Source organism: Streptomyces sp. CB01249 (assembly GCF_001905735.1).
In the GTDB taxonomy this organism is placed as follows: domain Bacteria; phylum Actinomycetota; class Actinomycetes; order Streptomycetales; family Streptomycetaceae; genus Streptomyces.
In genome coordinates this window covers 342640-801503 of the sequence record NZ_LISW01000003.1, presented here as the reverse complement: position 1 = coordinate 801503, position 458864 = coordinate 342640, and the positions used below count along the sequence as shown (strand labels likewise).

Sequence of the window (458864 nt, the reverse complement as noted above, 5' to 3'; positions counted from 1 at the left end):
GAGCGCTGCTGGGCGCCCCGGACGTAGATGTTGCCCTCGGTCGCCAGTGCGGCGGACGCCCAGGAGGCGGCCTCCAGGCGGTCCGGGAGGGCGCGGTGGGTGTAGCCGTCGAGGCGGTCCACACCGGTGATCCGGATGGTCCGGTCGGTGTCCATCGAGATGATCGCGCCCATTTTCTGCAGGACGCAGATCAGGTCCTCGATCTCCGGCTCCACGGCCGCGTTGGACAGCTCCGTGACGCCCTCGGCGAGCACCGCGGTCAGCAGCACCTGCTCGGTGGAGCCCACCGAGGGGTACGGCAGCCGGATCTTGGTGCCGCGCAGCCGCTGCGGGGCCTCCAGGTACTGCCCGTCCGCCCGCTTCTCGATGGTCGCGCCGAACTGGCGCAGCACGTCGAAGTGGAAGTCGATCGGCCGGCCGCCGATGTCGCAGCCGCCGAGCCCCGGGATGAACGCGTGGCCCAGGCGGTGCAGCAGCGGACCGCAGAACAGGATCGGGATGCGCGAGGAGCCCGCGTGCGCGTCGATGTCGGCGACGTTGGCGCTCTCGACGTGCGTGGGGTCCAGGACCAGTTCGCCCGGCTCCTCACCGGGGCGGACCGTCACGCCGTGCAGCTGGAGCAGCCCGCGCACCACGCGTACGTCGCGGATGTCGGGCACGTTGCGCAGCCGGCTCGGCCCGCTGCCGAGCAGCGCGGCGACCATCGCCTTGGGCACCAGGTTCTTGGCGCCTCGGACGCGGATCTCGCCCTCCAGCGGGGTTCCGCCGTGGACAAGCAGGACATCGTCTGTGCCGGTCATGAATCTCGCGTTCCGGAGTGGTCGGGCAGGGGGCCAAACGAAAGAGTAATGGCCCCGCACCCCCGTTCCGTAGGGGAACGGGTGGTGTACGAACGTCATGAATCCGCCACAACACGCTCTGCTGTACGGGACTTGCGGAGGGTCACCGTCCGGATCGCCGGTCCCGCCGTGCGCTCCTCGTGCACCCGTGCGCCCTGAGCTGCGCTCGGGCACCGAGCGCGACGACCGTGTCACTTGGCCCCCGCCACGGCCCGGGATGCGGGATCATTTCTGCCATGACCGAGGTGTCCTCGCTCACAGGGCGGCTGCTCGTGGCCGCGCCCGCCCTGGCGGACCCGAACTTCGACCGCGCGGTCGTGCTGCTCCTCGACCACGACGAGGAGGGCTCCCTCGGTGTGGTCCTCAACCGCCCCACGCCGGTGGGCGTCGTGGACATCCTGGCGGCCTGGGCCGGGCTGACCGGTGAGCCGGAGGTCGTCTTCCAGGGCGGACCGGTCTCGCTGGACTCCGCCCTCGGGGTCGCGGTGATCCCGGGCGGCGAGGGCCCCCTCGGCTGGCGCCGGGTGTACGGGGCGATCGGCCTGGTCGACCTGGAGGCGCCGCCCGAACTGCTGGCGGCGGCCGTGGGCTCGCTGCGGATCTTCGCGGGGTATGCGGGCTGGGGGCCCGGACAACTGGAGCGCGAGCTGTCCGAGGGCGCCTGGTACGTGGTGGAATCGGAGCCCGGTGACGTGTCCTCGCCACGCCCGGAGGGCCTGTGGCGTGCGGTCCTGCGCCGGCAGCGCAGCGAACTGGCCATGATCGCCACGTATCCGGACGACCCTTCGCTGAACTGATGTCCCGTTCTTCAGTACGCTTGGCGGTTATGAGCACTCTTGAGCCCGAGCGCGGGGCAGGTACCGGAACCCTCGTGGAGCCGACACCACAGGTGTCGAACGGCGACGGCGACCACGAGCGCTACGCCCATTACGTCCAGAAGGACAAGATCATGGCGAGTGCCCTGGAGGGCACCCCCGTGGTCGCACTGTGCGGCAAGGTCTGGGTACCGGGGCGCGACCCCAAGAAGTACCCGGTCTGTCCCATGTGCAAGGAGATCTACGAGTCCATGGGCGCCGGCGGCGACAAGGGCAAGGGCGGCAAGGACAAGAAGTAGCGGCCACCGGTACGGCCCGCAGCTGAAGGTCCGGGAGACCCCCGGGGCACGCATCCGCGTGCCCCGGGGGTTTTTCGTGTGCCGTTGCACGGGGTGCTCCGCCAGGTCACGGAGTGGTGCAGACGTGGTGCAGACCACTTGTGGCCGTCCAGGTCCGGACCTACTCTCCTGCCTGTTGTGCAGAACGAAACATGCGTTGCATATGTTGCAACGCTGACCGGTAGGGGTTCCCGGATGAAGTTCTCTGCCCGAATCGCCGCCCCGGCCGCGGCGCTCGTCCTGGCGGGCCTCACCGCCACCGCCTGCGCGCCGCAGACCTCCGACACCGGAGCCAAGGGCGACGAGAAGACCGGCACGCTGCGTGTCTGGCTGTTCCAGGAGGTCGGCAACAAGCCGAAGGAGAAGGTCGTCGACACCGCGGTCGCCGCCTTCAGGAAGGCCCACGAGGGCGCGAAGGTCGAGATCGAGTACATCCCGGTCGAGACCCGTGCCCAGCGCGTCAAGGCCGCCTTCAACGACCCGAAGAGCGCCCCCGACCTCATCGAGTACGGCAACACCGACACCGCCGGATACGTGAAGGACGGCGGACTCGCCGACATCACCTCCGAGTTCGGCGCCTGGGCCGACGCCAAGGACACCGACCCGGCCGCCAAGCAGTCCGTCACGGTCGGCGGCAAGGTCTACGGGGCCCCGCTCTTCGTCGGCGTACGCGCGCTCTACTACCGCACCGACGTCTTCGCGGACCTGGGCATCGAACCGCCCAAGTCCCAGGCCGAACTGATTTCCACCGCCAAGAAGATCCACCGGAAGAAGCCGGACCTGTACGGGCTCGCCGTCGGCGGCGCCTACACCTACGGCGCGATGCCGTTCATCTGGGCCAACGGCGGCGAACTGGCCGACCAGGACGGCTCCTCGTACACGTCGGCCATCAATAGCGCGAAGGCCCGCAAGGGCATCGAGGCGTACACCTCGCTGTTCGGCGCCACCAACTGCCCGCCCGCCAAGTGCGCGGCCATGGGCGGCAACGCGACCGTCACCGCCTTCGCGTCCGGCAAGGCCGCCATGGCCATCGGCGGCGACTTCAGCCACGCGGCCGTCGAGGCCGGCAGCGTCAAGGGCAAGTACGCCGTGGTCCCGCTGCCCGGCGTGGCCGAGGGCTCCATAGCGCCCGCCTTCGCGGGCGGCAACAACATCGGCGTGCTGAAGAGCAGCGGCCACCGCACCCTCGCCGTCGAACTGATGAAGGAGCTGACCGGCAAGGCGTCCCAGGCACGGATGTTCGACGCGATGGGCTTCCTGCCGACCTACAGCGACGTCCGCGCCGCCGCGGCGAAGCGCGAGCCGTTCGTCGAGCCCTTCGTCAAGACGCTCGGCGCCGGGGCCAAGTTCGTGCCCGCATCCCCGGCCTGGGGGCAGATCGACTCCTCGCTGATCCTGCCCACGATGTTCCAGGAGATCGTCAGCGGCCGTAAGGACGTGGCGAAGGCGGCCGACGACGCCGCGAAGAAGATGGACGCGGCGTTCGCCGACGCGGGCTGACGATGACCGCGAACAGCACGGCGTACAAAACACGCCCCACACCCGCGACCCGCCCGCGCCGCCGCCCGGTCTCCCCGGCCCGGCGGCCGGGCTGGACGCCCTGGCTCTACCTGCTGCCCGCGCTCGTCCTGCTCGGCGGGCTGCTGGTCTACCCGATCTACCAGCTCGGCCTGATCTCCTTCCTGGAGTACACCCAGGCCCAGGTCAGCGGCGGCGAACCGGCCACCTTCCAGGGCTTCGGCAACTACACCACCCTCTTCGGCGACGGCCAGTTCTGGCAGGTCCTGTCCGCCACCGTGGTCTTCGCCGCCGCCTGCGTCCTGGCCACCCTGCTCGTCGGCTGCGCGCTGGCCGTCCTGCTCACCCGGATACGGGCCGTGCCCCGGCTCGCCCTCATGCTCGCCGCGCTCGGCGCCTGGGCCACGCCCGCGATCACCGGGTCGACCGTCTGGGTCTTCCTCTTCGACGCCGACTTCGGCCCGGTCAACCGCATCCTGGGGCTCGGCGACCACTCGTGGACGTACGGGCGCTACAGCGCCTTCACGCTGGTGCTCCTCGAAGTCCTGTGGTGCTCCTTCCCGTTCGTGATGGTCACGGTGTACGCGGGCATCCGGGCGATCCCCACCGAGGTCCTGGAGGCGGCCGCGCTGGACGGGGCCTCGCAGTGGCGGATCTGGCGTTCCGTCACGGCCCCGATGCTGCGGCCGATCCTCACCGTCGTCACCATCCAGTCGGTCATCTGGGACTTCAAGGTGTTCACCCAGATCTACGTCATGACCAACGGCGGCGGGATCGCCGGACAGAACCTGGTGCTGAACGTGTACGCGTACCAGAAGGCGTTCGCCTCCTCGCAGTACAGCCTCGGCTCCGCGATCGGCGTCGTGATGCTGCTGATCCTGCTCGCCGTGACGCTGGTCCACCTGCGCCTCGTACGCCGTCAGGGGGAGGAACTGTGAGCCTGTCCGTCCGCTCGTTCGTCCGCCGGCCCGGCCGGCTCGCCGCCGAGGCCGCCGCGCTGCTCATCGCCGCCGCCGTCGCGTTCCCGCTGTACTGGATGGTGCTCTCCGCCCTCAAACCGGCGGGCGAGGTCCAGTCCACGCACCCCAGGCCCTGGACCCTGTCGCCGTCCCTGGACTCCTTCCGGCGGGTCTTCCAGCAGCAGGACTTCGGGCGCTACTTCGTCAACAGCCTGCTCGTCGCCGGGACGGTCGTCGTCGCCTCCGCGCTCATCGCGTTCCTGGCTGCCACGGCGGTCACCCGGTTCCGGTTCCGCTTCCGGACCACGCTGCTGATCATGTTCCTGGTCGCGCAGATGGTGCCGGTCGAGGCGCTGACGATCCCGCTGTTCTTCCTGATGCGGGACTTCGGCCAGCTGAACACGCTCGGCTCGCTGATCCTGCCGCACCTGGCGTTCTCGCTGCCGTTCGCGATCTGGATGCTGCGGGGCTTCGTACGGGCCGTGCCGGACGCGCTGGAGGAGGCCGCGTACATCGACGGCGCGAGCCGCACCCGCTTCCTGTGGCAGATCCTCTTCCCGCTGGTCTTCCCCGGCCTGGTGGCGACGAGCGTCTTCTCGTTCATCTCCACCTGGAACGACTTCCTGTTCGCGAAGTCGTTCATCATCAGCGACACCTCCCAGTCGACGCTCCCCATGGCGCTGCTGGTCTTCTTCAAACCCGACGAGAACGACTGGGGCGGGATCATGGCAGCCTCGACGGTGATGACCGTGCCCGTGCTGGTCTTCTTCGTACTCGTACAGCGACGCCTGGTCTCCGGACTCGGCGGAGCGGTTAAGGACTGACGTCATGGCCATGGAACTGATCCCGGCGCCCCTGCGCACCGACGACCGGGGGCGCTGCGGATGCGTCCTGGACGCGTCCACCACCATCGCGGCGGCCCCCGGCACCGAGACCACCGAACGCTGGCTGCGCGCCACCCTGGGCGCCGCCTTCGGCCTGTCCCTCGCCCCCGCCCCCGAGGGCGCCCCGCGCGCCATCACGCTGCGCACCGACGCCACCCTGCCGCCCGAGGGCTACCGGCTGACCACCACGTCCGACGAGGGCGTCGTCATCACCGGCGGCAGCCCGGCCGGGGTGTTCTGGGGCGCCCAGACCCTGCGCCAGCTGCTGGGCCCCGAGGCGTTCCGGAAGGCGCCGACGGGTGACGGCGGGGCGGCCTTCGGGTTCACCGACATCGAGGACGCGCCCCGCTTCGGCTGGCGCGGCCTGATGCTCGACGTGGCACGGCACTTCCTGCCCAAGGACGACGTCCTGCGCTACCTCGACCTGCTCGCCGCCCACAAGCTGAACGTCTTCCACTTCCACCTCAGCGACGACCAGGGCTGGCGCGTCGAGATCAAGCGCCACCCCCGCCTCACCGAGGTCGGTGCCTGGCGGCCGCGTACCAAGTACGGGCACCGGGCCTCCGAGCTGTGGGACGAGACCCCGCACGGCGGCCACTACACCCAGGACGACATCCGCGAGATCGTCGCCTACGCCGCGGCCCGGCACATCCGGGTCGTCCCCGAGATCGACATCCCCGGCCACTCGCAGGCCGCGATCAGCGCCTACCCGGAACTCGGCAACACCGACGTCATCGACACCTCGGCGCTCGGCGTCTGGGACAACTGGGGCGTCACGCCGAACGTCCTGGCCCCCACCGACCACGTCCTGCGGTTCTACGAGGGCGTCTTCGAGGAGCTCCTGGACCTCTTCCCGCCGGAGACCTCGCCGTTCGTCCACGTCGGCGGGGACGAGTGCCCCAAGGACCAGTGGAAGGAGTCGCCCGCCGCGCAGGCCCGCATCAAGGAACTCGGCCTGGCGGACGAGGACGAGCTCCAGTCCTGGTTCATCCGCCACTTCGACACCTGGCTCGCCGAGCGCGGCCGCCGCCTCATCGGCTGGGACGAGATCCTGGAGGGCGGCCTCGCGCCCGGCGCCGCCGTCTCCTCCTGGCGCGGTTACGCGGGCGGCATCGCGGCCGCCGAGGCCGGGCACGACGTGGTCATGTGCCCGGAGCAGCAGGTGTATCTGGACCACCGTCAGGACGGCGGCCCCGACGAGCCGATGCCCATCGGATACGTGCGCACCCTGGAGGACGTCTACCGCTTTGAACCCGTTCCGCCGTCCCTGAGCGAGGAGGCGGCCCGGCACGTCCTCGGCACCCAGGCCAACGCCTGGTCCGAGGTCATGCAGAACCGGGCCCGCGTCGACTACCAGGTCTTCCCCCGCCTCGCCGCCTTCGCCGAGGTCGCCTGGTCCGCCCTGCCCGCCCCGGACGAACGGGACTTCGCCGGTTTCGAGCGCCGCATGACCGCCCACTACGCCCGGCTCGACGCCCTCGGCGTCGGCTACCGGCCGCCGTCCGGACCGCTGCCCTGGCAGCAGCGCCCGGGCGTCCTCGGACGCCCGATCGAGGGGGCACCCCCGAACGTGTGAGCCCGGCCCCAACACGCTCTCCCGCCACCACGGCCCCTGCGACCGTGGTGGCGGCGGCCGTTCGAAGGGGTGCCGCCCCCGCAACGGAGAAAGCCGTACGGAGATGCGTAAGACCGGCAAAGGGTGCTCACCGCCGAACCGGCGCGAAAACGGGACTATTACCCTGACCTTGGACGGATACACCCTTCGCGGACCTGCGCGTCGGGCCGGTCCGAACATGTGCCAGAGTTGCCACGTCCGGGCTTCGAGCACGTACCGTACGGCGAAACAGGCGGGAGCGCCGGGACACCGGGAAGGGGCAGCTGGGTTGACCACGCACGCACCGCAGGCGACGCAGTCCGTGACGCTGCCTGCCTCGCTGGACGAGGCGGTGGCGGCACTCGGCGCCATGCCGGCCGCCGTCCCCGTGGCAGGCGGCACGGACCTGATGTCGGCCGTCAACAAGGGGCTCCTGCGCCCCTCCGGTCTGGTCGGACTCGGCCGGATCAGCGAGCTGCGCGGCTGGCACTACCAGGACGGGCACGCCCTGCTGGGCGCCGGCCTGACCCACGCCCGCATGGGGCGGCCCGACTTCGCGGCCCTCATCCCCGCGCTCGCCGCCTCCGCCCGCGCCGCGGGCCCCCCGCAGATCCGCAACGCCGGCACGCTCGGCGGCAACATCGCGACCGCCGCCCCGACCGGCGACGCGCTTCCGGTACTCGCCGCGCTGGAGGCCGAGCTGGTCGTCGCGGGCCCGGGCGGCGCCCGCCGCGAGATCCCCGTCTCCCACCTGCTGGCCGGCCGCGAGATGCTGGAGCCCGCCGAGCTGATCGGCTTCGTCCGGGTGCCCCTGCTGCACGCCCCGCAGGTCTTCCTCAAGGCCACCGGCCGCACCGGCCCGGGCCGCGCCACCGCCTCCGTCGCGATCGTCCTCGACCCGGCCCGGCGCGGGGTGCGCTGCGCGGTCGGCGCCATCGCCCCGATGCCGCTGCGCCCGCTGGAGGCGGAGCGCTGGATCGCCTCGCTGATCGACTGGGACGGGGCGCGCGGCCTCGCGCCCGACGCGCTGGCCGCCTTCGGCGAGTACGTCGCGGCCGCCTGCATCCCGGACCAGGAACCACCCGCCGACGGGGGAGAGGCACCACCGCTGCCCCCCGGCGTACTGCACCTGCGGCGCACCGTCGCCGCGCTCGCCCGACGCGCGCTGGGGAGGGCACTGTCGTGAGCAAGGAGAACCCCGCCGAGCAGCACCACGGCGGCTGGCAGCCGACCCCGCAGGGCGGCGACTACGACGGCGAGGCGACCGCCTTCGTCCAGTTGCCGCCGGAGGACCTGGCGGACATCCCGCTGGCCGCGCCCGGCCACGGCTACACCCCGCCGATGATCCTGCCGCTGACCCCCGCCGCCGACCGCGATCCGGCGGCCGCCGGCAACTGGGTCGTCCAGACCCCGGAGCAGCAGCCCGGACAGCCCGCGCCCGACGCGGTGCACTGGCCCGACCCGAACCAGCAGTCCGGCTACGGCTACCCGCACCCCGAGGACCAGCAGCCGACCGGCTCGTACCAGGAGCCGTACGGTACGGACCCGGCCGCCACGGGCCAGTGGGCCGTGGACACCTCGTCCTGGCCGGCCCCGGCCGCCCCGCTCTCCGACGACTCCGGCGAGCTGTACACCCCGCCCCCCGTCGCGGACTGGTACGCGGACCGCCCGGCCACGCTGCCGGGCGGCGCCCCGGCGCCCTGGGCGGTGCCGGACGCGGCCGAGGCCGCGGTGCCGGAGGCGGCGGAGGTCACGGAGCCGGAGGCCGTTGACGCCCCCGCCGACGCCGATGAACCGGCCGACGCCCTGGCCGGAGGCCCCGCCGAGAGCGCTCCCGAGGCGGCGGAGCCCGACGCGGAGCAGCCCGCGCCGGAGGCCGACGCCCTCGCGGCGGCGGACCCCGTCGCGGCGGAGCCCGGTGCCGAGCCCGCCGAGCCCGCCGGGGAAGCGGTGCCGGACGCGGAGGTGCCCGAGGCGGAGGCCGTCCAGCCCGCGGAGGTGCCCGAGGCCCCGGCCCCGGAGGGGCCCCCGCTGCCCAGCGAGCACCCGGCCGCCTCGTACGTCCTGCACGTCAACGGCGTCGACCGGCCCGTCACGGACGCCTGGATCGGCGAGTCCCTGCTCTACGTGCTGCGCGAGCGCCTCGGCCTCGCCGGGGCCAAGGACGGCTGCTCGCAGGGCGAGTGCGGGGCGTGCAACGTCCAGGTGGACGGGCGGCTCGTCGCCTCCTGCCTGGTGCCCGCCGCCACGACCGCCGGCAGCGAGGTCCGTACGGTCGAGGGCCTGGCCGTCGACGGGGAACCGTCCGACGTGCAGCGGGCGCTGGCGGACTGCGGCGCCGTCCAGTGCGGCTTCTGCATCCCCGGCATGGCGATGACCGTCCACGACCTCCTGGAGGGCAACCACCGCCCCAGCGAGCTGGAGACCCGCCGGGCGCTCTGCGGCAACCTCTGCCGCTGCTCCGGCTACCGGGGCGTCCTGGACGCCGTCAACGAGGTCATCGCGGGCCGCGAGGCCGCCGCCGAAGCCGTTGCCGAGGAGACCGGGTCCGGCGAGCCGGAGGAGCCCCGCATCCCGCACCAGGCGGCTCCGGGCGCCGGTAGTGTGCAGGCCCACCAGCAGGACGGAGGCATGGCGTGAGCAACGACGCGGCCGGCGCCACCCCCACGACGATCAGCATCCCGTCGCCGGCCGGCCCGGGCGGACCCGAGGCCGAGCAGCCGCGGCTCGGCATCGGCGCCTCGCTGCCGCCGGCCGACGCCCGCGCCAAGACCGAGGGCACCTTCCCGTACGCCGCCGACCTGTGGGCCGAGGGCCTGCTCTGGGCGGCCGTCCTGCGCTCCCCGCACGCGCACGCCCGCATCGTCTCCATCGACACCTCGGCCGCCGCCGAGATGCCCGGGGTGCGCGCGGTCGTCACCCACGAGGACGTCCCGGGCGAGGCCCTGTACGGCCGCAAGGTCGTGGACCGCCCCGTCTTCGCCTCCGACCTGGTCCGCCACCACGGCGAGCCGATCGCCGCCGTCGCCGCCGACCACCCCGACACCGCCCGGCTCGCCGCCGCCGCGATCGCCGTCGAGTACGAGGTGCTGGACCCGGTCACCGACCCGGAGAAGGCGTTCGAGGCCGAGCCCCTGCACCCCGACGGCAACCTCATCCGCCACATCCCGCTGCGCTACGGCGACCCGGAGGCGGCCGGCGAGGTCGTCGTGGACGGGCTGTACCGCATCGGCCGCCAGGACCCCGCACCGATCGGCGCGGAGGCCGGGCTCGCCGTGCCCCGCCCGGACGGCGGCGTCGAGCTCTACACCGCCTCCACGGACCCGCACACCGACCGCGACCTGGCCGCCGCCTGCTTCGGCCTCGAACCGGAGCGGGTCAAGGTCGTGGTCACCGGAGTCCCCGGCGCGACCGGCGACCGCGAGGACCCCGCCTTCCAGCTGCCGCTGGGCCTGCTCGCCCTGCGCACCGGCTGCCCGGTCAAGCTGGCCGCCACCCGCGAGGAGTCCTTCCTCGGCCACGCCCACCGCCACCCCACCCTGCTGCGCTACCGCCACCACGCGGACGCGGAGGGCCGCCTGGTCAAGGTGGAGGCCCAGATCCTGCTGGACGCGGGCGCCTACGCGGACGCCTCCTCGGAGTCGCTGGCCGCCGCGGTCGCCTTCGCCTGCGGCCCGTACGTCGTCCCGCACGCCTTCATCGAGGGCTGGGCCGTCCGTACGAACAACCCGCCCTCCGGCCACGTCCGGGGCGAGGGCGCGATGCAGGTCTGCGCCGCCTACGAGGGCCAGATGGACAAGCTGGCCGCGAAGCTGGGGATCGACCCGGCCGAGCTGCGCATGCGCAACGTGCTGGCGACCGGCGACATCCTGCCGACCGGGCAGACCGTGACCTGCCCCGCGCCCGTGGCCGAACTGCTCACCGCCGTCCGGGACCACCCGCTGCCCGCCCTGCCCAAGGACGCCCCGGAGGACGACTGGCTGCTGCCGGGCGGCCCCGAGGGCGCGGGCGAACCGGGCGCGGTGCGGCGGGGCGTCGGGTACGCGCTGGGCATGGTCCACATGCTGGGCGCGGAGGGCGCCGACGAGGTGTCCACGGCCACGGTCCGGGTCCACGACTCGGTCGCCACCGTCATCTGCGCCGCCGTCGAGACGGGCCAGGGCTTCTCCACGCTGGCCCGGCAGGTCGTCCAGGAGACCCTGGGCGTCGAGGAGGTGCACGTCGCCGCCGTCGACACCGACCAGCCGCCCGCGGGACCGGCCACGCACGGCCGCCACACCTGGGTCTCCGCCGGAGCCGTCGAACGCGCCGCGAAGATGGTCCGCACCCAGCTCCTCCAGCCTCTGGCGCACAAGTTCGGGATGTCCACGGAGCTGCTCCAGATCACGGACGGCAAGATCACCTCGTACGACGGGGTGCTCTCCACGACGGTGTCGGAGGCGCTGGACGGCAAGGAGCTGTGGGCCACCGCGCAGTGCCGCCCGCACCCCACCGAGCCGCTGGACGAGTCCGGGCAGGGCGACGCCTTCGTCGGCATGGCGTTCTGCGCGGTCCGCGCTGTGGTGGACGTCGACATCGAGCTGGGCTCGGTCCGGGTGGTCGAGATGGCCGTCGCCCAGGACGTCGGCCGCGTCCTCAACCCGTCCCAGCTGGCGACCCGTATCGAGGCGGGCGTCACCCAGGGCATCGGCGCCGCCCTCACCGAGAACCTCCGCACCGCCCGCGGCCTGGTCCGCCACCCGGACCTCACCGGCTACGCCCTGCCGACCTCGCTGGACGCGCCGGAGATCCGCATCGTGAAGCTGATCGAGGAGCGCGACGTGGTCGCCCCGTTCGGCGCGAAGCCCGCGTCGGCGGTCCCGGTCGTGACGTCCCCGGCCGCGGTCGCGGCGGCGGTCCGCGCGGCAACCGGCCGCCCGGTCAACCGCCTCCCGATCCGCCCCCAGGCAGCGGTGGCAACCCCGAAGAGCTGACCGCGGGGCCTTTCCCGTACCCCCAACCCCCGGTGGTGTGCGACGACTTGAGTACGCGTACTCAAGTCGCCGCACACCACCGGGGGTTAGCGTTTCGCGCACCAGCGACCGAGGGGGGAAGCGTGGCTACGTCGATCACGAGTGTGCGAGGGCTGGCGCGACTGCTGGGGTGTGTGGTTCTGGCCGTGTTTCTCACAGCTTGCCAAGCTGGGAAGGAACAGGAAAAACCCAAGATGGACATGAAGCAGGCGGGTCAGCGTGCGGAGGAGATCCTCGATGACACGATGGAGGCAATCCAGCCGTCGGTGAAATGGGTGCGAGGGGTGGCGATGGTGTCGCCGTGCAGCACCAACCTCAATGAGCCGACCGGAACGACGACGGTCGTGCGCAGCAGGAACATTCTCACCGTGGTCTCGGAGCGGCGACGTGACGAATTGCTGAAGATGGTGCAAAGGCACTGGAAGAAGCGAGGAGCCACGGACTTCGACGTCCACTCCGACGAGAAGATGCCACGGATCCGGGCCAAGACTGCCGACGGGCTGACCGTGACACTTGACGTCGGCTATGCCGGCAATGTGTATATCCGTGCCGCATTTGGGTGTGCGCAAGACTCCGCGATGACCTACCCGAAAGGGACGCCCGGTCAGCCCGGGGGGCCGGATGAGCCGGAGCGGATTCCCCGCGAGCACTCGCCCTACTGGTCCGGGACGGGCTCGTGAGAAAGCCGATTCGGTCGCTGGGCTCTCTGCTCCTGGTCGTGGCGCTTGCTGCCTGCCAGAGCCAGAAGGCTGAACCCGAGATGGACATGCAGCAGGCGGGGGAGCGGGCGGAGGAAATCCTCGACGGGACGGTGGCGGCGATCCAGCCGCCGGTGAAATGGGAGCGTGACAACCCGTCGCAGTTGGCGTGCGACAACGGTCTCAACCGGCCGATCGGAGCGACAAGTGTCTACCGGGGCCGGACGATCCTCACCGTGGTTTCCGCGCGGCGGCGGGGCGAGCTGCTGGAAATGGTCCGGCGGTACTGGAAGCAGCAGGGCTTCGGAGACTTCGAGATCGACTCCGATTCGCACATGCCGCAGATCCGGGCCACGTCGGCCGACGGGCTGGTTGCCATTCTGGACGTTGGCGATATCGGCAATGTCTTCCTCACCGCAGGGTTCAGCTGCGCGAAGGACTCCGAGATGACCTACCCGAGGGATACACCCGGTGTGCCCGGGTCGTCGGTGGAGACGGACGGGCTTCCCCGGAAGTACTCGGCCCACTGGTCCGAGACCGCGCCGCACTGACCCCGGAACGCCGAACCGCCCGCCCCCTGGAGCAAGGGGGCGGGCGGTTGTATGGAGACCGTGACCGGATTCGAACCGGTGTAACTCGAGTTGCAGTCGAGCCCCTGAGCCTCTCGGGCACACGGTCCTGCGTGGTGTCGCTGTACCGACCGTAGGGCTGGGCGGAGGGGCGCTCAAGGGTTCCGGCGGACGTGCAACGGGACTGCCATACGCCGTTCACGATCGCGGCGGCGGGCCTAGGGCCTGTCCGGCGGATCATGGCCGGGGTCGCGACGCCTGGTACGGCACCTCGCCGCGTTGCCGAAACGCCCTAATCGCTCCGCGATGAGGACGCTCCGGCGCCTTGCGATGCACCGCACCAGACGCCGCGCCCTCCCCGACCCTGATCCGCCGGACGGGCCCTAGGTCCAACGGACGAGCGTGGGGGCGACCACCGACAGGGTTCATCAGGGGTTTCGCCCCTTACTCTTGGCTCATGACCGCCCTGGAACCGCGTGACGCCGATGTCCCGCGCCTCATCGAAGACGTCGACGCCGCCGCCCCGGAGGGGCCCGTGCTGCCCGAGGGGATTCTCGGGCGGACGTACCGGGCGCTCAGCATCGGCATCGTCTCCGTGGTGTTCCTGATCGCGTTCGAGGCCACCGCCGTGGGGACCGCGATGCCGGTTGCCGCGCGGGAGCTGCACGGCATCCCGATGTACGCGTACGCGTTCTCGGCGTACTTCACCACCAGCCTGTTCGCCATGGTGCTGTCCGGGCAGTGGGCCGACCGGCGCGGCCCGCTCGCCCCGCTGGCCGCCGGGATCAGCGCCTTCGCGGCGGGGCTCCTGCTGTCCGGGACCGCGGGGTCCATGTGGATGTTCATCGCGGGGCGGGCCGTCCAGGGGCTCGGCGGCGGGCTGGTGATCGTCGCGCTGTACGTGGTGATCAGCCGGGCCTACCCGGAGCACCTGCGGCCGGCGATCCTGGCCGCGTTCGCCGCGAGCTGGGTCATCCCCTCGGTCGTCGGGCCGCTGGCGGCCGGAAGCGTCACCGAGCACCTGGGCTGGCGCTGGGTCTTCGTCGGCATCCCGGTCCTCATCGTGTTCCCCCTCGCGCTCGCGCTGCCCGAGATCCGGCGCATGGCGTCAGGACCGGCGGACCCGGATGCGCCGGTGGAGCCGTACGACCGCCGCCGCATCGCGCTCGCGCTGGGCATCTCGCTGGGCGCCGGGCTGCTCCAGTACGCCGGCCAGGAGCGGAACTGGCTCTCGCTGCTGCCTGCCGCCGCCGGGGCCGCGCTGCTCGTCCCCGCGATCCGGGGCCTGCTGCCCGGGGGCACGTGGCGCGCGGCGCGCGGGCTGCCCGCGGTGGTGCTGCTGCGGGGTGTCGCGGCCGGGTCCTTCATCGCCGCCGAATCGTTCGTCCCGCTGATGCTGGTCACCCAGCGCGGCATGTCCCCGACCCTGGCCGGCCTCTCCCTGGCCGCGGGCGGCGGCACCTGGGCTCTTGGCTCGTACGTGCAGTCCCGGCCCCGCCTGGAACCGCACCGCGAGCCCCTGATGGTCGGTGCCATGGTCCTGGTCGCCCTGTCGATCGCGGCGGCCCCGGCCGTGCTGATCGACTCCGTGCCGGTCTGGACCGTGGCGGTCGCCTGGGCCTTCGGCTGCTTCGGCATGGGCGTGGTGATCGCCTCCACCAGCGTGCTGCTCCTGAAGCTGTCCGCCCCCGAGGAGGCCGGTGCCAACTCGGCCGCCCTCCAGATCTCCGACGGCCTCTCCAACGTCCTCCTGCTGGCCGCGGGCGGCGCCGCCTTCGCGGCCCTGGGCGGCGGCACGATGGACGCCACGGACGCCGCTGCCGGCTCCCACCCCGCCGCCTTCGCGGTCGTCTTCTTCCCGATGGCGGCGGTGGCCCTGGCGGGGGCCTGGGTGGCGGGGCGGGTACGGGAACGGTGAGCGCGGGAGCCGGTCCCGCCCCCGTGTGAGAGCCGTCGCACTTGCGTGTGGGGTGGCGCGGTACGCAGCGGTGCGGGGTGCTCGCACCGGTAGGGTGGCCCGGTTGTCGTATCGCGTGCGGAGCCGGTCCGGCCCGCGCGGACAGCGCCCACGTACCCGAGAGACCCGAACCGGAGACCGTGACTACTACCGCCTCCCACCACCTCTCACCCGCCTTCCCCGGCCGCGCCCCCTGGGGCACGGCCGGAAAGCTGCGAGCCTGGCAGCAGGGGGCCATGGAGAAGTACATCCAGGAGCAGCCGCGCGACTTCCTCGCCGTCGCCACCCCCGGCGCCGGGAAGACCACCTTCGCGCTGACCCTCGCCTCCTGGCTGCTGCACCACCACGTCGTGCAGCAGGTCACCGTCGTCGCGCCCACCGAGCACCTGAAGAAGCAGTGGGCCGAGGCGGCCGCCCGGATAGGGATCAAGCTGGACCCCGACTACAGCGCCGGTCCGCTGAGCAAGGATTACCACGGGGTCGCCGTCACCTACGCGGGCGTCGGCGTCCGCCCGATGCTGCACCGCAACCGGTGCGAGCAGCGCAAGACCCTGGTCATCCTGGACGAGATCCACCACGCCGGTGACTCCAAGTACTGGGGCGAGGCGTGCCAGGAGGCCTTCGACCCGGCGACCCGGCGCCTCGCGCTCACCGGCACCCCCTTCCGGTCGGACACCAACCCGATCCCCTTCGTCGTGTACGAGGAGGGCAACGACGGCATCCGGCGCTCCTCCGCCGACTACACCTACGGCTACGGGAACGCCCTGGCCGACGGCGTCGTGCGCCCGGTGATATTCCTCAGCTACAGCGGCAACATGCGCTGGCGCACCAAGGCGGGCGACGAGATCGCGGCCCGGCTCGGCGAGCCGATGACCAAGGACGCCATCGGGCAGGCGTGGCGCACCGCCCTGGCGCCCACCGGCGACTGGATCCCCAACGTGCTCAGCGCCGCCGACAAGCGCCTCACCGAGGTCCGCAAGGGCATCCCGGACGCGGGCGGGCTCGTCATCGCCACGGACCAGGAGTCTGCACGCGCGTACGCCAAGATCCTGAAGAAGGTCACCGGCGAGTCGGCGACCGTCGTCCTCTCCGACGAGAAGGCCGCCTCGAAGAAGATCGACAAGTTCAGCGAGGACGACTCCCGCTGGATGGTCGCCGTCCGCATGGTGTCCGAGGGCGTCGACGTGCCGCGCCTGGCCGTCGGCGTGTACGCGACCACCATCTCGACCCCCCTCTTCTTCGCCCAGGCCGTCGGCCGCTTCGTGCGCTCCCGCAGGCGCGGCGAGACCGCGTCCGTCTTCGTGCCGACCATCCCGATGCTCCTTGAGTTCGCCAACGAGATGGAGGTCGAGCGGGACCACGTCCTCGACAAGCCCAAGAAGGGCAGCGACGAGGAGAACCCGTTCGCCGAGGAGGACAAGCTCCTCGCCGACGCGGAGAAGCTGGAGGACGAGGAGACGGAGGAGCAGCTGCCCTTCGAGGCCCTGGAGTCCGACGCGGTCTTCGACCGGGTGCTGTACGACGGCGCCGAGTTCGGCATGCAGGCGCACCCCGGCAGCGAGGAGGAGCAGGACTACCTCGGCATCCCCGGGCTCCTCGAACCCGACCAGGTCCAGCTGCTGCTCCAGAAGCGGCAGACCCGGCAGATCGCGCACAGCCGCCAGAAGCCGGCGTCCGAGGCCGACCTGCTGGAGAAGCCCGCCCAGGACCGCCCGGTCGTCACGCACAAGCAACTCCTCGGCCTGCGCAAGCAGTTGAACACCATGGTCTCCGCCTACACCCACCAGAGCGGCAAGCCGCACGGCGTCATCCACACCGAGCTGCGCCGGGTCTGCGGCGGACCGCCGAGCGCGGAGGCCACCGCCGGGCAGATCGAGCAGCGGATCAAGAAGGTCCAGGAGTGGGCCACCCGGATGCGCTGACCCGCGTACGGCACCACAGGCCCCGGCACGCCCTCATCGAGAGGGTGCCGGGGCCTTGTCGATCAATGAATCGGCCGAAAATTTTTCACGGTGAGTTAACCGTGGTTCACATCCCGTCTACGCAGCGTCGCGGGAGAGTCGGCCGACCTGGACGCGCGTAGATGCGCGATGAACGGTCCGCGCGCCGCTGACCGGCACTTATGCTCGTGCGGCGCAACCGGGTTTTTGAGGGAGACCGGATTCTGGACGAGGGCTTCCGCTGAGCGGACTCGCTCGCTACTGTCCAAAAAATGTGAACGCCCCGTGGCAACGCCGCCGCGGAGCGCAGCCGGTGCCTTGGCCAGGCCGGCGGCCTCTCCGTGCGTCGCCCCCGGGACCGGTGGCGCACATTCCACGGGACAGCCGCGGCCGCTCACCACGGAGGAGAGGGCGTCGTGACAGCGGAGACCTCCCAGACGCTCGACCGAGGACTGAGAGTCCTCAAACTGCTCGCCGACACCGACCACGGCCTGACGGTCACCGAGTTGTCCAACAAACTCGGCGTCAACCGCACCGTGGTCTACCGTCTGCTCGCCACGCTGGAGCAACACGCCCTGATACGCCGTGACTTGGGTGGCCGCGCCCGCGTCGGTCTCGGCGTCCTGCGGCTGGGCCGCCAGGTCCACCCCCTCGTCCGGGAGGCGGCGCTTCCGGCGCTGCGTTCGCTGGCCGAGGACATCGGGGCCACCGCCCACCTCACCCTGGTCGACGGCTCCGACGCGCTGGCGGTCGCGGTGGTCGAACCGACCTGGACCGACTACCACGTGGCCTACCGGGCGGGCTTCCGCCACCCGCTGGACCGGGGCGCCGCGGGCCGGGCGATCCTCGCCGCCCGCCAGAAGCCGGTGGGCGAGACCGCCTTCACCCTCACCCACGGCGAACTCGAAGCGGGTGCGTCCGGAGCGGCCGCGGCGCTCATGGGCGTGACGGGGGTGGAGGGGAGCGTCGGCGTCGTCATGCTGGCGGACTCCGTCCCGGAGCGGGTGGGCCCCCGGGTGGTGGACGCGGCCCGGGAGGTAGCGGATGCGTTGCGCTGAGAAACCCAGCCCGTCCGGCGTTTGAGGACGGAACCGGTTGGCCGGGGACCGGCGCCCTTGGTGGCCCGAGGCGGCGGGCGGGCCGCACGTTAGATTGGCCCGGTGTCCAAACAGCGCCTGGCCCTCGCCGCCCTCCCCGTCGTCGCCCTCCTCGGCGTAGCCGCCTTCGCACCGCTGCCGTTCACGCTGGCGCAGCCCGGGACGACCGCGGACGTGCTCGGGGACGACCACGGCACCCCCGTGATCAGCATCGAGGGCACGCCCACCCGCCCCACCAAGGGCGAGCTGCGGATGACGACGATCGTGGCGACGGGCCCGAAGGCGGACGTCGGCATCAAGGACGTCGTGGACAGCTGGTTCCGTACGGACCGGGCCGTGCTGCCGCGCGACTCCGTCTATCCGACGGGCGGCTCCGAGAAGGAGATCGAGAAGCACAACCTGGACGACATGGCGGAGTCCCAGGACGCCGCCGTCGACGCCGCGCTGAACTACCTGGACCGCAAGCCCGGCTCCGTCGACGTCACCCTGCACCTGGCGGACATCGGCGGCCCCAGCGCCGGGCTGTTCTTCGCCCTCGGCATCGTGGACAAGCTGGACGGCGACGGCTCGGGCGGCGACCTCACCGGCGGCCGCACCATCGCGGGCACGGGAACCATCGAGGCGGACGGCAAGGTCGGCGCGGTCGGCGGGGTCTCGCTCAAGACGCAGGCGGCCCGGCGGGACGGGGCGACCGTCTTCCTCGTACCGAAGGCGGAGTGCTCCGAGGCGAAGTCCGAGCTGCCGAAGGGCCTGCGGCTGATCCCGGTCACCACGCTGAAGGACGCGGTGAACTCCCTGCGGGCCCTGGACCGGGGCGGCAAGATCCCCAGCTGCTGACCGGGGGGCCGGGGCCGGGCCGGGGCCGTCAGCCCTCCTTGATGAACCCCTCCTCGATCAGCCAGTCCTTCGCCACCTCGTGCGGGTCCTGCCCGTCCACGTCCACCCGGGCGTTCAGCACCTGGGCGACCTCCGTGTTCAGCCGCTTGCTGAGCGGGTCGAGGAGGCCCGCGATCTCGGGGTACTTCTCCAGCGTCGGGGTGTGCACCACGGGCGCCGCGTTGTAGTTGGGGAAGAAGTGCTTGTTGTCCTCCAGCACGTCCAGGTTCATCGCCCTGATCCGCCCGTCCGTCGTGAAGACCTCGCCGAGCAGGCAGGAGTCGGACTTGGAGACCTGGGTGTAGATGATCCCCGCGTCCATCTTCTTGATGTTGGACGCCGGCAGGGACATCCCGTACGCCTTCTCCATGCCGGGCAGCCCGTCGTCGCGCGAGGCGAACTCGTTCTCGACGCAGACCGTCACCGCCGAGGGGTTCTTCTTCGCCAGGTCGGCGACGTCCGAGAGCGTCTTCAGGTGGTACTTGGCGTTGTTCTTCCGGCTGATGGCGAGCGCGTACGTGTTGTTGAGGGTGGACGGCTTCAGCCAGGTCACCCCGTTCTTCAGGTCCGCGTCGCGCACCGCCCGCCACTGCTCCATCGGGTCCGTGATCGGCTTCGCGTGCCCGAGGTACGTGATCCAGCCGGTGCCCGTGTACTCGTACTCGGCGTCCGCGTCGCCCTGGATGACCGCCTCGCGGGCGCTGATCGAGCTCGGCAGGTTCGTCCGGTCCAGGACCTCCGCCCCGGCCGCCTTGAAGATCAGCCCGATCATCTGGCCCAGGATGATGTTCTCGCTGAAGTTCTTCGAGGTGACGGTCAGCGACGCGCCGTCCAGCGGCTGCCCCTGCCCGACCGACCCGGGCACCACGTCGTCCACCATCGGGGACCCGCTCTTCAGCCCGCACCCGGCCAGCACCAGGGAGAGCGCGGCCCCTGCCGCGAGAGCCCCGCGCATCCGCGTCCTCATCGCACCACCTCCAGGCCGCGCGGGGTCAGCGCCACCTCGGCCAGCGAGGCCAGCCAGTCCACCAGGAGCGCCAGCACCACGGTCAGGACCGAGCCGAGCACCAGGACCGGCATGCGCTGGGTCTGGATGCCCGAGGTGATCAGGTCGCCGAGCCCGCCGCCGCCCCCGAAGGTCGCCAGGGTCGCCGTGCCCACGTTCAGCACGAGCGCGGTCCGGACCCCGGCCAGGATCAGCGGGACGGCGAGCGGGAGCTCGACCCGGGTCAGGGTGCCCATGGCCGACATCCCGATGCCGCGCGCGGCCTCCACCATGTTCGGCTCGATCGCCTTGAGACCGGCGACCGTGTTGGACAGCACCGGCAGCACCGCGTAGATCACCATGCCGGTGATCGCGGTCGACGGGCCGATGCCGAGCCAGATCACCAGCAGCGCCAGCAGACCGATCGCCGGGGTCGCCTGCCCGATGTTGGCGATCGCCGTGACCACGGGGGCGGCCTTGCTCAGGCCGCGCCGGGTGAGCGCGATGCCCAGCGGAATGGCGATGATCAGCACCCAGAAGGTGGAGATCGCGGTCAGCTTCACGTGCTGCCACCAGCGCACCTCGACCGTGTCACCGGCGATCGAGTTCTCCGCGATCGAGTCCAGGTGCACGTTCTCGATCCAGACGTACGTGAGGACCAGCACGACCGCGAGGACCGCCGGGAGCACCACCAGCTTCCGCCAGGTGATCCGGCGCGCCGGTTTCCGCGACTGCGGGGCGGGCCGCAGCTCCTCCTCCGCCTCCTCGTCGCGGAAGGCGTGCCCCTTCACATCGTGCTCGCCCGGCGGCCGGTCGCGTCCCGGTGCGCGGGAGGAACCGGAGGGGGAGTCGGGGGTCATGCGCCCGCACCGCCCTCCAGCTCCTCGGAGGTCTGGTGGACGCGCAGCTCCTCCAGGTCGTGCTGGTGCTCGATGGCGGCCAGCCGGTCCGCCTCCAGGAGCTCGTGCACCGAGTTCATCAGGGTGTGCATGTCCACCACCCCGGTGAACTCGCCGCGCCGCCCGGTCACCGCGACCCGCCCGCCGCTGTCGGTGAGCACCGCCTCCAGCGCGTCGTGCAGGGTCGCGTCCCGGGTCACCGTGTCGTGGACCAGCTGTCCGGCGCGGGCCAGGGAGCCCCGGGCGCGCATCAGGTCGCCGCGCCGCAGCCATTTGTAGGGGCGGCCCCGGCGGTCCAGCATCAGCAGCTCGTTGTGCGAGCCGCTGCGCAGCTTGTTGAAGATCGACTGGAGCGGGTCGTCCACGGTCACGGTCGGGAAGTCGGCGATCTCCACCTCGCGCACCCGGGTCAGGTTGAGCCGCTTCAGGGCCGCGCCCGCGCCGACGAAGCCGGAGACGAAGTCGTCGGTCGGGTTGGTGAGGATGGCTTCCGGGGTGTCGAACTGCGCGATGTGCGAGCGCTCGCGCAGTACGGCGATCCGGTCGCCCAGCTTGATCGCCTCGTCGAAGTCGTGGGTGACGAAGACGATCGTCTTGTGCAGCTCGTGCTGGAGCCGGATCAGCTCGTCCTGGAGGTGGTCGCGGGTGATCGGGTCGACCGCGCCGAACGGCTCGTCCATCAGGAGCACCGGCGGGTCGGCGGCCAGCGCCCGGGCCACGCCCACGCGCTGCTGCTGGCCGCCGGAGAGGGCGCGCGGATAGCGGCCGTGGAACTCGCGCGGGTCGAGCCCGACCAGGTCGAGCATCTCCTCCACCCGGTCCTTCACCCGGGACTTGGACCAGCCGACCATCTTCGGGACCAGGGCGATGTTCTCGGCGACCGTCATGTGCGGGAAGAGCCCGGAGGACTGGATCGCGTACCCGATCTTCCGGCGCAGCTTCACCGGGTCGATGTCGGTGACGTCCTCGTCGTCGATCCGGATGCGGCCCGAGGTGGGCTCGATCAGCCGGTTGATCATCTTCAGCGTGGTGGACTTCCCGCAGCCGGACGGACCCACGAAGATCACGGTCTCGCCCGCCTTGATCTCCATGGAGACGTTCTCCACCGCGGGGTTCGGGTTGCCCGGGTAGCGCTTGGACAGGTTCTCCAGCTGGATGGCGGCGCCGGAGGTGGCCACCGGCTCCGGCACGGTCTCGGTCGCGGTCTCAGACACGGATCCCCCTCGGGATGGTGAGCCGGCCCAGCAGGACGTACGCGGCGTCGAAGAGCAGGGCCAGGATGACGATGCCGAGCGTGCCCGCGAGCACCTGGTTGATCGCGTTGGCGCTGCCCAGCGAGGCGATGCCCCGGAAGATCTCGTTGCCGAGGCCGGGCCCGGAGGCGTACGCGGCGATGGCGGCGATCCCCATCAGCATCTGCGTGGAGACCCGGATGCCGGTCAGGATCGGTGGCCAGGCCAGCGGCAGCTCCACCTTGAACAGCCGCGCGGTCCGCGACATCCCGATGCCCTTCGCCGCGTCCACCAGGGCCGGATCGACGCCGCGCAGGCCCACGATCGCGTTGCGGACGACGGGGAGCAGCCCGTACAGCGTCAGCGTGATCACCGTCGGGGCGACGCCGAGGCCGACCAGCGGGATGAGCAGACCGATGGCGGCGAGCGACGGGATGGTGAGCACCGTCGCCGTCGAGGTGATCGCCACCGAGGAGCCCCAGCCGCTGCGGTAGCTGACGACCCCGATCAGGACGCCGAGCACGGTCGCGATGACCATGCACTGGAAGACCGCGCTGACGTGCTGGAAGGCGTCGGTGAGCAACTGCTGATGACGGTTGGCCACGTACTCCCAGAAGCTCACCCGTCCTCCTCGGCTCAGTCGGTGTCGCGTGCCGCCTGTTCCACGAGCGGGATGACGCGCAGCGGCACGGGGTTCTCCATGACGATGGCCGTGGAGGCCCGGACAATGCCATCAAATCCGACAACCCGGTCGATCACCCGCTGGAGATCCGCGTTGGACCGGGCCACGAGCCGGCACAGCATGTCCCCGTGCCCGGTGGTGGTGTGCAGTTCGAGCACCTCCGGTACGCCGCTCAAGTGCGCCCGTACGTCGGCGCCTTGGCCCTGTTTGATCTCCAGCGTCGCGAACGCGGTGACCGGATAGCCGAGGGCCGCCGGATCGACGTCCGGGCCGAATCCGCGGATGGCGCCATTCGATTGAAGGCGGTCCAGCCGGGCCTGCACCGTCCCGCGTGCCACGCCCAGCCTGCGCGACGCCTCCAGGACGCCGATCCTGGGTTCACGCGCGAGCAGCACGATGAGCCGTCCGTCGAGCCGGTCGATCGCCATGCGGGCCTCCGGGGCGGTGTGATGGGCACCATGTACAGATAGTCCGGCCATCATGGCCAACTGCTGTACAGGTTGACCAGCGATTACGGGAACTGTTGCGCACCTTGCGGAGTGGCGGGAACCTCTGGGCATGACAGAGACGATGCACAGCACCCCCGAGACGTCCCGGCAGGCCGACCCCTTCCCCGTCAAGGGGATGGACGCCGTCGTCTTCGCCGTGGGCAACGCCAAGCAGGCCGCGCACTACTACTCGACCGCCTTCGGCATGAAGCTGGTCGCCTACTCCGGCCCCGAGACCGGCAGCCGCGAGACCGCGAGCTACGTCCTGACCAGCGGCTCCGCCCGCTTCGTCCTCACCTCCGTCGTGAAGGCGTCCTCCGACTGGGGCCACTTCCTGGAGGACCACGTCACCGCGCACGGCGACGGCGTGATCGACCTCGCCATCGAGGTCCCGGACGCCCGCGCGGCGTACGCGTACGCCGTCGAGCACGGCGCCACCGGCATCGAGGAGCCCTACGAGACGAAGGACGAGCACGGCACCGTCGTACGCGCCGCCATCGCCACGTACGGCAAGACCCGCCACACCCTGGTCGAGCGCTCCGGCTACGACGGCCCGTACCTGCCGGGTTACGTCGCCGCCAACCCGATCGTCGAGCCGCCGGCCAAGCGCTTCTTCCAGGCCATCGACCACTGCGTCGGCAACGTCGAGCTCGGCAAAATGAACGAGTGGGTGGCGTTCTACAACAAGGTCATGGGCTTCACGAACATGAAGGAGTTCGTGGGCGACGACATCGCCACCGAGTACTCCGCGCTCATGTCCAAGGTCGTCGCGGACGGCACGCTCAAGGTCAAGTTCCCGATCAACGAGCCGGCCATCGCGAAGAAGAAGTCGCAGATCGACGAGTACCTGGAGTTCTACGGCGCCGCCGGTGTCCAGCACATGGCGCTCGCCACGAACGACATCGTCGCCTCGGTGAAGGCGATGCGCGCCGCCGGTGTGCAGTTCCTGGACACCCCGGACTCGTACTACGACACGCTCGGCGAGTGGGCCGGCGAGACCCGGGTGCCGGTCGAGACCCTGCGCGAGCTGAAGATCCTCGTGGACCGCGACGAGGACGGCTACCTGCTGCAGATCTTCACCAAGCCGGTCCAGGACCGCCCGACCGTCTTCTTCGAGATGATCGAGCGCCACGGCTCCATGGGCTTCGGCAAGGGCAACTTCAAGGCCCTGTTCGAGGCGATCGAGCGCGAGCAGGAGAAGCGCGGCAACCTGTGACCCCCAGGGCATGAGTGAGGGGCGGGTCGCTTTCCGGCCCGCCCCTTCGCTGTTACGCCGGCCTGTGCGTCGGCTGTACGTCAGTGAACGGCCGCCGCCGGGGCCGGTGACGCCTGTACGGGGGCCTGCGCGACGGCCGCCGCGGGCGCCGGACCGCCGTCGGGCTGCTGCTGTGCCGGGGCCTGAGGTGCCGGTACCTGCGGCGCGGGAGCCTGCGGCGCCGGGGGCTCCGGGGCCGGTGGCGGCTGCATGTCCGCCGGGCCGCCCGCCGGGGGCTCGCCCAGGGCGTCCAGCGCCTCCTGGGCCAGCGGCGCGTCCAGCGGCGAGAACTTCGGGTTGGTCCGCAGCGCCCCCTCCAACTGGCGGCGCGCCGAGCCGTAGTCGCCCAGCGCGCGCTGCACCATGCCCAGGTGGTAGGCGTACGAGGCGTTCTGCCCGCCCGCGTCCACCGCCCGCTGCGCGTACTCCAGCGCCCCGTCCGAGTCGCCCGACCGGTGCAGCGCCCAGCCCAGCGCGTCCGCCACCGCCGCGCTGCGGTGGCCCCGCTGCCACTCGGCCCGCAGCAGCTCCACCGCCGCGTCCGCGTCGCCGTGCGCGGCCTCGAAGCGGCCCAGGAGCAGCGACTCGTCCACGCCGCGCGCCTTGCCCCGGTCCAGGGCCGCCCGCAGCTTCTCGTACTGGCCCACCGAATCGCCGTCGAGCCCCAGCGACTCGTACAGCTCGCCCAGCTCCAGCAGATAGCCCGGGCGCGGCGACTTCGCCAGGGCGGCCTGGTAGTCCCGCACGGCCTCGTCCGTGCGCCCGAGGGCGGCCAGCGCGCGGGCCCGCCCGGCCAGCGACGGCTGGTGGCCCTTCTCCACGCGCAGCGCCGCCCCGTACTGCGCCACGGCCTCCTTCGGTTCGCCCCGCTCCCAGGCCAGGTCGCCCAGCCTGGACAGGCAGGCGGCCTTCTCGGCCGGGGTCTTCGCCCGGTTCGCCGCGTCCTGCGCGGTGGCCAGCGCGTCCTCGCGCCAGCCCCGGTCGCGGTACATCTCGGCGGCCCGGCCCAGCGCGGGGACCCCGGCCCGCAGCTCGGTGAACCGCTCGACCGCCGTGATCGCGGACTTCTGGTCGCCGAGGCCGTTGTAGGCGTCGATCAGCTGCGGGTAGACCGTCCACTCCTTCGGCCGCCGGGCCCGGACCGTCTCACCCCACTTCTTGGCGGTCACGAAGTCGCGGCGGGCGTTGGCCAGGGAGGCGAGGCCCACCCAGGCGGCCGTGTTGCCGCTCTCGCCGGGGCGCACGTCCAGCGACCGCTTCAGCGCCTGCTCGGCCCGGGTGTAGTACGCCGGGTCGGCGGCCCGCCGCCCCGCCTCCACGTACGCCGACCCCAGCACCGCCCAGGAGTCCGCGTCCGAGGGGTGCGTGCCCACCCACTTCTGCCGGTCCCCGATGAGCGCCGTCAGGTCGGCGAGCGTGGCGGGGGAGCCGGCGGCCGTCGCGGACATCGCGCGCGAGACCGGACCGGCCACGGGCGGCGCCGCGTCCTTGTCGTCGTCGGGCACCGCGACCACCGCGCCCGTCACCAGGACCGCGCCCGCCACCATGCCGAAGGCGGCCCGGCGCAGCGTCGTGCGCATCGTGGGGGGAGGCGGCTCGGCCAGGGACGCGGAGTCCGGCGGGGACGCGTCCGGGGCGGACCAGTCGGTGTCGAAGGAGTACTCGGGCCCGGAGGCCCCCGGGGGCTGCTGAGGCGTGAGATCCATGCCGCTCACTGTGCGTCAGTATGAAGATCACACCGAGCCTTGGGATCGTCACCGCAGACGGGTTCACACCAATGGGCCCGGGTGTCACGCTTGGATCATGGACGATCTCCTCGAACAGCTGCGGGCGGGTCTTCCCGCCGGGGCCGTGCTCACCGACCCGGACGTCACCGCCTCCTACGCCCACGACATGGCGAGCTTCTGCGAGGCCGGTGCCCCCGCCGTCGTCGTGCTCCCGCGCACCGTGGAACAGGTCCAGCACGTCATGCGCACCGCCACCGCGCTGCGCGTCCCGGTCGTTCCGCAGGGTGCCCGCACGGGCCTGTCGGGCGCCGCCAACGCCACGGACGGCTGCATCGTGCTCTCCCTGGTGAAGATGGACCGCATCCTGGAGATCAGCCCCGTCGACCGGGTCGCCGTCGTGGAGCCCGGTGTCATCAACGCCGTGCTGTCCCGCGCGGTGGACGAGCTCGGTCTGTACTACCCGCCGGACCCCTCCAGCTGGGAGATGTGCACCATCGGCGGCAACATCGGCACCGCGTCCGGCGGCCTGTGCTGCGTGAAGTACGGGGTCACCGCCGAATACGTCCTCGGTCTCGACGTCGTCCTCGCGGACGGGCGCCTGCTCACCACCGGCCGCCGCACCGCCAAGGGCGTCGCCGGATACGACCTCACCCGCCTCTTCGTCGGCTCCGAGGGCAGCCTCGGGATCGTCGTGAAGGCCGTCCTCGCCCTGAAACCCCGCCCGCCCCGGCAGCTCGTCCTGGCCGCCGAGTTCGCCGACGCGGCCGGTGCCTGCGACGCGGTCTGCCGGATCATGGAGAGCGGCCACACCCCGTCACTCCTCGAACTGATGGACCGTACGACCGTCCAGGCGGTCAACCGCATGGCGAACATGGGCCTCCCGGAGACCACGGAGGCCCTGCTGCTCGCCGCCTTCGACACCCCGGACCCGGCCGCGGACCTCGCCGCCGTCGCCGCCCTGTGCACCGCCGCCGGTGCCACGGACGTCGTCCCGGCGGAGGACGCGGCCGAGTCCGAGATGCTCCTCCAGGCCCGGCGGATGTCGCTGACCGCGCTGGAGACCGTCAAGCCGGCGACGATGATCGACGACGTGTGCGTACCGCGGTCGAAGCTCGGCGCGATGCTGGCGGGCACGGCGGAGATCGCCGAAAAGTACGGCCTCACCATCGGCGTCTGCGCCCACGCGGGCGACGGCAACACCCACCCCGTCGTCTGCTTCGACCCCGCCGACGCCGACGAGTCCCGGCGGGCCCGCGAGTCCTTCGACGCGATCATGGAGCTCGGCCTGGCGCTCGGCGGCACGATCACCGGCGAGCACGGGGTGGGCGTCCTGAAGAAGGAGTGGCTGGCCCGCGAACTCGGCGAGACCGGCGTGGAGCTGCACCGGGGCATCAAGCAGGCGTTCGACCCGCTCGGGCTGCTCAACCCGGGCAAGGTGTTCTGACCGGCCCCGGTCCCGGCCCGCGCTCCTCAATTCTCCCCGTCCTGCGACTCGTCCGACGGCCACGGGTCGCTCATCCACAGATCGTCGGCCGGCAGCGGCGCGAGGAGTTCGGCCAGCCCCTCGTCGATGCCGAGCCGTGCGGTCTCCGTACCCGGCGGCACCACGCGCAGCGTCCGCTCCACCCAGACCGCGACGGCCGCGGACGGCACTTCGAGGAGCGCGTTGCCGTCCGGGGACGTCAGCGCCACGCAGATGACGTGGTTCCCGTCCACCTTGGTGGGCCAGATCCGCACGTCCCCCTGCCCGCACGGCCGGAACACCCCCTCCACCAGCAGATCCCGGGCGAACGTCCAGTACACCGGCGCGTCCGAGGTGATGTGGAAGGTGATGTGCACCGCGTACGGGTCCTCCGTGCGGTACGTCAGCCTGGCGGGTACGGGGATGCTCCGCTCGGGCGACAGGACCAGCTTGAGCTCCAGCTCGCGCTCCACGATGGTGTGCATGACGGCGTCCTTCCGTTGTCCGGGGCCGGTCCCACGACCGGCCCGCACAGGTGAGAGCGCCCTCCACGCCATCCATTACGCGACTTCGAGAAAAAAGTTCTCGTGACCGGAAAGTGGGCCAAACATCCGGACCGGCCCGGGAGTACGTGCCCGTCTGGTAGATGTGGACCCCTGTATTGAGGCCGCGAAGAGATACGGGACCACGGTGATGAGCGCCCCAACCCCGGCACCCGGTGACGAGAGCCCCCGCGAGGGGTACTACCCCGACCCGTCCATCCCCGGTTACGTCCGCTACTGGAACGGCGGCGCCTGGGTGCCCGGCACCAGCCGCCCCGCCCCGAAGCAGGAGGAGCCGGCGGTGGTCGAGGAGACCGGGCCGGTGTTCCTGGACGAGGAGGGCCCCGAGGACGGCCGCCCCGAACCCGCCACCGCCTGGCAGGCCGACGCCTCCCACCAGTCCGGCTTCGCCGGGGACCGCGTCTCCTGGGGCGGCCCGGAGGCCCCAGAGCCCCCGGCACCCGAAGCCGCGACGCCCCCCGCGCAGAGGGTTCCGTCCTCAAGCGCCGGACGGGCTGGGTTGCCACAGGCTGAGGTTCAACGAGCCGGACTTTCCGAGCTCGTTCAGCCGAATCAAGCCCGTCCGGCGATTGAGGACGGAATCGGTGAGCCGGACCCGGCTGAAGGCACGTTGACCCTCCGCACGCGCCCCGCACCGGAAATCCCGTGGAGGCCCCCCGCCAACGACCCCTTCGGGGATCTCGCCGCGCGGACCGAGGGCCGCCCCGCCCCGCTGGGCAAGCGGTTCGTCGCGCGGCTCATCGACACCGTCGTGCTGGGCGCGCTCACCACCGCGGCCGCCGTGCCGCTCACCGGCCGCGCCGTGGACCACATCGACGGGAAGATCGACGCGGCCCGGCAGACCGGAGAGACGGTCACCGTCTGGCTGTTGGACTCCACCACGGCCGCGCTGGGCGGCGCGCTGCTCGGCGTGTTCCTCGTGCTGGGCGTCCTCCTCGACGCGCTGCCGACCGCCAAGTGGGGCCGTACGCTCGGCAAGAAGCTGTGCGGCATCGACGTACGGGACATCGAGTCCCACGAGACCCCCGGCTTCGGTGCCGCGCTGCGCCGGTGGCTGGTGTACGGGGTGCTGGGCATCCTGGTCGTCGGGATCGCCGACGTGCTGTGGTGCCTGGTGGACCGGCCGTGGCGCCAGTGCTGGCACGACAAGGCGGCCCGGACCTTCGTCGCGGGCTGACACCATCCGCCGAACGGCGTCCCCCGAACGCACCTGAGCCGTTGCGGGGGCCCGGGCCCCGCGATGCACTGCCCCCATGAGCAACGATCAGCCGCCGCCCGGTCAGCCGCCCGAGGACGACCCGTTCAGGAAGCAGCCGCCCGGGGACCAGCCGCCGCCGTCGTCCGGCTCGCCCTACGGCAGCGCACCGCCGCCGCCACCGCCGTACGACCCGGGACCCTACGGGGGAGGCGGTCCGTACGGCGGTGCGGACCCGCTGGCGGGGATGCCGCCGCTCGCCGAGCCCGGCAAGCGCATCCTGGCCCGGCTGATCGACTTCCTGATCATCTCGATCCCGCTGTATCTGATCTCGCTGCCGTGGGGCGGCGCGGTCGAGGTGTCGGACAGCAACGGCAACGACGACGTCAGCGACGTCTTCGCCCAGACCTACAGCGGGCATCAGCTGCTCTGGTCGCTGATCGGGCTCGTCTGCTACGTCGCGTACGACACGTACTTCACGCACAAGGACGGCCGCACGCTCGGCAAGCGGCTGCTGAAGCTGCGGGTCGCGATGCTCAACGACGGCAGGGTGCCGGACACCGGCGCGGCGTTCCTGCGGGCCGTGGTGCTGTGGCTGCCGGCGCTGCTGTGCTGCCCGTGCCTGTGGTGGCTGATCAACATCGTGCTGATGTTCACGGACAAGCCCTACCGGCAGGGGCTCCAGGACAAGGCGGCCAAGACGGTGGTGGTCACCGTCAACTGAGGTTCGAGGCGGAAACGCGCGAACGGTCCTCGTCGCGGGCGGCGGGTGCGGTGCCACGGTGTGCGGACACCGGGGCACGCGTCCCCGCCGTCTTCGCCGTGTACCGGCGGGACGTCGCGGGTACGGTGACGGACACCGCGAGTCCGAGAGCGAGCGCGACCGTCCCGACGACTGCGATTCCGATGCCCGAACTGGTGCGGAACAGCAGCAACATGGCCAGGGTCGAGAAGACGACGGTGACCGAACCGTAGGAGAGCTGTGCGGCAGTAGGACGCGGCATGGCGTTTTCCGTCCTCGGGACGTCGGATGGGCGGTCTCTCAACACGGTCGCGCTGTCAAGCGACTCTATGACGGTGGATGCCCTGGAGGAACGGGTGGTAAGCGTAACCTAACCCACAGTACCGGTGCATGGGGGGCGCACGGAGTCATCCCCCGCGCCCTCGCGGCGGGTTGACGCGCCGGTGGGTCGCGAACGTCACGTCCGCATAGCGGAACGGTGCTCCTGCATAGTGCACTTGCTCCGTTCAAGTCAAGGTCTGTCTTTTCTTCCGTAACTCCGGTCGAATGTCGTCACTTGTGACGCGTTTCCGCGCGCGGCCTCTCCACACTCCCGGGCCGTCGCCGCGGGCGCCGGGGAGGACTGCATCACGTGATCATTAAGAGACGGGCGCTTCGGACCGGAGCGGTTGTCGTGGCCATGGCCGCGACCGCCGCGACCGCATCCGCCTTCGCCACCGCTCAGGCAGATGACCAGGCGTCAAGCACCGCTGCCTCGATCGACCGCCGGGACCCGGGGTCGGCCAAGGGCAACGAGCACGACCTGGAAGGCCCGTACAGCAAGCAGCAGGCCGAACAGCGCCAGGCTGCCCTGGAGCAGGTCATATCCGGCGACAAGAAGGTTTCGTCGCGCGGAGGTTCCAAGGTCGTCAAGCTCGACAGCAACAAGTACGTCGAGCTCGGCCGTGAGAAGACCGACAAGATCTTCACCGTGCTGGTGGAGTTCGGCGACAAGGTCGACGACACGACCATGTACGACCCGGACGGCGCGGGCCCCAAGCCCCCCGTCAAGAAGTACGGCGGCACGCCGGGCCCGCTGCACAACAAGATAGCCAAGCCGGACCCGAAGAAGGACAACAGCACCGCCTGGCAGGCCGACTACAACCAGGCCCACTTCCAGGAGCTGTACTTCGGCACGGGTGCGGGCAAGCACTCCCTGAAGACGTACTACGAGAAGACCTCGTCCGGCCGTTACTCGGTCGACGGTGAGGTCTCCGACTGGGTCAAGGTCCCCTACAACGAGGCGCGCTACGGCTCGAACTACTGCGGTTCGACCAACTGCGCCAACGCCTGGGACATGATCAAGGACGGCGTCAACGCCTGGGCCGCGGACCAGAAGGCCAAGGGCCGTACGCCGGAGCAGATCAAGACGGACCTGGCGCAGTACGACCAGTGGGACCGCTACGACTACGACAACGACGGCAACTTCAACGAGCCCGACGGCTACATCGATCACTTCCAGATCGTGCACGCGGGTGAGGACGAGTCGGCCGGCGGCGGCGTCGAGGGCACCAACGCCATCTGGGCGCACCGCTGGTACGCGTACGGCACCAACGCCGGCGCCACCGGCCCGGCCGACAACAAGGCCGGCGGCACCGAGATCGGCGACACCGGCATCTGGGTCGGCGACTACACCGCGCAGCCCGAGAACGGCGGCCTGGGCGTCTTCGCCCACGAGTACGGCCACGACCTCGGTCTCCCGGACCTCTACGACACGACCAACACCGCCGAGAACTCGGTCGGTTTCTGGTCGCTGATGTCGGCGGGCTCCTGGCTCGGCACCGGCAAGGACAGCATCGGGGACATGCCCGGTGACATGACCGCCTGGGACAAGCTCCAGCTGGGCTGGCTGAACTACGCCGAGGCCAAGGCCGCGACGAAGTCCACCCACAAGCTGGGCGTGTCCGAGTACAACACCAAGGACAAGCAGGCGCTCGTCGTCGAGCTGCCGAAGAAGCCGGTCACCACCGCCGTCACGACGCCCGCCGAGGGCGCCAAGCAGTGGTGGAGCGACATGGGCGACAACCTCAGCAACACGCTGTCGCGCCCGGTCGACCTCACCGGCAAGTCCAAGGCCTCCCTGGACCTCCAGGGCTGGTGGGACATCGAGAAGGACTACGACTACCTCTACACCGAGGTGTCCACCAACGGCGGCACCAGCTGGACCGCGATCGACGGCACCGCCGACGGTCAGCCGATCCCGCGCGACGCCAGTGACAAGCCGGCCCTGACCGACGTCTCCGGCAAGTACCAGAAGCTGTCGTTCCCGCTGGACGCCTACGCGGGCCAGAAGATCGACATCCGCTTCCGTTACGCCACCGACGGCGGCGCGGGCGGCGTGGGCTTCGCGGCCGACACCATCTCGGTGACCGCCGACGGCACCGCGCTCTTCTCGGACAACGCCGAGGGCGACGACAACGGCTGGACCAGCAAGGGCTTCTCGCGGGTCGGCAAGTCGTTCGAGAAGGACTACCCGCAGTACTACCTCGCGGAGAACCGCCAGTACGTCAGCTACGACGAGACGCTGAAGACGGGCCCGTACAACTTCGGGTTCTCCACCACGCGTCCGGACTGGGTCGAGCACTTCCCGTACCAGAACGGCCTGCTGGTCTGGCTGTGGGACACCTCCCAGAAGGACAACAACGTCTCGCAGCACCCGGGCCAGGGCCTGATCCTGCCGGTGGACGCGCACGCCAAGCCGCTGAAGTGGGCGAACGGCACGGTCATCCGCAACAAGATCCAGCCCTTCGACGCGCCGTTCAGCTGGTACCCGACGGACGGCTTCACGCTGCACCTGGCCGACCAGGCCGTGAAGATCAAGCCGCAGCTCGGCGTCCCGGCCTTCGACGACCACAAGGGCACCTACTGGTACAAGGAGAACCCGACCGGAAGCGTCAAGGTTCCTGACACCAACACCAAGATCACGATCGTCAGCGAGCCGCTCAGTGGCGACACGATGACCGTCCAGGTCGGTGCCTCGAAGAAGTAAAACAGCATCACCGCAGGTCAAAGCATGATCGGCCGTCGCCCTCTAGCGGGCGGCGGCCGATCGTGTTTAGGTGCCTCTGTTCACTTTCTTATTGACACGATGTCTCACGGGGGAGCTCGTACGCATGGCAGGCGGAGGATTCAGCAAGTTGCCGAACGGCAGTGTGGTCGTCGCGATCACCCTGCCGGCCCCGGCGGACGGCCCCGGTCCGGGCGCCCCCGTCCGGGTCCTGGTGCACGCGGCGAACCGGCCCCGCGCCCTGACCCGGCTGCGGAACCTGGGCCTGCGCGCCGTCTATCTGAGGGGCAACGCCGAGCCCCCCACCCCGGACGAGATCACCGCCGTCCTGCACCACCCTGACGGCGTCCTGTGGCGCGCGAGACCCGGCTGCGCGCAGGAGCTCTGGCACCCCATCCGCGCCCTGCTGAACCCGGCACCGGCGGTCCCGGCCGGTCGGGGTTAGGGCTCTCAGACGACCGGCTTGCCGGTCAGCGTCACGCCCGCGTCGCGCAGCTCGGTCAGCGCCCGCTCCGTCGTCGCCTCGGCGACGCCCGCGGTCAGGTCCAGCAGCACCTGCGTGGCGAAGCCCTCGCGGGCGGCGTCCAGCGCGGTCGCGCGTACGCAGTGGTCGGTCGCGATGCCGACCACGTCGACCTCGCGGACGTCCCGCTCGCGCAGCCACGCGGCGAGCCCGGTGCCGTTCTCGTCCAGCCCCTCGAAGCCGCTGTACGCCGCCGCGTGGGCGCCCTTGTCGAACACCGTGTCGATGGCCCCGGAGGCGACCGCGGGGGCGAAATTGGGGTGGAAGCCCACGCCCTCGGTCCCGGCCACGCAGTGCGGCGGCCAGGAGTGCTCGAAGTCGGGGGTCGCCGAGAAGTGGTCCCCGGGATCGATGTGGTGGTCCCGGGTGGCCACCACGTACCGGTAGGCGGGCCGGCTCTCGCCGATCAGGTCGGTGATGGCGGCGGCGACATCGGCACCCCCCGCCACGGCGAGGCTCCCGCCCTCACAGAAGTCGTTCTGAACGTCCACGACGATCAAGGCGCGGTGCATGGTGGCTGTCCTTCGGGGAGTGGGGGAGCGGTACGGGGATGGCTTCGAGCCTAGAGTTTCCTCCGAGGCAATCAAGCCCGGCAGGGCCTCGGGCGCCCCGTCACACGTACTCGGTGGGAATGACCGCCTCGCCGCGCGACAACTGCATCGCCGACAACGGCAGCCCCGCCCGCGCCGCGACATGCCGTTCACGCGCCGCGTCCAGCGGCTCCCGCGCGACCACCTCGCCGCCCCGGACCAGCTCCACCAGCAGCTGCCGGTCGGCCAGCTCCGCCGGGACCGGCCCGGTGCCGATCACCTCGGCCTCGGCCACGCCCTCCTCGTCCAGCCGGCGGGCCGCCCACTTGCGGCCGCCCTTCGAGGACTTCGCGCCCATCGACTTCTTCGCGACCGGTCGCAGCTCGTCGGCCGGGTCGCCGGACCCCGCGCGGGCGACGAGCTTGTAGACCATCGAGCACGTCGGGTGCCCGCTGCCCGTGACGAGCTGCGTGCCCACCCCGTACGCGTCCACCGGCGCGGCGGCCAGCGAGGCGATGGCGTACTCGTCCAGGTCCGAGGTCACCACGATCTTCGTCCCGGTGGCGCCCAGCTCGTCCAGCTGCTGGCGCACCCGGTGCGCGACGAGCAGCAGATCGCCCGAGTCGATCCGTACCGCACCCAGCTCCGGACCGGCGATCTCGACCGCCGTACGGACCGCCTCGGCCACGTCGTACGTGTCCACCAGCAGCGTCGTGCCGCGCCCCAGCGAGTCCACCTGCGCCCGGAACGCGTCCCGCTCCGAGTCGTGCAGCAGGGTGAAGGCGTGGGCGCTCGTGCCGACCGTCGGGATGTTGTAGCGGAAGCCGGCCGCCAGGTCCGATGTGGTGTCGAAGCCGCCGATGTACGCCGCACGGGCCGAGGCCACCGCCGACAGCTCGTGCGTGCGGCGCGCGCCCATCTCGATGAGCCGCCGCCCGCCCGCCGCCGCCGACATCCGGGAGGCCGCCGCGGCGATCGCCGAGTCGTGGTTGAGGATCGAGAGGATCACCGTCTCCAGGAGCACGCACTCGGCGAACGAGCCCTCCACCCGCAGGACCGGCGAGCCCGGGAAGTACACCTCGCCCTCCGGGTAGCCCCAGATGTCGCCGCCGAACCGGTAGTCCGCCAGGTAGTCCAGCGTCGGCCCGTCCACGATCGCCTGGTCGCGCAGGAAGCCGAGCATCTCCTCGTCGAAGTGGAAGTTCTCCACCGCGTCCAGGACCCGCCCGGTGCCCGCGACGACGCCGTAGCGCCGCCCCTCCGGCAGCCGGCGCGTGAACGCCTCGAAGACCGAGCGCCGTCCGGCCGTCCCGGCCTTCAGCGCGGCCTGCACCATCGTCAGCTCGTACTGGTCGGTGAAGAGCGCTGTCGACGGCACGCCGACCCGTCGCCCGAGGTCCGCAGAGTTCATGCCGGGGATGCTACCCCTATTTCGTCAGAGTGACGAGATGGGGGTCCCGGGGTGGGGCCGTTTGTGCGAGGGACCCCTGCGAGTGGCAGCATGGGACAGGTGAGCGTCGCCCCTACAGAGATCACACGTCCCGAATCGGCCGAGGACCAGCTCGTCGTCCCCGAGCCCGACGTCCCCTGGGTGACGCTGGTCCACAACGACCCGGTCAACCTCATGAGCTATGTGACCTATGTGTTCCAGGCGTACTTCGGCTACTCCAAGGACAAGGCGCACAAGCTGATGCTCGACGTCCACCAGAAGGGCCGCGCCGTCGTCTCCAGCGGCAGCCGCGAGGAGATGGAACGCGACGTCCAGGCCATGCACGGCTACGGGCTGTGGGCCACGCTCACCCAGGACCGCAACTAAAACGCACGGCCCCCCGCACCGCCCGACCATCATCGGAGAGAACCCATGGCCGGCCACTTCGAGGCCACTCCCGGCGGCGGCGCGGCCGTCGCGCTCGACGAGGTGGAGATCGCGATCCTGCGCTCCCTCGCCGTCCAGCTGCTCGAACTCATCGGTCCCGGCGACGAGCCCGCCGAGGGCGAGGACCCGCTCGCCGCGCTCTTCGCCGAGGGGCCCAGCGAGCCGCCCACCGATCCGGCCCTGGCCCGCCTCTTCCCCGAGGCGTACGGCGACAAGGACGACGAACTGCGCGCCGCGTCCGCCGAGTTCCGCCGCTTCACCGAGAACGACCTGCGCACCCGCAAGCGCGAGGACGCGCTCGTCGTCGTCCGCACGCTGGACGCCCTGACTCCTGCGGGCGACGGGGCGGCCGTGCTCACCCTCACCGCTGACGAGTGCCGGAACTGGCTCGGCTCGCTCAACGACCTCCGGCTCACCATCGGCACCCGCCTGGAGGTCGGCGAGGAGGAAGAGGACGAGGGCAGCTCGCTCTACCGGCTCCCGGACAGCGACCCCCGAAAGCCCATGGTCATGGCCTATCTCTGGCTCGGCGCGCTCCAGGAAACCCTGGTCGAGACCCTGATGCCGTGACCCCGGGTGCCCGCCCGGTCACGGTGTTCGCTCAACGGACACTCAAATCCGAATAACGATCGCGTCACCTGAACGGTCTTTTTTGCAGCGCCCGTTCCGCCTTGTCCGCTTTTACTTGTGGTGTGCGCCACAAATCGTCCGCCGGATCGCCGTCACGCCCGTGATAAATCTTCACGACCACCCGGGAACGCCACCCCTGTTCCCGGGTAGGCGCTATCAGCCGGTAACCACCGGCGGCACTCCATCCGTATCCGGGGGGATCAGGACCTGATCCGTGGCCGAAAGGCGCGGATCGGCGTGGAGAAAGGCGCAACCACATGACATCGGCGCAGATCGACGACAAGGGGCCCGACGGCCCGCACGCCGCAGCCGCGGATGCCAGCACTTCCGCCGAGGGCTACCAGAGAGCACTCGGCGCCCGCCAGATCCAGATGATCGCGATCGGCGGGGCCATCGGCACCGGGCTCTTCCTCGGCGCCGGAAAGGCCATCGCCAAGGCCGGACCCAGCCTCATCCTGGCCTACGCCATCGCGGGCCTGGTCATCTTCTTCATCATGCGCGCACTCGGCGAACTCCTCATGTACCGCCCGGTCTCGGGCTCGTTCTCGGAGTACGCGCGCGAATTCATCGGCCCCTTCGCGGGCTACGTCACCGGCTGGACGTACTGGCTCTTCTGGGTCGTCACCGGAATCACCGAAGTCACCGCGGCCGCCCAGTACATGACGTTCTGGTTCGACATTCCGCAATGGGTCTCGGCCCTGGTCTTCACGTTCATTCTGTACGGCGTGAACCTCATCTCCGTAAAACTCTTCGGAGAGCTGGAGTTCTGGTTCTCGATGGTCAAGGTCACCGCCATCGTCGGCATGATCCTCATCTGCGCCGGAATCCTCACCCTCGGCTTCTCGGACGCCGGGGACACCGCGAGCGTCACCCATCTGTGGTCCGACGGCGGCTTCTTCCCGCACGGCATCAAGGGCACCCTGATGACCCTGCAGATCGTGATGTTCGCCTTCCTCGCCGTCGAACTCGTCGGCGTCACCGCGGGTGAGTCCAAGGACCCCAAGACCGTCCTGCCCAAGGCCATCAACACCGTGCCCTGGCGCATCGCCGTCTTCTACGTCGGCGCGCTCATCATGATCCTCTCGGTGGTGCCCTGGACCGAGTTCTCGCCCGGCGTCTCCCCGTTCGTGGAGGCCTTCAAGAAGATGGGCCTCGGCGTCGGCGCCGGAATCGTCAACTTCGTCGTCCTCACCGCCGCGCTCTCCTCCTGCAACTCCGGGATGTACTCCACCGGCCGCATGCTGCGCGACCTCGCGCTCAACGGCCAGGGCCCGAAGTTCTTCACCCGGCTGACCCGCAGCGGCACCCCGCTCATCGGCACCACGTTCTCCGCCGCGCTCATGCTCGTCGGCGTGTGGGTCAACTACCAGTGGCCCGGCGACGCCTTCACCTACGTCGTCTCCTTCGCCACGATCTCCGGCATGTGGGCCTGGATCATGATCCTGATCAGCCAGATCCGCTACCGCCGCCTCGCGGACCGCGGACTGCTCCCGCAGTCCTCGTTCCGGGCCCCCGGAGCCCCGTACACCAGCGGCTTCGCGCTCGCGTTCATCGCCGTGGTCATCGTCATGATGGGCATCGACAAGGACACCAGGATCTCGCTCTACTGCGCCCCGCTGTGGGCCCTGATCCTCGGCGTCTCGTACCTGGTCCTGAAGTCCAGGAACCCGGAGGGCAAGGCCTTCGCGGAGCGCGTCAAGCGCTGAGGCGTACGCCCCGACCAGCGGCGTTTCACGATGCGGGCCCCCGCGTACCACTCCTCGGTACGCGGGGGCCCGTCGTCCTATCCTGGGCGCCATGCTGACCATCACCCAGACGCTGTACGACCAGATCGTCGCGCACGCCCGCGCCGACCACCCCGACGAGGCGTGCGGCGTCGTCGCCGGACCCGCCGGCAGCGGCCGCCCCGAGCGCTACATCCCCATGCTCAACGCCGCGCGCTCGCCCACGTTCTACGAGTTCGACTCGGCCGACCTGCTCAAGCTGTACCGCGAGATGGACGACCGCGACGAGGAGCCGGTGATCGTCTACCACTCGCACACGGCGACCGAGGCGTACCCCTCGCGCACCGACGTCACGTACGCCAACGAGCCCGGCGCCCACTACGTGCTGGTCTCCACCGCGGACACCGACGAGGCGGGCCCCTTCCAGTTCCGCTCGTACCGGATCGTGGACGGCGAGATCACCGAGGAGGAGGTCCGGGTCGTGGAGGCGTACCCGGCGGCCTGACCACCCCGGCAGCGGTGCGACAGGGCCGCGCGCACCCCGGCCCTGTCCACCCCTCGAACGCCGACCATCCACCAGGTGAGATCACACTCCGAATCCCCGACCGGGAATCGATACGATGACCGCATGGTTCCCCATGACGTGAGTGACAAGACGCCGGGCTCGCTGCTCGTGGCGCGCCTGCACGTCGACCTGTGCCGCCTCTCCAGCGCGATCTGTACGAACCACCGGTCCGCCGGCCGCACGGCCTGAGCGGGCCGGACCCGGGCGCCGCCGACCGGCCGGGCGCCCACCGCACCACGTACCGACCCCGCGCGGGGGCAGAGCCGCACGCCCCACGCCCACCGCCACCACTCCGCTTCGACAGGAGCCCACGCCATGGCCATCGAGGTCCGCATCCCGACCATCCTCCGCACCTACACCGACGGCGCCAAGGCCGTCGAGGGCCAGGGGGACACCCTCGCCGACCTCTTCACGGACCTGGAGAGCCGCCACACCGGCATCCGGGAGCGGATCGTGGACGGCGACCAGCTGCGCCGCTTCGTCAACGTCTACCTGAACGACGAGGACGTCCGCTTCCTGGACGGCATCTCCACCAAGCTCAGCGACGGCGACAGCATCACCATCCTCCCGGCCGTCGCCGGCGGCATGAACTGATGCGCTTCGACAGCCCGCTCGCCGCGGTGGGCAACACCCCGCTCGTCCGCCTGCCGCGGCTGTCACCCTCGGACGACGTCCGCATCTGGGCCAAGCTGGAGGACCGCAACCCCACCGGCTCGATCAAGGACCGCCCCGCGCTCCACATGGTCGAGCAGGCAGAGAAGGACGGCCGGCTCACCCCCGGCTGCACGATCCTGGAGCCCACCAGCGGCAACACCGGCATCTCGCTCGCGATGGCGGCCAAGCTCAAGGGCTACCGCATCGTGTGCGTGATGCCGGAGAACACCTCCCAGGAGCGGCGCGACCTGCTCGCCATGTGGGGCGCCGAGATCATCTCCTCCCCGGCGGCGGGCGGCTCCAACACCGCGGTCCGCGTCGCCAAGGAGCTCTCGGCCGAGCACCCGGACTGGGTCATGCTCTACCAGTACGGCAACCCGGACAACGCGGGCGCGCACTACGCGACGACCGGTCCGGAGATCCTCGCCGACCTCCCGTCGGTCACCCACTTCGTGGCGGGGCTCGGCACGACGGGGACCCTGATGGGCGTCGGCCGCTACCTGCGGGAGCACGTCGAGGGCGTCAAGATCGTCGCCGCCGAGCCGCGCTACGACGACCTCGTCTACGGGCTGCGCAACCTGGACGAGGGCTTCGTCCCCGAGCTGTACGACGCGTCGGTCCTGACCACGCGCTTCTCGGTCGGCTCCGCCGACGCGGTGACGCGCACCCGCGAACTCCTCCAGCAGGAGGGGATCTTCGCGGGCGTCTCCACGGGGGCGGCGTTGCACGCCGCGATCGGGGTGGGCAATAAGGCGGTGAAGGCCGGGGAGACCGCGGACATCGTGTTCGTCGTGGCCGACGGGGGCTGGAAGTACCTGTCCACGGGCGTGTACACCGCACCGACCACGGAGGCGGCGATCGCCACGCTCCAGGGCCAGCTCTGGGCGTAACCGCGTGTCCCCCGGAGGGGCTGGATGTGGCTGCGGCCATTTCCAGCCCCTCCGGCGTTTGAGGAGCGGGGTCCGGGGCGGGCCCCGGTTTCGGGAAGGGGCGGGGAGGGCAACGCCACCCGAACCGGTGACAGCGCAGGTGAGTTCCCCCACAACGAGCCACCCCGAAGGAGCGACCCGCTCTTTCGCGCCTTACGCTCAACAAACCGCACCGCGAGAACCGCACGAACCCTCCCCGTTCCCACGTCTCGGAGGTTCACGCTCCATGAAGCTCACCGTCGTCGGCTGCTCCGGCTCGTTCCCCTCCGCGGGATCGGCATGCTCGAGCTACCTCGTAGAGGCCGACGGCTTCAGGCTGCTCCTCGACATGGGCAACGGCGCCCTCGGCGAGCTGCAGCGCCACGTCGGTCTCTACGACCTCGACGCCATCTTCCTCAGCCATCTGCACGCGGACCACTGCATCGACATGTGCGCGTACTTCGTCGTCCGGTACTACCCGCACGGCGGCGAGCGTCCCGCCCGCATCCCGGTCTACGGACCCGAGGGCACCGAGCAGCGGCTCACCACCGCGCACGCGGACACCCCGTCCGACCACGCGATGAGCGAGGTCTTCGACTTCCACACGCTGAAGCCGGGCTGGTTCGAGATCGGCCCCTTCTCGGTGCGTACGGAGAAGCTCCGGCACCCCGTGGACACGTACGGCATCCGCATCGAGCACGGCGGCTCCTCGCTCACGTACTCCGGCGACACCGGCACCTGCGAGGCCCTGGACGAGCTGGCCGAGGGCACGGACCTCTTCCTCTGCGAGGCGTCCTTCGTGCACGGCAAGGAGGACATCCCGGACCTCCACCTCAACGGCCGCGAGGCCGGCGAGCTGGCCGCCCGGGCGGGCGTCGGCCGCCTGGTGCTCACGCACATCCCGCCGTGGACCGACGCCGAGCAGAACCTCACCGACGCCCGCGAGGTCTTCACCGGCCCGACGGAGCTCGCGGCGCCGGGCGCGGTGTACGCGCTCTGAGCGGTGCGCCCGTACGCGTACGACGAAGCCCTCACCTTCCGCCGGGAAGGTGAGGGCTTCGAGCTGTCGGGCCGGACCTACTTGGTCAGGTCCTCGACCTCTTCCTCGGGCTCGCGGCCCGGGGTGGTGAGGTTGAACTTGACGATCGCGAAGCGGAAGACCACGTAGTAGATCACCGCGAAGACCAGACCGATCGGGATGATCAGCCACGGCTTGGTCGCCAGGTTCCAGTTCAGCGCGTAGTCGATGAAGCCGGCCGAGAAGGTGAACCCGGCGTGGACGCCCAGCGCCCAGGTGACGGCCATCGAGATCGCGGTGAGGACCGCGTGGATCGCGTACAGCAGCGGCGCGATGAACATGAACGAGAACTCGATCGGCTCGGTCACACCGGTGACGAACGAGGTCAGGGCCAGGGAGACCATCATGCCCATGACGGCCTTGCGGCGCTCGGGGCGGGCGGAGTGCGCGATGGCGATGGCGGCGGCCGGGAGACCGAACATCATGATCGGGAAGAAGCCCGACATGAACTGACCGGCGGTCGGGTCGTGGGCGAAGAAGCGGTTCAGGTCGCCGTGCACGACCGCACCGGTGGCGTCCGTGAAGTCACCGATCTGGAACCACGAGACCGTGTTGACGAACTGGTGCATGCCGACGGGGATCAGCGCGCGGTTGATCAGACCGAAGAGGCCGGCACCGACGGAGCCGAGACCGGTCATCCACTCGCCGAAGTTGGATATGCCGTCACCGATCGGCTCCCAGACCAGGCCGAAGAAGACACCGAAGACCACGCCGACGAAGGCCATGATGATCGGGACGAGACGGCGGCCGTTGAAGAAGCCGAGCCAGTCCACCAGCTTGGTGCGGTGGAACTTCTGCCACAGGATCGCGGAGACGAGACCCATCAGGATGCCGCCGAGGACACCCGGGTTGTTGTACGTGGCTGCCGTGTCCGCGCCCTTCTGGATCACCGCTTCGGTGACCGGGAAGGCCTTGAGCACGTTGCTGTACACCAGGAAGCCGACCAGCGCCGCGAGGGCGGTCGAGCCGTCCGACTTCTTGGCGAAGCCGATGGCGACACCGATGCAGAAGAGCATCGGAAGGTTGTCGAAGACCGCGCCGCCGGCCGTGGCGAACACGGACGCGACCTTGTGCCAGCCCAGCCCGTCGTCACCGAAGACGTCCGGCTGGCCGAGGCGGAGCAGGATGCCGGCGGCCGGCAGCACCGCGATCGGCAGCTGCAGGCTGCGACCCACCTTCTGCAGGCCCTGGAACAGGCCGGAGCCCCGCTTCTTCGCGGGGGCCGCCGTAGCGGTGGCCGTACTCATCAACTTCCTCCAGTAAGCAAGGCGCCGCCGGGGACAGGGGGTTTTGGGTGGGCGACGACTCGAGAAACGTGAGGCGCGCGGCTTCACGTGGTCTGGACCACTGAGTGGTGTAGACCAGTTGTAGCACGGTGAGGGATAGATAAGGAACCTGCAATTTGCGACTACTTCGCAGCAGCTCTCGCATACGCACCGTGACATGCGAAAAGCCCCCGGACCGCATGGTCCGGGGGCCGCGCTCACAAGGTCAGTGACCTTGCATAAAGCCTACTTCGTGAGGTTCCTCTCGATGTCCTCCTCCACCTCCTCGGGCTCCCGCCCGGGTGTCGGAAGGTTGAACTTCGTGATCGCGAACCGGAAGATCACGTAGTAGACGACCGCGAAGCAGGCGCCGATGGGCAGGATCAGCCATGGCTTCGTATCCAGGTGCCAGTTGACGACGTAGTCGATCAGCCCCGCCGAGAAGCTGAACCCCGCGTGCACGCCCAGCGCCCAGGTGATGCCCATCGACGCACCGGTCAGCAGCGCGTGCACCCCGTACAGCAGCGGTGCGACGAAGAGGAACGAGAACTCCAGCGGCTCCGTCACGCCCGTGACGAACGACGTCAGCGCGACCGACAGCATCAGGCCGGCCACCTCCTTGCGCCGCTCCGGCCGTGCGGTGTGCGCGATGGCCAGCGCGGCTGCCGGCAGCCCGAACATCATGATCGGGAAGAAGCCCGAGGTGAACTGGCCGGCCGACGGGTCCCCGGCGAAGAACCGGGAGATGTCGCCCTGGACCGTGCCGCCGTCGCTGCCGGTGTACTCACCCGCCTGGAACCAGAAGAACGTGTTCAGGAACTGGTGCATGCCGATCGGGATCAGCAGCCGGTTGGCGAAACCGAAGATGGCCGCGCCCCAGGCGCCGAGATTGATCAGCTGCTTGGCGAACCAGGTCAGCGCGTCGCCCACCGGCTGCCACAGCAGGCCGAACAGCACGCCCAGGATCACGCAGAGGAACGCCATCAGGATCGGGACGAGCCGGCGGCCGTTGAAGAAGCCGAGCCAGTCGACCAGCTTCGTCCGGTGGTAGCGCTGCCAGACCACGGCCGTCAGCAGCCCGATGATGATGCCGCCCAGCACCCCCGGGTTCTGCGGCACCCCGTCCGGGACGTCCTTGGTCACCGAACCGTCCACCGGGAACGCCGTCAGCACCCCCCGGTAGACCAGGAAGCCGACCACGGCCGCGAGTGCGGTCGAGCCGTCCGCCTTCTTCGCGAAGCCGATCGCGACGCCGATGCAGAACAGCAGCGGCAGGCCCAGTTCGCCGTCGAGGATCGCGGTTCCGCCGTTGAGCAGGACCTTCGCGAACTTGTCCCAGAAGCGTCCGTGCAGGGAGGAGTCGAAGAGATTGCCGAGGCTGACCAGCAGGCCCGCCGCGGGCAGGACGGCCACCGGCAGCTGCAGGCTGCGGCCGACCTTCTGCAGGCCCTGGACCGGCCCGTTCCACCACTTCCGCTGCGGTAGCGCGGCCGCGTTCGAACTCATCGGCATCCTCCCGGAACACGCCTGGTTTGGCGGTCGTCGCATACTGGTGTAGACCAGTCGCGATACGGTGCGGAGCCCGGCCGGAAGGCGGGGCGCCGGTGATCGTCATCATTGGGGACCGTGCGGTTGCCCGCCCGAGAAGTTGGGCCAACCGTGCGTTACCGTGACGAAACGGACCCAGGGTGGGCCGTCGCACGCACATGAGGAACCAGGGAGAAGGCCATGGCCAGCAAGGCTGAGAAGATCGTCGCCGGGCTCGGCGGAATCGAGAACATCGAAGAGGTCGAGGGCTGCATCACGCGCCTGCGCACCGAGGTCGTCGACCCGAGCAAGGTGGACGAAGCCGCGCTCAAGGCGGCCGGCGCGCACGGCGTCGTCAAGATGGGCACCGCGATCCAGGTCGTCATCGGCACCGACGCGGACCCGATCGCGGCCGACATCGAAGACATGATGTGACCACCGCCTGAACCCGCGCCCGCAGGCCCCGCCCACCCGGACGGGGCCTGCGGCGCATCCGGAAACCTGGGCCCCCGTCACCCGATAGGCTCGGCGCCATGTCTCGTATCGACGGCCGCACCGCCGACCAGCTCCGTCCCGTCACCATCGAACGCGGATGGAGCAAGCACGCCGAGGGTTCCGTGCTGATCTCCTTCGGCGACACCAAAGTCTTCTGCACCGCCTCCGTCACCGAAGGCGTACCGCGCTGGCGCAAGGGCAGCGGCGAGGGCTGGGTCACGGCCGAGTACTCGATGCTGCCCCGGTCCACCAACACCCGTGGCGACCGCGAGTCCGTACGCGGCAAGATCGGCGGCCGGACCCACGAGATCAGCCGGCTCATCGGCCGCTCCCTGCGCGCCGTCATCGACTACAAGGCGCTCGGCGAGAACACGATCGTCCTGGACTGCGACGTCCTCCAGGCCGACGGCGGCACCCGCACCGCCGCCATCACCGGCGCGTACGTCGCCCTCGCCGACGCGGTCGCCTGGGCCCAGGGCAAGAAGATCATCAAGCACGGCCGCAAGCCGCTGACCGGCACCGTCGCCGCCATCAGCGTCGGCATCGTGGACGGCACGCCGCTCCTCGACCTCTGCTACGAGGAGGACGTCCGCGCCGAGACCGACATGAACGTCGTCTGCACCGGCGACGGCCGCTTCGTGGAGGTCCAGGGCACCGCCGAGGCCGAGCCCTTCGACCGTACGGAGCTCAACGCGCTGCTCGACCTCGCCACCGCCGGCTGCGTCGACCTCGCCAAGCTCCAGAACGAGGCGCTGGCCACCACGCTCGGCGCCTGAGACGGCGAAGCCGAGAAGGTAAAGAGGCAACCAAGTCCCGCCCAGCGGCGTCGATACGCATACGGGCGCACGGGTCGAACCGTGCGCCCGTCCGCGTATCCGCATCCCGGGGAGGGACCACACCATGGCCGCGCGCCACCGGCTCCACCGCACCGCACTGGCCGTCACCGCCGTACTGATCACCGCCACCGCGGCGGCGGGCTGCGGCGCCCTCGACAAGACGCTCGACTGCGTCCGCACCGCCGACGCCATCGCCACCAGCGTCGACAACCTCCGCCAGGCCGTGTCCAACGCCTCCAGCGACCCCACCCAGGCGTCCGAGGCCCTGGACCAGATCCAGGAGGAGCTGGGCAACCTCGGCGACAAGACGGACGACGCCGACCTCTCCAAGGCCGTGGACGACCTCCGCTCCGGCGTCACCAACGTCCGCGACGCCATCGACAAGGGCGACGCCACCCCGGACATCTCCCCGGTCACCGACGCCGCCGGCGAGATCGCCAAGGTCTGCACGCCGTGAGCCGGTGGGGCGGGTCCGGCGATACTGGATGCATGACCCGCCTCATCCTCGCCACCCGCAACGCCGGGAAGATCACCGAACTCCACGCGATCCTCGCCGACGCGGGCCTCACGCATGAGCTCGTCGGCGCCGACGCGTATCCGGAGGTCCCCGACGTCAAGGAGACCGGCGTCACCTTCGCCGAGAACGCCCTGCTCAAGGCCCACGCCCTCGCGCAGGCCACCGGTCACCCCGCGATCGCCGACGACTCCGGCCTCTGCGTGGACGTCCTCGGCGGCGCCCCCGGCATCTTCTCGGCCCGCTGGGCCGGCACCCACGGCAACGACCGCGCCAACCTGGACCTGCTCCTGGCCCAGCTCGGCGACATCTCCGACCCCCATCGCGGGGCCTACTTCGCCTGCGCGGCGGCCCTCGCCCTCCCGGACGGCACGGAACGCGTGGTCGAGGGCCGCCTGACGGGCACCCTCCGCCACACCCCGGCCGGCGCCTACGGCTTCGGCTACGACCCGATCCTCCAGCCGGACGGTGAGACGCGCACGTGCGCGGAACTGACCCCGGCCGAAAAGAACGCGATCAGCCACCGCGGCAAGGCGTTCCGGGCGCTGGTGCCGGTGGTACGGGAGCTGGTGGGCTGACCTGCCCCGGACGCGCGAACGGCCTGCACATCGAAGCTTCGATGTGCAGGCCGTTTCGGTGCGGCGGAAGGGATTCGAACCCTCAAGCCGTTTCACGGGCCACAGATCCTAAGTCTGCTGTGTCGCCATTGCACCACCGCCGCTGGTCGCCTGCCATGTTACCGGCCGGGCCACCGCGCAGGTAGGCGCCTCAACTCGATCTCGTTCCGCGTGCGCCGCCCCGGCACCACGTGGAGGTGACCGCATGACAGTTCGGGCACAGCAGTCGCAGGTTCTCGGCCCGGTCGTCGTGCCAGTCGCCGTTGATGTGATCGATTTCGAGTGTCAGGCGCGCGCCCTGCCAGTGCGGGCTTGTTCCGCACGACGCGCAGACCTCGGGCACGCCCGTCTCGGCCAGAGCGCGGCGCAGCAACATCGTTTTCGTCCGTCTCGGACGGGCGTGCTTCACGAGGATCTCTGCGGCTGGCTTGAGAGGCGTCGGACCAGGTCGTCCCCGCTGGTGCCGCTGACCGAGAAAGTGTGAGGTCGAAAGCCCGCACTCACCGATCCACTCCCGCACCAGCGCTCGCTGGCGTGAGTTGTCCGGCCGGTCCAGCTTGCGGAGCAGCTCGGCGATGGACCGCGAGCTTTCCACCGCTTCGTGGAGCGCGGAGGTCGCTCTGTTGCTCATACGGCATCGGCCTCAGCTCGACGCTTCTTCCCGCGGCCTCGGTAGGTGTCCGTGGCGGAGTGGCAGTTGGGGCACAACAGCCGCAGATTCTCCGGCCGGTTGTCACGCCAGCTGCCGTTGATGTGATCGACCTCCAGAGGGAGGGGCAAACCTAGCCAAGTCGGCTCGGTGGTGCAGACAGCGCACCTTTCCGCGGTGCCGCATGCGAGCATCGCGGCCTTCAGCCGGGCACCGGGAATGCGGCGGGCGTGCGGCGACTCGTCCCTGACGAGGAGTTGCTGAGGTGTGCGACGTCGTTGCTTGAAGCCGGCTCGCGAGGGCTGGGCGAAGTGGGAGGTGTCCAGGCCGTACGCCTTGATGCGGCGGCTGATATTCGTGTGGTGTCCGCCGACGAGTTCAAGGCCGAGTCGCCTCAGGACCTCGTGCACGCTCTCCGACGCGGCTACGACGGGTTCGAGGATCTCTTTCGTCCAGCGGGCGCCCTCGCGCTCGAAGTGACTGGTGTCCACCCCGAGCTTTCGCATGCGTTCCCGCAGGTAAGCCCGGGTGCTGCTTCCGGGGGCGACGCCGAGTCTGCGCAAGGTCTCGGACAAGGTCCGGGATCGGGCTGCGGCATCCGAAAGCCGCTCGTGTGTGTACGGACTCCTCGGCATGATTCCCCTCCGCATCCGGCCGCCCGTTCGCGGCCTCGTACGGAGTAACGAACCGACTATTGGAGCGTCACGTCCGATATCCGACAAGATGCGGAACGGCCCGCACCGCTTCGTGGGGAAGCCGTACGGGCCGTGGCCGGGGTGGGGTGGGTCAGAACTTCGGGTCGGGGGTCTGGGCGTGGACCAGTTCTTCCGCTTCCTCCGTCGTCTCCACCGACGGCGGGGAACCCGCCAGCGGCTTGTTCGCGGTTTCCTTCATGCAGGCCACCGCGATCACGCCCACCAGGGCCGCCGCCATCGCGTAGTACGCCGGCATCAGGTTGGTGCCGGAGACGCTGATCAGGGCCGTGATCACCAGCGGAGTCGTACCGCCGAAGATCGACGCCGAGAGGTTGTAGCCCACCGAGAGGGAGCCGTAGCGGACGTTCGTCGGGAACAGGGCCGGGAGCGCCGCCGACATCGTGCCGAGCATGCAGACGAGGGAGAGGCCCAGCATCGCCATGCCGATGATGATCGCGGGGATGCTGCCCTGGCGGATCAGGAGGAACGCGGGCAGCGACAGGATCAGGAAGCCGAGCATGCCCGTCATCAGGAGCGGCTTGCGGCCGAAGCGGTCCGAGAGCTTGCCGACCTGGCTGATGATCAGCATCAGGAACACCATCACGCCGAGCAGGATCAGCAGGCCGTGTGTCTCGCTGTAGCCGAGCTCGTCGGAGAGGTACGTCGGCATGTACGACAGCAGCATGTAGTCGGTGATGTTGTACGCGCCGACCAGGCAGATGCAGAGGATCAGCGTCGGCCAGTAGTCGCGGAAGATCTTCGCGAGGTCGCCCTTCGCCGTCGTCTCGACGCTGTCCGCCGCCTCCGTGGCGTGCGCCGTGCCGCCCTCCAGCTTCTGGAAGGCCGGGGTCTCGTCCAGGCGCAGTCGCAGGTAGAGGCCGACCAGGCCGAGCGGTCCGGCGACCAGGAACGGTACGCGCCAGCCCCAGGCTTCCATCTGGGCGTCGTTGAGGAGCGCGTACAGCAGCGTCACCAGCCCGGCGGCGCCCACGTAACCGGCGAGCGTGCCGAACTCCAGGAAGCTGCCGAAGAAGCCGCGCCGCTTGTCGGGGGCGTACTCCGCGATGAAGGTCGAGGCGCCGCCGTACTCGCCGCCCGTCGAGAAGCCCTGGAGCATGCGGAAGAAGATCAGCAGGACCGCGGCCCAGACGCCGATCGTGGCGTGCGAGGGGATGAGGCCGATCGCGAAGGTGCCGGTCGCCATCAGGATCATCGTGAGGGCGAGGACCTTCTTGCGGCCGATCTTGTCGCCCATCGGCCCGAAGAACATGCCGCCCAGGGGGCGCACGAGGAAGGCGACCGCGAAGGTGGCGAAGGAGGAGAGGAGCTGGGTCGTGTCGTTCCCGGAAGGGAAGAAGACATGGCCCAGGGTCGCGGCGAGGTAGGAGTAGATGCCGAAGTCGAACCACTCCATCGCGTTGCCGAGCGAGGCGGCCTTCACCGCGCGCTTGACCGCCTGGTCGTCCGTGACCGTGATGTCGGTACGCCGCAGCTTGGGGTTCTGCCGCTTCCGGATCGCACGGAACAGCGCGGGGTGACGTTTGACCGCTTCCGGGTCGGCCACCTGGTGGGGGTCGGAGGCCGCCATGGCCGGTTCCTTTCCTCGGCAACTGTTACAGGAAAGGCTTCTGCGCGGACATGGCGGCCGCAAACCGGTTCAGCGAAGGAATGGGATGTCCATCACATGATTTCGGCCATTCGGCGCAGAGGATGGCCCGATTCGGTCCGTTCCGTGCGGCTTACGGACCGCCCTCGCCGCGCCTCAGATCTTGAGGTCCTTGATGATCTTGGCGACGTGGCCGGTGGCCTTCACGTTGTAGAACGCGTGGGCGACCTTGCCCTCCTCGTCCACGACGACCGTGGACCGGATGACGCCCGTCACCGTTTTGCCGTAGAGCTTCTTCTCGCCGTACGCGCCGTACGCCTCAAGGGTCTCCTTGGCCGGATCGCCCACCAGTGTGACCTTGAGGTTCTCCTTCTCGCGGAACTTCGCGAGCTTCTCCGGCTTGTCCGGGGAGACCCCGATGACGTCGTAGCCGGCCTCGGCGAGCAGGTCGAGGTTGTCCGTGAAGTCGCAGGCCTGCTTGGTGCAGCCGGGGGTAAGAGCGGCGGGGTAGAAGTAGACGATGACCTTGCGGCCCTTGTGGTCCGCGAGCGAGACGTCGTTGCCGTCCGCGTCGGGCAGGGTGAAGGCGGGGGCGGTGTCGCCGGGGGTGAGGCGCTCGCTCATGGTTCTCCTCATTGGTACGTGGGGTCTAAGGGACCGAGCGTAATGGGGGTGCCGCCGGGTGCGGATGCGGCGGAACTGACAGACTGTCGATGAAGGTTTACCGGACGAGGACCACGGAGGCGGCGCGGTGTCGGATGCCAGGACCCCTGCGCAGATCGAGGCGGACATCATCAGCAGGCGCGAGCAGCTTGCGGTGGTACTCGATGAGATCGGGGTGCGGGTGCACCCGAAGACGATCATCGGTGACGCGAAGGCGAAGGTCGCCGGGACCGTGGACCGGACGGCCGGCCGGGCGTACGTGGCGGTGAACCGCGCGGTGTCGGACGTGAAGGCCCAGTTCGTGTCGGAGACGGGCAGCCCCCGGCTGGAGCGCGTGATCCCGGCGGCGCTGCTCGCGGTGGGCGTGGTCGGTCTGGTCGTCGCGTCCTCGCGCCGCAAGCGCTGACCCCTCGTAGGTGGGCGGCCCGCCGCCCGGTAGGTTGCGGGGCGTGAGCGAGAACACCGACGACAAGCTGCCCATCCGGATGCTGCACGACCGAGTGCTGGTCCGGTCCGAGTCGCCCGAGGGCGAGCGGCGCTCCGGCGGCGGCATTCTGATCCCCGCGACGGCCGCGGTCGGCCGCCGGCTGGCGTGGGCCGTGGTGGTGGCGGTGGGGCAGAACGTGCGGACGGTCGAGCCGGGTGACCGGGTGCTGTTCGACCCGGAGGACCGGGCGGAGGTCGAGGTGCGGGGTGTGGCGTACGTGCTGATGCGCGAGCGCGACCTGCACGCGGTGGCCGCGGACCGGTTCGAGGGCTCGGAGGATTCGACCGGGCTGTATCTGTAGAGCTGTGGCGTGGGCAAAGGGCCCGGTGACCGTTGTCACCGGGCCCTTTGCCGTTCCTTTGCTACGGTGGAAGCACCCCGACGAGACGCGCCGTACCGGGTTCCGCAAAGACGACGCACCCGTGTTGTTCGCGTGTTCTGTCTCGTCGGAGGTGCTGTCGTGGCGTGGGTTCTGCTGGTCGTCGCCGGTCTGCTGGAAGTGGCCTGGTCGATCGGGATGAAGTACACCGAGGGGTTCACCCGGCTGTGGCCGAGTGTGTTCACGGGCCTGGGGATCGTGGCGAGCATGATGCTGCTGTCGCACGCGGCCAGGACCCTGCCGATCGGTACGGCGTACGGAGTGTGGGTCGGGATCGGCGCGGCGGGTGCCGCGGTCCTGGGCATGGTGGTGCTGCACGAGCCGGTGACGGCGGCCCGGATCTTCTTCGTGTGCCTGCTGCTGGTCGCGGTCGTGGGGCTGAAGGCCACCTCGGGGCACTGAGCCCGGATTTCAGGGCCGGGTGCTGGGTGCCCGGGTGCCGCGGGGGCCTTGGAAGAAGCCCTCGTCGCCGCCGTCGCCGCCCCCGTCCCCGCCGTCGCCCCCGGTGTCCCCGCCGTCCCCGCCGCCCGTGTCCGTCCCGCCGTCCGTGGTGCCGCCCGCACCGGTGCCTCCGGCCGGGTTGTCCGTGGTGCCGGGGGTGGTGCGCGGGGCGGAGGGGGTCCGGGTCGGGGTGGTGGGCGGGGTGCGCCGGGGGGTGGCCGAGGGGGTGCGGCGGCCGGTGTCGCCGGGGGCGGTGTCCTCGGCGGTGGGCAGCGCGGTGTCGCCGGTGTCCTCCTCCACGTCGAGGTCGAAGTCCTCGGCGGGGGTGCCCTTCAGCGCGGCCCCGGTGTACTGGGCCCAGGTCTCGGCGGGGGCGCCGCCGCCGTTGATGCGGGGGAGTCCGAGCGCGCCGTAGAGGGACTTCTGGGCGCCGGTGGACGGGTCCTGTCCCATGACGGCGATGACGGTGGCGAGGTCGGGGGTGTAGCCGGCGAACCAGGCGGCCCGGTCCTCCTCGGCGGTGCCGGTCTTTCCGGCGGCGGGACGCCCCGCGCCCCGGGCGGCGGTTCCGGTGCCGCCCTCCACGACGCTCTGGAGGATCGACGTGGTGGTGTCGGCGGCCTCGCGGCTGACGGCCCGCTTCACCGTACGGCCGGGCAGGGTGACGCTCTCGCCGTCCTTGGTGACCTTGCTGACCAGGACGTGGGCGCCGTGCCTGCCGTGGGCGGCGAGGGTCGCGTACGCCTCGGTCATGTCGAGGACGCTGGCGGTGGCGACGCCGAGGGCGATGGAGGGGGTGGGGGTGAGGTCCGCGGTGTCCTTGGGGATGCCGAGGGAGACGGCGGTCTGCCGGACCTTCTCGGGGCCGACGTCCTCGGCCATCTGGGCGTAGACGGCGTTGACGGACTTGTCGGTGGCGGTGGACACGGTGATGGGCCCGTAGCTGCGGTCGTCCTCGTTGGCGGGGTCGTAGCCGGTGGGCCCGTCGGGGCCCTCGACCATGCGCTTGTTGGTGCCGTCGTAGATGGTGCTGGGGGTGATGCGGCGGCCGTCCTGGGTGGTGGAGTCGTTCGCGACGGCCGAGGTGAAGACGAACGGCTTGAAGGTGGAGCCGACCTGGTAGTCGCGGCGGGTCGCGTTGTTGACGTACTGCCGGGTGTAGTCGACGCCGCCGTACATGGCGACGACATGGCCGGTGGCGGGGTCGATGGAGGCGCCGCCGACGCGGACGTTGCGGTCGGCCGCGCGGTCCTTGTCGGTCTTGGACATGACCTTGTCCTCGACGGCCTCGACGAGGGCGTCCTGCCTCTTCCGCTGGAGCGTGGTGGTGATGCGGTAGCCGCGGGTGGCAAGGGTCTTCTCGTCCAGGATGTCGTTGACGACCAGGTAGTCCTCGACGGCCTTGACGATGTAGCCGCGCTGTCCGGAGAGGCTGTTGGCGGGCTTGACCGGGCCGGGAACGGGGAAGGTCATCGCGGCGCGCTCGGCGGGGTCGAGCCACTTCTCCTTGACCATGCCGTCCAGTACGTAGTTCCAGCGGGCGACGGCGGCGGGCTTGTTCTCCGGGTAGGCGACGACGTCATAGGCGCTGGGGGCGTTGAGCAGCGAGGCGAGGTACGCGCCCTGGGCGGTGGTGACGTCGCCGATGTCCTTGCCGTAGTACGCCTGGGAGGCGGCCTGGATGCCGTAGGCGTTGCGGCCGAAGTAGCTCGTGTTGAGGTAGCCCTCCAGGATCTGGTCCTTGGACTGTTCCCGGTTGAGCTTGATCGAGATGAAGAATTCCTTGATCTTGCGGACGACGGTCTGTTCCTGGCCCAGGTAGTAGTTCTTGACGTACTGCTGGGTGATGGTCGAACCGCCCTGCTTGCCCTTGCCGGTGAGGGTGTTCCAGCCCGCCCGGAACATCGCCTTCACGTCCACGGCGCGTTCGGAGTAGAAGTCGCGGTCCTCGGCGGCGAGGACCGCGTGCTGGACGGTGCGCGGGACCTGGGCCAGCTTGATGTTCTCGCGGTTGACGTCGCCGTCGCGGGCGATGACCGTGCCGTCGGCGTACAGGTAGACGTTGGACTGGGCAGTGGCGGTGGCGTTGGCGGCGGGGATGTCGACCAGCTGGTAGCCGGCGAAGAAGCCGCCGACCAGGATCAGGGCGAGGAGGAGTACGCCGCCGAGGACCATGCGCCAGGTGGGGATCAGCCGCCGCCAGCCGGTGCGCTTGGGGCGCTTGGCCTTGCCGGACTTCTTCGGGGCATCGGCTTCGGGGGCCCCGCCTTCGGGGGCCGGTCCGGGGGCGGCGGCATCGGCAGGCAGGTCCCTGGGGGCCCAGCCCGGGGGGTCGGTGTCCCCGTTCTGCTGCTGTGGCTCGTCGCTCATGTCGGTGCAGACTCCTCGGCCGCGGTCAGTTCCCCCATAGTGCCCTTTTCTGGCGCATATCCCTTGGATCGACGGCCGAAAAGCGCTCGCGGCGGCCGTCCCGGCTGGACTAGGCTCCTGCGCTTTGGTGTCCACGCACGGTGCGGCACCCGTTGACGGGGAGGCGGTTGCTGTGCGGGTCTACGCGGTGGCGGCGGCGGGCGGTTTCCGCCGGTACGCCACCTATCGGATCGAGACGGCGGCGGGGGTGTTCACCAACACCGTCTTCGGCTTCATCCTCGCCTACACGTACATGGCGTTGTGGGACGAGCGGCCGCGCCTCGGCGGTTACGACATGCCGCAGGCGCTCACCTTCGTCTGGCTGGGCCAGGCGCTGCTGATGACCTGCGTGATGATGGGCGGCGGCTTCGAGGACGAGCTGATCGAGCGCATCCGCACGGGCGACATCGCGGTGGACCTGTACCGCCCGGTCGACCTCCAGCTGTGGTGGCTGGCGCAGGACTTGGGCCGGGCGGCCTTCCATCTGCTGGGGCGCGGCATCGTGCCGATGGTGCTCGGCGGGCTGGCGTTCGACCTGGCGCTGCCGGGGTCGGCGGGGCCGTGGCTGGCGTTCCTCGTCTCGGTGGCGCTGGGCGTGGTGGTGAGCTTCGGCATCCGCTATCTGGTGGCGCTGTCCGCGTTCTGGCTGATGGACGGGGCGGGCGCGGCGCAGATCGCCTTTCTGGCGGGGCTGTTCTTCTCCGGGATGCTGCTGCCGCTCAGCTTGTTCCCGGGGCTGCTGGGCGAGGTGGCGCGGCTGATGCCGTGGTCGGCGCTGCTTCAGGTGCCGGCGGATGTGTTCCTGGGCAAGCACACGGGCTGGGGTCTGGCGCGGGTGTACGTGTTCCAGGCGTCCTGGGCCGCGGTGTTGCTGCTGGTGGGGCGGATGGTGCAGGGCGTGGCGACGCGGAGGGTGGTGGTCCAGGGTGGCTGAGGTGGTGGAGGCGGCCGGACCGGAGGCGCCGGAGGCGGTGTTCGCCCCGCGGTCGCGGCTGGTCGAGGGGGTGCGGGCGTACGGGCTGATCGTGTCGATGTGGCTGCGGTCCACGATGGCGTACCGGGCGTCGTTCCTGATGACGGCGGTCGGCAACTTCACGGCGACGGCGTTCGACTTCGTGACGATCATGCTGATGTTCGCGCACGTCGACGCGCTGGGCGGCTACGCGCTCCCGGAGATCGCCCTGCTGTACGGGGCTTCGGGGACGGCGTTCGGCCTGGCGGACCTGCTGATGGGGTCGATGGACCGGCTGGGCCGCCGGGTGCGCGACGGCACGTTGGACACGCTGCTGGTGCGGCCGGTCCCGGTTCTCGCGCAGGTGGCGGCCGACCGCTTCGCGCTGCGCAGGCTGGGCCGGATCACCCAGGGGCTGCTGGTGCTCGGCTACGGGCTGGTGGCGGCGGACATCGACTGGACCTTGGCCAAGGTGGTCGTGCTGCCGCTGATGCTGCTGAGCGGGTCGGTGATCTTCGGGGCGGTGTTCGTGGCGGGCGGGGCGTTCCAGTTCATCGCGCAGGACGCCTCGCAGGTGCAGAACTCGTTCACGTACGGGGGCAACACGCTGCTCCAGTACCCGCCGACGATCTTCGCGAAGGACCTGGTGCGCGGGGTGACCTTCGTGGTGCCGCTGGCCTTCGTGAACTGGCTGCCGGCGCTGTACGTACTGGGCCGGGAGCTGCCGTTGGGGCTGCCGGACGGGGTGGCGTTCCTGCCGCCGGTGGTGGCCGCCGTCTGCGCGACCGGGGCGGGCCTGGTGTGGCGGGCGGGGCTGCGGGCGTACCGGAGTACGGGAAGTTGACGGACGGAGTAGGGAGAGGGAGCGGCATGAGCAGGGACACGGACAGCGGGACGGCCTTCATCGAGCTGGACCGGCTGGAGAAGGTCTTCGACGTCCGCCGCAGGACGGGCTTCCTGCGCGGCGAGCGGCGCCAGGTGCGGGCGGTCGACGGGATCAGCTTCCGGGTGGAGCGCGGCGAGATGGTCGGCTACATCGGGCCGAACGGGGCCGGGAAGTCGACCACGATCAAGATGCTGACGGGCATCCTCACGCCGAGCGGCGGCTCCCTGCGCGTCGCGGGCATCGACCCCTCGCGGGAGCGCACGCGGCTGGCGCACCGGATCGGTGTGGTCTTCGGCCAGCGCACGACGCTCTGGTGGGACCTGCCGCTGCGCGACTCGTACCGGCTGATGCACCGCATGTACCGGGTGCCGGACGCGCGCTTCCGGGCCAACCTCGACCGGTGCGTCGAACTCCTCGACCTGGGTGAGCTGTTGGACGTACCGGTGCGCCAGCTGTCGCTGGGGCAGCGGATGCGCGGGGACATCGCGGCGGCGCTGCTGCACGACCCGGAGGTGCTGTATCTGGACGAGCCGACGATCGGCCTCGACGTGGTGTCCAAGGCCAAGGTGCGTCAGTTCCTGCGGGACTTGAACGCGGAGCGCGGGACGACGGTGCTGCTGACGACCCATGACCTCACGGACATCGAGCAGTTGTGCAGCCGGGTGATGGTGATCGACCACGGCCGGCTGATGTACGACGGTGCGCTGGCCGGGCTGCACGAGGTGGGGGAGAGCGAGCGGACGCTCGTGGTCGACCTGGAGCGCGAACTCCCGCCGATCCGGCTGGAGTCGGAGCCCTCGGTGCGGACGGTGAAGGTGGAGGGGCCGCGCCAGTGGCTGGCCTTCCCGGCGTCCGCCTCGGCGGCTCCGCTGGTGGCACGGATCGCCGCGGAGTACCCGTTGGCGGACCTTTCGGTGCGGGAGCCGGACATCGAGGCGGTGATCGCGAAGATGTACGCGCGCGAGCGGCCCGGGGAGCCGGTGACGTGAGGGCGGCCGTTCAATAGGCTGCGCGGTATGACGAGCGAACTCCCCGATATGCGGGCCTCCGACGCCGAGCGTGAACGTGTTGCCGAGATCCTGCGTGAGGCGGTCGCCGAAGGGCGTCTGGAGATGGAGGAGTTCGAGCAGCGCCTCGACAGCGCCTACAAGGCGCGGACGCACGGCGAGCTGGAACCGCTCGTCCGCGACCTGCCGGCCGTCGGCTCCGCCTCGTCGGCGCCCGCCGTCGTGCAGCCCCGGTCGGGCTCGGCGGCCCGCTGGTCCGAGCGGATCGGGCGGCCTGCCACGTCGACCGGCGGCTTCGCGTTCTGGGGCGGTTTCCGCCGCCGGGGCAACTGGACGATCGGCAAGGTGTTCACCGCGTTCGTGATGTGGGGCGGCGGCGACATCGACCTGCGCGAGGCGAGCTTCGAGTCCCGCGAGACCGTCATCCGCTGCTTCACGATCATGGGCGGCCTCCGGGTGGCGGTCCCGCCGGACCTCAACGTGGAGGTCCGGGGCATCGGCATCATGGGCGGCTTCGGGGAGGACACCAAGGAGGAGTCGGCCCCCGCGCCCGACGCGCCCCGGGTCCGCGTCACCGGCTTCGCGCTCATGGGCGGCGTCGGGGTGGAGCACAAGCGCAGCAAGGCGGAGAAGCAGCGGCTGCGGGAGGCGGAGCGCGGGCGGGGCCGCCTGGAGAAGGGCGAGGGCAGCTAGCTCAGAGGGCGTCGACCTTCGGCTTGTCCCCGGTCAGGGTGTCCACGTCCAGCAGCGACGCCAGGCGGGCGTACCCGGCGTCGTTGAGGTGCAGGTGGTCGCCGGAGTCGTACGGGGCGCGCAACTGCTGAGGGTGGGCCGGGTCGCGCAGGGACCGGTCGAAGTCGAGAACCTCGTCGAAGACCCCGCCCGCCCGGATCTCCGCGTTGACCTGCTGCCGCACCCGGTCCCCGCCGGCCGTCCAGACCGCCGAGCCCCGGTACGGCATGAGGGTCGCGCCGATGACCTTCAGGCCCCGGGCGTGGGCCCGGTCGGCGAGGGCGCGCAGGGCGCCGGTGATCCGCGCGGGGTCGGTCTCCCTCGGGAGCGCCTGGATGTCGTTGATGCCCAGCGCGATGACGACGGTCTTCGCGCCGGAGACGCCGAGGACGTCGCGCTCGAAGCGGTCGAGGGCGCGCGGGCCGATGCCGTCGCGCAGGAGGCGGTTGCCGCCGATGCCCTCGTTGACCACCGCGTAGCGGCCGTGCAGCCGGTCGGCGAGGGCGTCCGGCCAGCGGGTGTTGGCGTCGGTGGTGGAGCCGGAGCCGGCGGTGAGCGAGTCGCCGAACGCGACCAGGGTCCCGGTCGCCCGCGCCTCGCCGCCCCGCACGTCGACGGCGGTGAGGTAGCGCCACTGGGTGGTGGACCAGGTGCCTCCCTCGGCCTCGGTGTACGAGGTCTGGTGGCTGTTGGGGTGCGTGGTGACCGGCCCGTCGGCGGTCGGGGTGCGCAGGGTGACCACGAGGTCGGCGTCCGCGTCGACCGGGACGGCGACGGCGTCGCTGACGGTCTGCCCGCCGGCGGCGACCGTGACGGACGAGGCCCCCCGGAACGTCACGGGGCGGGTGTTCACGGTGACGCGGTCGATGAGCAGGGGCTGCGTACCGAACAGGTTGGACAGCGTCACACGGGCCTCGGTGCCGCCGATGCTGGTGTGCACGACGTTGCGGATGACACGGCTGCTCTGGTCCTGTGCCTGCGCCGGGTCGGCCACGCCCGCGACGGGCGACGCCGCCCAGGTGGCGAGCCAGTGGCCGGAGGAGTGCGCCGGGGCGGCCGGGCTGTGCGCCACGCCCTGCGGGGTCGTAGCGGCGGCGGCCGTCGCCCTGTCCCCGTTGAACAGCAGGGAACCGGCGAACGCCACGGCTGCGGCGAGCGCGGCGGTACCCGCCACGAGGGCTATGAGCAGGGCGTACCCCTGGCGCCTGGGCATGGGCGGTGTGTCTCCTTGCGGAAATGAGGAAAGCGGGGGGAGTGGACCTGTTCCCATGATGCGGCAGGGCGCGGGGAACTCGACGTGCGGCCCGGGAGTAGGTCAGGTAGGCACAATGCGTAGCGGACGTCTGGGGCTGTGCGTACGCGGACGGGTGGAGCGGATGGAACGGATCGACGGGACCGGGCGGACCGAGCGGGGCGAACTGCCTCCGGGGCCCGGTGGGAGGGCGAGACCCGGGGGGCTCGCCTCGTTCGCGTACACCGCGGCGGACGAGGAGAAGCGTCGTGGCGTACGCCGTATGAAGACCACGGCCACCGGCCTCCTTCTGCTGGTCGCGCTGGTGTACGTCCTCGCCACCTGGGCGAAGAACGAGGGGGTGAGCGGCTGGCCGGGCTTCGTCGCGGCGGCCGCCGAGGCGGGCATGGTGGGTGCGCTGGCCGACTGGTTCGCGGTCACTGCACTCTTCAAGCGTCCGCTCGGTCTGCCGATTCCGCACACCGCCATCATTCCCACCAAGAAGGACCAGCTCGGGGCGTCCCTCGGTTCCTTCGTCGGCGAGAACTTTCTCTCCGGGGACGTCGTACGTGACCGGATTCACTCGCTGGGCATCGGCCGCAGGGTCGGCGGCTGGCTCGCGGAGCCCGCCCACGCGGACCGGGTCACGGCCGAACTGTCGACCGCGCTGCGCGGGGCGCTCACCGTTCTGCGGGACGCGGACGTCCAGGCCGTCGTCGGCGAGGCGATCACCCGGCGGGCCAACACGGCGGAGATCGGCCCGAGCCTCGGCAAGATGCTGGCGAAGGTCGTCTCGGACGGCGGCCACCGCAAGCTGGTCGACCTGGTCTGCGCCCGGGCCCACGACTGGCTCGTGCTGCACGGCGACTCGGTGATGGACGCGGTGCAGGGCGGGGCACCCGGCTGGACGCCCCGGTTCGTGGACAAGCGGGTCGGGGAGCGGGTCTACAAGGAGCTCCTGCGCTTCGTCACCGAGATGCGGGACATGCCCGGGCACCCGGCGCGCGGCTCCATCGACACGTTCCTCGCGGACTTCGCGGCCGACCTCCAGACCGACTCGGAGACCCGGGACCGGGTGGAGCGCCTGAAGTCGGAGATCCTGGGGCGCGGCGAGGTTCAGGACGTCATCGCCTCGGCCTGGGCGTCGGTGCGCGCGATGGTGATCGCGGCGGCGGAGGACGAGCAGAGCGAGCTGCGGCTGCGCGCCCGGGCCTCCCTGATGTCGCTGGGCGCCCGGCTGGCCACGGACGAACGGCTCCAGGGGAAGCTGGAGGGCTGGCTGGAGGACGCGGCGGCCTATGTCGTGACGACGTACCGGACCGAGATCACGTCGCTGATCAGCGACACGGTGGCCGGCTGGGACGCGGACCAGACCTCGCGGAAGATCGAGGCCCACATCGGGCGTGACCTGCAGTTCATCCGCATCAACGGCACGGTGGTGGGAGCGCTGGCGGGCCTGGCGATCTACACGGTGTCGTGGGCGCTGTGGGGGTAGGGGCCCCGGCCGCGCGGTGAGGCGGGCGGCCGTCCGGGCCCGCCCCGCCCCGTCAGCGCGCCCGGAGGGCGCCCCCGGTCAGGACGCCCGGCGGGTGACCGCCCAGGACGCGGCGGCGACCGTGCCCGCCACGGTGAAGACGGCGGGCCAGGCGCCGACCTTCTTGGCCAGCGGGTGCGAGCCCGCGAACGCGGCCACGTAGGCGGTGGTCAGCGCGACGGCCGCACGGGGGCCCGCCTGCCGGTTCCACTCGTACGCGGCGACGCCGCCCGCCGCCGCGAGCGCGACCCCGCCCAGCGGACGCTTGCGGGTCCACCGCGCGACGGCGTAACCGCCGACCAGTCCGCCCGCCGCCACCGCCGCTGCCGGCACCTTCGCCATCGCGGTCACCTCCGCCTTCGTGCACGTCATGGATGTGCGCCCGGCGCACTCGTACGCGCCTCGCGCCCAGCGCCGGACCGGCGCCCGGTCCGAGGCTAACGCGCGCTTCCGTCCACCCGTCGCCGAGGGGGTGCACAGGCGTTTACCCTGGGGGGTGAACATCCGTGCACCCCCGAGCCCGCAACGGAGAACCATGCCCGCGGACATACCCGCCCCCGCCGCCCCCTCGACCCCTGCGGCCCAGGCCCCGCACCCGCGCTTCGCGGTGGGCGTGCTGGCCTTCTGCGGGGTCGTCGTCGCGGTCATGCAGACGATCGTCGTGCCCCTGCTCCCGCACATTCCCGAGCTGACCGGCGCCACCCCGGCCGCCGCGAGCTGGCTGGTGACCGTCACGCTGCTGACCGGCGCGGTGTTCACGCCCGTGCTCGGCCGGGTCGGCGACATGTACGGGAAGCGGCGGGTGCTCGTCGCCTCGCTCGCGGTGCTCGTGGCGGGCTCGGTGCTCTGCGGGGCGAGCTCCCACATCGGCGTGCTGATCACCGGCCGCGCGCTCCAGGGCGCCGCGATCGCCGTCGTACCGCTCGGCATCAGCATCCTGCGCGACGAACTGCCGCCCGAGCGCGTGCTGTCCGCCGTCGCGCTGATGAGCTCGACGCTCGGCATCGGCGCCGCGGTGGGCCTGCCGATCGCCGCGCTGGTGGTCGAGAACTTCGACTGGCACACGATGTTCTGGGTCTCCGGCGTCATCGGCCTCATCGACATCGTGCTCGTCCTCCTCTTTGTACCGGAGTCCCCGCTGCGCAGCCGCGGCCGCTTCGACGCGCTCGGCGCCCTCGGCCTGTCCGGCGCGCTCGTCTGCCTGCTGCTCGCGGTGACGCAGGGCGGCGACTGGGGCTGGACCTCCGGCCGGACGGTCGGCCTGCTCGTGGGGGCCGTCGTGGTGGCGCTGATCTGGGGGGCGTACGAGCTCCGCGTCGCGACGCCCATGGTCGACCTCAGGGTCTCCGCCCGCCCGGCCGTCCTGCTCACCAACATCGCGGCCCTGCTCATCGGTTTCGCCTTCTACGCGAACTCCCTGGTCACCGCGCAGATGGTGCAGGAGCCCAAGGCGACCGGTTACGGGCTCGGCGCCTCGCTCGTCGTCAGCGGTCTGTGCCTGCTGCCGGGCGGGGTCGCCATGGTGGCGCTGTCGCCGGTCTCCGCCCGGATCTCCGCCAAGCACGGCCCGAAGGTCAGCCTGGCGCTGGCGGCCGGGATCATCGCGGCCGGTTACGGGGTGCGGTACTTCACCAGCCACAGCCTGTGGCTCATCATCGCGGGCGCCACGGTCGTCGCCTCCGGCACGGCCATCGCGTACTCGGCGCTCCCCGCCCTCGTGATGCGCGGCGTCCCGGTCAGCGAGACCGGGGCGGCGAACGGCCTGAACACCCTGATGCGGTCGATCGGCCAGGCGTTCTGCAGCGCGACGGTGGCGGCGGTCCTGGCCAACCTCACCTTCCAGGCGGGGGGCCGGACCGCGCCGACCCTCCACGCGTACCAGCTGGTCTTCGTCATCGCGGCGGGCGCGGCGCTGCTTGCCCTGCTGGTCACGGTCATGATCCCGGGCGGCAGGCCCGCCGGGGCGGATACGGTCGGGGAGAGCCGCAAGGCGCCGGGCACCCTGACGGGGGGTGCGCGGCCGGCGGAGATCCAGGAGGGCGCATGACCGGCGGCCAGGCCATCGCCGCGACGGGCCGCGACGCGATCCTGCGCGCCGCGCGGCGGGCGTTCACGCAGCGGCCGTACGCGGAGGTGACGATCCGGGGGATCGCGGCGGACGCGGGGGTCAGCGCGTCCCTGGTGGTCAAGCACTTCGGCCGCAAGGAGGAGCTGTTCAACACGGTGGCCGACTTCGGACCGGCCGCCGCCGAACTCTTCGACGCGCCGCTCGACGTCCTGGGCCGCCACATGGTGGTCACCCTGGTCACCCAGCGCCGGGCGCTCCAGTCCGACCCGCTGCTGCGCGTCGTCTTCTCCCTGGGCAACCAGGACGAACGCTCGCTGCTCCGCGACCGCTTCCACGAACAGGTCACCGCCGCGCTGACGGCCCGCCTCCCCGGTCCGGACGCCGCCCTCCGCGCGGAGCTCCTGGCCGGCCATCTGCTGGGCCTGGGCGCGACGTTGAGCCTCCACCGGGAGGGAGCGGGGGCGTCCGCGACGCCGGAGCGCATCGCGGACCTGTACGCGCCGGCGCTGCAGCGGCTGATCACGGGCTGAGGCGATGCGGGGGCGCTGCCCCCGTACCCCCCCCGCTCCTCAATCGCCGGAGGGGCTTGATTTTGCCGCCGCCGTCGCACAAGCAGCTCTGAGATTTCGCTTCCGGTGCCGCAGATTTGCGGCACCGGAAGCAAAATCAAGCCTCGCCGGCGTTTGAGGCGCGGGGTCCGGGGCAGCGCCCCGGTTTCGGGAAGGGGCGGGGTGGGGAACAGGCCCGCCCCAGGCGCCCCTAGCGCATCGCGTTGCGCCAGACCGTCACATCAAGCGTGATGTAGTCACTCGGCGAATCCTCCGGCGAGTGCCCCTGATAGGTCACCAGCGCCATATGCCCGGTCCCCGTCGTCACACACACCTGCCGCCCCTTGGACAGCTTGCTCGTGTCGATGCTGCTCGCGAACCGCGTCTCCGCCCGGCACACATCCAGCGACCCCGCCTGACCCGGGTCGAGCAGGATCAGCTTGCCGCCCTCGCTCTCCGCCTCGATGTAGCCGCCGGAGTCGTACGTCAGCTCGTAGCCGTCGTCCTCACCGTCCTGCGGCCGGATCTCGTCGTCGCCGAACGTCAGGTGGTAGCCCTTGGTGAGGTTGATCCCGGTGAAGTCCTCCGGCGTCGGGTCCGTCGTCGCGGGGGTCTGCCCCTCGGGCTGCTCGGCACCGCCCTCGACGTCTCCGGTCGGATCCGCGCTGGGCGTGGAACTCGCCTTGGGCGCGGGCGAGTTCTTGTCCCCGGCGGTGGTGTCGCTCTGCGACCCCTTGTCGTCCTTCTTCGTCAGGAAGTACGCCGTGCCCCCACCGGCCACCCCGACCAGCAGCGCGGCCACGACCGCGATGGCCGCGACCCGCCCCCGCCGCCGCTTGGGCGGAGTCGGCGCGGGCGCCTGCGGCACCGCCTGCGTGACGTGCGACTGCGGCGGTACGCCGCCGGGGTACCCGCCGCCCCCCGGCCCCGGATACCCGTACGACGGCTGCTGGGCGGCCGGGTACCCGTACGCGGGGGTCTGCGCGGAGGGCGCCGTGGGCGCACCGTACGCGCTCGGCGCCACCGGCGCGGGCCCCTGCCCGGGCGCGGGTGTGACCGGCGGCCCGTACCCCGGCGGCGGGGTGCTCGGCGCCGGGGTGGTGGGCGAGTACGCGGCGGGAGTGGGCGGAGCCGCAGGCGCGGCGGCCACCGGCGGTGTCGTCGGGGCGGCCGACGGCGGCGGCGGCGTCTGCACGGGCGCCGGGGCGGCGGCCCGTACGGTGATGTCGGCGGCGACCGGCTTCGGCAGCCAGTCCTCCGGCCGCCGCAGCACCGTCTCCGCGTTCGCGGTCTGGCAGAGCTGGATCACCTCGGCGACCGACGGCCGGTCCTCCGGGTTCTTCGCGAGGCAGCGCCCGACGAGTTCCATCAGCCGCTCCGGCACACCCGTCAGGTCCGGGTCCTCGTGCACGATCCGGTAGAGCACCCCGTGCGAGGTCCCCTCGCCGAACGCGGGTGTCCCGGTCGACGCGAACACCGCGACCTGGCCCAGCGCGAAGATGTCCGTCGCGGCGGTGACCTTGCGCCCGGCGGCCTGCTCCGGCGCCATGAACGACGGGGTGCCGATCGTGACCCCGCTGCCCGTGAGCGACGTCGCGTCGGCCGCGTACGCGATACCGAAGTCGATGACGCGCGGCCCGTCCGCCGCGAGCAGCACGTTGGACGGCTTCAGGTCGCGGTGGACGATCCCGGCGCCGTGGATGACGTGCAGCGCCTCGGCCATGCCCGCGATCAGCAGCAGCACCGCCTCGACCGGCAGCGCGCCGTGCTCCACGACCGCGTCGGCGAGCGACGGGCCCGGCACGTACGCGGTGGCGAGCCACGGCTGGGCGCCCTTGGTGTCGGCGTCGATCACGGGCGCGGTGAACAGCCCCTGGACGCGCTGCGCGGACTGCACTTCCTGCGCGAACCGCCGCCGGAACTCCGCGTCCTCGCCGAACTCCGGCCGGATCACCTTGATCGCGACGGGCCGCCCGCCGGGCGTGTACGACAGATACACCTTGCCCATGCCGCCCGCGCCGAGCTTGGCGGCCAGCCGGTATCCGGCGATGGTGGTGGGGTCGTCGCCCGCGAGGGGCTGGAAGACCTGCGAGGCGCCGCCTCGGCCTGGCTGCTGACCGCTCATGTACTCGAAACTCCCCCGGAGAGCGCTGCTGTAGACACGGCACCCTATCCAAATACGGGGTCGCTGCGGAGCGGTGGGAGCGCCTTGGTTCAGGCGGACCGGGAGAACGCGAACCGCACGCCCGTGGCCTCCTCCGACACCTCCCACAACCGCTGCCCGGTCGCGGCGTCGGCCGCCCCGGCCGACAGCTCCACCCGGGTCGGCGCCCCGCGCAGCTCACCCCTGCCGTCCGGCCCGATGAACTCGCCTCCCTCCGCGCCCGGTTCGGTCGCCGCGTACAGCTGCGGCAGCGCCCCCTGGGCGGGGGACTGGGCGAGCGGCCTGAGTACGCGGCCGAACATCAGGGACACGAGGGCGACGGGGCCGCCGGTCTGGAGGCCGGTGGCGGTGTAGCCGGGGTGGGCGAGCAGGCTGCGGACCGGGCTGCCGGCCTCGGTGAGACGGCGGTGCAGCTCGTGGCCGAAGACGGCGTTGGCCAGCTTGGACTGGTTGTAGTAGCCCATCGGTGAGTACCGCCGCTCGCCCGTGAGGTCGTCGAAGTACAGGTGCGCCTTGCGGTGGTTGGGCGAGCTGACGGTGACCACGCGGGGGTCGGTGCCCGCCGACAGGAGGTCCCACAGCCGCCCGGTGAGCGCGAAGTGGCCCAGGTGGTTCGCCGCGAACTGCACCTCGTGGCCCTGCGGGGACAGCGTCCGGGGCGGCGCCATGACCCCGGCGTTGTTGACGAGCACGTCGAGCCGCGCGTGGTCCGCGTGCAGCTTCTCCGCGAACGCGCGTACGGAGTCGAGGTCGGCCAGGTCGATCCGGCGCACCTCCAACCGGGCGTCCGGCTGCGCGGCGGCCAGCCCGGCCGCCGCGCGGCGCCCCTTCGCCTCGTCGCGTACGGCGAGGATCACGTGCCCGCCCCGGCGGGCGAGGGCCCGGGTCGTGGCCAGGCCGAGGCCGCTGTTGGCCCCGGTGACGACGAAGACCCGCCCGGTCTGGTCCGGGATGTGTTCGGCGGTCCAGCGTTCCTGCTGTGTCATGCGGCATAGGCTGCCTCGCATGACACCAAGTGTCAACATGTCATTCAGTGTCATGTGAGGCATGGAGTACCGTGAGGAGGTGAGCACTCCCCGAACGACCCTGGCCGAGCGCAAGCGGAGGCTGGTCTCCGACGAACTGACCGAATCCGCCTTGCAGTTGCTGGCACTGAAGGGCTTCGACGCGGTCACGGTGGACGAGATCGCGGCGGCGGCGGGCGTCTCCAAGCGGACGTTCTTCCGCTACTTCGCGTCCAAGGAGGACGTGGTCGTCCAGTTCCTCGCGGACATGGGCACCGGCATCCGCGCCGAGCTGGCCGCCCGCCCCGCCGCCGAGCCGCCGTCCGTCGCGCTGCGCCACGCGGTCTGGGTGCCGCTCGGCGCGTGCGCGGACCACGGGGAGCGCGCGCTGCGCGTCGTACGGCTGATCCTGCGCACGCCCGCGCTGCTGGCCCGCTTCCTGGAGCGCCAGGCGCGGTGGCGCGACGACCTCGCCCGGGAGCTGGCCGAGCGGCTGGGGCGCGACGCCGAGCGGGACCTCTACCCGAGGCTGGCGGCGGGCATGGCGCTGGACGCCTTCGACGCCGTGCTCCACCACTGGAGCGCCGACGGCTCGACGGAGACCCCGGCGGAGCTGACGGACCGCGCGTTCGCGGTGATCGCCCCGGCGCTGGACGGGTCCCGGACGCCGTAAGCAGTCATATCCCCTTGCTTGCCACGGGCGGCCGTTCGATCATGAACGGCCGACGGCCCCCACGTACCGGAGGCCGCCCCCCGGACGAAAGGTCCCCTTTGCGCAAGCTGGTGTACTTCATCGCCGCCACCCTCGACGGCTTCATCGCCGGCCCGGACGGAGCCGATCCCACCGGCCCGGACGGCTTCTGGCCCATCCCGGAGGACTACCTCAAGCACCTGATCGCGGAGTACCCGGAGACCCTGCCCGGCCCGGCGCGGGCCGCGCTCGGGGTGACGGCGGAGGGCACGCACTTCGACACGGTGGTGGAGGGCAGGCGCTCGTACGAAATCGGCCTCGACGTCGGAGTCACGGACGCCTACCCGCATCTGCGGCACCTGGTGTTCTCCCGCACCCTGGGCGAGAGCCCGGACCCCGCCGTGGAGGTCGTCGCGAGCGATCCCGCCGCGCGCGTACGGGAGTTGAAGCAGGAGGACGGCAAGGACATCTGGCTCGTCGGCGGCGGCGAGCTGGCCGCCTCGCTCTACGCGGAGATCGACACGCTGATCCTGAAGCTCAGCCCGACGACGATCGGCACGGGCATCCCGCTGTTCGGCCGGAACGCGGCGTTCGAACCGGCGTCCTGGGCGCTCACGGACCACACGGTCCTGGGGAGCGGCGCGGCGTATCTGACGTACCAACGTGCCCAGGTGGCAGGCTGAGTCGGTGGAAGCGGCCGGCAGGGGTACGCCCCCGCCGGCCGGTCCTGTCTCACGCGGCCGTGCAGGCCGCCCCGCTCAGAGTGAACGCGGCCGGGGCCGCGTTCGTACCGCTCTGGTTACCCGTGAAGCCCACGGTCACCGAGGAGTTCGGGGCGATCGTGGAGGTGTACGAGGCGGGCGCGACGCTCACCGAAGCGCCGGACTGCGTGGGCGTACCGCCCCACATGTTGGTGATCGTCTGCCCGTTGGCGAAGGCGAAACCGAGCGTCCAGCCGTCGATCGCGGCGGTGCCCGTGTTGCGGATGGTGATCTCACCCTGGAAGCCGCCCTGCCACGAGCCGACCACCTTGTACCCGACCGAGCAGCTGCCCGCCGGAGTGGTCGCTGCCTCGTCCGTGGTCACGCTCACGGCGGCCGACCGCGCCGAACGGTTCCCGGCCGCGTCGCGCGCGTAGACCGCGAAGGAGTACGCGGTGTCGGCGGTGAGGCCCGTCACGGTGACGCTCGTCGTGGCGGACGAGGCGACCTTGGTCTCCGTACCGCCGCTGACGCGCACCACGTCGTAGCCCGCGACGGCAACGTTGTCGGAGGATGCGGCCCAGGTCAGCGTGGCGGAGGTGTCGGTCACCGCCGAGGCGGCCGGGGTGCCCGGGGCGGTCGGGGCCTCGGTGTCCTCCTCGACGGGACCGCCGTAGACCGTGGCCTCGTGGGAGGTCTCCGCGATCCCGTTCGCGCCGTGGAAGATGCGCTCGCCCCAGGAGCTGAGCTGCGCCGGGTCGAAACCGATGGTCAGGTCGAGGATCGGGTCGGTGTTGCCGCTCCACGACCAGGCGATCCAGCCGAGCCCGAGCCGCTGGGCCTCGGACATCATCGTGTCCTCGTCCGGGTCGCCGTACTGGTCGGCGGGCCCGCCGAACTCACCGATGACCAGGGGCAGTCCGGCGTCCACGAACGCGTTCAGATAGTCGGTGACCTTCTGGGCGGTGTTGTAGACGCTGTACATGTGGATCGAGAAGAGCAGATTGCCGGTCGAGTCCGCGTCGTACACCGCCTGGGCGTTGTCCCGCATGACGTTCTGCCAGTCCTGGCCCCAGTTGGGCGCGTCCACCATGATCGTGTGCGCGAACCCCGCTGCGCGCAGCTTCTTGATCGCGGCGGTGGTGGGGGCGGTCCATCCGGCCGGATCGGTGTTGCCCCAGGGCTCGTTGCCGATGTTGATGACGACGTAGTCCTCCTGGCCCTGGAGGACGTCCTTCAGGGAGATCCAGTAGTCGGCCGCGTGGTCCAGCGTCCCGGCGGCGGAGTCCTCGCCGTATCCGGTGGTGTCGTGCACCTCCAGGACGCAGATGAGCCGGTTCGCCTTGCAGTCGGCGATGACGGCGGCGACGTCGTCCGGCCCGTTCTTGCTCCAGCGGAAGCCGTCGGACAGCACGACGCGGACGGTGTTGGCGCCGGTCGCCTTGATGTCGGCGAGCGACTGGGTTTCGCCGGGGTACCAGGTGTGCGCGTGGTTGACGCCGCGCATGATGAAGTCGTTGCCGTTGCCCTCGACCAGCCGGCCGTCGCTGATGTGCAGCCCGGTACCGGCGGCGGACGCGGCCTGCGCGGGGGCGAGGCCGCCGAGCGCGAGGAACCCGAGCAGGGTGGCCAGGACGGTGAGGATGACGGCGGCGGGGCGCTGCGCCGGATGTCTCGCTGTTCTCACTGCGGCTCCAGGGGGATGGGTGGTTCACTGATGTGGGAGCGCTCCCACACGGGTGGACCCATGAAGCCATTCGGTCAGGGGCACGTCAAGACGTCGGACGACCGGAGGCGAGGTTCTATGGTTCGTCGTACCGGTCGCCGCCCTCTGAGGGGTCGATCGCCCCGCCCGACGAAGGGAACGCCGCACGATGGCTGAAACCGACCAGAACGAGATACGGGCCCGGATCGCGAAGGGGCTCGTCTACACGGAGACCGAGGCGGCCTTCCTGGCCCCGGCCCGGCGCGAGGACGAGATCTTCGCGTACAACCACACGCCGCCCGGCGACACGGAGCGACGGCGCTCGCTGCTGACGCGGATCTTCGCCTCGGTGGGCGAACGCACGGTCCTCCAGGCGCCGTTCCACGCCGCTTTCGGCAGCAACGTGCACATCGGGGACGACTTCTTCGGCAACGTGAACCTGACGTTCGTGGACGACGTGGAGATCCGCATCGGCGACGACGTCATGATCGCCCCGAGCGTGACCCTGACGACGACGGGCCACCCGGTGCACCCCGCGCGCCGGGCGGATTTCGGCCGCTTCTCGGAGCCGATCGTCATCGAGGACAAGGTGTGGATCGGCAGCAACGTGGTCGTCCTGCCGGGCGTCCGTATCGGCTACGGCTCGGTGATCGGCGCGGGCAGCGTCGTGAGCCGCGACATTCCTCCGATGAGCGTCGCGGTCGGTACGCCGTGCCGGGTGGTCCGGCCGATCACGGACGCGGACCTCGCGACCCGCAGGTAGGCGGCCCGCTCACCAGGCCCCGTGGTACTGCACGCCCAGGATCAGGGCGGCGATCGCCGTAGCCAGGAAGACGATCCCGCCGACGATGTTTCTTGATCCGACGCGCAGATGGGCGATGATCGCGCCGATGAAGTAGAGGATCAGCCCGCACGCGGCGAGCGTGCCCAGCGCGGGCACGGCGAACCCGGCGAGCAGCCCGAGGGTGCCTGCGGCCAGGCATATGCCGAGCCAGGGGACGTACTTGCGGGGGATGCCCTTCATGTCGGCCTGGGACTTGGGGTATTCGTGGCCGATGAGGTAGGTCACGGCGGCGGCACCGTTGAAGAAGATGCCGAGGATGGTGACCGTGAGGTATGCGGTGCGCATGCGTTGTTCTCCGCTTCTAAGGGGGGCTGCTCTTCAGGGCCGACGATTCAGGGCCCTGTTTCGTGAGGTGGTGAGGGGTTCAACGTGGTGCAGGCCCTCAGGAGGGCTCGGTCAACAGCTCCGCCAGCCGGTCCGCGAAGGCGGTCGCCCATTCCAGCTCGGGCCCGCCGCGGGCGACCCGGAACCCGTGCCGCCGGGCCCAGAAGGCGGCTTGCACGGCGTGCAACTGGGCCCACCGCCGCACCCGTTCGCGCTCCAGCTCGGCGGCGTCGGCGAAGACGTCCACGATGCGGTGCGCTGCCCGCGCCAGGTCCGCGCCCGCCCCCGCGAGGGCGTACGCGCGGGACTTCATCAACGCCCCCGCGTCGTAGGCCGGGTCGCCCACATACCCCTTGGGATCAACGGCCAGCCAGGGCTCGCGCTCGGCCCGCAGGATGTTCCGCCCGTGCAGATCCCCGTGGACGAGCGTGTCGGGCTGCGCCCGCCCCAACTCCCTTACGGTGGCGAGGGCGGCGTCGATGACGGGGCGCGGCAGGGGGTGCGCGAACTCGGCGTCGTCGGTGCGCAGCCCGTCCTCCCACTCCCCGGCCTGGTCGCTGAGCCGGGGCAGCCCGGTGGGTGCGGCCACGGCAAGCCGCCGCGCGAGCCGCGCAGCGACGACGACCACGTCGTCCCCCTCGACGGCCTCGGCGAGCGTCACCGTCGAGGCCCGCTCCAGCAGCATCGCGTACCGGCTGTCGTCCCGCTCGTAGAGGCTTACGGCCCCACGCCCGCCCCAGGCGACGAAGGCGTCGGGCTCGTGATCGTTCCCGGGGTGCGGGAAGGAGACCTTGAGCACGGCGGGGGGCGTGTGATCGCGGCGCACGGGGAGGATGAGGCCGACGCCGCCGTGGGTGAGGGGGCCGTCGGGTGTGCAGGCCCACTCGTCGACCAAGGCGCCGACGAGCGCGGGGAGTTCGCTGAGCCAGGATGCTCCGGCGTCGCCTTCGCGCTCGACGGTGGTCCGCGCGAACTCCTCGGGAATCACGATCATCCGGGCACTGTACGTGGGGCGGGGCGGGGGTGGGCTGGGGTTTACGGGGCGGCGGCTGGCTGTTGCTGCTGAACGGGGGGTGTGGGTGGGGGTGTTGGCCTAGGGTGGGGGTGGGTGGGTGTTGTGGGGGCGTTGAGGGGGATATGCCGGAGTGTGCGGAAGTGGTCAGCAGCAGCCCTGACACGCGGCAAAGCCGCAGGTCAGGAAGAGTGCTCCCCGCACGCGCGGGGATGGTCCCCGACAGGACCCCGGAGCCAAGGCGCGGAGGCTGTGTTCCCCGCGCGCGGGGGGATGGTCCCGTGGTCGACCGGGGCGCGGTCGGAAACGGTGTGTGTTCCCCGCACGCGCGGGGATGGTCCCTACGAGAACGAGTTCATCCCGGGCCTGCTCCAGTGTTCCCCGCACGCGCGGGGACGGCCCCCGAATGGGCGACGACGCGTTCCTCGTGCGAGGTCTTCCCTGCACGCGCAGGGATGGTCCCCTGAGCTACAACCCGCCGTACCAGGACGGTACGTGCTCCTCGTACGCGCGGGGATGGGCCCTTCGACGGCTTCAGGCCGTACGGGCAGGATGCAGTGTCCCCGCACGCGCAGGGATGGCCCTCCGTTTACCTGGCCTGCTGCGCCTGACGCCTTGGGCCCCGCATTCCGCGCGGCCCAAGGCCGCCCACGTACCCTGGCCGCCATGCCCGCCCACCCCGAACCCCTCAGCCTCCACCCCCTCGCCTTCACGTCCGGCGAGATCCGCGAAGTCGTCGCCCTCTACGCCAGCAACCCCGCCTACTGGCGCGCGGCAGGCGAGTACGACCCCGGGGACATTCAGGCGGAGGCGGTTGAGGCCGATCTCAGGGCGGAAGTCGCTGCGGAGGGCGGCGAGGTGTTGGTTGGCAGGGATGAGCAAGGACGGCTCGTCGGGGTCGTTTGTCTGCTCGGCCGGCATCCGAAGGACGGGCTGCCCTGGATCGGGCTGCTCATCGTGGACGGTCACTCCCGCCGTACGGGAATCGGTCGGCGGCTCGCCGGGCTGGTCGAGGAGCGGTTCCGGGGTGAGGGACGGAGCGGCATCCGGCTCGCCGTGCTGGAGAACAACCCCGACGCCCTCGCCTTCTGGACCTCCCTCGGCTGGCAGGAGATCGACCGCCGCCGCGACCTCGCCCACGACCGCCCGTGCATCGTCCTGCACAAGTCCCTGGCCTGAGCGGGGGCGCGGCGCCCTGCCGCCGGTCGCTCAGGCCGCGTCGCCCCCTCCCGCCCTGACACCCTCCACGAACGACGAGAACGCCTCGGTGGAGACCGACAGAGCGGGGCCGCCGGTTTGCTTGGAGTCGCGGACGGGAACGGTGCCGGTCCTGGCAGCGACGTTGGCTGCCACCTCGAGGCAGTCGCCGCCGTTCGAGCTGTACGAGGACTTGTACCAGCGGGGTGATTCGGTCATCGTTCGTGCCCCTTCGCGTCTGGTTGCTGTCGGCCTCAGGCAAGGGTAGGCCGCTTCCGCCCCGATCTCGGAGGCGTACCGGCAGCGAAAGCCCCACCGCGCGCGGCGCGGTGGGGCTGTGTAGCAGCGGCTCGTCGTCCCTCAGACGCGGCCGAACTCCCCTGCCCTGACACCTTCCACGAACGACGAGAAGGCGTTGGTGGAGACCGACAGGTTCGGGCCGCAGCCGCCCTGCTTGGAGTCTCGGACGGGGACGCTCCCGCTCGTGGCGGCGAGGTTGGCTGCCACCTCGACACAGGCGCCGCCGTTCGAGCTGTACGAGGACTTGTACCAGCGGGGGGATTCGTTCGTCACGGGGCGCCCTTTCTCAACTGACTGATCATGGCCAACGACGCTGCTTTGGACAGCGTCTCGCCCTGAAGCTGATGGTAGGCCGTGAGCATGGGCACCACGGACGACGGTTCCCGGTCGACGTACCCCTGCATCTGCGACTCGGCGTAGGCGACAACGGACCGGTCGGCGAGGGTGAGCAGGTAGACGGGCCGATCGAACGCCCGTCGGGCCCCTATGGCGAACGGCGCCACGTGAACGAACCAGTTGGGGAGCGAGGCCAACTCCTCCAGCCGTTCCAGTTGGGCCTTCATGACCTTCGGACCGCCGATGGCTTGCAGAAGACAGCTCTCGTCCATGACGACGAACACCATCGGTGGTCGGGGCCTGACCAGCGCGGCCTGCCGTTCCAGCAGGACCGAGACGCGCTCGTCTGCCTGCTCGGGTGTGATTGAGCCGCGCTGCAAGTCCCCCTCGGCCACCGCCCGCGCGTACTCCTGGGTTTGCATCAGGCCAGGAATGATCCCGACCTCGAACAACCGGATCTCCACCGCCCGGCCCTCGTAACCGACGTACTCCGGGAAGCCCTCCAGCAGGCTCCCGTGCTTCATCTCGCGCCACTCGCGCTCGAACGAGTCGGGCGTGCCGACGAGTTCGAGGGCTACGTCCAATCTCCGCGAGAAGGGCAGGGTTGCGGATTTACGACCAGTTTCGATGGCGGAGACGTGCCGCCCCGTGCAGCCGACCATCGTGGCGATGTGATCCTGAATCCAGCCGCGAGCCTCACGCATCCTGCGTAAACGCGCGCCGTACGCCGCCTGCGGAGACGCGTCCGGATTCAGCTCCTTGATGTTGACCAATATGCCCTCCCTGGCTGCCACGTTGATGACATTGCGAGGCTAGGTCACGCTGAACGCGTCTGGTAGTGAAACCGCTACGGAGGGACACGAAAGCGTGCCTGTCGAAGAGCATGGAACCGCGCCGGCCCCCGGCCCACTCCCCGTCCGAACCGACGAAGAACCCCCGAGAAGCGAGCTGCGCGGGGACCCGGACATCTCGCGTTACGCGTCGCTCGCCGCGTTCCCGCCGTGCCGGTGCGGGGCTCCCATCTGCCCGGATGGCCCGTCGAAGGCCGGGGCGTCGTCGGAGGACCTCCTCGTACGCGTACGGGAGACGAACGCGATGCACGCGAAGTACCGGCTGTGACGGCGCGGGCGCCGGGACGTCAACACGCCGCCCGAGAAAGGCTGAACGGAGTGGACGAGGTCATGAACGGAACGACGAAGGGCCTGGCGGCGGCATGAGTGAGCAGACGGTGAGCGCGTACGCCACGCGCGAGGACGTGGCGTACGCGCTCACGACGGGCGGCGTACTGAAGACGGGCTGGCTGGACGCGTATGCGCGGGTGCCCCGGCAGGCGTTCTTACCGGACACGATCTGGCCGTACGACATGGCGGCCGGGAGGGCCGTCCACGTATCGCGGACGGAGGATGCGCAGGCGTGGCGCGGGTATGCGGACGCGGACGTGCCGGTCGTGACGCAGTGGGACGACGGGGAGCACACCGGCCGCGAGCCGGGCCGGGTGTCGACGTCGTCGGCCTCGATGCCGAGCGTGGTCTTCCGGATGCTCGACGCGCTGACGGTGGACGACTACTGCCGGGTGCTCGAAATCGGTACAGGGACGGGCTGGAACGCCGCGCTGCTGGCGCACAAGGTGGGGGAGGGCAACGTCGTCAGCGTGGAGGTGGACGAGGCGGTGGCGAACCGGGCGCGCGACGCCCTGGCCCACTTCTTCGGAGCCCCGGTGGAGGTGATCCACGGCGACGGGCGCGCGGGGGCGCCGGGGCGGGGCGTGTTCGACCGGGTGATCGCGACGTGCGGGGTGCGGGAGATCCCGTACGCGTGGGTGGAGCAGACGCGGCCCGGGGGTGTGATTGTGGCGCCGTGGGGAACGGACTTCAGTCCTGCCGACGCGGTTCTGCGGTTGACGGTGGACGCGGAGGGGAAGAGCGCGAGCGGGCGTTTCACGGGCCCGGTGGAGTTCATGAAGCTGAGAGCGTACCGGTCGGCCCCGATCGACCATGAGGCGTACGCGCCTGGCCCGTTGCCCGCCCCGGAGACGACGACCTCGGACGCGGCGAGGGCCCTGTCGGCAGCCGACCGCTTCAGCCCGCTGCCGTTCGCGTTGGGCCTCCGCGTCCCCGCGTGCACGTACATCGCCGCCGAGAAGGTGCGGGGCGCCCAACCTCACTGGTTCTACAGCCGAAACGACCGGTCCTGGGCGTGCGTCCTGGTGGAGGACGGGGAGCCGGCGGCTCGCGTGTGGCAGCGCGGTGAGCGGCGGTTGTGGGATGAGGTGGAGGGTGCGTATGCGTGGTGGGTGGAGCGGGGGAGGCCGGGGTGGGAGCGGTTCGGGGTGACGGTGAGGAGGGTGGGGGAGCGGGTTTGGGTGTATGAGGTGGGGGAGCGGGTGTGAGGGGGCGGGCTGACGGGAACGGGTCTGCTTGAGCTGGTGGTTGGCCTACACTGCGGGGTCTATGCCAGCTGTGGGGCTGTTGGGGTGGTTATGCCGGAGTCCGCGAAAGTGGTCGGAAACGCCACGCACTCGAGGTAAGCCCGCAGGTCACGCAGTCTGCTCCCCGCGCGTGCGGGGATGGTCCTTGGTCCATGATGTCGCCCATGTACTTCGCGCTCTGCTCCCCGCGGGTGCGGGGATGGCCCTACCTCCAGCTCCGCTCTCCGCGGAAGGCCCCACCGCGCCCGGACGGGGTGGGGCCTTCCGCCGGACAGCGCGTCTGTCAGGACCGCTGGCCGCCCGCCTGCTCGACGACCTTGTCCGTCACGTCAACCGTGTCCCCGGCGGGAGGCGCGTCGACATCGACGTCGGTTCCGAAGTCGCTGAAGTCCATGACGACCTTCGCCTTGCCCCGGTTCGCCGAACCGGAGTCCTTCGCGCCCCCGGCCGGCTGCGCGGCGATTTCGATCTGCTGGCGGCGCATCAGTCCCTTGCCATCGACCCACAGGTCCACCGGCACCGTCTCGCCGAGCTGTTCGCGCAGCTTCCGGGCCTGCGCGGCGTCGCCCTTGGCGAGCTTGTCGATGTCCAGGTCGACCTTGTAGTGGGTCGTCGCGACACCGCCCAGGTTCTCCGTACCGACCTTCTTCACGTCCTTCTCGGACAGCGACTTGGAGTAGGCGAAGGAATCGGTCGGATCGCTCACCTGGCTGCTTCCAGCGGCCCCGGAGGTCCGCAGCTTCTCCATGTCGATCTTCATCCAGCTCTTGCCGCCAGGCAGGCCGCCCTCGCCCTTCGGCGGCTTCTGGTAGATCATCTTGTCCACGACCCGCTGCTCCAACCGCTGACCCGACTGCTCCATGGTCAGCTTGCTTTCCCCGTCCTCGAAGTCCATGACGCCGGAGCCGGTGACCGTCTGGCTCTGCCCCTTGGCGGTGACCGAAGTCGTGATCTTCACGCGCGCGGACCCGGCCTCGGTGGTCTTCTTGTTGGTCGCCTGTACAACCTGCGAGGGCGACGAGTCGGCCGTCTTGCCCGCCCCGGAGGGCTTCGCGTCCTTCGCGGCGTCGCCCTTGTCGTCCGACCCGCATCCGGCAAGCGCGGCAACGGCCAGGAGACCCGCCACTCCGTACGCAGCCACCTTGGTCCCCCGGGTCTTCACGTTCGCCATCACTGCAGCCTCCCCAAACCGAAACCGTTACGTCAGGTATGCGCCCGGTGCCCGGAAGGTGATCCCGCATGCGAAGCGGCTGCCGTTCTACGCCAGCCGCAGTAGTTCGCGTCCAGCCGGGCTTTCCGATGCGCGCAGGCGTGGGGAGGCTGGGGGCGCACTGGGCGAACGGGCAGGCTATCCAGAGGTGTTGGCGTACCCTTGCCGCGTATGCCTGACGTGTGATTGTTGAGATGGATATGCCGGACTGTGTGAAAGTGGTCAGAAACCGCGCCTTGACTCGATAGACCCGCAGGTCAGCGAGTCTGCTCCCCGCACGCGCGGGGATGGTCCCCACTACTACGGGCCCGTCACCCAGGACTCCCGCTGCTCCCCGCACGCGCGGGGATGGTCCCCTGGCCGCCGGAATGGTCACGGGCAACGTTCACTGCTCCCCGCACGCGCGGGGATGGTCCCGCCGCGAGCGATGAAATCGGCACTCCGTATTCCTGCTCCCCGCACGCGCGGGGATGGTCCCCACATGCGGTCGGCGGCGGTCTCGGCGCGCTCCTGCTCCCCGCACGGGCGGGGATGGTCCCGGGTTTTCGCAGCGTCTCGCCGAGGGCCTGACCTGCTCCCCGCACGCGAAGGGGCACCATCACCCACGCAGCGCCCGCCCAAGCCCCCCGGCTACGCTCCCCGGCATGACCGACCCTCAAGCCCGGGCCGACTTAGCCCCCGACCTCATCCGCTCCCTCCTCCGCGACCAGCACCCCGATCTCGCCGAGCTCCCTCTCAGCCTTGCCGCGCGGGGGTGGGACAATCAGTTGTGGCGGTTGGGGGACGGGCTTGCCGTGCGGTTGCCGTGGGCGACCTCGTCTGCTGATGAGTTGTTGTTGAAGGAGCATGCCTGGGTGCCCGGGCTGGCGCCCGGGTTGCCGTTGCCCGTGCCTGTGCCTCAGCGGCTGGGCGTGCCGTCCGAGCGGTTTCCGCGGCCCTGGTTGGTCACCACTTGGGTGCCGGGGGAGCCGGGCGATCGGGTTCCGGCTACGCGGGGCGAGGAAGCGGCCGATGGTTTGGCCCGGTTTCTCAGTGCTTTGCATCAGGTGGCTCCGGATGGGGCGCCCGCCGGGCGGGGGCGGGGTGGGCCCCTGGGGCCCTACGGGGAGCACTTCGGGCGGGCGCTCGGTGCCGTTGCCGAGCGAGGGCTCTTCGTGGATGCGGACGGTGTTCGTCGTGTCTGGGAGGACGCCGTCGCCGCCCCCGACTGGGACGGGCCCGCGTTGTGGCTTCACGGGGATCTGCATCCCGCCAACGTGCTGACCGCCAACGGCACGTTCTGCGGGGTCATCGACTTCGGTGACCTCTTCGCCGGCGACCCGGCCTGCGACCTTGCCGCCGCCTGGATTCTGCTTCCGGACAACGGCGTTGACCGGTTTTACGCCGCGTACGACCCCGCCCCGGATGTGGCAACTCTTCGTCGTGCCCGTGGCTGGGCTGTGCTGCGCGCGCTGAGTGGGCTGCTCATCGCGGACGACGGTGACCGGGGGCTCCCCAACGGGAAGTCGACGTGGGGGCCGCCCGCTCGGAGGTCACTGGAGCGGCTCGTCGCTTCTCTGCGGTGAGTGAGGCGAGTGGCTTGCGTTGCGGAGCCCGTAAGAAGTGAGTCAGTGGGGCTCTACAGCCAGCGTTGTGCCGCCTCCACGCTGTCCCCGCCCGTGGTGTTGAACGCGATCGCCGCCTGGGGCGCGTGGTGGCGGATGAGGTTGACGGTCTGCTCGAAGAGGGGGAGCAGCGGTGCGGCCTTGCGGATTCCGCCGCCGATGACCACGACGTCCCAGGGGCGTTCGGTCAGGGCTGTGACGAGGGTGGGTTCGGCCGCGTCGTTGAACTCGACCAGGGTCATGGCCGCGTCGATGCCGTGGTCGGCGAAGCGTGCGAGCTCCGCGTCGAGCGCCGTGCGCAGGGCGTTTCCGTCGACACCGGGGATGGCTTGGGGGTCGTAACCGACGACCAGTGCGGAAGGCATACGGTCAGACTACGGAGGGCGGGGAGCATGACTGAAGGTGCGTGGGACGACGACCGCGCCTATGACGACGCCGTCCGGCGTGCGCGGCGCGCGACGCGGGTCGGCTGGACGGCCATCAGCGCCACGGTGACGGCGCTCGGTTGCGCCGCCGTCGTGGTCGCCGGGGTGTGCCTGGCCGTGGCCGTCGGCTGCATGTACGTCGTCGTGTCCATGAACCGCTAGGCCGTGCCCCGGTGCCCCGCCAGCCGGTCCACCGCCGCCGCCGTGAGCGCCGTGATCGCCGCGGGCAGTGCCGTGCGGATCGCGGGGGCGAAGTGGGGGGAGTGGTTCGGGGGGATGTTCGCGCCGCTCGTGGCCGCCCACTCGCGGGGGCTCGTGGTCCCCAGCATCCAGTACACCAGCGGGATTCCGGTCTCGCCGTGGAGTTCGCGGCCCGCGTCCCCGTAGAGGGCGAAGTCCTCGGCGGCCAGCGACGGGGGCCAGCCCGTGACGCGTGCCGGGCCGTACAGGGCGGTGTGGGCGGCGCGGACCGCGTCCGTCGCGGCCGGGTCGCCGTGCAGGGCCGGAGAGCGGGAGAGCACCGTGAGGTCCGGGTCGCGGGGGCAGGCCGACGCCGCGCACTCCGCCCGGACGATGCGGTCCACCGCCGCCAGCGCCCGGTCCAGGGTGTCGTCGGTGAGGGCGCGCAGGCCGATGCCCAGCTCGGCGGTGTCCGGGACGATGTTGACGGCCGTCCCGGCGTGCACCGTGCCCACGGTGAGGGAGAGTTGCTCGGCGGGGGCCGCCTCGCGGGCGACGACCGTCTGGAGGCGGCCGATCACCGCCGCCGCCGTGACCACGGGGTCCACGGTGAGCTGCGGGGTCGCCGCGTGGCCGCCCCGGCCGTGGACGACGACGGTGAGCGCGGCGCTCGCGGCGGCGACCGGGGCGTGCGGGCCGCCGTGCGCGATCAGCCCGGCCGGGAGCGGGGCGGCGTGCTGGGCGAGGACCGCGTCGGGCCTGCCGAACCGCTCGTACAGGCCGTCCGCCAGCATGGCCCGCGCCCCGGTCAGGGTCTCCTCGGCGGGCTGGCCCACGACCACGAGGGTGCCGCGCCAGTGCTCGGTGGTGCGGGCCAGCAGGTCCGCCGCGCCGGTGGCCGCCGCCAGGTGGAGATCGTGGCCGCAGGCGTGCATGGCGGGGCCGGTGCTCGCGTAGGGGAGGCCGGTGAGCTCCCGGAGCGGCAGCGCGTCGAGCTCGGTGCGCAGGTAGACGCGGGGGCCCTCGCCGTTGCGGAGGACGCCGACGACGCCGTGGCCGCCGATGCCCCGGGTGACGTCGAGGCCGGCGGCGGTGAGCCGGTCCGCGAACAGGGCGGCGGTGCGGGCCTCCTCGCCGGACGTCTCCGGGTGGCGGTGGACGTCCAGGTAGAGGGTGAGGGCGGGGCGGATCGTCTCCTGGGTGAGGGTTGGGGACAGGGCGGGGTGGGACGCTTTCCGAGGTGCGGTCAGGTGGGTCAACGAAGGCTCCTGGCGTGCTCGTCGGGGCCGCTGGCGTCGCGTGCCAGCGATGTGTGTGCGGGAGGCATGCCGAGCGGTGAGCGGCGGGCGGTGGAATGGGCGACGTACCCCCCGCCGGGGCGTACGTCAGGTGGTGGCCCCCGGACACGGTGGCCCCGGACTGGAGGAGACACCATGGAGAAGAACCTCAGCACCCTCGCCGACGAGATCCTTGAGCTGGAGGCCGAGACCTTCGAGATCTCCGACTACTCGGACGCCAGCGAGGTCGTGCTCGCCGGTTCCACCAGCTGCAGCTCGACCTCGACCTGCAGCTCCACCACCAGCACCACCTCCTGCACCGCCTGATCGGGCGATGCGCGCGCCCGGTATCCGTCTCCCTTCCGGACGGATACCGGGCGTTTCGCCGTCTCCGGGCGGTGTACGTGGTCCCGGCCGCTGTACGCGGTCGCGGGACGTTACGGGAACGGGTGCGGGACCATGCGCATCCCGGCCTCCGTCAGGTCCGTGGTGCGGTGGCCGCCCCGGCGGAGCGCGGTGCGCAGGCGGGGCATGAAGGGGGCGCGGCGGCGGTTCCAGCCGAAGTCGATCGGCAGGAGCCCGGGGGCGAGGGTGGCGACGGTGCGCAGGCCCATGCGCTCCTGCTCCGGGGTCGTCTGGTCGACGGCGATCACGTCGTGCCCGGCGCGGGCGAGTTCACCGATGACGGCGCCCAGGTCGTCGCGCAGGTCGCCGGTGCGGGGGCGGCCGGTGGCCTCCCAGTCCCGGTAGACCTCGCCGAAGGGGCGTACGGCCAGGGGGTTGAGGTAGCTGTCGGCGTGGGCGGTCATCCGGGGCAGGCCGTAGAGCTGGGCGTGGTCCTTGAGGTGGCGTACCCGGTCGAAGTCGTCGGCCATCGCCTCCAGTTCGTCCCGGCGCTCCTCGGTCTGGCGGGAGAGGTGCGGGATGTACGTGAGGACTTCGGACAAGGCGCCCTCGACGGCCGCTCGCGGGTCCAGCGAGGCGGCCGCCGCGAAGGAGAGCGCGCCGAGGCCGCCGTCGCGGCGTACGGCGAGCGCGGTCACCACGGGGACGGCCAGGTCCACGCGGTTGTCGAAGGCGTGGACGTCGTAGCCCTGGAGCGCGGCGCGTTCGGCCATGGCGGGCGCGGCCCGTCCGCCGACGGTGGCCAGGTCGATCTCGGTGAGCCGGGCGTTGCCGTACCAGGCGTTGAGGAAGGCGTCCCGTTCGATGAGTTCGAGGAGCCCGCCGAGCACGGCCTCCTCCAGGCCGCCGCCGATGGCGCAGCCGTTGGAGCACTCGAAGACGAAGTTGTCGGCGGCCAGCCCCGCGCTGTAGTAGACGAGCCGGGACGGGACCAGGACGGGCTTGTCGTCGCGCAGCGACCAGCCCCACTCCCACGGGATGGCGCGGTCCGGGTCGAAGGGGTCGACGAGCGGGTCGTCGCGGTAGGTGCGCGGCTCGTAGAGGCCGCAGACGACGGGGTCCACCGCGTCGGCCCGCAGCTCCGTCCAGGAGCCGGTGACGGGGGTGGTCCGGCCGCGCCGGTGGGTTCCGGCGTAGCGTTCCAGGCCCTCCAGGAAGGCGAGGACGCGGCTGGTGGAGAAGGAGTTCTCCTGGCCGCTCCAGGTGACGTCGTTGAGCCCGGCGTAACCCCGTACGAAGACGCTTCCCGCGACGGGCGCGGTCGTCGGCGAGGTGACGTCGGACCAGGTGCCGCCGCCCAGCATCCCGCAGACGGGGTTGGCCAGGGCCTCTTCCGGCAGCGGGTACGAGGACGCGGGGCGCAGCCGGTAGCCGTCCGGGTCGGGCTTGGGGCGGGCGACGAGGGTGAGCGGGCGGGGTTCGGCGGCGTGGGGCGGCGGGGCGCAGTCGGGGCAGCGGGGATCGGCGAGCAGGGGGTACGTCCGCACCTGGAGGGTGGCCAGGTCGAGGCGGGTGACCTGGGGCAGGAGCCGGTCGGCCGGGCCGGTGGCGGGGGGTTCGGCGCCGGGGCCGTCCAGCAGCGCGCGGCACAGCGCGGCCACGGCGTCGTGGGCGTGCTCGGTGAGCAGCGGCCAAGTCCCCGCGGGGCGGGGGCCGTCGGGGCCGCCGGTCTCCAGGGCGTCCCGCTCGCTGCGGCTGCGCAGGCGCTGCCAGCGCATCGCGAGACAGCGCCCGCAGGCGGGGGCGGTTCCGTCGCCGCCCCAGGGGCCGATGAGGACGGCGGAGGCGGTGAGATGGACACGGGCGCCGGGGCGTTCGGCCGCCCAGGGGTCCGGGGCGCCCCGGTCGCCGAGGGCGTCGGTCGCGTCGGTGGCGCCGACCGGGACGACGGGGACGTCCCGCCCCGTCCGGGCGGCCAGCGCGGTGCGGAGCACGGTCCGGGCCGCCTCCATGGGGGCGGGGGCGGTGCGCGTCGGGGCACTCATGAGGACCTCGTCCAGCGGAAGGTCTTGACGGCGACGGCGCCGAAGACCACGGCGAAGACGACGAGTCCGGCGCAGCCCACCCAGACGTCGGAGGCGTCCCCGCGTCCGGCGATCGCGTGGGACACGGCGTCGTTGAGGTAGCGCAGCGGCAGGACCACGGAGACGTTCTGGAGCCAGGACGGCATCGAGTCCAGCGGGAAGAAGGAGCCGGAGAGGAACGCCATCGGCAGCATCAGGAAGTTGGCGACGGCCGCGACCGACTCCGGGGTGTCGGCGAACGAGCCGATGATGACGCCGAGCAGCAGGAAGGTCGTGACACCGAGGAGGAGCACCGGGATCAGCAGCGGCCAGCCGGAAGCGGGCCGGAGGCCGAACACCGGCAGCATGGCGACGCCGACGAACAGCAGCGACTGCACGGCCCCGACGACCAGGGCGAGGACGTAACGGGAGCCGATGACGGCGGAGAGCGGGGCCGGGGACATCCGGATCAGGCGCAGGATGTCGTCGTTCCGCCACTGCATCAGGGTGAACGCGATACCGAAGACGGCGGCGTTGGCGACGCCCCAGGACAGGACGCCGGCGGCGGTGTACGAGAGGTAGGAGAGGCCGCTCTCCTCGACGTCCTGGCCCCGGAAGATCAGGCCGAAGACGACGAGGAAGAGGAGCGGGAAGGCGAAGGTGAAGAAGAGGGTGCTCTTGTCGCGGATCTGGGCGCGGTAGCCCGCTGCGGCCAGTGCGGCGTAGGCGCTCATGGCTGGTGCTCCGTGGTGTCGGCGTTCCGGTGGGGGGCGTGGGCGGACCGGGTGAGCCGGGCCGTCAGGTCGAGGTAGACGTCCTCCAGGCCGGCGGTGCGGGTCTGGACGCCGTCGAGACCGGTCAGCTTGTCGACGGCGCTGAGGACCTGGCCCGCCTCGCGGGTCTCCAGGACGAGGGAGCCGCCCTGGACGGTGACCCGGTCGACGCCGGGGATGGCCGCCGCCTCGTCCTCGCCGAGGCGGCCGAGCGGCAGCATCAGCCTGGTGGCCGCCTTGAACCCGCCGACGAGGTTGTGCGGGGTGTCGGTGACCGCGACCTTGCCGTCCACGAGGATCGCGATGCGGTCGCAGAGTGCTTCCGCCTCGTCCAGGTGGTGGGTGGTGTAGACGATGGTGCGGCCCTGTGCCTTGAGGGCGCGCAGCACCTCCCACAGATCGCGGCGGGCCTGCGGGTCGAGGGCTGCGGTGGGCTCGTCGAGGAAGATCAGCTCGGGGCCGTGGACGAGGGCGGACGCGATGGCGAGGCGCTGGCGCTGCCCGCCGGAGAGGCTTTCCACCTGGATGTCGCGCTGCTCGGTGAGCCCGACGGCCTCCAGCGTGGCGTCCACGGCGCTCAGCGGGGCGCCGTAGAGCGCGGCGACGGTACGCAGGTGCTCGTGTGCCCGCTGCCGTACGAAGAAGGCGGAGGACTGGGTCTGGACGCCGACCCGGGGCAGCAGCGCGGTGTTGCGGGGCCAGGGGGACTCGCCGAACAGGGCGACCGTGCCGCTGTCGGCCCGGCGCAGCCCCTCCATGATCTCCACCAGGGTCGACTTTCCGGCGCCGTTGGGGCCGAGCAGGCCGAAGAACTCGCCGCGGCCGATCTCCAGGGACACGTCGTCCAGGGCCTGGCGTTCTCCGTACCGCTTGGAGACGTGCCGTACGTGGACGGCGGGGCCCGGGGCGGTGGCCTCGCCGGGGGTGGTGGGCATCGCCTGTACCTCATTCATGTGGTGCGTGGTCCTTCCGGTCGGGGACGGTCGGGGACGGTCGCGTGGCGCGGTCACCTCGGTCATCCCGTCAGGAGCTGGTACGCCGCGGCGCAGGTGCCCGCCGCGGCGAGGAGGACGAGCGCGACGAATCCGGCGGCGTACGCCGTGTAGAGGCGTCGGGCCCGGCGGGGGTACGCGGCGGCGGCGTCCGGGTCGCTTCGGCGCAGGGCCAGATAGGCGCGGGTCTCCGGGGCGAGGCGGGCGGTGCCGAGGAGGTGGCCGAGCATGCGGTAGCCGTCGAGCGGGGGCAGCGGGACGAGGTTGCTGAGTCCCTGCACGGCGCCGAGCAGCAGGAGCCCGGCGAGCAGCGCCCTGGTGGGGTCGCCGGGGGGCAGCAGGGACCACCAGAGCGCGAAGGGCAGCAGCAGCACCATGTTGAGGTGGGCGCCCGCCCCGGCGATGACGAGCCGCGCGCGCAGAGCGGGGAGGAAGAGGTAGTTGTCGACGGTGCAGTAGAGCATCGCCACCGGGAACCGCCAGCGCAGTCCGATCTCGGTGACCGTGCCGCCGTAGTGCTGGGCGGCGATGCCGTGGGCCAGTTCGTGCAGGGTGATGCTGAACCACAGGAACAGGGCGGCACCCGCCAGGGCGGCCGGCTCCCGGATCAGCTCGCCGGTGCCGTCCAGGAGTTCGCCGGTGTGCAGGACGAGCGCCACGACGGTGACGAGGACGGCGGCCAGCAGCGGGAGCTGGACCACCGGGTGGAGCAGCGGGCGCAGGACGCGGTGGAGCCGGGCGGTGGTCCGGTCGGCGTCGGCGACCAGGCGCCGGGTGCCGTGCCACCGGCCGCCGGTCCGGGCCGGGGGAGGGGCGGCGGGCGGCGGGTCGGGGGCGCCCGCGAGCAGGCTCCGGGTGCCGAGGAGGCCGAGGAGCCTGTTCCAGTGCTCCTCGGCGAGCCGTCGGCCGAAGCGTTCGGCGTAGGCGGGCGCGAGGTCGTCCAGGGTGCGGGTCCCGTCGAGGCGGGCGATGAGGAAGTGCTCCTTGGGGCCGACCTCGAACGCGGCGCCGCTCACGGGGTGCTTGAGCAGGTGCACCGTGCGGGGGCCGCGCAGCAGGGGCGGGCTGATGAGGACGCCGGGCCCGAGCGCGGGGCGGTACGCGCGGGCGGCGGCGCGGGCGCGGTCGGTGGCCGGGTTCATGAGCCCGCCGCGCTGTCCGTACCGGCGTCGTCCGCACCCGCGTCGCCCGACGGCTCGCGCAGGACCTGGCCGAGGACGAAGGAGAGGTACGCCTCGTCGCGGATGGTCACATGCAGCCGGTTGTTCGTCATGTGCATGTACGGGGAGAGCAGCCGGGGCAGGACGGCCTGGACATGGGTGAGCGGTTCCAGGGGGGCCGCGTCGGCCGGCTCGGTGCGCTCCTGCCCCGAGTCCTCGCGGGCGGGGCCGTCCCAGACCGGGAAGAGGAGTTCGCCCCGGGTGGCGAGGTCGGTGACCCGGTCCCGCAGCTCCAGGCAGTGGGCCGCCCAGCCGCGCAGGAAGGACGGCAGCCGGTCGAGCTCCCCGGCGGCGACGGCGGCGCGGATCGCGGCGAAGCGGGTGCCCAGGGCGGGCGCCATCTGCGCGTAGTTGCGCTCGTACTCCTCCGATCCGATGAACCCGGTGCCGGGGAAGGCGCGGTGCCAGAACGCGTAGTAGCCGTCCAGGTAGTCGGCGAGCCGGTCCTTCTCCGGCAGGAAGCAGCTCGCCATCACCATCATCAGCTGCGCGGAGGTGCCGAGGAGCACGGTCCGCAGGTGGAGGTTCATGGTGCGGAAGGCGTCGATGACCAGGTCGCTGGAGTGCCGGAAGTGCCACTCGGCCAGCTCGACCCCGGCCGGGCCGCCGTACTTGGCGTACTCGGGGGCGTACGGCTCCAGGCTGAAGGAGTTGTTCGGCCGCAGGTTCATCCGGCCGTCCTCGCCCATGTAACGGGTGCGGTCCTCGCCGGGGAACTCGATGTCGAACAGCTCGTTGTAGAAGTCCTTGAGGAACCCGGAGTCGACCTCGTAGAGCGCGGGCCGGGTGCGGAGGAAGCCGGTGAGGGCCTCCTCGGCGCGGCGCAGCACCTCGGGGGCGGCCTCGGGGCTCGCGGGGCGCAGCCGGAGCCGGACGTGCGGTCCCTCCAGCCAGTACGTGATGAAGAAGTGGCCGGCCAGCAGCCCTTCGGCGGTCAGCTCGGCGACCAGTGGGCGGACGCAGTCGACCAGCATCGGCCGGGGGCTGGCCGCGTAGAAGACGTGCAGGGCGATCCAGTCCCCCCGTTCCGTGGCGGCGGGGCGGGCGGGGCTGGGCGAGATCAGTTCCGGCATGTGGGGCCGTCCTCGGTACGCGGGCGGGAGGTGAAGGTCTCCACGGCCAGTTCGGCGACGTGGTGGCCCTGTTCGGAGAGCACGTGCGGGGCGTCCTCGGACGGGAGCATCTCCCGCAGGACCACGGCGTCGCCCGGTCCGCGCTCCAGCAGGGCGTCGAACGCGGTCAGGGACAACGGGCTGTCGAAGTCCACGTACAGGGGTTTGGCGCCCAGGGCGCGCCGCCCCTCGCGCAGGACCGTCGCGAAGACCTGGGCGGGCAGCCCGTGGGCGCGCCGCCAGCGCCGCCAGCCGAGGAACCACTCCGCCTCGTCGGCGCCGGGTGTCCGGGCGGGCAGCACCTGGGCGTCGGCCGTCCAGCTGCGGCGGCTGACGACGACCCCGTCGTGGACCACGCGCGGTCTGCGGGTGACCCCGTCGCGGGCGGGGGCCTCGGGGACGCCGCCCCAGACGTCGGTGGGCGTCATGGTGCTCGGGGCGAGCAGGAGCAGGGTGCGGGGGATCTCCGGCAGGGCGACGGGCACGAGGTAGCCGAGGTAGACGGGGACGACCTCGCACCCCAGCCGCCGGGACCGCAGGACGAGCCGGTCGGTGGCCTCGTCGTGCTGGAGGTACAGGTCCTCCAGGTGGATCCGGGCGTCCTCCGGCACGGTGGAGGTCTCGCCGGGGCACACGATCTGGTGGCTCGTCAGCCGCCCGTGCAGGTTGAGGTTGGTGGTGATCGGCCCCCCGGTCAGCTCGGCGAGGACGGCGCCTTCCGGGGCTCGGGTGAGGAGTTCGGCGCGCAGCCGCTCCGAGAGGCCGGGGCGCGCCTCCGGGGCGGTCGCGCCGTCGGGGTCGTAGACGTGCGTGAACCGGCTGAAGGGGAAGGCGAGTCCGCCGTACGAGCGGTTGAGGACCACCAGCGGCCGCCCGTCCGGGCCGGGTCCGGCGACCTGGATGTGGTGGCTCTGCGGGGTGAAGTCCTGGGTGATGGAGGAGAGTTCACCGGCCACCTCGGTGAGGAGGGCGGCGGGGAGCCGGATCTCGTCCGCCGTGCCGTGCTGCTCCCACTGCTCGCGCATCCCGGCGACGAAGCGGCGGCGGGCCGAGTCCAGGGAGCGCAGGGCGCTCTGGCCGAGCCAGTTCTCCTCCGGGACGTACTCCCCTTCGGCGTCGAAGGCGGAGCGCTTGGAGGTGAACGAGATGTACTGGTCGAAGAGGTCCTCGTGGAAGTCGTGCACCAGGCCGAGCAGGTCGTCGCAGCGCCCGCCGCTTCCGTACCGGGCCAGGAAGAAGCCGCGCAGCGTGATGCGCTGGGGCAGGGTGATGTCGTACATCGGGAGGATGCCCTCGACCCGCCGCAGCGCCCGGCCCGTGGCCCCGGCCAGCGGCCCCGGCCCGCCGCGCAGGTCCTCGCCCGCGCTGACGTCCTCGTACACCAGGGTCTGCGGCAGCGCGGCGTCCTCGGCGCCCAGCTTCCGCTGTACGTCGAGGAGTTGCTCGCGCAGGGTGCGGAGCAGGGTGCGGCGTTCGGTGAGCGGGGCGGCCGGGTACGCGGCGAGGCAGGCGGCCGGTCCGTCGAGCGAGGCCGCGACCTCGTCCGCCCAGGGGGCCCCGAGACCGCGCAGGGCCTGCTGGAAGGAGCGCAGCGGGTCGGGGCTGTGCACATCGGTGCGCAGCCCCGGCACCTGCACCATGCCGAGCTGGAGCAGGGCCGCCGCGTAGCGCTCGGCCTCGTCGGGACCGGCGCCGCGCTCGGAGCGCAGCAGGTCCACGAGGTCCCGGTGGCGCGGCCCCTCGTGGGTGGAGAAGAAGGTGAGCAGCCGGTCCAGGGTGCCGCTGCCGCGCAGGTAGAACAGCCGGTCGCGCACGGCGTCGAAGGTGACGGCCGCGCTGTCGTCACCGGTGGTCACCCACTGGCGGACGTAGCGGATGCGGTCCTCGTCGCGCCCCCAGCCCGGGGCCAGGACGACGGGGAGGTCCTGGCGGCGCACGGGGTCGGCGAGGATCAGGTCGGCCAGCCGGCCGAGGACGACGACGTTGAGCCGGACATGGCTGGTCCACTGCTCGCCGACGCGCAGGGCTCCCGGCGCTTCGTCCGGGGTGCCCGGGGCGAAGGTGCCGGTGGCCACGGCCGTCAGTGTGCTGAAGGGACTCGTCTTGCACGCGGTGCGGTAGAGGTAGGTGAGCGCCGAACGCTCGATCTTGCGCATCCGCTTGCCCGGCTCGGCGCTCGTGTCCGCGAGGTATCCGTCGAGCCTGCCGTCCAGCGTGGGCGAGGCCAGCAGCAGCCCCAGCCGGAAACGCTCCCCGGCCAGTGCTTCGCGCAGCGACCGGCGCGCGTCCCGCATCTCCCCGGCCAGCAACTCCGGCCCCCCGCCCAGGAGATCCGCGTACCGGGTGCGGCGGGCCAGCCAGTCGGCGAGCCGTGCGCCCACCGGTTCGGACAGCCCGGTCACCAGGCGCTCGGCGGCGCCGGGGTCGGCGGGCAGGCGGTTGTTGAAGACCGCGCGGCGCAGGCTGAGGAGGAGGCGGCGGGCGTCGCTGCCGGCCGCGTCGGCGGCGCCGAGCAGCCCGTGCAGCAGGTCGCTGAGCGCGGCGCCGTCGGCGGTCAGCCGCTCCTCCAGTTCCAGGACCTCGTCCGCCCAGTCACCGGTGCCGGGGCAGCGCAGGCCCCGGACGGTCTCCAGGGGCAGACCGGCCGCGCGGAGCAGGAACCGGTGCCCGGGCTCCCACACGTCGGGCGGACGGGGGGTGGTGTCGGACGTCAGGAGTGTCATCGCAGTTCCCGTCAGGCGATCTCGTGCCGGAAGTCGGCGGGCCGGGGCCGCTCGTTGCCGAGCGGCATGATCAGCAGGGGTGCCTCGTCGCCGTCGCCCAGGCCCAGCTTCTCGACGTACGCGATGTTGTCGAAGCCCAGGGCGACGCCCGCGCCGAGCCCGAGCGCGGCGGCGGCCACGTAGAACGTCTGGGCCACGGCGCCCGCGGTGCCGGCCGCCAGGCGGTAGCCGCGGTCCCCCACCGCGTCCAGCACGGCGGTGGTGCGGACGGCCGGCACAAGGACGGCCCCCGCCTGCTCCAGGTTGTAGTTGGCGAGGAAGTAGGTGTTCTGGAGGAAGGCCCCCTGCGGCCCCGCGTCGACGAGCCGCAGCTCCCCGGCCTCGGGGTCGTACACGTACGCGCCCGGCTCGACGGACTCGACGTGGTTGACGAAGGCGTACATCCGGGTCTGGCGCACCGCGCCGTCCGGGTCCGCGTCGCTGGGCAGCGACGTCCCGGCGCAGGCGGCGAGGACGGCGGAGAGCTGGGCGGGCGTGACGGGGCGCGCCGCGTCGAAGCGGCCGAAGCTGCTGCGCCGGGTGCGCAGGGCGTGCCGCACGGACACGGCGGGGAAGGCCGGGGCGGGGAGGGCGGTCCGGGTGCCGCCCGGCGGGGTGGGCAGCGCCGCCGCGGCGGCCAGGGCGCCGGGGGCGGGGCGCTCCGTCGCGTCCCGGGTGGTCGCGGCGTGCATGGCGAGGACGGTGGGGAACGTCCGGACGGTGCGGGACCGTTCGGCGTCCCGGTGCCGCACGGACGGGTCGGGTCCGCGAGGGGCCGCCGAAGGGGCCGGGGCCGAGGTGTCCCAGCGGAGCGGGACGACGGCGAAGACGCCCTCCTCCTCTCCCTCGGTGCCGAGCAGACCGTTCAGCCGGGGCTCGTCGAACCACAGGACGGGCGAGGTGACCAGGCCCCGGGCCGCCGCCCAGATCCGCCAGGTCTGCACGAGGGTGCCCAGGTCGGTGGAGACCACGTGGTACGAGAAGCTGTTGTACTTGAACGCGTTCTGCCAGTACTTCACCCCGAGGATCAGGTACTGGTCCGTCTCCCGGGCCTCCTCGGGCGCGTCGGGCCCCAGCGCCTCGCGGACGCGGGCGGAGACGTCACCGGTCAGCACCCGCTGCACGGCGTGCCGCTGGACGTCGTAGTAGTGGATGCCGGGGGCCAGCGGCCCGGAGGGGCCGGACGCCCAGTAGATGCTGACCGGGTAGAGACCGCCGCCGCCCGCGGTGCCCCGGGACCAGTTGGCGTGGGTGTGCAGCGGCAGCCCGGACAGGTCGCTGTTGGCCTGGACGCCGAGGCGGCGGCCGGTCAGCCCGTACGAGTCCTTGAGCATCGCCGACAGCAGCGGCAGGGTGAAACCGGCCGGGTCGCCCGCCGCCGCTCCGCCGTCCGGGGCGGGCAGCAGACCGCGTGCGGCGGGGGCGTCCGGGAGGCCGTCGCCGTCCGGGAGGGCGTACGGCTCCACACCCGGGTAGAACTTCCCCCGGCGCGGGGCGTCGGGCCAGTCCGGGACGAAGTCGGTGGGCTCCATCGGGACGCGGCCGCGGTGCAGGACGGCGTCGGCGTACTCGTGGGCGTACCCCATGGGGCGGCCCCCTCTCGCATGGTCTCGGACGGGCGGATGCGGCTGGCGTACGGTCATGGGAACGGGTGCGGGGCCGGGTTGAGGCCCGCAGGGCCGAGCACGGTGCGCATCCGGGGCATGTGCCGGGCGCGCTGGCGGGACCAGCCGAAGTCGATGGGGAGCAGCCCCGGCACCAGGACCTTCATGGTGTGCAGCCCGAGCGCGCGCTGCTCGGGCAGGGTCTGGTCGACGACGACCACGTCGTACCCTGCGGCGGTGACGGCGCCGACCGCGCGCAGCACGTCCGCCCGGAGGTCGGGGACGGCCGGCTCGCCCCAGCCGTCCGGCCAGGCCAGGTCGGCGACGGAGAGCGGCGGGCGGGGTTCGGGCTGCCGCAGCAGGAAGTCGGCGTGCCGCCCCATCTCGGGGATGCCGTACGCCAACGGGTGGTCGTGCAGGGTGGTGAACCGGTCGAAGTCGGTGGCCATGGCGCGCAGCCGTTCCTCGTCGCGCAGGGTGCGGCCGACGAGGTTGACCGCGTCGGTGGCGATCTCGCGGAGCGCGGAGTCCAGGGCGGATTCCGGGTCGAGCCCGGCGCCCGCGCCGAAGCACATCCGGCCGGTGGAGCCGTCGAAGCGTTCGGCGCAGCCGGTGACCACGGGGACGGGGAAGCCGATCCGGGTGTCGAAGAAGCGGGCCCGGTAGCCGTACATGGCCAGCCGGTCCACCATGTGCCGGGTGGCGGCCCTGGTGCTGGTCGCCGGGTTGATCTCGCGCAGGGGCACCTGCCCGTACCAGGCGAGCAGGAAGGCGTCCCGTTCGATGACCTCCATCAGCCCGAAGTAGACGGCCTCCTCCGTACTGCCCCCGGAGGCGCAGCCGTTGGAGCTCTCCTGCACGAACCGGCCCTCCAGGCCCGGGGCGTGGTAGTAGGCGAGGACCTCGGGCACCGGCCGGGGCCGGTCGTCGCGCAGCGACCAGCCCCACACCCAGGGGATCTTCCGGTCCGGCGCGAAGGGGCGCACCCAGGGGTTCCGGGCGTAGAACTCCTCGTCGTACAGGCCGGTTTCACGCGGGTCGACGGCGTCGGGACCCAGCTCGTCCAGGGAGGCGGTGAGCCGGGTGGTCCGGGCGCGGGCCCGCATCCCGGCGTAACGCTCCAGCGCCTCCAGGACCCCGATGCTCCGGCTGTGCGCGTACGTGTCCGCGTGGCCGCCCCAGAACGTCTCCCGGAGGTAGTCCCCGGACCGGGTCGAGAAGCAGCCGACGGTGGCGGAGGTGGTGGTCGAGGCGACATCGCAGGTCACCGAGGAACCGAGCGCGCCCCAGTGCGGGTTGACGAAGGCGTCCTCCGGCAGCCGGTAGTCCTCCACCCGCCGCACCCGGAAGACACCCGGCCGGTACGGGGGAGCGGGCCGCAGGGTGAGCGCCGCCACCTCGGCGGTGTCGTCGCGGGGCGCGGAGCAGTCGGGGCACTCCGGATCGGGGACCAGGGGGTGACTGCGTACGGTCATGGCGTCCAGGTCCAGCAGGTGGACCCGGGGGTACGGGCCCGGCGCGGGCTCCGCACCGGCGAGCCCCGCCATCAGGGCGGCGACGGCGGTCACGGCGAAGGGCGTGCCGTACGGCCAGTCGCCGACCGCCCGGGTGCCGTGGCCCAGTTCGAGGCCCTCGCGCAGGGCCACCGAGCGCACGCCCTGCCAGCGGCGGGCGAGACAGGTGCCGCAGCCGGCCCGCCCGTCCCGGGTGGGCCACGGGCCGATCAGCACCTGGCGGCCGTAGAGGTGGACGGGCACGGCGGCGCTGTCGGCCCGGGTGTCCTCGTCCGGGTCGCCGGTCGGCGCGTACGCGTCCCGGACGCCGAGCGGCGCGACCGACACGGCCGGGGCGGCGCCGCCCTCACCGAGCGCGTCCCGCAGCGCCGCGGCGAACCGCTCGACGGCTGCAGGGCGTTCGGCGGGCAGCGGGCGTACGGCGCTGTCAGCCGGCATCGACGGCCGCCCGGGTGAGCAGGACACGCACGGTGTGGATGCCCGCGGTGGGCAGGTCGGCGGCGTGCGTGGGCACGACCAGGGCGTCCCGCCCGGCGGCGGCGAGGCGTTCGAGGATGCGGGTCCAGCCGGTGTCGTCCTCCCCGGCCGGGGCGTCCGGGGCGGCGGGCTCCTCGGAGGTGACCGGGACGAGCGCCGGGTCCAGGTCGCGCAGCAGCGGGTCACCGGTGTCCGGGGCGCCGGGTCCCTCGGCCCGGGCCCCGTCCCCGGCCGCCCGCGCCCCTGCTTCGGACGTCTGCGCCTCGCCCAGCAGGTCCCGCAGGGCGTCCACGGCCGCCGTCGCGAGGTCCGGGGCCGCGCCGACGGCCCAGAGGGCGGGGCCGGGGGTGCCGGTCGTCCGGGCGAGGACGACGGACGCCCCGGAGAACGCCCGCTCGCCGAGGTCCAGCAGCTCGACGGTGAGGCCGAGATGGGCCGCCGACCGCAGCAGGAACACCGGCTCGGGGTGCTCGCCGAGCAGCTCGGGCGCGAGGACGGAGACCGTCCCGGCCCCCCGGACGGCCCGGCGCAGCGCGTCGTGGGCGAGCGCCGACAGCAGCCCGGCCCCGGCGGCCTCGGGCAGGTCCGCCCCGGCTCCGGCACCGGCCCGGGTCGGCTCGAAGCGGCGGTCCGCGTTGTCCGCGCCGAAGGGGCGCACCGCCCCGGCGGGCACCCGGACCAGCTCCTTGGTGAGCAGCGAGACGGCCGCCGTCCAGCGGGTGGCCGTGCCGGTGCCGCCGGTGCCGGACGCGACGGTGAGGCCGTCCGGGTCCACGGCGGGCAGTTGCGCCGTGGCGTCGTCGGGTGCCGGGGCGGGCACCACGTGCTCGGCGTAGAGCGTGGCGGCGGCGTTCAGCGCCCGCAGCCGGGCCCCGGCGGTGTGGTGGACGTCGAAGGCGGTGACCGTCCTGCGGCCCTGGGCCCCGAGACCCCCCAGGACGACCGAGCCCACCTTCAACGGGGTCTGGGTCAGCTTCTCGTCGGCGTAGGCGGTGAACACCCCGGCGTACGGCTGGACGAGCGCGGAGCGGCGTTCGAGTGCGGCGAGCGGGCCCTGGGCGGCCTCGTCGTCGGCGGCGGTGTCCGCCGTCGGGAGGAACGCCGGACGGACCGGCGCGGACGCCAGGTCGACCGGCTCGGGGAGGGCGGCGGGCGTCGCGCAGAACGGGCATGCCGGATGCGGCAGCAGCGGCTCCGACGCCACGTCGAACGAGGCCATGTCCTGGAGCAGGATCCGGTCGCGGGTCTCGGCCCGGAGCGCGCCGGTGACCAGGCGGAACACCTCGTAGCCGAGCAGGTTGCCGAGCATCGCCGCGAGCGGCCCCACGGGCTGGGCCCCGGGGGTGCCGGTGCCGAGGGCGAGCCCCCTCCAGAGACCGGCGGCCGCGGTGTCGGCCGCACCACCGGCCGCGCCCAGCCGCAGCGCCGCGCAGGCCCAGCAGGCCGCCGCCTCCGGGGTCATGACCGGCCCGACGACGGCCCGCCCCTGGAACGTCCAGGCCGGGAGCAGCGTCCGCCCCTCGGGCACCCCTTCCCGGAGCAGCGCCAGCATGGTCCCCGGCACCTGGGGACCGGCCGCGGCGACGACGACGTCGTACCCGTCGTAGGCCGCCCAGCCGGGCCCCGCCGGGAGTGCGGACAGCTCGACGGGGCAGTCCTTCTCCGCCGCCCGGGCCGCCTCCTGCCGGACCTCCGCGGCCTCCTCGGCGGTGGTGCCCCCGGAGCCGTCGAGGAGGGCGGCGTCGACGCCGATGGCGGCGCAGCCGTTGCGGATGAGCGACAGCACGCACCAGCGGGCCACGGGGCCGTCGCCGAGCACGGCGACCCGGGTGGAGCGGTAGCGGGCGAACCGGGCGTCGGCCTCGTCCGCGTAGTGGTCGATGTAGGCGATCTGCTGGGCGAAGCGTGCGGCGGCGGCCGGGGCCGTCCGCGGGTCCGCCGACTCGTCCGGCGCCGGTACGGGCCGGGCGAAGCCCCGCGCGTAGAGGGCCTTCACGAGTTCGCCGACCATGGCCTTCTGCCGGTCGCCGAAGCCCTGGCATATCTCCTCGACCGATCTGCTGCCGTCCAGGTGGGGCACCAGGAGAGTGGCGAACCGGTAGCCGGACGCGGCGGTGAGCCGGAACCCCCCGTCGGCGTTGTGGAAGATGACGCCGTCGGGCGTCTCGGTGAACAGGACGTCACGGCGGACTCGCGGCCGGGTCCCGGCGGTCTCTGTGTACGGCGTTGCTGCCATGCCTGCGTCACACCTCTTGTTCTGGGGCTGGGACGGGGCCCGGGGCGGGCCGCGCTGTCCGGCTGGGGGGCGGGTGGGGGCGTACGGAGCGGTGGTACCGGTGTCAGGGGCGGGGTGGCCGGTCCCGGCGGGCGCGGTGGGCGGCGTCCGCGGCGCGGTGACGGGGCGTCACCGCAGGGCGGTGGGCCGGGTACTGCCCGCCTGGGGTGTGTCCCCGCGCCGTGGCGGGCGCGGGAGTGCCCGGGCGCGCCCGGGGGCGGAGGCCGGGACGGAGGAGACGGCCGCGCGCCGGGCGTGCGCGCGCAGCAGTTCGTGCATCCGGAACGTGCCCGGGTGCTCCTCCTCCAGGAGGCCCGCGTCGAGAAGGCGTTCCAGCACGTCCTCGGCCGTTTCCCACGGGACGTCGAGGACGGCGGCGGCCAGGTCCGCGGTGAGCGGGCCCCGCGCCGCCGCCCCGAGCCGGAGATGCGCCTCGGCCAGCACCGGAGGGAGCCGCCCCACCGCCTCGTCCAGGGTCAGCGGTACGGACATCCGGGGGTCGTCGGCCAGGCTGAGGCGGCCCGGCAGGCCGTGGCGGAGCCAGTGCGCGCAGTCGGCCGGCTTCAGGAGGGGCCGGGTGAGCAGCCGGGCGGCGGCGATCCGCAGGGCGAGCGGATGGTGCCCGCACACCTCGGCCAGCAGCCGCGCCCCGGCCGGCTCGGCGGCGACGCGTTCCCGGCCCAGGACGGCGGTGAGCAGGGCGTACGACTCCTCGGGGCCGAGTGCGCCGAGCCGGTGCACGGTGCCGCCGTGCGTGGCGACGAGGGCGGCGAGCCCCATCCGGCTGGTGACGATCGCGGCACCGCCCGCGTTGGCGGTGAGCAGGGGGCGTACCTGGTCGGGGTGGACGGCGTCGTCGAGGATCAGGAGCGTACGGCCCCGCCCGGTGCCGGACCCCGGGGGCAGCGCGTCGCGGAGCTCGGCGGCGGCCTCCTCGGTCGGGCGCGGGGTGCCGTCGGGCGAGGTCAGCGGCAACAGGACGCAGCCGCCCGGGAATTGCCCGCTCACCAGGTGCGCCACGTGCAGGGCGAGCGCGGTCTTGCCGATGCCGGGCGCCCCGGAGAGCACGGCCACCGGGGCGCGCTCGGGGGCCGCGGCGGACGTCAGCAGCGGGACGAGTTCCTCCACCTGGCTCCGGCGCCCGGTGAAGCCGGGCACCGCGGGGAGGGGGGTCGCCGGGGGACTGCCCCCGTCCTCCGGCGGGAGCGGGAGCGGGTGCGGCGGCGGAAGCGCGGCCGGTGGTGGGGCGGAGGCCACGAGCGAGACGGGGGCGTGCCCGGTGTCCGGGGCGCCCAGGTCGTCACCGCGCAGGATCGCCAGTTCCAGGCGCTGGAGTCCGGGCCGGGGATCGACGCCGAGCTCCTCTCGCAGATAGGCCTTGATCCTCCGGTACTCCGACAGCGCCTCCGTCTGCCGCCCGGTCCGGTAGAGGGCCAGCATCAGCTGCTCGGAAAATCGCTCGTGAGCCGGGTATACGCGCGTAACTTCCCAAAGATCGACGAGGGTTTCGCGGCAACGGCCGTGCTCCAGCTCGATGTCGCAGACCCTCTCCAGGACCCGCAGGCGTTCCTCCGCCAGCCGGGGCACCTCGTCCCGGTGCAGCAGCCCGGAGGGCACGTTGGCGAGCAACGGCCCCTGCCAGAGGGCGAGGGCGGCCCGCAGGGTGTACAGCTCGGAGTCCTCGCCGGCCCCCGCCGCCCGGCCGACGAGCTGCCGGAAGTGGAGCAGGTCGAGGGTCTCGGCGTCGGCGTGGATGCGGTAGCCGCCGGCGACCGCCACGACGGCCTGGTCCTCGATGCCGTACTTGGCGAAGATCCGGCGCAGCCGCAGGACGCAACTCTGGAGCGCGGCCTTGGCCGTGGCGGGCTGTTCCTCGCCCCAGACGGCTTCCTGCAGGTGGTCGGTGGAGACGACCCGCCCCGGCCGGATGAGCAGGGCGGCCAGCAGCGCGGTCGGCTTGGAGGGCGGAAGGACCACGAGGTCCCGCCCATCGGTGATGCTCAGGGGCCCGAGCAGTTGGAACAGCACCGTCGTCCGCCTTCCCCGTACACTCTCGGCGGCCCGTCGCCGGACCGCTGCCTCGTCGTACCCGTGCAGGAACCGGGGACTACTGCCAGCCGAAGTCGTGCGGCCGGTTTCCCGGGGGCTCGGGCAGGACGGGGGACGGGGAGGCGGTACAGGAGAACCGGTGGAGATACGTCATGCGGAAGCCCTTCGAACCATGGGTGGGGAGCGTTCGACAGCCGTGAGTTTTGTACGCCGGTGACGCGACGGTGAAGGCGAGACCGGTGGACCGATGAGGCCATGGCCCCTTCCGTCCAGCATGTGGACGTCAGGGCCGTCGCCGACCGCCCGGAGACCGTTCGCCACCGTTCACACGCCCGTGGCGTGGCCTTTTAGCGCCGCGCAACCGGAGTGCGGAAGAGTAGATTTCGCTGCCTCGAGGTAATAACTACGGCAAGAGACAGTGCTCCTAGTGTGGAGGGACGATGCTCGACCCTTTGGGCCTGGATGCCACGGCGGAGATCGTCTACCGGGCACTGCTCGCACAGCCGTACGCGTCCCTCGCAGAGCACCGCTCCCGCCTGTGCCTGACGCAGGCTCAATTCGATGCCGCCCTGGACGAGTTACGCGGCCTGTCCCTGGTGCGGCCGGCCGCGGGCGCCGGTGAGCAGCGCCTGCACGTGGTCGATCCCAGGCTGGGCCTGGAGAAGCTGCTGACCCGTCGCCGCGCCCTGCTCGCCGCCGAACGGCAGCGGCTGGCGGACGGGGAGGCGGCCGTGGCCGAACTCCTCTGCGACCTCCCCGCCCCCCATCCCGCCGCCGGTGAGTCGCCGGTGGTGCACCTGGACGGCGTGGACCACGTACGGGACTACCTGGCGCGGCTCCACGAGGAGGTGGAGGAGGAGATCCTGACCTTCGCGACGGGCGGTGCGCAGACGGAGGAGAACATGCACGCCTCCCGCCCCCTCAACCAGGAGCTCCTGGAGCGCGGGGTGCGGATGCGCACGGTCTATCTCGACAGCATCCACAACCACCCGCCGACGGTGGCCCACGTGACCTGGCTGGCCTCGCTCGGCGCCGGAATCCGCACGGCCCCCTCGCTCAGCACCCGCATGATCATCACCGACCACCGCCTCGCCCTGGTCGCCCTGGACGACCAGGACTCCTCGCTCGGCGCCCTCGTGGTGTCGGGCCCGGGCCTCATCGCGGCGCTGGAGGCCCTGTTCGAGAACGTGTGGAGCGACGCCGAACCCCTCGGCCCGTGCGAGAAACCCGACGACCGCTCACTGACCCGCCAACAACACGAAACCCTCCGCCTGCTGGCCCGCGGCTACACGGACGAGGCCATAGCCAAGCGCCTGGGCGTCTCCCCCCGCACCGCCCGCCGCATCGCCACCGGCCTCCTGGGCCACCTGGACGCCCGCAGCCGCTTCCAGGCCGGCGTCCACGCAGCCCAACTCGGCTACCTGCCGGCGGACGGGCCTTGGCCTTGAGAGGCGGGGCCTGCCCAGGGGGGGGCATGACCGGGGTTCAGCCCCCGTACGGCCCCATGCCCTGGCCCTGCGCATGCCCGTGCGCCAGCCCCTGCGCCTGCCCCTGCTGCCCCGCCCCGCGCTCCAGGGCCCCACGCTCGCCGGACCCGCCGCGCTTGCGGAGCGCTACGAGGATGGCGGCGAGGACCACGACGAGACCGACGACGACACCGATGACCAGACCCATGATTCCCCCACTACACCGGAGGCACCACGGACAGCGGCCCCTCGCTTGTTGTCCCCATTGTCGGTCGTGAGGCGCTCAGAGGGAAGTGGGATCGGACCCGGCGAGGGACGCGGCGAAGGAGGCCAGCGCGGCGAAGTCGTCATCCCGCAGCCCGATCCGCGGATTCACGTGGCGAAGGAGCGCCGGCCCCGGGTGGTGGGCGCTCACGTGGGCGTGGTCGGCGTCGCTCTGTTCGTCGTCCACCCAGGCGAACGGCCGGCCGCCCGCGTACGCGATCAACGCCTCGCACTTCCAGTGCACACCGTCGGGCCGCTCCCGGAACAGCCCCTCCCCGAAGTCCACGAACGGCAGCTCGGGCAGCCCGAGAACGGGCCCGATCCACGTGTTCGCGTCGTTCATCCAGGTGGTGGCCCAGCACAGCTCGTACCCGAGCGCTAACAGAGCCTCGCCGTGCCCGGGATTGAGCCACACCCGCAACGGCGGCGCGGAGGACCGGAGCAAGCCGTGCTCCGTGGCGGCGAGAGCGTCCCGGGGGACGCGGATGGTGGTGTAGCCCGCGGGGCGCCGTTCGGGCTGCGCGGCATACGGGTTCAACGGCCCGTCGACGTCCAGAAAGAGAAGGGGCCGGGCCGGCATGGGGACTCCTTCGGATGCGAGCGGGGGTGCGGGCGGTGTGGACCACGGCGGAGCCGCCCAGGGGGAAAGCTCGTCACACCGGTGCTGGTCAGCAAAGATATTGATCGAAGGTATCCGCCATTGACAGAATGATCGCATGGCACCCTCGAAGTCGAAGCCCATCTACTTTGGTCCCCCTCCGAACGTTGCGGAAGGGGCATGGTTCCGTACGCATGACGATCTTTACGCGGCTGACGTTCACCGGTTTTCCAGGCAGGGAATCTCCGGTACGGCGCACCAAGGAGTCGACTCGATCGTGGCCAGCGGTGGCTACGCTGCCGACGAGGACCACGGCGACGTCATCATCTACACCGCGCAGGGCGGGTCGCCTGACAAGGACGGGCACATCACCGCAAACCAGGAGTTGACCAAGGTCAACGAAGGAATGCTGGTCAACTATCGGGAGGGCCTGCCCATCCGATACGTACACGGCTTGGGTATCAAGCGGCGCAAGGCGACCGAGGGCTACAGGTACCGCGGGCTCTACCTCGTTGAGGACTACTGGAGTGTCCGTACTGACCGTGGCTTTCTTATGTGGCAGTTTCGTTTGGCGAAGTCGGCGGCCGTGGAGCCCTGGGATTCGGCGGAGAGCGGAGACGCCGTAGAGATTCGACCGGTCACGCCGCTTGAGAAGGCCGCCGCGAAGTACGTCAGTGTTCAGCGGCGCGTACGGAACACCGCTGAGGCTCGGGCCGTCAAGAACATTTACCGGAACGTCTGCCAGATGTGCCGCATTCCCTTGGTCGTGGACGCAGAGGGGGGACGGTACAGCGAGGGTGCGCATATCCACGCGCTGGGCCGACCGCACAACGGCAAGGACGTGAGTAGCAACATCCTCTGCCTCTGTCCGAACTGTCACGTCCTCTTCGACAATGGCATGCGGCTCATCACCGATGACCTCAAGGTCATCGACGCCTTCAGCCAGAAGGTGTTGGGCGATCTGTATGTGCTGCCCGGGCACGACATAGACCGCGACTGTGTGCGGCAGCACCGCAGCCGCTGGGCAGCTCGCGCGCAGAACGCCTAGCCCAGCACCCGCACAAACACCACCCCCGCCTCCCCGCTCAACTCCACCGCCTCCCCCGTCTCCACGAACCCCGTCCGACCGAGCACCGCACGCGACGCGGCATTCCGTACCGCCGCCCTAGCCCGGAGCGTCGTCAGCCCGTACCGCGTGCGGCACAAGTCGAAGAGCTGGTGCACCGTGGTCGTCGCCAGGCCGCGGCCCGTGGCCTTTTGTGCGAGGCGGAAGCCGAGTTCGGCGGTGCCGTCCGCCGCGTCCATCAGGTTGAAGCGGCCCAGGATCTCGCCCGAGTCCACCAGGACGTGGAAGTGGCAGATCCCCGCGGCCTGTTCGGCGAGCAGGGCCTCGTGGCGGGGCGGGTAGTCGGCGAAGAACGCGTCGCCCCGGTCCGGGACCGACGCCGCGAAGAACGCGCGGTTGGCCTTCTCGAAGGCGAGGACGGCCGGGGCGTGGTCGGGGCGCAGGCGCTGGAGTTCGGGCATGGGCGAAGGGTACGGAGCCGGGGCGCGCCCCGGCACCGGTTATTCGACGCCCGCTTCAGCCCCTACACCCGCCCCCCATGGCACCCCCGGTACGACTCCCCCGACCCGCACCAGCACTCCGCGCTCTTCGCCGGGGGCCACGGCACCGCGCGCCCCCGCGCGGCCAGGGTCGTCGCGTACTGGGGGAGGAGGTCCGGGTCCGCCGGGGACGCGGATTCGGAGGCGGCGAAGGCCTCGTAGGAGGGGACCGTGCCGCGGACGATGCCGAGGTTCGGGGTGCCCGCCGCCTGGAGGTCGCGCAGGGCCGCCTCCAGGCGGGCCAGGTGGTCCGGGTGGGAGGCGTATTCGCTGCCCAGGCTCGGGTACGCCGTGAGGAGTTCGCGGAATTCGGCGGCCGGCCAGTGCAGCACCGCCACCGGGAACGGGCGGGACAACGCCGTGCGGTACGTGCCCAGTTCGGCGCGCAGGCGGGTGATCTCGGCGCGCAGCTCGCCCGGGTCCGACGAGCCGAGCGACCACAGCCGCTTCGGGTCGTGGAGCTCGTCCAGCGGGACCGCCGCCGTGTGCAGGGTGTCCGCCAGCTCGTCCCACGCGTCGTGCGCGACGCCCATCAGGCGGCGCACCCGGTGGCGGCCGGTCAGCAGCGACTGGGTCTGGTACGGGACCTCCTCGCCCGGGGCGATCAGCAGCCGCAGGGCCGTGGAGAAGAGGTCGTGGGCCGCTTCCAGTTCGTCGTGGGCCTCCAGCGTCTCGGCCGCGATCTCCCACGGGGCCGCCTCCTGCGGGGCTGCCACGCGGACGCCGTCGATCAGCGCGCGGGCCTCCGCCTCGTGGCCGTACTCCCACAGGTTCGCGGCGCTGAGCGCCTTCACCAGGTGCGGGTGCTCGGTGCGGGAGTCGCCGAGCAGTTCGTCGTAGAGCGTCGTGGCGCGGGCGCGGTCGCCGCCGAGTTCCAGGTGGGCCGCGGCCTGCAGGAGCAGCGGTTCGTGGTCCTCGGGGTACTGCGCCGCGGTGCGGAGCAGACGCTCGGCTTCGGAGATGTGGTCGGCAGGGGTGTCGGGGCGCATGCACCACACCGTACTGCTGTGCGGGCACGCGACGGGGGCTACTCCCCGGGCAAGGTCCTGCGCACGCCGCCGACCCTCTAACGTGTCTCCACGTGCTCAGACGACGTCCGCAGTTGTTGTGGTTGCTGGTCCCCTACGTGCTCTACCTCGGGGCGCTGCCGTTCGTGAACCGGGTCCGGCCCGTCGTTCTCGGGCTGCCGTTCCTCTTCTTCTGGCTGCTCGGGGCGACCCTGCTGACCCCCGTCGCCGTATGGCTGACCCGGCGGGGTGACCGCCGGTGAACGCCGCCGTCGCGACCTCCGTCTTCGGGGTCTTCATGGTCGCCACCGTCGCCCTGGGGCTGCTCGCCGTACGCGGCACGCGCGGCGGCGGGGGCGGGCTCGCCGAGTGGTCGGTGGGCGGGCGCAGCCTCGGCACCGTCTTCATCTGGGTGCTGATGGCCGGCGAGGGCTACACCAGCTTCAGCTACCTCGGTGCCGCCGGCTGGGGCTACAACTACGGGGCGCCCGTCCTGTACGTCGTCGCGTACATGTCCTGCGGTTACGCCGTCGGCTACGTCGTCGGGCCCATGCTGTGGGCGTACGCGCGCAAGCACGGTCTCGTCGGGATCACCGACATGGTGGCGCACCGCTTCGGGCGGCCCTGGCTGGGCGCTCTCGTCGCCGTCCTGGCGACCGTGTTCCTGCTGCCGTACATCCAGCTCCAGATCACCGGCATGGGCGTCGTCGTCTCCACGATCTCGTACGGCGCGATCAGCCTGAACTGGGCCTACTTCATCGCCTTCGCCGTCACCACCGGCTTCGTCGTGGTCAGCGGGCTGCGCGGCAGCGCCTGGGTGTCCGTGCTGAAGGACCTGCTGGTCATCGTCACGCTCGGCTTCCTCGCGATCTACGTGCCCGTGCACTACTTCGACGGCTACGGGCCCTTCCTCGACCGGCTCGTCACCGAGAAGAGCGAGTGGCTGACCTTCCCCGGCCACGGGGACAGCGGCCTCGGACAGGCGTGGTTCATCACGACGTCGTTCCTGAACTCGCTCACCGTCGTGATCTTCCCGACCACCGTCGCCGGCTACCTCGGCGCGAAGAACGCGGACGTGCTGCGGCGCAACGCGATGTGGCTGCCCGCCTACAACGTCCTCCTCTTCGTTCCGATGCTGCTCGGCATGGCGGCGCTGTTCGTGGTGCCGGGGCTGGTCGGCGCCGAGTCCAACCTCGCGCTCTTCGAGCTGGTCACGGACTCGCTGCCCGCCTGGTCGGTCGGCGTCATCGGGGTCGCCGCCGCGCTCTCCTCGATCGTGCCGATGGCGGTGTTCATGCTGGTCATCGGGACGATGTGGGGCCGCAGCGTGCTCTCCCTCGTGCCGCGCTGGGAGCGCCGGCAGAAGGGCGCCGCGCAGCTGGTCGTCGTGGTCGCGGGCGCCTTGGCGCTGCTCCTCACGTACACCGCCCCCAACACCCTCGTACGCCTCTCGCTCATCTCGTACGAGGGCATGGCGCAGCTGCTCCCCATGGTGCTGCTGGGGCTGGTGTGGCGGCGGCTGACGCTGCTCGGGGCGCTGTCCGGGCTCGTCGTCGGGGTCGGCGTGGTGTGCGGGTTCGTCTTCACGGAGCACGACCCGGTCTGGGGTGTGAACGCGGGCATCGTCGCCCTCGCCGCCAACCTGGCCGTCGCGCTCGCGGTGACGTACGCCGGTCCGCGCGAGCGCGACGAACGGCCGGACGACGAGGTGCTGGCCCGGGACGAGGTGGCGGCGGACCGAATGGCTGTCAACGTACGTTGACCCGCTCGGCCGGTCGTGTATAACGGATGGACCGACAGGAGCGCAGACGGAAGGGAGGCACCGCCCATGGACACCGACGCCATGAGCCGCGTACGCGACGGTCTCTCCCGCGTCCTGCGCCCCGCCGGGCTGCTCCTCTTCCTCCTCACCGAGGTGCTCCTCGCCGAGGGCGGCAGCATCTCCGCCGCCGTCGCGCTCGCCGCCACGGCGGCCGCCGGCACCGCGCTCGTCGCCTGCTCGGTCATCAGCGCCCGCTGCGCCGCCCCGGTGCCCCGCACCCGGGTGCGCACCGCCATGCGCGACCGGGAGAAGCGCACCGCGTTCCTCCCGCAACGGGACCCGGACGCCCAGGGGCGCCGACGCCCCCGAGCACCGGGCCACGCCCTCCCGACGGCCGCGTAGGGCGCACCAGCCCCTTCGCGGACCCGTCACGCCGAAGCACGTTTTCCTCGCTTCCCGCATGACGAGACCCCGGAGGGCCTAGGGCCTTTCGTTTGGATCATGCCGGGCTCGCGGGCCCCGGCGCCGCACCTCGCGGCGTTGTCGTCAATCACCAACGCTCCGCGTTGCCTCAATCCTCCGCCTTGCGATGCACGGCACCGGAGCCCGCTCCCTGATCCGGCCTGATCCAAACGAAAGGCCCTGCCCATGTCCGCCTTCATGTCCGCTTTCGCCAGCCTGGTCGGCGCTCTCGCCGACCTGCTCCACCCGCTCTTCCAAGGCGCGTCCACCGCAGCCGCGATCGTCCTGTTCACCGCGCTCGTCCGGCTCGCCGTGCACCCGCTCTCGCGGGCCGCCGCGCGCGGGCAGAAGGCGCAGCGCCGCCTCCAGCCGCAGATCGCCGAGCTGCGCAAGAAGCACGGCAAGGACCGCGAGAAGATGCAGAAGGCGCTCATGGAGCTGCACCGCGAGGAGAAGGTCTCGCCGCTCTCCGGCTGCCTGCCGAGCCTGCTCCAGATGCCGGCGTTCTTCCTGCTCTACCACCTCTTCTCCAGCCAGAAGATCGGCGACAAGGCCAACTCGCTCCTGGGCCACCAGCTCTTCGACGCCCCGCTCGGCGAGCGCTGGCACGACGCCCTGTCGCACGGCGGCATGTTCGGCGCGCAGGGTCTCGTCTACCTGGGCCTCTTCGCGATCGTGGCCGCCGTCGCCACCTTCAACTACGGGCGTACGAAGCGGCAGATGGCCGCCAACCCGGTCACCCCGGCCACCGGCCCCGACGGGCAGCCGATGCCCGGTATGGGCGCGATGAACCAGCTCATGCCGCTGATGTCCTTCTTCACCCTCTTCACCGTCGCCTTCGTGCCGCTGGCCGCCGCGCTGTACGTGGTCACCAGCACGACCTGGACCGCGATCGAGCGGGCCTTCCTGTACCGCGACATGACCGTGCCGAGTACCGCGGTCGCCACGGCCGCGTAACTCCGGCGCGGGGGCGGCCCGGTCCAGGTGGTGAACAGGGTCTTGCGGAGTGATCGGATGTCTTGGAGGATCGGACAAGCCTGCGATGGCCGCCACCCATCCGACGGGCCTGATCCGACCGAGGAGAACGACTCTTGAAGCTGCTTCGTGTGGGTACGGCGGGCGCGGAACGACCGGCGCTGCTGGACCAGGACGGAACCCTGCGTGACCTGTCGGGTGTCGTCCCCGACATCGACAGCGCCCTGCTCGCCGACGAGGACGCGCTCGCCCGGGTGCGGGCCGCCGCGGCCGCGTCCGGCGAGCTGCCGGCGCTCGACGCCGAGGGGCTGCGGGTGGGCCCGCCGCTCGCCCGCATCGGCAAGATCGTGTGCATCGGGCTGAACTACCACGACCACGCCACGGAGACCGGGGCGCGGATCCCCGACGAGCCGATCCTGTTCTTCAAGGCCCCGGACACCGTCGTCGGGCCCGAGGACACCGTGCTCGTGCCGCGCGGGAGCGTGAAGACCGACTGGGAGGTCGAGCTCGCCGTCGTCATCGGGCGCACCGCGCGCTACCTGGAGACGGCCGAGGAAGGACTCGCCCACGTCGCCGGGTACGCGGTCGCGCACGACGTCTCCGAGCGCGAGTTCCAGATCGAGCGCGGCGGCACCTGGGACAAGGGCAAGAACTGCGAGACGTTCAACCCGCTGGGCCCCTGGCTGGTCACGGCCGACGAGGTCGCCGACCCGCAGGCCCTCCCGCTGAAGCTCTGGGTCAACGGCGAGCTGAAGCAGGACGGCAGCACCGCCGACCAGATCTTCCCGGTCGGCGAGGTCGTCCGCTATGTGAGCCGGTTCATGACGCTCCACCCGGGCGACGTCATCAACACCGGCACCCCGGCCGGCGTCGCCATGGGGCAGCCCGAGCCCAAGCCGTACCTGCGGGCCGGTGACGTCGTGGAGCTGGAGATCGACGGACTCGGCCGGCAGCGGCAGGAGCTGAAGGACGCGTAGAGGGCTTCAATACATCGGAGGGGTGGGGTCCGTCGCGTACGGGACCCCACCCCTCCGTACGTGTCAGCCGTCGATCCGCGACACGAACTGCTCCAGCGCCTCCACCACCAGCGCGTGGTCCTCCGCCTGCGGCAGCCCCGAGACCGTCACCGAGCCGATGACGCCCGCGCCCTCGACCGCGACCGGGAACGAGCCGCCGTGCGCCGCGTACACGTCGGGGTCCAGTCGGGACGCCTCGTCGAACGTCGTCCCTTTCGCCCGGAACCGCGTCCCCACCAGGTACGAGCTCTCGCCGTACCGCTCGACCACCCGGCGCTTGCGGTCGATCCACGCGTCGTTGTCCGCGCTCGAACCGGGCAGCGCCGCGTGGAACAGCTGCTGCGCCCCGCGCCGGATGTCGATCGCGACCGGGGCGTGCCGCTCCCGGGCCAGCGAGACGAGCAGGGCGCCGAGCGCGTAGGCGTCGTCGTAGCCGAAGTGCGGCAGGGTGAGCCGGCGCTCCTGGGCGATCAGCTCGGAGATGGTCGGAGCGGTGGGGTTCATACGGGCTGCTCCTCGGTTGCGTGGGCGGAGGCGCCGGTGGGCCGCAGGGTGACGGTGATCCCCTCGCGGGCCGAGCGGCGGGCCGCCTCCAGGACGTCCAGGGTTTCGGCGGCCTGAAGAGCGGTCACCGGATTGTCGCCCGTCCCGCGCAGCGCGTCGCTGACCGCCGCGTAGTACGCCGGGTAGTCGCCCGGGAGCGTACGGACCGGGGTGCCGCCGCCCGTGAGCGGGGACTCGCCCGCGCCGAGCCGGCCCCACAGCTCCTCGCCCTCCTCGCCCCACGGCTCGCCCGGGGCCGGGCGGGCGCCCTCGCGCAGGGCGGCCTCCTGGGGGTCGAGGCCGTACTTCACGAAGCCCGCGCTCGACCCGAGCACCCGGAAGCGCGGCCCGAGCTGGGCGGTCGTGGCGCTCACGTACAGGTGGGAGCGGACCCCGGAGGCGTGGGTGATCGCGACGAACGTGTCGTCGTCGGCCGCCGCGCCCGGCCGCCGCAGGTCCGACTCCGCGCACACCTGGGCCGCCGGGCCGAACAGGGTCAGCGCCTGGTCGACGACATGGCTGCCCAGGTCGTACAGCAGCCCGCCGATCTCCTGCGGGTCGCCGGACTCGCGCCAGCCGCCCTTCAGCTGCGGGCGCCACCGCTCGTAACGGGACTCGAAGCGCTGGACCTCGCCCAGCGCGCCGTCCGCGAGGAGCGCGCGCAGGGTGAGGAAGTCGTTGTCCCAGCGGCGGTTCTGGAAGACCGAGAGCAGCAGCCCGCGCTCCTCGGCCAGCGCCGCGAGCTCCCGTGCCTCGGCCGCCGTGCCCGCGACCGGCTTGTCCACGACCACCGGAAGCCCGGCCTCCAGGGCCGCCCGCGCGAGCGGTACGTGGGTCTTGTTCGGCGACGCGATGACGATCAGGTCCAGCTCGTCCGCCCGCCGCCACAGCTCGTCGGGCGAGTCGGCGAAGCGGACGTCTGGGTAGGCGGCGCGGGCCTGGGCGCGGCGCTCCTCGTCGCGGGTGACGACCGTGTCGAGGACCAGTCCTTCGGTGGCGGTGATCAGCGGGGCGTGGAAGACGGACCCCGCCAGGCCGTAGCCGACGAGTCCGACGCGCAAGGTGGTCATGGGTCCCACTTTGGCAACGCTGTTGCCAAAGTGCAAGCGCGGGCCACAATGGTTCCGTGAACAGGAGCAACACCGGCGCGAACCTCCCCGCCCTGCGCAGCCACAACGCGGCCCTCGTCCTCGACCTGCTGCGGGTGGCCGGCGAGCGCGGCATCAGCAGGCTCGAACTCGCCGAGCGCACCGGGCTCACCCCGCAGGCGGTCAGCAAGATCACCGCCCGGCTGCGCGCCGAGGGCCTGGCCGCCGAGGCGGGCCGCCGCGCCTCCACGGGCGGCAAGCCCCGGACCGTGCTGCGGCTCGTCCCCGAGGCCGGGTACGCGGTGGGGCTGCACCTGGACCGCGACGGGCTGACCGTGGTGCGCGTGGACCTCGCGGGCGTCGTCGCCGAGAGCCGTACGGCTCCGCTGGACTTCGGGGCCCCGGCGGACGAGGTGCTGACGGCCGCTGCCGGGGCGGTCGCCGCCGTGCGGGGGGACGGGGCGCTGCCGGTGCTCGGGGTGGGCGTCGCCGTCCCGGGGCCGCTGGACCACCGGGGCGGGGTGCTGCACCGCGTCACGGGGTTCCCGCAGTGGGACGGCTACCCGCTGCGCGACGCGCTCGCCGCCCGGACCGGGCTGCCCGTGGTCCTCGACAAGGACACCAACGCCGCCGCCCTCGGCCTGGCCCTCGGTGCGGACGGCCCGGCCGACTTCGCGTACCTCCACCTCGGCACCGGCCTCGGCGCCGGGCTCGTCCTCGGCGGCGCGGTGCACCGGGGGGAGCGGACCGGGGCGGGCGAGTTCGGGCACCAGACCGTGCAGCTGGACGGGATCCGGTGCGGCTGCGGCGGACGCGGCTGCCTGGAGGCGCTGTGCCTGGCCGCCGTCGGCCGGGGCGACGCGGCCGAGGCGGCCAGGGTGCTCGGGACCGGCGCCGCCAACCTCGTCGGGCTCCTCGACATCGACCGCGTGGTCCTGGGCGGCCGCACGGTCGCCGCCGACCCGGACACGTACGTACGCGGGGTGCGCGCTGTCCTGGACGAACGCTCCCGCCGCGACGGGGTGCGGGGCACCCCGGTCCCGGTCACCGCCCACCGCGAGGGCGACCGCCCGGTCGCGGAGGGCGCGGCGCAACTGGTGCTGGCCCCGCTGTTCGGCCGCGTGGACCCGGCGGGGGCGCCTGCGGCGGGCTGAGCGAGGGCGCGCACCCGCACCCCCTCCGCCGTCCGGGCGCACCCGCACCCCCTCCGGGCGGCCCCCCCCGGCACGCCTGCGGCGGGCGCTCGCGCGCGCGTGGCAGCGTCGGCCACCCCGAGGGACCCCGAGCCGCGCCGCACGCGGCGCCCCGTCCCGACCGGCCCTTGCCGTACGAAGTGGAGGCTGCCCCGCCATGCCACCCGAACCCGCAGAGCCCACCGAGACCACCGAACCCCCCGGCGCCGGCCGCACCCGGCACGGCCTCGCGCTCGGGCTGGCCGCCGCGAGCGTGATGCCCGTGGTCCTGGGCGGGGCCACCGCGGCCGCCGCCCCGCAGCGCAGCACGGTCGCCGGGACGGCCAGCGGGCCGATCCGGGCGAGCGCGCCCGGCTCGGCCACCGCCGACCAGCAGCCGGCCTGCGGCAACCCCGCGTCGGCCGGTTTCCCCATCGACACCCGCATCCACGGCGGGCCCGAGACCTACGCGTCCGGCGGCGGCTACGGCACCTGGTTCCTGGACCTGACGAACACGACCACCGAGTCCTGCCGCGCCATCCACCCCGTGCTCGTCCTCACCGACGAGGACCGGGCGCTGACCTCGGACCAGATCCAGCTTCAGTTCTCGGAGCGCGCCCACCCAGGGGTCGAGCACCGGGTGACCTGGGAGACCACCGACCGGGACGAGCACATCGGGGTCTTCGGCGGCGAGGGCGACGACGCCTTCCCCGGGTTCACCGTGCCCGCCGGACGCACCGTCACCGTCCAGGTCCGGCTGGCCTTCACCTCCGACACGAGCCCGGGCCGGATCACCGCGAACGCCGCGATCGTCCAGCGCCGGGGCGGCGGGAGCGGCATCGGGGGCGACGGGGAGTGGGTCGGCGAGTCCGACGACTACCCGTTTTCCGTGGTCGAGCCCGACGAGGACACCAGCGGGACCGGTGAGACGGACGGCGACCGCGAGAGCGCGGACGGGACGGGCCGGGAGCACGTGGGCGGCACCGGCGAGGACGAGGACGAGGGGAGCGGCACGGTGAAGGGCAAGGGAGACGAGGGGTACGCGGACCCCGGCACGACCGGCACCACCCGGCGCCCGGTGCCCCCGGGCACCGACCCGGCGGGGGTCCCGCAGCTCGCCGCCACCGGCATCTCCGTCCCCGTACCGCTGCCCGCCCTGACCGTCTCCGGATTCCTGATCGGCGGCGGCGCGATGGTGCTCGCCGCCCGCCGCACCCGCCGCGCCGACCACTGATCACCAGGTGGTCCGCCAGTACCTCCAGATCGAACAGTCGGCCTAAACTCGGGGGCGTCGGCGCTGCACAACGCGGTGCCGCCGGCGTCCCCGCACCTGGCGTACGGCAACTGGAGTCCCACATGGCAGAGCGCAAGCCGATCTCGTCCTGGCTGACCGACATGGACGGGGTCCTCATCCACGAGGGCACCCCGATCCCCGGCGCCGACGCCTTCATCAAGCGGCTGCGTGACTCGGGACTGCCCTTCCTGGTCCTGACCAACAACTCGATCTACACCGCCCGCGACCTGCACGCCCGGCTGAACCGCATGGGCCTGGATGTGCCCGTCGAGAACATCTGGACCTCCGCCCTCGCCACCGCCCAGTTCCTGGACGACCAGCGCCCCGGCGGCACGGCGTACGTCATCGGCGAGGCCGGGCTCACCACCGCGCTGCACGACATCGGGTACGTCCTCACCGACCACGACCCGGACTACGTGGTGCTCGGCGAGACGCGTACGTACTCCTTCGAGGCGCTCACCAAGGCGATCCGGCTGATCAACGCCGGGGCCCGGTTCATCTGCACCAACCCGGACGAGACCGGCCCGTCCGCCGAGGGCCCGCTGCCCGCGACCGGTTCCGTCGCCGCCCTGATCACCAAGGCGACCGGCAAGGCCCCGTACTTCGCGGGCAAGCCGAACCCGCTGATGATGCGCACCGGGCTGAACGCGATCGGCGCGCACTCCGAGTCCAGCGCCATGATCGGCGATCGCATGGACACCGACGTGCTGGCCGGCCTGGAGGCGGGCATGCAGACCTTCCTGGTGCTCACCGGGCTGACCACGGTCGCGGACATCGACAAGTACCCGTTCCGGCCGTCCACCGTCGTGGACTCCATCGCGGACCTGGTCGACCTGGTCGACCTGAGCTGACACCGCCCGACGCGGGGGAGCGGGGCCCACTCCACCGGCCCAGCGCCCCCGCGCTGCGGATGCGGAACGCGCCCGCAGGCGTGAACCTTCCATCAGGAGGTTCACGATGCGTTCCATACCCCTCACGTTCTGTGCCGCCGCACTGGCCGCGGCGACCCTGGTGCCGATCCCCTCGGCGCTGGCCGAATCGGGCTCCGGCCACGAGGACTCCCGGTCCCGTGCCGCCCTGTCGGTCTCACCCTCGTCCGTCGCCCCGGGCGGCGAGGTCGAGCTGGAGCTGTCCGGCTGCAAGGCCAAGGAGGCCAAGGGGAACTCCGACGCCTTCGTCTCCGAGGCGCGGTTCTCGTCCGGCGGCGGTGACCGCACGCTCTACGCCGAGGCGCGCGTCCGCGCGGACGCCGAGCCCGGCGACTACGACGTCCAGGCGATCTGCGACAAGCACACCCGGGTGACCGCGACGCTCACCGTCGTGCACCGCGAGCGGCCCGTGCCCATCGCCCCGGTCCACGCGGGCGGCGGCGGCACCGCCATGCTCGCGAGCGAGACCGCCGAGCAGGACGGCCCCGGCACCGCCCACGAGGTGATCGGCCTCGGGCTGGCCGCCGTCGCGGCCGTCGCCGTCGCCTTCCGCAGCGTGCGCCGTCGCCGCCCGGCGGCCGACTGACATGTCCGCACCGGAGGAGGCGGCGGGGCGCGGCAGGCTGCTCACCGGAGTGACCTGGGCCGTCATCCTGCTGGGCCTGTGGCTCTGGGGCCGCGGGATCACGGACGGCTCGGGCATCGGCTCGGCCCCGACCACCGGCGACGTCGCCGCGGTCGGGCGCCCGCTCGGCGTGCCGCTGCCCCCGGCGCACGCGCCGATCGGGGGCGTCGCGCCGAAGAGCGTCGAGATCCCGTCCATCGGCGTCGAGGCCCCCGTCGTCTCCCGGGGCCTGGACGCCGAGGGCGCCATCGAGCCGCCGTCCTTCGACACGCCCCAGACGGTCGGCTGGTACGGGGACGGCACCCGGCCCGGCGCCGAGGGGCCGGCCCTGTTCGTCGGCCATGTCGACACCGAGACCAAGCCCGCTGTCTTCTACGGGCTCAGCGCGGCCCGCCCCGGCGCGAAGGTCGACGTCACCCGCACGGACGGCACGGTCGCCGAGTTCACCATCGACGACGTGCAGGTCCTCACCCGTGCCCGGTTCGACGCCCAGAAGGCGTACGGGCCCCGCAAGGACGGGCGGGCGGAGCTGCGGCTGATCACCTGCGGCGGCACGTACGACCAGAAGTCCCACTCGTACACCGCGAACGTGGTCGTCTCGGCCTACCTGACGGCGGAGAAGAGCACCGCGAAGGCCGCCTGATCCCCGGAGGACCCGTACCTGGCCCGGCCGCCGCCCGTTCCCCGGGCTGCGGCCGGGCCGGTCCTCGACCGCGGTGCGCGGGCCGCGGGAGTGGCCCGGCGCGGACACGGGAGGTCGGTGGCGTCCGGGTCCGCCGCACACCCCACTGTAGGGGGACGCTCCCCGTCCGCCCAGCCGCTTTCTGACGTTACGTCGATAACCGGTCACCCTCCGCACGCGTGTGGAGGTCGCGGAAGCGCATCGAAGAACGACCAAGGCCCCCTCGCGCGAAGCGAGGGGGCCTTGGCTGTGCGTGCGCCGCCAGGGACTCGAACCCCGGACCCGCTGATTAAGAGTCAGCTGCTCTAACCAACTGAGCTAGCGGCGCCTGCTGACCTGGAAAACTCTACCCGATCCCCGGCGGTGCTCCCGACCACCCCCGCATGGACGTCCGGTCTTCCCGGCCTGTCGGATGGTCGTTTTTTCCCTTCTATCCGTCAAACTGCGGTATGTCGTGACGTAGGTCGCGACCGTTGCCACGCTGACGCCCGAGCAGATGCGCCCGAAGAACTTGACGACTGCGGAGGGGAATCGCATGACTGTGCCGGCCTTCGAGGAGTACGTACCCGCCATCGACTGTCCCTGTCCCGGCTGCGCCGCCCAGCGGCGGACCGCCGCCGGGGGACTTCCCGTGCGGCACGGGGGACACCCGGCCGCGCACGGCGCGCGGCGCGCGATGGTGCTGGTCACCGCCGCCGGGGTGGTGCTCGGCGGCGGTGCCGCGGAGTCCGCCGGGGCGCCCGCCGACCCCGCCCCGGCACCCGGCACGGGGGTGCCGACCGGCATCGGCCCGCTGCCGGACAGCCCCCAGGGGCTGCCGGGTCCGCTGCGCGGGGCCGGTTCGCCGGGACCCGCTGCGGCCCAAGCCAAGACGCCCGAGCCGCGGGCGACGACCCGGACCGAGATCATCAACCGCGCGAAGAAGTGGCTGGACGCGCAGGTCCCGTACAGCATGTCGAAGTACTGGTCGGACGGGTACCGGCAGGACTGCTCCGGCTATGTGTCGATGGCCTGGAACCTGCCGGGCAACGAGTGGACCGGCAGCCTCGCCGCGTACGGCACCCGCATCGCCCGCGCGGACCTCCAGCCGGGCGACATCCTGCTCTTCCACAACCTCGCCGACCCCGGGAACGGGTCGCACGTCACGATCTTCGGCGGCTGGACCGACCACACGCACACGCACTACACGGCGTACGAGCAGACCAAGCCGCACACTCGCAAGCAGACGACGCCCATGGCGTACTGGACCAACTCCGCGAGCTACGTCGCCTACCGCTACAAGGGCCTGAGCACGGGGAAGTCCGGCAGCGAGGCGGAGAAGGACCCGTTCCCCGGCGCGGCGAAGTTCGGGCCCCGCGCGAAGAACGCGTACGTGACCCGGCTCGGCGCGATGCTCGTCGCCCGGGGTGGCAAGCGCTTCTACAAGATCGGCCCCGACCCGGTCTGGACCGACGCCGACCGCCGGGCCACCCAGGCGTTCCAGCAGGCCCAGGGGTGGAAGGGCGCCGAGGCCGACGGTATCCCCGGCCCCGACACCTGGAAGCTGCTGGTGACCGGAACCGGCCGCGACATCCCGGCCACGAGCGGGCAGGGCGGCGCGAAGGCGGCCCCGGCCTTCCCCGGACGGGGGTATTTCCGGCCGGGTCAGTCCAACAGCCATGTCGACCGGCTCGGAAAACAGTTGGTGAAGAAGGGGTACGGCGCGCACTACCGGCTGGGCCCCAGCCCCCGGTGGACCGAAGCGGACCGGCGCAATGTCGAGACCTTCCAGAAGGCCCAGGGCTGGCGGGGGACGGAGGCCGACGGCTATCCGGGCCCGGAGACCTGGCGGCGACTCTTCGCGTGACACGACGGACATGACGGAGGCGGAAATGCGATCCACGGTGTCGGACAGCTCCGGAAACCCGGAGTACGGCCAGGAGACGGAGTACGGAGCGGTCCCGGTACGGGAATGGGTCGGCCCGGGCGGAGCGGGCAGCGTCACGGACGCGTGGGCCGCGCGGGCCGCGGCGGACGAGCCGGTCGCCGAGGGGCTGCCGGTGCGGGGCGCCGCCCCGGCCGCGCCCCGCGCGCCCGAGCCACCTCCCCTCTTCAGGCCCGTCCCGGTGTCGGTGCCCTCGGACGAGGAAGTGGTGGTCCAGGTCGCGGAGCCGGCTGAGCCGGCCGCTGCGGAGGGCGGTGGTGACGCCGGTTCCGACGCGGATTCCGTCGTCGATCTGGTGCTTGACCTTCCGTCGGGGGACGAGGACCGCGGGGCCTCGCTCGGGGCCACCTCGGCCTCGGTGTCGGTTCCGGCGGAGGCCGGGGCTCACGCGGAGGAGCCCGAGGACGCGGCGCCGGAGGACGCGCGCCCTGCGGAGGCGTCCGCGCCGGAACCCGTGAAGGACGCGGCGCCCGAGGATGCGGCACCCGAGGACGCCGCTCCCGAGGACGCCGTGCCCCTCGTGGAGGCGCCCCGGCCCGAGCCCGTCCTCGCGCTGACCGGGGCCCGCGTGCCCGGGCCGGACACCGCGCCCCGTCCCGACCCGGTCCGGGACAGCGGCCGCCATCAGGCGGTCATCGCCAACGAGCGCACCGCGTCCATCCCCGTGCACCTCCTCTTCCGCGAGGACCGGCACGCCGGTGCCGCCGCCGTGCCGTCCACCGTCGTGCGGCCGGGCGGGGGCGAGCCCGGGGCCGGGGTGCGGCGGCCGCCCGTGCCGAGGACGCCGCAGGTGCGGCCCTCGACCCGGCCCGCCCCCGACGCCGACCCCCGGCTGCGCGAGCGCCCCGGGCCCGCGCTGCCCGGCTGGGTCGCGCTGCTCACCGGCTTCGGCGGGATCGCGGCGGCGGGCGGCGTCCTGTGGTGGACCGGCGTGGTCCCGGCCGCCGTGCTCGCCCGGGTCGGGCTCGGGCCGCGCCCGTACGTGGGGCTGCCCACCGGTGCCTGGGCGGCGCTCGTGTTCCTGGCGGCCGTCGTGCTCTTCGCGCTCGGGGGCCTCGGCCGGGGGCGGGTCGGGCACGCCTGGGTGCTCACGCTCTTCGGCCAGTACCGGGGCAGTGTGCGGCGCACCGGTCTGGTGTGGGTCAGCCCGCTGCTGCTGCGCCGCCGGATCGACGTACGGCTGCGGCACTGGCGCAGCGAGCCGCTGCCCGCCGTGGACGCGAACGGCACGGCGCTGCGGGTCGTCGTCCAGGTCGTGTGGCGGGTCAAGGACACCGTGCGGGCGGCGCTCGGGATCGAGGACCACGAGGCGTACCTGCGCGAGCAGGTCGAGGCCGCGATGGCCCGGGTCCTGTCCCAGCTGCCCGCCGACGCCTTCCACGAGGACGCGCACACCCTGCGCAACGCGGAGGCGGTCGGCGACGCGCTGACCCGGATGCTGAAGGCGGACTGCGAGCCGGTCGGCGTCGAGGTGTACTCGGCCCAGCCGACCGGGATCGAGTACGCCCCGGAGGTGGCGGCGGCCATGCAGCGGCGCCGGATCGCGGCGATCGACGCGCAGCACCGGGACAGCGTGCTGACTTCGGTGGTGGACGCGGTGGACGACACCGTCAGCCGGCTCACCGAACGAGGGCTCGTGGAGCTGGACGACTACGAACGGAAGGCGCTGGTCAAGGACTTGACGGTGGCGTTCTACGTAGGGCGGACCGGGGGCGACGGCAACTGAGGAGGTGTGGGGGGAGGTTCCAGGGCAACCGGAATCCTGCGCTCATTGGTCTGGACATGGTCAAGGCACGGCAATAATCTAAGTCTTGGTCTAGACCGCAGAACGCGCGTACGCAGCTGTGCTCATGGAATCCCCACTCCCCCCACGATCCGAGGAGCGACATCTCATGCGTATGAAGGCAAGCGCGGCCCTGGTCGGCCTTGCGGTAGCGGGCGTCTCGATGTTCGCGACGAGCAGCGCCAGCAGCCACGGCTACACGGACAGCCCGATCAGCCGTCAGAAGCTGTGCGCCAACGGCACGGTGACCGGCTGCGGCAACATCCAGTGGGAGCCGCAGAGCGTCGAGGGACCGAAGGGCTTCCCGGCGGCCGGGCCGGCCGACGGGGCGATCTGCTCCGGTGGCCACGGCGAGTTCGCCCAGCTGGACGACCCGCGCGGCGGCAACTGGCCCGCCACCAAGGTGACCGCCGGTCAGGGCTTCAGCTTCCGCTGGCAGTTCACCGCCCGCCACGCCACGACGGACTTCCGCTACTACATCACCAAGGACGGCTGGGACCCCACCAAGCCGCTCACCCGGGCCGACCTGGAGCCGCAGCCGTTCATGACGGTGCCGTACAACAACCAGCAGCCCCCGGCGACGCTGACCCAGCAGGGCACCATCCCGACCCAGAAGTCCGGGAAGCACATCATCCTGAGCGTCTGGAACATCGCGGACACGGCCAACGCGTTCTACGCGTGCTCGGACGTGCAGTTCTGACGTGCGGTTCTGACGTGTGGTCCTGACGCGGCGAACCCCGGGGAGTCCGAGGACTCTCCGGGGTTTCGCCGTGCCGGTACGCGTCACACCTGGACCGGGACCGGGGCCGTGGCCGGCGACTCGGCGGCGGGCTCCTCGGCGGCGGCCGCCGGCCGGGTCGCCCGGCGCAGCAGGGTCGCCGCGAGCACCGCACCGGTCAGCAGGACCAGGGACCCGGTCACCGAGGCGTACCGCATGCTGTGCACGAAGGCGTCCTGGCCGATCGCGATCAGCGAGTGGTCGCCGGTGGTCAGCGCGCCCGGCAGGGTCTTGCGGGCGACCTCGGGGGCGGAGGCGGGCATGTCCGCCCGGTAGACCGCGGTGGCGACGGCGCCCAGCAGGGCCATGCCCAGCGCTCCGCCGAACTCCTGCCCGGTCTCCAGGAGCGAGGCGGCCGAGCCGGCCTTCTCCGGCGGGCTGACGGCCATCGCCATGTCCGAGACGAGCGCCATCACCGCGACGATGCCGCTGCTCATCACGGCCGAGCCGATCAGCAGCAGGACCAGCGAGTCGGTCCCGGCCAGCGTGAAGACCCCGAAGCCGGCCGCCCCGACGACGAACCCGCCGCAGACCACGTACGCCCGCTGGACCCGCTGGGCGAGCGCGGTTGCCGCGGGCGCCGCGGCGCCGACCGCCAGGGACGGGGCCAGGCTCCACAGCGCGGCCTCCATCGTGCTCATGCCGAGCACCGACTGCAGGTACTGGGTGGTGAAGAAGGCCGAGCCCATCATGGCGAAGGCGGCCAGCGCGTTGAGCCCGATCCCGGTGCCGAAGCCGCGGCCCCGGAACAGCTCCCGGCTGATCATCGCGTCGGAGCGGGTCCGCTGCCGGTGGACGAAGACCCAGCCGACGGCCAGCCCGGCGGCGATCACCGCGGCCCAGGCGATGTCGAACCCGTGGGCGGCGCTCTCCTTGATGCCGTAGACCACCGGGAGCACCGCACCCATGGACAGCGGGACGCTCAGGAAGTCGAAGCGGCCCGGGTTCGGGTCCTTGAACTCCGGGACCAGCAGCGGCACGAGCACCAGCAGCAGCACCATCGCGGGCACGTTGATCAGGAAGACCGAGCCCCACCAGAAGTGCTGGAGCATCACCCCGCTGAGCACCGAGCCGAGCGCCACCCCGCCGGCCATGGCGCCCGACCAGATGCCGATCGCCTTCGCCCGCTGCTGCTCGTTCCGGAACATGTTGCGCACGAGCCCGATGGTCGAGGGCATCAGCGTCGCCCCGCCGATCCCGAGGACCGCCCGGGCCGCGATCAGCATCTCCGGGCTGTTCGCGTAGGCCGCGCAGACCGACGCGGCGCCGAAGGCGAGCGCCCCGATCATCAGCAGCTTGCGGCGGCCGATGCGGTCGCCCAGGGAGCCCATCGTGATGAGGAGGCCGGCCAGGGCGAAGGCGTACACATCGAAGATCCACAGCTGCTGCGTCGCGCTGGGGGCGAGGTCCCGGTCGATGGACGGGATCGCGAAGAAGAGGACGGAGACGTCCATCGAGACGAGGAGGAGGGGGAGGAGCAGGACCAGGAAGGCGGTCCACTCCCGACGGCCGGCGAGTGCGCCGGGGGCGGCGGTGGTGCTCGTGGGGTTCGTCATGCCAAGGAATATACGGCTGTTTAAAACAGCTGTCTAGTACGACTGTGTAAAACGTTCGTACATGCCTGCGGGCAGCACAAAACGCACGAGGCGGTCTCCGTGGATACGGAAACCGCCTCGTGCGTTGTCTGTGCGCCGCCAGGGACTCGAACCCCGGACCCGCTGATTAAGAGTCAGCTGCTCTAACCAACTGAGCTAGCGGCGCCTGCTGACGTGAAAATAATACCTGGTCCGGAGGGGTGCTGATGACCAGTGGCTCTACAGCGCCAGCGACAGCAGCATCGGGGCCGCGCGCCGGTTCAGGGTGTCCGCCGCCGCGCGCAGCCGGTGGGCGTCCTTCACCGGCATCGACAGCGCCAGGCAGCCCGCCGACGACCCGGCCGTCAGCGGCACCGCCGCGCACACCGTGCCGACCGCGTACTCCTGGAGGTCGAGGACCGGGACCGTGGCCGGCTGGCTGTCCAGCTTGGAGAAGAGGACCTTCTCGCTGGTGATCGTCCGCGAGGTCAGCCGGGGCGTCTTGTGCCGGGCGATGTGGTCGCGGCGGCCGTTCTGGTCGAGCTGGGTCAGCAGGCACTTGCCGATCGCCGAGGCGTGCGCCGCCGACCTGAAGTCCACCCACTCGTTGACCGCCGGGGTGAGCGGGCTGTCGGCGTACTGCGTCACGCGGATCTCGCCGTCGACGTACCGGCTGATGTAGACCGCCGCGCCGACCGAGTCGCGGAGCTGGGCCAGGGTCTGCTGGAGCTTGGACTCCAGGGCCTGGCGGCGGGCCGCGCCCGAGCCGAGGAGCAGCAGCGAGGCGCCGATGACGTACGCCCCGTCGGTGATCTGTTCGACGTAGCCCTCGCGGCGCAGCGTCAGCAGCAGGGAGGTGAGGTGGCCGACGGGCAGCCCCGTCTCCCGGGAGAGCTGGGCCTCGGTGACCCCGCTGCCGTGCTTGGAGACCGTTTCGAGAACGCGAAGGGCGTACTGCACCGAGTGGAACGGCGCGGTCGGTTCGGGCTTCAACACCACGGCTTCCCCCTGCCAGTCGGGACCGGAGGCCGGTTCGCGGGCCCCGACCTGGCCACCACGATAGCCGCCGACGGCCTGTTCAGGGCGGTGTGTGGCGGACTCGTGGGTGCGCCCCGGAGCTGTCAGCAGGGGCGCACCCGTATGGCATATGCCTCCGTCATGCGCGAGCGACGGATGCCGAGGTCACAGCACTGCGTTGAGGAATTCGCGCGTGCGTTCGTGCGAGGGATCGGAGAAGATTTTCTCCGGCGAACCGGCCTCCACGACCCGTCCGGCGTCGAACATCAGCACCTTCTCCGAGACGTCCCGGGCGAAGCTCATCTCGTGGGTCACGCACAGCATCGTGATGTCGGTGTTCCTGGCGATGTCGCACAGCAGGTCCAGCACCCCCGCCACCAGTTCCGGGTCGAGCGCGGAGGTCACCTCGTCCAGCAGCAGGATCTCCGGCTCCATCGCCAGCGCCCGGGCGATGGCGACCCGCTGCTGCTGCCCGCCGGACAGCTGCGAGGGGTGCGCGTCGACCTTGCCGGAGAGCCCGACCAGCTCCAGCAGCTCCCGGGCCCGGGTCTCCGCCTGGTCCCGTTCCATGCCGAGGACGTTGACGGGCGCCTCGGTGATGTTCTGGAGCACCTTCATGTTGGGGAAGAGGTTGAACTGCTGGAAGACCATTCCGATCCTCCGGCGGGCCGCCCGCAGGTGCTTCTCGGACGCCGTCCTCAGCGAGCCGTCCGGCGCCCGGGTGTGCGTCAGCGGTTCGCCGTTGATCCAGATCACGCCGTCGCTGACCCGCTCCAGCGTCATCAGGAGGCGCAGGATCGTCGTCTTGCCCGAGCCGCTGGGCCCGATCAGGGTGACGTGCTCGCCGCGCTCGACGGTGAAGTCCAGCTCGTCCAGGACCGTGTGGTCCCCGTAGCGCTTGACGACCTTGTCGAAGCGGACGAGCGGGTGGCCGCCGTCCTTCGAGGCGTCGACGGGCGCGACGGCCTCGGAGGCCGTGGCCGCGTTCTTCTGCAGGGGGAGGGGTTCAGTGGCCAAGGCGCTTCTCCAGCTTCCTCATCAGGAGTGACGTGGGGTAGCTCGCGACCAGGAAGATCAGGCCGGCGAGCGTGAACACCTCGGTGAACGCGAAGTGCTGTGTGCCGTAGTCGCGTGCCTCGAAGACCATCTCGTGCACGGTGATCACGGCGAGGAAGGGCGTTTCCTTGAACATCGAGATCGCGTAGTTGCCCAGCGCGGGCACCACGTTGCGCACGGCCTGCGGCAGGATCACCGTCTGCCAGGTCCGCCGGGGCGTCATCGACAGCGCCCGGCACGCCTCCCACTGCCCCTTCGGCACGGCGTCGATCCCGGCGCGGTAGACCTCGGAGGTGTACGTGGCGTAGTGGACGCCCAGCACCACGATGCCGATCGTCAGCGGCTCCACGGACGTGAAAAGGGCGGCGGCGCCCACCAGTTGAACGATCAGCGGGGTGGAGCGGATGAACTCCATCACCGTCTTCACCGGCACGGTCACCAGTCGGCTCGGGGCCCGCCCGGCGACCGCGATGGCCAGCCCGAGCACCGCGGCGACCAGCGTGCCGAACACCGTGGCCAGCAGGGTCACCCAGAACCCGTTGAGGACCTGGGGGAACGCGTCGCCGACGGCGCCCCAGTCGAAGTCGTTGTTCACCCGGCACCTCCGGCCTGGGCGGCGGACACGGCGCTACGGCTCTTCAGCAGGCTCTTCCCGCCCGTGGCCAGACCGAGCCGCCGCTTGGCGGACCGCTCCAGCAGGTTCATGAGCAGGGTCAGGGCGTAGGCCAGGACGAAGTAGCAGACCAGCAGCGTCGCGTACGCGGTGAGCGTCTCGCCCGTACGGCTGCGGAGCTTCTCGATGGCGGTCATCAGGTCCGCCGCCGAGATCAGCCACAGCAGCGGGGTCGCCTTCAGCAGCTGGATCAGCAGGTTGGTGAACGACGGGATCATCTGCACCCACGCCTGCGGCAGGATCACCTTGCGCATCCGGTGCAGCGGCGACATGTTCAGCGCGAGCGCCGCCTCGTACTGCCCGCGCGGTACGGAGTTGACCGCGCCGCGCACCACTTCGGCGCCGTACGCCCCGTAGTTGAGGCCGAACGCCAGCACCCCGCAGACCAGCGGCGTCAGTTCGTACCCGGTGAGCTGCGGCATCGCGTAGTACAGCCAGAACAGCTGCACGTACAGCGAGGTGCCCCGGAAGAACTCCACGACCACGCGGGAGACCCCGCGCGACAGCATGAGCCGGCTGAGCGACATCAGGCCGAGGACGAAGGACAGGAGCAGCGCCACCAGGGCGCCGAACACCGTGGCCTCCAGGGTCACCCACAGGCCGGACCGCAGCTGCGGCAGATCGTCGGCGAAGGCCGAGAAGAAATCATTCATGCGGTGGGTACCGTCCCTGTCAGCCCTTGCACAGATCGGCCGTCTTCAGCGTGGCCGGCGGCAGTTCGGTCGCCCCGAAGCCGTAGTCGCGCAGGAGCTCCACATAGCGGGACTTGTCGGCGACGATCTTCTTCAGCTCGCGGTTGAACGCGTCGCGCAGCTCCTCGTTGCCCTTGCGGAAGACCGCGCCGCCGGGGCTGTACTGCTTCGCGCCGTCCACCTCGGGCAGGAACGCCTCGGTGACCTCGGTGCCCTCGTTGGTCTTGGCGAGCCAGCGCAGCGAGATCCCGGTGAGCAGGAACGCGTCGACCCGGCCGCCCTTGACCGCGTCCGCGCCGTCCTGCGGCTTCTGAAGCGTCTTGATCTTTCCCTCGGGGATGCCGGCGCCCTTGGCGTACGAACCCTCGACCGCGCCCGCCATCACCCCGATGGTGATCCCGGCCTCCTTCGCGGAGGCGAGGTCGGTGACCTTCTTCGGGTTGCCCTTCTTCACCATCATCGCGGTCGGCGAGATGAACTCCGGCTCCGAGAAGAGGGCGTTGGCGCAGCGGTCCGGGGTGATCGCCATACCGGCGCTGACCACGTCGTACTTGCCCGCCTGGAGACCGGGGATCAGGCCGTCCCACTCGGACAGGGTGGGCTTCAGCTCGTCCACGCCGAGGGCCTTGAAGATCTCGCGGTGCAACGTGGGCGCCTCGCCCTTGAGTTCCTTGCCCTCCATGTAGCCGTACGGCGCCTCGTCGGCGTAGGCGACCCGTACGAAACCCTGCTTGCGGAGCTTTTCCAGCGCGCCTTCGCCGTCGGCGGAGCCCTCACCGGTCTTGCTGCACGCGGCGAGGAGGCCGGGGACGACGAGCAGACCGCCCACCGCTGCCGATCGGTTGAGAAATCCCCGGCGGGACAGGTTCGGGAAGTCAGCCATGGTTCGCAATCTCCTGAAGGGTTCGAACAGTCCGGACAGGCTTGGCGCCTGCCCGATCCGGGGTTTCTATTCAGGAAGAGGGCGCATGTAATCGAACGGTGGCCGGAGGGTGACCTTCCCGTGTCCGCGAGCGGGCCGGAAGGCGGTGTTTGCGCGGGATGTCCCGTACCCCGGCTCCGTACCGCGACGGATGCCCGGCCGCCCGCCGTTCATGCGCGCCCGGTCCGCCCGGGGCGATATCCGGGGCGGATGGCGGAATACTGGAACAGGAGCGGGGAAACCGGTCAGTGCCGCCGCGAACCCGCGGGGCGCAGACGCAGGCGCAGAGAAAGGGTGGACATGACGACCGTCGGATTCCTCTACCCGGGCCACTTCGCCGAGGACGACTATCCGCGCATGGAGATCCTCCTCGACAGCACCATCAGACTCGTCGTCCACCACACCGAGAGCCCGGACGCCGCCTACCGCGAGGAGCCCCTGAGCGCCCTGGGCACCCCCGGCCGGCTCGCCGCGGGCATCGAGGAGCTGCAGCGCTCCGGGGTCCAGTCCATCGTCTGGGCCTGCGACGGCGGCAGCTTCCTGTACGGGTGGCAGGGCGCCCACGACCAGGTCGCGGCCCTCGCCCGGGCGGCGGGCGTGCCCGCGTCCAGCACCTCGATCGGCTTCGTCCACGCGGTGCGGAAGCTGGGCGCCGAGCGCGTCGCGGTCGCCGCGACCTACCCGGAAGCGGTCGCCGAGCGGTTCTCCGCGTTCCTCCGGGAGACCGGCACGGAGGTGACCGGCACCCACGCGGCGGGCGTCACCGAGGCCGCCGAGGCCGCCGCCTGGAGCGCGGAGCAGGTGCTCGACCTGGCCAGGGCGGCCGACCGCCCCGAGGCCGAGGCCGTCCTGATCCCCGACACGGCCCTGCACACCGTCTCCCATCTCCCCGAGCTGGAGGAGGCGCTCGGCAAGCCCGTCCTCACCGCGAACCAGGTGGCGGCCCGGGAGGCCCTGCGGCTGGCCGACCGCCCCGCCTGGGCCCCGAGGCTCGGCGCCCTCTTCGCTCACCGCGAGCAGCCGCCGGCCCCGGTGAGCCGGGGGAGCGGACGGGCGTACGCGCACAGCAGGAAGAACCAGTAGACGGGGCGCGGGGGGTACGCCCGGAATAAACGGAGCCCTCCTCCTGTTCGTGCTCTCCGGACAGACGAGCACCGACGCGCACCACCGGAGAGGCCAGACGTGGACGAGATTCGAGGCGACGAGATCCAGGGCGACGAGATTCGCGGCACGGCCCGGGGCACCGCCCCCGTGCCGCTGTCCGTGCTGGACCTGGTCACCGTCGGCCAGGGCCGCACGGCGAGCCAGGCCCTGCGCACCGGCGTGGAGATCGCCCAGCTCGCCGAGCGCCGGGGCTTCCACCGCTACTGGGTCGCCGAGCACCACTCGATGCCCGGCGTCGCCTCCTCGTCCCCGGCCGTCATCCTGGCGCACACCGCCGCCCGCACCGAGCGCATCCGCCTCGGCTCGGGCGGCGTCATGCTGCCCAACCACGCCCCGCTGGTCATCGCCGAGCAGTTCGGCACCCTGGAGGCGATGGCCCCCGGCCGCGTGGACCTCGGCCTGGGCCGCGCCCCCGGCACGGACGGCGCCACGGCGGCGGCGCTCCGGCGCACGGACCGGCTGAACGAGGGTGCGGACGACTTCCCGCAGCAGCTGATGGAGCTGACCCGGTTCCTGGACGACGACTTCCCCGACGGACACCCCTACGCCCGCATCCACGCGGTCCCCGGACCCGTCCAGGCCACCGCCGAGGGCGGCGTCCAGTCCCCGGCGCGCCCGCCCATCTGGCTGCTCGGCTCCTCCGGCTTCAGCGCCCGGCTCGCCGGGGTGCTCGGGCTGCCGTTCGCCTTCGCGCACCACTTCTCGGCCCAGAACACCGTCCCGGCCCTGGAGCTGTACCGCGACTCCTTCAAGCCGTCCACGGTGCTCGACGCCCCGTACGCCCTGATCGGCGTCGCCGCGCTGGCCGCCGACGACGAGCGCGAGGCCCGGCGCCAGGTGCTGACCGGCGCCCTCTCGATGCTCCGGCTGCGGTCCGGGCGGCCCGGTCTCGTCCCGACGCCCGAGGAGGCGGAGGCGTACGCCTTCTCGCCGATGGAGCGCGAGTTCGTGGACAACTGGCTGGTCAACATCGTGCACGGCACCGCCGACGGGGTCCGCTCCGGTCTGGACGACCTGGCCAAGCGCACCGGCGCCGACGAGCTGATGATCACCGCCAACGCCCACGGCGGCGAGGCCCGGCTGCGCAGCTACGGCCTGATCGCGGACGCGTACGGTCTGCCCGGCGCGTAAGGCCTACGCCCCCGCGGCGCGGGTTCCGATCAGTTCGGCGATGCGCTCCGGGGCCACCGCCCGCGAGTAGAGCCAGCCCTGTCCGGTGTCGCAGCCGATCCGGCGCAGCCGCTCCGCCTGGCCCGCCGTCTCCACGCACTCCGCGGTGACGGTGAGGCCCAGCCGGTGCGCCAGCTCGACCATGGCCTCCACGATCGTCTCGTCGGCGGGGCTGGGATGCGTGCCGTCCTCGTACCGGAAGCCGCGCACGAACGCGCCGTCCAGCTTGAGTACGGACACCGGGAGGCGGCTCAGGTAGGCGAGGTTCGAGTAGCCGGTGCCGAAGTCGTCGATGGCGATGCGCACGCCCATGTCGCTGAGCGCCTGGAGGGCCCGCAGCGGGCGGCCCGCCGAGCCCATCACCGCCGACTCGGTCAGCTCCAGCTGGAGCAGCGCCGGGTCGAGCCCGGTCTCCGCCAGGATCTCCGCGACATCGGTGACCAGGTCGGAGTCCCAGACCTGGCGCACCGCGACATTGACGCTGATGAACAGCGGCGGCCGCTCCGGGTGGTCCAGCTGCCAGCGCCTCGCCTGGCGGCAGGCGGAGCGCAGCACCCAGCGCCCGAGCTGCACGATCGAGCCGTCCTCCTCGGCGATCGCGACGAACCGATTCGGCGCGAGCATGCCGAACTGCGGGTGGTTCCAGCGCACCAGCGCCTCGACCCCGCGCACCACCCCGTCGGCCAGACCCACCAGCGGCTGGTACTCGATGGTGAACTCGCCGCGCTCCACGGCCGGGCGGAGCGTGGACGACAGCGCCTGGCGGGTCATCCGGTGGGCGTTGCGCTCGGGGTCGAACAGGGTCCAGCGGGCCTTGCCGTCCGCCTTCGCCCAGTACAGCGTGGTGTCGGCGGCCTGCATGAGACCGGTGGCCGACGTGCCCGCGACGGGCCGCTCCACCACGCCGATCGACGCCGACACCGAGAGCCGCTGCCCGCCCAGGTCGAACGGCTGCTGAAGAGCGCCCAGCACCGTGCGCGCGAGGCCGGTCAGCTGCTCGGTGCCGGTGGACTCCTCGACCAGGACCGCGAACTCGTCGCCGCCGAGCCGGGCCACCAGCGGGGCACCGGACGGGTACGCCCCCTCCTGCTCGGCGCAGTCCGTGAGCCGGGCGGCGACGGCCGCGAGGAGCCGGTCGCCGATGCGGTGCCCCAGGGTGTCGTTGACCGCCTTGAAGCCGTCCAGGTCCAGATAGCAGAGCCCGACGCGGGAGCCGGCGCCGTCCTCGTGCGGCGGGGTGCGCAGGGCCGCCGACAGCCGCTCGAAGAACAGCGCGCGGTTGGGCAGCCGGGTCACCGGGTCGTGCATCTGGAGGTGGCGCAGCCGGTTCTGCAGCTCGCGCCGGTCGCTCACGTCCGCGACGGAGAGCAGCACCTGGCCGGGCACGTCGTCGCGGTGCGCCTGCCGGGCGTCGGGCAGCGGTACGACGGTGATCTCGGCCCACAGCGAGCGCCCGTCGGGGTGCTTGAGGCGGCGGGTGCAGCGGAAGCGGGAGCGCCGGCCGTGCAGCACCTCGCGGTACGCGTGCCAGGCGCGGGCGTCCGCCGCGAGGTCGACCAGATCGGCCGCCGACTGTGCGGTGAGCGCAGCCGCCCCGGTGCCCGCCAGCGCGCCGAGCGCCTCGTTGGCGGTGACGATCAGGCCCTCGTGGTCGACCACGGCCATCGGCAGGGTCGCGGCGCGGAAGGCGGCCCGGTAGTCGTGCGCCTCGGTGGCGGATACGCCGGGCGGCCACACTTCGTGACTCTGTGCGACCTCGGGTCGCTGTGCGGAGGGCGCCTCGGGCCCCGGCCCTTCGGAGGTTGCGCTCACCGTTCGCTCCGCCCTGCAGTTCTGTCCCGGACACCTCTGGCCGGACTGGCCCGCCGCGTGGAGTGCCGTCGTCAGAGGCGGAAACCGCGCAGGAAAGCGAGGTGAAGCATAGAGGGCGCGCCCCGCGCCGATCCAGCGCCCCGGCCCTCGGGCACCTCGCCCACGACTCGCACGGCCCAGGCGGGCGCCGATCCGGTTTGTCCCCGACTGATTGATTCTGCGCACCTCTGTTCTCTCGCCTTGCGTGGGTGATCGATTGTGACTGTCTGTGAAGGAAGTCGGCGGAGTGGTGGTCGACACGACTGGGGGAGTCCAGCGTGACGAAACGGCCATAACCGCACAAGGTGGACGGGAGGGTTCCAGGGTCCGCGCCCCGCGCCGGAGTCGTCCGCGGCCCTAGCTGTCCGCTCCCCGTTCCGGAGGTCGATGTGCCGCGTCAGCCCGGGCCCTCTGAGGTGGAGCGGCCCAGCCCGCGCGCGCTGGCCGCCGGGCTGATCTCGCTGCTGGCGCTCGTCGCCACCTCCCTCGTCGCCGGACCCGCTGCCGCCGCCACCGGGGACGCCGCCCCCTGCGCGCTGCCCCGCACCCCCGCGCACCACTCCCTCGGCGTCGACCGCTGGAACGGCGCCTACCCGCGCCCCGACCACCCCCTCGACGCGGTGATGGTCTTCCTCTCGTTCCCGGACGCCAGGCCGGCCACCACCCCCGCCGAGCTCACCGCCGACTACTTCCCGGCCACCACGCAGTTCTTCCAGCGGGCCTCGTACGGGAAGTTCACGCTGCGCCCGCACCCGCAGCGGGAGTGGATCCGGATGCCGAAGCCCTCCACCTGGTACGGCATACAGCGCGACTGGGCCAGCGACCGGCGGAGCGCCTATCTGCGCGACGCGATCCACGTGGCCGACCGGCGGATCGACTTCTCGCGCTACGACATCGTCTACCTCGTCGCGGACCCGGACGCCCCCGGCGTCGACTCGGACGCCACCAAGGTCGTCAACTTCGACCGGCCGCTGCACGCCGACGGTACGGACATCAGGCGCGTCGTCACCGTCTTCGAGCAGCACCCGCCGGACCACAACGTCCTCGCCCACGAGACCGGACACGTCTTCGACCTGCCCGACCTCTACCACCGGCCCACCGACGGCAAGGGCGACTGGGACACCTACGTCGGCGACTGGGACGTCATGGGCAGCCAGTTCGGCCTGGCGCCGGACCTCTTCGGCTGGCACAAGTGGAAGCTGGGCTGGCTGGACGACCGGCAGGTGGTCTGCGTCCAGAGCGACCGCGTCGTCACCCTCGAACCGATGGCCGACGTGCCCGTGCCCGGCGCCTCGCTCGGCACCCGGCTCGCCGTCATCAGGACCGGCGAGGGCAGCGCGGTGGCCGTCGAGGCGCGCGCCTCCACCGGCAACGACCTCTCGACCTGCGCCGAGGGCGTCCTGCTCTACCGGGTGCACAACGAGACCCCGTCCGGCGGTGGCCCGGTCGAGGTGCTCGACACGCATCCGGACAGCGACGCCTGCTGGGAGCGCTCGGTCTACCCGCCGCTCGCGGACGCGCCGCTGCGGGTCGGCGAGACGTACTCCGTGCCCGGTGCGCACGCCACGATCGAGGTCGCGGACCGGACGCCCTCGGGCGCGTACACGGTCCGCATCACCACGGGCACCTGACCGGGCCCGCCGCCGGTCCCGCACCGGACAACGAAGAAGCCCCCCGCTTCCGCGAGGGGCTTCTTCCGTCTGTGCGCCGCCAGGGACTCGAACCCCGGACCCGCTGATTAAGAGTCAGCTGCTCTAACCAACTGAGCTAGCGGCGCCTGCTGACGTCGTAGACCTTAGCACCCGGATCGGTGAGAGGAAAAATCGAAATACGGGGCGTCGGAGCAGGCGCCGACCGGGCCACCCGCACGCACGCCCACAGCAGCACGTCCGGGCCCGGCAGCCACGGGGTCCGGGTGTCCGGCGCCACCAGCCAGCGGGGCCCCGCGTACTTCTCGTCGCAGGTCAGGGGCGGGACCGTCACCGCGTCCCCGGTGCCGTGACAGAGCAGCGGGGGCACCTTCGTACCGCCGCCGTTGCGGCTCTGCGGCCCGCCGCCCCACTCCTCCCAGTCCAGCAGCGACGGCAGCCGCTGGGCCGTGCCCGGGGACGCGAAGAGCAGCATCCGGCCCCGGTGCGCGGCGACCGGACCCGAGCCCGGACCGTCCGCCCACAGGTGCTCCAGCATCCGGCGCCCGAACAGCGTGGGTACGTTCACCACGTCGAACGCCGTGCCGCACGGCAGGACCCCGGGCGCCGTCGGGCGCGACTCCCACTGGGCCAGGGCGCTGCGCGGGTACGCCGTCGCCCCGGCCAGCCATGCGGCACCGGCCGCCGTGACCTGGGCCGTCTGGTTCCGCGCGGGCTCGCGCAGGACCGAGAACAGATCGGCCTCGTGGCCGGCGCGGAGGCAGGGTCCGTCGCCGTGGTGCAGGGTCGTTTCGTCGGGCAGCCATGCGGTCATGTGCACAGGTCTACCCGGAGTGATCAACCGGATTCCGAGAGTTGCCGGAAATCGGGACAGGAGAACCGCACGAGGAGTATGGTTCGCCCGGGCATATGCCGGTGGTGGTACCCCGGTGCCTACGACGACGGCGCGTTCAGCAACGTACGGCCGAACTCGACCATCTTCTTCGCGTAGTCCTCGGTCCACTCCGCGCGCTGCGCGATGTCCGCCGTGGTGAGCCGGTCGAACCGGCGCGGGTCGGCCAGCTGGGCCGCCGCTATCGCCTGGAACTCGACCGCGCGGTCGGTCGCGGCGCGGAACGCGAGGGCCAGCTCCGTCGCCCGGCCCAGCAGCTCCTTCGGATCGTCCATCGACTCCAGGTCGAAGAAGTGCTCAGGGTCCGCGACGGCGGCCGCCGGCTCGAAGAGCAGGGGTGCGGGCTTCAGCCGCCGCTGCTCGCCTTGCTCGGGTTGTGCCATGTGGTCTTCCTCCTCGGGCGGCCCGTACGGCCACCCACCATTGTCCCGTCGCCCGCAAGGGTGCATAAGCCTTGGTCGTCAGGGCGTGCGCCGGCCCGGGCGCGCCCCCGGCGCACTCAACAACTCCAGCGCACCCGGTGTTCCGCCAGATGCGCCAGCACCGCGTGGTTGGCCTCCCAGCCGTCCGGGAACTTCACCGTGACGCCCAGCTGGACCGGCTCCGTCGACGGATGCTCGTCCAGCAGATCGGCGACGCCCTCCCGGCAGACCACGATGCACGCGTGCCGGTGCCGGGACGCCAGCACGCACAGGCGGCCCGTCTCCAGGTGGAACGCGGTGGCGTCCGGCCGCCCCGACAGCGGGTGCAGCACCACCGTCACATCGAACTCGCGGCCCTGGAGCCGGTTCGCCGTGTCCACCGCGACCCCCGTCACGCCCAGCTCCGCGAGCGCCGCGCGCACCGCCGCCGCCTGGTCGCGGTGGGCCGTGCCGACCGCCACCCGGTCCGCCGTCACCGGGGCCGCGTCCGGCGACCGCTCACTGGTGGCCGCGCCGCCCCGGTCCAGCAGGCGGCGCACCACCAGGGCGACCGCCCGCACCGCCTCCGGGTCGGTGCGCGGGGTGTGCCGGGCCGGGAGTTCGAGCAGCCCCCAGCCGGACTCCGCCGCCTCGTCCAGCACCCGGTCCGCCGCCGACCCGTCCGACGCCACCCCGAAGGACAGCCGCCGGTCGCCGTGGTCCGTGCCGCTGCGGAACGGGGTGTACGGGTAGAACGCGTCCGACACCAGGGGCGCGGCCGAGGCCGGGAGCCGCCAGGAGACCGGCAGCCGGTGCTGCGGCAGCTCCGGATTGTGCGCGAGCAGGGTGCTCACCGCACTGGCCGAGGGGTCGTAGCTCAGCCCCGCCCACTGGTCCGCGCCGACGATCGAGAACGGGTCCAGCTGGCCCGGGTCGCCCACGAACAGCGCCCGCTCGAAGAGCCCGGCCACGGCGAGCAGCGCGTCCGAGCGCATCTGGTACGCCTCGTCCACGATCGCGTGCCCCCACGGCTCCACGTTCTTCACATGGGCCCACTTCGCGGCCGTCGAGATGACCACATCGAGCCCGGCCAGATCCGCCGCCTTCGCCGACTTGCGTACGTTCTCCAGGCCGTCGAGCACCTTGTCGTACGGATCGGAGTCGCTGCTGTGCAGGCGCCCCACCGGCAGCCCGGGGTCCTTCTCCGCGAGCCGCACCACCAGATCGTCCACCTGCGCGTTCGTCTGGGCGACCACCATCAGCGGGCGGCCCGCCGCAGCCAGCTCCAGCGCCGCGCGCACCACCAGCGTCGACTTCCCGGCGCCCGGCGGGGAGTCCACCACGACGCCCCGGGCCGTGCCGTTCAGCGTGTCGTCCAGGATCTTCGCGGTGGCCAGGCCCGCCGCCGCGCCCGGGTCGAATACGGCCGTCACAGCAGGTCCTCCGGGGTCACGGGATCGGGCAGCTCGGACGCTTCGAGGCCGCCGGGCGGACCGCCGTGGGTCCACGGGGTCTCCTCCGCGTCCGGCAGCTGCGGCCCGCCGCGCTGGTCGTGCTCGAACAGGGTCCAGGCGATCCGGTCGCCCGGCTCCGGGACCGACCCCGGGGCGGGCTCCTTGCCGCGCCCCATCCGGTCCGTGATCCGCAGCACCAGCGAGAGCGCGCCGTCCTCGCCGTCCGCCTCGTCCGCCGGGCCGTACGCCACGAACTCGGCGGTCTGCGGTTTGCCGTCCAGCGAGCGGTAGACCTTCACCCCCGCGCCCAGCTGCGGCCGCTCCTCGGTGCGGACCGTGACCAGCGGGCGCGGCGAGGGCCGCTTCGACTCGCTGTACGCCATCTCCACCGCGCTCACCTCGGCGAGGAACGCCTCACCGGCGAGCCGTCGGCCCGCCAGGACGAGCGGGTCGTCCAGCGCCTCCTGCGCCTCCAGCTGCGCCTGGGCCGTCTCCCGGGCGGCCAGCTTGCGGGCGGCCGTCACCGCGTCGTCCCGGCGCGGCTGGGGCGGCTCACCGGAGCGGACCCGGTCGCGGTGGGCGGTGAACGACCAGCGGTCCCGGGTCCAGCGGTCCTCGGTCCTGGACCCCTCGGGCAGCTCCCGCAGCAGGTCGAGACCCCGCCACACCGCGTCCCAGGTCGGCAGCAGCACCCCGGCGAGCAGCGCCCTGATCTCGCGCTCGGCCCCGGACAGCTCGGCCAGCCGGGCATCGGCGGCGAGCCCGTCCTCGGCCGCCGCGAACGAGGCGCGCGCCCGGTCGTACTTCTCGATCGCCGGGGCCAGCAGCCCGTTGTCGAAGTCCGGATCGGTGGCCGGACCGGCCGGGGGGCACAGCAGCTGCCCCGCCGCGTCCCGGGCCAGCTCCGCCCGGAGCGCCGCCTCCGCACCGGACTCCCCGGCAGGCGGGTCGATCCAGGCGAGCAGCGCCCCCAGGTGCTGGTCCTCCAGATTCGACTGGCCGGTCGCCCAGTGCCGGTTCAGGAGGTCCGTGCAGGCCAACAGCAGGGAGGAGCCGGGGACCCGGGCCCGCTCCCCGTAATGCGTCAGCCAGCGCCCGAGGAGCGGGACCCGGGCGGGCGCCGGATACGGCGTGTCCGGGTCGTCCTCGGCGGTGCGGCGGAAGCGCATCGAGCGGCCGAGCAGCCGGACGAACTCGATGCCCGCCCGGCTCGGGACGACGATCTGGGCCGCGTCCACGCACAGCTCCGTCTCGACCTTGACCCGCTTGCCGGTCGCCGGATCGGTCTCGTTGCGCTCGGCGGGCTCGATGACGTCCGCGTACGCCTCGATGTGCGGCAGGACCGCCTCGGCCAGCTCCGCGAGGAACGCGAACCGCAGGTCCCGGTCGCGCGGCTGGGCGACCGCCAGCAGCCGGGGCGCCTCCCGGTCCGTGCCGACGAGCGCGCCGAGCGGGGCGCCCGCCTCGCCCGCCGTGGTCAGCGGCACCAGGACGAGCGGCCGGTCCGTCAGCCGGCGGTGGCGCACGGTGGCCGTCGGCCGCGCCCGGCCGCTCTCCACCGCCTCCAGCCGGGCCAGCGTGTTGATCAGCGACATGCGGCCCGCCCCTCCAGCGCCTCGGCGCGCAACGCCGCCGCGCGGCGCAGGGCGGCGACCGCCGGATCGGCCGGGTCGCCCTCCTTGCCCGCGGCGGCCGCCAGCACCCCGGCGACCGTCGTCAGGCCGCCCAGCTCGCCCCGCACCCCGCGCCCCAGCGCCTCCACGGCGCCCTCGGACCGCGCCCGGGCCCGGCAGTGGAAGGCCAGCTCGCAGGCGGACAGGCACTCCGGCGCGTAGGCCGCGGCGACCGACTCGACCGCCGACTCCAGATCCTCGGGGGAGCGCTCCGGGTCGAACGAGGCGCCCTCGGGGAGGGCGGCGGCGATCTCCTCGACGCGGGTGAGCCGGGTCAGCTGGCGGCGGGTGACGGCACGCTGCTTGCGTACGTCCACGACGGAGGCGGCCGGCAGGTTCGAGAAGTCCTTCGGGCAGACCAGCAGCACCCGGTGCCCCACCCGCGCCCCGTCGGTGACCTCCGCGACCCGTTCGAGCGCCAGCACGTACACCGCGGACTGGCGGGCGGCCGCGCCCACCTTCGCGGCGTCCGCCGAGCCGTCGATCATGGGGAACGACTTGATCTCGACCACCGTCCAGGTGCCGTCCGGATGCACCACGACCGCGTCCGGCTCCAGATAGGCGGGGGAGCCCGCCACCTCCAGGGCCAGCATCGGGTGGTCGAGCAGCGCCCAGCCGCCCGTCCCCGTCGCCTCCCGCAGCGCCAGCGCGGTCCTGGCCGCGCGGCCCTCGGGCCCGGCGGCGGACAGATCGGGCGTCGCCACCTCGCGCGGCGCTTCACCGGAGCCGCCGAGCCGCTCGTGCAGCAGGCGCATCAGCTCCGTACCGCCGTCGGCCTTGACCCGGGCCTCGAAGGCGTTGCCCCGCATGAAGGCGAACTGGGACTGGCCGAACGGGGCCGGTGAGCCCAGCGCGGAGGCGAGCGCGCCCTTGTCGACCCCGGCCCCGTCCAGCAGGGCGCGGCGCTTGCAGCCCGGGTTGGCGGCGAGGGCGGCGAGCGCGCGGGCGTCCAGCGGACGCGGGGCGACCGCCGGGCCTCTCAGCTCAGCGAGTCGCTGCCGCAGGGTCCCCGTCGGGGGTGCGTCCTGACCGGTCGGCGCCGTCGGCCCGGGCAGGCGGACCGGCCGCTGCTGCCGCGTCGGATGGTTCTGCGGAGGAGGTCCGCTGGCCGGGGATTCGCTCACCCGCCGAAGTCTCGCACCCGGCACTGACATCCGGGGACTCCGTCGTCGCGGAACCCCGCGAGAAGCGGGCCAGGACCGCCGACTTGACCCGGTCGGCGAGGCGCATCACGGGCCGGGCGAGCAGCGCCCCGACACCCATCACGGCGCAGCCGGCGACCGCGTCGAGCAGATAGTGGTTGGCGGTGCCCATCACGACGAACGTGGTGATCAGCGGGTACGCGATGCCCGCGGCGCGCAGCGCGGGGTGCTTCGCGTGGCGCCACAGCAGGATGCCGCACCACAGCGCCCAGCCCACGTGGAGGCTGGGCATCGCCGCGTACTGGTTGGTCATCCCGCCCATGCCGCGCGGCGCGCTCGCCTCCGTACCCCACCAGCCGTACGAGCTGTACTGCGCCATCGTGTCCACGAAACCGTGCTTGGCGTCCAGCAGCCTCGGCGGGCACGTCGGCATCAGCGTGAAGCCGATCAGACCGAGCATCGTGGAGGTCATCAGCCAGGTGCGGGCCCTGCGGTACGCGGCCGAGTGGCGGCGGAACATCCAGATCAGGACGGCCGGGGTGACCACGTAGTGCAGGGAGGCGTACGCGAAGTCGGACGGTATGCCTATGGAGGGGTGCGCGGTGAAGAGGCGGTTGAGCGGGTGCTCCGCGTTCAGGAACAGCGCCTTCTCCACGCGCAGGATGCTCAGTCCGTGGTCGACGGCCGTGGACACGTCACCGCGTACGAGGAGGCGGCCGCCGGAGTACGCCGCGTACACCAGGGCCAGGAGCGGCAGCTCGGTCCACCAGCGGGGCCGGTGGCGCGGAGCGTGCGCGGTGGTGGCGTGCGGCATCCGGAACTTCTCCATCACGTATTCATGCGGCCGACTGCGGGCGTTCAACCGTACGGTGCGCGTCGGGCGCGTGTCCCCCGGGGGTGTGGTCGGCACCCCTCAGCTGCTGCGATTCCTCTGTGGTCAAGGGGACGCCGTCGCGGCCCGCCGGGTTGCCTCTTCGGCGGATACGGGATGATGGGGACAAGGTCTTGGCTTTTCAGGGAGAACCCTCTTATGGCACCGCGCATCCTGCTCGCCCGGCACGGGCAGACGGAATGGTCCCTCAACGGCAGGCACACCGGCAGGACGGACATCCCGCTCCTCGACGCCGGACGCGAGGGGGCCAAGCTGCTCGGCGAGCGGCTGCACCGGGGGCCGTGGACGGACCTGCACGACCTGGAGGTCCGCACCAGCCCGCTCGTCCGCGCCGCCGAGACCTGCGCGCTCGCGGGCTTCGGCGACCGCGCCGAGCCCTGGGACGCGCTGATGGAGTGGGACTACGGGGCGTACGAGGGCATGACCCCGGCCGAGATCAAGGCGGGCCGTCCGGACTGGTTCATCTGGCGCGACGGGGTCCCGGAGGGCGAGAGCACCGCCGAGGTGTCGGCCCGGGCCGACGAGATCGTGGAGTGGGCGCGGTCCGCCGACCGGGACGTCCTGGTCTTCGCCCACGGCCACATCCTGCGGGCGCTCGGCGCGCGCTGGCTCGGCGAGGACATCGCCTTCGGCGCCCGCATCTGGCTGGCACCGACGTCCCTGTCCGTCCTGGGCTGGGCGTACGGCGCCCCGGCAATCCAGAAGTGGAACGACACGGGGCACCTTGAGCGGTGAGCGGTGCCCCTGCGGGGTGCGGTGCGCGCATTTCAGCCCGTCCGGCGTTTGAGGACGGAAGCCCGCGCCCCGGTCCGGGCTGACCGGTTCCGTCCTCAAACGCCGGACAGGCTGGAGTTGGCCCGGTCCAGGAAGTCCCGGACCTCCCGGGTCATCCCCGTCCGGGGCCCCAGGGCCCCCACCGTGGCGTGGAGTATGGCGCGGATGCGGGAGGACTGGACGTCGTCCAGGAGGTCCAGGACCGCGTGGCCGGCCGCGGCCGCCTCCTCGGGGCGGCCCCCGCGCGCCAGGTCCCAGGTGAGCTCCGCGCGGTACAGCGCGAGGTTCCGGGTGAAGTGGGGATCCTGCAGCCGGACCGCCAGGTCCGCATGGCGCGCCGCCCGCGCCCACTCACCGAGCGCCGCCCAGCACTGCGCCTCCAGCATCTCCAGCTCCGCCTCGCGGAAGAAGCTCATCCACTCCGGGTCCGCCCCCGAAGTCCCCCGCGAGAACGCGGAGTGCGCCCGGCCGAGCGCCCGTTCGCAGCCCGTCCGGTCCCCGAGGCCCGCCCGGCCCCCCGCCTCCCGGAGCGCGAGCAGCGCCCGCAGCCGGGGCGAGCCCAGCGACTCGGCGGCCCGCTGACCGGCCTCCGCCGCCCGCACCGCCTCACGCGGCCGGCCCGTGTCGCGGGCCAGGAAGGACACATTGCAGAACGCGTGCGCCTCCAGCGCCGGATCACCGGCCACCCGCGCGGTCGCCAGCGCCTCCGCGTAGTGCGAGCGGGCGTCCTCGAAGCGGCCCGAGTCATGGGCCAGCCAGCCCACGGAGATGGCCAGCTCACCGGCGCCGGAGTGCAGCCGGTCCGCCGTGGAGCGCCGGTTCACGGTCCCCGCGTCGAGCAGCGCGTACGCCGCCCGCAGGGGCTGCGAGGCGCGCCGGTACAGCCAGTCGCCGCCGTGCCGGTCGTCCAGCACCCGGATCTGCCGCACCGCCCGCTCGACGGCGCTCACCTCCGTATCGCCGACCCGGCGTTGCAGGGGCAGGGCGGCGGCCGGGCCGCCGAGGCCCAGCCCCAGGGAGACGGCCGCCACCGTGGTGGTGCCGCTCGTCATGAACACGCGACGCAGCACGTCGCTCTCCTCGTCGTCGCCACCGGGCTCCGGCGGCGGGGCAGTCGGGGGCGGGGCGGCCGCCGCGGGCCTGGCCGCCCGCCCGCGTACCGAAGCGCGGGGCGAGAAGCCCAGGTCCTCCAGGGTCGTCCCGGGGAACATGTGCAGGAAGACCCGCTCGTACGCGTAGTTGGGACAGCGGATCTCGCCGGACTCCACGCGCCCGATGTACCGGGCGTCGCACGCGACCTGCTCGCCGATCTCGCGAGCGGACCTGCGGACCGCGGCAGCGAACTCCCCGGCGGAGCGCGGGCCGCGCAGCCGCCGGAAGGCGAGGTTGGGAACTGCCCGTGTCGACACCATGGCATGGCCCTCTCGGTGCGAGCCGGGCGACGTTTCCGGTGTCCCGGCGGAGCAAGAACGTACCCGCTGTGACAGGTCGCACACGAAGCGTTTCCGGATGAACCGGGCATCTCGGCCGCGATCCGCCATGAACTGCCACCCTTTGCGGCGGTGTCGCACCGTAGCCCTTGACGCCGTCGGCGCGTTGGTCCCCGTGGAGACGGAATACGGCTCCGGCGATGAGAGGAGAGGTCCCTTGTTGCACATCGACATGGCGACGGGCGGTGCGGCGTCCGCCGACGAGCCCTGTGATCTGGTGACCGTGCCCGCGCGGCAGGGCCTTGAGGCCGTGGACATCCTGCGCCGGAGCACGGCGCAGGACGTCGTGGGCCCGGTCATCCACGACGGCGCCTGCGACACCCTCGGGTTCCTGGTGCCGCCGGGCACCGCGCAGGGCTGGGACGTACCGGGCAGCGCCTGTACGCGGACCGACGGCCGGGGCCTGCGCATCCCCGCCGAGCCGCCGGTCTCCGGCAGCGGCTGGCTGCTGCCGCCCGCCGAGGACACCCCGGTCACCGACCCGGCCGTGCTGCGCGTCGCGCTCGACCAGGCGGCCCGGCTGATCGAGGCCGCCGACAACTGCCGCTGAGCCGGACGCGCCCCTCGCACCGATAATGGCGGGACGGCGGGCCGCGCGGATCGGCCCGTCCCGGACACGGTGAGCAGTGGGCAGGGGCGAGAAGCAGTGGCACGTCGAGGAGCGGCCGGCGGCGGTGACCGCAAGGGGCGGGCGGGCCGCGGAGCCCCGGAGCACCACGTCTCCGAGCCCGTGGACGGCGGTCTCGCCGAGCTCGTGCCCGACCGGGAGCGCCGGCGTGCCTGGACGCTGACGATCGACGGGGCCCCGCAGTCGCATGTCGACCTGGACGACCCCACGTACCTCTCCTTCGAGTACCAGCGCCGCATCGGCCACATCGCGGACCTCGTCGCGCCCGCCGGGCAGCCGCTGCACGTGGTGCACCTGGGCGGCGGGGCCTTCACGCTCGCCCGGTACATCGCCGCCACCCGCCCCCGGTCCACCCAGCAGGTCATCGAGGTGGACGCGGCGCTCGTGCAGCTGGTCCGCCGCGAACTGCCGCTGGACCCGCAGGCCAGGATCCGGGTCAGGTCGACCGACGCCCGCGCGGGGCTCGGGAAGATCCAGGACGGCTGGGCGGACCTCGTCATCGCCGACGTGTTCAGCGGCGCCCGCACCCCGGCGCACCTGACCAGTACCGAATTCCTCGCCGAGGTGCGCAGGGTCCTGAAGCCCGGCGGGAGTTACGTCGCCAACCTCGCGGACGGGCCGCCGCTGGCCCATCTGCGCGCCCAGATCGCCACCGCCGCCACGGTCTTCCCCGAACTCGCGCTCGCCGCCGACCCCACGGTGTGGCGGGGCCGCCGCTTCGGCAACGCCGTCCTGCTCGCCTCCGACACCGCGCCCGAGATCGCGCAGCTGACCCGCCGGGTCGCGACGGACCCGCACCCCGGACGCGTCCAACACGGCCGCGCCCTCGCGGACTTCACCGGCGGCGCGGCCCCAGTGCACGACGCGGACGCCCGTCCGTCACCGCCGCCGCCCCCGGACGCGTTCAAATGATCACGAGTTGACGATGTCCACCTGGGGCGCGTGATCGTTCCAGGTGCAGAAGACGGAGACCGTCGTGCCGTCGTCCCGGGCGAAGTTGACCCGTATCCACGTCGTGTTGGACCACACCTGCATCGACCAGCCCGGTTCCGGGGTCGCCGACACCAGCTCCGCCGACGCGGCCCCCATCTCGAAGACGACCCGGCCGCCGTCGGTCGCGTAACTCCGCGCCTTCCCGGCCGCCGCGGTCGTCCCGGACGCCGGGCGGGGGGTGTTGGGCGCGGAGGTGCGGGACGGGGACGGCTTGCGGGACGTGGGCGCGGCCGGCTTCGGGGTGGTGGCCCGGGGCCTGGGCGACGGCGAGGCCGAGGGGGCGGGGCGGTGCGTCGAGGACGTCAGGCTCTCCGTGGTCGGCGCCGCGACCGGCACCGCGCGCGGCGGGTCGTACACCGTGCCCGCGAGCACGGAGTGCACACCCCACCACGAGACCGTGACCGCCGCGCCGGTGGCGAGCGACCACGCCAGCGCGTGTACCAGACCTCGTTGCATCATCAACATCCTGCACCACGAAACAGGTGGACATGACACCCGGGCAGACCGGATGGCGTACGGTGCCGCCCATGCCCAGTGTGCTCGTGGTCGAGGACGACCAGTTTGTACGTTCCGCCCTCATCCGGCACCTGACGGAGGCCGGTCACACCGTACGGAGCGTCGGCACCGCGCTCGAAGCCTTGCGCGAAGTCGCCCACTTCCGTTTCGACGTGGTCATTCTCGATCTCGGGCTGCCCGATCTCGACGGGTCCGAGGCCCTGAAGATGCTGCGCGGCATCACCGACGTGCCCGTCATCATCGCGACCGCCCGGGACGACGAGAGCGAGATTGTCCGGCTCCTCAACGACGGTGCCGACGACTACCTCACCAAGCCGTTCTCCGTGGAGCACCTGTCGGCCCGGATGGCCGCCGTGCTCCGCCGGGCCCGGGCCGCCGGGGGCGAGGCGCCGCCGCCGCGCGTCATCCAGGTCGGCGGGCTCTGCGTCGACCCGCTGCGCCGCCGGGCCGAACTCGACGGCACCGCACTCGACCTCACCCGCCGCGAGTTCGACCTGCTGGCCTTCCTGGCCGGGCGCCCCGGCGTCGTCGTGCCCCGCCGGGAACTCCTCGCCGAGGTCTGGCAGCAGTCCTACGGCGACGACCAGACCATCGACGTCCACCTCTCCTGGCTCCGCCGCAAGCTGGGCGAGACCGCGGCCCGGCCGCGCTATCTGCACACCCTGCGCGGCGTCGGCGTGAAGCTCCAGCCCCCGGCACCGGAGCAGCCCGCATGAGATGGGCGCTGGTCAAGGTCTGCCTGGCCGTCACCGCCATGGTCGTCATCGCCTTCGCCGTGCCCCTGGGGCTCGTCGTCAAGGAGATGGCCCGCGACCGCGCGTTCTCCGACGCCGAACGGCAGGCCGCGACGATCGGGCCGACCCTCTCCATCACCACGGACCGCGCCCAGCTCGAAAAGGCCGTCCTCACCACCGAACCGGGCGCCGCCGGGCGGATGGCCGTCCACATCCCGGCCTCCGGCGAGCCCGACGGCATCGCGGCCGACATCGGCAAGGGCCGCGCCACCCGCCAGGAGCTGGAGGCCGTACGGGTCTCGGGGCGCGCCACGATCACCGGGGTCCCCGGCGGATCCGTGCTGCTCCAGCCGACCGCGGTGGGGCCCAGGGACATCGCGGTGGTCGAGGTGTTCGTCCCCGAGGCCGCCGTGTCCCACGGGGTCACCACCGCCTGGCTGATGCTGGCCGCCGTCGGCGTCGCCCTCATCGTCGGCTCGGTCGCCGTGGCCGACCGCCTCGGCATCCGCATGGTCGAGCCCGCCCGCCGCCTCGCGGGCGCCGCCCACGACCTGGGGGAGGGGCGGCTCGGCACCCGCGTCCCCGAGGAGGGCCCGGACGAACTGCGGTCCGCCGCCGTCGCGTTCAACTCCATGGCCGACCAGGTCGTCCAGCTCCTCGCCAACGAGCGCGAACTGGCCGCCGACCTCTCGCACCGGCTGCGCACCCCGCTCACCGTCCTCCGGCTGAACGCCGCGTCGCTCGGCGAGGGCCCCGCGGCCGAGCAGACCCGGGCGGCCGTCGAACAGCTGGAGCGCGAGGTCGACACGATCATCCGGACCGCCCGAGAGCAGCGCCCCCAGACCCAGCCGGGCGGCCCCGGCGCGGGCTGCGACGCCTCCGAGGTGATCCGCGAACGGATGGCCTTCTGGTCCGCGCTGGCCGAGGACGAGGGCCGCGAGGTGCGCCTCGCCGGGGTGGACCGTACGGTGCGCATCCCGGTCGCCCGGCCCGAACTGGCGGCCGCGCTCGACGCGTTGCTCGGCAACGTCTTCCGGCACACCCCGGAGGGCACCGCCTTCGCGGTCGACGTGCACCACAGCGGTGACGCGGTGATCGTGCTGGTCTCGGACGCCGGGGGCGGGATCGCCGACCCGAAGGCGGCCCTGGCGCGCGGCGGGGCCCGGGACGCGGTGGGCTCGACCGGGCTCGGGCTCGACATCGTGCGCCGGGTCGCCGAGTCCACCGGCGGTGACGTGCGCATCGGCCGCTCGGTGCTGGGCGGCACGGAGGTCCGGGTCTGGATCGGGCTCGACGGACAGCGTCCGCAGGGCGGCGCACGGGGCCACCGGGTGGGCCGTCAGCGGCGCCGCCGGGGCGTGGGACGCGCCAACCTTTAGCCCGGCCGATGCGCTCCTTAAGGCAGTCCTAAGAACCCCGACCCCGGCCCGGCTCGCCCCATTTGCCCGTTCCGTAGCCGCTAGCGTGCTCCCGCATCCCCCACTCCCGTACGACGAGGCAGGAACGCGATGGGCACCAGTACGCACCGGCGCACGATGGGCACCAGGACCAAGGTGATCGGCTCGGTCGTCGCCGCGGCGGTGATCGGCGGGACGGTGTTCGCCCTCACCGGGACGGCGCAGGCATCGGCGGTCGGCGCCGCGTACACCCGTACCAGCGGCTGGACCGGCGGCTACACCGGGCAGTACGTCGTCACCAACGACACCGGCTCCGCGAAGACCGACTGGACCCTTGAGTTCGACCTCCCGGCGGGGACGAAGCTCAGCTCGCTGTGGAACGGCGAACACACCGTCAGCGGCAACCACGTCACCGTCCGCCCCGCGAGCTGGAACAAGCAGCTGGCCGCCGGGCAGTCCGTCACCGTCGGCTTCGTCACCGCCTCCGACGGCACGGCAGCCGACCCCACCGGCTGCCTGATCGACGGCGCGAAGTGCTCCGTCGACCCCGGCGCCACCCCCGAACCGACCGGCCGCCCGACCGAAACGGCCACCCCCACCCCCACGGCGACCCCCACCGAGAAGCCCAGCGAAACGGCGACCCCCACGCCGACCCCCACCCCCACGAAGACCGACGACGGCGGCTCCGCCGCGAGCGGCGCCCGCTTCGCCCCGTACGTGGACACCTCGCTCTACCCCGCGTACGACCTGGTCGACACCGCGAACAAGACCGGGGTCAAGCAGTTCAACCTCGCCTTCATCACCTCCGGCGGCAGCTGCGCCCCGCTCTGGGGCGGGGTCACCGGCCTCGGCGACGACCACGTCGCCTCCCAGATCGGAGCCCTGCGCGCGGCCGGTGGCGACGTCCGGGTCTCCTTCGGCGGGGCCGCGGGATCCGAACTGGCCCTGCGCTGCTCCTCGGCGGCCGACCTCGCCGCCGCGTACGGCAAGGTGGTCGACACGTACAAGCTGACCAAGGTCGACTTCGACATCGAGGGCGGCGCGCTCCCCGACACCGCCGCCAACACCCGCCGCTCGCAGGCCATCGCGCAGCTCCAGAAGGCGCACCCCGGCCTGGACGTGTCCTTCACGCTCCCCGTGATGCCCGAGGGCCTGACCCAGCCCGGCGTCGACCTGATCGCGGACGCGAAGAAGAACGGCGTGGACGTCGGCGCCGTCAACATCATGGCGATGGACTACGGCGCCTCCTACAGCGGCGACATGGGCACCTACGCCATCCAGGCCGCCACCGCCACGCAGGCCCAGATCAAGGGCGTCCTCGGGCTCTCCGACGCCGACGCGTGGAAGGCCGTCGCCGTCACCCCGATGATCGGCGTGAACGACGTCAGCACCGAGGTCTTCAAGGTCGAGGACGCCACCCAGCTCGTCGCCTTCGCGAAGGAGAAGGGCCTCGCCTGGCTCGCGATGTGGTCGGGCACCCGGGACAAGGAGTGCGCGGGCGGCGCCAAGCCCACCGCGGACGCCTCGTGCAGCTCGATCGCCCAGGAACCGCTCGCCTTCACCAAGGCGTTCGGCGCGTACAAGTAGGACCGGCACCCAGGACCACACCCCCTCCGCGCACCCCGGCCCGGCCCCCCTTCCCCCCACCCCGGCCGGGGTGCGCGCCCCACTGCCCCCGGCCGGGTCGAGCACCCCCCCCCTTCCTCCCGGCCGGGGGCGCACCTCGTTCCGCGCTCCGCTACCCCCGGTTCACCGCCGACAGCACCGCCGCCACGGACGCGGCCACACCCGAGGCGTCCCGGCCCGCGCCCCAGCGCTCCTCGTCGCCGACGCGGCAGCGCGCGTACGCGGTCGTCGTCCCGGTCCCGTCCGGGTGCTGCTCCGACAGTTCGAGGACGGCCACCTCCACCCCGGCCGCCGCCAGCGCGTCCGCGAACGCCGTGACCGGGCCGGTGCCCGTTCCCTCGTAATCGCCCTCCCGGTCGTCCACGCGCAGGGTGCAGACGAAGCGGTGCTCACCGGCCGGGCCGGTCTGCGCCGACCAGGAGGTGAGGGCGACCCCGCCGTCCCGCCCGGGGACCAGATACGCCGCCTCGAAGAGGTTCCACAGGTCCTTCCCGGTGGCCTCGGCGCCGCTGTCGTCGGTCGACCGCTGCACCGTACGGGAGAACTCGGCCCGCATTCCGGCGGGCAGGTCCACGCCGTGGCCGGTGCGCAGCAGATGCGCGATGCCGCCCTTGCCCGACTGCGAGTTGACCCGGATGACGGCCTCGTACGTACGCCCCACGTCGGCCGGGTCGATCGGCAGGTACGGCACCTCCCACAGCTCCGACGCGTTGTCCGCGCGGCGGGCGAAACCCTTGCTGATGGCGTCCTGATGGGTGCCGGAGAACGCGGTGTACACCAGGTCCCCGCCGTACGGGTGGCGCGGCGGTACCGGCAGCCGGTTGCAGTGCTCGACCGTGCGGCGGATCTCGTCGATGTCCGAGAAGTCGATCATCGGGTCGACGCCCTGGGCGTGCAGGTTGAGCGCCAGGTTGACCAGGTCGACGTTGCCGGTGCGCTCCCCGTTGCCGAAGAGGCAGCCCTCCACCCGCTGGGCGCCCGCCAGCACCGCCAGCTCCGCGCAGGCCACGCCCGTGCCGCGGTCGTTGTGCGGGTGCACGGAGAGGATCACCGAGTCCCGCCGGGCCAGGTGGCGGTGCATGTACTCGATCTGGTCCGCGTAGACGTTGGGCGTGGCGATCTCCACGGTGGCCGGGAGGTTGTGGACGACCGGCCGGTCCGGCGAGGCGTCCCACAGCTCGGTGAGGCTGTCGCAGATCTCCAGGATGTAGTCGGGCTCGGTCAGGTTGAAGACCTCGGGTGAGAACTGGAACCGGATGTCCGCGCCGGGCCTGGCCCGGGCCAGCCGGTCCATCTGGCGGGCCGCGTCCAGCACCACGCCGTGCACCTCGGCCCGGTCGCGGCCCAGGACCACCTCGCGCCAGACGGGGGCGGTCGCGATGTAGAGGTGGACGACGACGCGGTCCAGGCCCGCCACGGACGCAAAGGTCCGGTCGATCAGGTCGGCCTTGGCGGGGGTGAACACGACCACGGTGACGTCGTCGGGGACCGCCCCGCTCGTCGCCAGGTGGCGTACGAAGTCGAAGTCGGTGCGGCTCGCGGACGGGTAGCCGACCTCGATCTCCTTGAAGCCCATCGCGACCAGCAGGTCGAACATCCGCCGCTTGCGCGGGGTGTCCATCGGCTCCGCCAGCGCCTGGTTGCCGTCCCGCAGGTCGACCGGCACCCACAGCGGGGCGCGTTCGACACGGGCCTGCGGCCAGCTCCGCCCGGTCAGCGGGACCGCGACCCGGTCGAACGCGGAGCGGTAGCGGTGCGAGGGCATCGAGCTGGAGCGTTGCGGGTTCCAGCGGGGCGCGGCCTGGGGGACCGGGCCGCGCGGGGTGCAGATGGTGGGGAAGCCGTGCATCGGGGCCGGGGCGTCGGACGTGGCCGCGGACATGAACTCGGGCATGAACGGTGTCTCTTCTCGCATCGCCGGATGCGACCGGCACAGCACGGCACCCCGCGGCGGGGTGCCGATCGCTTCAGGCCCCGCCGCGGCAGCCGAGAAGGAGGAGACCGCGGTACGTCATGGGCGGTACAGTAACCAGAACGCAACCCCTCAGACAACCTGACAGGTGAACGACGTGCCCCCGCCCGGCCCCCTCCGCCCCAGCCCCCTCGTGGAACAGGCGACCAGTCATCTGCGCGCCCGGATCACCGAGGGGCACTGGCCGGTCGGCACCAAGCTCCCGGGCGAGACGACCCTCGCCCGAGAGCTGGGCGTGGGCCGCTCCACGGTCCGCGAGGCGGTCCGCACGCTCGCCACGCTCGGCCTCCTCCGGTCCCGTCAGGGCGCCGGCGTCTTCGTCGTCGCGGACCACGTCGCGGAGGAGTGGCCGGTACGGCTGCGCAGGGCGTCGGTCACCGACGTCTACGAGGTCCGCATGCTCATCGAGGTCCAGGCCGCCCGCCTCGCCGCCCGCCGCCGCACCGACGAGGACCTGACCGCCCTGGACGCGGCGCTCACCGCCCGGCTGAAGGCGGGCGCGGGCGTCGACGACGCGGACTTCGTGGACGCGGACATCGCGGTGCACCGGGCGGTCGTGGCCGCCGCGCACAACCCGGTCCTCACCGACCTCTTCGCCGAGTTCGTCCCGGCCCTCCGCCAGGCCCTCATCGACCTCGTGGACCTCCTGGGCCTGCGCCGCCAGGATCCCCACCACGGCCACACCGGCCACCGCGCCCTGGTCACCGCCATCGTCGCGGGCAACCCGGAACGAGCGGCCGAGGCGGCCCAGGCGGAACTTGAAGCGACCCTGACCCGCCTGCGCGGGGCGTGACACCGGGGCGCCTGCCGGACCCGCGTCCCCGCCCCCGTCACCGCCCCCCGTTCCGCCACCATCCGGACCCCGGCTTCGGGCAAAGAAGGCGTGGGTCCGGATCAGCGCCCCCTCCGCGCCGTACCCCGTTCACTTCCCGGCGGGGTCCGCGAGGCTTCGGCGGACTGTTTCCGGGTCATGCCGGAAAACCGGCACCGGGGCCGGTTTTCTGCGAGGGCTTCCTCAAGATCGATTGTCAACCCGCCGCCCACCTGCGGGAATTCGGAATCACGTCGCGCGCCGCAATGCGGCGAACCGCTTTGGCAAGCCTTCGGCCGGACACGGTCTCGTGACTTGCAGGACACGCTCGCGCAACGGAAGCGTCTTCAACTCTTGACACCCACCCCCCGCAGGCAGCAATCTTCCGACATCGACGCATGGGAGCGCTCCCACATCACGCGGGGGATTCCCCGGGTGAACGGCACTGCCCGTGTACTCCCCCCAAAACCATCCGGCACCCGCACTCACCAGCGCGTATGCCACGCAGTGAGCCAGTCCCACCCTGGAACAAGGAGTAGTGGAATGCGTATCACCCGCACCGTCGCCGGCCGCGGCCGCAGAGTCGCGGTCCTGGCCACCACGGGCCTGACCGCTTCGGCGCTGCTGCTGACCGGCTGCAGCAGCGACGACTCCGATTCGAACGAGTCCTCCGGCGCGAACGGGAAGATCACGCTGACCGTCGCCGACTTCGGCCAGTTCGGCTACAAGGAAGCCGGTCTCTTCGCCAAGTACCACGAGCTGCACCCGAACATCACGGTGAAGGAAGACACCACCGCCGATGAGAAGGTCTACTACCCCAAGCTGCTCCAGCAGCTGAACTCGGGCAGCGGCCTCGCCGACGTGCAGGGTCTCGAGGTCGGCCGCATCAAGGAGCTCGTCGACACCAAGGCGGACCAGTTCGCCGACCTGAGCAAGGTCATCGACGTCAACGAGTTCGTGTCGTGGAAGGAGAAGCAGGCCACCACGGCCGACGGCAAGGTGATCGGCGCGGGTACCGACATCGGCCCGATGTCGCTCTGCTACAACACCGAGCTGTTCAAGAAGGCCGGTCTGCCGACCGACCGCAAGGAGGTCGCCGCCAAGATCGCCGGTGGCTGGGAGGACTACCTCAAGCTCGGTGAGGAGTACAAGAAGAAGGCCTCCGCGGGCACGTACTTCATGGACTCCGCCAGCGCCATGTACAACGCCGTCGTCAGCTCCAACGCGAAGCAGTACTACGACGAGAGCGGCAAGGCGATCTACAAGGACAGCCCCAGCGTCCAGCAGGGCTGGAACCTCGCGGCCGAGGCCGCGGACAAGAAGCTGACCCAGGGCCTGGCCCAGTTCAGCGACCCGTGGGCGGCCGCACTGCGCAAGGGCACCGTCGCCACCGTGGTCTGCCCCGCCTGGATGGCCGGCCAGATCTCCGTGAACGCCGGTGACGCCAACAAGGGCAAGTGGGACATCACCACCGCCCCCGGCACCACCGCGGCCAACTGGGGCGGCTCCTTCCTCGGCGTCCCGAAGTCCGGCAAGAACGTGGACGAGGCCGCCAAGCTCGTCAAGTGGCTGACCGCTCCCGAGCAGCAGGCCGCCGTCTTCAAGGCGATCGGTTCCTTCCCGTCCAACAAGGGCGCGTACGAGCTGCCCGACGTGAAGACCGCGACCCTGCCGTACTTCAACGACGCCCCGATCGGCCAGATCTACGCCGATGAGGCCAAGTCCATCCCCGAGACGATCCTCGGCCCGAAGGACGCGGCCATCAAGGACACCATCTCCACCCAGATCAACAACATGGAGCAGCGCGGCACCAAGCCGGACGCCGCGTGGGAGGCCGCGACCAAGTCGATCGACAAGGTGATCGGCTGACGTTCGCCAGGGCGTGTCCGGCCACCTGACCAGCCGGACCCGCCCGGGCGCGGGCGGCCCCTCCCCGGGCCGCCCGCACCCGCGTGTTCCTGAGGGGTGCGGCGCGACGGCCCAGCCATCCCGTACCCGGGTAACCCAAGCAATCCAGGGAAGGACTCCCGCTCGTGGCCACCTCGACTCCCACCCGGGACGCATACGCGCCGCCACCCCGCGGCTCCCAGCACAAACCGGTGGACGCCCGCCGGCAGACGTGGCGGAGCCGGCTCTGGCGGTTCGACGACAAGGCGTCCCCGTACGCCTACATAGCCCCGTTCTTCCTCGTCTTCGGCGCCTTCGGGCTCTACCCGCTGCTGTACACCGGCTGGATCGCCATGCACCGGGTCGAGATGACCGGCATGGACCAGATGGAGTGGGTCGGCTGGGAGAACTTCGACAAGATCCTGCACGACTCCGAGTTCTGGACGGCCGTCGGCAACACCTTCCTGATCGGTGTCATCTCGGTCGTCCCGCAGCTGCTCGTCGCGCTCGGCCTGGCCCACCTGCTCAACTACAAGCTGCGGGCCAGCACCTTCTGGCGCACGGTCATCCTCACCCCGTACGCCACCTCCGTGGCCTCCGCCGCCCTCGTCTTCGCCCTGGTCTTCCGGGCCGACGGCGGCCTGCTCAACTGGGCGCTGCACTTCGTCGGTCTCGGCGACACCAACTGGGCCAACGGGCACTGGACGTCCAAGATCGCCATCGCGGTCATCGTGATCTGGCGCTGGACCGGCTACAACGCCCTGATCTACCTCGCCGCGATGCAGGCGGTGCCGTCCGACCTGTACGAGGCGGCCTCGCTCGACGGCGCCTCGCGCTGGCAGCAGTTCCGCAAGGTGACCATCCCGTCGCTCCGGCCCACGATCCTCTTCACGATCGTCATCTCGACCATCGGCTCCATGCAGCTGTTCGGTGAGCCCCTGCTGCTGGAGGGCGGCACGCTCGGCGCGACCGGCGGCAACGAGAATCAGTACGAGACCCTCAGCGTCTACCTCTACAACTACGGCTGGAATCTGGGGCACCTCGGTCCGGCCGCCGCAGTGGCCTGGGCGATGCTCGCCCTCCTGCTGATCATCGCCGCGGTCAACTGGCTCATCGGCCGCTTCGTACGCAAATCCGCGGTCTGACCGGGAGCGATATCCAATGACCATCACCAGCCCCACCAAAGTCTCGGAGCCCGGCCTCCCGGCGCGTTCCGTCCACCGCGCACCGAAGAAGCCCAGCCGCTTCAAGCCCGGTGCCGGGCAGCAGCTGAAGGGCGGCCCGTTCGCCTACGTCGCCCTGGCCGTCATCGGCATCGGCTCGCTGCTGCCGCTGTACTGGACCCTCGTGGCCGCATCCCACACCCAGGACGAGGTGCTGGCCACCACCCCGCCTTTCCTGCCGGGCGGGCGCCTCTTCCACAACCTCGACGCCGCCTGGACCCAGGCCCACCTGGGCAAGGCGATCGTCAACAGCGTCATCGTGGCCGGCTGCATCACCGCGGCGACGCTCTTCTTCTGCACCCTGGCCGGCTACGCCTTCGCCAAGATGCGCTTCCGCGGCCGCGGGGCCCTGATGACCGCGGTCATCCTCACCCTGACGATCCCGCCGCAGCTCAGCGTCGTCCCGCTGTTCATGATGATGGCCGACCTCGGCTGGGGCGGGAACCTGGAGTCGGTGATCTTCCCGACCCTGGTCAGCGCCTTCGGTGTGTTCTTCATGCGCCAGTACCTCATGGAGGCGCTGCCGTACGAGCTGATCGAGGCCGCCAAGATCGACGGCGCGAACAACTTCCGCATCGTGCTGAGCGTGGTGCTGCCGGTGGCCCGCCCCGCGATGATGGTGCTCGGCATGCTCACCTTCGTCCAGGCGTGGAACGACTTCTTCTGGCCCTACCTCGCCCTGAACCAGCAGAACCCCACGCTTCAGGTGGCCCTCGGCCAGCTCAGCGCCTCGTACACCCCCGACACCAGCATCGTGATGGCCGGCGCGCTGATCAGCACCCTGCCGCTGCTCGTGGTGTTCGTGATCTTCGGCAAGCAGATCGTCGGCGGCATCATGTCCGGCGCCGTCAAGGGCTGACCCCCCGCTCGCCGCAGCTGTGTCACGGAGCCGTACGGTCCCGCCCGCCCCGTGGACCGTACGGGCCCCGTAGCCCCACCCGTCAACGCCCCTGTCCTTCACACCCCTGGGAGCGCTCCCGCATGACTGCTGTACGACCTGACATCGCCCCGAAGCCGGTGCCCGAGGCCACCACGACCTTCCCGACGGGCTTCGTCTGGGGAGCGGCCACCGCCGCCTACCAGGTCGAGGGTGCCGCCGCCGAGGACGGGCGGACGCCCTCCATCTGGGACACCTTCAGCCGCACCCCCGGCAAGGTCCGCAACGGCGACACCGGCGACATCGCTGCCGACCACTACCACCGCTACCGCGACGACGTGGCCCTGATGAAGCAGCTGGGGCTGAAGGCGTACCGCTTCTCCATCTCCTGGTCCCGGGTCCAGCCCACCGGCCGCGGCCCGGCCGTCCAGCGCGGGCTCGACTTCTACCGCAAGCTGGTCGACGAACTCCTGGAGGCCGGCATCACGCCCGTCGCCACCCTCTACCACTGGGACCTGCCCCAGGAGCTGGAGGACGCGGGCGGCTGGCCGGAGCGCGCCACCGCCGAGCGCTTCGCGGACTACACCGCGATCATGGCGGGCGCCCTCGGCGACCGCGTCGGTACGTGGACCACCTTCAACGAGCCGTGGTGCTCGGCCTTCCTCGGCTACGGCTCCGGGGTGCACGCCCCCGGCCGCACCGAGGCCGCCTCCGCCCTGCGCGCGGCCCACCACCTCAACCTCGCCCATGGCCGGGCGATCGAGGTTCTGCGCGGTCAACTCCCCGCTGCCGCGCAGACCTCGGTCACCCTCAACCTCCACCAGGTCCGCCCGCTGACGCCGAGCCCGGAGGACGTGGACGCCGCCCGCCGCATCGACGCGGTCGGCAACCGGGTCTTCACCGGCCCGATGCTGCACGGCGCCTACCCGGAGGACCTGCTCGCGGACACCGCGCACGTGGTGGACTGGTCGAAGCTGGTCCAGGACGGCGACCTGGAGGCCATCGCGCGCCCGGTCGACGTCCTCGGCATCAACTACTACACGCCGACCCTGGTCTCCACGCCCGCCGAGGGCTCGGGCGACACCCGCAACGACGGCCACGGCGCGAGCGACTACTCCCCGTGGCCCGGCTCCGAGCACGTCGCCTTCCACCTCGCCGACGGCAAGCCGACCACCGCCATGAACTGGTCGATCGACCCCAACGGGCTCTACAACCTGCTCATGGACGTCACCCGTGAGCACCCCGGCATCCCGCTCATGGTCACCGAGAACGGCGCCGCCTTCGACGACTACGTCTCGCCCGAGGGCCGGGTCCAGGACCCCGAGCGCATCGCCTACCTGCACGGCCACCTCGACGCCGTGCGGCGCGCGGTGGCCGACGGCGCGGACGTGCGCGGCTACTTCCTCTGGTCGCTGATGGACAACTTCGAGTGGGCGTACGGCTATTCGAAGCGCTTCGGCGCGGTGTACGTGGACTACGCGTCCCAGCGCCGCATCCCGAAGGCCAGCGCCCACTGGTACGCCGACGTGATCCGCCGCCACGCCCTCCCGCCGCTGGAGGACGCCAACTGACCGCCGCGGTACGCCCTGTCCGTACCGCAGCCTCCCCCCCCCGAGACCCGGCACCCGGTGCCGGGTCTCGGCCCATTCGCGCCCCGGCCTGTGCGTTCCGCTTGACCACGCGCGTAGAGTGGGAGCGCTCCCATAAATGGAGCGGGGGAGCGGCCGACCGGTCCCGCAGAGTGTCAAGGGAACCAACGCCAGGACTTGGTTTGGTTATCCGACTGTGAGAAATTGACCGCGAACGGGAGGCAGCCATGACGGCAGCGCGAGTACGGAGCGGGGGCCGGCCCACGCTCGAAGAGGTGGCGGCGCGGGCGGGAGTCGGGCGGGGCACGGCCTCGCGCGTCATCAACGGATCGCCCCGGGTCAGCGCCCACACCAGGGAGGCGGTCGAGGCCGCCGTCGCCGAGCTGGGTTACGTACCCAACCGCGCGGCCCGCGCGCTGGCCGGCAACCGCACGGACGCCATCGCGCTCGTCGTGCCCGAGTCGGAGAGCCGCTTCTTCGCGGAGCCGTACTTCTCCGACATCGTGCGCGGGGTCGGCGCCGCCCTCGCCGATACGGAAATGCAACTGCTGCTCACCCTCGTCGGCAGCGACCGCGAGCGCCGCCGGCTCGCGCAGTACCTCACCGCCCACCGCGTGGACGGCGTGCTGCTGGTCTCCGTGCACGCCGACGATCCGCTGCCCGACCTGCTGGAACAGCTCGGCATGCCCGCCGTGATGAACGGGCGCAGATCCGCCGCCGAATCCCTGTCCTCCGTCGACTCGGACAACTTCGAGGGCGCCCGCAGCGCCGTGGAACACCTCGCCTCGCGCGGCCGCCGCTCCATCGCCACGATCACCGGCCGGCTCGACGTCTACGCCTCCCAGAGCCGCCTGGACGGCTACCGCCAGGCCGTCCGCGACGCGGGCCTGGAGCCCGACGAGCGGCTGATCGCCCCCGCCGACTTCTCCGAGGAGGGCGGCGCCCGGGCCATGCGCGACCTGCTCGCCCGCCGCCCCGACGTGGACGCGGTCTTCGCCGCCTCCGACGTGATGGCCGCCGGTGCCCGCCAGGTCCTGCGCGAGGCCGGCCGCCGCATCCCGGACGACGTCGCCCTCATCGGCTTCGACGACTCGGCCGTGGCCCGCCACATGGACCCGGCCCTCACCAGCGTGCGCCAGCCGATCGAGGAGATGGGCCGCACGATGACCCGGGTCCTGCTCGACATGATCGCCGGGGAGAACGCGGACCGGGCGCAGATCGTGCTGCCGACCGAGCTGGTGGTCCGCGACTCCTCGTGACCCCGGTTGCCGCAACTCGGTCTGTCCGGCGCGCACTTCGAGTAGCTTCGGAGGCGTGGACCCTTCTCTGACCGCTCTGATCGTCGCCGTGGTGGGGGTGGCGGGCACCCTGGTGTCCGGCGTGATGGCGCACCGCGGCGCCCTGCGGGCCAAGACGGTGGAGCTCGACCGTGCGGAGCGGCTGCGGCGGGAGGAACTGCTGGCGGACGAACGCCGCGAGGCCCTGGCCGTGCGGCGGGCCTCCTACGCGGTGTTCAACCAGCGCCTGCGCCAGTTCCACTCCGTCCTGTCCAAGGACTACTTCGCCCTCGCCGCCGGGGAGGCGCGCCCCGGACAGGCCCGGGAGCGGGAGGAGCCCCGCCAGGTCCTGCGCGATGTGTACGCCGAGGCGCAGATGGTGATCAGCGACACCGTGCTCTCCGTCGCGGGCGGCGTCGTGCACCAGCTGCACCGCATCCACGCCCTGCTCGTCCAGCACGAACAGGGGGAGACGGCCGAGGAGTCCCTGGAAGACATCAGGGAACGGCTGGAACGGGCCTCGGAGGGCCTGTACGAGGTACGGCAGACTATGCGGCGGGAGCTCGGTGTATCGGTACTCCCGGTTCACCGGCCCGATGGTCACCACGCGACGTGAGGTACGTCGCCGACGCACGGACTAGCGGAGGAACCATGACCCTGCACTGGACCCGGTCCAGCTACTGCGACTCGGCGGGCCCCGACTGCGTCGAGGTGGCCCTGCCCCCCGCCCCCGCGGCGGCGGTCCGCCTGCGCGACTCCAAGACCCCGTCCCGTCCGGCGCTCGCCTTCGGACCGGACGTGTGGGCGGAGTTCGTCGGTCACATCGGCCGGGCGACCGTCTTCTCCAGCAGCTCCTGAAGGGCCCGCTGCCCTCCCGGACCGAGCCCGGCCAGCGGTGAGTCCTCGGTGAGGAGTTCCAGGAGCCGTGCGCGTACGCCGGTGCCCTCGGGCGTCAGTACGAGGTGCCGGGCGCGCCGGTCGGTGGGGTGGGGGCGGCGTTCGACCAGGCCCCGTTTCTCCAGCTTGTCGACGACGAAGGTGGCGTTGGACGGCTCGCAGCTCATGCGCTCGGCCAGTTCGCGCATGGTCATCGGCCCGGTCATCTCCCGCAGCGCCGTCGCCTGGGCCGCAGTGAGGCCGAGGGGGACGGCGCACTTGCGTACGTGATCGGCGATCCGGGCGGCCAGCCCGTTCACCAGCCCGCACAGCTCCCGCTCGGCGGCGGCCTGTGCCTCGGGGGGTGTGGTCATGGGCTCACTCTACCAAGTCCATCAAGCAAGAATAATTACAACTTGAATGTTTCTAGTTCGATGCTTACGGTGGGCCCGCCACACAGCGACGAACGAGGAGCGACGCCATGACGGACCCGAGCACGCTGCGTCTGGGCGACACCACGGTGTCCTTCGTGCCGGACGGGGTGATCCAGGGCCGCCCGACCGCCTGGCTGCCGGACAGCACCGACGCCTTCTGGGCGGCTCACCAGGAGTACCTGGACGCCTCCGGATACCTGGTCGCGAGCGTCGGCGGTCTCCTGGTGGAGCACGGCGACCGCGCCCTCCTGATCGACGCGGGCTTCGGCCCGCACACGCTCCCGGCGGACCCGGCCACCCCCAACGGCGCCATGCGCGGCGGCGACCTCCCGGCCGGCCTGGCCGCGCTCGGCCGGGCCCCGGAGTGCATCGAGGCCGTCGCCTTCAGCCACCTCCACCCGGACCACACGGGCTGGGCCACCCACGAACGGCTCTTCGCCCGCGCCGAGTACCTGGTGGCGGAACCGGAATGGGCCGCCCGCGAGCCCGGCGACGGCCTGGACGCCCTCGCGCCCCACGTCCGCACGGTGGCCGACGGCCAGGAGATCTTCCCCGGCGTCCGGGTCCGGGTCACCGCCGGACACACCGCGGGCCACGCGGAGTTCGTCATCACCGGCGGCGGGAAGCGGCTGATCGCCTTCGGGGACTCGTTGCACTCACCGGTCCAGGTGGACCGGCCCGGCTGGTCCTGCGTCTACGACCACGACCCGGCCGGGTCCGCCGAGCACCGCCGCCGCCTCGTCGCCGAACTCGCGGAGCCCGGCACGTTCGCCTTCGGCGTCCACTTCGCGGACGCGGCCTTCGGTCGGGTCGTACCGAACGGCGACGGACCGGCCTGGCGGCCCCTGGACGCCGCCGACGGCCTGGCGTAGAGCCGGGAAAAACATCAGCCCCCGACCTGTCTCACAGGTCGGGGGCTGATTCTTCAGGGTGAGTAACGGGACTCGAACCCGCGACATCCTGGACCACAACCAGGTGCTCTACCATCTGAGCTATACCCACCACGTCCGGGCGTTTCCGACCGGCCGAGAAAAAGTGTACAGGGTCCGGGAGGGTGCTCGCGCACTCATTTCCCGGCGGGGGGTCGCGGCCCCCGGAGGGGCCGTGACCAGCGCCTTCAGCCGCGGGGCTGAGAGACCCGCGCGGCCGCCGCCCGCGCCTGCTCGGAGTCCGGGCCGGGCTGCGGGACGAAGACCGCCTCGCGGTAGTACCGCAGCTCGGTGATCGAGTCGCGGATGTCGGCGAGCGCCCGGTGGTTGCCGTTCTTCTCTGGGCTGTTGAAGTACGCCCTCGGGTACCAGCGGCGGGACAGCTCCTTGATGGAGGAGACGTCCACGATCCGGTAGTGGAGGTAGCCCTCCAGGAGCGGCATGTCCCGGGACAGGAAGCCGCGGTCGGTACCGACCGAGTTCCCGCACAGGGGCGCCTTGCCGGGCTCCTTCACGTGCTCGCGGACATAGGCGAGAACCTGCTCCTCGGCGTCGGCCAGCGTCGTGCCGCCGGCCAGCTCGTCGAGGAGGCCCGAGGCGGTGTGCATCTGCCGCACCACCTCGGGCATGGTCTCCAGCGCCGCGTCCGGCGGGCGGATGACGATGTCCACCCCTTCGCCGAGCACGTTCAGCTCCGAGTCGGTGACCAGCGCGGCCACCTCGATGAGCGCGTCATCCGCCAACGAGAGCCCGGTCATCTCGCAGTCGATCCACACCATGCGGTCGTTCATGCGCCCCACCCTACGGGGCGCTCCGCTGTCCGGGCAGGGCCGGGCGCCCCGCGGCGAACACATCGGTGGCCGCCTTCGCCTCCAGCGCCGCGGGTGCGGCGCCGGAGGGACCGGGGAGGGCGGTACGGCGGCTCTGGGCGGTGCCCTGGCTGGGTACCGCCACCTCCGTCACCATGACCGGCTCCGGTGCCCCGCCCTGCGGACGGCGGGCCCGGTAGGCGGCCCGGTACGCGGCGGGGGAGGAGCCGAGCTGGCGGCGGAAGTGCCCGCGCAGCGCGACCGGCGAGCGGAAGCCGCAGCGGCCCGCGACCTCGTCCACCGAGTAGTCCGACGTCTCCAGGAGGCGCTGCGCCTGCAGCACCCGCTGGGTGATCAGCCACTGGAGCGGTGCGCTGCCCGTCAGCGAGCGGAACCTCCGGTCGAAGGTCCGCCGGCTCATGTAGGCACGCGCGGCCAGCGTCTCCACGTCGAACTGCTCGTGCAGATGCTCCAGCGCCCAGGCGACGACCTCGGCGAGCGGGTCGGAGCCGATCTCTTCAGGTAAAGACCTGTCGAGGTAGCGCTCCTGACCGCCACTGCGCCGGGGCGGCACGACGAGCCGGCGGGCCAGTGCCCCGGCGGCCTCGGTGCCGTGGTCCGAGCGGACTATGTGCAGACACAGGTCGATGCCGGCCGCCGTCCCGGCGGAGGTCAGCACGTCCCCGTCGTCCACGAACAGTTCGCGTGGGTCGACGTGCACCGACGGATAGCGCTTGGCCAGCGTCGGTGCGTACATCCAGTGGGTGGTGGCCGGGCGGCCGTCCAGCAGCCCGGCGGCGGCGAGCACGAAGGCCCCCGTGCACAGGCCGACGATGCGGGCGCCCTCTTCATGGGCGCGGCGCAGCGCGTCCAGCGCCTCCATGGGCGGTGGCGAGGTGATCGAGCGCCAGGCAGGCACCACGACGGTGCCGGCCCTGCTGATCGCCTCCAGCCCGTAGGGCGCGGTCAGTTCGAGTCCGCCGGTGGTGCGCAGCGGTCCCTCTTCGCCGCTGCACACGAGCAACCGGTAGCGCGGAACTCCCGCGTCCTGGCGGTCGATTCCGAACACCGACAGCGGGATGGAGCTCTCGAAGATGGGGCCACCGCTGAAAAGCAGTACGGCGACGACTTCCCGGCGTCGTCTTCCGCCCAGCTTCCGTACAGCCTCCGTTGCGGTGGCGGAGTCCTGGCTCATGACGCTAAGCCCCCCTCGGTGTTCGCGTCTTCCTGGTCCTTACGGGCCTGTGGCACCTGCACTTGTCCCCTCGGTCGTGCACGAGTCCCCGGCCTTCGACGCCCAAGATCGAATCTACTGCGTCCCGTGGTGCCGTCGTGACAAGTTCACCAACCGGCTCATTGTCGACAAGGCAACCTGGCGGGAAGCGTTCGATCACGAAGCGTTTCACTCGCAGCTCGCGCAGGGAAGTGCGTCCGGCGTTCATGGCCCGTCCCCATTGGGCCGAAGCGTACCGCCCGGTCTCTTCCTGCCTGGTGGCAAGGGGGTTGATCGGCCATTTCGACAAGGAATGGACCGGTCCTTGAAGTTGGCTGAAAATGTACGGTCGCGTGTGCGGAAATCAGTCGTTCTACCGGCGCACAACCCGGGGCGCCCGCCCGCCCCCGTACGCCCCCTCGCCGGGGCCGGCGGCCCCGCCGGGGGGTTCGGCGCCCCCCTCCGGGGGCCGGTCCGGGCGGGCTGCCGAATACCGCTCTCCCGGCCGTACCCGGAGCAGACCGCGCGGTGGGTTCCGGACGGACCCCGGGGGTCGGCCGACTCCCCCGGAAGGGTGGGTTCCGCTCCTCGCGGGCGACGCCCCCGGACCGTCCGCGCGGACCCGTCCGGGGCGGTTCCACCGGGCGCCGCAAGGGACCGGGGAGGTGGCCGGTACGTCTGTGTAGAGGGCAACCGGCATTGCCATGGGGGCCCGGTCTCGGGCATGCTCCGGAAACCGCCGCACGCCGCTGTGCGCGGGGCGGGCAATGGAGGAGTGGGGCCGTACCCTTGGGGGTAAGGGGTTGGGAAGATGATTCCCGGACACCACGACACCGCCCGCTGACGCACCTTTCCACGTCGCTCTCCTCACGAGGACTCTCTTCGCCGAGACACCGATGGCCGGTCACGAAATCCCCGAACCCGCGGACCGCAAGCAGGTAGCCGACCCCTTGTCGGACCCGCTGGCGGCCGAACAAGCGCGCCGTCCGTGCGACCCCGCCTTCCGGCATGGGGTCGTCGTCGGCTTCGACGGCTCGACCTCCAGCGAGCGGGCCCTCGCCTATGCGATCGGAATGTCCCGCAGGACGGGCTCCGCTCTGATCATCGTCCACGTCGCCAACCGGCTGCCGACCACGGTCTGGGCGGGCTGCGAGCCCCCCGTGTTCGTCGACGTGCCGGACCACCGCACCGAGGTCCTGGGCCTGGAGCTCGCCTGTGCGGACTACCTCGCCGAGGTGCCCTGGGTGCTCGTGGAGCGCGGCGGGGACATCTGCCACGAGCTGGAGGAGGTCGGCCGGGAGTACTCGGCGGACGCCATCGTGGTGGGCTCCACGCACGGCCTGGTGGGCAAGATCTTCGGCTCGGTGGCCGGCCGGCTGGCCCGCCGCGCGCAGCGGCCGGTCGTGGTCATCCCGTAGCCCGGAGGCCGCCCCGGACCCCGTGGCGTCAACTCGCCTGTGGAAAACGCCGCATGGGCCCTTCCCGGCCGCCCCGGGGCCGGTTCCGGCCCGTACGCGGAAGGCCCCGCGGTCACCGACCGCGGGGCCTCGCGTGCGTCACGTGACTATTCGACGGTGACGGACTTCGCCAGGTTGCGGGGCTTGTCGATGTCCCGGCCCATGGCCAGCGCCGTGTGGTACGCGAAGAGCTGGAGCGGGATGCCCATGAGGATCGGGTCCAGCTCGTTCTCGTTCTTCGGCACGACGATGGTGTGGTCGGCCTTCTCCTGCACCTGGTGGGCCACGGCGAGGATGCGGCCGCTGCGGGCCTTGATCTCCTCCATCGCGGCGCGGTTCTTCTCCAGCAGGTCGTCGTCCGGCACGATCGCCACGGTCGGCATCGCGGGCTCGATCAGGGCGAGCGGGCCGTGCTTCAGCTCGGAGGCGGGGTAGGCCTCGGCGTGGATGTACGAGACCTCCTTGAGCTTCAGCGACGCCTCACGGGCCACGGGGTAGCCGCGCACCCGGCCGATGAACATCATCGACTTCGCGTCCGCGTACTCGGCGGCCAGCCGCTTGATCTCGTCCTCGCCCGCCAGGATCTCGCTGATCTGGGCGGGCAGCTTGCGCAGGCCCTCGATGATCCGCTTGCCGTCGGCGACCGACAGGTCCCGGATGCGGCCCAGGTGCAGGGCGAGCAGCGCGAAGGCGACCACGGTGTTGGTGAAGCACTTGGTGGAGACCACGCACACCTCGGGACCGGCGTGCACATAGGTGCCGCCGTCCGCCTCGCGGGCAATGGCCGAGCCGACCACGTTGACCACACCGAGGACCCGGGCGCCCTTGCGCTTCAGCTCCTGGACGGCGGCCAGTACGTCGTACGTCTCACCGGACTGCGAGACCGCGACGTACAGCGTGTCGGGGTCCACGACCGGGTTGCGGTAGCGGAACTCGGAGGCGGGCTCGGCGTCCGCGGGGATGCGGGCCAGCTCCTCGATCAGCTGGGCGCCGATCTGGCCCGCGTGGTACGAGGTGCCGCAGCCCAGGATCTTGATCCGGCGGACCCCGCGCGCCTCGCGGGCGTCCAGGTTGAGGCCGCCCAGGTGCACCGTGGAGAACCGGTCGTCGATCCGGCCGCGCAGCACCCGGTCGACGGCGTCCGCCTGCTCCGAGATCTCCTTGTGCATGTACGTGTCGTGGCCGCCCATGTCGTACGACTCGGCCTCCCACTCCACGGTGGTCGGCGTGGCCGTCGTGGTCGAGCCCTCCGTGGTGTACGTACGGAAGTCGTCGGCCTTCAGGGTGGCCATCTCGCCGTCGTCCAGGGTGACGACCTGGCGGGTGTGGGCGACCAGGGCGGCGACGTCCGAGGCGACGAACATCTCCTTCTCGCCGATGCCGAGGACGACCGGGGAGCCGTTGCGGGCAACCACGATGCGGTCGTTGAAGTCGGCGTGCAGGACGGCGATGCCGTAGGTGCCCTCGACGGAGCGCAGGGCCTCGCGGACCTTCTCCTCCAGCGTCCCGGCGTCCGAGCGGGCGATCAGGTGGACCAGCACCTCGGTGTCGGTCTCGGAGAGGAAGACGACGCCCTCGGCGGTCAGCCGGGCGCGCAGCTCGGAGGCGTTGTCGATGATCCCGTTGTGGACGACGGCGACCTTGCCCTCGGCGTCCAGGTGCGGGTGGGCGTTCTCGTCGCTCGGGGCGCCGTGGGTGGCCCAGCGGGTGTGGGCGATGCCGGTGGTGCCGGCGAAGCGCTTGGGGACCCGGGACTCCAGCTCGCGGACCCGGCCCTTGGCCTTGACCGACTTCAGCGCGGCGGGCTTCCCGGCCGCGGGCTTTCCGGTGATCACGATCCCGGCGGAGTCGTAACCCCGGTACTCCAGCCGCTGCAGGCCCTCCAGCAGCAGCGGGGCCACGTCACGCTTTCCGATGTAACCGACGATTCCGCACATAGAGCTTTCTGTCCTCCGACGACGAACAAGTGAAGGGGTACCCGGCCGTGAGGCGGCCTCAGCCGTAGACGATCCGGCGCAGCTGGCGGAGCGAGAGCTCCGGCGGCGCGACCGCGCGGTGCGGCAGTTCGGCCGCGATCCGCTCGAAGATCTCCGTGTTCACCAGGCCGCCCGCCTGCAGTTCGCGGTGGCGGCGGCGGACGAAGACCTCGGTCGTCTCGTCGAAGTACGCCAGCACGTCGAGGATCACCCGGGCGGCTTCGCCGCGGGGCAGCGTGGTACTGCGCACCACGTGGTCAATGAGGTCGTCGTACGACGAGAGGCGTTCGAGCACCCGTCGATACTGCGGCGGAAGGGGCCCGAGCGCAACAATCCTGCCCGATATCGGGCAGGGAACCGCGATACTGGCCCTCTTTTTCTGGCTTGGGTGGATTTCGTGCGGGCGGCGCGGGGGTGTGGAGGCGGGGTGGCGCCGTACTGGTCGGAGCCGAAGGGGTGAATGTGCACATAAGCCGCAAAAGCTCATCAGGGTGCCTGGGTGACCAACGCCGGTGAGTGGTCTACACCTTGACCACCCGTGAGACGCGCGGTACGCATGGCGACGGAGAAAGGTCAGGAGACCCCAGCAGAGTGACCCCCCAGAAAGGGACCCGGCTTGTGAGACTGCACACGGCACGGCGCAGTGCTCTTACCCGTTCTCTACCCCGGCTCCTCGGCTCGCTGCTACTCGTCGCGGCGGCCGGTGTCTCCAGCGCGTGCGCCGCCCCACAGGCGTCCGCCGCGGGCACCGCCTCGGCGGCGTGGGCGCCCAGGCCGCTCGGCCAGGTGGTGCCCGCCCCCGCCTCGGTCAGGCCCGGCGGCGACCCGTACGTCCTCAACGGCTCCACCAGCATCCGGACCATTGGCGCCTCCGGCGAGGCCCGGAAGATCGGCGACTACCTGGCGGGCCTGCTGCGGCCCTCCACCGGATACGCCCTGCCCGTCACCACCAAGGACGGTGCCGACGGCATCCGGCTCCGGCTCGACCCCCGCGCCGGAAAGCTGGGCGCGGAGGGCTACACGCTCACCTCCGGGCGCGGCAACGTCACCATCACCGCCAGGCAGCCCGCAGGGCTCTTCCACGGCGTCCAGACGCTGCGCCAGCTGCTTCCGGCCCAAGTGGAGCGCGACACCCGCCAGGAGGGCCCCTGGCGGATCGCCGGCGGCTCCATCACCGACACCCCGCGCTACGCCTACCGGGGCGCGATGCTCGACGTCTCGCGCCACTTCTTCTCGGTGGACGAGGTCAAGCGCTACATCGACCAGGTCGCCCAGTACAAGATCAACACCTTCCACATCCACCTCTCCGACGACCAGGGCTGGCGCATCGCCGTCGACTCCTGGCCGAGGCTGGCCCCGTACGGCGGCTCCACCGAAGTCGACGGCGGGCCCGGCGGGTACTACACCAAGGAGCAGTACAAGGAGATCGTGCGGTACGCGGCCTCCCGCTACCTGGAGGTCGTCCCGGAGATCGACATGCCGGGCCACACCAACGCCGCCCTCGCTTCGTACGCCGAGCTGAACTGCGACGGCGTCGCGCCGCCGCTCTACACCGGCATCAAGGTCGGTTTCAGCTCGCTGTGCGCCGGCAAGGACGTCACGTACACGTTCATCGACGACGTCGTCCGCGAGGTGGCCGCGCTCACGCCCGGCCGGTACTTCCACATCGGCGGCGACGAGGCGCACTCCACCAGCCACGAGGACTACGTGGCGATCATGACCCGGGCCCAGGCCGTCGTCGGCAAGTACGGCAAGACCGTGATGGGCTGGCACCAGCTGACCGGCGCCGACCCGGTGAAGGGCGCCGTCGCGCAGTACTGGGGTTACGACAAGACCAGCGCCGCGGACCGGCAGCAGGTGGTGGACGCGGCGAAGAACGGCACCAGGCTGGTGCTGTCGCCCGCGGACCGGGTGTACCTCGACATGAAGTACACCGACGAGACCGTCCTCGGCCTGAAGTGGGCCGGCACGGTCGAGGTGCAGCGCAGTTACGACTGGGACCCGGCGACGTACCTCACCGGCGCCCCGGAGAGCGCGGTGCTCGGCGTCGAGGCGCCGATCTGGTCCGAGACCCTGACCGACAGCGACGACATCGACGCCATGGCGTTCCCGAGGCTGCCCGGCGCGGCCGAGCTCGCCTGGTCCCCGGCGTCGACGCACGACTGGGACACCTACAAGGTGCGGCTCGCGGCGCTCGGGGAGCGGTTCACCGCCCAGGGCATCGACTACTACCGCTCGCCGCAGGTCCCGTGGCCCGCCTCGGAGACGAACGGGAGCTGACACACCACCGCCCCGGCAGCCGGGAATCCGGCCGCCGGGGCGGTGAACCGTCGCGTCAGGCGACCTTCTTGGCGTTCTCGATGGCCTTCGCCAGGTCCTCCAGGATCGGCGCGCACTTGTCGTAGCTGTAGATCGGCTCCGTCGTACGCGGAACGACCTGGCCCGCCTTGACCGCGGGCAGCTGCGCCCAGGTCGGCTTGGAGGTCAGCGCCGCGGGCTGGAGGGCCGAGGAGCGGTTGTCCATCATGATGATGTCGGCGTCGTACTTGCCGACGTTCTCCCAGCTCAGCTCCTCGAAGAAGCCCGCCGCGTTCACCTTCGGCTCGACGAACTTCACGCCCAGCTCCTGGAAGTACAGGGTGTCGGCGGACATCTTGGCGAGCGAGACGTAGAACAGGTCCTGGCTGGCCGAGCCGACCATGACCTTGATCTCCGGCTTCGACTTCGCGGCCGCGCGCAGCCGGGCCGCCGCCTTCTCGAACCGCGTCTTCGCGGCGGTGACCTTCGCGGACTTCACGTCGGCGCCCAGCGAGGCCGCCAGGTCCTCGTGGCGCTGGATCGCCTTCGGGATGGTGGTCTCGGCGGCCCACAGCGCGACGCTCGGGGCGAGCTTGAGGATCTTGTCCTTGGACTGGTCCGGCACGTACCAGAGGGCGTCCTTCTGCCACATCGCCGTGACCAGCAGCTCCGGGCCGAGCTCCGCGTACTTCTCGACGTTGAACTCGCCCCAGACGTTGCCCAGGATCTCGACCTTGCTGATGTCCAGGTCACCGGCCTGCACGTCCGGCTTGCCGTCCTCGGTCTTCGTCGGGCCGAAGACCGCCTTGACCTCGATGCCGTAGTCGTGGAGGGCGGCGGCGACACCGGTGAAGGCGACGATGTTCTTCGGTATGGACTTGGCCTCGGCGGTCTGGCCCCGGTCGTCCTTGAACTTCCACGGCCCGGCGTCGGCGCTCTTGGAGCCCGAACCGGCGGAGTCCTTCTTGTCGCTGCCGCCGCAGGCCGCGAGCACGGCGCCGAGACCAACGGCGCCGCCCATGGCCAGCAGGCCGCGGCGGGTGGGACGGGACGCTCGGGTTGTGCTCATGACGGAATCCGCCTTCGTACGAGCCGGAGACCGGCAGGTGACACGTTCAAGGGAAGGCTAGCCTAACCTCACGCATTGTCGACCTGTCGACGGGGTCCGGCCCCGTGAGCGGGGCGCCGCCCTCAGGCCTCCGTCGCCCAGACGTGCTCGTACCAGTCGCTGCCGCCCTTGTCCGCCTTGTGACTCGGGTCCTGCCTCCACTCGCTCCGGGTCACCTTGAAGTTCGCGCCCGGCATGAGCAGGACCTCCGCCTCGGTGGCCTGGTAGCGGTGGAAGGGCTCGACGTCGCGGCCGTACTTCCCGGTCAGCGTCAGCTCCAGCAGGATGCGGTGCGTCGCCTTGCCGGAGACCTTCTGATCGCGCATGAAGTCCATGGCCACGGGCTCGTCCCGGCTGGTGCTGTCGAAGGAGGTGGTGAAGACGGAGCCCGGCCGGTAGTTCACCGCGGCCTGCTTGCCGAGCCGGTACACCGACTCGTCGCCGCCCGCGTTCCAGTCGCCGCGGAAGACGGTGCCGGTGACGGGAGGCAGCCGCGTCAGCGCCTCCATCGTCATGTCGGCGTGCGCCTTCATCTCCTCGAACAGCACGGGCGCGAGAAGGTCGACGCGCGCGTCGATGACGGCGATGGCCGCCTCCTTGGCCGCCTGGTTCGTGCCCTTGGCGGCCGCGAGCTGTGGCGCGATCACCGGGTCCTCGTCGAGGGTGTTCACCGGCTCGGCATCGGGGTCCTGCGCGGCCCACTTGAGCTGCTTCTTGATCTGCTGGAGCGAGATGGCCTCGGCACCCGCGGCGGCCAGGCCGCCTGTCCCGTACGGCGCGTACCCCTCGGGCAGCAGCCGGCTGCGCAGCACCGAGTTGATCATCTGGTGCGCGCCACCGGTGTAGGTCATCAGCGCGGTCGCGTGCGCGGGCTTGAACTTCTCCGCGACGGCCTGGGTGGAGGCGCCGTCGTTCCGCTGCTTCCATTCGGTGATCTGCTTCGTGGCGGGCAGGACGTCGCCCGCCACGAACGCGTCGTACTTGTCCCGCGCCAGACCGGCAGTCGCCTGGCCGGGCTCCATGAAGCCGCTGGCCGCGGGGGCGACCGCACGGGCCGCGTTGGCCTCCGCGAGATACATCAGCTCGTGCGGGAACTGCCCGTCGACGCAGACGTTCTGGCGCAGCTCCTCCTCCGTGAAGGGCGCGATCGTCTGGTACATCAGCGCCGCGCCCTTGCCCGCCCGGGCGGCGGTCTCGCCCGGCCCCTTGACCCCGGCCGCCCAGGAGCCGCGCAGGATCTCGTAGAGCGAGTGGTCCCAGGACGGCAGCATCCAGCCCATCAGCGCCATCCGGTAGTCGAAGACGTCCACCCCGGACACGTTGATCCACTGGAAGGTCTTGAGCATCCGGGTCGTGGTGCCGGACATGCCGGCGACGATCGGGATGCCCCGCTCGGCGTTCGCCTTCGGCCAGGCTTCGTTCTGCTGGATCTCCCAGTAGGCCGCGCCCTCGTTCCAGGGCAGCTTGTCGGTCGGACCCGGCTTGCCCGCGAACTCCAGCTCACGCGCGCTGAGCGGGGCGCCGCGGTCCTCGTAGTCCTGGGGTGACTTGCGGTGGGACGCCTTGGCGGCCTCGTCGCGCTCCTTGCGCGGCCCCTGGCTGTCGATCATCTCCCGGGTGTCGCCGACCAGGGTCTCCGGTTCCGACTGCCACAGCAGGCCACCCAGGGCGTACGGGTCCTTCTCGTAGTTGTAGCCCTTGCCCACGAGGTTGGCCCCGGCCCACAGGACCGGCCGGGTCCAGCCGTTGAGGAACGCGGAGTGCTTCTTCAGCTCCTCCTCGTTCATGCCGAGGGTCGACGCCAGTTGCGGCTGCGGCCCGATGATGGCGTTGAGGATCTCCTTGAGCGACAGCTGGGCGCCCTTGTTGTAGTAGGCGGCGTTGTAGACGGCGGTCATCAGCTCACGGACGTTGCCGTCCCGGGAGAAGAAATCGTTGATCTGGGCGGTGGTCATCTTCTCGCCCACCTGCCCGCCGCTCGTCCGGTCGTCCTGGAAGAACGCCTTGTTGGCGAGTGCCGAGTCCTTGTGGGCGACGCGCGAGTACGCGATCAGCAGCTGCTTGAGCCGGTGGACAGTCTTGCGTGCCGCCGCGAGCGCCTTCGGATGCCGGAAGGCGTACGCGCCGAGCCGCTGCTCGAACTGCTCGGCCGACGCCTGCCAGTTCGTGTGCGCGTAGTACTGCGCGTGGTCGAAGGGCGCCTCGCCCTCGCCGAGGCGTTGTACGGCGATCTCCCCGCCGGTACGGGCCGGGCCGTCCGCCGTCCGCTGTACGGGCGCCGCCTCGGCCGGGACGGGACCGGCCAGCACCCGGCGGGCGTTCTCCTCCGCCGCGCGCTCGAAGCGGTCGGCGGGGTCCGAGACCCGGAGCCCCGAGCCGTTGTCGGTGCCCGCGACCGGCCCTTGGCGCTGCTGGACGACGTGCGTCAGCTCATGGGCCAGCGTGTGCCGGTCCGCGCCGCCGGAGCCGATGACGACATGGCTGCCCGAGGTGTAGGCGCGGGCCCCGACCTCGGCCGCCGAGCGCTGGGCGGCCGGCCCGGTGTGCAGCCGCACATCGGAGAAGTCGGCGCCGAGGCGTGCCTCCATCTCCGTCCGGACGGCCTCGCCCAGCGGCCGCCCGGGGCCGCGCAGCACGTCCGGCACGGTCGAGCGCTGTACGGGAGCCGACGCGCCCTCGCCGTGGGAGAGCCCGGGCACGCGGCAGTCGTCCTGCCACTGCTGCTCCAGGGCCCGGGCGAGGGCGGCGTTGCCCATCGAGCGCTGCAGGGCCCGTAACCGCTCCCCGGGCACCGGCCCGCCGGAGCCGACCGCGCCCGCCGGAGCGGTCAGGCCGACCGGCCCCACCGCTCCGGAAAGCACGGCCGGGCCGGGGGTGCCGGCCGAGCGGGCGGCAGCGGGCTCCGTCCGGACCGGGGAGGCGGCGGTCTCCTGCTTGTCCTGTGCGCGCATGCTCCGATCATTGGCCATCCGGCGCCCGAGGGCCAGGGTTTCCCGTATCCCGCGAGGGACGGGCCGCGCCGCCCCGGGCTCAGGCCTGCATCCCCAACTCCCGGGCGATCAGCATGCGCTGGACCTCGCTCGTGCCCTCGCCGATCTCCAGGATCTTGGAGTCGCGCCACATCCGGGCCACCGGGTACTCGTTCATGAAGCCGTAGCCGCCGTGGATCTGGGTCGCCTCGCGGGCGTTGTCCACGGCCACCGTCGAGGAGTACAGCTTGGCGATGGCCGCCTCCTTCTTGAACGGCTCGTCCGCCAGCAGCCGGGACGCCGCGTCCCGCCAGCCGATGCGGGCCATGTGCGCCCGCATCTCCATGTCCGCGATCTTGAACTGGATGGCCTGGTTGGCGCCGATCGGCTTCCCGAAGGCGTGCCGCTCGGCGGCGTACTTCACCGACTCGTCCACACAGCCCTGCGCCAGGCCCGTCGAGAGCGCCGCGATGGCGATGCGGCCCTCGTCCAGGATGCGCAGGAACTGCGCGTAGCCCCGGCCCTCCTCGCCGAGCAGGTTCTCCAGCGGGACGCGCACGTCGGCGAAGGACAGCTCGCGGGTGTCCGAGGCGTTCCAGCCGACCTTGGAGTAGGGCGCGGCCACCGTGAAGCCGGGGGTGCCGGAGGGGACGATGATCGAGGAGATCAGCGGGGCGCCGTTCTCCTTGCGGCCGGTCACCGCCGTGACCGTCACCAACTCCGTGATGTCCGTACCGGAGTTGGTGATGAAGCACTTGGAACCGTTGATCACCCACTCGCCCGTCGCCTCGTCGCGCACGGCGGTCGTCCGGGTGCCGCCCGCGTCCGAACCGCCGTCCGGCTCGGTCAGGCCGAACGCGCCCAGCGCCTCGCCCGAGCAGAGCTTCGGCAGCCACCGCCGCTTCTGCTCCTCGGTGCCGAAGCGGTACACCGGCATCGCGCCCAGCGAGACGCCCGCCTCCAGCGTGATCGCCACCGAGGAGTCGACCCGGGCCAGCTCCTCCAGGGCGATGCCGAGCGCGAGGTAGTCGCCGCCCATCCCGCCGTACTCCTCCGGGAACGGCAGCCCGAACAGGCCCATCCGCCCCATCTCGCGCACGATCTCGTACGGGAACTCGTGCCGCTCGTAGAAGTCGCCGATCTTCGGGGCGACGACGTCATGGGCGAACTCCTCGACGGTGCGGCGGAGTTCCTCGTGCTCGGCGGTCAGCCGGTGGTCCAGGGACATCGGGGTATCACTGCTCCTTGTGGGACAGGGCGCGGACGGTACGGGACGGGCTGGGTCGGCCCAGATGTCCGGCGAGCCACACGCTGGTGGCGGTGAGCTCGCCGAGGTCGACCCCGGTTTCGATACCGAGGCCGTCGAGCATCCACACGAGATCCTCGGTGGCGAGGTTTCCGGTCGCGCTCTTCGCGTACGGGCAGCCGCCGAGGCCGCCGGCCGACGCGTCCACCGTGGAGACGCCGTGCCGGAGCGCTGCCAGGGTGTTGGACAGGGCCTGCCCGTACGTGTCGTGGAAGTGCACCCCGATCACGTCGGTGGTCACCCCGGCCTCGTTGAGCCCGGTCAGCAGCGCGGTCACGTGGCCGGGGGTGGCGACGCCGATGGTGTCGCCGAGGGACAGCTCGTCGCAGCCGAGGTCCATCAGCGCCTTCGCGACCCGGACGACCTGCGCGACCGGCACGGCCCCCTCCCAGGGGTCGCCGAAGCACATCGACAGATAGCCGCGCACGTGCACCGACTCGGCCTTGGCCCGGGCCACCACCGGCGCGAACATGGCCAGCGACTCGTCCACCGTGCGGTTGAGGTTGCGCGCGGCGAAGGTCTCCGTGGCGGAGCCGAACACCGCGATCCCGCGGGCCCCGAGCGCCAGCGCCCGGTCCAGCCCGCGTTCGTTCGGGACGAGGACCGGCAGCGCCACGTCACCGACGTCCGCGATGTCCCCGAGCATCGGGAACAGCTGCTCGGCGTCGGCCAGTTGGGGCACCCACTTGGGGTGCACGAAGCTGGTGGCCTCGATGGTGGTCAGCCCGGCGACCGCGAGCCGGCGGATGAACTCCGCCTTCACCTCGGTCGGGACGACCTCCTTCTCGTTCTGGAGGCCGTCGCGGGCGCCGACCTCGTGGATGCGGACCCGGGCGGGCAGCCCCTCGGCGGGCACGGTCATCGGCAGGGCGCGGGCGTCGGCGGTCATGCGTCCTCCCCGGCACCGGCGGCGGGCACGACCACGGCGAGCACCTGGTCCATGGCCACCGTTGACCCGGCGGTCACGTCGAGTTCGGTCACGGTCCCGGCGTGCGGCGCGGAGATGACGTGCTCCATCTTCATCGCCTCCACGACCAGCAGGCTCTGCCCGGCGGCGACCTCGTCCCCGACGGCCACCTTCACCACGGTCACCGTCCCGGGCATCGGCGCGGCGAGCGTGTCCGCGCCGGAGCGGGCGGCGCCGGTCAGCGACGCCTCGACCGGGTCGTGGTCCCGGACGTGCCAGCTGTCGCCGTCCCGGCCGAGCCAGTGCCCCTCCGGGGAGACCGCGTACGCGAACACATGGGTGACCCCGGCGAGTTCGAACGCGATCCGGCCGTCACCGGCCGCGAGGGTCCTGGCCTTCTCCGCCGTACCGGGCAGCGGTCCCAGCGGTCCGCAGGCCCCCGATTCCGGGGCGGGCGGGCTCGCGCCCTCGCCGACATGGCCGAAGGTCAGCTCGGTGTCCCCGCCGCCGCACGGCCGCAGGCCCACCTGGACCGGGTCGTGGCCCGGGATGTGGAAGTCGAGCACCGTCCGGGCCGGGGCGCCGCCGAGCCGCCAGCCGTTGCCCGCCGAGAACGGGTCGGCCCAGGCGCCGGGCGCGGGGCGGGCGGCGGCGGACGCGGTGTGCTGCCGCAGCAGCGCGGCGGCCGCGTACACCTCCTCCGGCACGCCCTCCGGGACCAGTGCGGCCACCTCGCGCTCCACCAGGCCGGTGTCAAGGTCGCCCGCCACCACGGCCGGGTGGGCCAGGAGGCGGCGCAGGAAGCCCGCGTTGACCGGGACGCCGAGGACGACGGTGTCCGCGAGGGCCACCCGCAGCCGGCGCAGGGCGGTCGCCCGGTCGGGGCCGTACGCGATGACCTTGGACAGCATCGGGTCGTACAAGCTGCCGACCTCGCCGCCCTCGGCGAGCCCGGAGTCGGTGCGGACCCCGCCGCCCTGCGGCTCGTGCAGCGCGAGCACGGTGCCGCCGGAGGGCAGGAAGCCGCGCGCCGGGTCCTCGGCGCAGACCCGGGCCTCCACGGCGTGCCCGGTGAGCGTGACGGCGTCCTGCCCGTACGGCAGCGGCTCACCGGCCGCGACGCGCAGCTGCCACTCCACCAGGTCGAGTCCGGTGATCAGCTCGGTCACCGGGTGCTCGACCTGGAGGCGGGTGTTCATCTCCATGAAGTAGTACGAGGACGGGTCGCTGCCCGGGACGATGAACTCCACCGTGCCCGCGCCGACGTACCCGCAGGAGCGGGCCGCCTGGACGGCCGCCTCGCCCATCGCGGCCCGGGTCGCCTCGTCCAGCAGGACGGACGGGGCCTCCTCGATGATCTTCTGGTGGCGGCGCTGGAGCGAGCACTCGCGCTCGCCCAGGTGCACCACGTTGCCGTGGGTGTCGGCCAGGACCTGGATCTCGATGTGGCGCGGCCGGTCGATCCACCGCTCCACCAGCAGCGTGTCGTCGCCGAAGGAGGCGCGGGCCTCGCGCCGGGCCGCCGCGATCTCGTCCGCGAGCACCGCCGCGTCCCGGACGAGCCGCATGCCCTTGCCGCCGCCGCCCGCCGAGGGCTTCAGCAGCACCGGCATGCCGATCCCGGCCGCCGCATCGGCGAGCTCGGCGTCGCTCAGCCCGCTCCCGGAGGAGCCGGGGACGACGGGGACGCCCGCCGCGGCGACCGTCTCCTTGGCCCGGATCTTGTCGCCCATCAGCGAGATCGCGGTGGCGGGCGGCCCGATGAAGACCAGCCCCGCCTCCGTGCACGCCCGGGCGAACGCCGCGTTCTCCGCGAGGAAGCCGTAGCCGGGGTGGACGGCCTGCGCGCCGGTGCGGCGGGCGGCCTCCAGGAGCCGGTCCGCGCTGAGGTAGCTCTCGGAGGCGGGCGCGGGGCCGATCCGTACCGCCGTGTCGGCCTCCCGTACGTGCCGCGCGTCCGCGTCCGCGTCGCTGAAGACGGCGACCGAGCGGACGCCCAGCTCGCGCAGGGTCCGGATGACCCGGACCGCGATCTCGCCGCGGTTGGCGACGAGGACCGTGTCGAACATCGTCATCTCTTCCTCACATCCGGAAGACGCCGAAGCCGGCGTCGCCCAAGGGCGCGTTGGCGCACGCGGTCAGGGCGAGCCCCAGCACCTGCCGGGTCTCCAGCGGGTCGATCACCCCGTCGTCCCAGAGCCGGGCGGTGGCGTAGTACGCGTTGCCCTGGGTCTCGTACTGCTCGCGGATCGGGGCCTTGAAGGCTTCCTCGTCCTCGGCGCTCCAGTCGTCGCCCAGCTGGTCGCGCTTGACCGTGGCGAGGACGGAGGCGGCCTGCTCGCCGCCCATGACGGAGATCTTCGCGTTGGGCCACATCCACAGGAAGCGGGGGCTGTAGGCCCGGCCGCACATGGAGTAGTTGCCCGCGCCGTAGGAGCCGCCGACGACCACGGTCAGCTTCGGGACCCGGGTGCAGGCGACGGCGGTGACCATCTTCGCGCCGTGCTTGGCGATGCCGCCGGCCTCGTAGTCCCGGCCGACCATGAAGCCCGAGATGTTCTGCAGGAAGACCAGCGGGATGCCGCGCTGGTCGCACAGCTCGATGAAGTGCGCGCCCTTCTGGGCGGACTCGGAGAACAGGATGCCGTTGTTGGCGACGATCCCGACCGGGTGGCCGTGGATGTGCGCGAAGCCGGTGATCAGCGTCGTGCCGTACTCCGCCTTGAACTCGGCGAACCGCGAGCCGTCGACCACCCGGGCGATCACCTCGCGCACGTCGTACGGCGTACGCGAGTCGACCGGGACCGCGCCGTACAGCCCGGCCGGGTCCACCTTCGGCTCCTCGACCGGCCGCACCGACCAGGGCAGCGCGCCGCGGTCCGGCAGCGTGGCCACGATGTTCCGGACGATCCGCAGCGCGTGCGCGTCGTCCTCCGCGAGGTGGTCGGTGACGCCCGACGTACGGGAGTGCACCTCGCCGCCGCCCAGTTCCTCGGCCGTGACCACCTCGCCGGTGGCGGCCTTCACCAGCGGCGGGCCGCCGAGGAAGATCGTGCCCTGGTTCCGGACGATGACGGCCTCGTCGCTCATCGCCGGGACGTACGCCCCGCCCGCCGTGCAGGAGCCCAGCACCGCCGCGATCTGCGGGATGCCGGCGCCCGACATCCGGGCCTGGTTGTAGAAGATCCGGCCGAAGTGCTCGCGGTCCGGGAAGACCTCGTCCTGCATCGGCAGGAAGGCGCCGCCCGAGTCCACGAGGTACAGGCAGGGGAGACGATTCTCCAGCGCCACCTCCTGGGCCCGCAGGTGCTTCTTCACGGTCATCGGGTAGTACGTGCCGCCCTTGACGGTCGCGTCGTTGGCGACGACCACGCACTCCCGGCCGCTGACCCGGCCGATCCCGGCGATCACCCCGGCGGCCGGTGCCGCGCCCCCGTAGAGCCCCTCGGCCGCCAGCGGGGCCAGCTCCAGGAAGGGCGAGCCCGGGTCGAGCAGGGTGTCCACCCGCTCCCTGGGCAGCAGCTTGCCGCGCGCCACATGCCGGGCGCGGGCCCTCTCACCTCCGCCGAGCCTGGCCGTGGCGAGCCGCTTGCGCAGCTCGTCGGCGAGCGCGTGATGCGCCGCCTCGTTGGCCTGCCAGGCCGCCGAGGCGGGATCCGCCGCGCTCGTCAGCACCGGTGCCTGCTGCATCGTGTCGAGCCCCCTTGCCCGTACCGCGCCGTTCCGATCGCCAACGCCACCGTGTTAATGAGCGTTAACGTGATCACAGGTTAACGAGCGCTAACCCGCCTGTCTAGAATGGCTGCTCATGAGCACCCATGCCGCCGCCCGCGTCGCGGCTCCCACCCGCCGCGAGCAGATCCTCCGGGAGGCCGCCCGGCTCTTCGCCGAGCGCGGCTTCCACGGTGTCGGCGTCGACGAGATAGGGGCCGCCGTCGGCATCAGCGGCCCCGGTCTCTACCGGCACTTCCCCGGCAAGGACGCGATGCTCGCCGAGCTCCTCGTCGGCATCAGCGAACGGCTGCTGGCCGGCGGGGAGCTCCGGGTGACCGAGGACGCCGCCTCCGGCGACGGATCGCCCGAGGCCCTGCTGGACGCGCTCATCGAGGGCCACATCGACTTCGCCCTCGACGACCGCCCCCTGATCACCCTGCACGACCGGGAGCTGGACCGCCTGCGGGACACCGACCGCAAGCGGGTGCGCCGCCTTCAGCGGCAGTACGTCGAGGTGTGGGTCGCCGTCGTCCGCGACCTCTACCCGGACCTGCCCGAACACGAGGCCCGCGCCGCCGTCCACGCGGTCTTCGGGCTGCTGAACTCCACCCCGCACCTGGGCCGCCCCGGAGCCCTGCCCGGGCGCACCGAGACGGCGGCGCTGCTGCACCGGCTGGCCCGGGGCGCCTTCGCGGCGGCGGGGGAGTCCGAAGACAGGACCTAGGCGGCGCCCTCCCGGGTGGACACCGTGACCCGGTCGACCCGCATCGGGTGGCCCGGTTCCGTCGCGGGGCCCGGCGTAGCGCCGTCGGCGGCCGGGAGCGCCCCGCCCATCGCCACGTCCAGGATCAGGAACTGGCCGCGCAGCAGCGCCGCCTCCCAGGCGTCCATGCCCGTCGCGGACGCCTTCACCCGGTGGTACACCCGGCCGTCCAGGGTCCAGCGGACCTCCTCGGCGCCCGGTGCGGTGTCGACCTCCACGGCGTACGTGTGGAAGGCGCCGCGGCAGCCCGCGCACTTCTGCCGGGGCGAGGTGAGCCCCACCGGCTCCTCGCAGGGGCCGCCGTCGAGCGTCCCGCAGTGCAGGGTGCCGAAGACCGACTCGCGCCCGTTGACGGACTCCATGACGTCGATCTCGCCGGTGGCCGGCCAGCCGGTGTACCCGTCGCGCAGCCCGGCGCCCATCGTCCAGAAGGCGGGCCAGTAGCCCCCGGCCGCCTCGCCGGACACGTCCGGCAGGGCGATCGACGCCTCGATGCGCAGGACGCCCCCGGGCGGCGGCGCGAAGTCGGAGCGCCGGGACTCGATGCGGCCCGAGTACCACCGCCCGTCACGCCGCGTCGGCACGATCTCCAGCGCCCCCTCGCCGTCCAGCCGGACGTTGTCCGTGGAGTCGGTCATGGTCTCGATCTCGCCGGTGCCCCACTGCGCGGCCGGGCAGCCCGGATAGCAGGTGCCCTTGTCGTACAGCCACCGGGAGGCGGCCGGGCGGCTGCCCCTGGGCCCGTCGAACGTCTCGTCCAGCAGGGTGGTCCAGCCGTCGCCGGTCCCGAGGCCCGCCGCCTCCGTGAGGAGCCGTTCGAGGCGGGGCGCCAGCACCACGGCGGCCACATCGGTCAGGTGGGTGTCGTCGCGGTAGAGCAGGACCCGGTCCAGGACCGCCGGGCACGTCGGGCCGGAGGCCGGGCACAGCACCGGGTTCACGGAGACGGACCGCACCCCCGGCAGCCTGCCGGCCGCCGCCTTCCGGGCCAGCGGGTCGGGCCACCGGGACTTCTTCCGGTCGAAGGCGCAGGGCTCAGGGTCCGCGAGGTGCCCGGAGACGCAGGCGGGGACGTCGCGGCCCGGGACCGGGGTGTCCTCGATGTACACGATCGGCACCCCGAGCGCCCGCAGCGGCTTCAGCGTCCGCTCCCAGCCCCTGAGCAGCGCGTCCTGGTCATCGGTGTAGCGGTTCAGCGAGGAGACGACGATCAGCCGGGGCTTCGGGCCCTCGGCCAGCCGGGCGAGGCTCGCCGCCCGCCAGGTGTCGCACTCGTGGTACGCCCGCCCCAGCTGCGGATTCACCACGGTCAGCTCCGCCAGGGGGCAGCCCTGCTTCACCAGCTCTTCGAGCGCCCAGCCGCGTTCGGCGGCCAGGCTGAGCAGCGGGGAGAACCACTGCCCCGCGTGCGAGTCGCCGAGCAGGACGACCCGGTCGGGGCTGTCCACCGCCCCGAACAGGCAGGGCGGGCTGCTCGTGACCGCCGGGGCCACCTCGCACGCCTCGTCCGGCGGGAAGCTCTGCCGGGCCTGGACGGGGTTGGGCACGATGGGGCGGTTCGGTGCGCCCGCCTGCGCCCCGGTCCGGGCCAGCAGGGTGGGGCCGGTGACCGCGCCCGCGGGCAGGCCCTTCAGGTCCACCGGGGTGGCCGGGCCGAGCAGCTTCAGCGTGGTGGTGCCGACCACCAGGGCCAGGACGAGCGGGATGACGACGGACGCGACGCCCAGTGCGAGACCGCGCCGGGGCAGCTCGGAGACCGTACGGCTGTGGCGCAGCGGCCGCTCGACCCAGTGCCGGGTGGCCAGGGCGGGCAGCACCGAGGCCGCCGTGAGCGCCACCCTGGCGGGCCAGCCCAGGGTGCCGAAGCGGGCCTCGGCCAGCACGAGCACCGGCCAGTGCCACAGGTACAGCGTGTACGACAGCCGGCCGACCGCCCGGGGGCCGCGCAGCCCGAGCAGCCGCCCGACCCCGAGACGCGCGGGCGCCTCGGGCCCCCGGCCGGGCGCCCCGGCGAGCAGGACCGCCGCCGTGGCCAGGGTCGGGACGAGCGCCGCGTAACCGGGATACGGCGTCGACGCGTCGTACCGCAGCACGCACCACACGAGCGCGCCCGCGCCCGCCCACCCGCACAGCAGCCGCAGCACGCGCGGGCCGGGCAGCAGATGCCAGGGCAGCAGTGCCAGCAGCGCGCCGGTGCCGAACTGCCAGACCCGGGACGGCGTGCCGAGGTACGCCAGCGAGACGGAGTCGTCCGTCCAGCGCAGCGCCAGGGCGAAGGAGACCAGGGTCAGCACGGCGGTGACGGCGACCGCCACCGGCCGCAGGGCCCGGCCCCGGCGCACCGCGCGGGCGGTGAGGAAGGCGAGCAGGGCGAGCAGCGGGCCCCAGCACAGATAGAACTGCTCCTCCACCGCCAGCGACCAGAAGTGCAGCAGCGGGCTCTCGTCCTGACCGGCCGCCAGATAGTCGGTGCGCTGGTGGACGAACCGCCAGTTGGCCACGGACAGGGCCGCCGCGACGACGTCGTTCTCCAGGTCCGTACGGCGCAGCGGCACGGTCAGCCAGGCCCCGGCCGCCGCGACCGCGACCAGGACCACCGCCGCCGACGGCAGCAGCCGGCGGGCCCGGCGCGCGAAGAACTCGCCCAGCCGGACGCGTCCGGTGGTGACGGCCTCCCGGACCAGGAGCCCGGTGATCAGATAGCCGGATATGACGAGGAAGACGTCCACGCCGACGAAGCCGCCGGCCAGCCCCGGCACGGAGGCGTGGAAGGCGAGGACGGCCAGCACGGCGAACGCCCGGAGCCCTTCGATGTCGGGGCGGAAGCGGGTCCGGTGCGCGGGCGGGGGAGGAGAGGTGAGGTGCACGGGCCGCAGCGCGGCGGGAGCGGACATTGCGGGTGAGGGCCTTTCAGCTCAGCCAGGGCAGCATGGGGTTGACCCAGCCGGAGGCGAGCAGCGCGGTGAGCACGAGCGTTGCGGTGACGGCGAGCGCCTCCGGCCAGCGCCGGGGCAGGACGGCGGTGCCGGGACGGCGCGGGGCGCGGGCGGGCCGGGGTGCGGCGGCCGGGCGCAGTTCGGTGAGCAGGTCGCGGATCAGCGGGGTGTTGATCTGGAGCTGGACCAGCACATAGAGGCCGAGCCCCCAGTTGGGCTCCCAGCCGTTGCGGGCGACGGCCAGGGCGAGCCCGGCGGCGGCCGCCGAGGTGGAGCAGACCAGCCAGCCGAGCGAGACGAGCACCACCCGGCGGGCCAGCGCGCCGGACTTCCCGCCCCCGGCCGCCCCGGTCGGCACCCAGGCGGCGCTGCGCCCGCGCAGGGTGTGCCAGACGGCGGCCCCGGCGGCCACGCTCATCAGGACGTTGGCCCGGATCACCTCGATCCGCCAGCGGGTCCGGCTGATCCGGGGCAGCAGCACGTGCCACAGCCACAGCGGCGCGAGGAGCGGCAGGACGTGCCAGGGCCGGATGTGGTCCGGGTACCAGATCATCATCACGAGCGGCGGCAGCGGCGCGGCGAAGGTGTTCACCACCGTCGTCAGATAGCCGACGATCCCCTCGTGGAAGCAGAGCCGCATCCGCCAGGGCGCGCCCATCCGCTTGAGGACCGGGGTGCCCAGCAGGTGCAGGTTGCCCATCGCCCAGCGGTACTGCTGGTTGAGGTAGGCGGCGAGGTTGTCCGGCGAGGTGCCCTTGGCGACCAGCACCGGCACGTACAGGGTTCTGAACCCCTCGGCGTGCAGAGCGAGTCCGGTGTACAGGTCCTCGCTGTGGTCGAGCCGCGCGAAGCCGCCGGCCCGGTCGATGGCGCTGCGCCGGTAGACCGCGTTGCTGCCGCAGCAGATCGCCGCGTCGCTCGCGTCCCGGGAGGGCTGGATCCAGCGGAAGAACCACTCCTGGGCCGACCCGGCGGCGCGCTGGATCCACCCCATGGTCTCGTCGGTGTCGAAGCACTGCGGGCTCTGCACGATGCCGACGCAGGGGTCGGCCAGATACGGCACGAGGTGGCGCAGGAAGTCGGGCCTGGGCGCGAAGTCGGCGTCCAGGATGGCGATGTGCTCGGCGCTGCTCAGGGTGAGCGCGTGGTTGAGGTTGCCCGCCTTCTTCAGATGCCCCCGGTCGGGCCGTACGACGTAGCGGAAGCCGTACGCGGCGGCCAGCGCGGCCACCTCGGGGCTGTCGGCGTCGTCCAGCACCCAGACGGTCAGCGCGTCCGGCCAGTCCAGGGCGGCGACCGCGCGGTAGGCGTTGTCCAGGACGGCGAGCGGTTCCCCGCAGGTCGGCAGGTACAGGTCGACGGTGGGCAGCTCGGGCGGGTCCCAGGCGTGGACGAGCACTTCGTGCGAACGCCTGGTCAGCCGTCGGGCGCGCAGGCTGTTGACCGAGGAGAGCGCGAGCGCGACGACGTTGAGGGAGAGCACCGCGAGAAAGGCCCAGAGGGCCGGGGTGCGCAGGGCGAAGGTGAACATGGTCGCCGCCGTGAGCACGAAGGCGAGCGAGGAGCTGATCAGTACCCAGCGGCGCTGTGGCCCGAAGTACCAGTAGAGCTCGCGGTCGGACGGTGGTTGCGGCAAGTGATGCACGGTCATATGGCCCCCCAAGGCTGTGCATGTCCCGGTATCGGGTGACCCACCCCACCCTAGTGTCAAAGGTATAGACCACTTGGCGCCCGCCGGTGAATGAGACAGGGGTTGGCGCAAAGTCAGTGGTCTATACCCATTTCACGCGGAGGCCCGAGCGGAGCGGAAAGCTCCAGGTCACGGGCGGATGAACGGGCACGCAACATCCGCCCTGCGGACCGCCGGGACGCCGGGCACGCGCCACGGCACAATGGCCCCATGCCGATACCCAGCCGCGCCGCCCTCGTCGAACACCTCGTCCGTACGCGCATCGCGGGGGACGTCGCCACCCCGCGCGACAACAACCTGGCCCACTACCGCAGCCTGGCCAACGGGGACCGGCACTACTGGCTGGGCCTGGAGCTGGGCGACCGGTGGCGCGACGAGCAGGACGTGCTGGCCGTGATGGCCGAGCGGTGCGGGGTCAGCGACGATCCGGAGCACCGGTTCGGGCAGGACACCATCGACCCCGAGCTGACCGTCGACGCCCTGGAACGGGCCGCCGCCCGGCTCCGCAAGGCCGTCGAGGGCACCGAGCGGGTCCTCTTCGCCACCGGCCACCCCGGCGGCCTGCTCGACGTCCACCGCCAGACCGCGCAGGCGCTGCGGGCGGCCGGCTGCGAGATCGTCCGGATCCCGGGCGGGCTGATGGCCGACGAGGGCATGGTCTTCCAGTTCGCGGACGTCGCCGTCCAGGAGCGCGGCGCGACGCTCTGGCACACCCACTCCCCGGCCCCGATGGCCGCCATCCTCGACGGCCTGGAACGCGAGGGCCGCCCGCTGCCCGACCTCGTCGTCGCCGACCACGGCTGGGCCGGATGCGCCGCCCAGCGCGGCCTGGACGCCATCGGCTACGCGGACTGCAACGACCCCGCCCTGTTCCTCGGCGAGTCCGAGGGCACCCTCCAGGTCGCGATCCCCCTGGACGACCACGTCCTGGACCCGCGCTTCTACGACCCGATGACGGACTACCTGCTGGACGCGGCGGGGCTGCTCTGAGGACCGGGTTTCAGGAGCCCTCCCCCTCCGCCGCGCGGGCCCGGCGGCGTGCCTCGCGGCCCGATGTGGGGTCCAGGTAGACCCGCTTGATGGACGCGTACCGCTGCCGCAGCCGGCGCTCGGCCTCCTCGCAGGCCGTCTCGACCTGTTCGGCGGTGACGGTGTCCCGGAAGTCGACCTTCGCGGCGACCAGGATCTCGTCCGGACCCTGGATGAGCGTGGTCAGCTCCAGTACGGAGATGAGGTGGTCGACGCCGAGCAGCTCCTCCCGGATGCCGTCGCGCATCGGCGCCGACACCGGCCGCCCGATCAGCAGCTGGACGTTGGACCGGCCGAGCACCCACGCCACGTACACCAGCAGCGCACCGATCAGCAGTGAGGCGATGCCGTCCCAGACCCCGGACCCGGTCAGCTGGCCGCCGAGCAGGCCGCCCGCCGCGAGCAGCAGGCCGAGCAGGGCCGCCGAGTCCTCCATCACGACGGCCTTGACCGCGGTGTCCGGGGTGCGCCGGAAGTAGTGCCGGGCGGGCGCGCCCAGTTCCTCGGCCTCCTGGCGGACCTGCCTGAGCCCGGTCCGCAGCGAGAAGCCCTCGAGGAGGAAGGCGACGACGAGCACGAGGTACGAGATCAGTGGGCTGCCCAGGTCCTCGCCCGCGAGCAGCGTGTGCACCCCGTCGTAGATCGAGAAGACCGCGCCGCCGACGAACGTCGCGACGGACGCCAGCAGCGCCCAGATGTACCGCTCGGGGCCGTACCCCAGCGGATGGTCCTCGTCGGCCGGCTTCTCGCTGCGCTTGAGCGCGGTGAGCAGCAGGACCTCGGTCACGGTGTCGGCGACGGAGTGGGCCGCCTCGGAGAGCATCGCGCTCGACCCGCTGATCAGCCCGGCGACCGCCTTCGCCACGGCGATGCCGAGATTGGCCAGCGCCGCGACGACGACGGTGAACGTGGACCCCCCGCCACTGCTTTTCGCGTCAGTCATGCCGGTGAGTATGTCCGCGCCCGGCCCGCTCATGTCCGACGCGCGGCCGGAGGCCGGTCAGCGGGGGACCCGGACCACACCCTCCTGGATGACGGTGATCGCCAGGCGGCCGTCCTGGGTGTAAATGCGGGCCTGGCCGAGGCCGCGCCCGCCGGACGCGGACGGCGACTCCTGGTCGTACAGCAGCCACTCGTCCGCCCGGAACGGCCGGTGGAACCACATCGCGTGGTCGAGGCTGGCCCCGACGACGTCCCCGACCGCCCAGCCGCCGCGCCCGTGGGCGAGCAGCACGGAGTCGAGCAGCGTCATGTCGGAGACGTACGTGGCCATGCAGACGTGCAGCAGCGGGTCGTCGGCCAGCTTCCCGTTGGTACGGAACCACACCTGCGACCTGGGCTCGCGGGGTTCGCCCACCGTGCCGAACGGCGGCGCGTCCACGTACCGCAGATCGACGGCGGCCCGCGCCTCGACCAGCCGCTCCACCATGCCCGGGTCGCTGAACCGGTCGGCGTAGCGCGGCAGCATCTCGGCGGCGGTGGGCAGCGTCTCCGGGTCGGGGGCGGGCGGCATGTCCGCTTGGTGCTCCAGCCCGTCCTCGTACGTCTGGAAGGACGCGGAGAGGTGGAAGATCGGCTGCCCGTGCTGGACGGCGACGACCCTCCGGGTGGTGAAGGAGCGGCCGTCGCGGATGCGGTCCACGGTGTAGACGATCGGCGCGCCCGGGTCGCCCATGCGCAGGAAGTACGCGTGCAGCGAGTGGGCGGACCTATCGGCGGGGACGGTGCGGCCCGCGGCGACGAGCGCCTGGGCCGCGACCTGTCCGCCGAAGACCCGGGGCACGACCGCCGAGCGGCTGGTGCCCCGGAAGATGTCCTGCTCGATCCGCTCCAGGTCGAGCAGATCGAGCAGGGAATCGAGTGCGGTGCTCATGGGAGTCGGGCGGTCCCTACAGGCCCATGGACTTGGCGATGATCGACTTCATGACCTCGCTGGTGCCGCCGTAGATGCGGTTGACGCGGTTGTCCGCGTACAGGCGGGCGATCGGGTACTCGTTCATGAAGCCGTAGCCGCCGTGCAGCTGGAGGCAGCGGTCGATCACGCGGTGCGCGACCTCGGTGCAGAACAGCTTCGCGGAGGCGGCCTCGGCGGCGGTCAGCTCACCGGCGTCCAGCGCCTCCAGGGCGCGGTCGGCGACGGCCTGGGCCGCGTCCACCTCGGCCTGGCAGGCGGCCAGCTCGAACTTGGTGTTCTGGAACGAGGCGACGGTCTTGCCGAAGACGGTGCGCTCCTGGACGTACTCCTTGGCGAACCGCACGGCGGCGGCGGCCTGGGCGTACGCGCCGAAGGCGATGCCCCAGCGCTCGGAGGCCAGGTTGGTGCCGAGGTAGCCGAAGCCCTTGTTCTCCTCGCCGAGCAGGTCCTCGGCGGGCACCTTGACGTCCACGAAGGCCAGCTCGGCGGTGTCGGAGACCTTCAGGCCCAGCTTGTCGAGCTTGCGGCCGACGGAGTAGCCCTCGGACTTGGTGTCCACGGCGAACAGCGAGATGCCGAAGCGGCGGTCGTCCTCGCGCGGGGCGGAGGTGCGGGCGCAGACGATGACGCGGTCGGCGTGGACGCCACCGGTGATGAACGTCTTGGCGCCGTTGAGGACGTAGTGCGTGCCGTCCTCGGAGAGCTTCGCGGTGGTCTTCATGCCCGCGACGTCCGACCCGGTGCCCGGCTCGGTCATCGCGAGGGCCCACATCTCCTCGCCGGTGACGAACTTCGGCAGCCAGCGCTTCTTCTGCTCGTCGGTGGCGAGCATCTTGATGTACGGCAGGCCGAGCAGCGTGTGCACGCCGGAGCCGCCGAAGGAGACGCCGGCCCGGGCGGTCTCCTCGTAGATGATCGCCTCGTACTTGTGCGAGTCGATGCCCGCTCCGTCGTACTCCTCGTCCACGTTGATCCCGAAGACGCCCAGCTCACCGAGCTGCTGGTAGAACTCGCGCGGCGCCTGCCCGGCGGCGAACCACTCGTCGTACACGGGCACGACCTCGGCCGCGATGAAGGCCCGGATGGTCTCCCGGAACGCCTCGTGGTCCTCGTTGAATACCGTACGGCGCACGGGGTGCCTCCCTGGTCGGTTACGTCTGCTGCGACTTCTGGTGCTACGTCTTCCGGTGCTGTGTCTTCCGGAGCATGGCTAAGCGCTTGCTCAGCCATGGTTAAAAGTTACCCGGCGGTCACGGGGCTGTCCAGGGTGATGCTGAGCACGCGGGGCCCGGACGGCGGCGACCGCCGGTCGGTAGGGTGATGCGCGATCCACGCCCGGTGAGATGTGAACGAAACGGTGGAGCTGTGCGCATGGAGCGGCATGTACTCGACGAGGCGCCCGTCTCGGCTGCTCTGGACGGTTTCGACCGGCGGATCGGCGGGCTGGTGCGGAGTCTGTCCTCGGAGCGGCTGACCGCCAACGACTGGTCCCCGCTGGCGGGGGAGTTCCTCGACCATCTGGGCGCGCTGTCCGTACGCCACCCAGCCCTCGACACCCCGCAGGCGGAGGCCGTCCTCCGCGCCGCGGAGCAGGCGGCGACCGGCGCCGTAGCCTTCGCCGCGTACTTCCCGGGCCACCCCTTCACGGTCTCCCTGGACTACGTGAACTTCGGGGTGTCCTACGACGCGGGCGCGGACGGAAGCCCCGTCCCCCTCGGGTCGTCCGACTGGCTCGACGCCTTCTGCCTGGCCGTGCTCACGGGTACGGCCGAGCGCCACCGGGAGGCGTTCTACCACGCGCGGAACTCTCGGGAGGACGCCCGCTTCCCCGTGGACGCGCTCGCCGACGGCCTCATGGCATACGTACTGGGGGACCTGGGCGACGACGAAGACGCGGACTACCCGCCCACGGAGGCGCAGGTGCTCGCGGCGATCGACGGCGGGCTCGCCTGGATCCGCGCGTTCGGTGCGGAACTGGGGCGCGATGTCGGGGGCCGCTCCGATTACCTCGCCCTTCTCGGGCTGCGCGCCCTGGCGGCGGGGGATCGGGAGGCGTTCGATGCGGCGTTGGGCCGACTGCTGCGCACGAACAGGGCGTTCGGCGAAATCAGCGCACAGCCCCGTTCCCTCCTGCCGCTCACACCCCTGGCGCTCGCCGCACTGGCGTACCGCCGCCGGGGCTGGTCGCCCGCCGTCGACAGCGACTACCTTCCTCGCGCCGTGATCACGGGCCGCAAGGCGAGCGGACCCGCGAGCCGCGCGGACATGGTCGCCGCGCTGCGTTCGGGAGCGGAACTCTTCGGACGTCCCGGCGAATAGCGGTTGCCGTCAGGTGGGGAATTCGCCGATCCAGGTGCGCTGGAGGAGGTGCTTGGGGAGGTAGCCGGATTCGATATCGAGGGGGAAGTCGGCGTCGTGGGCGAGGCAGGCGATGGCGAGGGGGCCGAGGGCGATGCTGCCGTCGACGTCGGTGGCCCGGTCCTCGGTCAGGGTCCAGTACGCCCTGTGGAGTTTCAGCGCGTCGGCGAGGGCGGGGGCGAAGCCGTCTTGGTCCTTGCGGAGGTAGTGGTAGAAGAGGTTGATGGGTGGGTAGAGGATGCCGTCCATCAGGTCTCGGGGGGCGATCTGGGCCACGGACGGGTCGGATGCCTCGATGGTGGCGATCAGCTTGTCCGCGAGGCCGGGGCCGCGGAGCCACCAGGTCTGGAGGGTGTCGACCCAGTGGTAGATGTACTCGTCGTACTGCCCCTGAGGTGACCGCATCCGCTCCAGCGGGATCTCGCTGAGCTGAGTCAAGCGTGCTTCGTCACGGCAGATGAGGGCCAGCCAGAAGGCGGACAGCCACTTGCCCGTATCGGCTGTGCCCATGTGGCCGGCAGCGGGGATGGTCCGCAGCTTCCTGTTGATGCGGCACTCGACAGTTCCCTCGGTCACCAAGCTCGCGGCGAACAGCGCCGAACTGACCTGCATGGCGTTGACCGTGGCTTCCCACGTCTCCACCTTGGAGGCTCGCGGATCGATGGCACAGTGGGCATGGAACCCCAGAATGGAGGAACCGACCGTGAAATCGAGCAGGGCTGCTGACTCCTCCAGATCGTCGATTTCCTCGATCAGGCGCTCGCTCAGCCGGTTGGCCAGTGCCTCCGTATCGGCTCTTCCCCGGAGATCGTGGCGGGTAATGACTGTCGTCATGGAAAAGTCCTCGGGTCGTGACAGAGGTCGCTGTATGTGGTGTCAGGTGGGGAACTCGTCGGCCCACGTCCCCTTCAAGAGGTGCAGGGGAAGGTAGTCCGACTCGATCTCGATGGGAAAATCGGCGTCGGCTGCCAGGCAGGCCATGGCCAGTGGAGCCAGGGCCACCCAGCCGAAGCAGGAGTCGGATCGCTCCTGGTCGGCCGACCAATAGGCCCTGTGGGCGTGGAGCGCCTGTTCCAGCGCGCTGTTGAACTCGGCGTGCTGCCCGGTGGCCCGCCGACGGAGAAGATCCATCGGAGGCCACATGAGTTGGGAGACATAGTCCTGCCCCGTGACGGACGGCACGCCAGGGGCTGTCCCCGACGCTGCCTCGACCAGTTTGTCGGCGAACTCCGGCCGGCCCAGCCAGAACGCCTGAAGAGCCTCGATCCACGCGTAGAGGTATTCGTCGCACACGGCTCCCGACTCGCGCAGCTTCGAAGTCGGGACGTGGCAAAGTGCCGTCAGCCGCTCGGCGTTGCGGCAGACGACCGCCAGGTAGAAGGCGGTGAGCCAGTGCCCCGCGTCCGCGAACGACTCGGGACGGACGAAGGCGGAAACCGTGCGCACTTCATGGTGGATGAGGCAGTCCACGTTGTCCTCGGCGGTCGTGGCGGCCGCGAAGAGGGCCGATCCGGACTGCATGGCGGCGACCCAGGCCTCCCACGCTTCGATCCAAGCGGCGGCGGGATCGACCGCGGACTTTTCATAGGCCATGACCAGGGACGTGGACATGACGCTCTCGAGGGCGTAAGGAGATTTGTGGATTCTTTCCAGCAATTGCTCGGTATGCGGAAAAATAGACGGTTTCTGCTCGGGCAGATGCTGTCGGGTGATCGCGTGTCGGGCGATGGCTCTGGTCACTGGGCCTCACTCTCTCGGAAACGTGCGCTCGGCGCGACCTTGTGGCTGAGGGCTCAGGTGGGGAATTCGCCGATCCAGGTGCGCTGGAGGAGGTGCTTGGGGAGGTAGTCGGATTCGATGCCGAGGGGGAAGCCGGCGTCGTGGGCGAGGCAGGCGATGGCAAGGGGGCCGAGGGCGATGGTGCCGTTGATGTCGGCGGCCCGGTCTTCGTTGAGGGTCCAGTAGGCCCTGTGGAGTTTTAGTGCGTCGGCGAGAGCGGGGGTGAAGCCGTCTTGGTCCCTGCGGAGGTAGTGGTAGAAGAGGTTGATCGGCGGGTCGAGCACACCCTGCAGCATGTCGAGGGGTGCGACGCGTGCGACCGAGGGGTCGGACGTCTCGATGGTGGCGATGAGTTTGTCGGCGAGGGCGGGGCCGCGGAGCCACCAGGTCTGGAGGGTGTCGATCCAGTGGTGGAGGTATTCATCGGCCAGAGCCTGGGGTGAGTGCAGCTGTTCCAGCGGGATCTGGCTGAGCTGGGTCAGGCGTGGCTGGTCGCGGCAGATGAGTGCCAGCCAGAAACTGGTCAGCCAGGCACCCGCGCCGGCTACCAGCCTGCAACCGGGGGCCGGGATGGTCCGCAGCTTGTGATTGATCCGGCACTCCACGGTTCCCTCGCCGGCCCCGGCGACGGCGAACAGTGCCGAGCCCATCTGCAGGGCGTTGACCGCCGACTCCCATGTCTCGATCGCAGCAGCCTCGGGATCGATCAGGCACCGGGCACGCAGACCCATCACGGAGGTATTGAAGGTTGCATCGATGAGCTTGGAGCTTCTGGCCAGCTCGTCGATGTCTTCGAACAGGTACTCCTCCAAGTCGGCTACGAACTGTTCCGTATCGCGCCCCTTGAATACGTCATGGCGGGCGATATTAGTGGTGCTCACGACAGGGTCCCCCTGCTGATGTCGAACCGTCTGTCGATGCTGCCACCCTCGGGGCACTACAGGCTCGGGCGTCCCGTGCCGGGTGAGGGTGTCAGGTGCAGTACTGCTTCGGCGTTTGCGATCAATCGCCCGACCTCGATGGGGAGATGCTCGAATTCCTCCATGACGACGTCGTACGGCTCTACGCGATAGGGGATCCCGTCGAGGCCGGTCGCCTCGATGAACCACCGGTACCCGGCGGGAGACGTGGAGTCCTCCGTAGCCACCCAGGTCGCCGCATGGCGCACGACCATGAGGTCTCCCAGGTAAGCGGTTAGGTCTGTGTGAAGGGTGATCCAGTCCGACTGCTCGAACTCTGCCAGCGGAAGGCGATCCACGTAGTTCTGAAGACCTGGCAGGAGAGTCAGTGGGTCCTCCGCGTACCGCTGCTCGCTCAGGCCCAGCATTTGGGCGATGCCCACGGCGTGACGGTGCATGCCGGCGGTCCACCCGGAGGCGTACGAGCCGGATTCCGTTGCGTCGGTCCTGGGGTCGGTTCCTGCTGAAGGCTCTCTCACAGGTCGGCGGCCAGTTCCCTGAGGGCGCCGAGGCGCATGCGGCCGGGGGCGTGGTCCCCGTCGGTGAGTTGCTGCAGGGCTTCGGATGGTGCGAGGCCCTGCTCGTGTGCGGTGTGCAGGAGGTCGAGCCAATGGAGTCCAGCGTGGTACGTCTCGTCGTCGCCGACATCCTTCGGCTCGAAGCTTGCAGCGTTCTCCGCGGCGGAGGCCCAGAGGTATCCCAGCACCCCGTGCCCATCCAGCACGGGCACGTACTGGACTTCGTCTTCCGCCGTGCGCTTGTAGCCGATGCGGCCGAAGCCCGAGGCATGAGTGAATTCGTCATACCGACGGGGAATCTCGGAAGTGGCCGCGACTGCGGGCAGGGTGGCGGCCAGGCGCGCCGCATTCACCGGACAGCCGGTGCCCTGGGCACGCCCCTTGAGGTCGTACGGCATCCAGGAGTCGTGGAGCGTCACCAGTTCCACGGACACGAAGCCGGCGTACGCCGAGGCCCTGAGCTCGAACAGGCCGCACTGGAGCGTGTCTCCTTCGGCCGACGCGAGCATCCCGTCACATCGAATGCCGGCGTCAACAGGGCCGGCCGCGCGGCCGGCCAGGTGGGCTGTGACCGTCTCGCCGAAGCGCCCCGAATCATCGGACGTTCTCAACTCGCCCCGGAACAATGAGTTCTGCGGCTTACCCCGCTCTGCGATGGACAGGCGCACCTGGGCCTCGGCGGTAGCGCGTCCATGTGCAGCGAGGACGGAGTGCGCGGCCAACGCATCACGCAAGCACAGCGCCAGGTCGTCGCCGCTGTCGTTGTTACGTCCCCAGGTCCAGCGGGCTACGGTTGTGCCGGTGTCCATAAGTACACCCTCGACTCGAGTCATTGGATGAGGCTAGCTTTCCTCGTTCACCTGTCGTGTCAAATGCAATGTGAGCTCCGCGCTTGCGAGCATCCTGATGATATCGATAGGAGAATTCTTTAGCTCTTCTCGAACGATTTCGGTCGGATCCGCCGTCCGGGTTCTTCCGTCCCGGCCGGTCGCTTCGATTGCATATCGGTAGCCGCGTGGTGTCGTGGAGTCAGGGACCGCGGCCCATTTTGCTCCGTGGCGCTGGATCAAGAAGTCGGCCACGTAAGCCATGAGGTCCGTCTGAAGAGTGATCCAGTCCGATTGTTCGAACTCGTGAAAGGGTAGCCTTGATGTGTGGTTCTGCAAAGCAGGCGCCAAATTCAATGGGTCGCTCGTGTAGATCTCCGGCGGTACTCCGAGCATGTCGGCGACATCGATAATTGTGAGGCGCCCCTCCTCGGTCCAGCGTTTGAGGTCGGGGTTCGTGGCTTCACCCTTTTCCATTATGCTTCCCTTTCGGGTGGAGCTACTTCTTCGGGGCGGGGTCGTATTCTGTGGATATTACCCGAGCCTGGATGAGGTAATTTCGTAGGGCGTCTGAAGTCCGGTCGCCGTGCTGTGCGCCTGAGCCGCGCAGCACGGCCATGGGTACTTCGCACAGTTCGGTCAGCCGTTGCTGGTCGCGGCAGATGAGGGCGAAGTGGGGGGCATCGATCCAAGAGGGTGCGTTGGTGTAGGTCCTGGGGCCGGTGACAGAGCGCGTGCGCACCTCGTGATGGGTGCGGCACTCGAAGGTGTCGCCCATGGCGGTGGTGGCGCGGAAGATCGCCCGGCCCCACTTGCGCGGCGTTCACCACGGCTTCCCGGATCTCGATGCCTGAGCACGCGGGGTTGACCGTCGAACGGGCGCTGACGCACGTCCGTACGGAGTTCCACAGGGATGCGTGGCGGCTGGTCTCATGGGCCAAGGATCGTGCGAGGCCTTCGTCGCTGAGTATCGGGGCGAACGGTGCACCCGTCGGGATGCGCTGCGCGTCGGGGGAATCCTCAGGTGGCGAATTCGCCGATCCAGGTGCGCTGGAGGAGGTGCTTGGGGAGGTAGTCGGATTCGACTTCGAGCGTGAAGCCATTGTCGAAGGCCATGCATGCGATGGCGAGCGGAGCGAGAGCGACCAAGCCGTCGGTGTTCAAAGATCGCGCCTCGTCTCCAGCCCAGTACTGCCGGTGCCAGTTCAGAAACTCGCTCAGTGATGAGTTGAACTTTTCAGCCTCGCCACGGTTGTAGAGCTGGAACAGCTCAAGTGGCGGGTAAAAAATCTTCAGTAGCGATTCCTTGTCGGCGATCTGGGCGGGCTCGGGGGTGGCATGGCGGATGGCGGCAGCCAGACTGCTCCACATATCGCTTGAGCGACGAGCCCAGTAACCCTGGACGGCTTCAACCCATTCGTAGACGTACTCGTCGAACACTGCGCCGGATTCGCGAAGGAGTGAAACGGGCACCCGCATGAGTCGGTTGAGGCGCTCCTCCTCGCGGCAGATCGTCGCCAGATAGACCGAAGTGAGCCATGCGCCGGCGTGTGAGTACGGGGTTGGTCCCGTTGCAGGGAGTCGCTTCACCTCATCGGCGATCCCGATGCGACAGGACACCAATCCTTCTGTCGCAGCGGCCGAATCGAACAGCGCGGAGCCGACCTGCATGGCGGTGACCCACGCCTCCCAGGTCTCGAACTTCTCGCTCCGGGGGTCACCGGAACAGTGTGACAAGGCCATGGTCAAGCAGCATTCAAGGGCCCGGGCCCGGGAAATCTCCGATACCTCAAGCCGATCGAGGACCCGATGGGTGCTCTCGGTGAGCGAAGCCATGTCCTCCTGGGTCGCCGCTACTGGGAAGTTGTGGCGGGGGACTCGCATGACCACTGATCTCTCTTCTCTGGCTAGGCGGGGAATTCCCCGATCCAGGTGCGCTGGAGGAGATGCTGGGGGAGGTATTCGGATTCGACGTCGACGGGGAAATTGCCGTCGTAGGCGAGGCATGTCATGGCGAGTGGCCCGATGGCCCACAGGCCCTCGGTGTCCTCCTCGCGGTCCTCGTTGTTTGTCCAGTAGCTCTTGTGGAGTTCAAGGGATTCGATCAGGGCAGCGTTGAAACCGGCATGGTCATGCTTGATGAACCGGTAGAAGAGATTGATCGGCGGGTACGAGATGTTCTGCAGCCAGTCTCGCGGGGCGATTTCGGTCATGTCCGGGTGGGAGGTCCGGAAGGCTGCGGTAAGGGCCTCGACCATGGCGGGTTGCTGACGTGACCAATACGCCTGCAACGTTGCTACCCAGTGGTAGAGGTATTCGTCGTGCTGTGCGCCTGAATCGCGCAGCACGGCCATGGGTACTTCGCATAGTTCGGTCAGCCGTTGCTGGTCGCGGCAGATGAGGGCGAAGTAGAAGGCATCGATCCACGAGGGTGCGCTGGTGTAGGCCCTGGGGCCGGTGACAGGGAGCGTGCGCATCTCGTGGTGGATACGGGACTCGAAGGTGTCACCCGTGGCAGTGGCGGCGCGGAAGATCGCCGATCCCACTTGCATGGCGTTGACCACGGCTTCCCAGGTTTCGATGCCCGAGCACGTGGGGTCCACTGTCGACCGGGCGCTCACGCATGTGCGGACGGAGTTCCACAGGGCGTCGAGCATATGTGGCGACTGCTCGATCGAGGAGATCTCCTCGATGGTCTCCTCGGTCAGGGATCGTGCAAAGCCTTCATCGTCGGGCCCGGGCCCGCCATGGCGAGGGATGGTCACGGTCACGAAGGTTTCCTGACGTCGAACTTCTGACTGGCGTATCGAGACGAACGGTGCGTCCGTCGGATGCGCTGCGGGTCGGGTGAGGGCTCAGGTGGGGAATTCGCCGATCCAGGTGCGCTGGAGGAGGTGCTTGGGGAGGTAGTCGGATTCGATGTCGAGGGGGAAGTCGGCGTCGTAGGCGAGGCAGGCGATGGCAAGGGGGCCGAGGGCGATGGAGCCGTTGATGTCCGTGGCCCGGTCCTCGTTGAGGGTCCAGTACGCCTTGTGGAGCTTGAGTGCCTCGGTGAGGGCGGGGGAGAAGCCGTCTCGGTCTTGGCGGACGTAGTGGTAGAAGAGGTTGATGGGTGGGTAGAGGGTGCCGTCCATGAGGTCTCGGGGGGTGATCTGTGCGACGGCCGGGTCGGATGCCTCGATGGTGGCGATGAGTTTGTCGGCGAGGTCGGGGCCGCGGAGCCACCAGGTCTGGAGGGTGTCGACCCAGTGGTAGATGTATTCGTCGTACTGCCCCTGAGGTGACCGCAGCCGCTCCAGAGGAATCTCGCTGAGCTGCGTCATCCGTTCCTGGTCACGGCAGATGACGGCCAGCCAGAAGCCGGACAGCCAGTTGCCCGCGTCGGCCGTGGACAGCGGCCCGGCGGCGGGGATGGTCCGCAGCTTCCTGTTGATGCGGCACTCGACGGTTCCTTCGTTCACCGCGCTCGCGGCGAACAGGGCCGAAGTGACCTGCATAGCGTTGACGGTCGCTTCCCACGTCTCCACCTTGGAGGCTCGCGGATCGATGGCACAGCGGGCACGGAAGGCCAGAAGGGAGGACCTGCACGTGAGGTCGATCAGGGCTGTCGACGCGTCCAGCTTGTCGATGTCCCGGACCAGGCGCTCGCTCAGCCGGTTGGCCAGTGTCTCCGCTTCGGCTCCTCTCTGGAGGTCGTGGCGGGTAATAGCTACCGTCATGAAAGGGTCCCCTTGCTGATGTCGAACCGCCGATACCGGTAACCAGTGTACCGGCCCGAATTTTTCTCCCCCTTGACTACAACGTATTCTAGGTCGCCGGTCTCCAGTGCTTTTCTTATGGCGTCGGACGCTGCTGTTTCATTTCGCATGTCCATTTTCTCGAGGATGTCAAAGAAGTACTCCTTGCTTCCCTGGGAAACCTTCTTACCGTCCGGAAGGGTTCGTTGGCCGAGCTCCGTGCCTGTGCTGCTCTTCGCCTCGATGACGACCACGCGGCCGTCTTCGTGTATCCACACCTGGTCGAACTGGTCGTTACCATTCGCGGGGCCGCGCAGTTCCTGCCGTTTGAAGTCCGGATGGCGTTCCGCCATGTAGTGATGCTCGGCCGCTGCTTCCCCGAACTCCTCGGCCGCCTTGCCCATGCTGGTATGGGTCTGCTTGTAGGCGTCGGTCGTCTCTTCCAGGAGTTGGCCGGACTCGAAGTCGTCGTGGGTTTTGTGGAGGCTACCGGCCTCCGCCTTCCACTTCTCCATGAGGTTGTCGAGCTGGATGGCGGCGAATCGTTTTTGGGCCGCGACATCAAGAATTCTGTGCCTTACGCGACTGGTGACCGTGTCCGCCCGCACGCGGATGTAGTCGGGGTCGAGGAAGCGGGGTTTGGGCGGCGCGGGGGCGTCCTTGGCGCGGACCCACGGACCGTTGTCCACCAGCTGTGTGAGCTGCGGAGGTGCGTATCCACTCGCATCCAGGACATCGGTGTCCCTGCGGGTGCCGTCCTTTCTGTAGTAGTGCTCGCGGTACCCCGACTCCTCGTTCGCCCGATAGACCTGGATCTCCTCGATCTGCTCCCGGGTCAGCGAACCCTGTTTGCCGTACGGGTTCGGGCCGTCGGACATGAAGGCGGGACGGGGCACCCGGGGATGCGTCGGTCCCGAGGGCCCGCCGGAGCCGGAGCCCGGGCCGCCGCCCCCGTGGCCCGAGGGGAGCGAGCTGCCGGAGCCCGGACCGGACGGATGGCGGGTCGGTCCGGGGACGCCGCTGTCGCCGGTGTGCCCTCCACCGCCGCCCGCATGGTGCGTCGCCGGGTCCGACGACCTTCCCGCCCCGACCAGTGCCTCCTCCGGCGTGGCCGAAGCCCGTACCCCCGCACCCTCCTGCCGGGCCGCCGAGTTGTGCTGGAGCAGGGTGCCGTCCTTCGCGAGGACGTTGCCCGGGCGGTCCAGGTAGACCGGGTTGCCGTGCTCGTCCAGGCCCGGGATGACGTCCTTCGGGAGGGCCGTCGTGCCGTCGGGGAGTTTGAGGGAGCCTTCGGGTATGCGGAGGGCGCCCTCAGGGGGGTGTATGCCCTCCGGGAGGTGGACCACGCCGTCGCCCAGGTCCAGGGCTCCCGGGGGGATCTCCGCGCCGGCCGGGAGCTTGAAGGAGTTGGCCGGGACCTCGAACGCGGCCTCCGGGACCGCCGCGCCCTCCGGCAGGTGCAGGGTGCCGTCGGGGAGTTTGAACGCGCCGTCCGGGAGGCTGATCGCGCCCTCGGGGAGGGCGGGTATCTCGAGCTGCCCCAGGCCCTTGAGCGCCGCCAGGCCGTCGCCGATCTTCGTCAGGCCCATGCCCGCGCCCTTGAAGACGTACGTCATCGGGTCCACGACCCGGCCCACCTTGCCCACCGTGGACAGGGCCTTCGCCGCGACGGCCGCCTTTCCCGCGCCGGAGGCCGCGCCGCCCGTGCCGCCGGTGAAGATCGTCGTGACGACGTTGAACGCCACCGCGCCCGTGGCCCGGGACGGGTTCTCGCTCCACTGGTCCCAGGCCAGCAGCGCCTTGCCGGTCTCCTTCATCGCCGTACGGGACTCACGCAGATAGGCGGGGAGTTTGTCGTCCGGCAGGGTCCAGTACAGGCCGGCCAGCGGTGTGCCGGAGATCGCCAGGCCGGTGGCGAGCTTCCCCAGGCCCGACCACGCCTGCTTGGCGGAGTCCCAGCCGTCGGTGCCGACCAGGGTGCCCAGGCCCTTGATCGTGCCCCAGACGCCGTCGACGAAGAAGCCCTTGACGAAGTCCCAGGCATGTTCGTGGAGTTGCCACCAGGGCTTGGACTCCTGGACCGGATCGCCCCAGGGCAGGCCCTCGGCGTGCTTGAGGGTCTCGGCGTCGTAGCCGTACGTGCCCTTCTTGCCGGAGCCGTCGTCGATCTTCAGCGCCGGGCCGCCGACCAGGGCGACGATCTTGTCGTGGCAGGTCCGCTCCACGGCCTGGAACGCCGCCCAGGTCTCGGCGATCTCGTCGTGGCGGCGGTTGTTCTCCTCGACCAGGTCCCCGTCCTCGCGCCACTTGTCGTCGTCCTTGATCCGGACGACGAACGCCTCGGCCTCGCGCTTGAGCTCCTTCAGCTTCTCGACCAGTGGGTAGGCGTCGGACGCGTACGTGGCCAGCGCGGCCGTGATCGTCTCCAGCTCCGACTTCAGGGAGGTCCCCCGGTCCGCGACCGGTTTCGTGGTCGCGAAGAGCTGGTCGGCCTCCGGCGCCTTGTAGAACGCCTGGAGGCCGCCGAAGCTGCTGTGGACGTCACCGGCGGCCGTGGCGGTCGACGCCGCGCTCTTCGTCAGCGTGGTCACGCTGGTGTCCAGCAGGGCGAGGTTGCCGGTGAAGACCGGTATGCCGGACGGGGTGACCGCCTCGTTCTTGCTCACTTGCCCGCCCGTATGTCCTTGAGCACGTCCAGGCGGACGGACTTGGCGGCGTCCTGGGCCCGCTTGGCCGTGTCGAGGTCGCCCTCCACGTACTCGCTCGTCGCCGTCGCGGCGCCCAGCACGGCGGCCTGGATGCGCTCCGCCATCGACTTCAGCTGCGGCTTCCGCTCCGTGATGTACGTGCCCAGCGCGGCGGCCACCGGCCCGAGGGAGGGGTGGGACAGGGGCTCCGCCCCCACCGCCACCGGCCCGGCGACCGGCAGCGACGCCGCCGAGCCCGGTACCGCCGTGCCCGCGTGCGTCGCCGCCTCCGACATCGCGGTGACCATGGAGTTCAGCGCCTTCTCCAGGTCACCGGCGTGCGTGCCGACCTTCTTCAGCTGCCCCTGTACGCCCTGCGGTTTGATGTCCCAAGCCGTCACCGGCCGCCCCCCCCGGAGTCGTGAACGTCAGCCGATGTTGTCGACGGCCGCCTTGGCGCGGGCCAGGGTCTGGTGCGCCGTGCCGTCGTTCTTCTCCAGCGTGGAACGGAGAAGGTGGATGATGTTCTTGACCTCCTGCGAGGTCGCCTGCCAGCGGAGTTCCTTGCCGTGGTAGTCGTCCGCCACGCCGTCCGCCGTGAAGTCGGCCATCGCGGCCTTGACCTGGCCGTCCCGGGCCGTGATGACCAGTTCGAGCTGGGCGATCACCGTCTGGAGGCTGCCCTGCACCTCGGTCGATGCGCCGGTGTCGTACGACCGCCGGTCCGTGTTGCCGCCGTGTCCTGCCATGACTCTTGTCTCCCCGTCAGGAATGTGTACGGATGCGTCGAAGGTGCCGGTGGTGCCGGCTCAGCGGCCGCCGAAGCGGGCCGCGTCGAAGTTGGCCGAAGCCATCTGCGTACGGGCGTTCTCGCCCTGCTCCTGCTCGCCCGAGCCGAACGCCGCGTCCATGCCCTGCTGGCCGCCCAGGATGCCGGAGAGCGAGGCGTTGAGCGCCGCGGTGATCTCGTCGGAGCGGTTCTTGAAGTCGTCGAACGCGACCTTGCCCGCGCCGTTGAACTTGCCCTCCAGCGGCTCCGCCGCGGCGATCAACTGCCGGATCAGCGTGCCCAGATCGGTGCTGGAGCCCTGCGAGTGCTTGAGCAGCGTCGTCAGGACCGTGGACCCCATGTCGAACTTCATCGGCTTCCCCCATGCGTCGGACCTCGAACGGATGTATCCGTCCCAGCATCATGTCTATCAATCCGCGCGTCGCTACTGCAATCTGCAATCGGCCATATCGTCGCGGTGACCGGGCGAGCCGACCGGTGACCCCGTCGGATGCGCTTTGCGAAGCGGTACATCAGTGCGGTACGTCAGTGCGGTACGTACACCGTCTGCGTCAGCCGGTTCGGGCGCCCCCGCTGGATGAACACCCCACGTCCCGGCGCCTGTTGGGCCGCGTACACGCCGGGGAAGAGCTGGCCCTCGCTGCGGTCGCCGGACATCACGAGCGCCGAGGCCCCCGACTCCCGCAGGCTCTGCACCACCGGCTCGTACATCCCGCGCGCCGCCCCCGCCACGCGCCGCGACAGCACGAAGTGCAGACCGATGTCCACGGCGGAGGGGATGTACGGGAGGAACGCGGCCAGCGGCGACTGGCCCGCGGTCGTCAGCACGTCGTAGTCGTCCACCAGGACCACGATGCGCGGCCCCTGGCCCCAGCTGCCCGGCTCCAGGTCCTCCAGGCGGGCGTTCTCGTCCGGCAGCCGCTTCTCCAGCTCCGCGGAGATCGCGGCCGAAAGGCCCATGCAGAGCTTGGAGTTGTACGCGTAACCGCCGTTCAGCTCCTCCGGGACCACCCCGCGCAGCGAGCGCCGGGGGTCCATCACCGCGAAGACGAGGTCGTCCTCGCCGTAACGGTCGGCGAGCCCCTGGGCGACCGCCCGCAGCAGGTTCGTCTTGCCGCACTCGCTGTCCCCGAGCACCAGCAGGTGCTGGTCGTGGCCGAACAGGTCGAGCAGCACGGGCGCCAGGGCCGACTGGTCGAGGCCCAGCGGCACCCGCTCCGGCTCCGCCGCCCGGCCGGGCAGCAGGTGCGGTTCGAGCAGGTGCGGCAGCACCCGTACCGGCTGGGCGACCTCGCCGTGCCAGGTGGCCCGGACCGTGCGCGTGGCGCGCTCCAGGACCGCGCCCAGCTCCGTCGTCTCCGCGACCCCGTCCGTGCGCGGCAGGGCGACCTGGGCGAAGAGCTTCCCGTCGGTGAGGACGCGGCCCGGCTCGTCGGGGGAGAGGGTCTCGGCCAGCTTGCGGTCGATGCTCGACTCGCCCGGGTCGTTGAGCCGCAGCTCCACGCGGGTGCCGAAGTTGGACTGGATCGCGATGCGCACGTCGTTCCACCGGAGCATCCCGGCGACGACGTGGATGCCGTAGCCGCCGCCCCGCTTGAGGATGTCCGCGACCGCGTCGTCCAGCTCCTCGAAGTCGTCGCGCAGCGCGCCGAACCCGTCGATGACGAGGACGATCTCGGCGGACGCCAGCTCCGGCAGCCGGCCCGCCGCGTGCAGGGTGCGCAACTGCTCGACGGAGTCGATGCCGTGCTCGCGGAACAGCTCCTCGCGCAGCGCGAGCATCGCCCGCACCTCCTCGACCGTGCGCGCCGCCCGCTCCCGGTCGGCGCGGCCGGCGGCGCCGCCGACGTGCGGCAGCTCGGCGAGCGCCTGGAGGCCGCCGCCGACCAGGTCGAGGCCGTAGACGCCGACCTCCTGCGGGGTGTGCGTGAGCGCCAGGGAGAGGACCAGGGTGCGCAGCAGCGTCGTCTTGCCGGACTGCGGGCCGCCGATGACGGCCGCGTGCCCGCCGGCCACCGTGAGGTCGAGGAGCCACTGCCCCTGCCACTGCTTGGCCGGGTCGTCCAGCAGCCCGAGCGGCACCAGGAGCGGGCCGCGCTGCCGGGTGCCCGGCCGCCCCGCGTCCGGGCGCACCCCGGCCAGCCGCATCCCGCGCGGCCCGGCGTCCAGCGGTCCGGCGACGGCGTCCAGGGTGATCGCCGGGGGCAGCGGGGGCAGCCAGATGCTGCGTACCCCGGGCGCCGCACCGGTCAGCTGGTCCACCATGACCGCGAGTTCGGTCGGCCCGGTCTCGCGGCGGCGGGCCGACGGCTCGCGGTCCTGGGGTCCGCTCTCCGGCCCGGCGAGGGTGTTGTACGCCTCGTAGGGGAGGGCGAGCGGCCCGGTCTCCTCCTCGTCGGCGCTCCGCACGGGTCCCCGGTACGCGCCGGAGACGTAACCCGCCTTGAAGCGCGTGTAGTGGCTGGTGTCCACCTTGAGGAAGCCGAAGCCGGGCAGCGGCGGCAGGTGGAAGGCGTCCGTGGTGTCCAGGACCATCCGCGACTCGTCGGCGGAGAAGGTGCGCAGGCCGAGGCGGTACGAGAGGTAGGTCTCCAGGCCCTTGAGCTTGCCGCTCTCGATGCGCTGGCTGGACAGCAGCAGATGCACCCCGATGGAGCGGCCGATCCGGCCGATGGAGAGGAACAGGTCGATGAAGTCCGGCTTGGCGGTGAGGAGTTCGCCGAACTCGTCGATCACCACGAACAGGTGCGGCAGCGGTTCCAGGTCCGGCCGCTTCTGCGCGCGCAGCGCCGCGTAGTCCCCGATGTCCGCGACGTTGCCCGCGTCCTTCAGGGCCTGCTGGCGGCGCTTGACCTCACCGGCGAGCGAGGAGTGCACGCGCTCGACCAGGCCCGCCTGGTTCTCCAGGTTGGTGATGACCCCCGCCACGTGCGGCAGGTCCGCGAACGGGGCGAAGGTGGCGCCGCCCTTGTAGTCGACCAGGACGAGCGCCAGGTCCTCCGGCGGATGGGTGGCCGCCAGGCCGAGGACCAGGGTGCGCAGCAGCTCCGACTTGCCGGAGCCCGTCGCGCCCACGCACAGCCCGTGCGGGCCCATGCCCAGCTCGGAGGACTCCTTGAGGTCCAGGAGCACCGGCTCATGCGCGTCGCTGATCCCGATCGGCACCCGCAGGAAGGCCCGTTCGCCGCGCGGCGCCCAGAGCCGGTCCAGGTCCAGCGACGCCACGTCCTGGATGCCGAGCATCGCGGCGAACTCGACGGGCCCGGCCAGCGGCGCGTCGGCCAGGGACTCGGCGGACAGCCGCAGCGGGGCGATCATCCGGGCCAAGCCCTCCGCGAAGGGCACCCCGACCTCGTCCACGGTGCCGTGCGACGCGACGGTCTCCGCCGCGCGCAGGTCCTCCACGACCACGTCCGTGCCGTCCACGGTGAGGCGCACGTTGACGTGGTCCGGCTCCTGGACCCGGCGGTCGAGCAGGTGCACCACGGTCACGCCCATCTCGCGCAGCCCCACCGCGTCGTCGGGGCGCGGCAGGTCCACGGCGTCCTCGCCGTGCCCGTCGACCACCACGAGCAGCCGGGAGTTCATCGCGAGCGCGTCCCGCCCGGCCAGGCCCCGGCGGACCTCGGCCGCGTACGAGGCGCGGCGGCGCAGCTCGGGCCCGAGGAGGCGGGCCAGCTGTGCGGCGGAGGGCGCGATGCGGCGGGCGGCGACCGGGCCGTCGGACTGCTCGGGGTCGAGCAGGTGCGGCAGCCACTTGGCCCACTCCCAGTCGGCCATCCGCTCACCGGACGCGGCAACCGCGATCGCCACGTCGTCCGGCGCGTGCAGGGCGGCCGCTTGGACGAGCAGGGCGCGCACGACCCGCAGGCCGTCCTCGCGGGGGCCGATGACGCTGACGTTCCCGGCCCGGTCCAGCGGGACGGTCAGGGGGAGTTCGGTGCCGTTGCGGAACCGCTGCACCACGGCCGACGCCTCGTTGAGCATGAAGAGGTCGGGCGGGGTGAGGACGGACGAGCCCTGCTCGCCGATCCGGAGGTCCCGCAGCGGCATCTCGCCCGTGCCGCCCCGTATCCGCAGGAAGTCGTCGTCGCCCCTGCGCCGCTCCCAGAGCCGGGCCGGGTCGCGCACGATGTCGTACAGGGCGTACGGGGACGGGTTGAGCACGTCCGCCTGCTCGCGCCGGACCCGCTCCTCGGCCGACAGCTCCTCGCGCAGGTCCTCCACATAGGCGAGGTACGCCTCGCGCTGGGTGCGGCGGGTGCGCTGCGCCTTGCCGCGCTGGGAGAGCAGCAGCACCGCCGAGCCGATGACCGTGACGACGAGGATGATCGCGCCGAGCCCGGCGAACTGGCTGTTGCGGACCACCGTCATCATCACCACGGACGACATGACCCCGGCGACCGGGAGCAGCGACATCGCGATGTTCCCGGACTTGCCCTCGGGCAGGTTGGGCGGCGCCTCGATGGTGCGCGGCTCGGAGGGGGCCGCCGGGCGCGTGGTGCGGGCGGGGCGGTGGATCAGGCGGGTGCTCATCGGCTCCGTCCGGGGAGGTCGGCCGGGTGGGCGTACGGGCTCGGCACCGGGATCACCGGCGCTTCTGGGACAGCTCGAAGACCTCGGCGGCGAGGCGGGCGGCGGCCAGCCGGGCCGGGCGGGCGAGCAGTTCGGTGCGCAGCGGTCCGCCGGCCGCGAGGTGCCGGTCGTACGGCAGGACGTGGACGCGGGCGCCGGCCGACGCGAGGCGTTCGGCCGCCGCGTCGACGTCGATGCCGGGGCGCGGGGTCGTCACGGAGAGCGCGACGACGGTCCCCTCGATGACGTGCGCGGGGAGCGCCCGCAGCCACTGGAGCACGGAGTACGTGCTGGTCACACCGTCGAGCGTGGCGGGCGCGGCGATCACCCGGGCCTGCGCGGCGGACAGGGCGACCCGGGCGACCTCGGCGGGCAGCGTCTCGCAGTCCACCACGGTCACCCCGAAGTAGCGGCGCAGGGCGACCATCACCCGTTCGTACGTGACGGTGTCGACCATGGCCCCGATCCGGCCCTGGCTGCCGGGCAGCAGCCAGGCGTTGTCCGGGAGCTGGACGAGATAGCCGGTGACGTCGAGCAGCGACATCTGCGGCACCGCGATGTCCGCCAGGTCGGCCGTGGTCCACCGCAGTGCCTCGGCGCCCAGCCGCAGCGGCAGCGAGCCCAGCGCCGGATCGGCCTCCACGAGGAGGACGGGGTCCTGCCGGTAGTGCGCGTACGTGGTGCCGAGCAGCGCCGTCACCGTGGTCTTGCCGGCGCCGCCCCGGATGGACGTGACCGCGATCTGCCGCCCCGTCGTCACCGGCTGCTGGAGCACTTCGGCGGTACGGGTGAGCGCGGCGACCTCCCGGGCGGCGGACCCGGAGACGATACGGCGCACGGCGCGCGCGGCCCGGACGGCGACGGCCTCACCGCGCACCGGCCGCCGCGCCACGGCGGCCATCGCCTTGTCGACGACCGGGAGCGAGTCGGGGGTGGGGGGAGGCGTGGGTGTCCCGGGCCAGGCGCGGGCGGCGGGGGCGTGGGCCTGGGCATGGGCCTGGGCCGCCTCGTGCGCGGCGGGGCCCGGCGCGGTGGGCTCGGGGCGCGCGGGCGGCACCGAGGGGCGCGGGTCCGCCGGGGTCCCGGCCCCGGCCGGGCCCGTGCTCTTCAGGTCGCGCAGGAGGTCGCCCTGCCAGTTGTGGTCCGCGTTCGGCATGTCTGCCCTTCTTCGCCGCTTCGATGCCCCGCCGGGAGCGCCCGCGTGTGTGGTCTCGGAGTCGTCAGAACTTGTTCAGCAGTTGCCCGTAGACGCCGAACACCCCGACGGCGAGCGGGAAGAGCCCCACGACGCCGATGGACTCGATCAGGTCGGCCGTCCGCCGCAGCCGCACCCGTACGTGCTCCGGCGGCTCCGCCACCAGCGCGAGCAGGGGCAGCAGCGCGGCCGCGCACAGGACCGCGACGGGCCCCCCGCCCCCGGAGTGGTCCAGCCACAGCATCACCAGCCGCACCCCGGTGAACGCGGCGGCGGCGAACAGCGCCACCACCTCCGCGACCAGCGGGAACGCCCGGGCCCGGGACAGCAGCACCACCGCGACCAGGCACGGCAGCAGCACCGTCCACACCGTCGGCCGGTCCGCCGTGGTGAGGAGGTAGCCCCCGGCGGCGGCCGACACCGCCGTGACGAGCGTCGCCAGGGCGAGGCCCCGGTGCGTGGCGGCCAGCGCGTTGCCCACGTCGTGGCGGCTGACCGAGGCACCGCCCGAGCGGCGGTCGTCCAGCCCCGTGAGGCCCGACGCCATCAGCGCCAGCCGGGGCAGCAGACCGAGCAGCACCACGGAGAACACGGCCATCACGGCGCCGAGCCGGGCCGGGTCCGCCGTGGCGGCCGCGACGACCTCCCAGACCCCCGTCATCACGGCCGTGGCCAGCGCGCCGATCAGCCCGCCCCGGCCCAGCGGCGAGAGCAGCCCGAGCAGCACCAGCGACAGGGCGACAGCCCCGGCCACGGCCGCCAGCCGCAGCGCGCCGGACCAGTCGTGGGCGTCGGCGGCCGTCCACGCCGTGAGGACGCCGAGCCCGGCCGAGACGAGGAGCAGCGCGGTCGCCAGCGAGCGGTTGCCCCGGCCGAGCCGGGCGACCAGCGCACCGGCCACCAGCAGCAGGACCGTGATGCCCGCCAGCGCCCCGGCCAGCGCGCCCAGCGGGAACTCGCGGCGGGCGAGCAGCGCGGCGATCACCGCGAAGACCACGGTCGCCGCGCCCGCGCCGACGCGGCGGGCGGCCGGACGCCAGCGCCAGGTCTGCAGGTCCAGGCTGTCCGCCACCTGGTCCGTGACGTCGTGGACCACCGGGGCCGGTGGGGCCGCGTGGATGCGGACCAGCCGGAGCACGGCACCGTCGCCGATGCCCGCCGAGGCCAGGGTGGCGTCGTGCGGCAGCGCCGAGCCGTCGGCGGTCAGCAGCTGCCGGGTCAGCGGGCGGGACGCGGCCCGGTCGTCCAGCAGTTGGAGGATGTCCGGAAGGAGCTGCCCGACCGGGGTGTCGGACGGCAGGACGAGATCCGCGCGGCGCCGCTCACCGACCAGGGTCACCCGGCTCATCTCCGCGCGGGAAGCCATTGCCGTACTCACTGACGAGAACCAATCATCGCGACGTCCAGGAATGTCGAGGGCAAACGGTGCAAACGGTGCAATCGGGTCGGCCGGTCAGCGGACGGACTGCTGGTACTGCCGCTGCTGCTTCTCCTGCTCGGCCTTCTGCTTGTCCAGGGTGTGCTGGAGGAAGGACCAGCCGACGCAGCCCGCGCACAGCACCGCGGTGATGGCGATGCCCGCGAAGACCTTGCCCAGGCGCTCGTCGGCCGTCCGCCGCGCACGGCCGGTGCCGAACAGGAGCGCGTCGCGCATCCGCCGGCGGCGTACTCCCACCGACTCCAGCAGCTGACTGTCGTAATCCCGTGCCATGCGACCCCCCTTTGCCATTGCAACATAAGGCATGGGGTGACGGCGGGGACACCTCGGGTGGCCGGATCGGGGGCGCGCGGGGCCGGGGCGTGGCGGTTTCATCCGTTCCGGTGGGTGAGTGGACGAAACGTACACTTCAGTCCGCCCCCGCGGCCGCCTAGCGTCGCCTCGGCACACGCATCCCAGGAAAGGGCACCCCCCGTCATGACCAGCAACGAGACGCCCCGCGGCCCCGTCGACTCCTCGCGCATCCCCCGGTACGCGGGCCCCGCGACGTTCGCCCGGCTGCCCCGCCTGGACGAGGTCGGCACGGCGGACGTGGCCGTCGTCGGGGTGCCGTTCGACTCGGGTGTCTCCTACCGGCCCGGCGCCCGCTTCGGCGGCAACGCGATCCGTGAGGCGTCGCGCCTACTGCGCCCGTACAACCCGGCGCAGGACGCCTCGCCCTTCGCCCTGGCGCAGGTCGCCGACGCGGGGGACATCGCGGCCAACCCGTTCAACATCGAGGAGGCCGTGGAGACCGTCGAGGCGGCGGCCGACGAGCTGCTGTCCACGGGCGCCCGGCTGATGACGCTCGGCGGCGACCACACCATCGCGCTGCCGCTGCTGCGGTCCGTCGCCAAGAAGCACGGCCCGGTCGCGCTGCTCCACTTCGACGCCCACCTCGACACCTGGGACACCTACTTCGGCGCCGCCTACACCCACGGCACCCCGTTCCGCCGGGCCGTCGAGGAGGGCATCCTCGACACCTCGGCGCTCTCCCACGTCGGCACCCGCGGCCCGCTCTACGGCAAGCAGGACCTCACCGACGACGCCAAGATGGGCTTCGGGATCGTCACCTCCGCCGACGTGATGCGGCGCGGCGTGGACGAGATCGCGGACCAGCTGCGCCAGCGGATCGGCGACCGGCCGCTGTACATCTCCATCGACATCGACGTGCTGGACCCGGCGCACGCCCCCGGCACCGGCACCCCCGAGGCGGGCGGCCTCACCTCCCGCGAGCTCCTGGAGATCGTGCGCGGTCTGTCCTCCTGCCACCTGGTCTCCGCCGACCTGGTCGAGGTCGCCCCCGCGTACGATCACGCGGAGATCACCTCCGTCGCCGCCTCGCACACCGCGTACGAGCTGACGACGATCATGACCCGCCAGATCGCGGAGGCCCGCCAGCAGTGAGTCACGACCACCACGACGAGCGGCCCGAGCTCACCCCCGCGCAGATCGAGGCCGCGCTAAACCCCCCGCCCGGACGCACCGGCGGCGACCTCGTCGTCGAGACGCTGCGCGGGCTCGGCGCGACGACGGTCTTCGGGCTGCCCGGACAGCACGCGCTGGCGCTGTTCGACGCGCTGCGCCGCTCGTCGCTCCAGTACGTGGGGCTGCGCGTCGAGAACAACGCGGGCTTCGCGGCCGACGCCTACGGGCGGATCACCGGCGAGGTCGCCCCGCTGTTCCTGTCGACCGGGCCCGGCGCGCTGACCTCGCTCGCCGCGCTCCAGGAGGCGGCCGCCGCCTCCGCGCCGGTGCTCGCGGTCTCCAGCCAGGTCCCGGTGCGCGGTCTGGGCGGCGGGCGCCACGGCCACCTGCACGAGCTGCGCGACCAGCAGGCGTCGTTCCGGGACGTGGTGAAGTCCGTCCACACCGTGCGCGCCGCCTCGCAGATCCCGTCGGCGATCGCCGCCGCCTGGGAGTCCGCGCTGACGGCCCCGCACGGCCCCGTCTGGGTCGAGATCCCGCAGGACGTGCTGGACGCGGAGACCGGGCTGCCCGTCGTCCTCGCCCCGGACGCCACCCCGCGCGAGCTCCACGCCCGCCCGGAGCTCATCGCGGTCGCCGCGCACCTGCTGTCGCACGCGGAGCGCCCGGCGATCGTCGCGGGCGGCGGAGTCGTACGGTCGGACGCGTCCGGGAAGCTGCGGGCGCTGGCCGAGAAGATCAAGGCCCCCGTGGTCACCACGTACGGCGGGAAGGGCGCCTTCCCCTGGCAGCACCCGCTCTCGCTCCAGTCCTGGGTGGAGGACCGGCACGTCACCGACTTCCTGGAGGACGCCGACGTCCTGCTCGTCGTCGGCTCCGGACTCGGCGAACTCTCCTCGAACTACTACACGTTCGCCCCGCGCGGCCGGGTGATCCAGATCGAGGCGGACGCCGGGAAGCTGGAGGCCAACCTCCCGGCGCTCGGCATCCACGCGGACGCCCGCGACGCGCTCGCCGACCTCATCGACGCGGTCGCCCCGCGCGAGGACCCGGCGGCCGCCGACCGGGCCGCCGGGGTGCTCGCCCGCGTCCGGGACCGGATCGCCGGCCAGGGCCGCGACCTGGAACAGGACCTTCTGACCGCGATCCGGACCGCCCTGCCCGACGCCTCGCCCAGCTTCTGGGACATGACGATCCTCGGCTACTGGGCCTGGGCCGCGTTCGACGCCCGCCGCCCGAACACCATGCACTCCGCCCAGGGCGCGGGCGGCCTCGGCTACGCGTTCCCGGCGGCGCTCGGCGCGGCGGTGGCCGACCCCACCCGGCCGGTCCTCGCGGTCTCCGGCGACGGCGGCGCGATGTACTCCGTCGCGGAACTGGCCACCGCCCGGCAGTACGACCTGCCGGTGACCTGGCTCATCGTGGACGACGGCGGCTACGGCATCCTGCGCGAGTACCTCACCGGTGCCTTCGGCGAGACCACCGGCACGGAGCTGGCCCGCCCGGACTTCGCCGCCCTCGCCGCGTCCTTCGGCGTCCCCGCGGTCCGCACGAGCCCCGAAACGCTCGCCACGGACCTGGCGGAGGCATTCGGACGGCGGGGCCCCTCGGTCGTCGTACTCCCGGCCCACCTGACGATGTTCGAGCCGACACACCTGTAGTTCGAGCCGACACACCTGTAACAGGCCCGTGCCGGGCTCCGTGGCGCGTACAACCTTCCCGCCGCCCGCGAGTCATCTCTTGCGGGCGTGCCGGGGGGCCGCCCGCAGGAATCGTTCAGGGGGAACACACCATGACCACGTCCCGTACCACCGGGCGCCGCCGCGCCGCGCTCTGTGCCGCCGTCGCCGCCGGGGTCCTCGCGCCCGTCGCGCTCGCCGCCGCGCCCGCGTCCGCCGCGACCGCCTCGGTGAGCTGCACCTCCGGGCGGGCCGGGCTCGCCGCCCAGCTGACCAAGGACATCACCGCCGCGCTCAAGGGCCGCAAGTCCACCGTCGCGCTCGCGCTCTACGACCGGTCCACCAACACCACCTGCACGCTGCGCGCGACGACCAAGTACGACTCCGCGAGCGTCGTGAAGGCGACCGTGCTGGCCACGCTCCTGTGGGACAACTCCCAGCACAACCGCTACCTCACCCAGCGCGAGATCGACCTCAGCACCAAGATGATCACCAAGTCCGACAACGACGCGACCACCGCCCTGTGGAAGCAGCTCGGCACCACCAAGGTCAACGCCTTCCTCAAGGCGGCCGGGATGACCCACACCGTGCCCGGCTCCGGCGGCTACTGGGGCCTGACCCAGATAACCGCCCAGGACGAGCAGCGGCTGCTGACCCTGCTCACCTCGAAGAACTCCGTGCTCACCGACAGCGCCCGCTCCTACGAGCTGGGGCTGATGAAGAAGGTCGTCTCCTCGCAGCGCTGGGGCACCCCGGCCGGTGCCGTCACCGGGACCACCGTCCAGCTGAAGAACGGCTGGCTGCAGCGCTCCACCCACGGCTGGCGGGTCCACAGCATCGGCGCCTTCACCGGCAACGGCCACGACTACGGGCTGACCGTGCTCACCCAGGACAACAAGACGATGAACGACGGCATCAACACCATCCAGGCCGTCGCCCGGGTCGTCCACAAGGACCTCAACCCGCGCATCATGCACGCCGCCCGCTCCTAGGCGCGATCCAGGCACGGCCTAGGTCTCAGGTCCCGTATTTGTTGCGGAGGGATGAAATCCGCAACAACCCGTGTTGGTGCCTTCCGTCGGAACAGGTCGAACGGGAGGCACCGGGTGGCGGACGCACGGGAGACGGAACGCGGGCAGCGGGGCGGCTGGGCGCGGAGACTGAGCGGCTACGCCTGGCGCTACCGCCGCAACGTCCTGCTGGCGCTCGGCTCCTCGCTCGCCGGCATGGCCGTGATGGCCCTCGTCCCCCTGATCACCAAGGTGATCATCGATGACGTCGTCGTCGGCCACACCCGCTCCCTCGCCGTCTGGACCGGCCTGCTGATCGTGGCGGCCGCCCTCGTCTACGCCTCCACCTACATCCGCCGCTACTACGGCGGCCGGCTCGCCCTGGACGTCCAGCACGACCTGCGGACCGGCATGTACGGGACGATCACCCGGCTCGACGGCAAGCGCCAGGACGAACTGTCCACCGGGCAGGTCGTCGGACGCGCGACCAGCGACCTCCAGCTCATCCAGAGCCTGCTCTTCATGCTCCCGATGACCATCGGCAACGTGCTGCTGTTCCTGATCTCCCTGGTGATCATGGCCTGGCTGTCGCCGCTGCTCACCCTCGTCGCCGTCGCCGTCGCCCCCGCCCTCTGGTACATCGCCCGCCGCTCCCGCGCCCGCCTCTTCCCCGCCACCTGGTACGCCCAGTCGCAGGCGGCCGCCGTCGCCGGAGTCGTGGACGGGGCCGTCTCCGGCGTCCGCGTCGTCAAGGGCTTCGGCCAGGAGGAGCAGGAGACCGGCAAGCTGCGCGAGGTCGGCCGCAAGCTGTTCGCGGGCCGGCTGCGCACCATCCGGCTGAACTCCCGCTACACCCCCGCCCTCCAGTCCGTGCCCGCCCTCGGCCAGGTCGCGATGCTGGCCCTCGGCGGCTGGCTGGCCACCCGGGGCGAGATCACCCTCGGCACCTTCGTCGCGTTCTCCACGTACCTCGCGCAGCTCGTCGGCCCGGTCCGCATGCTCGCCATGGTCCTCACCGTCGGCCAGCAGGCCCGCGCCGGAGTGGAACGCGTCCTGGAGCTCATCGACACCGAGCCCTCCCTCAAGGACGGCGCCAAGGAACTCCCCGCCGACGCCCCCGCCAGCGTCGAGTTCGAGGACGTGCGATTCGGGTACGACGACACCCGCCGCCCGGTCCTCGACGGCTTCTCGCTGACCATCGAACCCGGCGAGACCGTCGCCGTCGTCGGCGCCTCCGGCAGCGGCAAGTCCACCGTCTCGCTGCTGCTGCCGCGCTTCTACGACGTCACGCACGGCGCGGTCCTCGTCGGCGGCCACGACGTGCGGGAGCTCACCCTCGACTCGCTGCGCGCCGCGATCGGGCTCGTCCCCGAGGACAGCTTCCTGTTCTCCGACACCGTCCGCTCCAACATCGCGTACGGCCTGCCCGGCGCCACCGACGAGCAGATCGAACAGGCCGCCCGCTCCGCCCAGGCCCACCGCTTCATCGCCGAGCTGCCGAACGGCTACGACACCAAGGTCGGCGAGCACGGCCTCACCCTCTCCGGCGGCCAGCGCCAGCGCATCGCCCTCGCCCGGGCCATCCTCACCGACCCCCGCCTGCTGCTCCTGGACGACGCCACCTCCGCCGTGGACGCCCGCGTCGAGCACGAGATCCACGAGGCCCTGCGCCAGGTGATGGCAGGCCGTACGACCCTGCTCATCGCCCACCGCCGCTCCACCCTGAACCTCGCGGACCGCATCGCCGTCCTCGACAACGGTCGCCTCGCCGACCTCGGCACCCACGAGGAGCTGGAGCGCCGCTGCGCCCTCTACCGGCGCCTGCTCACCGACCCCGACGAGCTCGGCAGCCCCTCGCCCGGTCACCGCCCGGCCGCGGCCCCCGAGGACCCGGAGGGGGACCGCGCGCTCCAGGAGGAGATCGACGCCGCGTTCGACGCCGAGCGCGGCATCACGCCCGCGCTGTGGGTGCGCCGCGAGCAGGACCGGTCCGCCGACACGGCGGGTACGCCCGCCACGCCCGAACTGCTCGCCCAGGTGGACGCCCTGCCTCCGGCGAACGACACCCCGGACGTGGACGAGGCCCGCGCCGTGCGCCCCGAGGACTCCTACGGGCTGCGCAGGCTGCTGCGCGGCTTCGGGCTGCCGCTGCTCGTCAGCCTCGGCCTGGTCGCCGTGGACGCCGGAGCCGGGCTGCTGCTCCCGGTCCTGATCCGTAACGGCATCGACGACGGGGTCACCCAGCTCGCGCTGGGCGCGGTCTGGACGGCATCCGCCTTCGCCCTGGTCGTCGTCCTCGTGCAGTGGGCGGCCCAGATCGGCGAGACCCGGATGACCGGCCGCACCGGTGAGCGGGTGCTGTACGCGCTGCGGCTGAAGATCTTCGCCCAGCTCCAGCGCCTGGGGCTCGACTATTACGAGCGCGAGCTGACCGGCCGCATCATGACCCGGATGACGACGGACGTGGACGCGCTGTCCACGTTCCTCCAGACCGGCCTGGTCACCGCCTTCGTCTCCGTCGTCACCTTCCTCGGCATCATGGTCGCGCTGCTGGTCCTGGACGTGGAACTGGCCCTCGTGGTCTTCGCGACCCTGCCCGTCCTCGTCGTCGGGACCGTCTTCTTCCGCCGCAAGAGCGTCAAGGCGTACGAGCTGGCCCGTGAACGGATCAGCGTCGTCAACGCCGACCTCCAGGAGTCCGTCGCCGGTCTCCGCATCGTGCAGGCGTTCCGGCGCGAGCGGGACGGGGCCGACGCGTTCGCCGCGCGCAGCGACGAGTACCGCGAGGCCCGGGTGCGCGGGCAGTGGCTGATCTCCGTCTACTTCCCGTTCGTCCAGCTGCTGTCCTCGGTGGCCGCGGCGGCGGTGCTGATCGTCGGCGCCCACCGGGTGGACGACTCCACGCTCACCGCGGGCGCGCTGGTCGCCTACCTGCTCTACATCGACCTGTTCTTCGCGCCCGTCCAGCAGCTCTCCCAGGTCTTCGACGGCTACCAGCAGGCCGCCGTCTCCCTCGGCCGCATCCAGGAACTTCTGCGCGAGCCCGCCTCCACCACCGACCGCGACGACCCGCGCCACGTCCGCGAACTGCGCGGCGAGATCGCCTTCGAGGACGTGTCCTTCGCCTACGGGGACGAGGAGGCGGCCCTCCGGGGCGTCGACCTGCGCATCCCGGCCGGGCAGACCGTCGCGTTCGTCGGGGAGACCGGGGCCGGGAAGTCCACCCTGGTCAAGCTGGTCGCCCGGTACTACGACCCGACCGACGGCAGGATCACGGTGGACGGCGCCGACCTGCGCGCGCTCGGGATCACCGCGTACCGGCGCAGGCTCGGAGTCGTACCGCAGGAGGCGTACCTCTTCCCCGGGACCGTGCGCGACGCCATCGCCTACGGGCGGCCGGACGCCACCGACGCGGAGGTGGAGGCGGCCGCCAGGGCGGTCGGGGCGCACGACATGATCGCCACGCTGGACGGCGGCTACCTCCACGAGGTCGCCGAGCGGGGCCGCAACCTCTCGGCCGGACAGCGCCAGCTGATCGCGCTCGCCCGCGCCGAGCTGGTCGACCCGGACATCCTGCTCCTGGACGAGGCGACCGCCTCGCTCGACCTGGCCAGCGAGGCGCTGGTGAACCAGGCGACCGACCGGCTCGCGGGCCGCCGCACCACGCTTGTCGTCGCCCACCGCCTGACCACGGCCGCCCGCGCGGACCGGGTCGTGGTGATGGACCACGGCCGGGTCGTGGAGGACGGCACCCACGACGAACTCCTGGCCCGCGACGGGCACTACGCGGTGCTGTGGCGCACGTTCATAGGGGAGGACGAGCCCGCGGGCGTCTGAGGCTACGCGTCGTCGCGGATCGCCGAGATCTTCCCGGTCGCGAGGTCGGAGCGCACCGTCAGGTAGGTGTACGTGGGGTCCTCGGGCGATCCCCAGGTGAGCCGGACCGTGGACCAGGTGTGCCCGGCGCCGCTGTGGCCCGGGGTGACCAGGTGGTCGGCGGGGACGTCCTGGGCGAGGAGCACGCCGTCCGCGTGGTTCGACGCCTCCCAGCCCGCGAGGCGTTCGCGCAGCTCGGGGGTGAGGTAGAACCCGCGCAGCGCGGTGGCGAGGTCCCCGCCGTCCTCGGCGGCCACCGCGTCGATGTACGCGCTGTAGAAGTCGTCCACCAGCCGGGACTCCTGGGTCGCGGTCTCGTCGGTGACCGTCGCCCCGGCGGCCGCCTCGCGCGGGGCGGCCGTGGCGGCGGCGGCGGGCACGGCGACGGCGGCGGCGAGGAGCGCGGAGGCGAGCAGCGTACGACCGGCGGTGCGCCGGGCTGAGCGGGTTCGGGTCATGACGGTTCCTGCCTTTCGTGGTGGTCTGTCCTGTCGGGCTCCATGGTGGGGCGCCCCGGCTCCCGCAGGTGCCGGGCCCGCCGGATGCAACCTCCGGATGGCCTCCCGCGTCGTACGCAGGTACAGGCATATGCGCCCAGGTGTCGGGTAGAGGCGCGGATGTTCGATGAAGCGATGGGGCTGCTGTGACCAGAGGGACCGAAGGACACGCCCGGGGCGCGCGGCGAGGGCTCCGCCGCCATGCCGTGGTCCTCGCCCTGGCCACCGCCCTCGCACTGGTGACCGGCGGGGCGGTCGCGGGGAGCGCGGACGCCGCCTCGGTCTGCGCGGGCCGCCCCAAGAAGACGGTGAAGTTCGCGACGGGCGAGCTCCGCGTCTACAAGTCCCGCGCCTACGCCTGTGTCACCGCGGTCGCCGCCAAGCCCGGCAAGCGCCGCACCATGTCCGTGACCATCCAGCCGCGCGGCGGCCTCCCCGTCACGGACAGCGGCCGCTTCACGCAGCTGGCGGGCCCGTTGACCGTCCACGCGCTGAACCGGTGCGTGCGGGTCTCCGGCACCGTCGACGGCAAGGGCGCCCGCACCGGCTGGATCCTGTGCTGACCGGGTGACAGCTCCCGGACCCGGGCAAGGGGGTCTGGTGGTGCGGGTGTTGCCCCGCTAGGTTCACCGCGTCAGCTGTGGACCAAGAGGCGTCTCGCGGGAATCCGGAGACGGCTCAGGGGAGGACACGCATGCGTAAGGCGCTCAGAGGAATCCTGTCGCTCGCGGTGCTCATCGGCACGGTGAGTGCGACGGGTGCCTCGGCCGGGGCGGCCACCGCCGCCGTACCGGCACCGCTCGGCACCGCCGTGAGCGACAGCGGAACGAGCACGGACATCAAGGACCGCATCCTGGCCATCCCGGGCATGAGTCTCATCGAGGAGAAGCCCTACGCGGGCTACCGCTACTTCGTCCTCAACTACACCCAGCCCGTCGACCACCGCCACCCGTCCAAGGGAACGTTCCAGCAGAGGATCACCCTGCTGCACAAGGACACCTCGCGTCCCACGGTCTTCTTCACCGGCGGCTACAACGTCTCCACCAACCCCAGCCGCTCCGAGCCCACCCGGATCGTCGACGGCAACCAGGTCTCGCTGGAGTACCGCTACTTCACCCCGTCGCGCCCGTCGCCCGCCGACTGGTCGAAGCTGGACATCTGGCAGGCGGCCAGCGACCAGCACCGCGTCTTCACCGCGCTCAAGCGGATCTACTCCAAGAACTGGCTGACCACCGGCGGCTCCAAGGGCGGCATGACCGCCACGTACTACGAGCGCTTCTACCCGAAGGACATGGACGGCGTCGTCGCCTACGTCGCCCCCAACGACGTGGTGAACAACGAGGACTCGGCGTACGACCGGTTCTTCGCGAAGGTCGGCACCAAGGAGTGCCGCGACAAGCTGAGCGGCGTCCAGCGCGAGGCCCTGATCCGCCGCGCGCCGCTGGAGGAGAAGTACGCGCAGTACGCGGCCGACAACGGCTACACCTTCGACACGGTCGGCTCGCTGGACAAGGCGTACGAGGCCGTCGTCATGGACTACGTGTGGGCGTTCTGGCAGTACAGCCTGCTCGCCGACTGCGACAGCCTCCCGGCCGACGCGAAGAAGGCGACCGACCAGGAGATCTGGGACTCGGTCGACGCGATCTCCGGCTTCTCCGCCTACGCCGATCAGGGCCTGGCCAACTACACCCCGTACTACTACCAGGCGGGCACCCAGCTCGGTTCGCCCGACATCAAGCAGCCCTGGCTCGGCAAGCTCAGCCGCTACGGCTACCAGCCGCCGCGCAATTTCGTGCCGCGCTCCATCCCGATGAGGTTCCAGCCCGGGGTGATGCGGGACGTCGACAGCTGGGTGAAGCACCACGCCACACACATGCTGTACGTCTACGGCGAGAACGACCCGTGGGGCGCGGAGCGGTTCCGGCTCGGGGCGGGCGCCCGTGACAGCTACGTCTTCACCCAGCCCGGCGGGAACCACGGCTCCAACGTCGCGGGCCTCGTGCCCTCGGAGAACGCCACGGCCACGGCCGCGATCCTGCGCTGGGCGGGCGTCGCCCCGGCCGCCGTCCAGCAGGACGAGTCCAAGGCGAAGCCGCTCGCGAAGTTCGACGCACGGCTCGACAACAAGGACCTGACGACCGACCACCGCCTCGGCGTCCGGCGCCCGTGAGGTGATCCTGCCCCGGTGGCCGCGGCCACCGGGGCAGGAGGTGCTCAGTACTTCAGCCCGTACCCCACCGGATACAGCACCTTCGACGGGTCGTCCGCCCGCTGCACCGGAACCGGGAGGCGGCCCTCCGGGCGGGCCCGGCCCGCGATCACCCGGGCCGCCGCGCGCAGTTCGACGTCGGTCCAGGAGTACGCGGCCAGGTGCGCCTTGTGCCCCGTCCCCGCCAGCTGCGCGATGTCGTACGGATTGCGGATGGCGAGCGTGATCACCGGGACGCCCGTCGCGGCCAGCGCGCTGACGAGGGTGCGCTGCGAACTGGTCGCCGTGACGTTGTACGTCCCCACGACCACCGCGTCCTTGCCCCGCGCGGCTGCCACCGCCGCGTCGATGGACGCCTGGGTGGGCGCGGTCCCGGTGGACAACGCGGTCGCCGCGTACCCCAGCTCGTTGAACGCCTCGGCCAGCGTCGTCGTCGGCGGCCCCGTGGTGCCCGAGGGCGAGGCCGGGTCGGCGCCCACCACCAGCAGGTTCCGGTGCGAACGGCGCGACAGCGGCAGCAGCCGGCCCTCATTGGCCAGCAGGGTCGTCGTGTGCTCGGCGATCCGGTCGGCGGCGGCCAGATGCGCCCGGGTGCCGACCGTACGGTCCACCCCGCGCCCGGAGACGAACGGCTGCTCGAAGAGCCCCAGCTTCGTCTTCAGGCGCAGGATGCGCAGGATCGATTCGTCCAGCCGGGCCTCGCTGACCTCACCGCTCTTGACGGCCGCCAGCAGCGCGTTCCACGAGACCTCCAGGCTCGGCGGGTTCAGCAGCTGGTCCACGCCGGCCTGGAGCGCGAGCACCGGCACCCGGTCGTCCCCGTACTTCGTGCGCACGCCCTCCATGCCCAGCGAGTCGGTGACCACCACCCCGTCGTAGCCCAGCTCCTCGCGCAGGATGCCGGTGAGGATCGGCTTCGACAGGGTCGCCGGGTCCTCGGCCGGGTCGAGCGCGGGCACCACGATGTGCGCGGTCATGATCGAGTCGATGCCCGCCGCGATGGCCGCCCGGAACGGGGGCGCGTCCAGCTCCGCCCACTGCTCCCGGGTGTGGCCGATGACCGGCAGGCCCGTGTGGCTGTCGGTGCTGGTGTCGCCGTGGCCCGGGAAGTGCTTGGCCGTGGAGGCGATCCCGGCGCTCTGATACCCCTTCACCTGCGCGGCGACCATGTCCGCCACGGACTGCGGGTCCGAGCCGAAGGAGCGGACGCCGATGACCGGGTTGGCCGGGTTCACGTTGACGTCGGCGTCCGGCGCGTAGTTCTGGTTGATGCCGATCGCCGCCAGCTCGGCGCCCGCGATCTGCCCGGCCCTGCGGGCGTCGGAGCGCGAACCGCCCGCGCCAAGCGCCATCGCGCCCGGCATCAGCGTGGCGGGCTCGCCGACGCGGCAGACGATGCCGTGCTCCTGGTCGGTGGAGATCAGCAGCGGCACGCGGGACGGGCCCGCGAGGCCCGCGCGCTGGATGCCGTTGGAGAGCTCGGCGATCTGGTGCGGGTCGCGGGTGTTGTGCGCCCAGGCGAAGTAGATGATCCCGCCGACGTGGTACTTGGCGATCATCTCGGCGGCCGTACGCACCCCGATCTCGGCGAGGTTGGCGTCGATGTCGGCCTGGTCGGGGTCGGTGGCGGAGTGCCCGTAGACCCGCATGACGAAGAGCTGGCCGACCTTCTCCTCCAGGCTCATCCGGGAGATGAGCCGCTTCAGCCGCCGGGTCGTGGCGGCGGAGGTGTGGCTGCTGTGCGCGGAGCCGGAGCCCTGGGAGGCGGCGGCGCCCGGGGCGGTCGCCATGCCCGCCGCGGCGGCGACCGCGGTGGCCGCGGTGGCGGTGAGGAGGGTGCGTCTGGAGGTGCGGTGGTGCACGTGAGCTCCTTCGGCCGTTCTCGGTGACGAGGGGGTGAAAGAAACTTCCAAGGAGCACGGATATCCAGAAAATAACTTCCGGTCAAGGGTGCGGGCCGTTTTGAGCGCGTCTCAGGTGCCCCACGCCTACCGCAGACCCACCCGCGCCCCGTGCGCCTGGAGTGCCGCGACCGCCGCCGTGATCGCGGGCCGCCGGGCCGCCCCCGTACGCCACAGCGCGTACAGCCGCCGCACCGGCACCGGGTCCATCCGCACCGCCACCACGCCCTCCGGCAGCGGCCCGCGCCCCAGCCGGGGGATCATCGCGACCCCGAGACCGGCGGCGAGCAGGGCGAGCTGGGTGTGGTTCTCCTCCGCCTGGTGCCGGATGTCCGGCGCGTACCCCGCCGCGCGCAACGTCCGTACGAGCCAGTCGTGGCAGACCGTCCCCGGCGGCTGGCAGATCCACCGCTCCCGCGCCAGTTCCTCGCGCCGCACCCCGTCCCGCCCCGCCAGCCGGTGCCCCGCGGGGACCAGCAGGTCGCAGAGGTCGTCCCCGATCACCGCCTGCTCCACGCCCTCCGGAGCGGGCAGCGGGGCGATGTCCCAGTCGTGCGCGACGGCCAGATCGATCACGCCCTTCGCGACCAGGTCCACCGACAGATGCGGGTCCACCTCGGTCATCCGGACGTCCAGCTCCGGGTGCTCGCGGTCCAGATCCGCCAGCGCCCCGGGCAGCAGCCCGCGCGCCGCCGAGGGGAACGCCCCCACCGACAGCCGCCCGGTCGGCAGCCCCCGGCGCTCCTCCAGCGAGGTCTCCGCGCGCTCCACGATCGCCAGCAACTGCTGGGCGGCAGCCGCCAGATGGACGGCCTCCTCGGTCAGCGCGACGCCCCGCCCGCGCCGTTCGAGCAGAGTCGTGCGGGTCTCCCGCTCCAGCTTGGTGATCTGCTGCGAGACGGCCGACGGGGTGTAGCCGAGGGCCGCCGCGGCGCCCGCGACGGACCCGTGGACGGAGACCGCGTGCAGGGCGCGCAGCCGGGCGAGATCGAGCATCCGAGGCCTCCGGGGCGGCGTCATTCGTTAGCGATGCTCAATTCCACCATGAAGAAACGCGCGCTGGTGCTACATGGTCGGGGCGGGTGATCCTCGGTCCATGCGTCCCCTTCACATCGCCCTGGCCGCCCTGGTGGCAGCCGTCTGGGGTGTCAATTTCGTCGTCATCGAGCTGGGCCTCGACCACTTCCCGCCGCTCCTCTTCTCGGCCCTCCGCTTCCTGGTCGCCGCCCTGCCGGCCGTCTTCTTCGTCGGGCGTCCGAAGGTCGCCTGGAAGTGGATCGTCGGGGTCGGACTGGCCCTCGGGGTCGCCAAGTTCGGGCTGCTCTTCATCGGCATGGACCGGGGCATGGGTGCCGGGCTCTCCTCGCTCGTCCTCCAGGTCCAGGCCGTCTTCACCGCACTCTTCGCGGCCGTCGCGCTGGGCGAACGCCCGGGCCGCACCAAGCTCCTGGGCATGGCGGTGGCGCTCGCCGGGATCGGCGTCGCGGCGGTGGACGAGGGCGCGAGCGGGCCCGTGCTCGCCTTCGTCCTGGTGATCGCGGCGGCCGCCTGCTGGGGCGTGTCCAACGTGCTGACCCGCAAGGCCGCCCCGCCCGACCCGCTCAACTTCATGGTGTGGGTCTCGACCGTGCCCGTCCTGCCGCTGCTCGGGCTCTCGCTGCTCTTCGAGGGCTGGGACCGTGACCGCGCGGCGCTGGCCGGGCTCGACTGGAGCGGCGCCGGGGCCCTCGTCTTCGTCGCCTGGGTCGCCACGGTCTTCGGCTTCGGCGCGTGGGGCTTCCTGCTCAGCCGCTACCAGGCGTCCTCCGTCGCCCCCTTCACCCTGCTGGTGCCCGTCTTCGGGATGTCCTCGGCCGCGCTGCTGCTGGACGAGTCGGTGAGCCCGCTGCGGTGGTGCGCGGCGGCGCTCCTGGTCGGCGGGGTGGCGCTCACCTCGCTGTCCGGGACGCGCCGCGCACCCGCCCGGGAACCGGTCCCGGCCTGAGACCGCTTACTGCTTGGGCGCGCCTGGGGCCTGTCTGACCATTCCCGTCTGCCGGGCGACGCCATGCACGCACTCTCGCCGCACCGGCCCCAGACCCCAGTACATCCAGTACAGGGGTCTGGGGCCGGCACGCCGAGAGCACGCACCTGACGCCGCCCGGCCGCCCTGCGGGCGACGACGGGAATGGTCAGACAGGCCCCAGCCGCAACAGGTGCTCCCGCCCCGCGCCCAGCAGCCCCGGCAGCTCCGCCGCCTCCGGGTACCAGCGCTTCTCGTACTCCCAGCAGACCCAGCCGTCCGGGTCCAGCGTGTCCAGGCACGCTCGCAGCGGCAGCACCCCCGCACCCAGCGCCAGCGGCGTGGTGTCGTCCGCCGAGGCGATGTCCTTCACCTGTACGTAGCCGAGGTGCGGGGCCAGCACCGCGTGGCTGGTCACCGGCTCCTCGCCCGCCAGCCAGGTGTGCATGACGTCCCACAGCGCACCGATGTTCTTGTGCCCCACGGTCCCGGCCACCCGGGCCACATCGGCCCCCGCCCGGTGCGAGTCATGGGTCTCCAGGAGCAGGCATACGCCCAGGTCGGCGGCGTACGGAGCGGCCGCCCCGAGCCTGCGCGCGGCGGCCGCGTCGGCCTCCTCCGGGTCCTGCTCGCCGCCCCCGGGGAACACCCGGACGTACGACGCGCCCAGGTCCCGGGCCAGCTCGGTCAGCGCGGCCAGCTCGTCCAGGACCGGCTGGTCGTACCCCTCGGCGGCGACCTTCGCGTACCCCGCCACACCCAGGATCTCGACCCCGCCGCGCTCGAACTCCGCCCGCACGGCGGCCCGTTCGGCCTGCCCGAGGCCCAGGTGCACCGGCTCCTCGGGGTGGGCGCGCAGCTCGACCCCCTGGTAGCCGTTGTCGGCGGCCAGCCGGACGACGTCGGCGATGGGCAGCCCCGGCACCCCGAGGGTGGAGAAAGCGAGCTTCACTTGCGTGTTCCTTCCGTCGTTCCGTGGTGCCGCCGCACCTTACGAGAGGCGGGCGCCCTGACACGTACCCCGCCCCCCGGCGCTCACCCCCGGGGCGCCGCCGTCGAGCCGCGGACCATCAGCTCGGCCGGGATCAGCGCGATGCCGCCCGGCGGCGGGTCCTCCTTGCCCATGGCCAGCCTGCCCGCCCGCGCCCCCGCCTCGACCAGCGGCAGCCGCACCGTCGTGAGGGCCGGGACCACGTCCACCGAGAACGGCAGGTCGTCGAAGCCGGCCACCGAGATGTCCTCCGGGATGCGCAGCCCCCGGTCCCGGATCGCCGCCGCCGCGCCGAGCGCCACCGTGTCGTTCGCCGCGACCACCGCCGTGATCTCCGGTTCGCGGCGCAGGAGTTCGACCGTCGCGTCGTAGCCGGAGCCCCGGTCGTACGAGCCGTGCACGGTCAGCCGGTCCTCGTCCCCGGCCGCCCCCGCCGCGCGCATCGCCTCGCGGTGACCGGCCAGCCGGTGGCGGGTGGTGGTCCGTTCCAGCGGGCCCGCGACATAGCCGATGCGGCGGTGGCCCAGGGACAGCAGATGCGCGGTGAGGCGCCGGGCCCCGCCCTGGTTGTCGAAGGCCAGCGCGGCCACCACGGACGCCCCGTCCGGCAGCGGGGGCCGCCCGCAGAGCACGACCCGGGTGCCCGCCTCCACGAGCTTCGCCAGCTTCGCGGCCATCGCCACCTGGTGCTCCGGATCCTCCACCGCGCCCCCGGTGAGGACGACGGCGGCGGCGCGCTGGCGCTGGAGCAGGGTGAGGTAGGTCAGCTCGCGGGCGGGGGAGCCGCCGGTGTTGCAGACGACCGCCAGTTTCTCGCCGCCCGCCCGGCCGGACCCGTCGCCGGGCCCGCCGATCTCGGTCTGCGCGGCGCCCGCCATGATCCCGAAGAACGGGTCGGCGATGTCGTTGACGAGGACGCCGACCAGGTCGGAGGTGGCCGCCGCCAGGGCGCTGGCCTGCCCGTTCAGCACATAGTCCAGATCGTCCACCGCGCGCAGCACCCGTTCCCGGGTGGACGCCGCCACCGGGTAATTGCCGTTCAGCACACGGGAGACGGTGGCCGGGGACACCCGGGCGCGGGCCGCCACGTCCGCCAGGGTGACTGTCATCGCGTTCCTCCGTGGCCTGTGACCGATTGACGGGCCCCTCTTGTCCGGGCCGCTGTCGGCAGGCTAGCGTCATCCCGCATAGAAAGCGCTTGCTACGGCTGTACGGAGGGAACTTTCGTGACACGCAGGACAGTGCGCATCGCCATGAACGGCGTGACGGGACGCATGGGATACCGGCAGCACCTGGTGCGCTCGATCCTCGCGATCCGCGAGCAGGGCGGCCTCGACCTCGGCGACGGCGACGTGCTGTGGCCGGAACCGGTCCTCGTCGGCCGCCGCGCCCACGCCCTGGAGGAGCTGGCCGCCCGCCACGGCCTGACCGAGTGGTCGACCGACCTGGACGCGGTCCTCGGCGACGACACCATCGACATCTACTTCGACGCCCAGGTCACCCAGGCCCGGGTGGAGGCGATCAAGAAGGCCGTCGCCGCCGGCAAGCACATCTACACCGAGAAGCCCACCGCCACGGACGTCGAAGGCGCCCTCGACCTGGCCCGGCTGGCCCAGGAGGCCGGCATCAAGCACGGCGTCGTCCAGGACAAGATCTTCCTGCCGGGCCTGCTGAAGCTGAAGCGCCTCATCGACGGCGGCTTCTTCGGCGAGATCCTGTCGGTGCGCGGCGAGTTCGGCTACTGGGTCTTCGAGGGCGACTGGCAGGAGGCGCAGCGCCCCTCCTGGAACTACCGCGCGGAGGACGGCGGCGGCATCGTCGTGGACATGTTCCCGCACTGGGAGTACGTGCTCCACGAGCTGTTCGGCCGGGTCACCACGGTCCAGGCGCACGTCCAGACCCACATCCCGGAGCGCCGGGACGAGCGCGGCGAGCCGTACGCGGCGACCGCCGACGACGCCGCCTACGGGATCTTCCAGCTGGAGGGCGGCGCGGTCGCGCAGATCAACTCCTCCTGGGCGGTCCGGGTCAACCGCGACGAGCTGGTCGAGTTCCAGGTGGACGGGACCCACGGCTCCGCCGTCGCGGGCCTGCGCAACTGCCGCGTCCAGCACCGCTCGGCCACCCCGAAGCCGGTCTGGAATCCGGACCTGCCGGTCACCGAGTCCTTCCGCGACCAGTGGCAGGAGGTCCCGGACAACGCGGTCTTCGACAACGGCTTCAAGGCCCAGTGGGAGCTGTTCCTCCGCCACGTCGTGCTGGACGAGCCGTACGCCTGGGACCTGATGGCGGGCGCCCGCGGCGTGCAGCTCGCGGAGCTGGGCCTGAAGTCCCACGCGGAGGGCCGCCGCCTGGACGTCCCGGAGCTGTCCCTGTGACCGGCCGTCCGCCTCTCGGCCCCTTGGAGCCGACGCCGTGACCCGCCGCCTCCCTCCCGTACCCCCGGAGTCGTCACCGTGACCATCCATCTCCCGCAGGGCCCGTACGAACCCCGGGCCACCCCGCTCGACCTCACCCCGACGGGCACCCCGCTCGGCTCCCGTACGGTCTTCTCCGCGGCGCACGTCGTCGCCGACCCGTACGCCGACGTCACGCCGGACTCCCCGGCCGCCGTCGACTGGGACGCCACGCTCGCCTTCCGCCGCCACCTCTGGGCGCACGGCCTGGGCGTGGCCGAGGCCATGGACACCGCGCAGCGCGGCATGGGCCTGGACTGGGCGGGCGCCGAGGAGCTGATCCGCCGCTCGGCCGCCGAGGCCAAGGCGGTCGGAGGCCGCATCGCCTGCGGCGTCGGCACGGACCAGCTGCCGCCCGGCCCGGCGACGCTCGCCGAGGTGCGCGCGGCGTACGAGGAACAGCTCGCCGTGGTCGAGGAGAGCGGGGCCCAGGCGATCCTGATGGCCTCCCGCGCGCTCGCCGCCGCCGCACAGGGCCCCCAGGACTACCTGGACACGTACGCCCATCTGCTGCGCCAGGCCACCGAACCGGTCGTCCTGCACTGGCTGGGCCCGATGTTCGACCCGGCGCTCGAAGGCTACTGGGGCTCCACCGACCTGGACCTCGCCACCGACACCTTCCTCCAGGTCATCGCGGAGCACCCGGACAAGGTCGACGGCATCAAGATGTCGCTGCTCGACGCGGACCGCGAGATCGACGTGCGCCGCCGCCTGCCGAGCGGGGTCCGCTGCTACACCGGGGACGACTTCAACTACCCGGAGCTGATCGCGGGCGACGACCGGGGCTTCAGCCACGCGCTGCTCGGCATCTTCGACCCGCTGGGCCCGCTGGCCGCGCACGCGGTACGGGTCCTGGACACCGGTGACACGAAGGGCTTCCGCGAACTGCTCGACCCGACCGTCGAGTTGTCCCGGCACCTCTTCCAGGCACCCACCCGCTTCTACAAGACGGGCGTCGTCTTCCTCGCCTGGCTGGCGGGCCACCAGGACCACTTCACGATGGTGGGCGGCCTCCAGTCGGCCCGCTCGCTCCCGCACCTGGCGAAGGCGTACGAACTCGCCGACGGGCTCGGCCTGTTCCCGGACCCGGAGCTCGCGGAGTCGAGGATGCGGGCGTTCCTCACGGTCAACGGAGGCACCCGATGAGCGACGGCCGTCTCTCGATCAACCAGGAGACCATCAAGCAGTGGTCGCTGCCGGAGCTGGCCGAGGGCTGCGCGAAGGCGGGCATCGACAAGGTCGGCCTCTGGCGGGCCCCGGTGCAGTCGTACGGGGTCGAGGCGACGGCCCGCCTCGTCGCCGACCACGGGTTGACCGTCACCAGCCTGTGCCGGGGCGGCTTCCTCACCGCCCTGGACCCGGCGGAGCGCGCCCGCGCCCTGGACGACAACCGCGCCGCGCTCGACGAGGCGGCGGGCGTGGGCACGGACACCCTGGTCCTCGTCTCGGGCGGCCTCCCGGAAGGCAGCAAGGACCTGTACGGGGCCCGCGAACGCATCGCGGACGCCCTGGCCGAGCTGGCGCCCTACGCCGCCGAACGCGGGGTGCGCCTGGCCATCGAGCCCCTGCACCCCATGTTCGCCTCGGACCGGTGCGTGGTCTCGACGCTCTCCCAGGCCCTGGACCTCGCCGAGCGCTTCCCGGCCGAGCAGGTGGGCGTGGTCGTGGACACGTACCACCTGTGGTGGGACGACCAGGCGCCCGCCCAGATCGCGCGGGCCGGTGCGGCGGGCCGCATCCACTCCTTCCAGCTCGCGGACTGGATCACCCCGCTACCGGCCGGCGTCCTGCTCGGCCGGGGCCAGCTCGGCGACGGCAGCGTGGACTTCCGCTTCTTCCGTGAGGCGGTGGAGGCGACGGGCTTCGACGGCCCGGTCGAGGTGGAGATCTTCAACGAGGCGCTGTGGGCGCGCGACGGCGCGGAGGTCCTGGCGGAGGTGGCGTCCCGGTACGCCGAGCACGCCTGTTGATTCCGCTTCGCCCCGGGGCCCGCCTGTGCGGTGCGGGTCCCGGGGCGGACGGGGTCGCTGACGGACTACTGGGGCGGCGCCTCGATGGTGACGGGCTGCCCGAGGTCGTAGAAGTGCTGGACGTAGGTGTTCGACTTGCCCGCCGTGTTCGACGTGTTCTGGACGCCCACCGGGGTGCCGTCGTCGTCCAGCCACACGATGTACTCGACCACCTCGGAGCCCTGGTAGTCGAAGTGCTGGGCGTTGGTCACGCGCCACGCCTCGACGTTCTTGCCGTTCTCCAGGGAGATCAGCGCCTTCTCGGTGTCCACCTTCCAGGTCGCGAACGAGCCCACGAGGTCCGGGATGCCCTGCGGATCGGAGACCGTCCGGTACTTCCTCCCCAGCTCGGAGTCGACCTCCTCCTTGGAGTCGCTCTTCTCCCACACCCCGTCGGACTTGATCCACTCCTCGCCGCCGACCGAGACGTACGAGTTCGCGGCGTGCTTCCCGTCCGCCCCGTCGACGTCCCCCGCCAGCGCGGGATCGTCCCCGACGCGGAACCGCGTGGTGCCCGACCGGTCCCCGACGAGCAGGTTCTCCGTCCCGGTCCCGTACGCGGCGAACGCGGCGGACAGGCAGCCGGCCAGGTCCTTCCCGGCGAGCGTCGCCTCCGACTTGAGCCCGAGGCTCGCGCACTCGGCGGGTTCGGTGTACGGCGTTGCGGACGCGGACGGACTCGCCGCCGGGGAGGACGCGACGGGGGACGAGGCCGCCGGTTCCGCCGCGTCGGAGTCGGAATCCCCGGACGAGCAGCCCGCAAGGAGGGCCGCTCCGGCGGCGGTGATCGCGATGGCCGATATGAGGTGCTTCGATCTACCCATGTCCCGGATGCTATCGGGGTGTTGGGGCTTGCGGGCCGGTCCCTACGACCCGACGACGGACCCGCAGGCGATGGTCCCGTCGACGGTGATCGGCTGCCCGCTCTTTCCACCGCTGTAGTGCAGCTTCGCGGACCCCTCGGCCGATCCCGGCGGCCCCGGGTCCCGGACACACGACACCTTTCGACCACCTGGGCGGAAGTGTCACCGTACAAGCGGCCAACGAGCGGACGACGGGGGCCGCGCGCTCAGCGGACGGCTGAGCCGGCCACCCGCTCGTACGCCTCGCGGGCGCCCTCCACCTCCGGCAGATGCGCGGCGGCCCAGGCGCAGCAGGCGGCCATGGGGGCGAGCAGGGATCGGCCGAGCGGGGAGAGCGCGTAGTCGACGCGGGGCGGGATGCCGTCGCCGACGGTACGGGTGATCAGGCCGTCCCGTTCCATGTGGCGAAGGGTCTCGGTGAGGACTTTCGGGGTGATGCCGCGCAGGGGGACCGCCAGCTCGGAGAAGCGCCGGGGGCCTTCCTCCAGGCACCGGACGATCTTCGCGGTCCACTTGCCGCCCAGCCGGAACGGCGATTCGGTGTGGTCGCAGCCGGTGAACATACCGGCGTCAAGGGGTTGGCTCACGGCGTCGAGCGTACGTAACTATCGTTGCGGAAACCATGGGGTGCCGTTCTAGCGTCGCGGTAACGGCTCGCGGAGGACGCGGGCCCTGACGGGGGGACAACCCATGGGCAGGATCGTTGTGTTCGGTGCCGGTGGACGCGCGGGTCGGCGGGCGGTGGCCGAGGCAGTGGAGCGGGGCCACCGGGTCACCGCGGTGGTGCGGGACCCCGCCGCGTATCCGGGGCTCGGCGGGCCCGGCGTGGACGTGGTCGCCGGGGACGTGACCGACGCGGAGAGCGTGGCGGCGGTGGCGGAGGGCCACGACGCGGCGATCGGGGCGGCGGCGCGGATGGACATGCCGTCGGCGGAGTTCTTCGCGGGCGCGGCGCACGCGCTGCTGGCCGGGCTGGAGCGGGCGGGCGTGGCCCGGCTGGTGCTGGTCGGGATCGGTACGACGCTGGAGGCGGCGCCGGGCGTCATGCTCCACGACACCCCCGGCTTCCCGGCGGAGGCCAGGACCTTCTCGCTGGGCCACGCGGCGGAACTGGACGTACTGCGCACCGCCGAGACCCCGGTCGACTGGCTGGTGCTCGCTCCGCCGCCGGTGCTCCTGGACGACGAGGCCGACCGCACGGGCCGTTACCGGACGGGCGGCGACGCGCTGCTGCCGGACGCCGACTCGTTCTCGTACGCGGACCTGGCGGTCGCCCTGATCGACGAGATCGAGACCCCGAAGCACAGCCGCTCACTGACCGCAGTGGCCTCCTGACCGCAACGATGACGAGTCCGGTGAACGCCGGCCGTGCGGGCCCGCTGTCGCACCCACCCGGTAGCGTCGCGCCATGGCCACTACGACGCCCCACACCCCCAACCTGGCCGTACTCGAAGGCGTGCTGGAGAGGATCACGTACGCCAATGAGGAGAACGGGTACACCGTCGCCCGCGTCGACACCGGTCGGGGAAGCAACGACCTGCTCACCGTCGTGGGGGCGCTGCTCGGGGCGCAGCCGGGGGAGTCGCTGCGGATGGAGGGGCGTTGGGGCTCCCACTCGCAGTACGGCAAGCAGTTCCACGTGGAGAACTACCGGACCGTCCTCCCCGCCACCATCCAGGGCATCCGGCGCTACCTCGGATCCGGGCTGATCAAGGGCATCGGGCCCGTGATGGCCGACCGGATCACCACCCATTTCGGCGTGGACACGCTGGACATCATCGAGCGCGAGCCCAAGCGGCTCATCGAGGTCCCCGGCCTCGGGCCCAAGCGGACGAAGATGATCGCGGCCGCGTGGGAGGAGCAGAAGGCGATCAAGGAGGTCATGGTCTTCCTCCAGGGCGTCGGCGTCTCGACGTCCATCGCCGTGCGGATCTACAAGAAGTACGAGGACGCCTCGATCTCCGTCGTGAAGAACCAGCCCTACCGGCTGGCCGCCGACGTCTGGGGCATCGGCTTCCTTACCGCCGACAAGATCGCCCAGGCGGTCGGCATCCCGCACGACAGCCCGGAACGGGTGAAGGCCGGGCTGCAGTACGCGCTGTCGCAGTCCACCGACCAGGGCCACTGCTTCCTGCCCGAGGAACGGCTGATCGCGGACGCGGTGAAGCTGCTCCAGGTGGACACCGGGCTCGTCATCGAGTGCCTGGCGGAGCTGGCCGAGGAGCCGGAGGGCGTCGTACGCGAGAAGGTGCCGTCGCCCGAGGGCGGCGAGCCGGTGACGGCCGTGTATCTGGTCCCGTTCCACCGGGCGGAGATCTCGCTCGCCGCCCAGGTACGACGGCTGCTGCGGACGCCCGAGGAGCGGATGCCCGCCTTCGCGGACGTGGACTGGGACAAGGCGCTGAAGTGGCTCGCGGGCCGGACGGGCGCCAAGCTGGCGCCCGAGCAGGAGGCCGCCGTACGGCTCGCGCTGAGCCGGAAGGTCGCCGTGCTGACCGGCGGCCCCGGCTGCGGCAAGTCGTTCACGGTCCGGTCCATCGTGGAGCTGGCCCGGGCCAAGAAGGCCAAGGTCGTGCTCGCCGCGCCCACCGGCCGGGCGGCCAAGCGGCTTTCGGAACTGACGGGGGCCGAGGCGTCCACCGTGCACCGGCTGCTGGAACTGAAGCCCGGCGGCGACGCGGCGTACGACAAGGACCGCCCGCTCGACGCCGATCTCGTCGTCGTGGACGAGGCGTCGATGCTCGATCTGCTGCTCGCCAACAAGCTGGTGAAAGCGGTGGCACCGGGTGCCCACCTGCTGCTCGTCGGTGATGTGGACCAACTGCCGTCCGTGGGGGCGGGGGAGGTGCTGCGGGACCTCCTCGCCGAGGGCGGCCCCGTGCCCGCGGTCCGGCTGACCACGATTTTCCGCCAGGCCCAGCAGTCGGGCGTCGTCACCAACGCACACCGCATCAATTCCGGCGTACCGCCCCTCACTCAGGGGCTCAGTGACTTCTTCCTCTTCGTGGAGGACGAGACGGAGGACGCCGGGGTGCTCGCGGTGGACGTCGCGGCCCGTCGCATTCCGGCCAAGTTCGGGCTCAATCCGCGCCGGGACGTCCAGGTGCTCGCCCCCATGCACCGGGGCCCGGCCGGGGCCGGACATCTCAACGGGCTGCTCCAGCAGGCGATCACCCCGGGCCGGCCGGACGTGCCCGAGAAGCGGTTCGGCGGCCGGGTCTTCCGGGTGGGGGACAAGGTCACCCAGATCCGTAACAACTACGACAAGGGCGAGAACGGCGTCTTCAACGGCACGGTGGGCGTCGTCACCGGCCTCGACCTGGACGAACAGCGGCTGACGGTCCTCACCGACGAGGACGAGGAGATCGGCTACGACTTCGACGAGCTGGACGAGCTCGCCCACGCGTACGCCATGACGATCCACCGTTCCCAGGGCAGCGAGTACCCGGCCGTCGTCATCCCCGTGACGAAGAGTGCCTGGATGATGCTCCAGCGCAACCTGCTCTACACCGCCGTGACCAGGGCCAAGAAGCTCGTCGTGCTGGTCGGCTCGCGGCAGGCGATCGGTCAGGCGGTCCGCACGGTTTCCGCAGGCAGACGCTGTACGGCGCTGGATCACCGGCTCCGCGGAGGCGGCGACGGAGGATCGTCGGTAAAAATGATCGATCAAATCGGTGGGAAACATCACGGAGGTCTTCCGGAACCGCAGTCAAGGGGGCAGGATGGCTAAGTTCGCGGCACTCAGTGCCGCGAGTAGGTCCAATGGACGACCCCGAGTGCACTCTCCTGAGCCAAATGGGGGAGGGTGGAGACAGTCAGGGAACCTCGAAGAAGAGGCACTACGTCGGTGAGGGATGACGTGAGCGAGCACACCAACAACGCTGTGGTACTGCGGTACGGCGATGGCGAGTACACCTACCCGGTGATCGACAGCACCGTCGGCGACAAGGGCTTCGACATCGGGAAGCTCCGGGCGAACACCGGCCTGGTGACGCTGGACAGCGGATACGGCAACACCGCTGCCTATAAATCGGCCATCACCTACCTCGACGGCGAGCAGGGCATCCTGCGCTACCGCGGCTACCCGATCGAGCAGCTCGCGGAGCGTTCGACCTTCCTCGAGGTCGCGTACACGCTGATCAACGGTGAGCTTCCCAAGGTCGACGAGCTGTCGACCTTCAAGAACGAGATCACCCAGCACACGCTGCTGCACGAGGACGTCAAGCGGTTCTTCGACGGCTTCCCGCGCGACGCCCACCCGATGGCCATGCTGTCCTCGGTCGTCAGCGCGCTGTCCACGTTCTACCAGGACAGCCACAACCCGTTCGACGAGGAGCAGCGCCACCTCTCGACCATCCGGCTGCTCGCCAAGCTCCCGACCATCGCCGCGTACGCGTACAAGAAGTCGATCGGTCACCCGTTCGTCTACCCGCGCAACGACCTGGGCTACGTCGAGAACTTCCTGCGCATGACCTTCTCGGTCCCCGCCCAGGAGTACGAGCTGGACCCGGTCGTCGTCTCGGCGCTCGACAAGCTGCTCATCCTGCACGCGGACCACGAGCAGAACTGTTCGACCTCCACCGTGCGCCTGGTCGGCTCCTCGCAGGCGAACATGTTCGCCTCGATCTCCGCCGGCATCTCCGCCCTCTGGGGCCCCCTGCACGGCGGCGCCAACCAGTCCGTCCTGGAGATGCTGGAAGGCATCCAGGCCAACGGCGGCGACGTCGACTCCTTCATCCGCAAGGTGAAGAACAAGGAGGACGGCGTCCGCCTGATGGGCTTCGGCCACCGGGTGTACAAGTCCTTCGACCCGCGCGCCAAGATCATCAAGGCCGCCGCGCACGACGTCCTGTCCGCCCTCGGCAAGTCCGACGAGCTGCTGGACATCGCGCTCAAGCTGGAGGAGCACGCGCTCAACGACGAGTACTTCGTCTCGCGCAACCTCTACCCGAACGTGGACTTCTACACGGGCCTCATCTACCGCGCGATGGGCTTCCCGACCGAGATGTTCACCGTGCTCTTCGCGCTCGGCCGGCTCCCCGGCTGGATCGCCCAGTGGCACGAGATGATCAAGGAGCCCGGCTCCCGCATTGGCCGCCCGCGCCAGATCTACACCGGCGAGGTCCTGCGCGACTTCGTCCCGGTCGAGGGCCGCTGAACGCCCCCTCACGCATCACCCGGCCCTGACTGACGCCGGACCCGCCGCCCCCGCCTGCCGCGCCCTCGCCCCGAGCGACGCGGCGGTCGGGGGCGTCGGGCGTTCCGGGGGCGTACGGGGGTGCGCCACACGCGCGTGCGCCGGGGTGCGCGCCGTCGGGGAGCGCTCCCGCGCAAAAGAGAGAAGCGCCTCGCCATCGATCCCCCCACGGGCCGACAGCGAGGCGCTTCCCATGTCCCGGAGCGGATTCCCCCCACGGGATCCGGCCGGGCGTTCAGTGGGAGCCGTAGCTCCTGGGCTGTGCCTCGGTACTGCTTGTCCTGCTGCTGCGCTGTGGTCTGCCGGGGTACGTACCGACGGGAGGGCCGCTCAAAGCTCCCCGGTGTACGTGCCCCGGCCCACTCTTGCCCGGAGCATCCCCCAAGATGCTCCGTCGGACGTCCCCCAAGACATCCTTGGCATCGCACTCTAAGACTTACGAACCCATCGAATGGTTACCCTGAAACCGATGTGATCTGAATCTCATTGTGGAAATTAGGTGAAGGACCGCAGGCGCAGGCTGTTCGTCACGACGAAGACCGATGAGAACGCCATCGCCGCTCCGGCAATCATAGGGTTGAGCAGCCCAAATGCCGCAAGGGGTAGGGCGGCCACGTTGTAGCCGAATGCCCAGAAAAGGTTGCCCCTGATGGTGGTGAGGGTGCGCCGGGAGAGGCGGATGGCGTCTGCTGTCACCTTGAGATCTCCACGAACCAGGGTGAGGTCGCTCGCCTCGATCGCGGCATCCGTGCCGGTGCCCATCGCCAGACCGAGGTCGGCGGTGGCCAGCGCGGCGGCGTCGTTGACCCCGTCGCCGACCATGGCGACGACCCGCCCCCGGCCCTGGAGACCCCGGATGACGTGCGCCTTCTCCTCCGGCAGCACCTCGGCGCGGACCTCGTCGATTCCGGCCTGGCGGGCCACGGACTCCGCCACGGCGCGGTTGTCGCCGGTCAGCAGGATCGGCGTGAGGCCGAGATCCCGGAGCGCGGCGACGGCCTCCGCACTGGTGTCCTTGATCGCGTCGGCGACTTCCAGGACCGCGCGCGCCTCGCCGTCCCAGCCGACCGCGATGGCCGTACGCCCTTGAGCGGCGGCGTCCGTGACGGCGGCGGCCACGGTGTCGGGGAGGGCGATCCCGGCCTCGGTGAGCAGCCGGGGGCGCCCGACGAGGACGGTGTGGCCCTCGACGGTGCCCCGGACGCCGAGCCCGGGCACGTTGGTGAAGCCCTCGGGGGTGGGGAGCGCGGCGCCGGTGCGTTCGGCGGCTCCGGTCGCCACCGCTTGGGCGATGGGGTGTTCGGAGGCGTGTTCCAGGGCTCCGGCGAGGCGGAGGGCGTCGGTCTCGGTGGTTCCGGGGGCGGTGTGGACGGTCTGGAGGGTCATGCGGCCCGTGGTGACGGTGCCGGTCTTGTCCAGGACGATCGTGTCGACCCGGCGGGTGGACTCCAGGACCTCGGGGCCCTTGATCAGGATGCCGAGCTGGGCGCCGCGCCCCGTGCCGACCATCAGCGCGGTCGGCGTGGCGAGGCCCAGGGCGCAGGGGCAGGCGATGATCAGGACGGCCACCGCCGCCGTGAACGCCGCCGTCACGTCGTCGGTGGCCAGCAGCCAGCCGATGAGCGTGCCGAGGGCGAGCAGCAGGACGACCGGGACGAACACCGCCGAGATCCGGTCCGCGAGGCGCTGCACCTCGGCCTTGCTGTTCTGCGCGTCCTCGACCAGCTTCGCCATCCGGGCCAGCTGGGTGTCCGCCCCGACCCGGGTCGCCTCCACGACGAGGCGGCCGGAGACGTTGAGCGTCGCGCCGGTCACGGTGTCGCCCGCGCCCACGTCCACGGGGACGGACTCGCCGGTGAGCATGGACGCGTCCACGGCCGAGGAGCCCTCGACCACGGTGCCGTCCGTGGCGATCTTCTCGCCGGGCCGGACCGTGAAGCGGTCGCCCACGACGAGCCGGGTGACGGGCACGCGGACCTCGGCGCCGTCACGCAGGACGGTCACGTCCTTGGCGCCGAGGTGCATCAGGGCGCGCAGCGCGGACCCGGCCCTCCGCTTGGACTTCGCTTCCAGGTAGCGGCCCAGCAGGATGAAGGTGACGACGCCCGCCGCGACCTCCAGGTAGAGGGTGGACGAGGCGTCGGCCCGGGAGGCCGTCAGGTCGAAGCCGTGCCGCATGCCGGGCATTCCCGCGTCCCCGAGGAACAGCGCCCACAGCGACCAGCCGAAGGCGGCGAGCGTCCCGACGGACACCAGGGTGTCCATGGTCGCCGCGCCGTGCCTCAGGTTGGTCCAGGTGGCCCGGTGGAAGGGCAGCCCGCCCCAGACCACGACGGGCGCGGCGAGGGTGAGCGAGAGCCACTGCCAGAAGTCGAACTGGAGGGCGGGGATCATCGCCAGGGCGACCACGGGGGCGGCGAGCACGGCGGAGACGATGAGCCGCTGCCGGAGGGCGGCGAGGGCGGGGTCGGGGGTGTCGTCGGGGTCGGCCGGGTCGTCCTCGGGGCGCGGCGGGGCTTCCGGTTCCGGTTCCGGTCGGGAGGTGCGGGGGGTGGGCTGCGGGGCTTCGGCGGTGGCGGGCCGCGGGGCCTGCTCGGCCTGCGGGGCTTCCGCGGCTTCCGGGGCGGCGGGCTCGGGGGCCCGTGCGGCCGCCCCGGGCAGCGGCTTCGCCGTATAGCCGGTCCTCTCCACCGTAGCCACAAGATCGCCTACGGAGACGGCGGCGCCGTCATAGCTGACGCGGGCCTTCTCCGTGGCGTAGTTCACGGTGGCCGTGACGCCGTCCATCCGGTTGAGCTTCTTCTCGACGCGCGCCGCGCACGAGGCGCAGGTCATGCCGCCGATCGTGAACTCGGCCCGGAAGGGCTCCGCTGCCGGGGCGCCGGCCTCCGTCGCGCTGTGGGTGTCCGATGCGCTGTGCATGTCCGAGCTCCTGGAACGCCGACCGGGCCGTACCCCACCAGTATCTGCTGGTCGGTGCGGCCCGGTCGGGACGGGGTATCGCGGGGTGGGTGGTCCCGGGGCGGTCAGGCGCGCCCGGTGAGCTCGTAGCCCGCCTCGTCCACGGCGGCGCGCACGGCCTCGTCGTCCAGGGGGCGCTCCGAGACCACCGTCACCTGCCCGGTGGACGCCACGGCCTTCACGGAGGTGACACCCTCGATGGCGGAGACCTCCTCGGAGACTGCGCCCTCGCAGTGGCCGCAGGTCATGCCGGTCACCTGGTAGACGGTGGTCACGCCGGACTGCCCGGCGTCGGCGCCCGCGCTGTCGTGGCAGGAACCGCTCGGCGAGCAGCAGGAGCCGGTCGCCTGGGGGAGCTGGGTCTCGGCGGTCATGGTGTTCTCCTCTTCGACGGGCACACGGGGCGGAGGGCCGCACACCGGTGCGCCTCCACGATCCCCACTTTATACCCCTAGGGGGTATGACGCGAGCGAGGCCCGGCCGTCGTGTCGTCGGGGATCATGGGTTCGAGGTACCGGTGGAGGACCGTCTTCACCTCCCGGATGTACGCCTCCCGCTCGTCGCCCTCGTGCGCCATGATCACGTCCAGCCCGGACTTGAAGATGTTGAAGATCATGGTGGCGATCCGGGTGACCTCGGCGGGCGGCCGGTCCGGCAGGTATCCGGCGAGGATCGTCTCGACGCGGCTGAGCATCGTGACGTGCACGGCGTCGTGGTCCTTGGAGGGCATGCCCGGGATCTCGGGGCCGTGCATCAGGACCGTGAAGGCGGGGTTCGCGCAGTTGAACTCGATCAGCGGGTCGAGGGTGGCGTCGAGCATCCGGTCCAGGGGGAGTTCCAGGTGGTCGTCGAGGAAGGCGGCCCCGTAGGTCTCCCGCCAGCGGGCCAGGAGCTGGTCGCCGAGCTCGACTGCGATGGCCTCCTTGTTGGGGAAGAACTGGTAGAGCGTGCCGGGGGAGACCCCGGCCTCGCGCGCGATGGCGTTGGTGCTCGCCGCGGTGTAGCCGGTCGTGCAGAACACGTCGGCGGCGGCCTTGAGCAACTGCGCGATACGGGCCTCGCCCCGGGCCTGCCGCCTGCGCGGCCGGGCGGGGGCGTCGGCCTTGCCGGCGGTCCCGGCGCCTTCGGCGGCCCCGGCGTCTTCGGAGCCCGCCGCTCTGGACTGCGACACGGTGAATCCCCAGCTTTCGTGCACGGTTGACAAACACGAGTGGTCGCTCGCATTCTAAAGAAACGCGAGCGATGACTCGTGTTTGCCGGTGTATGTGGCAATGACTGATCCATGCTGCCCTGTGCGGCTGCCTCGTGCTGCCGCCCCGCGCGCCCGGATCCGGGGAAAAGGGGACCTCGCACCATGCCTGAAGTCAACGGCCCGCAGCGACTGGGGGGCTGGACGCGCTTCGTCACCGCGCGTCCCCGGCTCTCGCTGCTGGCGGCTCTGGTGATCACCGCACTCGCGGTCCTCGCGGGCAGCGGGGTCGCCGACCGGATGGGCAGCGGTGGCTGGCAGGCCCCGGACGCCGAGTCGACCTATGCCACGAAGGCCCTGGAGCGCGAGTTCCCCGCCTCCCAGCCGAATCTGCTGCTGCTGGTCGACAGCGGCGGCGCCTCCGTGGACGATCCGGCCGTGGCCGCCGAGGCGGCGCGCCTGGCCGAGCGGCTGGCGGGTGAGGCGGATGTCGTGGGCGTCCGCTCCTACTGGCAGGACAAGGCGCCCGCGCTGCGCGCCGAGGACGGCAAGGAGGCGCTGATCGCCGCCCGGATCGAGGGCGACGACAAGGCGTCGGGCGAGGTGCTGGACCGGATAGCCCCGCACTACCGGGGCGAGCACGGGCCGGTGCGCGTCTCGATCGGCGGGCCCGTGGCCGTCCAGCACGAGATGCAGACGCTCATCGAGGAGGACCTGCTGCGGGCCGAGATGATCGCCCTGCCGGTGACGCTGGTGCTGCTCGTCATGGTCTTCGGCAGCGCGATCGCCGCCCTGCTGCCCCTGGGCGTGGGCATCGTCGCCATCCTGGGGACCAACGCGGTGCTGCGCGGCATCACCGAGTTCACCGACGTCTCCGTCTTCGCCCAGAACCTCACCACGGCACTCGGGCTCGGACTCGCCATCGACTACGCCCTGTTCATCGTGCGCCGCTTCCGCGAGGAGCTGGCGGCCGGCGCACCGACCCGGACGGCCATCGGGACGACGCTGCGCACGGCGGGCCGGACCGTGCTGTTCTCCGCGCTGACCGTCGCGGTGTCGCTCGCCGCGATGCTGGTCTTCCCGCAGTACTTCCTGCGCTCCTTCGCGTACGCCGGGATCGCCGTGGTGCTCCTCGCCGCCGCGGCCGCGCTGATCCTCCTGCCGGCCGCGCTGATGCTCCTCGGCCCCCGGGTCAACTCGCTGGACCTCCGGAAGCTGCTGCGGCGGGGCCGCGCGAAGCCGCAGACGGAGGGCGGTGCGGGGTGGGCCCGGTTCACGGCCCTGGTGATGCGCAGGGCCCCGGTCTTCGCGGTGGTCACGAGCGTCGGGCTCATTCTCCTCGGACTGCCCTTCCTGGGCGTCAGGTTCGGTACGGCGGACGACCGGCAGCTGCCCGCCTCCTCCGAGCCCCACGTGGTGCAGCAGCATCTGCGGGACGGCTTCCCCGGCAGCCCCGGCGGGAGCCTCGACATCCTGGCGGAGGGCGGGGCGACACCCGCCCAGTACGCCGAGTACCGCGGCAGGCTCGCCGCGCTGCCGGGGGTGCTCCGGGTGGACGGGCCGGTCACGGAGGGGCGGAACGCCTACTTCAGCGTGCTGGGCAAGGGCGAGCCGGTGGGCGAGGAGACCCAGCGCCTGGTGAAGGACCTGCGCGCGGAGCCCGCCCCCTTCGACACCTCGGTGACGGGGACGGCGGCGGTCCTGGTCGACTCCAAGGCCGCCATCGGCGACCGGCTGCCGTGGGCGGTGGGCATCATCGCGGTGGTGACGCTGCTGCTGGTGTTCCTGCTGACCGGGAGCGTCCTGATCCCCGTCCAGGCCGTCGTGCTCAACGCCCTGAGCCTCACCGCGATGTTCGGGGCAGTCGTCTGGGTCTTCCAGGACGGCCATCTGTCCGGGCTGCTCGCCTTCACCAGCACCGGGGACATAGAGACGACGCTGCCGGTGCTCATGTTCTGCGTCGCCTTCGGACTCTCCATGGATTACGGGGTGTTCCTGCTCTCCCGGATCAAGGAGGAGTACGACCGCACCGGCGACCACGAGCGGGCGGTCTCCTTCGGACTGCGGCGCACCGGCGGGCTGATCACCGCGGCGGCCGTGATCCTGGCGGTCGTGATGGTCGCCATCGGCACCTCGCGGGTGACCAACACCAAGATGCTCGGCCTCGGCATCGCGCTCGCCGTGCTCATGGACGCGATGGTGGTCCGCAGTCTGCTCGTGCCGACGGTCATGAAGCTGATGGGCCGGGCGAGCTGGTGGGCGCCCGCACCGCTGCGGAGGTTCCACCAGCGGTTCGGCCTGAGCGAGGGCGAGCCGGGGAAGCCGGAGGCGCCGGAGTCCATACCGGAGCAGGACGCCGAACCGGAGCGGGTGCCCAGCGGGGCGTGAGTCACGCCTCCGCGTCGGCCGGGGCGTCGACCGGAGCGTCCCCCCGCCACAGCGCGGCCCAGGTGTCCGTGTCGACCAGGCCGGTGCTGAGCAGGGGCGGGTGGTCGGCCTGGAAGCGGCGGACGGCGTCCAGGGTGCGCAGGCCGAACGTCCCGTCCACCGCGTCCCACGGCAGGTAGCGCCGGTTGGCCAGCATGCACTGCACCTGGAAGGCGCGGTCGCCCTGGTCGCCGACGACGGTCATCCCGTCCCCGTCGTAGAAGGCGCACACGGGGCTGGACCCGGCCGGGGGCACGTTCTCGGCGTCGGCGGCGGCCCCCGGGGCCACGGCCAGGGCGGCGGCCAGCGCGGCGGCGGCCAAGAGCCCGGTGGTCAGGGCCGAGGCGCCGGCGGACCGGCGCGGGGACAGGGGGGTGCGGGACATGGCGGTCGCTCCTCGGTGAGTGCGGGGGCGGGCCCGGGGGCCCGGTCTCACCGAGGACAACAGCCCGCACCGCCCCCACGTCACTGCCGAAGGGCGCCGAACCGCGCGGACCACCCGTAAGCGTCACGGCGTCAGCGCGTCACGGCGTCACGGCCGCGTCAGGCCGTCCCGGGCGGCCGCCCGCAGGAGCGGAGGTAGTCGCGGGTGCGGCGGGCGATCGGGAACGGCCGGTCCGGCGGGCAGGGGTACATGTCCTGCTCGACGATGGCGAACAGGTCGACGTCCAGGCGGCGGGCGGCGGCCAGTACGGGCTCCAGGGCCGGGACCCCGCCCGGCGGTTCGCACATCACGCCGCGCGCCACGGCGGGACCGAAGGGCACCTCGTCCGCCACCACCTCGGCGAGGACCGCCGGGTCCACCTGCTTGAGGTGGAGGTAGCCGATGCGCTCCCCGTACGTCTCGATCAGCTCGACGCTGTCGCCCCCGCAGTACGCGTAGTGCCCGGTGTCCAGGCAGAGCGACACCAGGTCCGGGTCGGTGGCGTCGAGGAACCGGGCGACGTTCTCCTCGGTGTCGATGTGGGTGTCCGCGTGGGGGTGGACGACGACGCGCAGTCCGTAACGGTCCCGGACCTCGCGCGCCAGCCGTTCGGTCTGCGTGGTCAGGTGGCGCCACTGCTCGACGGTGAGGACCCGGTCCTCCAGCACTTCGCCCGTCTTGTCGTCGCGCCAGAAGGAGGGGATGACCACGAGGTGCCCGGCGCCCATCGCCCGGGTGAGTGCCGCGATGCCGGCGACATGCTCCCAGGTCCGGTCCCAGACGTCCGGCCCGTGGTGCAATCCGGTGAAGACGGTGCCCGCCGAGACGGAGAGCCCCCGGCTGCCCGTCTCCTCCGCGAGGCGGGCCGGGTCGGTCGGGAGGTAGCCGTACGGACCCAGCTCGATCCACTCGTAGCCCGCGGCGGAGACCTCGTCCAGGAAGCGCCGCCACGGCACCTGCCGGGGATCGTCGGGGAACCACACCCCCCAGGAGTCGGGCGCGGAGCCGATGCGGATGCAGGGCGATGCCGAGGACGGGGAGGACGTCATGCGCCAAGCCTCACCACGCGGGCGGACCGGTGTCAAGAATACGTCCGTATGTCCGTACAAATGATTGACGATGATCGAAGCGGAGATGATCCAGGTACAGGCGCCCAGCCGAAGGGACGTTGCATGCCTGAGCAGCCGTACGACGTGATCACGATGGGGCGGATCGGGGTGGACCTCTACCCCCTGCGGACGGGTGTGCCGCTGGCCCGGGTCGACACCTTCGGGAAGTTCCTCGGCGGCTCCCCGTCCAATGTGGCCGTCGCCGCCGCCCGCCTCGGCCGGCGCACCGCCGTGGTGACCCGCACCGGCGAGGACCCCTTCGGTGACTATCTGCGGGAGCAGCTGCGGGAGTTCGGGGTCGACGCCCGGTGGGTGACGCCCGTCGCCGCCTATCCGACCCCGGTCACCTTCTGCGAGGTCTTCCCGCCCGACGACTTCCCGCTGTACTTCTACCGGCAGCCCAAGGCCCCCGACCTGGAGATCCACGCCTCGGAGCTGGACCTCGAAGCGGTGCGGGCCGCCCGGGTGTTCTGGATGACCGGTACCGGCCTGTGCGCCGAGCCGAGCCGTACGGCGACCCTCGCCGCGCTGCGCGCCCGCGACCGCTCCGGCGTCACCGTCTTCGACCTCGACTGGCGCCCGGTGTTCTGGCCGCCCGGCGAGGCGAACGAAGCCTGTGCGCCCGCCCGGTACCGCGAGGCCCTGGCGTACGCGACCGTCGCCGTCGGCAATCTGGACGAGTGCGAGATCGCCACCGGCGAGCGCGAACCGCACGCGGCCGCCCGCGCCCTCATCGAGGCCGGCGTCGAGCTGGCCGTCGTCAAGCAGGGCCCCGCGGGCGTCCTCGCCGTCCACCGGGACGGGACCGTGGCCGATGTGCCGCCGCTCCCCGTCGACGTGGTCAACGGCCTCGGCGCGGGCGACGCGTTCGGCGGCGCGCTCTGCCACGGACTGCTGAGCGGCTGGGACATCGCGCGCACCATGCGGTACGCCAACGCGGCGGGCGCCATCGTCGCCGCCCGGCTCGCCTGCTCCTCCGCGATGCCGTTCCCGCACGAGGTCGAGGCCGCCCTCGCCGAAGGCGCGGTCACCGCACACAGTGAAAGGGCATGAGCATGCGAGGCGAACCGGCGTACCACCTGCCCGCGGGCTCCACCGCGCACGGCCCGTACACCCTGGACATCGGCCCCGAGCAGGCCGGCTGGGACCGGTCCGGCCTCCGCGTACTGGAGCTGGAACCGGGAGGAGTTCACACACTTGTCACCGGGGAGAGCGAGTGGATCGTACTGCCGTTGACCGGCAGCTGTACGGTGCACATCTCAGATGAGATCTTTGAACTGCTGGGCCGGAGAAGCGTGTTCAGCGGCGTCTCCGACTTCGCCTATGTACCGCGCGATGCCCACGCACAGATCGCCTCCGGCGCAGGCGGCCGCTTCGCCCTGGCAGGAGCGAAGTGCGAGCGACGACTCCCCGCTCGCTACGGCCCCGCGCCGGAGGTACGCGTGGAACTGCGCGGCGCCGGCAGCTGCTCCCGCCAGGTCCACAACTTCGCCGCCGCCGACGCCTTCGACTGCGACCGCCTCATCGCCGTGGAAGTCCTCACGCCCGGCGGCAACTGGTCCTCCTATCCGCCGCACAAACACGACGAGCACCACCCCGGCGAGGAATCCGTCCTGGAGGAGATCTACTACTTCGAGGTCGAGGACGGCGGCCTCGGCTACCACCGCGTCTCCCCGTCCCGCCCCGGCGGTACGGACGTGCTGGCCGAGGTCCGCAGCGGCGACGCGGTCCTCGTCCCGGACGGCTGGCACGGCCCGTCCATCGCCCAGCCCGGCCGGACCCTGTACTACCTCAACGTCATGGCGGGCCCCGGCGAGAAGCGGGAGTGGCTGATCCGCGACCACCCCGACCACCGGTGGGTCCGCGACACCTGGCCGTCCCAGCCGGTCGACCCCCGGCTGCCGCTCCCCGGACCGGAGGACCCCGCATGACCGCGACGCCCGGCACGCCCGGCCCGGCAGGGGAGGCCACCCGCCGCCTCACCACCGCCCAGGCGCTCATCGCCTTCCTCGCCCGCCAGTACGCCGAGCGCGACGGCGAACGCCACCGGCTGATCGCCGCCACCTGGGGCATCTTCGGCCACGGCAACGTCGCCGGAATCGGCCAGGCGCTCCGGGAGACCGGCCCCGCGATGCCCTACCTCCAGGGCCGCAACGAACAGGCCATGGTGCACGCGGCCGTCGGCCACGCCCGCCAGTCCGGCCGGCTGTCCGCCCACGCCGTCACCACGTCCATCGGCCCCGGCGCCACCAACCTCGTCACCGGCGCCGCCCTCGCCACCGTCAACCACCTCCCCGTCCTGCTGCTGCCCGGCGACACCTTCGCGACCCGCCCCGCCGACCCCGTACTCCAGCAGCTGGAGGTGGCGTACGCGGGCGACGTCTCCGTCAACGACTGCCTGCGCCCGGTCTCCCGCTCCTTCGACCGGATCACCCGCGCCGAGGCCCTGATCCCGGCCGCGCTGCACGCCATGCGGGTCCTGACCGACCCGGCGGAGACCGGCGCGGTCACCCTCGCGCTGCCGCAGGACGTCCAGGCCGAGGCGCACGACTGGCCGGCGGAGTTCTTCGCGGAGCGCGTCTGGCACGTACGCCGCCCCGCCCCCGACCCGTACGAACTCGGCGCGGCCGTAGGGGCGGTGCGCGCCGCCCGCCGCCCCCTGGTCGTCGTCGGCGGCGGCGTCCACCACAGCGCCGCCGAGGACGCCCTCGCCGCGTTCGCCGAAGCCACCGGCATCCCCGTCGCGTCCACCCAGGCGGGCAAGGGCTCGCTGCGCCACGACCACCCCGCCGACGTCGGCGGCATCGGCCACACCGGCACCGCCACCGCCGACGACCTCGCCCGCACCGCCGACCTGGTCATCGGAATCGGCACCCGCTACACGGACTTCACCACCGCGTCCGCGACCCTCTTCCAGCACCCCGGCGTCCGCTTCCTCAACATCAACGTGACCGGCTTCGACGCCCACAAGCTCGCCGCGCTCCCGCTCGTCGCCGACGCCCGCACCGCCCTCCACGCGCTCACCGAGGCCATGGCCGGACATCGCGCGGACCCCGCGTACGTCACCGAGTACACCGAGGCCAAGGCCCGCTGGGAGCGGCGCGTCGACGCCGCGTACGCCACGCCCGACCCGCAGGCCCGCCCCACCCAGACCCAGGTCCTCGGCCTCCTGGACGAGCTCGTCACCGAGGAGGACATCCTCATCAACGCGGCCGGTTCGCTCCCCGGCGACCTGCACAAGCTCTGGCGGACCCGCTCCCCGCGCCAGTACCACGTGGAGTACGGCTACTCCTGCATGGGCTACGAGATCCCGGCCGCGATCGGGGTGTGCCTGGCGGCCCCGGACCGCCCGGTCTGGGCGCTCGTCGGCGACGGCACGTACCTCATGAACCCCACCGAGATCGTCACCGCCGTCCAGGAGAACCTGCCGGTCAAGCTGGTCGTCCTGCAGAACCACGGCTACGCCTCGATCGGCGGCCTCTCCGAGGCGACCGGCGGCGAGCGCTTCGGCACGGACTACCGCCACCGGTCGGCGGACGGGGACTTCACCGGCCCGCCGCTCCCGGTGGACCTCGCCGCCAACGCGGCCTCGCTCGGCATGCGGGTGCTGCGCGCCGGGACGGTGGCCGAGCTGCGGGCGGCCCTCGCCGAGGCCCGGGCGGCGGCCCGGCCCGTCTGCGTCCACGTGGAGACCGAAACACCCGGCGCCGGACAGGGTCCTCCGGAGGCACAGGCGTGGTGGGATGTCCCCGTGGCCGGGACGGCCACCCGCCCCGCGGCGGTCGAAGCACGGAAAGAGTACGAACGACACAGCGCCGGCCGACGCCGTCACCTCTGAAGGAGCCACAGCATGAAGACCGTGAACCACTGGATCGGTGGCAAGACCGTCGAGGGCACCTCGGGCAACTACGGCGAGGTCACCGACCCCGCCACCGGCGCCGTCACCACCCGGGTCGCGTTCGCCTCGCCCGACGAGGTGGACACGGCGGTGGCGGCCGCGAAGGACGCGTACCGGACGTGGCGCGACTCCTCGCTGTCCGCCCGTACGGCGGTCCTGTTCCGCTACCACGCGCTGCTGGACGCCCACCGGGACGAGATCGCCGCGCTGATCACCGCCGAGCACGGCAAGGTGCACTCCGACGCGCTGGGCGAGGTGGCGCGCGGCCTGGAGATCGTGGAGCTGGCCTGCGGGATCACCACGCAGCTCAAGGGCGAGTTGTCCACCCAGGTCTCGCACCGGGTCGACGTCTCCTCGATCCGCCAGCCGCTGGGCGTCGTCGCCGGGATCACCCCGTTCAACTTCCCGGCCATGGTGCCGATGTGGATGTTCCCGCTGGCCATCGCCTGCGGCAACACCTTCGTGCTCAAGCCCAGCGAGAAGGACCCGTCCGCCGCCAACCTCCTGGCCGAGCTGGCGGCGGAGGCCGGGCTGCCGGACGGCGTGCTGAACGTGCTGCACGGGGACCGGGTCGCCGTGGACGCCCTGCTGAACCACCCGGACGTCGCCGCCGTCTCCTTCGTCGGCTCCACGCCCATCGCCCGCCACATCCACGCCACCGCCTCGGCCAACGGCAAGCGCGTGCAGGCGCTCGGCGGCGCGAAGAACCACATGCTGGTGCTGCCCGACGCGGACCTCGACGCCGCCGCCGATGCCGCAGTCTCCGCCGCGTACGGCTCGGCGGGGGAGCGCTGCATGGCGATCTCCGCCGTCGTCGCCGTGGGCGCGATCGGCGACGAGCTGGTCGCCCGGATCAAGGAGCGGGCCGCCCGGATCACGATCGGCCCCGGCACGGACCCCGCGTCCGAGATGGGCCCGCTGATCACCGCCGCCCACCGCGACAAGGTCGCCTCGTACGTCACCGGCGCCGCCGCCCAGGGCGCCGAAGTGGTCCTCGACGGCACCGGATTCACCGTCGACGGCTTCGAGGACGGCCACTGGATCGGCCTCTCGCTGCTCGACCACGTCTCGACCGACTCCGACGCGTACAAGGACGAGATCTTCGGCCCGGTGCTGTGCGTGCTGCGCGTGGAGACGTACGAGGAGGGCGTCGCCCTCATGAACGCCTCGCCATACGGCAACGGCACCGCGATCTTCACCCGCGACGGCGGCGCGGCCCGCCGCTTCCAGCTGGAGATCGAGGCCGGCATGGTCGGCGTCAACGTGCCGATCCCGGTCCCCGTCGGCTACCACTCCTTCGGCGGCTGGAAGGACTCCCTCTTCGGCGACCACCACATCTACGGCAACGACGGCGTCCACTTCTACACGAGGGGCAAGGTCACCACGACCCGCTGGCCCGACCCGGCGGACGCCCCGGCGGGCGTGGACCTGGGCTTCCCCAGGAACCACTGATCCGAGCTGTACGGGCCGGGCCCTTGCCCCGGCCCGTACTCAGCCCAACTCCAGCACCCCGACCGTCTGGTCCCCGCTCGTCTCGCCCGTGGGCCGGAACCCGAGCCCCAGGTAGAACCCCTCGGGGCCGTCGTCGCCCGGATGCCAGGTGACGTACATCCGCGTGCCACCGCGCCGCCGGATCTCGTCGGCCACGCACCCGACCGCGAACCGCCCGTAGCCGCGCCCCTGTTCGCCCGCCGCGATGTTGAGGCGCCACAGCCCGGAGCGGATGTCCCGCCCGGTGCCGTCACCCGCGAAGTCGATGTCCAGGAAGGCCATGAGGAGCCCGACGAGCCGTTCCCCGTCGAACACGAGCCGCGGCCAGGCGACCTCTCCGTGCCCGTACGCCTCGGCCAACGACTTCACCACCGGCGCCACCAGATGCTCCTGATCGGCCCGCACCTGCAGCCCGATCGCCGCATCGACATTCCCGCCGGTGACCTCGGCCAGCCTCAGTGAAGTAGTCATACGAAAACGGTAAACGCCGAGGTCAACCGCATTTCTGACCGCACATGACCGCACATGACCCGCACATGACCGCAGGGCCACTCCCCCGGAGTGGCCCTGCGGCGTTCTGGTGGGCGGTCAGTGGTTCTTGGCGGTGGCGGTCTCGGCGGCGATCATGCGCTCCATCGGGGCGACCGCGATGCGGCCCGAGACGAGGAAGGCCAGGAACATCGAGGCGACCATGAGCACCGTCCCGGCCCACACCATCGTCTCGACCGGCACGGTGTACGCGCCCACGGCCCGCACCGCGCACTCGGTGAGCAGCGCGCAGCCCCACACCGCCGAGAACCGGATCTCTGCCCGGTGGAAGGCGGGCGAACCGGCGGAGAGGCGTTCCCAGGCGGCCGTCTTGGCGGCCTCGCCCCGGGTCAGCCACGGCCGCAGGCCCGCCGACAGCATCGGGCGGCCGCGCAGCGCCGTCACCAGGAACGTCAGGCCGATGACGCTGCTCACCGCGCTGTCCTTGAGGAGCATCAGCCGGGGGTCACCGGACATCAGGCCCAGCAGCAGCGAGACCGCGTTGACCGACACCATCAGCGCCGCGAGGCCGTTGAGCCGGCGCTCGCGCACCGCGCTCCACACCGTGCGGACCGCCGGGACCACGCTGCTCCAGGCCAGTGCGCCGAACGTGCCGAGCCCCGCAGCCTTCAGCGCGTAGTACGCGGCGAGCGGCAGCGCGACGTCCACCAGGAGCGGCTTCATGCTGTCCACGAGGGCCTTGCGGGGCTCGATCGGGGTGGTGGGGGCGTCGAGGGCGGGGGAGGGGGCGGTGAGTGTGGCGGCCGGGCTGCTCATGTCGGTTCCTCCCGTTGCGGCGGCGCCTTCGTGGCTCCCGCTCTCGACACGTTCAAGACTGCCGATCCGGGCCCCCTCCCCGGCAGAGCCGCGTGTACTGACCTCCGCATGACGAATGTCATGGCCTTCACCATGCGCTTGTACGGCTCCGAGCGCGTGACCCGATCGTTGTCGTACGGCGTACAACCGCGCACGGCTCCGGGCGGTCCCACAGACGGTCCGGTTTTCAAGGGGAGGGGCGGGTTCGCACCTATGGCGAAGAAGTTGTGGAACGCGGTGGTGGCCGGGGGAGCGGCGGCCGTGTTCACCGCGATGGCGGCGGTACCGGCGGGGGCGGCGGAGGGGGGCGCGTCCTTCTCCCGGGTGTCGTTCAACGGTGGCAAGCCGATCGTGATCGGGGTGCAGGAGGTGGTCGAGGTGCACGGGACCTTCCGGATGACGACCACGCGCAAGTTCGACTACGGGCCGACCGTGTATCCGTACCGGGGGAGCCTCGAAGGCGGGGACACCCTGTGGACCTTCATCACCACCAGCGACTGCCGCCCCGTGGCGAAGGGGGTCTGCGACTTCGAGGAGTGGCTGGAGATCGACCCGCGGCATGTCGACTTCGGCAACGAGGACGCGGGCACCTGGAAGACCGCCGCCGCGATCTCGTACGTCGGTGACGACTACGACAAGGACGACATGAACATCCCGATCCAGGTCCAGCGCGCCACCCGGGTCACCGTCAACGCCGCGCCCGAGCCGGCCGTGTACGGCAAGACGATCACGATCACCGGCAAGGTCACCCGGGCGAACTGGGACACGCACACCTACCAGGGGTACGCGGGCCGCACGGTCAGTCTGCAGTTCAAGGCGGACGGCGCGTCCTCGTACAAGACGGTCAAGAAGGTGACGTCCAGCTCGACGGGGGCGCTCAGGACCACCCTGAAGGCCACCGAATCCGGCACCTGGCGGTGGAACTACTACGGGAACTCCACGGCCGGAGCGAAGGCGTCGGCCGGTGACCACGTGGCCGTGTCGTCCGGCGTCCGCGTGATGCACGGACCGCGTGTGATGCACGCCGCCCGCTAGCGTCCGGCCGGAAACTCGTTCGCCGTCCCCCCGCCGCCGGTGCTGGGATGGCTGCATGACCGCATCCGCCTCCGCAGCCATCCCGCCCCAGCACCAGATCCGCGCGCTCCACACCGCCGGAACCGTGACCGTCTATCAGGCGTACACCCCGTCGCTCGGGCTGCCCGCCGCCCGTGACGGGCGTTTCCCGGCCGCTTGGAAGCGCGACCGCATGACGTGGATCAAGCCGAGCTTCCTGTGGATGATGTACCGCTGCGGCTGGGGGACGAAGGAGGGCCAGGAGACGGTCCTCGCCGTCGAGATCACCCGCGAGGGCTTCGACTGGGCCCTCACCCACGCCGAACTCTCCCACTACGAACGGGACGTGCACCCCGACCACGCCACCTGGCAGCGCGAGCTGCGCCGGGCCCCCGCCCGCGTCCAGTGGGACCCCGAGCGCGACCTGCACCTGAACCGGCTCCCGTACCGCTCGCTCCAGCTCGGCCTGGCCGGGGAGGCGTCACGGCGTTACGCGGACGAGTGGACGGTCTCGATCCGCGACGTCACCCCGCTCGCCCGCGAGATCCACGCGCTGGCCCGGGCAGGCGAGACGGAGGCCGCGATCGCGCTGCTCCCGGACGAGACGCCGTACCCGCTGCCGCAGGGCACCCCGCTCCCCACGGCCCGTGAAGCCGTCTAGACCCACCCCGTCAGCTCCACGATCTCCCGCGCGATGTCCGGTACCGTCCGCCCGTCGGTAGCCAACCGCGTGGTGTCCGCCGGGGCCCGGGCGTCGAGCATCCGGGCCTTGCGGTGGCTGCTGAGGAGCTCGTGCTCCAGCTCGGAGCCGATCTCGCGGCCGGTGAGCCGCTGTTCGGCCGTCGCGTCGGACGCGGTCAGCAGCACCCGTACGCACCGCACCCCGCCCCCCATCGCGCGCTCGAACATCGGAGCGGTCTCGGGCAGCACGCACGCCGTGTTGGTGTAGACGAGGCGGTGCACGTCCAGGGCCGCGTAGTTGGCCCAGACCGCCGCCAGATTGCGTTCGGTGATCAGGGAGCGGCGCGGGTCGTCGTCCGGCGCGGGGTGCACGGCGCACATGAAGTCCCCGTCGATCACCGCGTGCACGGCCCCCGCCTCGCGCAGCCGCGCCGACACCTCCCAGGCCACCGTGGTCTTCCCGACGCCCGCGCGGCCGCCGATGAGCAGTACTTCCGGCAGTTCCATGGCGGCAGCGTTCCAGAGCGCGGGGGCGTCGCGCGACGCAATTGCCGGGCCGGACCGCCCGCCCGGGCATACCGCGTCCGGAGTACGAGGCCCGCTTCCGTACGCCTTGAGGATGCCCGGGAGTTCCGCCCGGCGGCAGGTGGGACGGGGTGGCGGGCCGCATAGGGTCGGACGCATGGACTCCCCTGTTGCGCGTACGTCCCGGTGGCGGCGCCTGCTGCCCCGCACCCGAGGCCGGTGGGCGGCGGCCGGTGCCGCGCTCCTCGTGCTCGCCGGTGCGGGCACCTGGACGGCGGTGGCCGACGACAGCGGCCCGGCCGTGCACCGCCAGGACCGGATGATGCGCGTCGACGGGGTCTCCCTCGACACCTCGTACTTCACGGCCGGGGGCGACGGGCGCCGGCCCGCCGTGCTCATCGGCCACGGATTCGGCGGCAGCAAGGCGGAGACCCGGGCGCAGGCCGAACAGCTCGCCCGCGACGGATACGCCGTCCTCACCTGGTCCGCCCGCGGCTTCGGCAGGTCCGGCGGCAGGATCGGGCTGAACGCGCCGGACCGCGAGGTCAAGGACGTGTCCCGGCTGATCGACTGGCTCGCCCGCCGCCCCGAGGTCCGGCTCGACGCCGAGGGCGACCCGCGCGTCGGCATCACCGGGGCGTCCTACGGCGGCGCGGTCTCGCTGCTCGCCGCCGGGTACGACCACCGCGTCGACGCCGTCGCCCCGCAGATCACCTACTGGAACCTCGCCGACGCGCTCTTCCCGGACGGGGTGTTCAAGAAACTCTGGACCGGGATCTTCGTCAACTCCGGCGGCGGCTGCGCCAACTTCGAGAAGGAGCTGTGCGACCTGTACGAACGGGTCGCCGTCAGCGGCAAGCCGGACGCCGCCGCCCGCGACCTGCTCACGAAGCGCTCCCCGAGCGCCGTGGCCGACCGCATCAAGGCCCCCGCGCTCATCGTGCAGGGCCAGACCGACTCCCTGTTCCCCCTCGGCCAGGCCGACGCCATGGCGAAGGCCATCGCCGCCAACGGCGCCCCCGTCTCCGTCGACTGGGCGGCCGGCGGGCACGACGGGGGCGACATGGAGACCGGCCGGGTGCAGAAGAGGATCGGCTCCTGGTTCGACCGGTATCTGAAGGGGGACGAGGGCGCCGACACCGGACCCGCCTTCCGCGTCACCCGGACCGGCGGCATCGACTCCACGGACGGCGCCGCCCTGACCAGGGGCGCGAGCAGCGACACGTATCCGGGCCTGCACAGCGGCCCCCGGACCGTCGCACTGCACGGGCGCACCCAGAAGATCAGCAACCCCGCGGGGGCCAACCCGCCGTCGATCTCCGCCGTCCCCGGCGTCGGCGGCTCGCTCGCCCAGCTCTCCACCCTCGGCGTCGGCGGCCTCGCCCTCGACTTCCCCGGCCAGTACGCCCGCTTCGACTCCGCCCCGCTGCCCACCGCCCGCCGCATCACCGGCGCCCCCACGGTCCGGGTGACCGTGCGGGCCGACCACGGCGACGCGGTGCTGTTCGGCAAGGTGTACGACGTGTCGCCGGACGGGAAGCGGCAGGTGCTGCCCGCCCAGCTCGTCGCGCCGTACCGGATCACGCCCGCGCAGCAGGGCAAGCCGATCGAGCTGACCCTGCCCGCCGTCGACCACGAACTCGACGCGGGCCACCGCCTCCGCCTCGTCCTCGCCGCGACCGACCTCGGCTACGCGTCCCCGGCCGAGCCCGCCACGTACACCGTCTCCCTCGACGGGCCCCTCACGCTTCCCACCGCGCCCGGCCTGAAGACCGCCTCGGCCGCACTGCCCTGGTGGACCTGGGGGCTGCCGGCCGCCGCCCTGGTGATCGCCGCCGCCCTGCTGCTCACCGCCCGGCGCCGTACCGCGACGCCCGCACCCGACCCCGGGCTCACCGACGTACCGCTCCAGATCACCGGCCTGTCCAAGAAGTACGCCAAGTCCGCCGACCGGTACGCCGTCCGCGACCTCTCCTTCCGCGTCGAGAAGGGGCAGGTGCTCGGCCTGCTGGGCCCCAACGGCGCCGGGAAGACCACCACCCTGCGCATGCTCATGGGGCTCATCACCCCCGACGACGGCGAGATCCGGGTCTTCGGGCGGGCCATCCGCCCCGGCGCACCCGTGCTGTCCCGGGTCGGCTGCTTCGTGGAGGGCGCGGGCTTCCTGCCGCACCTGTCCGGGCGCGCCAACCTGGAGCTGTACTGGAAGGCCACCGGACGCCCCGACGAGGACGCGCGCATCGAGGAGGCCCTGGAGATCGCCGGGCTCGGTGACGCCCTGGCCCGCGCCGTGCGCACGTACTCGCAGGGCATGCGGCAGCGGCTCGCCATCGCCCAGGCCATGCTCGGCATGCCGGACCTGCTCATCCTGGACGAGCCGACCAACGGGCTCGACCCGCCGCAGATCCGGGAGATGCGGGACGTGATGATCCGGTACGCGGCCGGCGGCCGCACCGTGATCGTCTCCAGCCACCTCCTGTCCGAGGTGGAGCAGTCCTGCACGCATCTGGTCGTCATGGACCGGGGCAGGCTCGTCCAGGCGGGCCCCGTCGCCGAGATCACCGGCTCCGGCGACATGCTCCTGGTCACCGCGGCCGACCCGCTCACCGAACCCCTCGTGGAGAAGGTCGCCGCCCTCCCGGGCATCGGCTCCGCCGTCCGCACCGACGACGGGCACGGGCTCCTCGTCCGGCTCGACGGGGCGAGCTCGCCCGAGCTGATCGCCGAGCTGGTCCGCCTCGACGTGCCGCTGACGGGCGTCGGCCCGCACCGCCGCCTGGAGGACGCCTTCCTCACCCTGATCTCCGGAGGCTCCGCATGAGCACCGCAGCCGGCCTCGCCGAGGCCCCCGAGGCGCCGGGCTACCGCGCCCGCCACACCCTCCCGCTGCGCGTCGAGGCGGTCCGGCAGCTGCGCCGGCGCCGGACTCTGCTGATGGGCGGGGTGCTGGCCGCGCTGCCGTTCATCCTGATCATCGCGTTCGCGATCGGCGGCACCCCGGACGGCGGGCCCGGCGGCAACGGCCGGATCACGCTGATGGACACGGCGACCGCGTCCGCCGCGAACTTCGCCGCGACCTGCCTGTTCGTCTCGGCGGGCTTCCTGCTCGTCGTCCCGGTCGCGCTGTTCTGCGGCGACACCGTGGCCTCCGAGGCGAGCTGGTCCTCGCTGCGCTATCTGCTGGCCGCGCCCGTGCCCCGGGCCAGGCTGCTGTGGAGCAAGCTCGTCGTCGCGCTGGGCTTCAGCCTCGCCGCGATGGTGCTGCTGCCGCTCGTCGCGCTCGCGGCGGGGGCGGCGGCCTACGGCTGGGGGCCGCTCCAGCTGCCGACCGGGGGCGCGCTGTCGGCCGGGGACGCGGTGCCGCGCCTCGCGCTCGTGGTCGCGTTCGTCTTCGTGTCCCAACTGGTGACCGCGGGACTCGCGTTCTGGCTGTCGACGACGACCGACGCCCCGCTCGGCGCGGTGGGCGGCGCGGTCGGGCTGACCATCGTCGGCAATGTGCTCGACGCCGTGACCGCGCTCGGCTCCTGGCGGGACTTCCTGCCCGCCCACTGGCAGTTCGCCTGGGCGGACGCGCTCCAGCCCACCATCGAGTGGGGCGGCATGGCGAAGGGCGCGGCCGTATCAGTGACGTATGCCCTGATCCTGTTCGCTTTCGCGTTCCGTGGGTTCAGCCGTAAGGACATCGTGTCCTGACCTTGACATTCCGCCGGTTCCGCGCTCGCCGTTGCCGCATCGAGATCGTTCCGCAACCCTTTCGTCCGGTCCGGGCCGCCCGTCCGCACGTCACATTCACAAGTGCTGACGTGACGACACAGGGGGTACGGGATGGAACACCGCACACGGAAGTACCGGGGCGCGGTAGGGCTGTTGCTCGCGGCGGGCGTCCTGCTCACCGGCTGCTCGGGGACGGACAGCGGCGGCAAGGCGACGTCCGACCAGCGGCGCGTGGGGGCGCCCGCGCCCGCGTACACACGGGGTGACACGGACGAGCAGAAGAGCGACGACGGCGCCGACCGGCTGAAGGAGAGCGCCCCGCCCGACTACCTCTCCACCTTCGCGCTGGACGTCGACACCGCCTCGTACGGCTACGCCCGCCGCACCCTCGCCGACGGCCGGCTGCCCGGACCGGAGACCGTGCGGCCCGAGGAGTTCGTCAACAGCTTCCGCCAGGGCTACCACCGCCCCGAGGGCAATGGCTTCTCGGTCTCCGTCGACGGCGCCAGGGCCGCCGAGGAGGACGGCGACTGGTCGCTGGTCCGGGTCGGCCTGGCCACCAAGGCCGCCCCCAGCACCGCCGAACGGCCCCCGGCCTCCCTCACCTTCGTGGTGGACGTCTCGGGCTCGATGAACTCGCCCGACCGGCTGGGCCTGGTCAAGACCTCGCTGGGCATCCTCACGGACGAGCTGCGCGACGACGACTCGATCAGCCTGGTCACCTTCAGCGACGACGCGGAGACCGTCCTGCCGATGACCCGGCTGAAGGGCCACCGGAGCAAGATCCACGACGCGGTCGACTCGCTGGAACCCGGCGCCTCCACCAACGTCGGGGCGGGCATCGAGCGCGGTTACGAGGAGGCGGTGGAGGGCCGCCGCAAGGGCGGCAACAACCGTGTCGTCCTGCTCTCCGACGCGCTGGCCAACACCGGCGACACCCAGGCGGACGACATCCTCGAACGGATCGACTCGGCCCGCCGCGAGTACGGCATCACCCTCTTCGGCGTGGGCGTCGGCAGCGACTACGGCGACGACTTCATGGAGCAGCTGACCAACAAGGGCGACGGCCACACCACGTACATCGCCGACGAGGAACAGGCCCGCAAGGTGTTCGTGGACCAGCTCCCCGCCCACCTCGAACTGACCGCCCGGGACGCCAAGGCGCAGGTCGCCTTCGACCGGAAGACCGTCGAGAAGTTCAAGCTGATCGGCTACGAGGACCGCAAGGTCGCCGACGAGGACTTCCGCGACGACAGCGTGGACGGCGGCGAGGTCGGCCCCGGCCACACCGTCACCGCCCTGTACGCCGTGCGGCTGCGCGACGGCGCCTCCGGCCATGTCGCCACCGCGACCGTGCGCTGGCTCGACCCGAAGACCCGCAAGCCGCACGAGGAGACCGGTTCCGTGACGACCGGGGCGATCACCGGCAAGCTCTGGGGCGGCCGGAGCACCCGCCTCCAGGTGACGGCGGTGGCCGCCTACTTCGCGGAGAACCTGCGCGGCACCGGCCTGCCCGGCGCCCCGGGCCTCGGCGAACTCGCCGAGCGGGCCGAGAAGCTGGCCACGACGACCGAGGACGCCTCGGTGACGAAGCTGGCCGACGCGATCACCCGCGCGGAGCGGCTGAAGGACGGCCGGGACACCGTGGACGACAAGGGAGAGGGCGAGATTGACTGATGGGAGCGGCCGGGGGAGCGGCACGCTCCCCCGGGGCCCCGAGATGTTTACGCCGTCACTACACGGACCGCGCTAGCGTGCTGTGCTCCGCGAGAAGTGGGACCTCCCTCGGGGGGAGGTCCGACGCGGGCGGCTGGGCAGATGCGCCCCCGGCAGGACTCGAACCTGCGGCCAAGTGCTTAGAAGGCACCTGCTCTATCCACTGAGCTACGGGGGCCGGGTGGTGGCTGCGGTGGTCAGGAGCCCAGGGACCCGGGCGGTCCGTGACCTTGCCGGATCAAGGATAGGGCTCCGATTGGCTCGACCTCGTTGCTTCACCTGCGTGGCACGATGTGGAGGTTCGGTGAAGCGAGACGATAATCGCAGGTAGGCCCGGATCACGCACCGCTTTTGGCGCTTCACGCCACGGGTGTTGTGCACTCGTTATGCCTGCGCCCCACTCATCCCCTCTGTCCGGACGGAGGAACCGGCGCGCAGAGGTGGCTATACGCTTCAAAAAGGCTCCAAAATTGGGCATTCTTCGCATGTGGTGACCTTGGACGTACGGCCTCAGCTCATCGACGCACTCTCCGCCCTGCGCGACCGTGTCGCCGCCGTGCGTCTCCCACTCCCGCTCCCAGGCGCCGCCCGCGCCCGGCAGACCAGGACCGAGCTGCTCGCCCAGCTGGACGACTACCTGCTGCCCCGGCTCAAGGATCCCGAGGCGCCCCTGCTCGCCGTCATCGGCGGATCGACCGGCGCCGGCAAGTCGACGCTCGTCAATTCGCTGGTGGGGCGCCGGGTCAGCGAGGCCGGGGTGCTGCGGCCCACCACCCGCACGCCCGTCCTGGTCTGCCACCCGGACGACCAGCACTGGTTCACGGGCGTACGGGTGCTGCCGCAGCTCACCCGGGTCTGGCTGCCGCCGGAGGAGTACGCCGAGCCCGGCCAGTGCGACGACCTCGACGGACCCGACGGCCACGCGGCCGAGGAGGGCACCGCGCTGCGCGTCGAGACCGCGCCCGGACTGCCGCGCGGGCTCGCCCTCCTGGACGCCCCCGACATCGACTCCCTCGTCGTCCGCAACCGGGTCCTGGCCGCCGAACTCATCTGCGCCGCCGACATCTGGGTCATGGTCACGACGGCCTCCCGGTACGCCGACGCCGTGCCCTGGCACCTGCTGCGTACCGCCAAGGAGTACAACGCCTCGCTCGTCACGGTCCTCGACCGCGTCCCGCACCAGGTGATCGCCGAGGTCTCCCGCCAGTACGGGGCCCTGCTCACCAAGGCCGGGCTCGGCGAGGTGCCTCGGTTCACCATCCCCGAGCTGCCCGAATCGGCGGGCGGCGGCAGGGGCCTCCTGCCCACCACCGCCGTCGCCCCGCTCCGCGCCTGGCTCGCGCACCGCGCCCAGGACCCGGCCGCCCGTCAGCAGGCCGTCGGCCGGACCGCCGCCGGGGTCATCGACTCCCTGAACGTCCGGATGCCCGCGCTCGCCGGAGCCGTCGCCGCGCAGTACGCCGCCGCCGTACGGCTCACGGGTGTGGTCGAGGAGGCGTACGGGAAGGAGGGCGCCCGGCTCCGGCGCAGGCTGAAGAACGGCGGCGCCCTCGCCGGCGACGCCCGCACCAGATGGCGCGGCTACCCGACGTACAGCAGCTCCGACGAAGTGCTCGACGCGCTGGTCGAGAGCCTGGCCGCGCTCCTGGAGTGCGGCGTCGCCGCCGCCGACGAGCAGATCCGCGCCGTCTGGCGCAAGGAACCCGCCGCCGCGGCCTTCGCCTTCGAGGCGGCGGGCCGCGAGGAGGGCGGCTGGGGACCGGCCGAGGACATCCGGGGCCGGATCGACATGGCTGTACGCAGATGGCGCCGGATCCTGGAAGAACTCGCCGAGGAGGAGCTGCGCCTGATGGAGCGCAACACCGCCCCGGACCCCGAGACCGTCGCCGCCCTGCTGGCCGCCGCCCTGCTCGGCGGTCGCCGCGCCCGCACCGCCGGTGAACAGCTCGCCGAACGCATGGGGGCGCAGGGTGCGCTGAGGCTGCGCGACAAGGGCGGCGCACTGCTCACCAACTGCCTCGACCACGTGCTGAACGGCGAACGCGACCGGCGGCTCGCCCCCCTGGACGCCCTCGACGTGGCCCCCGAGCCACAGGCCGAACTCATTGCCGCGCTGTCCCTACTGCAGAAGGAGAGGTGGCAGCGATGACTGCCGTCACTGACGAGAATCCGGGGCAGGGCGGAACCGGGGAACAGCTGTCCGACACCTCCGGCTCCGACACCTCCCGCTCCGACACCTCCCGCTCCGACACCTCCCGCTCCGACACCTCCCGTTCCGGCACCGGTTGGGACGACGGGCTGATCGCCCGGCGCGCGCAGGCCGGCCGGAAGGAGGCCGAACAGACCCCGGACGAGGCCCCCGAGGAAGAGGAGGACGACGGGCGGCCGCAGGTCGAGGCGTACGTGGACTCCGGCAGCCCGCTCCGGCCGCGCCTGGACGCCCTGCGCGAACTCGTCGGCCTCTCCAGGGCCCGCCTGGACCGGGCCGCGCTCGCCGAGGCGGGCCGGGTGCTGGACGAGGCGGCGGCCCGGCAGCGGCTCTCCTCCCGGCACACCGTCGTCGCCATCGCCGGGGCGAGCGGCAGCGGAAAGTCCGCCCTCTTCAACGCGCTTGCGGGTGCCCCGCTCTCCGAGACCGGCCTGCGCCGCCCCACCACCTCCTCCCCGCTCGCCTGCTCCTGGACCGACGGGGCCGCCGGACTGCTGGACCGCCTCGCCGTGCCCGGCAGGCTCCGACGGAGGCCGGCGCCGGGCGCGGCGGCCGACGAGGCGCTTCAGGGCCTGGTCCTGGTCGACCTGCCCGACCACGACTCGGCGGCGAAGGGCCACCGCGACCAGGTGGACCGGGTGCTCGCGCTGGTCGACGCGGTGATCTGGGTGGTGGACCCGGAGAAGTACGCGGACGCCGCCCTGCACGAGCGCTACCTGCGCCCCCTCGCCGGCCACGCCGAGGTCACCTTCGTCGTGCTCAACCAGATCGACCGGCTCCCGGGCGAGGCCGCCGACCAGGTCCTGGACGACCTGCGCCGGCTGCTGGACGAGGACGGCATGGCGCTCGGCGAGCACGGCGAGCCCGGAGCGACCGTCCTGCCGCTGTCCGCCCTCACCGGCGAGGGCGTCGGTGAACTGCGCGAACTGCTGGGCCGGTTCGTCCAGGACCGCACGGCCGCCACCCGCCGCCTGTCCGCCGATGTGGACGCGGCGGCGGCCAGGCTCCGCCCGGTGTACGTCGCCGAGGGGCGGCCGGGTCTGGGGGAGCGGGCCCGGGAGGAGTTCACGGACCGGCTGGCGGAAGCCGTGGGCGCCGCGGCGGCGGGCCAGGCGGCCGAGCGCGAGTGGCGCCGCAACGCCGGACGGGCCTGCGGCACGCCGTGGCTCCGGCTGTGGCGCTGGTACGAGGCCACGCGGCAGCCCGGCAGCCGGGACCGGGTCCCGCTCGCCGCCCCGCCCGAGGAACGGCTCACCGCACGCCAGCGCGTCGAGCAGGCCGTGCGCACGGTCGCGGACGACGCCGCGGCCGGACTGCCCGGACCCTGGGCGCAGGCGGTGCGGGAGGCCGCGGTGCACGGGGCGAAGGGGTTGCCGGACGCGCTGGACGAACTGGCGGGGCGCGTGGCGGGCGGCGAGGCGGCCGCGCGGGGCGCGGGCGGTGCGGTGTGCGCGACGGCTTCGGAGCCCGCGGGCGGCACGTCGCGCAGGGGCGCGGGTGAGGGCCGGGGCGGGCGCGCCGCCGGGAAGCCGCCGCGGCCCGCGTGGTGGCCCGCGGCGGTGCTGGCGCAGGTCGCGATGACGCTGTTGCAGATCTTCGGCGGCCTGTGGCTGGCCGGCCAGATCATCGGGGTGCTGGAGCCGGGGCTGCTGACGCCCGCCCTGGTGATGCTCGGGGGCATCGTGGGCGGCCCGCTCGTCGAGTGGTCGTGCGCGGCGGCGGCCCGGGGCCCCGCCCGGCGGTACGGGCAGGAGGCCGAACGACGGTTGCGCGAGGCGGCGGCGGCCTGCGGGCGGGCCCGGGTGCTCGACCCGGTCGCGGCGGAGCTGATGCGCTACCGCGAAGTGCGGGAACGCTATGTGGCGGTGACGGAGTTTTCCACAACGGGCCGTTAGTCCACAGCCCCCGGCAGGATTTCCGCCTCCCCTCCAGCATGGGACCGGTGACCGCGCGTACGGCGCGGCCACGGGATCCGGGCGAAGGGGAGGCGGAGTCATGAACGAGACCCTGGTGACGCTGGTGGGCAACGCGGCGACGGCGGTGGAGTTCCGGGAGACGGCGAGCGGGGGCATGGCCCGCTTCAGGTTCGCGGTGACGCCCCGGCGCTGGGACCGGGCCAAGGAGGTCTGGGCCGACGGGCACACGAGCTTCTACACCGTGTGGGCGTGGCGCACGCTGGCCGCGAATCTGACGGGCTCGGTCGCGGTGGGGGAGCCGCTGGTGGTGCACGGCAGGCTGAAGGTGCGCGAGGAGGAGTTGGAGGGGCAGCGCCGGACCTTCGTGGACATCGAGGCGGTGGCGGTGGGCCACGATCTGACCCGGGGCACCGCGGCCTTTCGCCGGGTGGTCAGGGGCGAGCCGGGGCTGACTTCGAGGTACGGGCCGGCGCCGGTCGCGGCGGGGGCCGATCCGTGGGCGGTGCGGGAGGCGCCGGTGCGGGAGGTCGAGGAGCCGGGACGGCCGGTCGAGGAGCCGGTGGGCGGGGGCGAACCGGTGGGCGGCGCGGAGCCGTCGGAGGAGGCGCCGGTGCGGGAGCGGCCGGTGCGGCGGCGGACGGTGCGTCAGAAGGAGGGGGCTGCGCCCCGGAAGCCCGACTCCGATCTGGTGACCGCGTGACGACCAAGCGTGCCGGGGCCGGTGGTCGCAACGGGGCGCGAGGTGCCCGGGATAACGATTGCGATTCGGAATGGTTGTCGGATGGTATGACGGGGGACTGTTCATGGCTTGCTCCATAGGATCTCCCCGTACTCACAAGGCACTTGAGTAGCAGGCGGGACAATCCCCACACGCGTACCGGGCGCGAGGGTCTCGCCCGGAGGGGAAATAAGTGTTTTCTGCTTCTTCAGCGACCGCTTCGTCTTCCAAGGCGACGGCCCCGACCGCACGGCGCGGGCGCATAGCCCGGCTGACCGCTTCCGCGATGGCGTCCGGCCTCGTGGTGGCCGGAGCCCTCGTCGGCGCCGGCACCGCGACGGCCGACGAGGTGCCCGCGCACCAGGGCGGGGCCACCGCCGTACTGGACGGCCTCAAGACCTATGACACCGCGCTCCTCCACGACGGGGGCAAGACGCGCAAGGTGTCCGCGGGTCTGTTCGAGATGAACGTGGACGGCGGCGGCACGCTCAAGACGTACTGCATCGACATCCACAACCCGACCCAGGACCGGGCGAAGTACCTGGAGACCCCCTGGGACCAGACCTCGCTCGGCGGCAACAACGACGCCGGCAAGATCCTCTGGATCCTCCAGCACTCGTACCCGCAGGTGAACGACCTCGCGAAGCTCGCGGAGGCCGCCAAGACCGGGCCGCTCACCGAGAAGACCGCGGCGGCCGGCACCCAGGTCGCGATCTGGCGGTTCTCCGACCACGCCGACGTGTCCGCCCAGGACGAGCAGGCGGAGAAGCTCGCGGACTGGCTGGAGAGCTCCGCCACCGTCACCGCCGAGCCCAAGGCGTCCCTGGCGCTCGACCCGGTCGCGGTCTCCGGCCGCTCCGGTGAGCGCCTCGGCCCGGTCACCGTCCACACCAACGCCGGCCAGGCCACGGTGACCCCGCCGGCGGACCTCGCCAGCGGCGTGAAGGTCACCGACAAGGCGGGCAAGCCCGTCACCACGGCGTCCGACGGCGACCAGCTCTACTTCGACGTGCCCGCCGGCTCCGACGAGGGCAACGCCTCGCTGACCGTCCAGGCCGCCACCTCCGTCCCGGTCGGCCGCGCCTTCGCCGGGGTCACCAAGAGCCAGACCCAGATCCTGGCCGGCTCCAGCGAGTCGACGGTCTCCGCGACCGCCACCGCCACCTGGGCCAAGCAGGGCCCGATCCCGACGGCCACCGCCGAGAAGAACTGCGCCAAGGGCGGCGTCGACATCACCGTCGGCAACAAGGGCGACGAGGCGTTCACCTTCGAGCTCGGCGGCAAGGAGAACACCGTCGAGGCCGGCAAGACCGTGACCGTCACCGTGCCCGTCGCCGAGGACCAGGCGTACGACGTCACGGTCACCGGCCCGAACGGCTTCTCGAAGACCTTCAAGGGCGTCCTGGACTGCAAGACCACGGGTAGCACCACCGGCGGCAGCAGCACCGGTGGCACCGACACCCAGACCGGTGGCGACAAGCCCACCACGGCCACGGCCGGCGGCAGCACGGGCGGCGACGACACCAACCTCGCCGAGACCGGCAGCTCCAGCGCCACCCCGATGATCGCGGGCATCGCCATCGCCCTGGTCGTCGTCGGCGGCGGCGCGGTCGTGCTCCTTCGCCGCAAGGGCCGCACCGCCAGTGAGTGACCAGCGGTAGCACACCGCCACACGCACTGACCAAGGCCCCGGCAGGCACCAGCCCGCCGGGGCCTTGGCGTATCCCCGCCACACCACCCCACCCGGCCCACACGTACCGAGACCCGGGACCCGGCGTTGAGGTGTTCCGGTTGAGCGCCTCCAGGTCCGAGAACCTGAGATTCCCGCAGAACGACGACGCCTACAGCACCGACGTCATCAACGCCGGCCGCCGCCCCAGCCAAGAACTCCGGGTGGAGCTTCAGTCAGCGCTTCAGTGCGCAGCGGAACGGTTGCTCGTAGACGTGGGCGCTACGACCGTGCTGAGGCACTGTCACAGTTCATGGACGACGTTCCGTGGTCGACGCAGGCCACGCATTATCCGGAGTGGCTTCTGGAATTGGGGCCGCGATTGGGCGAGCCGGGCGACATTGCGGAGGGGACGACTCGGTATCTCGCTGATCTGGGCATCACGCAGATCGGGTACTTCGATGAGATCGCGACCCGGATGCCGACCCCGGAAGAGGCCCGCCTGTTGGTGATCGGGGCAGGGGTTCCAGTCCTGCTGTGGACCCGCATCGGCTACTCCGACGAGCGACCCATCCGGTGCACCGACACCACGTTCCGGGGCGGCTTGAACCGGATGACGAGATCGGCGACCTGTCCGCCCGAAGTGAGAACGAGCCACAGTGAAGATCACGCTTGCTCAGCCAAGCGACCTCCCCAAGCAGCTCGCCTTCCGAAAGGAGGCGGCGGCTTGGCTGAGGACTCTCGGAACCGACAAGTGGAGCCGCCCTTACCCGGCGGATCGGCTGTCGGCCACTATCGAGGAAAGCACGGTCTACATGCTCCGTGATGGTGAGGTGACGGCGGGGACGATCACGCTGACCACCGACCCAGAGGACGGTCTCTGGACGGCCGAGGAACTGGCGGAGCCGTCCGTGTTCATAAACAAGCTAACCGTTGCTCGGGCCTACGCGGGCCATGACATTGGGGGGAGGCTGCTCGACTGGGCGGCAGATCGGGCGCATAGTGCGGGCGCGGCCTGGCTTCGACTGGGTGCCTGGACTACGAACCAAGGGCTTTAAAAGTACTACCTGCGACGCGGGTTTCAGCACGTGAGGACAGTCACGGAGGGCGGCGCTGTGAATGGCGGCCCGCGCGTATCGGGATGGCTAGCGCAGCGGGAGACCCGACCGACACGCACGGATTCACTGACGAAACATGTCCCCCTGCTCGATCGCGTAGATTGGTTGGATTTATCGCGACCGTTCACTGCCGTTCGCTCAATGCCTATTTGTATCTCGATTTCAGGATTGGTGGGCCCACCTAGCGGTGGACCCGCTGATCCTGGCGCCCTGTAAATTCGGGTCAGCTAGTAGGTCCCAAGGCGGCCCCGAAACGTGAACCATCCATACGTATGTCCAGGGCGGCCTGGAAAGTCGGGTGAATCGTGTACCCCGTTGTCGCTTCCAAGTTGCTGGCCCTCTCAGCGTACTCGGGGAACGTGCGTACGTAGCGGACGGGTGCCTGGCTGCCGGTAAGGCAGCCTATGAAACCGATATTGTATAGAAGCTTTACAAGGGGTCCGTACCAATCGGCCCAAGTGCCAGCTGGGTTATTCCACATGGCTGACGTCATCCAATCCAGCCACTCGGCGCCCCGGAAGTAAGGATCCGCGAGCAGTAGTGCTGCATCGTCTATGCGTCTAGTGAACTCGTCTTTTGGCATCGGCACGGTGCTACCGCTGAATATCCCAAAGACTTTATCGATGTCCGGGTATGACATCTTCCATTCGTCCCGCAGTGCGAGCAATCTCTTGTATGAGTAGGAATCTTCAGCTGTCTTTATGTCTTCCCATGAGACCCTATCGCTTCCTGTTGCTGTGAAAGTTTCGTTGACGAAAGCGATGATGTCTCGGGGGCGCATCAGTGTTCGTTGGAGCATGTAATCAAAGGCATCCCCGCGCGTAGCGTTGGTACGAGGAAGTGTATCCGCAATCGAGTTCACCGGAGTGCCGCGCTTGGTAGTGGCCACGCGCAGTCGGTCGTTCACTAGTTCGCGCAACTCACCAGGGCTCCAGCGCATGTGCAAGGCGAGCGACCGAAATTTCTCCTCTTGTCCGCCGCTCCTGTGCCCGAAGTCTAGGTTCTCAAAGATGTTGGTCCGCAAGGCCACAATCACCTTCAGATTTCTTACGCGCTGCAGATCGAGTACCGCCCTGAAAAGACACCGGACCAGAGAGTTTGCTAGTTTTTCGTCAACCCAGTCACGATCGAGGTCGTCAATTACGACGAAAGTAAAGTTCTGGCGACTGTCGAGAATATCTTCATCTAGAACTTTCAGCATTTTGTTCAAGCGGGCCATCTGTGTTTCATTCACTATGCGCTGAAAGCGCTCGGAGAGTTCTCTCCGAGTCTCTGTGGAGAAGGTGTCAGCGGAGGCTCCTCCGATTGTTGCTGACGCGTTGACTGCTGGGTTCCCGGAAAAACCTAGAGTCCCCTTTGCCTCCGTGTTTATTTTCTCCTCAAATTTCTCGGTAATTTCTCGAACACGCTCATCTGCTTCGACCCAGAATCTATCCTGGAATTCTTCCAAGTAGTCGAGTGCTGCGCGCTTTCCAGGGTCGCGCTTTATTTTTTCTCGAAGCGTGGCCAGGAAATTGGTCTTGGCGGTTGGGGAGTCGACCTTGTACCGGTGGCGGATCAGCTCGACAAGAAGTACATGTTTCCAGAGTGCAATAAAGAGAGGGTCGAGACTTACTTCTAGATCACCCAGGAAGCGCATCACGCTAAGGTTGGTGATGTAGTTGAGGGAAAGGTCCTCCGGGGCGATCCTGACTACATGTGCAGTGTTTTCTTCTTCGAGCCTCTGTAGAACTGCTGACTTGCCGCTCCCGGTTCGAGCGATCAGGAAGCATCGCGGGTCTTCTCGGTTTGAAATGGTGTTGTAGTCGTCCGATTCGTAAAACGCCTCCATGAGGAGCGGGTCAGCCTCGGCCTGTTCGCCACCGATGTTGAGGTTGCTGCGTCGAGTCGCGCCACTAGCCATGTGGATCCCCTCCGTATGTGACCTAAGTCGCATTGTATGAGAACTGGGGCTGTTTCGTGGTGTGTTGGGCGGCCAGTTGCTAGTTGGCTCCAGGCCCCGTCGGGCCGTCTGTGGGCCGTCAATGGGTGACCAACGATGACCAACGAAGGCCATCAACGACCACGACCGGCCCGTCAGCCCCAGGAGATGGGCCAGGTCACGAGCCTCTGAGCTACCCGTTTCCGTCCAGGGGTGGCCGTCAGGCAAGATGGGGTGTATCTGCCCACTCATCGATTGCCGGACGGTTTCTCTTGGCTGAGTACATCTACACGATGCGCAAGACACGCAAGGCGCACGGCGACAAGGTCATCCTTGACGACGTGACGCTGAGCTTCCTGCCCGGCGCGAAGATCGGTGTGGTGGGTCCCAACGGTGCCGGTAAGTCCACGGTGCTGAAGATCATGGCGGGCCTGGAGCAGCCGTCCAACGGTGACGCGTTCCTGTCGCCCGGGTTCAGCGTCGGCATCCTCATGCAGGAGCCCCACCTCGACGAGGCGAAGACGGTTCTGGAGAACGTCCAGGACGGCGCCGCCGAGATCATGGGCAAGCTCAAGCGCTTCAACGAGGTCGCCGAGCTGATGGCGACCGACTACTCCGACGCGCTCATGGACGAGATGGGCAAGCTCCAGGAGGACCTGGACCACGCCAACGCGTGGGACCTGGACGCCCAGCTGGAGCAGGCCATGGACGCCCTGGGCTGCCCGCCCGGCGACTGGCCCGTCGTCAACCTCTCCGGTGGCGAGAAGCGCCGCGTCGCGCTCTGCAAGCTCCTCATCGAGGCGCCCGACCTGCTGCTCCTCGACGAGCCCACCAACCACCTCGACGCCGAGTCGGTGAACTGGCTGGAGCAGCACCTCTCGAAGTACGCGGGCGCCGTCGTGGCCGTGACCCACGACCGCTACTTCCTCAACAACGTCGCCGAGTGGATCCTCGAACTCGACCGCGGCCGGGCCATCCCCTACGAGGGCAACTACTCCACGTACCTGGAGAAGAAGGCCACCCGCCTCAAGGTCGAGGGCCGCAAGGACGAGAAGCGCCAGAAGCGGCTCAAGGAAGAGCTGGAGTGGGTGCGGTCCAACGCCAAGGGGCGCCAGACCAAGTCCAAGGCCCGTCTCGCCCGGTACGAGGAGATGGCCGCCGAGGCGGACAAGATGCGGAAGCTGGACTTCGAGGAGATCCAGATCCCGCCGGGGCCGCGCCTCGGTTCCATCGTGGTCGAGGTCGAGAACCTGTCGAAGGCGTTCGGCGACAAGGTCCTCGTCGAAGACCTGTCGTTCACGCTGCCGCGCAACGGCATCGTCGGCATCATCGGTCCGAACGGCGCCGGCAAGACCACGCTGTTCAAGATGATCCAGGGCCTGGAGACGCCGGACAGCGGCTCCATCAAGGTCGGCGACACGGTCAAGATCAGCTACGTCGACCAGTCCCGCGCCAACATCGACCCGAAGAAGACCCTCTGGGCCGTCGTCTCGGACGAGCTGGACTACATCAACGTCGGCCAGGTCGAGATGCCCTCGCGGGCGTACGTCTCCGCGTTCGGCTTCAAGGGCCCGGACCAGCAGAAGCCGGCCGGGGTCCTCTCCGGTGGTGAGCGCAACCGCCTCAACCTGGCGCTGACGCTCAAGGAGGGCGGCAACTTGCTGCTCCTCGACGAGCCCACCAACGACCTCGACGTCGAGACCCTGTCCTCGCTGGAGAACGCGCTGCTGGAGTTCCCGGGCGCGGCCGTGGTCATCTCCCACGACCGCTGGTTCCTGGACCGCGTCGCCACGCACATCCTGGCGTACGAGGGCGACTCCAAGTGGTACTGGTTCGAGGGCAACTTCGAGTCGTACGAGAAGAACAAGATCGACCGCCTCGGCCCGGACGCGGCCCGTCCGCACCGCGCCACGTACAAGAAGCTCACGCGAGGCTGATCGTCTTGGCTCGTCACATCTACAGCTGCCCGCTGCGCTGGTCGGACATGGACGCCTTCGGCCACGTCAACAACGTGGTCTTCCTCCGCTATCTGGAGGAGGCGCGGATCGACTTCATGTTCCGGCTGGCGCCGGGGGACGGCTCGCCGTCCTTCGCGGGCGGCTCCGTCGTGGCGCGGCACGAGATCGACTACGTGCGGCCCCTGGTCCACCGGCACCGTCCGGTGACCGTCGAGTCCTGGGTCACGAAGATAGGCGCCGCGTCCCTGACGATCGCCTACGAGATCAAGGACCCGGACCAGGTCTACGTACGCGCCTCGACCGTCGTCGTGCCGTACGACCTGGCCGCCGAGCGCCCCCGGCGCATCTCCCCGGAGGAGAAGCGGTTCCTCCAGGAGTACCTGGCCGAGGAGCCCGCCGCGGTATGACCGTGTCCGTACAGTCGCTGCGGTTCGCCGACGCGAGGGAGGCCGCCGATCTCGGCGCCTTCCTCGGTCGGCTGCTCCACTACGACCGTGCCGCCGCCGTACGCCTCCAGGCGGGCGGCGGCGCGCTCGCCGTGTTCGGCAGGCCCCCGTCCTTCGACGTGCTGGCGATCCGTGCGGCCCGGCTCGCCGACCCGCACGACCTCGATGTCACGGTGTCGGCCGGCGACTTGTTGGAGACGCTGCCGAACGAAGGGCTGGAAGCCGCTCTGCCCGCCCCGGTCACCGGACCGCCCTGGGCCGGTGTCCTCCCGCCGCGCGGCGGCTGGCGGGAGCGGTCCGGGCTGCCCGGACCGGTCGCCCTGCGCGCCGCGCTCACCGCCGCCGTCACCGAATTCCGGGTCCGCGACGAGGCCCTGCCCGAGGACCGGCGCACCCGCGAGGAGCGGGACCGCATCGGCCACGACATCTGGTCGCGCACCCTCGCGAGCACCGAGCTCCCGCTGCGCGCGGTCCACGCCGCGCAGTCCCTCGGCTTCCTGCGCGCCGACCCCGCCTTCCCGGTCGCCCTCCTGGCGGCCGGCAGCTGGCTCCGCCTGCGCACCCCGTACGGCTCCGTCGCCCTGCGCCGGGCCGGTGCGGCGGGCGGCCTGGGGAACCTCGCAGTCTCCGTGACCGGCTGAGCGCGTAACGGCTCACCACCGCATCCGCACGTCCTCCGCCCACCCCAGCAGCCGCTCCACCGCGATCCGCGTCCCGTCGTCCGCGCGCACCGTGCCGTCGTAGTGGCCGAACAGCTGGTCGGTGCGATTGGCCAGCACCCCCGCCTCGGTGCGGACGCGGCGGTTGTGGAACGGGGTGAACGTCAGGTCGACCTGCCCGGTCAGCGGGGTGCGGACCGTCCACGGACGCAGCGGTTCCGCGGTGGACCAGCGCCAGTCCAGCTCCTCGCCGATCTTGCTCAGCCGGCCGTCCACGCAGAGCGCGTTCTCCGTGGAGCCGGTGCCCAGCGTCCACTGCCCGCCGAGCTGGACGCCCAGGGTGTGCCCGTCGGTGCGGCCGGACGCAGCGCCCCAGTTCCAGCGCACCGTACGCGGCCAGCGGCCCCGGCCGTGGTCCAGGACGGCCCAGGTGTCGTCCCCGTCGAAGTCCAGGAACTCCCCGCCCACCCTGACCCGGCCGGACGCGGGCAGCGCGGTCTGCTTGGAGGTGTACTGGAAGCGGCGGCTGTCCCACGGCACGACCACGGAGAGCGATTCGTGGTCCGCCGGGCGGGCGACCAGGAGGTCCACCTCCACCGGCACCCGCTCCGGGGTCAGACAGCGGGCCCGCAGCCGGGTGCCGCCGGGCTCGTCGCGGATCTCCATGCGCACCTTGCCGCCCGTCGGGCGCGCCGGGCCCGTGACCACGGCCGGGGCGCCGGGGGAGCCGGCCACTGTGTCGGGGAGGCGGGCGCCGAGACCGGCGGGGAGGATCGCCGTACGTTCGAACTCGAGGCCGCCGGGCGCGTACTCCAGCAGGTAGACGCTGTTCAGGGCGAGGAAGTCCAGATCGCTGACGGTCAGCGCCACCAGATGGGTGGGCGTCGTCACGCACCAGTACTCCCAGCGCTTCGTCCGGCCCCAGCCGCGCAGGTTGGCGCGGTGCAGCGGGGTCCGCGACCAGCCGACCGCCGCCGGGTCGAGGCGGCCGTCGGGCAGGCACAGGTCGACCGGCGCGGTGATCTCGCGTTCGAACGTCGTCATGGCCGGATCCTAACGGCCGGTCACCCGGTGTTCCGGGGCCGGTCAGCCGCCCTTCGGGCCGTCCGGCCACACCCCGATGTGGTCCTGCTCCAGCTCCAGCATCACCCGGTGCTCCATGCCCAGCGCCTCGGTGTAGTCGGCGGGCAGTTGCAGCCGCCCGGCGCGGTCGAGCATCGCGTACTCGCGGGCGACCTGGGACTCCTGGCCGGTCGCCGCGTCCACCTCGGTGCGGCGCAGCACCTCGAAGGACGTGCGGCCGTCGCGGATCGCGACCGTACGCCGCACCTCACTGGCGACCGCCTGGTCGTGGGTGACGATCACGATCGTCGTCCCCAGCTCCTCGTTGGCGCGGCGGAACGCGGCGAAGACCTGCTCGCCGGTGGCCGAGTCGAGTTCGCCGGTCGGTTCGTCGGCGAGCAGCACCGAGGGGGAGTTGGCGAGCGAGACGGCGATGGCCACCCGCTGCTGCTGGCCGCCCGACATCTGCTGCGGGCGCCGGTCGCGGCAGTCCTCGACCTCCAGCATCTTCAGCAACGCCTCGGCGCGCGCGGCCCGTTCGCGGCTCCGGCCCCGGCCGCGCAGCTGCATGGGCAGCGTGACGTTCTGGATCGCGGTGAGATACGGCAGCAGGTTGCGGGCGGTCTGCTGCCAGACGAAGCCGACCACGTCCCGGCGGTAGCGGAGGCGTTCCTTCGGCCCCATGGACAGCAGGTCGCAGCCCGCCACCTTCGCCGCCCCGGCCGTCGGCTCGTCCAGGCCCGCCAGGATGTTCATCAGCGTCGACTTGCCGCTGCCGGACGCGCCGACCAGCGCCAGCAACTCGCCCTCCTCCACCAGCAGATCGAGGCCCTGGAGGGCCTGCACCTCCACCCCGTCCGTGGTGAAGATGCGCACCAGCCGGTCGCAGGCGATCAGCGCGTCATGGCCGTAGGAGGGCCGGTCGCGCCGGGCGGTGGCCCGCTGTTCGAGCTCCGCCAGCGTGGAATCGGTCGACGGCGTCGTCATCGGGAGTCTCCTGCCCTGAGTTCGGTGATCGATCCGCGGCGCCCGGCCCACCACGCCTGCACCCCGGCCACCGCCCCGGTCAGCACGATCACGCCGAGCGCCGGGAGGACCAGCGACCACGGATCGGTGCGCAGCGGTGCGGTGGCCAGCGGGCCGGGACCGGGGCCGGACGAGAGTGCCAGGCGTACGAGGTCGATCCCCGGGGCCAGCAGGGCGATGGTCGCCCACCCGACGAGGAGCCCGCCGCCCGCCGCGAGCAGCGCCTGCGGCAGGGCCTCGAAGCCCAGGAGCCGCCCGCCCTGCCGGGAGGTGAGGCCCATGGTGCGCAGCCGGGCCAGCAGCGTGGTGCGCTCCGGCGCGGTCTGGAGCAGCGAGAGCAGGACGGCGAGCAGGGCGTATCCGGCGCCTGCGATGATCGCCGCCAGATAGATCCGTTCCGCCCCGGACTGCATCGGGGTGTCGACGTAGGTGGCCCGCTCCTCCGAGCGCAGCTTTACGGCGATCTTCTCGCCCGAGTGCCCGGCCGCCGCGCGCAGTTCCTTCGCGTCCAGCCCGTCCCCGGTCAGCAGCAGCGCCGTGGTCTGCCGGTGGGTGAACGCGGCGGCGTCCACGACGATGAAGGAAGTGCCGTTCACGGCGGGCGTACGCGTGACCGTGGCGGCGGCCTTCACCTTGAAGTTCCCGGCCAGCGCGCGGAGGCCGAGCGGCCGGTCGCCGAGTCGTTCGGCGACGGACGGCGAGACCAGGGCAGGCACGACCCGGTCCTCGTCCGGCCGCGTCCCCTCGCGGACCGCCGCGCCCTTCGCCCGCAGCCCGTCGGCGGAGAACGGGCCGAGCCCGGTGGAGCGGGCCAGCGCGGCGTACGTGGCCGGGTCGACGCCGATCAGGGTCGTGCCCTTGGCGTTCTGCGTGCCGTTGTCCGGGGCCGGGAGGGCCACCCCGAACTCGACCTGGACCCGGGCCGATCCGCGTACCCCTTCGGCCTGCTCCACCGCGCGGACCAGGCCGGCCGACAGCGGTACGGAGTCCCGCTCGCCGGTGACCCGGGCGTCCGCGCCGGTGGCCAGGACGGCGGCGTCGTCGCGGGCGTTTGCGACCCCCGCGAGGACCGAACCGCCGAACGCGGCCGTGGTCAGCGCGACCAGCAGCGCGAGCAGCGGCAGGGTGCCGGAGGCCGAGGTGCGGCCGGCCCGGGCCAGCGACAGGAAGCCGATCGCGCCGCGCAGCCGGGACACCGAGCGCAGCGCCAGGCGCAGCGGCAGCGGGTAGAGCCGGACGAGCACCACCGCCGCGATCAGCGCGACCAGCACGGGCGCGGCGCTGACCAGCAGGTCGGTGCCGCCCTCCGCGTCCGTGCCGCGTCGGCGCAGCGCGAAGACCGCGCCCACGGCGAGGACGAGGAGGGTGAGTTCGGCGACGGTGCGCCGCCGGGACGGGCGGGCCGTCGCCAGGTCGTCGCGGCCGATGTGGGTCTGCGGGGTGCGGTGGCGCAGGGCGGTGCGGAGCGGGAGCGCGGCGCAGACCAGCGCGACGACCGCTCCGGCGCCGACCGCCGCGGGCCACAGCCGGGCCTCGCCCACGGCGAGCACGGCGAGCAGCAGGCCCAGCGCACCGGCGGGCACCGCGGTGACCGCGGTCTCGGCGAGGAGCCGGCCGCCGATGCCCCGCAGGGAGCCGCCCCGGGCCCGCAGCAGGGCGAGTTCGGCGTGTCTGCGGCCGGCCAGCAGCCCGCCCGTCATCAGCAGGACGACGGCGGCGACCGCGCCGATGCCGACGGCGGCGACGGTGACGACCGGCTGGATCGCTGTCCGCATCCCGTCGTACCCGGTCAGGATCTCGTCCAGGTCCGTCGCCATGCTCACCGTGGCACCGGCCGCGTCGCGCAGGGCCAGCAGCCCCGGGCCGCCCTCCAGCGACGCCACCGAGGTCCGCAGCTGCGGGACGTCCAGCGCGGTGAGGTGCGAGACGTCCGGCGCGATCCGCCAGTACAGCTCGGGCTGGCCGGGGGTGGAGAGCAGGGCGGGCGCGGCGTCCGGCGGCAGCAGCAGCGCGGCGATCCAGTAGTAGCGGGGCGTGTCCTTGGTGGGCTTGGCCACCAGCGAGGGCGTCCGTAGCAGCGGCTCGGCCGACCAGTAGGAACCCTCCGGGTTCTTCGGGGCGACGATGCCGGTGATCCGTACGGTCAGGGTGTCGTCGCCCCGGGTGGGGACGGCGATCGTCGCACCGGCCTTGATCCGCAGCGCCTTCGCGGTCTCCTCGGTGACGGCGGCCTCGACCTCCCCGGTGGTCATCGACACCGTGCCGTGCGTGGCCGGCCAGCTGCCGGTGCGCAGGGTGGCGTGCGAGGACAGCCCGGACTGGGTGACGTACGTCAGGGTCGGGTCCAGGCCGAACGGGCGCGGGAACCACGGCTCCTGGGCCGCGATCGGCGTCGAGGTGCGCACCCCGTAGGCCGACTCGGCGGTGTCGGCGCGCAGCGGAGCGGGCAGCCGCTTCAGGACCTGCGCGTCGACGGAGGCCATGGTGTCCTCGCGTACCGCGACCTCGCGCGCCGCCGGGCGCAGTTCGAGGCCGGGCTGGGGGCCCTTCAGTTCCAGCACGCTGTGCGCCGGGGTCGCCGTGCCGAGGTCGTGGCGCAGCCCCTTCGTCTCGTACGCGTCGACGGAGCGCGGGAAGGCGGCGGCGAGGAACGCGGTCACCAGCACCAGCAGCGCGAACGCGCAGGCGGCGCCGGGTGCCGTGCGCAGCCGGGTGCGCACCCAGGGGGCGCAGGCGGTGGCGGGGCGGGCACGCATGTCAGTTGTCCCCCTGGGTGCGCAGCGAGATCGCGGGGTCGGCGCGGCGCAGGGTGAGAGCGGCGACGATGAGCAGGGGCAGCGCGGCGACTCCGGCCAGCAGCGCGGCGACCTGGCCGGGCGGCAGCTGGACCAGGACCGGCGGCACCGGCTGGGCCGCCTGCCCGGTCAGCACGATCAACGGCACGACCGCCCGGGTCAGCAGGGCCCCGAGCAGGGCCCCGACGAGCAGCGCGATCGCGATCAGGACGCCCTGCTCGGCGGCGGTCATCCGGGCCAGCTGGCGGCGCGGGGTGCCCAGCGCCCGGAGCACGGCGAACTCGGCGGACCGTTCCCGCTGCGAGCCGACCGCGGCCACCGCGAAGCCGACCGCGGCCAGCGCGGCGGCGATCACCGCGACGGCGAGCAGCGCGGACTGCGGGCCCGCCCCCAGCGGGTCGGTGACCAGCTCGTCGGCGGTCTCGTCGCGCACCTGGACCTGGACGGGGTCGGTGTCGGGCAGCGCGCGCAGCGCGGCGGCCACCTCCGCGGTCCGGCCGGATTCGGTGCTCATCCACCACTCCGTGGCGGTCAGCCGGGCGGTCGGGCGGGTGGCGAAGACCTCGCCGAGGGCGCGCAGGTCCAGCAGGAGCGCCCCGCCGTCCCGGGCCCGCTGGGACTCGGCGGACGCGCTGGAGGAGCCCGAGCCGGGGCCGGTGGTGGGCAGCCGGTGCACGGTCCGGGTGATCGTCACCCGGACCGTCTCGCCGGCCAGGGTCACATCGGTCTTCTGGCCGGGCCTGGCACCGGTCGCCTTGAGATACGCGTCCGTCGCCACGGCGTTCAGCGCCGGTGCCTCGGGCCGGGCCGCGGTGAGCCGCACGCCGATGCTGGGGATCGAGTACGCCGCGTCCTCGGCGGTGACCGAACCGGTGGAGTAGCCGACGGCGAGGGGGGTGGCGGCCGACGCGGCGGGGGAGAGCGGCACGCCCGGCTTCGGCTCCTCCAGGAGGGAGTCCTCGGTCTTCTCGCCCTGCCAGCGGAAGCCGTCGGGGACCGGGACGGCGTGCTCGGTGCCGTCGGCGGCGGTGGTCCGCAGCGCGCTCAGGGTCAGCCGCTGCGCCTCCGCGTGCTCCACGGGCTGCTTGCCGCTCAGCTCGATGCCGGTGACGGCGAACCCGCCGGCGGGCGCCACGGCGACGGAGAGCGGGTGCGCCTTCCCGTCGGCCGGGACGGACCCGGCGACGACCTGGTAGGGCAGCCCGTAGCGGTCCTCCAGGAGGACGGAGACCCGGGCGGTCATGCCGGACGGCGAGGCCTCGCGGGGGGCGTCCTCGGCGGATATCCGTACGTCGAAGTGGAGCCGGGTGCTGTGCTCCGGCAGCGGCAGCCCGGCGCGGGCGGCCTTCGGCGGGGTCAGGGTGTCGAAGAGCCCTGCCACCGGGCCGTCCCCGAGGTCGTCGCGCATCAGCATCCGCTCGTCGGCGTGCGCGGTGTCCAGGGCGAGGATCTCGGCGGTGCGCTCGCCGGAGAGGCCCACCGTCGTGCGGTAGGCGGGCGCCGCCTCGCGCACCCCCGGCAGCTGTCCGTACGCGGGTGCCTTCGCCGGGTCCGCGTTGACGCCGGCGGTCATGCGCACCGAGGCTCCGGACCTGAAGTCGGCCTGGTCGCTCTGCGAGCGGTTCCACGACGCGCTCTGCCCGATCGCCAGCATGCCCATCGCCACCGCGAGGACCAGCAGCAGCACCGGCCCGGCGCCCCGCAGCGGCCGGCGGCTGAACTGCCAGCCCGCCAGCGCGGTCGCCAGTCCCCGCCCGCCGGAAGCGCGCCGCTCCGCGAGCCTGGCGGCGGGCGGCAGCAGACGCAGCGTCAGTACGGTCCCGGCGAGCAGGGCCAGCGCGGGCGCGGCGACGAGCAGCGGGTCGATCCCGAGCCCGCCCGCCCGGTCCCCGCTGAGCGCGCCGCTCCCCGAGCCCTTCGTCTGCCGGTCCAGCTGCCAGTACGCCACCGCCGCGACGAGCAACAGCGCGAGGTCGGCGCCCGCCCGCACCGGGCCCGGCAGCGCGGCGGACCGCGTGGTGCGCCGTCCCCCGCCGCCCGCGGCCAGGGCGGGCGCCACGACGGCGAGCGCGCAGGCCAGCGCGGTGACGGCGGCGACCAGCCACACCTGTCCGGTGACGCCGGTGTCCAGCCGAAGCCCGATCCGGGACAGCTCGCTGCGGTCCGCCAGGAGCCGGGTCAGCGGGCCGGAGAGCAGGGGCGCGACGAGGGCGGCGGGCAGCGCGAGGAGCAGTGCCTCGACGGACGCGAGCCAGGTGATCCGGGCCCGCGAACCGCCGCGCGCCCGCAGCAGCTCGGTCTCGCCCGCGCGCTCGCTGCTGAGCAGCCGGGCCACGAGGAGCAGGGCGTATCCGGCGAGCAGGACCAGCTGCACGGCCACGATGGTGAGCGTCGAGCGGGAGACGAGCAGGGCCCGGTCGATCTGTTCGAGGACGGTGGGCAGCGAGGTCTGCGCGGTGCCCCCGTCCTGGAACTCCGGGGTGGCCAGCAGCTTCTTCGGGCCGGTGGTCGCCGCCTCGCGCAGCGCCGCCGTCCGGCCCGTGGTGACCGAGCGGAAGTCGGCGGAGGCCAGCCAGGACACCTCGCCCGAGGTGGTCCGGCCGGAGCCGAGCACGGCGGGGTCGGTGAGCAGGGGACCGTACGTGGTGAAGACGACCTTGCGGACGCCGCGCCCGCCGAGCTCGTCCAGCTGCCAGTACGGGTCGGCCTGGTCGGCGGCCTTGTAGAGCCCGGTGATCACGACGTCGGCCGGTTTGCCGCCCAGCCGGTCGGTGAGCCTCAGCCGGGCGCCGGGCTTCAGCGACAGCGCCTCGGCGGCGGTCGCGGGCAGGGCCACCTCGACGGGGGCGCCGTTCTTCCCCGCCCCGGCGGCGGGCATGCGTCCGGCGGTGAGGCGGACGCGGCTGCGGTCCAGCGAGGCGAAGTGCGTGAGGTCGGGGTCACCGCGCCGGGCGGCCGGGTCCTGGAGGCTGCGCGGCAGCGCGTACGGGCCGGACGCCTCCAGCTTCCGTACGGTCACCGGCAGTCCGTCGAAGGTCTCCCGGGCGGCCTTGCGCACCGCCGTGTCGGCCGGCTGCCGCTCCTCCGGATCCAGCTGCGCGGAGACGGCGAGCGAGGCGGGGACGGCGGAGCGGTGGGTGAGCGTGTGGCGCAGCGCGGCGTCGCCGACGGAACCGGAGAACGCGGTGAGCGCGGCCAGGACCGAGGTGGTCAGGAGCACGGCCAGCACGGCCGCCGCGAGGAGGAGCCGGTGCGCCCTCACCCGCAGAAAGACGAACCCCGTCACTTGCCCCCCAGTCACCACTCACCGCACGCGCGCCCCCCGGCGTTGTCTGGATGCTGTCAGACGGTCCGTGCTCGTGGAAACCGCTTACGGGTACAACTTGATGCATTCGTGACCGCTATCCGGTCGCGGAGTACCGGATTCCGGCCGGATGTGGGCGGTCGGTGACCACTGGTCAGCCGTCGGTGTTCACCATCGAGGCGGCCGCGTAGGTGAGGTAGTCCCAGAGCTGGCGCTCGTGCTCCGGGGCGAGGCCCAGCTCGTCCAGTGCGACGCGCATGTGGTGCAGCCAGGCGTCGTGCGCGGCGCGGTCCACCCGGAAGGGCGCGTGCCGCATCCGCAGGCGCGGGTGCCCGCGCCGGTCGCTGTAGGTGCGCGGTCCGCCCCAGTACTGCATGAGGAACAGCGCGAACCGTTCCTCGGCAGGACCGAGGTCCTCCTCCGGGTACATCGGCCGCAGCAGCGGGTCCTCAGCGACGCCCTGGTAGAAGCGGTGGACCAGGCGCCTGAAGGTCTCCTCGCCGCCGACCTGCTCGTAGAAGGTCAGCTCCTGCACCGTGTCGCGCGGAATCTCAGTCACGCGTCCATGGTCGCAGACGCGCGCCGCGGCGGGCCGGGCTCGGGGGATCCTCTCCGTTTCCCGTCCTTTCCGTCTTGTCAGTTCGTTGTGCGAACTACTATGGTTCGTGTAACGAACGAAATGATGTGTCATTCAATGGCTTTCAAGGGCTGGGGTCGGCATGGCAAACGGAACAGGTAAGCGGACCGTCGTCGTCATCGGCGGCGGATACGGCGGCTCCGCCGTCGCGAAGGCGCTCGACGAGGAAACCGATGTGGTGCTGGTCGACCCGAAGGACGCATTCGTCCACGCGGCGGGCTCCCTGCGGGCACTGGTCCGACCCGACTGGGCGGAGAACATCTTCTTTCCGTACGACACCCTGCTGAAGCGCGGCACCGTCCGCCGCGAGCGGGCCGTCGCCGTGGACCCCGGCGGGGTCACCCTGGCCGGCGGCGAGCGCGTCGACGCCGACTACCTGGTGCTCGCCTCCGGGTCCGACTACCCCTTCCCGGCCAAGGCCGACACCGACCTGGCGGGCGAGGCGCTGGCCCGGATCAGGGAGGCGCACCAGGAGCTGGCCGGGGCCGGGCGGGTCCTGATCACCGGCGCCGGACCGGTCGGCCTCGAACTCTCCGGCGAGATCAAGGCGGTCTGGCCCGAGAAGCACGTGGTCATCACGGACCCCGCCGACGAGCTGCTGCCGGGCTTCCTGCCCGAGGTCCGTGAGGAGCTGCTGCGCCAGCTGGACGCGCTCGGCGTGGAGCTGCGGCTCTCCACCGCGCTCACCGGCGAACCGGCGCCCGCCCCCGGGCGGCTCGACCCGTTCACGGTGACCACCGACGGCGGTGAGCGCATCGAGGCCGACATCTGGTTCCGCTGCTACGGGGTGCGCTCCAACGGCGACTACCTCGCCGACGGCCGGGTCGCCGAGCGCGACGCGCAGGGCCGGGTCCCGGTGGACGAACGGCTCAACGTCACCGGTCACCAGCACATCTACGCCCTCGGCGACCTCACCGACCTGGCCGAGGCCAAGATGGCCGGGTACGCGATGAAGCACGCCGAGGTGGTCGCGGCCAACATCCTCGCCCAGGTGCGCGGCGAGGAGCGGGCGGCCGTCTATCTGCCGTCCCCGGTGCCGTCCGCGCTGCTCCCGCTCGGGCCCGGCGGCGGGGTGGGCCAGGTCCCCTCGCCGGGCGGGCCGGTGCTGCTGTCGGCGGAGGAGGTCAGCGCGTACAAGGGCAAGGACCTGTTCACCGGGCGCTTCGCGGAGCTCTTCGGCATCGTGCGCTGACGGTCCGGTGGCGGGGGCGGTCCTCAGCAGCCGGGGGTGGCCGCCGGGGCGTTCTCGCAGGACTCGCGGAAGACCATGGGCACCTTGTTCTCCAGCACCAGACGGCCCAGGAGCGCGGTCAGCTGCTCGCGGTCGGCCGCGTCGAGCCCTTCCGCCAGGGCCTCGACGCGCCGGCAGGTCTCCGCGTAGAACACCTCGGCGAGCTCGCTCCCGGCCTCGGTCGGGGCGACCCGCACCGCGCGCCCGTCCTCCGGGTCGGCCTCCCGGCGCACCAGGCCGCGCTGCACGCACCGGTCCACGAGGCCGGTGAGGCTGGACTTCGCCAGGCCCAGTACGGCGCCCAGCTCGCGCATGCCGTACGGCTTCACCATCAGCACGCAGAGCAGCTGGCCCTGCTGGGCGGTGATTCCGTGTTCGCGGCCGGAATCGGCGTACACGGCGTTCACCAGGAATGCGGAGCGCACCAATGCGGTGGCGATCCCCATCTGCCCTTCGTCGGCCTTTCGCATGTGAACAGAATATGGCAGGCGTGAGCGGTACGGACCCGCCCGGACCGGACATTCGTGGTACGAACTACCGCACACGGGAGCGGCCGGTGAAGGGGCGTCCCCCTTCACCGGCCGCTCTTCCGTGCGCGGTTGGTCAGTCCCGGCGGACCGTGATCGTCGTCCACGCCCCGACGTGCACCTGGTCGCCGTCCTGGAGCGGCACGGGGACGTAGGGCTGGATCGGCTCCTCGGAGCCGTTGACCGTCGTGCCGTTGGTGGAGTTCTGGTCCACCACGGCCCAGCTGCCGTCCGGCTGCTGCACCAGCACGGCGTGCTGGTGCGAGACGCCCGGGTCCTCCGGCGGCACCGACAGGTCGATGTCCGGGGACTCGCCCGTGCTGTGCCGGCGGCGGCCGATCGTGATCTGCCCGCCGGTGAGCGCGAGCTGCTGCTCCGGGGAGTACGCGGGCAGATTCAGCCCGGTCGCCTCGGGGCCGCTGCGCTGCATCATCGCCAGGAAGTACTCACGGTCGGGCGCGATGAACGCGGTCCAGTTGTTGGACAGCGGCCGGCCGGGCCCGGGACCGTGCTGCGGACCGGGGTCGCCGTGCTGTCCGGGACCGTGGCCCTGCGGACCGGGACCGCCGTGCTGGCCGGGACCGCCGTGCTGCGGGCCCGGGCCGGGCTGTCCGGGACCCTGCTGCCCCGGGAACGGCGGCTGCGGGTCCGGGCCCGGCGGGGGCGCGGGCCGCGAGGGCGGGGACAGCAGCCAGTCGTCGCCGTCGGTGCGCGGCGGGGCCGGCGGGGGCGCCGTCTGCTGCTGGAAGGCGGGCGGCGCGCCCTGCTGCTGGAACGGCGGCGGCGAGCTCTGCGGGCCGCCCTGCGGACCCTGCTGGTACGGGGGCGGAGGCGGTGGCCCCTGCGGGCCCTGCGGACCGGGGCCGGGACCCTGGGGGCCGGGCCCCTGCTGACCGGGGCCGCCCTGGCCGAACGGCGGCGGGCCGCCCTGCGGACCCTGGCCGAAGGGCGGCTGCCCCTGGCCCTGGCCGCCCTGGCCCTGGTGGCCAGGGCCAGGGCCCGTGGACAGGGGCTCGGCGGACCGGTTCACCTGCGAGGGGCGGGAGCTCTGGTAGTCGAAGGGGTCGCGCGACTGCGGCGGACCGGGCGGCTGCTGCGCCGGGAAGCCCTGCGGCCGGTTGCCGGCGGGGCCGGGGTCGGCCGGGAGGTTGTGCCGGGGAGCCAGCGGGGTGTAGGACGTCGCCGTGTTCGTGAGGAAGTTCCAGCGGCACTCCTCGCAGTACGGCGCCATCGCCTCGCGCGGCGTGCGGCACTGCGGGCACAGCTCGGCCTGGGCGGTCGCGTCCGGATCGTGCGGCCGGGGATATCCGTAACCGTGTGCGGGCGGCGGAGGAGGCGGCGGGGGGACCGCACCCGCAGGCGCGCCCGCCCCGGTCATGCGGTGGCCGCAGACCTCGCACCAGTCCTCGGAACCCGACTGGTGTCCGTTCGGGCAGGTCGGCATGTCGGCGCTTCCCCCTTTCCTTCTCCGGCCCGCAGGCCGTCATGTGGCGTGCTCCGCCGCCCGGCGGACCTGAACCGGCGGGCGGCTGATCGTTGCGGATATGTGGTTATTTCTTGACGCGGACCGTCTTCGTGGAGCGCGTCTCGAGAGTCATCTCGTCCGCTTCCGCGACCTTCGCCTTCAGTCGCACAGTACCCGTCGCCGCATCGACCACGTCTACCACCTTCGAAAGCAGTTTCGCAGTGTCCTCGTTCCCGGACGCCGATGCCAACTGCACCGCTCGGCCCAGTTTGGCCGTGGCACCGTCGAAGTCTCCCGACTTGCGGGCATCGAGCCCCTGCTGGATGACCTGTGCCAGTTCGGCCTGGCCCGTGTAGTGCGCCACCTGCGGATTGATGGAGGTCGACGCCACCATGTCGTCCGTCCACACGGCCCGGACCAGTCCCTGCGAGAGCGTCTGCGGCGCTCCGCCCGACGGGTCCGGAAGGATCAGCGAGACCCGGGCGGCGAGCATCTCCTGCCCGATGCCGGCCTCCGGCACCCGGACGCACACGTGGTAGTCGCGGGACTCGTCGCCCCAGGAACCGGTCGGGTAGTCCCCGGCGCGGGGGCCCGCCTCGGTGCGCCGGGCGGTCAGGTCGGCGACCGTCGGCGCCACCTGCTTCACGAACTGGATCTCCACGCCGACCGGGGTCCACAGCCGCAGCGCCACGTCCGCGACCTCCTTGCCCATGGCGTTCTCCATCATCTGCGTGAAGTCCGCAGCGAGCCCGGCCGGGTCGGCGACGATGTCGGCGGTGCCGAGGAGCGCCGAGGCGATCCCTGTGACCTCTTTCACCTCCCAGTCGGTGCCGACCCCGCGGGCGTCACAGGTGAACCGGCCCGCACAGGCGTCCAGCGCCGCGCGCAGGTCCTCGGGCGACTCGTGCTCGTTGCGCCCGTCGGTGAGCAGGATGCCGTGCCGGATGTCCACGTCCGCCGCGCCGAGCAGCCGGTCCGCCAGCCGCAGCCAGGTCCCGATCGCCGTACCGCCGCCCGCGCTCAGCCGACGCAGCGCCTGCCTGGCCTCGGCCCGGGTCCGCGGGTCGGCGACCGCGAGCCGGCCGTTGCCCGGGTAGACCTCCTTGGCCACGTGCGTCCCGGCCACCACGGCGAACGAGGTGCCGTCGCGCAGGGTGTCCACGGCCGCCGCCGTCGCGTCGCGGGCGTTGCGCATCTTGGTCGGCGGGTAGTCCATCGAACCCGAGCAGTCCACCATGATCACCACGGCGGCCCCGGTGGCACGCCCCGGCAGCGGTACACCCCCGGTGGTGCCGCCCCCGGTCGAGGTGACCGTGATGATGCCGTTGACTTCGCGGCCGCCCTCGGGCAGGTACTCGTTCTGGTACACCTCGACGGAGAACTGCGGCACGTTCGACTTGGAGAAGTTGGCCATCTGATCGGCTCCTTGAGGCTCCACGTCTCGGATGAAGCCAGCGGTACGGACAAAGGCGTAGAGGGGTGAATCACCCCGTATCAGGCGGAGCCTGCCCCTTGCGGTGACACGGCGAACGGCAGCAGCGCCACTGTTACGTTGTCGTGGCCGCCGCCGTCCAAGGCGTGGCCGACCAGGACCTGCGCGCCGTGCAGCGGGCGGGCGTACGCGTCCTCGGGCACCGCGGCGGCCATCTCGGCGGCGGACTCCGCGTAGTTCCACAGGCCGTCCGTGCAGACCACCACCAGGCCAGGCCGGTCCGGTTTGAACGAGGCGGTGTGCGGCTCCAGTTCGTACGCGTCCGCGCCGAGCCAGCCCGTGATGGCGTGGGCGCGCTCGTCCGCGTACGCCTCCGCCTCGTTCATCAGGCCCGTCGCCACCATCTGCGCGGCCCACGAGTCGTCCTCGGTGAGCCGGGCGGGCGCGGTGGAGCGGTCCTCGGGCACCCAGTACACGCGGCTGTCGCCGACCCAGCCGACGACGAGCAGCCCGGCCGCCATGACCGCGCCGACCAGGGTGCACGCCGGGGCGTTCTGGTGGCGGTGCTGCTCGCGCTCCTGACCGGCCTGCTCGGCAAGCCGGTTGACCGACTCCGCCGCCGCCACGATCGCCTCGTGCATCGCCTGCTGCGGATGCGTGCCGCGCGGCAGCGACGCCAGCAGGGACTCGTTGGCCGCGCTCGCCGCCGCCGCCGACGCCTCGTCGGGCCGGCTGGCCGAGGACACCCCGTCGCAGACGATCGCCACGACGGCCGGGGAGCCGTCCGGCAGGGCCGTCGTGGACACCGCGAACGAGTCCTCGTTGCGGTGGTGGCGCAGCCCCCGGTCGCTCACCGCGGCGACCGCGCCGAGCTCCTGCTCCATGTGGTCGCGCTCGCGCGGCTGGGCGTGGCCGCAGTTCTCGCAGTAGCCGTCGCCGTCGACCCGCCCGGCCCGGCAGGCCACGCACACCTTGCCGCCGGCCGCCGGGGCCGGGGCGGGCGCGGGAGCCTGCGCGGGCTCCGGGACCGCCCGGGGATCGGGCGCCGCGCCCGGGGCGGCCAGCTCGAAGTCGCCGGAGGCGGCCGGTGCGTCGTAACGGACCCCGGACGCCGGGTCCGCGGCCGCCGCCGGGGTGGCGATGGCGACCGTCGGGCGGTCGAGGGGCGGCTCGGGCACGGCCGACAGGTCGTACCCGCAGGCGCCGCAGAACAGGTCGCCCTGCTCCAGCGGCTCCTCGCAGCCGGGGCACCTCGGCAAGGCGGTCTCCTGGTGGTTCTGCGACATGTTCACACCCACGTTCGGGGGCGGAAGCGGTTGGCCCGCTCCACCAGTTCGATCCTCTCGGCCCCGGGCTCCGCGAGCCGGGCGAGCATCCGGTACGCACGCTCCAGGCCGAACCGCAGTCCGCGCTCGTCCAGCTCGCTGCCGAGTAGCGTCCCCGGGCCGTGCGGCCCGGCGGGCTGCGGGCCCGAAGGGCTACCGGAGAGTACCCAGTCCAGCGCCGTACCGAGCACCTCCGTCGAGAGGCGTTCCCGCCGGACCGCGTCGAGCCCCAGCCCCGAGAGGGCCGACACCTGGGCCGAGGCGGCCGTCAGGTCCGCCATCAGCGGCTCGTCCGGGGCCCGTTCACGCAGCCGGGCCCGGACGGCGGCGATCCGGGCCGCCGTGTAGTGGATCGACGCCTCCGGCACCGACTCCAGCGTCCGGACGGCCGAACTCCGGTCACCGGCCGCGATCTGCACCCGGGCCAGACCGAAGGCCGCGCTCACGAAGCTCGGGTCGGTCAGCCACACCAGCCGGTAGTACTCGGCGGCGTTGTCCAGCTGCCCCAGGACCTCCGCGCAGATGCCGAGGGCCAGCTTCGGCGCGGGCTCCCCGGGAAACGCGTCGTACACCGCGTCGAACGACAGCGCCGCGTTCTCCTTGTCGCCGGTCACCAGCGAGGTGAGGCCCCGGTACCAGACGACGCGCCAGTCGTCGGCGTGCTGCCCCTCCAGCTCGGCCAGGGTCTGCGCGGCGGCGGCGAGGTCGCCCATCTCCAGGCGGGCGCGCAGCTCGCGCAGCCGGGTCTCCAGCGACGCGGCCGGCACCGCCTGCAACGCGGCGATCAGCTCGGCGGGCGCCGAGGCCATCACCCCCGCCAGGAACCCCGCGTTCGGGTCGCTCGCGTCCACCCGGGGCACGGGCAGCGCGAGCGAGGTCCCCCGCACGTCGAGCCCGGCCAGCCGGGGCGCCCCGGAGCCCGCCGGCACCGCAGCGGCACCGGGGGAGGGGACCGGGCTGCGCGGAGCGGGGACGCTCGCGGCGGGCGCGTACGGCAGGGGGCCCGGGCCGGTGCCCGCCCCGCCCGGCGTACGCACATGGGTGGCGGCCGAGGGCACCGGCGCCGCGCCCGTGGGCGAGGTGGGCGGCGGTCCGGCGGGCAGCGCCCCCGGTATGCCCCCGGGCGGGGTGGCGGCGGCGGGCGCCGGGGCGGCCGTACCGCCGCGGCGGCCGAAGCGGCCCCCGGATGCGGCGGCGGTCCGCGCGCCCAGGCGCGACACCTCGCCCGCCCCGTCCGCGAACAGCTCCGTGTCGGTGACCCGCAGTTCCGCCCCGAACAGCGTGGACAGCGCCGGGCGCGGGCGCCCCGACTGGAGCGAGACCACCTCGCGCAGCACGCCCGTCAGCTGTTCGGCCATCTCCGCCGCGGAGGCGAACCGGCGGGCCGGGTCGGGATCGGTGGCGCGGACCAGGAGCCGGTAGAACGACTCGTAGCTCCGGAACACCTCGATGTTGTCCGGGTCCGGCAGCGAGTCCACGAAGACGTTCGTGTACCCCTGGAAGTCGAAGGTGAGCACCGCGAGCGTGCGCGCCACCGTGTACAGGTCGGAGGCGACCGACGGGCCCACCTCCGCGACCTCGGGCGCCTGGTAGCCGACGGTGCCGTAGATCGCCGACTCCTCGTCGTCCATCCGGCGGACCGCGCCCATGTCGATCAGCTTCAGCTGGTCCTCGGTCTGGATCGCGTTGTCGACCTTGAAGTCGCAGTACAGCAGATTGCGGCTGTGCAGGTGGCCCAGCGCCTCCAGGGCCTCGATGCCGAACGCGCACGCCTGCTCGACCGGCAGCGGATCGCGCTTCCCGGCCGCTGTGCGGCGCTCGTTGGCGATCTCCTTGAGCGACTTGCCGCCGACGTACTCCATGACGATGTAGCCGTCGAGCGAGCCGGTCCGCTGGTCCAGGTGCTCCACGAAGTTGTAGATCCGGACGATGTTGGAGTGCTCGATCTCCGCGAGGAACCGCCGCTCCGAGATCGCCGCCGCCATCGCGTCCTGGTCACCCGTGTCGAGCAGGCCCTTGAGCACCACCCAGCGGTCCGAGACCGCCTTGTCCACCGCGAGGTAGACCCAGCCGAGCCCGCCGTGCGCCAGACAGCCCGCGACCTCGTACTGCCCGTGGACGACGTCGCCCGCCTCCAGCTTCGGCACGAAGGAGTACGGGTGGCCGCACTTGGTGCAGAACCCCTCGGTGCGGCCCGGCCGGTCGCCCCGGGCCCGGCCCACCGGCGCTCCGCAGTCGGAGCGCGAGCAGAACCGCTTGCGCTCGGGCACCTCCGGGTTCTCCATCACGGCCGTACGCGGATCGGGCCGCGGCACGTCCGGCACCTGCACCAGACCCGCGCCCAGCCGGTTGCGGCCCGAGGCGTTGGTCGACTTGGCGGAGGAGCGCACCGACACCGACTGCGCGCCGGTCCGGCCGGACAGCGACAGCGACCGCGAGAGCCGCCCCGACACCGAACGCCGCGACGTCGAGGAACGCGACGAGGAGCGCGAGGACGCCCGCGAGGAGGACTGCGAACTGCTCCGTGCCGACGTGCTGTTGGACCCCCGGCTGCCCCGGCCGCCGCCCGCGACCCCGGTGGGCGGTGAACTCACCATGCCGTTCGGCGAGACGACCGGCGCCAGACCGCAGGTGTCGCAGTACAGCTCACCGCCGCCCATGTCCTCGTAACTGCCCTCGCACGCGGGGCGCTGGCACTGCGTACTCATGTCCGTTCCCCCTCTTCGCCCCGCCGCCACGACGGATTGTCACCTCTGCTCAGCAGGTCCAGCGCCGCGTCCTGGTAGCGCTGCACCGCCTGCGCCGCCACCCGCAGATCGCACGGGGCGCTCCACAGCATCCGGCGCGCCGCGTCGTACCGCTCGATCAGGACCGGGTCCTCCGCCAGGCCGTGGCGGGCCACCTTCGCCTTGTACGCGTCGAGCCGGCCGCGCAGCTCGGCCCGGACGGCCAGCGGCGCGGTCACCGCCGTCAGCTGCTCGCGGGCCCGCAGCAACTCCTCCTCGGCCTCCCGCTCCAGGGTCTCCAGGAGCGGCGAGAGCCGGTGCCAGCGGGCGTGCCTGCGGTACTCCGACGCGGCGGCCAGGCGCTCCTGGAGGACGGTCGGCGGTCCGTTGACCACGGGCACCTCCGACGCGGCGATCTTGGCCAGCACCTCGCCGCGCGCCACCCGGGCCTCGGCCAGCGTGCGGTCGGCCCGGGACAGCACGTCGCGCAGGTGCACCAGCCGCTGTTCGGCGTCCTGCCGTACGGCGAGCACCGCCTCGACCTCGCGCCGCACCTCTTCCAGCGCCCGGGCCGCCCGGTCGTAACGGGTCGTGTCGGGGCGCCCGCCGCCGGGCGCCGCGCTCCCGGGCCCCGGCAGCCAGAAGGCCAGCGGGTCCGAGATCACCTGCTCCCGCAGCGTGGCCAGCTCCGCGGTGATCGCGTCCAGGTCGTCGCCCGCCGGGTGCTCACCGGGCCGGACGCCCACCGAGTGCGCCAGCGAGTGGGTGCGGCGCAGCTCGGCGGCGAGGAGGTCTATGCGGGCGGGCATCGCCGACCACACGGCGTCCGAGGCCACCACCATGTCCAGGGCGCTCGCGTACAGACCGTTCATCCGGGAGACCAGCTCCTCCAGCGTGAACCGCTCGGAGAGGCGGGCCGGGCCGGAGACGGACGGGTCGTGCCCGGCGGCCCCGTGCGCCACGGTGACGCCCTGGCCGCGCAGCAGCTCGGTCAGGGCCGTCAGGTCCTCGCGGTTGGGGTGGCGGCGCCGGGCCCGCACCTCGCGGGCCCGCTCCAGCACCCCCGTATACGCGTCGAAGTAGCTCCACAGCAGCGTGACCGACCGCTCGGTGACGGCCCATCGCTCCCTGGTGACACCGGACAGCTCGGCGCCCTCCAGGAGCCTGCGGCCCGCGTGGTCCTGGAGGGCGAGGAGCGAGGTCTCGATCGCCTCGTGCTCCGCGCCGAGCCGGGACAGCGCACGGTCGGCCTCGTCCCGGTCCATGACCGGACCGGGGGGCCGGGCCGCGTAGCTGGGGAAGGGGCCAGCGACGCCCATCGATCACCTCTCCGCTCTCCCCGCCGGGCCTGGGCCCCGCGGGATCAGTGCCGCCGCCCGCCGGGCGGGGCCGCGCTAATCCCGGTACTTCGGCTCCGGCGGGGCCTGGACCCCCGGCAGGCCGTCCTGGAGCCAGGCGCGGTACGACTTCATCCAGAGGCTGTCCGCGCCGCCGGCCCGGTAGTCGACCAGGACCTTGTTGACCCGGGACACCAGGTCGTCCGCGCCCTTCTTCGTGGCCACGCCGTAGTACTCGGTGGTGAACGGGTCGCCCTTGAGCTCGACCGCCGGGTCCTGCGCGGCCTGGCCCGCGGCCAGCGCGTTGTCCGTGACGACCGCGTCGACCTCGCCCAGCTGGAGCCGTACCAGGCAGTCCAGCTGGTTGGGGACGGTCAGCCGGTCCTCGTCGGCCGGGGTGCCGTCGTGCTCGTCCTTGAAGACCGAGCCGAACGACTCCTTCTCCAGCGCCTCGTACGCCGTCGAGCCCTCGGCGGTGCAGATGCGCTTGCCGGCCAGCGTGGAGTTGAAACCGGTGATGGAGTGGTCCTCCTTCGCGGCGAGGACCTGCTGCCCGGCCTGGAAGTAGGCCGTGGAGAACGAAACCTGCTTCAGCCGGGCGCAGTTGACCGTCATCGTCCGCACGACCACGTCGACCTTGTCGTTCTCCAGCGCGGCGATGCGCTGGTTGGTCGGGATGGCCCGGAAGATCACCTTGTCGCCGTCGCCGAGGATGTCCTTGGCGATGGCCCGGACCAGGTCGATGTCGAAGCCTTCGAGGTCCCCGGTCTCCGGATTGCGGAAGCCCCACTGGAAGCTGTTCTGGTCGACGCCCGCGATGAGCTTGCCGCGCTCCTTGATCTTGCGGACCGCGTCCCCGTCCGCCTTGCCCGGCCGCAGGCTCGCCTCCGGGTCCGTGCAGCCGTCGGCCTTCGCCTGGAGGGCGTGCGCCGCGCCGGGCCCCGTCACCTGGGGGCCGAACACGTCGTCGCCCGGGTGGGAGAGGGGCAGCAGGGTCAGCGCCGCGGTCAGCGCGCAGGCGGCGGCCATGGCGGTCACCCCGCCCCAGCCGCGCAGCCGGTGCAGTGGACGTCCGTGCCCGGAAAGGCCCGTCCTCGGGTCCTTCGCTGTCATCGCTCCCCCTGTCACCGGAACTCCGAGAGCCTGCGGTTGACGCCGACGATCCCCGCGACCGCGCCCAGCACGGCCAGGATCACCGCGCCGGCCGGCAGGCCGCCCAGGGCGCCGCGGCCGTCCCGCGCGGCCCGGGTGAAGTCGTCCTGCTCGTGCGCCAGGGCGTCGCGCAGCGCGTCGTCCACCTTCTTGAAGGACTCGCCGGTCGAGTTCTCCTGGCCGATGATCTGCTCCAGGGCCGATTCGTAGTCCCCGGCATCGTCGGTCGTGCGGGCCGTACGGTGGCGGCCCTGCCACTCCTTGACCGCCGCGGCCGCCGCGGCGACGGGCTTGCCGCCCTCGCCGTCACCGGTGTCGTCGGCCAGCTTCGCCGCCGCGGCCAGCTCGCCGCCGAGCGCCTTCATGCCCGCCGTGTAGTCGGTCTCGTACTTGTCGTTCTTGCCGTCCGCGGTGAGCACCGCGCCCCGGGCGACCACCGTCAGGTTCTCGTCGGCGCGCGCCTTCAGCGAGTCGATGCGCGCCCGGTTGAGCACGTCCATGGGCCGCTGCCCGTGCGAATCGGCCTCGGCCAGGCCGGACCTGGCCACCGTGTGCCCGACCGCGAGCCACAGCAGCAGCACCACCGTCGCGGCCGTCGCGGCCAGCAGACCGTGGTTGAACACCCGGTTCGTCCGGCGGTAGTTGCGGCGCTGCGCCCAGACCAGCACGGCCAGCGCGACGACCCCGGCGACGAGCGAGAAGAGCGGCCAGCTCCGGGCCGAGCTCTGGTCCTCGCCGAGCCGGCCGGTCTCCGCCGCGTACAGCCGCTCGGCGGCCGGCAGCAGTTCACCGGACATCGCCTGGTTCGCGTACCGCAGATAGGCGCCGCCCAGCGGGAGCCCCTGGCGGTTGTTGGCGCGGGCGCGCTCGATCAGGCCCGTGTAGCGGGGGAGTCCTTCGTTCAGCGTGGTGATCTCGCGGCCGGACGCGGTGGCCGCGTCGGTGTTCGCCGCGGCCTTCACCAGCAGCCGGGACGCCTCCTCGATGTCCTTCACGTACTGGTCGTGCACCGCGCGCGGCTCCTGCGGCCCGGCCAGGAAGCCGCTCGCCGCCGCCGCGTCCGCGTCCGCGAGCGAGCGGTAGATGCCCGCCGCGTCCGCGCTGAGCGGCTGGCTGCGCTCCACCACGTCGTCGGCGGAGGCGGCCCGGTCGTTGATCTCGACCGCCGTCACCGCCCCGAACACGAGGACCAGGAGCGCCAGGACGGCCCCGATGATGCGCAGCCGGCCCGGTTCGGTGGTCGCGGCGGCACGCAGTCGCCCCACGACGGCGGCCCGGGTGCTCGGCTGCTGCGGCACGGGCGCGGGCGCCGGCATGGGCGCGGGCGCGGCCTCCGGCGCAGGCGGCTGTCCCAGCGCGCGTTGCAGCGCCTCACGCGCACTCGGCGGGTGTGTCACTCGACCTCCCCCTCGGTCACTGACGGCGGCCCGCCCCCGGCCGATCGGGGGACTGGTGCCCGGCCAGAAGTATGGCCTCAGGGACCGGTACCCACATCCAGAACGCCTGGATCGGGCACCGGACCACGCGGCGGCCGGCGGTGACCGGCCGCGGTCAACCGCATTCGATCAAGACCGGCGCCGTTGATCAAGGCGAACGGCACGATCCCCCTCCGGACCGTCCTCCCCATCAACAACACGACTGGGACACCCATTCGGTTCCCTCCACGCGAAAGGCGCCCCGCAACCCGCAGGCTACGGGACGCCCTTGACGGCCCGGTGGTCAGGCGTACTGCGCGCGCAGCCTCGCGTGCACCCCGGGCGCCGCGCCCGTGTGGTCCAGGCCCAGGAGCCCGGCGCCGAGGACCGGCGACTCCTGCACCACGCGCACCACGGCCTTCGGGGCCCGCGCCGCGAGGAGTTCGCGGACGCGGTCGTCCAGCTGCGGATGGCGCGCCGCCAGAACGCTGCCGCCGAGCAGCACCGGCGCCTCCTCGTCCAGCAGCCCGAGGCGGGTCAGCGCGACCGAGGCCAGCGCCACGACCTCCTCGGCCAGCCGGTCCACCAGGGCCCGCGCGACCGGGTCGCCGGCGGCACCCGTCGCGAAGAGCACCGGGGCCAGCTCGTGGCGGCGCTCCGTCGCGATGCGGCCCAGGTGCAGCGCCTCGATCAGCGCGTACATCGAGTCGAGCCCGAAGTGCGCGGGGAGCGTCCGGGCCAGCTCGGTCGGCTCGCCCCGGCCGTCCTCGGCGCGCGCGGCGAACCACAGCGCCTCCTCGGACAGACCCGAACCGCCGCCCCAGTCACCGGAGATCCGTCCGATCGCCGGGAAGCGCGCGGTGCGCCCGTCCGGGACCATGCCGACGCAGTTGATGCCCGCGCCGCACACCACGGCCACGCCGCGCGGCTCGTCCACCCCGGCCCGCAGGATCGCGAAGGTGTCGTTGCGGACCTCGACGGTCCGGCCCCAGCCGCGCGCGGCCAGCGCCACCGTCAGCTGCTCCTCCTCGACCGGCAGGTCCGCGTTGGCGAGGCAGGCGGACACATGGGCGACCTGCCCGGCGTCCGCCCCGGCCTCGGTGAACGCCCGCTCCACCGCCGCGCCGAGCACGTCGACGGCCGTCTCCACTCCGGCCAGGGGCGGCTGGAACCCGCCGCCCCTGGCCGTGGACAGCACCGTGCCGTCCGCACCGATGAGGGCCACATCGGTCTTGCTGTTCCCCGCGTCGATCGCGAGGACGGAACCGTTCACGCCCACGCGAGGTGCTCCCGGTTGTGCGCGATCAGCTTGTCGGTCAGCGCCTCGGCGTACTCGAACTGGCCGATCAGGGGGTGCGCGAGCAGCGCCTTGAACACCCGGTCCCGGCCGCCGTGCAGCGCGGCCTGAAGGGCGAGGTCCTCGTACGCCGTGACGTTGGCGATGAGCCCCGCGTACAGCGGGTTCAGGGTGGGCACGGCGAGCGGCGTGGCGCCCGAGCCGTCGACCTTCGCCTGGACCTCGATCACCGCGTCGTCCGGGAGGAACGGCAGGGTGCCGTTGTTGTACGTGTTGACCACCTGGTGCGCCGAGCCGCCGCCGCCCAGGAGGGCCGCCGCCAGGTCCACGGCCGCCTCCGAGTAGAAGGCGCCGCCGCGCTTGGCGAGCAGCGCGGGCTTCTCGTCGAGCGCCGGGTCGCCGTACATCGCCAGGAGCTCCTTCTCCATGGCGGCGACCTCGGCGGCCCGGGAGGGCTTGGTGCCGAGCTCGCGGACGACCTCGTCGTGCGCGTAGAAGTACCGCAGGTAGTACGAGGGGACGACGCCGAGCCGGTCCACGACCGCGCGCGGCATGTGCAGGTCGTCCGCGATGGCGTCGCCGTGCTCGGCGATCAGCCGGGGCAGCACGTCCTCGCCCTGCGGGCCGCCGAGGCGGACCCCCGTCTCCCAGGTGAGGTGGTTCAGCCCGACGTGGTCGAGGTGCACCTCGCCGGGGGCCACGTCGAGCAGCCGGGCGAACTTGCGCTGGAAGCCGATGGCCACGTTGCACAGGCCGACGGCCTTGTGACCGGCCTGGAGGAGGGCGCGGGTGACGATGCCGACCGGGTTGGTGAAGTCGATGATCCAGGCGTCCGGGTTGGTGCGCCGGACCCGTTCGGCGATGTCCAGGACGACCGGGACGGTGCGCAGGGCCTTGGCGAGGCCGCCGGCCCCGGTGGTCTCCTGGCCGATGCAGCCGCACTCCAGGGGCCAGGTCTCGTCCTGGTTGCGGGCGGCCTGGCCGCCGACGCGCAGCTGGAGCAGGACGGCGTCCGCTCCGGCGACGCCCGCGTCGACGTCCGAGGTGGTGACGATGCGGCCCGGGTGGCCCTGCTTGGCGAAGATCCGCCGGGCGAGGCCGCCCACGAGGTCGAGCCGGTCGGCGGCCGGGTCGACGAGGACCAGCTCCTCGACCGGCAGCGTGTCACGCAGCCGGGCGAATCCGTCGATCAGTTCGGGGGTGTAGGTGGACCCGCCACCCACTACAGCGAGCTTCATGGTTCAGCCCTTTACTCCGGTCAGTGTGACGCCCTCGACAAAAGCCTTCTGTGCGAAGAAGAAGACGACGATCACGGGGGCCATGACCAGAACGGTCGCGGCCATGGTCAGGTTCCAGTCGGTGTGGTGCGCGCCCTTGAAGGACTCCAGTCCATAACTCAGCGTCCAGGCCCCCGGGTTCTCGGAGGCGTAGATCTGCGGGCCGAAGTAGTCGTTCCAGGCGTAGAAGAACTGGAAGAGGGCGACCGCGGCGATGCCCGGCTTGGCCATCGGCACCACCACGCGCAGCAGGGCGCGCAGTTCGCCGCAGCCGTCGACCTTCGCCGCGTCGAGGTACTCGTCGGGGATGGTCAGCAGGAACTGCCGCAGCAGGAAGATGGAGAACGCGTCGCCGAAGGCCATCGGGATGATCAGCGGCCAGAGCGTGCCGGACAGGTCCAGCTGCTTGGCCCAGAACAGGTACATCGGGATGACCACGACCTGCGGCGGCAGCATCATCATCGAGATGACGAGCATCAGCGACAGATGCCGGCCGCGGAAGCGGAACTTGGCGAGCGCGTACGCCACGGGCAGCGAGGACACCACGGTGAGGACGGTGCCGGCTCCCGCGTACAGCAGGGTGTTCCGCCACCAGGTGAGGAAGCCCGGAGTGTCGAACACCCGCTTGTAGTTGGCCCACTCGAAGGGGTGCGGCCACAGGTCCCGGGTGAGGGTCTGCTGGTCGCTCATCAGCGAGGTGAGCACGAGGAAGACGAACGGCAGCACGAAGAAGAGCGCCGCCGCTACGCCGAGCGCGTGCACGGCGATCCAGTTCAGCAGCGCCTTGCGGCGCGCGACGCGCTGGGCCGGGGTGACGGGGTCACTCACCGGTCCGGCGGCCTTCGGGTGGTCGAGAACCTGCGCCATGTCACTCACCTGCCTGGATCAGTCCGCTGCGGCGCCGCATCAGCAGTGCGGTGAACGCCATGGCGAGGACGAAGAGAACGAGCGCGACCACACAGGCGGAGCCGTAGTCGAAGCGCTGGAAACCGAGGTTGTAGACCAGCTGCGGAAGCGTCAGTGTCGACTTGTCGGGATAGCCGGGTTCGAACTGCTGGCCCGAACCGCCCATGACCCCGGACGCGACCTTCCCGGCCACCAGCGGCTGGGTGTAGTACTGCATCGTCTGGATGATGCCGGTGACCACGGCGAACATGATGATCGGCGAGATGTTCGGCAGCGTGACGTAACGGAACCGGTGGTACGCGGTCGCCCCGTCCAGCTCCGCCGCCTCGTACTGCTCCTTCGGTACGTCGAGCAGCGCGGCCATGAAGATCACCATCAGGTCGCCCACCCCCCACACCGCGAGCGCGGTCAGCGCGGGCTTGGACCAGGTGGCGTCGGTGAACCAGCCGGGCGTGCCCATCCCCAGGTCGCCGAGGATCGAATTGACCGGCCCGGTGCCGGGGTTGAGCAGGAAGACGAAGCCCAGCGTGGCGGCGACCGGCGGTGCCAGATAGGGCAGGTAGAACAGCGTCCGGAAGACGCCCGTCCCCGTCTTGATCTTGGTGATCAGCATCCCGACGCCGAGTCCGAAGACCACCCGGCAGGCCACCATCACGATGACCAGCCACAGGGTGTTGCGCAGCGCCGGCCAGAACAGCGGGTAGTCGTTGAAGACGAACGACCAGTTCTTGAGGCCGCTGAACTCGGGGGCGGAGAAGCCGTCGTAGCTGGTGAAGGAGAAGTAGACCGTGGAGATCAGCGGGTAGGCGAAGAAGACGCAGAACCCGATCAGCCAGGGCGACATGAAGGCCGCCGTTCGAAGCGCCGACCTGCGGCGCTTCGAACGGAGTGTGTACGTGCTCATCGCGTCGGCTCTACTTCGCCTGGTCGATCGCCGCGTCGATTTCCTTGGCGGTCTTCTCCAGACCCGCCTGGACGTCCTTCTGCTTGCCCTTCTCGACGTCGAAGCCGAGGTTCTGCAGGGAGGTCAGGTACGCGCCGCCGTTCACCGAGGGCGGGGTGGTGGTCGACTTCGGGTTGGCCGCGATGTCCAGGAAGACCTTGAAGCGTGGGTCGTACTTCAGCTTCGGCGACTTCAGCGCGGCCAGCGTGGAGGGCACGTTGTGGATGGCGTTGGCGAAGTTCACCACCGCGTCGGTGTCGGTCGTCATGAAGTTGACCAGTTCCCAGGCCGCGTTCTGCTTGCCGGACGTGGCGGCGATGCCCGCGATGGTGCCGGTCAGATAGCCCTTGCCGTACGTGTCGGCCTCGTCGTCCGCGACGGGCATCGGGGCCACCCCGATCTCGAAGCCCGGCTTGGTGTCCTCGGCCATGCCGAGCCGCCACTCGCCGTCCAGCTGCATGGCGACCTGGCCGGTGTGGAACGGGTGCTTGGCGCCCCACTCGTCACCGAAGCCGGTACGGAACTTCTCCAGCTTCGCGTAGCCGCCGAGCGAGTCGACCAGCTTCTTCTGGCTGGTGAGCAGCGCGGCGAACGCCGGGTCCTTCGCGATGTTGGACTTGCCGTCCGCGTCGAAGTAGGTGGGGTTCCAGGCACCGAGGTAGTGCTCGGTGGTCGACTCGTAGCCGTGGTAGTTCGGCATGAAGCCCAGCTGCTCGTACGAGTCGCCCTTGGTCTTCGTCAGCTTCTTGGCGTCGGCCGCGAACTCGGACCAGGTCTTCGGCGGGTTCGCGATCCCGGCCTTCTTGAACGCGTCCTTGTTGTAGTAGAGCCCGTACGCGTCACCCAGCAGCGGGACCGTGCAGCGCACCCCGTCGTACTGGGTGTACTCGTTCATCGCCTTCGGGAAGGTGGCCTCGGGGTCGATGCCGTCCTTCTTCAGGAACGGGTTGAGGTCCACGAACGCCTTCGAGGAGCAGAACTTGCCCACGTTGTTCGTGGTGAACGACGAGACCACGTCCGGCGCCTTGGAGCCCCCGGCGCGCAGCGCCTGGTTGATCTTGTCGTCGGTCATGTTGCCGACGACCTTCACGTGGATGTTGGGGTGGGCCTTCTCGAAGGCGGCGATCGTGGCCTCGATGCCCTTCACCTCGCCCGGCGCGCTCCAGCCGTGCCAGAACGTGATGGTCGTCTCCTTGGACGCGTCATCGTTGGCCCCGGAGCTGCTCTGCCCGGTACAGGCGGAGGCGAACAGGGCTATCGCGGCGGTCGCGGCGAGCGCGACGGCCGGCTTCCGGCGGTTTCCGGACATGGTGGTGTCTCCCGGTGAAGCGGTGGGCAGCAAGGGACGGACGGAAGGAAGGTGAGAGGTCAGCGTGAGGTGTCGAACACTTCGTCGCGGGTGGTGGCCAGCGCGCTCTCCAGCGCGCCGCGCAGAACGGGCCGTTGGGTGACGTCCCCGGCGAGCAGCCGGGGCCTGGACGCGGCGAGCTCGGCCAGCTCGGCCGCGACCCGGGCGCGCAGCTGCTCCCCGCCGCGCGAGAACAGCTCGCCGGAGAGCACGACGATCTCGGGGTCGAGGACGGCCACCAGGGAGGCCAGGCCGGTCGCGAGGCCGGTGGCGAACCGGTCGAGCAGCGCGGTGTACGGCCCCGCCTCGCCCCGCTCCGCGGCCTCGGCGGCCCGGCCCACCAGCTCGGCGGCGACCTCGTGATGGGTGCCGGAGCCCGGCGCGTCCTCGATGCCCAGCTCCCGGGCCAGCCGCGCGAGCACCTGGGCGCCCGCCAGCTCCTGGAAGCCGCCCGCGTTGGCCTTGGTGACCTGGCGGACCAGCGGCGCCCCCGGCACCGGCAGGAAGCCGACCTCGCCGGCGCCCCCGGTGAAGCCCCGGTGCAGCCGGCCGTTGATGACGAGGGCGGCGCCCAGGCCCTCCTCGTTCCACAGGAGCACGAAGTCGTCGTGGCCCCGGGCCGCGCCGCTTTGCTGCTCGGCCACCGCGACGAGGTTGACGTCGTTCTCGTACTCGACGGGCATCGGCAGCACCGCCGCCAGCTCGTCGAGCAGCGTGGTGGAGTGCCAGCCCGGCAGGTGCGAGGCGTACCGCAGCCGGCCCGTGTTCGGGTCGAAGGCGCCCGGGGTGCCGATGACCACCCGGTGCACGTCGGCCCGGGTCAGCCCGGCGGCCGCGACCGCGCCGTCCAGCGCCTCGGTCACCTCGCGCACCACGCTGTCGGCGCGCCGCCCGGGGGTCCGCAGCTCGAACTCCCCGACCGTCTCGCCGGTCACATCCGCGACGGCGGCGACGATCCGGTGGGCGTTCACATCGAGCCCGGCGACATGGGCGGCCGAGGCGTTGACCGCGTACAGCTGGGCGTTGGGGCCGGGGCGCCCGGCGGCGGTCCCGGTGGCGACGACGAGCCCGGCGGCTTCGAGGCGGGCCAGCAGCTGGGAGGCGGTGGGCTTGGAGAGCCCGGTGAGCTTCCCGATCCGGGTCCGCGACAGGGGGCCGTGCTCCAGGAGCAGATCCAGGGCGGCCCGGTCGTTCATGGCGCGCAGAACGCTGGGTGTGCCCGGCGTGTTTCCGGCCATGAGCGTGGCACCTGCCCCTCTGTTAGGAAAGTTTCCTATTCGGTGAGAGGAAGGTAGGGCCCGGGCCACCGGGGCGTCAATGACCTGACCCCCGGTGGCAACCAAAGCGTTACCGGGCCGGGCGGGCTACTTCGTGGTGCTCGGCGGGATCGGGGTCGTGGCGAGCGACTGCGGCGAGGTCGCCGAGGCGTACGCGGACGGGGCGGCCATCCCGGCCGTCGGGTCGGCGCCCTCCGCGGCCTCCTCCGGGGTGCCGGTCACCATGCTGATGCCCGCCGCGTCCAGGGCCACCTTGATGCGCCAGCGCAGCTCGCGCTCCACACCGGCCGCCTCGCCCGGCATGGTCTTCGCGCTGACCCGGACCGTCATCGATTCCAGCAGCACCGTGTCCAGGCCCAGGATCTCCACCGGGCCCCACAGCCGCTCGGTCCAGGGGTCCTCCTTGGCCATCTCCTGGGCGGCCTCGGTGATCACCGCGCGGATCTTCTCCAGGTCCTCCGTCGGGCGGACCTGGACGTCGACGCCCGCCGTGGACCAGCCCTGGCTGAGGTTGCCGATCCGCTTGACCTCGCCGTTGCGGACGTACCAGATCGCGCCGTTCTCACCGCGCAGCTTGGTGACGCGCAGGCCCACCTCGATGACCTCGCCGGAGGCGACGCCCGCGTCGATCTGGTCGCCGACCCCGTACTGGTCCTCCAGGATCATGAAGACCCCGGACAGGAAGTCGGTGACCAGGTTGCGGGCGCCGAAGCCGAGCGCGACGCCGGCGACCCCGGCGGAGGCGAGCAACGGGGCCAGATTGATCTGGAACGCGCCCAGGATCATCAGCGCCGCGGTGCCCAGGATCAGGAACGAGGCCACCGAACGGAGCACCGAGCCGATCGCCTCCGACCGCTGGCGGCGGCGCTCCGCGTTGACCAGGAGACTGCCCAGCGCGGTGCCCTGGACGGCCTGCGCGCTGCGGTTCATCCGTTCTATGAACTTGCTCAGGGCGCGGCGGACCAGATGGCGCAGAACGACCGCGACGGCCGCGATGAGGACGATCCGCAGCCCTGTGTTCAGCCAGGTGGACCAGTTCTCCTCCACCCAGCCCGCGGCGTCTCCCGCCTGCTTCGCGGCTTCGTCCAGCGAGCCGCCCGGCTCGGGTGACGGGGCTGCGGCCAACAGGGCGGACAGGGACACGACGGGACCTCCAGGGGGCGGGCGCTGAGCGGAAGAGCGCTGAACAACCACACTAACGGGGGACCCGTGCGGGAAAAATTCCTTCCGGCCCGTTACCCGTACGTGGTGGCGCTCCGACCAGGCGTGAGGGGAGACTGAGAGCGGAGATCGTCCCGGCGCGAGCCACGCGCCGCCGGCGTACAAGGAGGCATACGTGCCGCATGTCCTGGTTCTCAACGCGTCGTACGAGCCGCTCGGCGTCGTACCGCTCCGCCGCGCACTCGTCCTCGTCCTCGAGAACAAGGCCATCTGTCTTGAGGAGTCCGGCGCCCTCATGCACAGCGAAACCCGGGTCGTCCCGGCCCCCAGCGTCGTCCGGCTCAAGCGGTTCGTCCGCGTCCCCTACCGGGGTCCGGTTCCGCTGACCCGGCGGGCCCTGTTCGCCAGGGACGGGGGGCGCTGCATGTACTGCGGGGCCGCCGCGACCAGCGTCGACCACGTCATCCCGCGCAGCCGGGGCGGCCGGCACGCCTGGGACAACGTGGTGGCGGCCTGCCGCCGCTGCAACCACGTCAAGGCCGACCGCCATCTGCCCGAGCTCGGCTGGCGGCTGCACCAGCAGCCCGCCCCGCCGACCGGACTGGCCTGGCGGATCATCGGCACGGGGCACCGCGACCCGCGCTGGCTGCCCTATCTGCAACCGTTCGGCGCGGACGACGCGATGGCCCGGATCGACGGCATCTCAGCCTGAGACCGGGCCTGTCTGCTTCCCGGGGCGGTCCGCCGCACCGGGACTCCGGCCTGCCCGCGCCCCGGCCCCCTCAGCCGTCCTCCGCCACCGCGTACGCCTCGGCCGACCAGAGCGAGATCCCGTACTTCGTGGCCCGCTCGTCGCCCACCACGCGCACGAACCGGGTGTCCTTCGCGTCCATCCGCACCGACTCGCGGCCGCCCTCGCCCTCGCGGACGGTCGCGGCGGTGCGCCAGGTGCGGCCGTCCGAGGAGACCTGGACGCGGTAGCGCGAGGCGTACGCGTCCTGCCAGTGCAGCTCCAGCTTGCCGAGGCGGACCGGGGCGGGCAGTTCCGCCTGCCACCACGAACCGTCCTCCGCCGGGGAGGACCAGCGGGTCTCCGGGTCGCCGTCGGACGCGGCGGCCGCCGGGAAATCCGCGGTCTCGTCGCCCGACGAGGAGGCGGTGGCCCCGCGCAGCAGGTCCGGCCCGGCGGTGCGCGGGTAGGCCCGCACGGTCAGCGTGGTCCGCTCGTCCCCGAAGGTGAACGGCACCGCGTACTCACCGGCCGGGGTGTCCTTCGGGACCGTGATCTCCACCGGGACCTCGGTCCGCGTCCCGCGCGGCACGGTCGTACGCTTCGGCACCCGGACCTCGATGCCCTCGGGCGCCTTCGCGGTCAGCCGGCCGCGCACCTCGGCCGGGCGGCGGCCGGACAGCCGGGCCCGGACCTCCTGCGGCCCGCCGCCGATGACCGCGTCCGTCTCGCCGCGCGCCAGGTCCAGCCGGGCGGCCGGTTCGTCGCCGAACCAGGGCACCAGGGAGCGCACGTCCGGGGCGGTCCCCGCGCGGACGGACGCCCCGGCCAGCGGCGGGATGATCAGGGGCGGGGCACCGCCCGCCAGCGGGGTCGCGGCCGGCCAGCTGATCCGGACCGCGTCGGCCCGCACCCCCTCGCCCGCCGCCTGGGTCCACCCGCTCGCCGACAGCGGGCCGAGCGCGCGCCACCCCTCGCCCGGCACATGCGCCTGGACCGTCGCGCCCACCGCCGCCCCGTCGTCCGGCACGGTCGTCGCGGTGACCGCCTCCAGCGGACGGGCCCGGTCGAGCCGCACCGTATAGCTGCCCGGCGCCTGCGACACCTTGCCGCCCGGCCGGTCCGTGCCGGTCCAGGAGCGGGCCTCCTCGCGGACCCGGTCCAGGAACGGGTCGAGCACGCCCTCGCCGACCTTCGCGCCGCCCGCCGCGATGTCCGCGCGGACCGGTTCCAGCGCCAGGGACGCCCGCCAGGCGGCGGCCCCGTCGCCCCGGGCCTGGGCGCACAGCAGGTCCACGGCCAGCTCGCCCGCGTGGCCGTAGCGGGACAGCTGCGCGCTCCACGGGCGGACCTCGTCCCCGAGCCGTCCCCCGGCGACGCCCGCGAGCCGCGCCGGGGCCGCCCGCATCTCGCCGAACGCCTCCCGCAGCCGGTCCGCCGCCGCGTCGAGCGCCTTGCCGTCGCCGCCCGCGTACGCCTCGCTGAACGCGGCGATCAGCGGCCGCAGATACGCGGACTCGGTGGAGCCGAGCACGGAGCCCGCGCTGTTGCCCGCGAGCGCCCGCAGCGCGCCGCCGCTCCGGCCGTCGCCGCCCGCGAGGTCGTCGATCGCGGCCTCCCAGGACTTCGCGGAGTCGTAGCCCCTCGGGTTCCACGCGAAGTCGGCGGCCGTGAAGAGCGGAATGCGGGATGCGGCGGGCTGCTCCATCGCGTTGGCGAGCAGCGCCGCCGAACCGGACGCCACCGCCGGATCCCGGCCGGTGTACGGGCCGAGGAAGATCCGGTCCTGCGCGTAGTCGTTGACCGGGTAGTTGTCCATGGTCACCAGCGGGTGCCGGAACGCGGCGCGCGCCCCGGCCAGTTCCCCGCCGGTGATGGTCCTCGGTACGACGCCGACGCCCGTCCAGGCGACCTCGACCCCGTCCGCCAGCTCCCGGGCGAGCGCCGTGCGGTACGCCGTCGCGCCGTCCTGGTAGTACTCGGTCGGCATCACCGACAGCGGCAGGGCGTCCGGGTGGCGCTCCGCCAGGTGCCGGGCCACGCCGTTCACGACGCGGGCCTGCGCCCGGGCCGCCGCCGCGGGGCCGCTGCCGAAGGCGTCCGCGTCGGCCGCGCAGTGCCACTCGCTGTAGCTGACGTCCTGGAACTGCACCTGGAAGACCCGGACCCCCAGGTCCCACATCGCGTCGATCTTGCGGTTCAGCGTCTTGAGGTCGCGGTCCGACGACAGGCACATGGCCTGACCCGGCGCCACCGCCCAGCCGAGCGTCACGTGCTCGGCTCCGGCCCGTTCCGCCAGCGCCCGGAAGTCGGCCTTCCGCGCCGCCGGGTACGGGTCGCGCCAGCGGGCCTGGCGGTACGGGTCGTCGCCCGCCGCGTACAGATAGCGGTTCTGCTTGGTGCGCCCCAGGAAGCCGAGCTGCGCCAGCCGGTCCTCCTGGCTCCACGGCTGCCCGTAGAACCCCTCGGTCAGTCCGCGTACGGCGGTGGCCGGCCAGTCCCGGACGGTGACCGCGGCGACCTTCCCGCCCCGGACCAGCTGGCGCAGCGTCTGCACCGCGTGGAACAGCCCGTCCTCGCCGACGCCCTCGACCGCCACCGTGTCCCGCTTCGCGACCCGCCCGGCCGCCAGCCGGTAACCGCCCGCCGGGAGATCCGCGCGGTCCGGGGCGCCCAGGCCGCGCAGCGCGTCCGCCGCCCCGTCGCCGCCCAGCCGCAGGACCGGACCGGCGCCCGGCAGCGCCTCGTGGACCGTGCGCACCCCGGCGTCCGCCAGGACCGCGCGCAGCGCCTGCACGGCGTACGGATCGGCCTCCGGGTCCGCGATCAGCGTGACCTCGCGGCCCAGGGCGACCGCGGGCCCGGCCGCCGCCATGCTCTGCGGGCGCGGCCACACGGCGGGGAGCGCGGCGTCCGCCGCGCGGCTCCGGTCCGCCGCGGACCTGGACGCCGGGTCCGGGGGAGCGGCGAGCGCGGCCGGGGCCCCGGTGGCGAGCAGCCCGCCGAGCACGGCCACGGCGACGGCCGTCGCCCGCGTCCTCCCACTGAGCCGCATCCCTGTCTCTCCCCTCGCCCCGGCCAATGGCCCCCGAGCCCACCACCCCGCGCGCGAGGGTGTCAATGCGCGGGGTGTTCGGTACGGAAATGCCCTGATGTGACCGATGTGATGAACGGGGCGCGTGCGGCGGGGCGATACGCGAAAGACAGCGCCGAATGGCCGAAAAAGGCGAATGTCTTGCGGGCAACCGGCTCTTCGGGAACGGAATGTGACCCGGAGCACGTTGAACTCGTTGTCGTAACGCCTACGTCTGCGGCGGCGTCCGCTGGGTAGGCCGTCACTGTCCTGTTCTCCACGGCCAGGAGGCCACCATGCCCGCCATCGCGCAGCGCCCGCTCTCCGCCCTCTCCAAACAGGCATCCGGTCCCGCCCCGCTGATCAGCGCCTGCCCCGCCACCGTGCCCGGCCCGCTCACGAGCGAAGCGCCGCTCGCCGACGCCATACCCCTGACCAGCGAGCCCCCGCTCGCCGAGGCCACCCCCCTGACCAGCGAGCCGCCGCTCGCCGTCCTCGCCCCGCTGACCAGCGAACCGGCCGCGTCCGGCTGCGCGTGGGGCACGGAGTCCCCAGGAGTCTGAATGGGCTTGTCCCGGCTCGCCGCACTGCACGGCGTCGCCACCTCCTTCTCCCCGTCCGCCGGTGTCACCGGGCCCGTCCCCGAGGCCACGGTCGTCGCCGTGCTCGGCGCGCTCGGCGTGGACGCCACGACGCCCGAAGCGGTACGTGACGCCCTTGCCGCCGCCGAGTCGGCCGCCCGCACCCGGCTGTTCCCGGGCACCTTGGTGGTGTGGTCCGGCGAACCCCTGCCGCCCGCGCTGACCGGACTGCCGCCCGGCACGGAGCTGACCGTCCGGCTGGAGGAGAGCGCCGAGGAGGCGGAGCCGGTCCGGATGCGGGTGCCCTCCGGGGAGCCCGATCCGGCCGGACCGGGAAACGCCTGGTGGGCCGAACCCCCGCTCGGGGTGCACCGGCTCGCCGCCCGCGCCCCGGGCCGCGAGCCGCAGGACTGCACGCTCGTCGTCGCCCCGGCCCGGGTGCCGCAGCCGCCCGCCCGCACCCACGGCTTCCTCGTCCAGCTCTACTTCCTGCTCTCCGCCCGCTCCTGGGGCATGGGCGACCTCGGCGACCTCGCCGACCTCGCGTCCTGGTCCGGCCGCCGCCTCGGCGCCGGGTTCGTCCAGGTCAACCCGCTGCACGCGGCGGTGCCCGGCGCCCCCACCGACCCCTCGCCCTACCGCCCGTCCTCCCGGCGCTTCCCCGACCCCGTGCACCTGCGCGTCGAGTCCGTCCCGGAGTACGGGCAGGTGCCCGATCCGGTCGCGCTGGACGCGCTCCGCCGCAAGGGCGCCGAGCTGCGGGATGCCGTCCTGGACAAGGGCGCCCTCATCGACCGGGACGCCGTGTGGGCCCTCAAGCGGCAGGCCCTCGACCTGGTCCTCGCGGTCCCCCTCACCCCCGGCCGGCACGCCGAGTACTGCGACTTCCTCGCCGACCGGGGCCGCGCCCTGGAGGACCACGCCCTGTGGTGCGCGCTCGCCGAGGTGCACGGGCCCGACTGGCACGGCTGGCCCGAGGAGCTGCGCGACCCCCGCTCCGACGCCACCGCCCGCGCCCGGGCCGAGCTGCTGGACCGGGTCGACCACCACTGCCGCCTCGCCTGGCTGACCGCCACCCAGCTCGCCGACGCCCAGCGCGCCGCCCGGGAGGCCGGGATGCCCGTCGGCGTCGTCCACGACCTCGCGGTCGGCGTGCACCCCGGCGGCGCCGACACCTGGGCCCAGCAGGACGCCTTCGCCCACGGCATGTCCGTCGGCGCGCCCCCCGACGCGTTCAACGCGCGCGGCCAGGACTGGGGCCTGCCGCCCTGGCGCCCCGACGCCCTCGCCGCCTCCGGCTACGCCCCGTTCCGCGGCCTGCTGCGCGGCCTCCTCGCCCACGCGGGCGCCCTGCGCATCGACCACGTGATGGGGCTCTTCCGGCTCTGGTGGGTGCCCGAGGGCCGCCCGCCCACCGAGGGCACCTACGTCGCGCACGACGCGGAGGCGATGCTCGCCGTCCTGGTCCTGGAGGCGCACCGGGCCGGCACCGTCGTCGTCGGCGAGGACCTGGGCACGGTCGAGCCCGGCGTCCGCGAGGCGCTGGCCCGGCGCGGCGTCCTCGGCACCTCGGTGCTCTGGTTCGAGCGGGACTGGTCGGGCGACGGGCGCCCCCTGGCCCCCGAACGGTGGCGCCGGGACTGCCTGGCCACCGCGACCACCCACGACCTGCCCTCCACCGCCGCCCGGCTGACCGGCGACCATGTGACGCTCCGCCACCGCCTCGGCCTGCTCACCCGCCCCCTGGACGAGGAGCTGAGGGAGGACGGCGCGGACACGGCCGAGTGGCTGGCCCTGCTCACCCGGCTCGGACTGCTCCCCGAGGGCGTTGCCTTCCCCGCGGCCGGAGCGCTCCCCGGCGGCGTGGACGAGGAGGCGGCCGTCCAGGCCGTCCACCGCTTCCTGCTGCGCACCCCCGCCCGGATGACCGGGATCTGGCTGCCCGACACCGTCGGCGACCGCCGCCCGCAGAACCTCCCGGGCACCTGGGACCAGTACCCCAACTGGCGGCTGCCCGTCGCCGACGCGGAGGGCGTCCCGGTCACCCTGGAGCAACTGGCCGCCTCGCCCCGGCTGCACCGCCTGATGGACGTCCTGCGCGCCCCGCAGGAGCCCCTGGAGGTCCGCCTGCCGTGAGCCGGACCCCGTACGGCACCCCCGGGCGCGCGGCCCGCGCGGGCGTTCGCTACGTTTGCACCGTGGACAAGAAGAACGCTATGCGCGCCGGCGCCGTCGCCGCCGGAACGACGCTGATGATGCTGCTGATGTCGTCCCCCGCGCTCGCGCTCACCCGCGACGACGGCGACGACCCGGGTACCGGCCTGAGCGTGATCGACACGCTCGGTCTGTTCGTCCTGGCGCCCCTCGTGCTCTTCGGCGTCATCGCGGGCCTGGTCATGGTGCTCGACAAGTCCAAGAAGCAGGTCTGACCCACCTGCCCGGCGACCGGGGCCCCGCCCCGGTCCCGCCCCGCACGGCACGGGTGCGCCGCACGGTAGTTACTACCGCGCGGCGCACACGCATGTCCGGACCCGGGCGTGCCGGTAGGTTGCGCCCATGACCGAGTGGGACGTCAAGAAGCTCCGCATCCTGCGCACCCTGCGCGACCGGGGCACGGTCACCGCGACCGCCGACGCCCTGCTGATGACCCCCTCGGCGGTCTCGCAGCAGCTCTCCAACCTGGCCAAGCAGCTCGGCGTGCCCCTCCTGGAGGCCCAGGGCCGGCGCGTCCGCCTCACCGACGCCGCCCATCTCGTCCTGCGCCACGCCGAGGCGGTCTTCGCCCAACTGGAGCGCGCCGACGCCGAACTGACCGGCTATCTGCGCGGCGAGGCGGGCGAGGTCCGGGTCGCCGCGTTCGCCACCGCCGTGCCCGCCCTCGTCGTCCCGGCCGTGCAGCGGCTGCGCGCCGACCCCCGCCCCGGCCCTGAGGTCCGGGTGCGCGAGGCGGAGGCCGCCCAGGCGTACGAACTGCTGGCCGCCGCCGAGGTCGACCTCGCCCTGTCGCTGGCCGCCGAAGCCCCGACGGCCCGCGACCCCCGGTTCGCCGTCCTGCCGCTGCTCGCCGATCCGCTCGACGTGGCGCTCCCGGCCGGCCACCGCCTCGCGGACGCGCCCGGGCTGCGCCTCGCCGACCTGTCCGCCGAGCCCTGGATCTACGGCGGCTCGGGCCCCTGGTCGGAGATCACCGTCTCCGCGTGCCGGGCGGCGGGCTTCGTACCCGAGCAGGCGCACAGCGCGTCCGGCTGGACCGCGATCCTCGCCATGGTCGCCGCCGGTCTGGGGGTCGCCCTGGTCCCGCGCATGGCCTCGGCGGAACGGCACGGGCGGGAGGGCGTGGTGATGCGGGTCCTCGATGCGGACCGGCCCCGCCGCCATGTCGTCGCCGCAGTCCGGCGCGGGGGAGAGGACGCCCCGGCGGTGGCCCGGGTCCTCGCGGCGCTCCGCGAGGCGGCGGAACCGTATGGGGAGAGCGCGACCGTTCAGCCCAGCTGAATGATTCGTGCGGAAACTTTCGATGGACCTACCGGCTTCCGGCGTACGACAGTGAACGCATGACCACCGAACAGAATGAGATCCGGAACGACGACCCCCACGCCAACGACGCGGCCCCGTACGGCGGCGGTGACCCCTACGCCGACTACCGCGCCGCCGACCTCCCCTTCACCGACCTCGTGGACCTCGCCGACCGGCGGCTCGGCGCGGGCGTGATCGCCGCCAACGACGAGTTCTTCGCCCAGCGCGAGAACCTGCTCGTCCGGGAGCGCGCGGTCTTCGACCCCGAGCACTTCGGCCACAAGGGCAAGATCATGGACGGCTGGGAGACCCGCCGCCGCCGCGGCGCCGACGCGGAGCACCCCTTCCCGGCCCCCGACGAGCACGACTGGGCGCTGATCCGGCTCGGCGCCCCCGGCATCATCCGCGGCATCGTCGTGGACACCGCCCACTTCCGGGGCAACTACCCGCAGCGCGTCTCCGTCCAGGCCACCTGCGTCGAGGGCGCGCCCGGCCCGGAGCAGCTGCTCGCCGACGACGTGAAGTGGGAGGAGATCGTCCCCCCGACGCCCGTGCGCGGCCACGCCGCCAACGGCTTCGAGATCACCGGCGGACGCCGCTACACCCACATCCGCCTCTGCCAGCACCCCGACGGCGGCATCGCCCGCCTCCGTGTGCACGGCGAGGTCGTCCCCGACCCGTCCTGGCTGGCCACGCTCGGTACGTTCGACCTGATCTCGGTCCTGAACGGCGGCAGTTACGAGGACGCCTCGGACCGGTTCTACTCCTCGCCGACCCAGATCATCCTGCCCGGCACCTCGCGCAAGATGGACGACGGCTGGGAGAACCGCCGCCGCCGGGTCCGCGACACCAACGACTGGGTCCGCTTCCGGCTGCCCGCCCAGGGCGCCGTCCGCGCGGTCGAGATCGACACCGCCTACCTCAAGGGCAACGCGGCCGGCTGGATCGCCCTGCACGGCCGGGACGGCGAGAGCGGCGAGTGGTTCGAGATCATCCCGCGCACCCGCCTCCAGCCCGACACCCTGCACCGCTTCCCGCTGCCGGACGAGGCCGTCGTCACCCACGTACGGCTCGACGCCTTCCCCGACGGCGGCGTCGCGAGGATGCGCCTGCACGGCTCCCTGACGGAGTCCGGCGTCGCTGACCTCAGGGCCCGCTACGAGGCGTCCGCCTCGTAACCCCCCCGCCCCCGCCCGGCGGACGGCTGCGCTTCAGCGCCTGTCCGCCGGGCGGTTTCCAGCTTCGTTACGCGGTCGCGGCCGCCGCGTCCGCCGTACGGGCCCGCAGGGCGCGCTCCACGCCCGAGCGGGACTCCGACATCAGCCGGCGCAGACCCGCGCCCGGCTCGGCCGAGGCCAGCCAGGCGTCCGTGGCGTCCAGGGTCTCCTGCGAGACCTGGAGCGCCGGGTACAGGCCGATCGCGACCTGCTGGGCCATCTCGTGGCTCCGCGAGTCCCAGACGCCCTTCACCGAGGCGAAGAACTTCTCCGTGTACGGGGCCAGCAGCTCGCGCTGGTCCGTCTGCACGAAGCCCGCGATGACCGCCTCCTGGAGCGAGTTCGGCAGCTTGTCGGACTCCACGACCGACGCCCACGCCTCGGCCTTCGCCTCCTCGCTGGGCCGCGCCGCACGGGCCGAGGCCGCGTGGCGCTCGCCCGCCGCCGTCCGGTCCCGCGCGTACTCGGCGTCGATCTCCTCCTCGTCGATGAGTCCGGTGGCCGCGAGCCGCTGGACGAACGCCCAGCGCAGCTCGGTGTCCACGGCCAGGCCCTCGATCGCCTCGGCGCCGTCGAGCAGCGAGCGGAGCAGGTCCAGCTGCTGCGGGGTGCGGGCGGTGGCCGCGAAGGCGCGCGCCCAGGCCAGCTGGTGGTCGCTGCCCGGCTCCGCCGCGCGCAGGTGCGCGAGCGTCGCGTCGGTCCACTGCGTCAGGCCCGCCTCGCGCCATTCCGGCGTCGCGTACAGGTCGATCGCCGTCTTGACCTGGCGGTGCAGCGACTGCACGACGCCGATGTCCGACTCCTTGCCGATGCCCGACAGGACCAGCGCGAGGTAGTCGCGGGTGGCCAGTTCGCCGTCGCGGGTCATGTCCCAGGCGGACGCCCAGCACAGGGCGCGCGGCAGGGACTCGGTGAAGTCGCCCAGGTGCTCGGTGACGACCCGCAGCGACTCCTCGTCCAGGCGGACCTTCGCGTACGACAGGTCGTCGTCGTTGAGCAGGATGACGGCCGGGCGCGCGGAGCCGGCCGGGAACGGCACGGTGGTGCGCTCGCCGTCGACGTCCAGCTCGATCCGGTCCGTACGCACGAGCTTGCCGGCCTCATCGAGGTCGTAGCAGCCGATGGCGATCCGGTGCGGGCGCAGCGTCGGCTCGCCCTTGGCACCCGCGGGCAGCGCGGGCGCCTCCTGGAGCACGGTGAACGAGGTGACGTGCCCGTTCTCGTCGGTCTCGATCTCCGGGCGCAGGATGTTGATCCCGGCCGTCTCCAGCCACGCCTTCGACCACGTCTTCAGGTCGCGGCCGGAGGTCTCCTCCAGCGCGCCCAGCAGGTCGGACAGGCGGGTGTTGCCGAAGGCGTGCGCCTTGAAGTACGCCTGGACGCCCTTGAAGAACTCGTCCATGCCGACGTACGCCACCAGCTGCTTCAGGACCGAGGCGCCCTTGGCGTACGTGATGCCGTCGAAGTTGACCAGGACGTCGTCCAGGTCGCGGATGTCGGCCATGATCGGGTGGGTCGACGGCAGCTGGTCCTGCCGGTAGGCCCACGTCTTCATGGAGTTGGCGAACGTGGTCCAGGAGTGCGGCCACCCCGAGCCCTCGGCGTACGCGAGGCAGGCGATCGAGGTGTACGTGGCGAACGACTCGTTCAGCCAGAGGTCGTTCCACCACTCCATCGTGACGAGGTCGCCGAACCACATGTGGGCCAGCTCGTGCAGGATGGTCTCGGCGCGCGTCTCGTACGCCGCGTCCGTGACCTTGGACCGGAAGACGTACTGGTCGCGGATGGTGACCGCGCCCGCGTTCTCCATCGCGCCCGCGTTGAACTCCGGCACGAAGAGCTGGTCGTACTTGGCGAACGGGTACGCGTAGTCGAACTTCTCCTGGAACCAGTCGAAGCCCAGCCGGGTCACGTCGAAGATCGCGTCCGCGTCCAGGTACTCGGCGAGCGAGGGCCGGCAATAGATGCCCAGCGGGACGGTCACGCCGTCCTTCTCGTAGCTGCTGTGCACCGAGTGGTACGGGCCGACGATCAGCGCGGTGATGTACGAGGAGATGCGCGGCGTCGGCTCGAACGACCAGACGTCGTCCTTCGGCTCCGGCGTCGGCGAGTTGGAGATCACGGTCCAGCCGGACGGCGCCTTCACGGTGAACCGGAACGTCGCCTTCAGGTCGGGCTGCTCGAAGCTCGCGAAGACGCGGCGCGCGTCCGGCACCTCGAACTGGGTGTACAGGTACGCCTGCTGGTCGACCGGGTCGACGAACCGGTGCAGGCCCTCACCGGTGTTGGTGTACGCACAGTCCGCGACGACCCTCAGCTCGTTGGCCCCGGCCTGCAGGTGCGACAGCGTGATACGCGAGTCGCGGAACACCGCCGCGACGTCCAGCGCCCTGCCGTTCAGCTCGACCTCGTGCACCGCGGGGGCGACCAGGTCGATGAAGGTCTCCGCACCGGCCTCGGCGGAGTCGAAACGCACGACGGTGACGGACCGGTAGGTCCCGCCCTCCTGCGCTCCGGAGAGGTCGAGATCGATCTCGTACGCGTCCACGGTCAGCAGGCGCGCCCGCTCCTGTGCCTCTTCGCGGGTCAGATTCGTGCCAGGCACGCGGTCATCTCCTTGCTCTGTGATGTTTCCCGCCATACTTCCACGGGACCCACACTCAGGGCGATGTCCGTTTTCCGCCGGACCGGGGCGTTCCGGCGCGGCACGCTCGGGACCATGACCACTTACGAGGCACGCGCGATCGAACCGGACGCGCTGAAGGAACTCCGGGAGACCGACGACGCCGGCCGCCCCTGCGTCCCGTACACCGCCACCGAGGCCGGCGACCCGCTGCGGTGCTGCCTGCGCGGCAGCGAACCGGGGGAGCGCATCGCCCTCGTCTCCTACGCCCCGCTGCGCCGCTGGGCCTCGGCGACCTGGGCCCGCCCGGGGGCGTACGACGAGCAGGGCCCGGTCTTCATCCACGCCGAGGAGTGCGAGGGGCCGGAGCCCGGCCGGACGGGCTACCCGTTCTCCCGCGCGGGCGCCCTGCGCACCGTGCGCCGCTACGACGCGGACGGCCACATCGTGGGCGGCTGCCTCCTGGAGATCCCCGAGGACGAGGAGCGCGGGTACGACGCGGCGTTCACGGAGGCCTTCGCGGACCCGGCGGTGGCCCTGGTCCACGTACGCGCCGTGGAGTACGGATGCTGGCACTTCGAGGTGAGGCGCCCCTGAGCCCCGCCCGGGGCGCTGCCCCGGACCCCGCTCCTCAATCGCCGGAGGGGCTGAAAATTCAGCCCGTCCGGCGATTGAGGACACACAGGGTCAGCCCCGCAGCTCCGCTGCGACGAGCTCCGCGATCTGGACCGCGTTCAGCGCCGCGCCCTTGCGCAGGTTGTCGTTGGAGACGAACAGCGCGAGACCGTTCTCCGCGGTCTCGTCGTTGCGGATGCGCCCCACGTACGACGCGTCCTTGCCCGCGGCCTGCAGCGGCGTCGGGATCTCGGACAGCTCGACGCCCGGCGCGTCCTTCAGCAGCTCGTACGCGCGCTCCACCGAGACCGGCCGGGCGAAGCGGGCGTTGACCTGGAGGGAGTGGCCGGAGAAGACCGGGACGCGGACACAGGTGCCGGAGACCTTCAGCTCCGGGATCTCCAGGATCTTGCGGGACTCGTTGCGGAGCTTCTGCTCCTCGTCCGTCTCGAAGGAGCCGTCGTCCACGATGGACCCGGCCAGCGGCAGCACGTTGAAGGCGATGGGGCGCTTGTAGACACCCGGCTCCGGGAAGTCCACGGCCGAGCCGTCGTGCGTGAGCTTGTCCGCGTCGGCGACGACCTTGGACGCCTGGCCGTGCAGCTCGGCGACCCCGGCGAGACCGGAGCCGGAGACCGCCTGGTACGTGGCGACGGTCAGCGCTTCGAGCCCCGCCTCCTCGTGCAGCGGGCGCAGCACGGGCATCGCGGCCATCGTGGTGCAGTTCGGGTTGGCGATGATGCCCTTGGGGCGGTCCGCGATCGCGTGCGGGTTGACCTCGGAGACGACCAGCGGGACCTGGGGGTCCTTGCGCCAGGCGGAGGAGTTGTCGATCACGACGGCGCCCTGCGAGGCGACCTTCTCGGCGAGCGCCTTCGAGGTCGCGCCACCGGCGGAGAACAGCACGATGTCCAGGCCCGTGTAGTCGGCCGTGGCGGCGTCCTCGACGGTGATCTCGCGGCCCTGCCACTCGATGACGGAGCCCGCCGACCGCGCGGAGGCGAACAGCCGCAGCTCGTCGGCCGGGAACTTCCGCTCGGCCAGGATGCTGCGCATGACCTTGCCCACCTGACCGGTGGCGCCGACGATTCCGACCTTCACAGGAACTCCCTCAGACGTACGAACGGGCACGGTTGCCGGTCCATGATGCGTATGTCCACGCCCGCCTTGTCCAATCCATTGTCCGGCCTGCGGACGAGTGGCGCGCAGCACAGTGGGGCGGGTGCCCGGTGAGCACCCGCCCCACTGCCGTTCGGATCACATGTACGGATCACATGTTCGGCACCGTGTGGCTACGGCGTGACCTTCTCGATCACGACGCTGCCGGTGCCCGCCGCGGTGCCCCGGGCGTTCACGAGGCTGACCTCGCCGAAGAACTGCCGCCCCTCGGGAGCCGCACCGGCCACCTTCACCTCGGCGCCGACCTGGGCGGACGCGCCGGCGGCCAGGTTCACGGCCTTCGACTCGTCCACGGAGATCGTGCCGAGCGACGCGGAGTAGTACACGTCGCGGTAGTCGTACTCGGTGGTCCCGGCCGGGACGTCGTACCCGTCGATGACGACGGTGTACGTGCCGGCGGCCGGCTTCACCAGGCTGACGGACTCCTCGGAACCGGCCGTGGTGGAGGAGCCGACCTCGGCGCTCCCCTTGTACACGTACAGGTCGAGGTCGGCGTTGGCGTCGCTGGTACCGCCGATGGCGACGTCCAGCTTCTCGACGCCCTCACCGATGGTGACCTCCTTGACGTACTCGCCGCCCGTGGAGATCGACGGGCGCTCGACGTCGGCGGAGCCCAGCGAGCCGCCCTTGAGCTTGCCCTCCAGGGGACCCGCGTTGTTGGTGACCTTCCAGTCGACCGACGCCGGGGTGCCGATCTTCGCCTCGGCGATGGTCTGCACCGCCGGGTCGAAGGTCGCGCCGAGCAGCGCCACGTCCAGCTTGTACGGGTTGTCCAGCAGCGGCGACGTGCGCCGGGCCTCGACCTCGATCTCCCAGACGCCGGGCTGCGGGTCCGGGTAGGAGCGCGCGTCCGGGCGGCAGGTGTTGGCCGGGTTCTCGTAGTTCGGGTAGCAGAACGGCGTACCGCTGTCGTCCACCGGCACCCCGTACGGGTGGATGGCGATGAAGCGGGTCTGGCTGCCCGAGCGCAGGGCGCTCATCGCGACCTCAAGGGTCTTGGCGCCCTCCGGCACGGTCACGAAGTACGACGTGGTGCCGTTGCGCTGCACCGAGCCGGACGCCTTGAACGCGTAGGACGGCTTCGCCAGCGCCTTGGAGACGACGACCGTCGTCAGGATCTGCTGGTCGGTGCCGGCGGTCTTCTTGTCGTCCAGCTGGAGGATCGCGCTGTGCACGCCCGCGCTGCCCGGCTTCGCCTGGACCTTGACCGTGACCGGCTTGCCCAGCGGCAGCGAGACCTTCTTGGAGCCGACCAGCGAGAAGGTGCCGTCGTTGTACTTCCAGGAGAGCTTGTGCTCGACCTTCTTGTCCGGGCCCGTGGTGCGGGTGACCGTGACGTCGTAGGTCTTCTTCTGGCCGGCCTGGAGGCCGCCCTCGCGGTCGTACAGGCCGGTGCCGAAGCCCGGGGTCTTCAGCGCGAAGTCGATCGCGGTGTCGACGGGGGCCTTGACCGAGTACTCGTGCGCCGGGGCGCCCTGCTTCGCGATCAGCTTCCAGGCGTCCACGATGTTGATCAGACCGGCGCCCTGGGCGTGCGCGGGCACGTCCTTGATCTTGGTGGCGGTGCTGGTCAGCGCGGTGCGCAGGTCGGCCGGGGGCAGCTCGATGTGCTTCTGCTTCGCGGCGGACAGCAGCAGCGCGGTGGCGCCGGCGGCCTGCGGGGAGGCCATCGACGTGCCCTGGAGCATGGAGTAGCCCGCCGGGAGCGAGTAGCCCGCCTCGGCGACCGGCGAACCGGGCAGCCAGGTCTGCGTCGAGTTGATCGACGCGCCGGGCGCCGTCAGGGTCGGCGTGAAGCCGCCGTCCTCACGCGGGCCGCGCGAGGAGAAGGGCAGCATGTCGTACTTCTTGGTGACGTTGGAGCCGTAGTTGGCGGCCCAGGTCTCCTTGGAGATGGACGCGCCGACCGAGATGACGTGGTCGGCGAGGCCGGGGTCACCGATGGTGTTGACGCCGGGGCCGTCGTTGCCGGCCGAGATGACCAGCTGGACGCCGTAGATGTCGACCAGCCGCTTGTACAGCTCGGAGCGGGCGTTGTTGCCGTCGTTCAGCGGCGGCAGGCCGCCGATCGACATGTTGACGACGTCGACGCCGCGGTTCACGACGAGGTCGATCATGCCCTCGGTGAGCGCGATGTTGGTGCAGCCGCCGGACCAGGTGCAGGCGCGCGAGGAGACGATCTTCGCGCCGGGCGCGGCACCGTTCATCTGGCCGCCGAAGAGGCCGTTGGCGGCGGTGATGCCGGCGACGTGCGTCCCGTGCTCGGACTCGATGACCCCGATGGAGACGTAGTCGGAGGTGTCGCCGGCCGCGTTGTAGACGACGTCCTTGCGGTTCTCGACGACGAACGGGATGCGCTCCACGACGTCCGTGCGCGGGTTGTCCTTGCCGAAGTAGGAGACCTGGTGCTTCTCCTTGTACGGCTTGAGGGCGGTGTCGTCGCGGAAGTCGCCGTTGTCGTTCAGGTCGACCCGGGAGGCGCCGGTGACCGGGTCGTAGAGCACGGCCCAGGTGTCGGTGGTGTCGCCGTCGCGGTTCAGGTCGCCCGCCATGTCGCCGCCCTTGGTGGCGGCCTCGGCGAACAGGGCGATCCGGTACGAGCCCTTGGGCGCGTTGTACGTACGCCCCTTGTACGTGAACACCGGGCCGGAGACGGCGTCCGTCATCCGCAGCCAGGTGCCGTCGCCGTCGCTCACCGGGTCGGTGGCGGTCACCCAGTCGGTGATCTTGCGCTCACCGGTGGTGGTCTTCTGGAGCGCGGGGTGCGCGATGTCGACGCCCGCGTCCAGGACGCCGATGGTGATCCCGCGGCCGTCCGCCTTCGGGTGCTGCTTCACGAAGTCGACCGCGCCCGTCTCGAAGGACGGGTTGTACGGGTTCTTCGCCGGCGTCTTCTTCCCGGGGGCCGGGTAGCTGCCGGTGGACTTCGCCTTGCTCTTGGCGCCGGTCGCCCGGTCGGCCGCGGGCGTCGGGTCGTCCAGCACGATCTCCTGCTTGAGATCGATGCCGTGGACGGAGCTGAGCTTCGACGCCGCCTTGATGGTGGCCTCGGCGGTCGCGGTCGGCACGGTCGCGCGTACGTAGCCCAGCTTGTCGTAGGCGCGCCCCAGCACGGAGCCCTTGACGGCGTCCAGCTGCTTGCGGACCTGCTCGGTCGCGCCGGGGGCGGTCGCGACCATCATCGTGACGTTCTTCTCGCCCTTGGCCTTGGCCTTGGTCAGGACCTCGGCGTCGGCGGTGCCCAGCTTGTCCGCCGGAGCGGTGCCGGCGGCCTTGACGGGGGAGGAGGCCGGATCGTCGGCGGCGAAGACGGGGGCGACACCGGTGGCGGCCAGCGCGGCCACCAGACCGGCGGCGGCCGCCACCCGGGCCGCGCGTCTCGCTCCGGATATGGAGCCGGGGGATTCGGAGGTCATCAGCATCCCTGTATGTGAAAGAGAGAGTCCGGAAATCGGTACCGGATGACCGCTCACCCTTTCGTAAATGACAGGGGTTTGTGGAGAGTTGTGGGGGGCTTGTTGGGTACATGGCGGGATTCCGCCACCGGTACGGGAGCGTCAGCAGGGACGAACGGGCCCATACGGGACGCGAATTCAGCCATGTGGCGTGCGGGGCGGAGGCGTGAGGTGTGGAGCCCCGGTTCAGCGGGGAAGGATCATCACGTACGCCGCCGGCTCCCGGTCCGCCGCGGCCATCAGCGCTGTCCGGACCACGGTCGCCTGCTGCCCGAGCGCGTCCCGCAGCTTCCTCGGCGTGAGGTGCACGACGGTGACGCCGAGCCGCTCCAGGTGCTCGCGCCGCGCCGCGTACGCCGACCACTCGGCCTCGTGCTTCTCGTCCTGGCGGCTGTGGCGCGGGGCCCTGGCGTCCAGCTCCACCGCGACCGCCTCCTCGGGCCAGTAGGCGTCCACGCGCCCCAGGTGCGGGCCGCCGGGCAGCCTCAGGTCCACGTTCCACAAAGGCTCCTTGAGCCCGTGCGTGCGCACCATGGCGTACAGCCGCTCCTCCGCCATCGCCCGGCCCTCGGCGAGCAGCGAGTCGATCGCGCCGACCACCTGCGGCCGGCCGAGCACCTTCGCCCGGTTCAGCTCGCCCACCAGCACGGCCGGTTCGCAGTGACCGCCGCGCACCGCCTCGGTGAGCAGCCGGCGCACCGTGACCGCGTCCCCGAGCCCGGCCACCGCGTCCGCCAGCGCCCGCGCCACCGGGGCCACCGGCAGCCCGTCCACCCACTCCGGGCCCGGCGGTTCGGCGGTCCGCAGCAGCCGGGCGTACCCGGCCGAGCGCAGCCGCCGCACCCGGGGCACCAGCACGTCGACCCGCTCCACGGAGGCGGCGGGCGGCGCGGCGGCGAAGCCGTACAGCGAGAGCGCGGCGAGCCCGGTGAGCACCGCGTCGCCGTACGCCGGGTCCGCGGTCCGCCCGGGGGCGGGGCGCCGTCCGGAGGCCGGCGGGCGGCCCGCGTACAGCAGGGCGGACCGCAGCCGCTCCGGGCCGCTGAGCTCCCCGGGGTGCAGGACGAAGACCCCGGGCAGCGCCTGCTGCCAAGGCCCGCCGTCCCCGCACCGCTCCACCGCCCGCCCGACGGGCACGCCCATCGCCTTCAACTGGGCGGCGGAGACGACGCGTTGACGCCCACGGGAGGGAACGGGGCGGCCGGACTGGAGCGGGGTGTTCTGGGTCATGCTCCGGTGTATCCCGCCAACGGGCGTGACGTTAACCGTTGTTACAGGCCCGTCGACATATCCGGACAAGAACACCGTTCTGCATCGCCGCCCGGCCGCCCCGGGCCGAAGGCCCTACGCCACCGAATCCGCCGCCTGCGCCCGCAGGCCCCGCGCCAGGTCGTCCCGGGCCTCCAGCACCAGCCGCCGCAGCGCCGGCGCCGCGTCCGCCCGGGCCGTCAGCCACGCGTCGGTCGCCTCCAGCGTCGCCGGGTCGTCCTGGAGCGACGGGAACAGCCCCCTGACCACGGCCATCCCGATCTGGATCGACCGCTCGGCCCAGACCCGCTCGATCGCCTCGAAGTACCGCTCGGTGTACGGCGCCAGCAGCTCCCGCTGGGAGGACTGCGCGAAGCCCGCGATCGTCGCCTCCACCAGGGCGTTGGACAGCGCGTCCGACTCCACGACGTCCGCCCACGCCCGGGCCTTCACCTCGGCGGACGGCCGCGAGGCCAGGCACCGTACGTGGTGCCGCTTGCCGGAGGCCGTGTCGTCCCGGGCCAGCTCCGCGTCGACCGCCGCCTCACCGGCCGCGCTGTGGGCGACCAGCGGGGACAGGAACGCCCAGCGCAGCTCCTGGTCGACGTCAAGCCCGTCGATCCGGGCGGTGCCGTCGAGCAGCCCGGACAGCAGCTGGAAGTCGGAGTCCGACGCGGCGACCGACGCGAAGAACCGGGCCCAGGCGAGCTGGTGCTCGCTGCCCGGCTCGGCGAGCCGCAGTTCGCCGAGCGCGCCCTCGGCCAGCGCCCGGCCGCCCTCCTCGCGCCAGGCGGGAGCCGCGTAGTTCACGAGCGCGCCGCGCGTCCAGGCGTGCAGCATCTGGAGGACACCGATGTCCGTCTCGCGCCCGGCGAAGGCCAGGACCAGCGAGACGAAGTCGCGGGCGGGCATCAGCCCGTCGCGGGTGAGGTTCCACAGCGCCGACCAGCACAGCGCCCGGGCCAGCGGGTCCGTGATGTCGCCCAGGTGCGCGCGCAGGGTGGCGAGCGACACCTCGTCGAAGCGGACCTTGCAGTACGTCAGGTCGTCGTCGTTGACGAGGATCAGCTCGGGCCGCTCGGCCCCGGCCAGCTCCCCGATCACGGTGCGCGGACCCGACACGTCCGCCTCGGCACGCGCGTAACGCACCAGCGCGCCCTCGGTGTCCCGGCGGTACAGGCCGACGGCGACCCGGTGGGGCCGCAGCTCCGGGTGGGACTCGGCGGCCTCCTGGAGGACGGCGAGCTCGGTGATCCGGCCGGCCGCGTCGTACGTCGCCACCGGGGTCAGCGAGTTGACGCCCGCGGTCTGGAGCCAGGAGCGCGACCACGCGGTCATGTCCCGGCCGGACGTCTCGGACAGCACCGACAGCAGGTCCCCGAGCCGGGTGTTCCCGTACGCGTGCTTCTTGAAGTAGCGCCGGGCGCCCTCCAGGAACGCCTCCCGGCCCACGTACGCCACGAGCTGCTTGAGGACGGAGGCGCCCTTGGCGTACGTGATGCCGTCGAAGTTCAGCTTGGCGTCCTCCAGGTCACGGATGTCGGCCGTGATCGGGTGGGTGGACGGCAGCTGGTCGGCGCGGTACGCCCAGGACTTGCGGTTGTTGGCGAAGGTGATCCAGCCGTCCTCGAAGCGGGTCGCGCCGGTCATCGCGAAGACGCCCATGAAGTCCGCGAAGGACTCCTTCAGCCACAGGTCGTCCCACCACTGCATGGTGACGAGGTCCCCGAACCACATGTGCGCCATCTCGTGCAGGATGACGTTGGCCCGGCCCTCGTACGCCGCCTGCGTCACCTTGCCGCGGAAGATGTACTCCTCGCGGAACGTGACACAGCCCGGGTTCTCCATCGCGCCGAGGTTGTACTCCGGCACGAACGCCTGGTCGTACTTCCCGAACGGGTACGGGTAGTCGAAGTTCTCGTGGAAGAAGTCCAGGCCCTGCTTGGTGATCAGGAAGATGTCGTCGGAGTCGAAGTGCTTGGCGAGCCCCTTGCGGCACATCGCGCCGAGCGGGATCTCCAGCGTCGTGCCGTCCTCGAAGGTCCGGCTGTAGGAGTCGGTGACGTAGTGGTACGGACCGGCGACGACCGCCGTGATGTACGTCGAGATCGGCTCGGTCTCCGCGAACCGCCACACCCCGCCCTCGCGGGACTCCTCCGCGCCGTTGCTCCACACCGTCCACTCGGCGGGCGCCGTCACCCGGAAGCGGTACGGGGCCTTGAGGTCGGGCTGTTCGAAGTTGGCGAAGACGCGGCGGGCGTCCGCAGGCTCGTACTGGGTGTAGAGGTAGACCTCGCCGTCCTCCGGGTCCACGAAGCGGTGCATGCCCTCGCCGGTCCGGCTGTACGCGCACTGCGCGTCGACCACCAGGACGTGTTCGCCCTCCGCCAGGTCCGCCAGCGCGATCCGCGCCCCGTCGAACACGGCCGCCGGGTCCAGTGCGGTGCCGTCCAGCGTCACCGCGCTGACCGAGGGGGCGATGAGGTCCGCGAAGGTGGATGCGCCGCCGCGCGCCGCGCGGAACCGGATCGTCGTCACCGAGCGGAAGGTCAGCGGACCGCCCGCCGGGTCGTTCCCGCCGGGGCCGCCGGTCGCGGAGCGGACGTCGAGTTCGACGTCGTAACCGTCGACGGTCAGCAGCTCGGCCCGCTCACGGGCCTCGTCTCGGGACAGGTTCTCGCCGGGCACGGCACACTCCTTTGTGTCACGTTCGAATAGTTTGATCCTCCCATGCCGCCCTCCGGCCGGGCACTCGGGAATGGCCGGGGCGCCTCGCGGCGTTCTGGCGCACGGAGTGAGATCGGTCCGCTTGAGGAGAGACATGTCTGACAACAGCACGGCAACCGGCAAGACCCCCGTCGACTTCTGGTTCGACCCGCTCTGCCCCTGGGCCTGGATGACCTCCCGCTGGATGCTGGAGGTGGAGAAGGTCCGCGACGTCGAGGTCCGCTGGCACGTCATGAGCCTGGCCGTGCTCAACGAGAACCGGCTCGACGAGCTGCCCGCCGAGTACCGCGACATGCTGGAGAACAAGGCGTGGGGCCCGGTCCGCGTCGTGATCGCCGCCCAGCAGCTGCACGGCGACGAGGTCGTCGGCCCGCTCTACACCGCGCTCGGCACCCGCTTCCACAACCGCGGCGAGGGCCCGACCCGCGAGGCCGTCGAGAACGCCCTGAAGGACGTCGGCCTCCCCGTCGAGCTCGCCGACCACGCGGACTCCGACACCTACGACACCGAGCTGCGCGCCTCCCACAAGGAGGGCATCGAGAAGGTGGGCCAGGAGGTCGGCACCCCGGTCATCGCCGTCCCCGGCGCCGACGGCGAGCAGATCGCCTTCTTCGGCCCGGTCGTCACCCCGGCCCCCAAGGGCGAGGAGGCCGCGAAGCTCTGGGACGGCACCCTGATGGTCGCCTCGATCCCCGGCTTCTACGAGATCAAGCGCACCCGCACCCAGGGCCCGATCTTCGACTGACCGTCCGCACGGCTGACCGTCCGCACGGCGGCGGGGAGCACTCCTCGCCGCCGTCTGTGACGCCACCGTGACGCAATATGTGACCTGGCGCACAGCCCGGCCCGGCGCCCTTTGATCTTCTGGGCGGATGCGCCCAGCCTCCGCCCTCATCCTGTGTGCCGCCCTCGCGAGCACCGCGCTGCTCGCCGGATGTGGGAAGGAGACCGCCGGGGCCTCCGCGTCGCCCGGCGCGACCTGCGCCTCCCTCGCGCCGCTCCCCGACCCGGCCGGGCGGACCTGGGACAACGTCCGGGTGATCAGCGGCAAGTGCGGTCCCTCCGGTGCCCCGTCCACCGGGTTCGAGGTCACCAACACCGAGAAGGAACCGCTCACCTTCACCCTCACGTTCACCCTGGTCAACGGGTTGGGCGAGGCCATGGACAACATCACCCGCACCGTGGAGGCAGTGAAGCCCGGCCAGACCGTGCGGCGGCCCCTGGACGCGGCGGACGGACCGGGCTCGGCGCGCTCGTACCGGGCCCGGCTCATGAAGGTGCGGGCCGTCCCGGCGGACGGGGTGGGCGGCGCCTGTCCCTCCTCAGGGGTCCGCATCACCAACGACCGGGGCGACGCCGCGATGGGGCTGCGCGTCGTGGGCATCAACCTCACCAACTGCTCCACCACCGACTACGAGCTGAACGGCTACCCGGCGCTCCGGCTCCTCGGCGAGGACCGCAAGCCGGTCAGCGGGGTCGAGATCCTGCGCGGCACCACCGCGATCTCCACCGGCATCGGCGGCAACGCCGAACCCCGCCCCGTCACGCTGCGCCCGGGCGAGAGCGCGCGCGCCACCCTCGCCTGGCGCAACACCACCACGGAAGGCGACCCGGTGAACGCCCCCTACACCGAGGTCACCGCGAAGCCCGGCGCCGCGCCCGTGACGGTCACCCCGGAGCTGGACCTCGGCACCACGGGCCGGCTCGGCGTCGGCCCGTGGACGAAGACCCCGGCGGCGGCGCGGACCGGTGAACTTCCCGGTCAGGAGTAGAAGTTGCGCGGCCAGCGGTGCTTGGCCAGGACCGCCAGCTGCTCCTCGGTGAGCGGCTGTCCGTCGCTGAGCGCGGTGTTGCGCTCCACGTTCCGGACGCTGCGCATCCCCGGGATCACGGTGGAGACCGCCGGGTGGCTCAGGACGAACCGCAGCGCGTGCTCCGCGATCGCGTCCGGCTCGATGCCCAGGTCCGCCACGATCGCCGCGACGCGCCGTTCGACCTGGGCCGGGCGGTCGTCGCGGAAGTAGCGGTTGCGGAAGTCGCCCTCGGGGAACGTCGTGTCCGCGGTGATCCGGCCGGTCAGCCCGCCCTCGTCCAGCGCGACCCGGACGATCACGCCGACCCCGTGCTCCGCGCAGGCCGGCAGCAGCTCCTCGGCGGGGGCCTGGTCGAACACGTTGTAGATGACCTGCACGCTGTCCACGGCCCCGCTGCGCACGAGCGCGACCGCGCTCTCCGGGGAGTGGTCGTTGACCGAGACCCCGAACAGGCGGATCTTGCCCTCCTGCTTCAGCGCCGCGACGGTCTCCAGCCAGTCCCCGCGCCCCAGCCACTCGTCGTTCCAGACGTGGAACTGGAGCACGTCGAAGTGGTCCAGGCCGGACGCGGCGAGGCTGGTCTCCAGGCTGCTGCGGATGTGCGCGCCGGGGAACGTGTCCGCCGGGTCCAGGCCGTCCGCCGCCGGCCACTCCCCGTTCTTCGGCGGCACCTTGGTCGCGACCAGCACCTCGTCACCGGCCCGTTCGCGGACCAGCTGCCCGACGATGCGCTCGCTCTCGCCGTAGCCGCGCGCGGTGTCGATGAGGTTCACGCCGAGGTCGACGGCCCGGTGCAGGGCGCGCAGCGACTCGTCCCGCGTCGCCCCCACCCAGCTGGACTCGCCGATGCCCCAGGCCCCGTAGCCGATCTCGGACACCGAAAGTCCGCTGCGTCCCAGCTCGCGGTAGCGCACAGTCATCCTCCACGTCGTCGTCCCGTTCCGGGCAAATCAGCACGACGATAGGCGAGTTGCGGAATGCGGGCAGCTGGTTTTACGGGGTGCTCAGCCGGCCGCCGGGCTGTGCACGGAGACCGGGTCGCCGACCCGCACCACGCCCGCGCGCACCACCGCGTTCTTCGCGCCGAAGCTGAGCTTGTTGCCGAACTCCGGCTCCCTGCGGTACGTGGCCAGGGTGCGCACCGGCTCCGGGCCCGCACGGCGCCCGGTCCGCTGGTCGATGAGCGGGACGTTGCAGCGGATCGCCTTGACCGAGTGGGCGAGTTCGGCGGTGCCGACGGTCATCCGCGCCACCCGGTCCTCGAAGTGCGGCTCGTCGTCACCGGTCAGCACGATGTTGGCCCGGAAGCGGTCCATGGGCACGGGCGCGGCGTCGCCCCGGGCCGCGATGCGGGCGTTGAGCCCGGCGAGCGAGGCGGTCGAGGTGACCAGGACCGCGTGCGCGTCGCCGAAGTTGACCTTGCCGGGGGTCTCGCCCCAGCCGTCGCGGTCGAAGCCTGGGACCACCCGGACGAGGCGGCACGCGGCCCCGAGCGCGTCGGAGAACCACTGCGCGGCCTCGTCGCCCTGGTCGACGGCTTCGCCGAGGTCCCGGCCGAACATGCTGACCTCGCGGCGCGGCCCGTCCGGGGCCACCTCCAGGCGCAGCGGCCCGACGGCCTCGGCGGACAGGTCGAGGGCCGCCCCCGCGTCGAGGACCCGGACCCCGATCGCCGCCATCGCGGGGTGGGTGCGCTGGCTGCGGAACGCGCCGTCGGCGGCGTCGACCACCATGAACGTCCGGTCGTGTTCCAGGCCGGTGACGGCGACCCGGGCGGAGTCGGTCCGGGTCCCGGCGCAGCCCTTGACCGGGTAGTACACCAGCTCGTGGACGGTGATCGTCATGACGTGCTCCTCATGCCGGACATCATGGCAGCCGGGCCCGGACCACAGAGAGGCCCCCGCCTGTCACGTCCAGGCGGGGGCCTCCCCTTCATCCGCCTGCCGGTGAAGGTTGAGAAGACGATCACGAGGCAGGGCGTCCGGTGTGTCCCGCGCGCGGGACGTCGGCTCAGGGGGCGAGCAGCAGCACGTCCGCGCGCTCCTTGGCGGCGGCGTAGCGCTTCGCCACGTCCTGCCAGTTGACGACGGCCCACATCGCCTCGATGAAGTCGACCTTCTGGTTCTTGTACTGGAGGTAGAAGGCGTGCTCCCAGGCGTCGAAGACCAGGACCGGGACGGAGCCCTGGCCCACGTTGCCCTGGTGGTCGTAGACCTGCTCCACGATCAGCTTGCCGCTGACCGGCTCGTACGCGAGGACGCCCCAGCCGGAGCCCTGCGTGGTGGCCGCGGCCTTCGTCAGCTGGGACTTGAAACCGGCGAAGGAGCCGAAGGACTCGGTGATCGCGTCCGCGAGGTCGCCGACCCCGTCCGCGGCCAGCGGCTCGCCGCCGCCGTCACCGGTCATGTTGTGCCAGTAGATCGAGTGCAGGATGTGGCCGGACAGGTGAAAGGCGAGGTTCTTCTGGAGGCCGTTGATCGCTCCCCAGGCCTCCTTGTCCCGCGCCTCCTCCAGCTGCTCCAGGGTGTCGTTGGCGCCCTTCACGTAAGCGGCGTGGTGCTTGTCGTGGTGGAGCTCGATGATCTGCGGATTGATGACCGGTTCGAGCGCGGCGTAGTCGTACGGGAGTTCCGGGAGCGTGTACGTGGCCATTGGTTTCGAACCCTCCAACTGCTGACAAGTTGTTATTGCAACCTCTATGCAACAGCAGGCTAACAGCAGCAACGCGAAACACCGGGTCAGCCCTTCGGCTTAGGACCCGGTGTTTCGTACGGTTTTACGGGGTTACGGCTCAGACTCCGGCGCGCCGCCGCTGGCGTACGGCCCCGATCGCCGCCAGGGCCACCGTCAGCGCGCCCGACGCCAGGAGCTGGTCACGGGTCGAGGGCTGGCGGAGCATCAGGACGAAGATGCCGGCCATGGCGAGCAGCGCCACCACCGTCAGTCCGGGGAACAGCCACATCCGCACCACCAGCTTCTCGGGCGCCTCGCGCTCCAGGCGGGCGCGCAGGATCAGCTGGGAGACGGCGATGAAGATCCAGACGACCAGGATCACCGCACCGGTCATGTTCAGCAGCCACGGGAAGACGTCGTCCGGGCGCCAGTAGCTCAGCAGCACGCACAGGAAGCCGAAGACGGACGAGACCAGGACCGCCGTGCGCGGCACCCCGCCGGAGACCCGGCCCAGCCGCTTCGGGCCCTGGCCGCGCGCCACCAGTGAGCAGGCCATGCGCGAGGCGCCGTAGATGTTGGCGTTCATCGCGGAGAGCAGCGCGACCAGGATGACGACGTTCATGATCTGCGCGGCCTGGCCGATGCCGAGGTGGTCGAGCGCCGCGTAGAACGGCCCCACCTCCACCACCTTCGGGTCGTCCCAGGGCACCAGCGTCACGACGACCGCCATGGAGCCCACGTAGAACAGCGCGATCCGCCACATCGCCGTCCGCACGGCCGTCGCGACGCCGCGCACCGGGTCCTCGGACTCCGCGGCGGCGATGGTGACCGTCTCCAGACCGCCGTACGCGAAGACGGAGGCGAGCAGTCCGATGACCAGGCCGTCCGGGCCGTTCGGCAGGAAGCCGCCCTCGCCGCTGAGGTTGGCGGTGCCCGGCGCGTCCGTGCCCGGCAGGACGCCCAGGACCGCCAGCACGCCGAGGACCAGGAACAGCGTGATCGCGGTGACCTTGAGCGCGGCGAACCAGAACTCGAACTCGCCGAACTTCGTCACCGAGGCCAGATTCGTCCCCAGGAACACCACCATGAACAGCGCCACCCAGGCCCACTCCGGGGTCCCCGGCAGCCAGCCCGTCACGATCTTGGCCGCGCCGATGCCCTCCAGACCGACGGCCGTGCAGAGCAGCACCCAGAACGCCCAGCCCGCCGTGAACCCGGCCCACGGCCCGATCGCCCGCTCGGCGTGCACCGAGAACGAGCCGGACGCCGGGTTGGCCGCCGACATCTCGCCGAGCATCCGCATCACGAGCATCACCAGCAGTCCCGAGACGGCGTACGCGATGACGATCGAGGGGCCCGCGGCGGCGATGCCCGCGCCGGAGCCGACGAAGAGCCCGGCGCCGATGACGCCGCCCAGGGCGATCATCGAGAGATGGTGCTGCTTCAGCCCGTGCGACAGGGACGAGTCGGGGCCGGTGTCCGGCGCGGTGGCCGGGGAGCCGGTGGGGGAGGGCGCGGAGGTCCGGGACATGGACGAGCTCTGTTCGGTCGGTGAGACGGGGGACGTCCGCCCAGTCTGGCCACGTGATCCGCAGGCCGGTAACCACCGTCCGCTATACGGTCACCGGGTCCACACCGGGCGCGCACGCGGCGGCGGACGGTGGGCCACCGTCACGTACCGCGCTTTTAGAGGGAGTTCACAGTCCCGCTTCCGCGCGCCTTCCCGGCCCACCTGGGGCGCATCCCCGCTCACCTCAGTGACAAGCATCACGCTCGGCGATGATTGCGCCGCCGTCCTTGTGCGAACCCCACCAACGCCCCGAGCGCCGCTTTGTGGGCCGCTGACGGTGATCGGGTACGGCCCGGTCGGATAGCGTCACGGTCAGTCCCTCGCCACCCTCACCCCGCGGAGTCCCCGATGAGCACTGCTGCCGCCCCCGCCCGCACCGGAGCGGTCCTCGCCGACCTGCTCCCCGCCGCCCGGCACCGCTACGCCGTGGACACCGCCCTGGTGCTCGGCGGCGCCGCGCTCACCGGCATAGCCGCCCAGATCGCCGTGCCCGTTCCGGGCTCCCCGGTCCCGGTCACCGGCCAGACCTTCGCCGCCCTCCTCGTCGGCACCGCGCTCGGCGCCCGCCGCGGCTTCCTCTCCCTCGCCGTGTACGCCCTCGTCGGCATGGCCGGAATGCCGTGGTTCGCGGGCGGCACCTCCGGCGCGGGCGGCGCCTCCTTCGGCTACGTCCTCGGCATGCTGCTCGCCGCCACCGTCGTCGGCGGCCTGGCCCGGCGCGGCGGCGACCGCTCGGTGCTGCGCACGGCCGGGACGATGGTCCTCGGCTCGGCGATCATCTACGCGGTCGGCGTGCCGTACCTGGCGCTGTCCACCGGCATGTCGGCGAGCGCGGCCATCGCCGCGGGCCTGACGCCGTTCCTGCTCGGCGACGCGCTGAAGGCGGCGCTGGCCATGGGCGCGCTGCCCGCCTCCTGGAAGCTCCTGGGCCGCCGGGGCTGACCCCGCGACACCTCGTGAGGAGGCCCGCCGACCGCACCGCGGACCGGCGGGCCTCCGCGCGTCTGCCCGCCACCGGGCACACCGCACCCCTTCGTCGGCGCCCCGCCCGCGCACGTGCCACACTCCTCCCATGCGCGTGTACCTCGGATCCGACCATGCCGGTTACGAACTCAAGAACCACCTCGTCGAGTGGCTCAAGGCCCAGGGCCACGAGGCCGTCGACTGCGGTCCCCACATCTACGACGCCCAGGACGACTACCCGCCGTTCTGCCTCCGCGCCGCCGAGAAGACGGCCGCCGACCCGGACAGCCTCGGCATCGTGATCGGCGGCTCCGGCAACGGCGAGCAGATCGCCGCCAACAAGGTCAAGGGCGTCCGCGCCGCACTCGCCTGGAGCGAGCAGACCGCCGCGCTCGGCCGCGAGCACAACGACGCCAACGTGATCTCCATCGGCGGCCGGATGCACACGGTCGAGGAGTCCACCAAGTTCGTGGAGATCTTCCTCTCCACCCCGTACTCCGGCGAGGAGCGGCACACCCGCCGCATCGACATGCTCACGGCCTACGAGAACACCGGCGAGCTCCCCCCGATCCCGGCCCACCACCCGCAGCAGGGCTGACCGCTTCCTGTGCCGCCGGTCCGTCCGGCGGCACAGTCATGTCCGGCCCCCGCACCACCCAGGAGACCCGCCACCGTGCCCGAGGGACACACGATCCACCGCCTCGCCGCGGACCACCGCGAGCGCTTCGCCGGGCGGCCGGTGCGGACGAGCAGCCCGCAGGGCAAGTTCTCCGACAGCGCCGCCCTGCTCGACGGCCACGTCCTGGACACGGCCGACGCCCACGGCAAGCACCTCTTCCTCGGCTTCGGCGACACCGGCTGGGTCCACATCCACCTCGGCCTGTTCGGCAAACTCAACTTCGGTACGGTCCCGGCCCCGCCGCCCACCGACACCGTCCGGCTGCGCCTGGTCAACGACGCGCACCACGCGGACCTGCGCGGCCCGACCACCTGCGCCCTGATCACGGACGCCGAGAAGCGCGCGATACACGACCGGCTCGGCCCCGACCCGCTGCGCGAGGACGAGGACGGCGAACGCGCCTGGCAGCGGATCTCCCGCAGCCGGATCACCGTCGCCGCCCTGCTGATGGACCAGAAGGTCATCGCGGGCGTCGGCAACGTCTACCGCGCCGAGGTGCTGTTCCGGCACGGCATCGACCCGTACCGGGCGGGCAAGGACCTCACCCGGCGCGAGTGGGACGCGATCTGGGCGGACCTGCGGGAGCTGATGCGCGAGGGCGTACGGAACAACCGGATCGACACCGTCCGCCCCGAGCACCTGCCCGAGGCGATGGGCCGCCCGCCCCGCGTGGACGACCACGGCGGCGAGGTCTACGTCTACCGGCGCGCCCGCCAGGGCTGCCACATCTGCGGCACCGAGATCCGCACCGCCGACCTGGCCGCCCGCAACCTCTTCTGGTGCCCCGGCTGCCAGTCCGCGTAATCCGCGCGCCTTACCCGCCGGTACGGCACCGAGCGCGCCGATTTCGAACACATTGTCACGGGGTCCCCCTGCACCGGAGGCCGCCGGGTGGATAAGGTCCCCGCAATGGCCCGACGCGCAGGAGCAGAGACGTACCCGGCCCGATGGCGGAAATCGGCGCACCGGGTCTACACCACGCTGCGCCGGTCCGGGGTCGACTACTTCCGCGGCGACGGCTCCGACTGGATCGCCCTGGCCGGCCTCTTCCTGGTCATCCCGGTCATCACCTGCCTCACCCTGGTCGACCCGGTCTGGTGCGCGCCCACCATGCTCGTCCTGCCGATCATCGCGGCCGGTCTGCTGCTGCGCCCCGCCAGCCTCCTCGGCCTGTACGCGGCGGTCGCCGCCGCCCTCATCGTGGAGTCCGTCCGGCTCGGCCCCTACGAGGACGGCCCGGCCGGGGTCACCCCCGGCACCGTGCTCACGGTCGCCGCCTGCGGGTTCTTCGGGCTGATCCTCGCCCAGTTCCGCGCCCGGGTCGGGGTGCCCTGGCGGCGCGGCGGCACCATGCTCTTCGACCTCCGCGAACGCATCCGCGTCCAGAGCTCGCTGCCCCGCCTCCCGCAGGGCTGGCACCGCGAGATGGCGCTGCGCCCGGCCGGCGGGCAGTCCTTCTCCGGGGACTTCGTCGTCGCGGCCCGCACCCACGGCGGCCGCACCCTGGAAGCCGTCCTGACCGACGTCTCCGGCAAGGGCATGGACGCCGGGTCCCGCGCCCTGCTGCTCTCCGGCGCCTTCGGCGGGCTCCTCGGCTCGCTGCCCCCGCACGGCTTCCTGCCCGCCGCCAACGGCTATCTGCTGCGCCAGGACTGGGACGAGGGCTTCGCGACCTCGATCCACCTGGTCCTCGACCTGGAGACCGGCGACTACGAACTCCTCTCGGCGGGCCACCCGCCGGCCCTCCAGCTCCACGCCGGCAACGGCCAGTGGGAGGAGAAGGCGGCGGAGGGCCCGCTGCTCGGGGTGTACGACGGTGCCGAGTTCGACGCGGTCAAGGGCCATCTCGCCCCCGGTGACGTGCTGATGCTGTTCACCGACGGACTGGTCGAGGCGTCCGACCGGGACATCGCGGAGGGCATCGACCGGCTGACCGGCGAGGCCGACCGCTACGTCAGCACCGGCTTCGAGGGGGCCGCCTGGCACCTCATCGAGGCGTGCGCCAAGGACGTCAACGACGACCGGGCCCTGCTGCTCCTGTCACGGAAGTCCTGAACTCACGGAAGTCCTGAACCGGCGCCGACCGGATCGGGCTCGGGGAGCGCCGGTTCCCGCTTGCCCGGCAGGAGGCGGGCCAGCCAGTGCGAGCGCCCGGCCGCCAGCGGCGCGAGGACCGCGAGGACCAGCACGTAGCCCGCGATGAACGGGGAGAGCCGTTCGTCGAGACCGGCGCCCGCCGCCATCGTGGCGAGGATCAGGGCGAACTCCCCGCGCGCCACCAGGGTGGTCGAGATGTTCGCGGTGGCCTGCGGGCCGAAGCCGTACACCCGGGCGGCGGCGATTCCGGCGCACACGTTCATCGCGAGGGTGACCGCGACGGCGGCCAGCACCGGCCAGAGCACGGTGGGCAGGTCGCCCGGGTCGATGGAGAGCCCGAAGGCGAAGAAGAAGATCGCGCCGAACGCGTCGCGCAGCGGGTGCACCAGCTTGAGGATGCGCTCGCCCGACGACGTACTGCCGAGCATCAGCCCGACCATGAAGGCACCGATCGCGTCCGCGACGCCGAACCACTCCGAGATACCGGCCACCAGGACGGCGGCGCCGAGGAACGAGATCACCAGGAGCTCGTCGTCCTTGGTCCGGATCAGCTTGCCGACGACCCGGGTGCCGAAGCGGGCGGCCAGGGCGAGCAGGAGCAGGAAGCCGAACGCCTTGCCGCCGTCGGTCACCGCCGCGGCGAGACTGTCGGCGCCGGACAGGATGGGCTGGAGGGCCGCCAGATACAGGGCGAGGAAGACGTCCTCCACGACGATGATGCCGAGGATGGGCCGGGTCTCCGGATTGCCGATCCGGCCGAGGTCCACCAGGACCTTGGTGACGATGGCCGACGAGGAGATCCCGAGCACTCCGGCGAGCACCAGCGCCTCGGAGGTGCCCCAGCCGAGCGCGAAGCCGAAGCCGAGCCCGGCGCCGACGTTCAGGGCGAGATAGGTGCCCCCGGCGACGGCCATCTTGCGGCCGCCCGCCTTGAGGTCGTCCAGGTGGAATTCCAGGCCCAGGTAGAAGAGGAGCAGCACCAGGCCGAGCGCGGAGAGCATCTCCAGGTCGTGCGGGTCGGCGACGAGGACGATGCCGGGGGTGTGCGGGCCGAGGAGGATTCCGGCCAGGATGAACAAGGGGATGGTGGGGAGTCCGATGCGGCGGCCCGCGCGGGCGAGGACCGCGGCGGCGAGGAAGGCGCCGCCCATGGCGATGAGCGTGTCTGCGTGTCCGATGAGCCTGGCCTTTCGAAGAGTCAAGAGATCGTCAAGGAATGGTCAGAAGTTAGTTTACCGAACGGTTGACGTTGCAACTCTCCGGACCGGCGCAGAGGGGTGCGCCTAGAGTCCTCGCCATGACCGCATCACATGCTCGGCTGACCCTCGCCGAGGTCGAGGCCCTGGCCCGCGAGGCCCACGCCGCCCAGCGGGACAAGGCCGGCCGCCCCTACACGGAACACCTCGCGGCCGTCGCGGAGGGCGTACGGAGCCGGGGCGGCAGCGAGGAGCAGATCGCCGCGGCCTGGCTGCACGACGCGGTGGAGGACGACGCGCTGTCGGCCGAGTGGCTGGCCGGGGCCGCGCTGCCGCAGGCGGTCAAGGACATGGTGCTCGCCGTCACCAAGCGGGCGGGCGAGGGGCCGGAGGCGTACACCCGGCGCATCCTGGCCACCCCCGGCGCCCTGCTGGTCAAGGAGGCGGACCTCGCCCACAACGCCGACCCGGCCCGCCTCGCGGTGCTGGAGCCGGCCACCCGTACCCGGCTGACCGCGAAGTATGCGCGGGTACGGGAGCTGCTGGGGCTCACCGCACCGAACCCGCCCTCCGACCGTCGGGATTGAGCCAACACCGCGCGACGGCACCGCCTGCCGACACGACGAAGCCCGGCCACCTGGGCCGGGCTTCGCGGGGTGCGCGGGGCGGTCAGATCCTGGCGGCGTCCCGGCGGAACGCCCAGTTCATGTCCGGCTCGGTGACACAGCGCAGGACGCGCCGCACCGGCGGCGTGCACAGCAGTGTGACGGCGGTGGAGGCGACCACGGTCACGATCACCAGGCCCGCCGGACCGACCAGCCAGTCGTGGTCGTCGAAGATCCCCGCGTAGTCGGCGCCCTTCACCAGGAAGCCGTGCAGCAGGTAGCCGCAGATGGTGCCGGCGCCGAGCACCGTGAACCACATGTGGCGCTGCGGGACCAGCGCGAGGAACCCGGCCGTCAGCAGCGTCGCGCAGCCGAACATCGCCAGGGTCATCACCGCGCCCGACCACCACGGCGCCCCCATGTCCTGGGCGCTGGAGTCCCGCAGGAACCAGCCCAGTTGCATCCGGGGCGCCGCCCAGTACGCGAAGACCAGCGCACCGGCGAAGAGCGGCAGCGCGAACAGCCGGGCCTCGCGGCGGCGGACCAGCTCGAAGTGCTCGGGCTTCAGCTGGAGTCCGAGCACGAAGAAGGGCAGGAACTGCAGCACGCGCGGCAGGTCGAGGTCGTCACCGATGCTGGGCGCGAGCGAGGCGAGAACGGCGATCACGAGCGAAACGGCCAGCGGATGGCGGAGGTTGCGCCAGATCGGCGTGGTGAGCCGCCAGATGAACAGGGCGGCCAGGAACCAGGTCAGGTACCAGGGCTCCAGCAGGCTGACGGCCGCGTCCGGCTGGTCGTTCGCGTACCGGCGGAACAGCGAGTAGGCCGTCTCGAACACCACGTACGGCACGGCGACACCGGTGACGAGCCGCTTCACCTTGGCGGGGGTCAGGTCGAACGACCTTGAGAAATAACCCGAGATGAGGATGAAAGCGGGCATGTGGAACGTGTAGACGACCATGTACAGCGCCCGGGCCGTCCGGCTCCCGTCCATGACCGGAACCCACGAGTGCGCCACCGCGACGAGCACGATGGCGAGGTACTTGGCGTTGTCGAAGAAGGCGTCACGCTTCTTGGCGCCACCGCTCCGGGCGGGCCGTTCCGCCGCTGGTGAGGGGGCCTGCGGGGCCGTCGTCGGCGCATCGTGTCTGGGCTCCGCCTCCTCGGTCGCCGGGGGGAGCGCGGCCCTCTGCATTGCGTTCGGAGCGTGGAACATCTCAGGCACCCTAGACGTCTCGATTGCCATTCGTAAAACCGCCGTTGAATAGCGCGTCTTCCCTGCATATCAAATGGCAAACCAGCAGAACGTGCCCGTTATGCCCCATTTAATCCGTATCAAATGGGGCAATCCATCAGTCAGTTGACCGAAGTGAATTACCTCGCGTTCGGCGTCGAATTCGCCTGTGAATGAAGTGTGTGGGTACGGAAACGATCACCGTTGCATATTCCCGCAGCTCGCAGGGCGGCGCACCGGCCCGCGCACGGCCCCCGGCCCGGCGCGCAGGGGGCGCAAGGGGCGCAGGATGGCGCGATATCGACAGGTCGATACGTCACCCGGCAACACCCCGGCGGGAGTTGGTGGCACGATGGAGGCGACGGAGGGTGCAGGGCCGCACATCTCCGGGCCGGCAAGGCGGACCGACCGAGGGTGTGAGCAGTCGTGGCCATTTCGCTGTCTGTGGTGCTTCTGTTGGGGATCGTCCTGGTCGTCATGATCCGGAGCGGTTCCATAAAGGCGGGCCCCGCGATCGTCGCGGCGCTCTTCGGCTTCTTCCTGGCGCCGACGGGCATGGGGCCGTCGATCAACCGCTTCATGCACTCGATCATCGACTCGGTGGGCCAGATCAACTTCTGAGCCGCCCGGACACGACGCGAAAGGGCCCGGTCCACTGGACCGGGCCCTTCGGCGGTTGGAGCGGGCGACGGGAATCGAACCCGCGTAGCTAGTTTGGAAGACTAGGGCTCTACCATTGAGCTACGCCCGCAAGCACGGCACCGCAGGTCACACGGACCGCGGCACGACAAGCATCGTAGCGGGTCGCGGGCGCTGCCCGCACACCCCTTGACGCCGCCCGCCGAAACAGGCGGGCGCGGCGCCTTGCTGCATGTACCCTACGTGTCGCACCGACGGGGTGTGGCGCAGCTTGGTAGCGCGTCCGCTTTGGGAGCGGAAGGTCGTCGGTTCGAATCCGGCCACCCCGACCACTGGCAAGATCGCGTGGACAAGATCGCGTTGCGGGAGTTCTCCCCCTTGCCGTTACTATGCAAAATGCGTGCCCGTGTGTCTGATGTACCGGGCTCGGTCCGCGAAGCCGCCCCCCGTGCGGCGGAGCAGAACCCCAAGAAGTCAGCCACCAAGGAGACCGAACCGTGAAGAGCGCCGTGGAGACCCTGAACCCGACCCGGGTTCGGCTCAGCATCGAGGTGCCCTTCGAGGAGCTCAAGGACAGCCTCGACGCGGCGTACAAGAAGATCAACCAGCAGGTCACGGTGAAGGGGTTCCGCAAGGGCAAGATCCCCAGCCGGGTCATCGACCAGCGGTTCGGCCGTGGTGCTGTGCTGGAGGAGGCCGTCAACGACGCGCTCCCGAAGTTCTACACCGAGGCCGTCAACGAGGGTGAGCTGAACGTCCTCGGCCAGCCCGAGGTCGACATCACGGAGCTGAAGGACGGCGAGCTGCTGGCCTTCACCGCCGAGGTGGACGTGCGCCCCGAGATCGAGATCCCGGACTACTCCGGCATCGAGGTCACCGTCGACGCCATCGAGGTCACCGACGAGGAGGTCGAGAAGGCCGTCGAGCAGCTGCGCGGCCGCTTCGCCTCCACCAACCCGGTCGAGCGCGCCGCCGCCGACGGCGACGTCGTCACGATCGACCTCGAGGCCAAGGTCGACGGCGAGGTCCTGGAGGACGGCGTGGCCGAGGGTGTCTCGTACACCATCGGTTCCGGCGAGCTCCTCGAGGGCATCGACGAGGCCGTGACCGGCCTGGAGGCCGGTGGCGAGGCCACCTTCACCTCGCAGCTGAAGGGCGGCTCCGCCGAGGGCAAGGACGCCGAGGTCACCGTCAAGGTGAGCGCCGTCGCCGCCCGCGAGCTCCCCGAGCTGGACGACGACTTCGCCCAGATGGCCAGCGAGTTCGACACGCTGGAGGAGCTGAAGGCCGACAGCCGCAAGCGCCTCGAGAACACCAAGCAGTACGACCAGGCCACCCAGGCCCAGGAGCGCGTCCTGGAGGAGCTGCTGAAGCTCGCCGAGGTCCCGATCCCGGAGAAGCTGCTCGCGGACGAGGTCCAGACCCGCAAGCACAACCTGGAGCACCACCAGCTCGGTCAGATGGGTCTCACCCTCGACAAGTACCTGGAGATCCAGGGCAAGACCGCCGAGGAGTTCGAGGCCGAGACCTCCGAGCAGGCCGTCAAGGGCATCAAGACCCAGTTCATCCTGGACGAGCTCGTCAACAAGGAGAAGCTGAACGTCAACCAGGAGGAGCTCACCGAGCACCTCATGCGGCGCGCTGCCTCCTCCGGCATGAGCCCGGACCAGTTCGCCCAGGCGGTTGTCGAGGGTGGCCAGGTGCCGATGCTCGTCGGCGAGGTCGCCCGCGGCAAGGCGCTCGCCGTCGTGGTCGAGGCCGCCAAGGTCGTGGACACCAACGGTGAGGTCGTCGAGCTGGAGGACGACGAAGACGAGACCACGGAGGCCGCTGAGGCCACCGAGGCCGCCGCCGAGGAGAAGACCGAGGCCTGAGCCTCGCGCTGACCCCGTACGACGGGCTCCGGACGCCACCGCGTCCGGAGCCCGTCGTCGTACCGGCGGACGTTTCGCCACAACCCTTGTGCCAACTGCGGACCTTGCGCTCCCAGCGAACAGCCGCGGAAGCGGGATGGCGTTGTTCCACCTGCGCGTTAGGGTCCATGAAGAGGAAGGGTCGGGTAGTCCCGGCCCACCCGGTACGAAGACGCTGAGACGGCCGGAGCCGTCAGAGACGAGCAGGTGGATACGTGACGAATCTGATGCCCTACGCCGCCGGAGAGCCGTCCCTCGGTGGTGGCCTCGGTGACCAGGTCTACAGCCGGCTGCTCGGCGAGCGCATCATCTTCCTCGGCCAGCAGGTGGACGATGACATCGCCAACAAGATCACCGCACAGCTGCTCCTCCTTGCCGCAGAGCCGGACAAGGACATCTACCTCTACATCAACAGCCCCGGCGGTTCGGTGACGGCCGGCATGGCGGTCTACGACACCATGCAGTACATCCCGAACGACGTCGTCACCATCGGTATGGGCATGGCGGCCTCGATGGGCCAGTTCCTGCTCACCGGCGGCACCGCCGGCAAGCGCTTCGCGCTCCCGAACACCGACATCCTCATGCACCAGGGATCGGCCGGCATCGGCGGTACGGCCTCGGACATCAAGATCCAGGCCCAGTACCTGCTGCGCACCAAGCAGCGCATGGCGGAGATCACCGCCCGCCACTCCGGCCAGACCGTGGAGACGATCATCCGCGACGGCGACCGCGACCGCTGGTACACCGCGGAGGAGGCCAAGGAGTACGGCCTCATTGACGAGATCATCTCGATCGCGTCGGGCGTTCCGGGCGGCGGCGGCACCGGCGCCTGATCCGGACCCCCGGACAGCGACGTACCGCCCCGCGCATCTCTCGTACGCCGAGACACCCAGCCACAGAACGCCACCAGGATGGTGAACACCCACATGAACAACTTCCCCGGCGCCTCCGCGAGCGGCCTCTACACGGGCCCGCAGGTGGACAACCGCTACATCGTGCCGCGCTTCGTGGAGCGCACCTCGCAGGGCGTGCGCGAGTACGACCCGTACGCGAAGCTCTTCGAGGAGCGCGTGATCTTCCTCGGCGTGCAGATCGACGACGCGTCCGCCAACGACGTCATGGCGCAGCTGCTGTGCCTGGAGTCGATGGACCCGGACCGGGACATCTCCATCTACATCAACAGCCCCGGCGGCTCGTTCACCGCGCTCACCGCGATCTACGACACGATGCAGTTCGTGAAGCCGGACATCCAGACGGTCTGCATGGGCCAGGCGGCCTCCGCCGCCGCGGTCCTGCTCGCCGCCGGCACCCCGGGCAAGCGCATGGCGCTGCCGAACGCCCGTGTGCTGATCCACCAGCCGTCCTCGCAGACCGGCCGTGAGCAGCTCTCCGACCTGGAGATCGCGGCCAACGAGATCCTGCGCATGCGGACCCAGCTGGAGGAACTGCTGGCCAAGCACTCGACCACGCCGATCGAGAAGATCCGCGACGACATCGAGCGCGACAAGATCCTCACCGCCGAGGACTCCCTGGCCTACGGCCTCGTCGACCAGATCGTGTCGACCCGCAAGAGCGCGGCCGGCGCGCTCGCCTGACCTGCGCCCGAACCCCTTGGCACGGTATCGGCACCCGGCTCCGGCCGTGTGAACCGTGCCAAGGGGGGCCCGAATGGGGGGCCGGGCAAGGTACCGTCGGATAGAGGCACAGGAGCCGCTGAACCAGGCGTCTCCCAGGCGAAGGGGAAGCACCTCGTGGCACGCATCGGTGATGGCGGCGACCTGCTCAAGTGCTCGTTCTGCGGAAAGAGCCAGAAGCAGGTGAAGAAGCTCATCGCGGGTCCCGGTGTGTACATCTGCGACGAGTGCATCGATCTCTGCAACGAGATCATCGAGGAGGAGCTCGCCGAGACGAGCGAGGTCCGCTGGGAAGAGCTTCCCAAGCCCCGTGAGATCTACGAGTTCCTCGAGGGGTACGTCGTCGGGCAGGAGCCCGCGAAGAAGGCCCTCTCGGTCGCTGTGTACAACCACTACAAGCGGGTCCAGGCCGGCGAGAACGGCGGCGGCGCGGGACGCGATGACGCGATCGAGCTCGCCAAGTCCAACATCCTGCTGCTGGGCCCCACGGGCTCCGGCAAGACGCTGCTCGCGCAGACGCTGGCCCGCATGCTCAACGTCCCGTTCGCCATCGCGGACGCGACGGCGCTGACGGAGGCCGGCTATGTCGGCGAGGACGTCGAGAACATCCTGCTGAAGCTGATCCAGGCCGCCGACTACGACGTCAAGAAGGCCGAGACCGGGATCATCTACATCGACGAGATCGACAAGGTCGCCCGCAAGAGCGAGAACCCGTCGATCACCCGTGACGTCTCCGGCGAGGGCGTCCAGCAGGCCCTGCTGAAGATCCTGGAGGGCACCACCGCCTCCGTGCCGCCGCAGGGCGGCCGCAAGCACCCGCACCAGGAGTTCATCCAGATCGACACGACGAACGTGCTGTTCATCGTGGGCGGCGCGTTCTCCGGCCTGGAGAAGATCATCGAGTCCCGGGCCGGCGCCAAGGGCATCGGCTTCGGCGCCACGATCCGCTCCAAGCGGGAGATCCAGGCCAGCGACCAGTTCCAGGAGGTCATGCCGGAGGACCTGGTGAAGTTCGGGATGATCCCCGAGTTCATCGGCCGCCTCCCCGTCCTGACCTCGGTCCACAATCTGGACCGCGAGGCCCTGCTCCAGATCCTCATCGAGCCGCGCAACGCCCTGGTCAAGCAGTACCAGCGCCTCTTCGAACTCGACGGCGTGGAGCTGGACTTCGAGCGCGAGGCGCTGGAGGCCATCGCCGACCAGGCGATCCTGCGCCAGACCGGCGCGCGCGGCCTGCGCGCGATCATGGAGGAGGTCCTCCAGTCGGTGATGTACGAGGTCCCGTCCCGCAAGGACGTCGCCCGCGTGGTCATCACCGCCGACGTGGTCCGCAACAACGTCAACCCGACCCTGGTCCCGCGCGAGCCGCGCACGATCGGCAAGGGCGACGAGGGCCGCCACGAGAAGTCCGCGTAACGCGGTGCGGTAGTCGTACGTACGCGAAGGGGCGCCCGGCCGGAGGAACCGGCGGGGCGCCCCTTCGTGGTGCCGCGGGTCAGATCTTGGTGCGGGAGGTGTTGTAGAGCTTGGCGGCGAGGTCGGCGACGTCCTCGGTCGGCATGCTCTTGCCGGTGGTCATGGCCGCGCCCAGGTCCACGGCGAACACGATGCCGACGGTGCTGTAGTCGGTCCAGATGCAGACGGGGATGATGAGTTCCTTGGGGCCGTTCTGGAGCGAGCCGTCGGACTTCTTGTTGACCACCTTGATTGTCTGGCACTTCATCAGGGCGCCGTCGAAGCCCTTGGGCTTGACGCTCTCGGGCGAGCCGACGAGGGTCGCCTCGCTGTCGTCGTCGCCCTCGTCCTTCGCCATCTCGTCCTTGGCCCCGGCGAAGGCCGCGTTCAGCGTCTTCTCCGGGTCGTCGACCTGGCCCCAGACGCCCTTGAGCATGAGCATCTTCGTGGTGAGCGGGTTCTTCTCCATGTCCCCGCTGGCGTAGACGGCGCTGGCCTCGACGGGCGACTTGACGCCCATCGCCTCGGTCTCCGTCTTGTCCTTGCCGGTCAGCGGCCCGGTCTTGTTGTCCGAGTCGGTCTTGTCGTGCTTGTACTCGCCCACCGTCTCCGGCGGCGTCAGCTTGTAGCCCTTGGTGGAGGACGCGACGGAGCCGCTGCCGCCGCTGTCCGAGGTGAAGTAGTAGACGCCGCCCGCGACGACCGCCAGCGCCACGACCGCCGCCGCCACGATCAGGCCCGTCTTCTTCTTCTGCGGGGCCGGCGGGGGGAAGCCCGGCTGCTGGCCGTAGGCGGGCTGGCCGCCGTACGGCGGGGTGGGCGGCTGCTGGCCGTACGGGCCCGGCTGCTGCGCCTGCGGGTAGCCGTAACCCGGCTGGGGCTGCTGCTGGGGCGGGACGCCCTGGGGGGCCTGCTGCGGGTAGCCGTAGCCGGGCTGGCCCTGCGGCGGCTGACCGCCGTACGGGCCCGGCTGCTGGCCGTACGGTCCGGGCTGGCCCTGCGGCGGCTGGCCACCGTACGGCCCCGGCTGGTTGTAGCTCATCTGCGGTGTCCCCTGTTCGTGATACTTACGCGTTGCGAACATCCTGACGGAAGGCTCGCGCCTGCGGACCACCGGGAGGCACACCGTTACGGAACAAACCGGTTTCAGTGCACTCCTGTGACGGCTCTAAACTGTCCGCGTGACCGAGAACCCAGCGCAGCAGCCAGCCAGCAACCCCGAACTGCCGACCCAGTACACGCCGGCCGAGGTAGAGGGGAAGCTGTACGAGCGCTGGGTAGAACGCGGGTACTTCGAGGCGGACGCCAAGAGCGACAAGCCGCCGTTCACGATCGTCATCCCGCCGCCCAACGTCACCGGCTCCCTGCACCTGGGCCACGCCTTCGAGCACACGCTGATCGACGCCCTCGTCCGCCGCAAGCGCATGCAGGGCTTCGAGGCGCTGTACCAGCCGGGCATGGACCACGCGGGCATCGCCACCCAGAACGTTGTCGAACGCGAACTCGGCAAGGAGGGCAAGTCCCGCCACGACCTGGGCCGCGAGGCGTTCGTCGAGCGCGTCTGGCAGTGGAAGAACGAGTCCGGCGGCCAGATCTCCGGTCAGATGCGCCGCCTCGGCGAGGGCGTCGACTGGACCCGCGAGCGGTTCACGATGGACGAGGGCCTGTCCAAGGCCGTCCAGACCATCTTCAAGCGGATGTACGACGACGAGCTCATCTACCGCCGTGAGCGCATCGTCAACTGGTGCCCCCGGTGCCTCACCGCGATCTCGGACATCGAGGTCGAGTACCAGGAGGACGACGGCGAGCTCGTCTCCATGACGTACGGCGAGGGCGAGGAGACCATCGTCGTCGCCACCACCCGCGCCGAGACGATGCTCGGTGACACCGCCGTCGCCGTCCACCCCGACGACGAGCGGTACAAGCACCTGGTCGGCAAGCAGATCAAGCTGCCGCTGACCGACCGCACCATCCCGGTCGTCGCCGACCACCACGTCGACCCGTCGTTCGGCACCGGTGCCGTCAAGGTCACCCCCGCCCACGACCCGAACGACTTCGAGATCGGGCAGCGCCACGACCTGCCCTTCCTCACCGTCCTGGACGAGCGCGCCGTCATCACCGTCCCCGGTCCCTTCGAGGGCCTGGACCGGCTGGAGGCCCGCTCCGCGATCGTCGCCGCCCTGCGCGCCGAGGGCCGGATCGTCGCCGAGAAGCGGCCGTACGTCCACTCCGTCGGCCACTGCTCGCGCTGCAAGACCACCGTCGAGCCCCGGCTGTCCATGCAGTGGTGGGTCAAGGTCGCCCCGCTCGCCAAGGCGGCCGGTGACGCCGTCCGCGACGGCAAGGTCCAGATCCACCCCCAGGAGATGGAGAAGCGCTACTTCGACTGGGTCGACAACCTCCACGACTGGTGCATCTCGCGCCAGCTCTGGTGGGGCCACCGCATCCCCGTCTGGCACGGCCCCGACGGCGAGATGGTCTGCGTCGGACCGGACGACGAGCCGCCCACCGGAGAGGGCTGGACCCAGGACAGCGACGTCCTGGACACCTGGTTCTCCTCCGGCCTGTGGCCCTTCTCCACGCTCGGCTGGCCCGAACAGACCGACAGCCTCGCGAAGTTCTACCCGAACTCCGTCCTGGTCACCGGCTACGACATCCTCTTCTTCTGGGTCGCCCGGATGATGATGTTCGGCCTGTACATCAACAAGGACGTCCCGCCGTTCGAGAAGATCGTCCTGCACGGCATGGTCCGCGACGAGCACGGCAAGAAGATGTCGAAGTCCTTCGGCAACGTCGTCAACCCGCTGGACTGGATGGACAAGTACGGCTCCGACGCGCTCCGCTTCACGCTCGCGCGCGGCGCCAACCCGGGCACCGACGTCCCGATCGGCGAGGACTGGGTCCAGGGATCCGCGAAGTTCTCCAACAAGATCTGGAACGCGACCCGGTTCGCCCTGATGAACGGGGCGACGATCGAGGGCGAGCTGCCGTCCGCCGACGAGATGTCGGTGACCGACCGCTGGATCCTCTCCCGCCTGAACAAGACGGTCGCCGAAGTCGACGCGTACTACGAGGACTTCCAGTTCTCCAAGCTCAGCGAGTCGCTGCGGCACTTCGCCTGGGACGAGGTCTTCGACTGGTACGTCGAGCTGTCCAAGACCACCTTCTTCGGCGGCGGCCGCCCGGCCGAGGTCTCCGGCCGGGTCCTGGGCGAGGTCCTCGACGTGATGCTGCGCCTGCTGCACCCCGTCGTCCCCTTCGTCACCGAGACCCTGTGGACCGCGCTCACCGGCCGCGAGTCCGTCGTCATCGCCGACTGGCCGAAGGACTCCGGCTTCCGCGACGACGCCGCCGAGCGGGAGATCGAGCTCGTCCAGCAGGTCGTCACCGAGGTCCGCCGCTTCCGCAACGACCAGGGCCTCCAGCCCGGCCAGAAGGTCCCGGCCGAGCTCACCCTGACCGGGACCGCGCTCGCTCCGCACGAGGCGGCCATCCGCCAGCTCGCGCGGCTCCAGCCGGCCGGGGACGGCTTCCACGCCACCGCCTCGCTGCCCGTCGCCGGGGCGACCGTCGCCCTGGACCTGTCGGGCACGATCGACGTCGACGCCGAGCGCAAGCGGCTGACGAAGGACCTGGAGGCGGCCCGCAAGGAGAAGGCCCAGGCGGAGGGCAAGCTCGGCAACGAGGCGTTCCTCGCCAAGGCCCCGGACAACGTGGTCGACAAGATCCGCGGCCGGCTCACCAAGGCCGAGGCCGACATCGAGCGCATCGCCGGCCAGCTGGCGGCCCTGCCGCAGAGCTGAGCGGCCACCCGGAACGGCCCGGAGCCCCCGCACCCCTCACCCGGGGGGCGCGGGGGCTCCGGCGTGTCCGGCCCCCGGGCGGCTGCACGCGATGTCGGCGGCCATCCGTAGACTGGGGCCCGTGAGTGAGCCCCGCCCCGACCGGCCCGACGCGTCCGACCCCGACGACACCTTCGCGGAGATCGTGGACGAAGCGACCCAGCGCGACCCCGACCTGGCGGTGATCGAGGCCGGGAGCCGCACCCTGCGCGCCGCCTCGGGGCCGCCCCGGGCCGAGGAGCTGCCCGCCCGCCCCGTCGACCCGGAGGTCGACAAGGCACTGCGCGCGGTGGAGCAGGAGCTCGCCGGCCGCTGGGGCGAGACCAAGCTGGAGCCGTCCGTCACGCGCATCGCCGCCTTGATGGACGTGCTCGGCGAGCCGCAGCGCGCGTACCCCTCGATCCACATCACCGGCACCAACGGCAAGACGAGCACCGCCCGCATGATCGAGGCCCTGCTCGGCGCCTTCGACCTGCGCACCGGGCGCTACACCTCGCCGCACGTCCAGTCGATCACCGAGCGGATCAGCCTGGACGGCGCCCCGGTGGACCCGGAGCGGTTCATCTCCACGTACGAGGACATCAAGCCGTACATCGAGATGGTCGACGCCCAGCAGCCCTACCGGCTGTCCTTCTTCGAGGTGCTGACCGGCATGGCGTACGCCGCCTTCGCCGACGCGCCCGTCGACGTCGCCGTGGTCGAGGTCGGCATGGGCGGCACCTGGGACGCGACCAACGTCATCGACGCCTCGGTCGCCGTCGTCACCCCGATCTCGCTGGACCACACCGACCGCCTGGGCAACACGCCGGGCGAGATCGCGACCGAGAAGTCCGGGATCATCAAGCAGGACGCCACGGTCATCCTGGCCCAGCAGCCCGTCGACGCCGCCCAGGTCATGCTGAAGAAGGCCGTCGAGGCCGACGCCACCGTGGCCCGCGAGGGCATGGAGTTCGGCGTGGTCTCCCGCGAGATCGCGGTCGGCGGCCAGTTGCTGACCCTGCGCGGCCTCGGCGGCGAGTACGACAACGTGTTCCTGCCGCTGTACGGCGCCCACCAGGCGCACAACGCGGTGGTGGCGCTCTGCGCGGTCGAGGCGTTCTTCGGCGTCGGCGCCGAGCAGCCCGGCGCGCTGGACGCCGACATCGTGCGCGCCGCGTTCGCCTCGGTCATCTCGCCCGGCCGCCTCGAAGTCGTCCGCTCCAGCCCCACCGTCGTCCTGGACGCCGCGCACAACCCGGCGGGCGCCCGCGCCACCGCCGAGGGCCTGTCCGAGGCGTTCGGCTTCTCCCGGCTGATCGGAGTGGTCGGCGCCAGCGGCGACAAGGACGTACGGGGGCTCCTCGAAGCCTTCGAGCCGATCTTCGCCGAGATCGTCGTCACCCAGAACTCCACCGAGCGCGCCATGGACGCCGACGCCCTCGCGGCCGTCGCCGTCGAGGTCTTCGGCCACGACAGGGTGCAGGTCGAACCCAGACTGGACGACGCGCTGGAGGCGGCGATCACCCTCGCCGAGGAAGAGGACGAGTACGCGGGCGCCGGCGTCCTGGTGACCGGCTCCGTGATCACGGTCGGCGAGGCCCGGCTGCTCCTGGGAAGGCGCTGACCATGCGCATGCTCTGTGCGTCCACCCTGATCGGCGAGTTCTTCGTGATCGGGTTCGCCGGACTCGTCGCGATGAAGTCGGACGACCTGTCGCACGCCACGGTCTGGACGGTGTGCGGTATCGGGATGCTCCTCTCCGTCCTGCTCTGCGGCATGCTCACCCGCCCCGGCGGCGTCCAGCTCGGCTGGGCCCTCCAAGTCGCGCTGGTCGCGAGCGGCTTCGTGATCCCGGTGATGTTCATCCTGGGCGTCGCCTTCGGCGCGCTGTGGTGGGCCTCGGTGCACTACGGGCGCCGGATCGACGAGGTGAAGGCCCGCTGGGCGGCCCAGGCCGAGGCGGAGTCGCCCGCCGCCGGCTGACCGGCCCACCACGGCAAACCCGGCGGCGGGCCCGTCACCGGGCCCCTGTAATGTCGCCTCACCGCACCCGTATGCCTGCAAGGAGCCGCACATGACCCAGCGCACCCTCGTTCTTCTCAAGCCCGACGCCGTCCGTCGCGGTCTGGTCGGCGAGATCGTCGGCCGCATCGAGCGCAAGGCCGGCTGGAAGATCACCGCGCTGGAGCTGCGTACCCTGGACCGCGCCACGCTGGAGCAGCACTACGCCGAGCACGTGGGCCGCCCCTTCTACGAGCCGCTGGTCGAGTTCATGCAGTCGGGTCCGATCGTCGCCCTGGTGGCCGAGGGCGAGCGGGTCATCGAGGGCGTCCGCGCCCTGGCCGGCCCCACCGACCCGATCGCCGCCGCGCCCGGGTCGATCCGCGGTGACTTCGGCACGATCACCCGGGAGAACCTCATCCACGCCTCGGACTCCGAGGAGTCCGCGGAGCGGGAAATGAAGCTGTTCTTCCCCGGACTTTCCTGAACCGGGATCAGCCGAACAGCGCTCGTGACCTGGGGCGACCGAATTAATTCGGTCGCCCTTCGGCATAGGGTGTCCGATCGCGGGAACGCATCCCCCCGACGTAACGTCACCATGAGTGGAACGGCCACCCGTTCTGCCCAGCAAGGCGGCGTACCCTCGCGCTGTGTCGGCACATCCGGCACTACGATGGAACCTTCCACGCCCGCAGCGCCCATCCTGCCTACCAAATCAAGCCATCACGGCTTTTACCTGGGAGGCCCGACGCATCCTCATGGGGAACAAGGGGAACTCAATGTCGTTCATCGGCCGTGACATGGCTATCGACCTCGGGACTGCCAACACGCTGGTGTACGTCAGGGGGCGCGGCATCGTTCTGAACGAGCCGTCCGTCGTGGCCATCAACACCAACACCGGCGGAATTCTGGCGGTCGGCGCCGAGGCCAAGAAGATGATCGGCCGTACGCCCGGCAACATCGTCGCCGTACGGCCCCTGAAGGACGGCGTCATCGCCGACTTCGAGATCACGGAGCGGATGCTCCGCTACTTCATCCTGAAGATCCACAAGCGCCGCTACCTGGCCCGCCCCCGGGTCGTCGTCTGCGTGCCCTCCGGCATCACCGGGGTCGAGCGACGCGCCGTCATCGAGGCGTCGACGCAGGCCGGCGCCCGCCAGGTGCACATCATCGAGGAGCCCATGGCGGCGGCCATCGGCTCGGGCCTCCCGGTCCACGAGGCCACCGGCAACATGGTGGTCGACATCGGCGGCGGCACCACCGAGGTCGCGGTGATCTCGCTCGGCGGGATCGTCACCGCCCAGTCCATCCGGGTCGCCGGGGACGAGCTGGACAACGCGATCATCCAGCACATCAAGAAGGAGTACTCGCTCCTCCTGGGTGAGCGCACCGCCGAACAGATCAAGATCACCATCGGCTCGGCGTTCGATCTGGAGAAGGACGAGCACACCGAGATCCGCGGCCGCGACCTGGTCTCGGGCCTGCCCAAGACCGTCGTCATCTCGGCCGGCGAGGTCCGCAAGGCCATCGAGGAGCCGGTCAACGCGATCGTGGACGCGGTCAAGACGACGCTCGACAAGTGCCCGCCGGAGCTGTCCGGCGACGTCATGGACCGCGGCATCGTCCTCACCGGCGGCGGCGCGCTGCTGCGCGGCCTGGACGAGCGGCTGCGCAACGAGACGGGCATGCCGATCCACATCGCCGAGGACCCGCTGGACTCGGTGGCGCTCGGCTCCGGCAAGTGCGTCGAGGAGTTCGAGGCGCTCCAGCAGGTCCTGGACGCCCAGCCCCGACGGTAGTACCCCACGGCCCCCGCGCGGACGCTGCCGCTCCGCGCGGGGGACCGCGTGACATACAGGCACGATCATTCCTACGAGGAAGGCACGGCCGCCGCACTGTGAGGGACACACGAGAGAGCCGGCTGCTCCTGGTGCTGCTGATCGCCATCGCGTTCGCGTTGATCACGGTGGACATCCGCGGCGGTGAGGCGTCACCGGTGGACGGCGCCCGGCAGGCCGCCGCCACGGTCTTCGGACCCGTGGAGAACGGCGTGGCGTCGGCGGTCGACCCGGTGGGCAACGCCATAGGGGCGGTCCGCGCCTCCGGCGCCCGGCACGACAAGATCGCCGCGCTGGAGAAGCAGAACGCCGAGCTGAAGGCCAAGCTCGGCAGCGACGACCGCAACCGCAGCCGGATCCGCCAGCTGGACGACATGCTGAAGAAGTCGGCCACCGGCCAGTACGGCATCGCGGCCGCCGAGGTCATCGCCATAGGAGCGGCCCAGGGCTTCTCCTGGACCGTCACCATCGACGCGGGCTCCAAGGACGGCGTCAAGCGCGACATGACCGTCATCAACGGGGACGGGCTGGTCGGCCGCGTCACCACCGTCGGCCCGGACACCGCCACGGTGCTCCTCGCCAACGACCCCGACTTCACCGTCGGCACCCGGATGGAGTCCACCGACGAGCTGGGCTTCGCCACCGGCCAGGGCTCCCGCCCGCTGGCGGTGCAGTTCCTGAACGGCAAGGCCAAGGTCAGGAAGGGCGACCGGCTCGTCACCTTCGGCTCCAGCAAGGACAAGCCCTTCGTGCCCGGCGTCCCGGTCGGCGAGGTCGTCCGCGTCGACCCCTCGGGCGGCGACCTCACCCGGACCGTCTACGTCCGCCCGTACGTCTCCTTCACCAAGCTGGACATCGTCGGCATCGTCGTCCAGGCCCCGCGCGAGGACCCCCGCGACTCGGTCCTGCCGAAGAAGCCGAAGGCGCCCGCCAAGCCGAAGCCCACTCCGACCGTCACGGTCACCATCTCGCCCAACGGCGACATCGTGGACACCGAGGGCAACGTGGTCGGCAACATCCACGAGAGCCCGAGCCCCAGCGGGAACGCCACTCCGAACGCCGACAACGCGGTCAACGAACAGAGGTAGAGCTGATCCCCATGCACGTCAACCGGACCCTGCTCTCCATCGTTCTGGTCGTCTTCGCCCTCGTCGTCCAGGTCTCCGTGCTCGCCCGCCTCCAGCTCCCCGGCGCCGTGCCCGACCTGCTGCTCATGGTCGTCCTCGGCCTGGCCTTCGTGTACGGGCACGTCAGCGGCGCCCTCATCGGCTTCGGCGCCGGGCTCCTTGCGGACCTGGCGCCCCCGGCCGACCACGCCGCCGGGCGCTACGCCCTGGTCCTCTGCGTCATCGGCTACCTCGCGGGCCTGGCCCGGCCGGAGAACGGGCAGCTGAAGTCCGCGTTCCTGCCCATGGCCGTGGTCGTCGCGGCGGCGATCGGGTCGACCCTGCTCTACGCGGGCGTCGGCGCCCTCGTCGGCGACACCGCGGCCCGCCACGTGGGCCTCGGCAGCCTGCTGTTCACCGCCGCGGTGTACGACCTCCTCCTGGCGCCGTTCACCGTGCCGCTGATCATGGCGCTCGCCAGACGCACCGTGAACGACCCCGTCACCGAGTCCTCCTCGGGGCGCGGCGACGTGGCGGCCGGGTGGCTGGCGGCCGGGACCGGGCTGCGGATCGGCAGCCAGCGCGGCGGACTGCGCGTGAAGGCGGCCCGCAACCGGGCGGCACGCGCCGGACGGATCAAGGGAGTCAAGCGACTGTGAGGCAGCATTCCGCCGGGCCCCGCCCCCGCACCACCACCGGGGGCGCCCCGTGAGCAACATCCCCGAGACGGGCCGCACCCAGCGCGTCCAGATCCGGCTGATCGTCATCCAGGTCCTCGTCTTCTCGCTGCTCCTCACCCTCGGCGGCCGCCTCTGGTACCTCCAGATCCGCAACGGCCAGGAGTACTCGGACGAGGCGAAGAACAACCACGTGCAGCAGGTCGTCCAGCCCGCCGCCCGCGGCTCCATCCTCGACGCGCGGGGCGTCCCGCTCGCCGACAACGAGACCCGCCTCGTGGTCTCCGCCAGCCGCACCGAGCTGCTGAAGATGGCCGACGACGGCAAGGCCGTGCTGACCCGGCTCGCCGACGTCCTCGACATGAAGCCGAAGGACGTCTTCGACAAGGTCCGGCTCTGCGACGCCAAGACCCCGCAGCCCTGCTGGAACGGTTCGCCCTACCAGCCGATCCCGGTCACCGACGAGGCCACCACCCAGCAGGCGCTGACGATCCGCGAGCGCGCCGAGGACTTCCCCGGCATCACCGCGGAGCCCACCGCCGTACGCCGCTACCCGGCGCCCGGCAAGGCCAACACCGCCCAGGTCCTCGGCTACCTCTCGCCCGTCACGGACGAGGAGATCACCAAGGCCCAGGACAGCGACTCGCCGTATCTGCGCTCCGACATGGTCGGCCGCTCCGGCCTGGAGCGCACGTACGACAAGGAGCTGCGCGGCAAGGCGGGCGTCACCCGCTACGAGGTCGACAACCTGGGCCGGGTCATCGGCCAGGCCAAGAACGACGAGGCGGAGGCCGGCGCCAGCGTCGTCACCTCGATCGACGCCCGCGTCCAGGCCGTCGCCGAGTACGAGCTCAACGAGGCCATGAAGGCGGCCCGCAAGGAGTTCGACACCAACACCGGCGAGAACTACAAGGCGGACTCCGGGGCCGTCGTCGTCATGGAGGCCAAGACCGGCCGGGTCGTCTCCATGGCCTCCCTGCCCAACTACGACCCGAACTCCTGGGTCGGCGGCATCTCCGCCAAGGACTACGCCAAGCTCACCGGCAAGAGCAGCAACTTCCCGCTGCTGAACCGGGCCATCCAGGGCCAGGCCGCCCCCGGCTCGATCTTCAAGGTCATCTCCTCGACCGCCGCGGTCAACGCCGGATACCCCTTCGACGGCCACTACCCCTGCCCCAGCTCGTACTCCATCGGCGGGCAGACCTTCAAGAACTTCGAGTCCCAGGGCTACGGCGACATCACCATCGGCCGCGCCCTGGAGGTCTCCTGCGACACCGTGTACTACGGCATCGCGCACAAGGAGTGGGCGAAGGACGGCGGGAACAACCCGAAGAAGCACCCCAACGACTGGTTCTACAAGACCGCCCACCAGTTCGGCCTGGGCAAGGAGACCGGCATCGACCTCCCCAACGAGGTCAGCGGCCGCGTCCCGGACCGCGAGTGGAAGAAGAACTTCGCCAAGGCCAACCACGACGCCTGGTGCAAGCAGGGCAAGAAGGACGGCACGTACGTCGAGAAGATCGCCTACGAGAACTGCCTCGAAGGCGACAAGATGCGCGCCGGTGACTCCGTCAACTACTCGATCGGCCAGGGCGACACGCTCGTCACCCCGATCCAGATGGCCACCATCTACGCGGCCATCTCCAACGGCGGCACGCTCTACGACCCCACCATCGGCAAGGCGATCGTCAGCGGCGACGGCAAGACCGTCCAGACGATCGCGCCCAAGTCGCACGGCAAGCTGCCCTTCACCAAGAAGACGCGCAACCAGATAGACGAAGCCCTCGCGGGTGTTGCGACCCGCGGTTCGGCCGCCTGGCGATTCGGCGGCTGGCCGCAGGACAAGATCCCGATGCACGCCAAGACGGGTACCGCCGAGGTCTACGGCAAGCAGACGACCTCCTGGTTCGCCACGTACACCAAGGACTACTCGATCGTCATGACGATCTCCCAGGGCGGTACGGGTTCCGGCGCGTCCGGGCCCGCCGTCCGCAACATCTACAACGCGCTCTACGGGCTCGACGCCACCGGCAAGCAGGACCTCAAGAAGGCCCTCCTGCCGACGCCGCAGAAGGGGCTTCCGAAGATCCAGACGGACGGCACCATCGACGCCCCGACGATCAAGCCGTACAACCCCGCGTCGGACAAGCCCGCCACCGAGCAGACGCTCGCCGCGGTGCTGGGGAGGCGCGACTGATGGCCGGATTCTCCGTCCCGCGCTACGGCCCCGAGCGGTCCGGCTGGGGCCGGCTCATGGCCCGCGACTCCGTCGTGCGCCGGCTCGACTGGCCGCTCCTCGGCGCGGCGGTCGCGCTCTCCTTCATCGGCTCGCTGCTGGTCTGGTCGGCGACCCGGGGCCGCGACTCGCTGACCCACGGCGACCCGTACTACTTCCTCTTCCGGCACGCGCTCAACACCGGCATCGGCATCGCGCTGATGATCGGCACGATCTGGCTCGGCCACCGCACGTTGCGCGGCGCGGTGCCCGTCCTGTACGGCCTGTCCGTGCTCCTCGTACTGGCGGTCCTCACCCCGCTGGGCGCCACCGTCAACGGCGCCCACGCCTGGATCCTGCTGCCCGGCGGCTTCTCCATCCAGCCCTCCGAGTTCACCAAGATCACCATCATCCTGGGCATGGCGATGATCCTCGCCGCCCGGGTGGACGCGGGCGATCAGGTCCACCCCGACCACCGGAGCGTCGCCAAGGCCCTCGGCCTCGCTGCGCTCCCCATGATCATCGTCATGGGGATGCCGGACCTCGGCTCCGTCATGGTCATGGTCATCATCGTGCTCGGGGTCCTGCTGGCCTCCGGCGCGTCCAACCGCTGGGTCTTCGGACTCCTCGGCGCGGGCGTGGCCGGGGCGGTCGCCATCTGGCAGCTCGGCCTGCTGGACGACTACCAGATCGCCCGCTTCGCCGCCTTCGCCAACCCGGCGCTCGACCCGGCAGGCGTCGGCTACAACACCAACCAGGCCCGCATCGCGATCGGCTCCGGCGGACTGCACGGCACCGGGCTCTTCCAGGGCACCCAGACCACCGGGCAGTTCGTCCCCGAGCAGCAGACCGACTTCGTCTTCACGGTCGCCGGCGAGGAGCTGGGCTTCCTCGGCGCCGGGCTCATCCTGGTGCTGCTCGGCGTCGTCCTGTGGCGCGCCTGCCGCATCGCCCGCGAGACCACCGAGCTGTACGGCACGGTCGTCGCCGCCGGGATCATCGCCTGGTTCGCCTTCCAGTCCTTCGAGAACATCGGCATGACGCTCGGCATCATGCCGGTCGCCGGACTCCCGCTGCCGTTCGTCTCCTACGGCGGCTCCTCGATGTTCGCCGTCTGGGTGGCCATCGGCCTGCTCCAGTCGATCCGGGTGCAACGGCCGATAACGGCCTGAGCGGTTTCCCCGGGGAGCGTTACGTTCGATACATGGCGGACTCCAAGCGCGAGATCGAGCGGAAGTACGAAGCCACCGACGCCACCCGGCTGCCCGACCTGGGCCGGGTGGCGGGCGTCGGGTCCGTCGCGCACGAGGGCGTCATGGAGCTGGACGCCGTCTATTACGACACCGAGGACCTGCGCCTCGCCGCCGGAAACGTCACCCTGCGCCGCCGCACCGGAGGCTCCGACGCCGGCTGGCACCTGAAGCTCCCCGTCGCCGACGGCGTCCGCGACGAGATCCGGGCCCCGCTCTCCGGCCACGTACCGGCCCGCCTCACCGCCCTGATCCGCTCCCGGGTCCTCGACGCCCCCGTCGTCCCCGTCGTCCGGCTGGTCTCCGCCCGGGACGTCCACGTACTGCTGGACGACGACGGCGCCCCGCTGGCCGAGCTCAGCGTGGACGAGGTCCGCGCGGAGCGGCTGCCCGGCGGCGACCGCACCGCCGCCTGGACCGAGATCGAGGCCGAGCTCGCCGACGACGGCGACCCCGCCTTCCTCGACACCGTCGGCCGCACGCTGGAGGAGGCCGGCATCCGGCCCGCCACCGCCCCCTCCAAACTGGCCCGCGCCCTGGCGGAGACGGGGTCCGCCCCGGCGCGCCCCCGGGAGGACGAGCCGCGCACCGCCGGTGACCACGTCCTCGGCTACGTACGCCGCCAGGCCGAGGCGATCGTCGCGCTCGACCCGGCCGTGCGGCGAGGGCTGCCCGACTCCGTGCACCGGATGCGCGTCGCCACCCGGCGGCTGCGCAGCGCCCTGCGCACGTACCGCCGCGTCCTGGACCGCGAGGCCACCCGCCCCCTGGGCACCGAGCTGAAGTGGCTCGCGGGGGAGCTGGGGGTCGACCGTGACCAGGAGGTCCTGGACGCCCGGCTGCGCGCCCGGCTCGACGCGCTGCCCCGCCCCCTGGTCATCGGGCCGGTCAGGGCGCGGCTGCGGCTCTGGTCGGCGGCGGGCCGCAGCGGTTCGCGCCGGCGCACGACCGCCGTCCTGGACTCCGCGCGCTATCTGGACCTGCTGCGCGCCCTGGAGGCCCTGCTCGCCGCCCCGCCGCTGCTGCCCGGCGCCACCGCCGCGCCGGGCGACGAGCTGGCCCGCGCGGTCCGCAAGGACCACAGGCGCCTCGCCGGGCGGGTGGCGCACGCCCTGGAGCAGGCGCCGGGGCCGGAGAGGGACGCCGCGCTCCACAGCGCCCGCAAGGCCGCGAAACGGGCGCGGTACGCCGCGGAGGCCGCCCGACCGGCCCTGGGGAAGCCCGCGAAGAAGGCGGCCAAGCGGCTCAAGGCCGTGCAGAGCCTCCTCGGCGACCACCAGGACGGCGTCGTCGCTCGCGGAACCCTGCGCGCCCTCGCCGTACAGGCGCACGCGGCGGGGGAGCCGTCGTTCACCTGGGGACTGGTGTACGGGCGCGAGGAGGCGGTCGCCGCCGCGACCGAGCGCGAGCTGCCCGGGGTGTGGCACCGGGCGCACAAGGCCCGTATCCGGCGGGCACGGGGACACTGAGCAGCGAGGTACGCTGGATGGTCACCCCTGCCGGCTCTCGAAAGTTCGCGATGTCTGTCGATTCGGTCTTCCCACAGCTCGAAGCTCTGCTCCCGCATGTGCAGAAGCCCATCCAGTACGTCGGCGGTGAGCTGAACTCCACCGTCAAGCCGTGGGACGAGTGCGACGTCCGCTGGGCACTGATGTACCCGGACGCGTACGAGGTCGGGCTGCCCAACCAGGGCGTCATGATCCTGTACGAGGTACTCAACGAGCGCCAGGGCGTCCTCGCCGAGCGCACCTACAGCGTCTGGCCGGACCTCGAAGCGCTGATGCGCGAGCACCACGTGCCGCAGTTCACCGTGGACAGCCACCGCCCGGTCAAGGCGTTCGACGTCTTCGGGCTCAGCTTCTCCACCGAGCTGGGCTACACCAACATGCTCACCGCCCTGGACCTGGCCGGCATCCCGCTGGCCGCCAGGGACCGGGACATCGACGACCCGATCGTGCTCGCGGGCGGCCACGCCGCGTTCAACCCGGAGCCGATCGCGGAGTTCATCGACTGCGCGGTCATCGGCGACGGCGAGCAGGCGGTCCTGGAGATCACCGAGATCGTCCGCGCCTGGAAGGCCGAGGGCCGCCCCGGGGGCCGCGAGGAGGTCCTGTTCCGCCTCGCGAGGACCGGCGGCGTGTACGTCCCCGGCTTCTACGACGTGGAGTACCTCCCGGACGGCCGCATCGGCCGCGTCGTACCCAACAAGTCGGGCGTGCCGTGGCGCGTGTCCAAGCACACCGTCATGGACCTGGACGAGTGGCCGTACCCCAAGCAGCCCCTGGTCCCGCTCGCCGAGACCGTCCACGAGCGGATGTCCGTGGAGATCTTCCGCGGCTGCACCCGCGGCTGCCGTTTCTGCCAGGCCGGCATGATCACGCGCCCCGTGCGGGAGCGAAGCATCACCGGCATCGGCGAGATGGTGGAGAAGGGCCTCAAGGCGACCGGCTTCGAGGAGGTCGGCCTGCTCTCGCTGTCCTCCGCCGACCACACCGAGATCGGTGAGATCGCCAAGGGCCTCGCGGACCGCTACACCGAGGACAAGATCGGTCTCTCGCTGCCGTCCACCCGCGTGGACGCGTTCAACGTGGACCTGGCCAACGAGCTGACCCGCAACGGCCGCCGTTCCGGTCTCACCTTCGCCCCCGAGGGCGGCTCCGAGCGCATGCGCAAGGTCATCAACAAGATGGTCTCGGAGGAGGACCTGATCCGCACGGTCGCCACCGCCTACGGCAACGGCTGGCGCCAGGTGAAGCTGTACTTCATGTGCGGTCTGCCCACCGAGACCGACGAGGACGTCCTCCAGATCGGCGACATGGCGGTCAACGTCATCGCCAAGGGCCGTGAGGTCTCCGGCCAGAACGACATCCGCTGCACGGTCTCCATCGGCGGTTTCGTGCCCAAGCCGCACACCCCGTTCCAGTGGGCGCCGCAGCTCAGCGCCGAGGAGACGGACGCCCGCCTCGGCAAGCTCCGGGACAAGATCCGCGGCGACAAGAAGTACGGCCGCTCGATCGGCTTCCGCTACCACGACGGCAAGCCCGGCATCGTGGAGGGCCTGCTCTCGCGCGGCGACCGCCGGGTCGGCTCCGTCATCCGCGCGGTCTACGAGGCCGGCGGCCGGTTCGACGGCTGGCGCGAGTACTTCAGCTACGACCTGTGGATGAAGAGCGCCGAGGCGACCCTGCCGGAGTTCGGCGTGGACGTCGACTGGTACACCACCCGCGAGCGGACCTACGAGGAGGTCCTGCCCTGGGACCACCTGGACTCGGGCCTCGACAAGGACTGGCTCTGGGAGGACTGGCAGGACTCGCTGGACGAGACCGAGGTCGAGGACTGCCGCTGGACCCCGTGCTTCGACTGCGGGGTGTGCCCCCAGATGGACACCAGCATCCAGATCGGCCCGACCGGCAAGAAGCTCCTGCCGCTGACGGTCGTGAAGTGAGCCGCGAAGTGATCGCGGGCGTGTGACAGCTCGGTGACGAGGCCCGGTCCGGGAAACCCCGGACCGGGCCTTCGCGTCATGAGGTGCATGGAACAGGGAAAGCACCGGAAGCCGTCTGAGTACGGCGCCCACCAGGCGCCCGCGCACTACGAGGGCGGCGACGGCTGCCTCACCGCGGTGATTCGGGTCCCGGTCCGGATCGTGGTGCTCCTGGTCGTCCTGCCGGTTCGCATGGTCTGGGACGCCCTGGTCGTCACCGCCCGGGCCGCCGAACGGGTGCTGTTCCGCCCGCTCGGACGCGCCCTGGCCTGGCTCTTCGACGTGCTGGTGGTCGTCCCGGCGGGGTGGCTGTGGCGGTACGTGTGCGTCCCGTTGGGACACGCCCTGTTCTGGCTGGCCCGCGCGGTGTTCGTCTGGCCGTGGGTCGCGCTCTGGCGTTACGTCGTGGTGCCCGTGGTCCGGTACGGGATCGTGCTGCCGCTCCAATGGGCGTACGCGCAGCTGCTCATCCCGCTCGGACACGGGCTGCGGTGGCTGTACCGCGAGGCGCTGGTCCCGGCGGTGCGGTGGCTGGGCTCGGCCCTGAAGTGGCTGCTCGGCATCCTGTTCGTCCTGCCGGTGGTGCTGCTGTGGCGGTACGTCCTGGTGCCCGTCGGGCTCGCCGTCGCCTGGCTGGTCCGGTACCTCGTGGTGATCCCGCTCGTCTGGGCGTACCGCGCCGTCCTCACCCCGCTGGGCCATGGCATCGCGTGGACGCTGGAGCTGGTGATCCGGGGGATCGAGGCGTTCTTCCGGGGCATCGGGATCGCGCTGCGGTGGCTCGTCGTGGTGCTTCTCGTCACGCCCGTCGTCTGGGTGTACCGGCGCGTCCTGACCCCGGTCGGCCGGGAGATCGCCGCCGCCCTCGGCATCGCCTGGCGGGTCGCCGGATACCTCTCCCGGGCGGTCGGCCGGGCGCTCGCCTGGCTCGCCCGGAACCTGATCGCCGCGCCGGTGCGCTGGGCGTACCGCACGGTGTGCGTCCCGGTCGGGCACGTCGTGCGCGACGCCTTCCTGGCACCCGTCGGGCGGGCCCTGCGCGCGGTGGGCCGCACGGCCCGCCAGACGCTGCGCACGGCCCGGGAAACGGTGCGCCGGGCCAGGCGCGACGCCTGGCGCGCCCTGGTCGGCGCGCCCGCCGAACCCGAGCCCGGGGAACCCGGAAGCCCCCTTGCGCGTACTCTGGGTAGTGCAACGACCGTGCCCAGCGCGGCGCCAGGACCAGAGTTTTCCCCGCTTCCGGAGAAATCCGCACAGCAGGGGTGAGCCGGACCGGGCCCCCGGGCCACCCGTATTTCGAGGGCGGCGCGCCACCGCGCCCGCCCCGCACCGAGGAGAAGAACCACTGGGCAAGCGACAGCCCGAAGGCCCGCCGCCCGCACCGGCGGTGCAGCGCATCCGACTGCGCTACACCAAGCGCGGCCGCCTCCGGTTCACCAGCCACCGCGACTTCCAGCGTGCCTTCGAGCGGGCGCTGCGCCGCTCCCAGGTGCCCATGGCCTATTCGGCGGGCTTCACCCCCCACCCCAAGGTGTCGTACGCCAATGCCGCCCCCACCGGTACGGGCAGCGAGGCCGAGTTCCTGGAGATCGCCCTCACCGAGCCCCGCGACCCGGGTGTCCTGCGTGAGCTGCTCAACGACTCCATGCCGGACGGCCTGGACATCACGGACGCCGTCGAGGCCCGCACCTCGGGCCTGGCCGACCGGCTGACCGCCTCCGTCTGGGAGATCCGCCTCGACGGGGTGACCCCCGAGGACGCGGAGAAGGCCGTGTCCGCCTTCAACGCGGCGGAGACCGTCGAGGTCGAGCGCCGTACGAAGAACGGCATGCGGACCTTCGACGCCCGTTCCGCCGTGGTCGACCTCCAGACCCTTGAGCTTCCGGCTGATAGGTCCGGTGACAGGGCCTGTGCGATACTGCGGCTGGTTGTTCGGCACGTGACACCTGCCGTTCGGCCTGACGACGTCCTGTCCGGTCTCCGCGTTGTGGCCGACCTGGCGCCGCCGGTCCCCGCAGCGGTGACCAGGCTGGCGCAGGGGCTCTTCGACGAGGAGTCCGGCACGGTGACCGACCCGCTCGCGCCCGACCGCGAGGCAGCCCCGGCCGCATCAACCACGGCCACCGGGACCGCCGTCGCGACGGCGCCGGAAGGTGCAGGTTCCGCGTAAGGCGGTCGTTGTAGCGCAGCCCTCGTGCTCGGGAGCCACCTGGGCCGGGCCGCGCACTGACCCATAAGACTTTCGCCAGGCCGTCCGCACACCGCGTACGGAACCGGCGAGCCAAGATTCAGCTCCCGTGCGGCGCCCGCGCCCCGGACGGCGGTGCCGCGGCCACCCGCGGACCGAGCCGGACCGGAATCAGGTGCGGCGCCCGGGAGCGCGACGGGAGAAACGCCCGCATGCCCCAGCCGAACGAACCCGGCACCGCCGGGAACGCCGAAGACAACAACACCCCCGGGGACAAGCTCCCCCCGCGCCGCAGGCGCCGCGCCGCCTCCCGCCCCGCCGGTCCGCCGTCGGGCGGGGCGCAGGCCGCCGCCGACGCGTCGGCCATACCGGCCGTTGACGCCGCAGAGTCCCCGAGCACGGAGCCGGCCGCCGAGGCCGCCCCCGCCCGCCCCCGCCGCCGCGCGGTCCGCAAGGCCACGTCCCCGGCCGGTGCGCCGAAGGCCGCCGAGCAGGCCGACACGGTGGAGCCCGTGACCGCCGAGCCGGCCGCCGCCGAGCCCGTCGCGGAGGCGCCCGCCGAGCCCGTCGCCGAGGCTCCCCGCCGCCGTCGTGCCGTTCGCAAGGCCACGTCCCCGAGCGGTGCGCCCAAGGCCGCCGAGCCGGTCGAGATCGTTGAGGAGGCCCCCGTCGTGGAGAGCCCCGAGCCCGCCGCCGAGAGCGCCGCTCCGGCGCGCCCGCGCCGCCGCGCCGTACGCAAGGCCACGTCGCCCGCCGGTGCGCCGAAGGCCGCCGAGCAGGCCGAGCCCGCCGAGATCGTCGAGGAGACCCCCGTGGCGGAGCCCGTCGCGGAGGCGCCCGCCGAGCCCGCCGCCGAGGCCCCCCGCCGCCGCCGTGCCGTCCGCAAGGCCACGTCGCCCGCCGGTGCGCCGAAGGCCGCCGAGAGCGTGGCGGAGGCCGAGGAGACCCCGGAGGCCGCCGCCGAGGCCGCCCCTGAGCCCGCCGCCGAGCCCGCCGAGGCCCCGCGTGGCCGTACCCGCCGCAGGGCCTCCGCCCCGGCCGGTGCCCCGCAGGCCGCCCCGGTGGAGCCCGTCGCCGAGGCCGAGGAGGCCGACGAGGTCACCGAGGCGGCCCAGGCCCCCGAGCCCGTCGCCGAGGCCCCCCGCGGCCGCCGCCGCGCGACGCGCCGTGCCTCGTCCCCGGCCGGTGCGCCGAAGGCCGCCGGCGAGCAGCCCGCCGAGACCCAGACCGGTGAGAGCCTGCCCGAGGCCGCCGTGGAGGAGCTGGCCGCCGAGCCCGTCGAGGTCGAGGAGGCCGCCCCGCGCGGCCGTCAGCGCCGCCGGGCCACCGCCGCCGCCGGCCGCCCCGAGTTCACCGCCGAGCCGGAGGAGCCCGCGCGCCGAGGCCGTCGGGCCGCCCGCCCGGCCGTCGCCGTCTTCCAGGCGCCGGTCTTCGCCGAGCCGATGTTCCAGACCCCGGAGACCGCGGCAGCCGCCGCGGCCGCCTCCTCGCACGAGGAGCCCGAGGACGAGGCCGCCCCGGTCCGCGAGGAGGCGCCCGCGCCCGCCGAGACCGCGTCGCAGGGCGGTTCGCGCCGCCGTCGCCGCCGTCGCGGTGAGGCCGCCGAGGCCGACACCACCGAGACCGTGACCGCCGCCCCGGCGCAGGAGCAGGCCGAGGACGAGCAGGAGCCGGAGGCCGCCGCCGAGGCCGAGCAGGACGGCGAGGACAACGACGAGTACGGCGACCGCCCGTCGCGCCGCCGTCGCCGGGGCGGCCGTCGCCGCCGCCGGGGCGAGGCCGCCGAGGACGAGGGCGCCGAGCAGCAGACGGACGACGAGCACGCCGACCGGGCCGAGGACGAGCCCGAGGCCGCCCAGGAGTCCGCCGACGAGGCGGACGACGAGGACGACGAGCGCGAGTCCGGCGCCTCCGGATCGAGCAGCAGCCGCCGTCGCCGGCGCCGCCGTCGTCGCAGCGGTGACGCGGTGGCCGAGGGCGAGAACGGCTCGGACGACCCGGAGCGCACCGTCGTCAAGGTCCGCGAGCCCCGCAAGAAGGAGGAGCGGGAGCCCGGTACCGGCTTCGACGAGGTCCAGTCCATCAAGGGCTCGACCCGCATGGAGGCCAAGAAGCAGCGCCGCCGCGAGGGCCGCGAGCAGGGCCGCCGCCGGGTGCCGATCATCACCGAGGCCGAGTTCCTGGCGCGCCGCGAGGCCGTCGAGCGCGTCATGGTCGTCCGCCAGAGCGGCGAGCGCACCCAGATCGGCGTCCTCGAGGACAACGTGCTCGTGGAGCACTACGTCAACAAGGAGCAGGCCACCAGCTACGTCGGCAACGTCTACCTGGGCAAGGTCCAGAACGTGCTGCCGTCCATGGAGGCCGCCTTCGTGGACATCGGCAAGGGCCGCAACGCCGTCCTGTACGCCGGTGAGGTCAACTTCGAGGCGCTGGGCATGGCCCACGGGCCCCGCCGTATCGAGACCGCGCTCAAGTCCGGCCAGTCCGTCCTGGTGCAGGTCACCAAGGACCCGATCGGCCACAAGGGCGCCCGCCTGACCAGCCAGGTCTCGCTGCCCGGCCGCTACCTGGTCTACGTGCCCGAGGGCTCGATGACCGGGATCAGCCGCAAGCTGCCCGACACCGAGCGCGCCCGGCTCAAGACCATCCTCAAGAAGATCGTCCCCGAGGACGCGGGCGTCATCGTGCGCACCGCCGCCGAGGGCGCGAGCGAGGACGAGCTGCGCCGTGACGTCGAGCGGCTCCAGCAGCAGTGGGAGGACATCCAGAAGAAGGCGAAGAGCACCGGCAGCTCCAACGCGCCGACGCTCCTCTACGGCGAGCCGGACATGACCGTCCGGGTCGTCCGGGACATCTTCAACGAGGACTTCTCCAAGGTCATCGTCAGCGGTGACGACGCGTGGGAGACCATCCACGGCTACGTCTCGCACGTGGCGCCCGACCTGACGGACCGGCTGTCGCGGTGGACCTCCGAGGTCGACATCTTCGCGACGTACCGGATCGACGAGCAGCTGATGAAGGCACTGGACCGCAAGGTCTACCTGCCGAGCGGCGGCTCGCTGGTGATCGACAAGACCGAGGCGATGGTCGTGGTCGACGTCAACACCGGCAAGTTCACCGGCCAGGGCGGCAACCTGGAGGAGACGGTCACCAAGAACAACCTGGAGGCGGCCGAGGAGATCGTGCGCCAGCTGCGGCTGCGCGACCTCGGCGGCATCGTGGTGGTCGACTTCATCGACATGGTGCTGGAGTCCAACCGGGACCTGGTGCTGCGGCGCCTGCTGGAGTGCCTGGGCCGCGACCGTACGAAGCACCAGGTCGCCGAGGTCACCTCGCTGGGCCTGGTCCAGATGACTCGCAAGCGGGTCGGCCAGGGGCTGCTGGAGTCCTTCTCCGAGACCTGCGTCCACTGCAACGGCCGCGGTGTCATCGTCCACATGGAGCAGCCCGCGTCCGCGGGCGGCGGTGGCGGCGGCAAGCGCTCGAAGAAGCGGCGCGGCGGCGGTCAGGACCACGACCACGGCCACGAGCACGACCAGGCCCAGGAGCACACCGAGGCCGAGACCGAGGCCGAGGTCGCCGCGGAGGTCGCCGCACCGGTGGCCCTGCCCGAGCCCGAGTTCGTCCCGGACGAGGAGCTGTACAGCAGTGCCGCCGAGGCCGAGGCCGCCGTCGCACGCGGCCGCGGCCGCCGCCGGGCCACCCGCAAGGCATCGGCCCCGGCCGGCGCCCCGAAGACCTCCGCCGCCCCGGTGGAGGAGATCGTGGCCGAGCCGGTCGCCGAGCCCGTGGCGGCCCCGGAGCCGGTGGCCGAAGAGGCTCCCGCCGAGGCCCCGCAGGGCCGGACGCGCCGCCGGGCGACCCGGAAGGCGACCGCCCCGGCGGGCTCCCCGGCCCCGGCCGAGGCGACCGTGACCGAGGCGGCCCCGGCGGAACCGGCCGAGCCCGCACCGGCCGCCGAGCCCGTCGCGGCCCCCGACCCGGTGGCCGCCGAGGACCCGGTGGTCGAGGCGTCGCACGCCGAGGCCCCGGCCGAGGAGCAGGCCGCGCCGCCGCGTGTCCGGCGCCGCGCCACCCGTAAGGTCAGCGCGCCCGCCGGTTCCCCCGCGGGGGCCGAGGACGCCGCGGTCGTCGTGGTGGAGACCCCGGAGGTCACCGAGGCCCCCGAGGCGTCGGCGGAGCCCGAGGCCGAGGCTGCCCCGGCCAAGAAGGCGGCCCGCAAGACCGCTAAGAAGGCCACGGCCAAGAAGGCGGCGGTCAAGAAGACCGCGGCCAAGAAGACGGCCGCGAAGAAGACGACGGCCAAGAAGGCGGCGGCGAAGAAGACGGTGGCGGCGGAGCAGCAGACCGCCCCGGCCGTCACGGCCACGGCCGACGAGGACTGATCCGCCTCACGTGACACGGTCCGGCCGGTCCCCCTCCCGGGACCGGCCGGGCCGCGTCCCGGCGCCGGGCCCTCCCGCCCCCGACACGAAAGCCCCCACATGCGCAAGATCCAGAAGGCCGTCATACCGGCCGCCGGGCTCGGTACCCGGTTCCTGCCGGCGACGAAGGCGACTCCCAAGGAGATGCTGCCGGTCGTGGACAAGCCCGCGATCCAGTACGTCGTGGAGGAGGCCGCCGCCGCGGGGCTGAACGACGTCCTGATGATCACCGGGCGCAACAAGCGCGCGCTGGAGGACCACTTCGACCGGAACTACGAGCTGGAGTCGGCGCTGACCCGCAAGGGCGACGCCGAGCGGCTGGTCCGGGTCCAGGAGTCGAGCGACCTCGCGACCATGCACTACGTCCGCCAGGGCGACCCGCGCGGCCTCGGCCACGCCGTCCTGTGCGCGGAGCCCCATGTGGGCGACGAGCCCTTCGCGGTGCTCCTCGGCGACGACCTGATCGACCCGCGCGACCCGCTGCTGACCCGGATGACCGAGGTCCGGGCGCGCGAGGGCGGCAGCGTCGTCGCGCTGATGGAGGTGGCGCCCGAACAGAGCCACCTCTACGGCTGCGCGGCGGTGGAGCCCACCGCCGAGGACGGCATCGTCCGGGTCACCGGGCTGGTCGAGAAGCCGGAGCCGGGCGACGCGCCCAGCAACCTCGCGGTCATCGGCCGCTATGTCCTGGACCCCGCCGTCTTCGCCGTGCTGCGCGAGACCGAGCCGGGCCGGGGCGGCGAGATCCAGCTGACCGACGCGCTCCAGCAGCTCGCCGCCGACGAGAAGCTCGGCGGCCCGGTGCACGGCGTGGTCTTCCGGGGCCGGCGCTACGACACCGGCGACCGCGGCGACTATCTGCGGGCCATCGTCCGCCTCGCCTGCGAGCGCGAGGACCTGGGCCCGGACTTCCGCAGCTGGCTGCGCGCCTACGTGGCCGCGGAGCTCTGACCCGCCCGCCGGGCCCCGTACCCCCGATCCCAGACACCCGTACCACCGCACCGCAACACCGCACCGAGGAGAACCCCATGATCGGCATGATTCTGGCCGCCGGCGCCGGCCGTCGTCTGCGTCCCTACACCGACACGCTGCCCAAGGCGCTCGTGCCCGTCGGCCCCGAGGGCGACGAGGAGAGCCTGACCGTGGTCGACCTGACGCTCGGCAACTTCGCCGAGGTCGGCCTGACCGAGGTCGCGATCATCGTGGGCTACCGCAAGGAGGCCCTGTACGAGCGCAAGGCGGCGCTGGAGGCCAAGTACGGCGTCAGCATCACGCTGATCGACAACGACAAGGCCGAGGAGTGGAACAACGCCTACTCCCTGTGGTGCGGCCGGGACGCCCTCAAGGACGGCGTCATCCTCGCCAACGGCGACACCGTGCACCCGGTCTCCGTCGAGAAGACCCTGCTGGCCGCGCGCGGCGACGGCAAGAAGATCATCCTCGCCCTCGACACGGTGAAGTCCCTCGCCGACGAGGAGATGAAGGTCGTCGTCGAGGACGGCAAGGGCGTGCGCCGGATCACCAAGCTGATGGACCCGGCCGAGGCCACCGGTGAGTACATCGGCGTCACCCTCATCGAGGGCGACGCGGCCGAGGAGCTGGCCGATGCGCTGAAGACCACCTTCGAGCGAGACCCGGACCTCTACTACGAGGACGGCTACCAGGAGCTCGTCAACCGCGGCTTCAAGGTCGACGTGGAGCCGATCGGCGACGTCAAGTGGGTCGAGATCGACAACCACGACGACCTCGCCAAGGGCAGGAAGATCGCGTGCCAGTACTGACCCGGCTGATACCCGCGCCGGTCGTCGTGGACATCCGGGCCGGGGCTCTGGCGGATCTGGCGGGCGTGCTCGCCGATCAGCGGATCTCCGGCTCGGGGAAGCTGGCGGTCGCGATCAGCGGGGGTTCCGGCCGGGCCCTGCGGGAACGGCTCACGGACAGCCTGCCGGGCGCCTCCTGGTTCGAGGTGGGCGGCGGCACGCTGAACGACGCCGTGAAGCTCGCCGAGGCCATGAAGTCCGGGCGGTACGACGCCGTGGTCGGCCTCGGCGGCGGCAAGATCATCGACTGCGCCAAGTTCGCCGCGGCGCGCGTCGGGCTGCCCCTGGTCGCCGTGGCGACGAACCTGTCCCACGACGGGCTGTGCTCCCCGGTCGCGACGCTCGACAACGACGCGGGCCGGGGCTCGTACGGAGTGCCGAACCCGATCGCGGTGGTCATCGACCTCGACATCATCCGCGAGGCTCCCGTCCGCTTCGTGCGGTCCGGGATCGGGGACGCGCTGTCCAACATCTCCGCCGTGGCCGACTGGGAGCTGGCCCACCGGGTCAACGGCGAGGACATCGACGGCCTGGCCGCCGCGATGGCCCGCCAGGCCGGCGAGGCCGTGCTGCGCCACCCGGGCGGCCTGGGCGACGACGCGTTCCTCGGGGTGCTGGCGGAGGGCCTGGTGCTCACCGGGATCTCGATGTCGGTGGCCGGTGACAGCCGCCCGGCCTCCGGCGCCTGCCACGAGATCAACCACGCCTTCGACCTGCTCTTCCCGCAGCGGGCCGCCAGCCACGGCGAACAGTGCGGGCTCGGCGCGGCGTTCGCCATGCATCTGCGCGGCGCCGTCCAGGAGTCCGTGCGCATGGCCCAGGTGCTGCGGCGCCACGGGCTGCCGGTCACCGCCGAGGACATGGGTTTCGACGTGGACGAGTTCGTCCGGGTGGTCGCGTTCGCGCCGAAGACCCGGCCGGGGCGCTACACGATCCTGGAACACCTGAACCTGTCCGAGGACGGCATCAGGGACGCGTACGCCGAGTACGTCAGAACCACCGCGGTCTGAGGGGCCAGGGCCCGGTTTGACCGGCTGTGCCGGGCCCCGTAACCTTGACCGTCGGCGTTTGTTCGCCACACCTCTGAGCACCGACCTCCCGCTCGTACGGGAGAGGCCGCTCGTCCACTCCGGATCATCACGGGTCCCCGGACCCGTGTGAGCGGCTGGCATCAGGGGTTTCCGCTTCGAGTGAGAGTGAGATCCGCGTGTACGCCATCGTGCGCAGCGGTGGCCGCCAGCACAAGGTTGCTGTCGGCGACATCGTTGAGGTTGACAAGATTTCCACCGCCAAGGTTGGCGACACGGTAGAGCTCTCTACCCTGCTCGTTGTCGACGGCGACGCCGTGACCAGCGACCCGTGGGTGCTCGACGGCATCAAGGTCCAGGCCGAGGTCGTGGACCACCACAAGGGCGCGAAGATCGACATCCTTCGCTACAAGAACAAGACCGGCTACCGCCGTCGCCAGGGTCACCGCCAGCAGTACACGGCGATCAAGGTCACCGGTATTCCCGCGGCTGCGAAGTAAGGGACTGAGAACACATGGCACACAAGAAGGGCGCATCGTCCACCCGGAACGGGCGCGATTCCAATGCTCAGCGGCTCGGCGTGAAGCGCTTCGGCGGCCAGGCCGTCAACGCCGGTGAGATCCTGGTCCGCCAGCGCGGCACCCACTTCCACCCGGGCACGGGCGTCGGCCGCGGCGGCGACGACACGCTGTTCGCCCTCGCCGCCGGTGCGGTCGAGTTCGGCACGCACCGTGGCCGCAAGGTCGTGAACATCGTTCCGATCGCCGGCTGAATTCCCGGCGCTCGTAGAGCGGTATGACGTGGAGGCGGACCTCACTTCCCGAGGAGGGAAGTGGGTCCGCCTTTCGCGTGTTGCCCTTACGGGGGCGAGCGAAGTTTTTCCGCAGGTATGCAACTGGAGGTTCCATCCATGACCACCTTCGTGGACCGCGTCGAACTGCATGTCGCCGCGGGTAACGGAGGCCACGGCTGTGCCTCCGTTCACCGTGAGAAGTTCAAGCCGCTCGGCGGTCCGGACGGCGGCAACGGCGGCCGCGGCGGCGATGTGACCCTGGTCGTGGACCAGTCCGTCACCACGCTCCTCGACTACCACCACCACCCCCACCGCAAGGCCACCAACGGCCAGCCCGGCGGCGGCGACCACCGCACCGGCAAGGAGGGCCAGGACCTGGTCCTTCCCGTCCCGGACGGCACCGTCGTCCTCGACCGCCAGGGCAATGTGCTCGCCGACCTCGTCGGCCAGGGCACCACCTTCGTCGCGGGCCAGGGCGGCCGCGGCGGCCTCGGCAACGCCGCGCTGGCCTCCGCCCGCCGCAAGGCCCCCGGCTTCGCGCTGCTCGGCGAGCCCGGCGAGGCCCGCGACATTGTCCTGGAGCTCAAGACCGTCGCCGACGTGGCCCTCGTGGGCTACCCGAGCGCCGGCAAGTCCTCGCTGATCTCGGTCCTCTCGGCCGCGAAGCCGAAGATCGCGGACTACCCCTTCACCACCCTCGTCCCGAACCTGGGCGTGGTCACCGCCGGTGAGACCGTCTACACCATCGCGGACGTCCCCGGCCTGATCCCGGGCGCCAGCCAGGGCAAGGGCCTCGGCCTGGAGTTCCTGCGCCACGTCGAGCGCTGCTCGGTGCTCGTCCACGTACTGGACACGGCGACGCTGGAGTCCGACCGCGACCCGGTCTCCGACCTCGACACGATCGAGGAGGAGCTGAAGCTGTACGGCGGTCTTGAGGACCGGCCCCGCATCGTCGTCCTCAACAAGATCGACATCCCGGACGGCCAGGACCTGGCGGACATGATCCGCCCCGACCTGGAGGCGCGCGGCTACCGCGTCTTCGAGGCGTCCGCCGTCGCCAGGACCGGGCTCAAGGAGCTGTCGTTCGCCCTCGCCGGCATCATCGCCGAGGCGCGCGCCGCCAAGCCGGTCGAGGAGGCCACCCGCATCGTCATCCGGCCCAAGGCCGTGGACGACGCCGGATTCACCGTCACCCTGGAGGAGGACGGCATCTACCGGGTGCGCGGCGAGAAGCCGGAGCGCTGGGTGCGCCAGACCGACTTCAACAACGACGAGGCCGTCGGCTACCTCGCGGACCGGCTGGCCCGGCTCGGTGTCGAGGACCAGCTGCGCAAGGCCGGGGCCCGGGCGGGCGACGGCGTGGCGATCGGCGCCGAGGACAACGCGGTCGTCTTCGACTGGGAGCCGACCGTGACCGCCGGTGCGGAGATGCTGGGCCGCCGCGGCGAGGACCACCGCCTGGAGGAGCCGCGTCCGGCCGCTCAGCGCCGCCGCGACCGCGAGGCGGAGCGCGACGAGGTCGCCGAGGAGTACCGGGACTTCGACCCGTTCTCGTAAGCACGTGGAACGGCCGCGGGCCCGGTCCCTTCCGAACGGTGGAAGGGGCCGGGCCCGCAGTCGTTTCCCGGGAGCCTCAGACCTGGGCCAGGGCCTCGGCGGGGGAGGGGACCGGGGGGCGCTCCGCGAGCGGGACCACCGGCAGCGGGGTCTCCTCGCCCAGGAACACCCGGCGCACCACGCGCTCGGCGGCCCGCCCGTCGTCGTAGTCGCAGTACCGCTCCCGGAACGCCGCGCGCAGCGCCGCCGCCTTCTCGTCGCGCCACTCCTCCGAGCCCAGGATCGCGGTCAGCCGCTCCTGGTCCGTCGCGACGGCGCCCGGGGGCTCGGCCATCAGGTCGAAGTAGGTGCCGCGCACGACCCGGTAGGTGTCCCAGTCGTCCGCGTGGATGACGATCGGGCGGTCCAGGTTGGCGTAGTCGAACATCGCCGAGGAGTAGTCGGTGATCAGGGCGTCGGAGGCGAGGTAGAGCTGTTCGACGTTGCCGTGGGCGGAGACGTCGATGATCCGGCCTCCTGCCTGGAGCTCGGCGAGCCGGCCGGTGGGCTTGTAGAAGTAGTGCCCGCGCACCAGCAGGGTGACGTCCGGGCCCAGGTCCTCGGCCAGCTTCGACAGGTCGATCCGGGGAGCGAACGCCTTCTCGTACTCGCGGTGGGTCGGCATGTACAGGAAGGCGGTCGTGCCGTCCGCGAGGCCGAGCTCCCGTCGGGCCGCCACGACGTCCGCGGCGGTGGCGTTGACCAGCACGTCGTTGCGCGGGTAGCCGGTCTCCAGGGTGGTGTACCGGCAGGGGTAGACCCGCTCCCAGACGGTGGTGGTGAACCGGTTGGAGGACAGGCTGAAGTCCCAGCGGTCGCAGCGCCGGAGCAGCTTCTCCATGTCCATGTCGGTGGACGCCGGGTACTGGGCCTGGTCGAGGCCCATCGTCTTCAGCGGGGTGCCGTGGTGGGTCTGGAGGTGGATCTGCCCGTCGCGCTTGACGATGGTGTCGCCGAAATTGACGTTGTTCGTCAGGTACTTGGCGCGGGCCATGACCGCCCAGTACTCGCGTGAGCCGACGATCACCTTCTCGACGCCCTTGGGCACCCGGTCGCGGTGCTCGGCGCGCACCGCCCAGACCCGGCGCGTCTGCGGCGCGAGCCGGCCGAGCTCGGCCTCGATGGCCGCCGGGTTGCAGGAGTAGCCGCGGCCCCAGTACGCGGAGAACACGGCCAGGTTCTCGTCCACCGGTAGCCGCAACTGGGACCGGTAGAACATGCCGAGCGCCGCCCGCTTGGCCCGGCCGATACGGGCCCTGCCGCCCAGCCGGGCGCGGTGGCGGACGCTGTTGGCGCGGGTCAGCCCGAAGAACGCGGAGGCCGAGTCGGCGCCGAGCAGCGCGTACTTGTAGCCGCGCCCGCCCGGCGGCCGCTCGAAGCCCTCCGGGAGCCGCGCGCGGTAGTCCTTGGCGGCCCGGTGGAAGAACTCGGCGCGCGCGTCGCGCGGCAGCCGGCCCGGCCGCTCCAGCACGGTCAGGTACTGGTCGACCATCTTCCGGAACAGCACCGGGCGCCAGCGGTCGAGGTCCGGCCGCCCGTCCAGGAACGCGAACACCCGGTCGTACTGGTCGAAGACGTCGAAGTGCTTCCGGCTGACCGTGGCCAGGATGTTGCCGCCCTCACGGCGCTGCCGGTACAGCACGCAGGAGCGGTCGAGCACCGCGATGCGCTCCGCCGCGATGAGCGAGCTGTACGTCCACGGGGCGTCCTCGTAGTAACCGGGCGGGAACTGGAAGCCGTGCCGGGTGACGAAGTCGCGACGGTAGGCCTTGTTCCACACGATCTGGAGCAGGTCCAGGAGCTGCGGGCGCTCGGCGAGCGAGAAGACGTCCGGGCCCTCCTCGCTCATCAGGTCGGTGCGCTTGTTGCGCAGCAGCCGCCCGTCCCAGTAGGTCCGGGTGTAGTCGTAGACCAGGATGTCCGGGTCGCCCGTCGCGTCGAGCCGGGCCGCGATGGCCGACAGCGAGCCCGGTGCCAGGGTGTCGTCGCTGTCCAGGAAGAGGACGTAGTCACCGGTCGCCTGTTCGAGCCCGGCGTTGCGCGCACGGCCCAGGCCGATGTTCTCCGTGAGGTGCAGCACACGCAGGCGGTCGTCGCGGGCCGCGTATGTGTCGAGGATCGCACCGGAACCGTCCGGGGAGCAGTCGTCCACCCCGATGATCTCGAAGTCGGCGAAGTCCTGCCCGAGCACGGAGTCCAGACACTCCCCGATGTACCCCTGCACGTTGTACGCAGGCACGATGAGTGTCAGTCGAGGCATCGTCCACCAGTTCCAGAGGGCTGTCCGCAGGGGTTCTACGAGGGGCGCGGTCGGACCGTGCGACAGTGGTCGGCGTCCGGCACCCGGACAGCGTAATTGATCGCCCCGGCCGCACCCGGGGGGTGCCTCGGGCCCTTCCACGTAGGGTGGAACGCCGACGGGGGCACAGCAGCGGACAGGAGACGCACGACATGACCTGGATGGTTACGGGTGGGGCGGGGTTCATCGGTGCGCACGTGGTGCGCGCGATGCTCGCCGGTGGTCAGCGGGTGGTCGTGTTCGACGACCTGTCGACGGGCAGCGCCGACAAGGTGCCTGCGGGCGTCCCCCTGGTGACCGGCACGGTTCTCGACCGCGAGGCCCTGGACGCCGCGATCCGCGAGCACGGGGTGACCGGTGTGGTGCACGTCGCGGGCAAGAAGCAGGTCGGCGAGTCCGTCGAGCGGCCCCTGTACTACTACAAGGAGAACGTCACCGGCCTGGAGGTCCTGCTGGAGAGCATGGTCGCCGCGGGCGTCGACCGGCTGGTGTTCTCCTCGTCGGCCGCCGTCTACGGCATGCCCGACGTCGACCTCGTCACCGAGACGACCCCGTGCGCGCCGATGAGCCCGTACGGCGAGACCAAGCTGGTCGGCGAGTGGCTGATCCACGCCGCCGCCAGGGCCCACGGGCTGCGCGCCGCCTCGATGCGCTACTTCAACGTGGCGGGCGCCGCCTCGCCGGAGCTGGCCGACGAGGGCGTCTTCAACCTTGTCCCGATGGTCTTCGAGCGCCTGGAGGCCGGTGAGGCCCCGCGCATCTTCGGCGACGACTACGACACGCCCGACGGCACCTGCATCCGCGACTACATCCACGTCGAGGACATCGCCTCCGCCCACCTCGCCGCCGCCCGCCGGCTGGAGGACGCCGAGCCCGGCACGGACCTCACGCTGAACATCGGCCGCGGCGAGGGCAGCTCGGTGCGCGAGATGGTCGACCGCATCCTCAAGGTCACGGGCAACGAGGACGCCACCGCCGAGGTCTCCGCCCGCCGCCCCGGCGACCCGGCCCGCGTGGTCGCCTCCGCCGAGCGCATCAGCGCGGAGCTGGGCTGGTCGGCGCGGTACGGCGTGGACGAGATGATCGAGTCCGCCTGGCAGGGCTGGCGCCTGCGCCACCCGTAAGCACGGCCGTACGCAGGGCCCGGCACCGCTCCCCGAGGACGGCGCCGGGCCCTGCGCGCATGACGGGGTGGTCCGGGTTGCGGGAGACCGTCACTTTTCCCGCTGATATAGCGTTAAGGGCCGTTTTGTCGCGGAAGATGCGAGGGAAGCTCAGTAAGGTCCCCTAGATAGCGGCCCTGGTGGCCGCCGTCCTATCTCATCGTGGGGGCAGGAACTGTGAAGGCTCTCGTACTTTCCGGTGGGGCCGGCACCCGGCTTCGTCCCATCACCCATACCTCGGCGAAACAGCTGGTCCCGGTGGCGAACAAGCCGGTGCTGTTCTACGGCCTGGAGGCCATCGCGGAGGCCGGCATCACCGAGGTCGGCATCATCGTGGGCGACACCGAGGAGGAGATCCGCGCGGCGGTCGGCGACGGTTCGCGCTTCGGCATCGATGTCACCTACATCCCGCAGGCCGAACCCCTCGGCCTCGCCCACGCGGTCCTGGTCGCCCAGCGCTTCCTGGGGAACGACGACTTCGTCATGTACCTGGGGGACAACTTCATCGTCGGCGGGATCGCGGACCTGGTCGAGGAGTTCCGCGCGGACCGGCCCGACGCGCAGATCCTGCTGACCCGGGTGCCCGACCCGACCTCGTTCGGCGTCGCGGAGCTGGACGGGGACGGCAGGGTGGTGGCCCTGGAGGAGAAGCCGGAGCACCCCAAGAGCGACCTCGCGCTCGTCGGCGTCTACCTCTTCACCCCGGCCGTCCACGAGGCCGTCCGCTCGATCCGCCCCTCCTGGCGCGGCGAGCTGGAGATCACCCACGCCATCCAGTGGCTCATCGACCGCGAACGCGACGTGCGCTCCACCATCATCCGCGGCTACTGGAAGGACACCGGCAACGTCACCGACATGCTGGAGGTCAACCGGACCGTCCTGGAGAGCGTCGAGCCGTGCACCGACGGCGCCTACGTCGACGGCGAGAGCGAGATCATCGGCCGGGTGCTGATCGAACCGGGCGCCCGGGTCACCCGCAGCCGGATCGTGGGCCCCGCCGTCATCGGGACCGGGTCGGTGATCAGCGACGCCTATGTCGGCCCGTTCACCTCGGTCGCCCAGAACTGCCGCATCGAGGACAGTGAGATCGAGTACTCCATCGTCCTCGGGGGCGCCTCCATCGACGGGGTGCGGCGCGTGGAGGCCTCGCTGATCGGCCACGACGTCGAGGTGACGCCCGCGCCCCGCAGCCCCTCCGCCCACCGACTCGTCCTCGGCGACCACAGCAAGGTGCAGATCTCCTCATGACCGGTACGCGCATCCTCGTCACCGGAGGCGCCGGCTTCATCGGCTCCCACTACGTCCGTACGCTGCTCGGCCCGGACGGCCCCGGCGACGTCTCCGTCACCGTGCTCGACGCCCTCACCTACGCGGGCAACCCGGCCAACCTGGATGAGGTCCGGGGCCACCCGGGCTTCGCCTTCGTGCACGGCGACATCTGCGACGCGGAGCAGGTCGGGCGGCTCATGGCCGGACACGACCAGGTGGTGCACTTCGCCGCCGAGTCCCACGTGGACCGCTCCATCGACGGCGGCGCCGCCTTCGTCCGTACGAACGTCGTGGGCACCCACACCCTGGTCCACGCCGCGCACGAGGCGGGCGTCCGCACCTTCGTGCACGTCTCCACGGACGAGGTCTACGGCTCCATCGACGAGGGCTCCTGGACCGAGGACGAACCCCTCGCGCCCAACTCCCCGTACTCCGCCTCCAAGGCGTCGAGCGACCTCATCGCCCTGGCGTACCACCGCACCCACGGGCTCGACGTCCGCGTCACCCGCTGCTCCAACAACTACGGGCACCACCACTTCCCCGAGAAGGTCATCCCGCTCTTCGTCACCAACCTCCTGGAGGGGCTGCCCGTCCCGCTGTACGGCGACGGCGCCCATGTCCGCGACTGGCTGCACATCGACGACCACGTCCAGGGCATCGAGCTCGTCCGCACCCAGGGCCGCCCCGGCGAGGTCTACAACATCGGCGGCGGCACCGAACTCTCCAACAAGGAGCTCACCCGGCTGCTCCTGGAGGCGTGCGACGCCGACTGGGACACCGACGTGGTCCACGTCGAGGACCGCAAGGGCCACGACCGGCGCTACTCCGTCGACTGCACGAAGATCCGCGAGGAGCTGGGTTACGCGCCCCGCAAGGACTTCGCGGCCGGGCTCGCCGAGACCGTCCGCTGGTACCGCGAGAACCGCTCCTGGTGGGAACCGCTCAAGGAGAGGGCCGCCCTGTGAGGCCGCGCTGGCTGGTCACCGGGGCCGGCGGCATGCTCGGCCGGGACCTGACGACCGCGCTGGCCCGCGAGGGCGCCACCGTCGTCGCGGCGGACCGCGCGGCCCTGGACGTCGCGGACCCGGCGCAGGTCCGCGCCGTCTTCGACGCGCAGCGGCCCGCCGTCGTCGTGAACTGCGCCGCCTGGACCGCGGTGGACGACGCGGAGAGCCGGGAGGCCGAGGCGCTGCGCGTCAACGGCACCGGACCCGCCGTCCTCGCCGGTGCCTGCCGCGCCCACGGCAGCGTCCTGCTGCACGTCTCCACCGACTACGTGTTCGCGGGCGACGCGGACCGGCCGTACCCGGAGGACGCCCCGACCGCCCCGCGCAGCGCGTACGGCCGCACCAAACTGGCCGGGGAGCGCGCGGTCCTGGAGACCCTGCCGGACACGGGCCACGTCGTGCGGACGGCCTGGCTCTACGGAGCGGGCGGCGCCAACTTCGTCCGTACGATGATCAGGCTGGAAGCCGTCAAGGACACCCTCGACGTGGTGGACGGCCAGCGCGGACAGCCCACCTGGACCGTCGATCTCGCCTCCCGGCTGGTCCTGCTGGGCCGCGCCGCGCTCGACGGCACCGCCCCGGCGGGCGTCTACCACGGCACCAGCGCAGGTGCCACGACCTGGTACGGCCTGGCCCGCGAGGTGTTCCGGCTGCTGGGCGCCGACCCGGACCGCGTCCGGCCCGTCGACAGCGCCGCCTTCGCCAGGCCCGCGCCCCGGCCCGCGTACAGCGTGCTCGCGCACGACCGCTTCCGGGCCGCCGGCATCGACCCGGTCCGCGACTGGCGCGCGGCGCTGCACGCGGCCTTCCCCGCGCTCCTCGCCGCCGAACGCCCCGGTCAGCGACCGGCCGGGCTGAACGACGGCTCGGCAGCCCGGACCCCCGGCACCGCCGGACCGTCCGCGCGCAGCCGCGCGTAGTACGCCTCGCACTCCGCGTACGAGGGCAGCAGCCCGCGCTCCCCGGCCTCGGCGAGCTTCGGGGCCGAGGCGTCCTTCGGGGAGAGCAGCGGCGCGATGTCCGCCGGCCACGCGATGCCGAGGTCCGGGTCGAGCGGGTCGACGCCGTGCTCCCGCTCCGGCGCGTAGCCCTCGGAGCAGAGGTACAGCACGCAGGCGTCGTCGGTCAGCGCCATGAACCCGTGCCCGAGCCCCTCCGCGAGGTAGACCGCCCGGTGGTCGGTGTCGTCCAGCCGGACCGCCTCCCACCGCTTGAACGTGGGCGAGCCGGCGCGTACGTCCACGATCACGTCCAGCACCGCGCCCCGCACGCACTTCACGTACTTCGCCTGGCCCGGCGGCACGTCCGCGAAGTGGATGCCGCGCAGCGTGCCCCGCCGCGAGCGGGAGAAGTTGGCCTGCGCGAGCCCCAGCGTGTGCCCGGCCGCGGCTCCCAGGTCCGCCGCCCGGAACCACTCGTGGAAGCTGCCGCGGTCGTCCGGGAAGACCGTGGGCTCGTGCACCCAGGCCCCGGGAACGGAGAGCCGGCGCATGCGATCACATCCTGTTCGCACTCCGCGGGACCTCCTGCCGGCCCCGGTGTCTCTGCCCAACGAGTCCAAGGACCGAACAGACACGGAACGGGACATAAGGCGATGAAAAGGTTGCCACGGTGCTTCCACGGTGCGGAACGCGAAGGCGCCGGATTCCGCTCTCGCGTAGATTGCGGGGTCCAGCGAGCGAATGCGGGGGACCGGGTGTCAGGGGCAAGGCAGGGCGTGACGGAAGCCCGCAGGATCGTGGTCAAGGTCGGTTCCTCCTCCCTCACCACCGCCGCCGGCGGCCTCGACGCCGACCGCGTCGACGCCCTGGTCGACGTACTGGCCAAGGTCCGCGACGGCGGCGAACGCGAGGTCGTCCTCGTCTCCTCCGGCGCCATCGCCGCCGGACTCGCCCCGCTCGGACTGCACCGCAGGCCCAAGGACCTGGCCCGCCAGCAGGCCGCCGCCAGCGTCGGCCAGGGACTCCTCGTCGCCCGCTACACCGCCTCCTTCGCCCGCTACGGCGTCCGCGTCGGCCAGGTCCTGCTCACCAGCAACGACACCAGCCGCCGCGCCCACTACCGCAACGCCTACCGCACCCTGGACCAGCTCCTGGACATGGGCGCGCTGCCCGTCGTCAACGAGAACGACACCGTCGCCACGGACGAGATCCGGTTCGGCGACAACGACCGGCTCGCCGCCCTCGTCGCCCACCTGGTCCGCGCCGATCTGCTGGTCCTCCTCTCCGACGTGGACGGCCTCTACGACGGCGACCCGAGCATCCCCGGCACCAGCCGCATCGCCGAGGTCACCGGCCCCGCCGACCTGGCCGGGGTCAGCATCGGCAGCGCGGGCAAGGCGGGCGTCGGCACCGGCGGCATGGTCACCAAGGTCGAGGCCGCCCGGATCGCCACCGCCGCGGGCATCCCCGTCGTTCTCACCTCCGCGAGCCACGCCGCCGACGCCCTCGCCGGCCGCGACACCGGCACCTACTTCCACCGCACCGGCCGCCGCTCCGCCGACCGGCTCCTCTGGCTCGCCCACGCCTCGACCCCGCGCGGCTCGCTGACCCTGGACGACGGGGCGGTGCAGGCGGTCGTGGAGCGCCACAGCTCGCTGCTCCCGGCCGGGATCGCGGCGGTGGAGGGCGAGTTCACCGCGGGCGACCCGGTGGAGCTGCGCGATCTGCGGGGGCGGCCCGTGGCGCGCGGGCTCGTCAACTTCGACGCCAAGGAGATGCCGCAACTCCTCGGCCGCTCCACCCGCGACCTCGCCCGGGACCTCGGCCCCGCCTACGAACGCGAGGTCGTACACAGGGACGATCTCGTCCTCCTGCACGGCTGACGCCCCCCGAAACGGCTGAAAGTCCAGCCATCGGACCGAGACCTTCACGAAAACCGCCCCACACCGGGCCGCGGGCTGGTCCACTTTGTAGCAGGGAAACTGCGGGGTACAGCAAAAGCAACACATCACAGGAGGCCGCCGGTGAGACGAGCGCGCCCGGGGGCGCCGCCCCGAGGAACGGGTGGCCGCACCCTGACCAGTGTGGGAGCGGGGGCCGGCTTCGACGGGAGCGGACCCGCGGACCGGAGGGACGAGCGCCCCGCCCGGCCGGAGCCGAGACCGGCCGGCCAGGAGCACGCCCCGTCGAAGCTGTGGCACGTCACCCTCTGCGTCTCCGGGAACGAGTTCCCGCTGAAGGAGGTCAGGCGCGGTCTCGAACAGCTCGCGCACGACCACCCGTTCCTGCTGACCAGCCGCTACGCCAACGACCACGCGGAGATCCGCTACTGGGAGGAGGCCCGCGACCTGCACGACGCGGCGGCCGTCGCCCTGCGGCTGTGGGGCGAGCACCGCTCCACCGCCGGTCTGCCGCCCTGGGCGATCGTCGGCCTCGAAGTCATCGACCGCGAGACCTACCACCAGCGCGTCGCCGAGGGCTACGGGCCGCCGCCGGCCGCCCCCGTCGGCGTCCACCCGTACTGACCGGCCGCCGCCGGTGAAACGGCCGTCTCGCATCACGGGATGCGTGCGGAATGCCCGCAGGGCGCGCACTACTCTGCGGGCATGACCACGCTCTCGCCGTACGACAACCTGTCTCCCGTGGCCCAGGCCGCCTACCGGGCCCGCTCCGCCGCCGCCGACATCGCGCCACTTCCGCGCGCGGCCAAGGACGACGCGCTCCTGGCGATCGCCGACGCGCTGGAAGTACGGACGAGCGACATCCTCGCGGCCAACGCCGAGGACGTGGCGCGCGCCCGTGAGGCGGGGACCAGCGAATCCGTCGTGGACCGGCTGACCCTCACCCCGGAACGCATCCGCGCCATCGCCGCCGACGTCCGGGACGTCGCCGCCCTGCCCGACCCGGTCGGCGAGGTCGTCCGCGGCTCGACCCTGCCCAACGGCATCGACCTGCGCCAGGTCCGGGTGCCGCTCGGCGTCGTCGGGATCATCTACGAGGCCCGGCCCAACGTGACCGTGGACGCCGCCGCCCTCTGCCTGAAGTCGGGCAACGCCGTCCTGCTGCGCGGCTCGTCCTCCGCCTTCGCGTCGAACACCGCCCTGGTGCGGGTGCTGCGCGACGCCGTGGGCGGCTCCGGCCTGCCGGCCGACGCGGTGCAGCTGGTCCCGGGCGAGAGCCGCGACTCGGTGCGCGAGCTGATGCGCGCCCGGGGCCTCGTGGACGTGCTCATCCCGCGCGGCGGCGCCTCGCTGATCCGCACGGTGGTCGAGGAGTCCACGGTCCCCGTCATCGAGACCGGCACCGGCAACTGCCACGTGTACGTCGACGCGCAGACCGACCTGGACATGGCCGTGGAGATCCTGGTCAACTCCAAGGCCCAGCGCCCCAGCGTCTGCAACGCCGCCGAGACCCTGCTCGTCCACAAGGACATCGCCGACGCCTTCCTGCCGCGCGCCCTGGACGCCCTGGCCGAAGCCGGTGTGACCGTGCACGGCGACGAACGGGTGCTGGAGTACGCCGAGGGCTCCAAGGCCACGGTGGTCGCGGCGACCCCGGAGGACTGGGAGACCGAATACCTCTCGTACGACATCGCGGCGGCCGTCGTGGAGTCGCTGGACGCGGCCGTGGCGCACATCCGGCTCTGGTCCTCCGGCCACACCGAGGCCATCGTCACCACCTCGCAGGCCGCCGCCCGCCGCTTCACCCAGCTGGTGGACTCCACGACGGTGGCCGTCAACGCCTCGACCCGGTTCACCGACGGAGGCCAGTTCGGTTTCGGCGCCGAGATCGGCATCTCCACGCAGAAGCTGCACGCCAGGGGCCCCATGGGCCTGCCGGAACTGACGTCGACCAAGTACATCGTCACCGGCGACGGCCATGTGCGGTGACCCGGTGACAGGCGAATGCGCCGTCTCCCTGCCCAAAGCGGTCCGCCGGGGCTAGTCTGAAACCGTGGCGGACGACGTGGGGGGCAGGCCGTATCCGAACGGCTGGGAGCCCGACGACGACCGCGGGGGCGCGGACGAGGACTTCGCCTCCGTGGTGTTCGACGAGGACTTCGTACGGGCCGCCGAGTTCCATGAACCGACCGCCGTCGAGCGGCTGTTGGCCGCCGCGGAGGCGCGCGCGGAGGCCGACGCCCGGCGCGCCGGAGCCCGCGGCGGCCCCTTCGAGGACGACCTGTACGACGAGGGCTACGGTCCGGGCGGCTACGGCGGCCCGGACGGCTACGACCCGCTGGACGCGGACGACTTCCACGAGCACGGGCCCTACGGGCGCCACGGCGGCGCGCTCCGCCCGTACCGGGGGGCGGCCCGCTGGCACCGGCCGATCGCCTGGCTGCTGGCTGTCCTGATGGGCGTCGGCATGGTCGCCCTCGCCTTCAGCGCCGTCTACCGCAACAGCTCGGGGGACCGGCAGGACCAGGTCCCGCCGCCCGCCTCCACCGGTGTGGACAGCGCGCCCGGGCCCGGCCCCGGCTCCGCCCCCTCGGACGCGGACGACTACTCCCGCCCGATGGTCTCCGCCGTCCCGCGCACCCCCTGACCTCCCCCTCCCCGGACGGACCCGTCCCGCGTCCGGGTCCCCCGTCCGGCGGTCCGGTGGAACTCCCCGGTGGTTGCCGGGCGTCACCGCGTTTACCGTCGTCGTGATCGACCCACCCTGAAGGTATGACCCCTCCTCCGCCCGAAGAGGGGACTTCTCACGGAGTCGGGAGAAGTCATGGCACATCGCGGAGATCCACCCGACGGCCCGGCGGAGAACGGCGCGCACGGTCCGGACGACGAGTACGGCTCACTCGTCTTCGACGAGTCCTTCGTGCGGGCCGCCCGGCTGCAGGAATTCTCCGCCCAGGAGCGGATGGGGGAGCACGCCCGCGCCGTCCGCAGCCTGCCCGGGCGGGCCTACCGCAACGGCTCCCGGATCGCCCTCGCCCTGATGATCCTGATCGCCCTGGCCTTCGGCACGGCCGTCTTCATGGGCCTGAGCCACCCCTACGAGACCCCGGCCGCAGCCCGGAAGCCCGAACCGCTGCGGATGACCCTCGTCCCGCTCGCCCCGCGCGGCGCCGTCCCCGCGGGCACCCCCGCCGCCCTCTTCGCGAGCAGCCCCGCCGCGCACTACCCGAAGGGCCGGGACGGCATCAGCCCGCCGCCCGCCCGGCACACCACCGACTTCTCGGAGAGCGAGGTGAGCGCCGCCCTGGCCACGGTGAAGGACTATCTGGCCGCCTCCTCGCTCGACCCCGACGTGCTCAGCGGGAACGCCGTGCGCCCGGTGGAGGCGCTGCTCGACCCGGACCAGATGGAGCAGTTCGACCGCAGCGTCAACGAGCCCTACGACGACGGGCAGCACGCGGCGACCGGCTGGCTCGTCCGCTTCGACCCGGTCCGGGTCACCCCGGACCCCGAGGTCCGGGTCCGGGGCACCCTGCGCTACGTCCAGACGGGCTCCGACGCCCTGGAGGTCGTCTCGGACCACACCTTCACGTACGCCCTGCGCCCCGCCGTGTCGGGCCCCCAGCCGAAGGGCGGCGCCTCCCTCTTCACCGTGCGGCGGGAGATGCGCTTCCGGTTCGACCGGGAGGACCTGCGGCTGCACCGCCTGGAGGTGCAGACCAGCTACCTCCAGGCGGGCCCGCAGTCCTGCCCGGCCGACGCCTCGGGCGCCCTGCGGCCGCTGCTCGCCGGCGAGCGGGCGGTCTCGCGCGGACCGGCGGGCACCGACCCGTACGCCACGGGCCGGCCGGTCGCGGCGCTCTGCGGGACGCTGGAGGTCAGCTCCCTTCCGCCGACGGCCCCTGCGAGTCCTCAGGGTTCTCCGTAGCACCGCCCTTGGCGCCGCCCGCGCCGGTGAACTTGTCCCGCAGCTTGCCGCCCAGGTCCCCGGCGCCGCCCGCTATGTCGCCGACGAGCTTCATCAGCGGATCCTTGCTGTTGCGCACCGAATCGGCGTAATGCGAGGCGGACTCCTTGAACGAGTCCGTCACCGAGGTGTCCTTGTCCTCGTCCCGGCGCGGGTAGTGGCCGTCCATGATCCGCTGGTACTCGCGGGTCTCCGACCACTTCTTGAGCTCGGCGGCGCGGACCGTGGTGAACGGGTGCGAGCGGGGCAGCACGTTGAGGATCTTGAGCACCGAGTCGCGCAGGTCGCCGGACTTCTCGTACTCGTCGGCCTGGGCGAGGAACGCGTCCACGTTCATCTCGTGGAGGTGGTTGCCGCCGGCGATCTTCATCAGGCCGCGCATCGACGCCTGTATGTCCTGGCCGGCCAGCAGCCCGGCCCGGTCCGCCGACAGCTCCGACTTGCGGAACCACTCGCGCAGCGCCGTCACGATCGCCATGATCGCGACGTTGCCCAGCGGGATCCAGGCGACCTTGAGCGCCAGATTGGTGAGGAAGAGGAGGATCGTGCGGTAGACCGCGTGACCCGACAGGGCGTGTCCGACCTCGTGGCCGATGACCGCCCGCATCTCCTCCTCGTCCAGCAGCTCCACCAGACCCGTGGTCACCACGATGATCGGCTCGTCCAGCCCGATGCACATGGCGTTGGGCCGGGGGTCCTGGTTGACGTACATCGGCGGGACCTTCTCCAGGTCCAGGATGTAACAGGCGTCCCGGAGCATGTCGTTGAGGTGCGCGAACTGGGCGTCGCTCACCCGGACGGAGTCCGACAGGAAGAGGAGCCGCAGGCTGCGCTCCGGCAGCAGTCCGCTCAGCGCCTTGAAGACGGTGTCGAAGCCGCTCAGCTTGCGCAGCGCGACCAGTGCGGAGCGGTCCGCGGGGTGCTCGTAGGCCCGGGAGGAGATCCCCGGGAAACGCTTGCGCTGCCTGCTCGGTACGCGGTCCTGGCTCTCGTGGCTGCTGGTCATGACATGGGCCCCCTGTGTTCGTACGAGACGTCGCTCGCCCCCTGACGCCGCCCAGCCTAGGTGCTGGGGCTACGGTGTGCGGGGGGCTGTGGATAACTGAGGAGACGCCCGACATGCCGCACACCGTTGCTCTGTTCGCCGCCGCATCCGAGGATCAGGGGCCGGGCAACACGATCCGCATCGTGCTGGTCGTCTCCCTCCTGGGAGCCGCCCTGCTGGCCTGGTTCCTGCTCCGCGGATACCGCAACGACGACAACAACGACTGAGTCGGCGTGAGCGTGCCCGGGGCGCCCGCATACGATGTCCGCGACGTCTTCCCCCGACTCCCGATCGATAGGTCCTGCCGAAGATGAGCCTCACGAGCACCGCACACCAGCTGGTCACCGTCGCCGCCGAGGGCGCGGAGCACGGTGGTAACCACAACAGCCTCGAGCCGATCGTCACCGGTGGCGGGGCGTTTGTCGCGCTTCTCCTCCTTCTCTGGATCACCACGCGCTTCAACCGCGACCGCTGAGGCCGAGGCGTACAGCTGTGCCAGTAGGCTCTGCACGCATGGGAGAGCAGGAAGTGCCTACCGGCCGCGGAAAACGCCGACTCGGCGTGATGGGCGGGACGTTTGACCCGATTCATCATGGACACCTGGTGGCGGCCAGTGAAGTGGCCGCCCAGTTCCACCTCGACGAGGTGATCTTCGTACCGACCGGGCAGCCGTGGCAGAAGAGCCACAAGCAGGTGTCCCCGGCGGAGGACCGCTATCTGATGACGGTCATCGCGACGGCGTCCAACCCGCAGTTCTCGGTCAGCCGCAGCGACATCGACCGCAAGGGCCCCACGTACACGATCGACACCCTGCGGGACCTGCGCGAGGCCCACGGCGAGGCGGACCTCTTCTTCATCACCGGTGCCGACGCGCTCGCCCAGATCCTCACCTGGCGGGACGCCGACGAGCTGTTCTCGCTCTCCCACTTCATCGGCGTGACCCGGCCGGGCCATGTGCTCACGGACGACGGGCTGCCGAAGGGGGGCGTCTCCCTGGTGGAGGTCCCCGCGCTCGCGATCTCCTCGACGGACTGCCGTGCGAGGGTCGCCCAGGGCGAACCGGTCTGGTACCTCGTGCCCGACGGCGTGGTCCGCTACATCGACAAGCGCCAGCTGTACCGCGGCGAGTGAGCCACGGAAAGGGGCACCGGTGAACGACCGACAGAACCCGTACGACCCGTACTACCAGCAGCCGCAGATCATCGGCTACGACGAGTACGGGCAGCCGGTGTACCAGCAGCAGCCGGGGCAGCAGCAGTACGACCCGTACGCGCAGCAGCCGCAGCAGCAGCCCGACCCGTACGGCGGCCAAGCGCCCCAGGGTGGCGGGCAGGGCTACGGCTACGACCCGTACGCCCAGCAGCGGCCCCCCGCGCCGCCGCAGCCGTACGACCCCTACGCGGCCCAGCCCCAGCAGGCCCCGCAGCAGGACTACGGCTACGACCGGTACGGGTACGACACCGGGCAGCAGCAGCCCGTCCATGACACCGGGCAGCAGCCCGCCGCGGTCGACACGACCCAGCAGTGGAACATTCCGCAGCAGGCCGCGACCCCCGCCCCGGCCCCCGCGCCCGCCCCGCCCCGCGAGCCCGCGGCGCGTCCGGGACCGGACGCGGCCGTGCCCGGGCAGCGCCGCGGCGGCGACGACTACCGCACCGAGCAGTTCGCCTTCATCGAGGAGCCCGACGAGGACTCCGAGGACGTCATCGACTGGCTCAAGTTCACCGAGAGCCGCAGCGAGCGCCGCGAGGAGGCGCGCCGCCGGGGCCGCAACCGGATCGTCGCGCTGCTCGTCGTCGGGGTCCTGGCCGTGCTCGGCGGCGTCGGGTACCTGTGGTCGGCGGACAAGATCCCCGGACTGTCCGACGGGGAGAAGGAGAACACCGCGACGACCGGTCCGCAGCGCCGGGACGTCATCGTGGTCCACCTCCACAACACCAAGTCCGGCGGCACGTCCACCGCGCTGCTGGTCGACAACGTCACCACCAAGCAGGGCACCACGGTCCTGCTCCCCAACTCCCTCGCCGTCTCCGACGAGGACGGCACCACCACCACGCTCGGCAAGTCGGTCGACGACGACGGCACGTCCGGGACCCGGGACTCCCTGGACACCCTGCTCGGCACCGACATCAGCGGGACCTGGCGGCTCGACACCCCGTACCTGGAGAACCTGGTCGACCTCGTCGGCAACATCGAGGTCGACACCGACACCGCGGTGCCGGGCGCCAAGAAGGGCTCCGGCGACCTGGTGAAGAAGGGCGAGGCGCAGACCCTCAGCGGCCAGATGGCCGTCGCGTACGCCACGTACCGGGGGCCCGGCGAGGCCGAGGCCAAGCAGCTGATGCGGTTCGGGCAGGTCATGCGCGGGGTGCTGCGCAAGATGTCCGACGACCCGCAGGCCGCCACGGTCACCGTTCAGACGCTGGCCCAGATCCTGGACCCGTCGCTGCCCGAGAAGGACCTCGGCGCCTCGCTGGCGAAGCTGGCGGAGCACGCCAAGATCGGCGACTACAAGACGGCGCTGCTGCCCGTGCAGGACGACGGCACCCTCACCGACGCGGCCACCGAGAGCGTGGTCAAGGACATCCTCGGCGGCACGGTCAAGGCGCCGTCGGCGGACGGCGTGGTCCGGGTCGGGATCAAGAACGCCACCGGCGACACCGGCTCCACCGAGTCCGCCCGGGGCAAGCTGGTCAACGGCGGTTTCGCCTTCGTCAACAGCGGGAAGGCCGACGCGGTCTCCTCCTCGCAGGTGGTCTACGCCGAGGCGGCCGACAAGGAGAAGGCGACCCAGGTCGCCAAGACCCTCGGACTGCCGACGAGCGCCGTCAAGAAGGGCAAGCCGGCCGGGAACGCGGACGTGTCCGTCCTCCTCGGCCAGGACTACAAGCCCGAGTAGCCGCGGAGCGGTCGCGGGAGGTCCGGAGCCGAGCGGCCCGGGCCTCCCCGGGCGGCCCGCGGGCGGGCCGCGGAATATGGCTGCGTGGGCGGGCGGTTCCCCGTGAGACCCTAGAGGTCTATCCGACCGACGACGAAAGCCTGCTTGTGACCGCCACTGACCGCTCCATCGAGCTCATCAACGCCGCCGCTCAGGCGGCCGCCGACCGGCTCGCGCACGACATCATCGCCTACGACGTCAGCGACGTGCTGTCGATCACCGACGCCTTCCTGCTGGCCTCGGCCCCCAACGACCGCCAGGTCAAGTCGATCGTCGACGAGATCGAGGAGCGGCTCCAGAAGGAGCTCGGCGCCAAGCCGGTCCGCCGCGAGGGCGACCGCGACGCCCGGTGGATCCTCCTCGACTACGTCGACATCGTCATCCACGTCCAGCACAGCGAGGAGCGCGTCTTCTACGCGCTGGAGCGCCTGTGGAAGGACTGCCCCGAGCTCGACCTGCCCGAGGACGCGGTGAAGACCCGCGGCAAGGCCGCCGAGCACGCGCAGCTCAACGGCGGTACGGAAGGTGAGCAGAGCTGAACGGCAGCAGGAGCGGCAGGGGCCGCAGGATCGTCCTCTGGCGCCACGGCCAGACGGCATGGAATCTGGAGCGCCGCTTCCAGGGCTCCACGGACATCGAGCTGACCGAGACCGGCGTGGCGCAGGCCGCCCGGGCCGCCCGGCTGCTCGCCTCGCTGAAGCCGGACGCGATCGTGGCCTCCGACCTGCGGCGGGCCGCGGCCACGGCCGCCGAGCTCGCCGCGATCACCGGGCTCGACGTGGTGCACGACGCGGGCCTGCGTGAGACCTACGCGGGCGCCTGGCAGGGCCTGACCCACGAGGAGATCGTGGAGCGGTACGGCGAGCAGTACGCCGCCTGGAAGCGCGGCGAGCCCGTGCGGCGCGGTGGCGGCGAGCTGGAGACCGAGGTCGCCGACCGGGCCGCGCCGGTGGTCCTCGGGCACGCCGGAAAGCTGCCCGACGACGGCACGCTGGTCGTCGTCAGCCACGGCGGCACCATCCGGACCACCATCGGCCGGCTGCTGGGCCTGGAGGCGCACCACTGGGAAGGGCTCGGCGGGCTGACCAACTGCTGCTGGTCCGTGCTCGGCGAGGGCGCCCGCGGCTGGCGGCTCCTGGAGCACAACGCCGGCACCCTGCCCGAACCGGTGCTCGGCGACGACACCTGATCCGGTCGTCGCCGGCCGCCCCCCGGGGCGGCAGGGGCCGGATTTCACTTTCCGGCTGGTCACAGGCTAAAGTTCTTCTTGTTCGCAGCGCGGAAGCGCAGGGAAACACAGCGGACAGCGGGGCTATAGCTCAGTTGGTAGAGCGCTTGCATGGCATGCAAGAGGTCAGGAGTTCAATTCTCCTTAGCTCCACAATCGGAAATCCCGTCCCCACCAGGGGGCGGGATTTTCCGCGTGTGCGGTCAACGGTCCTCGTCGCCCCGGCGGTGCTTCCGCAGCGCGGCGAGCAGCTCCCTGCTCTCCTCGTCGGCCGGGGTGTACGTGACGATCCGGCACTCGGGCAGCCCGTTGATGGTCAGCGACACCGAGGTCATCCGTATCTCACCGGAGACCGCCCAGTGCCGGAAGGTCTTCACGCGCCGCCCCGGCGGGACGACGTCCCCGCTGCGCCACAGCTGCGCGAAGTAGGGGCTGGCCTCCGACAGCGCGGCGATGAACGACTCCCACGCGGGCTCGCCCACATGGCGCCCGTAGCCGCTGCGCAGGGTCGCCGCCATCAGGGGCAGCTCCTGGTCGCGGTGCACGACCGGACAGTCCTTCTCGGAGGCCGTGAACAGCGACCACAGCGCGTTGCGGACGTTGGTGCCCCGCATGGCCGGGATGCCGAAGAGGTCCTGGTAGCCCGGATTGGTCGCCAGCACGTCGTAGCGCGCGTTGTAGACGACGGCGGGGAGCGGGTCGAGCGCGTCGATGATGCCCTGGATCTCCTCGCCGACCTCCAAGGCGTCGGACTCCCGCCCCGGCAGGAAGGCGACGCCCGCCAGCTCGTACAGGTGCTCGCGCTCTGGTGGGTCCAGCCGCAGCGTCCTCGCCACCGCGTCCAGGACCTGCGGGGAGGCGTTGATCGGGCGGCCCTGTTCCAGCCAGGTGTACCAGGTCACACCGACGCCGGAGAGCTGGGCGACCTCCTCGCGCCGCAGACCGGGGGTGCGCCGCCGTAAGCCGGGGGCCATGCCCACGTCGGCCGGGGTCACCCGGGCCCGGCGGCCTCGGAGGAAGGCGGCGAGCTCCGGACGCCTGCCGGTCGCCGCTCCGCTCCGCCGCGTCTGCTGTCGTGCCGTCGCCGTCTGCCGTGTCGTCACCGTCACGCCCCCATCGTCGGTGCTGCGCCCGGCTGTTGCCAGGTGCTGCCAGTACCAGCATCAGCGGGCTCTCGTTACCCGTATGCGTCCGGCACCAGCCTGGAACCCATGACCGCGACATCCGAAACGACGGCCTCACGCTCCGTCACCAGTAAAACCCCCACCGCTGACAAGCCCCCTGCCCGGCTGCTCGCCGTGGTGCTCACGGCCCAGTTCATGGCGATGCTCGACATCTTCATCGTGAACGTCGCCGCCCCGACGATCCGTACCGAACTCGGCGCTTCCGGAGCCCAGTTGCAGCTGGTGGTGGCCGGATACACCATCTCGTACGCCGTCCTCCTCGTCGCCGGTGCCCGGCTCGGCGGCGTGTTCGGCCAGGGCCGCGCACATCTGGCCGGACTCGCCGTCTTCACGGCCGCCTCGCTCGCCTGCGGACTGGCCGCGGACTCGGGCCAACTGATCGCCTTCCGGGTGGTCCAGGGGGCGGGGGCGGCGGTGATGATCCCGCAGGTGCTCAGCCTGATCCAGCAGCACTTCACCGGGGCGGCGCGGGTGCGCGCGATCGGTGCCTACAGCGCCGTGCTGGCCACGGGGGCCGCGGCGGGCCAGGTCGTGGGCGGGGTGCTGGTGAGCGTCGACCTGTTCGGGGCGGGCTGGCGCCCGGTCTTCCTGGTCAACGTGCCGATCGGGCTCGTCCTGCTGGTGCTCGGCGCGAGGGTGCTGCCGGGCGAACCGCGCACCGGGGAGGCCCGGCGGGAGGCGCGGGCGCGCGGCTTCGACCCGGTGGGCCTGGTCCTCCTCGCGGTGGCCGTCACGCTGCTGACCGTGCCGCTGGTGCTCGGCCAGGAGCTGGGCTGGCCGGACTGGACGTGGGCCTGCCTGCTCGCCTGCGTGGCGGCCCTCGCCGGCTTCGTGGCGTACGAGACACGGCTCGCCGCGCGCGGGGGTGCGCCCCTGATCGCGCCCCGTGTGCTCCGGTTGCCCGGAATCGCCGTGGCGGCGGTGCGGATCATGCTGGTGATGGCGGCCAACGCGGGCTTCCTCTTCACGCTGACGCTGCACCTCCAGGGCGGCCTCGGGTACTCGGCGCTGCACGCGGGGCTGATGTGCGCGCCGACCGCGGTGGCCTTCGGCGCGGCCGGGCTGACCTGGCGGCGGTGGCCGGCGCGGCTCCATCGGTACCTGGTGCCCGGCGGGTTCGCGGTGCTGGCCGCGGGCGTGACGGTGACCGGTCTCGTGCTGCGGGACGGGGACGGCGGGAGCGTCGCGCTGTACACGGGTTTCGTGCTGATCGGCGCGGGTATGGCTCTCGCGTTCAGCCCCAACCTCGCGGGCGCCCTGGCGGACGTACGGCCCCAGGACGCCGCCGACGCCAGCGGTGTGCTGGTGACCGTGACCCAGCTCGGGCAGGTCATCGGCGTCGCCGCCGTCGGCACCCTCTACCTCAACCGCCTCGGCACACCGGGGCCGCAGGGGTCGGGGCACGCACTGTGGGTCTGCGAGCTGGCCCTGGCCGCGGTGGCGTGCGCGGGGGCCGTGGTGGGGCTCGTACGACGGCGGCGGCGGGCGGGAACGGCGGTCGGCTGACCCCCTTGCGGGGTCATGGCAGAATCGGACCGCCGGAGGGGGCGACGGACCGAACGGGAGGGTGTGCGCGATGCCTGGGAGCCGCCACGAGGTCCCGCAGTCGCCATTCTTCCGCCGGGGCCGGAGCTGATCCATGGGTGCTCACAGGCGGAAGTGCGACTGGTGCGGCAGCGGTACGCCCATCGTCAGGGACATGGACCCGGTCAACGCGGACTATCAGTACTGGTGCGAGGAATGCGCACGCGCGCTGATCATAAAAGGCGACCCCATCGAGACCTACCGGGAGCTCGAGGGGGAGCCGATCTACGGCCGGCTCCTCGAGGAGCACTGCACCCTCAAACGCTTCTACTCCTTCGCCACGGCCTGACCGCTTCCCCCTCTCCGGCGGGGGAAGACCGGGCGGACCGGAATCGATTTGGTGGACGGCCCGGGTGACCGGTACTGTTCTCGATGTCGCCAGGGAGACCGGGCGGCGCAACGAGGGGCTATAGCTCAGTTGGTAGAGCGCTTGCATGGCATGCAAGAGGTCAGGAGTTCAATTCTCCTTAGCTCCACAGTGAAGAAGGAACGGCGGGCCATCCCAAGCGGATGGCCCGCCGTTCTGCGTGCGGAGGCCGGTCAACGGACTATCGCCCTGAGGGGGACCGGCTCGGTGCGGTACCCTGACGCCATGCGTGCCGTAGCCCTTCTGCTTAGCGAGCCGCGCTGATCAGTCCCGACCGGTGAGAACGCCTGGTCGGCATCAGCGCGGCGTCCCCTCCTGTGCGAGGGGATTTTTCGTTTCCAAGGACGTGTGTCCGTAGACGTGGATGCCGGCAGATGACGATCGATGGAGCTTTGAGGATCATGAGCGAGACGAATACCGCAGCGGACGCCGCTGCGCCGCACCGCTACACGGCAGCGATGGCCGCCGACATCGAGGCACGCTGGCAGGACTTCTGGGACGCCGAGGGCACGTACGAGGCGCCCAACCCGACCGGCGACCTGGCGGGCGACCCGGAGCTGGCCGCCAGGCCCAAGAAGTTCATCATGGACATGTTCCCGTACCCCTCGGGCGCCGGGCTGCACGTCGGCCACCCGCTGGGCTACATCGCCACCGACGTCTTCGCCCGCCACCAGCGGATGACCGGGCACAACGTCCTGCACACCCTGGGCTTCGACGCCTTCGGCCTGCCCGCCGAGCAGTACGCCGTGCAGACCGGCACGCACCCGCGGGTCTCCACCGAGGCCAACATCGAGAACATGACGGCGCAGCTGCGCCGGCTGGGCCTGGGCCACGACAAGCGCCGCTCGTTCGCCACGATCGAGTCCGAGTACTACAAGTGGACCCAGTGGATCTTCCTGCAGATCTTCAACTCCTGGTACGACACCGAGGCGGACCGCGCCCGGCCGATCGCCGAGCTGGTCGCCCAGTTCGAGAGCGGCGAGCGCGCCACCCCCGACGGCCGTGACTGGTCCGCGCTGAGCGCCGCCGAACGTGCCGACGTCCTGGGCGAGTACCGGCTGGCCTACGCGTCCGACGCGCCGGTCAACTGGTCGCCCGGCCTGGGCACCGTCCTGGCGAACGAGGAGGTCACCGCCGACGGCCGCTCCGAGCGCGGGAACTTCCCGGTCTTCAAGGCGAAGCTGCGCCAGTGGAACATGCGCATCACCGCCTACGCGGACCGGCTGCTGAACGACCTGGACGGGCTGGACTGGCCCGAGGCGATCAAGCTGCAGCAGCGCAACTGGATCGGCCGCTCCGAGGGCGCGCGGGTCGACTTCCCGGTCGACGGCGCGGGCAGCGTCACCGTCTTCACCACCCGCCAGGACACCCTGTTCGGCGCCACCTACATGGTGCTGGCGCCGGAGCACGAGCTGGTCGAGCGGATCATCCCCGCCGCCTGGCCGGAGGGCACCCACCCGGTCTGGACGGGCGGCCACGCCTCCCCGGCCGAGGCGGTCACCGCGTACCGCAAGCAGGCCGCCGCCAAGTCGGACGTCGAGCGCCAGGCCGAGGCCAAGGACAAGACCGGTGTCTTCACCGGCGCGTACGCCACCAACCCCGTCAGCGGCGAGCAGATCCCGGTCTTCATCGCCGACTACGTCCTGACGGGCTATGGCACCGGCGCGATCATGGCCGTACCGGCGCACGACGCGCGCGACTTCGCGTTCGCGCGCGCCTTCGAGCTGCCGATGCGCTGCGTGGTCGAGCCGTCCGACGACCGCGGCACCGACGCCTCGACGTGGGAGGACGCCTTCGCCTCGTACGACGCGAAGCTGGTCAACTCCGCCAACGACGAGATCTCGCTGAACGGTCTGGGCGTCGCCGACGCCAAGGCCCGCATCACCGAGTGGATGAAGGAGCACGGCGTCGGCGAGGGCACCGTCAACTTCCGGCTGCGCGACTGGCTGTTCAGCCGCCAGCGCTACTGGGGCGAGCCCTTCCCGATCGTGTACGACGAGGAGGGCATCGCCCACCCGCTGCCCGAGTCGATGCTGCCGCTGGAACTGCCCGAGGTGGACGACTACTCGCCGCGCACCTTCGACCCGGACGACGCCGACACCCAGCCCGAGACCCCGCTGTCGCGCAACGCCGAGTGGGTCAACGTCACGCTGGACCTGGGCGACGGGTCCGGCCCGCGGAAGTACCGCCGCGAGACCAACACCATGCCCAACTGGGCCGGTTCCTGCTGGTACGAGCTGCGCTACCTGGACCCGAACAACTCCGAGAAGCTGGTCGACCCGGCCATCGAGGAGTACTGGATGGGCCCGCGCGAGGGGCAGCCGACCGGCGGCGTCGACCTGTACGTGGGCGGTGCCGAGCACGCCGTGCTGCACCTGCTGTACGCGCGCTTCTGGTCCAAGGTGCTGCACGACCTGGGCCACGTCTCCTCCGCCGAGCCGTTCCACAAGCTGTACAACCAGGGCATGATCCAGGCGTTCGTCTACCGGGACAGCCGCGGCATCGCGGTCCCGGCGGCCGAGGTCGAGGAGCGCGACGGGGCGTTCTACCACCAGGGCGAGAAGGTCTCCCGCGTCCTGGGCAAGATGGGCAAGTCCCTGAAGAACGCCGTCACGCCCGACGACGTCTGCGCCGAGTTCGGCGCGGACACACTGCGCCTGTACGAGATGGCCATGGGCCCCCTGGACGTGTCGCGTCCCTGGGACACGCGTGCGGTCGTCGGCCAGTACCGGCTGCTGCAGCGGCTGTGGCGCAACATCGTCGACGAGGAGACCGGCGAGGTCACCGTGGTCGACTCCGAGCCCGGCGAGGACACGCTGCGCGCGCTGCACAAGGCCATCGACGGCGTCGGCGGCGACATGGCGGGCATGCGCTTCAACACGGCGATCGCCAAGGTCACCGAGCTGAACAACCACCTGACCAAGGCGGGCGGCCCGCTGCCCCGCCCGGTCGCCGAGGCCCTGGTACTGCTGGTGGCGCCGCTGGCCCCGCACATCGCCGAGGAGCTGTGGCACCGGCTGGGCCACACGGAGTCGGTCGTGCACCAGGACTTCCCGGTGGCCGACCCGGCGTACGTCGTGGACGAGACCGTGACCTGCGTCGTGCAGGTGAAGGGCAAGGTCAAGGCGCGTCTGGAGATCTCCCCGTCGATCACGGACGAGGAGCTGGAGGCCCTGGCCCTGGCCGACCCGGCCGTCGTCGCCGCGCTGGGCGGCGCGGGCATCCGCAAGGTGATCGTCCGCGCGCCGAAGCTGGTGAACATCGTTCCCGCCTAGTCACCGGCGCGGGTGGGGGCTTTCCCCTACGGGCAGGTTGGGGGTTCCGGCGGAACCCTCAGCCTGCCCGTTCCGTTTACGGTGGAGAGGACCGGTGTACGTGTACCGGAGGCCGTCACACCATCCGAGGGGCGCTCATGGAAGCCGTGATCCTGATCCTGGGGCTGCTCGTCGTCGCCTTCATGGCCCTGGGCGTCTACGCGACGGTCAAGGTGGTCGGGGCGGCCAGGCGCGGCGTGGACCGCACGATCTCGCAGGCGCGCCGCACGGTCGAGGACACCACCCTGCGGGCCAAGAGCTACGGGCAGCTGGGCGTCGGCGGTGAGCTGGCACAGCTGCGGCTCTCGCTGCGCACGTCGATGCGCGCCACCCAGGACGCCCTGCGGGCGGGCGTGGCCGAGGACGCGTCGCTGTCGGAGTCCCTGGGCCTGTTCGACCGGCTCAGCGCGCACGGACTCGAACTGGACGCGGAGCTGAAGGCGCTGGAGCGCGAGCCCGACAAGGCGACGGTGTCCTCGCGGCTGCCGGGCCTGAAGAAGCGCACCGCGGAGATCACCCGATCCGCCGACTCGCTGCGCTGGGCCGCCCGGGACCGGGCCCGCAAGTTCGCCGACGACGAGCTGTCGGCGCTGAACGCGCAGATCGACGTGGAGGCCGGGGCGCTGCGGCACTGGACGACGGCGGACGCGGCGCCGGGTCCGGCGCCGGAGTGGGACGGCGGGGCGGAGGCACCGGCGTCCGACGGTCCGGGCGAGGACCGCCGGACGCCGCCCGAGGCCATCACCGCCCGGGATCCCCGGCAGAGCACCGCCTACCCGTGGCAGAAAGCGGCCCGGCCCGAGACCACCAACTGAGCGGTGTCCGTCCGGCTCGGCGGGCCGGACGGGACGCGCCGGAGAGGCGCGACCGCCCGTGACCGAGGGTGGCAGGATGCGATGCGAAGCGACCGCGACTGATCACTCGTGCGGGGTCGGACTGCCTACCCCGGGCGCCTGCGGGTAACCTCCGGGGCATGTCCCGCCATGTCGCGATCGTCACCGATTCAACGGCCTACCTGCCGCCCGACGCGATGCGGCGGCACGGCATCACGGCGGTGCCGCTGACCGTGGTGCTGGGCGATCAGGCCCTGGAGGAGGGCACCGAGATCTCGGCCCGTTCGCTGGCCCTGGCCCTCCAGAAACGCCGTTCCGTGACGACGTCCCGGCCCAGCCCCGAGGTCTTCGCCGCCACCTACCGGGCGGTCGCGGAGGCCGGTGCGAGCGGCATCGTCTCGCTCCATCTGTCGTCGGAGTTCTCCGGTACGTACGACGCTGCGGTGCTCGCGGCGAAGGACGCCCCGGTGCCGGTGCGCGTGGTCGACACGGGCATGGTCGCGATGGCCCTCGGCTTCTGCGCCCTGTCCGCCGCCGAGACGGCCGAGGCGGGCGGCGGCCTGGACGAGGCGGTGGCGGCGGCCGAGAAGCGCGCCTCGGGCACCGCCGCGTACTTCTACGTCGACACCTTGGACTACCTGCGCCGGGGCGGCCGGATCGGCGCCGCGCAGGCCCTGCTGGGCTCGGCCCTCGCGGTCAAGCCCCTGCTCCAGCTCGACGGCGGCCGGATCGAGCTGCTGGAGAAGGTACGGACGGCCTCGAAGGCCATCGCCCGGCTGGAGGAGATCGTCGCCGAACGCGCGGGCAGCGGACCTGTGGACATCGCGGTGCACCACCTCGCGGCGTCCGAGCGCGCGGAGCGGCTGGCCGAGCGGCTGCGGGAACGTGTCCCCGGCCTCGCGGACCTGCACGTCAGCGAGGTCGGCGCGGTGATCGGAGCGCACACCGGGCCGGGGCTGCTGGGCGCGGTGGTCTCGCCGCGCTGAGGCGCCTGCCGGCCGGTGAACGCGTCGCTCTCCCGGTCGGTGAATACGTCACTCTCCGGAGTGGCCGAGTTATGCACAATGGGCCCGTTGTCCACGGAAATCGCCTGCGCTCAGCGGGATTTGGCGGGGATGCCTAGCGTCCTGGTCCATGGCTTCCCGATCACATCGTGCAACCAGCGGACCCGGCGGACCGGGCGCAGGCCCCGGCCGCGTCCCGGACTCCGACGGGCGCCTGCGACGAGCGGCGCGCCCCGGACCGGGCCGCCGACGCCGGACCACGGCCCGCGCGGAGGCGGTCGCGGCGGCGCGCAGCAGGGCCGACGCGCTGATGGCGGGCGGGTCCGGGGGACGCGTCGCGCGGTGGGGTGTCGGGGTGCCGGTTGTGGCGGCGCCTGTTGAGGAGAACCGTGACGGGGCGGCGCCCGCGAGTGTGGTGGGCGTGGCACCCGTGGGGCGGTGGGCGGCGGCCGTGTTCGCGGTGCGGGAGCGGTTGCCGATGTGGGTGCAGCTCCGATGCGGCCTGGAGCCGAGGACCCTTGCGGCGCTCGCCGTGGTCCTGGTCGCGGCGGCCGTGTTCGCAGGGATGCACTTCTGGTCCGCCCGGCCGGAGGGCGTCCGGGCTCCGGACATGGTGGGGGAGGCGGTGCACGCGCCTGCGCCTGCGCCGGACGAGGACGCGAAGGCGGATCCCGGGGGCGGCGGTCGGCCCGAGCCGTCTCCCGGTCCCGCTGCCGGTCCGGGCGGGCAGATCGTGGTGGACGTCAGCGGGAAGGTGCGGGACCCGGGGCTGCGCCGACTGCCCGCCGGATCGCGGGTGGACGACGCGCTGACGGCGGCGGGCGGGGCGCGGCCCGGGACGGACCTGGCGGGGCTCAACCGGGCCCGGGTGCTGATGGACGGCGAGCAGATCGTGGTGGGTGCCCCGCAGGCCCCGGCCCCGGGGCCCGGCGTGGCTGGTTCCGCCGCTGAGGGGGGCGGGCCGGTGAGCCTGAACTCCGCGACGGCGGAGCAGCTGGAGACGCTGCCGGGCGTCGGCCCCGTCCTGGCCCAGCACATCGTGGACTACCGCACGCAGCACGGAGGCTTCCGGTCCGTGGACGAACTCCGCGAGGTCAACGGGATCGGCGCCCGCCGGTTCGCGGATCTGCAGCCCCGGGTGCGGCCGTGAACGCGGGGGACACGGGGGACGCCCTCGGGGCGTCGGGGCTGCACGCGGCGTCCGATGTCCACGCGGCGTCGGGCAAGCGGTTGGGGCTCTCCGACCCCCGGCAGGAGGGCCCGGCCGACCTCCGGCTCCTCGCCCCGGCAGCGGCGGCCTGGGCGGGCGCCGGACTCGCGGTGGGCGCTCCGGGGCGCTGGGCGGCGATGGGTGTGGTGCTGTGCCTGGGGACGGCGATGGTGCTGCTCGCGGTGGGGCTGCGGCGGTGTCGTGTGGGGGGTGGTGTCGGTGCGCGGGGCGAGGCCGGTGCCTTCAGGGCGCGGGGTGTGGTTGACGCCGACACCGCGTCCGGTGACCGGCGGGCGCGGTGGCGGTTGCGGGGGACCGCTGTCGCGGCGGTGCTGCTCTGTGCGGCGGCCGGGGCGGCGTCCGCCGCTCTGCACGGTGCCGATGCGCGCCGGGGCCCCGTGCCCGGACTGGCCCGGCAGTACGCGCGCGTCCAGGCGGACATCACCCTCACCTCCGATGCCCGGCGCACGTTCCCCCGGGTGCGCGGCGACCACAGCACGCCCGTCTCCCTGCTTCTGGACGCGGAGGTCACCCGGCTGACGCGGTCCGACGGCACGGCCGTACGGCTGCGGACACCGGTCCTGGTCATCGTCCCGCCGGGCGGCGCGGCGGCGGCCTGGCAGCGTCTGCTGCCCTCCACCAGCCTGCGGATCACCGGGCGGCTGGCACCCCCGCTGCACAAGGGCGAACGACTCGCCGCCGTGCTGCGGCCGGACGGCAAGGCCCCGCCCAGGGTGACCGGGCCGCCCAGCCTCCTCCAGCGCACAGCGGGTCGGCTGCGCGCCGGGCTGCGCGAGGCCACCGACGGACTGGGCCCCGACGCGCGGGCGTTGCTGCCGGGCCTGGTCGTCGGCGACACGTCACGGGTCACCCCCGAACTGCACGACGCGTTCCGGGCGACCGACCTCACGCACTTGATGGCTGTCTCCGGATCAAACCTGGGCATTCTGCTCGTTCTGCTCATCGGGCCGCCCGGCCGGGCGCTGCGCGTCGAACGCGGGGGACTGGCGCCCAGGCTCGGGATCTCCCTGCGGATGACCGCACTGCTGGGCGGCGGGCTCACGCTCGCCTTCGTCCTGGTCTGCCGCCCCGAACCGAGTGTGCTGCGGGCCGCCGCGTGCGGGCTGATCACGCTCCTCGCCATCGGAACGGGGCGCCGTCGCACGCTGATCCCCGCGCTGTGCGCCGCCGTGCTGTTGCTGGTGCTCTACGACCCATGGCTGGCGCGAAGTTACGGCTTCGTGCTGTCGGTGCTGGCCACCGGCGCCCTGCTCACCCTCGCCCCGCGCTGGGCCGCCGCGCTGCGCAGGCGCCGGGTGCCGCCCCGGCTGGCGGAGGCGCTGGCCGCCGCGGCCGCCGCGCAGGCGGTGTGCTCGCCCGTGGTGGTGCTGCTCGCCTCCCGGGTGAGTCTGGTGGCGGTCCCGTGCAATCTGCTGGCGGAGTTCGCCGTGGCACCGGCCACGGTCCTCGGGTTCGCCGCGCTGGCCGTGGCGCCGGTGGCGATGCCGGCGGCCGGGCTGCTCGCCAGGGTGGCGGGGTGGCCGACCGCGTGGATCGCCTCGGTGGCCAGGACCGGGGCGGGGTTCCCCGGGGCGGAGACCGACTGGCCCGACGGCCTGTCAGGGTCCGCGCTGCTGGCCGCCGTGATCCTGGTCCTGGTACCGGCCGCGCGCTGGGCAGGGCGGCGGCCCTGGGTCTGCTCGGCCGCCGCGCTGCTGCTGGTTCTCGCGGTGCTCCGGCCGGCGCCGCTGACGCGGGTGCTGACCGGATGGCCGCCGCCCGGCTGGGCGTTCGCCATGTGCGACGTCGGACAGGGGGACGCCCTGGTGCTCGCGGCCGGGCCCGGCTCCGGCGTGGTCGTGGACGCCGGTCCCGATCCCCGGCTCGCCGACCGATGCCTGCGCGAACTGGGTGTCAGCCGCGTCCCGTTGCTCCTGCTCACCCACTTCCACGCCGACCATGTGCGAGGGCTCCCCGGGGTGCTGCGCGGCAGGGCGGTGGGCGCGGTCCAGACGACGACCCTGGACGAGCCGCCGGAGCAGGCCGCGTTCGTCCGGAGGACGGCGGCGGGAGCCGGTGTGCCCGTCGTGCGGGCCGCCCCCGGCGAACGGCGGCGGATCGGCACGCTGGACTGGCAGGTGCTGTGGCCTCCGGGCGAGGCGGGCGCGGTGTCGGCGGGCGCGGCCCCGGCTGCCGGTCCTGTCCCGTACGGCGTTCCGCAGGACCCGAACGACGCCAGCGTCACCCTGTTCGTGCGGACCGGCGGGCTCACCCTGCTGCTGCCCGGTGATCTGGAACCGCCCGCCCAGCAGGCGCTGCTGCTCAGCCATCCGGAGCTGCCCCGGGTGGACGTGCTCAAGGTCGCCCATCACGGTTCCGCGCACCAGGACAGCGCCCTGCTGCGGGCCGTCCGGCCCCGGTTCGCGCTGGTGAGCGTGGGCCGGGACAACCCGTACGGGCACCCGGCGCCCCGGACCGTCGACGCGCTCGCGGCGGAGGGGGCGGTGGTGCTGCGCACCGACAGGGACGGGGCGATCGCGGTGACCGGCGCGGGAAGTGGGCTGCGGGCGGTGGGGCGGTCATGACGGGATACGACGCGAGGCGGCGGGCGACGCGCCCCGCCCCGGACCGGGTGGCAGCCACGGGACCCACGGCAGCCACGATGGCCGCCGGGGCCCCGGCCTCAGACCAGCCAGTGTCCGTCCGTCATCAGGTCGCGGCCGGGCTGCTCGTTGGACTCCCGCCAGGCCCGGACCGCGTACGGGGTGAAGCGGAGGTACACCCAGGCGGGCCGCCCCCGCAGGTCCCAGGAGAACTTCGCGGCGAACGCGTCGCCCGATGCCGGCGGAAGGTCCGTGCCCTCCACCACCTCGCCCGTCGCCTCGATCATGACCACGTCGCGGGTGTGGCCCAGGGCGATGTGGGCCCGGCCGTCGGGTGTCAGGTTGACCGCCGTCGGGTTGGTGCGCCGGGTCGCCATCAGCAAGGTCTCCCCGTCCCACACGAACCACAGCGGCACCAGGGTCGGCGCCCCGTCGGCGGAGGCCGTCGACACCCAGGCGTCCGTGTCCTTCTCCAGGCGTTCGAGTGCGTCCTGCTTGCGCTGTTCACGGCTGCGCGCCGGTTCCGGAAGGGGCATGCCGCGCACGTTATCCGGCGCCCCGACCACGTAACACCGTCGTCGGACCTAGGACCAGTGGCGCATGGCGCGCGGCAGGGGCGGCGGCACAGACTGGCCCCATGGACCCGCAGCTGCCGCAGACCATCGACGCCTACCTGGACCGCATCGGCGCGGTCAGGCCCGCCCGCCCCGACGCCTCGGCGCTGCGTGAACTGCAACTGCGCCACCTCATCGCCGTGCCCTTCGAGAACCTCTCCATCCACCTCGGCGAGGACATCGTGCTGGAGGACGGACCGCTTTTGGACAAGATCGTGGCCCGCGAGCGCGGCGGCTTCTGCTATGAACTCAACGGCGCGTTCGCCGTCCTGCTGCGGGCGCTCGGTTTCCGCGTCACCCTCCTCCAGGCCCGCGTCCACGGCGACGGGGGACGGCTCGGCATCCCGTACGACCATCTGGCGCTGCGCGTCGAAACGGAGGACGGCACCGGACCGTGGCTCGCCGACGTCGGCTTCGGCGACCACGCCCGGCACCCGCTCGCGCTCGACGACCGCGCCGACCAGCAGGACCCGGCCGGCGTCTTCCGGATCGCCCCGGCCGAGGCGGGCGGCGAGGGGCCCGGAGACCTCGACGTCCTTCGCGACGGCAAGCCCCAGCTCCGGTTGGAGCGGCGGCCCAGGGAGCTGGCCGACTTCCGGGCCGGCGCCTGGTACCACCGCACCTCGCCCGACTCCCACTTCACCCGGGCCCCGGTCTGCTCGCGCAGCACGGACGAGGGCCGGATCACCCTCAGCGGCCGCAGGCTCCTCACGACGGTCGGCGGCGAGCGGCACGAGACCCCGCTGGGCAGCGACGACGAGGTGCTGGCGGCCTATCGGGACCACTTCGGACTGCGCCTGGACCGGCTGCCCGGAAAATCGGACCTTCGGTAACACCTGCGCCCAAGCCGTCGCGACCCGCTCTGTTTGCCTCGAACGCCTCAATGGTGGTCGAATCAATGCTCGTCGGCGGGCCGCTGCTCCGACAACGACGTCTGCCCTCCGGCCCGAGGTGAGCGAGTGCCCGGGAGTGTGTGGAGATGTTCGGCCGTTGGTTCGGAAACAAAGGTGCGACGGGTGCCGCTCGGGGCAGCGCCCTGGCCGGACTGGTGGTGCCGGACTCGGCGGGTGTCCTCAGCTGCCGGGTGCTCGACCCGGTCAACGAGCCCGTGACGCAGGCGGAGTTCGTGCTGACGGACCGGGCGGGGCGCAAGGTGGTCGGGGGCGAGACCGACCCGTACGGCAGTGTCATGGCCACGGTTCCGGCGGGGGAGTACCGGCTGGCCGTCACGGCGGAGGGGTTCACCCCCTTCCACGGTTCGGCGACGGTCACCGAGGGCGGCCATGCGAGCCTCGGCGATGTGACCCTGCAGGTTGCCGCGCCGCCGCAGCTGCCGGAGCCGGGCGACTGGGAGATCGAACCGATGCACTCCCAGATCGGTTTCACCGCCCGGCATATCGGGATGGCCCGCATCCACGGCCGGTTCAACACCTTCGCGGGGGCGGTGCGGATCGGCGACCGCATGGAGGACTCGGCGATGCACGTGGTCATCGACGCCGCGTCGATCGACACGAACGTGCAGATGCGCGACGACCACCTGCGCTCCAGCGACTTCCTGGACGTCGGCCGCTACCCGACGCTGGAGTTCTACAGCGACCGCTTTGTGCACCGGGGCGGCACCCGCTGGGGTGTGAGCGGTGCGCTCACGCTGCACGGGGTGAGCCGTACGGTGACCCTCGACACCCAGTACCTCGGGCTGGGCAACGGGATGGAGGGCGAGTCCCGGGCCGCCTGCCGCGCCACCACGCAGCTGCACCGCGAGGACTTCACGCTCACCTGGCAGACGATGCTGGCGCGCGGCATCGCGGTCGTCGGCCCCAGCATCTCCATCGAGATGGACATCCAGATCGTCCCGAAGGGCTGAGTCCCCGTCCCGTGGGGCCGGCCCCGGGGGCGCCGGTCCTACGGCGCCTCCAGCCACCCCTCGTACTCCGCGGCGAACGCGTCGAGCGCCGCCGGGTCGAGACGGTGGTCCGGGTCCTCCACGACGACCAGCCACTGGGCGTCCTCGGCGTCGTCCTCGCCGGCCAGCGCGTCCCGTACGAGCTGCGGTTCGTCGGTGACGCCGAAGCGGTCGGCGAGCTCCTCCGCCGCGTCCTCGGCAGCGTCGCGGTCGGGCAGCACCAGCACGTGTCTCTCATCGCTCACGTGCTCATTCTCGGATACGGGGGAGGGTGCGGCGGACCCGGCCGGAACCGGGCTGTCAGTGGCCCGTGGGATGCTGGACGGCGATGGCCACCAGAAGGAATTCCACCGACGACCCGCTCGCCCCGCTCACGCTCGCCGTGGGGCAGGAGGACCTGCTCCTCGACCGCGCCGTGCAGCAGGTGGTGGCGGCCGCGCGGGCCGCCGACGCCGACACGGACGTCCGGGACCTCACCCCCGACCAGCTCCAGCCGGGCACGCTGGCCGAGCTGACCAGCCCGTCGCTGTTCGCCGAGCGCAAGGTCGTGGTCGTGCGCAACGCGCAGGATCTGAGCGCGGACACGATCAAGGACGTCAAGAGGTATCTGGACGACCCGGTCGAGGAGATCACCCTCGTCCTGCTCCACGCGGGCGGCGCCAAGGGGAAGGGCCTGCTCGACGCGGCCCGCAAGGCGGGGGCCCGCGAGGTGGCGTGCCCGAAGACGACGAAGCCGGCCGAGCGGCTGTCCTTCGTGCGGGGTGAGTTCCGGGCGCTGGGGCGGTCCGCGACGCCCGAGGCGTGCCAGGCGCTGGTCGACTCCATCGGGAGCGACCTGCGGGAGCTGGCGAGCGCGGTGTCGCAGCTCGTCGCGGACATCGAGGGCACGATCGACGAGGCGGTCGTCGGGCGCTACTACACGGGGCGGGCCGAGGCGTCCAGCTTCACGGTCGCCGACCGGGCGGTAGAGGGACGGGCGGCGGAGGCCCTGGAGGCGCTGCGCTGGTCGCTGTCCACGGGCGTGGCTCCCGTTCTGATCACCAGCGCGCTGGCGCAGGGTGTCCGGGCGATCGGCAAGCTGTCCTCGGCGCGCGGGGGGCGGCCGGCGGACCTCGCGCGTGAGCTGGGCATGCCGCCGTGGAAGATCGACCGGGTGCGGCAGCAGATGCGGGGGTGGACGCCGGACGGGGTCGCCGTGGCGCTGCGGGCGGTCGCGGAGGCGGACGCGGGGGTGAAGGGGGGCGGGGACGACCCCGAGTACGCGTTGGAGAAGGCGGTGGTGGCCGTGGCGGGGGCCGCGCGGGGCGGGCGTAGCCCGCGGTAGTTGCGGTGCGGTGGGGGCCGTGCGCCGCGGTTGTCCTCAAGCGCCGGACGGGCTTCGATTGCCGTGCGGGCCGTGGACGAGCCGGTTCAGGTGTCCTCAAGCGCCGGACGGGCTGGGTTTTGGTCGGCCTGGGTTTTGCCGTGCGGGTCGTGGGCGCGCCGGTTCGGGCAATCCGATCGCGGGCGGGCAGGGCTGACGCCCATGCCGAAGGCCCCGCTCCCTGGGGAAAGGGTGGCGGGGCCTCGGGTTCAGATGGGTGCGTCGCACCCGCGTGGCGAACGCAGGTTCGGTGTGCGGCGCGGGGGCCGGGCAGGAGCGGGGTAGAGGGCCCGCTTGATCCGTTCCGGCGTTGGGATCAGATCGCTCAGCCCTGGAGGGTGGCAGCCTTGGAGGCCAGCGCCGACTTCTTGTTGGCGGCGGCGTTCTTGTGGATGACACCCTTCGAGACGGCCTTGTCCAGCTGACGGGACGCGGCGCGCACGGCGACGGTGGCCTTCTCGACGTCGCCGGCGGCGACGGCCTCGCGGGCCTTGCGGATCGCGGTCTTGAGCGACGACTTGACGGCCTTGTTGCGCAGGCGCGCCTTCTCGTTCGTCTTGTTCCGCTTGATCTGGGACTTGATGTTCGCCACGAAAGAGCCTTTTCAGGTTCGTTGGATCTTCGATGTGTGTCCGTGCGGCCCGAGAGCCACATGGCACAGCTGTCCACGGTAGCAGGAGCGGTCCGACCGGCCCAAACCGGTCGCCGCCCCGCAGGCGTGGGACGATGGAGGCTACGTACAGATCCGCCCCGACCCGAACCGACCCGAGACACGGCGTCCGGCGTCTCAAGAATCAGGACCCTGCGTGCCCGCGACTCCTCTCCACGTGCCCGAGCCGAGCCGTACCGACCCGGCGCTGATCCGCAATTTCTGCATCATCGCGCACATCGACCACGGCAAGTCGACCCTTGCCGACCGGATGCTCCAGCTCACCGGGGTGGTCGACCAGCGGCAGATGCGCGCTCAGTACCTCGACCGGATGGACATCGAGCGCGAGCGCGGCATCACCATCAAGTCCCAGGCGGTCCGCCTGCCCTGGGCGCCGACCACCGGTGAGGGCCAGGGCAGCACCCATGTCCTCAACATGATCGACACGCCGGGCCACGTCGACTTCACGTACGAGGTCTCCCGGTCGCTGGCCGCCTGCGAGGGCACGATCCTGCTGGTCGACGCCGCGCAGGGCATCGAGGCCCAGACCCTGGCCAACCTCTACCTGGCGATGGAGAACGACCTCACCATCGTCCCGGTGCTCAACAAGATCGACCTTCCGGCCGCCCAGCCCGAGAAGTTCTCCGAGGAGCTGGCCCACCTCATCGGCTGCCAGCCGGAGGACGTGCTCAAGGTCTCCGCGAAGACCGGCATGGGCGTGGACGCGCTGCTCGACCGCGTCGTCCGGGACGTCCCGGCGCCCGTCGGGAACGCCGACGCGCCCGCCCGCGCGATGATCTTCGACTCGGTCTACGACTCGTACCGGGGCGTCGTCACGTACGTCCGTGTCGTGGACGGCTCGCTCAACAAGCGCGAGCGGATCCGGATGATGTCGACCGGCGCCACCCACGAGCTGCTGGAGATCGGTGTCTCCTCGCCGGAGATGACGCCCTCCGACGGCATCGGCGTCGGCGAGGTCGGCTACATCATCACCGGTGTGAAGGACGTCCGGCAGTCCAAGGTCGGTGACACGATCACCTCGCTGAACAACGGCGCGACCGAGGCCCTGGGCGGCTACAAGGACCCCAAGCCGATGGTGTTCTCCGGGCTCTACCCGCTGGACGGCTCGGACTACCCGGACCTGCGCGAGGCCCTGGACAAGCTCCAGCTCAACGACGCCGCCCTGGTGTACGAGCCGGAGACCTCCGCGGCGCTCGGCTTCGGCTTCCGCGTCGGCTTCCTCGGCCTGCTCCACCTGGACGTGGTCCGCGAGCGGCTGGAGCGCGAGTTCGGCCTCGACCTCATCGCCACCGCGCCCAACGTGGTCTACCGGGTCGAGATGGAGGACGGCAGCGAGCACGTCGTCACCAACCCGAGTGAATTCCCCGAGGGCAAGATCGACAAGGTGCACGAGCCGGTCGTCCGGGCCACGGTCCTGGCGCCCAGCGAGTTCATCGGCGCGATCATGGAGCTGTGCCAGCAGCGCCGCGGCACCCTCCTCGGCATGGACTACCTCTCCGAGGACCGCGTCGAGATCCGCTACACGCTGCCGCTCGCGGAGATCGTCTTCGACTTCTTCGACCAGCTGAAGTCCAAGACCCGGGGTTACGCCTCCCTCGACTACGAGCCCACCGGCGAGCAGTCGGCCCAGCTCGTCAAGGTCGACATCCTGCTGCACGGCGACAAGGTCGACGCGTTCTCCGCGGTCACGCACAAGGACAAGGCGTACGCGTACGGTGTACGCCTCGTCGCCAAGCTGCAGAAGCTCATCCCCCGGCAGAACTTCGAGGTGCCGATCCAGGCGGCCATCGGCTCCCGGGTCATCGCCCGCGAGACCGTCCGCGCCATCCGCAAGGACGTCCTCGCCAAGTGCTACGGCGGCGACATCTCCCGTAAGCGCAAGCTGCTGGAGAAGCAGAAGGAAGGCAAGAAGCGGATGAAGATGGTCGGCAACGTGGAGGTGCCGCAGGACGCGTTCATCTCCGTGCTGTCGACCGACGAGTCCGCCGGGGACGGCAAGGCCAAGAAGTAGTCCGGGCAGGACAGGACAGGCGGCCCCCGTATCGCAGCACGCTGCGGTGCGGGGGCCCGTTCGTTATCAAGCGGCGTCCGATTGCCCCTTACGCGGGGCGCGCGGGCGCTCTACCCTGATCACGACTTCTTAGTTACTCGCCAGTTAAGCAAGCGGGATCGCAGCACGTAGACGCAGACAGCAGCAAGCACCATCGCCGCAGGCCCGGAGGATGTCGTGAGCGACACACAGACCATGATCGATAACCGTCCGCCCTCCGTGGCGACCCTCTTCATCGACCGGGTGGCGGCCACCCCGGACGGGGAGGCGTACCGCTACCCGGTGCCCGCGGCCGGCGGCGAGGGCCCCGACGAGTGGAAGTCGCTGAGCTGGGCGCAGGCCGCCGAGCGGGTGTACGCCGTCGCCGCCGGGCTCATCGCGCTCGGCGTGAACCCGGAGGAGCGCGTCGCGCTCGCCTCCTCCACCCGGGTCGAGTGGATCCTCGTCGACCTCGGCGTCATGTGCGCGGGCGCCGCGACCACCACGGTCTACCCCTCCACCAACGCCGAGGAGTCGGCGTTCATCCTCGCCGACTCCGAGAGCCGGGTCCTGATCGCCGAGGACGCCGTCCAGCTGGCCAAGGCCCGCGAGCGCCGCGCCGAGCTTCCGAACCTCGCCCATGTCGTGGTCATCGACGCGGAGGGCGCAGGACCGGCCGAGGGCGACCCCGAGGGCTGGGTGCTCACCCTGGCCGAGCTGGAGGCCCTGGGCGCCGAGCACCTGGCGAAGAACCCGGAGGCGGTCCGCGAGCGCGTCGACGCCATCACCTCCGAGCAGCTGGCGACCCTCATCTACACCTCGGGCACCACCGGCCGTCCCAAGGGCGTACGGCTGCCGCACGACAACTGGTCGTACATGGCCAAGGCCACCGTCTCCACGGGCCTGATCACCAAGGACGACGTCCAGTACCTCTGGCTGCCGCTCGCCCACGTCTTCGGCAAGGTCCTCACCTCCGGGCAGATCGAGGTCGGCCACGTCACCGCGGTCGACGGCCGCGTCGACAAGATCATCGAGAACCTGCCGGTCGTCCAGCCGACCTACATGGCCGCCGTGCCGCGCATCTTCGAGAAGGTCTACAACGGGGTCGCGGCCAAGGCGCGCGCGGGCGGCGGGGCCAAGTACAAGATCTTCCAGTGGGCGGCCGGTGTCGCCCGCGAGTACGCCAAGGTCTCCCAGGACAACTTCCGGCGCACCGGCAAGGCGTCCGTGCCCTTCGCGCTCGGCAGCAAGCACAAGGTCGCCGACGCGCTGGTCTTCGCCAAGATCCGCGAGGCGTTCGGCGGCCGGCTCCGCGCCTGTGTTTCCGGCTCCGCCGCGCTCGCCCCCGACATCGGGCTCTTCTTCTCCGGCGCCGGCATCCACATCCTGGAGGGCTACGGCCTCACCGAGTCCAGCGCCGCCTCCTTCGTCAACCCCGGCGAGAGCTACCGCACCGGCACGGTCGGCAAGCCGCTCCCCGGCACCGAGGTGCGGATCGCCGACGACGGCGAGATCCTGCTGCGCGGCCCCGGCATCATGCAGGGCTACCAGGGGCTGCCGGACAAGACCGCCGATGTGCTGGAGGCCGACGGCTGGTTCCACACCGGCGACATCGGCGAGCTCTCCGTGGACGGCTACCTCCGGATCACCGACCGCAAGAAGGACCTGATCAAGACGTCGGGCGGCAAGTACATCGCGCCCGCCGAGGTCGAGGGCCAGTTCAAGGCCGTCTGCCCGTTCGTCTCCAACATCCTGGTGCACGGCGCGGACCGTAACTTCTGCACCGCGCTGATCGCCCTGGACGAGCCCACCATCCTCGGCTGGGCCGCCGAGAACGGCATGGAGGGCAAGTCGTACGCGGACGTCGTGGCCTCCCCGAAGACCGTCGAGCTCATCGACGGCTACGTGAAGCGGCTCAACGAGGGCCTTCAGCGCTGGCAGACCATCAAGAAGTTCCGGCTGCTCCCGCGTGACCTCGACATCGAGCACGGCGAGGTCACGCCCAGCCTCAAGCTGAAGCGGCCGGTCGTGGAGCGCACCTACAAGGACCTGATCGAGGAGATGTACGCGGGCTCCCGCGAAGCCTGACCGGCGCCCGCGGCACCTCCGTACGCCCCCCCCGAAAGCCCCCCGCGCACACCGGCGCGGGGGGCCGGCGCGTTCTTGATCGCAACGTCTTGACCACCCACTTCGGTAACTCGGCGCGTATGTGAAGGGCCGATCTGTCACTCTGTCCGTGTCGTCAGCGGCGCACCACGGAGAAACAGGCAGAGCGAGAACAGGTCAGGAGCCGCCCTGTGGGGTCCATTCCCTTGCAGCGGGACATCGTGCAGCGTCCCGGAACCACCGCCGCCACAGGCTCACAGCCGGTCGCCCGGACCAGCCTGCCCGGCAACCTCCTCGCGCCCGCGGCGGCCCGGAGGTTCGTCACCGCCGCGCTGGACGAGTGGACCGGGCTGGGACTGCCCGCCGCGGTCGGGTTCAGCGAGCGGCTGTCCGATGACGCCGCGATGATCGTCAGCGAGCTGGTGACCAACGCCGTCGTCCACGCGGGCACCGCGGTCGAACTCCTCTTCCGGCTGGAGGAGGCCACCGAGGACGAGCAGTCCGCCCTGGTCCTGGAGGTCTCCGACCACCACCCCGGCCGCACGGTCCGCGGCGACCACGCACACAGCTCCGAGGGCGTGGGCGAGCCCGCCGACTACGGGCGCGGCCTGGACATCGTCGCCGCCCTCGCCGAGCGCTGGGGCATCACCTACCGCACCGGTACGAAGACCGTCTGGGCCCGGCTCCCCGTGGACGACTGGAACCCGTTCCCCGAGGGGCGCGGCGAGACCGGGCTCGACCGCGGCCTGCGCGCCGCCGAGCTGCTCGCCCCCTCCGCCCGGCGCACCGGCCGCGACGACGGGGACTGGGCCGGGCGCGGCGCGCTGTCCTTCCTCGCCGAGGCGTCCGACCTGCTGGCCGGGCAGCTGGACGAGGACATCGTGGCGGCCCTCGCCGGTCAGTTACTCGTCCCCCGCCTCGCCGACTGGTGCGCGATCTGGCTGGAGCCCGAGAGCGGCGGCCCCGCGGCCGTCCCCCGCCTCGCCAAGGTCTGGCACGTGGACGAGGAGCACATCGGGACGCTGCGCGCCCTGCTGGAGGGCGACCCGCTCCGGCTCCCCGAGCGCGTCGGCACCGGCGCCGTCACCATGCCGTGGCCCGGCAGCGCGGAGGACGGCGAGCCGCCGGACGAGCAGGAGGGCGTCGCCTTCGCCTACCGGATCACCTCGGGCGGCCGCACCCTCGGAGCCGTACTCCTGGGCCGCGAGTCCACCGACCGGCTGCCCGACGAGCTGACGGCCCTCATCGAGGACTTCGTGCGCCGGGTCGGCCTCGCCGTGGGCGCCGCCCGCGCCTACACCCGGCAGGCCACCATCAGCCGCATCCTCCAGCGCGGGCTGCTGCCCAGCAAGGTCGCCCAAATACCGGGGGTGGCCAGCTCCCTCGTCTACGAACCGAGCGACGACGGCGTCGTGGGCGGTGACTTCTACGACATCTTCCCGTGCCCCGGCGACCGCTGGTGCTTCGTCCTCGGCGACGTCCAGGGCAGCGGCCCCGAGGCCGCCGTCGTCACCGGCCTGGCGCGCCCCTGGCTGCGGCTGCTGGCCCGCGAGGGCTTCCAGGCCGACGAGGTCCTGGTCCGGCTCAACCGGCTGCTCCTGGACGACGCCATGGAGGCCGCCGAGGCCGCCGCGCTCATGGTCGCCGCCGCCGGGGGCCAGCACTCCGCGGACAACGGCGGGCAGTCCCGCTTCCTGTCCCTGCTGTACGGGGAGCTGGTGCCGCTGCCCGGGGGCGGCGCCCGCTGCACCCTGGCCAGCGCCGGGCACCCGCTGCCGCTGCTGCTGCGCCCGGACGGCACCGTGCGCCCCGCCGCCGAGCCGCAGCTGCTGCTCGGGCTGCTGGACGACGCCGTCTACGAGACCCAGAGCTTCGACCTGGCACCCGGCGACAGCCTGCTCTGCGTCACCGACGGGGTCACGGAGCGGCGCTCGGGCGGCCTGATGTTCGATGACGGGGACGGGCTGGCGAAGGCGCTGTCGGGGTGCGCGGGGCTGAGTGCGGAGGGGATCGCGGAGCGCATCAAGCACGCCGTGCACGACTTCGCCGAGCGGCCGCCGGACGACGACCTGGCGCTCCTGGTGCTCCAGGCCGAGTAGCGCCGGTCCGGGGCATGGCGTCCGTTTGCCGGGCGGCGCGCGACAATGGGCGGTATGCCTTCCGTACTGCCCGATGGTGAACCCGTGCCCGACGACGGGGCGCTGCCCCGCCATGCCCTGGAAGGCGCAGCCGACCGCCCGCTCGGCTTCTACCTGCACGTGCCGTACTGCGCGACCCGCTGCGGCTACTGCGACTTCAACACCTACACCGCGACCGAGCTGCGCGGCTCCGGCGGTGCGCTGGCCTCCCGCGACAACTACGCGTCCCACCTGATCGGCGAGGTCCGCCAGGCCCGCAAGGTCCTCGGCGACGACCCCCGCCCGGTGCGCACGGTCTTCGTGGGCGGCGGCACCCCGACCCTGCTCGCGGCGGCCGACCTGGTCCGGATGCTGGCGGCGGTCCGCGAGGAGTTCGGGCTCGCCGACGACGCCGAGATCACCACCGAGGCCAATCCGGAGTCCGTGGGCCCGGACTACCTGGCCGAGCTGCGCGAGGGCGGTTTCAACCGGATCTCCTTCGGCATGCAGAGCGCCCGGCAGCACGTCCTGAAGATCCTCGACCGCACCCACACCCCGGGCCGGCCCGAGGCCTGTGTGGCCGAGGCGCGGGCGGCCGGGTTCGAGCACATCAACCTGGACCTGATCTACGGCACCCCCGGCGAGTCCGACGACGACTGGCGCGCGTCCCTGGACGCGGCGATCGGCGCCGGGCCCGACCACGTCTCCGCGTACGCGCTCATCGTGGAGGAGGGCACCGGCCTCGCCCGCCGCATCAAGCGCGGTGAGATCCCGATGACCGACGACGACGCGCACGCCGACCGCTACCTGATCGCGGACGAGGCGATGGCCGCCGCCGGCTACTCCTGGTACGAGGTGTCGAACTGGGCCCGTACGCCCGAGGGCCGCTGCCTGCACAACGAGCTGTACTGGCGGGGCGCCGACTGGTGGGGCGCCGGACCGGGGGCGCACAGCCACGTCGGGGGCGTGCGCTGGTGGAACGTGAAGCACCCGGGGGCGTACGCGCAGGCGCTCGCCGAGGGGCGTTCGCCGGGGGCCGGGCGCGAGATCCTGTCCGCCGAGGACCGCCGCGTCGAGCGCATCCTGCTGGAACTGCGGCTCGTGGACGGCTGCCCGCTCTCCCTGCTCGCCCCCGCCGGCCTCGCGGCGGCCCGCCGGGCGGTGGACGACGGCCTCCTGGAACCGACGCCGTTCGCCGACGGCCGGGCCGTGCTGACGCTGCGCGGGCGGCTGCTGGCCGACGCGGTGGTACGCGACCTGGTCGACTGAGCCCGGCGCGCGCTCGGGGGCGTACGCACCGAACAAGGCGTACGCCCCCGCTCACTTCAGCGGGCACTCCGGCGGCTCCAGGGCCACCTTCCCCGCCGCCCGGCCGCAGATGACCCGGGCGTGGCTCCGGCCGTCCGGGTAGGTGATCTGCACGACGTCCAGACCGTGGCCCGCCTGCGCCTCGTACGGGATGAAGCCGCGGAAGGTGATCGTCCCCGTGGGCATCGTCCGCAGGTTCACCGCGTACAGGTTCGCCCAGGTCTCCGCCGCGCTGTTCACCGCGTCGCCGTGGCTCGCCGCGTCGTACAGCGCGGCCGTGGCGCTGTACGACATCACCGACTGGCCGCTCGCGAAGAGCGGGTCCTCGTACGGTTTCGACGCCGGGAGGCGGGGAAGCGTCCCGCCCTCGGGCAGCAGCTTGGCCAGGGCCCGGTGCGACTCCTCGTAGAAGCCGTCGGCGCGGCCGCGGCCCATCGGGGCGAGGGCCGTGTGGTAGAGCGTGACGTTCTTCGTGGTGTCCGTGCTCGCGTCGAGCCGGGTCTTGGTCAGGTCGTCGCCCGTGAAGACGGTGATGGGGCGGCGCGCACAGCTGTGGGCGAGGCGGCTCATCAGGTTGGAGACGTCCTCGACCCGGCCCGCGAAGTACAGCGCGTCCGGCGCCGGGTCCGCCGCGCAGATCTGCTGCACGGGGCGGTCCAGATCGGCGCTGCTGCGGCGGCCGAGGTCGTACTCCACCGGCTCCGACAGCGCGAAGCCCGACTTGGCGAGCATCGCGCTGCCCACCTTGCGCTGCTCGACCGTGTAGCGGTCCTTGTCGTTGTTGACGAGCTTGCGCGACAGGACCAGGGCCCGGGGTTTGTGCGTGCCGGGCGCCCCTGCCGCCACCTGCTTCGCGACGAGGCCGAGGGCGTCCGCCTGCTCCTGGTCGGTGGCCGCCAGGCCGAAGTAGTTGGAGTAGTCCGTCGCCAGATAGCCGCCGGAGTTGGTGGTGTCCACCACGGGCAGGCCCGCCCGCTGAAGGAGCGCGGTGGCCTCCGGGCTGTCGGTGGTGTCCCGGCCGAGCCCGACCACGCCGACGACCGAGGGATCTCTTTCGGCCACCTCGATGATCTTCTTCACCGCGGGTATCTGCTGGAGCATGTCCTGCCCGCCGTTGGCGGTCAGCACCCGCAGCTTCACGGAGAAGTCCAGCGTGTTGGTGTGGTGCTGGTAGAGGTAGACGCCGGTCAGCTCCTCCAGGGCCTTGCGGGTGCCCTCCGCGGACGGGGCGGTGAACGGACCCGCGTAGATCAGCGTGACGTACTTGTCGCCCGGCTCGATCGAGGCGTTCTCCTCGGCCACCGCCCGCTCGATCCGGTCGAAGGTGACGCCCGCCCCGGCCCCGTCCAGCTCCAGGCCGTTGTCCTCCGCGAAGCGCACCCGGGTGGACGTCGCCACGCCGATGCACTCCTTGTCCCCGCCGCCCGGCCCGGCCAGCCGCACCGAGTCCGTGTCGACATCCGTGAGCGGGCCGTGGCAGTAACGGTTGGCCAGGTGGTTGCTCACCAGCATCGTGCCCAGCAGCGCGCCGGCCATCAGACCGGCGAGCGTCGTCCGCGACATCACCCACCACACCCACGTCCTGCGCACCCGCTGCGTGGACAGCTGCGCGTGCGCGTGCTCATGGGTCAGCTGGTCCGTCGACAGCGGCAGTCGCAGCACCCAGGCGGGCGTGGCCGTGCCCGAGGGCGACTGCCCCACGCTGAGATGGCCGACCCAGTCCTCGTACCGGGCCCGCGCCGCACCCGTGTGCACCGGCGGCGGGTCGGGCGGCAGCGGCGGGGTGTGCCGCAGGATCTCGGCCGCCGGCAGCGAGGCCAGGAGCAGCAGCGGATCGACCTCGCTGCGCCGGGAGCGGACGTTGTTGACCGCGTTGATCAGCTGCACGCCGCCGTTGCTCTGGACGGCCCTCGGCAGGAAGACCACCGGCGGCACGGTCCGCTTGCCGCGCCGCCAGTCCCACGCGTGCGGCCGGTAGTTGTTGCGCAGGTCCTCCAGCAGCGCCTGGACCCTCAGCTCCAGGTGGAACTGGCGCGACAGCTCGTCGCCCGCCGCCGCGTCGGCCACCCGCCCCGCGACCACCGCCGCCCGCGCCCGGATCACCCGCCACGAACCACTGGGCGAGAGCCGGGACCAGCCGTCCGACGGATAGCCGGTACTGGCGGCGGCCAGCGACGAGGTGGTGGCGAACCACCGGCTGGCCCGGCGCAGCCACAGCAGCGGCGGCGCCGACGTCGTCGCCAGCCGGATCACCGCGAGCCCGAGGACCGCGCCCACGGCCACCAGCATGGTCGGCAGCCAGCCGATCTCGCCGAGCAGCACACCCAGGACCGCGATGACCACGGCCCCCACGAAGGTCTCCGGCCGCACCGACTCGCGCAGCGCGGTCCACCAGGTGCCCCGGCCGCGCCGCCCGGCCCGCCAGCGCAGCGCGCTCAGCTCCTCCAGGATCCGCTCGTCGCGCTGGTCCCGGGAGCAGCCCGGGTCCGGGTCCCGCAGCACGGCCTCGGTGGCCTGCTCGATGGCGCCGAGCAGCCGGGAACGGGGGAACGCGAACGGCTTGTACTGCGAACCGCCCCGGGTCTCCCACGGCTTCTCGGTCAGCGTGCGGACCATGTCGAGCGCCGCGTCGTACGGGGAGTCGCCGTGCCCGTCGAGCAGGCGGAGGGGGACGCGGCGCGGCTGGTTGGCCCGGTGGACCTGGCGCACGATCTGCTCGACCCGGGCGTCCACGTCGGGCGGTACGTCGGCGTCGGCGGCCTGGAGGACCACCAGGGGCATCACGGGCCGGTTGTGGCGGTAGCCGTCGATGAGCTGCTGCATGAAATGGAAGACGGCGGAGGCCGCCTCGTTCTCCGCCGTGTCCCGCCACACCTCGCGTGTCATCGCCCCCGTGCCTTCCCTCGCGAAAAGAGCCTGGCCCCACTCAATAACCGATGATGTGTGCGAGGCGCAGCTATTCATCCGGATTGGTGCCGGATCGAGGGGAAGGCCGGCCGGACATCAGTCCGGAAGGGTGACGAAATCAATCAATTCCTCGACGCGGCCCAGGAGTTCGGGCTGAAGGTCCCGGTAGGAGCGCACCGAGGACAGGATGCGCTGCCAGGCCGCCCCGGTGTTCTCCGGCCAGCCCAGCGCCCGGCACACGCCCGTCTTCCAGTCCTGCCCGCGCGGCACCACCGGCCACGCCGCGATCCCCACCGACGAGGGCTTCACGGCCTCCCACACGTCGATGTACGGGTGCCCGACCACCAGCACGTTGCCGTCCGACACCTGGGCCGCGATCCGGGACTCCTTGGAACCGGGCACCAGATGGTCCACCAGCACCCCGAGGCGGGCGTCCGGCGCGGGCGCGAACTCCCGCACGATCGAGGGCAGGTCGTCGATGCCCTCCAGGTACTCCACGACCACGCCCTCGATGCGCAGGTCGTCGCCCCAGACCCGCTCGACCAGCTCCGCGTCGTGGCGCCCCTCCACATAGATCCGCCCGGCCCGCGCCACCCGCGCCCGCGCCCCGGGCACCGCCACCGAACCGGAGGCCGTACGCGTGGGCCGTACCGGGCCCCCGGCCGACGGGCGCACCAGCGTGACGACCCGGCCCTCAAGCAGGAAGCCGCGCGGCGCCATCGGGAAGACCCGGTGCTTGCCGAACCGGTCCTCCAGGGTCACCGTCGGCCCCTCGGCGGTCTTCTCGCACCGGATGACCGCGCCGCAGAAACCGGTCACCGCCTCCTCCACGACCAGATCGGTCTCGGCGGGCACCTCCGGGGCGGGGGCGGACTTCTTCCACGGCGGGGTCAGATCAGGCTGGTAGCTGCGCATCGCACGACGATAAGCGGGGAAGACCGATCGGCGGGGAAGACCTACGACACGCCGAACCGCCCCGCCAGCTCCGCCCGCTGGGCCCGGACGAACGCCGCGTCCACCACCGCCCCGTGCCCCGGCACGTACAACGCGTCCTCCCCGCCCAGTTCCAGCAGCCGGTCCAGCGCGCCCGGCCAGTGCGCCGGACGGGCGTCCGGACCGGCCTGGGGCTCGCCCGACTCCTCGACCAGGTCGCCGCAGAAAACCAGCGCGGGGGAGCCCGGGACCAGCACCGCCAGGTCGTGGCCGCTGTGCGCCGCGCCCACGTTCACCAGGACCACCTCCCGGCCGCCGCCCAGGTCCACCGTCAGCTCCCCGCGCACCTCGTGCCGCGGGGCCACCAGCACATCGGCGGACTCGGCCGCGTCCGCCTCGGGCAGGCCCTGGGCCACCGCGTCCGCGTACAGCTCACCGGCCCCGTGACGCAGCAGCTCCGCCATGCCCTCGGAGCCGTACACCCGGGCTCCGGCGAACGCGGCCGTGCCCAGCACATGGTCGAAGTGGGGGTGGCTGAGTGCGATGTGCGTCACCCTCCGGCCGAGCAGCGCCTCGGCCTGGGTGCGCAGTTCCACGCCCTCGCGCAGTGACGCACCGGTGTCACAGAGCAGCACCCCGTCCGCCCCGGCCACCAGCAGGGCCGTCGCGTCCCAGACCGGGAGGCGCCGACGGCCCGTTCCGTGACCCAGCCGCTCCCATCCGAAGTCTTCCCAAGAGGCATCCATACGGCGACGCTATCGGCAGCGACCTGCGCGGCAGCGAGGTAGCGTGGCCGGTCGCCCTTGCTAGGGCACCACCCCGTCGCCGTACACTGGCCGGGGATCGCTGGCACTCGTACGCACCGAGTGCCAGGAGGAATCCCGGGAACGGCCCGGGAACACCGACGTGGACAGCTGGAGGTGTGCGCGCGATGCTCAGCGAACGCAGACTCGAAGTGCTGCGCGCGATCGTCCAGGACTACGTCGGGACCGAGGAGCCCGTCGGCTCCAAGGCGCTCACGGAGCGGCACAAGCTGGGGGTCTCCCCGGCGACCGTCCGCAACGACATGGCGGTGCTGGAGGAGGAGGGCTTCATCGCCCAGCCCCACACCAGCGCCGGGCGCATCCCGACGGACAAGGGCTACCGGCTCTTCGTGGACAAGCTGGCGGGCGTCAAGCCCCTCTCCTCGCCCGAGCGCCGCGCCATTCAGAACTTCCTCGACGGCGCGGTCGACCTGGACGACGTCGTGGGCCGCACCGTACGGCTGCTCGCGCAGCTGACCCGGCAGGTCGCCGTCGTGCAGTACCCCTCGCTGACCCGTTCGACGGTGCGGCACGTGGAGCTGCTGTCCCTGGCCCCGGCGCGGCTGATGCTCGTGCTGATCACGGACACCGGACGGGTCGAACAGCGGCTGGTGGACTGCCCGGCGCCGTTCGGCGAGACCGCGCTCGCCGATCTGCGGGCCCGGCTCAACAGCCGGGTGGTGGGGCGCCGGTTCGCCGACGTCCCGCAGTTGGTGCAGGACCTGCCGGAATCCTTCGAGAGCGAGGACCGGGGAACCGTGTCCACCGTTCTCTCGATCCTGCTCGAAACGCTTGTCGAGGAGACGGAGGAGCGGCTGATGATCGGCGGCACCTCCAACCTCACCCGCTTCGGACACGACTTCCCTGTGATGATCCGGCCGGTGCTCGAAGCACTGGAGGAACAGGTGGTGCTGCTGAAGCTGCTCGGCGAGGCCAAGGACTCGGGCATGACCGTACGCATCGGGCACGAGAACGCCCACGAGGGCCTCAACTCCACGTCCGTCGTCGCGGTCGGCTACGGTTCGGGCGACGAGGCAGTCGCCAAACTCGGCGTGGTCGGACCGACCCGCATGGACTACCCCGGAACGATGGGAGCGGTACGCGCAGTGGCACGTTACGTCGGACAGATCCTGGCGGAGTCGTAAGTGGCCACGGACTACTACGCCGTACTCGGCGTGCGCCGCGACGCTTCCCAGGACGAGATCAAGAAGGCATTCCGGAGGCTCGCCCGCGAGCTGCACCCGGACGTCAACCCCGATCCGAAGACCCAGGAGCGGTTCAAGGAGATCAACGCCGCTTACGAGGTCCTGTCGGACGCGCAGAAGAAGCAGGTCTACGACCTCGGCGGAGACCCGCTCTCGCAGTCCGGCGGCGCCGGCGCGGGCGGCTTCGGCCAGGGCGGCTTCGGCAACTTCTCCGACATCATGGACGCGTTCTTCGGCACGTCGTCGCAGCGCGGGCCCCGCTCGCGCACCCGGCGCGGCCAGGACGCCATGATCCGGCTGGAGATCGACCTCGCCGAGGCGGCCTTCGGCACCACCAAGGACATCCAGGTCGACACCGCCGTCGTCTGCACCACGTGCAGCGGCGAGGGCGCGGCCCCGGGCACCTCGGCGCAGACCTGCGACATGTGCCGCGGCCGCGGTGAGGTCTCCCAGGTCACCCGGTCCTTCCTCGGCCAGGTCATGACCTCCCGCCCCTGCCCCCAGTGCCAGGGCTTCGGTACGGTCGTGCCGACCCCGTGCCCGGAGTGCGCCGGTGACGGCCGCATCCGCTCGCGACGCACGCTGACCGTGAAGATCCCCGCCGGTGTCGACAACGGCACCCGCATCCAGCTCGCGGGCGAGGGCGAGGTCGGCCCCGGCGGCGGCCCCGCCGGAGACCTCTACGTCGAGATCCACGAGCTGCCGCACGCGGTGTTCCAGCGCCGCGGCGACGACCTGCACTGCACGGTCACCATCCCCATGACGGCGGCGGCCCTCGGTACCAAGGTGCCGCTGGAGACGCTGGACGGCCTGGAGGAGGTCGACATCCGGCCGGGCACCCAGTCCGGCCAGTCGGTCCCGCTGCACGGGCGCGGCATCACCCACCTGCGGGGCGGCGGACGCGGCGACCTCATCGTGCACGTCGAGGTGACCACCCCGGTCAAGCTCGACCCCGAGCAGGAACGCCTGCTGCGCGAACTGTCCAAGCTGCGCGGCGAGGAGCGGCCCACCGGCCAGTTCCAGCCGGGCCAGCAGGGCTTGTTCTCCCGCCTGAAGGACGCCTTCAACGGCCGCTGACGGCTTGCGCGCACCCGGTACGGGCCCGGCCTCCGGGCCCGTACCGGCGCGCCGCGACCGGCCAAAACGCTGCCGTGGGGCGGGCATCACGGGACAGGAAGGACATGACACGATGCGGTCATGCCCTCCGCGCTGACCGCTCTCTGCCGGTATCCCCTCGTGCAGGCCCCCATGGCCGGCGGTCCGTCCTGCCCGCAGCTCGCCGCCGCCGTCTCCGAGGCCGGTGCGCTGGGCTTCCTGGCCGCCGGATACAAGACGGCGGACGCCCTGCGCGACGAGATCCAGCAGGTGCGCGCCCTGACCGGGCAGCCCTTCGGCGTCAACCTCTTCATGCCGCAGTGCGAACCGGCGGACCCCGCCGCGCTGGAGGACTACCGCCACCGGCTCGCGGACGAGACCGGCCGTTACGAGACCGGGCTCGGCGACCCGGACGTCCCCGGCGACGACGGTTACGAGGACAAGCTCGCCGTCCTCCTCGAAGCCCCGGTCCCGGTCGTCTCCTTCACCTTCGGCTGCCCCTCGCGCGACACGCTCGACGCGTTCGCGGCCGCCGGTACGTACACCGTCGTCACGGTCACCTCGCCGGAGGAGGCCCAGGCCGCCGAGTGGGCCGGGGCCGACGCCGTCTGCGCCCAGGGCACCGAGGCGGGCGGCCACCGCTCCACGTTCCACGACGACCCGGCGACCGAGGACGGCGGCACCGGGCTGCTGAGCCTGGTCGCCCAGGTCCGCGAGACCGTGCAGATACCGGTCGTCGCCGCGGGCGGCCTGATGCGCGGCGCCCAGATCGCCGCGGTCCTCGCGGCGGGCGCGGACGCCGCCCAGCTCGGCACCGCCTTCCTGGCCTGCCCGGAGTCCGGCGCCCACGTCCTGCACAAACAGGCCCTGACCAACCCGCTGTTCGTCCGGACCACCCTGACCAGGGCCTTCTCCGGGCGCCCGGCACGCGGCCTGGTCAACCGCTTCGTGCGCGAGCACGGCCCGTACGCCCCCGCCGCCTACCCCCAGGTCCACCACATGACCTCCGTGCTGCGCAGGGCCGCCGCCCGCGTCGGGGACGCCCAGGGCATGGCGCTCTGGGCCGGGCAGGGCCACCGCATGGCCCGCGAGCTGCCCGCCGGACGGCTGGTCCGGCTGCTCGCCGAGGAACTGGACGCCGCACGGACGGCAGTGAGCACAAGGAGCGCACAGTGACGGCACCCGTCTTCGTCGTCGGACACCTGCCGGACGCCCCCGAGTTCGTCCTCGACGGGCCCGAGGGACGCCACGCCGTCTCCGTGAAGCGCCTGCGCACCGGCGAGGAGGTCGTCCTCACGGACGGCCGCGGCCGGTGGGCCCAGGGTGTCGTGCGCGCCGCCGAGGGCAAGGACCGGCTGGTCGTCGGCGACCTGGCGCCGGTCCACGAGGAGCCGCGCCCCGCGCTGCGGATCACCGTCGTCCAGGCCCTGCCCAAGGGGGACCGGGGCGAGGTCGCCGTGGAGACGATGACGGAGACCGGTGTCGACGCGGTCGTCCCGTGGCAGGCGGCGCGCTGCATCACCCAGTGGAAGGGCGACCGCGGCCTCAAGTCCCTGGCCAAATGGCGCGCCACGGCCCGGGAGGCCGGAAAGCAGTCGCGCCGGGTGCTCTTCCCGGACGTGGCGGACCTGGCCACCACCAAGCAGGTCGCGGGCCTGCTCGCCGGGGCCGACTTCGCGGCCGTCCTGCACGAGGACCGCGACCACCCGAGCGAAGCGCTGGCCACCGTCGCCCTGCCCGGTGAGGGCGAGATCGTGCTGGTCGTCGGCCCCGAGGGCGGTGTGTCGCCGGACGAGCTGACCGCGTTCGCCGCCGCGGGCGCCCACACCTGCCGCCTCGGCCCCTCGGTCCTGCGCACCTCGACGGCGGGCACCGCGGCGACGGCGCTGCTCCTGGGGCGCACGGGGCGCTGGTCGTAAACCGTCCCCGATGGGGTGGTTGTGCCCGGAAGCGGTCTACCGCGCCGTCGGACGGGGTGGGAAGCTGCCCGTATGGGGACATCAAGGGCAGGGGGCCATCGTGCGGCCCGTCGTTTTCCGGCCGCGCTCTGCCTCGCCGCGGCCGCCGTCGCCGGGCTCACCGCCTGTGAACCGGGCGACGCCACCGGCGCGTTGAACACCGCGTCCGTCGCCTTCACCACGGACCGGACCGCCACCCGCGCCTTGGAGCACGAAGGCGTCCAGGTGCGCTGGCTGACCTGCACGGCCTCGCTCGACGGCGGCGGCGCCAACCGCTCCGCGGCGCCCTCCGCCACCCGCCGGGCGGCCGAGGTCCACTGCGACGGCAAGACCAAGTCCGGCGGGGACATCGCCCTGGACGGGCAGGTGACCTACGCGGTCGAAGGCCGGTGCGTACGGGGCGACATGACCGCGAAGACCGGTGGGCGCGCCGTCTTCCGGGCCACCCTGCTCGGCGACTGCACCGCCCCGGCCACGACCGCGCCGCCCGCCGGAGCCCCCGGCCCGGACAGCGGCCCGACGGCCACCGTGACGGTGACGGTCACCGCGTACCCCGGCAAGTAGCGGCGTGACCGCGGCGGTTGGCCGATGGCCCGGCCCGCAGGTACCCGGGGCACGGGCGGCGGCGTGCGACGTACTCCGGCCAACCCCGTGCCACCAGGCACACCTGCGGCCTAGGGTGATCGTGTGACACAGCCTTCCTACCTCCGGTACCCCCATGTCCAGGGTGACTTGATCGCCTTCACCGCCGAGGACGACGTCTGGCTCGCCCCACTCGACGGCGGCCGGGCGTGGCGGGTCAGCGCAGACAACCGTCCCGTCACCCAGCCGCGCATATCTCCCGACGGCACCCTCGTCGCCTGGACGTCCACCCGCGACGGGGCGCCCGAGGTGCACCTCGCCCCCGCCGACGGCGGGCCCTCCCGGCGGCTCACCCACTGGGGCGACGCCCGCACCACCGTGCGCGGCTGGACCCCCGAAGGCGACGTACTGGTCACCAGCACCCAGGGCCAGGTCTCGCTGCGCCGCACCTGGGCCCGGGCCGTCCCGGTCGACGGCGGTCCCGCGCGGACCCTCCCGTACGGTCCCGTCGGCTCCCTCGCGTACGGGCCGGGCGGACGCGTCCTGCTGCTCTCGGCCACCATGGGCCGCGAGGCCGCCAGCTGGAAGCGCTACCGGGGCGGCACGGCCGGGAAGCTCTGGATCGCGGCGGAGGACGACCCGCTGGAGTTCGCCCGGATCCACGAGGACCTCGACGGCAACATCGAGTGCCCGATGTGGGTGGGGGAGCGCATCGCGTTCCTCTCCGACCACGAGGGCACCGGCGCCCTCTACTCCTCGCTGCCCGACGGCACCGACCTGCGGCGGCACACCCCCGTCGACGGCTTCTACGCCCGGCAGGCCACCACCGACGGCACCCGGGTCGCCTACGCCTCCGCCGGTGAACTCTGGGTCCTGGACGGCCTGGAGGGCGACGGGCCCCGTCGCGTCGAGCTCCGGCTCGGCGGCCAGCGCGCCGACCTCCAGCCCTACCCGCTGCACGCCGACAGCCACCTGACCAGCGCCTCGCCCGACCGCACCGGCCGGGGCAGCGCCGTCCTGTCGCGGGGCGCCGTGCACTGGGTCACCCACCGCGAGGGCCCGGCCCGCGCGCTCGCCGCCGAGCCCGGCGTACGGGCCAGGCTGCCGCGCACCTTCCAGGCCGACGGCGACCAGCACGTCGTCTGGGTCACCGACGCCGAGGGGGACGACGCGCTGGAGATCGCCCCCGCCGCCGGCACCGCCCCCGGCGCCACGCCCCGCCGCCTCGCGGCCGGCCGCCTGGGCCGTGTCCTGGACCTCGCTCCCGCCCCCGACGGCAGCCGGTTCGCGGTCGCCGCGCACGACGGGCGGGTCCTGATCGTCGAGCGTGAGAGCGGCGAGATCCACGAGGTGGACCGCAGCGAGAACGGCGACGCCTCCGGCCTCGCCTGGTCGCCCGACTCCGCCTGGCTCGCCTGGTCGCACCCCGGCCCCGAGCCGCTCAGCCAGCTCAAGCTGGCCCACATCGCCGACCTGTCGGTCTCCGAGGCGACGCCCCTGCGGTTCCGGGACTTCGCGCCCGCCTTCACCGCCGACGGAAAGCACCTGGCCTTCCTCTCCGAGCGCGCCTTCGACCCGATCTACGACGCCCACGTCTTCGACATGGCGTTCATCGGCTCCTGCCGGCCGCACCTGCTCACCCTCGCGGCGACCACGCCCTCCCCGTTCGGACCGCAGCTGCACGGGCGGCCGACGGAGAAGGAGAAGGGCGGCGACGGCGAGGACAACCCCACCGCGCTGCCCATCACCCGCATCGACCTGGACGGCCTCGCCGACCGGATCGTGCCCCTTCCCGTCGAGGCCGCCGTCTACTCCTCGCTCCGCACCGCGCGGGACGGGCTGCTCTGGCTGCGCCACCCGCTCACCGGGGTCCTCGGCACCAGCGGGGCCGGTCCGGACGCCCGCCGCCCGGACACCGTCCTGGAGCGGTACGACCTGGAGAAGCTGCGCTGCGAGGAGCTGTCCTCGGACGTCAGCCGTTTCGCGGTGAGCGGTGACGGGAAGCGGCTGGCGATCGTCCACCACGGCAAGCTGTCCGTCGTCCCCTCCGACAGCCGGGTGCCCGCGGGCGACGACGACCACGACGACGCCGTGACCGTCGACCTCTCCCGTGTCCGCCGCACCCTCGACCCGGCCGCCGAGTGGCGTCAGATGTACGACGAGGCCGGGCGCGTCATGCGGGACAACTTCTGGCGGCCCGACATGGGCGGCGTCGACTGGGCCGGGGTCCTCGACCGCTACCGCCCGGTCCTGGAGCGCGTCGCGACCCACGACGACCTCATGGACCTGCTCTGGGAGGTCCAGGGCGAGCTGGGCACCTCGCACGCCTACGTCACCCCGCCCGGCGGGTGGCGCGACGACGCGGCCCGGCAGGGGCTGCTCGGGGCGGACGTCTCCCGGGCGGAGGACGGCAGCTGGCGCATCGACCGCGTGCTGCCCTCCGAGACCTCGGACCCGGCCGCCCGCTCGCCGCTCGCCGCGCCGGGCGTCGCGGTCCGGGCCGGGGACGCGATCGTGGCCGTCGACGGGCACCCGGTCGATCCGCTGACCGGGCCCGCGCCGCTGCTCACCGGCTCGGCCGGCAAGCCCGTCGAGCTGACGGTCTCCCCGGCCGACGGGGGCGACCGGCGCCACGTCGTCGTCGTGCCCGTCGGCGACGAGGAGGCCCTGCGCTACCACGCGTGGGTCGCCGACCGGCGGGCGTACGTGCACGAGCGGTCCGGGGGGCGCCTCGGCTACCTGCACGTCCCCGACATGGTCGGCGGCGGCTGGGCCCAGATCCACCGCGACCTGCGCACCGAGATGGCACGCGAGGGCCTGGTCGTGGACGTCCGGGAGAACCGGGGCGGCCACACCTCGCAGCTCGTGGTCGAGAAGCTGGCCCGCCGCATCGTCGGCTGGGACCTGCCGCGCGGCATGCGCCCCGCGAGCTACCCGGGCGACGCGCCGCGCGGGCCGGTGGTCGCCGTCGCGAACGAGTTCTCCGGGTCGGACGGCGACATCGTGAACGCGGCGATCAAGGCGCTGAAGATCGGGCCCGTGGTCGGGGTGCGGACATGGGGCGGCGTGGTCGGCATCGACAGCCGGTACCGGCTGGTCGACGGGACGCTGGTCACGCAGCCGAAGTACGCGTTCTGGCTGGAGGGGTACGGGTGGGGCGTCGAGAACCACGGCGTGGACCCGGACGTGGAGGTCGTGATGACGCCTCGGGACCACGCGGAGGGGCGTGACCCTCAGCTGGACGAGGCGATCCGGATCGGGCTGGAGTCGCTGGACCGGGTCCCGGCGAAGGTGGCACCGGAGCTGCCGGGCCTTCCGGGGTGACCTGACCGGGGCACTGCCCCGGACCCCGCTCCTCAAACGCCGGCGAGGCTGGAGGTGGCCGCGCGGCCAAAATCAAGCCTCTCCGGCGATTGAGGCGCGGGGGTACGGGGGCAGAGCCCCCGATAGGCTGGCCCGCAACGGATCACCCGAGCCCAAGGAGCGCGTAAGCGAATGGCAGGAGAACCGCAGCCCGACTGCCTGTTCTGCAAGATCGTCTCGGGGGACATCCCGGCCACCATCGTCCGCGAGACCGACACCACCGTCGCGTTCCGCGACATCAACCCCCAGGCGCCCACGCACGTACTCGTCATCCCGCGCCTGCACTACCCGGACGCCGCATCGCTCGGCGCCGCCGAACCGCAGGTGCTCGCCGACGTGCTGTGCGAGGCGGGCAACGTCGCCGCCGACGAGAAGATCGACCAGACCGGCTACCGGGTCGTGTTCAACACCGGCGCCGGCGCCGGCCAGACCGTCTTCCACGCCCACGCGCACGTCCTCGGCGGCCGGGGTCTGGAATGGCCGCCCGGATAATGTCCGCCCGTGAACTCGTCGTGCTCGGGACCGCCAGCCAGGTCCCGACACGGCACCGGAACCACAACGGCTATCTGCTCCGCTGGGACGGCGAGGGCATCCTCTTCGACCCCGGCGAGGGCACCCAGCGCCAGATGCTGCGGGCCGGGGTCGCCGCGCACGACATCAACCGGATCTGCGTCACGCACTTCCACGGCGACCACTCGCTCGGCCTGGCCGGGGTGATCCAGCGGATCAACCTCGACCAGGTCCCGCACCCGGTGACCGCCCACTACCCGGCGAGCGGGCAGCGCTTCTTCGACCGGCTGCGGTACGCCACCGCCTACCGCGAGACCGTGCAGCTGACCGAGGCCCCCGTCGCCGCCGACGGACCGCTGGCCACCACCGCCGCGTACACGCTCGACAGCCACCGGCTCTCGCACCCCGTCGAGTCGTACGGCTACCGGCTCACCGAGCCCGACGGGCGGCGGATGCTGCCCGCGAAGCTCGCGGAGCACGGCATCAGGGGGCCCGACGTCGGACGCCTCCAGCGCGAGGGCGCCCTCGGCGGTGTCACGCTCGCCGACGTCTCCGAGCACAGGCGCGGACAGCGGTTCGCGTTCATCATGGACACCAGGCTCTGCGACGGGGTGTACGCCCTCGCCGAGGGCTGCGACCTGCTGGTCATCGAGTCGACGTTCCTCGACGCGGACCGGAAGCTGGCCGCCGACCACGGCCACCTGACCGCCGCCCAGGCGGCCCGGGTCGCCCGGGATTCGGACGTGCGGCACCTCGTCCTGACGCACTTCTCCCAGCGCTATCCGGAACCGGAGGCGTTCGAGGCCGAGGCCCGGGCGGCCGGTTACGAGGGCGAACTGACCGTCGCCCAGGACCTCACACGCGTACCGGTCCCCAGCCGCCACGCGTAGCACCACCCTCCCCACACGATTGAGATCACCGTGCACCTCCCCAAAGCCGAACTCCACCTCCACATCGAGGGAACCCTCGAACCGGAACTGGCCTTCGCGCTCGCCGCGCGCAACGGCGTGACCCTCCCGTACGCGGACACCGAAGCCCTGCGCACCGCGTACCTCTTCGAGGACCTCCAGAGCTTCCTGGACCTCTACTACGCGCTGATGGCCGTGCTGCGGACCGAGGACGACTTCGCCGAACTCGCCGACGCCTACCTGGCCCGCGCCGCCGCCCAGGGCGTCCGCCACGCCGAGATCTTCTTCGACCCGCAGGCCCACACCGCGCGCGGCGTGCCCCTCGGCACCGTGGTGGAGGGCCTGGGCCGGGCGCTGGAGCGCAGCGAGGAGAAGCACGGCATCTCCACCCAGCTGATCATGTGCTTCCTGCGCGACCAGTCCGCCGAATCGGCCCTGGAGACCCTGGAGGCCGCCCGGCCGCACCTGCACCGGATCAGCGCCGTCGGCCTGGACTCCGCCGAGGTCGGCCACCCGCCCGTGAAGTTCCGCGAGGTGTACGAACGGGCCGGGGAGCTCGGCCTGCGCAAGGTCGCCCACGCGGGCGAGGAGGGCCCGCCCGCGTACATCCGCGAGGCACTCGACGTCCTGGGCGTGGAGCGCATCGACCACGGGCTGCGCTGCATGGAGGACCCGGACCTGGTGAAGCGGCTCGTCGCGGAGCGCGTCCCGCTCACGCTGTGCCCGCTGTCCAACGTACGGCTGCGCGCGGTCGACACCCTGGAGCAGCACCCGCTGCCCGCGATGCTGGAGGCCGGGCTGCTCTGCACGGTGAACTCCGACGACCCCGCCTACTTCGGCGGATACGTCGGAGACACCTTCCACGCCGTCCACGAAGCGCTCGGCCTGGACCGCGAGCAGCTGCGCACGCTGGCCCGCAACTCCTTCGAGGCGGCCTTCCTCGACCACGACGAGGAGCGCAGGGCGCGCTACCTGTCCGAGGTCGAGGCGTACGCGTTCGACTGACCGCCCTCCGGGCCGGCCGTCCGGAACGCGTTCCTGCCGAGGCGCCTGCGGCGCAGGGCCGGGATGCTGATCTCCGTGACGGCCTGCTCGGGCGCGCCCAGCTTGGGCACGGCTCCGGGCACCGCACCCGTGGTGACGGCGAGCAGGGCCGCGGGCGCGCCGCCCCGGCGGCGTACCGAACCGGGCACCAGCGGACGGCCGCCGATGTGCAGGGCGACCGCGGTCACCGGGAGCGCTATCAGCAGGGTCGTCGCGCCCAGCACCAGGCCCATCCCGGGGTAGCCGGCCTCCTCCGACAGCACACTGCCGAGCACCGGTCCGCAGGCGACGCCCACGGACGAGGCGGACCCCGCGAGGACCGCCCAGCGGCCGCGTACGTCGAGCGAGGCCGCGAGACCGATCAGGTAGGACAGGACCACCGGGTAGACGGTGTTCCACAGGATCTCGCCGGTCGCGAAGGAGCCAAGGCTCCCGGCGGACGAGCTGAGCACGATGCTCCCCGCGATCACGGCGGTGCCCACCCCGATCGGGACCGCGCGCCCCAGCTTCGAGCCCAGCACCCCGGCGCCCATCACGCCGAGCAGCCCGGCGCCGAGCGCGGCGGCGAAGACGGCGCCGATCGTCACCTCGGACAGCCCGACCTGGTCCACGCCGATCCGGCTGCTGACGCCCCACAGCGCGTTCTGCGCCATCGACCAGATCAGCATGCCGCCCGCGAGCACCAGCCCGGAGCGGCGGTGCGGCAGCCGGCCCTGCGCGGGGACGGCCGGACCGGCCGCGGCCGAGCCGCCGAGCCGGGAGGTGGCCGGCCAGACCAGGAGCGCGACCAGGGCGATCGAGGCGAACGGCAGCCGGTGGCCGCCGCCCAGGTGCGGGACCGTCAGATACAGGGCGCCCGCGGTCGCCGAGACGCTCAACAGGCCCAGGGACGAGGTGCGGTGCGGGTCGCTCTGGGCGGCGATGCCCGCCGCCGCGACGGCGGTCGCCGTACCGGAGCCGAAGCCGCCGACCATCGCGCCCGCGACCACCAGCGGCACGGTGCCGGCCAGCGCCGCGCAGCCGTACCCCACCACGCACAGGACCAGTCCCACGCGCGCCGGTCTGCACGGCCCGTACGTCTCCACGCGTCCCGCCAGGGAGAAGCCGGCGGAGGCCGAGCTCAGCAGCAGCGCGCTGCCGACGAGCCCGGCCTGAGCCGTGCTCAGGCCCAGATAGACGGAGAGCCGTCCCACGATGGTGGGGAGGAGGTAGGCGGCGAGGTAACCGGCGGTGAACACGGCGACCAGGGGCCACGCGGCGCGAGGGCGCGAGGACATGGGCGTTCCTGAAGACATGCCGGGATACGGCAGAAGGCAGAGGGGGGTAAGGCAGAAGGCGAAGCAGAGGGGGAAATCAGAGAAATCGGCGCTTCCGTCGGGTACGTCTCCAACGGTGCTCGCGGGCCAATTTGTATCAAGTGCTCCCGGCCCACCGAAAGCCGGTGTTCTGTGATCTGGGCCACTTTTGTGTTTATGCAGTTCGTGGATGGGTATCCGCGCATGTTTATGCAGGTCAGCGCCCGTGAACACACGCGCGGCGCGCACTCGTCCATCAGCGCCGCGTTTCGGGCACACTGGCCGCAACCGCCGCGACCGGGGAGTGCAAGGTGAGCGCTGACATTCCGCAGATCGACCCGCTGGACGGGCTGCGCGCCCCGCAGGACCCCGACTGCGACGTCTTCCTCACCGGCACGGTCTTCCTGGACATCATCTTCACCGGCCTGGACAGCGCCCCCGTGCGGGGCACCGAGTCCTGGGCGCGCGGCATGGGCTCCAGCCCCGGCGGCGTCGCCAACATGGCCACCGCGCTGGCCCGCCTCGGCCTGCGCACCTCCCTGGCCGCCGCGTTCGGCGACGACCACTACGGCGAGTACTGCTGGGACGCGCTCGAACAGGGCGAGGGCATCGACCTCTCCCGCTCGCACACGGTGCGGGGCTGGCACTCCCCGGTGACCGTCTCCATGGCGTACGAGGGCGAGCGGACGATGGTCTCGCACGGCCACGAGGCCCCGACGCTCCCCACCACAGCCTCGCCCGAGGCCCCCGCCTTCCCCCGCTGCCCGCCCAGGGCCCGGGCCGCCGTCACCTCACTGGTGCCCGGCCGCACCGAACCCTGGGTCGCCGAGGCCGCCCGCCGGGGGGCCCTGATCTTCGGGGACGTCGGCTGGGACGAGACCGGGCGCTGGGACCTGGACGCCCTCAGCGGCCTGGAGCACTGCCACGCCTTCCTGCCCAACGCCGAGGAGGCGATGCGCTACACCCGCACCGACTGCCCCCGGGCCGCCGCGCACGCCCTCGCCGAACGCGTACCGCTCGCCGTCGTCACCCTGGGCTCCGAGGGCGCCTACGCGGTCGACGCCGCCACCGGTACCGCCGCCGAGGTCCCGGCCATCGAGGTCGAGGCGCTGGACCCGACCGGCGCCGGCGACGTCTTCGTGGCCGGCTTCGTCACCGGGACCCTGGCCGGCTGGCCCCTCGCCGACCGCCTCGCCTTCGCCGGGCTGACCGCGGCCCTCTCCGTCCAGGAGTTCGGCGGCTCGCTCTCGGCCCCCGGCTGGGCGGAGATCGCCGCCTGGTGGCAGCAGGTGCGCACCTGCGCCGGGCAGGACCCGGCCGCGCTCAGGCGCTACGCCTTCCTGAACGAGCTGCTGCCGGCCGCCGCCCGGCCCTGGCCGCTGCGCCGGGCCGTGCCCACGATCGGTTTCCGCGCCTGACCCCACTGCCCCGTAAAACCTCTGGTGTTGTCCGTACGGAGTCGTAGGCTTGAGGCACACGAGGTTTTCGAGCAGCGAGAACCCTGCAACAGGAGGTATGCGCAGGCCCGAGGGCCGGCCCATGACTCAGTCACCCACACAGCCGCAGGCGCGTGCCCACATCAGCATCCCGGCCGCTCACCCGATGGTGATGCTCCTGGGAGCGGGCGACTCGCTGCTGCGCGTGATCGAAGCGGCGTTCCCGGCGGCCGACATCCACGTCCGGGGAAATGACATAAGCGCGACGGGCGACGCGGCGGACATCGCCCTGATCCAGCGCCTGTTCGACGAGATGGTGCTGGTGCTCCGCACCGGGCAGCCGATGACGGAGGACGCCGTGGAACGGTCGATCGCGATGCTCAAGGCCACCGACAACGGCCAGGCGGACGGCACGGAGACCCCGGCCGAGGTGCTGACGCAGAACATCCTCTCCAGCCGCGGCCGCACGATCCGCCCCAAGACGCTCAACCAGAAGCGGTACGTCGACGCGATCGACAAGCACACGATCGTCTTCGGCATCGGCCCCGCCGGTACCGGCAAGACCTACCTGGCCATGGCCAAGGCGGTCCAGGCCCTCCAGTCCAAGCAGGTCAGCCGGATCATCCTGACCCGTCCGGCGGTCGAGGCGGGCGAGCGCCTGGGCTTCCTCCCCGGCACGCTGTTCGACAAGATCGACCCGTATCTGCGCCCGCTCTACGACGCCCTGCACGACATGCTCGACCCCGACTCGATCCCGCGCCTGATGGCGGCGGGCACGATCGAGGTCGCGCCCCTGGCGTACATGCGCGGCCGGACCCTGAACGACGCCTTCATCATCCTGGACGAGGCGCAGAACACCAGCGCCGAGCAGATGAAGATGTTCCTGACCCGGCTCGGCTTCGATTCCAAGATCGTCGTCACCGGTGACATCACCCAGGTCGACCTGCCGACGGGGACCAAGAGCGGTCTGCGCCAGGTGCAGGACATCCTGGAGGGCATCGACGACGTGCACTTCTCCCGCCTCACCTCCCAGGATGTCGTCCGGCACAAGCTGGTCGGCCGTATTGTCGACGCGTACGAGAAGTACGACAGCAGCAAGGGCGAGCAGGACGGCGGGGGCCATCGGGGCCGCGGCCGTCACAACGGGAAGCAGTAGCAGCGCACCATGTCGATCGACGTCAACAACGAGTCCGGAACCGAGGTCGACGAGCAGGCGATCCTCGACATCGCCCGCTACGCGCTCGCGCGCATGCGGATCCACCCGCTCTCCGAGCTCTCGGTGATCGTGGTGGACGCCGCGGCCATGGAGCAGCTGCACATCCAGTGGATGGACCTCCCGGGCCCGACCGATGTCATGTCCTTCCCGATGGACGAGCTGCGTCCGCCGGCCAAGGACGACGAGGAGCCCCCACAGGGGCTGCTCGGTGACATCGTGCTCTGCCCCGAGGTCGCCAAGCGGCAGGGCGAGGAGGCCGAGACCCAGCACTCCATGGACGAGGAGCTCCAGCTGCTCACCGTCCACGGGGTGCTGCACCTGCTGGGCTACGACCACGAGGAGCCGGACGAGAAGGCCGAGATGTTCGGCCTCCAGGCGGCCATCGTGGACGGCTGGCGCGGTGAGCGCGGGCTGACCGGGCCGTCCCCCGCCCCGACCGTCTCGTGAGCCTGCCCCTGATCTCCGGCGTCGTCCTGCTGGTCGTCGTCGGGTGGCTGGCCGCCTGCGCCGAGGCGGGCATCGCCCGTACGTCGAGCTTCCGGGCCGCCGAGGCGGTCCGCTCGGGCCGGCGCGGCAGCGCCAAGCTGGAACAGGTCGCGGCCGACCCGACGCGCTACCTCAACGTCGCCCTGCTGGTGCGGGTCGCCTGCGAGATGGCCGCCGGGGTGCTCGTCACGTACGCCTGCCTGAAGGAGTTCCCGGAGACCTGGGAGGCGCTGGCCGTCGCCATCGGCGTGATGGTCCTCGTCTCCTACGTCGCGATCGGCGTCTCCCCGCGCACCATCGGCCGCCAGCACCCGCTGAACACGGCGACCGCTTCGGCGTACGTGCTGCTGCCGCTGGCCCGGATCATGGGGCCGATCCCGCAGCTGCTGATCCTCCTCGGCAACGCGCTGACCCCCGGCAAGGGGTTCCGCAAGGGCCCGTTCGCCAGCGAGGCCGAGCTGCGGGCCATGGTGGACCTCGCCGAGCAGGAGTCGCTGATCGAGGACGAGGAGCGCCGCATGGTGCACTCCGTCTTCGAGCTCGGTGACACGCTCGTACGCGAGGTGATGGTCCCGCGCACCGACCTCGTCTGCATCGAGCGCTACAAGACGATCCGTCAGGCGCTCACCCTCGCCCTGCGCTCCGGCTTCTCGCGGATCCCGGTCACCGGCGAGAACGAGGACGACATCGTCGGGATCGTCTACCTCAAGGACCTGGTCCGCAAGACGCACATCAACCGGGACTCGGAGGCCGACCCGGTCTCCACCGCGATGCGCCCGGCGTCGTTCGTGCCCGACACGAAGAACGCCGGTGACCTGCTGCGCGAGATGCAGCAGGAACGCAGCCACGTCGCCGTCGTCATCGACGAGTACGGCGGCACGGCGGGCATCGTCACCATCGAGGACATCCTGGAAGAGATCGTCGGCGAGATCACCGACGAGTACGACCGCGAGCTGCCGCCCGTCCAGGAGCTGGAGAACGGCTGCTTCCGGGTCACCGCCCGGCTCGACATCGGCGACCTCGGCGAGCTGTTCGGCCTCGACGAGTACGACGACGAGGACGTGGAGACGGTCGGCGGGCTCCTCGCGAAGGCGCTGGGCCGGGTCCCGATCGCGGGCGCCTCCTCGGAGGTCGGACTGCCCGACGGGCGGCGGCTGCGGCTGACCGCGGAGTCCCCGGCGGGCCGGCGCAACAAGATCGTCACGGTGCTGGTGGAGCCGGTGGCTCCCGAGGAGGAGGAGACGCCGGAATGACCCCGCAGCAGCTGAGGGCCTTCTGCCTGAGCTTCAACGCGAGCGCCGAGGAGTTCCCGTTCGGGCCCGAGGCGTCCGTCTTCAAGGTGCTCGGCAAGATGTTCGCCCTCAGCGCGCTGGACGGCCGGCCGCTCACGGTGAATCTCAAGTGCGACCCCGACGAGGCGGTGCGGCTGCGCGAGGAGTACGAGGCGGTGGTCCCCGGCTGGCACATGAACAAGCGCCACTGGAACACCGTCACCGTCTCCGGACTGCCCGACGCGAAGCTGCGCGAGCTCATCGAGGACAGCTACGACCTGGTGGTGGCGGGGCTGCCGAAGGCGGAGCGGCTGCGGCTCGACCGTCCCTGAGGCACACCGGACCGGGGCTCCCGCCCGTCCCGGTCCGCGCCGGGCTTCGTATGCTCGGCACATGACTGAGAGCACCGGCACCACCGACCTCGGCGCCGAGGACCGCAAGATCGTCACCCTGGCGCGCAGCGCCCGCGCCCGCAACGGCGTCCCCGAGGGCGCGGCCGTCCGGGACGAGACCGGGCGCACCTACGTGGCCGGGACCGTGGAGCTGGAGTCGCTGAAGCTCAGCGCGCTGCGGACGGCCGTCGCGATGGCGGTGGCCAGCGGGGCGAAGTCCCTGGAGGCCGCCGCGATCGTCTCCGAGTCGGACGCCCCCTCCGACGAGGACCGGGCCGCCGTACGGGACCTGGGCGGGGCCGGCACGCCGGTGCTGCTCGCCGGGCCGGACGGACAGCTGCGGCTCAGCGTCACCGCCGGCTGACCCCCGTACGGAGCGGGGCCCGGGGCCGTCCGGACCGGGCCCGGAGGCCGTGGCGGGCGCCTCGGTGCCCCGCAGTCCCCGGGATCGGGGACAATGGGCGCCATGAGCGTTCGACCTAACCCTGAAGCCGCCGCGCGGCAGGCCGAGAATCCCGCCCCCCACCGGGCCGGCTTCGCCTGCTTCGTGGGCCGCCCCAACGCGGGCAAGTCCACCCTGACGAACGCTCTGGTCGGGCGGAAGGTGGCCATCACCTCCAACCGGCCGCAGACGACCCGGCACACCGTGCGCGGCATCGTGCACCGGCCGGACGCCCAGCTGATCCTGGTCGACACCCCCGGGCTCCACAAGCCGCGCACCCTGCTGGGCGAGCGGCTGAACGACATCGTGCGCACCACCTGGGCCGAGGTCGACGTGATCGGCTTCTGCCTGCCCGCCGACCAGAAGCTCGGCCCCGGCGACAAATACATCGTCAAGGAGCTCGCGGGCATCCGGAAGACGCCCAAGATCGCGATCATCACCAAGACCGACCTGGTCGACTCCAAGCAGCTCGCCGAACAGCTGCTGGCCGTCTCGCAGCTCGGCGAGGAGCTGGGCTTCGAGTGGGCGGAGATCATCCCGGTCTCGGCCGTCAAGGACCAGCAGGTCGACCTGCTCTCCGACCTGATCGCCCCGCTCCTGCCCGAGAGCCCGCCGCTCTACCCGGAGGGCGACCTCACGGACGAGCCGGAGATGGTGATGGTCGCGGAGCTGATCCGCGAGGCCGCGCTCGAAGGCGTCCGCGACGAGCTGCCGCACTCCATCGCGGTCGTCGTCGAGGAGATGCTGCCGCGCGAGGACCGGCCGGCGGACAAGCCGCTGCTGGACATCCACGCCAACGTCTACATCGAGCGCCCCAGCCAGAAGGGCATCATCATCGGCCCGAAGGGCAAGCGCCTGAAGGACGTCGGCACCAAGTCCCGCAAGCACATCGAGGCCCTGCTCGGCACGCCCGTCTTCCTCGACCTGCACGTCAAGGTCGCGAAGGACTGGCAGCGCGATCCCAAGCAGCTGCGCAAGCTCGGGTTCTGAGCGACACCGCGCTCCGGCGGCCGGAGGCCGACGCAGCCGCCCGAAGCCGCTGAGGCCCCCTTGGGCCGAAGGGTGCGAGGGGGGCCGTGTAAGTGGGTCCCCAAGCAGCTGCGCAAGCTCGGGTTCTGATCGCGCCGCCCTCCTCACGTCACCCCGATCTCACGCGCCCTCCTTCAGGACGCGTGAGATCAGGGCGCGCTGGGACGCGGTCAGGCGGGGGTCCGCGCAGTGCACGGTTTCGCCGTCGATCGTTATCCGGTAGCTGAAGCCGTCCGGGACGCCCCGGGGGGCGGCGGCCTGGCCGTCGGCGAGTGCCGAGCCGGCCAGGGCCTCCCACTCCCGGGCGTCGGCCCGTCCGGAGGTGTCGATCTCGCCCTGGCGCGCGATGCCGGCGAAGCCGCCGGTCCTGCTCACCTGGATCCGCATGCGGTGTCCCTTCCTAATCGGTCGGAACGCCCACCTCCGACCACGCCTTGAGGACGGCCTCCACCTCGTCGCCCTCGCCGAAGCGACTGCGTGCCGCCGCCACGGTCAGCCGGGCGAAGTCCGCGAAGTCCGCGTCCACCGCCAGTTCACCACCTGTGAGCACATCGAACCAGAGCTGGCCCGCCCGCTCCCAGGAGCTGCCGCCCAGCGCGGTCGCCAGCAGGTAGAACGCGCGGTTGGGGATGCCGGAGTTGAGGTGGACCCCGCCGTTGTCGTCGCCGGTGTGGATGTAGTCGTCCATGGACGCCGGCTGCGGGTCCTTGCCGAGCACGTCGTCGTCGTACGCCGTGCCGGGTGCCTTCATCGAGCGCAGCGCCACGCCCTGGACCCGGGGCGCGAGCAGCCCCTCGCCGATCAGCCAGTCCGCCTGGTCGGCGGTCTGGCCCAGCGAGTACTGCTTCACGAGGGAGCCGAAGACGTCCGAGACCGACTCGTTGAGCGCGCCGGACTGGCCGTAGTAGCTCAGATTGGCCGTGTACTGCGTGAGCCCGTGGGCCAGCTCGTGGGCGATCACGTCGATGGCGACGGTGAAGTCGAGGAAGATCTCGCCGTCCCCGTCGCCGAAGACCATCTGCTCGCCGTCGAAGAAGGCGTTGTTGTACTTCTCGTCGTAGTGGACGGACCCGATCAGCGGCAGTCCGTTGCCGTCGATGGAGCGACGGCCGTAGGCGGTGAGCAGCAGGTCGAAGGTGGCGCCCAGGCCCGCGTACGCGCGGTTGACGCTGGCGTCCTTCGTGGGCTTCTCGCCCTCGCCGCGGACCTTGGTGCCCGGCAGGTCCGTGCCCTGGCGGCAGTCGTAGAGCGTGCGGTGGGGCTTGGCGGCGCCCTCGTCGTCCGGCTCGGCGGGGGTGGTGGGCCGGGCGACGGTCGTCACCTGGCGGCGGGTGCGGCGGGCCGCGTCGGACTCCAGGGTGCGGCGGGCCGGATCGGCGAGGGCGGGGTCGTCGGACTGGGACAGCTTGTCGAGGACGTGGGGCGGGACGATGGTGCAGAAGACGGGGTGGAACCCCTGCTGTGAACTGGGCTGCATACACACGACTGTGGCACTCCGTAAGTGCAATGTCACTGGTTGCAACCGGGGTTGATGAAATGGAGTGATTGGTCACGGTTGGGCGTTTAGGTCGTCCCGTACGGGTAAGGGCGGCCGCTGATCCCGCATACTGGAACAGCACCCACGTCTCGGGCGCCCCTCGGCTAGTCTCGACGCATCATGCGTTTCGGGCTGCTTCTTCTTAGCTGCCGCGGCGAGGGCCTGTAGTCGAGGCCGACCCCCTCCCCGCGGAGTCTGGTGTTGCAGAAACACAGTCGGCCGTCCCGGAGAAGGACACCCGAGGAGCCCTGCGCCATGACCGAAGTGAACCCCGCCCAGACCCCCGCCTCGCACGCCGTCGGCCGCCCCACGCCGATCACCAACGCCACGGTGCTGCAGAAGCCGTCCGGGATGCCGGTCCACAAGTACGGCGGCTACGAGGCCGTCGACATCCCCGACCGCACCTGGCCCGAGAAGCGGATCACCAAGGCGCCCCGCTGGCTCTCCACCGACCTGCGCGACGGCAACCAGGCCCTGATCGACCCGATGTCGCCGGCCCGCAAGCGCGAGATGTTCGACCTGCTCGTACGCATGGGCTACAAGGAGATCGAGGTCGGCTTCCCGTCCTCCGGCGAGACCGACTTCGCCTTCGTCCGCTCCATCATCGAAGAGGGCGCGATCCCCGAGGACGTGACGATCTCCGTCCTGACGCAGGCCCGCGAGGAACTGATCGAGCGGACCGTCGAATCACTGCGCGGCGCGCACCGCGCCACCGTCCACCTGTACAACGCGACCGCCCCGACCTTCCGCCGCGTGGTCTTCCGCGGCTCCCGCGAGGAGGTCAAGCAGATCGCGGTGGACGGCACCCGGCTGGTCATGGAGTACGCCGACAAGATCCTGGGCGACGAGACGATCTTCGGCTACCAGTACAGCCCCGAGATCTTCACGGACACCGAGCTGGACTTCGCCCTGGAGGTCTGCGAGGCGGTCTGTGACGTCTGGCAGCCCGAGGAGGGCCGCGAGATCATCCTCAACCTGCCCGCCACCGTGGAGCGTTCGACGCCGTCCACGCACGCGGACCGGTTCGAGTGGATGTCGCGCAACCTGTCGCGCCGCGCGTTCGTCTGCCTGTCCGTCCACCCGCACAACGACCGCGGCACCGCCGTCGCCGCCGCCGAACTGGCTCTGATGGCCGGGGCGGACCGGATCGAGGGCTGCCTGTTCGGCCAGGGCGAGCGCACCGGCAACGTCGACCTGGTGACGCTGGGCATGAACCTTTTCTCGCAGGGCGTCGACCCGCAGATCGACTTCTCGCAGATCGACGAGATCCGCCGCACCAGCGAGTACTGCAACCAGATGGAGGTCCACCCGCGCCACCCCTACGCGGGCGACCTGGTCTACACCGCCTTCTCCGGCTCCCACCAGGACGCCATCAAGAAGGGCTTCGACGCCATGGAGGCCGACGCGGCCGCCCAGGGCAAAACGGTGGACGACATCGAGTGGGCCGTGCCGTACCTGCCGATCGACCCGAAGGACGTCGGCCGGTCCTACGAGGCGGTCATCCGCGTCAACTCGCAGTCCGGCAAGGGCGGCATCGCGTACGTCCTGAAGAACGACCACAAGCTGGACCTGCCCCGCCGGATGCAGATCGAGTTCTCCCGGATCATTCAGGCCAAGACCGACGCCGAGGGCGGCGAGGTCACGCCGACGCAGATCTGGAGCGTCTTCCAGGACGAGTACCTGCCCAACCCGGACAACGCCTGGGGCCGTGTGCAGATCCGCTCCGGCCAGAGCACGACCGGCACCGACGGCCGCGACACGATCACCGTCGAGGCGACCGTGGACGGCGTCGACACCGTGCTGACCGGTTCCGGCAACGGCCCGATCTCCGCGTTCTTCGAAGCGCTGCAGGCCATCGGCATCGACGCCCGGCTGCTGGACTACACCGAGCACACCATGAGCGAGGGCGCGAGCGCGCAGGCCGCCTCGTACATCGAGTGCGCCATCGACGGAAAGGTGCTGTGGGGCATCGGCATCGACGCCAACACCACCCGCGCCTCCCTGAAGGCGGTCGTCTCGGCCGTCAACCGCGCCACCCGCTGACCCGGCGCCGAAAAGGCCCGGAGTCGCACGGTCCGCGAACCCCGCCCACCCGCTTCCGGGGGGCGGGGTTCGGCCATTCTCCGGGGGGTTGTGACGGGCAGGGTGCTGACGGCGCAACGGGGATGTGGTTAACATCACGTCGACACGGCAGTGTTGCCGGAGTGTTACGGAGGTGTGCGACGTGCGGTCAGCCCTGGGACAACGCGCCATGAAGCTGCGTATCTGCGGCATCCGTACGCTGTGGGACACCACCGGTGACGGGGAGTTCTTCTGCCCCGGCTGCGGCGGTGACCGCAACTACCGCCGCCTCACCGGCCGCCGCCGCTTCGCCGTGCTGGGCGTGCCCCTGCTGCGGCGCGGCACCACGGGCCCGGTGGTCGAATGCGCCGCCTGCCACCAGCACTTCGACCCGGAAACGCTCGACCACCCCACCACCACCCGCTTCTCCGCGATGCTCAGGGACGCCGTGCACACCGTGGCCCTCGGCGTCCTCGCGGCGGGCGGCAGCACCTCCCGTACGGTCCTGGAGAGCGCCGCCGAGACCGTGCGCGGCGCCGGGTTCGAGGACTGCACGCCCGAACAGCTCGCCACCGTGGTCGAGGTGCTGTCCGCCGACATCGGCCACGGCTCCGCGTTCGACCCGGCGGCCGAGGCGTGCGGCGCGGCCCTCGCCATCGAGCTGCACGAGGCGCTGGAACCGCTCGCCCCGCACCTCGCCCCCACCGGGCGCGAATCGATTCTGCTCCAGGGCGCCCGGATCGCCCTCGCCGACGGCGCCTACAGCATCGCCGAGCGCGAGGTGCTGACCACCGTCGGCGGGGCGCTGAGGCTGCGCGCCGAGGACACCGCCCGGCTGCTCGCCGAGGCGGCGCGTACGCCCTCCTGATCCGCCCCCGCCCGGTACTCCCCAGGGAGTAACGGGCCCGCCGCGCCCACCCCGGCAGTAGCCGGGAAGTCGGCCCCTGGCGCGACGAAGTTCCCTCGCCCCGACGGGAGTCTGGACACGACCGGACACCCGTACGGAAGGGGGGCCTCCCATGAGGACCGCGGAACAGGAAAGCGGCACACGCACGCGAACGGTGAGCCGATGGCGGCTGCTGCCCTGGGCGGTCCTCGCCCTCTGGGCCGCCGTCATGGCCGTCGCCGGTCCGTTCGCCGGGAAGCTCGGGGACGTGGAGGTCAACCGGGCGGTCGACTACCTCCCGGCGAGCGCCGACTCCACGCAGGCCGCGAAGATCCAGGACGCGCTGCCCGGCGGTGAGTCCACCGACCTCGTCCTCGTCTACCACCGCGACGGCGGCCTCACCGCCGCCGACCGGGCGCTCGCGGCCCGGCAGACCGCCGAGGTGGCGAGCGGCCACACCCTCACCGCGCCCCCGCGCGCCGTGCCCTCCGAGGACGGCACCACGCTGATGTACCCCGTCTCCACGACCGAGCCCGGCCAGGACGACGAGGCCCGCACCGCGTTCGTGGACGAGGTCCGCGAGACCGCGCGCGGCGGCGGGGGACTGGGCGTCGAGGTCGGCGGGCCCGGGGCGATGGACGTGGACGCGAAGAAGGTCTACGGCTCGCTCGGCGGACCGCTGCTCTACACGACCGTCGGCGTCGTCGCGGTCCTGCTGATCCTCATCTACCGCAGCCCGCTGCTCTGGCTGGTGCCGCTTGTCGTCGCGGGCGTCGCCGACGCCCTGTCCATGGGCATCGTCCACGGGCTCCACCGCGGCCTCGACGTCACCGTCACCGGCCAGAGCTCCGCCGTGACGACCATCCTCGTCTTCGGCGCCGGTACCGACTACGCCCTGCTGCTCGTCTCCCGCTACCGCGAGGAGCTGACCCGCGCCGAACACCCCCGCGACGCCATGGCGGCGGCGCTGCGCGGCTGCGGACCCGCCGTCCTCGCCTCCTCCGGGACCGTCGCGGCGGGCCTCCTGTGCCTTCTGGCGGCCGATCTCACCAGCAGCCGGGGCATGGGCCCCATCGCCGCCGTGGGCGTCCTGTGCGCCCTCCTGGCCATGCTGACGCTGCTGCCGGCCGTCCTGGTCCTGCTGGGCCGCCGGGTCTTCTGGCCGCTCGTCCCCGTGTACGGCTCCGAGCCGCGCCGCCGCCGTTCCCTCTTCGCGGCCATGGGCGGCTCCGCCGGGCGCAGGCCGGTCGCGGTCCTCGTCACCGGCGGGGTGCTGCTGGGCGCGCTGTCGCTCGGCGTGTTCCACCTGCCCGGCCACCTCAAGCCGGCGGACTCCTTCACCACGAAGCCGGACTCGGTCACCGCGATGAAGACCCTCGCCGACGCCTACCCCGGCCGCTCCAGCCAGCCCGTCATCGTGACCACGCCCACCGACGGGGCCCCCGGCGCGCTGGCGCAGGCCCGTACCACCGAGGGCGTCGCGGCCGTCGAGCGCGGCCGCAGCGGCGGCGGCTGGACCGAGCTGTCCGTCACCGCGGAGGCCGCCCCCGAGTCGGCCGGTGAGCGGGCCACCATCCTCGCCCTGCGCGAACGCCTCCCCGGCAGCCACGTCGGCGGGCCCAGCGCCCAGCAGATGGACCTGGAGAAGGCCGGTACCCGGGACCTGAGGACCGTCGTCCCGCTCGTCCTGCTCTCCGTCCTCCTCATCCTGATCGCCCTCCTGCGCAGCCTCGTCGCACCCCTGCTGCTCGTCGCCGCCGTCGTCGCGGTCTGGGGCGCGGCCCTCGGCATCGGCGGACTGCTCTTCGAACCGCTCCTCGGCCTCAAGGGCACCGACCCCGGGCTGCCCCTGCTCACCTTCGTCTTCCTGGTGGCCCTGGGCGTCGACTACGGCATCTTCCTGATGCACCGGGTCCGCGAGGAGGCCCGGGGCGGCGCGGAGCCCACCGAGGCGGCGCTCACCGCCCTGCGCACCACCGGCGGGGTCATCGCCTCGGCCGGGCTCGTGCTCGCCGCCACCTTCGCCGTGCTGACGAACATGCCCATGACGGGCCTGGTGGAGATGGGCTTCGTGATCGCCGTCGGCGTCCTCCTCGACACCTTCCTGGTCCGCACCTACCTGGTGACATCGGCGAGCGTGGCCCTCCAGCGCAGGATCTGGTGGCCGGGCGCGCTCAGCCGCCCGGCGCCCGCCGCCGGGACCCGCGAACCGGAACTCGTCGGGACCCCGTGACGGCGCTGACAGCGCCCCGCCCCGTACCGGAGGATGGCCACGTGCCCCCAGCCAACTCCCCGGCCACGAGCCGCCGTGACCGCATCCTGGCCGTCGTCAACCGCGACCCGATGCGGGCGCCGCACCGGACGCGCAACGACGCCCTGACCGCCGTGGCCGCCGCGGTGCTCTCCACGGCCCTCGCGCTGGCCGCCGGAGGCGCCGGGAGGATGGGCGCGACGGGCTGGGCCCTGCTCCTGGGCAGCGCCGTACCGCTCGTCTGGCGGCGGCGCGCCCCGGTGCCGGTCCTGCTCGCCATGGTGCCGCTGCTGGCGGCCTACCACGGCGCCGACAACCTCCACACGGCGCCGATGCCGCAGACCTGGATCGCGCTCTACACGGTGGCCGTCACCGGCCGCCCGCTGCGCACCCTGGCCGTCGGCATCGGCGTCACCTCCGTGATGGTGACGGTGGTGCTCGCCCTCAACGCCCACGACGGGCTCGAACTGCTGCGGATCTCCGGGTGGATCGTCGCGGTGCTGTTCTGCGGGGTCGACGTGCGCATCTACCGCCAGTACGTCGCCTCGGTGCTGGAGCGCGCCGAACGCGCCGAGCGGACCCGGGAGGAGGAGGCCGCCCGCCGGGTCGCGGAGGAGCGGCTGCGGATCGCCCGCGACCTGCACGACCTCCTCGCGCACAGCATCACCGTCATCGGGGTGCGGACCTCGGTCGCCTCGCACATCCTGACCGTCGACCCGGAACGGCTCGACCGGCGGGCCGTCGCGGCCGCGCTGGACGACATCGCCGACACCTGCCGGGAGGCCAGGGCGGAGCTCCGGACCACTCTCCAGGTGCTGCGCGGCACCGGCCAGGACGGCGGGGGAGCGGACGCCGAGGGCCCGCTGCCCGACCTGGCCGCCCTGCCCGGCCTCGTACGGGCCGCCGAGGCGGCCGGGGCGCGGGTCGAGCTCGACACCGGCGTCCCGGCCGGACGCCTCGCCCCGGCCATCGGGGCGGCCGCCTACCGGATCGTCCAGGAGTCCCTGACGAACGCGGTGCGCCACGCGGGCGCCGGGGTCCGGGTGCGCGTCGTCGTCGCCCCGGCGGGCGGGGCGCTGCGGGTCACGGTCACCGACGACGGCACCGGTCCGGTGGAGGACGGCGCCGGGTCCGGGTTCGGGATCGTCGGCATGCGGGAACGCGCCCGGTCCACGGGCGGCACCCTGACGGCGGGCCCGCGCCCCGGAGGCGGCTTCGAGGTGTCGGCCCTGCTGCCTCTCCCGTCGGCGCCCCCGGGAAACCACCCGGACGAGCCACCCACGGACGCGCGTGAACACGTATCGGCACGGGAAGCGGGGACCACCTCATGATCCGGGTACTGCTCGCGGACGACCAGACGCTCGTCCGGGCGGCCTTCGCCATGCTCGTCGGCTCCGACCCGGAGATGGAGGTGGTCGGCGAGGCCGCCACCGGCCTGGAAGCGGTCGCGCTCGCCCGCTCGGCCCGCGCCGACCTCGTCGTCATGGACATCCGGATGCCGGAGCTCGACGGCATCGAGGCCACCCGACGGATCGCCGCCGACGAGGACCTGGCCGGGGTGAAGGTGCTGGTCCTCACCACCTACGACACCGACGACCACATCGTCGAGGCGCTGCGCGCGGGCGCCTCCGGCTTCCTGGTCAAGGACACCCGGCCCGCCGACCTGCTGGCCGCGATCAGGACCGTCGCGGCCGGGGACTCCCTGCTCTCGCCCGGCCCGACCGCCCGGCTCATCGCCCGGGTGCTCAGCGCCCCGAGCGCGCCCACCGGACCCGGCCCCGCAGGCCTCGGCGTGCTCTCCGAGCGGGAGTGCCAGGTCCTGTCCCTGGTCGCGCGCGGCCTCAACAACACCGGGATCGCCGAGAGCCTGGGCCTCAGCCCGCTCACCGCCAAGACCCACGTCAGCCGGATCATGGGCAAGCTGGGCGCCCGCGACCGGGCCCAGCTGGTCATCGCCGCCTACGAGTCGGGGCTCGTGGTGCCCGCCGGGGGAGGCTGACCGGGCCGCCTCGCGGGGGCGGGCCCCGGGTGTCGGTGGCGTACCGGACAATGGGACGCATGAGCTTGTTCCGGGACGACGGCGTGGTGCTGCGCACGCAGAAACTGGGCGAGGCCGACCGGATCATCACGATACTGACCCGGGGCCACGGCCGGGTGCGCGCCGTCGCGCGCGGGGTGCGGCGCACCAAGTCGAAGTTCGGGGCCCGGCTTGAGCCGTTCTCCCATGTGGACGTGCAGTTCTTCGCGCGGGGCAGCGAGCTGGTCGGGCGGGGTCTTCCGCTGTGCACCCAGAGCGAGACGATCGCCCCGTACGGCGGCGGGATCGTCACGGACTACGGGCGCTACACCGCCGGGACCGCGATGCTGGAGACCGCCGAGCGCTTCACGGACCACGAGGGCGAACCGGCGGTCCAGCAGTACCTGCTGCTGGTGGGCGGGCTGCGCACGCTGGCCCGGGGCGAGCACGAGCCGCATCTGATCCTGGACGCCTTCCTGCTGCGCTCCCTCGCGGTCAACGGCTACGCCCCCAGCTTCGACGACTGCGCCCGGTGCGGACTGCCCGGACCGAACCGTTTCTTCTCCGTGGCGGCGGGCGGCATCGTATGCGGCGACTGCCGGGTGCCCGGCAGCGTCGTACCCTCGGCTGAGGCCGTCGCCCTGCTGAGCGCCCTGCTCACCGGCGACTGGGAGACGGCGGACGCGTGCGAGGCGCGTCATGTCAGGGAGGGGAGCGGGCTGGTGTCCGCGTATCTGCACTGGCATCTGGAGCGCGGGCTGCGTTCACTGCGGTACGTAGAGAAGTGACACAGGGAGACTGAGAAGCTCATGGCAGTACGCGGGATGCTCGGCGGCCGTAACCGGCGCGACTACAAGACCCCGGAGCCGCACCCGTCCGGTGCCGTGCCCCCGAAGATCCCCGGTGAGCTGGTGCCCAAGCACGTCGCCATCGTGATGGACGGCAACGGCCGCTGGGCGAAGGAGCGCGGCCTGCCGCGCACCGAGGGGCACAAGGTCGGTGAGGCCGTCGTCATGGACGTGCTCAAGGGCTGCATCGAGATGGGCGTCAAGAACCTCTCGCTGTACGCCTTCTCGACGGAGAACTGGAAGCGGTCCCCGGAGGAGGTGAAGTTCCTGATGAACTTCAACCGGGACGTCATCCGCCGCCGCCGTGACGAGATGGACGAGCTCGGCATCCGGATCCGCTGGGTGGGCCGCATGCCCAAGCTGTGGAAGTCGGTCGTCCAGGAGCTCCAGGTCGCCCAGGAGCAGACCAAGGACAACGACAAGATGACGCTGTACTTCTGCGTCAACTACGGCGGCAGGGCGGAGATCGCGGACGCCGCGCAGCGGATCGCGCAGGACGTCGCCGCCGGGCGGCTCGACCCGTCGAAGGTCAACGAGAAGACGTTCGCGAAGTACATCTACTACCCGGACATGCCGGACGTGGACCTGTTCGTGCGCCCCAGCGGCGAGCAGCGCACCTCGAACTACCTGATCTGGCAGAGCGCGTACGCCGAGATGGTCTTCCAGGACGTGCTGTGGCCGGACTTCGACCGTCGCGACCTGTGGCGCGCCTGTCTGGAATTCGCCCAGCGCGACCGCCGGTTCGGCGGCGCCAAAGAGGTCGCGGCCTCGGGAAACTGAGCGGAAGGGCCGGCGGGCATGTCCCCGCCGGCCCCTTTCCTATTTCCTAGTTCTCGCCGCTCGCGCAGTCCGCGCAGGTGCCGAAGACCTCGACCGTGTGTGCCACGTTGACGAAGCCGTGCTGGCTGGCGATGGTCTCGGCCCACTGCTCGACCACGGGACCCTCGACCTCGACCGCCTTGCCGCACATGCGGCAGACCAGGTGGTGGTGGTGCTCGCCGGTCGAGCAGCGCCGGTAGACGGACTCCCCCTCCGTGGTGCGCAGGACGTCCACCTCACCGGCGTCCGCGAGGGACTGGAGGGTGCGGTAGACCGTCGTCAGGCCGACCGAGTCCCCCCGGTGTTTGAGGACGTCGTGCAGCTCCTGGGCGCTGCGGAACTCGTCCACCTCGTCGAGCGCGGCCGCGACGGCTGCCCGCTGCCGGGTCGAGCGGCCGCGTACCGGAGCCGCGTTCGTACCACTGATCGGCGCCGTCGCCACAGGAGCCTCCTCGTGTCGCCCGTACATCTGTCGGGCCATTGTGCCAGCCCGCCCCATCCGGGGAGTCAGACTCGGACGTCGTCCGGCGCCGGGCGGGCCCCCGGTACTTCCAGGGTGCACCGCTCCGCCTCGGTCTCGCCGCGCCGGGCCCGGCCGCGGGCGAGCGGGGCGGCGAGCAGCGTCAGGACGACGAAGACGCCGATGGCCAGCAGCACGATCGTCGCGCCGGGCGGGACGTCCTGGTAGTACGAGGTGATGGTGCCGGACAGGGTGACGCCGACGCCGATGACGACGGCGAGCACGAACGTCACCTTGAAGGACCGGGTGATCTGCTGCGCGGCGGCGACCGGGACCACCATCAGGGCGCTGACCAGCAGCAGCCCCACGACCCGCATCGCGACCGTGACGGTCACGGCGGCGGTGACCGCGACGAGCAGGTTCAGCATCCGCACCGGCAGGCCGGTCACCCGGGCGAACTCCTCGTCCTGGCTGACCGCGAACAGCTGCCGCCGCAGCCCCACCGTCACCAGCAGCACGAACGCGGCGAGCAGCGAGATCGCGGTGATGTCCTCGGAGGAGACCGTGGACAGCGAGCCGAAGAGGTACGAGGTCAGGTTGGCGTTCGAGCCGGTGTCGGAGAGGTTGATCAGCAGGACACCGCCCGCCATGCCCCCGTAGAAGAGCATGGCCAGCGCGATGTCGCCGCGGGTGCGGCCGTACCAGCGGATCAGCTCCATGACGACCGCGCCCACGACGGCGACGGCGGTGGCCATCCAGACCGGGCTGGTGGAGAGCAGGAAGCCGAGGCCGACGCCGGTCATCGCGATGTGGCCGATGCCGTCGCCCATCAGGGCCTGCCGGCGCTGCACGAGGTAGATGCCGACGGCGGGCGCGATGACGCCGACCAGCACGGCGGCGAGCAGGGCCCGCTGCATGAAGGGAGGGTCGAGGAATTCCATGATCAGCTCAGCAGTCCCGTCCGGACGGGCTCGGAAGCCGCGTGGGGGTGTACGTGGTCGTGGCCGGGCAGGGCGTGCTGCCCGACGGCCTTCGGGGGCGGTCCGTCGTGCAGGACGCAGCCGTCGCGCAGGACGACCGCCCGGTCGATCAGGGGCTCCAGCGGGCCCAGCTCGTGCAGGACGAGGAGCACGGTGGTGCCGGCGGCGACCTGCTCGCGCAGGGTGGCGGCCAGGATCTCCTGGCTGGCCAGGTCCACGCCCGCCATCGGCTCGTCCATGATCAGGAGCTCCGGTTCGGCGGCGAGCGCGCGGGCGATCAGCACGCGCTGGTGCTGGCCGCCGGAGAGGGCGTTCACCGAGTCCTTCGCACGGTCGGTGAGGCCGACGAGCTCGATGGCCCGGTCGACGGCGGCGCGGTCGGCCTTGCGGAGGAGGCCGAGCCGGGTGCGGGAGAGCCGCCCGGCGGAGACGACCTCGCGGATCGTGGCGGGCACGCCGCCGGCCGCGGTGGTCCGCTGCGGTACGTAGCCGACTCGGGCCCAGTCGCGGAAGCGGCGCAGCGGGGTGCCGAAGAGCTCGACGGTGCCCCCGGTCAGGGGGACCTGGCCGATGACCGAGCGGACGGCGGTGGACTTGCCGGAGCCGTTGGCGCCGAGCAGGGCGACGACCTCGCCGCGGCCCACGGTCAGGTCGACGCCGCGCAGCACGGGGCGCGCGCCCAGCGTGGCGGTCGCGTCGCGTACGGCGATCACGGGTTCGCGGGTGGGGTGCTGGGGCTCGGGCATGAGCGCCTCCGGTGCTGCTGCGCGGTTCGGGCCGACGGGTGCGGTGAGGTCGTCGGATGCGGTGGGGTCGTCGCTCACTTCGCGCCGAGCGCGGAGCGCAGGGCGGCGAGGTTGGACTTCATGACCTCGATGTAGTCATCGCCCTTGGAGCTGTCGGTGATTCCCTCCAGCGGGTCCAGGACGTCGGTCTTCAGGCCGGTGTCGCGGGCGACCGTCTTCGCGGTCTTGTCGCTGGCGAGCGTCTCGAAGAAGACGGTGGTGACCTTCTTCTTCTCGGCGATGTCGTGCAGGGCGCTGATGCGGGCGGGGCTGGGCTCGGCCTCGGGGTCGATGCCGGCGATGCCCTCCTGGGTCAGGCCGTAGCGTTCGGCGAGGTAGCCGAAGGCGGAGTGCGTGGTGATGAACGTCTTCGTCGCGGTGTTCTTCAGCCCGGTCCGGTACGCGGTGTCGAGCGCGCCCAGCTCCTTGACCAGCGCGTCGGTGTTCTTGCGGTAGTCCGCCGCGTGGTCCGGGTCGGTCTTCTCCAGGGACTTCCCGACGCCCTCGGCGACCTCGGTGTACTTCACCGGGTCCAGCCAGATGTGCGGGTCGGCACCGGCCTCGTCGCCCTCGTGCTCGTGGCCGTGCTCCTCGCCGCCGGTCTCGGTGCCGTGGTCCTCCAGCGTGGTCAGCGTCGCGGCGTCGAGGGTGTGGGAGGCGCCGGACTGCTTGATCGCCTCGTCGACGGCGGGCTGGAGGCCCTTGAGGTAGAGGATGAAGTCCGCGTCGCTGAGCCTGCCGGTCTGCCGGGGGCTGAGCTCCAGGTCGTGGGGCTCCACGCCGGGCTTGGTGAGGCTGGTGACCGAGACGTGGTCGCCGCCTATGCGCTCGGCCAGGAACTGCATCGGATAGAAGGACGCCACCACGTCCAGCCGCCCGTCGCTCTTGTGGTCGGAGTTGTCGGACGAGGAACAGGCGGTGACGGCGGTGAGGCCGAGCGCGACCGCGCCGGTGACGGCGGCGGCCGGTATGAGGCGGCGTATGTTCATGACACTCATTTTCAACAAAAGTGGAAACGATTGTCAACAAGCGGGGTTCGCGAACGGGACCGGTACCGATTTGATCGAAGGGCAGGCGCCGCCGGTAATCTGGGCTCTTCGCCCGCCCGTTCCGTCGTAATGAAGAGAGCACCGTGGCCGCCGACAAGATCGACACCATCGTCAGCCTGAGCAAGCGCCGTGGCTTCGTCTACCCCTGCAGCGAGATCTACGGTGGTCAGAAGGCCGCCTGGGACTACGGGCCGCTGGGCGTCGAGCTCAAGGAGAACCTGAAGCGCCAGTGGTGGCGCTACATGGTCACCTCCCGCGAGGACGTCGTCGGCATCGACTCGTCGGTCATCCTGGCCCCCGAGGTGTGGGTGGCGTCCGGCCACGTCGCCACGTTCTCGGACCCGCTGACCGAGTGCACCTCCTGCCACAAGCGCTACCGCGCGGACCACCTGGAGGAGGCGTACGAGGAGAAGCACGGCAAGGTGCCCGCCAACGGCCTCGCCGACCTCAACTGCCCCAACTGCGGCAACAAGGGCACCTTCACCGAGCCCAAGCAGTTCTCCGGCCTGCTCTCCACGCACCTCGGCCCGACCCAGGACTCCGGCTCGGTCGCCTATCTGCGCCCCGAGACCGCCCAGGGCATCTTCACCAACTTCTCCCAGGTGCTGACCACCGCGCGCAAGAAGCCCCCGTTCGGCATCGCGCAGATGGGCAAGTCCTTCCGCAACGAGATCACTCCGGGCAACTTCATCTTCCGCACGCGCGAGTTCGAGCAGATGGAGATGGAGTTCTTCGTCAAGCCGGGCGAGGACGAGCAGTGGCAGGAGTACTGGATGGAGCAGCGCTGGAACTGGTACACCGGTCTCGGCCTGCGCGAGGAGAACATGCGGTGGTTCGAGCACCCGCAGGAGAAGCTCTCCCACTACTCCAAGCGCACCGCTGACATCGAGTACCGCTTCCGCTTCGGCGGCAGCGAGTGGGGCGAGCTGGAGGGCGTCGCCAACCGCACCGACTACGACCTCAACGCCCACTCCAAGGCGTCGGGCACGGACCTCTCCTTCTTCGACCAGGAGAAGAGCGAGCGCTACACCCCGTTCGTCATCGAGCCCGCGGCCGGTGTCGGCCGCGCGATGCTGGCCTTCCTCCTCGACGCGTACAGCGAGGACGAGGCGCCGAACGCCAAGGGCGTCATGGAGAAGCGCGCCGTGATGCGCCTCGACCCGCGCCTGGCGCCGGTCAAGGTCGCGGTCCTCCCGCTCTCCCGCAACCCGCAGCTCTCGCCGAAGGCCAAGGGCCTCGCCGCCGACCTCCGGCAGAACTGGAACATCGAGTTCGACGACGCCGGTGCCATCGGCCGCCGCTACCGCCGCCAGGACGAGATCGGTACGCCGTTCTGCGTCACCGTCGACTTCGACACCCTGGACGACAACGCGGTCACCGTCCGCGAGCGCGACACGATGAAGCAGGAGCGCGTCTCCCTGGACCAGATCCAGGGCTACCTCGCCTCCCGCCTGCTCGGCTGCTGACGCCCGCACCCGCTGAACGAGGCCCCCGCTTTCGCGCCCGCCGCGGAACCGGGGGCCTCGTGCGTCCGGGGGACGGGAGGCGGAAAACCGGGTGAGCCGGGCGCCCGCCATGGGTACCGTCGTGCCCATGTATTCGTTCTTCCAGATCTACGAGTGAGAGCGCGGCGGGCCCGACCACCCGCCGCCCCCCGGATCGATCCGAGGTCGCCAGAGACCTCACCGAGACCACACATTGGGAGAACCCCATGGCCAAGAGCCGCAACAACCTCCTCGGCGTCGGCGGACAGCGCAAGAAGCTGTCCCGCGCCGGGGCGCAGGGGACCGGCCCCGCCGCGGAGGCGGACCGCCGGACGGCCGCCGACCAGAAGCAGGAACTGCTCCGCAAGATGCGGGAGCGGGCCGCAGGCACCGAGCAGCCGGACGCCGCGGACGCCGAGACCGGGGCCCCGGAGGCCCCGGCGCAGAGCTGACCGTCCTACGCACAGACCGAGGCCCCGGCGGGCGGACCACCAGGTCCGCCCGCCGGGGCCGTGCCGTGTCCGCCCCGCGCCCCTCACCCCACCGTGCGCGGCAGCCGCAGGCTCAGCGCGGTCGTCAGGGCGACCGCCGCCAGCTGGACGAGCAGCGTCACGATCAGGGCGTCCCGCATCCCCCACCCCGGCACCAGCGCCAGGAACAGCGAGCCGAGCGTCGCCACGCCCAGGGTCAGCGTCGCCTGCTGGGTCGTCGTCATCACCCCGCCGCCCACCCCGGCCCGCTCCGGCGGTACGTCCGACAGGATGATGCGGAAGATGACCGGCAGCTGGAGGCCCTGGCCGAAACCGGCGATCGCCATCCCGGGCAGCAGCCCCGCCATGCCCAGGTCCGGCCAGCCCCGCCACACGGTGAACGCGAGCACCGCCACGCCCACCGCCTGGATCAGCCCGCCCGCCGTCACGACCCGGCTGCCGTACCGCCGCACCAGCCGGGGACCGGCCAGCGAGGCCGCGAAGAAGGCCACCGCCATCGGGGCGATCGACAGGCCGGACCGCGCCGGGCCGAGCTCCAGGCCCTGCTGGAGCGCGACCGCGATGACGAACATGAAGCCGCCGAAGCCCACCGAGAACGGCACCACCAGGGCGAGCCCGCGCCGCAGCGACTCCAGGCGCAGCAGGCTCGGCGGCACCAGCGGGATCAGCCCGCGCCGGTCCGCCCGCCGCTCCACCCGGTAGAACGCCGCCGCCGCGAACGGGAACAGCGCGAGGGACACCCAGGTCCACAGCGGCCAGCCCGCCGCCCGGCCCTCGGTGAGCGGGGCCAGCAGCGTCACCAGCGAAACCGCCAGCAGCAGCGTGCCCGGTACGTCGACGGGCGCGGGCCGGTCCGCCCGCGTCTCCGGGACCGCGCGCGCCGCCAGCACCAGACCGAGCGCCGCGACGGGCACGTTGACCAGGAACACCGACCGCCAGCCCGCGCTCTCGCCGAACACCGAGGAGAGCGGCGCGGCGGCGACCAGCGCCCCGCCCAGGATCTGGCCCGCGACCATGGAGAGCCCGGCCGTCGCCCCGTACAGGCTCATCGCCCGGGCCCTGCGGTGGCCGGAGGTGGCCGCCTGGATGGTCGCGAGGACCTGCGGCAGCATCAGCGCGGCCGCCGCGCCCTGCGCCACCCGCGCCCCGACCAGGGTCCAGGCGGTCGGGGCGAGCCCGCAGGCCAGCGAGGTGATCCCGAAGGCCGCGATCCCGGCCAGGAAGAGCCGGCGCCGCCCGGCCATGTCACCGAGCCGCCCGCCGAGGACCAGCAGCACGGCGTAGGCGAGGCCGTAGCCCGCGACGACCAGTTCCAGCAGGGCCGGGCCCGCCGCCAGGTCGTGGTCGATGGTGGGCAGGGCCACGTTGACGATGAAGAAGTCGATCAGGGGGAGGGCCGCGCCCAGCAGCACGGTGAACAGTCCCAGCGTGCCGAGTACCGGGGCGGGATGGTCGTGCCGCACCACCGGGGAGGTGGTGGCGGCTGCCGTTGACGTCCGTACAGAGGATTCACTCACGCCACCGACGATCGCCCCATCCGCAGCCTGGTACCAGAGTGTCCTTATCCTGGTACAAGGACCACCAGGCACCAGCCGCCCGGGGCCCGTGCCGGGCCCGCACCCTGGAGGAATGACGACGATGGCGACGCCCCTGACGCAGCCGGCCGCCCCCGGCGTGAGCGAGCCCGACATCCGGCGGCACGAGCTGGCGAACTTCCTGCGCAGCCGCCGCGAACGGATCACCCCCGAGCAGGTCGGCCTCGTCCGGGGCCGCCGCCGGCGCACCCCGGGGCTGCGCCGCGAGGAGGTCGCCCAGCTCTCCGCCGTCGGCGTCACCTGGTACACCTGGCTCGAACAGGCCCGGGACATCCAGGTCTCGCCCCAGGTCCTCGACGCCCTCGCCCGCGCCCTGCTGCTGGACCGCAGCGAGCGCAGCCACCTCTTCTCGCTCGCCGCGGCCATCGACCCGGCGCCCGGCACGGACTGCCCGCACGTCACCCCGGCGCTGCGGATGATGCTGCGGCAGCTGGAGCCGATCCCCGCCTGCGTGCAGAACAGCCGGTACGACATCCTCGCCCACAACCGCACGTACGGGCGGCTGCTCTGCGACCTGGAGGAGGTCGCGCCCGAGGACCGCAACGTGATGCTGCTCGCCCACACCAACGAGCAGTGGCGGGCCTCGGTCATGGACACCGCCGAGGTGACCCGCTACATCACCGCCAAGTTCCGCGCCGCGATGGCGGAACACCTCGCGGAGCCCGCCTGGAAGGAACTGCTGGGGCGCCTGGAGGCGGCCTCCGAGGAGTTCCGCGAGAACTGGGCCCGGCACGAGGTCGTCGGGGCGGGCAGCCGGTCCAAGGTCTTCCGCAACGCCTGGGTCGGGATGCTGCGCGTCGAGACCACCGACCTCTGGCTCGGCCCCTCGGCCGGACCGCGCCTGGTCAGCTACGCGCCCCGGGACGACGAGACGTACGAGCGGCTGGCCCGCCTTCAGGAGCTGGTGCGGGCTTCCGAAGGCTGAGCGGCCGGGCTCCCGGCCACCGGTTCCGCCAGCCGCTCCGCCGTCCGGCGGGCGGTGGAGCGGGCCCAGCGGCCGCTGCTCAGGGCGCCGATCAGCAGGACGGCGAGCCCGCAGCCGGTAACGATCCACCAGCCGGGCCGGCTCGCCGCCACGAAGCCCTCCGAGCCGCCCGGGTCCGCCATTCCCGCCGCCAGGACCGCGCCGATCACGGCGACCCCGAGGGTCTGCCCGATCTGCCGGCTGGTGGAGGCGACGGCGGCCGCCACGCCCGCCTGGGAGCGGGGCATGCCGGAGACGGCGGTGTTGGTGATGGGCGCGTTCACCGAGCCGAAGCCCAGGCCGAACAGCACATACGCGGCGAACATCGAGACCGTCCCGGTCTCCGCGTCGAACGCGGCCAGCATCAGCCCGCTCACCGCCATCGCACCGCCCGCGATCAGCAGCGGGATGCGCGGCCCGCGACTGGCCACGAGCCGCCCGGACAGCGGCGACAGCAGGCACACCACGGCCGCCATGGGCAGCGTGTAGAGCCCGGCGTCCAGCGCGCTCAGCCCCCGGACGTCCTGGAGGTAGAGCGTGTTGAGGAAGAGGAAGCCGCCGAGCGCGGCGAAGGCGCTGACCGCGATGACCGTGGCACCGCTGAACGGAACGCTGTGGAAGAACCGCAGATCGATCAGCGGATCGGCGCGCCGGGGCTCGTACACCAGCAGCCCCACCAGGGCCGCCGCCGCGAGTCCGGCGAAGAGCAGGATCTCGGCGGAGGCCCACCCCTTCTGCGGGGCCTCGATGATCGCGTACGTCAGCGAGCCCAGCAGCGTGATCACCAGGAGCTGGCCCAGCGGGTCCGGGCGGCGGGCCCGGTGGGCGCGCGACTCGGGGACGTAACGCCAGGTCAGCAGCAGGGCGGCGAGGCCCACCGGGAGGTTGACCCAGAAGATCGACCGCCAGCCGACCGAGTCGACCAGGCCGCCGCCGACCACCGGACCGGCCGCCATCGAGATGCCGACGACCCCGCCCCAGACCCCGATCGCCCGGGCGCGCTCGCGGGGGTCGGTGAAGGTGTTGGTGATGATCGACATCGCGACCGGGTTGAGCATCGAGCCGCCCACGGCCTGCACCATCCGGAAGGCGATGAGCGCCTCCAGGTTCGGCGCCAGCGAGCAGAGCGCCGAACCCAGGGTGAACAGGACCAGCCCGGCCATGAAGACCTTCCGCCGGCCGATCCGGTCGGCGGTGGAACCGGCGAGCATCAGCAGGGATGCGAGGACGAGCGTGTACGCGTCGATCGTCCACTGCATCCCCGCGACGCTCGCGTCCAGCTCCCGGCGCATGGCGGGCAGGGCGACGTTCAGGGCGGTGGTGTCGAGGCTGACGATCAGCAGGCTCATGCAGCAGATCGCCAGCACCAGCATCCGCCGTCGGTGGCTGAGCTCAGGCATTCATCGATAGTACGACTAACTAACGACCGCCGCCGCCAGGGCCTCCGCCGCGTCCCGCACCAGCGGGTGGTCGCCCGCCGCGTCGGAGGTGCCCGCCGGCTTCGTCGTCAGCACCGCCAGGACCACCGGCACGCCCTCCGGCGTCCACGCGACGCCCACGTCGTTGCACGAGGCGTACGAGCCGCCGCCCGTCTTGTCGGCGACCGTCCACTCCGGCGGCAGCCCGGCCCTGAACCGCGTACCGCTCGTCCGGCAGTTGAGCAGCCAGTACGTCAGCCGCTCGCGGTCCCGGGGCTCCAGCGCGTTCCCCAGGACCAGCCGGGCGTAGTCGCGGGCGAGCGCGGACGGGGTCGTGGTGTCCGTGACCCGGCCCGGCTCGGCGGAGTTCAGCACGGGCTCCCAGCGGTCCAGCCGGGTCACGCGGTCGCCCAGGGAGCGGGCGAAGCGGGTGACGGCCTGCGGGCCGCCGAGCTCGCGCAGCAGCAGGTTGCCCGCGGTGTTGTCGCTGTCGCCGATCGCGGCGTCGCAGAGCCGGGCGACGCTCAGCCCGCTCGCGATGTGCTCCGGGGTGTCGGTGACCGGGGAATCCGAGACGCAGTCCGCCTCCGTGTAGTGGATCACCTTCTCCAGGACCTCGCCGTCCCGGTCCAGATCCCGCAGGACGGCCGCCGCGGCGAGCGTCTTGAACGTGGACAGCATCGGGAAGCGCTCGTCCGCCCGGTGCCGCACCGCGACCCCCGTGGCCACGTTGTACGCGAAGGCGCCGACGCGGGCGCCGTGCGTCCGCTCCAGCTCGCGCAGCCGGGCCGTCGTGGAGCCGGACGCGGCCCGCGCGGGGCCCGCGCCGAGGAGCAGCGCACCGGCGGCACCCGCGCCGCCCAGCGCGAGCAGTCCGCGACGGCTGGGGGAGCCGGGGGTTAAGCGGGAAGAGGTCGTCGTCATGAGCTTCGTCTCCTTGATTCACCGGCCTCGTGCCGGAAACCCCACGCTACGGGCCGGGTCCGACGAGGCCGTCGCCTTTCCCGGGACCGGCGGGGCGCCACCGCCCCCGGAGCAGTCGCCGGGGTACGGGACAATGGGGCCATGACCACGCTCGCCCCCTCGCCCTCGCTGCTCCGCATCGGCCCGCACACCGTGCAGCCGCCGGTGGTCCTCGCGCCCATGGCCGGCATCACCAACGCCCCCTTCCGCACGCTGTGCCGGGAGTTCTCGGGCGGCAAGGGGCTGTTCGTCAGCGAGATGATCACGACGAGGGCCCTGGTCGAGCGCAACGAGAAGACCATGCAGCTCATCCACTTCGACGCGACCGAGACCCCGCGCTCGATCCAGCTGTACGGAGTCGACCCGGACACGGTCGGCAAGGCCGTCAGCATGATCGTGGACGAGAACCTCGCCGACCACATCGACCTCAACTTCGGCTGCCCGGTCCCCAAGGTCACCCGCAAGGGCGGCGGCTCGGCCCTCCCGTACAAGCGGCCGCTGCTGCGCGCGATCCTGCACGAGGCGGTCTCCCGGGCCGGGGACCTGCCCGTCACGATCAAGATGCGCAAGGGCATCGACGACGACCACCTCACCTACCTCGACGCCGGCCGGATCGCCGTCGAGGAGGGCGTCACGGCGGTCGCTCTGCACGGCAGGACCACCGCCCAGCACTACGGCGGCACCGCCGACTGGGACGCCATCGCCCGGCTCAAGGAGCACGTCCCGGAGATCCCGGTGCTCGGCAACGGCGACATCTGGTGCGCGGACGACGCCCTGCGCATGATGCGCGAGACCGGCTGCGACGGCGTGGTCGTGGGGCGCGGCTGCCTGGGCCGCCCCTGGCTCTTCGGCGACCTGGTCAGCGCGTTCGAGGGCACGCGGACCCGGCAGGCGCCCACGCTGCGCACCGTCGCCGATGTGATGCTGCGGCACGCGACGCTGCTGGGGGAGTGGATCGGCGACGAGGCGCGGGGCGTGATCGACTTCCGCAAGCACGTCGCCTGGTACCTCAAGGGCTTCGCGGTGGGCTCCGAGATGCGCAAGAAGCTGGCGATCACCTCCTCGCTGGAGGAGCTGGGCTCCCAGCTCCAGGAGCTGGACCTCGACCAGCCCTGGCCGGACGGCGCCGACGGCCCCCGCGGGCGCACCTCGGGCAACAACCGGGTGGCCCTCCCGGACGGCTGGCTGAAGGACCCGTACGACTGCGCGGGCATCAGCGCCGACGCGGAGCTGGACACCTCCGGAGGCTGAGTCGGCGGTCCCAACCACTGTCACAGACACCGGGACTGACGGCCCGTCCGTTCGTTAGAATGCGTGACTCGGCCACAGTGGGGGATCGTGTGACGAGCGTTGTCTTTGTGCACGGAACGGGCGTGCGGGAGAAGTCGTACCGGACGTCCTTTCGGCGGGTCGCGCGCGGACTCGCGCGGGTGCGGCCCGAGGTGAATCTCGTGCCCTGCTACTGGGGCGACGCCTACGGAGCCCATCTGGCGCTGGGCGGCGCCAGCTTCCCGGAACGGGAGCAGGACCGGGCCCTGCCCGGGGCCGCCGCGGACGATCCGCTCGCCGTGTGGGCGCTGCTCGAACAAGACCCGTTCGCGGAGATCGAACTGCTCGCGGACAGTTCCGGGGAGGACGAGGGCGGCGGCTTCGCGCCCGGCCGCACGGACCCGTGGGACGCCCTCGCCGGACGGGTGCGCGCGCTCGCCGAGGCCGGCCCGGTGACGGACGCGACGGGCGACGGCGACGCCGCCGCGCTCGCCGAGGAGCTGGGCCCCCGGCTGGCCGACGCCGCCCCGCTCGTCGCCGAGGAACTGTCGCTGCGGCTCTCCGGCACCGCCCCGGGCCGCGACGCCGAGGCGATGGCTGCCCGCGCGGTCGTCGCCCTCGCGACCCGGCTGACCGAGCACGCCGAGGAAGCCGAGGAGCCGCTGCCGGTGGACGGCGCGGACCGCGACGCCCTGGTGCGGGTGCTCACCGACCGCATCGGCGGCACCGACCGCGGCCTCAAGGGCGCCGCGTCCTGGGTCGGCGGCCGGCTGCTCGGCGACCCGCTCCTGTGGGTCTCCTCGCCCGCCGTCCAGGTGGGCCGCCGCCGGATGACCGGCAAGATCCTCCCGGGCAGCGGCGACATCCTCCGCTACCAGGGCCGGGGGACCGGACTGCGCAACCGGATCGCCGACACCGTCGCGCTGACCAGGGAGCGCGAGGGCGGCCCCGTCGTCCTACTCGCCCACAGCCTCGGCGGCATCGCCTCTTTCGACCTGCTGTCCATGGAGCCCGCCCACGGCGTCGACCTGCTGATCACGGTCGGCTCGCAGGCGCCGTTCCTCTACGAGATCGACGCACTGGCCGGGCTGCGGCGCGGCGACGAACTGCCCGCCACGTTCCCTCGCTGGATCAACGTGTACGACCGCAGGGACCTGCTCGGGTTCGTCGGGGAGCGGGTGTTCCCCGGCCGCGTCACCGATGTGCGGGTCAACCTGCGCCAGCCCTTCCCCCGCTCCCACACCGGCTATTTCGCGCATCAGGGTCTGTACGAGCGCATAGCGGCCGAGCTGCCGTGAGACCCCCCGGGCACGACTGGCGGCGCACCCACGCGGTCGTCGTGGCGGTCGAGCGGTACGCGACCGGCGGGGACGGCTGGGACCTGGACGGACCGGCGAACGACGCCGCCCGCATGATGCGCTGGCTGCGCGGCCTGGGGGTCCCCGAGGACCAGATGCACCTGCTGGCCTCGCCCCTTGAGCGGAACGAGGGGCTCCTCGCCGAGTTCACCGGGGTCCGGCGCAGCACGGCGGACCGGCAGCATGTCCGCCGCGTCTTCCAGGACGAGCTGCGCGCCCTCGACGTCGACTGGCTCTGGGTGTACTGGGCGGGCCACGGGGTGCAGGCCGCGCACAACCGCTGGAGCCTGCTCTATCCGGAGTCCCGTGACGGCGACCCACAGGGGGTGGATGCCGAGAACCTGATCTCCCTGCTGCGTACGGACCGGCTGCCCGCCCGTGCGGCGCAGCGCGCCGTCGTCGTCCTGGACGCCTGCCGTACGACCCTGAGGCCGGGCGAGCAGGCCCACGCTTCGGAGGCCGATCCCCTCACCAACAGGACGGAGGCCAACGTAGACCGCCCGTTGTTCGTGATGCGGGCGTCGAGGCCGGGTGAGGCGGCCAAGTCCGTGCAAGGAGCGGGGCTCTTCACCTCGAAAGTGATGGATGAACTGGAGGCGGGATCGCGGCGCGACCCGGCCGCTGCCCCTGACCTCGACGGGGTGTGGGGCCGGATCCGACGCTACTTCGCGGAGGTGGAGGCGCGAGACGGCGCCGGCCAGGTGCCGACGGTGCTGTGCCGCAACTGGGACAACGACGAAGACGATTACGTGCCCGGACGCGCGCCGGCCCCGCCGGCCACTACGAATCCCGCGCGCGATCGGCTGGCCCTGCTGGTCCGTGCCGCACTGGTCGACGGCGGCCCCGACCTGGACCGGACCGCCTACCGGCTCGGCGCGGAACTGGGCACCTCGCTGCCTTGCGAGCCGTCCGCCGTCGACGCGGCGGCCCTCGTCGACTGGGCCATGAGCCGCCCGCACGGGGTTCCCACGCTGATCCATGTGCTGGCGGCCTCGGAACGCGGGGTGGAACCGGCCGATCTGGTGTCCATGAAGGCCGAGAGTCACCAACTCGCCCCCGGCCGTTGGCTCCTCTGCGGTGAGTACGACGCCCTGGTCGCCCTGCTCGACGCCCAGCCCACCGAGGCGGCAAGAGAGTTCGCGCACACGGCCCGCAAGGAGGCGGTGGGCACCGACCTCACGGCGACCGCGCCGAAGGAGGTCATCGACGCGCTGGAGGCCCTGCTCCCCGACTTGCCCCGGCTGCCCCGACTGCTGGGCACGGTCGAACGTGCCGCTGCCGCTGCCGGGGACGGCCCGTACGCCAAGACGCTGCGGCTGTGGTCGGACGGGTGCGCCCGACGGCTGGACGACAGGCTGCCGGCCGTCCTGGCCGTCCGGCGCGACGCGATCACTGAACAGGTGGCGGCCGCGGGGGCGGCGGACGAACGCGTGCAGATCCGGCTCTCCGCGCCGTCCGGACCTGCCGGGCACCGCACGTACCAGGTGTGGACGCACGGCGCCTCGGGCGCGGAGTCCGTCGAGGTCAGGGATACGGCCGTGGAGCCGGCCGAGATCGAGCGCGCGGTGGACACGATCCTGGCCCGGCACGGGCGGGTTCACAGCACTCCGGTGGAATTCTTCCTGGACGCCCGAGATCTCGAACTGGACGTCCACCGATGGCAGATCCGCTCCGACGGCCCCTTCGAACGCTCGCTGGGGGCCGAGTTCCCGGTCGCCGTCCGCTGCATGGAACACCGCCGCCCCAAGCAGGAACACCTCTGGCTCGGCCGCTGGGAGCAGGTGGCGCGCGCTCGGACCGGCGACCTGCACTGGCTCCCCGGCGATCTGCCCACGATGAAGGCGGCGCACGGCTGTGTGAGCGCCCGCGAGAACGCGCCGGGCGTCGTCGTGGCTGCCGTATCCCCGTCCGCCGCCCCACGCACGGACGTCTTCACCGCCTGCGTCTTCGGCGGCGTCCCCGTGATGGTCTGGTGCGGCCACGGCGAACCGGAGCGTGCTGCAGAGGAGTTGAAGGAATTCCTGGCGGACTGTCCGCTGCCGGAACTGCCCGCCCGGTTGCGTAGGCTGCGGGCGGAATGCGACGGCGACGACACGCACCCGCGTGGCGGGCTGGCCCTCCTTTGGGACGACCCGGAACGGCAACTGCCCCCGCGCCTCGATCTGTCCGCACCATGAAGCACGAGACGAGGGAACCGATGAGCACCGACTGGCGGCTCTTCCACGGAGGCGACGTCGAGCCGCATCCCGTCACCGTATGGCCCGCGCCACCGCCGTGGCGGACCTTCGGCGGCGAGGGCCCGAAGGAGGGCGAGGAGACGGTGCCCGAGCGTCCCCGGCGCCGGTACGTGATCTCCGAGACCGACCGCGACATCGTGAATACCGCTCTCCATCTGCACCGCCCGCTGCTCGTCACCGGCCGCCCCGGCACGGGCAAGTCCACGCTGGCCCGTGCCGTCGCGCGCGAACTCTGCCTGGGCGAGGTCCTGCACTGGCCGGTCAACAGCCGCTCCACCCTGGCCGAGGGGCTGTACCGCTACGACGCGGTCGGCCGCCTCAGGGACACCTCGCTGCGCGGCGGCACCGGCGACGGGGACATCGCCGAGTCCGACATCGGCGACTACCTCCGGCTCGGCCCGCTCGGCACCGCCCTGCTGCCGCGCGACGAACCGAGGGTGCTGCTCATCGACGAGCTGGACAAGGGTGACGTCGACCTGCCCAACGACCTGCTCACCGTGTTCGAGGAGGGGACCTACGAGATCCCCGAACTGGCCCGGCTGAAGGAAGATTCGGCGGCGATCCGGGTCACCGGCCCGGACGATGGCCGGGTCACCGTCACCGGCGGCCGGGTTACCTGCCGCACCTTCCCCGTCGTGGTCATCACGAGCAACGGCGAACGCGAGTTCCCGCCCGCGTTCCTGCGCCGCTGCGTCCGTCTGGACCTCAAGCAGCCGGACGCCGAACAGCTGCGCTCCATCATCGGCATGCACCTCGGCACGGACGCTGCCGCACATGCCGAGCAGCTGATCGAGGAGTTCCTGAGGCTGCGCGACAACCAGGCGCACGACCTGGCGACCGACCAGCTGCTCAACGCCGTCCATCTGCGCGTCTCGGGCGCGGCGATGGACTTCGACAGGCTGCGCGACACGGTGTTCCGCTCGCTCGGGGACCTGGACGCCTGATGTTCGACCGGCTCACCTCCCTGCTCGGCCGCGCTGGAGTGGACCTTTCCACCGAGGAGCTGCTCGACGTCCTGTGGATCGCCGAGGTGCGGCGGCGGGGCGGGCCGGAGCACGAGCCGCCGCCCGGCCCGGAGCCGGACACCCGCCCGGTCCGCCCCCTCGAACCGGAGGAGGCGGAGGGCGACCACGACGCGCGCCGGTCCGGCCACGACCTCCCGGTGCTGCCAGAACCCGAACCGGAACGTGCAGAGCCGCAGGGCCTGTACGCCCCCGCGGCCGCTGGCCCCGCTGCGGGCACGTCGCGCCCGGTCGCCGTGACCGGGGTCCGGTCACTGGAGGCGCAGCGTGCTCTGAACCGGTCCATGCGCCCGCTGCGCCGCACGGTCGCCTCCCGCACCGACCTGGTGCTCGACGAGACGGCGACCGTCGACCGGATGGCCGAGTCCGCCCTGCCCGAACCCGTCATGCGGCCCCGGCCCGAACGCTGGCTGAGCGCCGTCCTCGTGGTCGACGACGGCCCCTCCATGGTGCTCTGGCAGCGGTACGCGGCCGAGGTCCGCGCCCTGCTGGAGAGCCAGGGTGCCTTCCACGACATCCGGGTCCATGGTCTCGACAGCTCCGGCGGCCCCGGCCCGCTGCTGCACGCCCGCCCCTTCGCCCGCGGCCTGCACCCGCCGGCCGTCCTGCGGACCGACTCGGTGCGCCCCACTCTGGTCCTCGTGGTCTCCGACATGGTCGGACCCGCCTGGCGCTCCGGCGCCGTCCCCGCCCTGCTGCGGGGCTGGGCGCGGAAGGATCCCGTCGCGATCCTCCAGCCGCTGCCCGAACGGATGTGGCCTGAGCCCGGCGGTCACCCCGCCGAACGCCTCCTGGTCCGCTCCCGCCACCCGGCCGCCCCCGGCCGTGCCCTGCGCGTTAGCCACCCCGTGCTCCCGCCCGAGCTCGTGTCCTACGATGGCACCCCCGTCCCGGTCTTGGAGGCCGCCGAAGGGCAGCTCGCCTCCTGGGTCTCCCTGCTCACCGAGGGCGACAGCCGCGCCGCGTTGCCGGTGCTGATGATCCCCGACAGCGACCCGGTCCCCGGGCCCGAGCCGGCGACGCCCGCCCCGGAGCCTCCGCCGACCCCCGAGGAGCGGTTCCGCCGCTTCCGGGAGGCCGCCTCCCCGGAGGGCCGGAGACTGGCCGGCGCCCTGGCCTCGGTTACCCCGCTCACCCTGCCCGTCATGCGCGTCGTCCACGAGGCCCACCGCGCCACCGGGGGCACCTTCCACCGCGCCCAGCTCGCTGAGGTCTTCCTCGGCGGCCTGCTGCGCCGCACGGACCAGAGCACGGCCGGCGACGGCGCCGAGTACGCCTTCCTCCCCGGCGTCGCCGACCTCCTCCTCGACACCGTCCGCACGTCCGTGGCTCTGGACACCGCCGACCGCGTCGCCGCGTACCTCCTGGAACGCAGCGGTCCGGGGCCCGATTTCCGCGCCCGACTCTCCGGCGACGGCCCCGGCGCCACGACGAGCCTCCCCGACCACGCCGGCCCCTTCGCCGCGGCCTCCCCGGAACTCTTGCGCCGCCTCGGCCTCACCGACGCGAGGCGCTCCGACCCGCGAGCGGAGGTCCCGGAGCCCGAGCCGGTCGCCGAGGGTCCGGGGGGCCCTGAGGAGCTGTATGTGATGGAGCGGGTGGCCCCCGCACTGACTGCCTTCGCCCGGCGGCTCCTTGCTGACCCTGTCGTCCCGGGCATCGTGGACCAGCAGGCGGAGCGCATTTCGGAGCGGAGCGAAGAATGGTTCCCGGAAACTGGCTGGTCGCCTGTCGCGGTCGTTCCGGAACTTGCGAGGCGGATCACGGACTGCCGTTTGCGTGACCATCAGGCTGAGCTGCTGGGTCTGATCCGGGAAGTGCTGGAAGGGCTGCTGACGGACACCAGTCTGATCACCCGGAACGCGCGCGGCTACCTTGCCATCGCGCTCAGCGGTCTGGGTGAGACGACCGAAGCGGTGACGCACATGAGGGCGATCATCAGCATGTCCGCGAAGGCACACGGGGCTGAGCACAGGTACACCCTCAACGCTCGACGCTATTTGCACGAGATGTTCTATGACGACGGTTGGTACGCCGAGGCCGAGGAGGAGGGGCGCCCACTGCTGGAGACCTTCGATCGCCTCGGTGCCGAGGCCGACCAAGCGGACCACACACAGCTCAAGAAGCATCAGGCGTACGCTCTCCGCGGCCTGGGCCGACACCGCGAAGCGGAGGTGCTGCTGCGTTCCGTGCTCGCATGGGAGAACGACCCGGAGAACGGTGTCCCCCTGGAGACAAGGCTCCTTTCCCGGTCTTGGTTTGCCACGGTGCTGGAAGCCCAGGGCCGGTACCAGGAGGCGGAGAACGAGTTGAGAAGCGGGATCCTGGCAATGGAGGCGTCCGAAGAGGTGAGGGGCGGGGGAGCTGTGCAGGTTCTGGACGGGCTTGCCGACCTCCTTGTTGACAGCGATCGGCATGAGGAGGCCGAACCGTTCCGCAGGGCCACCGTCGAGGCCAGCGAGCGACACCACGGACCGAATGCACTAATCAGTTTCCGGGCGCGGCGCGACCTGATCAACCTGCTCCGTCTCCTCGACCGCTCGGAGGAGGCTCGGACCATGGTGGAGGTGCTGGAGCCGAGCGCGGCGGCGAGGCTGGGGGAGTCACATCGCGAGACGCTTCTGATCCGCGAGGCACGGGCGCTGGTTTATGCGGCTCTGAAGGAGTACGACGAGGCACTGCTGCTGTACCGGACGGTGCTGGAGCAGGTGGCGGCCCTGGGTGACGAGGCACCTAGAACGAGCTTTGCCATGCGGAGAAACTTCGGCACCATCCTGAGTGAGGCCGGACGGCTGCAGGAGGCGGAGCAGGTGTTGCGCTCCCTCTTGGCGGACGAGTTGGAGGAGTTCGGCCGCGATGATCCTTCTGCGGGAACGACCATGTATCGCCTGGTGCTCGTGCTGGAGATGCTGCACGAGGACGACGAGGCACTCGCCGTCTGCCGCGAGCTGCTGGTCATCGAGGAGCGAACCCTGCCCGAGTGGAGCCTGTCGAAGGCCAAGACCTGGCAGCGGATGGCGGTGCTCCTCGCACGCCTCGGACAGCACAAGGAGGCGGCCGGGCAACTGGGTCTCGCGTACGAAGCGCATGTGCGTGCGATGGAACCGGACGCCGTGCCGGCGCTGTCCGCCGGATACCGGTACGGCGTCGCCCTGACCGCCGCGGGCCGTCATCAGGAGGCCGCCGACATCCTCACCTCCGTCGTCGAGGGACGCCGCACCCGGCGAGGCGAGGCACACCCCGACACCCTCCGCTCCCGTCAGCGGCTCGGCGACGCATTTGCCGCCCTCGGGCTGGCGGACCGCGCCCGCGCCGAGTGGACGGCGGTGCGGGATATCGCGTCCCGGGAGCTGGGCGAGGACCACAAGATCGTGCGTACGGCGATCGAGTCCCTGGCGGCACCGGGTGCCCCACCTACCACTCCGCTCAAATGAGCAGTTGCAGGATGGTGAATCGCGTGTGATTCACCCCCTGCCTCCCAGTGCGCGACATATCAATGGCTAGCGAGTCGCCATGAGTGACTGCGGTGACACTGTCCGCCGCCCTTGGGGCGTCCGTATGGTGACATCTGAGCGGCTTCTTTGGCGTGATCCTCGCCACGCTTGATGACCGAGTCGCTCATATGAGCGCCCGTCCGGGGAATCCACTTGTCAAATGTCGGCACTGCGTGCCAACGGCTCGGACTTTGATCGATCGACGCTTCCCTCACGCATTGTTGCGACAACCGGGGTGTGAGCTCGCTTTGTGTATTCATCTGTTCAAGAAATGAACGAATCTCCAGGGTGGGACTCCGACTGACTCCACTTTCGATCTGCTGGCGGACGGGTGGTTACGGCCGCACGACGCGCAAGTGGACGTACCCAGGCACCTTCGATCTGGGTATGTTCCTCGCCGTCAGGGCAGCCACCGCGTCTTCGAGGAGTCGAGACCGTGTCGGAAAACAAAGATGTGCAGAAGTTCGTCTACGACTTCACCGAAGGCAACAAGGATCTGAAGGACCTCCTCGGCGGGAAGGGGGCCAACCTCGCCGAGATGACCAACCTCGGGCTCCCCGTCCCGCCCGGCTTCACGATCACCACCGAGGCGTGCAAGGTCTACCTGGACAGCGGTGACGAGCCGGCCGCCCTCCGCGACGAGGTGAGTGCGCACCTCGACGCCCTGGAGACGCGGATGGGCAAGAAGCTCGGCCAGGCCGACGATCCGCTGCTGGTCTCCGTACGCTCCGGCGCCAAGTTCTCGATGCCCGGGATGATGGACACCGTCCTCAACATCGGCCTCTCCGACGCCTCCGTGGCGGGCCTCGCCGCCCAGGCCGGTGACGAGCGCTTCGCGTGGGACTCCTACCGCCGGCTGATCCAGATGTTCGGCAAGACCGTGCTCGGGGTGGACGGCGAGCTCTTCGAGGAGGCGCTGGAGGCCGCGAAGGAGGCCAAGGGCGTCAAAGTCGACGTGGACCTCGACGCGGGCGACCTGAAGAAGCTGGTCAAGGAGTTCAAGAAGATCGTCGCGCGGGACGCCGGACGCGACTTCCCGCAGGACGCGCGCGAGCAGATGGACCTGGCCATAAAGGCGGTCTTCGACTCGTGGAACACCGACCGGGCCAAGCTCTACCGCCGCCAGGAGCGCATCCCCGGCGACCTCGGCACCGCCGTCAACGTCTGCTCGATGGTCTTCGGCAACCTCGGCCCCGACTCCGGGACGGGCGTCGCCTTCACCCGGGACCCGGCCAGCGGCCACCAGGGCGTCTACGGCGACTACCTCCAGAACGCGCAGGGCGAGGACGTCGTCGCGGGCATCCGCAACACCGTCCCGCTCGCCGAACTGGAGTCGATCGACAAGCAGTCGTACGACCAGCTGCTGACGATCATGGAGACGCTGGAGACCCACTACAAGGACCTCTGCGACATCGAGTTCACCATCGAGCGCGGCCACCTGTGGATGCTTCAGACCCGGGTCGGCAAGCGCACCGCCGGTGCCGCCTTCCGCATCGCGACCCAGCTGGTGGACCAGGGGCTGATCGACGAGGCCGAGGCCCTTCAGCGGGTCAACGGCGCCCAGCTCGCCCAGCTGATGTTCCCGCGCTTCGACGACACCGCGAAGACCCAGCGGCTCGGCCGGGGCATCGCCGCCTCGCCCGGCGCGGCGGTCGGCAAGGCGGTCTTCGACTCGTACACCGCCGTCAAGTGGTCCCGGTCCGGCGAGAAGGTCATCCTGATCCGCCGCGAGACCAACCCGGACGACCTGGACGGCATGATCGCCGCCGAGGGCATCCTCACCTCGCGCGGCGGGAAGACCTCGCACGCCGCCGTCGTCGCCCGGGGCATGGGCAAGACCTGTGTCTGCGGCGCCGAGGAGATCGAGGTCGACACCAAGCGCCGCCGCCTGACGGTCGGGGACATCGTCGTGGAGGAGGGCGACATCGTCTCCGTCGACGGCTCCACCGGCAAGGTGTACCTCGGCGAGGTCCCCGTCGTGCCGTCCCCCGTGGTCGAGTACTTCGAGGGCCGGATGCACGCGGGCGCCGACGACGCCGACGAACTGGTCGCCGCCGTGCACCGGATCATGGCGTACGCGGACCGGGTGCGCCGGCTGCGGGTGCGGGCCAACGCGGACAGCGCGGAGGACGCGCTGCGCGCCCGCCGCTTCGGCGCCCAGGGCATCGGCCTCTGCCGCACCGAGCACATGTTCCTCGGCGAGCGCCGCGAGATGGTCGAGAAGCTGATCCTGGCCGA

The 458864-nt window shown here is 72.0% G+C and carries 388 protein-coding genes, 11 tRNA genes, 1 pseudogene, 1 CRISPR repeat array and 1 riboswitch (2 of these 402 only partly in view); of the genes and pseudogenes, 226 read left to right on the top strand and 174 right to left on the bottom strand.

Features of this window, described 5'->3' with window-relative positions:
* Positions 1-800, bottom strand: the 5' portion of a protein-coding gene (gene murA / locus AMK18_RS19305) for a UDP-N-acetylglucosamine 1-carboxyvinyltransferase (RefSeq protein WP_018100785.1). It extends 541 nt beyond the left edge of the window; 800 of the gene's 1341 nt are visible here — the first part of the coding sequence; its start codon is at positions 798-800; its stop codon lies beyond the left edge, outside the window.
* Between the two features lie 275 nt (positions 801-1075).
* Here murA and AMK18_RS19300 point away from each other — a divergent pair, with 275 nt between their 5' ends.
* The 11 genes from AMK18_RS19300 to AMK18_RS19250 all read left to right on the top strand — a co-directional run bounded on the left by AMK18_RS19300 (position 1076) and on the right by AMK18_RS19250 (position 13208).
* Complete coding sequence (locus tag AMK18_RS19300) at positions 1076-1636, top strand: YqgE/AlgH family protein (RefSeq protein ID WP_018100784.1); 561 nt, start codon at positions 1076-1078, stop codon at positions 1634-1636.
* 29 nt (positions 1637-1665) lie between these two features.
* Positions 1666-1953, top strand: a complete 288-nt coding sequence (locus AMK18_RS19295) for a DUF3039 domain-containing protein (protein WP_026171211.1) — start codon at positions 1666-1668, stop codon at positions 1951-1953.
* Between the two features lie 234 nt (positions 1954-2187).
* Complete coding sequence (locus tag AMK18_RS19290) at positions 2188-3492, top strand: extracellular solute-binding protein (RefSeq protein ID WP_073863698.1); 1305 nt, start codon at positions 2188-2190, stop codon at positions 3490-3492.
* A 2-nt stretch (positions 3493-3494) separates the two neighbouring features.
* Positions 3495-4448, top strand: a complete 954-nt coding sequence (locus tag AMK18_RS19285) for a carbohydrate ABC transporter permease (protein WP_073863697.1) — start codon at positions 3495-3497, stop codon at positions 4446-4448.
* Positions 4445-5293, top strand: coding sequence for a carbohydrate ABC transporter permease (locus AMK18_RS19280; protein ID WP_198957033.1), 849 nt, complete (start codon positions 4445-4447; stop codon positions 5291-5293). The genes AMK18_RS19285 and AMK18_RS19280 overlap by 4 nt, the downstream gene beginning before the upstream one ends.
* 4 nt (positions 5294-5297) lie before the next feature.
* Positions 5298-6929, top strand: coding sequence for a beta-N-acetylhexosaminidase (locus AMK18_RS19275; protein WP_073863696.1), 1632 nt, complete (start codon positions 5298-5300; stop codon positions 6927-6929).
* 307 nt (positions 6930-7236) lie between these two features.
* Positions 7237-8133 (top strand): FAD binding domain-containing protein, encoded by an 897-nt coding sequence (locus tag AMK18_RS19270; protein ID WP_018100778.1) that lies wholly within the window; start codon positions 7237-7239, stop codon positions 8131-8133.
* Positions 8130-9587, top strand: a complete 1458-nt coding sequence (locus AMK18_RS19265; protein WP_073863695.1) for a 2Fe-2S iron-sulfur cluster-binding protein — start codon at positions 8130-8132, stop codon at positions 9585-9587. Before AMK18_RS19270 ends, AMK18_RS19265 begins: the two co-directional genes overlap by 4 nt.
* Positions 9584-11920, top strand: a complete 2337-nt coding sequence (locus AMK18_RS19260) for a xanthine dehydrogenase family protein molybdopterin-binding subunit (RefSeq protein ID WP_073863694.1) — start codon at positions 9584-9586, stop codon at positions 11918-11920. Before AMK18_RS19265 ends, AMK18_RS19260 begins: the two co-directional genes overlap by 4 nt.
* Positions 11921-12042: 122 nt before the next feature.
* A complete protein-coding gene (locus AMK18_RS19255; protein ID WP_241836596.1) occupies positions 12043-12639 on the top strand; it encodes a hypothetical protein in 597 nt (198 codons plus the stop codon).
* A gap of 38 nt (positions 12640-12677) precedes the next feature.
* A complete protein-coding gene (locus AMK18_RS19250; RefSeq protein WP_241836595.1) occupies positions 12678-13208 on the top strand; it encodes a hypothetical protein in 531 nt (176 codons plus the stop codon).
* A 52-nt stretch (positions 13209-13260) separates the two neighbouring features.
* On the opposite strand, the gene AMK18_RS19245 is transcribed toward AMK18_RS19250, so the two are convergent.
* Positions 13261-13335 (bottom strand) — tRNA-Cys (locus AMK18_RS19245).
* A 348-nt stretch (positions 13336-13683) separates the two neighbouring features.
* Here AMK18_RS19245 and AMK18_RS19235 point away from each other — a divergent pair.
* The 4 genes from AMK18_RS19235 to AMK18_RS19220 all read left to right on the top strand — a co-directional run bounded on the left by AMK18_RS19235 (position 13684) and on the right by AMK18_RS19220 (position 19057).
* On the top strand, positions 13684-15144 hold the full coding sequence (locus tag AMK18_RS19235; RefSeq protein ID WP_073863692.1) for an MFS transporter: 1461 nt from the start codon (positions 13684-13686) through the stop codon (positions 15142-15144).
* Between the two features lie 179 nt (positions 15145-15323).
* Complete coding sequence (locus AMK18_RS19230) at positions 15324-17105, top strand: DEAD/DEAH box helicase (protein ID WP_073863691.1); 1782 nt, start codon at positions 15324-15326, stop codon at positions 17103-17105.
* Positions 17106-17539: 434 nt separating this feature from the next.
* Complete coding sequence (locus tag AMK18_RS19225; protein ID WP_018100771.1) at positions 17540-18181, top strand: IclR family transcriptional regulator; 642 nt, start codon at positions 17540-17542, stop codon at positions 18179-18181.
* A gap of 102 nt (positions 18182-18283) precedes the next feature.
* A complete protein-coding gene (locus AMK18_RS19220; RefSeq protein WP_018100770.1) occupies positions 18284-19057 on the top strand; it encodes a YlbL family protein in 774 nt (257 codons plus the stop codon).
* A gap of 28 nt (positions 19058-19085) precedes the next feature.
* Here the strand turns inward: AMK18_RS19220 and AMK18_RS19215 are convergent, their stop codons facing one another.
* Genes AMK18_RS19215 through AMK18_RS19195 form a run of 5 tightly spaced genes read right to left on the bottom strand, consistent with a single transcriptional unit; the run spans position 19086 to position 23322 of the window.
* Positions 19086-20051 (bottom strand): glycine betaine ABC transporter substrate-binding protein, encoded by a 966-nt coding sequence (locus AMK18_RS19215; protein ID WP_073863690.1) that lies wholly within the window; start codon positions 20049-20051, stop codon positions 19086-19088.
* 8 nt (positions 20052-20059) lie between these two features.
* Positions 20060-20941 carry an ABC transporter permease gene (locus AMK18_RS19210; protein ID WP_073863689.1) on the bottom strand — a complete coding sequence of 294 codons (882 nt, stop codon included), beginning with the start codon at positions 20939-20941 and terminating at the stop codon, positions 20060-20062.
* Positions 20938-22194, bottom strand: a complete 1257-nt coding sequence (locus AMK18_RS19205) for a betaine/proline/choline family ABC transporter ATP-binding protein (protein ID WP_073863688.1) — start codon at positions 22192-22194, stop codon at positions 20938-20940. Before AMK18_RS19205 ends, AMK18_RS19210 begins: the two co-directional genes overlap by 4 nt.
* Positions 22187-22834, bottom strand: a complete 648-nt coding sequence (locus AMK18_RS19200) for an ABC transporter permease (RefSeq protein ID WP_018100766.1) — start codon at positions 22832-22834, stop codon at positions 22187-22189. Before AMK18_RS19200 ends, AMK18_RS19205 begins: the two co-directional genes overlap by 8 nt.
* 14 nt (positions 22835-22848) lie before the next feature.
* Positions 22849-23322, bottom strand: a complete 474-nt coding sequence (locus AMK18_RS19195) for an Lrp/AsnC family transcriptional regulator (RefSeq protein WP_018100765.1) — start codon at positions 23320-23322, stop codon at positions 22849-22851.
* 130 nt (positions 23323-23452) lie between these two features.
* On the opposite strand from AMK18_RS19195, the gene hppD reads away from it, so the two are divergent.
* On the top strand, positions 23453-24598 hold the full coding sequence (gene hppD, locus AMK18_RS19190; RefSeq protein WP_026171208.1) for a 4-hydroxyphenylpyruvate dioxygenase: 1146 nt from the start codon (positions 23453-23455) through the stop codon (positions 24596-24598).
* An 80-nt stretch (positions 24599-24678) separates the two neighbouring features.
* Here the strand turns inward: hppD and AMK18_RS19185 are convergent, their stop codons facing one another.
* A complete protein-coding gene (locus AMK18_RS19185) occupies positions 24679-26343 on the bottom strand; it encodes a tetratricopeptide repeat protein (RefSeq protein ID WP_073863687.1) in 1665 nt (554 codons plus the stop codon).
* A gap of 97 nt (positions 26344-26440) precedes the next feature.
* On the opposite strand from AMK18_RS19185, the gene AMK18_RS19180 reads away from it, so the two are divergent.
* The gene (locus tag AMK18_RS19180; RefSeq protein WP_073863686.1) at positions 26441-27808 is read left to right on the top strand and encodes an FAD-binding oxidoreductase; all 1368 of its coding nucleotides are present in this window, start codon (positions 26441-26443) and stop codon (positions 27806-27808) included.
* 26 nt (positions 27809-27834) lie between these two features.
* On the opposite strand, the gene AMK18_RS19175 is transcribed toward AMK18_RS19180, so the two are convergent.
* Positions 27835-28311 carry an SsgA family sporulation/cell division regulator gene (locus AMK18_RS19175; RefSeq protein WP_018100761.1) on the bottom strand — a complete coding sequence of 159 codons (477 nt, stop codon included), beginning with the start codon at positions 28309-28311 and terminating at the stop codon, positions 27835-27837.
* A gap of 208 nt (positions 28312-28519) precedes the next feature.
* On the opposite strand from AMK18_RS19175, the gene AMK18_RS19170 reads away from it, so the two are divergent.
* Together AMK18_RS19170 and AMK18_RS19165 are read left to right on the top strand one after the other, a co-directional pair.
* On the top strand, positions 28520-29566 hold the full coding sequence (locus tag AMK18_RS19170) for an RDD family protein (RefSeq protein WP_073863685.1): 1047 nt from the start codon (positions 28520-28522) through the stop codon (positions 29564-29566).
* A gap of 76 nt (positions 29567-29642) precedes the next feature.
* Complete coding sequence (locus AMK18_RS19165; protein ID WP_018100759.1) at positions 29643-30308, top strand: RDD family protein; 666 nt, start codon at positions 29643-29645, stop codon at positions 30306-30308.
* Here the strand turns inward: AMK18_RS19165 and AMK18_RS19160 are convergent.
* Entirely contained in the window at positions 30301-30588 is a 288-nt protein-coding gene (locus tag AMK18_RS19160; protein ID WP_073863684.1) for a hypothetical protein, read from the bottom strand. The two genes, AMK18_RS19165 and AMK18_RS19160, sit on opposite strands and share 8 nt — an antisense overlap.
* Before the next feature lie 369 nt (positions 30589-30957).
* On the opposite strand from AMK18_RS19160, the gene AMK18_RS19155 reads away from it, so the two are divergent.
* Together AMK18_RS19155 and AMK18_RS19150 are read left to right on the top strand one after the other, a co-directional pair.
* Entirely contained in the window at positions 30958-33354 is a 2397-nt protein-coding gene (locus tag AMK18_RS19155; RefSeq protein ID WP_198957032.1) for an immune inhibitor A domain-containing protein, read from the top strand.
* A 124-nt stretch (positions 33355-33478) separates the two neighbouring features.
* On the top strand, positions 33479-33817 hold the full coding sequence (locus tag AMK18_RS19150; protein WP_198957031.1) for a hypothetical protein: 339 nt from the start codon (positions 33479-33481) through the stop codon (positions 33815-33817).
* Between the two features lie 5 nt (positions 33818-33822).
* Here AMK18_RS19150 and AMK18_RS19145 read toward each other — a convergent pair whose 3' ends face one another.
* Both AMK18_RS19145 and AMK18_RS19140 read right to left on the bottom strand, forming a co-directional pair.
* On the bottom strand, positions 33823-34407 hold the full coding sequence (locus AMK18_RS19145; RefSeq protein ID WP_073863682.1) for an isochorismatase family protein: 585 nt from the start codon (positions 34405-34407) through the stop codon (positions 33823-33825).
* Positions 34408-34507: 100 nt separating this feature from the next.
* Positions 34508-35836 (bottom strand): nicotinate phosphoribosyltransferase, encoded by a 1329-nt coding sequence (locus tag AMK18_RS19140; protein ID WP_020207343.1) that lies wholly within the window; start codon positions 35834-35836, stop codon positions 34508-34510.
* 90 nt (positions 35837-35926) lie between these two features.
* Here AMK18_RS19140 and clpS point away from each other — a divergent pair, with 90 nt between their 5' ends.
* The 8 genes from clpS to AMK18_RS19105 all read left to right on the top strand — a co-directional run bounded on the left by clpS (position 35927) and on the right by AMK18_RS19105 (position 41782).
* Positions 35927-36241: an ATP-dependent Clp protease adapter ClpS gene (gene clpS, locus AMK18_RS19135; protein ID WP_018105607.1), complete on the top strand. Its 315-nt coding sequence runs from the start codon at positions 35927-35929 to the stop codon at positions 36239-36241.
* Between the two features lie 45 nt (positions 36242-36286).
* Positions 36287-36871, top strand: coding sequence for a DUF2017 domain-containing protein (locus AMK18_RS19130; protein ID WP_018105608.1), 585 nt, complete (start codon positions 36287-36289; stop codon positions 36869-36871).
* A 317-nt stretch (positions 36872-37188) separates the two neighbouring features.
* Positions 37189-38637, top strand: a complete 1449-nt coding sequence (locus tag AMK18_RS19125; RefSeq protein ID WP_018105609.1) for an amino acid permease — start codon at positions 37189-37191, stop codon at positions 38635-38637.
* A gap of 91 nt (positions 38638-38728) precedes the next feature.
* Positions 38729-39160, top strand: coding sequence for a Mov34/MPN/PAD-1 family protein (locus tag AMK18_RS19120; protein ID WP_018105610.1), 432 nt, complete (start codon positions 38729-38731; stop codon positions 39158-39160).
* Positions 39161-39283: 123 nt separating this feature from the next.
* Entirely contained in the window at positions 39284-39409 is a 126-nt protein-coding gene (locus AMK18_RS35515; RefSeq protein ID WP_020207342.1) for a putative leader peptide, read from the top strand.
* Positions 39410-39535: 126 nt separating this feature from the next.
* The gene (locus AMK18_RS19115; RefSeq protein WP_018105612.1) at positions 39536-39814 is read left to right on the top strand and encodes a MoaD/ThiS family protein; all 279 of its coding nucleotides are present in this window, start codon (positions 39536-39538) and stop codon (positions 39812-39814) included.
* Positions 39814-40764: a PLP-dependent cysteine synthase family protein gene (locus AMK18_RS19110; protein WP_073863681.1), complete on the top strand. Its 951-nt coding sequence runs from the start codon at positions 39814-39816 to the stop codon at positions 40762-40764. The genes AMK18_RS19115 and AMK18_RS19110 overlap by 1 nt, the downstream gene beginning before the upstream one ends.
* A gap of 265 nt (positions 40765-41029) precedes the next feature.
* Positions 41030-41782, top strand: a complete 753-nt coding sequence (locus AMK18_RS19105; RefSeq protein ID WP_073863680.1) for an MBL fold metallo-hydrolase — start codon at positions 41030-41032, stop codon at positions 41780-41782.
* Positions 41783-41859: 77 nt separating this feature from the next.
* Here AMK18_RS19105 and AMK18_RS19100 read toward each other — a convergent pair whose 3' ends face one another.
* A complete protein-coding gene (locus AMK18_RS19100) occupies positions 41860-43107 on the bottom strand; it encodes a PTS transporter subunit EIIC (protein ID WP_018105615.1) in 1248 nt (415 codons plus the stop codon).
* A gap of 264 nt (positions 43108-43371) precedes the next feature.
* Positions 43372-44631 (bottom strand): PTS transporter subunit EIIC, encoded by a 1260-nt coding sequence (locus AMK18_RS19095; protein WP_018105616.1) that lies wholly within the window; start codon positions 44629-44631, stop codon positions 43372-43374.
* Between the two features lie 222 nt (positions 44632-44853).
* Here AMK18_RS19095 and AMK18_RS19090 point away from each other — a divergent pair, with 222 nt between their 5' ends.
* The 4 genes from AMK18_RS19090 (at position 44854) to rdgB (ending at position 47075) form a co-directional block, all read left to right on the top strand.
* On the top strand, positions 44854-45087 hold the full coding sequence (locus tag AMK18_RS19090; RefSeq protein ID WP_018105617.1) for a glucose PTS transporter subunit EIIB: 234 nt from the start codon (positions 44854-44856) through the stop codon (positions 45085-45087).
* A 98-nt stretch (positions 45088-45185) separates the two neighbouring features.
* Positions 45186-45923, top strand: a complete 738-nt coding sequence (gene rph / locus AMK18_RS19085; RefSeq protein ID WP_018105618.1) for a ribonuclease PH — start codon at positions 45186-45188, stop codon at positions 45921-45923.
* A gap of 124 nt (positions 45924-46047) precedes the next feature.
* The gene (locus AMK18_RS19080) at positions 46048-46440 is read left to right on the top strand and encodes a hypothetical protein (protein ID WP_018105619.1); all 393 of its coding nucleotides are present in this window, start codon (positions 46048-46050) and stop codon (positions 46438-46440) included.
* Between the two features lie 32 nt (positions 46441-46472).
* Positions 46473-47075, top strand: a complete 603-nt coding sequence (rdgB, locus tag AMK18_RS19075) for an RdgB/HAM1 family non-canonical purine NTP pyrophosphatase (RefSeq protein WP_018105622.1) — start codon at positions 46473-46475, stop codon at positions 47073-47075.
* Between the two features lie 59 nt (positions 47076-47134).
* Here rdgB and AMK18_RS19070 read toward each other — a convergent pair.
* From AMK18_RS19070 to bcp, 5 genes are all read right to left on the bottom strand, one after another.
* Positions 47135-47218 (bottom strand) — tRNA-Leu (locus AMK18_RS19070).
* 47 nt (positions 47219-47265) lie between these two features.
* Positions 47266-47745 carry an HNH endonuclease signature motif containing protein gene (locus AMK18_RS19065; RefSeq protein ID WP_073863679.1) on the bottom strand — a complete coding sequence of 160 codons (480 nt, stop codon included), beginning with the start codon at positions 47743-47745 and terminating at the stop codon, positions 47266-47268.
* Positions 47742-48398, bottom strand: coding sequence for an HNH endonuclease signature motif containing protein (locus AMK18_RS19060; protein ID WP_073863678.1), 657 nt, complete (start codon positions 48396-48398; stop codon positions 47742-47744). Before AMK18_RS19060 ends, AMK18_RS19065 begins: the two co-directional genes overlap by 4 nt.
* 151 nt (positions 48399-48549) lie before the next feature.
* Complete coding sequence (gene proP, locus AMK18_RS19055; protein ID WP_073863677.1) at positions 48550-50046, bottom strand: glycine betaine/L-proline transporter ProP; 1497 nt, start codon at positions 50044-50046, stop codon at positions 48550-48552.
* Between the two features lie 174 nt (positions 50047-50220).
* On the bottom strand, positions 50221-50688 hold the full coding sequence (gene bcp / locus AMK18_RS19050; RefSeq protein WP_073863676.1) for a thioredoxin-dependent thiol peroxidase: 468 nt from the start codon (positions 50686-50688) through the stop codon (positions 50221-50223).
* A gap of 127 nt (positions 50689-50815) precedes the next feature.
* Between bcp and AMK18_RS19045 the strand changes: the two genes are divergently transcribed.
* The 3 genes from AMK18_RS19045 to AMK18_RS19035 all read left to right on the top strand — a co-directional run bounded on the left by AMK18_RS19045 (position 50816) and on the right by AMK18_RS19035 (position 51995).
* Complete coding sequence (locus tag AMK18_RS19045; RefSeq protein WP_073863675.1) at positions 50816-51133, top strand: DUF3618 domain-containing protein; 318 nt, start codon at positions 50816-50818, stop codon at positions 51131-51133.
* Positions 51134-51176: 43 nt separating this feature from the next.
* Positions 51177-51515 (top strand): GroES family chaperonin, encoded by a 339-nt coding sequence (locus AMK18_RS19040; protein ID WP_018105628.1) that lies wholly within the window; start codon positions 51177-51179, stop codon positions 51513-51515.
* 55 nt (positions 51516-51570) lie between these two features.
* Positions 51571-51635: riboswitch (guanidine-III (ykkC-III) riboswitch) on the top strand.
* Between the two features lie 39 nt (positions 51636-51674).
* Entirely contained in the window at positions 51675-51995 is a 321-nt protein-coding gene (locus tag AMK18_RS19035; RefSeq protein WP_018105629.1) for a DMT family transporter, read from the top strand.
* A gap of 9 nt (positions 51996-52004) precedes the next feature.
* Here AMK18_RS19035 and AMK18_RS19030 read toward each other — a convergent pair whose 3' ends face one another.
* A complete protein-coding gene (locus AMK18_RS19030) occupies positions 52005-54404 on the bottom strand; it encodes a transglycosylase domain-containing protein (protein WP_073863674.1) in 2400 nt (799 codons plus the stop codon).
* A gap of 172 nt (positions 54405-54576) precedes the next feature.
* Between AMK18_RS19030 and AMK18_RS19025 the strand changes: the two genes are divergently transcribed.
* From AMK18_RS19025 to AMK18_RS19010, 4 genes are read left to right on the top strand one after another with little or no spacing between them, the layout of a single operon-like run.
* Positions 54577-55377 carry an ABC transporter permease gene (locus tag AMK18_RS19025; RefSeq protein WP_073863673.1) on the top strand — a complete coding sequence of 267 codons (801 nt, stop codon included), beginning with the start codon at positions 54577-54579 and terminating at the stop codon, positions 55375-55377.
* Positions 55370-56239, top strand: coding sequence for an ABC transporter permease (locus tag AMK18_RS19020; RefSeq protein ID WP_073863672.1), 870 nt, complete (start codon positions 55370-55372; stop codon positions 56237-56239). The genes AMK18_RS19025 and AMK18_RS19020 overlap by 8 nt, the downstream gene beginning before the upstream one ends.
* 26 nt (positions 56240-56265) lie before the next feature.
* On the top strand, positions 56266-57270 hold the full coding sequence (locus AMK18_RS19015; protein WP_073863671.1) for an ABC transporter ATP-binding protein: 1005 nt from the start codon (positions 56266-56268) through the stop codon (positions 57268-57270).
* A gap of 48 nt (positions 57271-57318) precedes the next feature.
* On the top strand, positions 57319-57981 hold the full coding sequence (locus AMK18_RS19010; RefSeq protein ID WP_073863670.1) for a DUF1707 SHOCT-like domain-containing protein: 663 nt from the start codon (positions 57319-57321) through the stop codon (positions 57979-57981).
* Position 57982: 1 nt separating this feature from the next.
* On the opposite strand, the gene AMK18_RS19005 is transcribed toward AMK18_RS19010, so the two are convergent.
* Positions 57983-59233, bottom strand: coding sequence for an SGNH/GDSL hydrolase family protein (locus AMK18_RS19005; protein ID WP_018105635.1), 1251 nt, complete (start codon positions 59231-59233; stop codon positions 57983-57985).
* 163 nt (positions 59234-59396) lie between these two features.
* On the opposite strand from AMK18_RS19005, the gene AMK18_RS19000 reads away from it, so the two are divergent.
* The gene (locus AMK18_RS19000) at positions 59397-60746 is read left to right on the top strand and encodes a DUF445 domain-containing protein (protein ID WP_376457187.1); all 1350 of its coding nucleotides are present in this window, start codon (positions 59397-59399) and stop codon (positions 60744-60746) included.
* A gap of 78 nt (positions 60747-60824) precedes the next feature.
* Here the strand turns inward: AMK18_RS19000 and AMK18_RS18995 are convergent, their stop codons facing one another.
* Positions 60825-61157, bottom strand: coding sequence for a hypothetical protein (locus AMK18_RS18995; RefSeq protein ID WP_018105637.1), 333 nt, complete (start codon positions 61155-61157; stop codon positions 60825-60827).
* Between the two features lie 163 nt (positions 61158-61320).
* Between AMK18_RS18995 and AMK18_RS18990 the strand changes: the two genes are divergently transcribed.
* Both AMK18_RS18990 and AMK18_RS18985 read left to right on the top strand, forming a co-directional pair.
* Positions 61321-62832 carry an MFS transporter gene (locus AMK18_RS18990; RefSeq protein ID WP_073863668.1) on the top strand — a complete coding sequence of 504 codons (1512 nt, stop codon included), beginning with the start codon at positions 61321-61323 and terminating at the stop codon, positions 62830-62832.
* Entirely contained in the window at positions 62829-63383 is a 555-nt protein-coding gene (locus AMK18_RS18985) for a TetR/AcrR family transcriptional regulator (protein ID WP_073863667.1), read from the top strand. The genes AMK18_RS18990 and AMK18_RS18985 overlap by 4 nt, the downstream gene beginning before the upstream one ends.
* A gap of 229 nt (positions 63384-63612) precedes the next feature.
* Here the strand turns inward: AMK18_RS18985 and AMK18_RS18980 are convergent, their stop codons facing one another.
* Positions 63613-65526, bottom strand: coding sequence for a serine/threonine-protein kinase (locus AMK18_RS18980; RefSeq protein ID WP_073863666.1), 1914 nt, complete (start codon positions 65524-65526; stop codon positions 63613-63615).
* Between the two features lie 89 nt (positions 65527-65615).
* The gene (locus AMK18_RS18975; RefSeq protein ID WP_073863665.1) at positions 65616-66551 is read right to left on the bottom strand and encodes an oxidoreductase; all 936 of its coding nucleotides are present in this window, start codon (positions 66549-66551) and stop codon (positions 65616-65618) included.
* Between the two features lie 61 nt (positions 66552-66612).
* Between AMK18_RS18975 and AMK18_RS18970 the strand changes: the two genes are divergently transcribed.
* Together AMK18_RS18970 and AMK18_RS18965 are read left to right on the top strand one after the other, a co-directional pair.
* Complete coding sequence (locus AMK18_RS18970; protein ID WP_073863664.1) at positions 66613-67242, top strand: TetR family transcriptional regulator; 630 nt, start codon at positions 66613-66615, stop codon at positions 67240-67242.
* Positions 67243-67340: 98 nt separating this feature from the next.
* The gene (locus AMK18_RS18965) at positions 67341-67943 is read left to right on the top strand and encodes a dihydrofolate reductase family protein (RefSeq protein WP_073863663.1); all 603 of its coding nucleotides are present in this window, start codon (positions 67341-67343) and stop codon (positions 67941-67943) included.
* Positions 67944-67992: 49 nt separating this feature from the next.
* On the opposite strand, the gene AMK18_RS18960 is transcribed toward AMK18_RS18965, so the two are convergent.
* Entirely contained in the window at positions 67993-69648 is a 1656-nt protein-coding gene (locus tag AMK18_RS18960; RefSeq protein ID WP_073863662.1) for a cellulase family glycosylhydrolase, read from the bottom strand.
* Between the two features lie 187 nt (positions 69649-69835).
* Between AMK18_RS18960 and AMK18_RS18955 the strand changes: the two genes are divergently transcribed.
* Positions 69836-70429 carry a sugar O-acetyltransferase gene (locus tag AMK18_RS18955; protein ID WP_073863661.1) on the top strand — a complete coding sequence of 198 codons (594 nt, stop codon included), beginning with the start codon at positions 69836-69838 and terminating at the stop codon, positions 70427-70429.
* A 9-nt stretch (positions 70430-70438) separates the two neighbouring features.
* On the opposite strand, the gene AMK18_RS18950 is transcribed toward AMK18_RS18955, so the two are convergent.
* Together AMK18_RS18950 and AMK18_RS18945 are read right to left on the bottom strand one after the other, a co-directional pair.
* Positions 70439-70795: a DoxX family protein gene (locus tag AMK18_RS18950; protein WP_073863660.1), complete on the bottom strand. Its 357-nt coding sequence runs from the start codon at positions 70793-70795 to the stop codon at positions 70439-70441.
* Between the two features lie 97 nt (positions 70796-70892).
* Positions 70893-71828: an aminoglycoside phosphotransferase family protein gene (locus AMK18_RS18945; protein ID WP_073863659.1), complete on the bottom strand. Its 936-nt coding sequence runs from the start codon at positions 71826-71828 to the stop codon at positions 70893-70895.
* A 684-nt stretch (positions 71829-72512) separates the two neighbouring features.
* On the opposite strand from AMK18_RS18945, the gene AMK18_RS18940 reads away from it, so the two are divergent.
* On the top strand, positions 72513-73025 hold the full coding sequence (locus tag AMK18_RS18940; protein ID WP_073863658.1) for a GNAT family N-acetyltransferase: 513 nt from the start codon (positions 72513-72515) through the stop codon (positions 73023-73025).
* 30 nt (positions 73026-73055) lie between these two features.
* Here AMK18_RS18940 and AMK18_RS18935 read toward each other — a convergent pair whose 3' ends face one another.
* The 3 genes from AMK18_RS18935 to AMK18_RS18925 form a co-directional block, all read right to left on the bottom strand.
* Positions 73056-73262: a DUF397 domain-containing protein gene (locus AMK18_RS18935; RefSeq protein ID WP_073863657.1), complete on the bottom strand. Its 207-nt coding sequence runs from the start codon at positions 73260-73262 to the stop codon at positions 73056-73058.
* A 141-nt stretch (positions 73263-73403) separates the two neighbouring features.
* A complete protein-coding gene (locus tag AMK18_RS18930; RefSeq protein ID WP_073863656.1) occupies positions 73404-73616 on the bottom strand; it encodes a DUF397 domain-containing protein in 213 nt (70 codons plus the stop codon).
* Positions 73613-74452 carry a helix-turn-helix domain-containing protein gene (locus AMK18_RS18925; RefSeq protein ID WP_073863655.1) on the bottom strand — a complete coding sequence of 280 codons (840 nt, stop codon included), beginning with the start codon at positions 74450-74452 and terminating at the stop codon, positions 73613-73615. The genes AMK18_RS18930 and AMK18_RS18925 overlap by 4 nt, the downstream gene beginning before the upstream one ends.
* Positions 74453-74892: 440 nt before the next feature.
* On the opposite strand from AMK18_RS18925, the gene AMK18_RS18920 reads away from it, so the two are divergent.
* On the top strand, positions 74893-76068 hold the full coding sequence (locus AMK18_RS18920; RefSeq protein ID WP_073863654.1) for a methyltransferase domain-containing protein: 1176 nt from the start codon (positions 74893-74895) through the stop codon (positions 76066-76068).
* A gap of 322 nt (positions 76069-76390) precedes the next feature.
* Here AMK18_RS18920 and AMK18_RS18915 read toward each other — a convergent pair whose 3' ends face one another.
* Complete coding sequence (locus AMK18_RS18915; protein WP_073863653.1) at positions 76391-77278, bottom strand: LppX_LprAFG lipoprotein; 888 nt, start codon at positions 77276-77278, stop codon at positions 76391-76393.
* A 305-nt stretch (positions 77279-77583) separates the two neighbouring features.
* Positions 77584-77856: a CRISPR direct-repeat array (repeat unit 29 nt; unit sequence CTGCTCCCCGCACGCGCGGGGATGGTCCC).
* Positions 77857-77961: 105 nt separating this feature from the next.
* On the opposite strand from AMK18_RS18915, the gene AMK18_RS18910 reads away from it, so the two are divergent.
* The gene (locus tag AMK18_RS18910) at positions 77962-78882 is read left to right on the top strand and encodes an aminoglycoside phosphotransferase family protein (protein ID WP_073863652.1); all 921 of its coding nucleotides are present in this window, start codon (positions 77962-77964) and stop codon (positions 78880-78882) included.
* 53 nt (positions 78883-78935) lie between these two features.
* Here the strand turns inward: AMK18_RS18910 and AMK18_RS18905 are convergent, their stop codons facing one another.
* Positions 78936-79286, bottom strand: a complete 351-nt coding sequence (locus tag AMK18_RS18905) for a hypothetical protein (RefSeq protein ID WP_073863651.1) — start codon at positions 79284-79286, stop codon at positions 78936-78938.
* Positions 79287-79313: 27 nt separating this feature from the next.
* Between AMK18_RS18905 and AMK18_RS18900 the strand changes: the two genes are divergently transcribed.
* Complete coding sequence (locus AMK18_RS18900; RefSeq protein ID WP_073863650.1) at positions 79314-79508, top strand: hypothetical protein; 195 nt, start codon at positions 79314-79316, stop codon at positions 79506-79508.
* On the opposite strand, the gene AMK18_RS18895 is transcribed toward AMK18_RS18900, so the two are convergent.
* A complete protein-coding gene (locus AMK18_RS18895; RefSeq protein WP_073863649.1) occupies positions 79505-80785 on the bottom strand; it encodes an amidohydrolase in 1281 nt (426 codons plus the stop codon). The genes AMK18_RS18900 and AMK18_RS18895 overlap by 4 nt on opposite strands.
* Positions 80786-80959: 174 nt before the next feature.
* Between AMK18_RS18895 and AMK18_RS18890 the strand changes: the two genes are divergently transcribed.
* Positions 80960-81130 (top strand): thiazolylpeptide-type bacteriocin, encoded by a 171-nt coding sequence (locus AMK18_RS18890; RefSeq protein ID WP_018105658.1) that lies wholly within the window; start codon positions 80960-80962, stop codon positions 81128-81130.
* A gap of 110 nt (positions 81131-81240) precedes the next feature.
* On the opposite strand, the gene AMK18_RS18885 is transcribed toward AMK18_RS18890, so the two are convergent.
* The 10 genes from AMK18_RS18885 to AMK18_RS18840 all read right to left on the bottom strand — a co-directional run bounded on the left by AMK18_RS18885 (position 81241) and on the right by AMK18_RS18840 (position 97968).
* Positions 81241-83193 carry a TOMM precursor leader peptide-binding protein gene (locus AMK18_RS18885; protein ID WP_073863648.1) on the bottom strand — a complete coding sequence of 651 codons (1953 nt, stop codon included), beginning with the start codon at positions 83191-83193 and terminating at the stop codon, positions 81241-81243.
* On the bottom strand, positions 83190-83945 hold the full coding sequence (locus AMK18_RS18880; protein WP_073863647.1) for an ABC transporter permease: 756 nt from the start codon (positions 83943-83945) through the stop codon (positions 83190-83192). Before AMK18_RS18880 ends, AMK18_RS18885 begins: the two co-directional genes overlap by 4 nt.
* The gene (locus AMK18_RS18875; RefSeq protein ID WP_073863646.1) at positions 83942-84937 is read right to left on the bottom strand and encodes an ABC transporter ATP-binding protein; all 996 of its coding nucleotides are present in this window, start codon (positions 84935-84937) and stop codon (positions 83942-83944) included. The genes AMK18_RS18880 and AMK18_RS18875 overlap by 4 nt, the downstream gene beginning before the upstream one ends.
* A 62-nt stretch (positions 84938-84999) precedes the next feature.
* Positions 85000-86118 (bottom strand): M50 family metallopeptidase, encoded by a 1119-nt coding sequence (locus AMK18_RS18870; protein WP_018105662.1) that lies wholly within the window; start codon positions 86116-86118, stop codon positions 85000-85002.
* On the bottom strand, positions 86115-87269 hold the full coding sequence (locus tag AMK18_RS18865; protein WP_073863645.1) for a lantibiotic dehydratase C-terminal domain-containing protein: 1155 nt from the start codon (positions 87267-87269) through the stop codon (positions 86115-86117). The genes AMK18_RS18870 and AMK18_RS18865 overlap by 4 nt, the downstream gene beginning before the upstream one ends.
* A complete protein-coding gene (locus AMK18_RS18860; protein WP_073863644.1) occupies positions 87257-90031 on the bottom strand; it encodes a lantibiotic dehydratase in 2775 nt (924 codons plus the stop codon). The genes AMK18_RS18865 and AMK18_RS18860 overlap by 13 nt, the downstream gene beginning before the upstream one ends.
* A gap of 11 nt (positions 90032-90042) precedes the next feature.
* Positions 90043-91656, bottom strand: a complete 1614-nt coding sequence (locus AMK18_RS18855; protein WP_073863643.1) for a nitroreductase family protein — start codon at positions 91654-91656, stop codon at positions 90043-90045.
* 53 nt (positions 91657-91709) lie between these two features.
* Positions 91710-93626, bottom strand: coding sequence for a TOMM precursor leader peptide-binding protein (locus AMK18_RS18850; protein WP_073863642.1), 1917 nt, complete (start codon positions 93624-93626; stop codon positions 91710-91712).
* The gene (locus AMK18_RS18845; protein ID WP_073863641.1) at positions 93616-95901 is read right to left on the bottom strand and encodes a TOMM precursor leader peptide-binding protein; all 2286 of its coding nucleotides are present in this window, start codon (positions 95899-95901) and stop codon (positions 93616-93618) included. Before AMK18_RS18845 ends, AMK18_RS18850 begins: the two co-directional genes overlap by 11 nt.
* A gap of 168 nt (positions 95902-96069) precedes the next feature.
* A complete protein-coding gene (locus tag AMK18_RS18840; protein ID WP_073863640.1) occupies positions 96070-97968 on the bottom strand; it encodes an AfsR/SARP family transcriptional regulator in 1899 nt (632 codons plus the stop codon).
* Positions 97969-98429: 461 nt separating this feature from the next.
* Here AMK18_RS18840 and AMK18_RS18835 point away from each other — a divergent pair, with 461 nt between their 5' ends.
* Positions 98430-99437 carry a helix-turn-helix domain-containing protein gene (locus AMK18_RS18835; protein ID WP_073863639.1) on the top strand — a complete coding sequence of 336 codons (1008 nt, stop codon included), beginning with the start codon at positions 98430-98432 and terminating at the stop codon, positions 99435-99437.
* Between the two features lie 37 nt (positions 99438-99474).
* Here the strand turns inward: AMK18_RS18835 and AMK18_RS18830 are convergent, their stop codons facing one another.
* Together AMK18_RS18830 and AMK18_RS18825 are read right to left on the bottom strand one after the other, a co-directional pair.
* Positions 99475-99663 carry a hypothetical protein gene (locus AMK18_RS18830; protein WP_073863638.1) on the bottom strand — a complete coding sequence of 63 codons (189 nt, stop codon included), beginning with the start codon at positions 99661-99663 and terminating at the stop codon, positions 99475-99477.
* Positions 99664-99738: 75 nt separating this feature from the next.
* Positions 99739-100299, bottom strand: a complete 561-nt coding sequence (locus AMK18_RS18825; RefSeq protein ID WP_073863637.1) for a hypothetical protein — start codon at positions 100297-100299, stop codon at positions 99739-99741.
* Between the two features lie 136 nt (positions 100300-100435).
* Here AMK18_RS18825 and AMK18_RS18820 point away from each other — a divergent pair, with 136 nt between their 5' ends.
* On the top strand, positions 100436-101365 hold the full coding sequence (locus AMK18_RS18820) for a YDG/SRA domain-containing protein (RefSeq protein WP_073863636.1): 930 nt from the start codon (positions 100436-100438) through the stop codon (positions 101363-101365).
* On the opposite strand, the gene AMK18_RS18815 is transcribed toward AMK18_RS18820, so the two are convergent.
* Complete coding sequence (locus tag AMK18_RS18815; RefSeq protein ID WP_073863635.1) at positions 101362-101844, bottom strand: GNAT family N-acetyltransferase; 483 nt, start codon at positions 101842-101844, stop codon at positions 101362-101364. The genes AMK18_RS18820 and AMK18_RS18815 overlap by 4 nt on opposite strands.
* A gap of 62 nt (positions 101845-101906) precedes the next feature.
* Entirely contained in the window at positions 101907-102911 is a 1005-nt protein-coding gene (locus AMK18_RS18810; RefSeq protein WP_018105674.1) for an SEC-C domain-containing protein, read from the bottom strand.
* 122 nt (positions 102912-103033) lie between these two features.
* Between AMK18_RS18810 and AMK18_RS18805 the strand changes: the two genes are divergently transcribed.
* The 5 genes from AMK18_RS18805 to AMK18_RS18785 all read left to right on the top strand — a co-directional run bounded on the left by AMK18_RS18805 (position 103034) and on the right by AMK18_RS18785 (position 107105).
* Entirely contained in the window at positions 103034-103192 is a 159-nt protein-coding gene (locus AMK18_RS18805) for a DUF3311 domain-containing protein (protein ID WP_018105675.1), read from the top strand.
* Positions 103189-104691: a sodium:solute symporter family protein gene (locus AMK18_RS18800; protein WP_018105676.1), complete on the top strand. Its 1503-nt coding sequence runs from the start codon at positions 103189-103191 to the stop codon at positions 104689-104691. The genes AMK18_RS18805 and AMK18_RS18800 overlap by 4 nt, the downstream gene beginning before the upstream one ends.
* A 66-nt stretch (positions 104692-104757) precedes the next feature.
* Positions 104758-105093: a DUF6412 domain-containing protein gene (locus tag AMK18_RS18795; protein ID WP_018105677.1), complete on the top strand. Its 336-nt coding sequence runs from the start codon at positions 104758-104760 to the stop codon at positions 105091-105093.
* A 246-nt stretch (positions 105094-105339) separates the two neighbouring features.
* Positions 105340-106110 carry a YidC/Oxa1 family membrane protein insertase gene (locus AMK18_RS18790; RefSeq protein ID WP_018105678.1) on the top strand — a complete coding sequence of 257 codons (771 nt, stop codon included), beginning with the start codon at positions 105340-105342 and terminating at the stop codon, positions 106108-106110.
* Between the two features lie 134 nt (positions 106111-106244).
* A complete protein-coding gene (locus AMK18_RS18785) occupies positions 106245-107105 on the top strand; it encodes a fumarylacetoacetate hydrolase family protein (protein WP_026171864.1) in 861 nt (286 codons plus the stop codon).
* Between the two features lie 63 nt (positions 107106-107168).
* On the opposite strand, the gene AMK18_RS18780 is transcribed toward AMK18_RS18785, so the two are convergent.
* Together AMK18_RS18780 and AMK18_RS18775 are read right to left on the bottom strand one after the other, a co-directional pair.
* A complete protein-coding gene (locus tag AMK18_RS18780; protein WP_018105680.1) occupies positions 107169-107648 on the bottom strand; it encodes a heme-degrading domain-containing protein in 480 nt (159 codons plus the stop codon).
* Complete coding sequence (locus tag AMK18_RS18775) at positions 107645-108757, bottom strand: Gfo/Idh/MocA family oxidoreductase (protein WP_073863634.1); 1113 nt, start codon at positions 108755-108757, stop codon at positions 107645-107647. Before AMK18_RS18775 ends, AMK18_RS18780 begins: the two co-directional genes overlap by 4 nt.
* A gap of 56 nt (positions 108758-108813) precedes the next feature.
* On the opposite strand from AMK18_RS18775, the gene AMK18_RS18770 reads away from it, so the two are divergent.
* The 5 genes from AMK18_RS18770 (at position 108814) to AMK18_RS18750 (ending at position 113438) form a co-directional block, all read left to right on the top strand.
* The gene (locus tag AMK18_RS18770) at positions 108814-109929 is read left to right on the top strand and encodes an ROK family transcriptional regulator (protein ID WP_073863633.1); all 1116 of its coding nucleotides are present in this window, start codon (positions 108814-108816) and stop codon (positions 109927-109929) included.
* Between the two features lie 196 nt (positions 109930-110125).
* Positions 110126-111181, top strand: coding sequence for a hypothetical protein (locus AMK18_RS18765; protein WP_073863632.1), 1056 nt, complete (start codon positions 110126-110128; stop codon positions 111179-111181).
* Between the two features lie 122 nt (positions 111182-111303).
* Positions 111304-112092 (top strand): HAD-IIA family hydrolase, encoded by a 789-nt coding sequence (locus AMK18_RS18760; protein WP_018105684.1) that lies wholly within the window; start codon positions 111304-111306, stop codon positions 112090-112092.
* 106 nt (positions 112093-112198) lie between these two features.
* Positions 112199-112756, top strand: a complete 558-nt coding sequence (locus tag AMK18_RS18755; RefSeq protein WP_073863631.1) for a hypothetical protein — start codon at positions 112199-112201, stop codon at positions 112754-112756.
* Position 112757: 1 nt separating this feature from the next.
* Entirely contained in the window at positions 112758-113438 is a 681-nt protein-coding gene (locus tag AMK18_RS18750) for a class F sortase (protein ID WP_020207340.1), read from the top strand.
* Between the two features lie 293 nt (positions 113439-113731).
* Here the strand turns inward: AMK18_RS18750 and AMK18_RS18745 are convergent.
* Positions 113732-113805, bottom strand: a tRNA-Lys gene (locus AMK18_RS18745).
* Positions 113806-114012: 207 nt separating this feature from the next.
* Between AMK18_RS18745 and AMK18_RS18740 the strand changes: the two genes are divergently transcribed.
* The 3 genes from AMK18_RS18740 (at position 114013) to AMK18_RS18730 (ending at position 117884) form a co-directional block, all read left to right on the top strand.
* Positions 114013-115323, top strand: coding sequence for a peptidoglycan-binding protein (locus AMK18_RS18740; RefSeq protein ID WP_073863630.1), 1311 nt, complete (start codon positions 114013-114015; stop codon positions 115321-115323).
* A gap of 25 nt (positions 115324-115348) precedes the next feature.
* Positions 115349-117127 (top strand): SPFH domain-containing protein, encoded by a 1779-nt coding sequence (locus AMK18_RS18735; protein ID WP_073863629.1) that lies wholly within the window; start codon positions 115349-115351, stop codon positions 117125-117127.
* Positions 117128-117293: 166 nt separating this feature from the next.
* A complete protein-coding gene (locus AMK18_RS18730; RefSeq protein ID WP_037786447.1) occupies positions 117294-117884 on the top strand; it encodes a lytic polysaccharide monooxygenase auxiliary activity family 9 protein in 591 nt (196 codons plus the stop codon).
* Between the two features lie 83 nt (positions 117885-117967).
* On the opposite strand, the gene AMK18_RS18725 is transcribed toward AMK18_RS18730, so the two are convergent.
* The 7 genes from AMK18_RS18725 to ehuB form a co-directional block, all read right to left on the bottom strand.
* A complete protein-coding gene (locus AMK18_RS18725) occupies positions 117968-119518 on the bottom strand; it encodes an MFS transporter (RefSeq protein WP_073863628.1) in 1551 nt (516 codons plus the stop codon).
* A 131-nt stretch (positions 119519-119649) separates the two neighbouring features.
* Positions 119650-119723: transfer RNA gene (locus AMK18_RS18720), tRNA-Lys, on the bottom strand.
* A gap of 53 nt (positions 119724-119776) precedes the next feature.
* On the bottom strand, positions 119777-120535 hold the full coding sequence (locus tag AMK18_RS18715) for an IclR family transcriptional regulator (protein ID WP_026171865.1): 759 nt from the start codon (positions 120533-120535) through the stop codon (positions 119777-119779).
* 183 nt (positions 120536-120718) lie between these two features.
* Positions 120719-121570, bottom strand: coding sequence for an ectoine/hydroxyectoine ABC transporter ATP-binding protein EhuA (gene ehuA / locus AMK18_RS18710; RefSeq protein ID WP_073863627.1), 852 nt, complete (start codon positions 121568-121570; stop codon positions 120719-120721).
* Positions 121560-122204 (bottom strand): ectoine/hydroxyectoine ABC transporter permease subunit EhuD, encoded by a 645-nt coding sequence (ehuD, locus tag AMK18_RS18705; protein ID WP_073863626.1) that lies wholly within the window; start codon positions 122202-122204, stop codon positions 121560-121562. The genes ehuA and ehuD overlap by 11 nt, the downstream gene beginning before the upstream one ends.
* Complete coding sequence (ehuC, locus tag AMK18_RS18700; protein ID WP_018105694.1) at positions 122201-122935, bottom strand: ectoine/hydroxyectoine ABC transporter permease subunit EhuC; 735 nt, start codon at positions 122933-122935, stop codon at positions 122201-122203. Before ehuC ends, ehuD begins: the two co-directional genes overlap by 4 nt.
* Positions 122936-122954: 19 nt before the next feature.
* A complete protein-coding gene (gene ehuB / locus AMK18_RS18695; protein ID WP_018105695.1) occupies positions 122955-123857 on the bottom strand; it encodes an ectoine/hydroxyectoine ABC transporter substrate-binding protein EhuB in 903 nt (300 codons plus the stop codon).
* A gap of 339 nt (positions 123858-124196) precedes the next feature.
* Between ehuB and AMK18_RS18690 the strand changes: the two genes are divergently transcribed.
* Together AMK18_RS18690 and AMK18_RS18685 are read left to right on the top strand one after the other, a co-directional pair.
* The gene (locus tag AMK18_RS18690) at positions 124197-124979 is read left to right on the top strand and encodes a maleate cis-trans isomerase family protein (protein ID WP_073863625.1); all 783 of its coding nucleotides are present in this window, start codon (positions 124197-124199) and stop codon (positions 124977-124979) included.
* A 99-nt stretch (positions 124980-125078) separates the two neighbouring features.
* Complete coding sequence (locus tag AMK18_RS18685; RefSeq protein ID WP_073863624.1) at positions 125079-126191, top strand: LLM class flavin-dependent oxidoreductase; 1113 nt, start codon at positions 125079-125081, stop codon at positions 126189-126191.
* A 3-nt stretch (positions 126192-126194) separates the two neighbouring features.
* On the opposite strand, the gene AMK18_RS18680 is transcribed toward AMK18_RS18685, so the two are convergent.
* Positions 126195-128042 carry a putative bifunctional diguanylate cyclase/phosphodiesterase gene (locus AMK18_RS18680; protein WP_443333226.1) on the bottom strand — a complete coding sequence of 616 codons (1848 nt, stop codon included), beginning with the start codon at positions 128040-128042 and terminating at the stop codon, positions 126195-126197.
* A 455-nt stretch (positions 128043-128497) separates the two neighbouring features.
* Here AMK18_RS18680 and AMK18_RS18675 point away from each other — a divergent pair, with 455 nt between their 5' ends.
* Positions 128498-129712, top strand: coding sequence for a M6 family metalloprotease domain-containing protein (locus AMK18_RS18675; protein ID WP_018105699.1), 1215 nt, complete (start codon positions 128498-128500; stop codon positions 129710-129712).
* Between the two features lie 72 nt (positions 129713-129784).
* Here AMK18_RS18675 and AMK18_RS18670 read toward each other — a convergent pair.
* The 7 genes from AMK18_RS18670 to AMK18_RS18640 form a co-directional block, all read right to left on the bottom strand.
* A tRNA-Lys gene (locus AMK18_RS18670) sits at positions 129785-129858 on the bottom strand.
* Complete coding sequence (locus AMK18_RS18665) at positions 129849-130544, bottom strand: bifunctional DNA primase/polymerase (RefSeq protein ID WP_026171866.1); 696 nt, start codon at positions 130542-130544, stop codon at positions 129849-129851. The genes AMK18_RS18670 and AMK18_RS18665 overlap by 10 nt, the downstream gene beginning before the upstream one ends.
* A gap of 119 nt (positions 130545-130663) precedes the next feature.
* On the bottom strand, positions 130664-131005 hold the full coding sequence (locus AMK18_RS18660; RefSeq protein ID WP_073863622.1) for a hypothetical protein: 342 nt from the start codon (positions 131003-131005) through the stop codon (positions 130664-130666).
* Positions 131006-131121: 116 nt separating this feature from the next.
* Entirely contained in the window at positions 131122-132456 is a 1335-nt protein-coding gene (locus tag AMK18_RS18655) for an AAA domain-containing protein (protein ID WP_018105701.1), read from the bottom strand.
* Entirely contained in the window at positions 132453-134072 is a 1620-nt protein-coding gene (locus AMK18_RS18650) for a hypothetical protein (protein WP_073863621.1), read from the bottom strand. The genes AMK18_RS18655 and AMK18_RS18650 overlap by 4 nt, the downstream gene beginning before the upstream one ends.
* Positions 134063-135154 carry a hypothetical protein gene (locus tag AMK18_RS18645; RefSeq protein ID WP_106430052.1) on the bottom strand — a complete coding sequence of 364 codons (1092 nt, stop codon included), beginning with the start codon at positions 135152-135154 and terminating at the stop codon, positions 134063-134065. Before AMK18_RS18645 ends, AMK18_RS18650 begins: the two co-directional genes overlap by 10 nt.
* Entirely contained in the window at positions 135135-136106 is a 972-nt protein-coding gene (locus tag AMK18_RS18640) for a phosphatase PAP2 family protein (RefSeq protein ID WP_198957043.1), read from the bottom strand. Before AMK18_RS18640 ends, AMK18_RS18645 begins: the two co-directional genes overlap by 20 nt.
* Positions 136107-136322: 216 nt before the next feature.
* Between AMK18_RS18640 and AMK18_RS18635 the strand changes: the two genes are divergently transcribed.
* Positions 136323-136919, top strand: a complete 597-nt coding sequence (locus AMK18_RS18635) for a histidine phosphatase family protein (protein ID WP_018105705.1) — start codon at positions 136323-136325, stop codon at positions 136917-136919.
* Between the two features lie 95 nt (positions 136920-137014).
* Here AMK18_RS18635 and AMK18_RS18630 read toward each other — a convergent pair whose 3' ends face one another.
* Positions 137015-138370, bottom strand: a complete 1356-nt coding sequence (locus AMK18_RS18630) for a transcriptional regulator (protein WP_073863620.1) — start codon at positions 138368-138370, stop codon at positions 137015-137017.
* A gap of 250 nt (positions 138371-138620) precedes the next feature.
* On the opposite strand from AMK18_RS18630, the gene AMK18_RS18625 reads away from it, so the two are divergent.
* Complete coding sequence (locus tag AMK18_RS18625) at positions 138621-138998, top strand: hypothetical protein (RefSeq protein WP_198957042.1); 378 nt, start codon at positions 138621-138623, stop codon at positions 138996-138998.
* A 96-nt stretch (positions 138999-139094) separates the two neighbouring features.
* Positions 139095-139988 carry a spermidine synthase gene (locus AMK18_RS18620; RefSeq protein WP_241836593.1) on the top strand — a complete coding sequence of 298 codons (894 nt, stop codon included), beginning with the start codon at positions 139095-139097 and terminating at the stop codon, positions 139986-139988.
* On the opposite strand, the gene AMK18_RS18615 is transcribed toward AMK18_RS18620, so the two are convergent.
* Positions 139989-140528 carry a hypothetical protein gene (locus AMK18_RS18615; protein ID WP_079199307.1) on the bottom strand — a complete coding sequence of 180 codons (540 nt, stop codon included), beginning with the start codon at positions 140526-140528 and terminating at the stop codon, positions 139989-139991.
* A 68-nt stretch (positions 140529-140596) separates the two neighbouring features.
* Between AMK18_RS18615 and AMK18_RS18610 the strand changes: the two genes are divergently transcribed.
* From AMK18_RS18610 to AMK18_RS18600, 3 genes are all read left to right on the top strand, one after another.
* Positions 140597-141301 (top strand): response regulator transcription factor, encoded by a 705-nt coding sequence (locus AMK18_RS18610; protein WP_018105710.1) that lies wholly within the window; start codon positions 140597-140599, stop codon positions 141299-141301.
* Positions 141298-142698, top strand: a complete 1401-nt coding sequence (locus AMK18_RS18605) for a HAMP domain-containing sensor histidine kinase (RefSeq protein ID WP_073863617.1) — start codon at positions 141298-141300, stop codon at positions 142696-142698. The genes AMK18_RS18610 and AMK18_RS18605 overlap by 4 nt, the downstream gene beginning before the upstream one ends.
* A gap of 129 nt (positions 142699-142827) precedes the next feature.
* The gene (locus AMK18_RS18600; RefSeq protein WP_073863616.1) at positions 142828-144303 is read left to right on the top strand and encodes a glycoside hydrolase family 18 protein; all 1476 of its coding nucleotides are present in this window, start codon (positions 142828-142830) and stop codon (positions 144301-144303) included.
* 151 nt (positions 144304-144454) lie between these two features.
* Here AMK18_RS18600 and AMK18_RS18595 read toward each other — a convergent pair whose 3' ends face one another.
* Positions 144455-146236: a 2-isopropylmalate synthase gene (locus AMK18_RS18595; protein ID WP_073863615.1), complete on the bottom strand. Its 1782-nt coding sequence runs from the start codon at positions 146234-146236 to the stop codon at positions 144455-144457.
* Between the two features lie 166 nt (positions 146237-146402).
* Here AMK18_RS18595 and AMK18_RS18590 point away from each other — a divergent pair, with 166 nt between their 5' ends.
* The 8 genes from AMK18_RS18590 (at position 146403) to AMK18_RS18555 (ending at position 154836) form a co-directional block, all read left to right on the top strand.
* Entirely contained in the window at positions 146403-147107 is a 705-nt protein-coding gene (locus tag AMK18_RS18590) for a FadR/GntR family transcriptional regulator (protein ID WP_420707137.1), read from the top strand.
* Positions 147108-147668: 561 nt separating this feature from the next.
* A complete protein-coding gene (locus AMK18_RS18585; protein ID WP_073863614.1) occupies positions 147669-148994 on the top strand; it encodes an ABC transporter substrate-binding protein in 1326 nt (441 codons plus the stop codon).
* Positions 148995-149158: 164 nt separating this feature from the next.
* Positions 149159-150157, top strand: a complete 999-nt coding sequence (locus AMK18_RS18580; RefSeq protein WP_018105716.1) for a carbohydrate ABC transporter permease — start codon at positions 149159-149161, stop codon at positions 150155-150157.
* A 16-nt stretch (positions 150158-150173) separates the two neighbouring features.
* Positions 150174-151094 (top strand): carbohydrate ABC transporter permease, encoded by a 921-nt coding sequence (locus AMK18_RS18575; RefSeq protein WP_018105717.1) that lies wholly within the window; start codon positions 150174-150176, stop codon positions 151092-151094.
* Between the two features lie 122 nt (positions 151095-151216).
* Positions 151217-152683: a GH1 family beta-glucosidase gene (locus AMK18_RS18570; protein WP_073863613.1), complete on the top strand. Its 1467-nt coding sequence runs from the start codon at positions 151217-151219 to the stop codon at positions 152681-152683.
* A 245-nt stretch (positions 152684-152928) separates the two neighbouring features.
* Complete coding sequence (locus AMK18_RS18565; protein WP_026171869.1) at positions 152929-153960, top strand: LacI family DNA-binding transcriptional regulator; 1032 nt, start codon at positions 152929-152931, stop codon at positions 153958-153960.
* Between the two features lie 55 nt (positions 153961-154015).
* Positions 154016-154594 (top strand): hypothetical protein, encoded by a 579-nt coding sequence (locus AMK18_RS18560; protein WP_073863612.1) that lies wholly within the window; start codon positions 154016-154018, stop codon positions 154592-154594.
* A 35-nt stretch (positions 154595-154629) separates the two neighbouring features.
* Positions 154630-154836 carry a DUF397 domain-containing protein gene (locus AMK18_RS18555; RefSeq protein WP_018105721.1) on the top strand — a complete coding sequence of 69 codons (207 nt, stop codon included), beginning with the start codon at positions 154630-154632 and terminating at the stop codon, positions 154834-154836.
* On the opposite strand, the gene AMK18_RS18550 is transcribed toward AMK18_RS18555, so the two are convergent.
* Positions 154797-155228 carry a MarR family winged helix-turn-helix transcriptional regulator gene (locus AMK18_RS18550; protein WP_018105722.1) on the bottom strand — a complete coding sequence of 144 codons (432 nt, stop codon included), beginning with the start codon at positions 155226-155228 and terminating at the stop codon, positions 154797-154799. The genes AMK18_RS18555 and AMK18_RS18550 overlap by 40 nt on opposite strands.
* A 107-nt stretch (positions 155229-155335) precedes the next feature.
* Between AMK18_RS18550 and AMK18_RS18545 the strand changes: the two genes are divergently transcribed.
* Positions 155336-156160 (top strand): MBL fold metallo-hydrolase, encoded by an 825-nt coding sequence (locus tag AMK18_RS18545; protein ID WP_073863611.1) that lies wholly within the window; start codon positions 155336-155338, stop codon positions 156158-156160.
* A gap of 57 nt (positions 156161-156217) precedes the next feature.
* Here the strand turns inward: AMK18_RS18545 and AMK18_RS18540 are convergent.
* The 3 genes from AMK18_RS18540 to AMK18_RS18530 all read right to left on the bottom strand — a co-directional run bounded on the left by AMK18_RS18540 (position 156218) and on the right by AMK18_RS18530 (position 158221).
* Positions 156218-156290, bottom strand: a tRNA-His gene (locus AMK18_RS18540).
* A gap of 115 nt (positions 156291-156405) precedes the next feature.
* Positions 156406-157008 carry an oligoribonuclease gene (orn, locus tag AMK18_RS18535; RefSeq protein ID WP_018105724.1) on the bottom strand — a complete coding sequence of 201 codons (603 nt, stop codon included), beginning with the start codon at positions 157006-157008 and terminating at the stop codon, positions 156406-156408.
* A gap of 10 nt (positions 157009-157018) precedes the next feature.
* The gene (locus AMK18_RS18530; protein ID WP_018105725.1) at positions 157019-158221 is read right to left on the bottom strand and encodes a helix-turn-helix domain-containing protein; all 1203 of its coding nucleotides are present in this window, start codon (positions 158219-158221) and stop codon (positions 157019-157021) included.
* Positions 158222-159135: 914 nt separating this feature from the next.
* On the opposite strand from AMK18_RS18530, the gene AMK18_RS18525 reads away from it, so the two are divergent.
* Positions 159136-159657, top strand: coding sequence for a universal stress protein (locus AMK18_RS18525; RefSeq protein WP_073863610.1), 522 nt, complete (start codon positions 159136-159138; stop codon positions 159655-159657).
* A gap of 146 nt (positions 159658-159803) precedes the next feature.
* On the opposite strand, the gene glmS is transcribed toward AMK18_RS18525, so the two are convergent.
* Positions 159804-161633 (bottom strand): glutamine--fructose-6-phosphate transaminase (isomerizing), encoded by a 1830-nt coding sequence (gene glmS / locus AMK18_RS18520; protein WP_018105727.1) that lies wholly within the window; start codon positions 161631-161633, stop codon positions 159804-159806.
* Positions 161634-161691: 58 nt separating this feature from the next.
* Positions 161692-161967, bottom strand: a complete 276-nt coding sequence (locus AMK18_RS18515; RefSeq protein ID WP_018105728.1) for a hypothetical protein — start codon at positions 161965-161967, stop codon at positions 161692-161694.
* Positions 161968-162290: 323 nt separating this feature from the next.
* Here AMK18_RS18515 and AMK18_RS18510 point away from each other — a divergent pair, with 323 nt between their 5' ends.
* On the top strand, positions 162291-163952 hold the full coding sequence (locus AMK18_RS18510; RefSeq protein WP_158071806.1) for a beta-N-acetylhexosaminidase: 1662 nt from the start codon (positions 162291-162293) through the stop codon (positions 163950-163952).
* A gap of 55 nt (positions 163953-164007) precedes the next feature.
* Here AMK18_RS18510 and AMK18_RS18505 read toward each other — a convergent pair whose 3' ends face one another.
* The 6 genes from AMK18_RS18505 to AMK18_RS18480 form a co-directional block, all read right to left on the bottom strand.
* Positions 164008-164991, bottom strand: a complete 984-nt coding sequence (locus AMK18_RS18505) for an ABC transporter substrate-binding protein (RefSeq protein WP_079199306.1) — start codon at positions 164989-164991, stop codon at positions 164008-164010.
* Between the two features lie 170 nt (positions 164992-165161).
* Entirely contained in the window at positions 165162-168029 is a 2868-nt protein-coding gene (locus AMK18_RS18500; protein WP_443333225.1) for an eCIS core domain-containing protein, read from the bottom strand.
* Positions 168030-168108: 79 nt separating this feature from the next.
* Positions 168109-169275 carry an acyl-CoA dehydrogenase family protein gene (locus tag AMK18_RS18495; RefSeq protein ID WP_018105731.1) on the bottom strand — a complete coding sequence of 389 codons (1167 nt, stop codon included), beginning with the start codon at positions 169273-169275 and terminating at the stop codon, positions 168109-168111.
* A gap of 7 nt (positions 169276-169282) precedes the next feature.
* Complete coding sequence (locus AMK18_RS18490; protein WP_073863607.1) at positions 169283-170242, bottom strand: hydroxymethylglutaryl-CoA lyase; 960 nt, start codon at positions 170240-170242, stop codon at positions 169283-169285.
* A complete protein-coding gene (locus AMK18_RS18485) occupies positions 170239-172335 on the bottom strand; it encodes an acetyl/propionyl/methylcrotonyl-CoA carboxylase subunit alpha (protein WP_079199305.1) in 2097 nt (698 codons plus the stop codon). The genes AMK18_RS18490 and AMK18_RS18485 overlap by 4 nt, the downstream gene beginning before the upstream one ends.
* 7 nt (positions 172336-172342) lie before the next feature.
* Positions 172343-173950: a carboxyl transferase domain-containing protein gene (locus AMK18_RS18480; protein WP_018105734.1), complete on the bottom strand. Its 1608-nt coding sequence runs from the start codon at positions 173948-173950 to the stop codon at positions 172343-172345.
* 118 nt (positions 173951-174068) lie between these two features.
* Here AMK18_RS18480 and AMK18_RS18475 point away from each other — a divergent pair, with 118 nt between their 5' ends.
* On the top strand, positions 174069-174698 hold the full coding sequence (locus AMK18_RS18475) for an SACE_7040 family transcriptional regulator (protein ID WP_073863606.1): 630 nt from the start codon (positions 174069-174071) through the stop codon (positions 174696-174698).
* On the opposite strand, the gene AMK18_RS18470 is transcribed toward AMK18_RS18475, so the two are convergent.
* Complete coding sequence (locus AMK18_RS18470) at positions 174695-177631, bottom strand: acyltransferase family protein (protein WP_073863605.1); 2937 nt, start codon at positions 177629-177631, stop codon at positions 174695-174697. The two genes, AMK18_RS18475 and AMK18_RS18470, sit on opposite strands and share 4 nt — an antisense overlap.
* 16 nt (positions 177632-177647) lie before the next feature.
* A complete protein-coding gene (locus AMK18_RS18465; RefSeq protein WP_073863604.1) occupies positions 177648-179324 on the bottom strand; it encodes a glycosyltransferase family 2 protein in 1677 nt (558 codons plus the stop codon).
* 249 nt (positions 179325-179573) lie between these two features.
* Here AMK18_RS18465 and AMK18_RS18460 point away from each other — a divergent pair, with 249 nt between their 5' ends.
* The gene (locus tag AMK18_RS18460; RefSeq protein WP_073863603.1) at positions 179574-180353 is read left to right on the top strand and encodes a phosphatase; all 780 of its coding nucleotides are present in this window, start codon (positions 179574-179576) and stop codon (positions 180351-180353) included.
* 10 nt (positions 180354-180363) lie between these two features.
* Here the strand turns inward: AMK18_RS18460 and AMK18_RS18455 are convergent, their stop codons facing one another.
* From AMK18_RS18455 to AMK18_RS18445, 3 genes are read right to left on the bottom strand one after another with little or no spacing between them, the layout of a single operon-like run.
* A complete protein-coding gene (locus tag AMK18_RS18455) occupies positions 180364-181335 on the bottom strand; it encodes a cation diffusion facilitator family transporter (RefSeq protein WP_073863602.1) in 972 nt (323 codons plus the stop codon).
* 57 nt (positions 181336-181392) lie between these two features.
* A complete protein-coding gene (tesB, locus tag AMK18_RS18450) occupies positions 181393-182265 on the bottom strand; it encodes an acyl-CoA thioesterase II (RefSeq protein ID WP_018106324.1) in 873 nt (290 codons plus the stop codon).
* A gap of 16 nt (positions 182266-182281) precedes the next feature.
* Positions 182282-183439, bottom strand: a complete 1158-nt coding sequence (locus tag AMK18_RS18445) for an acyl-CoA dehydrogenase family protein (protein WP_073863601.1) — start codon at positions 183437-183439, stop codon at positions 182282-182284.
* Positions 183440-183678: 239 nt separating this feature from the next.
* Here AMK18_RS18445 and AMK18_RS18440 point away from each other — a divergent pair, with 239 nt between their 5' ends.
* Positions 183679-184626: an Imm49 family immunity protein gene (locus tag AMK18_RS18440; RefSeq protein WP_073863600.1), complete on the top strand. Its 948-nt coding sequence runs from the start codon at positions 183679-183681 to the stop codon at positions 184624-184626.
* Between the two features lie 9 nt (positions 184627-184635).
* On the opposite strand, the gene AMK18_RS18435 is transcribed toward AMK18_RS18440, so the two are convergent.
* The 18 genes from AMK18_RS18435 to AMK18_RS18345 form a co-directional block, all read right to left on the bottom strand.
* Positions 184636-185499 (bottom strand): immunity 49 family protein, encoded by an 864-nt coding sequence (locus tag AMK18_RS18435; protein WP_073863599.1) that lies wholly within the window; start codon positions 185497-185499, stop codon positions 184636-184638.
* A 42-nt stretch (positions 185500-185541) separates the two neighbouring features.
* Positions 185542-186405, bottom strand: coding sequence for an immunity 49 family protein (locus tag AMK18_RS18430; protein ID WP_241836592.1), 864 nt, complete (start codon positions 186403-186405; stop codon positions 185542-185544).
* Between the two features lie 53 nt (positions 186406-186458).
* Entirely contained in the window at positions 186459-187256 is a 798-nt protein-coding gene (locus AMK18_RS18425; protein ID WP_079199304.1) for an immunity 49 family protein, read from the bottom strand.
* Between the two features lie 125 nt (positions 187257-187381).
* Positions 187382-187786, bottom strand: a complete 405-nt coding sequence (locus AMK18_RS18420) for a hypothetical protein (protein ID WP_241836591.1) — start codon at positions 187784-187786, stop codon at positions 187382-187384.
* Positions 187787-187878: 92 nt separating this feature from the next.
* The gene (locus AMK18_RS35255) at positions 187879-188730 is read right to left on the bottom strand and encodes a hypothetical protein (protein ID WP_241836590.1); all 852 of its coding nucleotides are present in this window, start codon (positions 188728-188730) and stop codon (positions 187879-187881) included.
* Between the two features lie 33 nt (positions 188731-188763).
* The gene (locus AMK18_RS18405) at positions 188764-189225 is read right to left on the bottom strand and encodes a hypothetical protein (RefSeq protein WP_073863596.1); all 462 of its coding nucleotides are present in this window, start codon (positions 189223-189225) and stop codon (positions 188764-188766) included.
* Between the two features lie 22 nt (positions 189226-189247).
* Positions 189248-189526 carry an Imm49 family immunity protein gene (locus tag AMK18_RS35250; protein ID WP_241836589.1) on the bottom strand — a complete coding sequence of 93 codons (279 nt, stop codon included), beginning with the start codon at positions 189524-189526 and terminating at the stop codon, positions 189248-189250.
* 242 nt (positions 189527-189768) lie between these two features.
* Positions 189769-190584 (bottom strand): immunity 49 family protein, encoded by an 816-nt coding sequence (locus AMK18_RS18395; RefSeq protein ID WP_073863595.1) that lies wholly within the window; start codon positions 190582-190584, stop codon positions 189769-189771.
* A 71-nt stretch (positions 190585-190655) separates the two neighbouring features.
* Positions 190656-191519, bottom strand: a complete 864-nt coding sequence (locus AMK18_RS18390; RefSeq protein WP_073863594.1) for an immunity 49 family protein — start codon at positions 191517-191519, stop codon at positions 190656-190658.
* Positions 191520-191603: 84 nt separating this feature from the next.
* Positions 191604-192467 carry an immunity 49 family protein gene (locus AMK18_RS18385; RefSeq protein WP_073863593.1) on the bottom strand — a complete coding sequence of 288 codons (864 nt, stop codon included), beginning with the start codon at positions 192465-192467 and terminating at the stop codon, positions 191604-191606.
* Positions 192464-195151: a hypothetical protein gene (locus AMK18_RS18380; protein WP_073863592.1), complete on the bottom strand. Its 2688-nt coding sequence runs from the start codon at positions 195149-195151 to the stop codon at positions 192464-192466. The genes AMK18_RS18385 and AMK18_RS18380 overlap by 4 nt, the downstream gene beginning before the upstream one ends.
* Positions 195148-195573: a DUF6507 family protein gene (locus tag AMK18_RS18375; RefSeq protein ID WP_073863591.1), complete on the bottom strand. Its 426-nt coding sequence runs from the start codon at positions 195571-195573 to the stop codon at positions 195148-195150. Before AMK18_RS18375 ends, AMK18_RS18380 begins: the two co-directional genes overlap by 4 nt.
* 27 nt (positions 195574-195600) lie before the next feature.
* Positions 195601-195921 carry a pore-forming ESAT-6 family protein gene (locus AMK18_RS18370; RefSeq protein WP_018105964.1) on the bottom strand — a complete coding sequence of 107 codons (321 nt, stop codon included), beginning with the start codon at positions 195919-195921 and terminating at the stop codon, positions 195601-195603.
* A 60-nt stretch (positions 195922-195981) separates the two neighbouring features.
* Entirely contained in the window at positions 195982-196314 is a 333-nt protein-coding gene (locus AMK18_RS18365) for a hypothetical protein (protein ID WP_018105965.1), read from the bottom strand.
* Positions 196315-196487: 173 nt separating this feature from the next.
* On the bottom strand, positions 196488-200498 hold the full coding sequence (gene eccCa / locus AMK18_RS18360) for a type VII secretion protein EccCa (RefSeq protein ID WP_073863590.1): 4011 nt from the start codon (positions 200496-200498) through the stop codon (positions 196488-196490).
* Positions 200499-200550: 52 nt separating this feature from the next.
* The gene (locus AMK18_RS18355) at positions 200551-201693 is read right to left on the bottom strand and encodes a MinD/ParA family ATP-binding protein (RefSeq protein ID WP_073863589.1); all 1143 of its coding nucleotides are present in this window, start codon (positions 201691-201693) and stop codon (positions 200551-200553) included.
* A gap of 64 nt (positions 201694-201757) precedes the next feature.
* Entirely contained in the window at positions 201758-203098 is a 1341-nt protein-coding gene (gene eccD, locus AMK18_RS18350; RefSeq protein ID WP_018105968.1) for a type VII secretion integral membrane protein EccD, read from the bottom strand.
* A gap of 87 nt (positions 203099-203185) precedes the next feature.
* Entirely contained in the window at positions 203186-203443 is a 258-nt protein-coding gene (locus AMK18_RS18345) for a hypothetical protein (RefSeq protein WP_018105969.1), read from the bottom strand.
* A gap of 204 nt (positions 203444-203647) precedes the next feature.
* Between AMK18_RS18345 and speB the strand changes: the two genes are divergently transcribed.
* The 4 genes from speB to AMK18_RS18325 all read left to right on the top strand — a co-directional run bounded on the left by speB (position 203648) and on the right by AMK18_RS18325 (position 211163).
* On the top strand, positions 203648-204616 hold the full coding sequence (gene speB / locus AMK18_RS18340) for an agmatinase (RefSeq protein ID WP_018105970.1): 969 nt from the start codon (positions 203648-203650) through the stop codon (positions 204614-204616).
* A complete protein-coding gene (locus tag AMK18_RS18335) occupies positions 204613-206298 on the top strand; it encodes a thiamine pyrophosphate-binding protein (RefSeq protein WP_073863588.1) in 1686 nt (561 codons plus the stop codon). Before speB ends, AMK18_RS18335 begins: the two co-directional genes overlap by 4 nt.
* A 131-nt stretch (positions 206299-206429) precedes the next feature.
* Positions 206430-207308 carry a serine hydrolase gene (locus tag AMK18_RS18330; RefSeq protein WP_018105972.1) on the top strand — a complete coding sequence of 293 codons (879 nt, stop codon included), beginning with the start codon at positions 206430-206432 and terminating at the stop codon, positions 207306-207308.
* Between the two features lie 114 nt (positions 207309-207422).
* Positions 207423-211163 carry an ABC transporter ATP-binding protein gene (locus AMK18_RS18325; protein ID WP_073863587.1) on the top strand — a complete coding sequence of 1247 codons (3741 nt, stop codon included), beginning with the start codon at positions 207423-207425 and terminating at the stop codon, positions 211161-211163.
* A gap of 2 nt (positions 211164-211165) precedes the next feature.
* On the opposite strand, the gene AMK18_RS18320 is transcribed toward AMK18_RS18325, so the two are convergent.
* On the bottom strand, positions 211166-211660 hold the full coding sequence (locus AMK18_RS18320; RefSeq protein WP_073863586.1) for a hypothetical protein: 495 nt from the start codon (positions 211658-211660) through the stop codon (positions 211166-211168).
* A gap of 185 nt (positions 211661-211845) precedes the next feature.
* On the opposite strand from AMK18_RS18320, the gene AMK18_RS18315 reads away from it, so the two are divergent.
* Together AMK18_RS18315 and AMK18_RS18310 are read left to right on the top strand one after the other, a co-directional pair.
* Positions 211846-212262, top strand: coding sequence for a hypothetical protein (locus tag AMK18_RS18315; protein WP_073863585.1), 417 nt, complete (start codon positions 211846-211848; stop codon positions 212260-212262).
* Between the two features lie 131 nt (positions 212263-212393).
* Positions 212394-213869, top strand: coding sequence for a S28 family serine protease (locus tag AMK18_RS18310; RefSeq protein WP_073863584.1), 1476 nt, complete (start codon positions 212394-212396; stop codon positions 213867-213869).
* A gap of 44 nt (positions 213870-213913) precedes the next feature.
* Here AMK18_RS18310 and AMK18_RS18305 read toward each other — a convergent pair whose 3' ends face one another.
* Together AMK18_RS18305 and AMK18_RS18300 are read right to left on the bottom strand one after the other, a co-directional pair.
* The gene (locus AMK18_RS18305) at positions 213914-215770 is read right to left on the bottom strand and encodes a glycoside hydrolase family 3 protein (RefSeq protein ID WP_073863583.1); all 1857 of its coding nucleotides are present in this window, start codon (positions 215768-215770) and stop codon (positions 213914-213916) included.
* Between the two features lie 126 nt (positions 215771-215896).
* On the bottom strand, positions 215897-216805 hold the full coding sequence (locus AMK18_RS18300; protein WP_073863582.1) for a LysR family transcriptional regulator: 909 nt from the start codon (positions 216803-216805) through the stop codon (positions 215897-215899).
* A 100-nt stretch (positions 216806-216905) separates the two neighbouring features.
* On the opposite strand from AMK18_RS18300, the gene AMK18_RS18295 reads away from it, so the two are divergent.
* Entirely contained in the window at positions 216906-217793 is an 888-nt protein-coding gene (locus tag AMK18_RS18295; protein ID WP_073863581.1) for an EamA family transporter, read from the top strand.
* Positions 217794-217980: 187 nt separating this feature from the next.
* On the opposite strand, the gene AMK18_RS18290 is transcribed toward AMK18_RS18295, so the two are convergent.
* Together AMK18_RS18290 and AMK18_RS18285 are read right to left on the bottom strand one after the other, a co-directional pair.
* Positions 217981-218763, bottom strand: coding sequence for a sugar phosphate isomerase/epimerase family protein (locus AMK18_RS18290; RefSeq protein ID WP_073863580.1), 783 nt, complete (start codon positions 218761-218763; stop codon positions 217981-217983).
* 83 nt (positions 218764-218846) lie between these two features.
* Positions 218847-219911, bottom strand: a complete 1065-nt coding sequence (locus AMK18_RS18285; protein WP_073863579.1) for a LacI family DNA-binding transcriptional regulator — start codon at positions 219909-219911, stop codon at positions 218847-218849.
* Between the two features lie 117 nt (positions 219912-220028).
* On the opposite strand from AMK18_RS18285, the gene AMK18_RS18280 reads away from it, so the two are divergent.
* The 3 genes from AMK18_RS18280 (at position 220029) to AMK18_RS18270 (ending at position 223228) form a co-directional block, all read left to right on the top strand.
* Positions 220029-221180 (top strand): Gfo/Idh/MocA family protein, encoded by a 1152-nt coding sequence (locus AMK18_RS18280; protein WP_026171903.1) that lies wholly within the window; start codon positions 220029-220031, stop codon positions 221178-221180.
* A 78-nt stretch (positions 221181-221258) separates the two neighbouring features.
* Positions 221259-222404, top strand: coding sequence for a dihydrodipicolinate synthase family protein (locus AMK18_RS18275; RefSeq protein WP_073863578.1), 1146 nt, complete (start codon positions 221259-221261; stop codon positions 222402-222404).
* The gene (locus AMK18_RS18270; RefSeq protein ID WP_073863577.1) at positions 222401-223228 is read left to right on the top strand and encodes a sugar phosphate isomerase/epimerase family protein; all 828 of its coding nucleotides are present in this window, start codon (positions 222401-222403) and stop codon (positions 223226-223228) included. The genes AMK18_RS18275 and AMK18_RS18270 overlap by 4 nt, the downstream gene beginning before the upstream one ends.
* Positions 223229-223293: 65 nt before the next feature.
* Here the strand turns inward: AMK18_RS18270 and AMK18_RS18265 are convergent, their stop codons facing one another.
* Both AMK18_RS18265 and AMK18_RS18260 read right to left on the bottom strand, forming a co-directional pair.
* On the bottom strand, positions 223294-224091 hold the full coding sequence (locus AMK18_RS18265; RefSeq protein WP_073863576.1) for a hypothetical protein: 798 nt from the start codon (positions 224089-224091) through the stop codon (positions 223294-223296).
* Positions 224092-224336: 245 nt separating this feature from the next.
* Positions 224337-224693, bottom strand: a complete 357-nt coding sequence (locus tag AMK18_RS18260) for a winged helix-turn-helix transcriptional regulator (protein WP_073863575.1) — start codon at positions 224691-224693, stop codon at positions 224337-224339.
* Positions 224694-224820: 127 nt separating this feature from the next.
* Here AMK18_RS18260 and AMK18_RS18255 point away from each other — a divergent pair, with 127 nt between their 5' ends.
* From AMK18_RS18255 to AMK18_RS18245, 3 genes are all read left to right on the top strand, one after another.
* A complete protein-coding gene (locus tag AMK18_RS18255; RefSeq protein ID WP_198957030.1) occupies positions 224821-225465 on the top strand; it encodes an NAD(P)-dependent oxidoreductase in 645 nt (214 codons plus the stop codon).
* Between the two features lie 73 nt (positions 225466-225538).
* The gene (recD2, locus tag AMK18_RS18250) at positions 225539-227860 is read left to right on the top strand and encodes an SF1B family DNA helicase RecD2 (RefSeq protein ID WP_018105989.1); all 2322 of its coding nucleotides are present in this window, start codon (positions 225539-225541) and stop codon (positions 227858-227860) included.
* A gap of 129 nt (positions 227861-227989) precedes the next feature.
* Entirely contained in the window at positions 227990-229288 is a 1299-nt protein-coding gene (locus AMK18_RS18245) for a citrate synthase (RefSeq protein WP_018105990.1), read from the top strand.
* Between the two features lie 534 nt (positions 229289-229822).
* Here the strand turns inward: AMK18_RS18245 and AMK18_RS18240 are convergent.
* The 3 genes from AMK18_RS18240 to AMK18_RS18230 form a co-directional block, all read right to left on the bottom strand.
* Entirely contained in the window at positions 229823-232249 is a 2427-nt protein-coding gene (locus AMK18_RS18240; protein ID WP_073863573.1) for a heavy metal translocating P-type ATPase, read from the bottom strand.
* A gap of 104 nt (positions 232250-232353) precedes the next feature.
* Positions 232354-232662 carry a heavy-metal-associated domain-containing protein gene (locus AMK18_RS18235; RefSeq protein WP_018105992.1) on the bottom strand — a complete coding sequence of 103 codons (309 nt, stop codon included), beginning with the start codon at positions 232660-232662 and terminating at the stop codon, positions 232354-232356.
* A 77-nt stretch (positions 232663-232739) separates the two neighbouring features.
* The gene (locus AMK18_RS18230; protein ID WP_018105993.1) at positions 232740-233459 is read right to left on the bottom strand and encodes a TetR/AcrR family transcriptional regulator; all 720 of its coding nucleotides are present in this window, start codon (positions 233457-233459) and stop codon (positions 232740-232742) included.
* 183 nt (positions 233460-233642) lie between these two features.
* On the opposite strand from AMK18_RS18230, the gene AMK18_RS18225 reads away from it, so the two are divergent.
* Entirely contained in the window at positions 233643-235865 is a 2223-nt protein-coding gene (locus AMK18_RS18225) for an MMPL family transporter (RefSeq protein WP_073863572.1), read from the top strand.
* A gap of 1 nt (position 235866) precedes the next feature.
* Here the strand turns inward: AMK18_RS18225 and AMK18_RS18220 are convergent, their stop codons facing one another.
* Both AMK18_RS18220 and AMK18_RS18215 read right to left on the bottom strand, forming a co-directional pair.
* The gene (locus AMK18_RS18220) at positions 235867-236289 is read right to left on the bottom strand and encodes a peptidoglycan-binding domain-containing protein (protein WP_073863571.1); all 423 of its coding nucleotides are present in this window, start codon (positions 236287-236289) and stop codon (positions 235867-235869) included.
* Positions 236290-236447: 158 nt separating this feature from the next.
* Complete coding sequence (locus AMK18_RS18215; protein WP_073863570.1) at positions 236448-237377, bottom strand: sugar phosphate isomerase/epimerase family protein; 930 nt, start codon at positions 237375-237377, stop codon at positions 236448-236450.
* 123 nt (positions 237378-237500) lie between these two features.
* On the opposite strand from AMK18_RS18215, the gene iolC reads away from it, so the two are divergent.
* Genes iolC through AMK18_RS18195 form a run of 4 tightly spaced genes read left to right on the top strand, consistent with a single transcriptional unit; the run spans position 237501 to position 242787 of the window.
* Positions 237501-238490: a 5-dehydro-2-deoxygluconokinase gene (gene iolC, locus AMK18_RS18210; RefSeq protein WP_073863569.1), complete on the top strand. Its 990-nt coding sequence runs from the start codon at positions 237501-237503 to the stop codon at positions 238488-238490.
* Positions 238487-239368, top strand: a complete 882-nt coding sequence (gene iolB / locus AMK18_RS18205; protein WP_073863568.1) for a 5-deoxy-glucuronate isomerase — start codon at positions 238487-238489, stop codon at positions 239366-239368. The genes iolC and iolB overlap by 4 nt, the downstream gene beginning before the upstream one ends.
* The gene (gene iolD / locus AMK18_RS18200) at positions 239365-241275 is read left to right on the top strand and encodes a 3D-(3,5/4)-trihydroxycyclohexane-1,2-dione acylhydrolase (decyclizing) (protein ID WP_073863567.1); all 1911 of its coding nucleotides are present in this window, start codon (positions 239365-239367) and stop codon (positions 241273-241275) included. Before iolB ends, iolD begins: the two co-directional genes overlap by 4 nt.
* Before the next feature lie 12 nt (positions 241276-241287).
* On the top strand, positions 241288-242787 hold the full coding sequence (locus tag AMK18_RS18195) for a CoA-acylating methylmalonate-semialdehyde dehydrogenase (RefSeq protein ID WP_073863566.1): 1500 nt from the start codon (positions 241288-241290) through the stop codon (positions 242785-242787).
* A gap of 39 nt (positions 242788-242826) precedes the next feature.
* On the opposite strand, the gene AMK18_RS18190 is transcribed toward AMK18_RS18195, so the two are convergent.
* Together AMK18_RS18190 and AMK18_RS18185 are read right to left on the bottom strand one after the other, a co-directional pair.
* Positions 242827-243297, bottom strand: a complete 471-nt coding sequence (locus AMK18_RS18190) for a GNAT family N-acetyltransferase (RefSeq protein WP_073863565.1) — start codon at positions 243295-243297, stop codon at positions 242827-242829.
* Positions 243298-243414: 117 nt separating this feature from the next.
* Entirely contained in the window at positions 243415-244131 is a 717-nt protein-coding gene (locus AMK18_RS18185) for a VC0807 family protein (RefSeq protein WP_073863564.1), read from the bottom strand.
* Positions 244132-244383: 252 nt separating this feature from the next.
* Between AMK18_RS18185 and AMK18_RS18180 the strand changes: the two genes are divergently transcribed.
* The gene (locus AMK18_RS18180) at positions 244384-245205 is read left to right on the top strand and encodes a hypothetical protein (RefSeq protein WP_073863563.1); all 822 of its coding nucleotides are present in this window, start codon (positions 244384-244386) and stop codon (positions 245203-245205) included.
* A gap of 55 nt (positions 245206-245260) precedes the next feature.
* Positions 245261-245884, top strand: a complete 624-nt coding sequence (locus AMK18_RS18175) for a DUF4291 domain-containing protein (protein WP_073863562.1) — start codon at positions 245261-245263, stop codon at positions 245882-245884.
* Here AMK18_RS18175 and AMK18_RS18170 read toward each other — a convergent pair.
* Complete coding sequence (locus AMK18_RS18170) at positions 245881-246411, bottom strand: AAA family ATPase (RefSeq protein WP_073863561.1); 531 nt, start codon at positions 246409-246411, stop codon at positions 245881-245883. The two genes, AMK18_RS18175 and AMK18_RS18170, sit on opposite strands and share 4 nt — an antisense overlap.
* Before the next feature lie 175 nt (positions 246412-246586).
* Between AMK18_RS18170 and AMK18_RS18165 the strand changes: the two genes are divergently transcribed.
* The 3 genes from AMK18_RS18165 (at position 246587) to AMK18_RS18155 (ending at position 251823) form a co-directional block, all read left to right on the top strand.
* Positions 246587-249250, top strand: a complete 2664-nt coding sequence (locus AMK18_RS18165) for an alpha/beta fold hydrolase (RefSeq protein WP_073863560.1) — start codon at positions 246587-246589, stop codon at positions 249248-249250.
* Positions 249247-250125 carry an ABC transporter permease gene (locus AMK18_RS18160; protein WP_073863559.1) on the top strand — a complete coding sequence of 293 codons (879 nt, stop codon included), beginning with the start codon at positions 249247-249249 and terminating at the stop codon, positions 250123-250125. The genes AMK18_RS18165 and AMK18_RS18160 overlap by 4 nt, the downstream gene beginning before the upstream one ends.
* A gap of 132 nt (positions 250126-250257) precedes the next feature.
* Complete coding sequence (locus tag AMK18_RS18155; protein WP_073863558.1) at positions 250258-251823, top strand: vWA domain-containing protein; 1566 nt, start codon at positions 250258-250260, stop codon at positions 251821-251823.
* Between the two features lie 144 nt (positions 251824-251967).
* On the opposite strand, the gene AMK18_RS18150 is transcribed toward AMK18_RS18155, so the two are convergent.
* Positions 251968-252040 (bottom strand) — tRNA-Arg (locus AMK18_RS18150).
* A 318-nt stretch (positions 252041-252358) separates the two neighbouring features.
* On the opposite strand from AMK18_RS18150, the gene AMK18_RS18145 reads away from it, so the two are divergent.
* The 6 genes and pseudogenes from AMK18_RS18145 (at position 252359) to AMK18_RS18120 (ending at position 259432) form a co-directional block, all read left to right on the top strand.
* A complete protein-coding gene (locus AMK18_RS18145; RefSeq protein ID WP_073863557.1) occupies positions 252359-254011 on the top strand; it encodes a dynamin family protein in 1653 nt (550 codons plus the stop codon).
* Complete coding sequence (locus AMK18_RS18140; protein WP_073863556.1) at positions 254008-255966, top strand: YfjP family GTPase; 1959 nt, start codon at positions 254008-254010, stop codon at positions 255964-255966. The genes AMK18_RS18145 and AMK18_RS18140 overlap by 4 nt, the downstream gene beginning before the upstream one ends.
* Before the next feature lie 100 nt (positions 255967-256066).
* The gene (locus tag AMK18_RS18135; RefSeq protein ID WP_073863555.1) at positions 256067-256687 is read left to right on the top strand and encodes a single-stranded DNA-binding protein; all 621 of its coding nucleotides are present in this window, start codon (positions 256067-256069) and stop codon (positions 256685-256687) included.
* Positions 256688-256898: 211 nt separating this feature from the next.
* Positions 256899-258356 carry an LAETG motif-containing sortase-dependent surface protein gene (locus AMK18_RS18130; RefSeq protein WP_198957029.1) on the top strand — a complete coding sequence of 486 codons (1458 nt, stop codon included), beginning with the start codon at positions 256899-256901 and terminating at the stop codon, positions 258354-258356.
* A 128-nt stretch (positions 258357-258484) separates the two neighbouring features.
* Positions 258485-259037, top strand: a pseudogene (locus AMK18_RS18125) (UTRA domain-containing protein); the annotation flags it as partial.
* On the top strand, positions 259034-259432 hold the full coding sequence (locus AMK18_RS18120) for a GNAT family N-acetyltransferase (RefSeq protein WP_376451345.1): 399 nt from the start codon (positions 259034-259036) through the stop codon (positions 259430-259432). The pseudogene AMK18_RS18125 and the gene AMK18_RS18120, both read left to right, overlap by 4 nt.
* A 283-nt stretch (positions 259433-259715) precedes the next feature.
* On the opposite strand, the gene AMK18_RS34635 is transcribed toward AMK18_RS18120, so the two are convergent.
* Positions 259716-261395, bottom strand: a complete 1680-nt coding sequence (locus tag AMK18_RS34635) for a P-loop ATPase, Sll1717 family (protein WP_143202272.1) — start codon at positions 261393-261395, stop codon at positions 259716-259718.
* 290 nt (positions 261396-261685) lie between these two features.
* On the opposite strand from AMK18_RS34635, the gene ettA reads away from it, so the two are divergent.
* From ettA to AMK18_RS18105, 3 genes are read left to right on the top strand one after another with little or no spacing between them, the layout of a single operon-like run.
* Positions 261686-263350 carry an energy-dependent translational throttle protein EttA gene (gene ettA, locus AMK18_RS18115; protein ID WP_073863553.1) on the top strand — a complete coding sequence of 555 codons (1665 nt, stop codon included), beginning with the start codon at positions 261686-261688 and terminating at the stop codon, positions 263348-263350.
* A 5-nt stretch (positions 263351-263355) separates the two neighbouring features.
* On the top strand, positions 263356-263778 hold the full coding sequence (locus tag AMK18_RS18110) for an acyl-CoA thioesterase (RefSeq protein ID WP_026171908.1): 423 nt from the start codon (positions 263356-263358) through the stop codon (positions 263776-263778).
* Complete coding sequence (locus tag AMK18_RS18105) at positions 263775-264458, top strand: hypothetical protein (RefSeq protein WP_073863552.1); 684 nt, start codon at positions 263775-263777, stop codon at positions 264456-264458. Before AMK18_RS18110 ends, AMK18_RS18105 begins: the two co-directional genes overlap by 4 nt.
* A 12-nt stretch (positions 264459-264470) precedes the next feature.
* Here the strand turns inward: AMK18_RS18105 and AMK18_RS18100 are convergent, their stop codons facing one another.
* The 5 genes from AMK18_RS18100 to AMK18_RS18080 all read right to left on the bottom strand — a co-directional run bounded on the left by AMK18_RS18100 (position 264471) and on the right by AMK18_RS18080 (position 273222).
* Positions 264471-265520 (bottom strand): DUF2804 domain-containing protein, encoded by a 1050-nt coding sequence (locus AMK18_RS18100; protein WP_073863551.1) that lies wholly within the window; start codon positions 265518-265520, stop codon positions 264471-264473.
* A 42-nt stretch (positions 265521-265562) separates the two neighbouring features.
* On the bottom strand, positions 265563-266525 hold the full coding sequence (locus AMK18_RS18095) for an ABC transporter ATP-binding protein (RefSeq protein ID WP_018106018.1): 963 nt from the start codon (positions 266523-266525) through the stop codon (positions 265563-265565).
* On the bottom strand, positions 266522-269320 hold the full coding sequence (locus AMK18_RS18090; RefSeq protein WP_073863550.1) for a hypothetical protein: 2799 nt from the start codon (positions 269318-269320) through the stop codon (positions 266522-266524). Before AMK18_RS18090 ends, AMK18_RS18095 begins: the two co-directional genes overlap by 4 nt.
* A 1-nt stretch (position 269321) precedes the next feature.
* Complete coding sequence (locus AMK18_RS18085; protein ID WP_073863549.1) at positions 269322-272645, bottom strand: FtsX-like permease family protein; 3324 nt, start codon at positions 272643-272645, stop codon at positions 269322-269324.
* A gap of 172 nt (positions 272646-272817) precedes the next feature.
* Entirely contained in the window at positions 272818-273222 is a 405-nt protein-coding gene (locus tag AMK18_RS18080) for a globin (protein WP_020207350.1), read from the bottom strand.
* A gap of 160 nt (positions 273223-273382) precedes the next feature.
* On the opposite strand from AMK18_RS18080, the gene AMK18_RS18075 reads away from it, so the two are divergent.
* On the top strand, positions 273383-274492 hold the full coding sequence (locus AMK18_RS18075; RefSeq protein ID WP_073863548.1) for an NAD(P)/FAD-dependent oxidoreductase: 1110 nt from the start codon (positions 273383-273385) through the stop codon (positions 274490-274492).
* Between the two features lie 23 nt (positions 274493-274515).
* On the opposite strand, the gene AMK18_RS18070 is transcribed toward AMK18_RS18075, so the two are convergent.
* The 5 genes from AMK18_RS18070 to AMK18_RS18050 all read right to left on the bottom strand — a co-directional run bounded on the left by AMK18_RS18070 (position 274516) and on the right by AMK18_RS18050 (position 281670).
* Positions 274516-274977 carry a MarR family winged helix-turn-helix transcriptional regulator gene (locus AMK18_RS18070; RefSeq protein ID WP_018106023.1) on the bottom strand — a complete coding sequence of 154 codons (462 nt, stop codon included), beginning with the start codon at positions 274975-274977 and terminating at the stop codon, positions 274516-274518.
* 157 nt (positions 274978-275134) lie between these two features.
* Positions 275135-276502, bottom strand: a complete 1368-nt coding sequence (locus AMK18_RS18065) for an FHA domain-containing protein (RefSeq protein ID WP_073863547.1) — start codon at positions 276500-276502, stop codon at positions 275135-275137.
* A gap of 106 nt (positions 276503-276608) precedes the next feature.
* Positions 276609-277937, bottom strand: a complete 1329-nt coding sequence (locus tag AMK18_RS18060) for a vWA domain-containing protein (protein ID WP_018106025.1) — start codon at positions 277935-277937, stop codon at positions 276609-276611.
* A gap of 80 nt (positions 277938-278017) precedes the next feature.
* The gene (locus tag AMK18_RS18055; protein WP_198957028.1) at positions 278018-279241 is read right to left on the bottom strand and encodes a PP2C family protein-serine/threonine phosphatase; all 1224 of its coding nucleotides are present in this window, start codon (positions 279239-279241) and stop codon (positions 278018-278020) included.
* Positions 279242-279243: 2 nt separating this feature from the next.
* Positions 279244-281670 carry a tetratricopeptide repeat protein gene (locus AMK18_RS18050; RefSeq protein ID WP_443333224.1) on the bottom strand — a complete coding sequence of 809 codons (2427 nt, stop codon included), beginning with the start codon at positions 281668-281670 and terminating at the stop codon, positions 279244-279246.
* On the opposite strand from AMK18_RS18050, the gene AMK18_RS35685 reads away from it, so the two are divergent.
* Positions 281654-281950: a hypothetical protein gene (locus AMK18_RS35685; protein WP_020207348.1), complete on the top strand. Its 297-nt coding sequence runs from the start codon at positions 281654-281656 to the stop codon at positions 281948-281950. The two genes, AMK18_RS18050 and AMK18_RS35685, sit on opposite strands and share 17 nt — an antisense overlap.
* A 34-nt stretch (positions 281951-281984) precedes the next feature.
* Here the strand turns inward: AMK18_RS35685 and AMK18_RS18045 are convergent, their stop codons facing one another.
* The 10 genes from AMK18_RS18045 to AMK18_RS18000 all read right to left on the bottom strand — a co-directional run bounded on the left by AMK18_RS18045 (position 281985) and on the right by AMK18_RS18000 (position 294101).
* On the bottom strand, positions 281985-283325 hold the full coding sequence (locus tag AMK18_RS18045; protein WP_073863545.1) for a hypothetical protein: 1341 nt from the start codon (positions 283323-283325) through the stop codon (positions 281985-281987).
* A 75-nt stretch (positions 283326-283400) separates the two neighbouring features.
* Positions 283401-284372, bottom strand: coding sequence for a glutamate ABC transporter substrate-binding protein (locus tag AMK18_RS18040; protein ID WP_037786516.1), 972 nt, complete (start codon positions 284370-284372; stop codon positions 283401-283403).
* 95 nt (positions 284373-284467) lie between these two features.
* Positions 284468-285811: a hypothetical protein gene (locus AMK18_RS18035; RefSeq protein WP_073863544.1), complete on the bottom strand. Its 1344-nt coding sequence runs from the start codon at positions 285809-285811 to the stop codon at positions 284468-284470.
* A 403-nt stretch (positions 285812-286214) separates the two neighbouring features.
* Positions 286215-287189: an N-acetylglucosamine kinase gene (locus tag AMK18_RS18030; RefSeq protein ID WP_073863543.1), complete on the bottom strand. Its 975-nt coding sequence runs from the start codon at positions 287187-287189 to the stop codon at positions 286215-286217.
* Positions 287180-288445: a 6-phospho-beta-glucosidase gene (locus AMK18_RS18025; RefSeq protein ID WP_073863542.1), complete on the bottom strand. Its 1266-nt coding sequence runs from the start codon at positions 288443-288445 to the stop codon at positions 287180-287182. The genes AMK18_RS18030 and AMK18_RS18025 overlap by 10 nt, the downstream gene beginning before the upstream one ends.
* A 3-nt stretch (positions 288446-288448) precedes the next feature.
* Positions 288449-289351: a carbohydrate ABC transporter permease gene (locus tag AMK18_RS18020; RefSeq protein WP_073863541.1), complete on the bottom strand. Its 903-nt coding sequence runs from the start codon at positions 289349-289351 to the stop codon at positions 288449-288451.
* A gap of 1 nt (position 289352) precedes the next feature.
* Positions 289353-290294 (bottom strand): carbohydrate ABC transporter permease, encoded by a 942-nt coding sequence (locus AMK18_RS18015; RefSeq protein ID WP_026171911.1) that lies wholly within the window; start codon positions 290292-290294, stop codon positions 289353-289355.
* Positions 290295-290304: 10 nt separating this feature from the next.
* On the bottom strand, positions 290305-291642 hold the full coding sequence (locus AMK18_RS18010; RefSeq protein WP_073863540.1) for an ABC transporter substrate-binding protein: 1338 nt from the start codon (positions 291640-291642) through the stop codon (positions 290305-290307).
* Between the two features lie 59 nt (positions 291643-291701).
* Entirely contained in the window at positions 291702-292919 is a 1218-nt protein-coding gene (locus AMK18_RS18005; protein WP_073863539.1) for an ROK family transcriptional regulator, read from the bottom strand.
* Positions 292920-293045: 126 nt separating this feature from the next.
* Positions 293046-294101, bottom strand: coding sequence for a mechanosensitive ion channel family protein (locus AMK18_RS18000; protein WP_018106038.1), 1056 nt, complete (start codon positions 294099-294101; stop codon positions 293046-293048).
* 193 nt (positions 294102-294294) lie between these two features.
* Here AMK18_RS18000 and AMK18_RS17995 point away from each other — a divergent pair, with 193 nt between their 5' ends.
* Positions 294295-294831 carry an HNH endonuclease gene (locus AMK18_RS17995; protein ID WP_018106039.1) on the top strand — a complete coding sequence of 179 codons (537 nt, stop codon included), beginning with the start codon at positions 294295-294297 and terminating at the stop codon, positions 294829-294831.
* A gap of 70 nt (positions 294832-294901) precedes the next feature.
* Here AMK18_RS17995 and AMK18_RS17990 read toward each other — a convergent pair whose 3' ends face one another.
* On the bottom strand, positions 294902-297904 hold the full coding sequence (locus AMK18_RS17990) for a beta-N-acetylglucosaminidase domain-containing protein (RefSeq protein ID WP_073863538.1): 3003 nt from the start codon (positions 297902-297904) through the stop codon (positions 294902-294904).
* 314 nt (positions 297905-298218) lie between these two features.
* On the opposite strand from AMK18_RS17990, the gene AMK18_RS17985 reads away from it, so the two are divergent.
* The 5 genes from AMK18_RS17985 (at position 298219) to alc (ending at position 303197) form a co-directional block, all read left to right on the top strand.
* Entirely contained in the window at positions 298219-298485 is a 267-nt protein-coding gene (locus AMK18_RS17985) for a hypothetical protein (protein WP_018106041.1), read from the top strand.
* On the top strand, positions 298486-300639 hold the full coding sequence (gene malQ, locus AMK18_RS17980) for a 4-alpha-glucanotransferase (RefSeq protein WP_073863537.1): 2154 nt from the start codon (positions 298486-298488) through the stop codon (positions 300637-300639).
* 62 nt (positions 300640-300701) lie between these two features.
* Positions 300702-300932 carry a hypothetical protein gene (locus tag AMK18_RS17975; RefSeq protein WP_026171913.1) on the top strand — a complete coding sequence of 77 codons (231 nt, stop codon included), beginning with the start codon at positions 300702-300704 and terminating at the stop codon, positions 300930-300932.
* A gap of 127 nt (positions 300933-301059) precedes the next feature.
* Positions 301060-301998 carry a LysR family transcriptional regulator gene (locus AMK18_RS17970; RefSeq protein WP_073863535.1) on the top strand — a complete coding sequence of 313 codons (939 nt, stop codon included), beginning with the start codon at positions 301060-301062 and terminating at the stop codon, positions 301996-301998.
* Positions 301999-302057: 59 nt separating this feature from the next.
* Entirely contained in the window at positions 302058-303197 is a 1140-nt protein-coding gene (gene alc, locus AMK18_RS17965) for an allantoicase (RefSeq protein ID WP_073863534.1), read from the top strand.
* Between the two features lie 67 nt (positions 303198-303264).
* On the opposite strand, the gene pepN (AMK18_RS17960) is transcribed toward alc, so the two are convergent.
* The gene (pepN, locus tag AMK18_RS17960; protein ID WP_073863533.1) at positions 303265-305841 is read right to left on the bottom strand and encodes an aminopeptidase N; all 2577 of its coding nucleotides are present in this window, start codon (positions 305839-305841) and stop codon (positions 303265-303267) included.
* 114 nt (positions 305842-305955) lie between these two features.
* Between pepN (AMK18_RS17960) and AMK18_RS17955 the strand changes: the two genes are divergently transcribed.
* Positions 305956-306456, top strand: a complete 501-nt coding sequence (locus tag AMK18_RS17955) for a DUF1203 domain-containing protein (RefSeq protein WP_073863752.1) — start codon at positions 305956-305958, stop codon at positions 306454-306456.
* 90 nt (positions 306457-306546) lie between these two features.
* Here the strand turns inward: AMK18_RS17955 and AMK18_RS17950 are convergent, their stop codons facing one another.
* The 4 genes from AMK18_RS17950 to pepN (AMK18_RS17935) form a co-directional block, all read right to left on the bottom strand.
* The gene (locus AMK18_RS17950; protein ID WP_018103164.1) at positions 306547-307575 is read right to left on the bottom strand and encodes an aspartate-semialdehyde dehydrogenase; all 1029 of its coding nucleotides are present in this window, start codon (positions 307573-307575) and stop codon (positions 306547-306549) included.
* A gap of 191 nt (positions 307576-307766) precedes the next feature.
* On the bottom strand, positions 307767-311075 hold the full coding sequence (locus tag AMK18_RS17945) for a S8 family serine peptidase (RefSeq protein ID WP_026171522.1): 3309 nt from the start codon (positions 311073-311075) through the stop codon (positions 307767-307769).
* Between the two features lie 219 nt (positions 311076-311294).
* Positions 311295-312338 carry a hypothetical protein gene (locus AMK18_RS17940; RefSeq protein WP_073863532.1) on the bottom strand — a complete coding sequence of 348 codons (1044 nt, stop codon included), beginning with the start codon at positions 312336-312338 and terminating at the stop codon, positions 311295-311297.
* A 114-nt stretch (positions 312339-312452) separates the two neighbouring features.
* A complete protein-coding gene (gene pepN, locus AMK18_RS17935; protein WP_073863531.1) occupies positions 312453-315044 on the bottom strand; it encodes an aminopeptidase N in 2592 nt (863 codons plus the stop codon).
* 133 nt (positions 315045-315177) lie between these two features.
* On the opposite strand from pepN (AMK18_RS17935), the gene AMK18_RS17930 reads away from it, so the two are divergent.
* Both AMK18_RS17930 and AMK18_RS17925 read left to right on the top strand, forming a co-directional pair.
* Complete coding sequence (locus AMK18_RS17930; RefSeq protein WP_073863530.1) at positions 315178-315828, top strand: mycothiol-dependent nitroreductase Rv2466c family protein; 651 nt, start codon at positions 315178-315180, stop codon at positions 315826-315828.
* A 127-nt stretch (positions 315829-315955) separates the two neighbouring features.
* The gene (locus AMK18_RS17925) at positions 315956-316855 is read left to right on the top strand and encodes a DUF4232 domain-containing protein (protein WP_073863529.1); all 900 of its coding nucleotides are present in this window, start codon (positions 315956-315958) and stop codon (positions 316853-316855) included.
* On the opposite strand, the gene AMK18_RS17920 is transcribed toward AMK18_RS17925, so the two are convergent.
* The 4 genes from AMK18_RS17920 to AMK18_RS17905 all read right to left on the bottom strand — a co-directional run bounded on the left by AMK18_RS17920 (position 316846) and on the right by AMK18_RS17905 (position 321101).
* Positions 316846-317811, bottom strand: coding sequence for an aldo/keto reductase (locus AMK18_RS17920; RefSeq protein ID WP_073863528.1), 966 nt, complete (start codon positions 317809-317811; stop codon positions 316846-316848). The two genes, AMK18_RS17925 and AMK18_RS17920, sit on opposite strands and share 10 nt — an antisense overlap.
* Before the next feature lie 90 nt (positions 317812-317901).
* A complete protein-coding gene (locus AMK18_RS17915; RefSeq protein WP_073863527.1) occupies positions 317902-318741 on the bottom strand; it encodes an MOSC domain-containing protein in 840 nt (279 codons plus the stop codon).
* Positions 318742-318907: 166 nt separating this feature from the next.
* Positions 318908-319549, bottom strand: coding sequence for a superoxide dismutase (locus AMK18_RS17910; RefSeq protein WP_018103172.1), 642 nt, complete (start codon positions 319547-319549; stop codon positions 318908-318910).
* Between the two features lie 139 nt (positions 319550-319688).
* Positions 319689-321101, bottom strand: a complete 1413-nt coding sequence (locus AMK18_RS17905) for an amino acid permease (protein WP_073863526.1) — start codon at positions 321099-321101, stop codon at positions 319689-319691.
* Between the two features lie 387 nt (positions 321102-321488).
* Between AMK18_RS17905 and AMK18_RS17900 the strand changes: the two genes are divergently transcribed.
* The 4 genes from AMK18_RS17900 to AMK18_RS17885 all read left to right on the top strand — a co-directional run bounded on the left by AMK18_RS17900 (position 321489) and on the right by AMK18_RS17885 (position 324837).
* Entirely contained in the window at positions 321489-322082 is a 594-nt protein-coding gene (locus AMK18_RS17900) for a biotin transporter BioY (protein ID WP_018103174.1), read from the top strand.
* 130 nt (positions 322083-322212) lie between these two features.
* Complete coding sequence (locus AMK18_RS17895; protein ID WP_018103175.1) at positions 322213-322701, top strand: ribose-5-phosphate isomerase; 489 nt, start codon at positions 322213-322215, stop codon at positions 322699-322701.
* Positions 322702-322776: 75 nt separating this feature from the next.
* Positions 322777-323586, top strand: a complete 810-nt coding sequence (locus tag AMK18_RS17890) for an Fpg/Nei family DNA glycosylase (RefSeq protein WP_073863525.1) — start codon at positions 322777-322779, stop codon at positions 323584-323586.
* Between the two features lie 105 nt (positions 323587-323691).
* Positions 323692-324837: a PP2C family protein-serine/threonine phosphatase gene (locus AMK18_RS17885; protein WP_018103177.1), complete on the top strand. Its 1146-nt coding sequence runs from the start codon at positions 323692-323694 to the stop codon at positions 324835-324837.
* A 2-nt stretch (positions 324838-324839) separates the two neighbouring features.
* Here the strand turns inward: AMK18_RS17885 and AMK18_RS17880 are convergent, their stop codons facing one another.
* Entirely contained in the window at positions 324840-326030 is a 1191-nt protein-coding gene (locus AMK18_RS17880; protein ID WP_073863524.1) for a cation:proton antiporter, read from the bottom strand.
* Between the two features lie 146 nt (positions 326031-326176).
* Here AMK18_RS17880 and AMK18_RS17875 point away from each other — a divergent pair, with 146 nt between their 5' ends.
* Complete coding sequence (locus AMK18_RS17875) at positions 326177-326662, top strand: HD domain-containing protein (RefSeq protein ID WP_073863523.1); 486 nt, start codon at positions 326177-326179, stop codon at positions 326660-326662.
* Between the two features lie 82 nt (positions 326663-326744).
* Here AMK18_RS17875 and AMK18_RS17870 read toward each other — a convergent pair whose 3' ends face one another.
* Entirely contained in the window at positions 326745-327896 is a 1152-nt protein-coding gene (locus AMK18_RS17870; protein ID WP_079199302.1) for an acyltransferase family protein, read from the bottom strand.
* 444 nt (positions 327897-328340) lie between these two features.
* Here AMK18_RS17870 and AMK18_RS17865 point away from each other — a divergent pair, with 444 nt between their 5' ends.
* Positions 328341-328535: a hypothetical protein gene (locus AMK18_RS17865; RefSeq protein WP_018103181.1), complete on the top strand. Its 195-nt coding sequence runs from the start codon at positions 328341-328343 to the stop codon at positions 328533-328535.
* Positions 328536-328591: 56 nt separating this feature from the next.
* Here the strand turns inward: AMK18_RS17865 and AMK18_RS17860 are convergent.
* Positions 328592-328665 (bottom strand) — tRNA-Gly (locus AMK18_RS17860).
* A 143-nt stretch (positions 328666-328808) separates the two neighbouring features.
* Here AMK18_RS17860 and AMK18_RS17855 point away from each other — a divergent pair.
* The 5 genes from AMK18_RS17855 (at position 328809) to clpX (ending at position 333516) form a co-directional block, all read left to right on the top strand.
* Positions 328809-328885: transfer RNA gene (locus tag AMK18_RS17855), tRNA-Pro, on the top strand.
* A 165-nt stretch (positions 328886-329050) separates the two neighbouring features.
* A complete protein-coding gene (tig, locus tag AMK18_RS17850) occupies positions 329051-330427 on the top strand; it encodes a trigger factor (RefSeq protein ID WP_018103182.1) in 1377 nt (458 codons plus the stop codon).
* A gap of 266 nt (positions 330428-330693) precedes the next feature.
* On the top strand, positions 330694-331299 hold the full coding sequence (locus AMK18_RS17845; RefSeq protein ID WP_018103183.1) for an ATP-dependent Clp protease proteolytic subunit: 606 nt from the start codon (positions 330694-330696) through the stop codon (positions 331297-331299).
* Positions 331300-331377: 78 nt separating this feature from the next.
* On the top strand, positions 331378-332061 hold the full coding sequence (locus AMK18_RS17840; RefSeq protein ID WP_018518168.1) for an ATP-dependent Clp protease proteolytic subunit: 684 nt from the start codon (positions 331378-331380) through the stop codon (positions 332059-332061).
* A 156-nt stretch (positions 332062-332217) separates the two neighbouring features.
* Positions 332218-333516, top strand: a complete 1299-nt coding sequence (clpX, locus tag AMK18_RS17835; RefSeq protein WP_018103185.1) for an ATP-dependent Clp protease ATP-binding subunit ClpX — start codon at positions 332218-332220, stop codon at positions 333514-333516.
* A gap of 79 nt (positions 333517-333595) precedes the next feature.
* Here the strand turns inward: clpX and AMK18_RS17830 are convergent, their stop codons facing one another.
* Positions 333596-334597: a hypothetical protein gene (locus AMK18_RS17830; protein WP_073863521.1), complete on the bottom strand. Its 1002-nt coding sequence runs from the start codon at positions 334595-334597 to the stop codon at positions 333596-333598.
* A gap of 139 nt (positions 334598-334736) precedes the next feature.
* Here AMK18_RS17830 and AMK18_RS17825 point away from each other — a divergent pair, with 139 nt between their 5' ends.
* From AMK18_RS17825 to obgE, 20 genes are all read left to right on the top strand, one after another.
* Positions 334737-337358 (top strand): valine--tRNA ligase, encoded by a 2622-nt coding sequence (locus AMK18_RS17825; protein WP_018103187.1) that lies wholly within the window; start codon positions 334737-334739, stop codon positions 337356-337358.
* A gap of 121 nt (positions 337359-337479) precedes the next feature.
* Positions 337480-339000 (top strand): bifunctional tetrahydrofolate synthase/dihydrofolate synthase, encoded by a 1521-nt coding sequence (folC, locus tag AMK18_RS17820; RefSeq protein ID WP_073863520.1) that lies wholly within the window; start codon positions 337480-337482, stop codon positions 338998-339000.
* A gap of 2 nt (positions 339001-339002) precedes the next feature.
* Entirely contained in the window at positions 339003-339359 is a 357-nt protein-coding gene (locus AMK18_RS17815; RefSeq protein ID WP_018103189.1) for a DUF4233 domain-containing protein, read from the top strand.
* 91 nt (positions 339360-339450) lie between these two features.
* A complete protein-coding gene (gene ndk, locus AMK18_RS17810; RefSeq protein ID WP_018103190.1) occupies positions 339451-339864 on the top strand; it encodes a nucleoside-diphosphate kinase in 414 nt (137 codons plus the stop codon).
* Between the two features lie 292 nt (positions 339865-340156).
* On the top strand, positions 340157-341176 hold the full coding sequence (locus AMK18_RS17805) for a rod shape-determining protein (RefSeq protein WP_018518174.1): 1020 nt from the start codon (positions 340157-340159) through the stop codon (positions 341174-341176).
* Positions 341177-341274: 98 nt separating this feature from the next.
* On the top strand, positions 341275-342303 hold the full coding sequence (mreC, locus tag AMK18_RS17800) for a rod shape-determining protein MreC (protein ID WP_073863519.1): 1029 nt from the start codon (positions 341275-341277) through the stop codon (positions 342301-342303).
* An 11-nt stretch (positions 342304-342314) separates the two neighbouring features.
* Positions 342315-342980, top strand: a complete 666-nt coding sequence (gene mreD / locus AMK18_RS17795) for a rod shape-determining protein MreD (protein ID WP_018103193.1) — start codon at positions 342315-342317, stop codon at positions 342978-342980.
* Between the two features lie 49 nt (positions 342981-343029).
* Entirely contained in the window at positions 343030-345195 is a 2166-nt protein-coding gene (mrdA, locus tag AMK18_RS17790; protein WP_073863518.1) for a penicillin-binding protein 2, read from the top strand.
* Positions 345195-346385 carry a rod shape-determining protein RodA gene (gene rodA / locus AMK18_RS17785; protein WP_018103195.1) on the top strand — a complete coding sequence of 397 codons (1191 nt, stop codon included), beginning with the start codon at positions 345195-345197 and terminating at the stop codon, positions 346383-346385. Before mrdA ends, rodA begins: the two co-directional genes overlap by 1 nt.
* Positions 346386-346417: 32 nt before the next feature.
* Positions 346418-347932, top strand: coding sequence for a CYTH and CHAD domain-containing protein (locus AMK18_RS17780; RefSeq protein WP_073863517.1), 1515 nt, complete (start codon positions 346418-346420; stop codon positions 347930-347932).
* Between the two features lie 50 nt (positions 347933-347982).
* Positions 347983-349908 carry a TIGR03960 family B12-binding radical SAM protein gene (locus AMK18_RS17775; RefSeq protein WP_073863516.1) on the top strand — a complete coding sequence of 642 codons (1926 nt, stop codon included), beginning with the start codon at positions 347983-347985 and terminating at the stop codon, positions 349906-349908.
* A gap of 87 nt (positions 349909-349995) precedes the next feature.
* Positions 349996-351213: a hypothetical protein gene (locus tag AMK18_RS17770; RefSeq protein ID WP_073863515.1), complete on the top strand. Its 1218-nt coding sequence runs from the start codon at positions 349996-349998 to the stop codon at positions 351211-351213.
* 121 nt (positions 351214-351334) lie between these two features.
* Complete coding sequence (locus AMK18_RS17765; RefSeq protein WP_018103199.1) at positions 351335-352117, top strand: TIGR03936 family radical SAM-associated protein; 783 nt, start codon at positions 351335-351337, stop codon at positions 352115-352117.
* Between the two features lie 230 nt (positions 352118-352347).
* Positions 352348-356520, top strand: coding sequence for an Rne/Rng family ribonuclease (locus AMK18_RS17760; RefSeq protein ID WP_073863514.1), 4173 nt, complete (start codon positions 352348-352350; stop codon positions 356518-356520).
* Between the two features lie 99 nt (positions 356521-356619).
* A complete protein-coding gene (gene galU, locus AMK18_RS17755) occupies positions 356620-357510 on the top strand; it encodes a UTP--glucose-1-phosphate uridylyltransferase GalU (RefSeq protein ID WP_073863513.1) in 891 nt (296 codons plus the stop codon).
* A 77-nt stretch (positions 357511-357587) separates the two neighbouring features.
* Entirely contained in the window at positions 357588-358340 is a 753-nt protein-coding gene (locus AMK18_RS17750; protein WP_018103202.1) for a phosphocholine cytidylyltransferase family protein, read from the top strand.
* Complete coding sequence (locus tag AMK18_RS17745) at positions 358328-359389, top strand: iron-containing alcohol dehydrogenase family protein (RefSeq protein ID WP_018103203.1); 1062 nt, start codon at positions 358328-358330, stop codon at positions 359387-359389. Before AMK18_RS17750 ends, AMK18_RS17745 begins: the two co-directional genes overlap by 13 nt.
* Before the next feature lie 197 nt (positions 359390-359586).
* The gene (rplU, locus tag AMK18_RS17740; protein WP_014045903.1) at positions 359587-359907 is read left to right on the top strand and encodes a 50S ribosomal protein L21; all 321 of its coding nucleotides are present in this window, start codon (positions 359587-359589) and stop codon (positions 359905-359907) included.
* A 14-nt stretch (positions 359908-359921) separates the two neighbouring features.
* The gene (gene rpmA, locus AMK18_RS17735) at positions 359922-360179 is read left to right on the top strand and encodes a 50S ribosomal protein L27 (protein ID WP_018103204.1); all 258 of its coding nucleotides are present in this window, start codon (positions 359922-359924) and stop codon (positions 360177-360179) included.
* A 138-nt stretch (positions 360180-360317) separates the two neighbouring features.
* Positions 360318-361757, top strand: coding sequence for a GTPase ObgE (obgE, locus tag AMK18_RS17730; RefSeq protein WP_073863512.1), 1440 nt, complete (start codon positions 360318-360320; stop codon positions 361755-361757).
* A 76-nt stretch (positions 361758-361833) separates the two neighbouring features.
* Here obgE and AMK18_RS17725 read toward each other — a convergent pair whose 3' ends face one another.
* A complete protein-coding gene (locus AMK18_RS17725; RefSeq protein ID WP_073863511.1) occupies positions 361834-364056 on the bottom strand; it encodes a bifunctional glycosyltransferase/CDP-glycerol:glycerophosphate glycerophosphotransferase in 2223 nt (740 codons plus the stop codon).
* Between the two features lie 191 nt (positions 364057-364247).
* On the opposite strand from AMK18_RS17725, the gene galE reads away from it, so the two are divergent.
* From galE to rfbD, 4 genes are all read left to right on the top strand, one after another.
* On the top strand, positions 364248-365219 hold the full coding sequence (gene galE / locus AMK18_RS17720; RefSeq protein ID WP_018103207.1) for a UDP-glucose 4-epimerase GalE: 972 nt from the start codon (positions 364248-364250) through the stop codon (positions 365217-365219).
* A 216-nt stretch (positions 365220-365435) separates the two neighbouring features.
* On the top strand, positions 365436-366506 hold the full coding sequence (locus tag AMK18_RS17715) for a glucose-1-phosphate thymidylyltransferase (RefSeq protein ID WP_073863510.1): 1071 nt from the start codon (positions 365436-365438) through the stop codon (positions 366504-366506).
* A complete protein-coding gene (rfbB, locus tag AMK18_RS17710) occupies positions 366503-367492 on the top strand; it encodes a dTDP-glucose 4,6-dehydratase (protein ID WP_073863509.1) in 990 nt (329 codons plus the stop codon). The genes AMK18_RS17715 and rfbB overlap by 4 nt, the downstream gene beginning before the upstream one ends.
* Positions 367489-368454 carry a dTDP-4-dehydrorhamnose reductase gene (rfbD, locus tag AMK18_RS17705; RefSeq protein ID WP_073863508.1) on the top strand — a complete coding sequence of 322 codons (966 nt, stop codon included), beginning with the start codon at positions 367489-367491 and terminating at the stop codon, positions 368452-368454. The genes rfbB and rfbD overlap by 4 nt, the downstream gene beginning before the upstream one ends.
* On the opposite strand, the gene rfbC is transcribed toward rfbD, so the two are convergent.
* On the bottom strand, positions 368373-369026 hold the full coding sequence (gene rfbC, locus AMK18_RS17700) for a dTDP-4-dehydrorhamnose 3,5-epimerase (RefSeq protein ID WP_073863507.1): 654 nt from the start codon (positions 369024-369026) through the stop codon (positions 368373-368375). The genes rfbD and rfbC overlap by 82 nt on opposite strands.
* Positions 369027-369251: 225 nt before the next feature.
* On the opposite strand from rfbC, the gene proB reads away from it, so the two are divergent.
* From proB to AMK18_RS17675, 5 genes are all read left to right on the top strand, one after another.
* Positions 369252-370358, top strand: coding sequence for a glutamate 5-kinase (gene proB / locus AMK18_RS17695; protein ID WP_026171529.1), 1107 nt, complete (start codon positions 369252-369254; stop codon positions 370356-370358).
* Between the two features lie 141 nt (positions 370359-370499).
* Positions 370500-371000: a hypothetical protein gene (locus tag AMK18_RS17690; protein ID WP_073863506.1), complete on the top strand. Its 501-nt coding sequence runs from the start codon at positions 370500-370502 to the stop codon at positions 370998-371000.
* An 81-nt stretch (positions 371001-371081) separates the two neighbouring features.
* Positions 371082-372365 carry a glutamate-5-semialdehyde dehydrogenase gene (locus AMK18_RS17685; RefSeq protein ID WP_018103215.1) on the top strand — a complete coding sequence of 428 codons (1284 nt, stop codon included), beginning with the start codon at positions 371082-371084 and terminating at the stop codon, positions 372363-372365.
* 64 nt (positions 372366-372429) lie between these two features.
* Positions 372430-373023, top strand: a complete 594-nt coding sequence (locus AMK18_RS17680) for an SCO2584 family spore wall biosynthesis protein (RefSeq protein WP_018103216.1) — start codon at positions 372430-372432, stop codon at positions 373021-373023.
* Positions 373024-373200: 177 nt separating this feature from the next.
* Positions 373201-374304, top strand: a complete 1104-nt coding sequence (locus AMK18_RS17675) for an SCO2583 family membrane protein (RefSeq protein ID WP_073863505.1) — start codon at positions 373201-373203, stop codon at positions 374302-374304.
* Here the strand turns inward: AMK18_RS17675 and AMK18_RS17670 are convergent.
* Positions 374255-375349, bottom strand: coding sequence for a M48 family metallopeptidase (locus AMK18_RS17670; protein ID WP_018103218.1), 1095 nt, complete (start codon positions 375347-375349; stop codon positions 374255-374257). The two genes, AMK18_RS17675 and AMK18_RS17670, sit on opposite strands and share 50 nt — an antisense overlap.
* 113 nt (positions 375350-375462) lie before the next feature.
* Here AMK18_RS17670 and AMK18_RS34915 point away from each other — a divergent pair, with 113 nt between their 5' ends.
* The 7 genes from AMK18_RS34915 to AMK18_RS17645 all read left to right on the top strand — a co-directional run bounded on the left by AMK18_RS34915 (position 375463) and on the right by AMK18_RS17645 (position 379707).
* Complete coding sequence (locus tag AMK18_RS34915) at positions 375463-375615, top strand: hypothetical protein (RefSeq protein WP_018103219.1); 153 nt, start codon at positions 375463-375465, stop codon at positions 375613-375615.
* Between the two features lie 83 nt (positions 375616-375698).
* Positions 375699-375863, top strand: a complete 165-nt coding sequence (locus AMK18_RS34910; protein WP_018103220.1) for a hypothetical protein — start codon at positions 375699-375701, stop codon at positions 375861-375863.
* A 38-nt stretch (positions 375864-375901) separates the two neighbouring features.
* The gene (nadD, locus tag AMK18_RS17665; protein WP_026171531.1) at positions 375902-376519 is read left to right on the top strand and encodes a nicotinate-nucleotide adenylyltransferase; all 618 of its coding nucleotides are present in this window, start codon (positions 375902-375904) and stop codon (positions 376517-376519) included.
* A gap of 19 nt (positions 376520-376538) precedes the next feature.
* A complete protein-coding gene (locus tag AMK18_RS17660; protein ID WP_018103222.1) occupies positions 376539-378287 on the top strand; it encodes an LCP family protein in 1749 nt (582 codons plus the stop codon).
* A 146-nt stretch (positions 378288-378433) separates the two neighbouring features.
* A complete protein-coding gene (rsfS, locus tag AMK18_RS17655) occupies positions 378434-378865 on the top strand; it encodes a ribosome silencing factor (protein WP_018103223.1) in 432 nt (143 codons plus the stop codon).
* A complete protein-coding gene (locus tag AMK18_RS17650) occupies positions 378862-379515 on the top strand; it encodes a histidine phosphatase family protein (RefSeq protein ID WP_026171532.1) in 654 nt (217 codons plus the stop codon). The genes rsfS and AMK18_RS17650 overlap by 4 nt, the downstream gene beginning before the upstream one ends.
* A 119-nt stretch (positions 379516-379634) precedes the next feature.
* Positions 379635-379707 (top strand) — tRNA-Ala (locus AMK18_RS17645).
* A 50-nt stretch (positions 379708-379757) separates the two neighbouring features.
* Here AMK18_RS17645 and AMK18_RS17640 read toward each other — a convergent pair.
* Entirely contained in the window at positions 379758-380663 is a 906-nt protein-coding gene (locus AMK18_RS17640; protein WP_241836588.1) for a helix-turn-helix transcriptional regulator, read from the bottom strand.
* Positions 380664-380852: 189 nt separating this feature from the next.
* Between AMK18_RS17640 and AMK18_RS17635 the strand changes: the two genes are divergently transcribed.
* From AMK18_RS17635 to AMK18_RS17600, 8 genes are all read left to right on the top strand, one after another.
* Entirely contained in the window at positions 380853-382244 is a 1392-nt protein-coding gene (locus AMK18_RS17635) for an MFS transporter (protein ID WP_073863504.1), read from the top strand.
* A 133-nt stretch (positions 382245-382377) separates the two neighbouring features.
* Positions 382378-382611, top strand: a complete 234-nt coding sequence (locus AMK18_RS17630; protein ID WP_018103228.1) for a hypothetical protein — start codon at positions 382378-382380, stop codon at positions 382609-382611.
* 114 nt (positions 382612-382725) lie between these two features.
* Positions 382726-382798: transfer RNA gene (locus AMK18_RS17625), tRNA-Ala, on the top strand.
* Between the two features lie 292 nt (positions 382799-383090).
* Positions 383091-385964, top strand: coding sequence for a leucine--tRNA ligase (leuS, locus tag AMK18_RS17620; RefSeq protein WP_073863503.1), 2874 nt, complete (start codon positions 383091-383093; stop codon positions 385962-385964).
* A 137-nt stretch (positions 385965-386101) separates the two neighbouring features.
* Positions 386102-386818 (top strand): hypothetical protein, encoded by a 717-nt coding sequence (locus AMK18_RS17615; protein WP_073863502.1) that lies wholly within the window; start codon positions 386102-386104, stop codon positions 386816-386818.
* A 158-nt stretch (positions 386819-386976) separates the two neighbouring features.
* Positions 386977-387822: a DegV family protein gene (locus AMK18_RS17610; RefSeq protein WP_018103231.1), complete on the top strand. Its 846-nt coding sequence runs from the start codon at positions 386977-386979 to the stop codon at positions 387820-387822.
* A 496-nt stretch (positions 387823-388318) separates the two neighbouring features.
* Positions 388319-388990: a ComEA family DNA-binding protein gene (locus AMK18_RS17605; protein WP_198957040.1), complete on the top strand. Its 672-nt coding sequence runs from the start codon at positions 388319-388321 to the stop codon at positions 388988-388990.
* A complete protein-coding gene (locus tag AMK18_RS17600) occupies positions 388987-391635 on the top strand; it encodes a ComEC/Rec2 family competence protein (RefSeq protein ID WP_073863501.1) in 2649 nt (882 codons plus the stop codon). The genes AMK18_RS17605 and AMK18_RS17600 overlap by 4 nt, the downstream gene beginning before the upstream one ends.
* A 98-nt stretch (positions 391636-391733) precedes the next feature.
* On the opposite strand, the gene AMK18_RS17595 is transcribed toward AMK18_RS17600, so the two are convergent.
* Positions 391734-392189: a pyridoxamine 5'-phosphate oxidase family protein gene (locus AMK18_RS17595; protein WP_018103234.1), complete on the bottom strand. Its 456-nt coding sequence runs from the start codon at positions 392187-392189 to the stop codon at positions 391734-391736.
* A 101-nt stretch (positions 392190-392290) separates the two neighbouring features.
* Here AMK18_RS17595 and AMK18_RS17590 point away from each other — a divergent pair, with 101 nt between their 5' ends.
* Positions 392291-393100, top strand: coding sequence for an arylamine N-acetyltransferase family protein (locus AMK18_RS17590; RefSeq protein ID WP_073863500.1), 810 nt, complete (start codon positions 392291-392293; stop codon positions 393098-393100).
* 146 nt (positions 393101-393246) lie between these two features.
* Positions 393247-394131 (top strand): YceI family protein, encoded by an 885-nt coding sequence (locus AMK18_RS17585; RefSeq protein ID WP_073863499.1) that lies wholly within the window; start codon positions 393247-393249, stop codon positions 394129-394131.
* 38 nt (positions 394132-394169) lie between these two features.
* Here AMK18_RS17585 and AMK18_RS17580 read toward each other — a convergent pair whose 3' ends face one another.
* Complete coding sequence (locus tag AMK18_RS17580; RefSeq protein ID WP_198957026.1) at positions 394170-394415, bottom strand: hypothetical protein; 246 nt, start codon at positions 394413-394415, stop codon at positions 394170-394172.
* A gap of 83 nt (positions 394416-394498) precedes the next feature.
* Here AMK18_RS17580 and holA point away from each other — a divergent pair, with 83 nt between their 5' ends.
* Positions 394499-395494, top strand: coding sequence for a DNA polymerase III subunit delta (gene holA / locus AMK18_RS17575; RefSeq protein WP_073863497.1), 996 nt, complete (start codon positions 394499-394501; stop codon positions 395492-395494).
* 364 nt (positions 395495-395858) lie between these two features.
* On the opposite strand, the gene rpsT is transcribed toward holA, so the two are convergent.
* The gene (gene rpsT / locus AMK18_RS17570) at positions 395859-396125 is read right to left on the bottom strand and encodes a 30S ribosomal protein S20 (protein WP_018103239.1); all 267 of its coding nucleotides are present in this window, start codon (positions 396123-396125) and stop codon (positions 395859-395861) included.
* 214 nt (positions 396126-396339) lie between these two features.
* On the opposite strand from rpsT, the gene lepA reads away from it, so the two are divergent.
* The 4 genes from lepA to hemW all read left to right on the top strand — a co-directional run bounded on the left by lepA (position 396340) and on the right by hemW (position 403724).
* Positions 396340-398214 carry a translation elongation factor 4 gene (lepA, locus tag AMK18_RS17565; protein ID WP_026171536.1) on the top strand — a complete coding sequence of 625 codons (1875 nt, stop codon included), beginning with the start codon at positions 396340-396342 and terminating at the stop codon, positions 398212-398214.
* Positions 398215-398430: 216 nt separating this feature from the next.
* Positions 398431-400320, top strand: coding sequence for an AMP-dependent synthetase/ligase (locus AMK18_RS17560; RefSeq protein WP_073863496.1), 1890 nt, complete (start codon positions 398431-398433; stop codon positions 400318-400320).
* Positions 400321-400544: 224 nt separating this feature from the next.
* Entirely contained in the window at positions 400545-402437 is a 1893-nt protein-coding gene (locus AMK18_RS17555; RefSeq protein WP_073863495.1) for an ATP-binding SpoIIE family protein phosphatase, read from the top strand.
* A 54-nt stretch (positions 402438-402491) separates the two neighbouring features.
* The gene (gene hemW, locus AMK18_RS17550; RefSeq protein WP_073863494.1) at positions 402492-403724 is read left to right on the top strand and encodes a radical SAM family heme chaperone HemW; all 1233 of its coding nucleotides are present in this window, start codon (positions 402492-402494) and stop codon (positions 403722-403724) included.
* Positions 403725-403775: 51 nt separating this feature from the next.
* On the opposite strand, the gene AMK18_RS17545 is transcribed toward hemW, so the two are convergent.
* The 3 genes from AMK18_RS17545 to AMK18_RS17535 form a co-directional block, all read right to left on the bottom strand.
* Positions 403776-406649 carry a hypothetical protein gene (locus AMK18_RS17545; protein WP_073863493.1) on the bottom strand — a complete coding sequence of 958 codons (2874 nt, stop codon included), beginning with the start codon at positions 406647-406649 and terminating at the stop codon, positions 403776-403778.
* 117 nt (positions 406650-406766) lie between these two features.
* On the bottom strand, positions 406767-407585 hold the full coding sequence (locus tag AMK18_RS17540) for a DUF3097 domain-containing protein (protein WP_073863492.1): 819 nt from the start codon (positions 407583-407585) through the stop codon (positions 406767-406769).
* A 41-nt stretch (positions 407586-407626) separates the two neighbouring features.
* The gene (locus AMK18_RS17535; RefSeq protein WP_018103246.1) at positions 407627-408349 is read right to left on the bottom strand and encodes an MBL fold metallo-hydrolase; all 723 of its coding nucleotides are present in this window, start codon (positions 408347-408349) and stop codon (positions 407627-407629) included.
* Positions 408350-408534: 185 nt separating this feature from the next.
* Here AMK18_RS17535 and hrcA point away from each other — a divergent pair, with 185 nt between their 5' ends.
* The 9 genes from hrcA (at position 408535) to AMK18_RS17490 (ending at position 419032) form a co-directional block, all read left to right on the top strand.
* Entirely contained in the window at positions 408535-409551 is a 1017-nt protein-coding gene (gene hrcA, locus AMK18_RS17530; protein ID WP_073863491.1) for a heat-inducible transcriptional repressor HrcA, read from the top strand.
* Positions 409552-410688 carry a molecular chaperone DnaJ gene (dnaJ, locus tag AMK18_RS17525; protein ID WP_018103248.1) on the top strand — a complete coding sequence of 379 codons (1137 nt, stop codon included), beginning with the start codon at positions 409552-409554 and terminating at the stop codon, positions 410686-410688.
* A 120-nt stretch (positions 410689-410808) separates the two neighbouring features.
* A complete protein-coding gene (locus tag AMK18_RS17520) occupies positions 410809-411882 on the top strand; it encodes a nitronate monooxygenase (protein WP_073863490.1) in 1074 nt (357 codons plus the stop codon).
* The gene (locus AMK18_RS17515; protein WP_018103250.1) at positions 411879-412625 is read left to right on the top strand and encodes a 16S rRNA (uracil(1498)-N(3))-methyltransferase; all 747 of its coding nucleotides are present in this window, start codon (positions 411879-411881) and stop codon (positions 412623-412625) included. The genes AMK18_RS17520 and AMK18_RS17515 overlap by 4 nt, the downstream gene beginning before the upstream one ends.
* A 72-nt stretch (positions 412626-412697) precedes the next feature.
* Positions 412698-413228, top strand: coding sequence for a hypothetical protein (locus AMK18_RS17510; RefSeq protein WP_241836586.1), 531 nt, complete (start codon positions 412698-412700; stop codon positions 413226-413228).
* Positions 413229-413351: 123 nt separating this feature from the next.
* Complete coding sequence (locus AMK18_RS17505; protein WP_198957025.1) at positions 413352-416570, top strand: S41 family peptidase; 3219 nt, start codon at positions 413352-413354, stop codon at positions 416568-416570.
* A gap of 171 nt (positions 416571-416741) precedes the next feature.
* Positions 416742-417101 carry a histidine triad nucleotide-binding protein gene (locus AMK18_RS17500; protein WP_018103253.1) on the top strand — a complete coding sequence of 120 codons (360 nt, stop codon included), beginning with the start codon at positions 416742-416744 and terminating at the stop codon, positions 417099-417101.
* Positions 417101-418009: a ribonuclease Z gene (locus AMK18_RS17495; protein WP_073863488.1), complete on the top strand. Its 909-nt coding sequence runs from the start codon at positions 417101-417103 to the stop codon at positions 418007-418009. The genes AMK18_RS17500 and AMK18_RS17495 overlap by 1 nt, the downstream gene beginning before the upstream one ends.
* Positions 418010-418039: 30 nt before the next feature.
* A complete protein-coding gene (locus AMK18_RS17490; RefSeq protein ID WP_018103255.1) occupies positions 418040-419032 on the top strand; it encodes an adenosine deaminase in 993 nt (330 codons plus the stop codon).
* Here AMK18_RS17490 and AMK18_RS17485 read toward each other — a convergent pair.
* A complete protein-coding gene (locus AMK18_RS17485) occupies positions 418996-420348 on the bottom strand; it encodes an MFS transporter (RefSeq protein WP_018103256.1) in 1353 nt (450 codons plus the stop codon). The two genes, AMK18_RS17490 and AMK18_RS17485, sit on opposite strands and share 37 nt — an antisense overlap.
* Before the next feature lie 329 nt (positions 420349-420677).
* On the opposite strand from AMK18_RS17485, the gene AMK18_RS17480 reads away from it, so the two are divergent.
* The 7 genes from AMK18_RS17480 (at position 420678) to era (ending at position 426599) form a co-directional block, all read left to right on the top strand.
* Positions 420678-421784, top strand: a complete 1107-nt coding sequence (locus AMK18_RS17480) for a PfkB family carbohydrate kinase (RefSeq protein ID WP_073863487.1) — start codon at positions 420678-420680, stop codon at positions 421782-421784.
* 121 nt (positions 421785-421905) lie between these two features.
* Entirely contained in the window at positions 421906-422958 is a 1053-nt protein-coding gene (locus tag AMK18_RS17475; RefSeq protein ID WP_073863486.1) for a PhoH family protein, read from the top strand.
* A gap of 9 nt (positions 422959-422967) precedes the next feature.
* On the top strand, positions 422968-423465 hold the full coding sequence (ybeY, locus tag AMK18_RS17470) for an rRNA maturation RNase YbeY (RefSeq protein ID WP_018103259.1): 498 nt from the start codon (positions 422968-422970) through the stop codon (positions 423463-423465).
* Entirely contained in the window at positions 423462-424757 is a 1296-nt protein-coding gene (locus tag AMK18_RS17465) for a hemolysin family protein (protein WP_018103260.1), read from the top strand. Before ybeY ends, AMK18_RS17465 begins: the two co-directional genes overlap by 4 nt.
* A complete protein-coding gene (locus AMK18_RS17460) occupies positions 424754-425107 on the top strand; it encodes an MmcQ/YjbR family DNA-binding protein (protein WP_018103261.1) in 354 nt (117 codons plus the stop codon). The genes AMK18_RS17465 and AMK18_RS17460 overlap by 4 nt, the downstream gene beginning before the upstream one ends.
* A 61-nt stretch (positions 425108-425168) precedes the next feature.
* Complete coding sequence (locus AMK18_RS17455) at positions 425169-425531, top strand: cytidine deaminase (RefSeq protein ID WP_073863485.1); 363 nt, start codon at positions 425169-425171, stop codon at positions 425529-425531.
* 93 nt (positions 425532-425624) lie between these two features.
* Complete coding sequence (gene era, locus AMK18_RS17450) at positions 425625-426599, top strand: GTPase Era (protein WP_198957024.1); 975 nt, start codon at positions 425625-425627, stop codon at positions 426597-426599.
* Positions 426600-426758: 159 nt separating this feature from the next.
* Here the strand turns inward: era and AMK18_RS17445 are convergent, their stop codons facing one another.
* Together AMK18_RS17445 and AMK18_RS17440 are read right to left on the bottom strand one after the other, a co-directional pair.
* On the bottom strand, positions 426759-427025 hold the full coding sequence (locus AMK18_RS17445) for a protealysin inhibitor emfourin (protein WP_073863484.1): 267 nt from the start codon (positions 427023-427025) through the stop codon (positions 426759-426761).
* 13 nt (positions 427026-427038) lie between these two features.
* Complete coding sequence (locus AMK18_RS17440; RefSeq protein ID WP_073863483.1) at positions 427039-428115, bottom strand: M4 family metallopeptidase; 1077 nt, start codon at positions 428113-428115, stop codon at positions 427039-427041.
* Positions 428116-428430: 315 nt separating this feature from the next.
* Between AMK18_RS17440 and leuA the strand changes: the two genes are divergently transcribed.
* The 7 genes from leuA to AMK18_RS17405 all read left to right on the top strand — a co-directional run bounded on the left by leuA (position 428431) and on the right by AMK18_RS17405 (position 437018).
* On the top strand, positions 428431-430218 hold the full coding sequence (leuA, locus tag AMK18_RS17435) for a 2-isopropylmalate synthase (protein WP_073863482.1): 1788 nt from the start codon (positions 428431-428433) through the stop codon (positions 430216-430218).
* A gap of 208 nt (positions 430219-430426) precedes the next feature.
* Positions 430427-431104, top strand: coding sequence for a TerB family tellurite resistance protein (locus AMK18_RS17430; RefSeq protein ID WP_018103267.1), 678 nt, complete (start codon positions 430427-430429; stop codon positions 431102-431104).
* A 193-nt stretch (positions 431105-431297) separates the two neighbouring features.
* Complete coding sequence (locus tag AMK18_RS17425) at positions 431298-433355, top strand: MMPL family transporter (protein ID WP_073863481.1); 2058 nt, start codon at positions 431298-431300, stop codon at positions 433353-433355.
* 41 nt (positions 433356-433396) lie between these two features.
* Positions 433397-434704 (top strand): sensor histidine kinase, encoded by a 1308-nt coding sequence (locus tag AMK18_RS17420; RefSeq protein ID WP_073863480.1) that lies wholly within the window; start codon positions 433397-433399, stop codon positions 434702-434704.
* Positions 434701-435372 (top strand): response regulator, encoded by a 672-nt coding sequence (locus AMK18_RS17415; protein ID WP_073863479.1) that lies wholly within the window; start codon positions 434701-434703, stop codon positions 435370-435372. The genes AMK18_RS17420 and AMK18_RS17415 overlap by 4 nt, the downstream gene beginning before the upstream one ends.
* A 59-nt stretch (positions 435373-435431) precedes the next feature.
* Positions 435432-436178, top strand: a complete 747-nt coding sequence (gene recO / locus AMK18_RS17410) for a DNA repair protein RecO (RefSeq protein WP_018103271.1) — start codon at positions 435432-435434, stop codon at positions 436176-436178.
* Positions 436179-436199: 21 nt separating this feature from the next.
* Positions 436200-437018, top strand: coding sequence for an isoprenyl transferase (locus tag AMK18_RS17405; protein WP_073863478.1), 819 nt, complete (start codon positions 436200-436202; stop codon positions 437016-437018).
* Between the two features lie 46 nt (positions 437019-437064).
* On the opposite strand, the gene AMK18_RS17400 is transcribed toward AMK18_RS17405, so the two are convergent.
* The 4 genes from AMK18_RS17400 to AMK18_RS17385 all read right to left on the bottom strand — a co-directional run bounded on the left by AMK18_RS17400 (position 437065) and on the right by AMK18_RS17385 (position 440271).
* A complete protein-coding gene (locus tag AMK18_RS17400) occupies positions 437065-437499 on the bottom strand; it encodes a Fur family transcriptional regulator (RefSeq protein WP_018103273.1) in 435 nt (144 codons plus the stop codon).
* 65 nt (positions 437500-437564) lie between these two features.
* Positions 437565-438458: a metal ABC transporter permease gene (locus AMK18_RS17395; RefSeq protein WP_073863477.1), complete on the bottom strand. Its 894-nt coding sequence runs from the start codon at positions 438456-438458 to the stop codon at positions 437565-437567.
* A 2-nt stretch (positions 438459-438460) separates the two neighbouring features.
* The gene (locus tag AMK18_RS17390) at positions 438461-439243 is read right to left on the bottom strand and encodes a metal ABC transporter ATP-binding protein (RefSeq protein ID WP_018103275.1); all 783 of its coding nucleotides are present in this window, start codon (positions 439241-439243) and stop codon (positions 438461-438463) included.
* A 74-nt stretch (positions 439244-439317) separates the two neighbouring features.
* Positions 439318-440271 (bottom strand): metal ABC transporter substrate-binding protein, encoded by a 954-nt coding sequence (locus AMK18_RS17385; RefSeq protein ID WP_073863476.1) that lies wholly within the window; start codon positions 440269-440271, stop codon positions 439318-439320.
* A gap of 143 nt (positions 440272-440414) precedes the next feature.
* Between AMK18_RS17385 and AMK18_RS17380 the strand changes: the two genes are divergently transcribed.
* A complete protein-coding gene (locus AMK18_RS17380; RefSeq protein WP_073863475.1) occupies positions 440415-441797 on the top strand; it encodes a glycine--tRNA ligase in 1383 nt (460 codons plus the stop codon).
* A gap of 245 nt (positions 441798-442042) precedes the next feature.
* A complete protein-coding gene (locus AMK18_RS17375) occupies positions 442043-442267 on the top strand; it encodes a DUF6243 family protein (protein WP_073863474.1) in 225 nt (74 codons plus the stop codon).
* An 83-nt stretch (positions 442268-442350) separates the two neighbouring features.
* On the opposite strand, the gene AMK18_RS17370 is transcribed toward AMK18_RS17375, so the two are convergent.
* Entirely contained in the window at positions 442351-443772 is a 1422-nt protein-coding gene (locus AMK18_RS17370) for an MFS transporter (RefSeq protein WP_073863473.1), read from the bottom strand.
* A 163-nt stretch (positions 443773-443935) separates the two neighbouring features.
* On the opposite strand from AMK18_RS17370, the gene AMK18_RS17365 reads away from it, so the two are divergent.
* Positions 443936-444826 carry an MmyB family transcriptional regulator gene (locus AMK18_RS17365; RefSeq protein ID WP_073863472.1) on the top strand — a complete coding sequence of 297 codons (891 nt, stop codon included), beginning with the start codon at positions 443936-443938 and terminating at the stop codon, positions 444824-444826.
* On the opposite strand, the gene AMK18_RS17360 is transcribed toward AMK18_RS17365, so the two are convergent.
* On the bottom strand, positions 444796-446265 hold the full coding sequence (locus AMK18_RS17360; protein WP_107422346.1) for an MFS transporter: 1470 nt from the start codon (positions 446263-446265) through the stop codon (positions 444796-444798). The two genes, AMK18_RS17365 and AMK18_RS17360, sit on opposite strands and share 31 nt — an antisense overlap.
* 15 nt (positions 446266-446280) lie before the next feature.
* Entirely contained in the window at positions 446281-447207 is a 927-nt protein-coding gene (gene bla, locus AMK18_RS17355; RefSeq protein WP_075806915.1) for a class A beta-lactamase, read from the bottom strand.
* Between the two features lie 141 nt (positions 447208-447348).
* Here bla and dusB point away from each other — a divergent pair, with 141 nt between their 5' ends.
* From dusB to ppdK, 6 genes are all read left to right on the top strand, one after another.
* The gene (gene dusB / locus AMK18_RS17350) at positions 447349-448497 is read left to right on the top strand and encodes a tRNA dihydrouridine synthase DusB (protein ID WP_018103283.1); all 1149 of its coding nucleotides are present in this window, start codon (positions 447349-447351) and stop codon (positions 448495-448497) included.
* Between the two features lie 200 nt (positions 448498-448697).
* Positions 448698-449813, top strand: a complete 1116-nt coding sequence (locus tag AMK18_RS17345) for a hypothetical protein (protein ID WP_241836585.1) — start codon at positions 448698-448700, stop codon at positions 449811-449813.
* Positions 449810-452050 (top strand): VMAP-C domain-containing protein, encoded by a 2241-nt coding sequence (locus AMK18_RS17340; RefSeq protein WP_073863469.1) that lies wholly within the window; start codon positions 449810-449812, stop codon positions 452048-452050. The genes AMK18_RS17345 and AMK18_RS17340 overlap by 4 nt, the downstream gene beginning before the upstream one ends.
* Before the next feature lie 20 nt (positions 452051-452070).
* Positions 452071-453054: an AAA family ATPase gene (locus AMK18_RS17335; RefSeq protein WP_073863468.1), complete on the top strand. Its 984-nt coding sequence runs from the start codon at positions 452071-452073 to the stop codon at positions 453052-453054.
* Positions 453054-456566: a tetratricopeptide repeat protein gene (locus AMK18_RS17330; RefSeq protein ID WP_073863467.1), complete on the top strand. Its 3513-nt coding sequence runs from the start codon at positions 453054-453056 to the stop codon at positions 456564-456566. The genes AMK18_RS17335 and AMK18_RS17330 overlap by 1 nt, the downstream gene beginning before the upstream one ends.
* 496 nt (positions 456567-457062) lie before the next feature.
* On the top strand, positions 457063-458864 hold the 5' portion of the coding sequence (gene ppdK, locus AMK18_RS17325; RefSeq protein ID WP_073863466.1) for a pyruvate, phosphate dikinase. 910 nt of this gene lie beyond the right edge of the window; only the first 1802 of its 2712 coding nucleotides appear in the window; it begins with the start codon at positions 457063-457065; the stop codon falls past the right edge of the window.

Bases quoted from the DNA above. Each gene is read 5' to 3' on its own strand.
- AMK18_RS19300 (WP_018100784.1), top strand. From the start codon at position 1,076: ATGACCGAGGTGTCCTCGCTCACAGGGCGGCTGCTCGTGGCCGCGCCC.
- AMK18_RS19295 (WP_026171211.1), top strand. From the start codon at position 1,666: ATGAGCACTCTTGAGCCCGAGCGCGGGGCAGGTACCGGAACCCTCGTG.
- AMK18_RS19290 (WP_073863698.1), top strand. From the start codon at position 2,188: ATGAAGTTCTCTGCCCGAATCGCCGCCCCGGCCGCGGCGCTCGTCCTG.
- AMK18_RS19285 (WP_073863697.1), top strand. From the start codon at position 3,495: ATGACCGCGAACAGCACGGCGTACAAAACACGCCCCACACCCGCGACC.
- AMK18_RS19275 (WP_073863696.1), top strand. From the start codon at position 5,298: ATGGCCATGGAACTGATCCCGGCGCCCCTGCGCACCGACGACCGGGGG.
- AMK18_RS19235 (WP_073863692.1), top strand. From the start codon at position 13,684: ATGACCGCCCTGGAACCGCGTGACGCCGATGTCCCGCGCCTCATCGAA.
- AMK18_RS19215 (WP_073863690.1), bottom strand. From the start codon at position 20,051: ATGCGCGGGGCTCTCGCGGCAGGGGCCGCGCTCTCCCTGGTGCTGGCC.
- AMK18_RS19210 (WP_073863689.1), bottom strand. From the start codon at position 20,941: ATGACCCCCGACTCCCCCTCCGGTTCCTCCCGCGCACCGGGACGCGAC.
- AMK18_RS19195 (WP_018100765.1), bottom strand. From the start codon at position 23,322: ATGGCGATCGACCGGCTCGACGGACGGCTCATCGTGCTGCTCGCGCGT.
- hppD (WP_026171208.1), top strand. From the start codon at position 23,453: ATGACAGAGACGATGCACAGCACCCCCGAGACGTCCCGGCAGGCCGAC.
- AMK18_RS19185 (WP_073863687.1), bottom strand. From the start codon at position 26,343: ATGGATCTCACGCCTCAGCAGCCCCCGGGGGCCTCCGGGCCCGAGTAC.
- AMK18_RS19180 (WP_073863686.1), top strand. From the start codon at position 26,441: ATGGACGATCTCCTCGAACAGCTGCGGGCGGGTCTTCCCGCCGGGGCC.
- AMK18_RS19175 (WP_018100761.1), bottom strand. From the start codon at position 28,311: ATGCACACCATCGTGGAGCGCGAGCTGGAGCTCAAGCTGGTCCTGTCG.
- AMK18_RS19170 (WP_073863685.1), top strand. From the start codon at position 28,520: ATGAGCGCCCCAACCCCGGCACCCGGTGACGAGAGCCCCCGCGAGGGG.
- AMK18_RS19165 (WP_018100759.1), top strand. From the start codon at position 29,643: ATGAGCAACGATCAGCCGCCGCCCGGTCAGCCGCCCGAGGACGACCCG.
- AMK18_RS19160 (WP_073863684.1), bottom strand. From the start codon at position 30,588: ATGCCGCGTCCTACTGCCGCACAGCTCTCCTACGGTTCGGTCACCGTC.
- AMK18_RS19150 (WP_198957031.1), top strand. From the start codon at position 33,479: ATGGCAGGCGGAGGATTCAGCAAGTTGCCGAACGGCAGTGTGGTCGTC.
- AMK18_RS19145 (WP_073863682.1), bottom strand. From the start codon at position 34,407: ATGCACCGCGCCTTGATCGTCGTGGACGTTCAGAACGACTTCTGTGAG.
- AMK18_RS19140 (WP_020207343.1), bottom strand. From the start codon at position 35,836: ATGAACTCTGCGGACCTCGGGCGACGGGTCGGCGTGCCGTCGACAGCG.
- clpS (WP_018105607.1), top strand. From the start codon at position 35,927: ATGGGACAGGTGAGCGTCGCCCCTACAGAGATCACACGTCCCGAATCG.
- AMK18_RS19130 (WP_018105608.1), top strand. From the start codon at position 36,287: ATGGCCGGCCACTTCGAGGCCACTCCCGGCGGCGGCGCGGCCGTCGCG.
- AMK18_RS19125 (WP_018105609.1), top strand. From the start codon at position 37,189: ATGACATCGGCGCAGATCGACGACAAGGGGCCCGACGGCCCGCACGCC.
- AMK18_RS19120 (WP_018105610.1), top strand. From the start codon at position 38,729: ATGCTGACCATCACCCAGACGCTGTACGACCAGATCGTCGCGCACGCC.
- AMK18_RS35515 (WP_020207342.1), top strand. From the start codon at position 39,284: ATGGTTCCCCATGACGTGAGTGACAAGACGCCGGGCTCGCTGCTCGTG.
- AMK18_RS19115 (WP_018105612.1), top strand. From the start codon at position 39,536: ATGGCCATCGAGGTCCGCATCCCGACCATCCTCCGCACCTACACCGAC.
- AMK18_RS19110 (WP_073863681.1), top strand. From the start codon at position 39,814: ATGCGCTTCGACAGCCCGCTCGCCGCGGTGGGCAACACCCCGCTCGTC.
- AMK18_RS19105 (WP_073863680.1), top strand. From the start codon at position 41,030: ATGAAGCTCACCGTCGTCGGCTGCTCCGGCTCGTTCCCCTCCGCGGGA.
- AMK18_RS19100 (WP_018105615.1), bottom strand. From the start codon at position 43,107: ATGAGTACGGCCACCGCTACGGCGGCCCCCGCGAAGAAGCGGGGCTCC.
- AMK18_RS19095 (WP_018105616.1), bottom strand. From the start codon at position 44,631: ATGAGTTCGAACGCGGCCGCGCTACCGCAGCGGAAGTGGTGGAACGGG.
- AMK18_RS19090 (WP_018105617.1), top strand. From the start codon at position 44,854: ATGGCCAGCAAGGCTGAGAAGATCGTCGCCGGGCTCGGCGGAATCGAG.
- rph (WP_018105618.1), top strand. From the start codon at position 45,186: ATGTCTCGTATCGACGGCCGCACCGCCGACCAGCTCCGTCCCGTCACC.
- AMK18_RS19080 (WP_018105619.1), top strand. From the start codon at position 46,048: ATGGCCGCGCGCCACCGGCTCCACCGCACCGCACTGGCCGTCACCGCC.
- rdgB (WP_018105622.1), top strand. From the start codon at position 46,473: ATGACCCGCCTCATCCTCGCCACCCGCAACGCCGGGAAGATCACCGAA.
- AMK18_RS19065 (WP_073863679.1), bottom strand. From the start codon at position 47,745: ATGAGCAACAGAGCGACCTCCGCGCTCCACGAAGCGGTGGAAAGCTCG.
- AMK18_RS19060 (WP_073863678.1), bottom strand. From the start codon at position 48,398: ATGCCGAGGAGTCCGTACACACACGAGCGGCTTTCGGATGCCGCAGCC.
- proP (WP_073863677.1), bottom strand. From the start codon at position 50,046: ATGGCGGCCTCCGACCCCCACCAGGTGGCCGACCCGGAAGCGGTCAAA.
- bcp (WP_073863676.1), bottom strand. From the start codon at position 50,688: ATGAGCGAGCGCCTCACCCCCGGCGACACCGCCCCCGCCTTCACCCTG.
- AMK18_RS19030 (WP_073863674.1), bottom strand. From the start codon at position 54,404: ATGAGCGACGAGCCACAGCAGCAGAACGGGGACACCGACCCCCCGGGC.
- AMK18_RS19015 (WP_073863671.1), top strand. From the start codon at position 56,266: ATGAGCAGGGACACGGACAGCGGGACGGCCTTCATCGAGCTGGACCGG.
- AMK18_RS19010 (WP_073863670.1), top strand. From the start codon at position 57,319: ATGCGGGCCTCCGACGCCGAGCGTGAACGTGTTGCCGAGATCCTGCGT.
- AMK18_RS19005 (WP_018105635.1), bottom strand. From the start codon at position 59,233: ATGCCCAGGCGCCAGGGGTACGCCCTGCTCATAGCCCTCGTGGCGGGT.
- AMK18_RS19000 (WP_376457187.1), top strand. From the start codon at position 59,397: ATGGAACGGATCGACGGGACCGGGCGGACCGAGCGGGGCGAACTGCCT.
- AMK18_RS18995 (WP_018105637.1), bottom strand. From the start codon at position 61,157: ATGACGTGCACGAAGGCGGAGGTGACCGCGATGGCGAAGGTGCCGGCA.
- AMK18_RS18990 (WP_073863668.1), top strand. From the start codon at position 61,321: ATGCCCGCGGACATACCCGCCCCCGCCGCCCCCTCGACCCCTGCGGCC.
- AMK18_RS18985 (WP_073863667.1), top strand. From the start codon at position 62,829: ATGACCGGCGGCCAGGCCATCGCCGCGACGGGCCGCGACGCGATCCTG.
- AMK18_RS18980 (WP_073863666.1), bottom strand. From the start codon at position 65,526: ATGAGCGGTCAGCAGCCAGGCCGAGGCGGCGCCTCGCAGGTCTTCCAG.
- AMK18_RS18975 (WP_073863665.1), bottom strand. From the start codon at position 66,551: ATGACACAGCAGGAACGCTGGACCGCCGAACACATCCCGGACCAGACC.
- AMK18_RS18970 (WP_073863664.1), top strand. From the start codon at position 66,613: ATGGAGTACCGTGAGGAGGTGAGCACTCCCCGAACGACCCTGGCCGAG.
- AMK18_RS18955 (WP_073863661.1), top strand. From the start codon at position 69,836: ATGGCTGAAACCGACCAGAACGAGATACGGGCCCGGATCGCGAAGGGG.
- AMK18_RS18950 (WP_073863660.1), bottom strand. From the start codon at position 70,795: ATGCGCACCGCATACCTCACGGTCACCATCCTCGGCATCTTCTTCAAC.
- AMK18_RS18945 (WP_073863659.1), bottom strand. From the start codon at position 71,828: ATGATCGTGATTCCCGAGGAGTTCGCGCGGACCACCGTCGAGCGCGAA.
- AMK18_RS18940 (WP_073863658.1), top strand. From the start codon at position 72,513: ATGCCCGCCCACCCCGAACCCCTCAGCCTCCACCCCCTCGCCTTCACG.
- AMK18_RS18935 (WP_073863657.1), bottom strand. From the start codon at position 73,262: ATGACCGAATCACCCCGCTGGTACAAGTCCTCGTACAGCTCGAACGGC.
- AMK18_RS18920 (WP_073863654.1), top strand. From the start codon at position 74,893: ATGAGTGAGCAGACGGTGAGCGCGTACGCCACGCGCGAGGACGTGGCG.
- AMK18_RS18915 (WP_073863653.1), bottom strand. From the start codon at position 77,278: ATGGCGAACGTGAAGACCCGGGGGACCAAGGTGGCTGCGTACGGAGTG.
- AMK18_RS18910 (WP_073863652.1), top strand. From the start codon at position 77,962: ATGACCGACCCTCAAGCCCGGGCCGACTTAGCCCCCGACCTCATCCGC.
- AMK18_RS18905 (WP_073863651.1), bottom strand. From the start codon at position 79,286: ATGCCTTCCGCACTGGTCGTCGGTTACGACCCCCAAGCCATCCCCGGT.
- AMK18_RS18900 (WP_073863650.1), top strand. From the start codon at position 79,314: ATGACTGAAGGTGCGTGGGACGACGACCGCGCCTATGACGACGCCGTC.
- AMK18_RS18890 (WP_018105658.1), top strand. From the start codon at position 80,960: ATGGAGAAGAACCTCAGCACCCTCGCCGACGAGATCCTTGAGCTGGAG.
- AMK18_RS18885 (WP_073863648.1), bottom strand. From the start codon at position 83,193: ATGAGTGCCCCGACGCGCACCGCCCCCGCCCCCATGGAGGCGGCCCGG.
- AMK18_RS18880 (WP_073863647.1), bottom strand. From the start codon at position 83,945: ATGAGCGCCTACGCCGCACTGGCCGCAGCGGGCTACCGCGCCCAGATC.
- AMK18_RS18875 (WP_073863646.1), bottom strand. From the start codon at position 84,937: ATGAATGAGGTACAGGCGATGCCCACCACCCCCGGCGAGGCCACCGCC.
- AMK18_RS18870 (WP_018105662.1), bottom strand. From the start codon at position 86,118: ATGAACCCGGCCACCGACCGCGCCCGCGCCGCCGCCCGCGCGTACCGC.
- AMK18_RS18865 (WP_073863645.1), bottom strand. From the start codon at position 87,269: ATGCCGGAACTGATCTCGCCCAGCCCCGCCCGCCCCGCCGCCACGGAA.
- AMK18_RS18860 (WP_073863644.1), bottom strand. From the start codon at position 90,031: ATGACACTCCTGACGTCCGACACCACCCCCCGTCCGCCCGACGTGTGG.
- AMK18_RS18855 (WP_073863643.1), bottom strand. From the start codon at position 91,656: ATGGGGTACGCCCACGAGTACGCCGACGCCGTCCTGCACCGCGGCCGC.
- AMK18_RS18850 (WP_073863642.1), bottom strand. From the start codon at position 93,626: ATGCCGGCTGACAGCGCCGTACGCCCGCTGCCCGCCGAACGCCCTGCA.
- AMK18_RS18845 (WP_073863641.1), bottom strand. From the start codon at position 95,901: ATGGCAGCAACGCCGTACACAGAGACCGCCGGGACCCGGCCGCGAGTC.
- AMK18_RS18835 (WP_073863639.1), top strand. From the start codon at position 98,430: ATGCTCGACCCTTTGGGCCTGGATGCCACGGCGGAGATCGTCTACCGG.
- AMK18_RS18830 (WP_073863638.1), bottom strand. From the start codon at position 99,663: ATGGGTCTGGTCATCGGTGTCGTCGTCGGTCTCGTCGTGGTCCTCGCC.
- AMK18_RS18825 (WP_073863637.1), bottom strand. From the start codon at position 100,299: ATGCCGGCCCGGCCCCTTCTCTTTCTGGACGTCGACGGGCCGTTGAAC.
- AMK18_RS18820 (WP_073863636.1), top strand. From the start codon at position 100,436: ATGGCACCCTCGAAGTCGAAGCCCATCTACTTTGGTCCCCCTCCGAAC.
- AMK18_RS18815 (WP_073863635.1), bottom strand. From the start codon at position 101,844: ATGCCCGAACTCCAGCGCCTGCGCCCCGACCACGCCCCGGCCGTCCTC.
- AMK18_RS18810 (WP_018105674.1), bottom strand. From the start codon at position 102,911: ATGCGCCCCGACACCCCTGCCGACCACATCTCCGAAGCCGAGCGTCTG.
- AMK18_RS18795 (WP_018105677.1), top strand. From the start codon at position 104,758: ATGGACACCGACGCCATGAGCCGCGTACGCGACGGTCTCTCCCGCGTC.
- AMK18_RS18790 (WP_018105678.1), top strand. From the start codon at position 105,340: ATGTCCGCCTTCATGTCCGCTTTCGCCAGCCTGGTCGGCGCTCTCGCC.
- AMK18_RS18780 (WP_018105680.1), bottom strand. From the start codon at position 107,648: ATGAACCCCACCGCTCCGACCATCTCCGAGCTGATCGCCCAGGAGCGC.
- AMK18_RS18775 (WP_073863634.1), bottom strand. From the start codon at position 108,757: ATGACCACCTTGCGCGTCGGACTCGTCGGCTACGGCCTGGCGGGGTCC.
- AMK18_RS18765 (WP_073863632.1), top strand. From the start codon at position 110,126: ATGCCACCCGAACCCGCAGAGCCCACCGAGACCACCGAACCCCCCGGC.
- AMK18_RS18760 (WP_018105684.1), top strand. From the start codon at position 111,304: ATGGCAGAGCGCAAGCCGATCTCGTCCTGGCTGACCGACATGGACGGG.
- AMK18_RS18755 (WP_073863631.1), top strand. From the start codon at position 112,199: ATGCGTTCCATACCCCTCACGTTCTGTGCCGCCGCACTGGCCGCGGCG.
- AMK18_RS18750 (WP_020207340.1), top strand. From the start codon at position 112,758: ATGTCCGCACCGGAGGAGGCGGCGGGGCGCGGCAGGCTGCTCACCGGA.
- AMK18_RS18740 (WP_073863630.1), top strand. From the start codon at position 114,013: ATGACTGTGCCGGCCTTCGAGGAGTACGTACCCGCCATCGACTGTCCC.
- AMK18_RS18735 (WP_073863629.1), top strand. From the start codon at position 115,349: ATGCGATCCACGGTGTCGGACAGCTCCGGAAACCCGGAGTACGGCCAG.
- AMK18_RS18730 (WP_037786447.1), top strand. From the start codon at position 117,294: ATGCGTATGAAGGCAAGCGCGGCCCTGGTCGGCCTTGCGGTAGCGGGC.
- AMK18_RS18725 (WP_073863628.1), bottom strand. From the start codon at position 119,518: ATGACGAACCCCACGAGCACCACCGCCGCCCCCGGCGCACTCGCCGGC.
- ehuC (WP_018105694.1), bottom strand. From the start codon at position 122,935: ATGAATGATTTCTTCTCGGCCTTCGCCGACGATCTGCCGCAGCTGCGG.
- ehuB (WP_018105695.1), bottom strand. From the start codon at position 123,857: ATGGCTGACTTCCCGAACCTGTCCCGCCGGGGATTTCTCAACCGATCG.
- AMK18_RS18690 (WP_073863625.1), top strand. From the start codon at position 124,197: ATGACGACCGTCGGATTCCTCTACCCGGGCCACTTCGCCGAGGACGAC.
- AMK18_RS18665 (WP_026171866.1), bottom strand. From the start codon at position 130,544: ATGACCGCATGGCTGCCCGACGAAACGACCCTGCACCACGGCGACGGA.
- AMK18_RS18660 (WP_073863622.1), bottom strand. From the start codon at position 131,005: ATGGCACAACCCGAGCAAGGCGAGCAGCGGCGGCTGAAGCCCGCACCC.
- AMK18_RS18650 (WP_073863621.1), bottom strand. From the start codon at position 134,072: ATGTCGCTGATCAACACGCTGGCCCGGCTGGAGGCGGTGGAGAGCGGC.
- AMK18_RS18640 (WP_198957043.1), bottom strand. From the start codon at position 136,106: ATGCCGCACGCCACCACCGCGCACGCTCCGCGCCACCGGCCCCGCTGG.
- AMK18_RS18635 (WP_018105705.1), top strand. From the start codon at position 136,323: ATGGCACCGCGCATCCTGCTCGCCCGGCACGGGCAGACGGAATGGTCC.
- AMK18_RS18630 (WP_073863620.1), bottom strand. From the start codon at position 138,370: ATGGTGTCGACACGGGCAGTTCCCAACCTCGCCTTCCGGCGGCTGCGC.
- AMK18_RS18625 (WP_198957042.1), top strand. From the start codon at position 138,621: ATGGCGACGGGCGGTGCGGCGTCCGCCGACGAGCCCTGTGATCTGGTG.
- AMK18_RS18615 (WP_079199307.1), bottom strand. From the start codon at position 140,528: ATGATGCAACGAGGTCTGGTACACGCGCTGGCGTGGTCGCTCGCCACC.
- AMK18_RS18610 (WP_018105710.1), top strand. From the start codon at position 140,597: ATGCCCAGTGTGCTCGTGGTCGAGGACGACCAGTTTGTACGTTCCGCC.
- AMK18_RS18605 (WP_073863617.1), top strand. From the start codon at position 141,298: ATGAGATGGGCGCTGGTCAAGGTCTGCCTGGCCGTCACCGCCATGGTC.
- AMK18_RS18600 (WP_073863616.1), top strand. From the start codon at position 142,828: ATGGGCACCAGTACGCACCGGCGCACGATGGGCACCAGGACCAAGGTG.
- AMK18_RS18595 (WP_073863615.1), bottom strand. From the start codon at position 146,236: ATGCCCGAGTTCATGTCCGCGGCCACGTCCGACGCCCCGGCCCCGATG.
- AMK18_RS18585 (WP_073863614.1), top strand. From the start codon at position 147,669: ATGCGTATCACCCGCACCGTCGCCGGCCGCGGCCGCAGAGTCGCGGTC.
- AMK18_RS18575 (WP_018105717.1), top strand. From the start codon at position 150,174: ATGACCATCACCAGCCCCACCAAAGTCTCGGAGCCCGGCCTCCCGGCG.
- AMK18_RS18570 (WP_073863613.1), top strand. From the start codon at position 151,217: ATGACTGCTGTACGACCTGACATCGCCCCGAAGCCGGTGCCCGAGGCC.
- AMK18_RS18565 (WP_026171869.1), top strand. From the start codon at position 152,929: ATGACGGCAGCGCGAGTACGGAGCGGGGGCCGGCCCACGCTCGAAGAG.
- AMK18_RS18555 (WP_018105721.1), top strand. From the start codon at position 154,630: ATGACCCTGCACTGGACCCGGTCCAGCTACTGCGACTCGGCGGGCCCC.
- AMK18_RS18550 (WP_018105722.1), bottom strand. From the start codon at position 155,228: ATGACCACACCCCCCGAGGCACAGGCCGCCGCCGAGCGGGAGCTGTGC.
- AMK18_RS18545 (WP_073863611.1), top strand. From the start codon at position 155,336: ATGACGGACCCGAGCACGCTGCGTCTGGGCGACACCACGGTGTCCTTC.
- orn (WP_018105724.1), bottom strand. From the start codon at position 157,008: ATGAACGACCGCATGGTGTGGATCGACTGCGAGATGACCGGGCTCTCG.
- AMK18_RS18530 (WP_018105725.1), bottom strand. From the start codon at position 158,221: ATGAGCCAGGACTCCGCCACCGCAACGGAGGCTGTACGGAAGCTGGGC.
- AMK18_RS18525 (WP_073863610.1), top strand. From the start codon at position 159,136: ATGGCCGGTCACGAAATCCCCGAACCCGCGGACCGCAAGCAGGTAGCC.
- glmS (WP_018105727.1), bottom strand. From the start codon at position 161,633: ATGTGCGGAATCGTCGGTTACATCGGAAAGCGTGACGTGGCCCCGCTG.
- AMK18_RS18505 (WP_079199306.1), bottom strand. From the start codon at position 164,991: ATGGGCGGCGCCGTTGGTCTCGGCGCCGTGCTCGCGGCCTGCGGCGGC.
- AMK18_RS18500 (WP_443333225.1), bottom strand. From the start codon at position 168,029: ATGCGCGCACAGGACAAGCAGGAGACCGCCGCCTCCCCGGTCCGGACG.
- AMK18_RS18495 (WP_018105731.1), bottom strand. From the start codon at position 169,275: ATGTCCCTGGACCACCGGCTGACCGCCGAGCACGAGGAACTCCGCCGC.
- AMK18_RS18490 (WP_073863607.1), bottom strand. From the start codon at position 170,242: ATGACCGCCGACGCCCGCGCCCTGCCGATGACCGTGCCCGCCGAGGGG.
- AMK18_RS18485 (WP_079199305.1), bottom strand. From the start codon at position 172,335: ATGACGATGTTCGACACGGTCCTCGTCGCCAACCGCGGCGAGATCGCG.
- AMK18_RS18480 (WP_018105734.1), bottom strand. From the start codon at position 173,950: ATGCAGCAGGCACCGGTGCTGACGAGCGCGGCGGATCCCGCCTCGGCG.
- AMK18_RS18475 (WP_073863606.1), top strand. From the start codon at position 174,069: ATGAGCACCCATGCCGCCGCCCGCGTCGCGGCTCCCACCCGCCGCGAG.
- AMK18_RS18470 (WP_073863605.1), bottom strand. From the start codon at position 177,631: ATGTCCGCTCCCGCCGCGCTGCGGCCCGTGCACCTCACCTCTCCTCCC.
- AMK18_RS18465 (WP_073863604.1), bottom strand. From the start codon at position 179,324: ATGACCGTGCATCACTTGCCGCAACCACCGTCCGACCGCGAGCTCTAC.
- AMK18_RS18460 (WP_073863603.1), top strand. From the start codon at position 179,574: ATGCCGATACCCAGCCGCGCCGCCCTCGTCGAACACCTCGTCCGTACG.
- AMK18_RS18455 (WP_073863602.1), bottom strand. From the start codon at position 181,335: ATGACTGACGCGAAAAGCAGTGGCGGGGGGTCCACGTTCACCGTCGTC.
- tesB (WP_018106324.1), bottom strand. From the start codon at position 182,265: ATGAGCACCGCACTCGATTCCCTGCTCGATCTGCTCGACCTGGAGCGG.
- AMK18_RS18440 (WP_073863600.1), top strand. From the start codon at position 183,679: ATGGAGCGGCATGTACTCGACGAGGCGCCCGTCTCGGCTGCTCTGGAC.
- AMK18_RS18435 (WP_073863599.1), bottom strand. From the start codon at position 185,499: ATGACGACAGTCATTACCCGCCACGATCTCCGGGGAAGAGCCGATACG.
- AMK18_RS35255 (WP_241836590.1), bottom strand. From the start codon at position 188,730: ATGGACACCGGCACAACCGTAGCCCGCTGGACCTGGGGACGTAACAAC.
- AMK18_RS18405 (WP_073863596.1), bottom strand. From the start codon at position 189,225: ATGGAAAAGGGTGAAGCCACGAACCCCGACCTCAAACGCTGGACCGAG.
- AMK18_RS35250 (WP_241836589.1), bottom strand. From the start codon at position 189,526: ATGGGCGACACCTTCGAGTGCCGCACCCATCACGAGGTGCGCACGCGC.
- AMK18_RS18395 (WP_073863595.1), bottom strand. From the start codon at position 190,584: ATGGCTTCGCTCACCGAGAGCACCCATCGGGTCCTCGATCGGCTTGAG.
- AMK18_RS18385 (WP_073863593.1), bottom strand. From the start codon at position 192,467: ATGACGGTAGCTATTACCCGCCACGACCTCCAGAGAGGAGCCGAAGCG.
- AMK18_RS18370 (WP_018105964.1), bottom strand. From the start codon at position 195,921: ATGGCAGGACACGGCGGCAACACGGACCGGCGGTCGTACGACACCGGC.
- AMK18_RS18365 (WP_018105965.1), bottom strand. From the start codon at position 196,314: ATGAAGTTCGACATGGGGTCCACGGTCCTGACGACGCTGCTCAAGCAC.
- eccCa (WP_073863590.1), bottom strand. From the start codon at position 200,498: ATGAGCACCCGCCTGATCCACCGCCCCGCCCGCACCACGCGCCCGGCG.
- AMK18_RS18355 (WP_073863589.1), bottom strand. From the start codon at position 201,693: ATGCCGAACGCGGACCACAACTGGCAGGGCGACCTCCTGCGCGACCTG.
- eccD (WP_018105968.1), bottom strand. From the start codon at position 203,098: ATGGCTTCCCGCGCGGAGATGAGCCGGGTGACCCTGGTCGGTGAGCGG.
- AMK18_RS18345 (WP_018105969.1), bottom strand. From the start codon at position 203,443: ATGGCACGGGATTACGACAGTCAGCTGCTGGAGTCGGTGGGAGTACGC.
- speB (WP_018105970.1), top strand. From the start codon at position 203,648: ATGACCAGCAACGAGACGCCCCGCGGCCCCGTCGACTCCTCGCGCATC.
- AMK18_RS18330 (WP_018105972.1), top strand. From the start codon at position 206,430: ATGACCACGTCCCGTACCACCGGGCGCCGCCGCGCCGCGCTCTGTGCC.
- AMK18_RS18320 (WP_073863586.1), bottom strand. From the start codon at position 211,660: ATGACCCGAACCCGCTCAGCCCGGCGCACCGCCGGTCGTACGCTGCTC.
- AMK18_RS18310 (WP_073863584.1), top strand. From the start codon at position 212,394: ATGCGTAAGGCGCTCAGAGGAATCCTGTCGCTCGCGGTGCTCATCGGC.
- AMK18_RS18300 (WP_073863582.1), bottom strand. From the start codon at position 216,805: ATGCTCGATCTCGCCCGGCTGCGCGCCCTGCACGCGGTCTCCGTCCAC.
- AMK18_RS18295 (WP_073863581.1), top strand. From the start codon at position 216,906: ATGCGTCCCCTTCACATCGCCCTGGCCGCCCTGGTGGCAGCCGTCTGG.
- AMK18_RS18285 (WP_073863579.1), bottom strand. From the start codon at position 219,911: ATGACAGTCACCCTGGCGGACGTGGCGGCCCGCGCCCGGGTGTCCCCG.
- AMK18_RS18270 (WP_073863577.1), top strand. From the start codon at position 222,401: ATGAGCGACGGCCGTCTCTCGATCAACCAGGAGACCATCAAGCAGTGG.
- AMK18_RS18265 (WP_073863576.1), bottom strand. From the start codon at position 224,091: ATGGGTAGATCGAAGCACCTCATATCGGCCATCGCGATCACCGCCGCC.
- AMK18_RS18260 (WP_073863575.1), bottom strand. From the start codon at position 224,693: ATGTTCACCGGCTGCGACCACACCGAATCGCCGTTCCGGCTGGGCGGC.
- AMK18_RS18255 (WP_198957030.1), top strand. From the start codon at position 224,821: ATGGGCAGGATCGTTGTGTTCGGTGCCGGTGGACGCGCGGGTCGGCGG.
- recD2 (WP_018105989.1), top strand. From the start codon at position 225,539: ATGGCCACTACGACGCCCCACACCCCCAACCTGGCCGTACTCGAAGGC.
- AMK18_RS18240 (WP_073863573.1), bottom strand. From the start codon at position 232,249: ATGCACAGCGCATCGGACACCCACAGCGCGACGGAGGCCGGCGCCCCG.
- AMK18_RS18235 (WP_018105992.1), bottom strand. From the start codon at position 232,662: ATGACCGCCGAGACCCAGCTCCCCCAGGCGACCGGCTCCTGCTGCTCG.
- AMK18_RS18225 (WP_073863572.1), top strand. From the start codon at position 233,643: ATGCCTGAAGTCAACGGCCCGCAGCGACTGGGGGGCTGGACGCGCTTC.
- AMK18_RS18220 (WP_073863571.1), bottom strand. From the start codon at position 236,289: ATGTCCCGCACCCCCCTGTCCCCGCGCCGGTCCGCCGGCGCCTCGGCC.
- AMK18_RS18215 (WP_073863570.1), bottom strand. From the start codon at position 237,377: ATGACGTCCTCCCCGTCCTCGGCATCGCCCTGCATCCGCATCGGCTCC.
- iolC (WP_073863569.1), top strand. From the start codon at position 237,501: ATGCCTGAGCAGCCGTACGACGTGATCACGATGGGGCGGATCGGGGTG.
- iolB (WP_073863568.1), top strand. From the start codon at position 238,487: ATGAGCATGCGAGGCGAACCGGCGTACCACCTGCCCGCGGGCTCCACC.
- iolD (WP_073863567.1), top strand. From the start codon at position 239,365: ATGACCGCGACGCCCGGCACGCCCGGCCCGGCAGGGGAGGCCACCCGC.
- AMK18_RS18195 (WP_073863566.1), top strand. From the start codon at position 241,288: ATGAAGACCGTGAACCACTGGATCGGTGGCAAGACCGTCGAGGGCACC.
- AMK18_RS18190 (WP_073863565.1), bottom strand. From the start codon at position 243,297: ATGACTACTTCACTGAGGCTGGCCGAGGTCACCGGCGGGAATGTCGAT.
- AMK18_RS18185 (WP_073863564.1), bottom strand. From the start codon at position 244,131: ATGAGCAGCCCGGCCGCCACACTCACCGCCCCCTCCCCCGCCCTCGAC.
- AMK18_RS18180 (WP_073863563.1), top strand. From the start codon at position 244,384: ATGGCGAAGAAGTTGTGGAACGCGGTGGTGGCCGGGGGAGCGGCGGCC.
- AMK18_RS18175 (WP_073863562.1), top strand. From the start codon at position 245,261: ATGACCGCATCCGCCTCCGCAGCCATCCCGCCCCAGCACCAGATCCGC.
- AMK18_RS18170 (WP_073863561.1), bottom strand. From the start codon at position 246,411: ATGGAACTGCCGGAAGTACTGCTCATCGGCGGCCGCGCGGGCGTCGGG.
- AMK18_RS18165 (WP_073863560.1), top strand. From the start codon at position 246,587: ATGGACTCCCCTGTTGCGCGTACGTCCCGGTGGCGGCGCCTGCTGCCC.
- AMK18_RS18160 (WP_073863559.1), top strand. From the start codon at position 249,247: ATGAGCACCGCAGCCGGCCTCGCCGAGGCCCCCGAGGCGCCGGGCTAC.
- AMK18_RS18155 (WP_073863558.1), top strand. From the start codon at position 250,258: ATGGAACACCGCACACGGAAGTACCGGGGCGCGGTAGGGCTGTTGCTC.
- AMK18_RS18140 (WP_073863556.1), top strand. From the start codon at position 254,008: ATGACTGCCGTCACTGACGAGAATCCGGGGCAGGGCGGAACCGGGGAA.
- AMK18_RS18135 (WP_073863555.1), top strand. From the start codon at position 256,067: ATGAACGAGACCCTGGTGACGCTGGTGGGCAACGCGGCGACGGCGGTG.
- AMK18_RS34635 (WP_143202272.1), bottom strand. From the start codon at position 261,395: ATGGCTAGTGGCGCGACTCGACGCAGCAACCTCAACATCGGTGGCGAA.
- AMK18_RS18105 (WP_073863552.1), top strand. From the start codon at position 263,775: ATGACCGTGTCCGTACAGTCGCTGCGGTTCGCCGACGCGAGGGAGGCC.
- AMK18_RS18100 (WP_073863551.1), bottom strand. From the start codon at position 265,520: ATGACGACGTTCGAACGCGAGATCACCGCGCCGGTCGACCTGTGCCTG.
- AMK18_RS18095 (WP_018106018.1), bottom strand. From the start codon at position 266,525: ATGACGACGCCGTCGACCGATTCCACGCTGGCGGAGCTCGAACAGCGG.
- AMK18_RS18090 (WP_073863550.1), bottom strand. From the start codon at position 269,320: ATGCGTGCCCGCCCCGCCACCGCCTGCGCCCCCTGGGTGCGCACCCGG.
- AMK18_RS18075 (WP_073863548.1), top strand. From the start codon at position 273,383: ATGGCAAACGGAACAGGTAAGCGGACCGTCGTCGTCATCGGCGGCGGA.
- AMK18_RS18070 (WP_018106023.1), bottom strand. From the start codon at position 274,977: ATGGGGATCGCCACCGCATTGGTGCGCTCCGCATTCCTGGTGAACGCC.
- AMK18_RS18065 (WP_073863547.1), bottom strand. From the start codon at position 276,502: ATGCCGACCTGCCCGAACGGACACCAGTCGGGTTCCGAGGACTGGTGC.
- AMK18_RS18060 (WP_018106025.1), bottom strand. From the start codon at position 277,937: ATGGCCAACTTCTCCAAGTCGAACGTGCCGCAGTTCTCCGTCGAGGTG.
- AMK18_RS18055 (WP_198957028.1), bottom strand. From the start codon at position 279,241: ATGTCGCAGAACCACCAGGAGACCGCCTTGCCGAGGTGCCCCGGCTGC.
- AMK18_RS18045 (WP_073863545.1), bottom strand. From the start codon at position 283,325: ATGGGCGTCGCTGGCCCCTTCCCCAGCTACGCGGCCCGGCCCCCCGGT.
- AMK18_RS18040 (WP_037786516.1), bottom strand. From the start codon at position 284,372: ATGGCCGCCGCCTGCGCGCTGACCGCGGCGCTGACCCTGCTGCCCCTC.
- AMK18_RS18035 (WP_073863544.1), bottom strand. From the start codon at position 285,811: ATGCCGGCGCCCGCGCCCGTGCCGCAGCAGCCGAGCACCCGGGCCGCC.
- AMK18_RS18025 (WP_073863542.1), bottom strand. From the start codon at position 288,445: ATGAAGCTCGCTGTAGTGGGTGGCGGGTCCACCTACACCCCCGAACTG.
- AMK18_RS18020 (WP_073863541.1), bottom strand. From the start codon at position 289,351: ATGGCGCAGGTTCTCGACCACCCGAAGGCCGCCGGACCGGTGAGTGAC.
- AMK18_RS18015 (WP_026171911.1), bottom strand. From the start codon at position 290,294: ATGAGCACGTACACACTCCGTTCGAAGCGCCGCAGGTCGGCGCTTCGA.
- AMK18_RS18010 (WP_073863540.1), bottom strand. From the start codon at position 291,642: ATGTCCGGAAACCGCCGGAAGCCGGCCGTCGCGCTCGCCGCGACCGCC.
- AMK18_RS18005 (WP_073863539.1), bottom strand. From the start codon at position 292,919: ATGGCCGGAAACACGCCGGGCACACCCAGCGTTCTGCGCGCCATGAAC.
- AMK18_RS17990 (WP_073863538.1), bottom strand. From the start codon at position 297,904: ATGCGGCTCAGTGGGAGGACGCGGGCGACGGCCGTCGCCGTGGCCGTG.
- AMK18_RS17985 (WP_018106041.1), top strand. From the start codon at position 298,219: ATGCCCGCCATCGCGCAGCGCCCGCTCTCCGCCCTCTCCAAACAGGCA.
- malQ (WP_073863537.1), top strand. From the start codon at position 298,486: ATGGGCTTGTCCCGGCTCGCCGCACTGCACGGCGTCGCCACCTCCTTC.
- AMK18_RS17970 (WP_073863535.1), top strand. From the start codon at position 301,060: ATGACCGAGTGGGACGTCAAGAAGCTCCGCATCCTGCGCACCCTGCGC.
- alc (WP_073863534.1), top strand. From the start codon at position 302,058: ATGACCACCGAACAGAATGAGATCCGGAACGACGACCCCCACGCCAAC.
- AMK18_RS17955 (WP_073863752.1), top strand. From the start codon at position 305,956: ATGACCACTTACGAGGCACGCGCGATCGAACCGGACGCGCTGAAGGAA.
- AMK18_RS17945 (WP_026171522.1), bottom strand. From the start codon at position 311,075: ATGCTGATGACCTCCGAATCCCCCGGCTCCATATCCGGAGCGAGACGC.
- AMK18_RS17940 (WP_073863532.1), bottom strand. From the start codon at position 312,338: ATGACCCAGAACACCCCGCTCCAGTCCGGCCGCCCCGTTCCCTCCCGT.
- AMK18_RS17930 (WP_073863530.1), top strand. From the start codon at position 315,178: ATGTCTGACAACAGCACGGCAACCGGCAAGACCCCCGTCGACTTCTGG.
- AMK18_RS17925 (WP_073863529.1), top strand. From the start codon at position 315,956: ATGCGCCCAGCCTCCGCCCTCATCCTGTGTGCCGCCCTCGCGAGCACC.
- AMK18_RS17915 (WP_073863527.1), bottom strand. From the start codon at position 318,741: ATGACGATCACCGTCCACGAGCTGGTGTACTACCCGGTCAAGGGCTGC.
- AMK18_RS17910 (WP_018103172.1), bottom strand. From the start codon at position 319,549: ATGGCCACGTACACGCTCCCGGAACTCCCGTACGACTACGCCGCGCTC.
- AMK18_RS17905 (WP_073863526.1), bottom strand. From the start codon at position 321,101: ATGTCCCGGACCTCCGCGCCCTCCCCCACCGGCTCCCCGGCCACCGCG.
- AMK18_RS17900 (WP_018103174.1), top strand. From the start codon at position 321,489: ATGAGCACTGCTGCCGCCCCCGCCCGCACCGGAGCGGTCCTCGCCGAC.
- AMK18_RS17895 (WP_018103175.1), top strand. From the start codon at position 322,213: ATGCGCGTGTACCTCGGATCCGACCATGCCGGTTACGAACTCAAGAAC.
- AMK18_RS17885 (WP_018103177.1), top strand. From the start codon at position 323,692: ATGGCCCGACGCGCAGGAGCAGAGACGTACCCGGCCCGATGGCGGAAA.
- AMK18_RS17880 (WP_073863524.1), bottom strand. From the start codon at position 326,030: ATGGGCGGCGCCTTCCTCGCCGCCGCGGTCCTCGCCCGCGCGGGCCGC.
- AMK18_RS17875 (WP_073863523.1), top strand. From the start codon at position 326,177: ATGACCGCATCACATGCTCGGCTGACCCTCGCCGAGGTCGAGGCCCTG.
- AMK18_RS17870 (WP_079199302.1), bottom strand. From the start codon at position 327,896: ATGTTCCACGCTCCGAACGCAATGCAGAGGGCCGCGCTCCCCCCGGCG.
- AMK18_RS17845 (WP_018103183.1), top strand. From the start codon at position 330,694: ATGCCCTACGCCGCCGGAGAGCCGTCCCTCGGTGGTGGCCTCGGTGAC.
- AMK18_RS17840 (WP_018518168.1), top strand. From the start codon at position 331,378: ATGGTGAACACCCACATGAACAACTTCCCCGGCGCCTCCGCGAGCGGC.
- AMK18_RS17830 (WP_073863521.1), bottom strand. From the start codon at position 334,597: ATGAGCTACAACCAGCCGGGGCCGTACGGTGGCCAGCCGCCGCAGGGC.
- AMK18_RS17815 (WP_018103189.1), top strand. From the start codon at position 339,003: ATGCGCATGCTCTGTGCGTCCACCCTGATCGGCGAGTTCTTCGTGATC.
- ndk (WP_018103190.1), top strand. From the start codon at position 339,451: ATGACCCAGCGCACCCTCGTTCTTCTCAAGCCCGACGCCGTCCGTCGC.
- AMK18_RS17805 (WP_018518174.1), top strand. From the start codon at position 340,157: ATGTCGTTCATCGGCCGTGACATGGCTATCGACCTCGGGACTGCCAAC.
- mreD (WP_018103193.1), top strand. From the start codon at position 342,315: ATGCACGTCAACCGGACCCTGCTCTCCATCGTTCTGGTCGTCTTCGCC.
- rodA (WP_018103195.1), top strand. From the start codon at position 345,195: ATGGCCGGATTCTCCGTCCCGCGCTACGGCCCCGAGCGGTCCGGCTGG.
- AMK18_RS17780 (WP_073863517.1), top strand. From the start codon at position 346,418: ATGGCGGACTCCAAGCGCGAGATCGAGCGGAAGTACGAAGCCACCGAC.
- AMK18_RS17775 (WP_073863516.1), top strand. From the start codon at position 347,983: ATGTCTGTCGATTCGGTCTTCCCACAGCTCGAAGCTCTGCTCCCGCAT.
- AMK18_RS17770 (WP_073863515.1), top strand. From the start codon at position 349,996: ATGGAACAGGGAAAGCACCGGAAGCCGTCTGAGTACGGCGCCCACCAG.
- AMK18_RS17760 (WP_073863514.1), top strand. From the start codon at position 352,348: ATGCCCCAGCCGAACGAACCCGGCACCGCCGGGAACGCCGAAGACAAC.
- galU (WP_073863513.1), top strand. From the start codon at position 356,620: ATGCGCAAGATCCAGAAGGCCGTCATACCGGCCGCCGGGCTCGGTACC.
- AMK18_RS17750 (WP_018103202.1), top strand. From the start codon at position 357,588: ATGATCGGCATGATTCTGGCCGCCGGCGCCGGCCGTCGTCTGCGTCCC.
- rpmA (WP_018103204.1), top strand. From the start codon at position 359,922: ATGGCACACAAGAAGGGCGCATCGTCCACCCGGAACGGGCGCGATTCC.
- obgE (WP_073863512.1), top strand. From the start codon at position 360,318: ATGACCACCTTCGTGGACCGCGTCGAACTGCATGTCGCCGCGGGTAAC.
- AMK18_RS17725 (WP_073863511.1), bottom strand. From the start codon at position 364,056: ATGCCTCGACTGACACTCATCGTGCCTGCGTACAACGTGCAGGGGTAC.
- galE (WP_018103207.1), top strand. From the start codon at position 364,248: ATGACCTGGATGGTTACGGGTGGGGCGGGGTTCATCGGTGCGCACGTG.
- rfbB (WP_073863509.1), top strand. From the start codon at position 366,503: ATGACCGGTACGCGCATCCTCGTCACCGGAGGCGCCGGCTTCATCGGC.
- rfbC (WP_073863507.1), bottom strand. From the start codon at position 369,026: ATGCGCCGGCTCTCCGTTCCCGGGGCCTGGGTGCACGAGCCCACGGTC.
- AMK18_RS17685 (WP_018103215.1), top strand. From the start codon at position 371,082: ATGACCACGCTCTCGCCGTACGACAACCTGTCTCCCGTGGCCCAGGCC.
- AMK18_RS17675 (WP_073863505.1), top strand. From the start codon at position 373,201: ATGGCACATCGCGGAGATCCACCCGACGGCCCGGCGGAGAACGGCGCG.
- AMK18_RS17670 (WP_018103218.1), bottom strand. From the start codon at position 375,349: ATGACCAGCAGCCACGAGAGCCAGGACCGCGTACCGAGCAGGCAGCGC.
- AMK18_RS34915 (WP_018103219.1), top strand. From the start codon at position 375,463: ATGCCGCACACCGTTGCTCTGTTCGCCGCCGCATCCGAGGATCAGGGG.
- AMK18_RS34910 (WP_018103220.1), top strand. From the start codon at position 375,699: ATGAGCCTCACGAGCACCGCACACCAGCTGGTCACCGTCGCCGCCGAG.
- nadD (WP_026171531.1), top strand. From the start codon at position 375,902: ATGGGAGAGCAGGAAGTGCCTACCGGCCGCGGAAAACGCCGACTCGGC.
- AMK18_RS17630 (WP_018103228.1), top strand. From the start codon at position 382,378: ATGGGTGCTCACAGGCGGAAGTGCGACTGGTGCGGCAGCGGTACGCCC.
- leuS (WP_073863503.1), top strand. From the start codon at position 383,091: ATGAGCGAGACGAATACCGCAGCGGACGCCGCTGCGCCGCACCGCTAC.
- AMK18_RS17615 (WP_073863502.1), top strand. From the start codon at position 386,102: ATGGAAGCCGTGATCCTGATCCTGGGGCTGCTCGTCGTCGCCTTCATG.
- AMK18_RS17610 (WP_018103231.1), top strand. From the start codon at position 386,977: ATGTCCCGCCATGTCGCGATCGTCACCGATTCAACGGCCTACCTGCCG.
- AMK18_RS17605 (WP_198957040.1), top strand. From the start codon at position 388,319: ATGTGGGTGCAGCTCCGATGCGGCCTGGAGCCGAGGACCCTTGCGGCG.
- AMK18_RS17595 (WP_018103234.1), bottom strand. From the start codon at position 392,189: ATGCCCCTTCCGGAACCGGCGCGCAGCCGTGAACAGCGCAAGCAGGAC.
- AMK18_RS17590 (WP_073863500.1), top strand. From the start codon at position 392,291: ATGGACCCGCAGCTGCCGCAGACCATCGACGCCTACCTGGACCGCATC.
- AMK18_RS17585 (WP_073863499.1), top strand. From the start codon at position 393,247: ATGTTCGGCCGTTGGTTCGGAAACAAAGGTGCGACGGGTGCCGCTCGG.
- holA (WP_073863497.1), top strand. From the start codon at position 394,499: ATGGCCACCAGAAGGAATTCCACCGACGACCCGCTCGCCCCGCTCACG.
- hemW (WP_073863494.1), top strand. From the start codon at position 402,492: ATGCCTTCCGTACTGCCCGATGGTGAACCCGTGCCCGACGACGGGGCG.
- AMK18_RS17545 (WP_073863493.1), bottom strand. From the start codon at position 406,649: ATGACACGCGAGGTGTGGCGGGACACGGCGGAGAACGAGGCGGCCTCC.
- AMK18_RS17540 (WP_073863492.1), bottom strand. From the start codon at position 407,585: ATGCGCAGCTACCAGCCTGATCTGACCCCGCCGTGGAAGAAGTCCGCC.
- AMK18_RS17535 (WP_018103246.1), bottom strand. From the start codon at position 408,349: ATGGATGCCTCTTGGGAAGACTTCGGATGGGAGCGGCTGGGTCACGGA.
- hrcA (WP_073863491.1), top strand. From the start codon at position 408,535: ATGCTCAGCGAACGCAGACTCGAAGTGCTGCGCGCGATCGTCCAGGAC.
- AMK18_RS17520 (WP_073863490.1), top strand. From the start codon at position 410,809: ATGCCCTCCGCGCTGACCGCTCTCTGCCGGTATCCCCTCGTGCAGGCC.
- AMK18_RS17510 (WP_241836586.1), top strand. From the start codon at position 412,698: ATGGGGACATCAAGGGCAGGGGGCCATCGTGCGGCCCGTCGTTTTCCG.
- AMK18_RS17500 (WP_018103253.1), top strand. From the start codon at position 416,742: ATGGCAGGAGAACCGCAGCCCGACTGCCTGTTCTGCAAGATCGTCTCG.
- AMK18_RS17495 (WP_073863488.1), top strand. From the start codon at position 417,101: ATGTCCGCCCGTGAACTCGTCGTGCTCGGGACCGCCAGCCAGGTCCCG.
- AMK18_RS17485 (WP_018103256.1), bottom strand. From the start codon at position 420,348: ATGTCCTCGCGCCCTCGCGCCGCGTGGCCCCTGGTCGCCGTGTTCACC.
- AMK18_RS17475 (WP_073863486.1), top strand. From the start codon at position 421,906: ATGACTCAGTCACCCACACAGCCGCAGGCGCGTGCCCACATCAGCATC.
- ybeY (WP_018103259.1), top strand. From the start codon at position 422,968: ATGTCGATCGACGTCAACAACGAGTCCGGAACCGAGGTCGACGAGCAG.
- AMK18_RS17460 (WP_018103261.1), top strand. From the start codon at position 424,754: ATGACCCCGCAGCAGCTGAGGGCCTTCTGCCTGAGCTTCAACGCGAGC.
- AMK18_RS17455 (WP_073863485.1), top strand. From the start codon at position 425,169: ATGACTGAGAGCACCGGCACCACCGACCTCGGCGCCGAGGACCGCAAG.
- era (WP_198957024.1), top strand. From the start codon at position 425,625: ATGGGCGCCATGAGCGTTCGACCTAACCCTGAAGCCGCCGCGCGGCAG.
- AMK18_RS17445 (WP_073863484.1), bottom strand. From the start codon at position 427,025: ATGCGGATCCAGGTGAGCAGGACCGGCGGCTTCGCCGGCATCGCGCGC.
- AMK18_RS17440 (WP_073863483.1), bottom strand. From the start codon at position 428,115: ATGCAGCCCAGTTCACAGCAGGGGTTCCACCCCGTCTTCTGCACCATC.
- leuA (WP_073863482.1), top strand. From the start codon at position 428,431: ATGACCGAAGTGAACCCCGCCCAGACCCCCGCCTCGCACGCCGTCGGC.
- AMK18_RS17430 (WP_018103267.1), top strand. From the start codon at position 430,427: ATGAAGCTGCGTATCTGCGGCATCCGTACGCTGTGGGACACCACCGGT.
- AMK18_RS17415 (WP_073863479.1), top strand. From the start codon at position 434,701: ATGATCCGGGTACTGCTCGCGGACGACCAGACGCTCGTCCGGGCGGCC.
- recO (WP_018103271.1), top strand. From the start codon at position 435,432: ATGAGCTTGTTCCGGGACGACGGCGTGGTGCTGCGCACGCAGAAACTG.
- AMK18_RS17405 (WP_073863478.1), top strand. From the start codon at position 436,200: ATGGCAGTACGCGGGATGCTCGGCGGCCGTAACCGGCGCGACTACAAG.
- AMK18_RS17395 (WP_073863477.1), bottom strand. From the start codon at position 438,458: ATGGAATTCCTCGACCCTCCCTTCATGCAGCGGGCCCTGCTCGCCGCC.
- AMK18_RS17390 (WP_018103275.1), bottom strand. From the start codon at position 439,243: ATGCCCGAGCCCCAGCACCCCACCCGCGAACCCGTGATCGCCGTACGC.
- AMK18_RS17385 (WP_073863476.1), bottom strand. From the start codon at position 440,271: ATGAACATACGCCGCCTCATACCGGCCGCCGCCGTCACCGGCGCGGTC.
- AMK18_RS17375 (WP_073863474.1), top strand. From the start codon at position 442,043: ATGGCCAAGAGCCGCAACAACCTCCTCGGCGTCGGCGGACAGCGCAAG.
- AMK18_RS17365 (WP_073863472.1), top strand. From the start codon at position 443,936: ATGACGACGATGGCGACGCCCCTGACGCAGCCGGCCGCCCCCGGCGTG.
- AMK18_RS17360 (WP_107422346.1), bottom strand. From the start codon at position 446,265: ATGCCTGAGCTCAGCCACCGACGGCGGATGCTGGTGCTGGCGATCTGC.
- bla (WP_075806915.1), bottom strand. From the start codon at position 447,207: ATGACGACGACCTCTTCCCGCTTAACCCCCGGCTCCCCCAGCCGTCGC.
- dusB (WP_018103283.1), top strand. From the start codon at position 447,349: ATGACCACGCTCGCCCCCTCGCCCTCGCTGCTCCGCATCGGCCCGCAC.
- AMK18_RS17335 (WP_073863468.1), top strand. From the start codon at position 452,071: ATGAGCACCGACTGGCGGCTCTTCCACGGAGGCGACGTCGAGCCGCAT.
- AMK18_RS17330 (WP_073863467.1), top strand. From the start codon at position 453,054: ATGTTCGACCGGCTCACCTCCCTGCTCGGCCGCGCTGGAGTGGACCTT.